This window comes from Sorangium sp. So ce176 (assembly GCF_051519835.1).
GTDB classification, from domain to species: domain Bacteria; phylum Myxococcota_A; class Polyangia; order Polyangiales; family Polyangiaceae; genus Sorangium; species Sorangium cellulosum_G.
The window spans coordinates 5,978,153-6,439,525 of the sequence record NZ_CP150371.1; the positions used below are offsets into that span (position 1 = coordinate 5,978,153).

Here is a 461,373-nt window from a genome sequence, read left to right on the forward strand (position 1 = left end):
GCAGCGGTCGCTGCGGAGCGCGGCCGACAAGGCGAAGCGCAGCGCCCCGGCGAGCCGCGCGAAGGACGTGGCGGTCGACTTCGAGAGCCAGCTCGCCGCGCTGGAGCGGGCCAACACGGATTTCTCCGCGCCGCCGGCGTTCGCCACGCCGCCGCCGGTCGCCGCCGGCCCCGCGAAGGCCGGCGGCTTCGCGGCGGCCCCGGCGGCCCCCGCGCCCGCGCCCGCGGCGACGCAGTCCCGCGAGGGCAAGGCCGCGGTCAAGCGCAACGAGGTGGACGCCGCCCAGCTGGCGCGCTGACCGGCGGCGCGGGGCGTTGACACGGGTCCGGCTTTCGGGTTTTGACTCCCGGCGGTGGGTGTTCGTTCGAGGGCGAGCCGGCCGGGAAACCGCCGGACGGGTGGCGACGGCGCGCAGGGGTCGCCGCCGCGCGAGCCCCCGTCGTCGACCCGGAAGACCACCCCCGCGCGGCGCGCGCGTGGCGCGGGGCAGCGCACGCCGGCGTCGCGGCGCCCGACCCAGGCTCGCGCGCGGCGCGTGCGGGCGCTCCTCCTCGGGCTCGCGGGCGCGATCGCGCTGACGGGCGCGGCGCTCCTCGCGCTGGTGCTCGGCTTCGGGCGCACGAGGGTCCCGGATCGGGGGCGCGTCGTGGAGATCAACTGGCCGGACGGGCTCGACGCGGGCGAGGCGGCGGCGCTCCTCGCGGCCGAGGGGCTCGTGGAGAGCGAGCGCGCGATGGCGCTCTACCTGCGCGCGACGGGCGGCACCGAGGGGTTCGTGCCGGGCCCGCACCTGCTCTTCGAGGGCGCGACGCCGCGGGAGCTCCGGCAGATGCTCACGCGCGCGGAGGGGCGGCCGACGGCGAAGGTCACGATCCCCGAGGGATGGAACCGCTTCGACGTCGCGGCCCGGCTGGAGAAGCTGCGCGTCGCCGGCAAGAAGACGTTCCTCGCCGCGACCGCCGACGGCGCGTTCCTCGACGCGCTCGGCATCGAGCGCGGCGGCGCCGTGGGGGCGGAGAGCGCGGAGGGGTACCTGTTCCCCGCGACGTACGAGTTCGCGCTGGACTCCGACGCGCGCGACGTCGCGCGGCGCCTTGTCGCCGAGTCCGACCGGCGCTGGGGCGTCCTCGCGGCGCAGAGCAAGGACGGGCTCGCCGCGCTGCAGGCGACGCTCGGGTGGGGGCGCCGCGAGGTGCTCACGCTCGCCTCCATCGTCGAGAAGGAGGCGGTCGTCGAGGAGGAGCGGCCGCTCATCGCGAGCGTCTTCCTGAACCGGCTGCTCGATCCGACCTTCCGATCGCGGCGGCTGCAGTCCGACGCGACGGCGCTCTACGGCTGCGTCGCCTGGCCCGAGGACGCGCCGTCGTGCGCCGAGTCGGGCGGCAAGCCGACGCCCGCCGTGGTGCGGGATCCGAGGAACCGCTACAGCACCTACGCGCACCCGGGGCTGCCGCCCGGTCCGATCGCGAACCCGGGGGCGCCGTCGATCGCGGCCGTGCTGGCGCCCGCGGCGACGAGATACCTCTATTTCGTGGCGGCAGGCGGGGGCCGCCACCGGTTCAGCGAGAGCCTCGACGAGCACAACGACGCCGTCCGGAAGCGCCGGGGCGCGACAGCGCCGTAGACGGAGCGCGAGGCGACCGGCGCGGGGCTCGCGCGCCGGGCGCGCCGGGGACATCGTGCGGGGCAACGCCGTCCACGCTTCCTGGAGCGGCGCGAGGCGCAGTAGATTCGCGCGCCAATCATGCGCCGTCCCGCCCCGTTCCTCGTCGCGCTCTCCGCTCCCCTCACCTTCGCCCTCGCGGCAGCAGGCTGCTCATCCCGCGCCACGCCCCCGACCGAGGGCAGCGCCGCGCCGCAGGCGGAGGCGGCTCCGGCCGCGCCAGCGAGCGCCGCGCCATCGCCGCCCGCTGCGCCGGCGGCCGCCGCCTCCGCGAGCGCCGCCAGCTCCGCCGCCGCGCCCGCCGCGAGCGCCGCGGCCGATCCGGCGGCGCCCGCCGCGAGCGCCGCGGCCGATCCGGCGGCGCCCGCCGCAGCCCCCGCCGACGCCGGGCCGCTCCCGAAGGTGAAGGTCGCGAACATCGGGATGCACATCGGCGGCGGGCCGCACGACGACTACACGAAGGAGCCGATCAAGCGCTCGATCGCGCCGCACTTCGACGAGTTCCGCCGCTGCTTCGCGCTCGCGGAGGACCCGACGAAGGGCGGAGACTTCGGGATCGACCTGCGCATCGAGAAGGACGGCGGCAAGGCCGAGGTGCGCAAGCCCCGGACCGCGCTCAAGGGCGAGGCGTTCACGCGCTGCGTGGTCGGCGTCTTCGAGCGGATCGACTTCCAGAAGCCGCGGCGAGGCCCCACCGTGGTGAGCTACTCGCTGCGGTTCACGCCGTGATCAGGCCGCGGCTCACCCGCGGTGCCCGATGTTCGGCAGCGAGCCGCGCGAGGCCTCGACCGCCGTCTCGCCGGTGCGGTCGAGCGCGTACTTGAAGAGGATCGGGCCGAACACCTCGTTCAGCGCGACGCAACCGATGACGAGCGCGCCGAAGCCGGCGCCGATCGACGGGAACGCGCGCTCGATCGTCATGCTGATGCCGAGCGTGAGGCCGGCCTGCGAGATGAGGCCGCACCAGGCGTACTTGCGCAGCACCGGCGGGTCGTCCGCGAGGCGGCTGCCGATGCGGCTCGCGACGAAGGTCACGACGGCGCGCGACGCGCCGAAGAGCAGCGCGACCGGCCACATCGTCTTGAGCAACGGCAGGTCGAGGTGCGCGCCGGCGGTCGCGAAGAAGAGGACGAACACGACGCTCGCGGCGTCCTCGACGGCGTGCACCAGCTTCTCGCCCTGCTGCGACAGGTTCGCGACGACGAAGCCGGCGACAACGAAGACGAGCAGCGCGTCGAAGCGGAGGTAGCGGAGCACCTCGGTGGCGCCGAAGCCGAGCGCCACGAACACGAGGATGAGCTGCCGGCCGATGAGCCGCATGTAGGCCGCGAGCGCGAGGCCGAGCGTCGTGCCGATCGAGATGCTCCCGAGGATCTCGCGGCCGAGGAGCTCGATCTCGTGCATGGACATCGTCGTGCCCGGCTCGATGAGCGGCCGCACCGTGGAGAGCGCGATCGCCGTCACGACGATGACGATGATGTCCGACGTCATGACGAACGCGAGCGTGTTCATCGCGACGGGCCCTGTCGCGCGCGTCTGGGAGAGGATGCCCAGCACGGCCGAAGGGCTGCGGGTGACCGCGATGACGCCCCAGAGGACGGCCACGCCGAACGCCGCGGTGCTCGAGAGCTCGGCCGCGAACGGGACGAGCGAGCGCGCCGCGTAGAAGACGCCCGTCAGCGCCACGAAGACGAGCACCGTCTGGACGACGTTGTGCAAGAGGAGGCTCTTCAGGCTCTTCTTGACCATCTCGAGCCGGAGCTCGGCGCCGCCCGCGAGCGCGATGAGCGCCAGCGCCAGCGCGTTGACCCGCGAGATCTCCTCGACGGCATGGTGATCGACGAGCTTGAGGACGTGCGGCCCGGCGATGATGCCCGCGAGGATGTATCCCGAGAGGTGCGGCAGGCGGAGCGGCTCGACGAGCTCGCTCGCGAGCGTGCCCGCGAGCAGGAGGAACCCGATCGAGGCGATTGCCCCCGCGGGGCCTTGCTCGTGGGGGACCGCGCGCGTGGTCGCGTAGAGCACCCCGAACAGGATCACCAGCGCGACAGCGTGCGTGAGGTGGTTCAGCGGCCCCTTGGGGGCAGACCCGTGGTGGCGGCCGGCGGGCGGCGCGGCGGGCTCGACGGGCGCGACAGACGCGGGCGGCCCGGCGTCAGGGAGTGCTGCGGCGCTCACGGTGACGCTTCCTTCGTCGGTCGCACGCGCGTCTTGTAACCCTGTTGCGCGCGCCCGGACATCCCGAAGACCGCCCTCGCGGGCGCGTGGCGCGCGTCGCGCCCGTCGACCGAGGCGCGCCTCCCGCGCCTGCCGTCAGCGGGGCGACGCGCCGCCCCGCTGCATGCCGGCCCGCTCACCCGTCCACCTTCCCCGCCGGGGATGGGCGATCGCTCGGCCTCGGCGTCGCCGTCGGCGTCGACGCGGCCTGGACATGGGCCAGCGCGCGGCCGAAGAAGAGCGACTCGCGCTCGGGCGCGGCGAGCTCGCCGGCCTTGCGGAGTGCGGCGCGCAGCGCCTGCGGCCCGACGAACTCGCCGAAGACGGCCGCCGCCGCCGCGGCGAAGAGGACTGTGTGACCGACCGGGCCCGGGAAGCGCAGCGCGAAGGCGAGGCCGACGCTCATCGCCACCGCGCCGGACGAGAGCAGCCCGAGGCCGAGCCACGGCGACGCCTCGCGCGCGTCGGGCGACGCGGCGCGGAAGACGAGGCCGGTCGCGACCTTGCCCAGGGCCCGCACCACGAGCGCGATCGCCACGATCCAGGGCAGGAACGGCGCCGCCTTCGGGTTCACGTGCGCGCCCGCGAGCAGCAGCGCCGGCAGGATGACCGGCCGCTCGGTCGGCGCGACCATGGCGACGATCTCCTCGCGATGCCGGGAGACCGCGGCGATGGTCACGCCCATCGCGAACGTCGCGAGGAGCGGCGACAGGCCGACCCGGGCGCTCGTGCCGATCGTCAACAGCGAGGAGCCGAGCAGCACGCCCCAGCTCTGGATCAGGCGGAAATCGGTGCCGAGCAGCACGACCGCGATGAGGCCGAGCACCACGCCGATGAGCGCCGTCACGATCGTCCACCCCCAGAACGGGAGCGGCCAGTGCGCCGTCGCCTGCGGGACGAGGGCGAAGGCGCCGCCCATCATGAGCAGCGGCCCGAGGTCGTCGCAGTCGGCGATGTCGGCGATGAGATCCGAGAGCTTGCCGCTCGCGCCGTAGCGCTGCGTCACCCAGAGCACGGCGTGCCGCGTCGTCTCGGCGGAGACGGCGCCCACGCCCGCGGCGAGCAGCACCCGCTCGCCGCTCTCCAGCGACGGCGCGCCGCGCGCCGCCGCGAACCAGACCGCCGCCGCCACAGCGCAGCCGGTCGCGATGCTCATCAGCACGCCGAGCGCCATGCGGGAGGGGCGGACGCGGCGGTTGCCGACGAAGCCGAAATCGAGGCCGACGACCAGCGCGAGCCAGCCGAGCGCGACGCCCGCCACCGGCTCGAACGCGGCGAGCGACGAGGGCTCGAGCAGCCCGAGCGCCGAGGGACCCACGACGAAGCCGAGCACCACGTACTCGGCGCCGGAAGGGAGGCCGATGCCCCGGAGCACGCGACCGCCGACGAGCGAGCTGCCGAGGTACGACAGCACGAGCAGCCCCATCAGGAGCCAGATGGCGTTCACGAGGCGGCGCCCCGATCGACAGGCGCGCTGCGCCGCGCGCCGCCGGAAGACGCCGGCGCCCGCCCGAGCGGGATGCCCGCGGCGGCGAGGGCCTGCGCCACGGCGGTGAGCCAGCGGCCGCGCACGTCGTCGCCGTCGCAGGCCATCGTGGCCCGGAAGTGCGCGCCCCCCTCGTCGATCGCGACGAGCGCGGCGCGCGCGCGGCTGCCGAGGCCTGAGGCCGTCCTGAGCAGGAGCTCCCGCACGCGCTCGAGATCGGTCGAGGGGTCGACGCTGATCTCGACGGTCACGAGCGGCGGCCGGCCGCGGATGCGCGTCGGGTGGAACAGGCTGAGCAGGTGGGGCACGCGCACGACGCAGCCGTCCTCGTCCTCGAGGCGCGCCTCGATCAGCGTCAGCTCACGGACCCGCCCGGACCGGCCCCCCACGTCGGCGATGTCGCCGATGCGCAGGCGCCGCCCGTAGATCACCGAGAGGCCGACGGCCGCCGAGGCGATGAGCGGCGTGCTGGCGAGCGCCGCCGACGCGAGCACGACGAAGCCGACGCGCGTGAGCGCCCCCTCGTCGGTGCCGGTGATGAGCGGCGCCGCGAGGAGCAGCGCGGCCACGAGGATGCCGAAGCGGACGAGGACGCCGGTGGCGATCGCCAGATCGGAGGGGAGCCACCCGAGCGACGTCTCGCCCCGGCTGACGCTCCCGAAGAACAGCCCCACGAACCGGGTGAGGACGAGGAGCGCGAGCGTCGCGACGATCGCGAGCAGGAGCACCGGGACGCTCCGCGCGATGCGCCCCATGAGCTCCGACATCGGCGCGAGCACGAAGCCGGTGAGCTTCTCGCTGTAGTCGCGCGTGGACGCGAACAGCGAGAGCGCGAACAGGATCCAGATGTAGGCGATGCCCACCCGGACGAGGGCGCCCGCGACGCCGAGCGCGACCGAGAGCGCGCCCTGGGACGCGGCGGGCCGGAGCATCTCGATGCCGCGGACGCGCAGCGCCGGGAGCCGCTCCGGGTGCTCGGCGACCCAGGCGCGCGCCCGCGCGACGAGCTCGCCTACCTTGCGGAGCAGGAGCAGCGCGATGAGCCCCGAGAAGACGAGCAGCGAGAACGAGAAGACGCTCGTCGCGATGCGGCTCCTGCTGTGCTCCTTGGCGAGGACGTCGCGCACCGTGGCGGCGATCGAGGCGGCGTGGACGGTGACCGTCGCGGCGCCCGCGGCGGCGGCGTCCTCGGGCCCGAGGTGGATGAGCGGGCTCTCGCCGACGTAGACGACCGCCACGCCCGCCTGCTCGGCGATGCGGACGTCGGGGACCTTCTTCTCCTGGGCGGCGCGCTCCAGCACCTTCGCGGCCTCGCGGGCCCGCTCCGGGGGAGAGAGGTTGCCCCGGTGCACGCGGACGGCGAAGACCGTCCGGCCGAGCAGCTCGACGCGCGCCTCGGGCTGCTCGGCCAGCGGCGGCGGCGGCGGCTCGGCAGCGCGCGGCTCGCCCTGGTCATCGGCCGAGGCTGGCGGCGCGGGCGCCAGCACGACCTGCGCGCGCGGCGGCGCTGGCGTCGCGGGCGGCGGCGGGACCTGCACGAGCGGCGGCTGCACCGGCGGACGCGGCGCGTGCACCTCGGGCGGCTCGGGCGGCGGCTCGGCTCGCTCGGGGACAGGCGCGACATGCGACGACGCCGGATCGGCCTGCTCGGTGGCAGGCGCGGGCGCGACCTGCGACGACGGCAGCGCGGGCGACGGCGCGGGCACGGGCTGCGCGGACGGCAGCGGCGCATGCGACGACGACGGCGCGGGCGCGGGCTGCGCGGACGGCAGCGGCGCATGCGACGACGACGGCGCGGCCGCCTGCGCCGGCGGCGCGAGCTGCGCGCCGCGCGGAGCGACAGGCGCGGTGGGCTGCGCCGGTGCGGGCGCGCGCGCCGGCGCAGACGCGCCCTGCGCCGGCTGGGCGAGCGGGGCGCCGGCCGGCACGGCGAAGCCGGCGAGCGCGACCAGAAGCGCGGTGAATGGCCGCTGCACGCCGGCACTTTCGACCGGACGCAGGGCGCCGGTCAAGCGATGCCGGAGGCAGGGCCGCGGCGGGAGATCGCTGGCGAGGCCCGCTGGAGAGCGCCCTCCGCACGATCGCGCGCGGCCAGCGGGCTCCTCGGGACAATTACTTCCGCCGCGCCCGCCCGATGACGGATCGCCTTGCGGCCGAGGCGACTCGCTGGCAGGGCGGCCGCGTGGCAAGGACCAAGAGATCCGCGGCGCCGTCGCTGCTCGTCGGCGACATCGGTGGCACGAACACCCGGCTCGCCCTCTACGACGCGTCCGGCGACCGGCCGCTCTCCGAGGCCGTCTTCCGCAGCCGCGAGCACGCGAGCTTCGAGGAGATCGCCCTCCCCTTCCTCGTGCGCAGCGACGCCCCCCACCCCGCCGTGGCCGTGCTCGGCGTCGCCGGCCCCATCAAGGACCACGTCGCCGCCGTCACGAACCTGCCGTGGCGCCTCGCCGAGCGCGATCTGTCGCGCCGGCTCAAGATCGGGCGCATCCTGCTCGCGAACGACCTCGTCGTCGGCGCGCGGGGCTGCCTGCACATCCCCCGAGGCTCCATCACGCCGCTCACCGAGCGCCGGCCCCGGGCGAAGGGCAACAACCTCGCCGTCATCGCCGCCGGCACCGGGCTCGGCGAGGCACGGCTCATCTGGGACGGCGCCCGCCACCTCACGCTCCCGACCGAGGGCGGGCACGCCGACTTCGCCGCGCGCTCCGCGGTCGAGGCCGAGCTGTGGCAGTTCCTCGCCGAGCGCCACCCGGATCACGTGAGCTACGAGCGCGTCCTCTCGGGCGACGGGCTCGGCGCCCTCTTCGACTTCTTCGCCTCGCGCGCCGCCCGCGTGCCGCGCGCGATCGAGCGCCGCCTCGCCGAGGGCGACCGCAACGCGGCGATCTCCGAGATCGGCCTCGCCCGCGCGTTCCGGCCCGCCGCCCGCGCGGTCGACCTGTTCGTCGAGATCTACGGCGCCGAGGCCGGCAACCTCGCCCTGCGCGAGCTCGCGCTCGGCGGGGTCTTCGTCCTCGGCAACATCGCGCGGCACCTCGTCACCGCGCGGCGCGAGCTGTTCATGAAGTCCTTCCTGAAGAAGGGCCGCCTCGCGCCGCTCCTCGAGGGCGTGCCCGTCGCGGTGGTCACCGATCCCCTCGTCGGCGTGCGGGGCGCGCTCGCCATCGCGCGGGAGCTCGCCGCCGCGGAGACCCCCCCGGCCCGCCGGGCGCCCCGCAAGCCCTGAGCGCGGACCGCGCGCGCCCCGACGGCGGCGCGAGGCGCCGGCTCAACGCGCGCCCGTGCCCGCGGCCGCATCCGCGCTCCCGTCCGCGTCCCCGGGCGATGGGAGCTCGAAGACGAACCGCGCTCCGCCGCGCGCGCCGGCCTCGACCCAGATCGACCCGCCGTGCAGCGCCACGATCCGCTGCGCGATGTGCAGCCCGAGGCCGGCGCGGCCCGCGCGCCCGCCCTGACGCCGGAAGCGCTCGAACACCGCCGCGCGCTCCTCGGGCGCGACGCCGGGACCCGCGTCCTCCACGGCGCAGCGCACGCAGCCGTCGCCCGCGGCGAGCTCGATCTCGATGAGGACGTCGGTCCCCGGCGGCGTGTGCCGGATCGCGTTCTCGACGAGGTTCACGAGGACCTGGTAGACCCGCCGCCCGTCGCCGCGCACGAGCGCGGCGCCCGCGGCCGCGCTGCGGATCTGCACGCCCGCCTCGGCGGCGATCGGGGCGATCGTGTCGACCACCTCGGCGACAACATCCTCCATGGACAGGCGCCGCGCCGCGATCCGCAGCTCCCCCGCGTCGGCGAGCGCCGCGTCGAGGATGTCCGAGATGAGCGCCGTCATCCTGTCGACGTTGCGGAGGAGCCGCCCCGCGATCGTCGCGCGCTGCGCCGGCGTCGGATCGCTCTGCGCCTGCTGGAGGAGCGCCGCCTGGAGCCGGATGGCGTTCAGCGACGACTTGAGATCGTGCGACACGATCGACATGAAATCCTCGCGCTGCCGCCCGAGCTCCTCGAGCCCGGCGCGCGCCGCCTCGAGCTCGGCGCCCTTCGTCGCGAGCTCGCGGGTGAGGTTCGCGAGCTCGCTCGTCAGCGCGATCGCGGTCGCCTCCCTCCGGCGCGCCTCGTCCCACAGGAAGGCCCGCCCGAGGAGGACGCGCGACCCGTCCGCCGCGGGGACCACGAGGAACGTCACCGCCTCCTGGCCCCCGTGCTCGCGGCACACCTGGAGCTCCCAGGTGGCGGGCGCCTCGTGGGCCAGGGCAGCCGCGAGCTTCTCCCGGCTGCTCTCGTGGAACAGCGACGCGGCGTCCCCGCCCGGCGCCGCGGCGCCGCCGAGCAGCCGGCCCGCCGCCGCGCTGGCGTGGGTGATCTCGCCGCGCTGCACCACGAGCAGCAGATCGTCCTGGCTCGCGAGGAGGGCGCCGAGCAGCGCCGCCGCGTCGGGCTGCGTCACCGCCATGCCCGCGCGACCTTCACGGCCAGCGAGGCCGACGTCGCGACCGCGTCGGCCCCGAGCAGCTCCGCGGCGTCGGGCTGCGCCGCGACGGCGCGGCCACCGACGAGGATCTTCGCGCCGGGCGCGTCCTCGCGCACGCGCTGGATCAGCGCGCGCGCCTCGGGCACGTGCCTCCCGAGGGTGATCGACACGGCGACGAGCTTCACCGCGCCCCGACCGGCGTCCTCCAGCCCGCGCGCGAGCGAGATCCCCCCGCTCGTGAACGTCGTCTGCCAGCCGTCGAGGGCGAGGAGATCGGCGACCATGCGCGCGCCGAACGTGTGGAGCTCGAGCTCGGCGCAGCCGACCACCGCCCGCGGGCCTCCCGCCGGCCACGGGATCAGCGGGTACAGGGACGCGACGGCGGCCTGCGCGACGGCCGTGGCGAGGTGCTCGTCCGCCACCGTGATCCGGTTCTGGTACCAGCGGCGGCCGACCTCATCCAGCGCGGGCGCGACGATGCGCTCGTAGATGTGATCGAGCCCCGTCCCGAGCGCGGCGTGGAGCGCGCGCCGCGCGGCGACGTGGTTGCCCGTCAGGATCGCGGCCGTGAACAGGCGCGCCTCGGCGCCGTCACCGTCGACCACCTCCGGGAGCGTCTCGTCGGATCTCACCCGCCCTACCTGCGCAGAACGTACAGCAGAATACGGCTTGTAGAGGTGTTCAGCTTTGACCTCGCCCGCGGCCATCAGCGCCCGCGCTTTCTCAGGCAACGGACGACGACGTCAAGCGTCCCGCCGCGTGAATCCGCCGCGCCGGCTGGCCAGCCCACAGGGCTCGATCGATGGGCGCAGCGCGCGACGCGCAGCGCGGGCGCGCCCGGCGAGATCCCGGGCGCGCTCCCCCGGAGCGGCCGCGCGGCCTTACCCGGCCTGCGCCGCCGCCGCGTCGAGCAGCCAGACGAGCTGCCCGGCGCCGCCGCGCACGACGCGCGCCGGCACCTCGTCGGCCGGACCCGGCCGCCTCGCCTGCTCCAGGACCCCGCGCTTCCCCGCCCCGCAGGCGAGGAGCAGCTTGGTGCGCGCCTCCCGGATCACCGGGGCCGTCAGCGTGAGCCGCGCCTCCAGCCCCTTGTCCGGCTGCGGCGGGATCGCGGCGACCAGGCGGTCCTCGATGCCCACCGACCCCGTCCCCGGGAAGAGCGACGCCGTGTGCGCGTCGTCGCCGATGCCCAGCGTCATGACGTCGAACGCCACCGCCGACGCGACGCCGAAGCGGGCGCGCAGGAGCTGCTCGTAGCGCCCCGCGGCCTCGGCGAGATCGGGCGACTCCCCCCCCATGCGGAAGAACCGGTCCTCCGGGATGCGGGCCGCCGCGAGATCTCGGCGCGCGGCGCCGTAGTTCGACCGGGGGTGGTCGGGCGCGACCGCGCGCTCGTCCACCCAGAACCACTCGGTCCGCTCCCACGGCAGCGAGAGCGCCGCGAGCCGCTGGTACGACCCCGACGGCGTGCTCCCGCCCGAGAGCGCGATCCGCGCGACGCCGCGCGCCTCGATCGCCGCCGCGATCGCGCGCGCCATGAGCTCCGCCCCGAGGCGCGCGAGCTCCGCCGTGTCCCGCGCGACGCACGTCTCCTCTGCACCGTTCATCTCGATCCTCCTCTCGATTCTCCTCAGAGGGCGCTCCAGTCCGCGGCGGCGAGCACCGCGTCGCGCAGCAGCCGGTCGCCCTCCAGCGAGTCGATCGTCTTGGTCAGCACCCACGTCTCGTCGCGGTAGCCGAGCGGGTGGATGTGCTCGGCGGACCGCGCTCCCTCCATCGTCCACCGCACCGTGGCGGGCGCCTTGTCGAGCCGCACGCACCCGAGCGAGAGCGGCTCGCCGCGCAGCGACGTCGCGATGCGCACGCCGTCGAGCCGCCGCCACGAGAGCTCCTCGGCCGGCGGCCCGTCGACCAGCGCGATCTCGATCGGCGCGCCGTCCGCGCCCCGCGCGCGGCCGGCCACGCCGGCGCCGCCCTGCGCCGGCCCCCGCGACTCGAACTTCCAGCCGAGCCGCGAGCCCATCCAGCCGAGGAACAGCGCCGCCGGGTCCGGCTTCTGCCCCGCGCTGCGCGTGATCTCGACCCGCCGGATCGCGCGGCACGCCTCCGGCATGTCGTCGAAGAACCGGGCCACGAGCTCGCGGAACGAGAACGTCCGCACGAAGGCGCGGTCCGCGAGCGGCGCCCTCGTCCCGCGCGCGACCTCCGCGATGCGCTCTAGGCACGTCTCGGCCGAGTCGAACACCAGCCGATCGCAGATCGGCGCGAGCGCGTCGCCGAGCACGTTCGGCGCCCCCGGCGCGAGCTCGACGATCACGGCCACGTCGGAGATCGTCAGCGCGCTGACGACCGAGGCGACGCGCTCGGCGGCGGCCACGCCGAAGGTGAGCTCCACGCGATCGTAGCAGATCGGCACCTCGCCGGCGCGGCGGCACGTGGCCGACCAGTCGGCCTGGACGCTCGACGGGTCGAGCCGGTCGTCGAGCGTGATGAGCAGCGTGCGGCCCGCGTGCGTCTCGGCGAGCTCCTCGGCCTGCTCGCGCAGGCGCTCGACCTCGGCGCGGCTGCCCACCGCGACGAAGTTCATCGTCGACGCGCGCGTCTTCGGGGCCGGCTCCGCCCGCGACTCGTCGGGCGCCGACCAGAACTCGGCGAGCTCCGACTCGACGCGCTTGATCACCTCGGCGATGCGCCCCGCGCTCATGGCCGCCTCCAGGCGCGCTCCGAGGCCTTGCGCTCGCCGCACGCGCCGGTCGGCGGCTCGACGAGCGCGTCCGCCTCCGCGGGGCCCCAGGTGCCCGCGGCGTAGCGCGCGATCGGCGCGCGCTGCGTCCCCCACCCCTCGAAGATCGGGTCAACGAAGCCCCACTGCGCCTCGACCTCGTCGGCGCGCGTGAACAGCGTCGCGTCGCCGCGCAGCGCGTCGAGCAGGAGCCGCTCGTACGCCTCGGGCGTGCTGGAGCCAAACGCAGCGCCGTACCGGAAGTCCATCGTCACGCCGCGGATGGCGATGCCGCTGCCCGGGATCTTCGCCGCGAACCGGAGCGAGATGCCCTCGTCGGGCTGGAGGCGCATCACGAGCGCGTTCGGCTCGTCGGTCGCGCCGGGGGCGCCCTTGAACAGGCCGTGCGGCAGCGGCTTGAAGTGCAGCACCACCTCGGCCACCCGCTTCGCCAGCCGCTTGCCGGCGCGCAGGTAGAACGGCACGCCGCCCCAGCGCCAGCTGTCCAGGTGGAGCTTCATCGCGACGTACGTCTCCGTCGACGAGTCCTTCGCGACGTCGGGCTCCTCGGTGTAGCCGGGCACCTTCTCGCCGCGCACGATGCCGGACGCGTACTGCCCGCGCACCGTCGACGAGAGCACGTCCCGGCCCACGATCGGCCGGAGCGTCCGGAGCACCTTCACCTTCTCGTCGCGCACCGCGTCCGCGTCCCACGAGGACGGCGGCTCCATCGCGACCAGCGTGAGGAGCTGGAGCGCGTGGTTCTGCACGATGTCGCGGGTGATGCCGACCTTCTCGTAGAACTTGCCGCGGCCCTCGACGCCGATGTCCTCGGCCACGGTGATCTGCACGTGGTCGACGTGCTGGCGGGACCAGAGCGGCTCGAAGATCGTGTTGCCGAAGCGGAGGACGAGGAGGTTCTGGACCGTCTCCTTCCCGAGGTAGTGATCGATCCGGTAGATCTGCGACTCGGCGAGGTGGGCGAGCAGGTCGCGGTTGAGGGCGCGGGCGCTCGCGAGGTCCTCGCCGAACGGCTTCTCGACGACCACGTGCTGGAACGGCGCGCCCTTCTCGTGGGACGGCGGCGCGACGAGGTTCGCCGCGCGCAGGCCGCGCACGATGGGCGCGAACTGGTCGGGCCCGACGGCCAGGTAGAAGACCCGGTTCTTGCGGGTGCCGCGCTCGGCGTCGAGCCGCTCGAGCTCCGCGGCGAGGCGCGTGTACGTCTCGGCCTCGTCGAACGACCCCTGCACGTAGCTGATGCCCTTCTCGAGCTCGCTCCAGGAGGCCTCCTCGAGCGGGCGCCGCGAGTGCTTCGCGACGGCCTCGCGCATCTCCTCGGCGAAATCCGGCTTCGGACGCCGCGCGACGCCGACAACGGCGAAGCCGCCGGTCAGCAGCCGGCTGAGCGCGAGGTTGTAGACCGCGGGCAGCAGCTTGCGCCGGGTCAGGTCGCCCGAGGCGCCAAAGATCACGAGCGCTGCAGGCGAGGCGGTGCGCTCCTCGGGCATTCCTTCGCGAAGCGGGTTTTTCTCGGCTTGGGTCATTGGATGGGCTCCGGTCGGTGACGACGTCAGGCGTGATGCTCGCGCGCCTCCGCGGCGTAGGGTAGCCCGGATCGCGCGGGCGGCAGGCGGCGCGACGGGCGGTCCCACGGCGGGGCGCGGGCGTGCGGCCCGAGCGCGCGACGAGCGTGCCCGGCGCCTCGCGGCGCCCTTCCATCCGATCGCGACCGGTACTAGGGTCCCCGCGCGATGGCCGCGCCGGTGCTCCCGCGAATCCGCGTACCCCACCCTCACGTGCGGTGCGACAGCCAGGTGCTCGCCGGCAGCCCGCACGTGCTCGGCTCACGCGTCCCGGTGCGCCGGCTCTGGGCGTGGCACCGCGGCGGCGCGTCGGTCGAGACGCTGCTCAAGCGCTATCCGAACCTCGGACCGGCGCGCGTGCTGGACGCGCTCGCGTTCGCCTACGACAACCAGGACCTCATCGAGGCCGACATCGCGCGCGAGCAGGCGCTCTTCGAGAAGCAGGGCGGGCCCTCGGTCGGCGCGCGGCCGCTCGCGCAGCTCAACCTCCCCTTCGACGAAGACGACGAGTGAGCGACGGGTGAGCGGGTGTGAGGGCGCGTCCCCGCACGCCGTCCAGCCCTCGTCAAGCTCAGCTTGTTTCTTTACAGCGATCGTGACTTGGGGCATTAGGGCGCTCCATCGCTGGGGCCCGGAGTGCGGGGCTGCTTGGCAGTGGGAGCGACCGCCGCGCGGGATCGCGGCGGTCCCAGCTTTCAAGGTCGCGGTCACCGGTGTAGGGTCCGCGCCCCATGGGGTACCCATCGAGGTGCCGGAGGGTTTCTGAGATGAGCGTCAATCGATGGAAGTTGTTCGCGATGCCCGTAGCCCTGGTCGGGCTGGCTTCGCCTCTCCTCATGAACTGCGGCGGCAAGGGGATCCCGGGCGCGGACAGCCTCCCGGGGCCGGCCGGTGACCTGGCGTCCGCCGCGGGCGGCTGCGAGGAGCTGAAGAACGGCGGCATTGCCAACCTCAAGTTCGACGGCGGCGCCGATGTCGACGCCAAGCTCAAGGGCTTCCTCGAGGCCGCGGCCTCGCTCGACAAGCTCACGGCGGACATGGAGGCGGATCTCATCGCCTCGTGCGGCAAGCTCGGCAAGGACCTCGGCATGAGCGACGCCGACCTCAAGGCCGACGCGGGCGGCGGCAAGGGCGCCGAGAAGGTCTGCAACGCGGTCTCCGCCAAGGTGAGCGCCGCCGTCAAGGCGAACGCCGACGCGAAGATCACGGTCCAGATCGAGCCCCCCAAGTGCTACGCCGACATCAACGCGATGCAGGCGTGCCTCGGCGACTGCGGCTCGCCGGTGCAGCCCGGCAAGCTCGAGGCGTCCTGTGAGGGCGGCGAGATCAGCGGCAAGTGCGACGCCGAGTGCAAGGGCAAGTGCACTGTCGACGCGGGCGCGGCGTGCTCCGGCACCTGCAACGCGAGCTGCTCGGGCAAGTGCGACGTCGGCTTCAAGGGCACCTGCGGCGGCAAGTGCGACGGCAAGTGCGACGGCAAGGACTCGAAGGGCGCGGCGTGCGCGGGCACCTGCGAGGGCAAGTGCGACGCGAAGGCCGAGGGGTCGTGCTCGGGCACCTGTGAAGGCTCCTGCTCCGGCTCCTGCGAGATCAAGGCGGCGGCGAAGTGCTCGGGCTCCTGCTCGGGCGGCTGCAGCGCCGAGATCAAGGAGCCGAAGTGCTCGGGCGAGTTCAAGCCCCCGAGCGTCGACCCGAGCTGCCAGATGAGCTGCACGGCGAAGACCGCCGGCTCGGCGAAGTGCGACCCGCCGAACGTCCGCATCGTGGCGAACGGCAAGGTGAACGCCGACGCGCAGAAGCTCGTCGCGGCGCTCCGCACGTCGCTCCCGGCGATCGCGAAGGTGCAGCTCGGCACCGGCAAGAAGCTCGCGGCGGCCGTGTCCGGCGTGGGCAAGGCCGGCGCCGACCTCAAGGACGCGGCGCTCCAGGCCGGCGGCAAGGCGGTCGCCTGCGTCGCGGCCGCGGTGGACGCGTCGGCGAGCGCGACCGCCTCGATCGACGTGAACATCAAGGCGAGCGCGAGCGTCAGCGGCTCCGCGAGCGGCTCGGCCAGCGGCGGGACCTGATCCCCGGACCGGCCTGAGACCGGACGCGGCGGCGGTCCCCTCCCGGAGGGGGCTGCCGCCGTTGTCTTTTGGGGCGTTCATCTCCCGGAAACGGCTATCGCCGCCAGCTCCCGGAGCGGCCACGCCGGGCAAAACGCCGTTCTGGATGCGAGCTCACCTTTTATCCACGACATGGACGTACGGACGTCCGGACAAGCACCGGGCCCGCCAGCGCCTGTGTAACAACCATGTTTCCTGTCCAGCGAAGCGAGTCGCGGCGAGGTTCGTTGATGCGCGCTACGCCTCCCGGAGGTCGGCGTCGATGACGCGCGTCGGGAGGGGCCATTGCGCCCGGCACGGCGCCGCGTCCGGAGTATCATGATGCCTCTGCAGGCGATGACGGAGACCTCGGAAGGGCAGGAGCGATGGTCGGCGGTCCATTGATCGAGCGCGGCGCCAGGATCGGCGAGTACACGATCGACGAGCCGCTCGGCGAGGGCGGCTTCGGCGCCGTGTTCCGCGGCCACGACGAGGCCGGAAGCGACGCCGCCATCAAGATCTTCAAGGACGTGAGCGCCCAGAACGTCGGGCAGCTCTTCGCCCAGCAGAACGAGATCGAGGCGCTGCTCCGGCTGCGCCACCCGTCGCTCGTCAAGCTCAGCTCGTACGGCGTCCTCGACGGCGTCGGCCTCTACCTCGCGATGGAGCTCGTCCAGGGCGAGACGCTCGACCGGTACCTCGCGCGGATGGGCTCGCTCGATACGATCGAGGCCCTGCGCATCGCGCGCCGCGTCGCCGAGGCGCTCGCCCATTGCCACGCGCTCAACGTCCTGCACCTCGACCTCAAGCCGAGCAACATCGTCCTCACCGATCCGTACGAGCCCCGGCTCAAGATCCTCGATTTCGGCCTGGCCACGCTCACGGTGAGCTTCCAGCCCGAGCACACGCGCGTCAACGCGGGGACCATCGCCTACCTGGCGCCCGAGTGCCTGAAGCGGGGCGCGCTCGGCCGCCCGAGCCCCCGGATGGACCTCTATGCGGTCGGCGTCATGCTCTACGAGCTGCTCGCCGGCCGGCTCCCGTTCTCGGGCGGCACGGTCAACGCCATCATCAACCAGAAGATCTACGGCGCGCTCGTGCCGCTCTCCCAGGTGGCGCCGGAGACGCCGGCGCCGGTCGTCGCGCTCGTGGAAGAGCTCATGGAGCGCGACCCCGCGCGGCGCTTCTCGAGCGCGGCCCGGCTCTGCGCGCGGCTCAAGGAGCTCTATTACGTCACGCTCCACGGCGCCTCGCCCGCGCAGCCGGCCCAGCCGTCCGACGACGGCCCGCTCGAGCGCGAGGCGTCCTCGCCCGAGGCGCTCGACGACGCGCCGTTCATCGGCCGCGAGCAGGAGCTCGGGCGGCTCGTGGAGCTCCTCCAGTGCGTGGTGCGCGGCGAGCCGCGGCCGGCCGTGGTGGTCGGCGACGCGGGCGTCGGCAAGAGCCGCCTCGTCGCCGAGCTGCTGCGGAGCGCGGAGCAGGCGGGCGCGGCGATCGTCGCTTACGGCCGGTGCCGGGAGCTCTCCGGGCTCGTCCCCTACTCCGCGCTCCGCGAGGCGCTGACGCAGATCGCGCTCTGGCTGGAGCGGCACAGCGACACCCGCGCGGCGCGCATCCGCCGGCTTGTCAGCCTCGTTGTCGCCGAGGACGCGGCCCTGCTCCAGGGGCTCGTCCCGGAGCTCATCCGCGCGGTCGGGCTCGCCGACCAGGGCGGCGCCATCGGCCCGGGCGGCACGCGCTGGATCGCCGATCTGATCCTGCGGCTGCTCGGCGCGATCTCCGAGGAGATCCCCGTCATCTTCGCGATCGAGGACGTGCACTGGGCCGACGAGGCGACGCAGGATGTGCTCCTGCGGCTGTCGGATCAGCTCGGCGAGATGCCGGTCCTGCTGCTCGCGACCGCCCGGCCGCCGTTCCTCGGAGGGCGCAGCTCGCTGCCGCCGCCGGGCTCGTCCGCGCCGCGCGGCGCGTCGGCATCGCAAGGTCCGCCCGGCTCGTCCGGGCAGCGCGTCGCGTCGGCGTCGCCAGGGCCGCCCGGCTCGTCGCCGATGACGCCGCGAGCGGCGGGGTGGCTCGCGTGGAGGGGCGTCGAGCGGCTCGACCTCGGCCCGCTCCCGCCCGAGGCGAACCGGGCGCTGCTCTCGGCGCTGGGCCGCGGCGCGGGGGACGAGCTCGTGCAGGAGCTCGTGCGCCGCGTCCCGCTGCTCGCGGCCGGCAACCCGCTCTTCAACATCCAGGTCGTCCGCAACATGGAGACCGAGGGCTTCCTGCAGCGCGGCCGGAGCGGCGCGCTCGAGCTCTCCCGGGCCGACGCGCACTACCGCGCGCCCGCGTCGGTGTCGGACGTGCTCGCGCGCAGCATCGAGGCGCTCGATCCCACGACGGTCCGGGTCCTCGGCGTCGCCGCGATGATCGGCCGGCAGTTCCAGCGCGACGACCTTGTCGAGCTCGGCCTGTTCGACGCGGCGGAGGTCGACGGCGCCCTGCGCGACGCCGCCGCGCACCACGTCTGCCTGAGCGAGGACGGGCGCCTCACGTCGTTCTCCCACGACGCGGCGCGCGAGCAGCTCGCCGCCCGGATGCCGCCCGAGGATCGCGGCGAGGTCCACCGGCGCATCGCGCGGCGCATCGAGCTGCGCGGCGGCGATCCGGGGACGCTCGCGCACCACATCGAGCGCGCCGGTGATCTGGATCGCGCCGCGTCGACGTACCTGCTCGCGGCGAGCGAGGCCGACCGCCTCCAGGACCCGCACGGCGCGAGCCGGCGGCTCAAGCAGGCGCTCGCGCTGCTCGAGCGGCTGCCGCTCGATCCGGCGCGCGTCGAGCTCAGGGCCCGGTGCGCGCACGAGCTCGCGCGCGTGGCGTGCCTGCTCGGCAGCACGGCGGAGCCGCTCGATCTGCTGCGCCGCACGCAGGGCGCGCTGCCCGAGACGCCGCTCGTCACGGCGGCGCTCTCCAGCGCGCTGTCGCGCGTGCACTACGTGCGGGGCGAGTTCGCGGACGCGGTGGCGCACAGCCGCAAGGCGCTCCAGGCGATCGGCGCGAGCCCCGAGCTGCGCCCGTACCAGTGCCTGCCCGCGAACATCCTCGGGCGCGCGCTGTGCGCGGCCGGCAAGGTCGGCCCGGCGACCGAGCCGCTCCGCCGCGGCTGCGAGCTCGCCGAGGCGGCGGGCGAGTACGTCGAGCTCTGCCACTCGCGCGGCATCCTCTGCGTGGCGCTGAGCCAGTCGGGCCACTACGCCGAGGCCGAGCAGAGCGCCGCGGACGCCGCGCGCCTGGCCGAGCGCCTGCGCGACCCGGTGCGGCTGCTCGGCACGTGGTTCTACTACGCGGTGCTCGCCGAGGGCCGGTTCGACTGGGATCTCGGCGTCCGGTCGACCGCGCAGCTCCTCTCGTACGCCGAGGAGCACGGCCTGAGCGGGCTTTACCTGTACGTCGGCACGATGTACGCGGGCCGGCACCAGTTCCACGTGGGCCACCTCGCGCGGGCGCGGGTGCTGATCGCGAACGCGTGCAACCTCAGCGGCGTGCTGGGCATCGGCATGGGGCGCGGCTGGGCCGAGGGGTACCTGGGCGACGTGCTCTTCGTGCAGGGCCACCTCCCCGAGGCGCTCGCCGCTTACGAGCGGGCGCTCGAGATCGGGTCGGCCGGGACGGGCGACGCGTACGCGGTGAGCCTCGGCCGGGTCGGCCGGATGCACGTGCTGGCGCTCCAGGGCCACGACGCCGGCGAGCTCAGGGCGTACAGCCTGGAGACGCTCGAGTTCATCCGCGCCTCGGGCAACCGGACGCAGCTCGTCATGGCGCTCGAGCGCTGCGCCGAGGCGCTCGACCTGCTCGGCGACGAGGAGGGGGCGCGCGACGTCCGGTCCGAGCGCGCGGTGCTCGTCGAGGAGCTCGGCCTGCGGGACCCGACGTTCTGGCCGCGGCCCCCGGTCGAGGCGGCGTTCGCCGGCTCGCCGCGGGAGTACTGGACGGGGCTGCCCCGCGAGCTCCGATCGGCGGCGCCGAGCAGCCTGGGCACGACGCAGATCGTCGCCGCGACCATGGCGGGGCTCGCGGAGGCGGCGACGCTCGCGATCCCGGAGGAGGAGATCGGCGCGCCGACGATCGTGGCGATCCCGCGCTTGCGCCACGTGACGCTGCTGGAGACGCTCGCCTCCGTCGAGGGCTTCGTCCCGCGCTTCGACGGGCCGGAGGCGCCGCCGGTCGCGAAGTGACGGCGGCGGGAGGCGCGGCGCGGCCGGCGCTCAGCCGTCGCCGGTGGGGCGCACCTTGCGCCGGTCGGTTGCCCTGGGGCGGGCGAGCGCCTCGCGCACGCGGGCGTGGTCGAGCGGGTCGCGCCCGTCGAGGGCGAGCTCGATGTGGTCCATGCGGTCGCTCCCCCAGAAGAGCTCGTCGTCCACGAAGGTCGTCGGCACCCCGAACACGCCCCGACCGACGGCGCGCTCGGTGCCCTGCCGGAGCGCCTCCTTGGCGGCCGGCGCCGACGCGCGCTCAATGAGCGCGACGCTGTCGAGCCCCTCGCGATCGAGCGCGTCCGCGAGCTCGTCGGGCGAGCCGAGGTCGATGCCCTTGCCCCAGCCGGCCCGGAAGATGGCCTCGACGACCCTGCGCTGCTCGGCGCCGGCGACCTCGCGCAGCGACAGCCGCAGGGCGAGCAGCGGGTTGAAGGGGTGGTATTTCGGACAGGAGAGCTCGATGCCGTGGAGCCGGGCGTGGCGGAAGGCGTCCTTGTAGGCCCACTCGCGCTTCGGCGGGATCTCGGCGGGCCCGAGCTGGCCCCAGTGCTCGAGCAGGCCGGCGAAGAGCACCGGGTGGATGTCGAGCGCGACGCCGCGGCGATCGCAGATCTCCTGGATACGCAGCCAGGCGAAGTAGGCGTAGCCCGAGATGTAATCGAAGTAGAAGTCGACGCGGCCGGCCATCCCGGGCCTCCGAGGGTGCTCGTGGACTGCGCGCTGCGCCGGAGGCCCCGGAGGAGCTCTGGCGCGGCGCCCGGGATCGTACCATGGTGATCGGTGCGACCCCTCGTCCAGCGCGGCGCGCGCGATGCACGTGACGCGTGCGGCGCGAGCGCTGCCGCGACGCCGGCTGGCCCTGTCGAGGTCGTGCGCACGGCGCTCGCCCATGTCTGGGCGATGCTGTTCCTGGTCGTGCTGCTCCCGATCGGGCTGCTCTGCTTCCCCTTCGATCCCCGGCAGCGGATGCACGATCGGCTCTCGGTGGTGTGGGCGCGCGGGGCGCTCTGGCTGGTCGGCGTGCGGGTCGTGGCCGAGGGCGTGCTGCACGTGCGGCCGGGCGAGCGCTACGTGATCGCGGCGAACCACCAGAGCACCCTCGACATCCTCGCGCTCCTGGTGGTGCTTCAGGGGCGCACGCCGATGCGTTTCCTGGCGAAGCGCGCGCTGTTCCGCGTGCCGGTGCTCGGCTGGGGCATGCGCCTGTACGGCCACACGCCGGTCGACCGGCGGCGCGCCCGCGGCGCGCTCACGGATCTCGGCGAGGCGCGGCGCAACGTGATGCAGCGGTGGTCGACGGTGTTCTTCCCCGAGGGCACACGGAGCGCGACGGGCCGGCTGCTGCCGTTCCGGCTGGGCGCCTTCCGCACCGCCTCGGCCGCAGGCGCGCGCGTCCTGCCGGTGACCCTCGACGGCGCCGGCGCGCTCCAGCCGAAGGGTCGGTATGCCGCCGCGCCCGGGGTGATCCGGGTCGTGGTGCACCCACCCATCGATCCGCCGGGTGGATCGCCGGAGGAGCTCCGCGCCTCGATGGAGGCGTGCAGGGCCGCCGTGGCGTCAGCGCTGCCCCAACCCGACCCAGGTTGAGGTGTGCCCCACAGGAACCAACCCGACCCAGGTTGCCCAGCCCAGCCTGACCCAGGTTGCCCCCCACCCAATCCGACCCAGGTTGAGCTGTGCCCAGGTTGCCCCCTCAACCCGACCTAGGTTGAGCTGTGCCCAACCCGACCCAGGTTGAGGAGCCGAGCCAGGTGCGGCCAGCAGAACAGCGGCCTGCCCCAGTGACCCGATTCACGTCTGGCCAACAACAGCAGCCCAGACCGGCGGACACCTGGCGGGATCGAGGAACCCCCTGGCGGCCGCCACCCCCGGAGCGCTCCAAATCCTCGGAATGATTCACCACAACTCCCGGCACGCCTCTTGTTGATGTGCAGCGGCCATGAGCCAGCCCCGCGATATCGCTCCCGGCGCGACCTACCTGATCACGCGTCGCGCCCTCCGCAGGCACCTTCTCTTCCGCCCCGACGCCGCCATCACCCAGCTCATTGTCTACGCGCTCGCGGTCTCGGCTCGCCGGTACAACATCGAGGTCCATGCGCTCTGCGCGATGTCATCGCATCTGCACCTCGTCGTGACCGATCCGAACGGTGTCCTGCCGCGCTTCCTGCAATTTTTCCACCGCATCGTCGCGCTCGGCACGAAGGTGCTCCGCACGTGGGAAGGGCCGGTATGGGACCACGATGCCACGAGCGTGGTGCGGCTGCTGACGCACGCGGCGGTGGTCGAGAAGATCGCCTACGTCCTCGCAAATCCTGTGGCCGCTGGCCTGGTCCGGCATGCGCATGAGTGGCCGGGCGCCAAGGTAGATGTGGGCGAGATCGGCCGCGGCGAGCTGCGCGCGACCCGTCCCTCGGCGTATTTCGACCCGGAAAACCCACGGTGGCCGGAACAAGCAACGCTCCCGCTCGCGCTGCCACCCGCCATCGAGCAGGACAGCGCGGACGGCTTTCGCGGTGCAGTCGCCGCCGAGCTCGCGCGACACGAAGCGCAGGCACATGCCGAGGTAGCTCGGCAAGGGTTGCGCTTTCTGGGCACCGAAGAAGCCAGCAAGGTGTCCCCTTACGAGCGGGCCACGAGCTTCGAGGCGCTGCGCGACCGCAATCCGACGTTCGCGGTCGGTCGTGGGCAGGGCGGCGCATGGCGAATCGCAGCTACCGCTGTGCGGACGTTTCGCGCCTCGTATCGGGCCGCGCTCGAACGATGGCGTGCAGGTGTACGCAGCGCCGTATTCCCGGCAGGGACATGGTGGATGCGCATATTTCACGGCGCGAGCGTAACCGACGCTGTGCTCACAACGATGTAATCACTGCGTGGGTTCGTTACAGCGAGTCGTGACAATAACTCAACCCGGGCCAAGTTGACAACAGCGGGTGTATTGAACGGGCTCGTTCATACCGGCAGACGAACCCGGTTCATGGGTGCAACCCGTATTAGGTAGACCATTGGATCTCATCGCGGGTCGGGTCGAACCCGCGCACGCGCAACAGGCTCAACCCGGGTCGGGTCACGCGCGGCTCACGGCAGCTCGGCGCCGCAACCTGGGTCGGCTCGCGCCGCAACCTGGGTCGGCTCGCGGCTCGCGCCGCAACCTGGGTCGGCTCGCGCCGCAACCTGGGTCGGCTCGCGCCGCAACCTGGGTCGGCTCGCGCCGCAACCTGGGTCGGCTCGCGCCGCAACCTGGGTCGGCTCGCCCCGGGTCGGCTCGCCGCCCGCATCGGGCCAAACCCCAATCTGGGCAGGGTCGCGCATACCCCAGCATCGCTCCCCTCCGGCATGTATCATGAATACGGCACGAGACATTTCATGATCGAACCCCGTCCCAAACCTCAGCTCGTCGTGGTTGGTTGCTCGGCAGGCGGCATCGAGGCCCTCTGCACGCTGGTCGCGACCCTGCGCGCCCCCTTCCCGGCGCCCCTCGTGATCGCCCAGCACCTCGACCCGAGGCGACCGAGTCACCTCGGCGAGGTCTTGGGCCGCCGAAGCGAGCTGCCTGTCCGCACCGTCACCGCGGTCGCCCCCCTCGAGGACGGTGTCGTCTATGTCGTTCCCGCGGGCCGCGACGTGGAGATCACCGACCATGAGCTCCGGCTCCTTCCGGAGAACAGCGCGCGGCCCAAGCCGTCCGTCGACACGCTCTTCCGCACCGCGGCGGAGGTCTTCGGTGAGAACCTCATCGCCGTCGTCCTGACCGGCAACGGCTCCGACGGCACCGCCGGCGCCCGCCACGTCAAGAAGTGCGGCGGTACGGTCATCATCGAGAACCCCGACACCGCGAAATTCCGAGGCATGCCCGAGTCGCTGGCCCCAACCACGGTCGACATCGTGGCCGATCTCGCCCGCATCGGGAGCATCCTTAACGACCTCCTGTCAGGCTCGTACGTCGAGCCCGCCCCGGACGACAACCGCCTCCAGCCGCTCCTCGATCTCGTGCGCGAGCGGAGCGGGATCGACTTCAAGAAATACAAGCAGGCCACCATCCTGCGCAGGCTCCGGCGCAGGATGGCGGCCACGAACGTCGAGACCATCGACCAGTACGTGCGCTACCTCGCCGATCGCCCCGAAGAGCACCAGCGGCTGGTCAACAGCTTCCTCATCAAGGTCACCGAGTTCATGCGCGACCCGGAGCTCTTCACGCACCTCCGGGAAGTGATCCTCCCCTCCCTCATCGAGCACGCCCGCGCCGACAACAAATCGCTGCGGATCTGGTCGGCCGGGTGTGCCACCGGGGAAGAGGCATACTCCCTCGCCATCCTGATCAGCGAGCTGCTCGGCGACGAGCTCGACAGCTTCCACGTCCGCATCTTCTCGACCGATCTCGATCCCGAGGCGGTCGCCTTCGCCCGCCGCGGGATCTACGGGGCGGCCACCGTCGAGGGCCTGCCGCCCGAGCTCATCGAGCACAACTTCGTCGCTCTCGACGGCCAGTACCAGGTGAAGAAGCGCATCCGCAACCTCACCGTCTTCGGCGAGCACGACCTCGGCCAGCGCGCCCCGTTCCCGCACCTCGATCTCGTGCTGTGCCGCAACGTGCTCATCTACTTCACGAGCGAGCTCCAGCGCCGCACCCTCCACCTCTTCGCCTTCTCGCTGCGGGAAGGCGGCTACCTCGTGCTCGGCAAGGCCGAGACAACGAGCCCGCTCAGCGAGTACTTCGTCCCGCACGACATCCACTGCAAGACCTACGTGCGCCACGGGGAGCGCATCCTCGTGCCCCCCGCGGCCGTCGCCGCCCCGGCGCCGCCCCGGCGCGCGCCCCGCGGCAAGCTCCCCCCCATCATGTCGTCCCTGCGCGGCGCAAAGGAGCTCCCGCGCGCCCGCATGTCCGTCGATGTGCTGCTCTCGAGCTTCCGCGTGGGGATCGTGCTCGTCGACAACCGCTACGACATCCTGGAGATCAACGTCGCGGCGCGGCGCCTGCTCGGCATCCACGGCACGGCGCTCGGCCAGGATCTCGTGCACCTCGCGCAGTCGGTCCCCAACCGCAAGCTGCTCGACGCGATCGACGCCGCCTTCCGGGGCGAACCGCCGGAGCCGCTCGACGTCACCGTCGAGTCGACGGCCGTGGGCGAGCCGTCGTACCTCCAGATCACCTGCCACGGCCCTCGTGCCGAGGTCGAGCCGGACAAGGCCGAGGCCGTGCTTGTCGTGGTCGAGGACATCACCGAGACCGTGCAGCGCCGGAAGGCGAGCCAGGAAGGCGTCGGCCGGGAGGCGCACCTCCGCGCCGAGCTCGCCGAGGCCAAGGCCGCGCGCGAGCGCGCCGAGGAGCGCTTCGCCGCCGAGCGCGAGCAGCTACGCCGCGAGAGCGAGACCCTGACCACGGCCATCTCTCGTCTGGAGGCCGCCCGCGACAAGGAGCACGCGACGATCCAGCAGATGGCCGAGCACAACCGGCGGCTGCTCCGGGCCAACGAGGAGCTCACGACGGCGCACGAGCAGCTCCGCGGCGTGAACGAGGAGCTGATGGTCTCCACCGAGGAGGCGCAGGCCGCCATGGAGGAGGTCGAGACGCTGAACGAGGAGTTCCAGGCGACCAACGAGGAGCTCGAGACAGTCAACGAGGAGCTCCAGGCGACGATCGAGGAGCTCAACACGACGAACGCCGACCTGGAGGCGCGGAGCCGCGAGATCCAGGAGCTCGCCGCGCCGATCGAGGCGGACCGGGCGCGGCTCGTCGCGATCCTGCGCAGCATGGCCGACGCGCTCCTCGTGGTCGACGGCGCGGGGCGGCCGCTGCTCACGAACGACGCGTACCAGGCGATGTTCGGCGCAGGCGGGCTGACGGTGAACGATGAGAAGGGCCGGCCGGTGCTCCACCAGGACACGCCGGAGCAGCGGGCCGCCCGCGGCGAGAGCTTCCAGATGGAGTTCACCGCCCCCGGCCCCGGCGTCACGATCCGGCACTTCGAGGCTACCGGCCAGCCCATCGGCGTGAGCGGCGCGCCCGCCACGGACGCCGTGGCGAGGGGCGTCATCGTCATCCGCGACATCACGGAGCGAAGCATCCGCAAGCTGCAGGACCGCTTCATGGCCATGGCGAGCCACGAGCTCCGTACGCCGCTCGTGCCGCTGCGCGGCTACCTCGACATGCTGAGCAGCCTCCTCCCCGCGGACGCCGATCCGCGCCTGCGCCGCTTCGCGTCGCTCGCCCGCACCCAGAGCGAGCGGCTCGATCGGCTGGTCGACGACCTCGTGAGCGCGACCCGCATCCAGACGGGGAAGTTCGAGCTCAAGCTCTCGGAGGTGGCGCTCGTCCCGCTGGTCACGCACGTCGCGGAGAGCGCCCAGACGCTCGCGCAGACCCCGAAGATCCACCTCGACCTGCCCTCCGACGCGGCGGAGCCGATGGTGATGAACGGCGACCCCGCGCGCCTCGAGCAGGTCCTCATGAACCTGCTCGGCAACGCCTTCCGGCACGCGAACGGCTCCACCAGGATCGATTTGCGCCTGCGACGGACCGACGGCAGCGCCGAGCTCGACGTGGTGGACTACGGCCCGGGGATCCCCGCGGCCGACCTGCCGAACGTGTTCTCTAGCTTCTACCAGGTGGAGCGTCCCAAAGGGGCGTCGTCCGGCGGCATGGGCCTCGGGCTCTTCATCTGCAGAGAGATCGTCAAAGCGCATGGAGGACAGATTTCCGTGCTCAGCACGGAGGGTAAGGGCGCCACGTTCACCCTCAGGCTCCCCCTGAGGGCGAATGGCGGCGCGCAGGATTGATTCGCCGGGACGAAGCTGCTCTCGTGCGAGCAGCACCGGAGAAGACACCATGTCAGACAGAACGAAGATCCTCGTGATCGAGGATGATCGTGATTCCAGCGATATGCTGCTGGAGATGCTCGGGATGGCCGACTACGAGGTGGAGCTCGCCCACACGGCGGACCAGGCGATCGCGGCGCTCACGGAGCGACGTTACGGGGCGGCCCTGCTCGATCTGAACGTGACGGGGGCGACGACGTCGGAGCTGATCGAGCGGCTCCGCGGGGTGCCGCAGAGGCCGCCCCTCGTGATCTTCTCGGCGCGCGTGCCGGACGACCTCCGGAGGGCGGCGGCGGAGCTCTCGGCGGCGGCTGTCATCCAGAAGCCGGCCAGCATGGACACGCTGCTGAACACGATGGAGCGCGTCGTTCGCCCTGCTGCGTGAGCGCCGCTGCGACGGGGCGCGACCTTGCTCTCCCACTCCCATCCCCCGACGAGGCGTACTGTGCCAGGACACGACATCATCACGATCGGGGCATCGGCGGGCGGCGTGGAGGCGCTGATCGCGCTCGTCGGGGGCCTGCCTTCGGGTCTACCAGCGTCGCTGTTCGTGGTCCTGCACTTGCCGCCGACGGCCCGGAGCGTGCTCCCGCAGATCCTGGAGCGGACGACCCCGATGCCCGTGGGGACCGCGGTCGACGGCGAGCCGATCGAGCGCGGGCGCATCTACATCGCGCCGGCGGACAACCACCTGATGCTCGACGAGGGCGTCGTGCGCGTGACGCGCACCGCGAAGGAGAACGGCCACAGGCCGGCGGTCGATCCGCTGTTCCGGAGCGCGGCCGAGGCGTACGGCGCGCGGGTGATCGGCGTGGTGCTCTCCGGCATGCGCGACTGCGGCACCGCCGGCCTGGTGGAGATCAAGCGCCGCGGCGGCATCGCCGTGGTCCAGGATCCGAGGGACGCCCTGTTTCCGGAGATGCCGCAGAGCGCGCTCGACAACGTGCCCGTGGATCACTGCGTCCCCCTGGCGCGCCTCCCGTCGCTGCTCGTCGATCTGGTGCATCAGAGGGCAGGAGAGGCGCCCGCGAAGGCGGAGTCGCCCCATGGACTGGTGGGGGAAAGGGTGGAGGCACCCGAGATTGAATTCACGTGTCCGGACTGCGGAGGCAACCTGACCCGCAACGGCGACGGCGCGATCCTCAGCTTCCGGTGCAAGGTCGGCCATCGGTACACCCCAGAGGGGCTGGAGAACGAGCAGGCGGAGGCGCTCGAGGCGGCGCTCTGGATCGCGCTCCGCACGATCGAGGACACAGCGGCGCTGGCGCAGCGGATGGCTTCGCGCGCGGAGGAGCGGAATCAGCTCAACGTGATGGCCCACTTCGAGGAGAAGGTCCGGGCGGCCGAGGAGCGGGGCGCCCTGGTGCGCCGCGCGCTGCTCGGCGCGGGCAGCGGGGATGGGATCACGGTGGGCCAGCCCTCGAGGCGCTCGTCGCCGCGGCTGAAGGGGTGAGCGCCGGCCGGTACGGGGGCGGCCCGGATCGGCGTGGCCAGCGCGACGCGCGCTGTGAGGAGCGCCGCGAAAAAATCTCGGGCGAGCGCGTAATGGCCAAGATGCTTAGTACTACAGCCGCGGTTAGGGAGCCGGGGCGCGTGCGAGCCGCCGGTTGCAGCGGCGCCGGTAGCAACAGGCGCGAGCCTGGGCGCGCTTTCGGCGTCGCCACCTCGACCATGCCCAGCGGAACTCGGGCGAATGGGCGGGCAGCGGAAGCACCAGCTCCATCAGGCGACGGACCTCGGGAACGCTCCAGGGCGCCAGCGTCGGCGGACCGTCGCTTTCTTCAGGCGCGGCGGGCTTTTTTTCCCCGGCGTGTCACGCGCCGTCTTCTGCATGGGCTCGGCGTTCTTCCCCGGCCCCGGGCGCGCCGCTTTGGGCACGAGCTCGGGGTTCATCGCCGGGGCGTACGGGAAGGTGCCCTCCGCGGGAAGCTTCGCGCGCACGGAAGCCAACCACGCCAGGGCCATCATCCCGAGCGTGATGTACCGATGCCAGCTCGGCCACGTGCGGACCTCGTAGTGGTCGAGGCCGACGTCGTCCTTGGCCTCCTCGAAGCACTGCTCGATCGTGTAGCGCGTGGAGGCAACGTGCGCGAGCGTTGTCAGCGGCGTGTCGGCTCCAGCGTTGGACAGGTAGTAGGCCACTTCCGACGGCTTCGAGACAGAGCGGCGGGCCAGTAGCCAGACCTCGTCGGTCGGCAAGCGCCGACGACTGTCGACGACGCGTGCGCGGGCCCAGTCGTACTCGATGGTTCCCTTCTCGCCTTGATGGACGGCAAGGCGACGCCATTGCTTCGGCGACCACTGCGCCACCACCTTCGCCACGGTGGAGGCGTGCGGTGAGCCCGGTGCAAGACGAGTGCGCGTGCGGAGCGGACCACGAGGGTGTTCGCGTTCGGTAGGGGGCTCCGCGACCGCAGGGCGCTGAGGCCACACCGGCGTGCTCGAGATGACCGCGAGAACATACCGATGGCCCTGTGCGGCGATGCCGTCGCGAAGCACGGGGTCGTCCCCGTAGACTTCGTCGCCGGTGACCCACGCCATCGGTACACCACGCTGCCAGGCCCCATGCAGCATCTGCATCGCCAGCTGCGGCTTGGTCTGGAACGCTACATCCTTCGGAACGTGAGCGTCCTGCCTCCGCTCCGGATCGCTGCACCACGATTCTGGCAAGTAAAGACGACGATCAAGGATCACGTGTCCACGTGGGCCGTTGTAGCTGAGGAACACACCGATCTGGCAGTTCTCGATCTTGCCTGCCGTCCCGCTGTATTGCCGCGCCACGCCGACGGACTTGGTCCCCTTCTTGAGGAAGCCCGTTTCGTCCAGTACGCCGATGCCCTGCGGATCGCCGAACTGCTCGATCGTGAAGTCCATCAACAGATCGCGTGCCGCATCCGCGCTCCAATCCGCGCTGTACATCAGCCGCTGCACGCGATCGGGCGTCGGGTCCCCGATGGCCTCGGCCAACTGCCAACCGTTCCGCCGCGCCGCCGGCCCCATCAACGAGCGCACGTACTTGATCGCCTGCTCGCGCGGCTCGCTGCGTGCGAACAGCGCCGCGAATCGCGCGTGAAATGCCTCGAAATCTGCCGCCAGCGTGTCCCGCGCGGCCGCTGCTGGCAGCTCGCTTGCCCCCGGATCCATGGGTGGATCCTGGGTCCAACCTGATCGATGTCGAGGTGCGGCTGTAGTATTAGCTAGGGGCCATGGATTTCACCGAGGTGATGAGCGAGCTCGAGCGGCTCGGCACCGAGCAGAACCGGAAGGTGTACCGGCGCCACGGGGCGACCGACCCGCTCTTCGGCGTGAGCTTCGCCCACATGAACGCGCTCACGAAGCGGATCAAGCGCGACCACGAGCTCGCCGAGGCGCTCTGGGCGACGGGCAACTCCGACGCGAGGTCGCTGGCGGCGGCGATCGCCGATCCGGGGCGCTTCACCCGGGAGCGGCTCGAGGCGTGGCTCGACGGCCTGCGCTCCCCGCTCCTCATCGACCTCTTCGTGAAGCACATCGCCCTGAAGACCCCGTTCGCCCGCGACGCGATGGAGCGCTGGACCGCCTCGGACGACGAGTGGATCGGCCGGGCGGGCTGGACCCTCGCCGGCGCGCTCGCGGCCGAGGACCCGTCGTTGCCCGACAGCGTGTTCGAGGAGCGGCTCTCGGCGATCGAGGCGTCGATCCACAGGGCGAAGAACCGCGCCCGCGAGGCGATGAACAGCGCGCTCATCTGCATCGGCGCGCGGAGCGAGCCGCTGCGCGGCAAGGCGCTCACGGCCGCGCGGCGCGTCGGCAGGGTCGAGGTCGACCATGGCGAGACGGCCTGCAAGACGCCCGACGCGATCGCGCAGATCCAGAAGCTGTGGGCCGCCCGGAAGCCGGCCGTCGCGCTCGCGGCGAAGCCGGCCAGGTCGGCCGCCGCGAGCCCCGGCAAGGCGCCCGCCGCCAAGCCCGGCAAGACCGCCGCGAGCCCCGGCAAGGCGCCCGCCGCCAAGCCCGGCAAGGCCGCGCGCCGGGGCTGATCCGGACGCGCGCGGCGCCCGCCGGCGGCGGCTCACGTCGGGTTCGCCGCCGCGATGGCCTCGGCGGGCGACCCGAGCAGCTCCGTGCGCGTGAGCCGCTCGACGACCTGGCGCGTCAGGAGCAGGTGGTCCTCCTCCTCGTGCAAGCGCTTCCTGAACGACGCCCTCGCCTCGTCGTCGTCCGCCTCGTCGGCGAGCTCGAGCAGGAGCTGCCAGCCGGAGTTGTCGACGAGCTCCGCGGTCAGCAGCGCGTGGAAGAGGTGGGCCGGGTTCTGGTCGCCGTCGAGCATCACCTGCTGGATGCCCTGCGACTCGATCGTGATCAGCCGCGACATCTCGGTCTCCCCGTGCGCGTCCCCGCCGAGCTCACGGATCCGCGCCTCGAGCCACTCCTCGTGCTCCTTCTCCTGGTCCCGGTACTCCCGGAGCTGGCCGAGCAGGCCCATCAGGCCCGGATCGGCCGAGCGGCCGATCTTCTCCACCATCGAGTCGTAGAGCCTGACGCTCGCCCGCTCGTACGTCAGCCGCTCGTTGAGCAGGTCGATGGCCTTCTCCTTGTTGCCCTGTGCAAGCTTCTGCATGGATGCCTCCGACCGGGGCAGATGCGATTCGCAGGCCGTCGCGCGGCGGAGATCGCAGGTCGGCGGGCGCGGCGGTCAGAGGTGCTCGGCCAGGTACTCCACGACGGCGCGGCTCGCGAACCGGCTCGCCACCGGCGACCGGTAGCCGTGCCGCTCGCCCGGGAACACGACCATGTCGAACCGCCTGTCGGCGGCCATGAGCGCCTCGATCATCCTGGCCGTGTGCGCGATGTGCACGTTCTCATCCATGAGCCCGTGCAGGAGGAGCAGCTTGCCGCGCAGGTTGGCCGCGTGCTTCGTGAGATCGGCCGCCTCGTACAGCGCGGCCGCCCTGTCCAGCAGCCCCATGTACCGCTCCGTGTAGCCCGTGTCGTAGAGCCGGAAGTCGCTCCCCGGCGACCCCGCCACGCCCACGTGGAACCGGTCCGGCGCCCTGAGCAGCGCGTGCAGGACCATCGTGCCGCCGTAGCTGTGGCCGTGGATGCCGACGCGGCCCGCGTCGACGTAGGGCAGCCTCTTCAGGAACTCGAGGCCCGCGATCTGGTCCACGAGCTCGACCTCGCCGAGCCGCCCGTGGATGGGCGCCTCGAACGCGCGCCCGCGGTTGGCCGAGCCGCGGTTGTCGAGCTGGAAGACGACCACCCCGCGGTCCGCGAGGTGGTTCCAGAGGAGGCGCGGCGACCACGAGTTGAAGACCGTCTGCACGCCGGGCCCGCCGTACACCATCACCACGACCGGGTAGCGGCGGCCGGGCTCGATCGTCCGCGGCGCGAGCAGCGCGCCGTACAGCGTGTCGCCGCTCTCGGCGCGCACCTCCACGATCTCGGGGGCGCGCAAGCCGAGCTCGGCGAGCTCCGGATCCACGGGCGCGGGCAGCTCGCCCAGCGCGGCGTTGCCGGCCCCCCGCACCGCGCCCTTCCACGGGCGACCCAGGGCCGAGTGGACGTCCACGTACCCCGGCCCCCTCGGCTCCACCGCGACGAAGTGCACCCCCGCCTCCGACGTGATCCGCTTCACCTCGCCGCCCTCGAGGGGCACGGTGTAGAGGTGCCGCTCGGTGGGGCCGTCCCTGGTGGCCACGAAGCGCGCCTCGCCGCGCTCCTCGTCCGGCGGCTCGAGCGAGGTGACGTCCCAGTCGCCCGCGGTGAGCTTCGCGAGCTCCGCGCCCGAGCCCGCGTCGCGCACGGTGATGTGCGTATGGCCGCTCGCGGCGGTCGCCCAGAGGAACCGCGGCGCGCGCTCGAGCAGGCGCATGTGCCCGAAGTCCACCCAGGTCGGCGAGGTCTCGGCGACGATCTCGACGGCCTGGCCCGAGCGCGCGTCCGCGCGCAGGAGCGCGAGGCGCTGCTGGTCGCGCGTCAGCGTCTGGAACCAGAGCGCCTTGCCGTCGGGCGCCCACGCGAACCGGCCGAGGTAGCGCTCCTGCTCGCCGCCTCTCCACTGGAGCCACGCCGTCCGCTTCGTCGCGAGGTCGAGGATCCCCGCCTTGACGCGGGGGTTCTTGCCGCCCACGCGCGGGTAGCGCTGCATCATGAGATCTTCCTGGCCGTCGCGGACCCCGAAGATCGGGACCTTCCCGACCTCCCGCTCGTCGACCTCGAGGTAAGCCACCCTGTCGCAGCCGGGGGAGATCCAGAATCCGCTCGGCTCCTCGAACTCCTCCTGTCCGTTGAAGTCGCTCTGCCCGCGCGACACCCCTTCTGGCGCCCCCCGGGTCAGCGCTGTCTCGCGGCGCGAAGCGACGTCGATCATGAAGAGCTCTCGCCCGCGGACGAACACGACGCGCTCGCCGCCGTCGCACACCTTCGGGTCGATCTCCGGCTCGGCCGTGTCGGTGAGCCGCACGACGGCGCCCGCCTTGTCGCGCAGGAAGAGGTCACCGCCGAAGGGGATGAGCATCACCGGCGCCCGCCTGGCCCAGGCATAGGCCGTGATCCCCCTCGAGAACATGCGCTGTCGCTCGCGCCGCAGCTCCTCCTCGCGCGAGAGCGGCCTCGTCTCCTTCAGCAGATCGCCCGAGGCGACGAGCTGCCGCGCCGCGCGCGACGCGGTGTCGAAGGCGAAGAGCGCCAGCTCCTGGCTCTCCGGCTGGCGCTGGAGGTAGGTGACCAGCTTGCCGTCGGGCGCGTGCTGGATCGCCCTCGGCAGCCTCGCGCCGAGCGGCGGTTGCCGGCCGAGGTGCGCGTACGTGACCCGGCTCGCCTCCGGGCCGGCGATGGCCGTCTTGCCCGCGGCGCCGCCCGCCGCCGGCGCCGCGCCACCCCCGCCCGGCTGGTCGCCTGTGCGCGCGGCCGGCGCGCCCGCCCTCACCGGCGGCGAGCCGCCCGGCGGGGCGCACCCGGCGGCCGAGGCGAGGACCAGCGACGCGAGCGACAACCACGTTGCGGCGAGCGGACTTCGCATGTCCGCGATCTCGCCCGTCGCCGCGGGGATGTCAAACAGCGATCTGCCTGCTGCGCGAGCGCGGCGATCAGCTCGCGATCCGCCGGAGCACGATGACCGGCCGGCCCGCGCCGCGGGAGCGCTCGATGTCCACCTTGCAGTCGAGCATCCAGTCGTTGTCCTCCTCGGGATCGGCGATGATCTGCTGCACCACCCACGATCCGCCGTCCTCGGCGGGGTGGATGATCGTGTTGCTCGGGCTCCGGGCCGCCGGGTCGGTGCGGATCGCGCTGTGCTCCGCGTGGAAGCCGCGGAGCGCCTCGTCCAGCTTCTCCGCCGTCCAGGGGGCCTCCTCGCCCTCCACCATCTCGGCGGCCACCTCGTAGTCGCGGCGGGACAGCGCGCGCAGGAAGAAGAACAGCTCGTTGCGGACGAGCACCGTGAAGTCCTTCGCGTTGCGCGTGATGTCGAACGCGCCCGGCTCCACGGCGGCGCCCGGGGCCCCGGCGCGCGGCTGGTACGACGGGTCGCGCAGCTTCTCCCACTCGTCGAGGAGGCTCGAGTCCACGCCGCGGATGAGCGCCCGGAAATACGCGATCATGTCGCCCGTGTCGGCGTCCTTCGCGTAGTCGGGGACGGTCTGGACCAGCGCCTTGTACACCTCGGAGACGTACCTGAGCAGGAGCCCCTCCGCCCGCTCCAGGTTGTACTCCCGGATGTACTCGCCGAACGACAGGTACTGCTCGTACATCTCGCGCGCCACGCCCTTCGGCCGGATGTTCTCCTGCCCGACCCAGGGGTGCCGGCGCGCGTAGTCGTTGAACGTGCCGTAGATGAACTCCGCGTTCGGCTTCGGATAGTCGAGCTTGTCGAGCTCCTCCATCCGCTGCTCGTACTCGACGCCTGCCGCCTTGAGCTCCGCGAGCTTCTCTGTCTTCAGGCGATCAAGCTGCTTTTGCAGGATGAGATCGGGGTTCTCGAGGATCGACTCGACCAGCGTCAGCAGATCGAGCGGATACGTGCCGCTCTCCGGATCCAGCTTGCCCACCGTCTCGAGCACGTAGAGCGAGAGCGCGTGGTTCAGGGAGAAATCCTCCTGGAGATCCGCGTTGATGCGGATGCGCTTGCCCGGGCCGTCTTCCTTCGGGACGAACTCGATGATGCGCGCCTCCACGAGGGAGCGGAACAGGAGCATCGCTGTCCTGCCGTGCTGGCGCCGGACCGCGGGCCGGTCGTGGGTGCTGCGGATGAGCCGCTTCAGCGCCTGACACCCGCCCTCCTCGCGCCCGAGCACGTTGACCAGCATGCCGTGCGTGACCTGGAACCGCGACACGAGCGGCTCGGGCGGCGACTGGATCAGCCGCTCGAACGTCTGCCGGTCCCAGGGCACATACCCCTTCTCCGGCGGCTTCTTCTTGACGATCTTCCGCCGCTTCGCCGGGTCGTTCCCCGCCTTCGCATCGAGCCGCATGTTCTCGATGACGTGCTCCGGCGCCTGCGCCACCACGCTCCCCTGCGTGTCGAAGCCCTTCCTGCCCGCGCGGCCGCTGATCTGCTGGAAGTCGCGCACGCTCAGGATCGCCGTCTTCTCGCCGTCGAACTTGCAGAGCTTCGTGAACAGCACCGTGCGGATCGGGATGTTGACCCCGACGCCCAGCGTGTCCGTGCCGCAGATGATCTTGAGGTGCCCCTGCTGCGCCAGCTTCTCGACCAGCAGCCGGTACTTCGGCAAGAGCCCCGCGTGGTGGAGCCCGATGCCGTGCTTGACGAACCGCTGCACCTCCCGGCCGTAGGGGCTGGAAAATTTCACCCCCGCGAGGGCGGCCGTGATCGCGCGCTTCTCCTCCTTGGTGCAGTAGTCCTGGCTCATCAGGTTCTGCGCCTCCTCGGCGCAGGCCCGCTGGGTGAAGCTCACGATGTAGATCGGCGCCTTGCCCGTCTTCACGAGGGTGGCGACGGTCTCGTGGAGCGGCGTCTCGCGGTACTCGAAGTCGAGCGGCACCGGGCGCACGGTCGACTTGATCACGGCGGTCTGCTCGCCCGTGAGCTTCGTGATCTCCTCCTGGAAGAACTCGGTGCCTCCGAGCGTGGCGCTCATGAGCAGGAACCTCGCCTGGGGCAGCGCGAGCAGCGGGATCTGCCACGCCGCGCCGCGATCGCGGTCCGAGTAGTAGTGGAACTCGTCCATGATCACGTAGTCGCAGAGCGCCTTCTCGCCCTCGCGGAGCGCGATGTTCGCGAGGATCTCCGCGGTGCAGCAGATGATCGGCGCGTCGCGGTTCACCGACGCGTCGCCGGTCAACATGCCCACGTTCTCGGGCCCGAAGTCGTTGCACAGCGAGAAGAACTTCTCGCTGACGAGCGCCTTGATCGGGCACGTGTAGTAGGACTTCATCCCCTCGGCCATCGCCTTGAAGTGCATGGCCGCCGCGACGAGCGACTTGCCCGAGCCGGTCGGGGTGTTGAGGATCACGTTCTTGCCGCCGAAGATCTCGAGGATCGCCTCCTCCTGCGCCGGGTAGAGCTCGAGTCCCCGCTCGGCCACGTAGTCGAGGAAGCCGCTCAGGAGATCGTCGGCGGTGAAGTCGTGGGGCGACGGCGGAAGGCGAGCGAAGAGCGGAGCGGCGGCTAGGTCCATGGCGGCTTCAGGGCGCCCTCCTGGGGCGCCCCCCTGCACAAGCCTGGTTCCGGGGGAAAATGCAAGCAAACTCCGCGATGTCCCGGTCGGAGGGCAGGGCCTCTCGCGGCCCCGGACGGAACGGATTTCAGGGCGAACCGGAGTCGCTGAACGGGGAAACCGAACGGGCCGCCATGCAGCCCGCACCGTCGGGCGATCGTGATAGCGTGGCCGGACGAAAGAGGGGGGACGCCGCGCCGCACGTCCGGGGGGAGGCACGTGAGCGCGCTGGCGGCCGGAATACCGGGACGGACAAGGAATGGGGGAGACCGCTGGAGAGCCGGGCTGGACGACGCGAGCGCCAGGCAGGGGGAGCGCGCAGATCGACCCGGCGACCGGGCGGTTCGTGCGCGTCAGCGGCGCGCTCTGCCGGCTGCTGGGCTACTCCGAGTGCGAGCTGCTGCAGAGGAGGCTGCCGGACCTGGCGCTGCCGGAGGACCGGACAGGCGCGACGGCCGCGTGGCGCTCGCTGATCGAAGCGGGCGCGGACGAGCTCACCTTCGAGATGCGCTGTCGCTGCAAGGACGGCAGCGCCCGCCGGCTCCAGGTGACGGGCGTCGTCCGTGACACCCGGGAGCAGCCTTGTCGCGCGGTGGTGTTCGTCGAGGACGTCACCGACCGCGGGCGCGCGGAGGAGCGGGCGCTCGCGGCGGAGCGGGCGCTCGGAGAGAGCGAGGCCACGCTGCGGAACCTCTTTTACAGCAACATGGCTCCGATGGGGTTCTGGATGCCCGACGGGCGGATCGTCGAGGCGAACGACGCGTATCTGCGGCTCGTGGGCCGCAGCCGGGAGGATCTCGCGGCCGGCCGGGTCCGCTGGGACGCCGACGTGCAGCCGGAGGAGCGCCCCGGCGACGGCCACGCCCTCGCGGAGCTGCTGTCGAGCCGGTGGACGTTCACGCCGTTCGAGAGGACGTATGCGCTGCCCGACGGCACGCGGATCGAGATGCTGGTGAGCGGCTGTCTGCTGCCCGGGGGGCGCTTCGAGGACGGCGGCTTCGTGTTCGCGCGCGACGTGACGGCGCTCCGGCAAACCGAGGAGGCTTTCCGGGAAGGCGAGCAGGTCTTCCGCGCCATCGGGGAATCCATCGATCATGGCATCTGGATCAGCGACCGCGAGGGCCGGAACGTCTATGCCAGCGAGGCGTACCTCCGGATGACGGGCCTGACCCAGGAGCAATGCGCAGGGTACGGGTGGATCGCCGCGGTCCACCCCGACGACCGGTACAAGCTGACGCTGTTCGACAAGTCCGCGCAGACGGGTGAGCCGATCGAGATCGAGGTCCGGTATATCGGCGCCGACGGCGCCGTCCACGCCACCCTCAACCGGGCCACGCCGGTCCGCGACAAGCAGGGCGAGTTCACCCGCTGGGTCGGCCTCTGCCTGGACATCAGCCGGCTCAAGCGCACGGAAGAAGCGCTGCGCGAGAGCGAGCGGCGGCTCCGCGCCGCGCTCGACGAGGCGCGGCGGGTCATCGCCGAGCGCGAACGCCTGGAGGCCGTGCTCCGCCGGAGCGAGCGGCAGCTCGAGCTGCTGATGGCGAACTCGCCCGACGTGATCTTCCGGCTCGACCTGGAGATGCGCTGCCTGTTCGCCACGTCGTCCATCGAGGCGATCACGGGGAAGCCGTCCGAGCAGTACATCGGCAGGACGGGCGCCGAGACCGGGCTCCCGGAGGCGATCTGCGAGGCCAGCGACGTCGCGTGCCGCGAGGCGATGGCGACGGGCAAGCAGCAGCGGATCGAGTTCGCCCTCGGCGAGCGGCGGTACCGGACGCGCTACATCCCCGAGCTCGGGCCCGACGGCGCGGTGGAGTCGTTCCTGGGGATATGCGAGGACGTCACCTCGGAGCGGCTGGCCGAGGAGGAGCGGCAGAAGCTGCTCGAGAGCGAGCGGGCCGCGCGCGACGAGGCGGAGCGCGTGAGCCGGGTCAAGGACGACTTCGTCGCGACGCTCTCGCACGAGCTGCGGTCGCCCATCAACGCCATCCTCGGCTGGGCGCGCATCCTGCGGAGCCGGGCGCAGGAGCCGCCGACGCTCGCGCGGGGGCTCGAGGTCATCGAGCGCAACGCGCGGCTCCAGTCCGACATGGTGTCGGAGCTGCTCGACATGAGCCGGATCGTCTCTGGCAAGCTGCGGCTCGACGTCATGTCGGTCGACCTGCCGGCGGTCATCCAGGGCGCGATCGAGTCGATCAAGCTCGCGGCCGAGTCCAAGGCGATCACGGTCGCCTCGAGCGTCGACCCGGAGGCGGCCGCGCTGCGGGGCGACCCGGCGCGCATCCAGCAGGTCGTCTGGAACCTCCTGTCGAACGCCGTGAAGTTCACGCCGACGGGCGGGCGGGTCGACATCGCGCTGCGGCGCGAGGGCGCGTTCGCCGAGGTGTCGGTGACCGACACGGGCGCGGGCATCGCCCCGCAGTTCCTCCCCCACCTGTTCGAGCGCTTCCGGCAGGCGGACGCGTCGTCGACGCGGCAGTATGGCGGGCTCGGCATCGGGCTCTCGATCGTGAAGCACCTGGTCGAGCTGCACGGCGGCACGGTGCAGGCCGGGAGCCGGGGCGTGGGCCAGGGCGCGACGTTCACGGTGCGGCTGCCGCTCGCCGGCGTCTCGCCGGAGGCGTCGGGCGAGGCGCAGCGGCCCGGCGAGCTGCGGGCCGAGGCGCTGGCCGACCCCCTGGGCGCGGAGCTCACCGGCGTGCGGGTGCTGGTTGTCGACGACCAGGCCGACGCGCGCGAGGTGGCGCAGCGCGTGCTGGAGGAGTGCGCGGCGCGCGTCACGACGGCGGGGTCGGCGGCCGAGGCGCTGGACGCGCTGGAGCGGGAGCGGCCCGACGTCCTCGTGAGCGACCTCGGGATGCCGGTCGAGGACGGCTTCCAGCTCATCCGGCGGGTGCGGGGCCTCGGCGCGGCGCGCGGCGGGTCGACGCCGGCCGTCGCGCTGAGCGCGCTAGCGCGGGCCGAGGACAGGGCGCGCGCGCTCGGCGCGGGGTACCAGGCGCACGTGGCCAAGCCGCTGGATCCCGCGGAGCTCGTGGGGGTGGTCGCGGCGCTCGTCCGGGGGCGGACGGGGGCGTGAGGTGGGTTGTTCCGGGGGACGGGGGATGAGGGCGGTTGTTCCGGCGGGGATCTTTGGATAGGGAGACGTCTTGACCGCGTCGTCGCGGGTGAGGTCGCGAGCAGGCCATGGTCCAGCAGATTTCCGTGAAAGAGCTCTTTCTGAAGCTGAAGGCGAGAGAGCCCGTGGTCCTCCTCGACGTGCGCACGCCCGGCGAGCACGAGATCGCCGCGCTGCCGGGCAGCACGCTGATCCCGCTGGACGAGCTCACCGAGCGCGCGGACGAGGTCGCGCCCGGCGAGGGCGCGCTGATCGTCGCGTACTGCCATCACGGCGTCCGGAGCCTCTCGGCCGCCGCGATCCTCGAGAAGCTCGGCCACGAGCGCGTCGCGTCGCTCCAGGGCGGCATCGACGCGTGGTCGATCCACATCGACGAGAGCGTCCCGCGGTACTGACGGGCGCCGGGGGGCGCGCGGACGGGCGCGGCCTTCCGCGCGGGGCGCCTCGCGCGCGGCTCAGTTGAGCGCGGGGCCGCCGAGCCGGAAGTAGAGCCGCCGGCCTGCGCCGCACGCGCTGCAGACGACCTTCGCGACGCGCAGCCGGGCGCCCTCGAGCGTCTCGGCCGTGTGGTCCTCGACGCGCAGGGCGCCGCGGCAGCGCGGGCACGGGATCGACCGCGCCGCCACCTCGACCTGCGAGGCCGCGTCGAGCGCGATCGCTCGCCCCGGGGTGTGCCCCGGCTCGAGCAGCGTGAGGCGCTCGAGGTCCCGGGTGAGCTTCTCCGCGTCGCGGTCTCCCGCGCGCCGGGCGGCGCGCGCCGAGAGCTTCTTCTTCGCCATGCGCAGGTCTACCTGTCGTCGAGGATCGGTGGCGTGATGTCAGGGGGCGCCGGCGCCCTGGGCGGGCGCGCGCCGCTGCCGGACGGCGCGGGCGTCGGGTGCGCCGAGGGGAACGGCCTGGGCCGCACCACCCTTGGCCGGTGCTCCGGGGCCGCCACAGCGCCGTGAGGCAGCGCCGACGCCGTCGGGACGGCGGCGCGCCCGGGATCCGCGGGGGCGGGCGCCGGGGTGCCCGGCGCGGGATCGGCCGTGCCGAGGGGGGCGAGCGACGAGGCCTGGGCGGGCGCCTGCGAGGCCGTGCCGGGCTGCAAGACGACGGCGGGCGGCTTCGCTGCGGTGCGCGACCAGAGCGTCGCCCCGACCGCGACAACGGCGGTCAGGAGGGCGCCCGCGGCGATCCGCGCGACCGCCCGGCGGCGCTTGCGCAGCATGATCGAGCTCTGCTGCCCGGGGCGGCGCTCGGTGACGACGGGCACGCTCCCGCCTGTCTCATCGTCCTCGGATGCCTGCCACGACCCGAGCAGCCTGTACATCAGCGGCAGCGTGGGACCGTCGTCGCGCGCCATCGTCAGCGTGGGGCCGTCCTCGCGCTCCATCGTCAGCGTGGGCCCGTCCTCGCGCTCCATCGTCAGCGTGGGCCCGTCCTCGCGCTCCATCGTCAGCGTGGGGCCCTCGTCGCTGGAGACGGGGACGGAGCTGCGCTCGACCAGCGCGGCGTCGCGGCCGTGGAGGTGCTCGACCACCGTGCCCGGGCTGGGCATGGTGATCACGTGATCGCCGCCGGGCGGGGCGACCGTCGTGGCGCGGCGGCTCGCCCTCCCGCCGGGCTCCTCGTCGGCGCCGGGGTGCGGCCATGTCGACGAGGCGCCCTTCAGGGCCACCACGTCGGCGGCCGCGGTGACGGCGGCGGCGTCGTACCGTGGCGTCGGGGGCGGCAGCGACGGGAAGGCCTTGCCCGCGGCGATCGCCTCGATCTGGTCGAGCGCGCGCGCGGAGTGCTCCGTGCCGTAGGGGGCGAGCGCGCGCGACAGCTCGACGACGCTCTGGATACGCCGCTGCACGTCCTTCTCGAGGCAGCCCAGGATGACGTCCTCGAGGTGGGCGGGCAGCTCCCACCGGTGCACGCGCGGCGGCGTTGCCGGCTCGGTGACGATGGCCACGAAGAGCGCCGAGATGGAGGGCGCCTCGAACGGGAAGCGCGCCGTGAGGAGCTGGTAGAGGATGATCCCGAGCGACCAGACGTCGCTGCGGGCGTCGACGTCCTTGGTGCTGCGGACCTGCTCGGGCGACATGTAGCAGGGGGAGCCGAGCATCATCTCGGACGCGGTGAGCTTGCCGTCCTGCTCGGCGGCGTCGTCGGCCGACTTGGAGAGGCCGAAGTCGAGCACCTTGACGAGGGGGACGCCGCTCGCGCCCGACGTGAGGAACAGGTTTCCCGGCTTCAGGTCGCGGTGGACGATGCCGCGCGCGTGCGCCTCGGCGACGGCCTCGCAGCTCTGGAGCACGTAGTCGACCGCCTCGGAGACGGCCAGCGGGCCGCGCGCGTCGAGCACCTGCTGGAGGTCGCGGCCGCGCAGGTACTCCATGACCAGGTACGGGAGGCCGGCCTCGGCTGTGCCCACGTCGATGACGCGCGCGACGTGCTCGCTCCGGATCGCCGCGGCGGCGCGCGCCTCGCGCAGGAAGCGGGCGCTCGCGCCCGGGAAGTCCTTGGCCCGCGGGAGGAGGAACTTGACCGCGACGCGCTGGCGCAGCGACACGTGCTCCGCGGCGAAGACGGCGCCCATGGAGCCTCGACCCAGGCTGCGCTCGAGGCGGTATCTCTGCGCGAAGACCTCACCTATCTGTGGGATGCCTGCGGCCGATGCGAGCGCATCCGGCTTCATGGCCCGACCTCCATCCAGCGCACTATAGCCGCAACGGCATCAAGGTTGATGCCAAGATGCGAGCGCCGGGGCCCGGGGGTGGAGCCAGCGAAAATGCGGGGGCAGCGGAATGCGCTCGCCGCTGTCGTGTCCGTCGCGTGCGTGAACGCGTGCGCGCGTGGCGCATCTTCTGCACCGCAGCCCTGAGCTTGCTCGCGGAGGGCGTGCAGGAGGGGAATCGATCGAGCGCGTCGAGGGGTGGACGATCTCGGAGGGTCGCTGACAGGCGGGCGCCTCGCCGACAGGCATCCTGGCGCCGCGACACAACGCCTCCCGCGCGCGGCAGGCCCCGCGTGACGCCGCGACACGCATCCCGCGGGGCCTTCCGGCGGCCGCGCCGCGACGACAGCGCGACAGCGCGACCGCCTGACGCGCCCCGCGCACCGCCAGGCCAGCTCGCTGCAGCGCGGGCGCAGCCCGCTGCAAAGCGCCCCCACGCGGCCGGCGCCTGTGCTCTGATCCAGCAGAGCGCCTGCGGCCCGCCTCCTGCTGGCCGCCGCGCCGGCGCGGCGGCACGAGACCGCGCGCACGAGCCGAGCCCATGCAGACCTTGCGGCAGCTCAACCCCCCGGGTGCACCGTGAACGGAAGCGCCGGCGCGACCCGCGTCGCGCTCCCGCCCCCCGCCACAGCGACGAACGCCCCGGCGGCGGCGCGCGGGCTCGCCGTCCCGAGGTGGGCGGGCGTCTGGCCCGTGGCCGCGCTCTGGATGATCCCGGTGCTCGTCACGAGCACGCAGACCTACCTCCTCCTCCAGCACAAGCAGGAGCGTCACCTCTCGTTCCTCGCCGCGCTCGTGTGGCAAGGGCTGCCCTGGCTCTTCTGGGCGCTGATGACGCCCGCGATCGCCTGGCTCGGCCGCAGGTACCCGCTGGAGCGCAGGGCCTTCCCGAAGAACGTCGCTGTGCACCTGATCGCGAGCCTGGCCATGGCCCCGGGCCACGTCGCGATCAGCACGCTCACGGGGCGGCTCATCGGCCAGGAGTCCTACGTGAAGGCGCCGTTCCTCGAGGTCTTCAGCAAGATCATCAGCGTCTACCTCGACGTCGAGCTGGTCATCTACTGGGGGATCCTCGCGATCGTCCACGCCGCCGATTACCACCGCAAGTACCGGGAGCGCGCGCTCGCGGCCGCGCAGCTCGAGACGAAGCTCGTCCAGGCGGAGCTCCAGGCGCTCAAGATGCAGCTCCACCCGCACTTCCTGTTCAACACGCTCCACGCGATCGCCGTCCTCGTGCGAAAGCAGGAGACGCAGGCCTCGGTCCGGATGATCACCGGCCTGAGCGAGCTGCTCCGGATGGCGCTCGAGAGCGCGGGCAAGCAGATCGTGCCGCTCAAGCAGGAGCTCGATTTCCTCGACCGCTACCTCGAGATCGAGAAGACCCGCTTCCAGGACCGCCTGACCGTGCGCACGGACGTCGCCTCCGAGGCGCTCGACGCCGAGATACCGAACCTCATCCTGCAGCCGATCGTCGAGAACGCGATCCGCCACGGCATCGCCCCGCGCGCCTCGTCGGGGAGCGTGACGATCGCGGCCCGGCGCGAGGATGACTGGCTCGTCGTGGAGGTGACCGACGACGGCAAGGGGCTCTCGGAGAGCTGGGCCGGCGAGGCCAGCGAGGGGACGGGGCTCGGCAACATGCGCGCGCGGCTCCGGCAGCTCTACCCGGGCGACCACCGGCTCACGATCGCGCGGCGCCCGGAGGGGGGCGTCCTCGTGACGGTGGCGGTCCCGTTCCGGCCGGCGCACGCGCACGCGAGCCCGCAGGAGGAGCGGCGCGCGCATGGATAGCCCCGGGGCGATCCGCGCCGTCATCGTGGACGACGAGCCGCTCGCGCGGGAGGGGATCCGCATGCTGCTCGCGGGCGATCCGGAGGTCGCGATCGCCGCCGAGTCCGGCGACGGGCCGGGCGCGCTCGAGCTCATCCGGCGGCTGCGGCCCGACCTCGTGTTCCTGGACGTGCAGATGCCCGAGATGAACGGCTTCGAGGTGATGGCGTCGCTGCCGCCCGGCGAGCTCCCCGCCGTGATCTTCGTGACCGCGTTCGACCGCTACGCGCTGCGCGCCTTCGAGGTCCACGCCCTCGACTACCTCCTGAAGCCGTTCGACGACGACCGCTTCTACGACGCCCTCCGCCGCGCGAAGGCCCACCTCCGGCTCTCGCGGATGAGCGATCTGAGCCAGCGCCTCCTCTCGCTCCTGCAGAGCTACGGCGACCCCGCGGCGGCGGCGGCCGCGGCCCGCGCGCGGGAGGGCGCCGCCGCCGGCTCGGAGCCGCCCGCCGCCGGGCCCCCGCGGCGGCTCGCGATCAAGGACGGGTGCCGCGTGGTCTTCCTCAGCGTCGACGAGATCGACTGGATCGAGGCGGCGGACTACTACGTCCAGATCCACGCCGGCGGGAAGAGCTACCTCCACCGCGAGACGATGAACAGCGTCGAGGGCAAGCTGGATCCGGCGCGCTTCGTGCGGATCCACCGCTCGGCGATCGTGAACCGCGACAGGATCAAGGAGCTCCGCACGCAGGGGCGCCGGGAGACGGTCGTCGTCCTGGCCGGGGGCGCGGAGCTCAAGGTGGCGCGGAGCCACCGGGAGAAGCTGTCGGCGCTGCGGTGAGGCGGCACCGCCGGGTGCCTCGCTCCCCCGCCGAGGCGCTAAGCTCTCCCCATGCACCCGATCCCCTCCCCGGCGCGCGCCCGTCGCGCAGCGCAGCCCCTCGCAGCGGAGCCCGCGCGGCTCCGCGCGCGGTGACGCCATGCCCTCCACCCGCTTTCGCGCCGGCCTCGGCCGGCCCGGCGCGCCGCCCGGCGAGATCGCCTGGTTCGCGTTCCGCGGCGACGAGCTCCTCGTCCGCGCGCCGATCGACGGCGGCGGCGATCTCTTCGACGTCCCTGTCGCCGCCGACCTCGCCGACCTCGGCGTCCCCGTCGTGCGCGCGCAGCCGCTCGGGGAGCTCGACGGGCGCCCCTGCCGCTCCGCCGAGCTCGCGCCGGGCGCTCCGGCGCCCGAGGGGCACGCGTACGTCTCGCTGCGGCGCCTTCACGGGCGCATCGATCCGGAGCTGTTCGACGTCGCGGGCACGGCGTACCAGGTGCAGCACTGGGACCGGGCCCACCAGTACTGCGCGGCGTGCGGCGCCGAGCTCGAGAGCGGGCAGGACGAGCGGGTCAAGCGCTGCGCCCGCTGCGCCAGCAGCTACTTCCCGCGGATCACGCCCGCGACCATCGTGCTGGTCGAGGACGGCCCGCGCATCCTGATGACGCGGCAGGCGCGGTTCCCCGCGGGCATGTACGGCCTCGTCGCCGGCTTCGTCGAGCCGGGCGAGACGCTGGAGGCGTGCGTCGCGCGCGAGGTCCACGAGGAGACCGGCGTCGACGTCGCCGACATCGCCTATTTCGGCAGCCAGCCCTGGCCCTTCCCTCACCAGATGATGGTCGGCTTCACGGCGCGCTACGCGGGCGGCGAGCTCCGCGTCGACACGCGCGAGCTGGAGGACGCGCGCTGGTTCCACCGCGACGCGCTGCCGCTGCTGCCGCCGCCGCTCAGCATCGCCCGGAAGCTCATCGAGGCCTGGCTCGCGCGGCCCGCGGGGCGGTGATCCCGGCGCGGCGCCGCGTACCGGCCCTCCCGCGACAGCGCCGGGGCGGCGCCCCTCAGACGCGGCGCAGCTTCCAGGCGCCGCGGCGGAACATGATCCCGCCCGCGATCGCGATCGTCGAGAACGCCACCGCGATCGCGATGAAAACGCCCAGCGGCCCGAGCCCCGCGGCGTGCGCCAGGCCCCACCCGAGCGGGATCTCCCACAGCCAGAAGCAGACGAGGTGCAGCATCGTGGGCGTCCAGGTGTCGCCGGCGCCGTTGAACGCCTGCGCGAACACGATGCCGAAGCCGTAGAAAAGGAACCCGCTCGCCACGACCCGCAGCGCCTGCGTCCCGTACCGGAGCACCTCCGCGTCGTCCGTGAACGCGCCGATGATGGCGCCGGCGCCCACAGCGAAGACAAGGCCGATCGCGCCGAGCATGATCGTTGTCCAGAGGCCCGCGCGGTAGACAGCGGCCTCTGCCCGGTCGGGGCGGCCCGCGCCGAGGTTCTGCCCCACCATCGTCGCGCCGGCGTTCGCGAGCCCGAACGCCGGCAGGATCGCGAACACGATGAGCCGCATCCCGATCGTGTAGCCGGCGAGCGCCGCGCTCCCGAACGGGGCCAGGATGCGCACCATGCCGATCCAGCTCGCGGTGCTGATGACCGCCTGGAAGGCGCCGTTCGCGAAGAGGCGGACCAGGGCCGCGAGCGCCTTCGGGTCGGGGACGAGGTGCCGCGCCTGCAGCTTCACCCGGCCGCCGCCGCGCGCGAGCAGGAACACCTGCAGCGCCACGCCGCTCCCGCGGCCGAGCGTCGTCCCCACGGCCGCGCCGGCCACGCCGAGCTCCGGGAACGGGCCGAGGCCGAAGATGAAGCACGGGCCGAGCGCCATGTTGAGCGCGTTCGAGAGCCAGAGCACCCGCATCGACAGCGCCGCGTCGCCGGCCCCCCGGAAGACCGCGTTGATGACGAACAGCATCATGATCGTCGCGTTGCCGAGCAGCATGATCGTGGCGAACGGCGCGCCGACCGCGATCACCCCGGCGGACGCCCCCAGCGCCGCGAGCAGCCGCGGCGCGAGCAGGGCGCCGACCCCCGCGATGGGCAGCGAGATGAGCAGGCCGAGCACGATCGCCTGCCCCGCCATGGCGGCCGCCTCTTCGGGGCGCCCCTCGCCGATCCGCCGCGCGACGGTCGCGGACGCGGCCACCGCGAGGCCCATCCCCAGGGCGTATACAACCGAGAGGAGCGACTCCGTGAGGCCCACGGCGGCGACCGCATCGGCGCCGAGGCGCGACACCCAGAAGACGTCGACGACGACGAAGAGCGACTCCATGAGCATTTCCATGACCATCGGGATCGCGAGCAGGGCGATCGCCCTGTCGATGGATCCCGTGGTGAAGTCGTGCTCACCGCCGCGGACCGCGTCGCGGAGCGTCGACAAGACGCCGGCGCCGCGGCGGGAGCCGGGCGCGGGCGGCGAGGGCGCAGCGGCGTCGGCGCGCAGGTCGCGGGCAGGTGGCGTGGCGTGGTCGCGCATGAAGGCCAGCAAGCTGATCGCCGGCGGCCGCCTCGTCCAGCGGCTTTGCGCACCTCCCGACCGCGGCGTCGAGGTCGATGAGCGCCGCGGATGCAACCGGGTCGGGCCGACAGGATCAGCGTTCGCCCCGAGGCGCCGAGCGCCGCGCCGTCACCGGATCGAGAACGGATCCCGGTCGCGCGCGCTGATGTCGACGCGGAGCGACGGCAGCCCGGCGCGGAGGCGGTCGGCGAGGCGCCTCAGCGCGGCGCGCTCGCTGTTCGAGTGCAGCGCGCACACAACGGTGACGCCCGCGCTCGCGGCGCGCAGGGCGTCGTGGTGGCGCAGCTCGCCGGTCAGGTAGAGGTCGGCGCCCTGCGCGATCGCCTCGCCGAGGAGCGCGCCGCCCGCGCCGGCGCACGTGGCCGCGCGGGAGACGACGCGCTGCTCGGGGCCGGCCACGAGCAGCGCGTCGACCCCGAGGCGCTCCTTGATCCGGCCGAGCAGCTCGCCCACCGGCGTCGCGCTGGCGAGCGCCCCGATCCGGCCGATGCCAGCCCGCAGCGGCTCGACGGCGAGCTCGACGAGATCGAACGCCACCTCCTCGTACGGGTGCGCGGCGCGCATGGCCTGCAGCACCGCCTCGGTCCTGTCGCGGGGAAAGACCATCTCCAGCCGCACCTCGGTGACGCGCTCGAGCCGGCCCTTCTCGCCGACGGTGGGGTTCGTCCCTTCCTCGCCGAGGAACGTGCCCGTCCCGATCGTCCGGAAGCTGCAGCGGGAGTACCGGCCGATCCGACCCGCGCCCGCCTCGGCCAGGGCGTCGGCGACGGCGTCGACGTGATCCTCCGGGACGAAGACGACGAGCTTGTGCTGCCATGCCGTCGACGTCGCCCGCCGGAGCGGCGCGCGGTCCTCGGAGATCCCGAGCGCGTCGGCGAGGACGTCGTTGGTGCCGCCCTCGGCGACGTCGAGCGCTGTGTGGGGCGAGTACAGCGCGATGCCGTCGCGGATCGCCGCGAAGAGGGGGCTCGGCGCGACGACGCGCTTCACGGCCTCGAACAGCGGCGGATGGTAGGCGACGACGAGATCGCAGCCGAGATCGCGCGCTTCCCGGGCGACCTCGGGGGTGTAATCGATGGTGAGGAGCGCCGACGACGAGGGCCGCCCCGGGTCGCCCGCGAGCAGGCCGACGTTGTCCCAGGGCTCGGCGAACCGGAGCGGGGCGATCGACTCGAGCGCGGCGAGGACGTCTCTCAGGAGGGTCATGAGCGCCTCTATACCAGCGGCGACGGCGGAGCGGAGCGCGACAGGAGACGCCCTCTGCCGGCGACGTCGGGCGGTTCCCGGTGGAGATCGGTTGGAGCAGACGCCGTGCACCCGAATGACCAGCCCGCCGGAACGGCCGTGTCGCTGAGGCCCCCTCCTCGGCGCCGCGAGCTCCGCGCGCCGCCGGTCGGCCGAGGCCCCGCCGCCGGTCGGCCGAGGCCCCCTCGAGGCCCGGAGAAGCGATGGGCGACAGGCCGCATGACAGGCGCCGACGGCCCCACACGGCACCAGAAGACCTACACAGTCCCCGCAGCCCACGTGGCGCCATAAGCGCACACACCGCCAGCGCACCTACACGGCACCAGAAGCCCACACGCCGCCAGCGACCCCGGCACGGGCCGGCAGACGCGCACGATCGCCAGCGTCCTCGCGCGAGGACTACCATCGTCCCCCTCGACCACCGCTCGCCACCATCGTGGCCAGATCGCGCACACACGATATCCTCCAACACCGCTCGAGCGACCGAGCACAAGGGCTCATGCACCCAGCGTTGTTGACGCAGGGGTGGTGGTTTGATGTCCATTCAGGATCTCTCGCGATCCACGCCAATCGCGCAAACATGAGGCCTGATTGGACTCCCCGGCCGCTCTCGGATGATTCTTCCACCGGGACAGGCGAGATCGCCGCAACAAGCCAGTGGTCGAGATCTTGCTCTGAAGCCCAAGGCTCGCTCGCGAGCGTGCTTGAACGGCAACCGCAGCGTGACGGTCGCGAGCGACGGTCACGCGGTCGACGATCGACTCAGCCGTCAAGTTGCATCAGCAGCGGAGAGGCTGGCCGCGCCTGCGGCCTCTCCTTGGCAGCGCCCCGTCGCGCCGCGCTCACGCCCTGAGGGGGGATGAGCGGCGCCCTCCGACATGAGGAGGACGGGCGCATCGACCGAGCTTGGAAAGGAAGACACCATGCAGCGCTTCAAGTCCTACGTGTCCGCGGTTGCCCTCACAGCGTTCGCGCTCGCGTCCGGCTGCCTGCGCATCGGCCCTGGTGACGACGGCGCCGGGCCGACCCCCACCGCCTCGGGAACGCTGACCGTCGCCGTCGCCAACGGCGAGGCCCGGTACATGCTTGAGCTGGAGGACGGGACGTACGTGCGCCTGAACCTGGACTCCATCACGGAGGCGCCAGGGGCCGACCCGACCGACTGGCGCACGGCCAGCGGCTCGCCTGTCGACGTGTTCGGCGTCGAGGACGGCGACGGCAGCATCGACGTCGACATGATGCGGGCGGCCGAGGGCATCGGCACGCTGACGAGCGCTGTCGTCACGACCGGGACCAAGCGCGTCCTGGCGCTGCGCGTGCAGTTCGACGGCGGCCAGACGCTCGGCACCGAGCAGGAGATCCGGAACTCCCTCGACGGCGCCGCGACCCACCTGGCGGGCTCTTCCTTTGGAAAGATGAAGCTCGAGTACGACGTCGCCGGCCCGTTCAACATCAGCTTCGGCAAGTGCGACGACTACAACCGGTGGCAGAACGAGGCGCAAGCCGCGGCGCGGAACGCCGGCTTCGACCTCACCAAGTACCAGCACTTCATGATCTTCGGCAAGATGGACTGCGGGTATGCCGGCATGGGCGCGCAGCCCGGCAAGACCACCTGGCTCGCCGGCCTCTGGCCCGAGGTCGTCGTGCACGAGCTCGGCCACAACTTCGGCCTGTGGCACGCCTCCTCGCGGACGTGCCGCAGCGGCGGGGCGACGGTGACCATGAGCAACGACTGTACCTTCGACGAGTACGGCGACCCGTTCGACCCGATGGGCAACGGCGGGAAACAGCACTACAACGCCAACTACAAGGCGAACCTGGGGTGGCTCCCGTCGACGCAGATCGTGACGGTCAGCGCGGATGGGACGTACACGCTCGCCCCGATCACCGAGCCGAGCGCCGGGACGCAGCTCCTCCGCATCAAGGGGCCGAACGACGTCATGTACCAGATCGAGTTCCGCCAGGCGTCGCCAACGAACGTCGTCGACTCGCGCAATCTCTCCACGAAGGGCGTCCTCGTCCACGCGTTCTTCACCCAGTCGAGGGAGAGCGGCCGGGCGCACCTCCTCGACATGATCCCGGGCGGCAACTTCAGGGACGCGCCGCTCGCCGTCGGCGCTTCCCACCAGCTCTTCGGGACGAACGCGACGCTGAAGGTCGTCTCGGTGTCGGCCACAGGCGCGCAGGTCCAGGTCACGGGCCTGGGCGGCAGCGGCGGCGACACCGGCGGCGACACCGGCGGTGATACCGGGGGAGACACCGGCGGTGACACAGGCGGCACCGGCCAGAGCCTGACGGCCCTCCATTCGGGGAAGTGCATGAGCGTCGACGCGGCGAGCCTGAACAACGGCGCCATCCTCACCCAGCGGCCGTGCACCGGGGCGGGCGACCAGCAGTGGCAGGTCGAGACCATCAGCGGCACCACGGCGATCGTGAAGAACGTGAACAGCGGAAAGTGCCTCGACGTGCAGGGGTCCAGCCGGAACAACTCGGCGAACATCACGCAGTGGGACTGCGACGCCAGCAAGAACAGCCAGAAGTGGGAGCTCGTCGATCGCGGCAACGGCGCCATCTCGCTGCGCTCGGTCAACAGCGGAAAGTGCGTGGACGTCAACGGGGCCAGCACCGCCGACGGCAGCAGGTTCATCCAGTACACGTGCCACACCGGGACGAACCAGCAGTTCCGGCGGCAGTAGTCGCCGTCGTCCGACGAACGTCGCGCTCGGCCCGAGCCAGGGGCTCTCCCTGGCTCGACGGCGCCGAGCTCCGCCGGCCTCCCGTCGAGGCGTTGCGCGGCGCAGGGGGATCGATGAACCTCCGTCCGATGAACCGCCTCGCTCCGGGGCTCGGGGCCGCCGCGGCGTTCGTCGCGCTCTCCGCCTCGACCCCCGCGCTCGCCAACGGCCGTTATCCCGCCGCCGGGCAGATCCTCGTCGACCCCTCCGATCCCGATCACATCGTCGTGCGCGCGACGTACGGCGTGCTCACCACGCGCGACGGCGGCGCGCGCTGGTCGTGGATCTGCGAGGCGGCCATCGGCTACAGCGGCTTCGAGGATCCCATGATGGTCGTCACCGGCGACGGATCCATCCTCGCCGGGCTCTTCGACGGGCTCAGCGCGACGCACGACGACGGCTGCCAGTGGGCGCTCGCGGAGGGTGGGCTCGCGCAGCGCTACGTCGTCGACCTGTCGATCGACCGCGCGGCCCCCGCGGGCGCCCTCCTGCTCGTCTCGAGCGTCATGGGAGACGACGCGATATTGAGTCAGGTCTGGGAGTCGAAGGACGACGGAAGGACCTGGACCCAGGCCGGCGCCGACCTCCCGAGCACGTTCCTCGGCGTGACCCTGGACAGCGCGCCGAGCGATCCGCGGCGCATCTACGTGAGCGGGCGCTGGAACGGCCCCACGTTCCAGGGGATCGTCAGGCGCTCGGACGATCGCGGCGCGACCTGGGAGGACTTCGACGTGCCGGGCAGCGACGATCGCAACCTGCCGTACCTCGGCGCCGTGGATCCTGTCGATCCCGACATCGTGTATGTGCGCCGCGACGGTGACGGCGCGGACGCCCTCCTGGTCTCGAACGACGGGGGCGCCACCTGGCGAGAGGTGTTCCAGGCGACGAGCCTCCTCGGACTGGCCCTCTCGCCCGACGGGACGAAGATCGCCGCGGGCAGCGACATGGACGGCCTGTGGATCGCCCCGACGGCGACCCTCGAGTTCACCCGGATAGGGGATCTCGGCGTCCGCTGCCTGACGTGGACCGCACAGGGCCTCTTCGCCTGCGCCGACGAGGCCCTGGACGGCTTCACCGCGGGGGTCTCCACGGATGAAGGCAAGACGTTCTCGCCGCTGATGACGCTCGATCGGCTCTGCGGCCCGCCGCCGGCCTGCGGGGGCGAGAGCTCGACAGGCGAGACCTGCCCGGCGCTGTGGCCGGCCACGGCGCGCTTCGTCGGCGCGGCGGGCCGCTGCGGTGCAGGCGTGCCGAGCGGGGCCGCGGCCGGGAGCGGGACGAGCGCCGGCGGCGGCGAGGCGGGCGGCGCCGCGGCGGGCGGAGCCGAGCCGAGCGCAGGCGGCGGCTGCTCCTGCGAGGCCGCGGGCGGAGGGCGCGCCGGCGCGTTCCTGAGCTGCATGCTCGCGGCCGGCGGCGCGCTCCTGCGCGCGCGTCGGCGCGGGCGGAGCCGCCGGTGAGCCGCGGCGTCGGCGCGACGGCCCCGGGCGGGCGCGTGTCCCTCTGCCTGCGGTGCCAGCGCGCGGTCAGCGCCTCAGGAACGCGAGCGCGTCCCGGATCCCCGCGCCGGGCACCCGCACGCGCACGTCGACGCGCGCCGCGCCGGATCCGAGCACCTCGGAGGTGATCGCGAGCAGCATCGCTGTCTCGCCGCGCGCGGGCAGCGCCCTGAGCCCGCCGAGCGCCTCAGCGGCTTCGTCCAGCGCCTCGGGCGAGTCTCCGCCCGCCGCGAGCATCGTCCAGCCCGCCAGCGAGAAGAGCCCGCCGGCGAGCGTCCCGCGCTGCCGCAGCGCCTCCAGGCCGGGCGCCGCCCCGAGCGTGCGCTCGTCGAGCCCTGGATCCACCGCGATGCGCAGCCGGTCCACCACGGCGGCGCCGTCCTCGCCGACCCCGATCCACGTCCGCTGGCCGGCGGGCACCACGTAGAGGTGGCTCGTGTGCGCGGGCGGCGCGTCCTTCGTGAGCGGCCTGGAGCGCAGCTCGACGTGCAGCGTCCCCGCGGGCAGCGCGGCGGGCGCGCGGACGACAACGAGATCGGTGGTCTGCTTGTCGTCGTCGTCCTTGCTCGCGTCGCCCTTCCGCGGGCCGCCGGGCGCCCCCGCGCCCTGGGCGCCGTTGCCCGCGGCCGTCGCGCTCGCCTTCTTCCTGTCCAGCTCCTCGCCGATCTGGATGAGCTCCTTCACGCCGGCGATCCACGGCTGCGCCGGCTCCTCGACCGCGACGAGGAACCAGCTCTGCAGCGCGCGGCGCGCCGCCTTTTGCGAGCGCGCCGCGCGCTTGCCGCCCTTGTAGTCCGCGAGCGCCTTCTCCGCCGCGGCGCGATCGCCGCCCGAGCCGATCACCAGGGGGCCTCCCGTGAAGGTCAGCGCGCCGAGGCGCTCGATGAACCGAGCGAGCCCCGACGCGTCGTAGCCCTCGCCGGCCATGTCGTCGCGCAGGTCCTGGAAGAACGCCTCGCGCAGCGGCGTGAGCTCCTCGCGCGACGCGCCCTGGGTGTAGAAGGCGAGCGCCGTGTCGCGCGGGAGCCGGAAGAAGGCCGGCGGGGTGGCGGCGTCCTGCGCCGCGACAGGCGCCGCGGCCAGCGCGAGGGGCGAGCGCCGGCTCGTGAGGCGGATGCCGAGGCCGACATCGATGTCCGGGGGGGCCCACGTGAGGTCGACGCTGACGCTCTCGAGATCTCGGAACAACGCCTCGTCGAAGCCCTGGCCCAGCTTCCCGGAGGGGCTGTCGGCGTCCTCCCCGGGCATGTCCTCCATGGCCTCGACGACGGCTCGCCCCGGGATCTCGATCCGCGCGTCCACCTCGAGCGGCTCCCGGCCAACGACCTGAACGAGGTACGGCGCGGCGGCCTCGAGATCCCCGGCGTCGTCGGCGCAGATCAGGCGCGCGCTGCCGCGTCGATCGCCGGGCTCGAAGGCGCAGACCCGGGGCAGCGCCCGGTCGTCGGGATCCTCTGCGCGCACGCCCTTCACGCGCAGCATGCCCCGGTGCTCCTCGAGCACGAAGCGGTCCTGCAGGCGCGACATCTCCCGCTCCGGGACCGACAGAGAGGCCACGATGCGCGCGCCCGTGGCCCTGCCGAACACGGCGAGATCGAGCGGCTTGCCCAGGTCGACCACATCGGCGAGCGCCGGGCCCAGCGCGTTCTCGAGCAGCGCCTCGGGCCCCGCGCCGAGCAGGAACAGGCCGAACGGCGTGCCCACCAGGTGCTGCGTGACGTCGCCCCAGGTCCGCTGCGCGTCGGCGATCCGCACCACCGAGGAGAGCCCTGCCGGCGCGGGCGCGGGCCGCGCGTCCGCGGGCGGCGCCGCCGCGCGGGCGGGCTCGGCGCCCGCCGATCGCGCCGCCGGAGGCAGCGGCGCGGCGGGGTCGCGCCGGGGGGATGGCGCGCCAGCGCACGCGGCGGAGAGGACGATCGGGAGGAGGAGGACGCGCTTCATGGAGCGCCGATCGTCGCGCCCGGACGGCGCCGCTGGCAAGCGGCCCGCAGGATCGGCCCCCCGGGTTGTCGCCAGCCTCGGTTTGTTGGCCGCTCCGGCCGCCTCGACGGACACTGGCGAGACGGTCGCCATGAAGAAGTGGAGCTTTCTATCCCTGGGCCGCAGCTACGAGATCACGGATTATGGCCCAAGGGTCGGGATCGAGGTCACACGGAACGGCTACACGGTGTGGACCGGCTACCGTGACGGAGCGCGGCTCGTGACGGACACGAGCACCCTGCCCGCGCGCGAGCTCCTGGCGCTCCGCGAGGAGATCCTCCAGCGAGCGATGTCCCGGAGCGCCCCCTCGCAGGCCGAGGCCGGCCCGCGCCCGCGCCGGCCGCAGCGCGCGGTCGAGCAGCTCGACCTGCTCGGGGCGCCCCTCCTCGGCGGCTGCCACCGCTGAGCCGAGCGGCACGACGTGCGCCGGTGAGCGCGCTGCCGAGGGAGAGCTGAGCGGCGCTCGACAGGCAGCGTCCGGCGTTGCCGGTTGGCGACCACGCGGTAGCGCCCACCCCAACGCCACGCGCCGACAGCGCCCCGGCGGCCCCTTTCCCGCGCTCCAGCTCGAAATCCTTGACATCCGGGGCCAGATGCGGCAGCGCCACGCCGCCGCATCCACCCCACCCCGGAGCGCCTCGCCGCGCCACCTCGCCGCCGCGCCGCCGGCGCCTCCACGCCGCCCCGTCGCGCCGCGCCCCGGCCGTCCTCCGTCCTCCGTTCGCCGCCGACATCGGCGGAGTACCGCGACCCCGCGGAAACCTCTCCGACACGTCGCGCAGCCCACCAGCGGCGGCAAGATCCGACTAGAGTGCGCCGCCATGGCCAACCCGATCGACGTCGATCCTACCCGTCAGCGAGAAACCCCCGCCCAGCGAGACACGTCCGCCCAGCGCGAAGCCCCCGCCGCCTTCTTCCGCGGCAACCCGGCGCCCGACGCCCGCACCGGCATGCACCCGGTCGCGCTCCGGCGCGCCTTCGCGGACCACCTCCACTACTCGCGCGCCCGGGAATCGCTGAGCGCCACGCCGTTCGACAGGTACGTCGCCCTCGCCCTCTCGGTGCGCGACCGCCTCGTCGACCGGTGGACCAAGACCCAGCACACCTACTACGAAAAAGACGTCAAGCGCGGCTACTACCTCTCGGCGGAGTTCCTCCTCGGCCGAGCGCTCGTCGCCAACCTGCAGGCGCTCGACATCTACGACAGCTACAAGACCGTGCTCGCCGAGCTCGGCCTCAACCTCGACGACCTCGTCGAGCAGGAGCCCGACGCCGGGCTCGGCAACGGAGGCCTCGGGCGGCTCGCCGCCTGCTTCCTCGACTCGATGGCCACCATCGGGCTGCCCACCTACGGCTACGGCATCCGGTACGAGTTCGGCATCTTCGAGCAGGTCATCCGCGACGGCTACCAGGTCGAGCGCGCCGACGAGTGGCTCCGCTTCGGCAACCCGTGGGAGGTCGAGCGCCCCGAGCACGCCGTCCCGGTCTCGTTCGGCGGCTACACCGAGCGCGTCCCCGACAAGCGCGGCGGCTTCCGCGTCATCTGGCGCCCCTCCGAGCAGGTCGTCGGCGTCCCGTTCGACACGCCGATCGCGGGCTACCAGTCGAACACCGTGAACACGCTCCGCCTCTGGTCCGCCCGCGCGGGCGAGGAGTTCGACTTCGAGCTCTTCAACGCCGGCGACTACGTGCACGCCGTCCACGAGAAGAACCAGTCGGAGGTCATCTCGAAGGTCCTCTACCCGAACGACAACTTCGACAAGGGCAAGGAGCTGCGCCTCCGGCAGGAGTACTTCTTCGTCGCCTGCTCCATCGCCGACATCGTGAACCGCTACAACCGCGTCCACCCGGACTTCTCGCGCTTCGCCGAGAAGAACGCGATCCAGCTCAACGACACGCACCCCGCCATCGCCATCGCCGAGCTGATGCGCGTCCTCATCGACGACCACCTCGTGACCTGGGAGGACGCGTGGAAGCAGACGGTCGCGGCCTTCGGGTACACGAACCACACGCTGCTGCCCGAGGCGCTCGAGCGCTGGCCCGTCGCGCTCTTCGAGCGCCTCCTGCCGCGGCACCTCGAGATCATCTACGAGATCAACCGGCGCTTCCTGCGCGAGGTCATGGACGCCCACCCGCAAGACCACGAGCGCGTGGCGAGGATGTCGCTCATCGAGGAGGGGCACGAGCGCCACGTGCGCATGGCCCACCTCGCGGTCGTCGGCTCGCACTCGGTGAACGGCGTGGCCAAGCTCCACTCCGAGCTCGTCAAGCGCGACCTGCTCCGCGACTTCTACGACCTCTGGCCCGAGCGGTTCAACAACAAGACCAACGGCGTGACGTTCCGTCGCTGGCTGCTCGGCTGCAACCCCGCGCTCGCCGCGCTCGTCACCGAGAAGGTCGGCCCGCGCTGGGTGACGGAGTTCGAGCGCCTGCGCGAGCTCGAGCGCCACGTCGACGACCCGGAGTTCATCGAGCGGGTCGCCCGCGTGAAGCGCGAGAACAAGACGGCGCTCGCGAAGATCATCGCGCACGAGCTCGACATCCAGGTCGACCCCTCCTCGATCTTCGACGTCCAGATCAAGCGCCTCCACGAGTACAAGCGCCAGCTCCTCAACGCGCTCCACATCGTCGCGCTCTACCTGCGCCAGAAGCGCGGCGAGCAGGTCACGCCGCGGACCTTCATCTTCGGCGCCAAGGCGGCCCCCGGCTACCGGCAGGCGAAGCTCATCATCAAGTTCATCCACGCCGTCGCCTACGTCGTGAACGGCGACCGGCGCCACACCGGGCTGCGCGTCGTGTTCATGCCGAACTACCGCGTCTCGCTGGCCGAGCGCATCATCCCGGCCGCCGACGTCTCCGAGCAGATCTCGACCGCGGGCATGGAGGCGTCCGGCACCGGCAACATGAAGCTCGCGCTGAACGGCGCGCTCACCGTCGGCACGCTCGACGGCGCCAACATCGAGATCCGCGACGCGGTGGGCCCGGAGAACTTCTTCCTGTTCGGCCTGACCGCCGACGAGGTGATCGCGCGCCGCCACCAGCACTTCGAGGGGCGCGACGCCGTCGCGGCCGATCCGGAGCTCCGCGAGGTGATCGAGCTCATCTCGTCGGGCTTCTTCTCCCCGGAGTACCGCGAGCTCTTCCAGCCCCTGCTCGACCGGCTGCTCGGCCGGGACGAGTACATGATGCTCGCGGACTTCAAGGCCTACGCGGCCTGCCAGCGCGAGGTCGACGCGGCCTACGTCGACCGGAAGAGCTGGCTGCGCAAGTCGACGCTCAACATCGCCCGCGTGGGCGAGTTCTCCTCCGACCGCACGGTGCGCGAGTACGCGCGCGACATCTGGGGCCTCACGCCCGTCGATATCGACGTCGGCGCGGCCGTGTCGCTCGTGTGATCGCGCGGCCACGCGACCGCGTGGCCGCGCAACCAGGCCGTCCCCCGGCGCTCTGCCCGCCGGGGGGCGGCGCGCCTCGGCTGGCGGGCTCGGCCGCGTTTCCTGATGGACGCGGCCGGTCGCCAGCCGTCTCCCCTTCCCTGACCGTCGAAAACGGACGGAAAATCCCGCTCCGCGCGCGTGCAGAACACGCCCCGGCGGAGCATGCTTCCGGGGTGGGAGCCACCTTCGTCGGCCGCTCGCCAGGGCGGGGCTCTTGCTATCCTTCCCGACGGATTTATGCCGAACGATCCTGAGGAAAGAGAAGACAGGCAGGGCGACCTCGCGACGGAGCGGGAACGGAAGGTCGAGAAGGCCCGCCGTTACAAGGTCGTGTTCCACAACGACGACTACACGACGATGGAGTTCGTCGTGCTCGTCCTCATGAAGTTCTTCCACCGCACCGAGACGGAGGCCACGCACATCATGCTGAGCGTGCACCACCGCGGCCACGGGGTCGCGGGCGTGTACACCAAGGATGTCGCGGAGACCAAGGTCGCCCAAGTCCAGGACTTCGCCAAGGAGCACGGGATGCCCCTTCGGTTGACCGCCGAGCCGGAATGACCATGCGCATCAGCCCCGAAGTTGAGATCGCCTTTTCGCTCGCCACCCGGGAGGCCTCGCGCCGCCGGCACGAGTTCGTGACCATCGAGCACCTGCTCTATGCGCTGCTCTTCGACGAGGAGACGGCCGAGGTCCTCCGGCACGCGGGGGGCGACACCCCGCTGCTCAAGAAGAAGCTCGAGCGCTTCCTCGACGAGGAGATCGAGGCGCTGCCCGAGGACTCGGACACGAGCCCGACGCTCTCGCTCGGGTTCCAGCGCGTGGTCGGCCGCGCCGCGATGCACGTGCAGTCGTCGGGCAAGAAGGAGCTCAAGGGGGCGAACGTGCTCATCGCGATGTTCGCCGAGCGCGACTGCCCCGCCGTGACGATCCTCGGCGAGCAGGGCGTCAGCCGCTTCGACGTCGTGAACTACATCTCGCACGGCATCTCGAAGACGGGCCAGGACGACAGCCTCCGCGAGGAGTCGTCGCCGGACGAGGGCGGCGAGCCCGGCGGCTCGCAGCCGATCAAGGATCCGCTCGCCGCGTTCACGATGAACCTCAACAAGGAGGCCGCCGAGGGCCGCATCGATCCGCTGGTCGGCCGCGAGAACGAGGTCGCCCGCACGATCCAGGTGCTCGCCCGGCGGCGCAAGAACAACCCGCTGCTCATCGGCGACGCCGGCGTGGGCAAGACGGCGATCGTCGAGGGGCTCGCGCAGCAGATCGAGAAGAAGGACGTGCCCGCGCCGCTCAAGGACGCGACCGTCTACGCGCTCGACATGGGCGCGCTCCTCGCCGGCACGAAGTACCGCGGCGATTTCGAGAACCGGCTCAAGGCCGTGCTGCGCGCGCTCGAGAAGCAGCCGGGCTCGGTGCTCTTCATCGACGAGATCCACACGATCATCGGCGCCGGCGCCGCGAGCGGCGGGACGATGGACGCCTCGAACCTGCTCAAGCCCGCGCTCGCCTCAGGCCGCCTGCGCTGCATCGGCGCGACGACGTTCCAGGAGTACCGCGGGCACCTCGAGCGCGACAGCGCGCTCGCGCGGCGCTTCCAGCGCATCGAGGTGACGGAGCCCTCGGTCGACGAGACGACGCAGATCCTGAAGGGGCTGCAGAAGCGCTACGAGGAGTTCCACAAGATCACCTACACGGCCGAGGCGCTCGAGGCAGCGGCCAAGCTGTCCGCGCGCTACCTCCAGGATCGCCGGCTGCCCGACAAGGCGATCGACCTGCTCGACGAGGCCGGCGCGGCGGCGCGCCTCCGCCACGGGGACGGGTACAAGGTCGACACCGCGGACATCGAGCTCGTCATCGCCAAGATGGCGCAGATCCCGCCGCGCCAGGTGTCGACCTCGGACAAGACGCAGCTCAAGGATCTGGAGCAGTCGCTGCGCTCGGTGATCTTCGGCCAGGACGAGGCGGTGAAGCAGCTCGCGTCCGCGATCAAGCTGTCGCGCGCCGGGCTGCGCGCGGCGGAGAAGCCGATCGGCTCGTTCCTGTTCTCGGGGCCGACCGGCGTCGGCAAGACCGAGCTCGCCAAGCAGCTCGCGAGGGCGCTCGGCATCGGCTTCCTGCGGTTCGACATGAGCGAGTACCAGGAGCGGCACACCGTCTCCCGGCTCATCGGCGCGCCGCCCGGCTACGTCGGCTTCGATCGCGGCGGCCTGCTCACGGAGGCGGCGGCGAAGACGCCGCACGCGGTGCTCCTGCTCGACGAGATCGAGAAGGCGCACCCGGACGTGTTCCAGGTGCTGCTCCAGGTGATGGACCACGGCACGCTGACCGACAACAACGGCAAGAAGAGCGACTTCCGCCACATGGTGCTGATCATGACGAGCAACGTGGGCGCGCGGGAGCTCGCGCAGGCGCGGGTCGGCTTCGGCGAGCGGGGCACGGCGGGCGACGACGACAGGGCCTACAAGAACACGTTCAGCCCGGAGTTCAGGAACCGGCTGGACGCGCGCATCATGTTCCGGCCGCTCGATCCCTCGGTGATGGGGAGCATCGTCGACAAGTTCATCGGCGAGCTCGCGGCGATGCTCGCGGACCGATCGGTGACCGTCGACGTGACCGACAGGGCGCGGGCGGAGCTCGCGACGCGCGGGTACGATCCGGCGAACGGGGCGCGGCCGCTGGGGCGCGTCATCGAGAACGACATCAAGCGGCGGCTCGGGGATGAGCTGCTGTTCGGGGCCCTCGAGAACGGGGGCAACGTCACCATCGACTTCGAAGGGGACGACTTCACCTTCAAGTTCTCGTCCTCGGGCTCGGCGGCGAGCGGGGGAGACGCGGGGACGCAGAAGGCGAACGGGGCTGCGGTGGAGCCGGCGGCCGCTGGCTGATCCGGGGGCTGCGGAGCCAGCGGGGAGGGGGTGCCCGTGCGCGCGGGCGGCGGGGGCCCCTCCCACGAACTCGCGCCTTGTAGAGGGCTATTGCCGTACGTGCGGGGGAGTCGGTCCGGGAGGACGACGCTGCGATGCGGGCCGGCGCTCGGGTTCGTGGGGCCCTACCCCGCCGCCCGCGCGCACGGGCACCCCCTCCCCGCCGGCTCTCTCCAGGAGGAAGGGGCGGTTGCGCTGGGCGGTTCGGAGGCCGTCAGTTCAGCGAGTGCGGCATCGCCAGGGTGAAGGGGGCGATCTCGGCGTCGAAGGAGCGGCCGTCGGGGCGGTGCATCTGGTAGGTGCCGCGCATCGTGCCGCGCGGGGTCTCGAGCACACAGCCGCTCGTGTACTCGAAGTGCTCACCAGGCTTCAGCGAGGGCTGCTGGCCGACAACGCCGGGGCCGCGGACCTCCTCCACCTTCCCGGTGCCGTGCGTGATGATCCAGTGGCGCGTCCTGAGCTGCGCGGGCTCGGCGCCCTCGTTCGCGATACGCACGGTGTAGGCGAAGACGTAGCGATGCTCCGTCGGGGAGGACTGCGTGGGGACGTACACCGTCGAGACGGTGACCCGGATGCCCTGCGTGATGGCCGTCGACACAGCCACGCACTGCCACCGCTGCGCCGCGCGCACAAGGGCCCGGCCGCGACGGGTATGCCGGGAAGAGACGGCCGGGACCCCGGAGAGGCGGCGTTGACAGCCTCCGGGCTCATCCGCAGGTTTCGCCAACCTGGGGTCAACGAGCCGTGGAGGGAGCCGCCGTGGGCGAACAAGATTGTATCGGTGCTCGATGTGCTGAAGGCGAGCGGTTCGTCCCGATCGCGATCCTGCCGCCGGCGCGCGGCGAGAGGGCGGCGATGGTCCAGAACAGCGATGCCCCTGGCGGAGAGGGAGAAGGTCACGAGCCCGGGATCACGGCCATCGGGCCCGTGATGCCGGAGCGCAAGGTCCGCGAATGGGCCCTCGTGCTCCAGTCGAGCGAGCTCTGGCACGCCGTGAGGTACACCCCGGCAGGCTGGGTGCTCCTCGTGCGCGACCAGGACTACGACTTCGCCGCGACCTCGATCGATCGGTACGAGGCGGAGAACCGCGACTGGCCCCCGCGCCGGCCGCGCGAGCGCCCCCGCCACCCGCCGTCCATCGTCGCGGGGGTCGCGTTCGCCGCGCTCGCCCTCTTCTTCTTCCTCGTCACCGGCCCCGCGAGCGGCGGCGGGCGGCTGTTCCAGCGCGGCGCCTCGGTCGCCGATCTCGTCGTGGGTCCCGAGCCGTGGCGCGCCATCACCGCCCTCACGCTGCACGCCGACTCGGCCCACGTGATCGGCAACGTGATCTCCGGGACCGTGTTCGCGTCCGCCGTGCAGCGCCGCCTCGGGCCGGGCGGCACGGCGCTCGCCGTGGTCGCCTCGGGCGCGATCGGCAACTTCGCGAACGCGCTCTGGCACCAGAGCCTGGGCCACCACCACGCCTCGATCGGCGCCTCCACCGCGGTGTTCGGCGCCATCGGCCTGCTCGCCGCCACGCAGCTCATGCTCGACCGCGCGCACGACAGGGACAGCGGCGAGAAGCGCCACCTCATCCAGCTCGTCGCGCCGCTCGTCGGCGGCCTCGCCCTCCTCGGCGCCCTCGGCGCGAGCCCGCGCGCCGACCTCGGCGCGCACGCCTTCGGCCTGCTCAGCGGCGCCGCGATCGGCCTCGTCGCCGGCCTGTCGCTGCGCAAGCACCCCGCGCGGAGCCGCCCGCTCGTCCAGGTCGCGATGGGCGCTGTCGCGACGGGGATCGTCCTCGGCGCGTGGCAGCTCGCGCTCCGCGCCTGACCGCTCGCCCCCCGATCAACCGGCCGGCCAGATCCCCACCGTGCCGCCCACCCACGTCAGATCCCGGTTCTGATCGACCCCGAGCATCCTCCCGCGCGACAGCCGGGCGAGGTTGAGCACGAGCGAGAGCTCGGGCTCGTCCGGGGCGCGCAGGAACATCATCCGGACCTCGGCCTTCACCCCCTTTCCGTCGGGCATCACGAGCGCGGGCTCGTACGCGATCTTCTCCTGGAGCAGCCACCGCGATCGCTCGCCCTCCGGGATCGCGGCGATGTGCTCGGGGGTGACGTCGACCTTCACCCCGGAGCCCGCGAAGGAGAACAGCGGCTTGAGCACGTAGCGCTCGAGATCCGCGGGCACGCGCTCGATCGCGTCCAGCGTCCGCGCCCGCGGGACCGCGGGGTGATCGATGTGCGGCAGCGTGTACTTCGACCACGTCCAGTACCAGTTCGGGTGCGAGCACCACGTGACGTCGAGCGGCTCGTCGTACCGGAACGGGAGCTCGACCCGCTTCGCCTCGAGCTCGTCGAACACGACCCGGTTGTACAGGCGGCGGACCTGGACGAGCCGCCCGTCCACGCGGCGGAACAGCCGGTCCTTCTCCCGCACGAGCGACGTCGGGCAGACAGCGTCGACGCCGACGAGGAGCTTGTTCGCCACGAAGTCCGGGTACGTCTTCTGCTGCTCCGGATGCAGGTCGAGCAGCACCACCGACTCCTCCGGCTCGCCCGCGAGGATGGCGCGGCGCAGGTGCGCGACGACGTCGTCGCGGCTCCGCCCGCCGAAGCAGCACGACCAGGGCCGGTCGAGCCCCGGCATGCCGGCCAGCACCTCGGCCACGACCTCGGTCTGCACCAGCATGAGCGCGTAGAGCGACGGGAACGCCTGCAGCTCGACCACCTTGCCCTGGAGCCCGCCGTCCGGGCCGCGCACGATCGCGAAGTCCACCTGCGCGCAGTTGGGGAGCGCGTCCATCCCGGGGACGTCGAGGTGCGCGGGGATCGCGCGCTTCATCTGCGCGATGAGCGCGGGGCTCGAGATCTGCCGCACGATCTCGGTCGCGGAGCGCTCGAGGTCGTCGCGCAGCGCGGCCGGCAGGAACAGCGGCGTCTCCGCGACGCGGAACGGGATCGAGCACCCGAGCCGCCGCTCGAGGCGGCCCAGGTACTCCGCGTACGTCGACGGCCCGAAGGCGGCGTTGAACGCGCGCCGGAAGGTGGGTTCCATGAATTTTGGTGGTATCACGGCGGCGCGCGCGGCTGCACGACCACCGCGCCTCCGTCCGGAGCGCGGTAAGCGCCCCCGCAGGTCCGATCCGGCTTGAGGCTCCGGGCGTGGGGACTACAGTCGCCGCGAACCCTCGCCGAGGCCTGTCACGATGATGATCAAGCTCCGTTCCGCCATGGCACTGCCGCTCGTCGCCGCGCTCGCCGCGGCGTGCTCGAAGACCCCCGAGCCGACGGCCACGACAGCGCCCGAGCCGCCGTCGACCAGCAAGCCCGCCGCGCCCGCCCAGCCGGCGCCTACCCCGGCGGCGCCGGCCGCCGGCGCCGGCCAGCAAGCGGCCGGCGCAGAGCTCGCCTGGGACGCGCCCGCGAGCTTCGAGACCGCGCCGAACCCCAATGCGATGCGCAAGGCCACGTACAAGATCAAGCGCGCCGCGGGCGACACCGAGGACGCCGAGCTCAGCGTGAGCCAGGCGGGCGGCAGCGTGGACGCGAACATCACGCGCTGGATCGGCCAGTTCTCCGAGAAGAGCGGCGACACCCCCAAGCGCGAGCTCAAGGTCAACGACATCAAGGTCACTGTCGTCGAGGTGAAGGGGACGTTCGCCTCCGGGATGCCGGGCATGGGCACAGCGACCCCGAAGCCGAACTACGCGATGCTCGGCGCGATCGCCGAGACGCCCTCCGGCGAGCTCTGGTTCTTCAAGATGACCGGCCCCGAGAAGACGGTGACCGGGGCGCGCGCCGACTTCGACAAGCTCGTGAACAGCCTGCGCGTGAAGTGATCCGGCGCTGGGTCGCTCGCCGCGGGGCTGGGCGGCGCGCCGCTCAGAACGCCACGTCCTCCTCGAAGAACCGCGCGAACGCGGGTGGGAGCGCCGCGGCGCCCGGGGCGAGCGGCGGGCGCGCGCTCGAGAGCGTCTGCCAGAGGAGGATCGTCTCCCCCGGGTGCTCCCGGCCGATCTCGCGCAGCGCCGCGAGCGCCTTGCCGCTGTACGTGACCTCCCCCGGCACGCCGATCAGCCGCTCCACCTCGGGGATCGCGGCGATCGACGCGGGGGTCGGGGCGCCGTAGCCGGGGCCGATCGCGCGGTGCTCGATCGCGAAGCGGGCGGCCGGGAGCCGCCGCCGGGTGAAGCGCGGCGCGCGCCGGGCGAGCAGGCGCTTCATGCTCCCGATCTCGTACCGGACGACGGCGCGGTTCGACGCGATGCGCTCGGTGATGCGCACGCCGACGACAGTGGTCGGCCAGCCGAGCATCGCCGCGCCGAGCGCGAGCCCCGCCAGCGTCCCGCCCGTCCCCGAGGGGACGACGATGCGATCGGGCCGCGGCGCCTCGCCCCGCCGGACCTGCTCGGCGAGCTCGAGCATCGCGTCGACGTAGCCGAGGCACGGGAGCGCCGCCGACGCGCCGGGCAGGATGACATAGGGCCGCTCGGCGCGGCGCAGCGCCCGGAACGCCCGGAACGCGGTGGTCGCGTACCCGCCGCCGTGGATGAGCTCCGCGCCGCTCGCCGCGCTCGTGAGGAGCGCCCGCTGGCCGAAGCGGGTGATCGGCTGATCGAACAGGACCGCCGTGACGCCGAACCCGAGCGCCCGGCCGAAGAGCGCCGTGGCGGTGACCTGCGTCGACGCGAGGCCGCCCACCGTGACGAGCGTCCGCGCCCCGCGCCGCTCCGCGTCCGCGAGAAGGAACTCGAAGCGCCGCACCTTGTTGCCGCCGTAGAGCGGCGAGATCATGTCGTCGCGCTTGACCCAGACGCCGCCGCGGCCGAGGTAGCCCTCGATCGCCGAGCACGGCACGACCGGCGTCGGCGCGTGCGCGAGCGGGCGCCACGGGACCTGCCCAGCGAGCTCGGGCAGCTCCGCGAAGAGCGGCAGCTCCCTCGACGCGGGAAGGAAGCCCGGCGCTGCGCCGGAGGAGCCCGCCGCGCCGGGCGCGCCGGCGCCGGCCGCGCGCCCCCCCTCGCCTTCAGGCACGCGCCGCCGCCCCGTGCCCTGCCTGCGTGCCGCCGGGCCCCGCCTGCTCGCCGGCGTCGCCCGGGTCGTCCTCCGCGCCGGGGCCGAGCCGGCCGCCGCGCACGATCAGCGGATCGCTCAGGTACGTGTCCGTGAGCCGCTTCGGCCCGGCGAGCCCGACAAGCCGGAGCGGCAAGAGCAGCACCGCGAGCACCCACGACAGGAGGCCGAGCGCGAGCTTGCCCGCGTACGCCTCCGCGATGAGCGCGAGCTTGCGGCCCGCGGAAAGCGACGAGATCGGCACCTCGGTCAGGCCGATCCGCATGAGACGGAGCTCCGCGATCCGCACCGCGTGGCGGACCAGATCGGGCAGGCGCTTCAGCGCCGGGTGGTCCATGGGCAGGCGCTTCTTCATGAACGCCTCGAGCCGCGACACGCCCCAGAGCGACACAAGCGCGAGCCCGAGCAGCCGCCGCCGGAGCGCGGGCCTGCCCGCGATCGCCTTCCGCGTCTGCTGCTCGCCGAAGTCGACGTGGCGCTCCTCCTGCCGCACCCCGCGCTTCAGGATCGCGACGATCTCCGGCTCATCCACGGTGTCGATCATCGCGTAGAACGCCTGGAGCACGAGCCCCTCGCCGAGGGCCATCTCGAGCGCGACGTGCTCGGACCAGTCCCCGCCCATCAGCCCGGTCGCGAGGAAGCGCACGCTCCACGTCGCCTTGTCCGGCGGCGCGCCCAGGATCTCGAGGATGCGGAGGAAGTTGCCGACGTGCTGGAACTCCTCCACCGCCTGGCGCGCGAGGAAGCGCGCGGACTCCAGATCGGGCGCGTTGTAGAGCCAGTGGCCGATCTGGACGCCGGTGATCTCTCCGTAGAGGAACTGCTGGACGGCCCAGACGATGACGTCCTTGTCCTTGACGGGATCGAGCCTGGCGCCCTGGAAATCGAACGCCATCTCTTCGCGGGTCACCAGCATCGCTCGCCCTCCGGAGCGATGAATCTAGCCCAGGTCGCAGCCCCCCGCAGGCTCGAGGTGATGAGGCCGGCCCGGCGGCGCGGCCCCTGCTCGGCTCGCCCGGGCGGAGCCGGCGCCCCTCGTGGTATACGGCCGCGGCGGCTCATCATCGTGTCCGCCGACTTGAACATCAGGAGAAGCACCATGGCGCGCGTCCACAACTTCAACGCCGGCCCTGCCGGGCTCCCCCTTCCCGCCCTCGAGCGCGCGCAGCGCGAGCTCCTCGAATTCGAGGGGACGGGCATGTCCATCATGGAGCACAGCCACCGCGGCAAGGCGTTCCAGGCGGTGCACAACGAGGCGATCTCGCTGCTCCGCCAGCTCCTCGGCGTGCCGGACGACTACCACGTGCTGTTCATGCAGGGCGGCGCGGCCATGCAGTTCGCGCTCGTGCCGATGAACCTCCTGCCGCCCGGCAGGAGCGCCGATTACATCCTGACCGGCGGCTGGTCCGAGAAGGCGCTGGAGGAGGCGAAGCGCGTCGGGACCGCCCGCGTCGCCGGGAGCACCGCGGTCGACAAGCGCTACACCCGCATCCCGCACCAGGGCGAGCTCTCGCTCGACCCGGGCGCCGCCTACGTCCACATGACGACGAACAACACCCTGTTCGGGACTCAGTGGCACCGGCTCCCGGACACCGGCGACGTGCCGCTCGTCGCCGACATGTCCTCGGACATCCTGTGGCGCAAGATCGACATCTCCAGGTTTGCCCTGGTTTACGCCGGCGCCCAGAAGAACATCGGCCCGAGCGGCATCACGGTCGTGATCGCCCGCAAAGACATCGTTGACAGCGGACGAAAAGACATTCCTGTCATTTTCCGTTATGCCACTTACGCTGCCAACAACTCGCTCTACAACACACCTCCGACATTCGCAATCTACCTCATGCGCAACGTGCTCGCGTATACGCTCGAGATCGGTGGGCTCGAGGAGGTCGAACGGCGCAATCGCAAGAAGGGTGAGCTGCTGTACGAGACCCTGGACGCAAATCCGGAGGTTTTCCTGGCTCCGGTCGAGAAGGAGAGCCGCTCGTACATGAACGTGGTGTTCCGGCTTGCCAGTGAGGAGCTGGAAAAACGTTTCGTCGCGGAGGCTGCGAAGGAGGGTATGGTGGGGCTCGCCGGACACAGGTCGACCGGAGGTATCCGGGTCTCGATCTACAACGCAGTATCCGTCGAGTCGGTGGAACGCCTCACCGCGTTCATGAGGGACTTCGCCAAGAGGGCTTGACTCGCTGGGGAGCACGACATTCTCGGTATTCCAGGCTCGCCGCGGTTTCCGCCAAACCTCCTCGGCGAGCCTCCCCCTAATTCGTCGCATCCCAACCTTCAGCCCGCTTGACGTTGTTCCGCCCGGCACAACAGGCCCTCGCGGAAAGGGCCTGTCGGCCTTTCCGCAGCTTGGAAGGGGTCGGTGAACGCCGGCCCCGACCAGCGCCGGGAGGGGATGGCGAACGCTGAATCCCTGACCGATACGGTCGGGGGAGGCGTCGCCGTCCCTGACCGGCCCGGGGGGGCGGCCGTCGCCGTCTCTCCGGACTCGCAGGCCCCGGTCGGAGACCTGAATCGAGCGAGCCAACCGTAAGGAGAGGATGATGGCGAGCATGGATGATCGTGGGATGATTTCCAGGAGTGAGGAGGACCAGGAGGAGAACGGGGCCTCGCCGAGCGAGCCCCCGCCGTCGTCAGCGACGCAGAAGGCAGCCAACGAGCGGCAGCAGCGTGGGTTCGCCGCCATGGACGAGGAGCGTCAGCGCAAGATCGCCAGCAAGGGTGGGAAGGCAGCCCACGAGAAGGGCACGGCCCATGAGTTCACGCGCGATGAGGCCCGCGCCGCCGGCAAGAAGGGCGGTGAGGTCGTCAGCCAGAACCGCAAGCACATGGCCGAGATCGGCAGGCGGGGAGGCGAGCGCGTCAGCCAGGACCGGGCCCACATGGCGGAGATCGGCCGCAAGGGCGGCGAGGCCGTGAGCGGCGATCGCCAGCACATGGCGGAGATCGGCCGCCGTGGCGGCGAGTCGCGGGGGGATCAGCCGCGGGAGAACCCGTCGCGCTGACCCGGGGGGGAGGCGAGAGGCCCGGTGCCGAGGCGCCGGGCCGGCCTTCTGCATGCTTGCGGCGCCCACGACCCGGGGCTCCCGGTCGTGGCCGCAAGATGCCTTTTCCCCCAGAGCGACGCCGCTCCGCTGGAGGAGCAGCGCAGGAGATGGCGCGTCAGGCGGCGCGTCAGTTCGGCGCGATCGCGCCCAGCGAGACGTCGCTCGGCGTCTCCTTCGGACCGGGGATCCACTCCTCGTCAGGCTCCTCCCGCGGCAGGACGACCGGGGCGCCGTCGTAGCGCAGGCGCTTCCCGGGCCAGACGAAGCTGCGGAACACGTAGGCGAGGAGCGAGGGCTGGTCCAGGTTCGGGTGGATGAAGGGCGCCACGCGCCTCGCGTGCTCCGCGGGCAGGAGGCTCCAGTGCAGGCCGGGCTCCATGTGGTGGATGGAGTGGAAGCCGTTGTTGTACGTCCACCAGTTGACCAGCCGGCCGACGAAGTTGCGCGAGTGGTCGTACTCGCTGTGCTCGTCGCAGCCGTCGTGCTGGAGGTAGTTCATGGTCACGATCCCCCACGCGGCGTACTGGTGCGGGATCAGCACGTAGAGGATGAACTTCTTCCAGTCGAGCGCGAGCAGGATCCCCATCGCGCCGAGGAACACCGCCGACTCGAGGAGCATCTGCCTGAACCAGGGCGGGTTCCGCCGGTACATCGCCTTGAAGTAGCGCAGGTCGGCGGGCAGGATGTCCCGCACCACGCGGCTCATGAAGAGGAGCCCGTTCAGCAGGTTCCAGCGGTAGCGCACCTTCGTCGTCCGCATCACGTCGCGGCGCGACTGCGTGTACTTGTGGTGGCTGAGGTTATGGCCCGGCACGTAGGCGCTGACCGGATGACCATAGGTGAGCGTCAGCGCGATCTGGAAGGCGCGGTTCATCCATCGCCTCCGGAACACGGGGCAATGGACCGAGTTGTGGGTGGCGACCGCGCCGAGGAACGAGAACGCGCAGGTCATGACGAGGAGCGGAATCGCGAGCCAGAGCGCCCGCGGCGCAAAGGCCCACTGCACCGCCACGAGGGCGAAGTACGTCGCCACGAAGAGGAGCGTCTTGATATCGGCGCGGTACCGGAGCATGGCTGTTCTTCAAGGGTGAGAGGGCCTCGCGCGCCGGGCCGGCCGGCGGCGCAGGCGCGCTGGCCGATCCGGGCGGGCGCGGCGGCCCGTCATCATCTCGACGCCCTTCGTACCGCATTTCGCCACTGCGGGAAGCTCCAACTTGCATGCCGACGGGCGCTTCACGCGGCCCGTATCACGCCGGTGTTTCACGACGATGTCGCGCGCGCTCGGTGTGCGATCGCCTCTACGCACTCCCCGCCGTCGCGCCTGGCGCTGTCGCCGCGGCGCGGGTGCTCTGCGGAGTGCGGCGCGGCGGGGCGCACCGCCGCGCTCCGCCGCTCTCCGCCGCTTCTCACCGCGCTCCGCCCGCGCCTCCGGCGGGCGCGGCTCGCGCTTGACGACCTGGTCGCGAACCGCCAACGTGGCCGCGTGAGCTCATCCCCTCTCGGCTTCGATCCGAACGGTCCTGCGGCTGGCCACGGGGTTTACGGCCTGCCGCACGCCCCCGAGGACGCTCGGGTGGTCCTCATCCCGGTGCCCTGGGAGCCGACGGTGTCCTACCGGCGCGGCGCGGCCAGGGGGCCGGCGGCGATCCTGCGGGCGAGCCGCCAGGTCGACCTCTTCGACCTGCACACGGGCAGGCCGTACGAGCAGGGCATCGCGATGCTCGACGTCGACCCCGACATCGTCCGCTGGAACGCCGAGGCGTGCGCGGCGGCCGAGCCGGTGATCGCGGCGCTCGGGCAGGTCGCGGGCGATCGGGACCTCGAGGCGCGCCTCGCGGCCGTGAACGAGCTGTCGCGCCGGCTGAACGAGCGCGTGCGCGAGCTCGCCGCGGCGTGGATGGAGCGCGGCAAGCTCGTCGGGGTCGTCGGCGGCGACCACTCCGCCCCCTACGGCACGATCGCCGCGCACGCCGAGCGTTACCCCGGAATGGGCATCCTCCACGTCGACGCCCACGCCGATCTCCGCGACGCCTACGAGGGATTCACCGACTCCCACGCTTCGATCATGCACAACGTCGCTACCCGCTACCCGCAGATCCCGCGCATCGTGCAGGTCGGGCTGCGCGACATGAGCGAGGACGAGCTCAGGTTCATCCGCGCGTCGAACGGCCGCATCGTCGCCCACGTCGACGCCGCGATCGCCGATCGCCTCTTCGAGGGCGAGCCGTTCCACCTGATCGCCGACTCGATCGTCGAGGATCTCCCCGATGACGTCTACGTGACCTTCGACATCGACGGCCTCGATCCGACGCTGTGCCCGAGCACCGGGACGCCCGTGCCCGGAGGCCTCACGTTCCAGCAGGCCGTCGCGCTCATCGGCCGCATCCAGAAGAGCGGCCGCCGCATCGTGGGCTTCGATCTGAACGAGGTCGCGCCGAAAGACGACAAGGACGACTGGGACGGCAACGTCGGCGCGCGGGTGCTCTACAAGCTGATCGGCTTCGCCCTCCTCTCCCAGAATCGCTGACAGCGCGGCGGCCACCCGCTGCGGATACGGGCCCATCTCGACGTTTTCGGTGCTCGGCGTACTGGAGTACGCCTGCGCGCCGAAAACGCCGATCTGGACCCGTCTCCTGTGCGGGTGACCGCCGCGCGCAGGCGAGGGCGCAGCGGCGCGCTCAGATAAGCGCGCGGCGGTAGGTCTCGATGGAGAGGTGCACGTCGAGCGTGCCGGCCATCTCGCGGCAGGAGTGCATGCTCAGCATCGGCGCGCCGACGTCGACCGTCGCGATCCCGAGCGCCGCCGCGGTGATCGGGCCGATCGTGCTGCCGCACGGGAGATCGCTGCGCACGACGAAGCGCTGGGGGCAGAAGCCGACGTCGTTACACAGCGCCTCGAGCGCGGCCGCCGTCGCGCCGTCGGTGGCGTAGGACTGGTTCACGTTCGACTTGATCACGAGCCCGCGGTTGATCTGCGGGGCGTGGCGCGGCTCGTGCTGATCGGCGTAGTTCGGGTGCACAGCGTGGGCCATGTCCGCCGAGATGAGCAGCGAGCCCGCCATCGCCCGCGCGAACGCCTGGGGCTCGCGCGCCGGGTACGTGTCGACGATCCGCGCGAGAACGTCGCGGAGCACGCTGCCCGCCGCCCCCACGGCGCTCCGGCTGCCGCACTCCTCGTGGTCGTACAGCGCGATGACCCGCGTCGCCGCGCCAGGATCGCCCGCGCCGATCAGCGCCGCTGTCGCGGCGTGGCAGCTCGCGAGGTTGTCCAGCCGGGATGCAAAAATAAACTCGTCGGAGAGCCCGCCCAGCGACGCCTTGAGCGTGTCGTACAGGCAGAGATCGAAGCCGAGGACGGCGTCGCGCGGGGCGTCGACCACGCACGCGAGCAGCGCCTGGAGGTCCGCCTCCTTGCCGAGGCCGATCACGGGGACGAGGTGCTTCTGCGCGTTGAGCACGAGCCCCTCGGAGTTGACCCCGCGGCTCAGGTGGATGGCGAGGTTCGGCACGCGCGCGACCGGGCGGCCCAGATCGACGAGGTGGCGCTCGACCCGGCCCTCCCTGCGGATGTGGACCCGACCGGCCACGCTGAGGTCGCGATCGAGCCAGGTCGAGTACAGGACGCCGCCGTAGACCTCGACCCCGAGCTGCTGGTAGCCGCTGCGCGAGAGCTCGGCGTTCGGCTTCACCCGGAGGTTCGGCGAGTCGGTGTGGGCGCCGAGGATGCGGAAGCCGCCCCGCGCGGGGTGCTCGGCCCCGGCGACGAACGCGACGATCGTCGAGCCGCCCCGGATGACGTAGCGGCGATCGCCCGGCGCGAGCGTCCACGCGTCGCGCTCGCCGAGCTCCGAGAAGCCGGCCGCCGCGAGCCGCGAGGCGACCTCGCGGACGGCGTGGAACGGCGTCGGCGCGCGATCGATGAAGGCGCAGAGGTCGCGGGCGGCCGCGACGCCGCGCTCGCGCAGCGTCGACATCTCGTCCGCGCTCCGCGCGAAGCGCTCGCCAAGGTCGGTCGATGGCCTGGAATCGCCTGCGCGATCGGAAATCTCGGGGAACGTCATGGGGGCGCCGAGTCTAGCAGAGCGGGCGCGCGCCTCGCGGTGCGCGCGCGCCCTCGCGCCCCCTCGCTCCCCTCGCTCCTGTCGCCGAGATTCGCGACACACGCGGCCTGTGCGTCATGGTATCGCCCACCGCCGCGCCGCGCGCCGGGCCTCCTCCGGGCCGCGCGCCGCAAGGGAGACGCGCCCCGATGTACCGCCTCGTCCGACCGCTCCTCTTCGCGCTTCCACCCCGCCTGGCGCACGAGCTCGGCATGCTCGCGCTCGGCCCGATCGAGCACGCGGCGCCGCTCCGCGCCCTCGTGCGCGCCCGCCTCGCGCCCCGCGACGGGCGCATCGCGGTGCGCGCCATGGGGCTCGACTTCCCCTCCCCGCTCGGCGTGGCGGGCGGCTTCGACAAGGACGCCCGCCGCGCCCGCGCGCTCGCCGCGCTCGGCTTCGGCTTCGTCGAGCTCGGGACGGTCACCGCGCAGGCCCAGGCCGAGAACCCGCCGCCGAACCTCTTCCGGCTGCCGGCCGACCGGGCGCTGATCAACCGGCTCGGGTTCCCGAACCAGGGCGCCGCGCGCGTCACCGAGCGGCTCCAGGACCGCGGCGGCGCGGCGGCCGTCGGCGTGCCCGTGGGCATCTCGATCGGCAAGTCGCGGGTCGCGCCGCTCGATCCGATCGAGCCCGCGATCGAGGACTACCTCGCGAGCTTCCGCGAGGTGCGGCGCGCGGCCGACTTCGTCGTGATCAACGTGTCGTCCCCGAACACCAAGGACCTCCGGGCGATGCAGGGGCCGGCGATCGCGCGGGCGCTCCTCTCGGCGATCGCGCGGGAGAACCGCGCCGGCGGGAGGCCGCTGCCGCTGCTCATCAAGGTCGCCCCGGACCTCGGCGACGAGGAGCTCGAGGCGCTGCTCGCCGTCGTCGAGGAGGTCGGCCTCGCCGGCGTCATCGCGACGAACACCACGGTGCGGCGCGACGGGCTCGCGACGAGCCCGGCCGCCGTCGAGGCGATGGGCGCCGGCGGGCTCAGCGGGCCGCCCCTCCGGCAGCGCTCGCTCGCGATGGTGCGGCGCATCCGCGCGCGCCTCGGGGGCGGCGTCACGGTGATCGGCGCCGGGGGCGTCGAGTCGGCGGAGCACGCCATGGATCAGATCCAGGCGGGCGCCGACCTCGTGCAGCTCTACACGGGCTTCATCTACGGGGGGCCGCTCCTCCCCGCCTCCATCGCGCGCGGCCTGTCGGAGCTCGTGGCGCGCTCGGGCGCGCGGTCGATCCAGGAGCTCTCCGGTCGGCCGGGCGGCGCGGCGCGCGCTGCTATGATCGACCATGGAGCTTGAAGCGCAGGTCCACGGCACCATCCGCGAGATCCCGGAGGACGAGTGGAACGCGCTCGACGGCGCGAGCGAGGCGCCATTCCTCTCGTGGGCGTGGTTCGACGCGCTCGAGCGGACGGGATGCGTGGGCGAGGCGGCGGGCTGGCTGCCCCACCACATCACGTTCCGCGTCGAGGGCGTCCTGCTCGCCGCCGCGCCCGCGTACCTCAAGGACAACAGCGAGGGCGAGTTCGTCTTCGATCACGGCTGGGCGTCCGCGTCGCACCAGCTCGGCGCGCCGTACTACCCGAAGCTCGTCGTGGCGGTGCCGTTCACGCCCGCCACGACGCCGCGCCTCCTGGTGCGGCGGCCGGAGGACCGGCCGGCGCTCCTGCCGGTCCTGGCCGAGACGCTCCGCACGCTCGTCGCGCGCGGCCGCATCTCGAGCGCCCACGTCCTGTTCCCGACCGAGGAAGAGGCCGCCGCCCTCGCCGGGGCGAACATGGCGCACCGGTGCGGCATCCAGTTCCAGTTCGAGAACGAGGGGTACGGCACGTTCGACGACTTCCTCGCGCGCTTCAACGCGAAGCGGCGGCACCAGATCCGGCGCGAGATGCGCGAGGCGTCGAGGCAGGGCATCTCGATCGACACGCTCCGCGGCGCGGACATCACGCCGGAGATCGTGGACGTGATGTTCGGCTTCTACGTCTCGACGGTGGAGAAGTTCGCCTGGGGCCGGCAGTACCTGAACCGCGCCTTCTTCGAGGAGATCACGGCCCGGCTCCGCAGCGACGGGGAGCGCGCCGGGTCGCGGGGAGGCGTCGAGATCGTCCTCGCGCGGGAGGGCAAGCGGGCCATCGCGGGCGCGCTCAACCTCGCGGGGCCCGAGACGCTCTACGGCCGTTACTGGGGCGCCTCGGAGGAGCGCCCGTTCCTGCACTTCAACGTCTGCTACTACCACCCGGTCGAGGACTGCATCGCCCGCGGACTGCGCCGCTTCGAGCCGGGCGCGGGCGGGTCGCACAAGCTCGTGCGCGGCTTCGCTCCCAGCGTCACCCACAGCGCGCACCACCTCGCGCATCCGCGCCTCGACGCCGCCGTGCGCGAGTTCCTCGTGCGCGAGCGCGCCGTTGTCCGCGCGCGCACCGCGGACCGGAGCGTGGCATTCCGCTGAGCGCGCCGCGGTGACGCGCGGTGTTGACGTGACGCGCTCCGGAGAGGGATGCTTCGGGGCATGCGTGTCTTTCTTGCCCTCCTCGTCTCCTCTGTGGCTTTCGGTCTCGCCGCGACCGGCGGCTGCTCCAGCGAACCGACCCCCGACGCGACCACCACGACCACGGCGGCGACGGTCGCCGGGGCGGGCGGCGCGCTCGGATTCGGCTGCTTCGGCGGCAGCCCCGACGGTCGGTGCACGATCCTCGCGCAGGTCCCCGAGAGCTGCGGCTGCCCCGATTGCGCCGGTTCGGCGAGCTGCCTCGGCCACTGCAAGGACGACGGCGCCTGCGATCTGCGGCCCGACGCCCCCGACGGCGAGGATTGCACCTGCCAGGACTGCGCCGGCAGCGTCGCCGAGTGCAGCCCGCGGCGCGGCTGCAACGACAACATGGCGTGCGGCGTCAACGAGGATTGCACCTGCGCCGATTGCACCGACACCCCGCGGTGCACGGATCACTGCACCGACAACGGCTCGTGCGCGGAGTACTTCGAGGGCTGTTCCTGCGCCGATTGCGGCGACGTCGAGCGCTGCGGCGGCAACCCGGCCACGACCACCGCCACGACGACGAGCAGCGGCGAGGGCGGCGCCGGCGGCACCGGCGGCGACCCGGCCGGCAGCGGCGGCGCAGGCGGCGCCGGCGGCAGCGGCGCTGGCGGCAGCGGCGCTGGCGAGGGCGGAGCGGGCGGCGCCTAGAAGGTCAGTTTGCCTGTAAAATAGCAGAGAGATTGAACCACAGAGGACACAGAGGGCACAGAGGAAGAGAGAGAGAATGAAGAATTAAAATCTCTTTCTCTCCCTCTCCCCCTCTGTGCCCTCTGTGCCTCTGTGGTTCAAATTCTCTCTCTCCCTGTTTCACGAGGGAGACGCGCCAGGCGCGGTGCGCTGCCTCACTGCTTGGCGGTCAGCCCGTGCTTCCGCAGGAACATCCGCACGTGGTGGCGCTCCATGCCGGCGCGGCGCGCCATCTCGCTGATGTTGCCGCCCGTCGCGCGGATCAGCTCGCTGAAGTAACGCTGCTCGAACGCCGCGACGGCGCTCCGCTTCGCCTCGCCGAAGGCCGACGTCGGCGCGACGATGTCGCCGCCGCCCTCCAGCGGGAGGATCGCCGCGATCGCCTCGGCGCCGGGCGGCAGGCTCGTGGCCACGCTGGTGACGTTGATGAGCTCGCGGATGTTGCCCGGGAAATCGTGCTGGCCGAGCGTCGTGGTGATGAGATTGACCATCTCCACGGCGCGCTCCGGGCACCCCATGCGCTCGCACACGCTCGCGACGAGCAGCGGTATGTCCTCGCGCCGCTCGCGCAGCGGCGGCAGCTCGATGCGCATCTGGGCGATCCGGAAGAAGAGGTCGCTCCGGAAGCGGCCGGTGTTCATGCTGCGGCCGAGATCGCGGCGCGTCGCCGCGATGATCCGCACGTCGACCGGCTCGTAGATCCGCGAGCCGACCCGCTTCAGCTTGTGCTCCGAGAGCACCCTGAGCAGCTTCGGCTGGAGCTCGGGCGGCAGCTCGCCGATCTCGTCGAGGAAGACCGTCCCGCGGTTCGCCTCGTGGAAGGCGCCGTTCTTGCGATCGCTCGCCCCCGGGAACGCGCCCCGCTCGTGCCCGAACAGGAAGCTCTCGGCCAGCGCGCCGGGCAGCGACGCGCAGTCGACGACGACGAACGGCCCGCCGCGCCGGCTCGAGCCGTCGTGGATCGCCTGCGCCGTGAGCTCCTTGCCCGTGCCGGTCTCGCCCGTGATGAGCAGCGAGAGCTCCGTCGGCGCCACCTCGCGCAGCAGGCGGAAGAGGTGGCGCATCCGCGGCGAGGCGCCGATCAGCGGGCCGAAGCTCTCGTCGAAGCCGACGTCGACGCGCTCCTTCTCGAGCGGCTCGAAGCTGAGCACCGACCCGCCGACCTGGATGGCGCACGCGGCCGTCAACGTCGCCTCGCGGATGCGGACCATCGAGACGAACGTGCCATTCTTGCTGCCGAGATCGCGGACGAGCACGCCGGGCCCCTCCGCGCGCAGCTCGCAATGCGTCGAGCTGACCTCCGGATCGTCGACGACCACACCGCAGCTCGGATCACGCCCCACCACGATCGGCGCGATGCCGATCTTGACGGGATCCCGGCCCGCCGCCCGCAGCGTCCCTCCGCGAACGAACCACTGGACCGCGCGAGCGCGGGTCGCGTCCCTCGTCGAGCTCATATCCAACGGTTATTCGATTTCCCCGGCCTTGACCACATCTCCGTACGCTCCCGCCTCTCCATGTCGGAGGCGCCGCGCGCGCGCACATGGACGCACCGGGTACGTGACTTCCCGATGAGACGCGGTCCCTCGTCGAAAAACTTCAAAGCCACGAGAGATGTCGCGGAGAAATTCAGATCAATGAATGTACTGAGCGCGTAGCGGGAGAGGCCCTAGTGAGGTTAGACTACGTGGCTACGCAGAAGACGGGTCGAGCGACTGTCCCGTTCGCTCCGTCGGGCGTCGTTGAATGACAGCCCACAACGGTCTGTCGGTGTGTGTTTCGATCAACGCGGTTCGGGGCTCCGCTCTCCCGGTCCCCTCAACGCGGGGGCGCGCAGGCGCTCCCGACGAGGATGCTTATGCCGAGAACAGGATGGTTACTCCGGAAGCGCGCCGTGACGGCCCTGGGAATCCTGGGGCTCTCCGCGGGGGCGAGCGCGCTCGCCACCGTGTCCACCGGTTGCAGCAGCGAGGCCGACGGCCCGTGCATCTCCGACGAGCAGTTCTTCGCCGAGAAGGTGTGGGTCCCCATCCTCTCGGCGAAATGCATCGGCTGCCATAACCCGCAGGGGCAAGCGGCGGAGACCAAGCTGATCCTCGCCGGCAGCAGCGAAGCGGGCTTCCTCGACAAGAACCTCGCGACGTTCAAGTCGCTCGCGGGGCTCGAGCTCGGCGGCGAGTCGTACGTGCTCCTCAAGCCGACGAAGACCATCGATCACGCCGGCGGCCACGTCATCGACGTCGACGGCCCCGAGTACGAGGCGCTCCGCGAGATGGTGGACCGCACGAAGAGCCCCTCGTCCTGCGAGACGGACGTCAACGCGTCCTTCGCCGACGTGTTGATGAGCGGGTCGGCGGAGACGCTCCGCATGGCGAGCCTGGAGCTCGCCGGGCGCCTGCCCACCGAGGCCGAGGAGCAGGCCGTCGCCCAGAGCGGCATGGACGCGCTCGACCCGATCCTCGACCAGCTCCTCACGGAGGACGCGTTCTACGTGCGGCTGATGGAGATCTACAACGATCTCTTCCTCACCGATCGCTACCTGAACGGCGAGGCGGCCATCGACCTGATCAAGAGCGACGCGTACGACCCGAAGTGGTACGCGAGCCTCCCGCAGGACCCGGCGCTCGTCGAGAAATACGGCGCGCGGGACCTGGAGGACGCCATCAACAAGCTGAAGAGCTGGACGAACCGCGCCATCGGCCGGGAGCCGCTCGAGCTCATCGCGTACATCGTGCGGAACGACAGGTCCTTCAAGGAGGTCCTCACCGCCGACTACACGGTCGTGAGCCCGTTTTCGGCCAAGGCGTACGGCGTGTCGGCCGAGTTCCAGAACGACGCGGATCCGGAGGAGTTCGTCCCGGTGAAGCGCGATCCTGTCCCGCTCGCGGGCGTGCTCACCTCCCCCGTCTTCCTCTCGAGGCACCCGACCACGAGCACCAACAGGAACCGGCACCGCGCGAGGATGGTCTATCAGTACTTCCTCGGCACAGACATCCTGAAGACGGCCGAGCAGCCGCTCGATCAGACGAAGATCACCGACTTCAACCCGACGATGAACAACGCGGCGTGCACCGTCTGCCACGCCGCCCTGGACCCGCTGTCCGGCGGATTCCACAGCTTCGACTCGACGGGCCGGTACAGGGCGGACGACACCTGGTACGAGGACATGCGGCCGCCGGGCTTCGGCGCCGAGTCGGTGCCTTACAGCGAGTTCCCGAGCGCGCTCTCGTGGGTGGCCAAGCGCGTCGCCGACGACCCCCGCTTCGCGCTCTCGGCGGTCTACACGATGTACACCGGCCTCACCGGGCAAAAGCCGCTCGTCGCGCCGACGAACGACGATCCGGAGTTCAGCGCGAAGTTCCGGTCGTACCTCGCCCAGTACCACGCGTTCAACGCGATGGCGCGCGACTTCGCCGACAGCGACTACAACCTGAAGACGGTCGTCAAGGCCATCGTCAAGAGCCCCTATTTCAGGGCGCGCAACGTCGCGCAGCCGTCGTCCCGCGGCGAGGCGCTGACGCAGCTCGGCGGCACGCGGTTCCTCGGGCCCGAGCAGCTCCACCGGAAGATCTGGGCGGTGACGGGGTACCCGTGGCGCCCGAGGGCGTTCGAGGACGACGGGAACCGCTACGACTTCCTGCTCCGGCGCGACGCCTACCGCCTGCTCTACGGCGGCATCGACTCGGAGGAGGTGGTCCAGCGGATCACGGAGCCGAACGGGATCATGGCCAACGTCGCCGACCGGATGGCGAACGAGATGGCGTGCATCTCGGTGCCGCGCGATCTGTTCCTCCCGCAGGAGGAGCGGCTGCTCTTCCCCCACGTCGAGACGACGTTCGAGCCGCGGGACACGAACGACTTCGACGTGCTGCCGGCGGTCGAGGCGATCAAGAAGAACATCCAGCACCTGCACAAGCGGGTGCTTGGCGAGTCGCTCGAGCTCGGCGACCCCGAGCTCGAGCGGACGTACAAGGTCTTCCTGGAGACGTGGGAGGAGGGCAAGGCCGGCATGGCGAAGGCCGAGGGCGAGGAGGGCCGGCTCTCGAGGTCGCTGCCGGGCGCCTGCCAGGTGCACAACGACTACTGGACCCGCAAGGGGCTGCCCGAGGAGGAGAAGCTCACGCGGGACGACAACTACACGGTCCGCGCGTGGATGAGCGTCATGACCTATCTCCTGTCGGACTTCAGGTTTCTTTACCAGTAGGAGCAGCCATGGAACGTCGAGATTTCCTCAAACTGGCATCGATGGCGGGCCTCGGCGTCGTCGCAGCGGGCTCGCTGTCGAGGGACGCCGCGGCGGCTGGCCCCTACTCGGGCCCCCTCTGGATCCATATCCACGCGAGCGGCGGGTGGGACCCGACGAGCCTCTGCGATCCGAAGGGCGCGATGAGCGCCGAGGAGCAGAAGACGCGGGAGGCGATGAACCGCAGCTACCTCAATGGAGAGATCGGGACCGCCGGCAACCTCCGGTATGCGCCGGTCGGCACCAACGCCGAGTTCTTCAAGAAGCATTACAGCAAGCTGCTGATCATCAACGGCATCGACACCGAGACGAACAGCCACGACGCGGGCGTCCGCAACACGTGGTGCGGGACGCTCCGCGAGGGCAAGCCCGGCTTCGCGGCGCTCGTCACCGGCGTGCACGGCGGCGCGCTGCCCATGGGGTTCATCAGCAACGGCGGCTACGACACGACAGCGAACGTCGTGGCCGTCACGCGCGTGCCCGACACCGGCCTGCTCCAGCGGCTCGCGTACCCGAACGTGATCGATCCGTCCGCCGAGAAGCGCGAGGGCTACCACACCGACGCCACGATGACGCGCATCCTGGAGGCCCGGCAGGCGCGCCACGCGGCGCGGCTCGATCAGCAGCGGCTGCCCCACGTGAAGCAGGCGATGAGCACGCTCTTCACCTCGCGCGTCGGGCAGAACGAGCTCAAGCAGCTCATCCAGTTCCTGCCCGCGGAGTTCGAGCAGGCCTCGCTGCGGCGCCAGGCGCAGGTAGCGCTCGCTGCCTACCAGGCCGGCATCTGCGTCAGCGCGAACCTGACGGTGGGCGGGTTCGACACCCACGGCAACCACGACGACAACCACATCCCCCGGCTCGGCAACATCTGCGACGGCGTCGACTTCCTCCTGAGCGCCGCGGAGGAGCTCGGCCTCGCCGACCGGATCGTCGTCGTCGTGGGCTCGGATTTCGGCCGGACCCCGGGGTACAACGAGGGCAACGGCAAGGATCACTGGAACATCACCAGCATGATGCTGGCCGGCGCGGGCATTCAGGGGAACCGGGTGATCGGGGCGACGGACGAGCGGCACAACCCGCTCGAGGTCGATCCGGTCACGCTCCAGCCGAGCGAGGGCGGCGTCCGGATCAAGCCGGGGCACATCCACAAGGCGCTGCGCAAGCTCGCAGGGATCGCGGACGATCCGCTCGTGCAGCGGTTCCCCCTCTCCGAGAAAGAGGATCTGCCGATCTTCGGGTGACGACGGTCGCTCCCGCCGCAGCGTGACGGCGGGGACGGGGCGCTCCCCTCCCCGCCGCCGCACGAAGCCCTCCCCCGCCGCTCACTCCACCGAGAACGCGATCTCCTCGCCGGCCGAGGCGCCGTCCGCCTCGACGCGGAGGCGGTGCGCGCCGGCGACCAGCGGCCAGTCGAGCGCGAACGGCGGGCCGACCTCGATCGGGCGGCCGTCGAGCACGAAGCGCGCGCGGCGCACGCCCGCGGGGACGTCGGCGCGGAGCCGGATGGCCTGCAGCGAGTTCACCGAGGGGTCGAGGACGAACCGGGCGCCGTCGGGCGGGTACGCGACGCGGACGCGCGCGCCGACCTGCGCCTGCGCCGCGCCGTCGCGCCCGGGGAGCGCGCCGCAGAGGGGCGAGGCCTCGTCGGGGGCGATGGGCCGGCCGGCGGCGCGCGCCCACGCGGTGAGCTCGGCGTCGTGGCGCTCGAAGACGCGCTCCTCGACCGCCGCGTCGGGGCAGGCCCCGGCGCGCAGGCCGTTGCGGCGATCGACGCGCACGATCTCGTGCATGTCGCACGGCGAGAGCGCCGCGGCGTCGCCGCGCGGGAGGAGCTCCCGGCGGCTGTGCGGGCACGCGGCGGTCGGCGTCATGCCGGACAGGCTGCAGACCTCGACCTCGGCGAGCAGGTCGGGATCGGGCGCGTCGAAGGGGCGCGGCGGCCGGACGCGCGCGGCGGCGAGCATGGCGTCGCGGAACAGCGGGCCCGCGCCGGTGATGCCGCTGACGCCGCCCATGGGCGAGCCGTCGAAGTTGCCGACCCAGACGGCGACCGTGACGTCGGGCGTGAAGCCGACAGCGAGGTTGTCGCGGAACCCCTTGGACGTGCCCGTCTTCGCGGCCACGGGGAACGGCAGGTCGAGCGCGCTGCCCTCGCCGAACGACGCGAGCCGCGCCTTGTCGTCGGCGAGGATGTCGGTGATCACCCGGGCGCGCGCGGCGTCGAGGACGCGCGCGCCGCGCTCGGGAGGCGCGCTCGACGGCGGCGCTGGCGCGGGCGGCTCGTCGGAGACCGCGCGCGGCGCGTTCGTTACCGCGCGCACCGCGCGCACCGGCATGTAGATCCCGCCGCGCGCGAGGGTGGCGTAGGCGTTCGCGAGATCGAGGAGGCGGACCTCGCCGTCGCCGAGCGCGATCGCGACGCCGTAGCGCGACGGCTCGCCGTCGAGCGAGCCCAGGCCGAGCTCCCGGAGCCGCGCGAGCACGCGATCGGGGCCGAGCGCGGCCGCCGTCCAGACCGCCGGGACGTTGTACGAGCTGGCGAGCGCGTCCCGGAGGCGGACAGGGCCGTGGAAGCGCCCGTCGTAGTTCCGCGGGACGTAGCTGCCGTCCGCGGTCGGGAACGAGAGCTCGACGTCGGGCAGGACGGTCGCGGCGGTGAAGCCGAGCTGCTCCATGGCGAGCTCGTAGACGAACGGCTTCAGGGCCGAGCCGGGCTGGCGCAGCGCGAGGACGCCGTCGTTGTGGCCGAGCCCGGCGACGTCGTCGATGTCGTGCGAGCCGACGTACGCGAGGATCTCGCCTGTCGCGTTCTCGAGCACCACCACCGCCGCGGCGCCGACGTCGCGGTCCGAGAGGCCGCGGACTGTCTGCTGCGCGAGCACCTCGATCTCCCGCTGGAGGCCGCGGTCGATCGTCAGGGTGATCTCGCTCGCCCGGCCGCGCAGCGGCGCCGCGACGGCGCCGTCGCCGAGCGCGCCGCCGAGCACCGCGCGCACGAGGTGCGGCGCGCCGAGGCCGCTTCCCTTCGGGGCGAGCGCGATGGGCTCGGCGCGGGCGCGGGCCACCTCGGCCTCGCCGGCGAGGCCGGCCGCGAGCATGCGATCGAGGACGCGGTTCCTGCGGCGCTCGAGCGGCCCCGTGCCGCGGCGCGGGTCGTACAGCGCCGGGCCGCGCGGCATGCTGGCGAGCGCGGCGGCCTCGGCGAGCGAGAGGTCGGCGGTGGGCTTGTCGAAGTAGAAGCGGCTCGCCGCCTCGACGCCGCGCAGGCCCGGACCGAACGCGACGCGGTTCAGGTACTGCTCGAGGATCTCGCGCTTCGAGAGCGACGCCTCGATGCGCAGCGCGAGCGCCATCTCGCCGAGCTTGCCGCGCGCCGTCCGCGGGCGCGGCACGAGCGCGCGCGCGAGCTGCTGCGTGATCGTGGACGCGCCCGAGACGACGCGCCGCTCCGCCGCGAGCTGGCCGATCGCGCGCGCGATCGCGATCGGGTCGACGCCGGGGTGGCGCGCGAACCGCCGGTCCTCCGCGGCGAGCAGGGCGCGCTGGATGCGATCGCCGGCCTCGGCGAGCGGAAGCCAGCGCGCGCGCGCGCCGTCGCCGGCGCGGAGCTCGCGGAGCACGGTGCCGTGGCGATCGAGCAGCACCGTGGACACGGCGCGATCCTCGGCCGCCCGGAGCTCCGGCGGGAGCGGCGTGAGCGCCGCGACGACGCCGAGCAGGAGCCACGGCGCGATCGCGACCGCGAGCGCGATCTGCGCGGCGCGACGCAGCGGCGAGCGCGGGCGGAGGCGCGCGAGCCACCGCGCGGGCCGGCCGGTCCACGGCGGAGAGGGCGCGCCCACGGATCAGCGCGGACGCGCCGCCGCGTCCGTCCCCCGGGTCGAGACCTTGACCGAGATGGCGCCCGTCCGGCCGAAGACCTCGGGGCTGTACATCTCCTCGGCGCGCGCGGGCGGCACAACGAACGAGCCGAGCGTCGTGGCGCGCGCGAGGTACCGGTACCGGTACATCCCGGCGGCCATGTGGTCGACGAAGAACAGGACCCTGTCGTCGCGGATCTCGCGCACGAAGCGGCTCGGATCGTACATGCGGCCTGTCGCGCGCAGATCGTCCTGGTCGGCGTCGGGGTCGTACGCCGCGGCCTCCGCCGCGTCGACGTCGAGCGAGCGCGCGGACGTCGCGAGCCGCGCGTCGACCGCCTCGAGGCCGGCCGGCAGCGGGTCGTCGATCACCACGAAGTCGCGCGGCGAGGGCGTCACCACGACGATCTCGCCGAGCACGAGGTCGCCGCCCGCGAAGGCCAGCGACGAGGGCGCCGCGCCCGGCGCAGCGCCCGCGGGCGCCGCGCCGCCGACGACGGCCGCGAGGTCCTCGGGCGCGATCGCGCGGAGCGACTTCTCGATGTAGAACCCGCGGTCGAGCGGCGTCGTCGGGAGCTGCTTGCGCGCGTACCGGAGCCGCGCCTCGTAGAACAGCCGGCCGCGCCCGTCGACGGCGAACGCGAGCGGCGCGCCGGCGGCGCTCACGAGCCGCGCCGCGGGGATCGACGTCTTGACCTGCTCGGTCGTCGGGCCGTGGAACGGCGCCGAGAACAGCTCGACCTCCCCGAGGAACACCCGCGCGTCGAAATCGGGCGCCGTTTTCTCCTGTGATTTCCGGTACTTATCGAGCGCGAGAAGCGCCCACGCCGTCTCCTGCGTGCTGCGCCACGTGCCCCCGCGCCGATCCGCGAGCAGGCCCGCCGCGAGCCGCGGCGCGAGCGGGTGCGCCGGCCGGGCGGCGAGCAGCGCGCGCAGCACGAGCGCCGAGGTGCGGGCCTCGGAGTCCATGAGGACCGCGTACGCGTCGCCGTGGTTGTGGACGGCCCGCGCGATGGGCCCGTCGAGGCGCAGCGACCCCTCCATCTCGCGCACGAGCTCGTCCACGGCCGCCTTGTCGCTCTTGCCGATCACCATCGCGTGCGCGAGGAGCGCCTTCGAGAAGAGCGGCAGCTTCTCGCGCTCCTCGAAGAGCCGGCTCGCGCGCCCCGGGTCGGGCGCGCCGCTCTCCGCGAGGACGTCGAGGATGAACGGCGCCGTCGCCCGCAGCCTCGGATCGTCGCCGGCCTCGTTGAGCCCGGCGCGCACGAACGAGATCGCGCGCTCCACCGCGTCCGCCGGCACCGCGACCCCGTAACGCTTCGCCTCGGTGAGGCCCCACAGCGCGTACGTGGTGGTCCAGAGATCCGGGCGGTCCGACTCGGCGAAGAAGCCGAAGCCGCCGTCGCCGCGCTGGTGCGACAGGATCTCGCGGACCGTCTTGCCGATCACGGCCCCGAGGTTCTGCGGCAGCGCGATCCCGTAGGCCTTCGCGAGGTCGCGCAGCGACAGGAGCGGCACCATGCGGCTCGTGAGCTGCTCGGTGCACCCGTACGGGTACTCGAGGAGCTGCTCCACGCCGCCGCCGAGGCCCACGAGCGCCGTCGGCGCGAGGCTCACCGTGAGCCCGCCGGTGTCGTCGCGGATCGCGGACAGATCGCCGAGCCGCTCCGCGCTCGCGGTGGTCGTGTCGCCGTAGAGCGCGACGGCCTCGGGCGACATCGGCGTCTTGATCTCGCGGGTCACCTCGACCACGTCCTGGGCGCCGCCGCCGACCGCCCGGAAGCGCAGCGTCGCCGGGCCGGCCCGCGGGGCCGACATCGCGAAGCGGACCTCCGTCGACGCGCCCGGCGCGAGCTCGACGGCGCGCTTCGCGCTCCCCGACAGCGTGAGCCCCGAGGCCGCGACCTCGACCTCGATCGTCGACTTCGCGAGCCCCTTCGACGTCACGACAACGCCCGCGTCAATCGCGTCGCCGGCGCGCAGGAAGCGCGGCAGCGCCGGCCGCGCCATGAGCTTCTGGCTCGCTGTCACGCGCGACTCGCCGTAGCCGAACCGATCGTCCTCCGCGGCGACGACCGCCATGACCCGGTAGGTCGTGAGCGAGTCGGGCAGCTTGAAGCTCGCGTGCACCTTCCCGGAGGCGTCGGTGACAAGCGCGGGGTGGTAGTACGCGCTCTGGCGGAAGTCGCGGCGCACGCCCGTGCCGCCCGCGGCGCCGCCGCCGCCCGCGCGCCCCTTGTCGGCGCCGAGATCCGCGAACGGGTTGCGCACGCGGGCGAGCGCCTCGCGCGTCTCGATCGTCGCGACCTTCAGGCTGCGCGGCGCGCCGAACACGGGGATCGGATCCGGCGTCTCGTAGCCGGTCAGCGACAGCACGCCCTCGTCCACGGCGTAGAGCGTGACCTCGGCGCGGGCCGGCCGACCGCCGCGGTCGCGGACGTCGACGTCCACGCGGATCGGGTCGCCAGGCCGCGCGTCCGCCTTGTCCGGGCGGACGCTCACAGCGAGCCGCTGCGCCTCGGGGTTCACGCGGAGCGGCGCATACCCGAGGCGGAACGCCGGCGCGCCGACGTCGGGCCCCGCCGCCCCGCCCTTGCCCGGCGCGGGCGGCGGCCTCGTGCGGCCGCGCAGGAGCAGCACGGAGACGAACGCGTTCGGCCGGAGGTCGTCCGTGATCGGCACGTCGATCACCGGCATCGCGCCCGACAGCTTCACCCGCCGCCGCGAGGAGATCCCGGCGCGCTCGACCGTGACAAGCGCGTCGGCCGAGGCGAACGGCGACTTCACGATCACGCGCGCTGTCTGCCCCACCTCGTAGCTGTCGCGGTCGGGCACGAGCTCGACCTGGAGCTGGTCGCTGTCGCCGAAGCCGCCGCCGCCCTCGCCGAGCGCGTAGACGCCTGTCGCGGCGCCGACAGGGTTGCCCCGGCGGTCCTTGGCCGTCGCGTGCAGGAGGTAATATCCCCCGGACGGGACCGTGAGCTCGCAGCTCCGCGGCGACGTCGCCGTCGTCACGCCGCAGCGCGCGACGACCTTGTCGACCGGCGTGCTCACGCTGCGGTACGCGCTGCCGCTCTCCTCGCGCGCGAGCGTCCACGTCCGCTGGATGAGCTCCAGCCGGACGGCGACCTGCGCGACGCGCGCCCCCTTCGGATCGACAGCGAGGATCTCCGGCCGGAGCACGTCGCCCGCCTTCGCGAAGCGCTCGGGCTCCTTGAGCGCGACGTAGAACTCCGCCGGGTGCACGAGCGCCGTCGAGCTGCCCGCGATCGCCTGCCGCGAGACGTCGGTGATCTCGGCCTCGCACGTCACGAGCTCGGTCCCGCGCTGCCCGGGCATCGCGAGCGTCGCGCCGATCGACGCCTGCCCTGCCGCGTCGAGCCTGTCGCCCCCGCGCTGCACCTCGTACTCGCGCGGCGACCGGTCCCGCAGGGCGTCCGTGAGCTCGTCCTCGCGCACCGTGAAGCCCTCGATGCCCGGCGGCGAGAACGCGGCCGGGCCGCGCGTCACCGAGAGCCTGGCCTCCGCGTTCGTCATCGGCGCCCCGAACAGGTAATCGCCGCGCGCGACCCAGCGCGCCTTGTCGCCGCGCACGTAGCTCGGCCGGTCGCTCTCGACGCTCACCTTGAACTCGGCGGGCCGGTACTCGGCGACCTCGACGCTGCCCGTCACGTCCGGCCACCCCGCCTCGCCCCCCTGGACGGTGGCGGCGAGGCTGTACGTGCCGAGGCGCGCCGTCTCCGGGATCTTCACGTCGGCCGAGAACGTGCCGAACGGGCCGAGCGACGGCGTCAGCGAGACGAGCGCCTCGCCGTCGGGCCCCTCGACCTTGAACGCGACGCTCTTGCCGGCCGGCGTCCTCGTCCCGCGCGCCGCCTCCTCGCGGAAGATCCCCTTCACGCGCACCGTGTCGCCCGGCCGGTAGATGCCGCGGTCGGAGAACACCATCCCGAACGGGCGCGCCTCGCCGAAGTCCCACGGCACGCCGAAGCGCCACCCGCTCAGCGCGTCGGCCACGCGGCGGTACGTCCAGTCCTCGCCCGCGCGCGCGAAGATCACGCCGCGCTCCGGCCGGGACGCCGTCTCTGGCCGGTACACCGCCTCGGGGACGGTCGCGAACCCCTCGGCGTCGGTGATCACGGCCGCTGGCGCGGGCGCGCCCGGGGTCCGGATCCACACGCTCGCGCCCGGGACCGGCGCGCCCGTCGACAGCCGCGTCACCCACACGATCGAGCCGTGCGGCGACACCTTCGCGCTGATCCCGAGGTCGGTCACCTGCGCGATCACCGCCTGGGAGGAGGTGCGCGCGTGCCGCGTCCCGGGCCGCGCCGTGTAGCTGATCCCGATCGCCAGCGGCCCGCGCTTGCCCTCGCCGCCCAGCACCTCGGCGGCGCGCACGAGGTGCGTCGCCGGCGCGTTCGTCGCGGCGGCCGGGCGCAGGGCGGACTGCTTGCCGGAGGGCAGCGCCGCGATCTCGCTCATCTTCGGGCTCCGCCCCGGGCTGTTCGGGTCGGCCTCCAGCGCGAGCACCGCCTCCTCGGTCATCGCGCCGACAGCGAGCGAGAGCTCGCGCACGTTCACGGACACGACAGGGATCTCGCGCCGCTGCGCCGGCTCGAACACGCTCCCGGTCAGCCCGATCTGCGCCTCGGGCCAGCGGTCGCCGAACGCGATCTGCTGGGAGACGGCGCCCGCGAGCGCCTGCCCGTGCTTGTCGCGCAGCCCGGCGGCCACGCGCACCTCGTAGCTGCGCCCCGGCGCGAACGCGCCGCCGACGGGGATGTGGCTCGTGAAGTCGTCGTCCTGGAGCCACGACGGCCACCTCGGCTTCACGGCGGGCTCCACCGAGATCGCCCGCTTCGCGTCCCCGAACCGCACGGGGTTCGAGAAGAGGAGCGCGAACCCGCCTTCGGCCGCGCAGCGCCCCTGCGGCGTGTCGCGATCGCACTGCGGGCTCATGAGCCGCAGCGGCCCGTAGGTGCGGTACGAGAACCGCTGCTCCTCGCCTGCCGGCAGCGGCCCCTCGCGGCCGCGGAGGCTCGGGGCCACGACCATCTCGACCTCGCTGTCGCGCGGCAGCGGGGCGCGCGGGACGATCGCGGCGAGCATCTCGTTCTCCGGGTCGGGGCGCCGGACGTCGAACGCCACCTTGGCCGCGCGGCCGCCGGCCGTGAGCGACACGCTCCGCGCGACCTCGGCTGTGTCGACGGGCTGGTTGAACCGGAGCTCGAACCGCGCGTCCGGCGTGAGGTCGTCCTTGCCCGACCACGGCTCGACGCGCGCGACCTTCGGCAGCTCGGTGCGGAAGGTGAGCACGTACGGCTCGGCGAGCGCGCTGCCGTCGAGCGCCCTTGTGCCCGCCGGGACCTCGACGGTGAAGGCGGTGCCGCGCGGCAGGTGTCCCCGAGGGACGAACGTGAGCCCGCTCGTGCCGACCCAGCGCCACTGTCCCGGCGCGGGCGGCTTCAGGACCACGGGGGCGGCGGCCTCGCTGCCGGCGAGGTCGAGCGGCCGCATCGGCCGGTTGAACACGAGGCTGATCTCGGCGGGGCTCGTCGTCTGCCCGCGGGGCGCGCCGAACACCACCGCGAACGGCCCCTCCGCGGCCTTGCCGCCCGGGTCGAGCGCGCCCGGGGCGAGCGTGCCGCGGGGCGGGACGTTGGGCGCGCGCGCGCCCTGAACGCACGCGAGGCTGAGGGCGATGGCGGCCAGGGCGGCGGGCGCGAACCGGAGGCGCGGGGCGACGAGCATGTCGCCGCGACTCAGCAATGGGGATGCCGCGGGCGCAAGGGGCGTGTCCGTCGCGGAAAGCCGGGCGCGCGATGTGGCAGCCGGGACACACCCTGCGAGCCCCGGGACGCGCGGCGAGCGCCGCGAGGCGGACGCCCGGCCGGCGGACCTAGGGCGTGATGTCGTACGCGTGCTTCGCGGCCCAGAGCGTGGTGGCGCGCATGTAGTACTCCGCGCGGGTCCTGCCGTCGGACTCCCATGCTTCCGGCGTGCGGAACCACAGGGCGTCCGTGTTCCAGATGGTGTTGACAAGGCTCTCGCCGATCTCGCCGGCCTCGGTGGCGAGCCCCTCCTGGATCATGCCCGCCACAACGCCCCACGACGTGCCGACCCAGCACACGCGCGTCTGGTTGCTCGTCGGATCGACCGATCCGCCGGCGGTCATGACGTTGACGACGCCGCGCGTCCCGCCGTCGAACCGCTTGAAGTTGTTCTCGTAGATCGCCGTGAAGGCGGACGCGGCGCGATTGGCATCCACGATCGGCGGCAGCCCGAGGGCGCGCGCGTACCACTGGCCGGCGAGCTGGTCCGACATGATCCGGCTCGTGTTGGAGCTCCCCGTGTCGATCTTGTAGTACTCCCCCGTCCAGAGCTTCGCCTCGAAGCCGCCCTTGCCGAGGTCGAGCCAGGCCTTGTAGGTGCTCGCGAGCGCCGCGTCCCCCCTGGCGGTCGCCATCTCCTGCGCGGCCTCGCTGGCCGCGAGGAAGAGGCTCCCGCAGTAGGCGGTGTTGCCGTGCAGATCCATGTCGTCGTACGTCTGGTCGATCCCGTTGCTCTCGGGCAGCCCGTCCCCGTCGCCGTCCTGGCTCTTCACCTTCTCCATGGCCATCTTCACGGCGGGCCAGCAGTAGTCGAGGAACGCCGCGTCGGTCTTCCCGGTGAGCGCCCAGTCGCGGTAGACCATCAGGACCAGCTTGGAGTTGAGATCCTTCCAGCGGGTGGAGTCGCGGTACGTGTACGCGTTCCAGGTGCGGAACACGCTCTCTGTGTCTCCGAAGTCGTGCGCTGTCGTGCCGAGCGCGCGCGGCCTGTCGCTGCGCGTCGTCGTCACGCTGTCGCAGAACTGCCGCACCTCCTGCTTGTCGATGTCCGGCCAGAGCGAGAACAGCGCCCATGAGCCGTAGAAGCGCACATCCGACGTCCCGTAGAACGGGTAGATGTACGACTCCAGGCTCGTGAACATGTCCTCGTCCGGGTCGTCGGGCTGCCCCGACGCGGCGCCCGCCTCCCAGTACGTGCCCGCGATCGCGTAGTAGTAGAGCTCGTTGAACAGCGCGCCCTTGAGCCACTCCGGGTACCGCGCGCTCTCCAGCACGCTGGCCTGCCAGTCCTGGATCGCCCAGAGCCACGGCTCGTGATGGGCGAGCGCCTCGGCCGCGATCGCCCACGAGGCGTTCCCCGATCGCCCGAAGTGGCGCGTGTAGGCGCGGTACCACTTGTCCCTGGAGCCCGCCTGCGTGATCGGGATATCCCAGGCGAGCACGATCGGCACGATGGCGCGCCCCCCCGGCTCCACGGTGGCCTTGAACGCGATGGCCCCGAGCGCGTGCGCTCCTGTCGTGTTCGCGAGCACGCCGTCGCTGGCGAGCTCGCCTTGCAGGGCCGCCACGCTGTCGGCGGACTGGTACGAGACGACAACGCCGGGCGCGTTTCGACTGGCGAGCGTGAACTCGCCCTGGTCCTCGGAGCTCGCCTCCCCGCCGCCGCGCGCGAGGACCAGGCCGACGTCGTCGCCGGCGGTCTGGACCGTCGCGCCGCTGCCGCCGTGGTCGTTCTTCCATGTCAGCATGACGGCGACGTCGCACGGCGCTCCGGTCGGATTCGTGATCTCCCACCGGTAGACGCCGACAGGATAGCTGGTCTTCTTTGTGTCTCCCGGGATGATGGGGCTGTACTGTTCCACCTTCACCTTGCAGGGGAACGCCGCGCCATGGTAATCGACCCACGATCGCGGAAAGAGCGAGAAGTACGTCGCCTGGCCCTGGCCGATACCGCCCTTGTCGAGGCGCCTCGTGTCCGCGGCGCCGCCGCCGGCCTTTTGGTACATGAAGAAGCCTGCGTTCGCGTCGACGGTCAGGTCGCTGCTGCCGATATCGAGTCGGCCCTTGTAGAACCCGCCGTCGAACCGCCAGGTGATCGTGCCCGCCCCGAAGCCGCCGATGGGCGCACCGTCCTCGTAAACGCCCTCGGTGATACCCCTGCTCCACGCCTGTGCCGGGATGGAGATCGGCTCGCCCGGCACGTGCGCCGGCGGGCCGCCCCCCTCGTCTCCGCCTGAACCGACGGCGGCAGGAGCGCCGCCGGCGCCCGACCCGGCGCTGCCCGCAGGGCCCTGGCCTGCTCCGGCGCCGACAGGCGCCGAACCTCCGTCCGAGGAGGACGATGAAGAGGGTGCTACGGACGAAGAGGAGCCCGATCTGTCGGCGCCGTCGCACGACAGGGCTGTCGCTGCAACGAGGACGGCACCGGCTGTCGCGATGCTCAAGGCACGTTGGGGAACGAGCGACCATGTCATGAGGTGACGATAGACGCGATGCAGACCCACGTCACCGGACAATAGATGTCCACCATGTTCCATCAAGTCATGGAACTTATGTCTTCAACGTCCCTCCACATCGCATCACACACGATTTTTCGGCGTGTCGACCGTTCGGCGATCTTTCTCGCACAGGGCCAGGCGCGCTCGATCGGGCCAGGCTCAGGGCCAGGTGGCCAGCACCGCGGCGATCCACCGGTCCGCGTCGCGGACCCCGGGGTGCTGCTCGATGTGCACGAATCGCCGGGCGTGGATCGCGGCCGGGATCCCGAAGCTCCAGCTCGGCGGCGGGACGTTGAGGAGCCTCCCCTGAACGTTGGTCGTCGCGTTGAGCGCGCACCCCCGGCTGCCGGGGACGCCGATCCGCCATGTCGGCTGGTGGGCGAGCAGGTTGTTCCTTAGCTCCAGGATCTTGTCGCCCGCCGCGGGGGCGGCATCCACGCCGTGGGAGAGGTGCACATCCACGTTCTCGCACGTGTTCTCCGCCATGCCGTGCCACTGGACGGCCCACCACGGCTTCCACCCGTAAAACGACGTGAGCGCCGCGTGGGTGGTGTGAAACATCGTCGCCGCGTTGTGGGCGACGTCCGAGCTCATCGAGGCTCCGTGGAATCCGCGCTCGTCCGGGCTCGCGTCGCGGTGCGCGCCGGCCATCACGAAGGTGCGGGATCTCGTCCGCTTGAAGACGGTGACGGCCTGCATCTCCGTCCCTGCATCCGCGATCGGATGCGACACCTGATGGCTGAGCTCTCGCTCTGCGAACGGGTCCACGATGAACGCGCCGAACCCCCGATCGACGACGCCATCCCCGTTCCAGTCGGCGGTCTCCAGGAGCAGGCAGTACTGGCGGCCGTTGTCCGCGTCGCGGAACGGCCTGACCTGCGCGAACGGCCACAGGCTGGACGGGAGCACGAAGCTGCACGCGCCGTACATCATGGCGTTGACGACGCTGCGCCAGGCCTCCATCTCCATCGGGCCTGGGGCCACGAACACCCCTGAGCTCCTGCCGGGCATCTGGTCGCGGATGCACACGACGAGCGCCTCGAGGGTCGCGCTCGATGAACACGTGAGCTCGGCGGCGCCCGTCGCGCGAGGCGCTGTCAGGACGCTGGCGCCCACGAGGAGCAGGATCGATCGGCCGAACCGCATGCCAGAGACACCTCCAGGTCGGGGCTCACCGGACCGCCCCCGCAGGGTGCAAGGCCGAGACCCGATGAACGACGGCCTCTCTGTGCGGATCGTTCGCGGTCGCCGCGGCCACCACATCACAGCATCGCCGGCCTGTTCGGCGACCTGGTGCTCTCACGTCATGACGTGAGAGCGCCGCTCCGGCGGGCTGCTCCCTCACCGCGCCGTCCGGCGCCGCGCCGCGCCGCGTGCGTGACGGTCGTATTTCCGATGGCGCGCCCCCCGCCCGCGCGCAGCGGGCGGCACGCCAGCGCGCGGCGCGCCGCCCGCGCGCCCGGCGGCGGTCGTCCCGGCGTGAGGCCCTCGCCGCGCCCCGTCGTAGCAACCGGCAAGGTCCCCGAAAAAAACCGGAAATAGTGGAGGCCTTATCCTCGGTGCGGTGAAGCTCATTCCGCGCGGGCTGCTCGGGCGCGAGACAGCCGAGTCGATCGCCATCCCCGTCGGGGCCATCACGGCCTCTCTCCTCGTGTTCGGCGCCTTCGTGGCCACCCAGGGGGCGAACCCCTTCAACGTCTATTACGAGATGTACCGCGGCGCCTTCGGCACGTGGTTCTCTCTCCAGAACACCCTGCTGCGCGCCGCGCCGCTCCTGCTGACCGCGCTCTGCACGGCCCTGCCGGCGCGCCTCGGCCTGATCGTCATCGGCGGCGAGGGCGCTGTCGTCATGGGCGGGCTCGCGGCCGCGTCGGCGGCGCTCGCCGCGCAGGCGTGGCGCGCGCCGCCGCTCGCGGCGCTCGCCGCGATGCTCCTCGCGGGGCTCGCCGCGGGCGCGCTCTGGGTGGGCCTCGCCGGCGCGCTGCGCGTCTACCGCGGCGTCAGCGAGACGATCAGCAGCCTGCTCCTCAACTACGTCGGCGTCGCGATCCTGAACCACCTCGTCGAGGGCGCGCTGCGCGACCCCGCGAGCCTGAACAAGCCGTCGACCGCCCCGATCGCGGCCGAGAACGCGCTCGGGAGCCTGCCCGGCGTCGAGGTCCACTGGGGCCTCGCCTACGGCGTGCTCGCCTGCGCCCTCTGCTACGTGCTCATGCACCGCACGACCTTCGGCTTCGCCGCGGCGATGAGCGGCGGCAACGTCCGCGCCGCGCTCCTCGCCGGCCTGCCGGTCAGGCGCCTCGTCGTGCTCACCTGCATGCTCGGCGGAGCGTGCGCTGGGCTCGCCGGGATGGTCGAGGTCGCGGCCGTCCACGGCCGGGCCAACGCGTCGCTGGTCAGCGGCTACGGCTACACAGGCGTCCTCGTCGCGTTCATCGCGCGCCACCACCCGCTCGCGATCATGCCTGTCGCGCTCCTGCTCGGGGGCATCGGCGCGAGCGGCGGCCTGGTGCAGCGCGCCGCGCAGCTCCCCGACGCCACGGTCAGCGTGCTCCAGGGCATCCTGTTCCTCGCGATCCTCGCGAGCGAGGCGCTCCGCGGCCGCCTCCGCCTTGCCCGCGCGCCCGGGGCCCCGCAAGCGGCGCCCGCCTCGGCGGTGGCGTGATGGGCGACGCCGGGGCGCTGGGGCTCTGGGGCATTCCCCTCGCGGTCGCCGCCGGGGCCGTCCGCATCAGCACGCCGTTCCTGTTCGTGAGCCTCGGCGAGTGCCTCACGGAGAAGAGCGGCCGCGTGAACCTCGGCCTCGAGGGCACGCTCGTCATGGGCGCGATGGGCGGCTACGGCGCCTCGTACCTCACCGGATCTGCCTGGCTCGGCGTCCTCGCCGCCGGCGCCGTCGGCGCGGCGCTCGGCGCGCTGCACGCGTGGCTCTGCTCGAAGCCGCGCGTCAACGACATCGCCGTCGGCATCGCGCTCATGCTCTTCGGCGTCGGCCTCGCCTTCTTCCTCGGCAAGCCGCTCATCAAGCTGACGGCCCCCCGCCTGCCCGCCATCTCGCTCGGCCCCTTCAGCGATCTCCCGCAGGTCCGCGCCGCGCTCCAGGTGAACGCGCTCTTCCTCATCGGGGCCGCGCTCGCCCCGCTCCTGCTCTGGATGCTGCGCCGCACGCGGCTCGGGCTCGTGCTGCGCACGGTCGGCGAGAGCGCCGACAGCGCCCGCGCGATGGGGGTCGACGTGAACCTGGTCCGGCTGCGCGCGACGATGGCCGGCGGCTTCCTCGCCGGCGTCGGCGGCTCGTTCCTCTCGCTCTTCTACCCCGGGAGCTGGAACGAGGGCCTGTCGAGCGGACAGGGCCTCATGGCGGTCGCCCTTGTCATCTTCGCGCGCTGGAACCCGGTGCGCTGCCTGTGGGCGTCGCTCCTCTTCGGCGGCGCGAGCGCGCTCGGCCCGGCGCTCCAGTCCGTGGGCGTCACCTGGGGATACCACCTCTTCAACGCCGCGCCGTACCTCGTCACGCTGGCGCTCATGGTCGCCACGAGCTCCGCGACAAGGACCCTGCCTGACCAGCCCGCCGAGCTAACGCTCGCGCGGTGAGCGCGCAACGACCCGCGAAGGACGCAATCCGACGCAAACGACGCAAACGACGCAAACGACGCAAACGACGCAAACGACGCAAACGATGCAAACGACGTAAACGACGCAACGAGACGCAAGAAACGCCGGACGCTGGACCCCAGGAGGACTCGACGCATGACCCACGTGGCCGCTGACCCCTACGCCTGGCCGTACAACGGCGATCTCCGCCCCGAGAACACGGCCCTGATCGTCATCGACATGCAGACCGACTTCTGCGGCAAGGGCGGGTACATCGATCTGCTCGGATACGACATCTCGCTGACGCGGGCCTGCGTCGCGCCGATCCAGCGCGCGCTCGCGGAGGCGCGCCGCCGCGGCCTCCACGTCCTGCACACCCGCGAGGGGCACCGGCCGGACCTCTCGGATCTCCCGGCGAACAAGCGCTGGCGCTCGCGCCGGACCGCCGGCGGGCGCGGCACGGGCGTCGGCATCGGCGATCCGGGGCCGTGCGGGCGGGTGCTCGTCCGCGGGGAGCCGGGCTGGGAGATCATCCCCGAGCTCGCGCCGCTGCCCGGCGAGCCGGTGATCGACAAGCCCGGCAAGGGCTCCTTCTGCGCGACCGACCTCGACCTCATCCTGCGCCAGCGCCGCGTCGAGAACCTCGTCCTCACCGGGATCACGACCGACGTCTGCGTGCACACGACGATGCGCGAGGCGAACGACCGCGGCTACGAGTGCCTCCTGCTCGCCGACTGCTGCGCGGCCACGGATCCCGGCAACCACGCCGCCGCGCTGAAGATGATCACGATGCAGAACGGCGTCTTCGGGGCGGTCTCGACCTCCGCCGCGCTCCTGGAGGCGCTCGCGTCGTGATGGCCCCGCGCGTCCTCTCGAGCCCGGCGGCGAGGCCCGCCCGCGCCGCCGCGGGCGATCCCGGCCCGCCCGCGCCGCCGCCCGCGCTCTCCGCCGCCGGGATCACGAAGCGGTTCGGCCCGCTGCTCGCGCTCGACGACGTCTCGCTGCGCGTCGCGCCCGGGAGCTTCCACGCGCTCCTCGGCGAGAACGGCGCCGGCAAGAGCACGCTGGTCAAGTGCATCATGGGCTATCACCCCGCCGACGCGGGCGAGGTGCGGGTCGGCGACGCCGCCCTGGCCATCAGGAGCCCGCGCGAGGCGCTGTCGCTGGGGATCGGCATGGTCTACCAGCACTTCACCCTGGTCATGAACATGACGGTCGCCGAGAACCTCGTCCTCGCGCGCCCGTCGCTCCCGCTCGTGATCGACTGGCGCGCGGAGCGCGAGGCCATCCGCGCGTTCATGGCGCGCATGCCGTTCCAGATCGATCCGGATCGGCCCGCGCGCTCGCTGGCCGCCGGCGAGAAGCAGAAGCTCGAGATCCTGAAGCAGCTCTACCTCGGGAGCAGGATCATCCTCCTCGACGAGCCGACCTCGGTCCTCACGCCCGCGGAGGCCGACGAGGCGCTCGGGATGCTCCGTCGCATGGCCGACGAGCGCCGGATCAGCGTGCTCATGATCTCGCACAAGCTCCGCGAGGTGATGGCCTTCGCCGACGAGGTCACGGTGCTGCGGCGCGGCCGGATCGCGGGCCGCGGCAGGCCCCGCGACCTCACGCCGGCGGCCATGGCCGAGATGATGGTCGGCGCCCAGCCGGCGCGCGCCTCGGCGGCGCGCGGCGACGCGCCCGCCGGGGCGCCGGTCCTGCGCGTCGAGGCGCTCGCCGCGCGCGACGATCGCGGCCGGCCGGCGCTCGACGGCGTGACGCTCACCGTCCATCGCGGCGAGATCGTCGGGATCGCCGGCGTCTCGGGCAACGGGCAGGAGGAGCTCGTCGAGGTCCTGGCGGGCCAGCGCCCCGCGCGGTCCGGCAGGGTGCTCGTCCACGACGCGCCGTACGCCGCCGGCCGCGAGCAGGCCCGCGAGCACCGCGTGCGGTGCCTGCCCGAAGAGCCGCTGCGCAACGCGTGCGTGCCGGCGATGACCGTCGCGGAGAACATCGGCTTCCGGGTCTTCGACGCGCCGCCGTTCACCCGGCTCCGCTGGGGCGTGAGCCGCGCTGCGCTGCGGCGATCGGCCGAGCGCCTCGTCTCCGAGTACGCCGTCAAGACGCCCTCGGTCGACGCGCCGATCGGCGAACTCTCCGGCGGGAACGTGCAGCGCGCGGTCCTCGCGCGCGAGCTCGGGCTCGGCGTCGACGAGCGCATCGAGCTCCTCATCGCCGCGAACCCGTGCTTCGGGCTCGATTTCGCGGCCGTGGCCGAGATCCGCGCCCGCATCCTGGAGGCGCGCAACCGCGGGACGGCCGTCCTCCTCGTGAGCGCGGATCTCGACGAGATCTTCGCCATGGCCGACCGCGTCCTCGTGATGAGCGAGGGCCGCGTCGTCCACGAGTCGCCGATCGCCTCGGCGGACGTCGCCGGGATCGGCCGCGCGATGGCGGGGCACGCGTGACGCCGCGGGCCCCCGAGATCGCGGCGAGGCCGTACCCGTTCCGCCTCGCCGGGCCGGAGTCGGTGGCGCTGCTCGTCATCGACATGCAGCGCGACTTCCTGGAGCCGGGCGGCTTCGGCGCGGCGCTCGGCAACGACGTCCGCCGGCTCCGGCGCATCGTGCCGACGGTCCGCCGCCTCCTCGACGCGTTCCGCGAGCGCGACCTGCCGATCCTCCACACCAAGGAGGGCCACCGGCCGGATCTCTCCGACTGCCCGCCCGCGAAGCGCTACCGGGGCGCTCCGGGCATGCGCATCGGCGACGCCGGCCCGATGGGGCGCATCCTCGTCCTGGGCGAGCCCGGCAACGACTTCGTGCCCGAGCTCGCGCCCGCGCCCGGGGAGATCGTCGTGCCGAAGCCGGGGAAGGGCGCCTTCTACAGGACGGGGCTCGACGCCAGGCTCGCGTCGCTCGGCATCTCGCAGCTCCTCCTCGCCGGCGTGACCACCGAGGTGTGCGTCCAGAGCACGATGCGCGAGGCGAACGACCGCGGTTACGAGTGTCTGCTGATCGAGGACGCCACCGAGAGCTATTTCCCGGAGTTCAAGGCGGCCACCCTCGAGATGATCCGCGCCCAGGGGGCGATCGTCGGCTGGACCGCGCCGGCCACCACCGTCCTCGCGGCGCTCTGATCGGCGGAGAGGGACAACAGAGGAAGAAAACCGCCAGGACGCCAGGTACGCCAAGGGAGGATCTCAGCGTCTCCTTGGTGTCCCTGGCTTCATGGCGGTTCGACGCTCCCTCGTCCGCGCGCTGCGCTACTTCTGAAGGGAGCCGACGACGCCGTCCACGAGGTAGTTCATGCTCTCGAGCACGATGTCGGTCTGCTGCTGCTCGACGGCCTCGGCGACGACCACCTTGCCCTCGTTGTCCTTGATTGGCCCCTTGAAGACGGTGAGCGTGCCCTCCGTGAGCCTCGCCTTCGCCTCCTCGGCCTTCTTCTTCGCCTCCTCGGAGACGGCGGGCCCGTACGGTGAGAGCTTGACGAACCCCTCCTTGAAGCCGCCGCGCAGGAGGTGCGGATACGGCTTCCCCTCGCGGATCGACGCGATGTAGTCCGTATAGACCCTGGACCAGTTCCACTCGGCCCCGGTCAGGTACCCCCTGGGCGCGAGCGTCGCCTGGTTCGTGTGGTAACCGGTGCTGAAGGCGCCGCGGCGCTCCGCGAGCTCGATGATCACCCTGGGCGAGTCGACGTGGGCTGTCAGCACGTCGACGCCCTGATCGATGAGGCTGTTCGCCGCCTCGGCCTCCTTGACGGGCATCGACCAGTCGCCGGTGAAGATCACGGCGGTCGTCGCGCCCGGGTTCACGCTCCGGACGCCCAGCGTGAACGCGTTGATGTTGCGCAGCACCTGCGGGATCGGCTTGGCCGCGATGAACCCGAGCTTGCCGCTCCTCGTCGTCATCCCGGCGACGATGCCGGACACGTACTCCGCCTCATCGATGTAGCCGAAGTAGCTCCCGACGTTGCTCGGGTGCTTCGACCCGTCGTAAAGACCGCCGCAATGCAGGAACGTCCTGTCCGGGAACTTCTCTGCCACCTTGAGGACGTGCGGATCGAAGTAACCGAAGGACGTCGGGAAGATCGCCGACGCCCCGTCGAGGTTGATCATGCTCTCGATCGTCTTCTGGACGGCGACCGTCTCGGCGACGTTCTCCTCCTCGCGGGTCTTCACGCCGGCCAGCTTGACGACAGCGGCGGCGCCCTCTGCGTGCGCCTGGTTGTAGCCGTAGTCGTCCCGCGCGCCGACGTAGATGAAACCCACCGTGAGCGGCTGTTCGCTGGACTCCTCCTTGCTGCAGGCGGCCGCTGGCAGCAGCGAGAGCGCGAGGAGCAGCGGACGGAAGAGGGCGAGCAAGCGCGCTCCGCGCGGCGCGCCGGCCCAGGGGAGCAGAGGAGTTCGCAAGGTGCTCTTCACACCCTGGATCTGTACGCGCCTCTTCATTTCTGGAACTTTTCCCGTTCGTGATTTTTTCGCGCTCCGCTTGATCGCCGTTGAGCATGCGCCGCGCGCCGTGGCATCGTTCCATCAACACCGGAGATTCGCGATGACACCCACCGATTCAGCAGCGAAGCGGGATTCGAACCCTGTGCAGTTGCCGTTCATCATTGCGAATGTGGCGGCGATGGTCGCTCATCCGGAGTCGGTCCCCTGGCGGCGCTTCCGGGAAGGTGTCGAGATCCATCGCCTTCATGGCAGCGGCGACGCCGGCACCTCGGCGGCGCTGCTGCGTTACGCGCCGGGCGCGTCCGTGCCGCAGCACGTCCATCGCGGCCACGAGCACATCTTCGTGCTCGCGGGCTCGCAGTCGGACGAGCGCGGTCACCACCGCGCCGGCACGCTCGTGGTGAACGCGCCGGGCACCCGTCATAGCGTCTCGAGCGCCGAGGGCTGCGTCGTCCTCGCGATCTGGGAGCAGCCCGTCGTCTTCATCTGATTCATCTGGACACCCGGGCCGCTCATCTGGACACCCGGGCCGCTCATCTGGACATCGCACCTCTGCGCCCTGACGCCATGCGCGGCCTCCTCGTGTCCAGACACGATTCTGACGCTCCCGGACGGGACGTTTCTCGAGTCGAACGCCCGCTGCGAGGCACCGGCCGCCCGCCTGCGCTGCCTATTTCCGGATCTGCGCGCCGTCGTTCCGGCCCGTGATGCCCTGGATCAGGCCCAGCGCCTTCTGGAGCCCCGCGAGCACCGACCGGAGCATCTCGAGCACCGGCCCGTTGGCGCCGCGCATCAGCGCCATCGTCAGCGCGTTGCCCACGGCCTGCGCCGCCTGCGCCGGCGACGGGGCCGTCGCCGCGAGCGCCTCGATCCGCTCCCGCGCCGCGCCGAGCGCGAGCTCGTGCACCGGCTGGCCGCGAGGCCCCGACACCTGCATCGCCAGCCCCAGGATCTCCTCGGTGATCTGGCGCGTCCGGCGCTGATCGGGCCGCGCAGGCCCGTCCATCGCCTCGGGCGGCGTCGGCACCAGGCGCCCGAGCTCGATCAGGCGCGCGCCGAGCTCCTCGGGCAACGCGCCGCCCCCGGTCCCCGGCGCGCCCGCGCCGCCGACCGCGCCGCCGATCGCCGCCGCCGCGCCGCCGCGCCCGCCGCGCCCGCCGCCCATGAGCTGCTGCGCGAGCCCCTCGAGCTGCTGCCACATCGGCACGAGCCGCTCGACGCCCCGGAAGAGCTGCACGACGACGGGGTTGGCCTGCTCCACGGGCACCGCGCGCACAGGCGATTGACCGACGATGCGTCCGATGGTGTTGCCGGTTGCCATGGTGTCACCTCACCGCGCCTGGCCGGCGGGGACGATCGGCTCCTCGCCGCGCTGCCGCATGCGCTCGCGCTCGACGTCGGGGGCGTCGGGCGGCCACTGCACGCCCTCCCGCACGATCCGGTCTCGGATCGCCGCCATCTTGCGGAGCGCGGGCGAGCCCGGGAGCTGCCGCGCCATGAGCTCCTCCAGCACCCGCGCGAACGACTGCCCCAGGCGGTTGACCGCGCGGGGATCGGCGCCGCGGTCGAGCAGCTCCTCCACCTGGTCGAGCTGCAGCGCGCGCAGCGCGTACGTGATCGCGGGCGTCCCGAGCGAGTCGCGGGCGTTCACGTCCGCGCCGCGGTCGAGGAGGAGCCGCATGTTCTCGACCGTGGCCTCCGCGGCCGCGTGGAAGAGCGCCGGCGTGTGGCCGCGGCCGACCCGCGCGTCCGGCGGCACGCCGCCGTCGAGCATCGCCCGCAGGAACGCCGGGCTCTTCGCGAGGATCGCCAGATCGAGGGCGCTCGAGAGGAGCGGCACGACGTGGTGCACGTCGGCGCCCGCGCGCACGAGCTCGGTCACGATCTGCAAGCGCGCGGGCTCTTGCCCCGACGCCCTGTGCATCGCGAAAACGAGCAGCGTCATGTCCTCTGCGCCGGGGGTGTTCAGGTCCGTCGCCGGCGCGAGCGCGCGGACGGCCGCGAGGTCGCCGGCCGCGATCGCCCGCGCGAGCTCGCGCTGCGGGCCGAGGAAGAAGCGTTCGGGGTCGGGCGCGCGCATGGTGGCTCCGCTCAGCATCTCTTGCCGGTCGTCTCGGCGATCTTCCGCTGATCCGCCTGCTTCTGCTTCTCGATGCCGTTGATGACGTCGGGCATGAGGTGACGGTTGTAGGGGTCGAGGCTCGACGCCGGCAGCTCGTACTTCGTGCCGACAGCGTCCGGCATGACGGCGCTCAGGGCCACCTTGCTCAGGGCGCCCCACAGGCCGCCGACGCCGAACGCGGCCAGCGTGCCCTTCCACCCCTGCTCCTGGACGCCCGTGAGCACCTCGTCCTGGACGCGGTACGCGGCGATGTCGGCCGGGCGCTCGGTGCCGCCGTAGCCCCTCACCGTGCCCGGGTTGAGGCCCGCCGCGTTGAACGTCCAGCCCCGCGAGCCGCCCGCCGTCGCCGCGGCCGACGCCAGGCCCCCGCCGAGCGAGTGGCCCGTGTAGTCCACGCTGCTCCCGAGCGTGTTCCCCACGCGCACCGCGTCGCGGTAGTACGGCGAGTCCATGTTGAGCCCCTGCGCGAGGTTGTTCTTCCAGTCCGCGCCGCCCTCCGTCCCCCGGAAGGCCACCGTCGGCCGCATGTCGCCGCCGAAGACGTCGGGGTCGGGCTCGTAGAGCCGCGTCGCGTCGGGGCGGCTGCCGTCCAGATCGCCGGGCGTCAGCCCGTAGCGCGCGAGCGCCTCGGGGTCGTCGCTGATGTCGCGCCAGCCCGTCGGCGCCGGCTTCGAGGGGTCGTACGAGTGGCCCGCGAGCGCGGCCTTCTCCGCGGCGATCGTGTTGCGCTCGAAGCGCGCGGCGGCCTCGCGCGTCGCCGGGTCGTCGCTGTTCTTGCCCGCCTCGATCTGCGCCTTGCGGCACTCGTAGCGGGCCTTCTTGTCGGCCTTGTCCTGCGCCGCCTTGTCGCCGTTCATCTGCGTGAGATCGTCGTGGCGCACGACCGGCTGCGAGTTGACGAGGACGCTCGGGCTGTGCGTCTGCGACCAGCTCTGCTGGCCCACGGTGCCGCTCACGACCCCCGTGGCGGTCCCCGGCTCGTCGCCCTCGGTCGTCGGCATGACGGTCATGGCGTGCTTCTGCACGCGGCCGTCGTTGGCGTGCACGTCCTCGCTGGCGCCGAGCGCGGGCGCCAGCCTGGAGACGACGTTGTACGGCACGGGCGGCGTGCTCGACCCCATCGGCGTCTTGCACACGTCGGGCGCGCACGACACAGCCATCCAGGGCTCCTGCCTGCGCGAGAGGACGTTCTCAGCCACGCCGGACCTCCATCTTCAACAGCGGCGCGCGCGGGTCGACCTCGAAGCGCGCCTCCATCCGCTGCACCCCGAGCGCGCGCGCCACGAGCGCCCGCCACACGCACGTCACGACCATCGACTCGGCGTCCACCGAGAGCGTGTCGAGCGCCGCGGGCACCGGCACCGGCAGCCCCGCGATCCAGGCCATCACGAACGCCCGGTGCGGCGGCAGCTCGAACGCGACGCGCCCGTCGCGGGCGACCTCGGGGCGCGCGAGGTTCCAGAGCTCGACGCGCAGGCCGAGGTCGGGGTGCGGGATCTGCTGATCGTCGGGCGCCGCGTTCCAGTACGCGAAGGAGAAGTCGTCGGGCAGGAAGGGGTGCCGGCCGGCGACCCACGCGTCGTCGTAGGTGCCCGCGCGCTGGAGCCGCGGCGTCCACGCGCGCCCCACGCACCCGAGGCCCGCGGGCGCAAACGGGTAGTCCGCCGCGATCTCCGCCATCCGCGGGGCCTCGACGGCGTGGGGCGGGTGCGACGTCACGGCGAGGTGCGTCACCCGGCTGTCGGGTCGCTCGATCTGCGGCGCCGCCACGCGGTCGGGCACCGGCGCGCCGGCGTCGCGCAGCGCGTCGAGGGTGCGCGCCTCCATCCACCCGCAGCCGACCGGGTTCGTGAAGCACACCTCGTCGAGGCGGGGCGCCCCTCCGGGCTCGGCGCTCACGAGGCTGCGTCCGCCGAAGGCGCGCTCCCAGCGCACCGGCACGCTCACCGCCGGCTCGGGCCGGGTGAGCTGCCACCCGTCCGCCGTGCGCTCGAACCACCGCGGCCCGCACACCTCCAGGGTCTTGTCGATGAGCGCGCGCCCCGGCAGGTCGGGCGCGCCGGCGCCGCCACCGGGGGGCGCGCCGCCGGGCGCCGTCACGCGCAGCCGGGCCGTCCAGCGCTCCGCGGGCTCCTCCCCGGGCGCCCACGCTGTCGCGCGCACGAGCACGTCGCAGCGCGGCTTGAACGGCGAGAGGTCGCTCTCGGCGCGGACGCTCGACGCGTTCACCTCGCCCTCGAACGCGTCGCGCAGGAGCAGCCTCCCCGCGCCGTCGTCCGGGGCGAGCTCGCAGCGGTGGGTCACCTCCCCGCCCCCTCCGGGGACGAGACGGTAAGCCGCCTTCAGCGCGACGACATGGTGCTCCTCGTCGTGCACATCGAGGGCGCTGTAGGCCAGGGCGTCGAATGGCGTGAGGTTCTGGCACTCCATCGTCGCTCCGCGACGCTATCGGAGCGCGCAACTGCCTTCAATGGCGACGCGCCTCGACGGCGCCGCGGGGCCGCGTCGCGCGATGCAGCGCGGCGGAGGGGCGCCCCGCGCGTGGCCGCGGCGTGACGGCGGAGGTTCGCCCGGACGCGGTCCCCCCGGCTCGGATATCCTGAGTCGCGTCGCTGAGATGCACGTCGACGGGGCGCACGTCTGCGCCACGTCGATCACCTCGGCCACGTCCGTCACGTCCGTCACGTCGATGCACGTCGTCTGCCAAGGCCAGATACGCGCCAGCTCGCTGGAATGGCGGCCCACGCCCGACGCGTGGGTGCTCACCATCGCGTGCCACGCGCTGTTCGAGCTCGCGCCGTTCGAGTCGCCGGTGACGAGCCTCCCCGTGGCGTTGCTGGAGGACGAGGGGGACGAGCGGCGGTTCGTCGAGCCGTGGGGCCCTGTCGCGCCGTTCAAGCGGTGGGGTGAGGTGATCGTCGTCGGCCACGCGCACGCGCCCGAGGGCATCCCTGTCCGATCGCTCGTCGCGCGGCTCGCCGTGGGCGACATCGACAAGTCGATCCTGGTCCGCGGCGACGCGTGCTTCGAGCGGGATGGATCGCTCGGCGAGCCCGCGCCCTTCGCGCGCATGCCGCTCCGCTGGGAGCGCGCCGCCGGAGGCCCCCACACGTCGAACCCGATCGGCGTGCCGACCGGCAACGGCGCGCTCCCCGATCGATGGGGGCGGGCGCGCGCGCCGAACCTCTTGCCGGTGGCCTCGTCGACAGCGATGAGGCACGGCCACCTCTGGCCTTCCGGCTTCGGCCCGCTCCGGCCGGAGTGGCCCGACCGCTCGCAGCGCCTGCGCCGGCACGCGGCGGGCTGGGATCACGCGCGCTGGACAGCGCAGCCGCTGCCCGACGGCATCGACACCGGGTACTTCAACGTCGCGCCGCTCGACCAGGTGACGAACGACCTCACGGGCACGGAGCCGCTCGTGCTCGAGCACCTGCACCCGCGCTTCCCGCGGCTCACGACGTGCCTGCGCGCGCCGGCGCCGCACGCGATCGCGATGACGAACGGCGCCGAGCAGCGCGTGCTCCTCCGGTGCGACACGCTCGTCATCGACGCCGACCACGGCGTCGCGGCGCTCGTCTGGCGCGGGCAGCTCATGCTCGATCGCCCGCCGCGCGAGGGCGTCGTGCTCGTCGCCGAGGGGGAGCTCGCGCCGAGCCTCACGGGCACGGTGATGGCCCCTCTCTCGTCGAGGCCTTCCGCGGTGCTCCCGTTCCTGCAGGCCGCCGCGCAGCTCGCCCCGGAGCCCCCCGCCGCAGCGGCGCCCGACGCTGTCGATCCGCGCCTCCCGCCGCCCCCCCCTGTCGAGGAGGACGCCTCGCAGACCCTCGTGCCCGCGGTGGTGCTGGCGAGGCCCGCGCTCCCGTTTCACGCGCTCCCGCCGGAGGACGCCCACGCTCGATCGCTCGCGCCGTACGAGCCCCCGCCGGAGGAAGAGCCGCCCACGCCGCCAGCCCTGGTAGCGCCGCCAGCGCCGCTCGCGCCGATGGGCGTCCTGGAGCTCGTCCGGCCGGCGGCGACCGCGCCCGACGCCGCCGCCCACGACCCCCATCCCGCGGCTGTCCCCGAGCGGCGTCCTGTCGAGCCGCCGTCCGAGCCGCCCCTGCCCCTCGGCGCGTATCCCCTCGAGCGCTGCGCGGCGATCGCGGCGCGGCTCGCGAAGCGCCCGGGAGCGCTGGACGACATCCTCGCGGCGGAGGCGCTCTCGCCGGAGACGTGGGAGGCGCTGCACGCGCACTGGCTCGACGCGATCCGCGCCGACGTGGGACGCGGCAAGCGGCGGCTGCTCTCGTCGTACGACGCCGCGTACATCGCGGCGCTGGAGGCCGAGCGAGGCACGATCACGGCGAGCGACTACGCGCGGCTCGTAATCGCGGCCGAGCGCGGGAGCGACGCGCAGGCGCTCGCGGAGCTCGGCCTGCCGGACGGCGCGCTGCTCCGGCTCCGGCGCGTGTGGCTGGAGAGGAGCGTGAAGGATCCCGCGGTGGCCCAGGAGGTGCGCGCGGCCATGCGCAAGGCGGCGGAGGCCTCGTGACCTCGTGAGAGGCTAGTTGAGGTCGATCGGGTCGCCGTACACCTGCGTGTGGCCGCTCGAGTGGATCGTGATGTCGGTCCCCGAGATCACGATCTTGCCCGACTTCTCGAGCACGATGCTCGACTTGCCGCAGACGATCTCGACCCTGTCGCCGACCCTTGTCGCCTGCACGCTGCCGATCTCCACCGTCTCGTTGTTGCCCACCGCGCGCGATCGGTTCATCCCGACCACCTCGCGCGCGTTGTTCATCACCTGCTTCGTGAAGTCGTTGCCGACGGTCTGATCCTCGTTGTTTCCGATCGCGCTCACGCGATCGTTACCGATGGTCACCTCCTCGTCGTGCTTGACGGTCTTGTTCAGGTCGCGCTCGGCCTGGACCCGGACGAGCTCCTTGCCCGCGGCGTCCTCGAACATGATCTCGTTGTAGCCGCCTGTCTCGGGCGACGAGCTGCTCTTCCAGCCGCTCTGCGTCTTGTTCTCGGGGAGCTTGTACGGCGTCTTCTGGAGGTTCGTGTACACCCGGCCCGTGATGATCGGGCGGTCGGGATCGGCGCCGAGGAAGTCGACGATCACCTCCTGCCCGACGCGCGGCAGGTTGGTGCCGCCGAAGCCGGCGCCGCCCCAGGGCTGGCTCACGTGGATCCAGCACGACGACCCGTCGTTCATGCGGCCCTCGCGATCCCAGTGGAACTGGACGCGCACGCGGCCGAACTCGTCGACGTGGATCTCCTGGCCGGGCGCGCCGACAACGGTGGCGCACTCGACGCCCTGGACGCGCGGCCTGGGCGTGCGGAGCGGCGGGCGGTACGGGACGTCCGTGGTCACGCCCCTGCACGCGTGCCGGAAGCCGCCCGGCACCTCGCCCGTGAGCGTCGACTCGAGGAGGAGCAGCGCCCTGTCCGGGCCGAGCTCGGCCTTCGGATGATCGAGGAACGAGAGGACGGTGCCCGGCGCGGGATCGATCGTGTTGGTCTCGAACGTGACCTCGCGGGCCGAGGCGCGCTTCGCGTCGAGCCGCCGCTGCGCGAGCGCCGCCCCCTCGGACTCGTCCGCGCGGTACTTGCCCTTGTCGTCGGCGGCCGGCGTGCTCTCGCCCCTGTCGCTCTCGTACAGGAACGCCCCGGGCACGTAGTGGAAGCGCTCGAGCCGCTCCTCGACGCCGCCCGCGCCGGCGGCGCTCGCCGCGAGCTCGTACGACGCCGGCCTCCGGGTGTCGTGGTCGCGGACCGTGTACTTCCCCGGGCGCAGCCGGCGGCCGACGCGGACCTCGGTGACGTGCTCCAGGTCGGCGTCTGTCGGGTGGTCGCGGAACGCGATCGGGCGACGACGGGGGTTGCCGTGAGGACCGTCGTCGAGGACGAGCCGGCTCTCGCCGCCGCTCTCGAAGTAGAAGCTCACCCCCGCGTCCTCGAGCATGCGGCAGAGGAACGTGTAGTCGCTCTCTCCGTACTGCACGCGGTACTTGCGCTTCCTGTAGCTCCCCGCGAGGCGCAGCGCCGGGGAGATCCCCCACTCCTCCAGGATCTTCAGCGCGATGTCGACGTCCGACATGTGCTGGAAGACGCGGTGGTTGCGCCGCTGCGTCGCGAGCCACAGCGCGGGCACGAGCGTGAGCTCGTAGGTGGAGAGGTTGCGCTCCTCGACCGCGATCTGCCGGAGCTGGCTGCAGATGCCCGACCACGCGCGGACCTGTTCCCGGTGCGCGGCGAAGCTCATCGGCCGGCCGATGACGGCCTCGAAATCGATGTCCGGGTTGTCCGAGACGGCGACGATGCGCACCTCGAAGAGCGCCGACATGCGGTCCGAGGCCGTGAACTGACGCACATCGAGCGCGTCCCCGGAGGCGACGTGCACCTCCGCGCGGGCCTCGCCGCGCGCGTTCATCGCGCCTACCGCGCCATTTCCCTTCAGCCGATGAGCCGGGTTTGCACCGTCCATACATGCTCCCATGCCCGCACCTCGCGCACGGGACGCGACGGGACCGACCGCCCGATGGTACCCGGCGAAGCGAGCGCGCCACAAGGTCAGTGCGGCGCCTCACGGCGAGTGGTGACGAGACGCGCGAGCGGCGGGGAGGACGAGGACCCGCAGCCCAGGCCGGCACCGGTCCACGGCAGCCTGGCGGCGCGCGGCGCCTGGGTACGACATCGCCGCAGGCATCTCCTCACCGGCCCCTGAAGGCGCACCACGCGCGTGCTTTCTCGGGCGCAGAGGTTCAGGTACGCCGCACTTTACCGTAGGCTCGAGATCCATGGATCCACGCGGGAAGTCGCTCCCTCCGGCGCCGCTCGTCACCGACGAGGACATCCGGGAAGAGCTCCGCCGGCTGTTCGACGCCGGCCCCGACTCGGGGCTCGTCATCCGGGTCTACGGGGAGTCGGGCGAGGGCCCGGCCGCGGCGGACGCCTTCCGCGAGATGTTCGCGTCGCTGCGGATGTACGAGGGGAAGCAGCAGGACCAGCCGCTCGAGATCCTCGTGGACGCGCCGAGCAAGGCGCACATCGCGCGCGCGCTGTCCGTGCTCGGCCACGAGCAGCATCAGAAGCGCATCCTCGATCACATCCTCACCACGTTCGGGCGCCGCCTGATCGACCCGCTCGCCGAGATCCTCGACACGACCCCGACCGGCTCGGTCACGGCGCGGCTCACGATGCTCCGGGACATCTTCCTCGCGCACATCGCCGAGCTGCGGATGACGCCGGAGTCGCAGCAGATCCTGACGAGCGACCTCCGCAGGCTCCTGAGCGACGACTACCTCGCGATGGTCGCGGAGAACGAGGAGCGGGTGCAGCGCCCGCGGGTCGCGAAGCTCGCGCAGCAGATCCTGCGGCTCGTCGGCTCGACGTTCCACCGGGCGCTCAAGCGGTGGCCCTCGCACGCCGAGCAGATCGCGTCGTCGATCGCCCGGCGGAGCCCGAAGAAGGTCCGGCTCAGCGAGGTGCCGAAGCTCATCCGCGGCCAGATCACCGACGGCATCGAGGAGTTCCTGTGGATCGAGACGAGCGCGGACATCGAGGGCGCGCTGCGCCCGATGCTCGCGGAGCACCAGGACGTCATGCCGGTGACGCAGGCGACGCTCGACCGCTCGACCTACAGGGAGTTCGCGGACGCCTGCTGGGCGATCATCGCCGAGCATTGCTGACCGCGGGCCGAGCGTCCCCCCGGATCGCCGCCCCTCCCCCGCCCGCTCACGCCCGACGCTGACATCCATCACGTCCCGGTCGCTACGCTCACCGCACGGGCCGCGTGTCCCGGTCGTCCGCGTCCGGAGGCGGTGGTTGCCGTCGGTCGGGCGGCCCTGCGCGCGCCCCGTCGGGAATGATTTCCGCCACCCGCTGTTGTAAGGGGCCGCTGGCGCCTGGACCGCCGCGCTGTGCGGCATCCGCTTCGCCGGCGCGAGACCTTCTTCCCTTCGCGGAGGGGTGCACGGCCGTGATCGAAATCAGCGACCTTTATAAATATTACGGTGACCGGAAGGCCATCGGGCCCCTGTCGTTCTCGATCGAGGCGGGGGAGATCGTCGGCCTGCTCGGCCTGAACGGCGCGGGCAAGACGACGACGCTCCGGATCCTCGCCTGCGACCTGCTCCCGTCCGCGGGGCGGGTCCTCGTGGACGGGCTGGATGTCGTCGACCACCCGCACGAGGTGCGGTCGCGCATCGGGTACCTCCCGGACAGGCCGCCGCTCTACGAGGAGATGAGCGTGCGCGCCTTCCTCCACTTCGCCGCGCGCCTGCGCGGCGTCGACGCCGGCGCCGCCGACAAGCGCGTGGCCGAGGCGCTCTCGGTGACGCAGCTCGAGGACGTCGCGTCCGACCCGATCAGCGCGCTGTCGCACGGCTACAAGCAGCGCGTCGGCATCGCCCAGGCGATCGTGCACAAGCCGCGGCTGCTCGTCCTCGACGAGCCGATCAGCGGCCTCGACCCGGTGCAGATCGTCGAGATGCGCGCGCTGCTCCGGAGCCTGCGCGGCGAGCACACCATCCTGCTCTCCAGCCACATCCTCTCCGAGATCAGCGAGACGTGCGACCGCATCCTCGTGATCCGGGACGGCGAGATCGGCGCTCAGGGCACCGAGCAGGAGCTCTCGGCGAAGCTCCTCCACGGCGTCCGGGTCGAGCTCACGGTGCGCGGCCCCGCGGCCGAGGGCGCCGGCTACCGCGTCGCGCGCGGCGAGGCGGCGCGCTCGCTCGAGATCGCGCGCGAGGTCGAGGGGGTCACGTCGGTCGAGCAGCTCGCCACGGCCGAGCCGGGGAGCGACGTCGTGAGCTTCGCTGTCGAGGCCGACCGCGACGTGCGGGCGGCGCTCTGCGCCGAGCTCGTGCAGGCGGGGATCGGCATCCTCGAGGTGAAGCGGAGCGAGCGCGAGCTCGAGTCGGTGTTCCTGCGGCTCGCCACGCGCGCGACGCCGGCGACGAAGGAGAGGGCCGCCGCGGCCGCCAGGGCGAGGGCCGGCGGCGAGGCGACGAAGACCCCTGCGGTGGAGCAGGCGGAGGAAGGCGAAGGCGAAGCATGAGAGGGACATTGCTCGTCGCGCGGCGGGAGCTGTCCGCGTACCTGAGGTCACCGCTCGGGTACGTCGTCGCCGCCGCGGCGTTGCTCATCGACGGCATCTACTTCCAGGTCGCGGCGCTCGGCTCGGGCGCGCGGCTGTCGGCGGAGGTGCTGCTCAAGTTCTTTGACGGCACGGCGTTCATCACGATGGTCGCGGCGCTCATCCTCTCGATGCGGCTCATCGCCGGCGAGCGCGAGGGCGGGACGCTCATCCTGCTCAAGACGGCGCCCGTGCGCGACGGCGAGATCATCGTCGGCAAGTTCCTCGCCGCGCTCGCGCTGGTCACCCTGATGACGGCGGTCACGATCTACATGCCGGCGCTCATCTTCGTGAACGGCAAGGTGTCCGTCGGGCACATCCTGGTCGGCTACTCCGGGGTGCTGCTGCTCGGCGCCGCGTCGCTCGCGATCGGGCTCTTCGCCTCGACGCTGGCGGCGACGCAGGTCATCGCGGTCATCCTCGGCGCGGCGATCATCGGGACGCTCGGCTTCCTGTTCCTCGTCGCCCGCGTGACGGAGCCGCCGCTCAACGACTTCGTGAGCGCGCTGAACCTCTACCCGAACAACCAGAAGCCGTTCCTGAACGGCGTGCTCCGGCTGGAGAACGTCGTGTACTACGTCGCGGTCGCGTACTTCTTCCTGCTCGCCGCGACCCACACCCTGAGGGCACGGAGGTGGCGGTGAAGGACCAGAGAGCTCAGGCCGACGAGGCCGATGTGAGCGGCAAGGAAGCGGCCGCCGCGGAGGGCGCTGCGCCGCAGGCTCCCCCGGCCGAGCGGCCGGCGCCCGCGCCGCCTGGCGGGCCCGCGATCCGCCCCGGGGCCTGGATGGTGCCGGCGTACGCGGGCGCCCTCCTCGCCATCTTCCTGGGTGAGCGCGTGGTCCCGACGATCGAGGGGCTCCGCTACGCGCTGTCGGGGCTCGGGTTCTTGACCCTGGTCCTCGTCACCGCGCTGCGCTTCGCGACCGCCGTCCGCGAGACGGGCGAGCGCCGCGCGGTCGAGCGCGCGCTCGCGATCCTGTCGGCGCTCGGCGTCGTCGCGGTGGCGGCCTACTTCACGACGACCGACGCGGGCCGGGCCCTGCTCGGCGTGTCCCGCGCCGCGCCCGAGCTGCGCGCGCGCATCGACGCGGCCACGACGGTCGGCTGGGTCGCGCTGCTCGTCATCGCGACGGTGCCGCTGTTCTTCGGCGAGGCGGCGCTCGCGCCGATGCGGCGCGCCGAGCGCATCGAGGTCCGGCGCGTCCGCGCGGCGACGCTCTCGGGCGTGACGCTCGCGTTCGCGGCGGTGTACGCCGCGCTGTTCGTGTACGCCGCCGGCCAGCTCGATCTGAAGGCGGACTTCTCGTACTACCGCACCGCCCGCCCGGGCGAGTCGACGAAGCGCGTCGCCGAGAGCCTGACCGAGCCGCTCAAGATCACGGCGTTCTTCCCGCAGCTCAACGACGTCGGCGCCGAGGTGGAGGGCTACCTGCGCGAGGTGAAGGCGGCGTCGCCGCAGATCACGGTGGAGATGCAGGACCGCCTGCTCGTCCCCGCGCTCGCCAAGGAGGCCAAGGTCACGCAGGACGGCGTCATCGTGCTCACGCGCGACACCTCGCGCGAGGTGCTCGTCGTCGGCGCCGACATGAAGACCGCGGGCGCCAAGCTGAAGAGCCTCGACGCCGACTTCCAGAAGGTGCTGCTCAAGGTCATCCGCGCGCAGCGCATCGCGTACATGACGGTGGGCCACGGCGAGCTGAACGAGACGGCCAGCTCGGCCGAGGGGCGGACGACGAAGAACCTCCGCAAGCTGCTCGAGTCCCAGAACTACGTCATCAAGGACCTCGGGCTCGCCCAGGGGCTCGGCAGCGAGATCCCGAAGGACGCGGGCGTCGTCATCGTCCTCGGCCCGCAGAAGGAGTTCCTGCCGGAGGAGGTCGCGGCGCTCCAGCGGTACGCCGACGGCGGCGGGCACCTCCTGCTCGCGCTCGATCCGGAGGCCAAGGTCGATCTGGATCCGCTCGCCCGCGTCGTGGGCCTCACCTGGAAGCCCGTGACCCTGGCGAACGATCGGGTCTACGTGCGGCGGCGCTTCAACGACTCGGACCAGGGGATGCTGGTCACGACGCGGTACTCCTCGCACGCCTCGGTCTCGACCCTGAGCCGCCACGCGCAGCAGGCGCCGACGATCTTCCCGGGCGCGTCGTCGCTCGACAAGGTCGAGGGCGTCGACGTGAAGGCCGACTTCGTCGTCCGCACGCTGGGCGAGACGTTCGCCGACACGAACGGCGACTTCAAGTTCGACCAGGGGAGCGAGCAGCGCAACGCCTACAACCTCGCCGCCGCGGTCTCCAAGGAGATCGCGCCCGGCGGCGACGGCAAGGAGAAGCAGGAGCTGCGCGCGTTCGTGCTCGCCGACGCCGACGCGCTCACCGACGCGACGTTCAGGAACGAACCCAACATCGTGCTCGCGCTCGACGCGTTCCGGTGGCTCGGCGGCGAGGAGAGCTTCGCCGGAGAGATCACGACGAACGAGGACGTCCGGATCGAGCACACAAAGCAGAAGGACCAGGTCTGGTTCTGGGCCACGATCCTCGTGGCGCCGGCCCTGGTGCTGGGTCTCGGGCTCTTCATCACGCGCCGCGGGCGGCGCGCGAGCGGGAGGCGCGCATGAGGTTGGATCGCAGCTTTTTCGTGCACCTCGGCCTCCTCGGGGTCGCGGCCGTGTTCGCCGTCCTCGTCTGGACGCGCGACAAGACGGCGGCCGCGCTCTCGACCATGGACGTGACCGTCTGGGCCGGCCGCGCCGAGGACGTCGAGCACATCGCCTTCGAGGGCAAATCGAAGAAGGTCGTCCTCGAGGCGAAGAAGGACAAGGAGGGCCGTTACTTCGTCGGCACGACGGAGCGCACGACGCCCCCGCCCGAGAAGAAGGAGAACCCCCACGATCCTCACGGCGACGACGCGCACGACGACGAGCCCGCGGACACCGAGCCGAAGGTCAAGACGACGACGTTCGTCTCGGTGGGCGCCGGCAACAAGCTCGCCGAGGTGCTGGCCCCGCTCAAGGCGCTGCGCGCGGTCGGCCGCATCGCGGACGACCGCGCCAGCGAGTTCGGGCTCGCCGAGCCGGAGGGCACGCTCACCGTCAAGCTCCGCGGCGCCGAGAAGAAGCTCGTCATCGGCGGCATGACGCCGGGCGGCGCCGACCGCTACGCGCGCGACGAGGCCACGGGCGAGGTGTACGCCATCAAGGGCGACATCTACCGCGACCTCGACACAGCCGAGTCGCGGCTCATGGAGCGGGACCTGCACGAGTGGAAGGACGTCGATCTCACCCGGGCGCGCGTCATCGCCGGGGACAAGCGCCGCGAGCTCGTGCGCAGCGGCGACGAGGGCAAGAAGATCTGGGCCGATCCGGCGAGCCCCGATCAGAAGGACGAGACCGTCGGCAACTGGATGAGCAAGCTCGACCGGCTGCGTCCCACGGAGTACGTGGCCGCGGCCCCGGAGCAGACGCAGGTCGTGGTGCGGGTCGAGTACACCGGCCCCTCGGGCGACATCGGCTTCCTCGAGCTCGTGAAGGGCCCTCCCGGGGCGAGCGGCAAGCCTGACTACTTCCTGGTCACGGAGCGCACCCGCCTCCACGGGAAGGTGCCCTCGGGCCTCGCCGAGCAGGTCGAGCAGGACGTCGGCGCCCTCGTCAAGTAGCCCCTGCACCTCGCCAGCGCGCCGGCGCCTTCCCCCCGGCGCGCTCGGCGTTCCATGCGGCGCCTGCCGCGTCCCCCGGCGTAAGCCGTCCCCCCGGATCGCTCTTTACTTGCCGTACCGGGTCCGGTCCTGCAACGCTCGGGCGCAATGTTCTTTCGACGATGGCCCACCCTGGCGCTGAGCGCTGCGGCGGCGCTCGCCGCGGCGTGCAGCTCGCCGCCTCCACCCCAACCCGTAGCGCCCGATCCCCCCGTGACCGCGGCGCCCGAACCTCCTCCCCCGCCCGCGCCGAAGCCTTGCAAGGCGCTCGACGAGGCGTGCCAGGCCGAGGAATCGACCCGGGCCAAGATCGCCCGGAGCTCCTTCGTCCTCACGCCCGTGAAGGGCTGGACCTACGCCCAGGCAGAGAGCGCGACGATCGCGCAGGCCACGGCCGAGGGGCCGGCCCTCGCGACGGCGCAGGTCGACGTGGGCGAGGGCAAGCAGGCGGCGGAGAAGCGCGACGCCGCGCTCGACGCGCTGGCGCACGAGATCGACGTGACGCTGCCCAAGAAGAAGGTGAACTGGAAGAAGCCCCTCGAGACCAAGGACATCGCCGGAAGGAAGATCGGCCTCTGGCAGAGCGAGGGCGCCGCGCGGGGGTCCAAGAAGGGCCCGCTCCTGATCTTCGCCGACACCGGCAAGGAGGGCGAGATCCTGCTCGGGCTCGGCTTCGTGCCGGACGACGACAGCTCCGGCGCCGACGCGACCATCCTGCAATCGATCGAGTCGATCTCGGTCGCGGGGGAGTGATCTCGTGACGGCACCGAACCTCGCGCCGGGCAGCGTCATCGCGGGGAGGTTCTCTGTCCGTGCGCTCCTCGGTTACGGGGGTGCGACGGCCACCTTCCGCGCGGCGACGGCGCAGGCGCGCGACGTCGCCCTCAAGCTGTACGCGCCCGCGATCGGTCAGCGCCCGGACGCGATGCAGCACCTGCAGCGGTACGTGGCCGAGACGAACAGGCTGCCGCAGGAGTTCGCCGCGCACATCCTCGAGGCTGGCTACGACCAGGCGACGGCCGCGCCCTTCACGGTGACGGACATGATCCATGTCCCGTCGCTCGCCGAGCTCGCGCGGCGCCGTCCGATGGGCTTCGAGGAGGTCGGGTCGATGCTCCGCTCGCTGGCGGCGGTGCTCGACGCGGCGCACGCGCGCGAGGTCCCGCATCACGGCCTCAAGCCGACGAACCTGTTCATCGATCCGGGCGCTCCGGGCAACGTGAAGGTCACCGATTTCGGGCCGTCGGTCGCGCGGAGCCTGCTGCCGACGCCGGACGGCTACGTCCAGTCCGCGCCGTGGCTCGCGCCCGAGCAGGTGCAGCCGGGAGTCCCTGCGGGCGCCGCGGCCGACATCTTCTCCGCGGCGCTCGTCGCCTTCTTCGCGCTCACCGGTCGCTCGTACTGGCGCTCCTGCCAGGGGCAGGTCGACGTGCCCGGCTGGCAGCGCGAGCTCATGGGGCCGCGCCTCGCCGCGTCCGCGCGCGCCGCGGAGCTCGGCGTCCCTCTGAGCCCGGCGCTCGACGCCGCCTTCGCGCGCGCGCTCGCGCACGATCCCCGCGAGCGCTTCCGCTCCGCGAGCGAGCTCGCCGCCATGCTCAGCGGCTTCTCGGCGGCCGCGATCGAGGTGGGCTCCACGCTCGCCCTGTCCCCGTCGGCGAGCGAGGCGGTCGTCCCTGCGCCGCCGCCCCACGCCGTCCCCGCGGTAGGCGCGCCCGCGCCGCTGCCGCCGGGCGACGCCACGCAGCTCGCGCCGTCGCCGTTCGCGCCGTTCTCCCCTGCGGCGCCGCCGCCGCACGCGCCGTCGCCGCCCCTCGGACCCGCGCTGCAGCCGTCCGCATCACCGCATCCGACGCTTCCCGACGTGACCATCACGGAGGCGCCGCTGCCTCCGCCCGAGAGCCCCATGGCGCCCGCTCGGGCCGCCGGCACCGCGCTGACCGCTGTCAGCCACTCGCCGCGGTCGCCCTGGGGCAAGGCGGCGTCCCTGGCGGTCGGCATCGCCGCTGTGCTGCTCGTCGGGGGCACGGCCGCCGCGTGGTACGTCCTGGACCGCAAGGACCAGGCGCAGCCGAGCCCCAGCGCCTCGACGTCGGCCTCCGTCGTGCCGCCCGTGCCGTCGGCCGTGCCCGCGCCGCCCGAGCCGGCCGCCACCGCGCCGGCGCCCGACGCCGGCGCCGCGATCGCCGAGGCCCCGATCGACGCAGGCGCCCCGATCGACGCAGGCGCCCCGACCGACGCCGGCGCCGCGGCCAGCGCGCTGGTGCCGGTCAAGGTCTCGTGCAAGCCCGTCACCTGCGAGGAGATCACGGTCGACGGCAAGGCGACGCAGGCCCCCGACGTCGAGCTGGAGCTCACGCCGGGGGTGCACCAGATCGCCGTGAAGCGCGCCGGCTATTTCCCGCGGAGCCTGAAGGTCGTCGCCAAGGCCGGCACGCCGCTCGTGCAGGAGTTCCAGCTCACCGAGATCCCCCCGGCGCCCGCCAAGCCTGCGGGGCAGGCCACGAAAAAGCCCTGCGGAAAATTCCTCAAGCGCTGCAACTAGCCGCGGGACGTACGCTCATGCGCGCGGGTGCGCTCGTCGGTATGCGGCGCGCACGTGGTCGTCCGCGAGGTGCGTGTAGATCTCGGTCGTCACGACGTTCGCGTGACCGAGGAGCGCCTGGACGCTCCGGAGATCGGCGCCCCCCTCGAGCAGGTGTGTCGCGAACGAGTGCCGGAGCTTGTGCGGCGAGCTCGGCTTGTCGATGCCGACGGCGCGGGCGTACCCCCCGAGGAGCTTCCACACCGCCTGCCGGGTGAGCGCCCCGCCGCGCGGCGAGAGGAACAGCACCTGCGTCGACGCGCTGCGCGGGTGCGAGGCGCGCGCCTCCAGGTAGGCGTCGATGGCGGCGAGCGCCGGCTCCCCGAGCGGCACGAGCCTTCGCTTCCCGCCCTTGCCGAGCGCCATCACGATCCCCTTGCGCCGCTCGATGTCCGCGAGCTTGAGGCGCACCACCTCGCTCACGCGCAGGCCGGCCGCGTACATCACGTGGAGCATCGCGCGATCGCGCAGGCCCCTGAAGGTCCCCTGCTCGGGCGCCTCGATGAGGAGCGCGATCTCGTCGAACGAGAGCACCTTGGGCAGCCGCCGCCCGACCCGGGGTCGCTCGACGAGCGCGCACGGATCCCGCTCGATCCGGCGCTCGCGCAGCAGGAAGCGGATGAACCCGCGGACCGCGGAGAGGTGGCGAGCCGCCGAGCTCGCGCTGATGCCCGCCTGGCCGAGCGCGACCAGGTAGGTGCCGATCAGCGCCTGGTCGAGGCCCTCGACTGTCGTGATCCCGGCCGCCTCCGCGTGCGCAACGAGCTTGGCGAGATCGTGGCCGTACGCCTCGAGCGTCAGGGGTGCCAGAGCCCGCTCGACGCGTAGGTGATCGAGGTACGCATCCACCCAGGTCGCGAGGTCCACGCCCAACGCTACTGCGAAAGCGGCAAAGTGCGCCAGAAAGCGGGGTGGGTGCACCCCGGACGGCCGTGTCTCTTCCTGCGTTCCTTCCTGAAGCGCGCCCGTCCCGGTTCCAGCCGGACGCGGAATGCGTCACAGTATCGCCGTGCTGTCACCCTTCGAGGTCGTCGAGCCCCGCGGAGCGGAAAGCCCGGTCCTCGTCGAAGTACCGCACGCGGGCGTCCATATGGATCCCGAGTCGCTGTCGTGGACCATCGCTCCCGCGCGCAGCATCGGGCGCGACGCCGATCTCTACGTCGACGCGCTCTTCCAGGACGCGCCGGCCGAGGGAGCGACGCTCCTGTTCTCCCGGATGAGCCGCCTGGTCGTCGATCTCAACCGGAGCGAGACCGACTGCGACGGCGACGCGGTCGAGGGGGGCGGCCGGGCGCCCTACCCGAGGGGGCTCATCTGGCGTGTGACCACGGACGGCGAGCCCATCCTCAGCTCACGCCTCCCGCGCCGCGAGCTGGAGCGCCGGCTCGACCGGTTCTATCGCCCCTACCACCGCAGCCTGAGCGCCCTCCTTGCCCGCAAGCGCGAGCGCTTCGGCTTCGCGATCCTCCTCTGCGCGCACTCGATGCCGAGCCAGAGTCGCCGCGGCCACGCGGAGGGCGCCGTCGGCCGGGCCGACATCGTCCCCGGGACGCGCGGGCGGACGAGCGCCGCCACCCCGGTGATCGACGTGGTCGACCAGCACGCGCGCGCCTGCGGCTTCTCCGTGCGCCACGACGACCCCTACAAAGGAGGTTTCAGCACAGCGCACTACGGCCAGCCGCACCGTGCCGTCCACGCCGTGCAGATCGAGATTGCACGCCGGCTGTACATGGACGAGCAATCCCTCGCGATGGATGGGCAAGGATTCACTGCCGTGCGAGACTTCGGGCGCACCCTGGTCGCGCGGCTCACCTCGGCCGAGCTGCTCGGTCAGCTTCGCCGCAACCCCCTCGACGCCCGTGAGATCTGATCCAGCCCCATCGATGGAAAAGCCTTACGGAGAGGCGAATCGCGACCGCCCCCCAGCAAGCCGTCGCGCGACCGCCGAACGGGAAAAGGCAGCGCCAGCCCCGCCGGAGGGCGCCACAGCCGGCGACGCTCCGGCCGTCGGGCTGGCGGAGGAGACGCCCGCAGCGGCGTCGAGCAGCGCGGCGCCGGCGGAGCGGCAGCTCGAAGCGAGCCCGGTCGTCACGATCGAGGAGGCGCCCCCGAGCGCGCGCGAGCGCGTCACCAAGCCGCTGCTCGCGTCCGAGGCGCTCATGGAGGACCTCGCGCCGATGCGTCCGGCGCAGGACGCGGCGCGGACCTGGTGCGCCGCCGTGGGCGTGGGGTTTCTCCTCCTCGGGGGCCTGTCGCTCGCGGGGCTCCGTCCGGAGGGCGTTGTCGCCGGGCCGCCCGCGTTCGTGCTCGGGATCGTCGCGCTGTTCACCGCGCTCACGTCGGTGAGCTACCGGCAGCGCGCCGTCGCCATGGTGGTGCTGGGGGCGATCGCGACCGTCATCGGCCTCCAGAGCTCCGGGACGGCGTTCGGCTGGGGAGCCGCTCGGGCAGGGGCGGCGATAGCGCTCCCGGCGGCGCTCGTCTTCCGTTCGCGCTACCGGGCGTACAGCGGCGCGCGCTGGCTGCTCGTGGCCGCTTTCCTCGTCGCGCTTCCGTCCTTCGGACAGGCCGTCGCGCAGCTCGCCCTGGTCGATCCGCACCTCGGCCAGCTCGGCGCCGTGATGGTGATCCTCGCGGTGCTGTCCAGCCTCACGGGCTTCATGGGGTCCGAGACGACGGGCGCCGGGACGTTCCTTGCCGTCGCGGTGGTGCTCGCCTTCACGGCGGACCTGGTCGTCGACAGGCTCGCGCAGCTCGGCGCCTTCTCCCCGGGCGAGCTCGTCGGTGTGCTCTCCGCGGGCGTAGCGTTCGCCGGCACGTCCGCCCTCACGAGCCTCGGCCTGTTCCAGATCCTGGCCTGGCGTCTGGCCGCCGACGCTCGTCGCATCGACCTGCACTCGCGCCCGAGCGACAAGGATGGGCCGGACCAACGTCCGCCCTCGGGCGGCGAGTGGCTGACCTAGGGTCCTGCGCCAGAAGCACGCCGAAAAGCCTGGACGCGCTCCGGGTGCTGCGCGGCACTGCGCAAAGAGGAAAGATGCGCGACGGGCGCCGGTGGACGCTTGACATGTCCCCCGGCTTCCTTCACTTTCCCGCGCTCCCGAGCCCCCCTGCTCCCCCGCGCAGGGCGTGTGCCTGGCCAGTTTTACAGATACAGGTCGGGGCACCGAGGGCGGTGCTCCTTCCAACCGAGGACGTCATGGCGAAGAGCGACATCACTGGGAAGCGGAAGCTGCTGGCGCAGAATGTCTCCCACTCCAACATCAAGACGAAGCGCTGGCAGCTCGTGAACATCCAGACCCGGCGCGTCTGGGTCCCCGAGCTCAACCGCTTTGTAAAGCTCAACCTCACGACGCGCGACATCCGCACGATCGACAAGATCGGCGTTGTCGCGTACGCGAAGCGCCACGGCGTCGCGCTCTAGGCACTGCGCCGGCGCGACAGGCAGCGTCTCGCAGCCGCTTCGCGGCTGCATGGGCGCAGCGCTCTCCTTCTGAGTCCTCCCGGGGCTCTGTCCCGCTCCACAACGATCCCCAGCATCGTGCGGCAGGCACGCTGCGCGGCCAGCGCGAGCCGCCAGGCGTCGGCCCATGCGTCACCGCGGATGTCAGCGGCCGCGGCGGCTCGCTGCGCGCCCCAACGTTCCCCCGGAGCCCTCGACGGCAGGGGCGTCGGCCATCCCCTGCAAGGGCGGGGCTAGCCCCCGCTCGTCCAGCCAGCGCGGCTTCGGCCTGGCCGCTCGACGGACGCGCTGACGCACACAGCGTCGGCGAGGCGCGCCGGCTTCATCTCAATCGCCTGCTGGCTGCGTCCCAGGTCCCGCCATGAAGCCGGGCGCGAGGTGGACCGCGCGCGCGTCGCGGTCGTCGCGCAGGACGGCGAGGATGCCCTCGGCGTGCAACCGCGTACGGACGTCGTGAAGGGCGGCCTCGAGCGCGGTGCCGTGAAGGAGCGCGCCGAGGGCATTCACGTCGATGCTGTGCTTGCCGGTCAGCGCGACGGCCGCCGCGAGGGTGCTGCGCTGGAGGATCGCGATCGGCGCCGCCGCTGGCAGGGGCGTGCCTGGCGCGAGGCGCGTGATGCCGCGGCGCACCGGGACGGCGTCGCGGCCGAGCGTGATCTCGAGCTCGGGCACGGCGATCCCGTCGTCGGTGCGCGCGTAGGCCAGCGCCGCGACAGTGCCCCAGCCGTCGCAGGCGACGATGGCGTCCGCGGGCCGCGCCTGCTCCGCGACTGGCCACGGCGCCTGGAGCGCCGTCGCGCCGTCCGCGATCGACGTCGACGCGGCTTCGACCTCGGCCGGGACAGCCTCGGCGATGTCCTCGGCGGTCAGCGTCCCGCCGGCGACCGGCCCGCCGACGGCGAGCAGCGCCCGCTCCACGTCGCGCGCCCGGAGCGCCACCGCGCCGAGCGAGCCGACCTCGCGGAGCAACTCCGCGCGCCCGCTCGCGCCGGCGCGCTCGGCCGCGGCCACGCCGGCGCGCACGAGCTCGCGGAGCCGAGCGCGCCCGAGGTAGCCGTGCAGCAGGACCAGCATGCCGAGCGAGCGCGGGACCGCGACGCGCGCAGCCTCCGGGACGCTCTGTCCGTCGACGAAACCGCGCGGCCGTGGCGCGCCGCGCCCGGGCTGGATCGCCCGTCCATCGAACGCCCGCGCGCCGACGCCGACGCCGGCCGCGAGCGCGACCGCGGGCGCCAGCAGCACGTCAGGCTGCGCGCCCGCGGCGGCGAAGAAGCCGGCGACGATCGCGTCGATCGCGCTGCCGGACGACTCGAGCGCGGCCCGAGCGGCCGAGGCCGCAGAGGCGTCGCTCGCCGTGGCCGCGGTGCCGCGGATCACTGCTCCTCGTCCTCGGCGACGAGGGTGTTCGGCATGGGCATGGAGGGCCTTACCACGGCCGAAGCCGTTGAGCGATCGGGCTTGCGCGCGAGCGACGCCGCGAGCTGCGACTTGATCTGGAGCGCGCGGTCCCCCTCGACGACCAGGAACACCTCGCGCCGCCCGCGCAGGCGATCGGCGACGCGCTCGAGCGCGGCCGCTCCGAGCGACGACGACTTTCCGAGCGCGCGCAGCCGTGTGTAGACGATCGGCCCGGGCGGGGGCGCGTCCCGGGCGACGTCGAGCACCGGGATGACCTTCGCGGCGCGCGCGGTCGCAACGATGTCGTCGCGCTCCCAGATCCCGGAGGGCTCCCAGCAGCGCACGACCCCTTCCGCGGGCAGGCGCTCGAACAGCGCGGCGAGCTTCTTGCGGTTGCTCGCCGTCGGTCGGAGCGACGCCGGCGTCTGGAGCACGATGCACCGCGCCTCCAGCACGTCCGCCACCTCGAGCGAGGTAGAGAGCGCCTCGTCGAGCTCGCTCCCGGACGCGAGCTCGCCGACCACGCGCGGCAGCACGACGCTGAAGACGAAGCCCGGCGGCACCGCCTTGCGCCATTTGCGCAGCGTCGTCACGCGGGGCAGCGACGAGTCGACCGGACGGAGCTCGACCAGATCGAAGCGATCTTTGTACTTCTGGATATCCCCCTTGAGCGAGGGCAGTCCGACGAGGAGGCGGGCCATCAGCGCGGACTCTTAACCCACCTTGCGCGCCGATGCAGCGCATGGCCGACCACGGCGCGATTTCTCGCGCGAGGCTCAAAATCCTTGATTATTCGAAGTGGAACCACTGCGTCGGGTTCTCCCGGAGGAACCGCTCCATCTCCGCCGTGATCTGCCGCGCCGCGACGTCGAGCTCGGACGGTCCTGGCCTGCGGGGCAGCGAGATGGGCGGCGCGATGCAGATCTCGTACTGCATGAAGCCGGTCCGGCGGGTGAACACCGGGACGATGGGCGCGCCGCTCACGGCGGCGAGCTGGAGCGGCCCCTCCGGCACGCGCCAGGGCATCCCGAAGAGCTCGACGTCGCGCCCGCGCATCCCGGACGGCAGCCGATCGATCTGGATGGCCACGACGCCCTTCCGCCGCAGGTGCGCGAGCAGCGGGAGCACCGCGAGCGGATCATCTTCCACGTGCTGCATCCGCACGCCGACCCGATCGCGCGTGCCGTCCTGGATGGCCTGCGCCCGGCTGTCGCGCTCGCGCTGCATGACGACGAGCACGTCGGCTGCGTGGACCGAGCGCAGCAGCGGCGCGGCGGCCTGCCAGCCGCCTGTGTGCGCCGTGACGACGATCACCCCGAGGCCGCGCCGGAACGCGTTCGTGAAGTGCTCGTCGTTCACGCACAGGCCGGTGAGCCGCTCGGACCGGCTGCTGCCCGCGATGAACGCGTCGGTGAGGCAGTTGGCGAAGTTGATGAACACCCGGGCGACGTCCCGGTACTCGTCGAGCGGCCCTCGCTCGCCGAGCGCCAACCGCAGGTTCCGGAGCACGGCCTTGCGCTGCTCCGGCAACACCGCGCCGAAGAAGAGCCCGAACAGCGCAGGGCTGTGGCGGACGAGGAGGTCTGGGCCGTAGGTCACCCCAGCGTCGACCGCGCGCCGCCAGAGCACGGAGTCGTGGTGGCGCAGATCGTCGAGGAGCGCTCGGAGCCTGGAAGGGAGATCCACGTTCGTGCTCGTGCGCGCGGCGTCTTGCAGGCGGACACCGTAGCGGATCGCGAGGCGTCCGCGAAGAGCGCCGGAGCACCGCCGCGCCGCGACCCGAGGGCCGTGTAGGCGCGCTGCGCGCCTCAGCCTGCGCCGGGATCCTCGGGAGGCTCGGCGGGTCCGGGCGCTGCCGGGCTCGTCGGTTCGGCGCCCCCGGCGCGGCGCACCCCCCACGCAGCGACGGCGCGCACCGAGGGATCCTCGTGGGTGAGCGCCGCGGCGAGCGCGCGCCTCGCGCTGGACGCGGCCGCGCCTTCTGCGCCGCGCGCGAGCCGATTTGCAGCGACGATGGTCGCGTTCCTGGCGAGGCCGCCGCGCCGCGCGCGCCGGAGCGGCGTCCCGACCGTCAGCGCGTCGAACTCTTGCTCGCCCAGCGACGCGAGGTCGTCGACGTCGCGCGCTTCCCATCGCGCCAGCGGATGAAACGGCGCGGTGCGCTCGAGCGGCGGCGCCGCGGTCTTGTTGAACGGGCAGACCTCCTGGCAGACATCGCAACCGAAGAGGTGCTCTCCCATGCCGGGCCGCAGCCCTTCGGCCGGCGCGCTCCGCTGCTCGATCGTCAGGTACGCGACGCAGCGCCGCGGGTCGAGCACGAAGGGCGCGTCGAACGCCTGCGTCGGGCACGCGTCGAGGCAGCGCGTGCACGATCCGCAGCGCTCCGCGATGGGAACGTCGGGGACGAGCGGCAGCGTGGTCACCACCTCGCCGAGGAGCTGATAGCTCCCCTGCCCCGGCGTGATGAGGAGCCCGTTCTTGCCGACGAAGCCGATGCCCGCGCGCGCCGCCCAGACGCGCTCCATCACCGGCTCGACGTCGCAGAGCGGCCGCGCCGCGACCGACGGCCCGAGCGACCGGATGAACGACGCGAGCCGCCGCAGCCGGCGCTTCAGGTGGTTGTGGTAGTCCTGCCCGCGCGCGTACCGCGCGACGCTCTGCGCGAGCGCGGGGTCGCGCCCCTCGCTCTCCCTGGGGCGGGCGTACCTGCGGCCGACGCAAACGACCGAGCGCGCGCCCTCGAGGATGGCGCTGGTGTCCAGCCGCCGCCGCTGCTCCGCGTACTCCGCGAGGTAGCCCATCTCCCCGTGCATGCCGCTTTCGATGAACTCGAGGTACCGGGCGTGCTCGATCCCGATCGGCTCGTCCGCGCGCGCAACCCCGACGACGTCGAACCCGAGCGCGAACGCCTGCTCACGGACGAGCCGATCGACCGTCGGTCGCTCCGTGCTCGCCTCCGCTGCGGGACGATGGGCCTCGCGCTTGTTCATGACAACGATGACAGCCGTACGGACGTGGGCGCCGGCTTCACGCGCGGCGACGGCGCGGGCTCACCCGGCGGTCTGCTCGCCGAGCAGCCGATCGAGCGTGATCGCGCACGCCGCGCGCACGCTGAGGTGATTGTAGCCGGTGTTCTCGGTCGCGCGGATGGGCTCGATCCTGACGTCGGCGTTGGCGATGAGCTCCGGCGCGAGACCCCAGCCCGTGCCGAACGTGATCAGCACCGGCCGGGTCGCCTGCGCGAGGCGAGCGCGGGTCTCCGCATAGCTCGTCACCGGGAGCCCCCGCGACGCTGCCGCGGTCGTCCAGACCTCGACGCCCTCCCGCCCCGCGCTGCTCAGCGCGCCGTACGCTTCCTCCAGGCTCGAGACGACGCTGAGCACGTCCAGCGCGACGGAGCGATCCGGGATCCGGCGTTTGCCTGATCCGACGACCCAGTGCTCCCTGATCCGCTCCGCCAGCGCGCGCTGGGCGGCGACCGGGTGCACGACGAAGAGCCGCTCGGCCCCGTACGTGCGCGCGCTTCGCGCCATGTCGTGCAGGTCGAGGTTCGTGATCGCCGTGGTCACCGTCTCGCCGGAGCGATCGAGCACCGGGTAGTGAACGAGCGCGAGCGCGAGCCTCATCGCCGCGCCCCCCCGCGCTCGTCCGGCGGAGCGTCTCCCTCGCGCGCCTTGCGCCACAGGTCGGGCCGGCGCTCGGCCGTGCGCAGCTCTGCCTGCGCCTGTCGCCACCGGGCGATCGCGGCGTGGTTCCCCTGCTGCAGCACCTCGGGCACCCTGTGCCCGCGGAACTCCACGGGGCGCGTGTACTGCGGGTACTCCAGGAGCCCGGCCAGCGCGGGGCTGTGGGACTCGTGCTCCGCCGATCCCGCGTTGCCCAGCACCCCTGGCAGCAGGCGCGCGCACGCGTCGATCACCGCCATCGCCGCCACCTCGCCGCCGGTCATCACGAAGTCGCCGAGCGAGATCTCCTCGTCGACGAAGGCGCGGACCCGCTCGTCGAACCCCTCGTATCGGCCGCACACGAGCGCGATGGAGGGGCGCGCCGCGAGCTCGATCGCCTTCTCCTGGCGGAAGGGCTGTCCCTGCGGCGTGAGCAGGATCCGATGCGCCCGCTGCGCCGGGCCGGGGGGCGCCGCCTCTTCGCGCGCGGGAGGCGCGATCGCCGGCTCGCCCTCGCCGGTCGCCTCGTCGAGCGCCTCCATGCAGCGGACGATGCAGTCGACGCGCATCACCATGCCCGAGCCGCCGCCGTAGGGCGTGTCGTCCACGCTTCGGTGCCGGCCGAGGCCGAACTCGCGCGGGCTGCGCATCTGCACGTTGACCGCGCCCGAAGCGAGCGCCCGACCGACCATGCCGATCGCCAGAAAGCCCTGGAAGAGCTCTGGGAACAGGGTGACTACAGCGATGCGCATTGAACCTGCCGCGGCGGCCTGCCTCGCGCCGAGCGGCGGATCAGACGAGGCCTTCCAGCGTGACGAGCTGGACCAGGTGCTGCTCCACGTCCACGCTGCTGACGAAGCTCTCTGTCAGCGGGATCTCGACCGAGTCCGCGCCGCCCCGCTCCACGACGAGGACGTCGCAGGTCGGGTACGACTGGAGCGACTTCACGTGCCCGAGCACCGCGCCCTCGGGCGTCATCACGCGCGCCCCCTCGATGTCGCACGCGTAGAACTCGCCCTCGGCGAGCGGCGCGAACGCGTCGCGCGGCACGCACACCTGCGCGCCGCGCAGCGCCTCGGCCGCGTCCCGGTCGTCGACGCCCGCGAGCCGTACGAGCAGCGCCTTGTCGACGGGCCTCGTCGCGACGATCTTCGCGTCCCGCTCGGCCCCGTCCGCGAGGCGAAGCTTGACAGCGAGCCGCGCGACGAGCAGGTCGGACGTCTCATTGTAGAGTCGCAGCCGCAGCTCGCCCTGCACGCCGTGCGGGCGGGCGACCTCCGCGACGGGAACGTAACGTCGCTCCACGTCGGATCCGTCTCAGTCGAGGATGTCGAGGTGCGCGCGCCGCCCCGACTTGCTCGCAGCGGCGCTCAGCAGCGTCCTGATCGACTGCGCGGTGCGCCCGTCCTTGCCGATCACCTTGCCGATGTCCTCTCGCGCGACCGTCAGCTCGATCCGCGGGAAGCGGTCGCCCGCGACCTCGCGCACCACCACTCGGTCCGGGTGATCGACGAGCGCTCGAGCGACAAGCGCGACGAGATCGACCAGCGGAGACGTCGAGGAGGCCATGCTACTTCGCGGCGTCCGCCGGAGCGGCCGCCTGGGCAAGCCCAGGATGCTTCAGAAGCAGCGCCACCGTGTGCGTCGGCTGGGCGCCGTTCGAGATCCAGTGCCTCACGCGGGGCACGTCGAGGCGGATCTCCGTCCTGCGCGGGTCGTACGTGCCCAGCCGCTCGATGAACCTGCCGCCGCGCGGGCTGCGCTGGTCGGCGACGACGATGCGGTAGAAGGGCGTCTTCTTGGTGCCCGCGCGGGCGAGGCGAATATGAACGGCCATCTGTAGAACCTCGATCGATATGGAAGAGCCCGTGCGCATGGTGTGCACGGCCTGCTCTGAAGCGCCGGAGCGTAGCTCGTTCAGTGCCCGGCGCCAGAAGTGGGGGCGCAACCTAGGCGAAGATCCCGCCGCTGGTCAACCCCACACAAGCGTGGCGAGCCCTGCGAAGGGCAACTTCTTACCCCGCCCACCGCGCATGCCGCGCTCGTGCCGGCCGTCGCCTCGTTGTGACGGGCCGTTCCGACCAGACGAGCTTCGCTGAACCTCGGTACAGGCGAGGGACCGAGCTCTGCAAGCGCAGGAGAGAAGCGCTGCGCCGAAAATTTGAGAGTTGCTGGGAAAGCGGAGAGCGTTTCGGGGGAACCGCTCGGCGGGCGTCGCCGCGGGAATAGAAAAGGGAGCGTGCGTGCTACATGTGGCGTCAGCCCAGGTCGAGAATGATGACGCCCCGGTTGGGATCGTCCTCTTCCGGGTCCGGAAGACGACGAGGTGCGGGGTAGCGTTCGATCGGCAGCTCAAGGCGCGGTCGAATTTCTTCTCTTCTGGACCGATCCTTCTCTTCTTCGCGCTGCCGTATTTGCTCGATGATGAACGGAGGAAGCATCGACTAACCCCTCCACCTCGTAGAGTGCTCGGCTGAATTGGTGGAACGAGGTCTGGGAGAAAGCACCCCGCTCTTAGAAGCGAATCTAGCAATGTGGGATGGCGGGTCAAGGTTATCGCTCGGGCCGACGGTGGTATGTTCGCGGCGCTCATGACGCGGCACGGCGCGTGGCCTGCGCACGCATCCTTCGAATTTCGCTGGGATCATCGACGTCTGCAGGTGCGCCGGCGGGCGACATGCCGCTCCCTCGTGGTCGCGCTGGCCGCGCTGATGGCGCTGCTTGCGCCCGCCCGAGCAGCGGCCGCTGCCTTCGACGTCAACGACCCGAGCTGGGAGGGTTGCTCGGAGTTTCTCGAGATCGCGCGCGCGGAGCTCGGGGTTGCCAGGGTCCACGCCGTCGCTGTGCTCGACTGGAGCCAGGTCGGCCCGGAGGACGGGATCCTCGTGCTGCACCCGCTGCAGGCGCTCGACGCTGACGACACCACCTCGTTCATGAAGGCCGGCGGGCGGCTCGCGATCGTCGACGACTTCGGCCGCGGCGACGACACGCTCCGAAGGTTCCAGATCGAGCGCGTCCCGACGCCAGCCCGGCCGGTCGCCGCGCTCCGGAACCGCCCCGCCCTCGCCATCGCGGAGCCCGTCGTCGACGTCGTCGGCGGCCACGCCATCGGCCCGCACCCCGTCGTCAGCCACCTGCAGCGTCTCGTGACGAACCACGCGACCGGCCTGAGGCACCCGAACCTCTCGCCCGTGCTGCGGATCCGCGCCGTCAGCGAGCCCGACGTGATCGTCGCCGTCGCCGGACAGGTCGGCAAGGGCCGGCTCTTCGCGATGGGCGACCCGTCCGCGCTGATGAACATGATGCTCCGGTACCCGGGCAACCGCGCGTTCGCCTCGGGCCTGACCCGCTACCTCGTCGACGAGGACGGGGCTCAGCCGCGCCGGGGTCGGCTCTACATCGTCGCGAACCGCTTCGACGAGGAGAGCTCGTTCGGCGGCGAGACGTCCCTCCGCAAGGACTTCGACGAGCAGCTCAAGGCGCTCGCGAGCGCCGTCGATGACGCCCGCCGGGACGGCCTGCCCGGCGGCGCTCTCCTCGCCCTGGCAGCGCTCGCCGGCCTCGGCCTCGCGCTCTGGACCGCGCGCGCCTCGGCGCGGCCTTACCGGAGCCCGCTCCCTCGATATGCCCGCCCAACGCCGCTCGTCTCGCAGGGCGGCGCCGCTGGGCGCTTCGCCGTGCTCGCGGCCCCGTCGTCGCCCCGCGGGCTCGCGTTCCTCGAGCTGAAGAGCGCGCTGTTCGAGGCCCTGTCCGTGCGCTTCGGCCTCGAGGCCAACCCGGCGCAGGAGGCGGTCACGCGGCTGGTGGCCCGAGAGGGATCTCTTGACGAGCGCGCCCTCTCGGCATTCAAGGAGGTCCTGGGCACCATGTACCGAGTCGAAGCGTCCGTCGTCGCCGGCAAGCCGGCGAACGTGTCCAGGCCCGCGCTCTTGCACGCCGCCGACGTCGTGCGGAAGGTCCTCACCGCCTGCGGCGCCGACGGCCGGAAGCCGCCGCGGGGGCTTCACCCCGGCGCGCCCGAAGGCCGCTCGGCGGCGCCGCCGGAGGCGCAGCCCTCGCAGGCAGACGCGAAGCTCGCACCACCCCCCTCTGACAAAGGCGCTCGATGAACCAGGTTCAAACCGTCGCCGTCGATGAAATCTCCGCTGCCAAGGAGCGGATCGAGGCGGTCCGGCGGGAGATCACGCGCGTTTACATCGGATCGTCGCGCGCGATCGATCTGATGCTCACCGCCCTGCTCGCGCAGGGGCACGTGCTGCTGGAAGGCGTCCCCGGCGTCGCGAAGACCACGCTGGTCAAGGCGTTCGCGGCCGCGCTCGGCGCGTCCGTGCGGCGGATCCAGTTCACGCCCGACCTCCTGCCCGCCGACATCACGGGGACGTACGTCCTGTCGCCCAAGGAGGGGACGTTCACGCTGCGCCCCGGTCCGATCTTCGCGAACCTCGTGCTCGCCGACGAGATCAACCGCGCCCCGGCGAAGACCCAGTCCGCCCTGCTCGAGGCCATGCAGGAGCGGCAGGTGACGATCGAGGGCGATCGCTTCGAGCTGCCGTCGCCCTTCATGGTGCTCGCGACGCAGAACCCGATCGATCTCGAGGGGACCTACCCGCTGCCGGAGGCGCAGATCGACAGGTTCCTCATCCGGGTGAGCCTAGGGTACCCGCAGCACAAGGACGAGGTGGCGATGCTCCGCGCGCACAACGTCGAGCCGCCGCGCGCGCGGGCGACGCTCGCCGTCCAGGACCTCCTCATGCTGCAGGGCGTCGCGCGGCGGATCCACGTCGAGGAGGATCTGTATGAGTACGCGGTGAACCTCACGGCGTTCACGCGCACGCATCCCCGCGTCCTGCTCGGCGCGTCCCCGCGGGCCACGCTCGCGCTCATCCAGGCGGCGAAGGCGGCGGCGGTGATCGGCGGGCGCCCGTTCGTGACGCCGGACGACGTGCGCGGCATGGCGCCCGCGACGCTCGCGCACCGCCTGGTGCTCGTGCCCGAGGCCGACGTGGACACGAAGGCGCGCGACACGATCATCGAGGAGGCGGTCCAGCGCGTGGGGTACCGACGCGCGGCGCGGCCGGCGTAGGTCGCCCATGCAGCTCTACCCCACGCGCACCGCCGCCCACCTGGCCATCGCCGGCGTCGCGGTCATGGGCGCCGGGCTCATCGCGCGGGAGCCGGCGATCGTCGGCTGGGGCGGGGCGATCCTGGTCGCGATCGCGCTCGCCCGCGGCGTGACGCTGGTGTCGGTGGCGCGCATCCGCGCGGCCGGGTTCGAGATGCTCTGGGGCGGCTCGAAGCGGGTCCTCCGGTCCGCGCGGGGAGGCACCGTGGAGATCGAGGCGGAGGTGCGGAACCGCGACACGCTCGCGGCGCGCTACGTGAAGCTGCGCGCGATCGCCTCGTCGCAGCTCGACGTGCGCATCGAGCCGAACCGCGGGGAGGTCTCCGCCTCGGGGCGGCTCAAGGTGAAGGTCGTCGTGAGGACGCCGCGCGTCGGCCAGCACGGGCTCCACGGGCTCGCGCTCGAGGTGCACGGCGCCCCGGGCCTCTTCGAGGTGCCGCTCACCTTCGCGAACCCGTACGGGATCGAGGTGCTCCCGCGGCCCTTCATGGCGTACCTGACGCAGCCGCGCGGAGGGCGGAGCCACATCCTCGCGGCCTCGGGCAGGCCCGGCCGCGTGCGCGGCGAGGGAGATGATCTGCGCGAGCTGCGAGAGCACCAGCCGGGGGATCCGTTCCGGAAGATCGCGTGGAAGGCGAGCGCGCGCCGGGGCACGCTGCTCGTGAGGGAGTTCGAGCGCGAGGAGCGCGACGTGGTCTGGATCCTGGTCGACGCGGCCGTGGACCTCTGGGCGGGCCCGCTCGGCCGCGCCCCGCTCGACCTCATGATCGACGAGGCCTCGGCCATCGCCACGAGGCACCTCGGGCGCGGCGATCGCGTCGGGCTCATCCTCCTGGCGCCTGGCCCGCGCGTGACGATCTCGCCGGACCACGGCCCTGGGCACGGCCAGAAGATCGCGCACGCGCTCATGGTCGGGTGCGGCACGTATGACGCGGATCGGAGCGAGCTCGACGAGGCGGACGTAGCGGCGCGCGTCCTCGAGCACCTCAGGCCGCTCGACGCGCGCGGCCTCGACGACCTGCGTCGCGGCGATCTCGACCGCCTGGCCGCCCGCGCCGATTCGATGCGGTCGCGCGCGCCGTTCTCGGCGCCGGCGCCGCTCGGGCGCTCGCAGCGCGAGCGCACCCTGCGCCGCTACCTCGCCAGCTATGGCATCGAATCGCCCGCGCGGTCCGAGACGGATCGGCGCGATCCGGCCGTGACGATCGCGGAGTCGCTCCTGCACGTCGCGCGCACCAAGCCGCGGGCGAGCATGGTCTACGTCCTCGCGCCGCCCCCCGCTGACGCGCAGCTCGGCCGGCTCTCGGAGGCGGTGCGGCGGCTCTCGCGGAAGGCCGTGCAGGTGATGTGGACGCTCCCCGATCTCGAGCCGGGGCTCAGCCCTCCCTGGGAGGCGCCGCGATCGCCGGAGAGCGACGGAGACGAGGAGCAGCGGGCGCTCACGCCGGCCGACAAGGCCTTCCAGGAGCTCGCGCCGATCGCGGCAGAGGCCGTGCTCATCCGCGCGCGGGTGGCACAAACCCGCCGTGAAGCTGTGCTCCGCAAGGTCGGCGTGCGCGTGGTACGGCTTCGCGCGACGACCGCCGCCGCCCCGCGCGCAACCGCGGCCGCGCCCCACGACGGGGCGCCCCCACCTCAGGCCTAGGACGAACGATGTCCATCTCCGAGCTCCTGCGCGCGCGCGGGCTCTCTCCGAAGAAAGGGTTCGGTCAGAACTTCCTCGTTGACGTCGAGGCGGCGCGCCGGATCGCCGAGGCGGCCACCACGCCCACGGGCGGCGCGGTGGTCGAGATCGGGGCGGGGCTCGGCGCGCTCACGCGGCCGCTCCTCGACCGCGCCGCGCACGTCATCGCGATCGAGCGCGACCGCGACCTCGTCCCGATCCTCCGCGAGCAGCTCGCTGGCCCGATCGAGGAAGGCCGTCTGACGCTGCTCGAGGCCGATGCCGCGCAGGTCGACTGGGTCGCAGCGCTCGCCGGGAAGCCGCCCCCGCGCGCGGTGGCCGGCAACCTCCCGTACCAGCTCACGGGCCGGCTCCTCGAGCAGGCGACCACGATCGCGCACGAGATCGATCGCGCGGTGTTCATGGTGCAGCTCGAGGTCGCCGAGCGCCTCACCGCCGCCCCCGGCAGCGGCGAGTACGGCGCGCTCTCGGTCTTCGTGCAGGCCGCGTTCGACGTGCGCCGCCTCCTGGTCGCGCGCGCGGGCGCGTTCTATCCGAGGCCCGAGGTCGACTCGGCCGTCGTCGTCCTGACGCCGTGGCGCCCGCGGCGCGCCGAGGAGACGGACGCCTTCCGCGCCGCGGTGCGCGCCGCCTTCTCGGCCCGCCGCAAGACGCTCCGCAACGCCTGGAAGAACCTCTACGGCTGGTCGCCCGAGGAGCTCGAGCGCCGCGCGAAGGACGCCGGCATCTCGCTCGACGCGCGCGGCGAGACGCTCAGCGTGGAGGCGTTCGCGCGGATCGCCGCGGCCAAGGACCGCTGACCGCGGTCCCGCGCGAGCGCCGACGCCGCCCCCCGCGCAGGCGTTCTCTTGCGGGAGCGGGCCTCGGAACCCCTAGTCGGACGCGCAGGCCCGTGCTAGTGCGCCGCCCGACTCGTCAAAGCTCGTACGAGGAGGGCTCCCGCTCCATGGTTGTTGGAAAGATCACTCAGGTCATCGGACCGGTTGTCGACGTCGATTTTCCGTCGGGCCAGCTGCCCAGGATTCTGAACGCGCTCAAGTTGAGCAACCCGAGCATCTCGGCTGAGCCTGACAACCTCGTGCTCGAGGTCGCCCAGCACCTCGGCGAGTCGACGGTGCGCACCATCGCGATGGACTCCACCGACGGCCTCGTGCGCGGCATGGAAGTCCGCGACACCGGCAAGCCCATCATGGTGCCGGTGGGCAACGAGTGCCTCGGCCGGATCCTGAACGTCGTCGGCGTGCCGATCGACGAGGCCGGCCCCGTGCACGCCAAGAAGATGGCGCCGATCCACAGGGAGCCTCCCCCGTTCATCGAGCAGTCGACCAAGGTCGAGGTCTTCGAGACGGGCATCAAGGTCATCGACCTGATCGCCCCCTACCGCAAGGGCGGCAAGATCGGCCTCTTCGGCGGCGCCGGCGTCGGCAAGACGGTGCTCATCCTGGAGCTCATCAACAACGTCGCGAAGGCGCACGGCGGCGTGTCCGTCTTCGCCGGCGTCGGTGAGCGGACGCGCGAGGGCAACGACCTCTTCCTCGAGATGAGCGAGTCGAAGCTCGCGGACGGCAGCCCCGTCATCTCCAAGGCCGCGCTGATCTACGGCCAGATGAACGAGCCCCCGGGCGCCCGCGCCCGCGTCGCGCTCTCGGCGCTTGCCGTGGCCGAGCACTTCCGCGACGAGGAGGGCCAGGACGTGCTCCTGTTCGTCGACAACATCTTCCGGTTTACCCAGGCGGGCTCCGAGGTGAGCGCGCTCCTCGGGCGTATTCCGAGCGCCGTCGGCTACCAGCCGACCCTCTCGACGGAGATGGGCGCCTTCCAGGAGCGCATCACCTCGACGACCAAGGGCTCCGTCACCAGCGTGCAGGCGATCTACGTCCCTGCCGACGACCTGACCGATCCCGCCCCGGCCACGGCGTTCGCCCACCTCGACGCCACCACCGTGCTGTCGCGCGCGATCTCGGAGCTCGGCATCTACCCGGCCGTCGATCCGCTCGACTCGAACTCGACGATGCTCGATCCCCAGATCGTCGGCGAGAAGCACTACTCCGTCGCGCGACGCGTGCAGCAGACGCTGCAGCGCTACAAGGACCTCCAGGACATCATCGCCATCCTCGGCATGGACGAGCTCAGCGAGGACGACAAGCTCGTCGTGTCGCGCGCCCGCAAGATCCAGAAGTTCCTGTCGCAGCCGTTCTTCGTCGCGGCCCAGTTCACCGGGCTCGAGGGCAAGCTCGTGGCCCTCAAGGACACGATCGCGGGCTTCGAGGAGATCCTCGACGGCAAGCTCGACCACATCGCGGAGCAGGACTTCTACATGGTGGGCGGCATCGACGAGGTGAAGGCTCGAGCTTCGCAGAAGGCGGCCTGACGCAGCCATGGCCGACACAATCCTCCTCGAGATCGTGACGCCGACCGGCGTCGCGCTGCGCGAGCAGGTCACGGACGTGACCGCGCCGAGCGTCGCCGGCGAGTTCGGCGTGCTGCCGGGGCACCTCCCCCTGCTCGCCGCCCTCCGGACCGGCCTCGTGACCTACCACCAGAACGGCCAGGAGCACCGCTTGGCCGTCCATCACGGCTTCGTCGAGGTCGCCAACGACACAGCGTTGCTGCTCACCGAGCGCTTCGCGAAGAAGGACGAGGTCGACGTCGTGAGGGTGCGCCTCCGGCTCAAGGAAGTCGACGCTGAGCTCGACCACTGGCAGGGCGACCTGACCGATCCGCGCCGCCGCGAGCTCATCGAAGAGGAGCAGTGGCTCGCCACCGAGCTCGAGCTCATCGGTGATCCGCCGCCGCCCATGGTCCGCGAGGACACGCGGTTCCTCGCCGACCACGCCGAAGCGCCCTCTGTCGAAGAGATGGTCGAGGCTTCCCACCCAGACGAGAGCCTCACAGATCACAAGAAGCCCGGGTCTCCGTTCCCCGATCCGAAGTGACATACCTGGCGGCAACCGCCTTGCGCGTGCGGCCGCCGCACAGGACACTGTTGTTCACGCTGGCCGCGGAGGCCTGGGGAATTTCCCGCTTCGCGAGCTGCCCGCACCGCCCAGGCGCTGGCGCGAACACCGCCACGCCATTCGGGTTCACCCGTGACGATCTGCGGGCCCCGCGCACACGGGGCCCTCAAGGCAGCCCATGATCTCTCCGGAGACGATCGCGCTCGTGAAAGAGCGCACGGATCTCGTAGCGCTCATCGGCGAAAGCGTACGCCTCACGCGCCGCGGGCACTCCTTCACCGGGCTCTGCCCCTTCCACAAGGAAAAGACGCCGAGCTTCCACGTGAACCCGAACCGCGGGTTCTATCACTGCTTCGGCTGCAAGGAGACCGGCAGCGCCATCGACTTCGTGATGAAGCTCGAAGGTCGGACGTTCGCTGAGGCGGTGCGCGCGCTCGCCGAGCGCGCCGGCATCGAGGTGGCGGACGCGATGACCGAGGCCGAGCGGCGCGAAGCGCACGCGGCGCGCAAGTCGAAGGACGACCTCTACGCCGTCAACCACCTCGCCGCGACGTTCTTCGAGCACAGCCTCCGCGGCGGTCCCGGCACCAGCGCGCACCCGCTCGCGCGCTACGCCCACGAGGAGCTCCAGCGTCGCGGTCTGCCCCTCCGCGACGGCGAGGGATCCGTCGACCCGATCTCCGACGCCCTCCAGGCGTTCCGGATCGGCTACGCCCCGTTCGGCTGGGACGGGCTCGCCAACTTCCTGCGACAGCAGGGCGTCTCCCCGGTCCTCGGCGAGCGCGTCGGGCTCCTTGTGCCGCGCTCGTCGGGAAGCGGCCATTACGACCGCTTCCGGCACCGGCTCATGTTCGCCGTGACGGACGTGATGGGCCGCGTGATCGCGTTCAGCGGGCGCGCGCTGCCGGACCCGAGCCCCGCGGAGCTCTCGTCGCTCGGCCTCACCGGCCCTGCGCCGCAGGCCGACGGCGCGCCGGCGAAGTACATCAACAGCCCCGAGTCGCCGATCTACACGAAGGGCGAGCACCTCTTCGGCCTGTACCAGGCGCGCCAGGCGATCCGGCAGCACGGCGAGGCGATCCTCGTGGAGGGCAACTTCGACGTCGTCGCGCTGCACGCGCGCGGCATCGGTCACGCGATCGCGCCGCTCGGCACCGCGTTCACGCCCGCACAGGCGAAGCTCATCAAGCGCTTCGCGCCTGCGGTCGTCCTGCTCTTCGACGGCGACGCGGCCGGCAAGAAGGCCACGCGCGCGGCGCGCGCCCCCTGCCGCGAGGCGGGCCTCAGCGCCCGCGTCGCCGTGCTGCCCGCCGGCATCGACCCCGACGACCTCGCGCGCAAGCACGGCCCCGATGCGGTCGCGCGCATCCTCAAGGGAGCGCGCGGCCTGCTCGAGCACCTCATCGACGAGGCGCTCGACGGCGACAGCTTCGGCGGTTCGTCGCTCCCCGAGCAGTTCGCCCGCGTGCGCGCCGTGACCGCGCTGCTCTCGGAGGAGGACGACCCCAACCTCCGGATGATGGCGAAGCTCTACGCCGACCGCGTCTCCTCGAAGCTCGTGATCGGCGGTCGCTCGCCCGACGACCTCCGGCAGCTCGAGCGCGTCGTCGAGGAGTCGCTCTCCCGACCGCGAAGCCAGCCCTCCCGCGAGGTGACCCCCTCCGGACAGTCGACCGAGACGTGGGAGAACGCCCGGTCGCGCGCGCAGATCCAGGAGATCAGCCTCGAGATCCTGGGGTCGATCCTCGATTTCCCCGAGCTCCTGGCCGACGACGAGGTGCAGGCCGCGCTGGAGTGCCTGGAAGGCGACGTCGCTCTTGCAATTGTCACAGCGCGTCAAAATTTCACATTTGAAATGGGACTTGCCGCCAGCGAATTTCTTGCGCAAGTCCCGGCTCCGATCCATTCATTCGCGGCTGGACGGCTGGTCTCGCCTGTCTTCGAAGCGGCCTCAACGGCCAAGGCGACGCTCTTGGAGAACTCAAAAAAGTTGAGCAGGCAAGCCCTGGCGCGACAGAAGGCCGCCGTGATGAGCCAGCTTCAGAAGAGCACGGTGGACGCCGATGCTGAAAACGCTTTGCTGCGTGAGCTATTCCAGCGGAGAGCGGGGGGGCTCGGTCTTCCTTGATGCGTTCCGGGTCGCCCCGGCGTGGCGCCCCGACGTGCGTGATCCCTACAGTTTGTCGGAATCATTTGGTGTCTTGTCGGTCGCGGCGAGCTGATCGCCGTAAGTGGAGCATGAGGTAATGGCGAGCAAGGCCAAGCAATCTTCCGGTCGGGCAGGCGGGGTCGCGAGAGCGGCGGGGGGCGGCGTGCTGAACGGCGCGCGGCACGCTTCGACACGCGGGCACGCTGAGGCAGGGGCACGCCCAAGCAACAAAGGAGACGCGGGCATCCGAGCCGAGCGGTCAGAGAAGGACCGGAAGACGCTGGAAAAACTCGTCGAGACCGGCAAGAGCAAAGGCTTCCTCACCTATGACGAGGTGAACGACGCGCTCCCCGCGGACGTCGCGCCCGATCAGCTCGACGACGTGGTGGGGGCCCTCGGCGACGAGGACATCGAGATCGTCGACGGCGCGACCCAGGTGAAGATCGCGCCGAAGCGCATCGCGGACGAGGAGGCGGGCGAGAAGAAGCTCGTCGTCACGCCCGACCGCGAGGAAGAGGACGTCGACTACTACTCGAAGTCGAACGATCCCGTCCGGATGTACCTCCGTAAGATGGGCAGCGTCTCGCTGCTCACCCGCGAGGGCGAGGTCGAGATCGCGAAGCGGATCGAGATCGGCGAGCAGAAGGTCAATGCTGCCATCCTCGATTCCCCGATCGCCGTCCGCGAGATCATCGATCTCGGCGAGAAGCTCCGGAAGCACAAGATCCGGGTGAAGGAGCTCATCAAGGACGCCGAGAACGACGACCAGGAGTTCGATGAGGAGGAGGCCGATCGGCGCATCATCCGCCTCATCGACAAGGTGAAGCGCGTCGACAAGAAGAAGGCGGAGCTCCTCGAGGAGCGCAAGGACGTGAAGACGGAGGTCCGCCGCAAGCAGATCGACGTCGAGGTGACGCAGGCGACGGCCGAGCTCGTGACGACGCTCGAGGAGATGCGCCTCAACAAGCGGACGATCGACAAGATCGTCCAGAAGCTGAAGAGCCTCATCTCGAAGGTCGAGAAGGCGGAGGCCGGCGCGACGGAGCTGGAGCGGCGCACGGGGCTCTCGAAGGGCGAGCTCAAGCGCGAGCTCATCAAGGTGAAGGGCAACCGCGCCCTCGAGGGGCGGCTCGCCAGGAAGCTCAACGTCAACCGCGAAGAGCTCAATGACTTCGAGTCGACCATCAAGAACGCCCAGAAGGGCCTCAAGAAGGTCGAGGAAGAGCTCAACATCGACGTCGCGGCGATCCGCGAGACCTACGAGAACATCCGCGAGGGCGAGCGGATGGCGGAGCGCGCCAAGGCGGAGCTGGTCGAGGCGAACCTCCGCCTCGTGGTCTCCATCGCGAAGAAGTACACGAACCGCGGCCTCCAGTTCCTGGACCTCATCCAGGAAGGGAACATCGGCCTCATGAAGGCCGTCGACAAGTTCGAGTACAAGCGCGGCTACAAGTTCTCGACGTACGCGACGTGGTGGATCAGGCAGGCGATCACCCGCGCGATCGCGGACCAGGCGCGGACGATCCGCATCCCGGTCCACATGATCGAGACGATCAACAAGCTGATCCGCACCTCGCGTTACCTCGTGCAGGAGTACGGCCGCGAGCCGACCCCCGAGGAGATCGCCGAGAAGATGGAGCTCCCGCTCGACAAGGTGCGGAAGGTCCTGAAGATCGCGAAGGAGCCGATCTCGCTCGAGACCCCCATCGGCGAGGAGGAGGACTCGCATCTCGGCGACTTCATCGAGGACAAGAGCGTGATCTCGCCCGCTGAGGCCGTGATCAACATGAACCTCGCCGAGCAGACCCGTAAGGTCCTGAAGACGCTGACCCCGCGCGAGGAGAAGGTGCTCCGGATGCGCTTCGGCATCGGCGAGAAGAGCGACCACACGCTCGAAGAGGTCGGCCAGGACTTCGAGGTCACCCGCGAGCGCATCCGCCAGATCGAGGCGAAGGCGCTCCGCAAGCTCCGGCACCCCAGCCGGTCGAAGCAGCTCAAGAGCTTCATCGACAGCTAGCCCGTGGGCTGTCCTGCTCGGCGACCGAAGGCAGCCCCTGCGCGCAGGCCGCGCTGCCGTCCTCTCCCCTGCGGGCCGCGCGCTCGCGCGGGGAGGGGCTCGCTCGCCGAGCAGCGCGCCGTGGTCGTGGCCCTCCTCGTTGTCGCGGGCGCGCTCCTCGGCGCCGGGTGCAAGAAGACAATGTCCGAGGACGACTGCCGCAGGGTCGGCGAGGCCATGCGCGCCGCCTGGGCCGCGGAGGCGAAGCGGGTCGGGCCCACGGGGCCGCAGGTCTCAGGGAAAGCCTCGGTGGTGCTCGCGAGCGAGGGCGAGCGGCTCTCGTCGGAATGGACGTCGGACTGCAAGCGGGAGCTCGCCGGGAGCGAGGTGGACCCGGGCGAGATCGACTGCCTCGCGCGCGCGAAGACGCTCGAGGAGCTCCGCCGGTGCAGCGCACCGTGATGAACGCCTGCGGGCGCGCCAGAGGGGCGCGCTGCTGCGACTCAGCTCAGGCTCAGTTCAGGTAGCGCTTGTCCTTCGGCGGGTCTTTCTGACCGCCGGGGATCACCCGGAGCGGAACGCCGCCGGAACGGCCGCGCGCCGCGGGGACGCGGCGGAGCGCGGCGGACTGTGCCTGGAGCTGGCGGAAGCGCATCCGGAGGTAGAAGCGGCGCAGCGGAGAGTAGTCACCGAACAGATAGCCCGCGAGCATGCCGCCGAACGGCGTGATCAAGCCCTCGGGGGGCGCGCGCATCGCGATGACGTTGAGCACCGAGATGGCGAAGATGAAGACGAGCAGCATGGTGCCCGTCACGGGGAGGACGAAGAAGAGGCGGACCGTGGCGTGGCGGTGCGCGAGCGCCCACGCGACGGCGACCGCCTCGATCATGCCGAGCCCGCCGTAAAACACGGACTGCGCCACCTTCGGGAACAGCGCGCCGATCGCCACCTGGAGCGCGAACGCGAAGGCCGCGGAGCCGAACAGGAACGCGACCATGCGGCGGGCGCCCCAGCGCTCCTCGAGCGAGGTGCCGAGGAAGTACAGGCCGAGGAGCGTCGTGGCGAAGTGCCAGGGGTCGCTCGGGCTGTGGACGAGCGGCGCCGTGAGCAGCCGCCACACCTGGCCGTGGAGCACCCGATCGCTGATGCCAACGAACGGCTGCAGGACCCCTTCCCCGGCGCCTCCCCAGTTCAGCCCCAGGGTGAACATCACCCAGATACAGCCGATCGCGATCATCATCCCCAGCAGGGCCTTGCCTGGCCTGGGGAACCCCATTGAGCCGTGCTCCGGGCGCATGCTTTCCACCTAACAGCCGCGCCCCCGCCGGGCAACCGCTGCCCCCGCACTTTGCCGCGAGCGCCCCCTGTCAGCGCCCGCGGCCCCGACCAACGCCCGCCTCACGCCAGCCAGGACGCTCCGGGGCAGGGGCCGCCCGGTAGCCCCGGCAGGTCGGGGCGGCGCGCCAGCGGCTCGTCCCCCTGGTCCCACCTCCCCGGGTTTCCTGCTGCCCCGCAGGGCGGCGGCTCAGAAGAAGTTTCCGATGTTGAACTCGAACTTGTACGTCTCTTCGTAGGACAGCCGCTTGAACGGGAAGCCCCACTCGAAGCGCAGCGGTCCGAGCGGCGAGAACCACCGGAGCCCGAACCCCCACGAAGTGCGGACGTCGAGGAGGCGCTGCAGCGAGAAGCACGGGTTCGTGACGTCGTTCGGCGAGGCAGGTGCGGCGTTGCAGTAGAGCTTCTCGAGGTTCCAGGCGTTGCCCAGGTCAGTGAAGACGACGCCCTTGATCTGCACGGCCTCGATGAGCGGGAACTCCAGCTCGAGGTTCTGGTAGTACATCAGGTTGCCGCCGATGTTCGCGCCGTTCGCGATCGGCGGAGAGTTCGGATCCAGCGAGTCGCGCAGCGGCAGACGCGGACCGATATCCCGGATCTCGAAGCCGCGCACGTCGAGGATACCGCCCAGGAAGAAGCGGGCGAAGATCGGCACGCCCTCCGGGTTGGGGCTCGTCACCATGCCGGCCTCGGTGTTCAGCTTGAGGACCAGGCTGTCCGTGATGGGGTAGTAGAACCGCCCCGTGGCGCGGTACCGCAGGAACTCGTTCTGGCTGCCGAACGCGCTGTGGGCGAGCTCCACCGAGCCCTGCAGGTAAATGCCGGACGTCGGGAAGAGCTGGTTGTTGCGCGTGTCGTAGGTGAGCGCAGGGCGGATGCTGGACGTGATCCCGTCGTTGAAGAGGTTGTAGAGCGGGAGCCGCTGGAACGTGGACCGCGCGTCCGCCGTGCCGAGGCCGGTCGTCGTGGACGACGAGATCTCGTCCTTCTCCAGCGTGTAGGTGAGCTGCGCGCGGAGCTCCGGCTCGACGAGCGGGTAGCCGAGCGTGAGCGAGCCGCCCGTGGAGGTCTGCGAGAACTCCTTGTAGGCCCGTAGCTGGTTGTAGACGCTCACCGCCGCGGAGAACGGGCTGTCGAGCAGGTACGGCTCGAAGAAGCGGAGGTCGATGAGCCGCCGCAGCCCGGAGATCTGCGCCTGCAGGGAGAGCGACTGGCCGCTTCCGAGCAGGTTCGCCTGCTGGACCTGCGCCGTCGCGATGAAGCTCTCGACGCTCGAGAAGCCGGCGCCGATCTGGAAGGTGCCCGTCGGCTTCTCGCCGATGTCGATGTTGACGTTGATGTGCTGGGCGTCCTCGCCCTGCTCGGTGGAGATGTCGACCCGCTCGAAGTAGCCGAGCGCGGTGATCCGCTGCTTCGATCGCTCCAGCTTGGTCTCGCTGAACAGCTTCCGCTCCTCCACCTCCATCTCGCGGCGGATCACCTTGTCCCGCGTCTTCGTGTTGCCGCGGATTTCGATGCGCCCGAAATAGACGAGCTGGTTTCTGCGGATGCCGACGGTGATGTCGACCTCACGACGGTCGGGGTCGAGCTGGGTGTCAGGCGACGCCTCGACGTTGGCGTAGCCGGCGTCGCGGTACAGCGTCTGGATCGCGCTGAGATCCTTGGCAAGCTCGGCGCGGTTGAACCAGTCCCCCGACTTGGCCCGCACCATCTCGCGCAGCGCCCGGCGCCCGCCGAGCGGCTCGATCTCGCGGCCGTCCGCGTCACGCTCGTACACGCGGAGCGAGCGGATGCGGAACCGCGGCCCCTCGTTGATCGTCAGCGTGACCTCGATGCCCGTGCGATCCGGCGTGAGCATCACCCTGGGCGTCGCGACCTGCACCGCCAGGAAGCCGCGATCGTAGTAGAGCGCGTTGATCACGAGCACGTCGCGCTCGAACGCGTCCTGGCGGAACGGGCCGCCCGTGCCGAAGGCGAAGAAGCCCCCCTGCCCCGTGATCATCACCTCCCGGAGCTCCTCGTCCGGGATGTTGTGGTTGCCGATGAAGGTGATGCGCCGGACGGTGACCGGCGCGTGCTCCTTGATCGTGAACTTGAGGGTGACCTGGTTCTCCCGCTCCGGCTTGACCTCGTAGCTGACCTCCGCGAGGAAGTAGCCCTCCTCGGCGTACTTGTCGCGGAGCTTCTGCACGCCGCGCCGGATCGCCGCGTAGCTCAGGATCGTGCCCGGCTTGACCTCGACCGAGAGCGCCTCGGTAAGGTCCTCGCTGCTGATCTCGTTGTTGCCGGAGAACTCGATGGCCTTGATGCTCGGCCGCTCGCGGACGAGCACGCGCAGGCTCACGCCGTCGTCGCGGCGGGTGAGGTCGACCTCGACGTCATCGAACAGGCCGGAGTCCCAGAGCTCGCGCACGTCGCGCGCCAGCCCCTCGGGGGTGAACGGCCTGCCGACCCGCGTCTGCCCCAGGTAGACGAGCACGTCCTCCGTCGAGACCCGCCGGTTGCCGGCGACGGTGACCTGGACGACCGGCTGCCCGCGGGCGAGCTCGGCCTCGGTGGGCGCCAGATCGATCGTCGGCTCGGCCGGGTCGGCGGCGCCCTGCACAGGTGTACCGGCGCCGGGCTGCCCTCCCCCGGCCGGGCTGGCCGGATCCGGCGGCGCAGCGACGCCGGACGGAACGGGAGACGGCGTGGCGCCACCCCCGGGCGGCTGGGCGCCCGGAGCACCTCCGGGCGCCTGTGCTGCCGCGAGCCGGGGCGGTAGGGCCACTGCCGCAACGAACACCAGGAAGAGGCCGAGCCAGACGAGCCGCAGCCAGCGGCTGGGGAGGCGAAGCATTGGACGGGTGCCTGTCGCGTACAAGGCGCCACCCCGTAGCCCAGTGCGCCGTGAGTCTCAAGGGCGGACGCCGAAAACAGGGCGTCGCCGACCTGTCGCGCTGCGAACCCGGCGTTCGGGTCGATCTCCGGGCCATCTGACGCTATGCCAGGGCCCGCACGAGCGCAGGCGAGCACTCGCCGCCAGAAATTCCCGCGAGGTAGCCTTGACCGAGCGCGAGGCCCTGGGTAATTGCCGAGGCTCGCCAGCGTTCACCTGAACATCGGAGCACTGCTCAACCGGTGCCCGCGAACTCCCTGGAGTAACGCGTGTCTCGAACCCCCTCCCTTCCGCCCGACGGTGAGGCGCCCCGCAGGGGCCGCCGCGGTGGCCGGCCCGGCGACGACGAGCCGCCGCCGCCTCCGGCGCCCGACACCTCGCTCGCCGACGAAGCGCAGCGCCGGTACCTGAACTATGCGCTCAGCGTCATCACGTCGCGCGCGCTCCCCGACGTGCGCGATGGGCTGAAGCCGGTGCAGCGCCGCATCCTCTACGCGATGCTGCACGACCTGCACCTCGGGCCGGACGCGAAGTTCCGGAAGAGCGCCGCGGTCGTCGGCGACGTGATGGGCAAGTACCACCCGCACGGCGACGTCGCGATCTACGACGCGATGGTCCGGCTCGCGCAGGACTTCGTGATGAGGGCGCCGCTCATCGCGGGCCACGGGAACTTCGGTTCCGTGGACGGCGATGCGCCGGCGGCCATGCGCTACACGGAGGCGAAGCTCCGCCCCCTCGCGCTGGAGCTGCTCGGCGAGCTCGGCCAGCGCACCGTGGATTTCCGGCCCAACTACGACGGGACCCGCTTCGAGCCGATCGTCCTGCCGTCGCGCTTCCCCAACCTCCTCGTGAACGGCTCGCAGGGGATCGCTGTCGGGATGGCCACGAGCATCCCGCCGCACAACCTCGGCGAGGTGATCGACGCGTGCGTCGCGCTGATCGAGAGCCGCGAGCTCACCACGCAGAAGCTGCTGTCGTACGTGAAGGGGCCCGACTTCCCGACCGGCGGCCAGCTCCACGCGACGAAGAAGGAGCTCGAGGTCGTCTACACGTCCGGCCAGGGCTCGCTGAAGCTCCGCGGCGAGTGGAAGCTGGAAGAGGGCGACGGCAAGCGCGGCGCCGCGCCGCAGATCGTGATCACCTCGATCCCGTACGGGATCGAGCGGAAGGCGATCGTCGAGAAGATCGCCGAGGTGATCATCTCGAAGAAGCTGCCGACGCTCGTGGACGTGCGCGACGAGTCCACGGCCGAGGTGCGCATCGTGATGGAGCTCAAGCGCGGCGCCGACGCGCAGCTCGTGATGGCGTACCTCTACAAACAGACGCCGCTCGCGATCAACGTGCAGGTGAACCTCACCTGCCTCGTGCCCACCGACAACGCGGAGGTCGCCGCGCCGCGGCGGCTCGGCCTGCACGAGATCCTGACGAAGTTCCTCGACTTCCGCTACGGGACCGTGACGCGGCGGCTCGAGTTCCAGCTCGGCGAGCTGCGGCGGCGGATCACGATCCTCGAGGGCTTCGAGAAGATCTTCGACGCCCTCGACGAGGTGATCCGGATCATCCGCAAGAGCGAGGGCAAGGCCGACGCGGCCGAGAAGCTGATCAAGCGCTTCGCCCTGAACGAGGAGCAGACGGACGCGATCCTCGAGCTCAAGCTCTACCGGCTGGCGCGGCTCGAGATCCTGCTCGTGCAGAAGGACCTCGCCGAGAAGCGCGCCGAGGCGAAGCGGATCGAGGGGCTGCTCAAGAGCGACGCGAAGCGCTGGGGGATCGTCCGCGACGAGCTCATCGAGATCAAGGGCTCGTACGGCGAGAAGCGCCGCACCAAGGTGGTCGGCTCGATCGACGAGCCCGAGTACCAGGCCGAGGACTTCATCGTGGCCGAGGACGCGAACGTCATCCTCTCGGCGCAGGGCTGGGTGAAGCGCGTCCGCGAGGTGAGGGATCTCTCCTCGACGCGCGTCCGCGAGGGCGACAGCGTGCTCGCGGTCGTCGCCGGCTCGACGCGATCGACGGTCGCCTTCTTCTCGAACCTCGGCGCGTGCTACGTGTGCCGCATCCACGACGTGCCGCAGTCGACCGGCTACGGCGACCCCGTGCAGAAGCTGTTCAAGCTGGCCGACGGCGAGCGGCTGATCGCGATGCTCTCCTTCGATGCGCGGGCGCTCGACGTGCCTGCGCCGACCCCGGACGCCGCCGAGCCGGAGCCGCCCTTCGCGCTCGCGATCACGCGCGGGGGCCTGGGCTTCCGGTTCTCGCTGCGCCCGCACCGCGATCCCTCGACGCGCTCCGGGCGCCGCTTCGCCAAGCTGAACGAGGGCGACGAGGTGCTCTTCGTCCACGCCGTGGACGGCGCCGACAGGGTGCTCTGCGCCTCGAGCGACGCGTGGGCGCTCAGCGTGGCCGTGGAGGAGCTCGCGCTGCTCTCCGGCCCGGGCAAGGGCGCGGTCGTGATGCGGGTCGCCGAGGGCGAGCGCCTCGTCGGCGCCGCGCTCGCCCTCGGCCCGAACGACACGATCACGGTCGAGACGGAGAAGGGCAAGGTGCTCGAGATCGCCGCGGGCAAGATCGCCGGCCCGCGCGGCACCCAGGGCGAGCCGATCGCGCGACGCGACCGCTTCGCCCGCGTGGTGCCGCCGGCCGTCGTCGTACCGACGCTGGAGGTGAGCTGACATGGCCGCCACGAATCCCCCGGTCCGCGCCGCGTCCGGCGCACGTTACACGGCAGCTGACATCGAGGTGCTCGAGGGGCTCGAGCCCGTCCGCAAGCGCCCCGCCATGTACATCGGCGGCACCGACGTCAGGGGCTACCACCACCTGCTCTGGGAGATCGTCGACAACGCCGTCGACGAGGCGATCAACGGGCACGCGAAGCGGATCGAGGTGACGCTCGACGCCGACCTGCAGGGCGTGACCGTGACCGACGATGGCCGCGGCTTCCCCGTCGACGTCCACCCCCGGTACAAGCGCCCCGCGCTCGAGCTCATCCTCTGCACGCTGCACGCGGGCGGGAAGTTCGGGAGCGACAACTACAAGGTCTCAGGCGGGCTCCACGGCGTCGGATCGAGCGTGGTCAACGCGCTCTCCGAGCTCGTCGAGGTGCGCGTTCTGCGCGACGGGTTCGAGCACCAGCAGACGTTCTCGCGCGGCGCGCCCATCAGCAAGCTCAAGAAGGGCGCGCCCACCCGCAAGCACGGCACGAGCATCCACTTCCGGCCGGATCCGGAGATCTTCGGGCAGGGCCGGAAGTTCGACCCCGAGACCATCCGCGAGCGCCTGGAGGCGAAGGCGTACCTCCACGGCGGGCTCGCGATCGCGTTCCGCGATCTCTCGTCGGGCGAGTCGATCGAGCTCCTCCACCCGAACGGCATCGCGGACTTCCTCCCCAAGCTGGTCGCCCAGCGCGGCAAGGCGGTGACGCACCCGTCGATCTTCTACGTCGCGCGCGAGGGCGAGATCCGGCTCGAGGCCGCGCTCCAGTGGACCGAGTCGACGGACGACTACGTGAAGTCGTACGTCAACGGCATCCCCACCCACGCGGGCGGCGCGCACGAATCCGGCTTCGGCGCCGCGATCGTGAAGGCGGTCCGCGCCTTCATGGACGCGAAGAAGATCCAGCCGAAGGGGGTGACGCTGACGACCGACGACATCCGCGAGGGGATCGTGGGCGTCCTGTCCATCTACATCCAGGAGCCCCAGTTCCAGGGGCAAACGAAGGATCGGCTCAACAACACGGAGGCTGGACCGGCGGTCGAGGGCATGGTCCGGCCCGCGCTCGAGCAGTGGCTGCTCCACAACGGCACGGCCGGCGAGTCGATCGTGGCCCGCGCGATCCTGGCGGCGCGCGCGAGGGAGGCGCGGCGCGAGGCGACCCAGCAGGTCCTGCGCAAGACGCCCGTGTCTCACCGGCTCAACCTGCCCGGCAAGCTCGCCGACTGCGCCTCGACCGATCCCAGCGAGAGCGAGCTCTTCATCGTCGAGGGAGACAGCGCCGGCGGCTCCGCGAAGCAGGGGCGGGATCGTCGGACCCAGGCGATCCTCCCGCTGCGCGGCAAGGTGCTCAACGCGGAGCAGGCCTCGACCTCGAAGGTGCTCGGCAACAAGGAGCTCCAGGACATCGTGAGCGCGCTGGGCTGCGGCTTCGGAAAGGACTTCGACGCCTCCAAGCTGCGCTACGGCAGGATTTTTCTGCTCATGGACGCCGACAGCGACGGCCAGCACATCGCGACGCTGCTGCTGACGTTCTTCTACCGACACCTGCCCGGCCTGCTCCGCGGCGGCCACGTGTTCCTCGCGCAGCCGCCGCTCTACCGGATCGACGTGGGCAAGGAGACGCACTGGGCGCTCGATGACGCAGAGCGCGACCGGATCCTCGCGAGGCTCCCGAAGACAGCCAAGGCGGATATTTCCAGGTTCAAAGGGCTGGGCGAGATGCCCGCGGAGGACCTCAAGGCGACGACGCTCGACATCCGCCGCCGGCGCGCGCTGCGCATCGTGATCGAGGGAGAGATCGAGACCGATCGCATCCTGAACGAGCTGATGGGCAAGGACGCTCAGGCGCGCTTCCGCTTCATCATGGAGCGCGCGCCGAACGCCGAGATCGACGTCTGATCCTCGACGCCTCGATCCCGAGATCGTTGAGACACACCGCGCGCTCGCCGCATTGGATGCCGAGCCGCCGGCGTTCATTCATCACCTGACAGCAACGACAACGCCGCGAGGAGGCCTGGTGACACGCCTTCTCGACGGCGTGCGCCGTGCGCGAGGCACGCTGTGCCAGGCACAAGTGCTCCCGGGCGTCTGTGTCGCGTGAACGGCAGGCCACACCCCCTATGACATCGCGAGCAGGTTGACGAGGAATCCCGGCGTTTCGTGCTGCGGGATGCCGGATCACGTGAGCCAGGAGCGCTGCGTCCGCTTGCGGCCTACCGGTTGCAATACGCCCCACCGGTGGCCGCGATGACCGCGGCACACCGCCCTTTCACCTGGAGAGGTACTCGTGACGACTGCGCTTCCCATCTCGACTCCGATCGCACCCTCCTCGTCCCACAACACGCCGGCCGCACGCGCCCTGTCGGTCCCGGCCGTTCCGACCGCGATCGCCGGCGGCGCGCCGGCCGTGCGGCCCACGTCGCTCGCGGCGACTCGCGCCGCAGCGCCCAGCTACGGCGTGCAGCCGCCGCGCGAGCGCGCCGCAGCGACAGCGGTCTCGCGCTCCACGCCGCCGGCGCGCCCGGCGACCCCGCTCCCGCGCAGCACCTCGGAGCGGCTCCACCTCGGCCGCGACCGCATCCGCAGCGCCGCGGAAGCGGGCCAGAGGATCCGTTCCTACGAGGTCGCACTGGATCTCGATCTGTCCGAGTTTCACTTCGCGCGGCTCTTCCGCGCCGCCTTTGGGCTATCGCCGCATGTCTATTACGACGAGGTGCGCGCGGAGCGCGCCCGTGCGCTGTTACGCGATGGGCTCGCCGAGGGGGAGGTCGCCCGTCGCATCGGCTTCCGCAGGCCCGCGGAGCTCCGGGCGCTCTTGTCCAAGCGCGGCGGCGCGCTGCCCCCGGCCGGCGAGGCGGAGGCGAGCGACGCCTCGGCCGAGTGATCCGACGGGGGCGCCGGTCGCGCGATGCGCCGGCGCCTCAACCACCCCCCCAGGATGCGAGGACAAATTCCCTGCACCCATGACATCGAGATCAGAGTCGCCTGTGCTTGAGCGAGGGTAGATTCGCCCTGACCCGATCGAGATAGGCGGGATCGAGCATCGCCATCGCGATCCCCTCCCCTTCGGAGGCCTGGGCGATCACCTCGCCCCACGGATCGATCACGCACGACTTCCCGAACGTCGCTCGCCCGCCGGGGTGCTTGCCCCACTGCGCCGCGGCCACCACGTAGGCCTGGGCCTCGATGGCCCGCGCGCGGAGCAGGACCATCCAGTGGTCCTTGCCGGTGAGCAGCGTGAACGCCGCAGGGACGACGATGACCTCTGCGCCCGCCGACGAGAGCGCGCGGTAGAGCTCCGGGAACCGGACATCGTAGCAGATCGACAGCCCGAGCTTCACGCCGTCGATCTCGGTGACGACCGGGCGCTCGCCGGCGGTCGTCGACGCGGACTCGCGGTACTTCGTCCCGTCGGCGATCTCGACGTCGAAGAGGTGGATCTTCCGGTAGCGGGCGCTGAGCCGGCCGTCAGGGGCGAATACGGCGCAGGTGTTGTACGGCCGCGCCGGGTCGTGCGCGCGCTCGGGGAAGCCGCCGGCCACGATCGTCACGCGGGCGGATCGCGCTGCGTCCGCGAGGCGCTGCGCGATCGGGCCGCCGCCGGCGTCGAGGTCCTCCGCGATGTCGCGCTTCCCCTCCTCGCTGCCCATGTACGCGAAGTTCTCGGGCAGCACGACCGCCGTCGCCCCACGGCGCGCCGCCTCGGCGATACGCGCCTCCACCCGCGCCAGGTTCTCGCTCACGTTCTCCTGGCTGGAGAGCTGGAGGGCCGCCCAGATGACCGGTTTCTGCATGCGGCAAGCCTACCGCACGAGGAACCGGAGTGGACCGCGCGCCGAGCCGCGCGCGGCGTTCACCGGACTCCGCGATCTCCGGACGCGCCCGCGGCCGCGCCCGCTGTTCCGTCTGCGCCCGCAGCCCCGCCGACGCCGGGCGCCCCGCCGGCCCCCGCGGTTCCGCCCGCGCTGGCGCCCGCGGTCCCGCTCGCGCCCGCAGCCCCGCCTGCCCCGCCTGCCCCGGCCCCACCATCGAGATCGAGGGCGGGCTCAGCGCACTCGAGCGGCGCGCTGTGGTACGCGCACCTCGCGCCACACGCGACGCACACGCACGCGAGCACCTGCTGGAACGCCCGCTGGGCGGCGCCCGCGTCCTCAGGGAACACGCACGCCGCCTGGCAAGCCTTGTCGCGACCGCATTCGTTGAGGCACAGGCTGATCTGCCGGCACCCGGGCTCCCCGTCGCACGCCGAGAGCTGCGCCTCGCAGCGCGCGCCGCGGGCGGCGTGCTCGTTGAAGCAGTCACCGCAGCGCCCGGCTTCACCGCCGTACGCCGCGACGCACTCGCAGAGGTTCGCCGGCCCAGGCCCCTCATCGATGTCCGCGTCGAGCGGCGCGCCCCCCGCCGCTCCAACGCTGGTGGACGAGCCGGCATGGGGGCGCGGGGGCGGGAGCCGATCCTCGGTACAGCTCGAGAGCGACGCGGCGGCGAGGAGCGCGCCCCACGCCGCCACGACACAGATGACAGCGCGTCCGTACCACCCGAAAGGAGCGCGCGTCGCCCCCCGCACGAAGGACATGATGAGACGAGCGTAGCCTGCCTCTCCCCCGGGGCCGAGCCCCGAGCCGCGCGGCTCCCCGCCGTTTGCACGAACGGCCAAGGTCGAGCGGAACCCTCTCCCGGCGGTCGCCGATCGCTTCTATGCTTTGCCGACAGATCACGAAAATTCTCATGGAAATCGCTCCCCTCTCGTTGCTACCGCGCTCCGTGCTTGCCCTGGCCAAGGAGGTCGCGCGCGCGCTGCTCCGGCGACCCGTCGTCGGCATCGCCGCCGCCGCGCAGACCGCAGACGGCCGGTGGCTGCTCATCCGGCGCAGCGACACCGGTACGTGGGCGCTCCCGGGAGGGACCCTGGAGTGGGGCGAGACGCTCCGCGACACCGTTGTCCGGGAGCTCGCGGAGGAGGCCGGCGTCACCGAGGTCGAGGTCGGGCGGGTCGTGGGCGTGTACTCGCGCCCCGATCGCGACATCCGGTTCCACGCCGTGACAGTCGTCGTCACGGCCCGGATCGGCGCGCCGACGCGCCCTCCCCAGAACCCGCTCGAGATCCGGGAGGTCAGGCTCTTCCGGGAGGACGAGCTCCCGGCCGAGCTCGCGATGGGCATGGGGGATTTCCTCGCCGCCGCCCGGCGCGGCGGCGACACGGAGCTCGAGTGAGCCGAGGCAAGCCATGACGCAGGCACACCATGACGAGACCGGCGCGCGCAGCGCGCTGCAGGGCGGGCTCACGACCGACCCGAAGCACAAGGCGAGGATCGACGAGCTCGCCGAGCGCATCGAGAAGTACAGGGCGAGCTACTACGCCGGGCAACCCGAGATCTCGGACGCGGCGTTCGACGCGCTCGAGGACGAGCTCCGCGCCCTCGATCCAGCGCACCCGGTGCTCGCGCGGGTCGGATCGGCCTCGCTGATCACCGAGTGGGAGAAGGCGCGGCACGAGATCCCGATGGGCTCGCTCAACAAGGTCGTCTCCGAGGACGAGCTCCGGGCCTGGGTCGCCCGCTGCGACGAGATCCTCGTGAAGGACGGGCACGGCGCGGGCGGCGAAGGCGGGCAGCCGGCGGACCCCGCCAGCGCGAGCGTCGCGAACGACCTCTTCGTGGCGGAGAAGCTCGACGGCATCTCCATCGAGGTCATCTACAAGGGCGGCAAGCTCGTCGACGCCATCACCCGCGGCGACGGCGAGTGGGGCGAGCGGATCACCGCGAACGTCGCGAGGATGAAGGGGGTCCCCTCGAGGATCCGGGAGAAGGGCCGGCTGTCCGTGCGCGGCGAGATCATCCTCCGCCTCTCGGACATGAAGCGCTATTTCCCCGGCGTCACCAGCCCGCGCAACATGGCCGCGGGCGCGGCCAAGCGGTTCGACGGCCAGGGGGCAGAGCACTGCACCGTGCTCTTCTACGATGTCGCCGAGCACCTCGAGATCGCGACGTGCCAGGCGCGCTTCTCCTGGCTGCGCGATCTCGGCTTCGCGACGCCGCACACCGCCCACGGCAGCGTCGAGGATGTCGTGAAGCTCTACCGGCGCTACGCGAGCGAGTTCCGTGCCGGCCTCGACTACGAGATCGACGGGCTCGTCGTCTACGTGAACTCGCTCCACCTCCAGGGCCTGCTCGGCGACGTCAACCGGCGGCCGCGCGGCGCGGTGGCGTTCAAGTTCGCGTCGCCCGCCAAGGTGACGACGGTCGTGGCGATCCAGTGGGACACCGGCCCGAGCGGGCGCGTCACCCCCGTGGCGATCGTCGAGCCGGTGGAGCTCGCCGGCGCCAACGTCCGGCGCGCCTCGCTGCACAACGCGGCCAACGTGCGGAGCCTCGGCATCGGCGTGGGCGACGAGGTGCTCGTCTCGCGCCGCAACGACGTGATCCCGTACGTCGAGGAGGTCGTCGAGAAGCGCGGCCCCGGCGCGGTCCCTCCGTCGACCTGCCCGGTCTGCGGCGCGCCGCTCGTCGTCGAGGGAGAGTACCTCCTCTGCCGGAACGCCGGGTGCCGCGCCCTCATCGAGGGGCGCATCCACAACTGGATCGACGCCATCGGCGCGCTCGAGTGGGGCGACAAGCTGATCGAGCAGGTGGTGGCGGCGGGCCTCGTGCGAGAGCCGCTCGACCTCTACAAGCTGACGATCAAGGATATCGCCGAGCTCGATCGCCGCGGCGAGAAGAGCGCCACGAAGTGCCTCGAGCAGCTCAGGAGCCGGCTCCCGCTCACCCTGCCGGTCTTCCTCGCGGCGCTCGGCATCGAGGGGTTCGCGATCCAGACCGCGCGGCTCCTCGTGTCGGCCGGGTACACCACGATCGAGAAGCTGCTCGCCGCCGGCGAGGACGAGCTCGCCGGCATCCCGGGGCTCGGCGCGATCAAGGCCGCGAGCATCGTCCGCGGGCTGCGCGCCCGCAGCGACGAGATCGCGCGGCTGATCGCCGGCGGCATCGTCCCGGTCGCCCCCGAGGCGGAAGGTCCGCTCGCGGGCCTCACGTTCTGCTTCACCGGCGCGGCGGCGCGCCCCCGCGGCGAGCTCACGCACCTCGTCGAGTCGAACGGCGGCCGGGTGCTGAACAGCGTCACGAAGGAGCTCAACTACCTCGTCCTCGCCGACGTGGCGTCCGCGTCGAGCAAGGCGGTGAAGGCGCGCAAGTACGGCACGAAGCTCATCACCGAGGACGACCTCGACAGGCTCGTCGCCGAGCGACGCGGCGGCTGATCGGACCGAGCCGCCGGCGTCACCAGGAGATGACCTGATCCTCGGTGACGCCGGAGACGTCCCGGAGCTCGAGGACCCTCCCGCCCGGGAGGCGAACCGTCCCCGAACAGAGGCAGATCGGCTGCAGGAACTCCGACGTGAGCCAGCCGAGGTTCGTGTGGTTCGAGTGCGCCGCGCCGGGGACGAACCGGAGATCCACGGAGTCGTCCGCGGTCCGGACGTGCCACGGATCGAGCGGCCGCGCCGGGTCGAAGGTGAACCGGCCCTCGGCGAGCGGGATGAGATCGCCCTCGACCCAGAGCGCGCACTCGGCGTCGCCGACGAACCCTTCGCCCAGGTTCAGCCCGACGCGCTCGCCGCTCTGCGCGCGCCCCATCGCGAGCGCCCAGCGCCACGTCGTGCGGCGCGGCAAGAGCCCGCTCGTGTAGTCGTAGCTGGCGAGCGCGCCGTCGAGCGAGATCCGACGGCCGAGCACCGACGCCTCGCCTTCGACGCCGAGGAGCTGCCGCTTCTCGGTCGCGATCAGCGCGCCGCCCGGCGCCTGCGCGACGACCGAGATCGCCGGCGGCGCCGCGCTGGTGTCGAGCCGCGCGCGCAGATCGACGCCACGAAACGCCGCGGTGACCGTGATCCTCGCCTCGCCGCGCGGGCGCTCGATCCGCACGCGCCCGCGCGGCATCCACGCGCGCGCGGAGCTGCCCTCGCCGCCCACGTCGCCCACGCTCGCCGCGAAGGGAGGGCCGAGCGTCGAGCGGTCCACGAGCAGCCTCCGGCCCACCTTGTCGAAGACGACGCCGAACGCGTTCGCGAGGTAGCCGAGGTGCACGACAGCGGCGGCGATGAAGACCTCGTCCGACACGATCGCCACGTAGGTCCACCGCTTGTGCTTGAGCAGCCGGTCGCGCCTCCGCGGCGCGAGCGGCGTCAGATCGACGCGAGGGAGCTCGCCCCGGTAGGAGCCGACGCGCGCTGCTCCCGTGATCGGATCGAGGATCGCATCAGGCGGCGTGCGGAGCTCGCGCATCCCGCGATCGTAGCGGCGGCGCGGACGCTGCCCAAGGCAGGCGGCTCCTGAAACATGGCATCCGTGAAATGCGGCGAGCGCTCGCCTGCACGGCCATCCGGCTCACGCCGCGACCCTCGATGACGACGCGCGGCGGCGCCGGAGCGCTGCGCGCCCGCGGGTCCCCCGCTAGACTCGCGCCATGATCGACGCCATCACCGCGCCCCCGATCCCCCAGAACGAGCCCGTCCTCGCGTACGCCCCTGGCAGCCCGGAGCGCGCGGCCCTCAAGGCCGAGCTCGATCGCAGGGCGCGGGAGACGATCGAGATCCCGATGGTCATCGGCGGCGAGGCGGTCCGGACCGGCGCGCTCGACGAAGTCCGCGCGCCGCACAGGCGCGACCTCCTGCTCGCCCGCGCCCACCAGGGCGGCGCCGAGCACGTGGCGCGCGCGATCGAGGCCGCCAGGCGCGCGCACCCCGCCTGGTCGAGGACGCCGTGGACGGCGCGCGCCGCCGTGTTCCTCAAGGCGGCCGAGCTGCTCGCGACCCGGTACCGCCCCCTGCTCAACGCGGCGACGATGCTCGGGCAGAGCAAGACGGCGTACCAGGCGGAGATCGACTCGGCATGCGAGCTCATCGATTTCTTCCGCTACAACGTCCACTTCGCCCACCGGATCGCCTCGGAGCAGCCGTCGAGCGCGCCCGGCAACTGGAACTTCGCCGAGCCTCGCCCGCTCGAGGGCTTCGTCTTCGCGGCGACGCCGTTCAACTTCACCGCCATCGCGGGCAACCTGTGCGCGGCCCCGGCGCTGATGGGCAACACCGTGGTCTGGAAGCCGTCGGCGAACGCGCTGTACTCGGCGCATTTCGTGATGGAGCTCCTGATCGAGGCGGGGCTCCCGCCCGGCGTCATCAACCTCGTCATGGGTCCGCCCGAGCTCGTCTCGAACGCCTGCCTCGATCACCCGGACTTCGCCGGCATCCACTTCACCGGATCGACCGCGGTCTTCCAGTCGATCTGGCGCCGCATCGGGGAGAACATCGGGCGGTACCGCAGCTACCCGCGCATCGTGGGCGAGACCGGCGGCAAGGACTTCGTCTTCGCGCACGCGAGCGCCGACGTCGACGCGCTCGCGGTGGCCCTCGTCCGGGGGGCCTACGAGTACCAGGGGCAGAAGTGCTCGGCCGCGTCGCGCGCGTACATCCCCCGCTCGCTCTGGCCGGCCCTCAAGGACCGGATCGTCGGCCACGTCCAGGCGATCCGCATGGGCGACATCGCCGACTTCCGCAACTTCATGGGCGCTGTGATCGACGGGCGCGCGCACGCGCGGCTCACCGAGCGGATCGCCGCGGCGAAGAGGGGCCCGGCGTGCTCGCTCGTGTGCGGCGGCGGCGCGCGCGCGCACGACGGCAGCGACGGCTGGTTCGTCGAGCCGACGCTCGTCGAGACCGCGGACCCGCGCCACGCGTTGATGACGGACGAGCTGTTCGGGCCGGTGCTCACGGCCTGGATCTACCCCGACGGCGAGGAGGCAAGCGCGCTCGCGCTCTGCGACGAGACGTCGCCGTACGGCCTCACCGGCGCGGTGTTCGCGCGGGACCGGGCGTTCATCGAGAGGGCGAGCGACGCGCTCCGCTTCGCCGCGGGCAACTTCTACATCAACGACAAGCCCACGGGCGCCGTCGTCGGGCAGCAGCCGTTCGGCGGCGCGCGCGCCTCCGGCACGAACGACAAGGCGGGCAGCCTGTTCAACCTGCTCCGTTGGGTCTCGCCGCGGGTCGTGAAGGAGACGTTCGCGCCGTCGCGCGCCGTCGCCTACCCGTTCATGGCAGCGGAGTAAGACGCGCGGCGCGCGTCAGCGGGCGGAGCGCCTCGCCGCTCAATCCTCGGGCGAGTAGTCGCAGGCGCCGCTCGCGAGCGAATCGCAGGACCAGTCGTCCTCCTCGTAGCACGCGGCCTGGTGCTCGATCGCGTCCGCATAGGACGCGCGGTCGGACAGCTCCACGCACAGGGCGGTGCATGTCTCTTTGCCGGGGCCATCGGGCTGGCACTCGGCGTTCTTGGCGCAGACGACCTCGCAGGGGTCGCTGCCCGCGCAACCCGAGGCGAAAGAGGAGAGCAGCAGGGCGAAGAAGAGCGCGGGACGATGCATGGCAGGGAGGCTCCAGCCGCCATCGGAGCACGCTGCGGAGCCGGCGGCGAGCGGCGAGCAGCAGGGCGACCGCGCGTCGGGCGGCGCGGCCGCCCACCTGGAGGGGAGCGCGCAGCGCTGGCGATGGATCGAACCCATGAACCAGCCGCAACAACCATGGTGCGCCAGCATCGGTGAGCTCGTGAGTCAAGACTGGGAATCTCCTTAGGACGTCAGGCGCAGAGCCATCATCATCTCAGGTGCTGCTCACCGGGCTCTACAGCCCACTTTCCATGGTCATCGAGATGACGTTGTAGAGCAGCATTCATCCTTTCCGATGCTCCAGAGTTCCGGCCGACGAAACCTTGCGCTTTCATGGCACGTTGGACCGACTGCGGTGTAGGTGCACTGTTCCAACAAGAATACAGCAGACACTGCTGTAGAGCAGCAGACGCTGGAGGTACCATGAGATCGATTTATGTCCTGGGTTGCTTCGTGCTCGGCACGATCGCGGCGGCCGCCGCGGGATGCGGCGGCGATGACGAAGGTGTCGGTGGCGAGAGCGGTACCGGAGGAGCGGGAGGGGCCACGAGCTCCACGACGTCGAGCTCGACGAGCAACAGCGTCACCACCACCGGTGCCGGAGGCGAGGAAGGGGATGGGAACGACAGCATCGAGACGGCCGAGTCGATCGAGATCGACGCAGACGCAGTGCAGGAGACGCTCGATCCGGTCGACGCAGACCAGGACTTCTACCGCTTCACCGGGACCAAGGGGCAGGTCCTGTACGTCCTGACCGACGCGAAGCCGGAAGCCGACGAGAACGATCCGCGGTATCCCGATCTGGTCGTCTCGCTGCTCGACGCGCAAGGCGAGCAGATCGCCCGGAACGACGATCCGCCTCAGGACGGCAACGACAGCCGGCTCATCACCGTCCTGCCCGCTGACGGCGACTACTACCTCCTCGTCGAGGAGTGCACGTCCGCGCTGGGCGCGAGCAGCTGCGCGCCCGCCGACGGGATCGAGAACTTCGATTACGCAATCGGCATCTCGTCGCTCGACGCGGCCGCCGCCGATGACGACAGCCTCATCGAGGACAGGGAGCCGAACGACGAGGAAGCGCAGGCCCTGCCGCTCCACTACGAGGCGCTGGACGACGACACGGGATACTACACGACGTTCCTGATCGGCGATTTCGAGACCGCGACGGACGTCGACGTCTACTCGTTCACGCTGCCGGAGACGCCCGCCTCCGAGCACGGGCTCAAGGCGACGTTCCTCCTCTCGGCCCCGCCCGGAGCCGACGGCAGCGGCTCGACGGTGGATGTCAGTGAGATCACCGTGTTCGACGCGGCGGATCTGACCACCCCGTACGCGAAGATCGACCCGTCGAAGGGCGGCAGCATCGAGGTTCCTGTCAAGGCCGGCGCGGAGGCCGAGTACCTGGTCTTCGTCAAGCGCCCGCAGGGAGAAGTGGGGGCGAACGACTTCTACGTTCTCCTTCACAACCGACTGGAGATCTCCGGCCGCGAGGCCGAGGACCTGACCAACAACCTCGCCACGACGCCAGAGGGCGATCTGTACTCCTTCGAAATCGGCGGGGGCGGGCTCGTCTACACCGTGGACGGCGAGCTTTCTGAGGCGGTGACCCCGGACGCCGACCATTATGCGCTGCCGGTGCCCGAGGGCGCGGACGCGACATGGAAGGTATCCGCCTTCTGCGGAGCGCAGCGCCACGGCTCCGGGCTGCGCGAGTTCACGCTCACGCTGCTGAACGGCGATGGCACCGAGATCGGCAGCGACTACACGGCCACCGAGAGCGAGACGGCGGACCTGGAGATCACGGGGGTTGATCTCCCGGCGAGCCCCGCGGAGAACCGGTTGATCGCCCTGGTGTCGGCCGGCACGCCCGCCGCCGATGTGGCGAGCCGCAGCTACGACTGCGTCTTTGGCTTCATCCCGGGCGCCGACTGAGGATCCGACGCTCGCGGCGCCGCGCCCCCTCCCGGAGCCGGCGCCGCCGGGCCCCGGCCGACACACCGCCGGCCGTCCGCTTGAGGTTGTCCCGCCGGTTCCATCGGCGGCGCGCCGAGCCCGCGGACGACCCATGATATAGGCGGACCGCCATGAAGGTCGGTCACTCGCCCGCGCCCGGCGCGCTCCTCTCGATCCTCCTGCTCGTCGCCTGCAGCGCCGGTCCACCGACCGCCGTGGTGCCCTCGCCGCCCGGGCCCGGCAGCGCGGCGCCGGGGACGGCCTCGCCCGCGGCGACGACGGCGCCGCCCGAGACGCCTGCGCGCGCCGAGTTCGACCCCGTGGCGGTGGGGATCACCGCGGGCGGGGTGAAGCAGCTCTGCGATGACCACCTGAGCGCGGCAGAGGCGCACCTCGACGCGATCAGGGCGCTCAAGGAGGCGCCGCCGGAGAAGCTCACGTACGCCGCGACGCTCGGGCGGTTCGACGGCGCGGTGCTCGAGGTGAACAGCGCGGGCGACTTCCCGTACCTGATGGGGGTCGCGCACCCGGACGCCGCCGTGCGAGAGGCCGCCAGGCTCTGCGAGCCGAAGGTGGACAGGTTCACGACCGCGATGTGGCTGGACGCCGATCTCGCCGGCGTCATCAAGGCGTACGCCGAGAAGACCGAGACGCGCGAGGCGCTCCAGGGGGAGCGGGCCCGGCTCCTCTCCGACGTGCTGCGCGACTTCCGCCGCAACGGGCTGTCGCTGCCGAATGACCGGCAGCAACGCCTCCGCGACGTGAACGAGCAGATCACCCGGATCGGGCAGGAATTCATGTCGAACCTGTCCGCGTCGCTCGGGTCGATCGAGATCGCGCCCGCCTCGCTCGAGGGCTTGCCCAAGGAGTACGTGGCGAAGCACCCGCCCAAGGCGAACGGCAAGGTCGAGATCACCACCGACTACCCCGACTTCTTCCCGTTCGTGACCTACGCGAAGGATCGCAAGGCCGCGCTCGACCTCTACGTGTTGTTCACGAACCGCGGCGGCGAGAAGAACGTGAAGCTGCTCGAGCGCCTGCTCGCGCTCCGCTCGGAGAAGGCGAAGATGCTCGGCTACAAGAGCTGGGCCGACTACGCCATCGAGCCGCGGATGGCGAAGACGAGCGGCGCCGTGCGCGGCTTCCTCGACCAGGTCCGGGCCGCGCTGAAGGAGCCCGCCAAGGCCGAGTTCGCCGAGCTCATGAAGGAGCACGCGCGGCTCGGGGGCAAGCCGCGCGACAAGCTGCCGCCCTCGGAGCGCTACTTCCTCGAAGACCGGGTCCGCGCGTCCAGGTACCAGTTCAACTCGCAGGCGCTCTCGGACTACCTCGAGATCGGCGCGGTGAAGCAGGGGCTCATGGACATCACCGCGCGGATGTACGGCCTGGAGTACAGGGAGGTGCCCGCGAAGGCCTGGCACCCCGACGTGACAGCGTACGAGGTGCGCTCCGAGGGGAAGGCGATCGGGAAATTCTACCTCGACCTCTACAGCAGGCCCGACAAGTACAAGCACGCGGCGATGTTCTCGGTGCGGACGGCGAAGCTGCTCGACGACGGGTCGTGGCAGACCCCGATCGCGGCGCTCGAGTGCAACTTCCCGAAGCCGGGGGCGCAGCCGGCGCTCATGTCCCACGAGGACGTGGTGACGTTCTTCCACGAGTTCGGGCACGTGCTGCACCACCTGCTCACGCGCTCGGAGCTCGCCTCCTACTCGGGGACGGCGACCGTGCGCGACTTCGTGGAGGCGCCGAGCCAGATGTTCGAGGAGTGGGCGTGGTCGCGCGACGTGCTCGATCTGTTCGCGAGGCACCACGCGACCGGCGAGAAGATCCCGGACGATCTCTTCCAGGCCATGACGCGCGCGCGGGGCTTCGGGCGAGCGCTCGCGACGCAGCGGCAGCTCACCCTCGCGGCGATCGATCTGGAGCTCCACGCGCGCGAGCCGGGCTTCGACACGACCGCTGTCGTGGAGCAAGCGCAGCGCGCGAACGAGTCGTTCGCCTTCGTGAAGGGGACGCACCTGCAGTCGAGCTTCGGGCACCTCATCACGTACGACGCGGGGTACTACGGCTACCAGTGGGCCCTCTCGCTCTCGCGCGACGTGCTCACCCGCTTCCAGCAGGAAGGCCTGCTGAACCCCGCGGTCGCGCGCGCCTTCCGCGACGAGGTGCTCGCCAAGGGGGGCGGCGTCGAAGCAGGAGATCTCGTCGCCCGCTTCCTCGACCGCCCGCCGAACCACGACGCGTACCTCGCCTACCTGCAGGGCAAGCGGTGAGGGCGCGCGGCGCGCCGGCGCTGAGCGCGCGGCGCGCGCCACGGCTGGCTGGCGCGGCGAGCGCTAGGGCTGGATGGCGACGCCGAGCTCCTCGCGCAGGGCGTGGTGGGCGTCCGAGACGGTGAACGAGAGCAGGTCGCCGATCTTCTCCTCCGCCGTCAGCACGCCCGGCGCGTCCGCGCGCGAGAGCGACGACGCCGCGACCGGGAGCTCGCCGGTCAAGAGGTAGCCGACACGGGCAGCGCAGCGCTCCACCGAGCCGGCCCAGTGCGCGAGATCGAGCGGCGCGCGGATCTCGTAGAGCTCGAACACCGCCGCCTCCAGCGCGTCACGCTCGATCTCCGTGAGCTCCTGGTCGAGCAAGGGCATCAACGAGAGCACCGCGGCCTCGATCTCGGCAGGGACGGGCTCCGAGGGGCGCGTCAGCTTGACGGCCGCGGCCAGGCAGACGCCGAGCTCCTCGAGCGACGGGAAATGGAGGAGCAGGCGGTGCGGGCCGACGTGGTACGCGACGTGGCTGCCCACCAGGAACGCGAGCTCGGCGGCCGTCCGCCCGCGGAGCGCCTCGCCGCCGACGAGGACGCTCGGCTCGCCCACCGGCACCGCGGCGACCCCGATCTGCGCGTCCTTGAGGAAGTAGATCGTCGGCGTGGCGATCCCGAGACACCGGCTCGCCCACGCGAACAGGCGCACCACGCCCGCCGCGCTCCGCTCCGCGTCGGCGCGCGCGGCCGGATCGAGCCGGGGGAGCTTCTTCTCCCGCGCCCGCTGCGCGAGCCGGGCGCGGATCGCCGCGTCGGCGACGGACGCGAGCACCTCCTCGAGCGCGCGATCGCGATCGGCCGCGCGCAGGAGCTCCCACGCCCCGGCGCTCAAGCCGCGTTCGGGCTGCACCAGGCCCGCCGGCCGGTGCTCCTCGAAGAGGAAGCGCTCCCGCGACTCGGCGGCGTCGAGGTACACGGCCACGCTCGCCGCGGCCCAGGCCTGATCGGTGCGCCGCAGCTTCTGGAACGTGTCGAACAGGTCGTGGAACACCTGGACGTTCCCGGGATCGAGCACCGCCGCGGCCTGGAGGTGCGCCGCCGCGCGCTCGAACCGGCCAGCGCTGCGCGCGAGCGACGCCGCGCTGACCCGCCCCGCGACGTCGTCCGGCCTCTCGGCCACCGCGCCCTCGAACGCCTCCAGCGCGGAGCCTGGATCCTCGAGGTGATCGCGGAAGAGCAGGCCGAGGCGGCGGCACAGCTCCCAGACGACGTCGCTGCGCGTGCGCGGGTCGGCGATGCGCTGCGCGCGGTCGAGCATGCGCCGGTACGCGAGCTCCAGCTCGCCCCACTCCTGCCGCGCCGAGAGGAGGATCGCGATGAGCGCGAGCGGATCGAGCAGCGTGGGATCGGCGTCCAGCGCGCGCTCCAGCAGCTCGATGCCGGCCTGCTCCCGCGTGACCTCGGTCAATGTCGCGCGGGCCTCGCCCTGGATCGCCGCGCACGCGAGCTCCAGGAGCGAGACCGCCCGCTGCCGCGGGTCCTCCACGAGCTCGATGAGGTCGCGGCGCGCGTCGAGCGACGCCTGGACGTCGCCGGCCTCCTCGTAGAGCCGGCCCAGGCTGCGCAGGACGGAGGGCTCGACGGGGCGGAGCTCCCGCGCCCGCTCCAGGAGCTCCCGCGCCCGGTCCGTGTCCCCGGCGATGATCTCCCAGCGCTCGGCGGACTGGACGAGCAGCCCGAACCGGTCGGCGTCCCCCTCGATCCGCGAGAGGAGCCGCTCCTCGGCGGTGCGCAGCCCGGCGAAGTCACGCGCGGCGAGGCGCACCTCGACCAGCGCCTCGAGGGCAGCGCGGTGCTCGGGCGCGAGCGCGAGCGCCTTCTCGAAGCCCTCGATCGCCTCAGGGTGCCGCTCCTGGCGCCACCTCACGTGCGCGATGCGCACGTACACCTCCGCGCGCGCGTCCCGCTGGGCGGTCCCCACGAGCGCGAGCGCCTTCTTGTACGCCGTGAGCGCCCCCTCGAGGTCCGACGCGGCGATGAGCGTGTCGCCGACCGCGAGGTACTGGGCGACCGGATCGTCCGGCGCCGGCGCGGGCGTGGTGGCGGCGTGCTCCCCGCCCGCGGCGTCGGGCGGAGCGGCCGCGGGGCCCTCCGCCGGGACCTCGCCCGGGACGCCGCCGCGCGGGACGAGCACGAAGAAGGAGCCCCGCCCCTGGCCGCGCGCGAAGCACGGGATGGCGCCGGCGAGCGCGGGGCTCTCCTGGACGCGGCGGGCGATCGCGCCGGCGGTGAGGCCGCGCTCCGGCTCGGCCTCGTCGAGGTGCTCGACGAAGGCGCGGGTGAGCACCGACGGCAGGTCCGCGTCGAGCGAGCCGATCGGGTGGGCCGCGGCGAGCAGCTCGATGCCCGTCTCGGCGGACGCCACCGCCCGCTCCGCCGCGGCGACGACGGCGCGAGAGGTCGCGCCAGGGGCGTGATGGCACTCGATGACGAAGAGCACCTCGCCGCGCGCGCGATCGCGGAACACCGCGGCGACGTCGCTCAGCGCGTCGCCCACGCCCGGGTTCTCGGGGTCGAGGCAGAGGAAGAGCTCCCCGTCCGGCGACAGCGCGACAGCGCTCGAGGCGTAGAAGAGGAGCAGCGTGGACGCCTCGTCGCGCGCGGCCTCGTCGGCGTCGACCAGCGTCCTCCTCGTCGCCACGAGCTCGTCGAACATCGCGTCGAGCTGCTCGGCGAGATCCCGGCCAGGATCCACGTCGATCACCCGGAAGCCCGCGTCGTCCAGCGAGAGGCGGGCCCGGATGAGATCACCGTCGAGCGAGCCTGGAGCCGGTCGTTGATCGCGGTGCAAGCTCGGCGTGGCGACGATCGCCAGGCGCATCAGCCCGCCCTCTCCTCGTTGCGTGCGCGCATGTAGGCGAGCAATCTACCCAGGGCCGCGCCCGAAGCGAAGCGAGTTGCCATCCTGCGCGCAACTCCGCCGCAGTAAGGTCCCCCGCAGAGACATCACTCCGGGAGAGAGCACCCATGAGCAGAGGCAGGGGTCGTTGGTGGACGGAAGCGCCCGGCAGCTCCGGAAGAGCGCGCGCCGCGTCGATCGCTGTCGCGGTCGCTGTCGCGTTCGCGTCGGGCTGCGGCAGCGTGTGCGATGAGGCCGCTGAACACACGGAGGAGTGCGGCTACCAGGGCGGCGGCGCCTCGAGCGAGGCGTCGTGCGAGGGCGACGTCCGGTGCGCCTCGGAGTGCGCCGCGGAGGTGCCCTGCGGCGCGTTCGACGGGACGGACGCGGCCGCTTTCGAGGAGTACATGCGCTGCCTCGATACCTGCTGAGCCGCCGCGGCGCTCAGCAGGCGGCCCGGACGAGCGCGGCGCCGTCCGCCGGCCGCTCGTCGTCGGGGCCAAGGCACCGCAGCGACAGCTCCTTCCAGGCCGCCAGCCCCTCGACCCCGAGCGCCTCGAGGCGCACGAGGACGTCCTCGAGCACGCGGCCGTAGCCGTAGACGTCGTCGCGCGGGTCGCTCGGGCGGCCGGCGAGCCGCTCCGGGGAGACGTAGCCGGGGCTGCCGCCGGCCGACGGCGCGCCGCGGGGCCTGGCCAGACCGAAGTCGCTGAGCACGGGCTCGCCGACGTTGCGCAGCAGCACGTTCGCCGGCTTGACGTCGGCGTGGACGTAGCCGCGCTCGTGGACGCGGGCGAGCGCGCGCGCGAGCGGCCGCGCCCACCGCGCGACCGGCGCGAGCGCCGCCGCGTCCCCGGCGCGGAGCGCGTCCCGGACCGAGCCGCGCGCGATCCACTCGAGCGCGATCCATCCCTCGTCGGGATCCGCGTCGAACACCCGCACGACGCCGGGGCCCGCGAGCGCCGCGGCGAGCCGCGCCTCGCGGGTGACGTGCGTCCGGTCGGCGCCGCGCCCGTGGTAGACCTTGAACCCGACGCGCCGGCCGAGCACCTCGTCCTCGGCCTCGTAGACGGCCCCGGCGCCGCCGCGCGCCACCTCGCGGAGCAGGCGGAACGGGGTCTTGGCCGCCGAGGGCGCGACGACCGTCACGTCCTCCACGCGCGCCGCCGCGGGCCGCTCCGCGCCGAGCGCCGCGCGCCAGCGCTGGTGGCGCTCGCGCGCGCCGGGCGCGCCGATCTCCCGGACGAGCACCCGCTCGATCGCGCCGACCGCGCGCGGGAGCTGCCCCAGCGAGGCGTACAGGTCGGCCGCGAGGACGAGCCCTTCGGTCGAGGACACCGGCCGCGCGCGCGACGCGCCCCCGCGCTCCCGTGACGCCGCCGCGCCCTCGAGCACGGAGAGCGCGCCCAGCTCGTCGCCCCGGGCCGCGAGGAGATCGGCGCACGCCACCCGGACCGGATCCGGCAGCACCCGCTCCTCCATCGCCGCGACGAGGTGCGCCACCGCCTCCGCTTCCCGCAGCGTGCCGCGCGCGCGCCGGAGGACCGCGATCACCTCGTCCGTCGAGGGTCCGTCCCGCGACCCGGCGCTCCGGAGGCGCGCGATGTCGTCGACGCCGTCCTTGCGCGCCGGGCGCGCCGCCGCGCGCGGCGGCGCCGACCCCCTCGTCGCGCGCGCCGGATCCGCGCGCTCGTCCGCGTCCGGCGCGTCCGGCGCAGCGCCGCCGCCGGCGTCCGCCGGCGCGCCGCCGCCGGGCGTGGCGACGCCGAGCCGCTCCTTGAGCCGCCGCCACAGGCTCACGCCGGCCCGCCCTCCGCGCCGCCGTCGCGCCGCGCCGCCGGCGCCTGGCCGCCGGCGGGGATCCGGAAGACCGGCGCCCCGCCGCGCGACGCGGCGATCGCGTCGCCGGCGCAGAGCTCGACGGACGGGGCGAGCTGGTAGTCGCCGAGGAACGGCGGCGGCGCCCCCGGCGGCGTCTTCAGCGCGACGAACGAGGAGGCGGCGGCGCGCTCGAGGCGGATCCGCCACGGCCCGACCGGCAGGTCGCCGAGCGGCACCGAGAAGCGCTCGCCCGCGAGCTCCACCACGCAGCCCTGCCCGGTCCCGGGCGCGATCGCGCACGGCACCTCCCCGCCGAGCAGGATCTGCACCCCGCGGCCCACCGGCAGCGCCCCGGTGAGCCGCGCGCCCGCGAGCGTCGTGCCGTTGCGCGTCCCGAGATCCTCGACCTCGATGCCGGACGGGCCGCGCCGGATCCGCGCGTGCGTCCTGCTGACCGCGCGGGACGCGACAACGAGGGTCGCCTCGCCGCGGCCGATCGTGACCTCGTCGCCGAGCGCGCAGCGCAGGAGGGCGCCGCCGAGCTCGATCGTGAGGAGCGGCCCGGTGAGGAGCCGCGCGCGGATCGCGCGCAGCGCGTCCGTCACCCGCTCGCCGTCGCGGCTGCCCCCGAGCCACGCCTCGGCCACCGCGATCGCCTCGCGGCGCTCCGCCACCCGGTCGAGGTCCGCGATCTTCCGCAGCGCCGCCGCGAGCTCGCGCTGGTCCCGCTCGGCCGTCATCGAGACGCGGAGACGCTCCTCGAGCCGGTCGATCGCGCCCGCGGCGGCCAGGACGCGCGTCTCCGACTCGCTGTCGCCGACCAGGGCGTACGCGTCCGCCGCGCGCTCGAGCTCGCCCGCCGCCTCGAGCTCGCGCGCGACCGCCAGCACCTCGCTCCGCATGGCGCTCGCGCCCCGGGCGCGCACCAGGTCGAACGCGAGCAGCGCCTTGCGCCCGAGCGCCGCCCGCCGGAGCTCGGGGCTCTCCGCCGTCCGGGAAGCCGTGGCGCAGAAGGCGATCCGCTTCTCGACGCTCCGCTCGGCGTCGGCGCGGAGGAGGAGGACCCGGGCGGCGTCGTCGGGCATCCCCGCCTCGACGTACAGCTCCACTGCCCCCGCGAGGTCGCCGGCGAGCTCCTTGGCCTCTGCCGCCCTGCGTCGGCTGTCCCCCCGCCTGAGCCCGAACCACTCAAAGAGACTCACGCAGCGCCATCCTCGCCATCCGACATCCTACCCTTGATGCGCGTCCGCCCCAACCGCCAGCGTTGACTCTCCTCCTCGCCGCCCGCAGGATTTGCGGCCTCGATGTCGACAACCAACCGCCTCGGCGAGCTGCTCGTCCGCGAAAAGCTCATCAGCCTCCAGCAGCTCAGGCAAGCCCAAGAAGAGCAGCGCAAGACCGGTCAGAACCTCGGCTACGCGCTCGCCAAGCTCGGGTACATCTCCGACGGGGAGATCACGAGCTTCCTCTCGACGCAGTACCGCGTCCCGGCCGTCGCCCTCGACGAGTACGAGATCGACGCGGAGGTCTCGCGCCTCGTCTCGCGCGATGTCTGCGAGAAGCACAAGATCATCCCGATCTCCCGCTCGGGGACGGCGCTCGTCGTCGCGATGGCCGATCCGACGAACCTCCACGCCATCGACGACATCAAGTTCCTCACGGGGTTCAACGTCGAGCCCGTCGTCGCGTCGGAGACGGGCATCACCGAGGCGATCGAGCGCGCCTACAACGTCGGGCCCTCGTACGACGAGGTGCTGAGCGAGTTCGGCGAGGAGGAGGTCGGCTTCCAGGTCGAGGCCGACGATCTGAACGTCCTCGAGCTGGAGAAGGCCGCCGAGGGCGCGCCCGTGGTCCGGCTCGTCAACGCGATCCTCCTGAACGCGATCAAGAAGGGCGCGAGCGACATCCACGTCGAGCCGTACGAGAAGAAGCTCCGCGTGCGCTACCGCATCGACGGCGTGCTGATGGAGGAGATGCAGCCGCCGATCAAGCTGAAGAACGCGATCGCGAGCCGCCTCAAGATCATGAGCTCGCTCGACATCGCCGAGCGGCGGCTCCCGCAGGACGGCCGCATCAAGCTGAAGATGGGCAGGGGCCGGGAGATGGACTTCCGCGTCTCCGTGCTGCCGACGATCTGGGGCGAGAAGATCGTCCTCCGCCTGCTCGACAAGTCGAACCTCCAGCTCGACATGGTGAAGCTCGGCTTCGACCCGAAGCCGCTCGCGGACTTCAAGTGGGCGATCGGCCAGCCGTGGGGCATGGTCCTCGTCACCGGCCCGACCGGATCCGGCAAGACGACGACGCTCTACTCGGCGCTCTCGGAGCTCAACCAGACCGGCTCGAACATCAGCACCGCCGAGGATCCCGTCGAGTACAACCTGCACGGCATCAACCAGGTGCAGATGCACGACGAGATCGGGCTGAACTTCGCGATGTCGCTGCGGTCCTTCCTCCGGCAGGACCCGGACATCATCATGGTCGGCGAGATCCGCGACTTCGAGACGGCCGAGATCGCCGTCAAGGCGGCGCTCACCGGTCACCTCGTGCTCTCGACGCTGCACACGAACGACGCGCCGTCGACGATCTCGCGCCTCCTCAACATGGGCGTGGAGCCGTTCCTCATCACGGCCAGCGTGAACCTCGTGCTCGCCCAGCGCCTCGCGCGCAAGATCTGCTCCGACTGCCGCGTCCCGCTGCGCGTGGACCCGAGGGTGCTCCTCGACTTCGGCTTCACCGAGCAGCAGGTGGCGCGCGCGGATCTCGTGCGCGGCGCGGGCTGCAAGACGTGCAACGGCTCGGGCTACAAGGGCCGCGTCGCGCTCTACGAGGTCATGCGCTTCACCGACGCGCTGAAGGAGATGGTCCTCCAGGGCGCGTCCACGGCCGAGCTCAAGGCCGCGGCCATCAAGGGCGGGATGCTGACCCTCCGGATGAGCGGGATCGAGAAGGTGCTCGCGGGCGTCACCACGACCGAGGAGGTCGGCCGCGTGACGATGGGGGACTGAGCGTATGACCACCGAGCTCGTCGGACAGCAGGAGGGCCTCCGGTACACGCTCCAGCAGCTCCTCCGCGCCATGGTGGAGAAGGGCGCGAGCGACATGCACATCACGAGCGGCACGCCGCCGCTCTTGCGCATCGACGGCACGGTGGTGCCGCTGAAGCTCCCGCCGCTCATGCCCGCCGACACGAGGCAGCTCTGCTACTCGGTGCTGAGCGAGGAGCAGGTCGCGCATTTCGAGCAGCGCAACGAGCTCGATCTGTCGTTCGGCATGAAGGGGCTCGCCCGCTTCCGCGCCAACATCTACATGCAGCGCGGCGCCGTGGCGGCCGCCTTCCGGCAGATCCCGTTCCGGATCATGAACTTCGACGAGCTCGGCCTGCCGCCGGTCGTGCTCGACATCACCGCCAAGCCCCGCGGCCTCGTGCTCGTCACAGGCCCGACCGGCTCGGGCAAGACGACAACGCTCGCGAGCATCATCGACAAGATCAACTCCGAGCAGCGGCTCCACATCCTCACGATCGAGGATCCGATCGAGTACCTGCACCCGCACAAGCTCTCGCTGGTGAACCAGCGCGAGATCGGCTCCGACACGGCGTCGTTCAAGGACGCCCTGCGCTACGCCCTGCGCCAGGATCCGGACGTGGTGCTCGTCGGCGAGATGCGCGACCTCGAGACCGTCGAGTCGGCGCTGACGATCGCCGAGACCGGCCACCTCGTGTTCGCCACGCTCCACACGAACTCGGCGATCTCGACGATCAACCGCATCATCGACGTCTTCCCGCCGCACCAGCAGTCGCAGGTGCGCCAGCAGCTCTCGTTCACGCTCGTCGCCGTGATGACGCAGCTCCTGCTGCCGCGCGCGAACGGCCCGGGGCGCGTCATGGCGATGGAGGTCATGATCCCGAACGCGGCGATCCGGAACCTCATCCGCGAGGACAAGCTCCACCAGATCTACTCGCAGATGCAGATGGGCCAGGCCGGCAGCGGGATGCAGACGATGGCCCAGTCGCTCGTGTCGCTCTACCAGCGCCGGATGATCACGCTGGAGGAGGCGCTCGCCGCCGCCGCGGACGGAGACGAGATCCGGGCGATGCTCGAGCCCCGCCAGGCGATGAGCTCGCGGAGCAACCTCGCGAAGCAGCCCTGATCACGGCCCCCTGCCCTTCGGTTCACCCTGCACGCTCGACCCGCCCCGCGGCTCACCGCGCGGCGCTCCCCGAGAAGGCGCGAGCGCCCGCAGAGCCCGCCCAGGTGCCCGGAAAATCCTAGCGAAATCGGGCCTGTGGAGAGGGAGCTCCACACTTTTTTGACATCTACCCAACCGTTCAGTAGGTTCCGCCCGATGCAGGGGCTCACCGAGCGACAACAGCAGGTGCTTCACTATATCCGGCAGTCGATCAACGAGCGCGGCTACCCGCCGACGCTGCGTGAGATCGGCGCGCATATGGGGATCCGTTCGACGAACGGGGTCAACGATCACCTCCGGGCGCTCGAGCGCAAGGGCTACCTCACGCGCGAGGACATGAAGTCGCGCGCCCTCCGCCCGCGCGACCTGGACGGCGGCGGCGCGAACGGCGGCGCCGAGCTCCGCGGCGCGCTCGTGGGCGGCGGCAGCGAGGCCCCTGCGAACGACCAGGAGGACGACCTCGTCGAGATCGCTGTCGTCGGCCGCATCGCCGCGGGTCTGCCGATCCTGGCCGAGGAGCACGTCCTCGATACGGTCCGGATCGAGCGGACGCTCGTGCGCGGCGGGCGCGAGGTGTTCGGCCTGCGCGTCACGGGCGACTCGATGATCGAGGCGGGCATCTTCAGCGGCGACTACATCTTCGTGCGCCGGCAGCTGACCGCGCAGCGCGGCGACATCGTGGTGGCGCTGATCGGCGACGAGGCGACCGTGAAGTATTTCTTCCCCGAGAAGGACTACGTGCGCTTCCAGCCCGCGAACGCGGCGATGGCGCCCATCCTGGTCAGGGCGAGCGACTTCAAGCCGGCGATGCTCCTCGGCGTGGTCGTCGGCGTCTACCGGAAGCTCTAACCTCCGTTTCCCTTCCCCGAGCCGGTTGACGCGCGCCGAGCGCCCTTGGTAGCGTCGCGACGACCGGGCAGACGGTCCAAGGGGCCCGCTCCAGAAAGAACTGCGATCGTGACGACGCACGGGCGGCGATTCGGGACATTGATTTCATGCGCGGGCATGGTGCTCGCGGCGGCTCTCACGAGCGGCTGCGGCGGTGCCATCTACGCGTTCACCGCGAACTCGGCCTCGAGCAAGCTCGAGACGGCGGAGGCGCTCGGCGCGGCGAAGTATGCGCCGTACGAGTACTACACCGCGCGAGAGCACCTCTGGAAGGCGCGCGAAGAGGCCGCGGCCGCCGACTACGGCGACGCGATCGACTTCGCCGACATCGCGGAGGAGCACGCGGACAAGGCGATCACCCTGTCGAAACAGGCGCACGAGGGCGCGGGTCGATGAGCATTCGAATGACGCGCCGTTCCTCGCGCCGCGCTCGTCGCGCCGGCGTCGTCGCCGTCGTGGCGTTCGCGGGGTCCGCCCTCTCGTGCGCGCAGGTGCCGGTGATGCGCGGCGACATCGAGGCGCTGAGCACCATCGCGAAGCAGGCGGAGCGCAACGGCGCGCTCCGCTGCGCGCCGCGCGAGCTGGCGATGGCGAAGTCGCACCTCTCGTTCGCCACGGTCGAGCTCGACCAGGGCTTCTTCGCCCGCGCGAAGGAGCACCTCGACATCGCGAAGGCGAACACGCACGCCGCGTACGACCTGTCGCCGCCGCAGAAGTGCGCCGAGCGCGGGTTCATCGAGGAGGCGCCGCCGCCCAAGCCCGGCGACTGCGATGGCGACGGGCTGCTCGATCCGCAGGACAAGAAGTGCCCCTGCGACGCCGAGACATGGAACGGCTTCCAGGACGACGACGGCTGCCCGGACGACCCGGACACGGACGGCGACGGCATCACCGACAGCAAGGACAGCTGCGTGCTGCTGCCGGAGGACAAGGACGGCTACCTCGACGAGGACGGCTGCCCCGAGCTCGACAACGATCTCGATACAGTCCCGGACCTGAACGACAAGGACAGCACAGGCAAGAACTGCGCGAACGACCCGGAGGATCCGGACGGCTACGAGGACGCCGACGGCTGCCCCGAGCCGGACAACGACCAGGACACGGTGGTCGATCTCGAGGACCAGTGCCCGAACGAGCCGGGCGTGGTCGGCGGAGACAAGCCGGGCTGCCCGAAGAAGCCGAGCCTTGTCATCGTCACCGAGAAGGAGATCAAGATCACCCAGCAGATCCACTTCGAGTTCGACAGGGACAAGATCCGGCCCGAGAGCTTCCCGATCCTCGACGCCGTGGTGGAGGTCCTCCAGCAGAACCCGAAGATCAAGATCGAGATCCAGGGGCACACGGACAACAAGGGCGCCGCGGCGTACAACAAGAAGCTGTCGGATCGGCGCGCTGCGTCGGTGAAGAAGTACCTGGTGGCCAAGGGGATCGAAGAGTCCCGGCTGACGTCGGTCGGGTACGGGATGGAGCGGCCGATCGTGCCGAACACGTCCGATCAGAACCGCGCCCTGAACCGGCGCGTGCAGTTCGTCCGCACGGAGGCGGCCCCGCCTCCGCCGCAGTAGTCAGGCAGCCCCGAGCACGCCGCCCGGGCGTACCTCGGTACGCCCGATCTCGACCGCGCAGTCCTGGAGCCGCCCGCGGCTCCGCTCCTGAAAGCAAGAGCTCGTCCCCAGCACTTCCTGGAGGTCTGACCCCGTGTTGTTTCGTCGTTCACGCCGCGCTCGTCTCGCCTTCGCTCTGACGTCGCTGTTCGTCCTCGGCGCGCCGGCCGCGGCCGGCGCCGCCGGTGAAAGGGACGCGGAGGCGATGAAGCTGCACAACCAGGCGATGGACGACGACTATCTCTCTGTCGAGTTCGACAAGGCGGAGAAGAAGCTCAGAGACGCCCTGAAGCGGTGCGGGAAGAACGCGTGCACGAGGCCGGTGGTCGGCAAGCTGCACATCGCGCTCGGCACGGTCTACGGCGGCGGCGACAAGCTCGATCAGGCGAGATCGGAGTTCGTGCTGGCGCTCCAGGCCGACCCGAAGGCGGCGCTCATCGACGCGCTGACGACGACCGAGCTGGCCCAGGCGTTCAAGGAGGCCCAGAAAGACGTGCAGTCCGGCGCCGGGAAGCCGGCCGCGGAGGACGCGCCGGGCGCGAGCGGCGGGAAGCCGGCCAAGCAGGCGGCGGGCGACGTCCCGCACACGCCGGTGGCCGAGCAGGCGGTCAACACGCCGGTGCCGGTCTACGTCGAGGTCCCGGAGGAGATCGACGCGGCCAAGGCAACGCTGCGGTACAGGCCGTTCGGCTCGCCGAAGTGGAAGTCGCTGGAGATGCCGCGCCTCGGGGACGGCTTCGGCGCCGAGATCCCGTGCGAGGACGTCACGACGACCGGCGACATCCGGTATTTCGTGATCCTGAGGGACGAGGCGGGCGATCCGGTGGGCACGGCCGGCTCGATGCAGGCGCCGCACCGGGTGCCGATCAAAAACGAGATCGAGACGGAGCCCTCGTTGCCCGGCCAGGAGCCGCCGCAGCGGTGCGCCGCGAAGGAGGACTGCCCGCCTGGCCTGCCGGGCTGCCCCGAGGCCGGCGGCAAGCGCGGGGACAAGGCCTGGGGCTCGACCTGCGAGGAGACGGTGGAGTGCCAGTCCGGGCTTGTCTGCCTGAACGGGACCTGCGAGCAGGGCGACGAGGGCGGCGGCGCCTCGACCGGGTCGGGCAAGGGCAATCGCAACGTGATCGGCCTCTGGGGGGGGCTCGACCTGCTCCTCGTGCGCGGCACGGATTACGTGTGCTCTGGCAGCGACGCCGCCTACGCCTGCTTCTATCCGGGCACCAACGGCAAGCAGTTCTACGGCGAGCCGGCTGATCTCCCGGGCACGAATGGGGTCAAGGGGGGTCTGAGCCCCGCGGGCGGTCGCGTGATGCTGTCGTACGATCGTCAGATCTTCGCGGATCTGCCGTTCCTCGTGGGAGCACGGCTCGGGTTCGCCTTCGGCGGCTCACCTTCGTCCACGAACGAGCCGCCGGCGTGGACGGGAGACGAGAAGCAGAACCCGCATCTCCAGGCGCTCAGCTTCCTGCCGCTCCACGGGGAGCTTCGCGCCACGTATTTCTTCCTGGGAGATCGCATTGTCGAGAAAGGCGGATTTCGTCCCTATGCCTTCCTGTCACCGATCGGCCTTGCCCAGGTGAACGCCTCGGTGCCGGTGGACGTGTGCGATCGCCGCAACGAGGATGGATCGCTGCAGAACGGCAACGGCAGCAACCGGTGCCCGACGGACACGCGTTTCGTCGAGGATCTCGACGCCTTTCAGATCACGGGTCGGAACTTCTCGGGCGTCGGCGCTGGTGTGGTCTACGGCATCACCCCGAACCTGGGTGTGTCTGCCGAGGTGAAGGTCATGCTGATGTGGCCAACCCTGGGCCTCGTCTTCGCACCGACGATCGGCCCCGTCTTCGCCCTCTAGCCCCCGCCGCCCCCCTCCCAGCACGCCCGTCTCTCTTCGACCCCGCTCCCGCGGCGGCCCGACGCGCCCCCGCGCAGGCGACGGGCCCCCTTCCGCGTTCTCGCCGCGCATCGCCGTCGAACACGCCCGTCCCCCATCTCCTCCCCGCCGCCCTCCCTCCCCCCCGCCCCACCACCGGTCGGCAGCGCGAGGCGCGCCCGCACAGGAGACGGGTCCAGATCGGCGTTTTCGGCGCGGAGGCGTACTCACGTACGCCGAGCACCGAAAACGTCGAGATGGGCCCGTCTCCGCAGCGGGCGCGCCTCGCGCTAGAGGTCGAAGCGTTCGGAGCCGAGCAACTGGTAGAGCGCGTAGAGCGCGCCGGCGTCGTGGTGCTCGAAGCGGACGCCCGCGCGCGCCGGCCGCCCCGCCGCCCCGCGGCGGATCCAGGCGATGCGGCCGCGGAGGCTCAGCGGGTCCCACAGGTTCGGCGTGGCGACCTCGAGCGTCACGGGCGCCTCGCGATCGAGGAGCTCCGACGCGAGCTGAGCCTCGGACAGCTCGATGCCGGCGCCGCCGAGACCGAGATCGCGGATGCGCACCCCGTGCTCCGCGATCGACTGTCGATCGCGCAGCGTCGCCCCAAGATCGACGCGTCGCCTCGCGTGAACGCGAAAGTGGTCCCGGACAGCCATCCCGGCGCATTCTCCAGTCGGCGCGACCATATCACGAGAGACGCGCGCGGAAGCTCGTATCACCGCGGCCTGCGATGCAGGGCGCGCGCGCATGAACAGCGTGCTCGCCCGGTGAAGCCCGCGGCTGCGTTCGGTAAAGCGACCGTCACGTGTTACCCTTTGGGCTTCGCGGCGAACCTTGGGTAACATGCGGACCACATCCGCAGGAGCGAGTCGCGAAGTAGACCGGAGTTCTACCCTGATGGCCCAGGACACACGCAAAGATCCGCGAGCGAGAGTGCTGCAGATGACCGTGCGCTACAAGAGCGCCACGGTCGACGAGTTCATCGAGCACCACTCGCATGACGTGAGCCGTGGCGGCATCTTCATCAAGACGCCGTCGCCCTTCCCCGCTGGCACGCTGCTCAAGTTCGAGATCCGGCTGCAGGACGAGCAGGCCGTCATCGCCGGCGTCGGTCGCGTCGTGTGGAAGCGCGAGCCCGCGCAGGCGAGCGACGTGCACCCGTCCGGCATGGGCGTGAAGTTCATCAAGATCGATGAGAAGTCCAAGGCCGTGATCACCCGGCTCGTCGACGCGCAGCAGGGCGCCGGGTCGGCGTTCGAGGCGGGGATCACCGACCGCACCGATCTGGGCGACGAGGCGCAGGAGCCCGCGGCGGCGCCCGCGCCCGCGCCGCAGGCGGAGCCCGCGGCCGCCAAGGCCGCGCAGGTGAAACGGGCGTCGACGATGCTCGGGCTTGGCGCGATCGGGGCGAGCCCGAAGGGCGACGCGGGCAAGGGCGAGGCGATGAAGAAGGGCGACCTCGTCGAGGCAGGAGGCAGCTTCTTCCCGCAGACGAACCCCGAGAAGGAGATGCCGCCGCCCGACGAGCGGACGATGATGAAGCAGGCGGCCGAGCTGCTGAAGCAGGCGCTCGCGGAGGCCGGCGGGTCGCTGGAAGAGATCGGCGCGTCCAAGGAGCCGCTCATCGCCACCCCGCCGAAGAAGGCCGAACCCGAGCCCGCGCCGGCGCCGAGGGAAGAGCGGGTGAAGCCGCTGGCCGAGCCGGCGGCCATGCCGGTCGCGGCGGTCGCCCAGCTCGCGAACGAGCGGGAAGCGCGCGATGACGTGCCCGCAGCCGAGGCGAGGCCGGCGAAGGTCGCGGCTGCCAAGAGGCCGGCGGAGGGGGTGCCCGTCGAGGAGCCGCCCGCCAGGCCTGCGCGCCAGGAAGCCAGGGCGGTCGAGGAGCCGGCCAAGGCGAAGCCGGCGGCGTCCGCGGCGAAGCCGAAGGAAGAGAAGGCGGTCGCCGCGAAGGCCGCGGCCACGGGCAAGGCCCCGCTCGCGCAGGAAGAGGAGAGCAGCGGCACCGGACGGCTGCTCACGATCCTGCTGGTCGCGGCGGCGCTCTGCGGTGCGCTCTGGCTCGTCTTCGGGCAGAGCGACCCCAAGCCGGCCGCGACAACGCCGGCCGCGCCGGCCACGCCGGAGCAGCCCGTGGCGGCGCCGGAGGAGAAGCCTCAGCCGACCCAGACCGCGCCCGCGGCGACGGACACGGCCCCTCCGGCCGCGACAACGACGGCCACCGCGACCGCGACCGCCACGGCGACCGCGACCGCCACGGCGACCGTCGAGGCGCCCGCGGCGACGGCGGAGCCCGCGGCGCCCACGGCGACGGCGGAGCCCGCGGCGCCCACGGCGACGGCGGAGCCCGCAGCGCCGAAGGCGACGGCCGAGCCGGCAGCGCCGAAGGCGACGGCCGAGCCGGCGGCGCCCAAGCCGGCGACGCCGAGGCCGAGGCCCGCGGCCCCCAGGCCGCCGAAGAACGACGATCCCTACGGTTGATGGCCAGGGCACGCGTTCCCCGCGGGAGAGGTCGCTGCGATGAGCGGCTCGGGAAGTCACGCTGGTGAGTCAGGGTTGAACCGCCCCAAGACGGCTGCCTCGCTGGCCGCGCTCGGCCTTCTGGCCGCGACGGCCCTCGTCTGCGGCGCCGTCGCGCTGCGGAACCCCGCGGACGTGGCGACGCTCGAGCAGGGCGCCGTCGTGACGCGGAGGCCCGCTGCGCCCGCGGCGCCCGCCGCGCCGAGCAGCGGCGAGAGCGTCAAGCCGCCGTCGCCCGAGCCGACGACGACAGCGTCCGCGGAGCCCGAGGTCCCCGCCAAGGCGGAGCCCGCCCGCGCGCAGCCCGAAGAGCTCGAGAGCGCCAAGGCCGCGGGCAGCGCCGCGCTCGGCGCGCTCGCGCAGCGGTATCCGGAGGACCCTGCTGTCCTCCGGGCGCTCGCGCTCACGCAGGGGCGCGAGAAGGCGACGGCTGCCGCGCTGCTCACGGCGAAGCGGCTGTTCGAGATCGCTCCCGAGGAGACCGGGAATGACGAGCTCAAGCAGCTCCTCCTGAGGGTCGCCAACGGCCCCCCGGACGTCGCCCTCACGGCGCTCGACCTGATGGCCAAGCACATGGGGAGCCGCGGTCCCGACCTGCTCTACGAGGTGATGACCGCGCCGAAGTTCGGCGACTGGATCAGGGACAACGCGAGCAGGCTGATGCTCGACAGCAGCGTGCGGCAGCTCGCGACGCCCGCGCTGCTCGTCGCCGACGACCTGCGTCGGCTCACGGAGTGCCCCACGAGGGCGCTGATCGCCAGGGCGCGCGAGGAGGGCGATGTCCGCGCGCTGCACTACATCAAGCACCATCTCACCCCGCAGCGCTGCGGGTCCCGGCGTCGCTGCATCAAGTGCGGCTCCGTCGCCAAGGATCTGCGCGCGGCGGCCAGCGTCATCGAGAAGCGCAAGAACGAGAAGCCGGCAGCAGCCCCGCCTGCGGCGAGCGCTGCGCCCTGACGTTCGCCTCGGCCGGAAGCCCGCTTCGCCGCTGCGCGCTCCGGGTCCGGCGCGGGCTCCGCGTCGTCGCTGCGCGCGGGTCGCCCGGCGCTGGCCGAGCCTCCGCGCTCACCGCCCCGGAACACGACGCCAGGCGTCGACTCAGCTACGCAACGCCTGACGGCACCGGCACAGCCACTCGGGTGGCACGAGGCAACGGTTCAGCTCGCCAGGAACGGGAATCGGGGTGGGCGCAGCAGGACTTGAACCTGCGACTTCGTCCGTGTGAAGGACGCACTCTACCGCTGAGTTATGCGCCCGATTCCAGCCGGTTGTCACCCGGCCGTTTCGGAAAGACGTGGCGCTTTTAACCCAGACATCGGCGTTCGACAAGAACAAGTCGCTGCCAATGTCGAATTCTTCGAGAGACCCCAGAAAACGGCCCGTCGTGAGCCCTGCAGGCCGGTCTGACCTCCCCCGCTGAGGCTCGATCGCCCGGGCCGCCTCGCGCCCCAGCCCCTGGAACGGTTGGATCAGGCAGGCGATCACGTCCGCGCCCCCCGGGTCGCGCCGTCGAGCGGGCAGGCCGGCGACGCAGCCCGTCAATCCAGCGTCGCGACGGCCCGCCGGATCGCGGCGAGGCCCGCGTCGATGTGGTCCTCGTCGCACGCATAGGAAAACCGGAGGTAGCCGGGCGCCCCGAACGGGGTGCCAGCGACCGATGCCACGTGCGCCTGCTCCAGCATCCAGGTCGCCACGTCCTCGTCGCCCGCGAGCGCCTTCCCCTGGAACGAGCGGCCGCAGAGGCCGCGCACATCCGCGAACGCGTAGAAGGCGCCCTCCGGCATCCGGCAACGTATCCCCGGGATCGCGTTGAGCCCCTCGACCATCAGCGAGCGCCGCCGGGCAAAGGCCGCGCGCATCGCGAACACCGCGTCGCGAGGTCCGTTCAGCGCCGCGACGGCGGCGGCCTGCGAGACGGCCGCCGCGTTCGTGGTGCTCTGCCCCTGGACCACGTCGAGCGCCCGCGCGACCTCGGTCGGCGCGATGCTCCAGCCGATGCGCCAGCCCGTCATCGCGAACGTCTTGCTGACGCCGTCGACGACGATCACGCGCGGCGCGAGGTCCTCGGCGAGGGCCGGGAGCGACGCGTGCCGGAACCCGTCGTAGGTGAGGTCGGCATAGATCTCGTCCACGATGATCCAGCAGTCATGGCGCCGCAGCACGCCGATGAGCGGGCGCAGGTGCTCCTCCGCGTACGCCGAGCCGGTCGGGTTCGACGGCGTGCACAGGACGATCGCCTTCACCCGCGGAGACAGCGCGGCCTGCAGCGCCTCCGCCGTGAGCCGGAAGCCCGCCTCCTCGGTGGTCTCGACGATGACCGGCGTGGCGCCGACCAGGCGCACCTGCTCGGGGTAGCTGACCCAGTACGGCGCCGGAATGACGACCTCGTCGCCCGGCTCGAACAGCGCGGCGGCGAGGTTGAACAGCGCGTGCTTCGCGCCGCAGCTCACGGTGATCTGGCTCGGCAGCGGGCGCCAGCCGCGGTGCTGCTCTGTCGACGCGCAGATCGCCGACTTCAGCTCGGGCGTGCCGGACACGGCCGTGTAATGGGTGGCGCCCGCGTCCAGCGCCGCCTTCGCCGCGCTGCGGATATGCTCGGGCGTGTCGAAGTCCGGCTCGCCCACGCTGAAGGAGTAGACCCTGTGCCCCTCGGCGCGCAGGCGCGCAGCCCTCGCCGCCATGGCGAGCGTTGCGCTCGGCGCGACGGCCGAGAGACGATCAGCGAGCTTCCTGGGCATCGAGACAATGAGGAATAAAGGGGGGCCCGGAACGACGCAAGGCACTAGCGCACCGCGGTTGCGCAAGCGGCTCGGATGTGCCTTGCGCCGCGCGGCCGCCCTGCGGCTCGCTCGTCGGAGAGCCCCGGGACGGGCGCGGCGCCCGCGGCCGGCCAAGCCGGCGCTCCGGGGCCGGCCGCGCTCTAGGGTGAAGGCGACGGCGTGGCGCCGCCGACCTGGACCGCGGGCTTCTGCTCGTCCTGCTTGATCGAGTAGCGCACCAGCGCGCGGAGCACGTCGTTGCGCTGGACGTTCCCGAGCAGGCTCTTCATGTCCTCGTAGATCGACGGATCGACAAGGAGCGCGCCGAGCGTCCCCTTGCCCGCCCTCATGTCGTGCACGATCGCCCGCAGATCGCCCGTCATCGCCGTCACGTTGGCGAGCGCCTCGGCGCCGTCGCCCTTGCCCCCGTAGAGGGCGTCGTGCGCGAGGCTGTCGCTCTCGCGGATGCCCCGCAGCGTCATGGCGACCTCATCCGCGGCGCTCCCGAACTGCTGGATCTGCTTCTGCGGGCCGTCGCCATAGATGACGTCGTGCGCGAACCCGGGCCCCTCCTTGACGCGGGAGACGACCCCACGCACCTCGCGCAGCGTGCCCGCGAGCTCCGTGCTCACGCGGTCGAGGCTCGCCAGGGTGCGCGAGATGCGCTCGGCCTCCTCGGGGTCGGTCAGGAAGCGGTGCGGGTAGCCCTCGCCCTCGGTCACCTGCTTCATCAGCGTGTTCGCCGAGGCGACCGTCTCGCGGAGATCCTTGTGCAGCTTCTCGTCGGCGATGTTCTCGGAGACCTTCTGGATGTTGTCGAGCGTCGCCTCGGCCTTCTCGGCCATGCCGGTCACCTTGCCCATCACGTCGGTCGGCACCTCGCCCGGGATCTGGCCGCCAGGGGGGACCGAAGCCTGGCTCTCGCCCTTCGTGATCTCGAGCATCTTGTCGCCGAGCAGGCCCTTGTTCGCGATCTGGGCCTTGCTGTCGGTCCGGATCCGGCTCGCCTCGCTCTCGACGACCTCGAGCTTCACATAGATCTTCGTGTCCTTCGGGTCGGGGCCGTAGCCGACCTCGGCGACATGGCCGATGTCGATGCCCCCCATGCGGATGGGCGCGCCCGGCTTCAGCCCCTGCACGTCGGCGAAGCTCGTCCCGAACTCGACCGAGGAGTCGAAGAGCCGTCGCTCATCGCCTATCAGGAAAATGACTACGGCGGAAAGCACAAGCCCCGCCAGCACAAAGAGTCCGACCTTCAGATCGCGCGCTCTGCCCATGCGGAAGGGCATCTTGCGCTATCTCGGAGGGATCGTCACGCGCCGAGAAGCGTCTGGACGTCTTCGTTCACCGGGGCGGTCCCGGTAATGAAATCGGCGACACGAGGATCTGTGGACGCGCGGAAGTCCTCCGGCGTGCCCGTCGCGATGACCTCGCCGCGGTAGATCATCGCCATTCGATCCGAGATCGAGAACGCGCTCTTCATGTCGTGCGTCACCACGATGCTGGTGACGTTGAGCGCCCCCTTGAGCCCCTTGATGAGGTGGTTGATGCGCTCGGTGTTGATCGGATCGAGGCCGGTCGTCGGCTCGTCGTAGAGGATCACCTCGGGCTGCACAGCGATGGCGCGGGCGAGGCCGACGCGCTTCTTCATGCCGCCGGAGAGGTCTCCCGGGCGCATCTGCTCGATGCCGGGCAGGCCGACGAGCGACAGCGCCCAGTGCACCCGCTCGGCGATCTGCGCCTCGGTCATCTCCTTGCGGAAGTGCTCGTGCAGGCCGTAGGCGACGTTCTCACCGACCGAGGTCGAGTCGAACAAGGCGCCACCCTGGAAGAGCATCGCGATGCGTTGACGCACCCCGGCGATGCGCGCCTCGCTCACGGTCGTGATTTCCTCACCGTGGAACTGGATACTTCCAGCGTCAGCGTCGAGCAGGCGGATGAGCAGCTTGAGCATGACGCTCTTGCCGACGCCCGATCCCCCCATGACGGTGATCGTCTCGCCCGGATACACCTCGAGGTTCAGGTCGCGGTAGATGACCTTCGGCCCGAAGGCCTTGCGCACATGCGAGAACCGGATCAGCGGCTCAGCCACGCGCGAACGCTAGCACGCCGCCAGGGCCCGCCGCGAACGCTCAGTCGACCGCCGCGATGTGCTCGATCCTGATCTCGACGGCGTCCCCGCCGCGCCACGCGTCGCGCCGGAGGCGGCCCACCACGTCGACGCGCCCGCCGGCGAGCCGGGACGCGAGCTCGCCCAGCTCGAAGCCGAAGCACGCGATCTCGCGGCGGGCGACGGTGAGCTCCAGCTTGAGGTGGCCCTTCAGGTTCCTCGCCGAGCGCACGGCCGCGCCCGCCACGAGGACGTGGGCGGCGCGGTTCCCCTCGCCGCACGGCTCGAGCCGCTCCAGGTCGCGCGCCACGGCCGCCGGGTCGTCGCGGTCGTCGAGCCGGGCGTGGGCGGTCGCGAGCCCCGCGCCGGCCGGGAGGTCCAGCGCGCGGAAGGCGTCGCACCACGCGGCCCGGAGCGCCTCGACGCGATCGGCGCGCACCTCGACGCCGGCCGCCGCCTGGTGGCCGCCGAAGCCGACGAGCTCGGCGCTGCAGCGGACGAGCGCGTCGTGGAGCCGCGCGCCGGACGGTCCGCGCACGGAGCCGCGCCCCTTCGCGCCCTCGAGGGCGATGACGATCGTCGGCTTGCCGAAGCGCGCCGTGAGCCTGCCCGCGACGATGCCGACCACGCCGGGGTGAAAGCCCTGCCGCGCAACGACGATCGCCGGGTCGCGCTCGAAGCCGGCGCGCTCGATCTCGGCGAGCGCTGCCGCGAGCATCTCGTCCTGGATGGCCCGCCGCTTCATCTGCGCCTGCTCGACCGTCGCGGCGAGCGCCGAGGCGGTCACGCTGTCCTGCGTGAGCAGGAGCTCCAGCGAGATGTCGGGGTCGCCGAGCCGGCCCGGCGCGTTGAGGCGCGGCGCGATGCGGAAGGCGACGTCCTCGGCGGAGGCGCCGCGCCCGAGGTCGAGGTTGGCGAGCGCCGCGAGCGCGCGGAGCCCGGGACGGGGCCCGGTCTGGAGCACGCCGAGGCCGGCGCGCACGAGCGCGCGGTTGTCGCCGGTCAACGGCGCGACATCGGCGACGGTGCCGATGGCCACGAGGTCGAGGTACGGGCGGAGATCGAGCGACGAACCGAGCTTCTTGCGCACGGCGGCGAGCAACGAGAGCGCGAGCCCGCACGACGCGAGCCCCTTGTAGGGGAAGCCGCAGTCGGCGCGGTGCGGGTTCAGGAACGCGATCGCGGGGAGCGGATCGGCCGGCACGAGGTGGTGGTCGATGACGACGCAGTCGATGCCGGCGGCGCGCGCGGCGGCGAGCCGCTCGTGGTCGCTGGAGCCGCAGTCGCACGTGATGAGCAGCGTGGGGCAGGCCCGCAACACGCGCTCCAGCGCGGGCGCCGAGAGGCCGTAGCTGCCCTCGGCGCGCGTCGCGAGGAGCGGCACCACCTGGCCGGACATGGCGCGCAGCGCGCCGGTCATGATCGCCGTCGCGGTGATCCCGTCGCAGTCGTAGTCGCCGAAGACAGCGATCCGCTCGCCGGCGCGCACGGCGCGCGCGATCCGCTCGGCGCTCGCCTCGCGGTCGGCCATCGCGTCGGGAGAGGTGAGGTGCGAGAGCCGAGGGTCGAGGAAGCGCCGGGTCGCGTCGTCCGGAGCGCGGCCGGCCCGGTGCAGGATGTCCGCCACCGTGATCGAGAGGCCGAGCTCGCGGGCCATCGCGAGCGCCTCGGCCGACGCCTCGCCCGGATCGGCGATGCGCTCGGCGCAGGGCGCGCCCGCGCCGCCTCGCGCGGCGGGCGTCGGCGCCTCGCGCTCGGCGAGCTCTTTCCAGGCCTCGGTGGCCGTGCTCGTCATCGCAGGAACGGGTACACCGACGCCACGGAGGCGTCTACGGCCTGGGGTCGGGCATCGCGAGCGAGCGCGGCCACGACGCCAGGCGAGGCGCTCAGACGACCGCGTCGGCGCGCTTCTGCGCGCGCACGCGGCTCACCTTCTTGCGCTTGGCGCCGTTCGAGCCGAAGAACCGGCGATCGATCCACTCGGTGAGCGGCGCGGCGACGTAGATGGAGGAGTACGTGCCGACGACGATGCCGACCACGAGCGTGAAGGCGAAGTCCCGGATCACGCCCGTCCCGTAGAAGAGAAACATGACGAGCGACAGAAACGTCGTCAACGACACGAGGATCGTGCGGCCGAGCATCTCGGAGAGCGAGAAGTTGATGACGGCCGCGAAGCTCATGTCGCGGTGCTTCGCCAGGTTCTCGCGGATACGGTCGTAGACGACGACCGTGTCCGTGATCGAGTAGCCGACGATCGTGAGCAGCGCGGCGACGGTGGAGAGCGTGATCTCGCGCTGCGTGATCACCATGGCGCCGAGCGCGATGCCCACGTCGTGGACCAGCGCGAGGATGCCGCCCGGCGCGAACCGGACGTCGAACCGGAACGCGATGTACACCATGATGAAGAAGATCGTGATGAGGACGCTCTTGATGGCCGCGTCGCGGAGCTGCGCGCCGGCCTTCGGCCCGATCCACTCGACCCGGAGCGCCTGGTCCGGCACCTTGTCCGCGCCGAGGTGCTGCCGGAGGCCGTCCATGAGCTGGTCACCCTTGGACTTCAGGTGGATCTCGACCTTGTGGTCGCGCTCGCTGACGATCAGCGGGTTGTTCGCGCCGGGCCTGATGTCGACCCCCTCGATGCCCTCGATCTGCTTCTTGATCCCCTCCAGGTCGGGCGCGACGTCATAGCGGGCGGAGATCTTGTCGCCGCCGGGGCTGAACTTGACCTCGGTCGCGCGCACCGCCGGCGGGCAGCGATCCTCGGGGACGGGGACGTTCTCGGGCGGCAGGCACATCCGATCGCGCAGCGTGGCCTTCTGCTGCTCCGACAGGGCGGAGACCTCGTGCACCCGGATGAGGTAGCGGTTCGGGTTGGTCTGATCCGCGACGGACACGACGTCAGGCGAGTCGAAGCCCGACTTGGTGACGGCCTCGCGGACCTCGGCGCTCGAGACAGCGCTGTTGAAGGCCACCTCGACCTCGGTGCCCCCCTTGAAATCGGTCCCGAGCTTCGGCCCCGGCACGATGAACGAGATGATCGACAGGAGGAGCAGCACGCCGCTGAGCCCGATGAAGAGCCAGCGCTTGCTCATGAAGTCGAACTGACGGCCAGGTTTGATGAGTTCCATCGTCGTGTCCCAGTCTCGGAGCGCCGCGCCCGCGGTCTCCCTCAGAAAGCCGGAGATCCGCGCTCGCGGCCTCCCTCAGGACGCGGAGCCCCGCGCCCGCGTCTACCTCAGCCGAGCGAGAGTGTCTTGATCTTCCGGCCGCGGACCGCCCAGTCGAACATCAGGCGGGTGCACACGACCCCCGTGAACAGGCTGATCGCGATCCCGACGATCAGCGTGATCGCGAAGCCCTTGATGGGGCCCGTGCCGTACTGCGCGAGGATGAGCCCCGAGATCAGCGTCGTCACGTGGCCGTCGAGGATGGCGCTGAACGCCTTGTCGTAGCCGACGTCGACCGCCGCCCGCGGGCTCTTGCCGGCCCGGAGCTCCTCCCGGATGCGCTCGTTGATCAGCACGTTGGCGTCGACCGCGATGCCCATGGTGAGCACCAGACCGGCGATGCCCGGCAGCGTCATCGACGCGCCGAACATCGCGAGCACGGCGATCTGCAGGATGAGGTTGAAGATGACGGCGACGTCCGCGATGAGCCCGGCGCGGCTGTAGATCACCACCATGAACACGACCACGAGCAGCCCGCTCGCGATCGCGCCCTTCATGCTCTGCTGGATGGCGTCCTTGCCTAGCGACGGGCCGATGCGCTGCTCGTTCGACGGGGAGATCGGGGCCGGCAGCGCGCCCGACCGGAGCACCAGCTCGAGCTTGCGCGCGTCCTGGAGCTGCTGATCCGGGTTCTGCGAGCCCATCGTGATCTGCGCGCGGCCGCCGCCGATCTTCGTCTGGATGACCGGCGCGCTCTCGACCTTCTCGTCGAGGATGATCGCGAACCGCCGCTTGATGTTCCTGCCGGTGATGTCCTCGAACCGGTCCGCGCCGAGCGGCGTGAACTCCATCGACACGTACCAGCCCCCGAGGCCGCCCTCGCTCTGGTCGGGCAGCGCCTGGGCGTCGCGCACCATGTCGCCCGTGATCTCGGCCTTGCTGAAGAGGAAGTACGTCCGCCAGCCGATCTCCTCGATGGCGTCCTTCTCCTCGTTGTACTCGTACAGCTTGCCGTAGCCGACCTCGTTGTCCGGCGGGACCTGGAGCGTCCCGACCCACTCGCGCAGTCGCTTCAGGGTGTCGCGCATCTCCTCGTGCTCTGCGCGCACCATGCGGGCGAAGTGGACCGGCTTGGTCTTCCCGGGGCCGACAGGAGCGTTCTCGATCGAGAACGTCAGCCCCTTCGGGAGGTCCTCCTCCTTGGCGCTCCTGGCGATCGGCTCGAAGAAGTCCTGGTCGTCGTCGACCATCTTGAACTCGAGCCGCGCCGTCTGGCTGATGATCTCGCGGATCGTGTTGAAGGCGTTCTCGTCGTCGCCGGGGACCTCGATGATGACGTCCTCGTCGCGCGTCGAGACACTCGCCTCCTTGAGGCCGAGGCCGTCGACGCGGCGGAGCACCGTCTCCTTGGCCTGCGTCACCGCCCGCTCGCGGATGCCGCTCGACACCTCGTCGCGGATCCGGAACCGCGCGACGTTGCGGTCCACCGAGCGCTGGAGCTGCAGCTCGCCCAGGAACTTCGAGAGGAACTCGTCGTTGATCTTCTCGGAGTCCGCCGGGTCGTTGAAGGTGATGACGATCGTGTCGGCCTGCTCGCGCGACTTCTCGATGCGGAGCTTCGTCTGGAGCTTCTGCATCTCCTCGATCGTCGGCGGCTTGTCGCCCTGGGTGAACCCGAACGACCTCGAGAGCGCCCCGCGCAGGTCGTCGTAGTACCGGTCGCGCTTGTCGCTGATCGCCTCGTCGACGTCGACCGTGTAGACGAGCCGGAGGCCGCCCTTCAGGTCGAGCCCGCGCACCAGGCGGAACGGGATGTTCGAGGTGAGGAAGCGGCTGAAGCCGAGCTCCCCGCGCTGCGCCCTGGTCTCCTGCTCCGACAGCTCCTCGGACGACAGGCCCGACTGGTCGGGGCGGCCGTGCCGCTCGTCGTGGTAGGTCGGGTAGATGCAGAGCGCCGAGCCGAGCGCGAGGAACAGCACGAAGCCCGTCTTGGCCCGCCACGCGAAGTCGATCCACGGGCCGGCGCAGAGCAGCGCCCACGGCACCATCAGCCCGAACGTCGCGAGGGCCCAGAACACGTGGTAGTGGGCCGCGATCGCGGCGGCGCCCGCGGCGAGCGCCGCCCAGGCGAAGACGCCGCGCCGCGGACGGCTGAGCCACGCGCCGAGGAGGCACAGACCGGCGACGCCGGCGAACCCGAACTGAAAGATGTTTAGGAGCATGGAATGTGGCGCCGCGGGGGGCGGTAAAAAGCTTCCTGGTGGGCCTAGCGCCGGCCTACGACTTCTTGTCCTTCGCCGGTTCCTTCGCCTTGTCGGCGACCTTGGCGTCTGCCGCCGCGACCTCGCCCGGGTCCGGGCCCTGGATCGCGCTCTTCAGGATCTGCACGTTCACGCCGGGGGCGATCTCCAGCTTGACCCTCGGTGAGTTCGGGCTGAGGTCGGTGATCCTGCCGAGGATCCCGGACTGGGTATAGACCCGGTCGCCCACCTTGAGGTTCGATTCGAGCTGCTTCTGCTTCTTGTTCTGGCTCCTCGTCATCACGAAGATGAGCAGCAGCGGCAGCGCCAGGATGAGGAACGAGAAGGCCCCCCCGCCGAACGGCCCGGGCGGCGCCTCCCCTCCGGACGGCGGCGGCGACGGTTGACCTTCGACCGGCGCTGCGGGCGCGTTGCCCGCGCGCCCGGGGGCGGCGTTCGGCTGGAACCAGTTTGAGCTTGCCAAGGTGACGCGTCTCTCCGGGACCCGACGGGGCTCGCCCGCAAATTGCGGGCCTCTCCCAACCCCCCGGGGCCCGCCTCCATACCCAGGATCCAAGGGTCGCGCAAGGAGCTAGGCGGGCAGCCTCACCCGGACACTCGAGGAATCCAGCGTTGCGGGCTTTTCCGCTCCTGAGCTGTCGCGCCCCGCACCGCGGGCTCACCGAGGGAGCGCCGCGGCGCGGCGTCAGCCGTCGCTGCCGAACACGATGTGCCGGCGGGCCCGCTCGCCGCTCGCGATCTCCGCGAGCGACAGGCGCACGTCGCGCTCGGTGATCGTGCCGTCGATCGTCGCGAACGTCGCGGAGAGGATCGGCGGGATGCGCCCGACGCCGGGTAACCCCGGGGCCCACGTGAGCGCGTCCGCGAACGCGGCCTTCACCCCGGCAGCGACGGGCCCGTAGGGGGCGAGCGGCACGTCGAGCGGCTCGAGCACCACGATGGCCCTGGCCCGTCCGAGGGTCTTCACCACCTCCGCGCCGAAGAACGGGCGGAGCGCGCGCACGCCCACGAGGCCGACGCGCCGGCCCTGCGCGCGCAGGCTGCGCACGACCTCGCGGGCCGCCGGGAAGGCGCAGCCGACGGCGACAAGGATCTCCTCCGCGTCGGCGGTGTCGACGCGCTCGATGACGCCGAGCGACCTGCCGGTCAGCTCGCAGAGCTCCCGCATGGCGCTGGTGAGCGCGAACGGCACGCGCGCGCAGAAGCTCCGCTCGGCCCGCTTGCGCACGACGCCGCGACCCTGCGGGCGAGGGCCCCCGTCGCCGTCGCTCTCGCCGGGCGCCGCGTCGATGAAGGTCGGCGGGGTCCGCTCTGCGCCCAGGAACCGGGCGGCGAGCTCCCGCGCGCCGCCGAGGCCGGACACGTCCGACGGCAGCGCGTCGACCAGGTGCAGGAAAGGCGTCTCGCTGTCCTCGGCGGCGCGCCGCGCCACGAGCGCCATGTCGGCGGCCTCCTGGCTGCTCCACGTGACCAGCACCCCCGCGCCGACGTCGAGCGCCGGCGCGAGCTCGTGGCGCCCCACGGCCGGCCCGCCGCGCCGCTCGATGACGTGCACGGTGAGCGGCGTCCGCACCGCCGCCGCCTCGCCGAGCGCGGCGAGGGCCCCGACGAGCTCGTGGGCGCCCAGCACGACGCTCGCCCGCTGCCCGGCGCGCGTGCGCGCCACGGCGCCGCGGATCGCCTCGGTGGCGCTCGCGGCGCGCTCGATCGGCAGATCGCCGGGCACCGCCGCGTGGGCGGCGAAGAGCGCGACCCCCGCGGCCACCTCGACCACCGCGATCACCGCCGCCGGATCCGGCGGCGAGCCCAGACCGTCAGGTCCTGCCATCCAGCCGTTCGTCACCCGAGCCGCACCCGAGGTCAAGCGCGACAGCGCTCGGAATCGCGCGCGACGACCAGCCTGAAGTGGCGCGGCGATCACGATGCCCGTCTCTGGACGTAAGCGTTGATCGGCGCGACTCGGTGGTTCGCCGTGGCTCAGCAAACCCGAGAGGCGAGCTTTCACGCCCCTGTGCCGCGCGCGGCACAGGGCGGCCGGCTGGCATCTCGCGCAGCACACCCCCACGGCACAGGGCGATCGCCCGCTCGAGCTCCGGCGCCGAAGGCGAGGAACGTCAGCCAGCACCGGCGAGGGCGCGGTGCCGGCCGCGCCGGCGGGGTGCCGCCGCGCGAGCCTGCTCGCCCAAAAAGCGGTCGCGAGAAATTGATCGCTTGACGGAGCCGTACGCCCTTGATAGGAGGCGCTCTCCGTTTCGTCGGCCTCACGCCGAGCGGGCGGGACATAGGCGCGTAGCTCAGTGGTAGAGCACTACCTTGACACGGTAGGGGTCGCCGGTTCGAAACCGGCCGCGCCTACAAATCTGCAGGAGACTTAGCCTGCGAGGTTTCATGGCCCTCGATCAGACAGCCCAGGCCGCCTCGGCGGCCCGCACCACGGTGCGCGAGGCTCTCGCCGACGACATCGCCAAGGACCGCACTGTCATCGGCGCCCGCGTCAACGGGCGCCTCCTCGATCTCCACACTCCCATCCTCCGCGACGAGGCGACCCGGATCGAGCCGGTCCGGACGACCGATCCGGACGGCCTTCGCATCATCCGGCACTCGACGGCGCACATCATGGCCGACGCCGTGCAGCGCCTGTTTCCGGGCACGAAGGTCACGATCGGGCCGGCCATCGAGGCGGGCTTCTATTACGACTTCGACAAGCCGAGCGGCCCCTTCACGGACGAGGATCTCGCCAAGATCGAGGCGAAGATGCGCGAGATCATCGCCGCGGGCCGCCCCTTCCGGCGCGACGTGGTGAACCGCGAGGCGGCGCACGAGCTCTTCGCGCAGATGGGCGAGACGTACAAGCGCGAGCTCATCGACGCGATCCCGCCTGGCGAGGACGTCTCGCTCTACCGGCACAGCGACGGCGAGCGCGAGTGGGTCGACCTCTGCGAGGGGCCGCACGTGCCGGACGCCTCGGTGCTCCAGGCCATCAAGCTGGTCAGCGTGGCGGGCGCGTACTGGCGCGGCGACGAGCGCAACCCGATGCTCCAGCGCATCTACGGCACGGCGTTCCCCAGCCAGGCGGCGCTCGACGAGCACCTCAAGCTCCTCGCGGAGGCGAAGGAGCGCGACCACAGGAAGCTCGGCAAAGAGCTCGAGCTCTTCATGTTCCACGAGTACGCGCCGGCGATGCCGTTCCTCCTGCCGCGCGGCGCGCACGTCTACAACGCGCTCGTCCAGTACATGCGCGACCTCTACGTCGACTACGGCTACGAGGAGGTCATCACCCCGCAGATCTTCGACAAGCGGCTGTTCGAGACGAGCGGCCACCTGCCGAACTACCGCGAGAACATGTACCTGCCGGTCACGGCGGAGCACCTGGACGCGGCGCGGCTCTCGCTCCGGCTCGGCGTCTCCCCGGGGGAGGCAGACGCGGCGAGCTACAAGGAGGCCGACACGAAGCGCGACGCGGCCGTCCTGGAGCAGCTCGCCGAGCTCGAGCGGCTCGCGCAGAAGCCGATGAACTGCCCGAGCCACTGCCTCATCTTCGGGCAGCGTCGGCGCAGCTACCGCGAGCTGCCGTGGCGGCTCGCCGATTTCGGGCGGCTCCACCGGTACGAGCGCGGCGGCGTCGTCCACGGGCTCGCCCGGGTGCGGAGCTTCTGCCAGGACGACGCCCACATCTTCTGCGCTCCGGAGCAGATGCAGGGCGAGATCCAGGGGTTCCTGCGGCTCCTGCTCGAGGTGTACGCGGCGTTCCGGTTCGCCAGGATCGACATCAAGCTCGCGACCCGGCCCAAGAAGCGCATCGGCACCGACGCGCAGTGGGACGCCGCCGAGGGGGCGCTCGCAGACGCGCTGAAGCAGGCCAGCCTCCCCTTCGAGATCGCGCCCGAGGAGGGCGCGTTCTACGGCCCGAAGCTCGAGTTCCACGTCGAGGACGCGCTGCGCCGGAGCTGGCAGCTCGGCACCATCCAGGTGGACTACGCGCTGCCCGACCGGTTCGAGCTCGAGTACACAGGCGCCGACGGGGCCGCCCACCGCCCCGTGATGCTCCACCGGGCGATCCTCGGCTCGCTCGAGCGGTTCTTCTCGGTGTACCTCGAGCACATCGGGGGCGCCTTCCCGGCCTGGCTCGCCCCGGAGCAGGCGATCATCGTGACGGTCAGCGAGAAGCAGGCCGCCTACGCCGAGGAGGTGGTCGCCCATCTCCGGAGCCGCGGGCTCCGCGCGAGGGCCGACCTCAGCTCCGACAAGCTCGGCGCCAAGATCCGGGCGGCACGGCTGACGCGTGTCCCGTACGTTGTCGTGGTCGGCGACAAGGAGGCCGAGGGCCGCAAGGTCGCCCCCCGGTCGCGCGACCTGAACAAGGACCTCGGGGCGATGCCTCTCGAGGAGTTCGCTGACCGGCTTGCCGCGGAGTCGAGGCCCCCTCGCCTCGCCGTGAGCTCATCGAGTTCGTGACCTGCCGTTCCGTCCGGATCCTCCCGCCGGCAGGCCCCTCCCCCACTCCCGTCGAGCCTGGTTGCCCCGGGCTCCGGAACGCCCGAACGCTGCGGCGGCTGTCGTGCTTGCCGCCGTTGCCTGCGGCGCTGAGTCAGGCGACATTGGCATGGTGATGGCCGCCGCGACCGGTATCGGTCGCGCAGCGGCGGTCCGTCGCTTTCAGATCACAGAACACAAGGAGGCAGGGAAATATCACATGGCGATGAGACGCTTCGACCCCCGGCAGGCCCAGAGGGGGCCGCAGATCCGCATCAACCAGCGCATCCGCGTCCCGGAGATCCGCGTCATCGGCGATGACGGCGAGATGCTCGGCATCATGCAGACCCACGAGGCGCTGCGCCGGGCACAGGAGAAGGGGCTGGATCTCGTCGAGGTCAACCCGAAGGCGGATCCTCCGGTCTGCAAGATCCTCGACTTCGGCAAGTACAAGTACGACGAGAAGAAGAAGGCCCGCGAGGCGAAGCGCAAGCAGAGTGTGGTGGAGATCAAGGAGATCAAGCTCCGTCCCAAGACGGACGATCACGATCTCGAGTTCAAGACCAGGGCTGCGCACCGGTTCCTCGGCGCCGGTCACAAGGTGAAGTTCACCGTGCGCTTCCGCGGCCGCGAGATCACGCACCCGGAGAAGGCGCAGGAGCAGCTCGACTGGATCGTCCAGCACTGCGAGGAGATCGCGAACGTCGAGGTGCGCCCGATGATGGAGCAGCGCACGATGACGCTGATGATGGCGCCCAAGCCCGCCATCCTGCAGAAGGTCGCGCAGGCCCGCGCCGCCGCCGAGAAGGCCCGCCAGAAGGCGCTCCAGGAAGGACGCGCCGCTCCGACGACGGACGACGCGGAGGACGAGGAGATCGAGAAGCTCGAGAGGCAGCTCGAAGAGCAGGACGACGACGACGACGACGACGAGGCCGAGGGGAACGCGTAAAGCGCCCGACGAGAGCGCGCCACGACGCTTGCGGCGCCAGCAGCGCGGCGCCTGCGGCGGTGCGCGCTCGTCACGGCGTCAGTGCGCGCCCGCCGCGGCGTCAGTGCGGGATCAGGCCGCCGAACCACGCGCCCGCGGCGAGGACCGCCAGCGCAGCGACGATCAGCACAGCCGTCACGGCGCCGCCCCCTGCCCGGGCCGGAGGGAGCGGCCCCGGATCCAGGTCGCGCGGGGGCGCCACGGCGAGCGGCGCCAGCGCGGGCGAGGGCGGCGCAGCGCGCTGCAGCCCGGGTGCGTGCTGCGGGGAGGCCAGGGTCGTCTCGGGCCTCCTCTCGAAGGGCTGCTCGGCGAGCGGCGGCGGCATCCGCGGCGCGAGCGGCGGCGGCGCGAGCGGCGGCGGCGCGAGCGGCGGCGGCGCGAGCGGCGGCGGCGCGAGCGGCGCGAACGGCGGCGGCTCCGCGGGCCGGGGCGGAGGAGCTGCCGGCAGCGTCGGGGGCGGGGCGAGCAGCTCGGGCTCCTCGAGCGCGGCCAGGTTGCCCGCCTCGACCGACACTGCGGCCAGGGACCGCCGCATGAGGTCCTCTCCGGGCGCCGATACCTTGATCTCGTCGGCCCACTTCCCGATGTCCTCGAAGGCCGAGATCTTGAGCGGCTCGTTCAGCCGCGCGGTGCTCGGCGCCACCTTGTCGTCCGGGATCGACGTGAACTCGAGCAGGGTCTCCTCGATGAGCCTGTCGATGAACGACGCCTTCTCCGACGCGGGGGCGCGCCTCCGTAGCGCCATGGCGCTGCGGACGTGCTCGGCGATGTCGTAGGCGCTGACCGCCCGGCCGAATCTGTAGAGGAAGTTCGTGAGATCGCGGCCGAACTCGCGCGCGGAGCCGTAGCGATCGCCGGGCTCGCGGGCGAGCGAGCGGGCGATGATGCGGTCGAGCTCGGGGGGAACGGCCTTGTTGATCTCGGAGAGCGGCGGGATCTGCGCCTGCTGCACGAGCTTGACGGTCTGGTAGTCGGTGTCGCCGAGGAAGAGCCGCTTCCCGGCGAGCATCTCCCAGAGGATGGCGCCCACCGCGAAGATGTCGGTGCGGTGATCGACCTCCAGGCCCTGCGCGGCCTCGGGCGAGAGGTAGCTGAACTTGCCCTTGATGATCCCCGCCTCGCTCTTCTCGAGCTGGCTCGTGGCCTTGGCGAGGCCGAAGTCGACGATCTTCACCTCGCCGTACTTCGTGATGAGCACGTTCGGGGGCGACATGTCCCTGTGCACGATCTGGAGCGGGTGCCCGTCGGCCGCCTTGAGCTCGTGGGCGTAGGTGAGCCCCTCGCAGAGCTTCGCGGTGATGAACACCGCGGACTCGACCGGGAGCGTGCGGCCCGCCTTGCGCATCGACTCGAGGACGGCCTTCAGGTCGGCGCCGTCCACGTACTCCATCACGATGAAGTACGCGTTGTCGCCGACGCCGATGTCGAACACCTGCGCGACGTTGGAGTGCGAGAGGTGCGCGGACAGCCGCGCCTCGTCGAGGAACATCGCGATGAAGCGCTTCTTCTCGCTGAGGTGCGGGAGCACGCGCTTGATCGCGACCTGCTTCTTGAACCCCTCGATCCCCGCGCTCTCCGCGAGGAACACCTCGGCCATGCCGCCCGAAGCGAGCCGCTCGACGACCCGATAGCGCTGCTGCTGGTGGGCTTCCGTCATGCTCCGCCTAGTACATCACGTCCCACGCTGTGCGCGGAAACAACCGGCTCTTCCCCCCGGCGCCCTGCGCGCGACGCGCGCAGGCGTGTGCCTTGTTACGAGCGCGTTCGAGGTCCAGAGGACGCGCTCCCGACGCGGGCAGCGACGAGGACGGGCTTCCTGACGCGGCGCGGGCTCAGCCCGTGATCGCGCTCCTCGCGAACGAGCGAGGCGCTGGCGTGAGCGGCACCGCCACGGCGCGCGGGCGGCTCCTCGGCGCGAGCAAGGCGCGCTGGCGCGGCGTCAGCTCGAGCTGCGCGGCGGCGCGCTGGCGGCGATCGTCGAGCTCCGCGGCGAGCATGTCCTTCACCATGTCGAGCAGCTCCGGGAGGCCCGAGAGGCGCAGCCCGATGTCGTTCGTCCAGAGGATCACCTCGAGCTCGCCGTCAGGCGCCCTCGCCTCCGGATCCCAGGCGAACACGGTCTCGGCCGCCGCGTCGATCCCGAACGGGACGAGCGCGCTCCGCGCGCCGTAGCGGCCCCGCACCATCGCCGGCGCGGCGTCGCGATCGCCCGCGCCGCGCGCCTGCTCGCTCTCGCAGTGCTCGAGCACCATCCGCCCGACATCCACGTACGAGCCGCGCGCGAGCGCGCGCACCCCGAGCAGGCTGGCGCCCTCGAAGAGCTGCGGCCAGCCGTCGTGCCGCGCGAGCAGCTCCCGGTAGCTCGGCGGCAGCGACATCCCGAGGCGACGCTCGACGCCGGCGATCGCCGCCTCGGACGCTCCCGCCGGCGGCGCGATCGGCATCCCCCGCCGCGGATCCATCCGCGCGAGCTCCAGCTTGAGCGCGCGGATGCGGTGCATCGACTCGAGCCACTTCATGCGCGCGACCCTACGCGCCCGTCGGTTGAAGGAGCAAAAAACGCGCGACGCCCGGCGCCGCGACGCGTCCGCGGCCCGCGGAGCGCCGGCGCTTGACAGTCATTTGCGCTGGCGGCACGGTGCTTGCGTGGCCGGCTCGGGGTCCTGGACATCGCTTCGCACAGCGCGCACCGCCTTCGTGGTGGCGGGCGTCACGTTCGTGTTCGTGTCGCTCGCGACCGCGTGCCTCGACTACGCGGGCGAGGAGCTGTTCGATCGGTGCGACACGCCCGCGGCGCCGCTGCCCGGCTCGGGCTCCGGCTCGGGCGCGATCGTCGACGCAGGCGCGCCGGGCGCGGATCAACCGGACTGCGGCGCGCCGACGCACGCGCCCGGATCGGGCTCCGGCTCGGGCTCGTGAGGGAGGAGCGGCGCGACGCGCTCGCCCTCGCCGCGCTCACCGCCGCCGCGCTCGCCTCCCGCCTGCTGTTCCGCATCGACCACGACGAGGACATCGACGCGCTCCGGTTCGCGCTCGGCGTGGAGCGCTTCGACGTGGCCGAGCTCCGCCCGCACGCGCCGTACTACCCCGTGTTCATCGCGGCGGCGAAGGGGGCCGCGCTGCTCGGCGCGACGCCGCGCGCCGCGCTGGGCCTCGTCAGCGCCGCGTCGGGCGCGGCCACCGTCGCCTTCACCGCGCTGCTCGCGCGCGCCGTCGCCGGGCGGCGCGCCGCGGTGCTCGCCGGCGTGCTCGCGCTCGCCTCGCCGTTCCTGTGGCTCTCTTCCGAGAAGCTCCTCAGCGACATGACCGGCGCCGCTGTGACGACCGCGGCGCTCTGGCTCTGCGCGCGCGCCCGGCGCCTCGGCAGCGCAGCGGGCGCCACGTCCGCCGCGCGGCCCGAGGCCGGTCCGCTCGACGCGCAGCCCGAGGACGGCCCTCTCGACGCGCGCGCGGCGCGTCTGCGCACGGGCGCGCTCGTGCTGCTCGGCGTGGGGCTCGGCGTGCGGCTCTCGTACTTCCCGTTCGCGCTCGCCTGCCTCGCCGCCATCGCCCGCGCCGAGGGCGGCCGCGCCGCGTGGCTCGCGCGCGGCCGCGACCTCGCGACCGGCGTGCTCCTGTGGCTCGTGCCGCTCGTGCTGATCGCGACGCCGCGCGACCTCGTCGCCGCGACGTGGGTCCAGGGGATCGGGCACTTCACCCGCTGGGGAGGCACGGCGATCACCGTCTCGTCGCCGCTCGATCGCCTCCACGGCGTTGTCTGGGGCCTCTGGGCCAACGGCCTCGGCGGAGCGTGGCCGGACGCCCCGGCGGCGCGGTGGCTCGGCGCGCCGCTCCTGATCGCGCTCCTCGTCGCCGCGGCGCGCCGCGCCGCGCCCCTCCGACGCGCGGCGCGCGCGGCGCGCGATCAGCCGGAGCTCTGGGCCTCCGCGCTCGCCTATTTCGTGTGGGCGCTCCTCGGGCAGAACATCGCCTACAAGCCGCGGCACTGGCTGCCGCTCGTCCCGCTCCTCCTCGTCGCCCTCGCCGCCGGCGCGGCGTCGCTCGTGCCTGCCGCCGCGGCGCGCGCGCCGCGCCTGCTCGCGATCCGCGCCGCTGCGCCCGCCGTGCTCGCCGCGGCGCTCGCGGCGCAGTGGTTCGCGGACGGGATCTCCCTCGCGCGCCAGCACCGGGATCCCTCGCCGGCGGCCGCGATCGTGGGCTTCCTGCGCGACGCCGACGCCGAGCAGCGGCCCGTGATCACGCGCGACCTCGACCGGATGATCCTGGAGGGCGCGCCGGGCCGGCGGCCGGTGCGCGTCCGCAGCGACGCCGCGCTTGTGCGCGCCCTCGAGCAGGCCGGCCCCGGCGGCGCGCTCATCACCAGCGAGGCGCTCTCTCGGGAGGCGCGCGACGCGCTCGCCGGCCGCGGCTACGCGATCTCGACCCGCTTCGCGCGCCCGCGCTCGCGCTACGTCGACGCGCTCTGGAGCGATCTCTCCCTGATCGAGGCGGTGCCCTCGGCGCCTCCGGCCGCTCCGGCGCTGCCGCGCCCGCCGCGCGACGCGACAGCGCGCTGAGAACGAGGTTGACCTCCGTTTTCAGGGGCGCGAAGACTCGCGCCCTGCCGAGCGCCTCGCCGGGCGACCGGCCCTCGTCCATGAAAGCGACCTCGTCCTTGCGGCCTCGCCCTGCGGGTGTCGCCCTCAGCGCGCTGCTGCTGTCCCTTGCCGCCGCCACGCCGGCCGCCGCGCAGCCCGCGGCGGCACCTCAGCCTGCGGCACCGCCGCCCGCGGCGGCACCTCAGCCCGCTGCCCCTCAGCCCGCTGCGACCCCGGAACCCGCTGCGACCCCGGAACCCGCAGCGGCCCCGGAACCCGCGGCGGCACCTCAGCCCGCTGCCCCTCAGCCCGCCGAGGATGGCCCGGTCCTCGATCTCCCCCCCGAGCACGCCGCGCCGCCGCCCGAGGCGCCGAAGCCCGCCGTCGGCCTGGGCGCTGGAAAGGCGCCGGACCACGAGCTCGCGCGCGGCCTGACCGAGCAGCGGTTCCGGAGCGCCGCGGCGAGCACCAGCAGCACATCCATCGGCGGCTACGGCGAGGTGCAGGTCCGCGGCACCACGACGGGCCGCGAGGGCGAGCGCGCGTGGGTCGCCGACATCCCGCGGCTCGTGCTCTTCGTGGCGCACGAGTTCACGAGCGACATCCGGTCCTACGTCGAGATCGAGGTGGAGCACTCGCTGTCCTGCGCGGGCTGCCCCGGCGCCGCGGAGCTCGAGCAGGCGTACCTCGAATGGAACGTCGCCGGCCGCGCGCTCGGGCTGCGCGCCGGCCTCGTGCTCGTCCCGATGGGGATCATCAACCAGTGGCACGAGCCGCCCGTGTTCCACGGCGTGGTCCGGCCCAAGGTGGAGACCGTCGTCATCCCCTCGACGTGGCGCGAGATCGCGATCGGCGCCTTCGGCCAGCCGCTCGACTGGCTGCGCTTCGAGGCCTACGCGATGACCGGCCTCGATCCGCTCGGCTTCCGCGCCGGCGGCCTCGCCGGCGGGCGGCAGAGCGGCGCGCTCGCCCGCGCCAACGCGTGGGCAGGCGTCGCCCGCGTCGAGGCCGAGCCGCTGCTCGGCGTGATCGCCGGCGCCTCCGTGTACGCGAGCGACGCAGGCCCGAACGGCGACGGAAAATTCTTCCTTCGTGACGGCACACAGGTCGACCTCACGATCCCGGTCATCGGCTGGTCGCTCGACGCGCGCTGGCGCAGGAGCGGCATCGAGGCGCGGGCCCTGTTCGCCCAGTGGCACCTCCCCGAGGCGCGCGCGCTCATGGTCTCGTTCAACGCGAGCGGCGCGCCCAATTTCATCGACCCCACGAGCCCCACCGGCAGCCGGATCCGCGGCGGCTACGTCGAGGCCGCCTACGACGTGCTCCGCCCGCTCGACCTCGGCCACGAGCTGCTGCCGTTCGCGCGCCTCGAGGCGTACGACACGCAGTCCGCGGTGCCCGAGGGCTTCGCGGCGAACGCGTCGTACGGCGTCCGCGAGCTCACGCTCGGCGCCTCGTACAGGCCGACCCAGGGCGTCGTGCTCAAGGCCGACTACCAGCTACGCGACCGCACGCTGGGGTTCGACCAGACGCAGCTCAACGTCGGGCTCGGGTTCATGTACTGAGCGCACGGGCCGAGGGCACGCCATGTCACTCCGCCCAGACGACGCGGGGCCCGAGCGCCTCGTCGTCGGCGCCGGCATCTCCGGCCTGTACGCCGCGCTGCTGCTCGCGCGCGCCGGCCGGCGCGTGCGCCTCCTGGAGCGCGCGGCGCGCCCCGGCGGGCTCGCGGGCGCCGAGGTGTTCCGCGGCCTGCCGTGCGATCTCGGCTCGCACCGGCTCCACCCGGCCGCGCTCGATCAGCCGCTCTTCCGCGAGGTGCACGCGCGCGCGCCGTTCCTCACGCGCCCGCGGCGCGGGGTGCTCGTGCTCGGCGAGCGCCATGTCCCCTACCCTCCGAGCGCCCCCTCGATGCTCCGCGCGCTCGGCCTCCGCGCCGGCGCCGCGATGGGCCTCGGCTTCGTGGCGCAGCGCAGCCGCCGCGCGGCGTTCGCGCGCTGGGAGCGCGACCGCGCGATCGCGGGCGAGGACGTCGGCTTCGAGCGGTTCGTGCGCGATCGCGTCGGGGCGGCCGCGTACGCCTCGTTTTACAGGCCCTACGCCGAGAAGGTCTGGGGCATCCCGCCGGCCGAGCTCTCCCAGACGGTCGCGAAGAAGCGGATCAGCACGACAAGCCCGCTCGCGCTCTTCAAGGAGCTCGCCCGCGCGCGCGGCGGCGCCGCGGCGGACCTCGCGCGGTTCGTCTACCCGCCGGGCGGCATCTCGTCGATCATCGCGTACCTCGAGGCGCGGCTCGCCGAGGCCGGCGTCCGGGCCGAGTGCGGCGCCGCCTTCGACCTCGCCGCGCTGGGCGCGCGCGCCGGCGCGGCGCCGGTCCTTTTCGCGGGCGACCTCGCGGACCTCGTGCCCGACGCGCGCCTCGAGCACCGCGGGCTCTACCTCGTCTACCTCGCCTACCCGCGCGCGCGGGTAGGCACGCCGGAGACGTACTACTGCCCCGACCCGCGCTTCTGGTTCGGCCGCGTCTCCGAGCTGCAGAATTACGCGCCCGATCTGCGCCGCCCCGGCGAGACGGTGCTGTGCGTGGAGATCCCCGAGGGGGCCTGGGGCCGCGGGCGCGACTTCGCCGCGGGCCGGCCGCTGGAGGCGCTGCTCGACCAGCTCGTGCGCGCGGGCATCGCCCCGCGCGGGGTCGCGCCGGTCGAGGCCCGGCAGCGCTTCGTGCCGAACGTGTACCCGCTCTACCGCCGCGGCTGGCTCCAGGACTGGCGCGCGGCGATGCGCCGCGCCGCCGCGCTCGGCGCGCTCCCGTTCGGGCGGCAGGCGCTGTTCCTGCACTGCAACCTGGACCACTGCGCCGCCATCGCGGCCGACGCGGTGGCGCACGTCGAGGCCGGCCAGAGCCCGGAAGCGTGGGTGTTGAACGCGGAGCGTTACCTCGACGTGCAGGTGCGCGACTGAGGCCCCAGGCCGCTGAAACGACGGGATTCACCGCCCGAACGCTGTTGACTCTGACTTTCATGAGTGACAGGTTCGTCTGAGCTTTGATGCGTGCTTCCCGTACTGGCCACTTCGCCGCCGCCGCCGCGTTCGCGCTCCTGCTCGCGGCGCTCCCTGCCCACGGCGCGACGTACTGGACGGTCCCGGCCGTCCTGAAGAGCTTCTTCGCGAGCTCGAAGAAGGTCGGGTACCGCAAGGTCGTCCTGAGCGACGCGGAGGCGCAGGAGCTCGGCAAGAAGCTCGGGGCGCCGGTCAAGCACGCGTGGGTGGTGTACGTCGCGGAGTCGGACGGCAAGACCGACGGCTACGCCATCAAGGACGAAGAGAAGGGGATGCACGAGCCGATCGACTTCGCCGTGAAGTTCTCGACGGCCGGCGCGGTGGAGCGGATCGAGATCCTGGAGTACCGCGAGGCGTACGGCGACGAGGTCCGCGGCGATCGCTTCCGCGCCCAGTTCCACGGCAAGACAGCGAACGACCCGATCACCGCGGGCAAGGACATCGACATCGTGTCGGGCGCGTCCATCTCGTCCCGCTCCGTGGCGCTCGGCGTCAAGCGCGACACGCTCGTCCTCCAGCTCGCGCTGAAGCGCGGCGGGCTGTGAGAGACTTCACCGCGGCAGCGGGGCGGCTCAGGTCGCTCTCGCTGGGCGCCAAGCTCCTGTACACGGCGTTCACCGTCGCGTCCGTGATCGGCCTGCTCGTGTCGTGGCGCCTCTACGGGGCGATGGTGCACGACGCAGGGTCCGCCGGGTACTATGCGGGCGCGGCGGTGGTCGCGCCCGCCCCGACGCAGACGGCCGCCCCGGCCGAGGGGCCGGCGCTCGACCTCGGCCCGGAGCTCGATCTCCCCGCGACGCCGGAGACGCCGCGGGTCCTGGTGGAGCAGATCTCCGAGCGGAAGCTGCTCGAGGTGACCCACTTCCACCTCTTCTCCGTGCCCGTCTACGTGCTGATCCTCGCGCACCTCTGGCTGCTCGCGAGGCTGCCGTCGTGGCTGCACACCGCCGGCGTCGTGGCCGCGGTCTTCACGAGCGGGCTGCACATGGCGGCGCCGTGGCTCATCCGGGGCGCGCCCGGCGCGGCGGCGCTGATGCCTGTCTCCGGCGTGGCGATGCTCGTGTCGCTCGGCGCCATGGCGGTCGTCTCGACAGTGGACATGTGGTCGCCGAGGCGGTCGCGGCGGGGCGAGGCGCCGCCGCCCTCGGAGGCAGAATAGGGCGCGCCCGCGCCCACGACGCCGGGGACTCGGCCGAGCGGCGGGGAGACCAGCTCCAGCCGGGCGTCAGCAGGGTGGGTTTCCCGACCCGCTCGAAGCAGCAGCCACAGCCCCTCGCGCGTCAACGCCCGCCCGACGCGGGCTCCTCACCGCCGCGCGCCCCGCTTGAGCCAGCGGGACGTGAGCGACCAGGCGAGCTCCAGCGCGTCCTTGCTCTCGAACGGCTTGCGCAGGAGCCGCAGCTCGGGCCGCTTGAGGCGCCGGATCACGTCGTGCCATGAATAATCCGAGTAAGCGCTGCAGATCACGGCCTCGATGTCCGGGCACTCGCACCAGATCCGCTCGATCGTCTCGATGCCGTCCCAGCCCGGCGGCATCCGCATGTCCACGAACATCAGCGCATAGGGGCGGCCGGTCCGCTGCATCCGCCTGGCCTTCTCGAAGCCCTCCTGACCCTGGCACACGCCGTCCACCTGGAACGTTGTCCTCGCGACGGGCGCGGGCGCCCCGAAGATCGCCGCGTCGAGCGCGTCGAGGTCCGACGCCGCCCCGGAGTCCGGGCAGAGGAGCTTCTGGAAGTCACGGTGAATGGCCGGGTTGTCGTCGATGACAAGGACCCTGCGGACATCGCTCCCTTGCGTGGAGTCAGGTCCCGTCCAGGAGGGCGCGGGGGGCGGCGACAGGAAGCGCGACGGCCCCCCCTGGGTGACCGTCGCCGTCATCTGACCGAGGAGCCTGTCGCTGCTGCTCATCAGGAGGTCTTGGCCCCGGACACGACAGCGGGCGCCGGATCGCTCGCGTCCCGCTCGCAGACAGTGAACCGGCGCCGCCTGGACAAGTCCCACCCCCACTGAACGCAGCCCCTCCGACGAGCGACAGCGCCAAAGCCATTGTGCTGAATGCTCTTTAGTAAAGAACTTTTTATTTCGAAGCAAGCGTGTTTCGAACATCCCAGTCGGCGAGACGCATGAAGCCCAATGCGCGCGTGGTGCCGTGTTGAACAATTGAACAAGGAGGGGAAGCGCGCTGTATCAGCAGGCGCGATTCTCCGATGTGAACGGAAACACGGCACGCCGATCCTGCACCGGGAGAGGGGTACTCCGACCCCAACGGATCAAGGCACACTTCATCGCCGCAGCGGCGGGCAGGTCCGAGGAGGTGGGATGAGCCGGGCGCCCGGCAGGGCGCTGGCCGAGGGCGCGGCCGGCGCCCGCCGCGCCGCGCTGCTCAGCGCGCTGGACCGAGCCTCAGGGCTACGCGTCGTGCTCGGGGACGAGCCAGAGCACCGCGAGGGGCGGGAGCGTCAGGACGATGGACTGCGGGAACCCGTGACAGGGGACGTCCTCGACCTCGACACGGCCCATGTTGCCCACGCCGCTGCCGCCGTACTCGGTCGCGTCGGTGTTGAGCACCTCGAGGTAGGCGCCGCGGCGCGGGACGCCGATGCGGTAGTGGTGGCGCGGGACCGGCGTGAAGTTGCCGATGAACACCACGTGCACGCCCGAGGGCGACATCTGATCTCCCGCGCCGTCCCCGTAGCGGATGAACGAGATCACGGTCTGCATGGTGTCGGTGCAGTCGATCCACCGGAAGCCGTGGTGCTCGTCGTCGAGCTCGTACATCGCCGGGTACTTCTTGTAGAGCGCGTTGATGTCCGTGAGCAGCTTCTTCAGCCCGGCGTGCTGCGGGACGTTGAGCAGGCCCCAGTCGAGCTCCGTCTTCTCGCTCCACTCGGCGAACTGGCCGAGCTCGCCGCCCATGAAGAGCAGCTTCTTGCCCGGGTGCGCCCACATGTAGCCGTAGAGCACGCGCAGGTTCGCGAGCATCTGCCAGTAATCCCCCGGCATCTTCGAGAGCAGCGCCTTCTTGAGGTGGACGACCTCGTCGTGGCTCAGCGGCAGGAGGAACTTCTCGGAGAAGGCGTAGATGAGCCCGAACGTGAGCTGGTGATAGTGGAACGCGCGGTGGATGGGCTCGTGCTTGAAGAAGTCGAGCGTGTCGTGCATCCACCCCATGTTCCACTTGAAGTCGAACCCGAGCCCGCCGACGTACGTCGCGTGCGTCACCGACGGCCAGGCGGTGGACTCCTCGGCGCACAGGATCGCGCCCGGGCAGCGCTCGTGCACCCGGTTCGACAGCTCGCGGATGAATTCGATGGCCTCGATGTTCTCGCGGCCGCCGTACCGGTTCGGCACCCAGTCCCCGCCCTGCGCGGCGTAGTCGAGGTAGAGCATCGAGGCGACAGCGTCGACGCGCAGGCCGTCGATGTGGAACTCGTCGAGCCAGTAGAGGGCGTTGGCGACAAGGAAGTTCCGCACCTCGTGCCGGCCGTAGTTGAAGATGTAGGTGTTCCACTCGCGGTGCTCGCCGAGCCGCGGGTCGAGGTGCTCGTAGAGCGCCGTGCCGTCGAACCGGCCGAGCGCCCACGCGTCCTTCGGGAAGTGCGCCGGGGTCCAGTCGAGGATCACGCCGATGCCCTTCTGGTGACACCGGTCGACGAAGTAGCGGAAGTCGTCGGGGTCGCCGTAGCGGCTGGTCGGGGCGTAGTAGCCCGCCACCTGGTAGCCCCACGAGCCGTCGAAGGGGTGCTCCATGACCGGCATCAGCTCGATGTGCGTGAAGCCGAGCTCGGCCACGTACTCGACGAGGTGGTCGGCGAGCTCGCGGTAGGTCATCCAGCGCATCCCGTGCTCGTACGGGGGGCCGTCGCCCGGCACGCGCCGCCAGGAGCCGGGGTGGACCTCGTAGATCGTGATAGGCTTCTTGCGCGAGTCGAGCTGGCCGCGCTCCCGCATCCACGCGCCGTCCTGGAACGTGTAGCGGCTCGTCGTGACCCGCGAGGCGGTGGCCGGCCTGAGCTCCATGGCCTGCCCGAGCGGGTCGCTCTTCACCGTGACGTGCCCCGCCGGGGTCTTGATCTCGTACTTGTAGAGCGCGCCGTCGCCGAGGCCGGGGACGAAGATCTCCCAGAAGCCCTCGCCCATCCGGCGCATGGCGTGGCGCCGGCCGTCCCAGCAGTTGAAGTCGCCGATGACGCTGACGCGCCGCGCGTTCGGGGCCCAGACAGCGAACGCCGTCCCGGCGACGCCGTCGACCTCGCGCACGTGCGCGCCGAGGACGCGGTAGAGCTCCCAGTGCCTCCCCTCCGCGAGGAGGTGAAGATCGATGTCGCCGAGCGTGGGCCGCATGGCGTACGGGTCGAGCTCCACCGAGGCGTTCCCGTCGGGATAGCGCAGGTCGAGCTGGTACAGGAAGCGGCCCTCCTTCGGGTAGGACACGCCGGGAAAGCGCGCCTCGAACAGGCCCGCGGGGTGCACGCGCTTCATCGGCCGCTTCGGCAGCGACGGATCGGCCGGGAGCACCGTGATCTCGGTGGCGTCCGGACGAAAGACGCGGACCACCAGGTCGTCTTCCTCTTCGTGCGGGCCGAGCACGTGGTGGGGATCCGGGTGCTCTACGGCCGCGATGAGATCGACTTCTCGTTGTTCCAACATGTCGGGGTCTGCCTATACCGGCTCCTCTCGCCGACGTCATGTCGAGAGTCCGCCCGAGACGCCGACCAGGCTCGCCCCGACGCACCGGGATCGCCCCGGCCCGCGGCTTCCCCCTGGCGCGGCCGCCCTGTGCTCACCATTTGTCCGCAGTGCAACATCGGACGTCGGGGGCCGATCGCGCGCGAAGCGGCCGAGAAACGGGGCGAATGCTCATTTGCTGTACCTTCGCAAGAGGGGTAGGGTCCCGGCGCCGAGCAGCGAGCCGCGGGGGCCGTCCGGCAAGTACGCGGGGCTCGAAAGGCGGAGGGATCGAACATGGGTCAGGTGGTGAGCGAACGCGCGATCGGGGGCAACGGCAGCGGTCCGGGGGCGAACGGCCACGGGGGCGAGACGATCCGCAGCTACGCGCCGGCGACCGGGGAGCTCCTCGGCGAGGTCCCGAACACGACCGCCGAGGACGTGCGGGCCGCGGTCGCCCGGGCGCGGCGCGCGCAGGAGGCCTGGGGCGCGCTGCCCGTCGAGGAGCGCTGCCAGCGCGTCCTCCGCTTCCGCGACGCCATCGTCGATCGCGCCGACGAGATCGTCGACCTGCTCTCGCGCGAGTGCGGCAAGCCGCGCCACGAGGCGCTGATCCACGAGGTGCTGGTCGCGGCGGACGCGGCGACGTACTTCGCGGACATCGCGCCGAAGGCGCTCGAGCCGCGCGAGATCAAGCTCCACCTCTTCAAGCACCGGCGCAGCTGGGTCCACTACGCCCCGCGCGGCGTTGTCGGCGTGATCTCGCCGTGGAACTTCCCGTTCCAGCTCGCGCTGCGCGACGTGATCGCGGCGATCGTGGCCGGCAACGCCGCCGTGCTCAAGCCGAGCGAGGTGACGCCGCTCATCGCCCTCAAGCAGAAGGAGATCTGGGACGGCGCGGGCATGCCGGAGGATCTCTTCCAGGTCGTCACCGGCTACGGGCCGACCGGCGCGGCGCTGATCGACAGCGGGATCCAGATGCTCGTGTTCACGGGCAGCGTCAGCACGGGCAAGCGGGTCGCCGCGGCCTGCGGGGAGCGCCTCATCCCGTGCGTGATGGAGCTCGGCGGCAAGGCGCCGCTCATCGCCTGCGCGGACGCCGACGTCGAGCGCACGGCGCAGGCGATCGTGTTCGGCGGGTTCGCGAACGCGGGGCAGGTCTGCCTCTCGGTGGAGCGGGTCTACGCGCACCGCGAGATCCACGACAAGCTGCTCGAGCGCACGGTCGAGATCACGCGCGGGCTGAACCAGGGCGACCCGGGCAAGGAGTTCGTCGACGTGGGGGCGATCATCTTCGCGCCGCAGATCGAGGTGGCCGAGCGGCACATCAAGGACGCTGTCGAGAAGGGCGCCAGCGTGAAGGTGGGCGGCAAGCGCGCGCAGGGGCAGGGCCAGTTCTTCGAGCCGACGATCCTCGCGGGCTGCGACCACGCGATGACGGTGATGAAGGAGGAGATCTTCGGGCCGGTCGTGCCGTTCATGCAGGTCGCCACCGAGGAGGAGGCGATCCGCCTGGCGAACGAGTCGCACCTCGGCCTCAACGCGTACGTCTTCTCGCAGGACACCGACCACGCGCGCCGGCTCGCCGAGCGCCTGCAGGTGGGCAGCGTGCTGGTGAACGACGTGCTCATGAACGGCGCCCTCCCCGACGCGCCGTTCGGCGGCGTGAAGCAGAGCGGCTTCGGCCGGGTGATGGGCGAGGACGGCCTCCGGCAGATGTGCGACGTCAAGCACATCAACGCGGACCGCGTCGCGCTGGGGTCGAAGGATCCGACCTGGTTCCCGTACACCGAGGCGTCGTACGGCTGGTTCAAGCGGGGCCTGCGCGCGCTCTACTCGAGCGGGAGCTGGCTGCGGCGCATCGGCGAGCTGTTCTAGGGCGGGAACGCGGGCCGGCCGGGTGCCAGGGACGGCCGCCGGGTGGGGGACGGCGGCCCTGGCCTTCCGTGCCGGACGCGGCCCCCCTTGCCCCCTTCCGATCCACGCTGCACCTATGCGACCCCACCCTGACGGCTCGCCGAGCGACCCCATCCTTGCGGCCATCGACCGCGCGCCGCGTGTGCAGAGGCTCGCGCCGGAGCAGCGCGCCGAGCTCGAGCAAGACCTCGCCGACATCGCGGCGGGCCGAGCGCGCCTCGTCGCCCACGAGGATCTGCCGCTGGTCCTGGAGGAGCTGGCCCGCGAGCAGGACGGGCAAGCGAGCCGCGAGGCGCCGGGATCCAGCGCCCCGCGTGCGTGAAGACGAGTCGGTTCAGACCGGCGCAGGCTCGACCGGCGCGGGCTCGGCCGGCGCGGGCTCGGCCGGCGCGGGCTCGGTCGGCGCGGGCTCGGTCTCGGCGGCGGCGCGGCCCCGGCGCTTCGGGCGGAGCCTCCGCAGGGCGTTGCGGAACGAGGCGGCGCTGAAGCGGCGCTTCGCCTCGGGCATGTCCCAGCAGGCGTTGACGCCGGCGGCGCGCGCCTCGTACCCGAGCAGCGTGGCGTAGGTCACGATGGAGTTGCGGAGCGCCATCGCCTCCTCGCGGTTGCGCAGGCCGAGGATGCCGAGCAGGTCGCGGCCGCTCACCTCGTCGAGCAGGACGCTGCCTTCGCGCAGGAAGTCCTCGGTGAGGCCGACCGGCGTCAAGCGCGCCTGGTGCTGCCGGGCGAGGCGGAGGAGCATGCCGAGATCGCTGACCTCCTCGTCGAGGGTGCCGCTCGTGTTCACGTCGGCGAGCTGCTCCGCGACGTCCGGCTCGAAGACGAACGCCTGGTCGGCGAACGCCTTGAGCCGCGCGCGCCACGGTCGGCTCGCCTTGAGCACCTGCTCGATCGATCGCACCTGGTAGGCGCCGGTGCGCTTGCCCTCGCCGAACCAGAGGTTCGCCGTGTCGAGGAGCTGGATGGCGCCGCGGAGCAGCGCGCGGCGCTCGGGGCCGTACGCTTTGCTCGCGAGCGGCGCCTCGTACTGGACGACCGACAGGTAGAGGTCCCGGAGCTCCGTGAGGGTGGTCGAGATGGGCTGGCTCGGCTCCATGACCTCGCGGACGATGCGGTCCATCTCGGGGCGCGCCTGCTCAAGGAGGGCCTGAAACTCCGAGGGGGTCCCGACCGCGCGGGTCTCCTTGAGGACGGCGTGCTGCTCTTGTGAGAGTTCGATTCCCATAACCTACCTCCTGGTGGGGTGGTGGCCAGTGTGGACGTCGTGGCCAGCAGGCGGTCGTAGCACGACAGCAGAGCTCGGCCCGGCCGCAGCAGGCCCTGGACCTCTGAGAGCATGGTTGCGTCACCGGGGAGCTGCACCAGCGCTTCCAGGGACGCGACCCGGCGGAGCTGGGGAGCCGGATCAGCGGGTCGGGGAGCGCGGCCAGCGCGGCGGGGTAGCTGCACCAGCAGCGCGAAGGAGCCATGCCAGCACGGCGGGGCAGCTGCACCAGCAGCGCGAAGGAGCGGTACCAGCAGCGCGGGAAGCGCCGCCAGCAGCTCGGGGGAGCTGCACCAGCGGGTGCTGACAACGGCTCCGGACGTGCTGGCGAGCGTCCACGACCTGCCGGCGAGGGGCGGGTGCGCCGGCCGGAGGTCCGGTCCGGAGCCGGAGGAGGTGCGAAGGCGGCGCCATCACGGCCTCAGCGGCCTGAGCTGGCCCTGGTCGACGCGCTCCGGCGGTGAGCGATGGTCGGGGCATCGAGGCTCCGCGCGCTCCTCGAAACCAGGCGTCGCGCGCTCGACACACAACGCGGAGGTCCTGTAGCCTCTTCCGTACGAAAGGGGCAGTCCATGAGGGAGGCGCTCGCATTACATGTCAATCGCGTCCGTGAGTTGGCAGAACACGTCAAGGGCAACGAACAGGCCACGAAGCAAAGCTTGATCGGGCCGTTATTCACTCTGCTTGGTTACGATCTGACCGACCCTCGCCAGTGCCTTCCCGAGTATCGGGTCGACTTCGGTAAGGACCGCTCAGTCAAGCCGATTGACTGGGCATTCCTGCAGAACGGACGCCCCATCTTCTTCGTGGAAGCCAAAGAAGCGGGAAGGAAGCTCGCCGGCTTCGACGAGCAGCTGGCGGATTATTTCGCGAAGGCCCCTGAGGCGAAGCTCGGAATCCTGACGAACGGCATCCAGTGGCGCTTCTTCACCGACATTGTGAACGAAAATGTGATGGACAGGGAGCCGTTCGTGCAGTGGGACGTTCTGGCCGACGACCAGCCGCCGATCGACTTCCTCACAGTGCTCCAGAAATCCGAGTACAACGCTGGCCTCCTCCGGGCGTTCGCCCAGCGGACCCGCCAGCAGAACCTTCTTGTTCAAGAGCTGGCCAGGCTCCTCGAGCCGGCGCCGGAGTTCACGAAGCTCGCCATCGCAAGGATCGAGACGAGGAACCTGACCGCTGCGGTGGTCGAGAGCTGGAAGCCGATCGTGGCCAATGCCATCAGTGAATGGGCCAAGCAGCGCGCGCTGGCATCGGTTCTGGAGGCCCAGGCTCGCATCAGCGCTCCTCCCGAGGAGCCGCAGGCCCCCAAGGTGGAAACGACGCAGGAAGAGCTCAATGCCTTCGCAAAGGCTCAGCGCCTGCTTGGGCCCGAACGGCCGATCGCGTACGAAGATACCGTATCCTATCTGAAGATACATCTTCAGGAGAGGCGGACGGCGGTGTTCTGCAGGCTGCTGGCCGGCCGCAAGAAGCCGTGCATCTGGGTACCTCTGCCGAACGAAAGGGTGGTCCCCCTTGCGGCGTCACTTCCGGTCACCATCCCCCAGCTCGGCTGGTCGTGCGTGACGATGGAGTCGATCGATGACCTCGACAAGCTGGGCGAGTTGCTGCGCACCTCTCACGAGCACGTGAGATCGGCGCTGAGAGGCAAAGCTGCCGAGCCCAGCGACGGCGGCGGGACAGCCGTCTAGGCCCGCACCCGCGCGCCTTCGGCGTCGGCCCCCGGCGGCTTCAGGCCGCGCCCTCCTGGCCGATCGCCGCTGCAAGGCGCGAGCGCTGCGCCCGGCCGTGCTGCTACAGTCGCGGCGTGGCACGCTGGCTCAACGCGCTGCTCGCGCTGGCGGAAGAGCTGCTTCGCGAGGGCCGCCACGTGGCGGTGGTAGTTTCGTCAGAGATCGGCGCCCCGCTCTCCCGGGATCTCGAGGCCGCCGATCCAGCCATCCTGAACGCGTGGCGGGGCGCGGCGGAGCGGCGGCTACCGCGGGATCTGTGGCCGCCCCCTTGGCGCACCGGACCGAGCCAGTACGACCGACGCCGTTGTCAGCACCCGCTGGTGCAGTTGCCCGAAGCTGCCGGCCCGCTCGCCACGTTGCTGGTGTCATTCGGTCGACCTGCTGGTGCACCTACCCCGCCACGTTTCCTGTGATGAGTGCGGCGATCTTCTCCCCGGTGGTGCTGTGTTCGAGCATCGTCTTGAGGAGCTCTTCGAAGGAGGCGCGATCGTTGGCCGAGTCGAAGCGATTCTCCCAGCGGAGCCTCACGGGGTATCCGAGCTCCCCGAAGGTGACCTCGGCCAGGGAGGCGAAAGGGCCCGTGTCGAGCCGCGCCGTCAGCGCGGTGATCTCTTCGTGCGGCACGGATATTCCCACGAGGCGCTCGTGGATAGACGACCCCCGCACCGGACGGTGGACGGTCTGAAATTGAAGCGAGATGGACGCCCCCGTGATCGTCGCCACCTCCGCCGACGCGGCAGCGAGCACTTCTTCCATCTCCGCTCGTGCCGCCGCCGCACGCTTGTGAGCGTCGAGCCCCTTCTTCAGTGCTTCTCCAAAGCTGGCCATGGGTCCCTCTCTCAATCGGTTGTCGGTGGCGCGAGCCATCGAAGGTGGCCCACGATCGGTAGGTGGTCGAACGGATCGCGGGGACGCGCCCCGGCCCGGTCGAATACGGCGCTGTCGTCATGAATTCCGAGAGCCGCCTCGTCGAGCGACCACCCGTGGCCTCGAAGTAGCGACGGCGAGACGAGCACCTGATCGAACGTCCGCCAGGATGTCTGTCCGACAGTGCCTGTCGAGTAGAACGAGCCGGCGAGCGTCGGTGGCTGCAGCTCACCATCCCAGGCATGGCGTTCGCCGAGCCAGCGCCACGCAGCATTGTAAAAGAGAAGATCCGATGGCGAGCGGGGCCGGTGCCGCTGGACTGCGGCCCGCGATCGCGCCGTAGGAAGGCTCGCGTCGAATTGCTTCTCGAACGGCTCGGCGTTGAAGTCGCCCAGGATGAGGACGGGGACGTCCTCACCGACGGCTTTCGTGCTGGCGATGATCGCATCGCGCAGTGCCTCGGCGGAGCGCGATCTCCTCGCGTCCCCGTCCGCGGCGTCTCCCATGTTCGACCGCCAATGCGCCGCCGCGACGACAAGCCATCCGCCGCTGTCATGCATACCGAACGTCGCGACGAGCCCCGCTCGAACCGCACGGCCGGCGTGGTACGTCCGCACCCAGACATGGTCCATGAGCGTCAGCGCCCTTCGGTCGTAGGCGAGCGCGATGTCGAAATCGTGGCGTTCGCCGGACGTGTCCTCCACGGCGTTCCAACTCGTACGGAGGCCATCAGGGAGCCATCCGAGGACGTCTTCACGTCGGACCTCAGTCAAGGCGACCAAGAGGCAGCCGTGCTGTTCGACCAGCGTGCGCAAGACGTCGACGACGGCCGTCCGGTGCTCCTCTGTCGCGCGCGATAGGATGCTCGGGGGCGAAACTTTCGTGTTCCACCACGCGAATGGGATCCGCTCCAGGGCGACGGACATGCGCGATGGATACCGAGGGCGTTCCCCGAGTCAAGCGCCCTGGCGCCGCGACGACGAGAACGGACAGGCGCGGCTCGCAGGGACCGACCCGGGGAGCTGCCGCGTCTCCGTGCCGCCCCTTCGGGCGAGCGCGTGGAGCAGGATGACACGATCGGGCGGGTTTCCGCTGCGTCACTTGCCAGGAGGGAGCCGGATCAGCGCAGCCTCGACGACCCCGCACTCGCGGCGGCGGCCCGGTGAGTCTGGGCTGCGGTGATGCACCGGCCGCCCGCTCGCCAGGGCCCGCTGCGAACGGGTGGGGTCATCACCCGGGCGGGGGGTGACCGCCTGATCAGGCGCGCCCGCGGACCCGGTCCCAGAGCACCTTGGCGCCGCCCGCGGCAGCCATCAGGCCGACGACGACGAGCTTCTTGCTGGCGAGCAGCAGGGCGAGCAGCCCCTTGAACAGCCCCGCCTTGGCCGCCACCTTGCCCGCGACCAGGGCGCCGATGCCGTACGCGGCCACCTGGTCGATGTTCTCGTCGAAGTCCTCGTAACGGTTGCCGGGCTTGAACTCGACGAACTTCAGCACGCTCTGCATCTCGCTCCGCACGGTCGCGAGCTGGTTCATGCCCGAGACGGCGTTCAGCTCGAGCACGCCTTTGCGCCCGAGCACGCGGATCGAGTAGTTGAGCGTGCGGTCCTTGTTGCCGTCGAACTCGAGCGTCTTCGCCCAGTAGAGCTTCTTCGACGCGGGATCGTAGTGCGGCGGCTCGGCCCAGCCGATCAGGCGCACGGCGGGGAAGCCCGCCTTCTGGCGCTCCTGGTTGTTCTCGCTGGTATCCTTCTGCATTTCGGCCAGGAGCTCGCCGAAATCGATGTCCTTCGCGTCGTCGTCGTCGACGTGGCCCTCCTCCACGTAGCTGATCACGACACCCCACGAGTCGTCCGCGATCGGGCTCACGCCGGCCGGGAACAGCATGCCGAGCGCCTCGGACCCCGGGGGATTGCCCCAGGCCTGGAGCACCTTCATGGCGCCTTCCGGGCCCGTGAAGCGGAACGCCTCCGGGACGTCGAGCTCGGCAAGGTTGTCACCGACCGTGACCTTCCCGCTCCGGAGGTTCAGCTCGGCATCGAACTTCTGCATCGCCGCGGCGATCTCCTCCGCCGTCGGCTCCCTCTCTGCGTCGCCGGACGGCTCCGCCGCAGCCGGCTGCGCGGCCCCCGCGGGCGCGGCGCCAGCCGCTCGGGCTGCGGGCGCCGCGGACGCGGCCGGGCTCGGGTCCCCGGCCGCGGCGAGCGCGCTGGCGCCGAGCACCAGGGCCACCGAAGCGATCGATGCGAGTCGACGATGTGACATAGTCCCCTCCTGGCGGAACACCCTGCCGCCTTAAAAAATCCGGAGCATTGGAACAGACTGTCACTCGGCAAACAAGCGCAGCGCAGGGTTCCCGCAGGCTGTGGAGATGGCCGGCCGCGGATCTCCGCGCGACCGCCTGGACCGCTCCCAAAGACGACGTGAGCGCCGGCGGGGGGCTGTGCGCGGCGGCGCGCGGGCGGGCGCGGCGAGCACCGACCGAGGTGCCATGATGTCTCAGGGGGCTTCACGTCTCAGGCGCGCCTTGTGTGGCGCGCGACGAGACGTCTCAGGTGGCATGGCCCGAAGGGAGACATGCCGGGTGGTGTTGCATGCGCAAGCTCCCCGGCCCCCGTCTTGGCGGATGGCCGAGCGCCCGCCCGCGCACCGCCGCGCACAGCCCCCCGCCGACGCGGGCGGCCCGGCACAGCCGCCCTCGCCGGCGCAGGCAGCCCGGCGTCGCGCCCCTACGCCGCGGCCGCCGGCTCGGCCGCGGGCACGCCCGCGCCGCTCGCGCCCGCCGCCTCGAGGGGCGCGTCCTCCAGCGCGGCCGCGATGACCTGGCTCATGTCCTCGACGAAGATGAGCTCCAGCTCCGCCCGCACCTCCTTCGGGATCTCCTCGGCGTCGCGCGCGTTCTTCTGCGGCAGGACGATCCGCGTGATGCCGGCGCGGTGCGCCGCGAGCACCTTGGACTTGATGCCGCCCACCGGGAGCACCCGGCCGCGCAGCGTGCACTCGCCCGTCATCGCCGTGTCGGAGCGCACCCGCCGTCCGGAGAGGAGCGACGTGAGCGCCGTGAACATCGTCACGCCCGCGGAAGGGCCGTCCTTGGGCACGCCGCCCGCGGGGACGTGGATGTGCAGGTCCTCGGTCTCGAGCTTCGCCGTGTCGACGCCGAGCTCACCGGCGTGGCTGCGCACGTAGGAGAGCGCCGCCCTCGCCGACTCCTTCATCACGTCGCCGAGCTGACCCGTGATCTCGACCCTCCCCTTCCCCGGCATCCGCGAGGTCTCGATGAACAGGATGTCCCCGCCCACCGGCGTCCAGGCCAGCCCCGTCGCGACGCCAGGCACGCTCGTGCGCTCGGCGACGTCGCTGAAGAACCGGACCTTGCCGAGGTACTTGCCGAGATCGTGCGCCTCGACGACCAGGCGCGGGGCCTTGCCGTCCGCGGCGCGCGCGACCTCGAGCGCGACCGCCCGGCACAGCTTCTTGATCTCGCGGCCGAGCTGCCTCACCCCGGCCTCGCGCGTGTAGTCGCGCACGATCGCGGCGAGCGCGTCGTCCGTGATCGTGAGCAGCGCCGGATCGATCGCGTGCTCCTCGATCTGCTTCGGGACGAGGTGCGACCGCGCGATCGCGATCTTCTCGTCCGGCGTGTAGCCGGACAGCTCGATGACCTCGAGCCGGTCCCGGAGCGGCGCGGAGAGCGCGCCGAGATCGTTCACCGTGCAGAGGAAGACGACCTCGGACAGATCGAACGGGAGCTCCATGTAGTGGTCGACGAACGTCCGGTTCTGCTCGGGATCGAGCACCTCCAGGAGCGCCGCCTCGGGCGAGCCGCGCCACCCGGCGCCGAGCTTGTCGACCTCGTCGAGGAGCACGACCGGGTTCTTCACCTTCGCCTTCTTCAGCGCGTGCACGATGCGCCCGGGCAGCGCGCCGACGTACGTCCTCCGGTGGCCGCGCAGCTCCGCCTCGTCGTGCACGCCGCCGAGCGAGATGCGCACGAACGGGCGGCCGGTGGCGTCGGCGATCGACTGGCCGAGCGACGTCTTGCCCACGCCGGGCGGGCCCGCGAAGCAGAGGATCGTCGCGCGGGGCTGGCCTGTCAGCTTGAGCACCGCCATGTGCTCCAGGATGCGGCGCTTCACGTCGTCGAGGCCGCGGTGGTCCTCGTCGAGCTTCGCCTGGACGGCGTCGAGGTCGTCCTTCACCGCCGCCCGCGCGCTCCACGGGAGATCGGCGATCCACTCGAGGTAGGTGCGGATCACGTTGTGCTCCGCGCTCTGCGGGCCGACCGCTTCGAGCCGGCGGAGCTCCCGATCGGCGACCGCGCGCGCCTCCTCGGGGAGGCCGGCCTCGTCGAGGCGCCGGCGGAGGATCGACAGCTCGTCCTCGCCCTGCTCGCCGCCCGCGAGCTCCTTCTGGATGGCGCGGAGCTGCTCGCGGAGGATCGCCTCGCGCTGCCCCTTGCCGAGCTCGCGCCGCACGTCGCCGTCGATCTTCTTCTTCAGGTCGGCGAGGGCGGCCGCCTCGGAGAGCAGGGCGGCGACCTTCTGGAGCCGCTGGGCGACGCGGAGCTCGGCGAGCACCTCCATCTCCTTGTCGGTCGGGAGGCCGAGCGCGCCGGCGATCTGATCGGCGAGCAGGCCCGGCTCGGCGCGGCTCGTGGCGGCGATCTCGGCGAGGTTCGTCGCGAGCCTCGGGCCGATCTCGCGGGCGCGCTCGCGCACCGACGCGGCGAGCAGGCGCGCCTCCTCGGCGTCGCCGAGGAACTCGGGCGCGACGGCGCCCTCGGCCCGCCAGTACGGCTCGGTGTCGGTGTCGACGAGCGCGGTGAGCGCGAAGCGATCGAGCCCCTCGATCACCAGGCGGAAGCCGTTCGAGACGCGCGTGACGTCGACGACGCGGGCGAACGTGCCGATGTCGTGGAGGTCCTCGCGCCGGGGATCCTCGCGCTTCGGATCGCGCTGCGCGATGACGCCGATCACGTCGCCGGCGTGCACGCCGTTGAGCAGCGCCACCGAGCGGGCGCGGCCCACAGGGAGCGTGAGCACGGTGCCGGGGAAGAGCACGCCCGTGCGGAGCGGGAGCAGGGGAAATGGAGAGCGAGGCGCGCTGGCGCCGCTGCGAAGCTGGCTCATGCGGACTCCTGGGGCAGAGGTCGGCTCGCGCCATCCCTGCCGGAATCGATGGACGGTTTGGTGGATGAGGTGCGCCGCGCCTCCGCCGGTCAGGGCGGCGCGCGGCGCGCGGATGGGAGGCTCACGTAGACCGCCGCGAGCGACCGCTCGGGCGAGCTCCATGAATCGATGAACGAAAAGTAAATTCGTTCACGCGCCCGTCAACCCGCCACCGACGAGCACGGTGCCCGGGACCAGCGAGACGGCGCGCCGGGCGAGGCGCCCGGGTCAGAGCGCCTGCACGCCGAGCACCACGCCGGGCCAGGCGCGCTGGCTGAAGGAGTCGTCGATGTGGAGCGGGATGCTGCCGTAGGGGCTCAGGCCGGCGTCCTCGGGGGTCTTGCCGAACGCGACGTTGTAGCTGGGGCCGCCGAAGATCGCGAACCTGGGGAGGAGACGGAGGCCGAGGAGCGCGCGCGCCTGCGTCAGCACGGCCGTGGGCTTGAGCGCCGAGGGCTCGTGGAGCGAGTACCCGAGCACGTCCAGGTCGGCATACACGCGCTCGCCGAGGGAGATGCGGCCGCCGAGGCCGAGCGCATACGCGAGGAGCGGGCGATCGCCGAAGAGGCGCACGCCGATACCGTAGACGTTGTGGAAGTGATCGCTGCCGTGCTTGATGCCGGCCATGGCGAGGCCGGACTCGGTGCCCCAGGCGTCGATGTGGAGGCGGCCGTCGCGGATGATGTTGAAGAGCCCGAGCGAGAACGGCGACTCGTCGGCGTAGTTGACGAGGCCGATCTGCGCGCCGCGCACCTTGCCTGTGGACACGTTGAGGATCCCGATCTGGGCGCCCGTCGACTCGCCGGCGGCGACGTTGGCGAGGCTGATCTGGAGGTCGCTCGTCTTGCCCGCGGCGACGTTGGCGAGGCCGATCTGGAGGTCGGTCGACTCGCCCACGGCGACGTTGGCCAGGCCGACCTGCACGTCGGTCGACGGGCTCACGGCGAGGTTGGCGACGCCGACCTGCACGTCGGTCGACTCGCCAACGGCGGCGTTGGCCACGCCGAGCTGCGCGCCGTCCACGGCGCCGAGGGCGACGCTCAGCACGCCGCCCTGCACGCCCGTGACCGGACCGGTGGCGAGGTTGAACGGGCCGATCTGCGCGCCGCGCAGCGACGTGGCGAGGTTGAGCCCGGCGGTGATCTGCGCGCCGCGCGCGGGGCCGAGCACGATGTTGGCGGCGGAGGAGAGCTGCACGCCGCACAGGAAGGACGAGAGGATGTTGACGCCCGCGCCGAGCTCGACGCCCGTGACCCCCGCCGTGTAGCTGCCCACGAGGTTCAGCGAGTAGCGGCGGACGACGTGGGTGCCGGTGACCGTGGAGGAGCCGACCAGGGGGACGACGTCGCCGCCGAGGAGGACTGTCTCCGCGCCGGGGAGGGCGCAGGGAGGAGGCGCCGGCGCGGGGCGCGCCGGCCGAGACGGCGGCCTCGCGTTGCCCGCGGCAGGCGCTGCGGGGGGCGCCGGCGGCGCCGCGGCCGGCTCGTCGGACGGGCGCTTGCCCAGCGCGGCGGCGAGCTCGGCGGCCTCGTCGCGGACGAGGTTGCCCGCGAGCAGCGCGATCGCCTCGGCGGCGCGATCGGGATCCTCGGGGACGTCGATCGTGCGCCCGATGTGGCGGCCGTCGCCGGCGCTGTACGTCAGCGTGACGCGGCCGTCGGCCTCGCCGCGGAGGACCAGCGTGGGGCGCTCGGAGCTCGCCGCGTCGACCACCGTGACGGGGCCGCCGAGCTCGCGCCCGAGCGCCGCGCGCACCGCCTCGGGATCGAGCGTCCACCCGGCGCCGTCGACGACGAGATCGACGCCGGCGGCGCTCGGCGCGGCGGCGAGGGCGCCCGCGGGGAGCGCGGAGGTCGCGGCGAACACGCCCGCGGCCGCGAGCGCGCGCAGCAGGAGGACGCCCGCGCCGAGGACGGCGCCGCGCGTGGAGGCCTTCCGAAGGGCGCGCGGGAGGCCGCCCCGAGGTGCGAGGTGAGGAGCGGTGTCGGGTGTGTTCATCGACCGTGCAGTGCCCGCTCGAGGCGCGTTCGTTCACGCGCGCCGGGCGAGACGATCACTCGCTCGCGCTGCTCATCGCATCGAGCAAGGAGCGCGACTCGGTCTGACGGTAGCCGCCGAAGGCGCCCTGCGCGAACGGCTCGAGCGCGCGCCGCGCCTCGTCGGCGCGGCCGAGGCGCACCAGGCAGAGGGCGCGGTTGTACTGCGCCTCGACAGCGAAGCGGCCGCGCGGCGCGGCGGCGAGGTAGTCGTTCCAGGCGGCGAGCGCCGCGGCGGGGTTGCGATCGACGAAGTGCGCGCGGTGCGCGGCCTGGTAGAGCGCGTCGGCGTCGGGCCCGGCGGGCGGACGCTGGACGGCCTGCGGATCGCCCGCCGGCGGCCGCGAGGCCTTCGTGGAGCTCGCGGCGCTCGGCGCGATCGACGACGATCGCGCGGGCGGCGCGACAGCCACGACAGGCGCGCGCCGCGGCGCCGGCGCGACCTCGGGCGGCGCGGTGGGGGCCAGCGGGGGCGCGGGCAGCGGCGCGGGCGGGGCGAGCTCCGCGACGCTGGGCTCGGGCTCGGGCGGCGCGGCCGGGTCGAGCTCGGGCGGCGCGGGCGCGTCGGCGTCCGACGCGCGGCGCGGCGCGCGGAGCGCGCGCGACGTGGGCGGCGCGGGCGGCGTGTCGGGCGGATCGGCCACGCTCAGGCCGAGCTGGGAGGCGATGTCGTTCCACGCGTCCGGGAACCAGCGCGCGGCCGAGGCCCAGGCGGCCGAGCCGACGAGCACGGCGGCGAGCGGGACCGCGAGGCGGACCGTGGTGAGCCGGCGGGCGCGCTGCGCCTTCAGGCTCCGCATCACGCGGGCGCGCGTCTCGTCGCGACGGGCGCGCGACGCGTCTGCCTCCTCGCGCAGCGCGCGCGCGGCCTCGCGGAGCACGTCGTCCTTCATGGGGTCCTCCCTTCCAGCAGCGTGCGGAGCTTCTGTTTGGCGTGGAACAGCCGCGTGCGCACCGTCGCCTCGGGCACGCCGAGGATCTCGGACACCTCGCGCGCGCTCCGGTCCTCGACCTCGCAGAGAACGAACGTCGCGCGCTGCGCGTCCGGGAGCGCGTCGAGGGCGCGGTTCAGGGCCTGGGCGAGGTCGGCGCGGCCGGCCGCCCGCTCGGGGTTGTCCGGCTTGTCGTCGTCCGGCTCGAGGGCGAGGCGCTCCATGGCCGCGCGGCGGCGCGCGGCGGCGCGGAGGTGGTGGCGGGCGTGGTTGACAGCGATCGCGATGAGGAAGGTCTTCAGCGACGAGCCGCCGCGGAACCGCTGCGCGGCCTGCGGCAGGCTGACGAAGACGTCGTGCGCCAGGTCCTCGGCGGCTGCGTCGTCGCCGGTGAGGCGCCGGGCGAACCCGCGCACCGCCTCGTAGTGCCTGTCGTACGCCTCGCCGATCGCCGCGGCCTCCCCGCGCCGGAGCCGCTCGACGAGGGCCTCCTCCGGGTCCTGCGCGCGCTCGGCGCCGCGGGAGAAGAGGAACGGCACGATGAGCGCGATGGTCCTCATCGGCCCCCTCCGCGCCTCGACGTGCGGCGCGCGCGGCGGGTCGACGGCGCCCTCCGGCTCGCCCCGCGGGAAGCCCGCGGCCTGCTCAGTCCCGTCTCGGTCCATTCCTGCGTCACCATGGTTACATCCGAACGCGCCCCGCGGCGCGGCCCGTTTGCGATGAACGAGCGCCGGAGGGCCCAGGGCGACGGGAGGCACGACGCTTCGTGCCCGGCATGGAGAGGGTAGTTCATGGCTGCGCGTCCGATTCGTGCCCGGGCGGGTCGGGAACGTTCAACGACGGGGGGCGAAATCGGACGAGACCGACAGGCGGGGGTCGACCCCGCCCCGGCCCGGGGGGGGGGAGGGCCCGGGGGGCGGGGTGGGTGGCCGTCAGAATCGTGCGGAGGCGCGCGGGCGATTGAACGGACGGCCGGGCGCCGGGCACGCAGCGTCGGGTGGGCAGAGGGCGCCGCGGTGACGGTCGGCGCCTCTGTCATGAGTCCATCTCCCGGATCAGGAGCGATGAACATGAATATGCGCACGGCCTTCGAGTGGGGCCTCGGCCTCTCTTTGTCCTTCTTCTCGACGACGATGCTCGGTTGCTACATCGAGACCGACCGAGACTGCGACTGGGACGACGACGAGGAGTGTTTCTGGGGCGACGCGCCCGATGCGCCTGATGCGCCCGACGCGCCTGACGCGCCCGACGCGCCCGACGCGCCCGACGCGCCCGACGCGCCCGACGCGCCCGGCATCGGGCGCCCGGACCGGGGCGATGAAGGCGACGGCGGCAACAGCAGCGCCGGCGCGGGGGGGGAGACGGCCGCGTGCGAGGCGGACTGCGACTGCCCGAGCGGCAGCGAGTGCGTCGCGGGGGCCTGCAAGGCGCCCTGCGCGGCCTCGTGCGACTGCGCAGAGGGCGAGTCGTGCGAGGGCGGGTATTGCGAGCCGCCGCCCGAGCCGGCCATCTCCTGCGAGGTGGACTGCGACTGCCCGAGCGGCAGCGCGTGCGTGGAAGGCGCCTGCACCTGAGCTGCCTGCCTGGTTCATGAGATAACGAACCACAGAGATAAAAAACCACAGAGGCACAGAGGGCACAGAGGGAGAGAAGAGAGATAAAATTTCTCTCCTCTGTGCCCTCTGTGCCCTCCGTGGTTCCAATTCTTCTCCATCACGGAGCCGGAACCTCCGGGATGCAGGGCTACCTGCAGCGCGATCTACCGCTCCCGCAGCAGGTCCTCCTCCTCCTGACGCTGCCGGAGCTCCGTGATGTCCGTCAGCGAGACGATCGCCTCGAGACGCTCGCCGCCCAGCGCCGTGATGCGCACGTCGACGTGCCGGCGCCCCTCGGCGCCGTCCACGGAGAACTCCATCCGCTGCGACGCCCCCTGGTCGAGCGAGCGCCGCACCAGATCGAGCGCCCGCGCCACCTCGCCCGGCGGCACGATCTCCTCGAGCGACGACGGGAACGCGCCGGCGGCGGTGCCCTGCGGGGGCCGGACCGGGTGGCACCGCCCGTGCCGATCGACCCGCACGAGCTCCTGCGGCAAGGCGTCGAGGAGCGCCCGGAGGTGCGCCTCGCGCTCGAGCAGCGCGGCGTGCGCCCTCGCGCGCTCCCGCTCGTGCCGCCACTTCGCGCTCAGCGCCGCCGCCATCTGACGCACCTCCATCGGCTCGAACGGCTTCTTGAGGATCAGGTACCGGTCCACGTGCGAGAGCCGGTTCGCGATCTCCTTCCACGACATGTCGGTGTACGCGGTGCAGAACACGGCCTGAACGTCGGGATCCTCGGCGAAGATCCGGTGGATCGTCTCCACCCCGTCGATCCCGGGAGGCATCCGGAAGTCGACGAACGCCACGGCGTACGGCTCCCCGCGCGCCCGCGCCTGCCGCACGAGCTCGATCCCCTCCTCGCCCTGGTGCGCCAGCGTGAGCTCCACGTCGAGCTCCACCGCCGGGGCGGTCGTCGGCGCGTCGATGTCGCCGAAGAGCTCGGCCTCGTGCTCATCGAGCGAGGACCTGGCGGGAGCCGCCCTCAGGATCCTCCGGAAATCACCGTGGATCGAGGCGTTGTCGTCGACGACCAGGATCCTCGCCTTGTGGAGCGCGCTCGCTTTGCTCATCTCACCCTCGGCCAGCGCCGGTCCCACCCTCCGAGCGGGCCAGGCCTGCCACGCACGGCAGAGCACGGCGCCGCCGCGGCCGGAATGCCCTCAGTCGACCGCCTCGCGGCGGATCCTCCCGCTGCGGGGCGCCGCGGCCGGGAGCTCGAGCGTGAACTTCGCGCCCTGGCCCGGGCCCTTGCTCTCCGCCCGGAGCGCCGCGCCGAGGACGCGGGCCTCCAGCACGCTCGAGTGAAGCCCGAGCCCCGTGCCCTCGGGCCACGTCGTGAACCCCTGCTGGAACAGCCGCGCCAGGTGCTCCGAGGCGATGCCCACGCCGGTGTCCTCGATCTCCACGGAGCAGCCGCCGGCCTCGAGCGGCGCGCACCGGACGACGACGCGGCGTTCCGGGCCCACAGCGTGGCACACAGCGCGCCGCGCGTTGGTGATGAGGTTGGTGACGATCTGGAGCAGCCGGTGCCTGTCCGTCTCGACCCGCGCCTCGTCCGAGAGCTCGCAGACCACCTCGATGCCGTGGTGCGCGCGCTCGGCGCGGTTCAGCCCGACACGCAGGGCGTCCTCGATCACGGAGGAGACCGAGACCGGCTCGACGATGACCCTCATCCCGGCGTTCCGGAGCTGATCGGAGACGATGTCGCGGATGCGGCTCACGCACTCGCCGAGCTCCAGGAGCTCGGAGGCCGCTGTCTCCTGCTCGGCGGCGAGGTGCCGCGCGAGCTCGTCGATGTACTCGATCAGCCGCTGGCCCCGCGGGTCGCTCGTAAGGAACGCCCCGAGATCGCCCCGGTGCGCCTCGAGGAGCTGCGCGACCTGGGCGAGCCGCGAGACGCGCGAGCCCGCGACCCGCTCCGAGAGCTGCATCCGCAGCACCATGACGCTGTTCAGCGCGTTGCCCACGTTGTGCATCGCGCTGTCCGCGACCTCGGCCATCCCCGCCCTGCGCGCGGCGTCGACGAGCTTCTGCTGCGTGCTCCTGAGCTCGTGCGTGCGCTCCTCCACCATGCGCTCGAGGTCCTCGTAGACGAGCGCGTTGTTGAACGAGACCGCCGCCTGCGCGGCGAGCAGGCGCAGGATCTCGAGGCGCTCGGGCCCGAAGAGCCCCTCGAACAGGTTGTTCTCGAGGTAGATGGCGCCGAGCACCTGCCCCTGGAGCATGAGCGGCGCGCAGAGCATCGACCGGACCTTGCGGGAGCTCACGTAGGGGTCGTCCCGCAGGGCAGGATCGCGGGAGGCGTCCGCGTAGATCACGCTCTGGCACGTGCGCACGGCGAGCCGCACCACGGAGGCGCAGACCTCGTCGCTCTCGTCCCCGAGCGGGATCGAGGGCAGCGCGCGCGGCTCGGGCGGGTGCGCCGCGCCCTGCGCGACGAGCACGAGGCCGTCGCCGCGGACGAGGAGCAGCGTCCCGCGCTCGGCGCCGGCGTTCTCGACGAGCACCTGCACCATGCTGCCGAGCAGCCGCTCGACGACGAGCTCCTGGGAGAGGACGCGCGCCGCCTTGAGCAGCGTCTCCACGTCGAAGGCGTCCGCCCGCACGACCCCGGGCGCGGGCCGGTCGCGCCCCGGCCTGATGAGCGGGAACTCCTCGGTGAGGCGCGCGATCTTGCGATCCACGCCCCAGCGGCTGTAGGCCTGGACAGCGTCCGTGAGGAAATCGAGCGCGACCCGCGTCCTGCCGCGCGACATCCAGAAGCGGCCGGCGAGCTCGCACGCGATGGCCTCGATGTTGGGGAAGGCGTGCTGGCGCGCGAGCGCGATCGCCTCCTCGTAGGCCCTGGCCGCGTCGTCGAGCCGCCCGTCGAGGCGCGCCGCCTCGGCCTCGACGAGCTGGTGCTTGTGCGAGAAGTTCTCCGGGCAGCCCTCGGTCCAGCCGCGCAGCCGCTCGCGGCACGCGTCGAGATCGGCCCGCAGCCGCGCCCGCTCGCCCTCGTCCGCGCCGGGCAGGAGCGCGGCGATCGCGAGCGCGCGGTAGAACCGGAGCGCGGCGGTCTGGAACTTCCCGGCGAGGAAGCCGAGGTTCTCCTCCGCCTCGTCGGCGACCCGCAGCGCGTCCGCGGGGAGGCCGTGGAGGGTGAGGCACATCGCCTTGAGGATCTGGTAGTGGCAGAGCGCGTAGCGCGTCTGGTGCGCCTCGCAGTCCTTCAGGAACTGCTCCTCCGTCAGCGCCGCCTCGGGCACCGCCGCGCCGTCGCCGGTGAGGTCCCGCAGCGCGAGCAGGAGGCCGAGGAGGCTGTGCGTGGCGACTGTGTGCCGGGTCCGCCTGGCGAAGCGGAGCGAGCCGGGCAGCTCGTCGAGCAGCCCGCGCGCGCTCTCGCCGCGGAAGAGCGGGTTGAGGAGCAGGTAGATGAGGAAGTAGCCCGCGAACTGGAGGTCGCCCGCGTCGAGGCCGGCGCGGTAGCCGTCCCGGAACAGCGCGTCCGTCTCGGAGAGCGGCCGCACCCACGACTGGATGTTGTTGCCGAGGATGTAACAGGCGCGGCAGAAATCGCCCTGCATGCGGAACCGGAGGCCGATGTCGGCGGCCAGCCGCCCGAAGGCGTAGCCCTGGCGGTAGTCGCCGTGGAAGTGGCCGATCAGGCCGCCGTACATCGCGAAGCCGTACGACGCCTCGGGGGTGAGGCCGTGCTCGAGCGAGATCCGCACGATGCTGCAGCACGCGAAGAAGTTCAGCGCCTCGAGCTTGAGCATGTAGAGCGGCGCCATCAGCTCGTTGAGCACGCCGACGGCGAGCCGCTGGCCCTCGTCGGCGATCTCCGGCGCGTCGATCAGCGAGGCGGGCGCCCGCCCCGCGAGGAGCTGCTGCACGCGCGCGGCCTCGGCCTCGACGAGCGCCGCGAGCTCCGCCTCGCCCGCGCGGGAAGGCAGCGCGACGCCGATCAGCGCGAGCGCCTCGCGCCCGGCCTCCACCGTGTCGGTGAAGCGCCCGCGCATCGTGTACTGCACCATCCGGAGCTTCAGGAGGTCGGCCTTCTCGACAGGCGTGCTCGCGTGGCCGAGCGCCTCGGTGACGAGCGCCTCGGCGGCGTCCATCGCGCCGAGCAGGTACTCCACCTCGGCGAGCTGCCGGAGCAGGGCGAACGCGAGCGCGTAGCGCGACGCGAACGCGCCGGCCGGGAGCAGGCGGCGGCCCGCCTCGAGGTAGCGCCGGGCCGCGGCGTAGGCGGTGGCGTGCTTCGCCCGGACGGCCGCCTCCAGGTTGAGCTCGGCGATCGCGAGCCGCTCGTCGCCGTCGCGCACGAGACCGAGCCCCTGATCGAGCTGCTCGACGATCTCGAAGACGCGCTCGGCGCGCTCCTCCGGCGTCGCGCCCGCGAGGAGCCGGCGGCCGATGCGGAGGTGGACCGCCTCGCGCTCGGGCCCGTCGATGAGGCCGTAGACCGCCTGCTGCACGCGGTCGTGGAGGAAGCGGAAGCGGGTCGCCGCGGCCGCCTCGCCGGGCGCGCCCGCGAGCTCGCCCGCGCTCGCGAGGACGTACTCGTTGCGGATGGCCGGCTCGAGGCGGCGCGCGGCCTCGAGCCTGTCGAGGCCGGCGATGACCGCGAGCGTCTCCAGATCGAAGGTGTTCCCGATGCACGCGGCCAGCGTCAGGAGCTCGACAGTCGGGGCGTCGAGGCCGCGCACGCGGCCGCTCATCAGCTCGACGACGTTCTCGGTGAACCCGCGCGCCTCGATCCGGTCGAGGTCCCAGCGGAAGCGGCGCTCCTCCGGGGAGAAGTAGACGAGCCCGTCGGCGTCGAGCGCCTGGAGGAACTGCCGCGCGAAGAACGGGTTCCCCTCGGTCTTGTGCATGACGAGCCGCGCGAGCGGCTCCACCGCGTACGGGTCCTGCCGCAGGGTGTCGGCCACCAGCCGGATCAGCGACGCGAACGCGAGCGGGAAGAGCTGGATCGTGTTCACCTTCACGGCGCTCGCCTGCGCCGACCGCAGCGTCACGCGCAGGGGGTGGCTCTCGTCCACCTCGTTGTCGCGGTAGGCGCCGACGAGGAGGAAGGGCCCGAGATCGTCGCCCGCGAGGAGCCCTTCGATGAGCCAGAGCGTGCCCGCGTCGGCCCACTGCAGGTCGTCGAGGAAGAGGACGAGCGGCCGCTCGCGGCCGCAGAACGCCCGGAGGACGCCGCGGAAGGCGAGCAGGAGGCGGTGCTGCGCCTCGGCCGGGCCGAGCTCGGGCGGCGCGGGCGGGAGGTTGCCCGCGCCGAGCACGATCACGATCTCGGGCAGCACGTCGACGAGGAGCGAGGCGTTGCTGCCGAGCTGCTTCTGCAGCGAGCGCCGCGCCTCCTCGACGCGCTCCGCGCTCTCCGCCAGCACGCGCTGGAGCAGGCCGCGGAGCGCCTGGATCACGGCGGAGTACGGGATCCCGCGGTGGAGCCGGTCGAACTTGCCCGAGGTGAAGTGGCCGTGCTCCCGGGTGAGCGGCTTGTAGATCTCGTGCACGAGCGAGGTCTTGCCGATCCCGGAATACCCCGTGATCATGATCGTCTCGCGGCTGCCGGCGAGCACGCGCTCGAAGATCGACAGGTACTGATGCGCCTCCCCTTCGCGCCCGTAGAGGCGGTGCGGGATGCGGAACTGCCCGGAGACGTCGTGCTCGCCGAGCGGAAACGGGTCGATTCGCCCTGTCTCGAGGAGGGCTCGTCGACACACGAGGAGGTCTTTCGACAGACCTTCTGCGCTCTGGTAGCGCTCCTCCGCGTCCTTCGCGAGGAGCTTCATGACGATGGCGGACAGGGCGGGAGGCACGGAGTCCTCCGGCAGGGGCGCCGGGGGTCGGGCGAGGTGGGAGTGCATCCACTCGAGCGGCCCCGAGGCGTCGAACGGCGGTCGCCCCGCGAGCATCACGTAGAGCACGACCCCGAGCGAGTAGAGGTCTGTGCGCCAGTCGAGGGCGCGGTTCATCCGGCCTGTCTGCTCCGGAGACATGTAGGGCAATCTGCCCTCCTCGACCGTGCTCTGCGCCTGCGGGTGCTCCTGCCGGAGCCGCGTCGAGAACATGAAATGGGTCAGCCGGACGGCGCCGGACGGCGGGTCGACGAAGAAGCTCTGCGGCTGGATGTGCTTGTGAATGACGCCGCGGCGGTGCACCTCGGCGAGCGCGTCGGCCATGCCCGCGGCCCACGCGAGGCGCTGGTCGATCGGGAGCGGCGAGCGCGCGAGGAGCCCGTCGAGGGGCACGAGGCCCTCGTCCTCGAAGACGAGGACCGGCGCCTCGCCACAGCGCTCCATCAGCGTGGGGCTCAGCACCCGCGCTGTGTCGAGAGAGCGGGTGATCTCGAGCTCGTTGAGCAGCGCGCCCGCGGCCGGAGCCGTCGCGTGACGAGGTGAGTCGAGGTGAGCCTTGAGCAGCACGCGCCGCGCGTCGCTCTCGCGCACGGCGCGCACGATGCGCCAGCGATCATTCGTCGTTTGCAGCACCTCTTCGCTGCGATAGCCCACCGCTGGTTGCAAGGCTCTGCTCCGTTCTGGCCAGGCGCGGAGTGGCCCCCGGCAAGGCGACGCATCGTAGGCGAGCGATCCGTCCGTGTCACAGAATTTGTCCGGAGTCCGGGCAGCTCTGCGCCTGTGAGCGCGAGATCGTCCAACGAGAGGATCGCGCGCGACACGCCTCTCCGCGCGCGGGCCATGCGCGGTTGATGGCCAGGACAGGAGGCGAGATCGGGGCGTGTCGGCGCTCAACGCAGCTCGTCAGAGCGCCCCGCCGGCGCGGTCGGCCGCTGGCGGCGAGAGGGGGTGTCGGACGCAGCGCGCGGGGCGCCGCGACAGGCGGGCCGGCCGCGCAGGCGGGGTCGCGCCGGTGGAGGGGGTCAGCGCGCCGGCTTGCGCGCTGGATCGCGGCCGGCGAGGCCATAGAGGACGATCCGGTGGACCGCGGACAGCGCCGCCTCGACCTCCTCGCGGGAGCTCTGGAACAGCCAGGGAGGAGAGAAGCTCGCGTAGGCCGTGAGGAGCGCGCGCGCGGCGAGCTCGGGGTCGGCGGCGTCGAGCTCGCCCGCGCGGGCGCCGCGCTCGATGAGATCGCGCAGGAGCGCGCGCTCCTCGTCGAGGAAGCGGGCGTGGGCCGCCTTCACGGCGCGGCTCTGGCAGTGCACGAGATCGCACGCGTGCGCGCCGGAGCCGGCGAGCTCCAGGAAGGCGCGCGCGCGGGCGTCGAACACCGCGCGCAGCCGGTCGCAGAAGGGCAGGTCCTCGGCGGCCGCGGCGCGCATGGCGGCCATGACGGCGCGGTGCTGCCCCTGGGAGAGCTCCTCGACGATGGCGTCCTTCGAGGCGAACTCCAGGTAGACGGCGCCGACCGCGATCTCGGCCTCGCGCGCGATGTCGGCGACGGTCGTCTTGGCCGGCCCGTACCGGCGCAGGAGCCGCTCCGTCGCCTCGAGGATCCGCTCGCGCCGCTCGCTGGCGCTGCCGGGGGGGCCGTGCTCCATGACGCGCGCGATGATCTCCCGGATTCACGCGCGGGGGAAGCGCCCCGGGGCGGCCGGGAGGCCCGGGGGCCGGGCGCGCGGCGGGGCGGGGCGCGCGCGGCGCGACGGAGCGCAGCCGCGCGATTGATTGCCGTCCGTCCGGCGGCTATCGTGGGCTGGCTTTGCGCCGGGTTTTCCATGAAGATCGCGCGTCCACGCGCGCCTCGATCCGGCGCCCCGAAGGGACCGTTCGATGACGAGCACCGAGCCGACACACGACGAAGCCGACGGGCTGGTTCGAGAGGGGCAGGTGATCGCGGGGAAATACCGCGTCGAGCGGGTGATCGGCGCCGGCGGGATGGGCGTCGTCGTCGCGGCGACCCACCTCCAGCTCGAGGAGCGGGTCGCGATCAAGATGCTGCTGCCGGCGGCGGCGCGCTCGCGCACGCTGGCCGAGCGCTTCGTGCGCGAGGCGCGCGCCGCGGTGAAGGTCAAGAGCGAGCACGTGGCGCGCGTGACCGACGTCGGGACGCTCGAGTCGGGAACGCCGTACATGGTGATGGAGTACCTGTCGGGCAGCGACCTCGCCGACGCGCTGCGCGCCGGCGGGCGGATGCCCCCGCAGGCCGCGGTGGAGTACGTGCTCCAGGCCTGCGAGGCGCTCGCCGAGGCGCACGCCGCGGGCATCGTCCACCGCGACCTCAAGCCGGCGAACCTGTTCCTCACGCGGCGCGCGGACGGCTCGCCGTGCGTAAAGGTGCTCGACTTCGGGATCTCGAAGGTGGCGCCGAGCGGCTCCGACCCGCGGATCACCGACACGACGGCGGTGATGGGCTCGCCGCTCTACATGTCGCCGGAGCAGCTCAAGTCGTCCCGCGACGTCGACGCGCGCACCGACATCTGGTCGCTCGGGGTCATCCTGTTCGAGCTGCTCGCCGGCGAGCCGCCGTTCGACGGCGCGACCATGCCGCAGCTCTGCGTGGCGATCATGCAGGGCGTCCCCCGCCCGCTCGCGGCGCTCCGCGCCGACGTGCCCCCGGGGCTCGAGGCCGTGATCCTGCGGTGCCTGGAGAAGACGCCGGAGCGGCGCTTCCGCGACGTCGGGGAGCTGGCCGCGGCGCTCGCGCCGTTCGCGAGCGGGCGGGCGCAGGTCTCGGTCGAGCGGATCAGCGGGATCGCGCGGAGCTCGGGGCCCCCGCGGCCGGCGCCAGCGGCGGGCGGCGTGGCGACCTCCCCGACCCTGGCGAGCACCTCGCCGACGTGGAGCGGGACGGTGGCGACGCGCAAGCGGCACGTCGGGCTCGCCGTCGCGCTGGGCGCCGGCGTGTCGCTGGTCGCCGCGGTCGGCGCCTTCGCCTTCCTCACCGGCCGCGCGCGGCCCGGCGACGCGCCGGCCGAGCCGTCCGCGAGCGCCTCGGCGGCGCCGCCGCTGTCCGGCGCCGCGGCGCTGCCGGCGATGTCGGCGGCGTCCGCGGTGCTGCCGGCGGCGTCCGCGGTGCTGCCGGCGGCTTCCGCGGCGCTCGCGCCGACCGTCACGCCCGGCGCCGCGGAGGCGCCCGCGCCGGTGGACAGCCCCGCGGCGGCGCAGGGCCCGGCCGGGGCCACCTCCGCGGCGCCCGCCAGCGCCAAGGCGGCGCCGCGCCCGGCGAGCGCCGCGCCGCGCCCCGCCGGCGCCACCATCTCCCCGCAGCCCCGGCCCGCCCGCCCGCCCGTGGCCCCGGCCCCGCCGGCCGCGGCGCCGGCCAGCGGCAACCTGTTCGACGATCGCAAGTGAGGACTCCACACATGACGAGCCTGCCCATGCAGCACCTCGGGCGCCTGCTGGCGCTCGCGATGTTCCTCGTCGCCCTCGTGGGCGGCGGCCGCGACGCCAGGGCCGATACGGCGGCAGCACAGGCGCTGTTCGACGCGGCCAGGCAGCTCATGGCCCAGGGCAAGCACGCCGACGCGTGCCCCAAGCTCGAGGAGAGCCAGCGGCTCGACCCGGGGATCGGGACGCAGTTCAACCTCGCTACCTGCTACGAGCAGCTCGGCCGGACGGCGAGCGCCTGGTCGACGTTCCTCGAGGTGGCCGGCGCGGCGAGGGCCGCGGGCCAGGTCGAGCGCGAGAAGGTCGCGCGGCAGCGCGCGACGGCGCTGGAGCCGCGGCTCGTCCGGCTGACGGTCACGGCCCCCGCGGACGCCCCGGCCGACCTCCAGGTGAAGCGCGACGGCGCCCTCGTGGGGCGCGCGCAGTGGGGCATCCCGGTGCCCGTGGATCCGGGGAAGCACACGATCGAGGCCTCCGCGGCCGGCAGAGCGCCGTTCGCGAAGACCGTCGAGGTCACCAGGGCGGGCGCCTCGGAGACGGTGGCCATCCCGCCGCTGCCCGCGGGCGCGCCGGCGCGCGCCGCTGCGCAGCCGACGACAGGCGCGACAGGCGCGACAGGCGCCGCGCAACCGACCAGCGGCGCGGCCCCGCCGGCGAGCGGCGCCGCGCGGGCGACGACCGGCGGCGCGATCGCGCCGGTCGCCGGAGGCGCCCCGACGCCGCCGGCCCGGCCGCTGATGCGGCGCCGAAGCAAGGGGATGATGGTCACGGGCATCGTCCTGACGAGCCTCGGCACCATCGCCCTCCTCGGCGGGGGCCTGGCGCTCGCCTCGACGTGCTCCGACCCGGAGTGCGCGTCGTACGACGAGGAGGATGGAGGCGCCGGGGCCGCGCTCGTCGTCGGCGGGCTCATCTTCGCCGGCGTCGGCATCCCGCTCGCGATCGTCGGCGGCCGCCTGGTGCCCGTGGAGCCCGAGAAGAAGGCCGCCTCCGCGCCGGCGCCCTCGACCGAGCTCGTCCTCGGGCCGCGCTACGCCGGGCTTCGCTGGTCGATGTGAGCGCCGGCGCGGCGGGCCGCGCCGCGCGCTGTGAGATCGCCGCCGCTCCCGCCGGATCGACGCGGTAGACGAGGCCTGTGAACAGCGCGCGCCCTCCATGAGGCGCCAGCCGTCGTTCTTCGGGCCCGGGCCCTCCGGCTCGATGTCGATCTCCTCCCGGAGCGCCTGTCCGACGGCGGCGATGTAGAGATCGCCCGCGCGCAGGGCGCACGCCTTCGCGCGCCGTGACGCACGCCGGACGGCGCTCTTGCGGGATCACCCGAGCGCGCCGGCCCCGGCGCGCGAGAGGCGACGAGTCCGCGAAACGGCCCCGGCGATCCTCGCATCGATGGAGACGGCCGCGTTGACGCAGGGTGAGCGCGGCGGTCCACGCGAGATCATGGCATCCGTATTTCCACGCTGGAGCAACACCGCTCTCCGGATCGCGATCGCCGCCGTGTTCCTCGGCGGCGCGGCGGCCGTGGCAGCGCCGATGATCTACGTGCGCAGCGACTGGAACACCGGGCAGAACGTGCCCGTGCAGCAGCCGGTGCAGTTCGACCACAGGCATCATGTGCAGGACGACGCGATCGACTGCCGGTTCTGCCATTACACGGTCGAACGGGCAGGCACGGCGGGGATGCCGTCGACGGCGCTCTGCATGGGGTGCCACAGCCAGATCTGGAATCAGAGTCCGAAGCTCCAGCTCGTCCGCAGCAGCTATTTCTCGGACACGCCGATCCCCTGGAACCGCGTCAACGACATCCCCGACTTCGTCTATTTCAACCACGCGATCCACGTGAACAAGGGGGTCGGCTGCGTGACGTGCCACGGCCGCGTGGACCAGATGCCCGAAGTCCGCAAGGTGTCTCCGATGTCGATGGGCTGGTGCCTCGACTGCCACAGGGCGCCGGAGCGGCACCTCCGCCCGCCCTCCGCCGTCGCGGACATGGACTGGGACGCAGGCCCCGACGCGGCGCGGATCGGCCGGCAGATCGCGCAGGAGCTCGGCGTGCGGCGGCTCATACACTGCTCGACCTGCCACCGGTGAGCGCGCGGGCGCGGGGAGGACGATCGCTCGGCGAACAGGGGACCTTGGCAACGGCGGAGGCGCCGATCCACCGATGACCTGAAGAGGGACGATGGCTGATCGAAGACAGATCCCGTGGAGCTCCGCGCTCGACGGCAAGACGGGCAAAGCGTACTGGCGCAGCCTGGCGGAGCTCCTCGAGACACCGGAGCTCCGCGAGGCCGCCGCGCAGGCGCTCCCCGGCGGCGAGGGCGACGCCGGCGCGGTGAGCCGGCGGACGTGGCTCAAGCTGCTCGGCGCGAGCATGGCGCTCGCCGGCGTGTCCGGGTGCAACGCGAAGCCCGCGGACAAGATCGTCCCTTATGTGACGACGCCGCCGGAGGTGACCCCGGGGATCCTCCGGTATTACGCGACCAGCCTGGAGCTCGACGGGTTCGCCACGGGCATCCTCGTCGAGAACCACGAGGGGCGGCCGACGAAGGTCGAGGGCAACCCGGAGCACCCGGCGAGCCTCGGCTCGACAGGCGTGTACGAGCAGGCGTCGGTGCTCGGCCTCTACGACCAGCACCGGGCGCGCGCGGCGCGGCGCGGCGCGGCGCCGGCCGCGTGGGAGGCGTTCGTCGAGCAGTTCGGCGGCGCGCGGGACGACCGCGGCGCCGGGCTCCGCTTCGTCCTGAGGCCCACCGGCTCGCCGCTCACGCTCGACCTCATCGGTCGCGTCCTGGAGCGCCACCCGGCGGCCCGGTTCACGTTCCACGCGCCCGCCCGGTCGCGCGACGCGGCGCGCGGGGCCGAGCTCGCGTTCGGCGCGCCGCTCCAGGCGCAGTACGACTTCCGGACGGCGGACGTCATCCTCGCGCTCGACGCGGATTTCCTCGCGTCGATGCCGTTCAGCGTGCGGTACGCGCGCCAGTTCGCGGAGCGCAGGCGCGTCGGCTCGCCGACGGGCACCATGAGCCGGCTCTACGTCGTCGAGACCGGGCTGAGCCCGACCGGGAGCCTCGCCGATCACCGGCTGCGCCGGAAGCCGAGCGAGGTGCCGGCGTTCGCCGCGGCGATCGCGGCGGAGCTGCTCCTCGCGGGGGGCGCGCGCCCCGGATCCATCCCCGCGGACGCGCTCGGCGCGCTCGAGCCGGCCCGGGCGCGGGTGCGCGCGGAGGACAGGCCGTTCGTCCAGGCGCTCGCGCGCGACCTCGCGCGCGGCGGGGCGGCGAGCGTCGTCGTCGTCGGGGAGCGGCAGCCGCCGCCGGTCCACGCGATCGCGCACCTCATGAACGCGGCGCTCCGCAACGACCGCGCGGCGTGGGCCACCGCGGGGACGCTGATCACGGCCGGCGGCGCGGAGCAGGAGCTCGCCGCGCTCGCCGACGAGATCCGGCGCGGCGCCGTCGACACGCTCGTGATCCTCGAGAACAACGTGGCCTACACGGCGCCGGCAGACATCGAGCTCGCCACGCTGCTCCGCGCCGTCCGGAGCCGGGTCTACCTCGGGCTCTACGAGGACGAGACGGCGGCCGGCTGCGACTGGTTCGTGCCGGCCGCGCACGACCTGGAGGCCTGGGGCGACGCGCGCGCCTACGACGGCACGATCTCGCTGATCCAGCCGCTCATCGAGCCGCTCTTCCTCGGCAGGACGGCCTCCGAGGTGCTCACTGTGTTCGCGGGCGAGCCGCGCCGGAGCGCGCGCGAGCTGCTCCGCGAGGCGTGGAGGGCACGCCGGGGCGGCGCCGATTTCGACGCGTTCTGGGAGGAGGCGCTCCGGCGCGGGCTCGTCGAGGGCACCGCGGCGCCGCGCGAGAACGCCGCGCTCCGGCCCGACGGGGTCGCCGCGGCGGCCGCGGCGCTCGGGCAGCTCGCCGCGGCGGCGCCGGCGCCCGCAGACACCCTCGAGATCGCCTTCTCGGTCGACGCCAACGTGTATGACGGCCGGTTCGCCAACAACCCGTGGCTGCTCGAGCTGCCGGACCCGATCACCAAGCTCACGTGGGACAACGCCGCGCTGCTCAGCCCGGAGACCGCCAGGGCGCTCGGGGTCGAGGGCGAGGACATGGTCGATGTCGAGCTCGGGGGGCGAACGATCTCGATACCGGTGCTCGTCGCCCCGGGGCACGCCGACGGGACCGTGTCGCTCCAGCTCGGCTATGGCCGGAGCGGCGCCGAGTCGATCGCCAGCGGCGTGGGGGTCGACGCGTACCGGCTCCGCACCACGGACGCGCCGTTCTTCGCGGCGGGCGCCTCGGTGCGGAAGCGGCCGGGCGAGAAGCACCCGCTCGCGCTCACGCAGATGCACTGGAGCCTCCACGGGCGCCCCGTCGCGCTCTCGGTCCCCCTCGCCGTCTACCGCGAGCACCCCGATTTCACGGAGGCGCTCAAGGGGCCGCTGCCGTCGCTCCTGCCCGCGGTGACGCCCCCCGGGGTGCCGCTCGGGCAATGGGCCATGACGATCGATCTCACGATCTGCACCGGGTGCAGCGCGTGCGTCGTGGCGTGTCAGGCCGAGAACAACGTCCTCGTGGTGGGCAAGGACGCGGTCCTGAACAGCCGCGAGATGCACTGGCTCCGGATCGACACGTATTACTCCGGCGACCCGCGCGACCCAGGCGTCGTCCACCAGCCGATGATGTGCCAGCACTGCGAGAAGGCGCCGTGTGAATACGTGTGCCCGGTGAACGCGACAACGCACAGCCCCGACGGGCTCAACGAGATGACCTACAACCGCTGCGTGGGGACGCGGTTCTGCTCGAACAACTGCCCCTACAAGGTCCGCCGGTTCAACTGGTTCGATTATACCGAGCTCCACGCCTACAACGACGGGCTCGCGCGGCTCCAGCGCAACCCCGACGTGACAGTGCGGGAGCGCGGCGTGATGGAGAAGTGCACGTACTGCGTCCAGCGGATCCGCCGCGCGGAGATCGCGGCGCGCATCGAGCAGCGCGAGATCCGCCCGGGGGAGGTCGTCACCGCCTGCCAGCAGGCCTGTCCGACGCGGGCGATCCAGTTCGGCTCGCTCTCGCACCAGGAGACGGAGATGGTCGCGTGGCGCGGCGAGCCGCGGAGCTACGTGGTGCTCCACGACCAGGGCACCCGGCCGAGGACCATGTACCTCGCGCGCATCAACAACGAGAACCCGGAGCTCGTCAAGCCGTGACCCAGCCCCTCCTGCTCGGGCGGCCCACCGACGAGGCGCTCTCGGAAGATCTCCTGTCGGTCGTGTGGAAGCCGCGATCCAGGCTGTGGTGGGCGGCGTTCGCCCTCACCGGGGCCGGGACGGCCCTGCTCGGCATCACCGTCACTTACACCGTCGTCACCGGGATCGGGGTCTGGGGCAACAACATCCCGGTCGGCTGGGCGTTCGGGATCATCAACTTCGTGTTCTGGATCGGCATCGGCCACGCGGGGACGTTCATCTCCGCCATCCTGCTCCTGCTCGAGCAGCGCTGGCGCACGAGCATCAACCGGTTCGCCGAGGCGATGACGATCTTCGCCGTCATCCAGGCGGGCCTCTATCCGCTCCTGCACCTCGGCCGGCCGTGGTTCGCCTACTGGCTCGTCCCCTACCCCTCGACGCTCGCGGTCTGGCCCCAGTTCAAGAGCGCGCTACCGTGGGATGCCGCGGCCGTCTTCACGTACTTCACTGTCTCGCTCGTCTTCTGGTACCTCGGGCTCATCCCCGACTTCGCGTCCCTGCGCGACAGGGCCCCGGACCGCGGACGGCGGATCGTCTACGGCGTCCTGTCGCTCGGCTGGCGCGGATCCGCGCGCGACTTCCGCCATTATCGGCTCCTCTACGGGCTGCTCGCGGGGCTCGCGACGCCGCTCGTGCTCTCGGTCCACTCGATCGTGAGCAGCGACTTCGCGATCGCGCTCGTGCCGGGGTGGCACTCGACCATCTTCCCCCCGTTCTTCGTCGCCGGGGCCATCTTCTCCGGCTTCGCGATGGTGCTGACGCTGCTCATCCCCGCGCGCCGCGTCTTCCACCTCGGGAACGTCATCACCCAGCGGCACATCGACAACCTGAGCAAGCTCGCGCTCGTCACCGCCTGGATCGTCATCTACTCGTACATCATCGAGTTCTTCGCCGCCTGGTACAGCGCGTCGGAGTACGAGATCTACCAGTTCTTCGTCGCGCGCCCCACCGGCCCGAACGCCGCCGTGTTCTGGGCGCAGATGTTCTGCAACGTGCTCGTCCCGCAGCTCCTCTGGTCCTCGCGGGTCCGGAGGAACATGGTCCTGCTCTGGATCATCTCGATCCTCGTGAACGTCGGGATGTGGTCCGAGCGGTTCGTGATCATCGTCATGTCGCTGCAGCGCGAGTTCCTCCCGTCGGGGTGGCACGCCTACCGGCCGACGTGGGTCGATCTCTCGATGTTCGCCGGGACGATCAGCTTCTTCCTGCTGCTCTTCCTGATCTTCCTGCGCCTCTTCCCGTTCATCCCCGTGGCCGAGGTCAAGGAGCTGAACCACGAGCTCAGCAAGGAGGAGCACTGAGATGAAGAGAGGACTGCTCGCCGAGTTCGAGACGCCCGAGGCGATGCTCCGCGCGATCGCGGAGCTCCGGAGCCGCGGATACCGGCGGCTCGACGCGTTCACGCCGTACCCGGTCCACGGCGCCGAGGCGGCGCTCGGACTCGAGCGATCGCCGCTCAATTGGATCGTCCTCCCCTTCGCGATCGCGGGCGCCGCGGGGGGCTACCTCGTCCAGTGGTACAACAACGCCTACGACTACCCGCTCAACGTCGGCGCGCGGCCGCAGCACGCGGCCCCGGCGTTCGTGCCGATCACCTTCGAGATGATGGTGCTCACGGCCTCCCTCGTCGGGTTCGTGGTGCTGCTCGCCCTCACGAGGCTGCCCGAGCTCTGGAATCCGGTGTTCGACGTCCCGGGGTTCGAGCGCGCCACCATCGACCGGTTCTGGATCGGCATCGACGCCCGCGACCCGGCGCTCATCCGGCCCATCGCCGAGCGCGATCTCACCGATCTCGGCGCGCTCACCGTCGCCTGGGCCGGAAAGGAGCGGTCGTGAGGCGCGGGCGCTCCGCGGCGCTCGCCGGCCTCGCCGCGGCGCTCTGCGTCGCGTGCACCCCGGCGAGCCCGACCCAGGGCGAGCCAGGCGAGGCCGACGAGCTGGATCTCGAGCGCATGATCCGCCAGAAGCGCTATGCGCCGTACGAGCCGGCGGAGATGTTCCACGACGGCGCCGTCATGCGCCGCCCGCCCGAGGGCACCGTGCCGAACGACAGGGTGACCGGCGATCCCGGGCTCACCCGGGGCGTCGCGGGCGGCGCGTACGTCGACCGCATCCCGATCCCGGTCACGCTGGAGCTGATCCGGTACGGCCAGGCCCGTTACGAGATCTTCTGCGGCGCCTGCCACGGGATCGCCGGAGACGGCGAGTCGGAGGTCGCGCGGAACATGACGCAGCGGCGCCCGCCGTCGCTCGTCGACGCGCGCGTGCAGGCGTTCCCGCCCGGCCGCATCTACCAGGTCATCGTCGAGGGTTACGGCCTCATGCGCTCGTACGAGCCGCAGATCCCGCTCCGGGAGCGCTGGGCGATCGTGACCTATGTGAAGGCGCTCGGGCGGAGCCGCGCCGCCGCGCTCGACGCGCTCCCCCCGCCCCTGCGCGAGCGCGCCCTGAAGGAGCTGCCGTGAACGGACGAGTCCCTCGCATCCCCATCTTCCGGGGCGGCCGCGCGCTCGTCGCGCGGTCGCTCGGCCTCGCGCTCCTCGGCGCCGTCCTGCTCGTCGCCGGCGCGTTCGTGGACCGCGAGCGCGTCTTCTACGCGTACCTCGCGGCCTACGCCTACGCCGTGACCACCGCGGTCGGCGCGCTCATCTTTCTCATGATCTGCCACGCGATGAGCGCGACATGGCCCGTGGCCGTCCGCCGCCTCGCGGAGGCGATCCTCTCGGCGCTGCCGCTCCTCGCCGTGCTGTTCCTCCCGCTCCTGCTCGGGATGGACGCGCTCTACGGGGACTGGCTCCATCCCGAGTCGATCCACGACGAGCACGTCCGGGCGATCGTGCTCCACAAGACGCCCTACCTGAACCTCCCCTTCTTCCTCGTGAGGACGGGGATCTACTTCGCCATCTGGCTCGCCCTGAGCGCCCTCCTGCGCCGCGGCTCGCTCCGGGGCGACGCGAGCCCGGCGCTCGCGGGCGGCGGGCGGCTCCGCGCGCTCAGCGTCGGCGGCTTGCCGCTCGTCGCGCTGGCGCTCTCCTTTGCCTCGTTCGACTGGCTCATGTCGCTCGCGCCGACGTGGGTGTCGACGATGTTCCCCGTCTACGTCTTCGCCGGCGGCTTCGTCGCGGCGATAGCGCTGCTCACGGCGCTGACGTTCACCTCGGAGCGCGCCGGCCTCCTGCCCGGGCTGAGCAGCTCGCACTACTACGCGCTGGGCCGCCTGCTCCTCGCGTTCACCATCTTCTGGGCCTACGCCGCCTTCTTCCAGTTCATGCTGATCTGGATCGCGAACAAGCCTGAAGAGGCGGAGTTCTACCTGCGCCGCTACCACGGCCCGTGGGAGACAGCGACCCTCGTCCTCGTGCTCGCGCGCTTCGTGATCCCCTTCCTGATCCTGCTCAATTACGGGATCAAGCGGCGGCCGGCCTGGCTGTCGGCGGTCGCCGCCTGGGTCCTCGTCGCGCACTACCTCGACATGCACTGGCTCGTCGTGCCCGAGGCCTCCGGCGCTCGCGCGCCGTACCACTGGCTCGATCTCGCGGCGCTCCTCGCCGTGGTCGGCCCGTGCGTCGCGTTCGCCGCGCTCCGGCAGCGCGGCAACCCGCTCGTCCCCATCAACGATCCGGCGCTGCCGGCCGCACTCCGTTACGAGAGCGTATGACCTCCCAGTACCGCCGTCCCGACGTGCGCCAGGAAGAGGATCACCTCCCCTGGCGGAGGATCCTCGCCATCGCGTTCGCGGTCATCATCATCTTCTTCATCCTGGCCATCTGGTCCTGGATGATCCTGCGCGGCCGCGAGGCGGCGCTCCGCCCCGCCGGCAGGTCCATGGATCAGGCGCGCGAGGGCTTCCAGCCGCGCGGCGTGGTGGCCGGGGTCGATCAGCGCATCTTCCAGCGCGGGGCCACCGGCGAAGAGGGCCTCGGCAAGCTGCTCAACCGCAGGAAGCACGAGGAGCTCGGCCGCTTCGGCTGGGCCGACCGGGAGCGCGGGATCGTGCAGATACCGATCGAGGACGCGATGGGCCTCGTCGCCGAGGAGAGCCGATGAGGACGACGCACCTGCCCGCCGCGGCGCTCCTCGCGCTCTCGCTCTCGAGGCCGCCGCTCGCGGCCGCCGCCGACCCACCGGCGCTCCCGCCGGCCGCGCGCGAGGCCGACATCGAGGAGCGCCTCGGGAGCGCCGTCAATACGACGCTGTCGTTCACCGACATGGAGGGGCGCGCCGCGCCGCTCGCCGCGCACCTCGACGGACAGCGCCCGGTCCTCCTCGTCCTCTCCTATTACCGCTGCCCGACGCTCTGCGGCCTCGTGCTGCGCGGCCTGGTCTCCGGCCTGGGGAAGCTCGACTACCGGCTCGGCGAGCACTACCGCGCGCTCACGGTGAGCTTCGACCCCCGGGACACACCGGAGTCCGCGGCGCGGAAGCGGACAGCCACCCTCGCGGCCCTGGGCATGGCGGCCGCGCCGGCGCGGGAGCTCTGGCCGTTCCTGACCGGCGCGCAGCCCGAGATCCGCGCGCTCGCGGGCGATCTCGGGTTCCGGTTCGCGTACGACGCGCAGACGGACCAGTACGCGCACCCTGCGGCGGTCTTCGTGCTCACGCCGGAGGGCCGCATCTCTCGCTATCTCTATGGCATCGAGTTCCCCGCCCTCGACCTCCGGCTCGCGCTCCTCGAGGCGAGCCGCGGGCAGGTCGGCACCACGCTCGATCGGGCCCTCATGACGTGTTATCGCTACGACCCGGCGAGCCGCCGCTACGGCCCCTACGTGGCCGGCTTCCTGCGGCTCGGCGCGGCCGGCATCCTGGCCTGGGTCCTCACGCTGCTCGCCTTCTTCGGCTGGCGAGGGTGGCAGCGCCGGCGGCGGGAGGGCGCGCGATGAACGAGCTGTTGCGCCAGATCCTCTTCTTGCCCGAGCAGCGCTCCTCGCTGGCCCGCGAGATCGACGGGCTGCACTACCTCGTCGTCTCCGTGACGATGGGCGGCGCCGTCCTGATCACGCTGATCGGCGGCTATTTCCTGCTCCGCTATCGGCGGCAGATCCGGGACACCGGGCGGCCGCACGCCGGGACGCTCGCGAAGCCGGCGCTCGCCCTGGAGACGGCGGCGCTCTTCGGCCTCGGCGCCCTGTTCCTCGCGTTCTGGAACGTCGGCACGCGCCAGTTCATCGACCTGCGCACGCCGCCCGCGGACACGCTCGACGTCTATGTCACGGGCAAGCAGTGGATGTGGAAGTTCGCCTATCCCGAGGGAGAGAGCATGATCTCGGTGCTCTACGTCCCCGCGCGCAGGCCGATCAAGCTCATCATGACGTCGCGCGACGTCATCCACAGCTTCTTCGTCCCCGCGTTCCGCATCAAGCAGGACGTCGTCCCGGGCCGCTACACGACGGCCTGGTTCGAGGCCAGCGAGCCCGGCGCGTATCCCATCCTCTGCACGGAGTACTGCGGCACGAGCCACTCGGAGATGCGCGGCCAGGTGATCGCGCTCGAGCCCGCCGATTACGAGCGCTGGCTCGCCGGCGGCGCGGCGAGCACGCCGGCGTTCGCGCAGGAGGCCGCCGCGCAGGCGGAGCAGGAGCGCGCGGAGGCCGAGCCGACGATGCCGAGCCGCGGCGAGCGCGCCGCCGCCCGGCACAACTGCCTGCGCTGCCACACCCTCGACGGCACGCCGCACATCGGCCCCACCTGGGCAGGCCTGTACCGCGCCGTCGTGCCGCTCGAGGGCGGCGGCGAGCGCATCGCCGACGAGGCGTACATCACCGAGTCGATCATGGACCCGCTCGCCGCGATGCACCGCGGGTTCCAGCCGGTCATGCCGTCGTATCTGGGGCAGGTCACGCCGCCGGACATCGCCGCGATAATCGAGCTCATCAAATCGATCCGCGACGTGCCCCGCGGCCCCGTCGTGCCGTGGGACGGCGGCGTCGGCGGGAGCGGCGCCGCCGTGCCGGGAGGGACGACGCCATGATTGCACACGAGATCGAGGGGGTAGCGCCGGAGCACGGCGCGCATGAGGCCGATTATCTCCGGGCCGACGCGGGCGTGCGCTCGTGGCTGCTCACGACCGATCACAAGCGCATCGGGATCATGTTCTACGCGCTCATCATACCGATGCTCCTGCTCGGCGGCGTCTTCGCGCTCGTCCTCCGGACGGAGCTCCTGACGCCGGGGCCCACCGTGATCAGCGCGTCGACCTACAACCGCATGTTCACGCTCCACGGCGTGGTCATGGTGTGGCTCTTCATGATCCCGTCGATCCCGAACATCTTCGGGAACTTCGCCCTCCCGCTCATGATCGGGGCCAAGGACCTCGCGTTCCCGCGCCTCAACCTGGCGAGCCTCTACATCTATGCGATCGGCGCCGTGATCACGCTGGGGGCCGCCGTGGGCGGGGGCGCCGACACCGGGTGGACGTTCTACCCGCCCTACAGCACGACCACGCCCACGGCGGTCATCCCCGTCGTGATCGGCATCTTCATCCTCGGCGTCTCGTCGATCATGACCGCGGTGAACTTCATCGCGACCACGCACACGATGCGCGCCCGCGGGATCGGCTGGGGGCGACTGCCGCTCTTCGTGTGGGCCATCTACAGCACGAGCATCATCATCCTGCTCGCGACCCCCGTCCTGGGCCTCACGATCCTGCTCGTCGGGGCGGATCACGTCTACCATTTCGGCCTCTTCGACCCGGCGCTGGGCGGCGATCCCGTGCTGTTCCAGCACCTGTTCTGGTTCTACTCCCACCCCGCCGTCTACATCATGGTGCTCCCGGCGCTCGGGGTCATCAGCGAGGTGGTCTGCACCTTCTCGCAGCGGCAGCCGGCGTCCTACTGGGCGATCGCCATCTCGTCGCTCGGCATCGCGCTCATCGGGTTCGCCGGGTGGGGGCATCACATGTTCGTGGCCGGGATGAGCGAGGTCAACGCCGGCATCTTCGGCGCGTTCTCGATGTTCATCGGGATCTTCTCCGCCATCAAGGTCTTCACCTGGGTGGCGACCCTGCAGAAGGGGTCGATCCACCTCAACACCCCGATGCTCTACTTCCTCTGGTTCCTGTTCCTCTTCGTCTTCGGGGGCATGACGGGCATCGCCGTCGCGACGCAGTCGCTCGACGTGCACTGGCACGACACGTACTTCGTCGTCGCCCACTTCCATTTCATCATGGTCGGCGGCACGCTCACCGCGTTCCTCGCGGCCGCGCACTACTGGTTCCCGAAGATGTTCGGCCGCATGTACTCCGAGCCGATGGGGCTGCTCACGTCCTTCGGGGCGTTCCTCGGGTTCATCCTCACGTTCCTCCCCCAGTTCCTCCTGGGCAACGCCGGGATGCCCCGCCGCTACTACAGCTACCCGGAGCAGTACCAGTGGCTCAACGTGCTCTCGACCGGGGGCGCCTACCTGCTCGGGGCCGCGCTCGTGCTCTCGCTGGCCAACCTCCTCATCGCGCTGCGCTGGGGGGCGCGCGCCCCCGCCAACCCGTGGAAGTCGCGCAGCTACGAGTGGCTCACGCCGCCCATCCCGTCGAAGCACAACTTCCCGGTGACCCCGGTCGTCGAGCGCGGCCCGTACGATTACCACCTGACCGAAGAGGAGGCCCATGCTCGAATCTCAACCACCGCCCGTTGAGCCGCAGCCGCTCGCCCCGGCGCGGCTCGTCATGCAGTTCGAGGATCTCGAGAAGCAGACCCACGCCGCGCGCTTCGGCATGTGGATCTTCCTCGCCAGCGAGCTCCTCCTCTTCGGCGGCCTCTTCGGCCTGTACGCCGGCTACCGCGCCATGTACGGCGCCGAGTTCGCCGCCGGCATCGCGCACAACAGCGCCCCGATCGGCACGACGAACACGGCGATCCTCCTGACGAGCAGCCTGCTCGTCGCGCTGAGCGTCTACGCCGTGCGCCTGGATCGGCCGGTGCGCGCCGGCCGCCTCCTGCTCGGCGCCATCGCGCTCGGGGCCGCCTTCCTCACGCTGAAGGGCATCGAGTACGCGGCGCACTTCCACGAGGGGATCTTCCCCGGCGCCGCCTACCGCTTCGAGGAGCTCCCGCAGGCCGGCGCTCGGCTGTTCTTCACGCTGTACTACATCTCGACCGGCCTCCACGCCGTCCATGTCACGGCGGGGCTCGTGGTCCTCGGCTGGCTCGCGTGGGGGTGCTTCCGGCGCCGGTACGGCGCGGGCAACGAGACGCACATCGAGCTCGGCGGGCTCTACTGGCACCTCGTCGACGTGATCTGGATATTCCTCTGGCCGATGCTCTACCTGATGCACCGCTAACGGCACGTTGCACCCATGACCGTCAAGCACCTCTCCTCGCGGACCTACGTGATCGTCTGGCTCGTCCTGATGGCGCTCACGCTGGCCTCGTACCTCCTCTCGCTCGCCCACCTCGGCCGGGCCGACATCGTCGCGGCGCTGCTCATCGCCACGGTGAAGACGGTGCTCGTGCTGCTCTTCTTCATGCACCTCATCGAGCAGCGCTTCGCGAACGCGCTCCCCATGATCGTGGCGGCGCTCCTCCTCGGCCTCTTGCTCACGCTGGTGATCACCGACGTGACCGAGCGCGAGACGATCTCGCGCACGCCGATCCCGCCGGCCCCGCCGCCCGAGGCCGCGGCCGCGCCCCGCTGATCCGCCCACCGCGTGATCGCCCGCCCGGCGCGGGCGTGGGTAAGGCTCAGGCCGCCCGAGGGCGACGGCACAATCACCGTGTCAGAGGGCGCATGACGCCGATCTCACCGCATCGGGCGCCGCTCACCTGGGCTGTCCACCGCCCCGGTTCGGTCCTACAAACACGTGCTCTCGGCGCTGCGCGGCGGCCATGCGGAATGGTGCCCGCGCCGGGGGCATTGCACGTTCGCAGGAGCGACCATGAAGACATGGATTGGACGGGCCGCGGTCTCGTGCGGTCTCGCCGCGGCGGGGTGCACCGGCGGCCCGGCGGGCGAGCCGTGGATCGCGGAGGGAGACGGCCCTCTGGCGCTGGACTGGGCGGCGTCCGCGCCGGCGGCGCTCCGCGGCGCCCCCGGGAGCGACGGCCCGGGCGCGCCGTGCTCGGCAGAGGTCCTCTTCGCTGACGATTTCTCGGACAACGCGGCCCGCTGGAGCCTCGCGCCCGGCTGGGAGATCGGCCCGGCGAGGGCGTCCCGCGGCCAGCGCGCGGGGTTCCCGGATCCGGCGGGCGATCACACGGAGGCCGGCGACAACGGCATCGCGGGCGTGCTCCTCGGCGGCGGCCCGAGCATCACCGCGCCGCACCCGCAGCGTTACCTGACGAGCCCCGCTGTCGACGCGGCTGTGCGCGGGCGGGTCACGCTGTCGTTCTGGCGCTGGCTGAACACGAGCTACCGCAACAAGGCCCGGGTCGAGGTCTTCGACGGATCGCGCTGGAGGATCGTCTACGAGTCTCCGCTCGACGATGTCGCCGAGTCCGCGTGGAGGAACGTCACGTACGACCTCACGCCGTACAGGAGCCCGGAGCTGCGGGTGCGGTTCGGCTACAGCGCCGTCATCGCCTTCGGCGGCGCGCCCATGTCGGGCTGGAACATCGACGACGTGCGGATCAGCGCGTGCCGGTAGCGGCGTCCGCTGCCGTCGACCGTCGTGGCACCTCGCTTGCTCAACGTGGACCTTGAAGGGTGCAAGCGCGAGCCTTGCGCCATGTTGTGCCAGAGAAAGGTGTAGCAGGTCATGACGATGCAGAAGAAGCGCAAGGTGCTCCGGGCCCCCTTCCTCGTGACGGTCGCCGCGGCGGCCTCGTTCGCGGGCGCCGTGGCCTTGCCGGGGTGCGACCCCACCGTGGACGACGGAAGCTGTCCCGAGGGGATGGCCTGTAACCCGCCGCCGACGGCGTGCCCCGAGGAGATGCCGGTACCCGGATCGCGCTGCGACACGGACGAGCCTTCCTGCAGCTACATCGACGGTTGCGATAACCCCATCGACTACGCGTGTGTGGACGGGGCGTGGCGCGTGGAGCACGAGCTGTCCTGCAACCCGCCGCCCCCGCCGCCGGCGTGCCCCGAGGCGATGCCGAAGCGCGGGTCGAGCTGCGATGCGGACGACGGGTCCTGCAGCTACATCGATGGTTGCGACAACCCCATCAGCTACAGGTGCGCGGAGGGGGCGTGGCGGGTGGAGAGCGAGATCTCCTGTAACCCGCCGCCGCCGGCGTGCCCCGAGTCGTTGCCGACGGCGGGCAGCGCATGCGAGCTTCCCGGGGAGAGCTGCTCCTATGACGGCCCCCCCGATTGCCCCCAGCCGACAACGGTGACCTGCGGCGCCGACGGCACCTGGTCCGTGACGATCGCGGTCTCCTGCAACCCGCCGCCCCCGCCGCCCCCGCCGCCCCCGGGGGACTGTCTCACGGCCGCCACCGGGGAGGCGTGCGCGGGCCTGGGACCGGCATGTCAGTGGCTTGTGCCAGGCTGCGCCGAGGGCACGGGGATCCCGGCGCTCGCCGCCGTGGGCTGCTTCCCGAGCCTGCCGTGCGGCGAGGTCGACGCGGCGTGTCCGGCCGGTACGCGCTGTCAGGAGGTCGTCGTCAATCCCTGCGTCGCCTCGTCTCCCGACGGCGCGACCTGCGCCGCGTGCGGGTCGACCATGCACGCCTGCGTGCCGCCCTCCGCGGTGATCACCACGGAGTGACCGCGGCCGGCGCGCCCCCGCCGCCCGTCTTGCCGCCCAGGGACCCAGCGCATAGCGTGACCCCATGACGGACGCCCCCGACGCAGAGCAGGACGCCGACGCGGCGCAGGACGGCGCCGCGGGCGCCGACCAGGCGCCGCGGGCCCCGCTCCCTCCCGCCAGCGACGCGGTGCGCGGCGAGTGGGGGCGGCGCATCGAGGCCGAGTACCGCTCGGCGGCGATCACGCAGCACCTCACGCTCTGGCTCATCCAGATGGGCGCGTCGCCGGATCTCATCGACGACGGCCTGCGCATCGTCAAGGACGAGCTCGCGCACGCGCGCCTCAGCCATCGCGTCCACGTCCTCGCGGGCGGCGGACCCCTGGCGCCGCTCCGCCGCGAGACGCTGGGGCTCAAGAGCCGCGGCGACGAGCCGCTCGAGCTGGCCGTCGCGCGGGCGGGCGTCGAGGTCTTCTGCCTCGGAGAGACTGTCGCTGTCCCGCTCTTCAAGGTGCTCCGCGAGGGGTGCATCGTCCCTGCCGCGCGCCGGGCGCTCGACCGCATCCTGCGCGACGAGGTGCGGCACCGCGACTTCGGCTGGACGCTGCTCCGCTACCTGCTCGATCTGCCGTGCGCGCCGGCCGTGCGCCTGCTGGTCGAGCGCGAGCTCCCCTCCATGTTCGCCCGGATGCGCAAGAGCTACATGCCCGCCGGCGGCGCGCGCCGCGCGGCGATCTCCGACGACGACCGCGCCTGGGGCCTCATGCCGGTCGCCCGTTATGGCGAGATCCTCGAGCGCGCCGTGGAGCGGGACTACGTGCCCCGCTTCGCCGAGCACGGCATCGACGCGCGCGCCGCGTGGCGCCGCTCGGCGGCCTGATCCGGCAGCGCGCCCGCGCCGGCCTGGGGCGGACCGCCGAGCCAGCCCCACACACCTCCGTCCTGCTCCACGCAGGGGAACGCCGGGACACCGCACCTCTCCGGGATGCGCCTGCCCGGGGCGAGCGACTGGCGGGCCGTGGGCAGATCAGGCAGCGAAGACGCCAAACTCGGGGCTGTAGGTCACGACGCCTCGGGCGCCCTCCAGCGCGCCCTGCGCGAGCTCCATCGCCATGAACTCCTCGTCCGCCGCGTACTCGTTGCCCAGGCCGAACAGACTGGCCTTCTCGAACCCGAAGCGGGCGTAGTACTCCGGTGCTCCGAGGACGACGGCGAAGGCGCAGCCAGCGCCCCTGCACGCCTCGATGCCCTCTCGCGCCAGCGCGGCGCCGACGCCGCGGCCCTGGAAAGCAGGCAAGACAGCGAGCGGCGCGAGGCCGAGCCCTCCGCCTGTCGGGCCGGGGCCGGCGATCGCCACCGGGCTGAACACGACATGTCCGACGATGACGCCGTCGATCTCCGCGACAAGCGAGACCACCGCGCGCCCCGCGGCCCGCAGCCTGTCGACCAGCTCGGCCTCCATCGCCGAGGGGAACGCCGCGAGGTGGACACCGCGGATCCCTGCCTCGTCGCCCGCGCGCTCAGACCTGATGTTCATCACCCACGCTCCTCTCGTCTGCCGCGCCGCCGCCACGTCGCTCTGCCGTCGCCGGGCGCGGCGTCCGACGCCGTCCCTCGCGCGCTGTCGGCGTCAAGCGCCGTCGAGCACCGGACTGTGACAGACAACGTCCGACCACGTCGACGCATCGAGTCGCCCTGCCAATTCCTGTTATCCACAGGATACCCCCGGACAACAGTCGGTATCTGTCGATCCTCATCGCGGCGCGCCTCCTCTCTTCATGGTCCTGCAGAGCCTACAGGAACCCGGCGCGGGCCGGTGCGAAGGGTTCTTCCGACCTGTGTAAGCATCTGAAACTACACGACTTTTCACGCGCAATATCACCGCCGTCCGCCCCTGACAGGTTGGGACAATGTCCGTCCGATCGATCCCTTTCCGGACGGGTCCAAGATGGCTATCCATGGTAGACATCAAGGACGCGGCGCGACGGCGTGTCTCTCGCACGACGCTTGTAAATGGCGCGCCTGAAACGCTTCGTTTGGAGGAGACTTCTTCATGGAAAAGATCTCGCTCACGTACTTTGTCGACTTCGTTCTCAAGGCCGGGACGCCCAAGCTGACCGGCGTCAGGGAGTTCAAGGAGCGGAAGGACGAGCTCCACACGGACTTTTACAGGCAGGTGCGCGAGGCGATCGTCGACATGCACAGGAGCGGAAAGCCGATCAGCGTGCTCGACGGCTTCCTCGCCGCCCAGCACGACGAGCGGCGCCGGCGGATTTACCCGTCGGTGGTGAACGGATACCGCAAGTTCCTCGCGTCGGCGAAGATGACGTGGTTCGAGCCGCCGACGTCGACGTACCGCCTCGGAGATCTCGAGATCAACGTCAACCCGGAGCTCGGGCTCGTCATCGACGGGACGCCCCACGTGATCAAGATGTATTTCCGCGGGGAGCCCCTCTCGTCGAAGCGCGTCTCGGTCGTGCTGAACCTGCTGATGAACGGCCTCGCCGAGAGCACGCCGGGCGGCGCCTTCGCGGTGCTCGACGTGCGGAACGCCAAGATTCACACCTTCAAGGTCCCGAACCCGCGGCTCAACCTGCTGCTCCGCGGCGAGGCGGCCTCGTTCGCCACCATCTACACGGGGCTGTGATCCTCGGCCGCCGGGCGAGGCGACGGCGCGGCGCGCATCGCACCACGTCATCGCCCGGCGTCCACCGGAGACACGGCGCCCACCGCGACACCGGCGTTTCCGCGACGCGCGCCCCCCGCCGCTCATCCCGGCGGAGGGCGCGCATCGCCCCGCGCTCGCCGAGCCCAGCGAGCGCGCCGCGCACCGGTCGGACGCGAGAGGAGAGAGGGCGGCGCGTCGCGCGGGTTTGGGACGCGCGGCGATGACCACGCGGTGACGACAGCGGCGGCAGGCGCGCGGCGACGGCGCGCGATTCGCGCCGCGCGGCACACAGACAATCAAGCTGTAGGAGATCTGCGCTGCTGGCCACATTGCAGCACGCGCAAGCAGAGCGAAAATGACCGAGCTAGAGAAAGAGAACTACGATCAACCGGTTCGTTTCAGTTATCCTCGATCTGCCATGGACCGTCGCGCGCAGATCACCGCAACCCCGCTTCATGTACCCAGCATTCTTGTGGTCCTTGATCCGGCGTGGCCGGCGCTCTTCAGCCTGTGCCTCACGGTGGCGCCGGGCTGCGGGGTGCTCCTGCACCGCTGCGACGCGGCGACCGCCGCGACGATCGCCGCCGAGCGGCGGCCGCTCGCGATCATCCTCTCCAACGGCGTCTACGCGACGGATCCGGCCGAGTTCGAGGCGCTCGCCCGGGACGTCCGCTCGACGCTGGTGCGGCTCGACGAGGAGGTCTGCGAGCGCGAGCTCGAGGCGATGCTGAATGGCGCGCTGCGCGACACGCGCGAGATGAGCGCGCAGCGCGACCGCGACCGCGACCGCGAGCGCGAGCGCGAGCGCGATGCGGGGCGGCGCGACGAGGGCAGCGGGCGTTACACGCTGATCGGCGCGCAGCGCAGCGAGACCGTCGGCGCCAAGGGGGCCGCGGGCGTGGATCCGCGCGCGGCGCAGCGGCAGGGCCCGGGCGCCGATCCGCGGCTCGCGCACAGGCGCGGCGACACGGCGGCGAGCCAGAGCACCATGCCGCCGCCCTCGTCGCGCGCCGGCTCCCCGCCCTCGGCCCGGACGCCCCTGACGAGCCACACGCTCACCCCCGTGCCTCCGTCCGGCGGGCCGCCGTCGTTCCGCGCCCCGCCGTCGGTGCGCACCGCGCAGCCGAGCCCGTACGCCGCGCCGGGCGTCCCCCGCTCGGTACCGCCGCCCTCCACGCGCGCGCTCCCGGGCTTCCCATCGGTGCAGCCGACCGCGAGCGCCCCGCTGTCGACCCCGCCCCCGTCGGTGCGCGGCGCGCCGGCGCGCGGGATCCTGTCGACCCCGCCCCCTTCGATGCGCGCGCACCCGAGCGCGCCGCCGCCGCCGCCGTCGTCGCGCTTGCCGGGCGGCGTGCCGGCGTCGTCGCGCGCGCTCCCGGCGACGGCGGCCTCGTCGCACCGGCCCACGCCGATGCCGCCGCCGAGCTCGCAGGCCGGGCCGCCTTCCTCCACGCGCCTGCCGAGCCCGCCGTCCCTGCGCTCGATGGCGAATGCTCCCCCCTCGATGCGCTCCGTCCCGCCCGGCGCGCCCTCGGGCATCGAGGGGCCGCCCTCGATCAGGACCATGGCGCCGCTGTCGGCGCGCCTGGCCCCGCCCTCGTCGGTGCGCCCCGAGCTGTCCCCGCGCTCGGGCGTGCGGGAGCGGGGCAGCGAGGAGCTCGACGCCGTGTTCGAGGATCAGAACCTCCCGTTCGACGCGCTCGCGCGCGCCAGCCGCGGCTCCTCGACCCCGCGCTGAGCGCCCTGGAGAGGGCCTAGCCGCGGGGTCGCGTGACCCAGGACACGGTGGAAGCGGCGGCTCGCCCGAGCAGCGCGCCGGCGATGTCGCGCAGCGCGGGAGGCGCGGGCGCGCCGAGATCGCGGCCCAGATCGACGAGGATGCGATCGACGCACTCGATCGCGCTCGCGGCCGCGAGCTCCATCCCCGCGCCGCGGCCGCCCGCGGCGCGCCCCGCGAGGTAGAGCCCCTGGACGGGCGTGTACACAGCAGGGCGCGCGCGGCCGACCTGGCCGGGCGTCTGCGCGGCCCCCGCCGCGAGCGCGCCCCCCGCAGCGCCGGCGTCGCCGCGCCTGTCGTCGGGCGATCCGTCGACGAAGATCGCGCCGGAGAGCAAACCGGGCGCCGCGGCGTCGAGCGCGCGCAGGAGCCCGTCGACCGACGCGGCGGGGGCGCCGCCGCGCGCGCCGGACACGGCGACCGCGCAGAGCAGCTCGTGCCCGGGCGGCGCGAGCGACGGGTCGAAGCGCGTCGGCACGAGGCAGTAGAACGGCAACGACGGCGCGCCGCCGCCGCCCGCGAGGCCGGCGAGCGCGCCCGCCGCGACGCGCCGCCTGCGCAGCGCGATCTTCACCTGGATCTGCCGCGGCTGCGGCGTGAGCGCGCGGGCGCGCGCCGCGTACGCCTCCGGGAAGTGCGCCTCGCCCACGAGGCCAGAGACGGTGGACAGCAGGCCGGCGGTGCTCACCACGATGCGCGCGGGCAGCGCGGTCCCGTCCTCGAGCTCCACGCCGCGCACGCGCCGATCGCGCACAACCACGCGGCGCACGGCCGCGCCCGTCCACACGGCGGCGCCGAGCTCTCGGGCCAGGCGGCAGAAGACGTCGGGCACCCGCGCCGCGCCGCCCTCGGGGTAGCGCTGCTGGCCGGCGCGGGCGAGCCGGCGCCAGGCGAGGAGCGCCTCGCCCGCCGAGGCCTCGGCGCCGGGCAGCAGCAGCGGCAACGCCAGCAGCCCGCCGAGCCGGGCGGCGGCCGCGGGGCGCGGGAGGAAGCGGGCCGCGTACGCCTCGGCCGTGAGCTCGTCGTACGCGGCCAGGTCCACGTCGCGCATCGCCGTCGCGTGCGCGAGAAGGCGCGCGGCGCGCGCGGCCTCCAGGGCCGTGAGCTCGAGGCCCCGCGCGAGCTCCCGCGCGGCCCCGGCGAGCCCCCGGAGCTCGGCCTGGACGACGACGCGGCCCGCGCCGGCCAGGCAGAGCGCGGCGGGCTCGCTGCTCTGCCGGAAGGTGATCGCGTCGCCCTGGCCGACGCGGCGGAGCACGTCGCCGAGCGGGCCGTCCTCGCCGCGGCAGAGCATGTGCGTGCCTGTATCGACACGGAAGCCGTCCCGCTCGTACGCCGCAGCGGAGCCGCCCAGCCGGCGCTCCTTCTCCACGAGGACGGTCGGGATGCCGGCGCGCGCAAGGAGCAGCGCCGCGGCGGCGCCGCCGACGCCCGAGCCGATCACCACAGCGCGCAAGGGGACCTCGTCCATGACGTCCCCACAACATAACGCGGCGAGCTCCGCAGTCGTCGCGCGACGTCGTCTATCGTGTGCGCAACGTTGCGCAAGCCGTGTCGACGATCGCGAGGCCACGCGCCGCGCGCGTCGCGCCGCGCAGACCACCGCCGCTCGAACAAAGCGCCGCGGCGCGCGCCGAGCGTTGACCCTCGAGAGCGGCCCCTCGTAGAGTGTAACCTTGCAGCCGACGTGCCCGCCATGAAGACCTGCCCGCAGTGCCACCAGCGTTATCCGGCCGACAGCGCCTTCTGCTTCATCGACGGCTCGTCGCTCGTCTCCGAGAAGGACCCCCGCATCGGGATGTCGATCGCGGGCCGCTACGTCATCGAGCAGGGGCTCGGGATCGGCGGGATGGCCACGGTCTACCGGGCGTACAACAAGCTGATCGGCACGCCGTGCGCCATCAAGATCCTGAACCGGGAGTTCGCGCAGGACACGACGACGCGCGAGCGCTTCCGGCGCGAGGCGCGGCACGCGCAGCGGCTCGCGCACCCGAACATCATCGAGATCTTCGATCAGGGCGACACCGACGACGGGCTGCCCTTCCTCGTGATGGAGCTGCTCCAGGGGACGAGCCTCGCCGACGTCGTGGACCGCAGCCGGGTGCCGCTCGCGCGGGCGCTGCCCATCTGGGTGCAGATGGCGCGCGCCCTCGGTCGCGCGCACGACTTCGACGTCGTGCACCGCGATCTCAAGCCCGAGAACGTGTTCCTGCTGAAGGGCGACTGGGTGAAGCTCCTCGACTTCGGCATCGCCCGGTGCGCGCAGGACGCGCGGCTCACGAACCTCGGCGAGATCTTCGGCACGCCGCAGTACATGGCGCCCGAGCGCAGCACGACCATCGACGCGGGCCCCCCGGCCGACCTCTACTCGCTCGGGGTCATCATGTTCGAGATGGTCACGCAGCGGCTGCCGTTCGACGCGCCCGATCCGGCGAGCTGGATCCTGAAGCACATGAACGAGCAGCCCCCGCGCCTCCGGGAGCTCGCCCCGGAGATGCCTGAGGCGCTCGACCGGCTGGTCAGCGCCCTCATGGCGAAGGAGCCCTCGGACCGCCCCGTCGACGCGTACCGCGTGCTCGCGGAGCTCGAGGAGATCGCGGCCGCGAGCCGGATCGCGCTCCCGCCGCCGCCGGAGACGATGCCGCGCGACTCGGCGGTGCGGTCGAGGGGCGCCGGGCGCGACCCCTGGGTCAGCCGGCTCGATCTGTTCGAGCGCATGACGGCCCGCGCGTTCGGCCCGGCGGCGCCGGCGGACGTCCATCGGCAGCTCGAGGGGCTGCGCGGCCTCGTGCGCGAGCACGCCGAGCTCCGATCCAGGGCGCTCGACGAGCAGCGGCGCCTGGAGGGCGTCGCCGAGGAGTGGCGCGACGGCCGCCTGCAGATCGGGCGGGCGATGGATGCGCTCACGGTCGACGCCTCGCTCACGCGCGAGGAGGCCCGCTCCTTCCGGGCCCGGGTGGCGCCGCTCACCGCGGCGACGCAGGCGTTCATCCCCGCGGTGCTGAGCGCGCACAAGGAGGCGGTGCGCTGGGAGGGCCGGAGCGGGTTCGCCGAGCCCTACCTCGAGCTCGCCGGCAGCTACCGGAAGCTCGCCGAGCTGGTCGAGGGCTGGTACGCGTCGCGCAAGGCGGATTATGAGGCGGAGAGCGAGGCGATCGCCCGCGAGCACGAGGTGGCCGAGGTGGACGCGCAGATCAAGAAGCTGCGCGAGCGGCTCGAGGAGCTCGACCGTCAGCTCGAGACGCGGCGGCGGGAGTCCCAGGAGCGCATCGCCGAGATGGGGCGCAGGGCCGACCAGCTCGACGCGGAGCTGCTCCACCTGGCCAGCCGCTTCTGCGCGCCGCTCCGGTCGAAGCCGGAGCTCGGCACGCTGTTCGTGGAGCTGGAGCGGCTCGCCGGCTGAGCGGGCGGCGCCGGCGCGGCGCGTGCGTCCCGGCGCGCACGCCGCCGGGCGCGACGCGTGCGTCCCGGCGGGCACGCCGCCCGGGCCCGGGCGCACCTCGCCTTCCTGCGTGGCGCGGCAGCAAGGTCGCCGCGGCCCGTGCGTACTAAGCTAGCTGCCGTGACGCCCGCCCCCGCACCAGAGCCGCGGCCCGCACCGGCGCCGCGCGCGCCGGGACGCATGCGCCGCGCCGCGTCGGCCGCGGCGGCGGCGATCGGGCTCACGCTGACGTTCGCCGGCGCCACGGCCGTGGGTGTCGCGCTCCACCTCGACATGCCGGCCGCGCGCCGGGTCGCCCGCGACGCCACGAACCGGCTGCTCGGCTCCCTCTTCGAGGGGAAGATCGTCGCCGACGAGATCGACGCGCTCGGCCTCGACGGCGTGCGGATCCGCGCCGCGGTCGCGCTCGATCCGCAGGGAAACAAGGTGATCTACGCGCGCGGCATCGAGGCGCGGGCGGACGTGCTCTCGATGCTCCGGAGCGCGCTCTTCGGGACGGGCGCGCTGCGCATCGAGGTCCCGTACATCCGGGTCGAGCAGGCCGACGTGCTGGTGCAGAGCAACGGCGCGGGGGGCGTCACCGTCGGCGACACGTTCGCGCCGCTGCCGCCGACCCGCCCGCCCTCGGCCGCGCCCGAGGGGCCGCCGCGCGACATCGTCATCGCCCTGTCGCGCGTCGAGATCGGCCGCGGCTGGGTCCACGGGCAGCTCGCGCCGCCGCGCGCGCTGGACGCCGACGTCAGCCGGCTCGTCGGGTCGGTGCACGTCGGCCCGGAGGGCGTCGCTGTCGACGTCGACCAGACGGGCCTCGTCGATCGCGCGTTCCTGCCCGCCACGATGGCGGGCACCGCGAACTACCACCTCCGCGCGGGCGACGAGGTCCGGATGTGGAGCAGCTTCGCCGGCCGGCTCGCCGACGTCGAGGTCACCGCGCGGGCGGTGCTCGACGAGGAGCACCTCGAGGCGCACGCGAGCGTCCCGCGCGCCACGCCGGAGCAGCTCCGGAGCCTGCTCCCGGATCACCCCCTCACCGAGCCGGTCTCCGCGCGCGTGGCCGTGAACGGATATCTCCCGCAGCTCGACGTCGTGGCCTCGGTCTCGGCGGACCCTGCCGACCCGGCGGGGGGCAACGTCGCGGTCGCGGGGCGGCTCGACGTGACGGGCCCCGTCCGGCTCGACGCCCACGCGCGGGCGCGCGACGTCGATCTGCGGCTCTTCATCGTGCAGCTCTCCGCGTCGGGCGTCGCGCCGGCGCAGACGGGCACGGCGCCGGCGCCGACCGGCGCTGCCCCGGCTCGAACCGGGGCCTCCCCGACGCGGGCCGGCGTCGTGCCGGCGCGAAGGGGCGCCCCACCTGCCCGGAGCGGCGCCGCGCCGGCGCGAACGGGCGCGGCCGGCGCGAGCGCCGCGCCGGCGAGCGACGGCGACCCGGCGCCGTTGCTCACCGCCGAGGGTCGGGTGCGCGTCGAGCTCGGCGACGAGCTCCGGCTCGCCGTCGAGGCGCGGACCGAGCCCATCGCGCTGCTCGGCGAGCGCGTGCCGGCGGCGGACGTCCACCTCGTCCTCGATCGCGGCGAGCTCCACGCGCGCGCGCACCTCCACGAGCCGGGCGCGCCGATCGACGCCGAGATCTCGCTCTTGCCGGGCGGCCAGGGCGTCCGCTTCGCGGCGACGGCCGACGTCCCGGCGATCGCCGCCGCGCCGCGCCTCGCCGGGGCCATCGACGGCGGGGGCCGCGTGAGCGTCGAGGGGACCCTGCGCGACGGCGCGCTCGACGTGCGGTTCGAGGGCGCGCTCGCCGGGGTCCGCGTCGGCCCTGACGTCGGCCTCGCCCGCGCGCGCGTCGCCGGGCGGATCTCCGGGCCGCTCGACGCGCTCGCGCTCGACGCCTCGCTCTCCGGCCAGGAGGCGCTCGCCGGCGGCCACACGTACGACGAGGTCACCGCGCGGATCTCCGGCCCGCTCGCCTCGCCGCGGCTCAGCGCGACGATCACCGACGGCGACGACGCCCTGAGCGCCTCGGCCCGGCTGAGCTCCGCCACCGGCGCGCTCCGCGACGTCGACCTCCAGCTCCGGCGCGAGGGCGCCGAGGTCGCGGGGAAGATCACGGCGATCACCCCCTCGGCCGGCGGGGTCTCCGTCGAGGGGCTTGAGCTCACCTCCGCGCAGCTCGGTTCGATGAGGGGGCGGCTCGCGGTGCGGGGCGACGACGTCACCGGGAGCCTCAAGGGCGAGGGCATCGACCTCGGCCGCATCGCGCGCCTGCTCGGGATCCCGCTCCGCGTGCGCGGCCGCGCCGAGGTCGACGTCGCGCTCGAGCACGACCGGAGGGAGGGCCGCTCGGGCCACGTGCGGCTCGAGCTCGCGGGGGGCGAGATCGCGTTCCTGTCCGGCGTCTCGGCGCAGCTCGCGGCGACCTTCGAGCGCGACCAGGTCAAGGCCGAGGCGCTCGTGCGCATCGACGGCAAGGCGCCGCCGGCGGCCGCAGGACAGCCGTGGGAGGGCGCCGCGCCGCGGTGCGCCGGCCAGCTCGCGAGCGTGCGCGTGTCCGGCGCCGAGGGCGCGCTGAAGGGGCCGCTCCTGCGCGCCGAGACGTGGGCCGCCCTCGTCGGCGAGGCCGAGGTCGCGGCCGACGACTGGGACCTCGGGTGCCTCGCGCAGCTCATGCCGATCGGGCACATCGTGAGCGAGGTACGCGGCAAGCTCACGACGCGCTTCCGGGTGGCGCGCGCCGCCGGCGAGCCGTTCCCGTCGCTCCACGACGTGCTCGTGCGGACGCAGGGCCTCGCGCTCGCCGGGCCGCACCGCCTGGGCGCCGAGCGCCCGGCCTGGGAGTCGCGCTTCATCGACGGCCACCTCAAGGGCGCGCTGAACGGCGCGACCGGCAAGGCGGAGGCCGCGCTGACCCTGTACGACGGCGGCATCCTCGCCGACGCGTCCGGCGCGATCGACCTCGACCTCGCCGCGCTCACCGGGCCGCCCGCGGGCCGGTGGGCGTCGCTCCTGCGCGCGCCCATCACCGCGAACGTCTCCCTCCCGCGGCGCTCCCTGGACGAGCTCACCACCCTGCCCTCGTTCGTGCGCGAGGCGCTCCCGCCGCTCGGCGGCGAGCTGCGGATCGACGCCTACGCGAGCGGCACCGTCGCGCGCCCGGTCGTGACGGCGCGCACGCTCGTCTGGGGCTTCATGGTCGCGCCGAAGGGCGCCCCGGGGGTGACGGATCTGCTGTTCCCCACCGACCTCGACGCGTGGGTCACGTACGACAGCGAGCAGGCCACGATCGACGCGCACGTCACGCGCGGCGCGCGCGAGATCGTGGCCGTGCGCGGCCAGCTGATCGCGCCCCTCGACCGCCTGCTCGCGACCCCCTCCGCGCGCGCGCTGAGGGGCGCGCGCCCGCCCCCGGCGTGGACCGGCGCCGTCCGCGCGACCTTGCGCGACGTGCCGCTCGGCGAGATCCCGCTGCTCGGCGACAGCGGCATCGACGGGCACGTCAGCGGCGAGATCGAGATGCGCGGCCTCAACATCGCGCCGAAGCTCACGGCGCACCTCACGCTGCCGGACCTCTCGCTCGGGGGCGACGTCAGCTTCAAGCGCGGCGTGCTCTCGATGCGGATCGATCCAAGGCCCGGCGGCGAGCGCGGGGACCTCCGCGTCACCGAGCTCGCGCTCGAGGGCCCGAGCGGCGGCAAGCTCCAGGCGAACGCTTACGCCAGCGTGCGCTTCCGCGACGGGTTCATCCCGGTCCCCGACGGCGAGCGCACGGATCTCGCCCTCTCCGCCGCGCGCTTCCGGCTCGCGGCGCTGCAGCCCCTGGTGGGCCAGCTCGTGAGCAAGATCGACGGCATCCTGGACGGCGACCTCCGCGTCGAGCTCGGCGGCGCGTCCGGCGCCGAGGGGGGCAGCCTGCGCGCCCAGCTCGAGATCAGCGAGGGCGTCGTGCACATCCCGGAGTTCGGCCAGGACCTGCGCGACGTCGCCGCCCGCATCACGGCCGACGACGGCGTGGTCCGGATCGAGGGCTTCCGCGCGGCGGGCATGACCGGGCTGGCGCAGGGCTGGGCGCTGCTCCGGCTCGACGGGCTCGAGCTGCGCGACGGCGCTGGGGCGCTGACCATCGCCGAGGGCCAGGCGCTGCCGCTCACGCTCGAGGGGGTGCCGCTCGGCACGGCCTCGGGGGCGCTGTCGTTCATCGCGGAGAAGAAGCCCGGCGAGCTCGCGCTGTACGCCACGATCCCGACGCTCCGCCTGTCGCTGCCGGCGACGAGCGGCCGGAACGTGCAGCCGCTCGACGACAACCCCGACATCTCCGTCCGCCAGCCGCTCGGGCCGGAGAAGCAGAGGCGCGCGACGGACGCGCTCCGCTACACGATGACGTTCTACGTGGACGACGCGCAGGTCACCGGCGCGGGGCTACGGCTCCACGTGACGAGCGACAACGACTCGCCGCCCCGGGTGGTGCTGGCCGAGGACGCGCAGGTGTCGGGGAACGTCGTGCTCCAGCGCGGCGAGCTCGAGATCTACGGCAAGGTGTTCGAGATCGTGCGCGGGCACGTGCGCCTGCGCGAGGAGGAGCCGTCGAACCCGCACCTCAACGTCATGGCGCACTGGGACGCCCCCGACGGCACGCGCATCTACGCCACGTACAACGGGACGCTCCGGCCCATCACCAACGAGAAGCTCCGCTTCACCTCGAGCCCGCCGAGCTCGCAGCAGGACATCCTCGCGCGGCTCCTGTTCGGCGCCGACTTCTCCGAGGGGGCACAGGCGGCGGGCGCCGAGACGCCCGGCTGGCAGGCCGCGGGCAGCGTCGCCGCGTCGGTGGGTGGCGAGCTCGCGGCGGCGCAGTTCAACGCGCTGCTGAGCGGCATCGCGCCGCTGCGCGGGCTGTCGACGCGGTTCGGGACGACCTCGGAGGGCTCGCTGCGGACGAGCCTCGTCTACCGGCTGAACGACGAGATCACGGCGCTGGCCACCTTCCAGGAGGGCGCGGTGCAGGGCAGCACCACGCAGAGCGCCGGCGGGCCGTCCCCCGGCGGCACGGCGAGCGAGCGCGGCACGCGGACCGAGGTCACCGTCGACTGGCGCATCGACAAGCACTGGACGCTCCGCGGCACCGTGGGCGTCGACGAGCGCCAGGAGACCTCGGGCGTGCTCGATCTGCTCTGGCAGTACCGCTACTGAGCGGCGGCGGCCCGCGGCGGCAGCCGGACCTCGCGCCCGCCGACGCGGAGGGTGGGCGGCTCGGCCTCGACGAGCAGCGGGGCGAGCTGCGACTGCGCGTGGCGCGTGAAGCGCGCCTCCAGGGCGCCGCCCCGGGCCCGGGCGTACACGACGCCGTCGTCGCCGACGGAGAGCGTCGCCGGATCGAGCGGCTCCTCGGCGCCGTCGAACAGGACCAGCGTGACGCCGCCGCCGTCGTCGATCCGGAGCGCGTCGACGAAGAGCGGGGCGGCCTCGACCTGGAAGTAGCACCAGTCGTAGCCGTTCGTGAGGATCGGACGGCCGTCGTCGGGGTGCCGCGCGATCCACGACCGGAGCCCGCGCTCGAGCGCCGGATGGTCGACGCGGGCGCCGTCGTGCCAGAAGCGGCCCTCGCGATCGAGCCGGATCGAGCTCTCGCGCGAGGCCCCGGGGGGCGGCGCGAACCGGAAGAAATCAGGATGGTCGCCGGGCTTCATCAGGTCACCTCGCAGGAGAGATGGGCCCCTCTGCGGCCCGGCGCAAGCCGCGCGCGCCGGGGAGTACTATAGCGAGCCCATGCGATCCCAGACGGAAGAGGCCAGCCCGGACGAGCACCTGCGCGCCACGCGGGCGTACTACGACGAGTTCTCGGCGCGCTACGAGGCCCGGCGCGGGGGCCGGGATCGGGGGGGCTACCACGACCTCGTCGACGCGCTCGAGGTCGACTTCGTGCGGCGCTTCGGCGAGGGCGGCGACGTGCTCGAGGTGGGGTGCGGGACCGGGCTCCTGCTCGCGCAGATCCGCGAGTTCGCGCGCGCCGCGCGCGGGGTCGACCTCTCGCCCGGCATGCTCGATCGCGCCCGCGAGCGCGGCCTCGACGTCGTGGAGGGCAGCGCCACCGCGCTGCCGTTCGCCGACGGGAGCTTCGACGTCGCCTGCTCGTTCAAGGTGCTCGCCCACGTCGAGGACGTGCGCCGCGCGCTGTCGGAGATGGCGCGCGTGGTGCGGCCCGGCGGGCACGTGATCGCCGAGTTCTACAACCCCTACAGCCTGCGCGGGCTCGTGAAGAAGCTCGGCCCGGCGGGCGCCATCAGCGACAGGACCCGGGAGAGCGCCGTCTACACGCGCTTCGACGCGCCGCGCGCCGCCGCCGCCCTGATGCCGGCCGGCGTGCGCGTCGTCGCGTCGCGGGGCGTGCGCATCGTGACCCCGTTCGCGGCCGCGATGCGCGTGCCTGGCCTCGGCTGGCTGCTGCACCGGGCGGAGTGGGCGCTGTGCGACTCGCCGCTCGCGCAGCTCGGCGGCTTCTGGATCGCCGCCGCGCAGAAGGCGTGAGCCGCGGCGGCCCCGGTCAGAACCGGCCGGCGACCCCCGCGTAGAGGCCCCCGGGGAGCACGGAGATCGTCGGCGCGGCGGTGAAGCTCGGGGGCGGCGGCGGCACGGGGCGCGCGCGGAAGGCGACCGTCTGCGGGACGAACGTGATCTGCGCGTGGGCGATCCCGGCCGCGACGAGCGTCGCGAACGCCCCGAAGGCGACGCGGTTGACCGCGGCCGCGGTGCCGATCCGGCGGTTCAGCGCGTCGATGTCGACGCTCTGCACGGGGCCGCCGCCCTGCGGCGGGGGCGTCGCCGTGACGTCGACGTTCTGGTAGCTCGCGAGCGCCAGCGCCGAGACGATCGAGGTCCCGCCGGCGACGGCCTGGCTGACAAGGAAGAACCAGCCGAACCCCTCGTCGCCGTTCTGGAACTGCCCCACCCCGAACGGCAGCATCGCGATCCAGCGGGAGTTCTGATCCACGACCCGCTCGCGCCCGGCCAGGCGCTGGAGCTCGGCGATCCACCGGCGCTCGTCCTGGCGGCGCTGCTCGATCCGCAGCCGCGCCGCGCGCTGCGCCTCGGCCCGCTGCTGCGTCACCTCCTCGATCCGCGCCCGGATCCGCGCCCGGACCGCGGAGAACCGATCGATGACCTCGGGCTGGAACAGCGCCGGGTTCGGCGCGTACCCCGGATTGGCGAGGAGGATCTGCTCGATGTACGCGTCCGCCTCGCCCGTGCGCCGCAGCGCCACGAGCGCCGCGGCGGCGAGGCCGCGCGCCCGCTCGATCAGATCGGGCTCGGAGATCCTGCACGGCGTCCTCGCGGCGTCGGTCGGGCCGCGCTCGCAGGGGGGGTTCGCGGGGTCGAGCATCGCCGCGAAGCGGCTCACCGCCTCCTCGTAGCTCCCGGCGTCGAAGCGCGTCTTCGCCACCTCGAGCTGCTGCATGTCGTCGGCCCGCGCGAGCGCCGCGGAGCACAGCACGAGGGCGCCCGCCGCTGCCGCCGCGAGGCGCCGCGACGCGGGCAGGGCGCGGCGGCTCCCGACCGATGGGAAGCGAGCGCCGGGAGATTTCCCGCCTGGAGTTCGCGCAGCCATGCGGAGGAGCTCGCCGTGATGTAGCGGAGTTTCGCCGGAGATGCTGAGATTTCAGGTGCCGAGGCGGGAATGACGGAGAACGACAGCGATCCCTTCAACCGGACGGCCAGAAAACGGTGTTCGACTCGCCGGCCACGAGCGTCACGTTGCCGACGAGCGGCGTGGCGTCCGACGCCGCAGGCGTGAACCGACAGCGCCCGCTCCAGAACACGTCGCTCAGGGTCACTGTCTGCGGGCTGCCCGCGTAGCCGATGAGGCCGATCTGCGGGCACGCGTACTGCGCGTTGGGCGGCGCGCCGCTCAAGACGACAGTGCTCGGCAGGATCTCCAGCTTGTGGATGATCCGCTGCGGCGCGGTGACGCCCGGCTTGGGCGCGACGACCGAGATGACGCCCGAGTACGGCTTGCAGCACCGCGAGTTCGGCACGCTGACGTGGACGCTGTGGGCGCCGATCTTGAGCGGCGTGATCTTGTTCGCGCCGAACCAGTTGATCTCGACGCCATCGATCACGAGCTTCGCGCCGCTCGGGACGATCTGGAAGACCACATCGCGGACGGACGGTACCTCCGCCTGCGACGCTGTCGGCGTGGGCTGCGGCCGCGCGCGGGGGCGCGGCGCGACAGCCACGTCCGCCACGTCCATCGCGCTGGGCACCTCGGCGGCGCGGGGCGCGACAGCGCGCAGGTTCGGCCGAGGAACCAGGGCGTCCATGGGCGCCGACGGCTGCGGCTCGGGCGGCGGGAGCGCGCCCACGTCCGGCGGCGGGGGCTCGTGGAAGGCGCGGGTGATCGCGAACGCGCCGACGCCGAGCGCCGCCGACCCGAGCGTCACGGCGAGCGCGCGCTGCGCGAGCTTCCGCCGGCTGCGGCTCGCGTTGAGCCGCGCGAGCCGCTTGAGGATGGAGAGGTCGTTCGGCGCGAGGGCGAGCGCCCGGTTGTAGTCGGCGGCCGCACCCGGCACGTCGCCGCGCTTGCGGGCGGCCTCCGCGCGCGCCACGAGCCGCGGGACGAGCCGCGCCACGTGCCGCTCGGCGTAGCCCGCCGGGTTCGCGAAGTAGGCGGCGAGCTCGACGCGCGGCTCCACCACGCCGAGCTCCGTGAGCTCGGCCCGGATCCGATCGGCGAGCGCACGGGGGCTCGCCGTGCGGGCCGCGATGTCGTGCGCGAGGGCCGCCGCCACGATCCGGCTCCACCGCGCGCCCACGGCGGGCCGCTCGCGCTCCGCCTCCGGGTAGGCCCCCTCGAGTACCCTGCGGAGCACCTGCGCCGGGTTCTTGCCCTCGAACGGCAGGTGCCCGACGAGGCACTCGTAGAAGAGCACCCCGAGCGCGAACACGTCGGTGCGCGCGTCGACCTCGCCCCCCTCGATCTGCTCCGGCGCCATGTGCGCCGGCGAGCCCAGCACCTGCCCGGTCGAGGTGACGCCCTGGGCGTCGAGGACCTTGGCGATGCCGAAGTCGGTCAGCTTGATGACCACGCCCGCGCCGTCCCAGCTCGCGCCCTCTCGGTCCGACGGCAGCTCGACCAGCACGTTCTCCGGCTTCACGTCGCGGTGGATGATCCCGGCCGCGTGCGCGTGCTCCAGCGCGTCGCAGAGCTCGAGCACCACGGCGGCGCCGACCTCGGCCGGCATGTCGCGGTGGGCGCCCAGGATCTTGCGAAGCGTGGAGCCGCGGAGCAGCTCGACCACGAGGTAGCGCTCGCGGTCGTGCTCGCTGGAGACGTCGAACACCTCGACGATGCCGGGGTGGCGCAGCTTCGCCGCCGCGCGCGCCTCGGCGACGAAGCGGGTGCCGACCTCGGCGTTCTCCCGGAGGTGTCTGTGGATGATCTTGACCGCGACGTCGCGGCGGAGGCGCGGATCGCGGGCGCGGTAGACCGTGGCCATCCCGCCGTGGCCGATCTCCTCGATCAGCTCGTACTTGTCGAGCTTCGGGAGGCCTTCCGCGCCCGCGTGTCTGGAGAGGGAGTCCTGCTCGCCCGTCGAACCCCTATCGGGGGCGGCGGGCAAGCTCATTCAACAACCTTCACCCGAATCGTGTTGGTTGACCCCGAGACGCCGACGGGGGCTCCGAAGATGGTGACGAGCTTGTCGCCGGGCGAGACCAGGCCGCTCGCGAGGAGCTGCCCTGTCGCGCGCTCGACCATCTCGTCCGAGTTCCGGAGCGCGTCGACGGGGAACGGCACCACGCCCCAGAGCAGCGCGAGCCGCCGGCGCGTCGTGTCGTTCGGCGAGAAGGCGACGATCGGCACCACGGGGCGCGCCTTCGACGCGTACCGCGCGGTGAGGCCGCTCTCGGTGAACGCGATGATGAGCTTCGCGCCGATGTCCTTCGCGATGTCGCACGCGGCGCGCGCGGTCGCCTCCGGGACGTTGGCGCGCTGGCCGGGCTGCTCGCTCGAGAGATAGCGGTAGAACGAGCTCTGCTCGGCCTCGGTGACGATGCGGGCCATCATCCGCACGACGAGCGGCGGGTGCGCGCCCGTCGCGGTCTCCTGCGAGAGCATGACCGCGTCGGTGCCGTCGAAGACGGCCGTCGCCACGTCGCTCGCCTCGGCGCGCGTCGGGCGCGTCGCGGTCACCATCGACTGGAGCATCTCGGTCGCGACGATGACCGGCTTCTGGTGGATGCGCGCGAGGCCGAGGATCTCGCGCTGGATGATCGGCACCCGCTCCGGGTTGAACTCCACGCCGAGGTCGCCGCGCGCCACCATGACCCCGTCCGAGGCGAGGATGATCGCCTCGAGGTTGTCGATGGCGCCGGGCGTCTCGATCTTCGAGACGATCGGCGTCGGGCGACCCCAGGCCTCGCAGATGTCGCGCACGTGCCGGACCTCGTCCGCGTTGCGCACAAACGAGAGGGCGACGTAATCGACCCCCTGCGCGAGGCCGAAGCTCAGGTCGGCCTTGTCCTTCTCGGTGAGGGCCGAGATGCGCACGCGCCTCGCGGGCAGGTGCACGCCGACGCGATCGCGCAGGCGTCCGCCCTGCGTCACGCCGGCGTGGACGCGCTCCCCGTCGACCTTCGTGACGGTGACCACGACGCGGCCGTCGTCGATGAGGACGACGTCGCCCGGCTGCAGGTCGGACGCGAGCCCCTCGTAGAGGATCGGGATCTCGCCGGGCGTGGCAACAGGGCTGTCCCTGTCCGCCTCGACCAGGGTGACAGAAGCCCCGTCAGCGACCTCGAAGGTGTTGCCGGGGAAGCGACCGGCTCGGATCTTCGGGCCGCAGAGGTCTTGCAGGATCGCCACAGGCTTCCCGCAGGCCTCCGCAGCCGCACGGACCGTGGCAATAGCTTTGCCATGATCCTCGTGCGAGCCGTGAGAGAAGTTGAGTCGAGCGACATCCATACCGGCGCGGATAAGCTGCTCCAGCGTCGTTTGAGAGTCACACGAAGGGCCAATGGTACAGACGATTTTCGCTCTGCGTACGAGCACGGGCGGAGCATGCCACGAGCAGGGGTCTCGACACTACCCTGATTGTGAAGGGGCCATGCGGAGTTCATCAGATTCCAACAAAGCAGCGCGATGCCTGATCCAGGCGCGGCGCGCGCCTCGGCCGCGCGCGTCAACGCAGCAGCCGGGCGCGCCGGTCCGCTGGCAGGCAGCGATCGCCGCGCAGGGCCGCGGATCGCCGCAAATCAGACGTTCTTCGTGAGGGGGAGTGAGCGACGGGGAGGCCCAGCGGCGCGCCGCAGCGCGGCATGGCGTCCCCGGTTCTCGGGGCGATCGACTAGGAGCGGCGCTCGCGGCGCTCGCGCGGCGGCCCGCCGCGATCGCGGTCCATGCCGGGACGCGGTCCGCGATCGCGATCGCCGCCGCGGCCACCGCCGGGGCCGTCGCGCCGCGGCGGCGGGCCGGCGTCGCGCGCCTGCGCCATGCGCTCGCGCGCCCGATCGCCCTCCTCGCCCTCCGGGAGCGGGAGCAGCTCGCGCCGGCTCAGCCGGATCTTCCCGTCGCGATCGACGCTCAGCACCTTCACGTCGAGCGCGTCTCCCTCCTTGAGGACGTCCTCGACGCGCTCGACGCGCGTGTGCGCCATCTCGGAGATGTGCAGCAGGCCGTCGGTGTTCGGCAGGATCTCGACGAACGCGCCGAAGTCGGTGATGCGCTTGACCGTGCCCTTGTACGTCGCCCCGACCTCGGGCTCGGCGGTCAGGCCCTTGATGATGTCGAGCGCCCTCCGCACCGCGTCCGAGTCCGCCGACGCGACGTTCACGGTGCCGTCGTCCTCGACGTCGATCGCGACGCCGGTCTGGTCGACGATGCCCTTGATGGTCTTGCCGCCGGGGCCGATGATGAGCCGGATCTGGTCGGGCTTCACGCGCACCGTGGTGATCCGCGGCGCGTACTGGCTGAGCTCGGGCCGCGTGGTCGGCAGCGTCTCCAGCATCTTGTTCAGGATGTGGAGCCGCCCCTCGCGCGCCTGATCCAGCGCCTGCATCAGGATGACCCGGCTCAGGCCGGCGATCTTGATGTCCATCTGGATCGCGGTCACGCCGCGCGCCGTGCCGCAGACCTTGAAGTCCATGTCGCCGAGGTGATCCTCGTCGCCGAGGATGTCCGAGAGCACCGCGTAGCGCTGGCCTTCCATGATGAGCCCCATCGCGATGCCGGCGACGGGCGACTTGATCGGCACGCCCGCGTCCATGAGCGACAGGCACCCGCCGCAGACCGCCGCCATCGACGACGATCCGTTCGACTCCAGCGTCTCCGACACGATGCGGATCGTGTAGGGGAACTGATCCGGCGGCGGGATCATCCGGGAGAGCGCGCGCTCGGCGAGCGCGCCGTGGCCGATCTCGCGGCGGCCGGGGCCCCGCATCGGCTTCGTCTCGCCTGTCGAGAAGGGGGGGAAGTTGTAGTGGAGATAGAAGCGCTTCCACGTCTCCCCCATCAGGCCGTCGATCTTCTGCTCGTCGGTCGAGGTGCCGAGCGTCGTCGTGACGATCGCCTGCGTCTCGCCGCGCTGGAACAGCGCGCTTCCGTGGACGCGCGGGAGCAGGCCCACCTCGCACATGATCGGCCGGATGCTCTTGCCGTCGCGGCCGTCGATGCGCCGGCCCTCGTCGATCACGTAGGTCCGGACGACGTGCGCCTTGCGCTCCTCGAACTCGGCCTTCACGAGCCCCTGGAGCGGCAGGAACCTCTCGGCGCCGAGCTCGGCGCTCAGGGTCTCGGTCAGCTTCTTCTTGAGCGTGCTGTAGCCGTCGTAGCGCGCCTTCTTGTCGGTCACCCGCGTCGCGGCCTTGAGGTCCTCGTCGACGATCTGGGCGACGCGCTGCTTCACGTCGTCCGGCAGCGCCGGGGCGACGAACTCGCGCTTCTGCTTGCCCACCGCGGCGCGCATCTTCTCGATGAGGTCGATGACCGGCTGCGCCGTCTCGTGCGCGAACATCAGCGCGTCGATGATCTCCGCCTCGGTCGCCTCGGCGGCGCCGCCCTCGACCATCACGATCGCGTCGCGCGAGCAGGCGACGACGAGATCGATGTCGCAGCGCTCGATATCGGCGACCGTCGGGTACGCGACGAACTCGCCGTCGAGCCGGCCGACGCGCACGCCCACGACCGGGCCGTGCCAGGGGATCTCCGAGATGTGCAGCGCGGCGCTCGCGCCCGTCAGCGCGAGGACGTCGGCCTTGTTCTGCTTGTCGCTGGAGAGGACGGTCGCGATGATCTGCGTGTCGCGCTTGAAGCCCTCGGGGAAGAGCGGGCGGAGCGGGCGGTCCATGAGGCGGCAGGTGAGGATCTCCTCCTCGCGCTGGCGCGCCTCGCGCTTGAAGAAGCCGCCGGGGATCTTGCCGGCGGCGTACGTCTTCTCGACGAACTCGCAGGTGAGCGGGAAGAAGTCGAGGCCCGGCCGCTCGTCCTGCGAGACGACGGTGACGAGCACCATGGTGTCGCCGTAGGTGACGAGCACGGCGCCGTGCGCCTGCTTGGCCAGGCGGCCGGTCTCGAGGGTGAGGGCACGGCCGCCCACCATGACGGATTCACGAACGAACATTGGATTTTCAGCTCTCTCTCGCGATCGCGAGGGCCGCTGCGTGCGGCGCTACGCCGAGCGCGAGGGGCTGCTCTTCTTCCTCGGTCCCTGCGCAGGAGCCGCGCTGCTGCGCACGAAGCGAAGACGAAGACGCGCGGAGCCCGCGCTCGGGAACGGCGAAGCCGGTCGCCCCGCTGTTCCATGGTCAGTGAATGACCTCCTTAAAGCGTCCGCTCCGCCCTCGCCAGCGCAAAAAGCAGACGTTCAGGGGTGCGCGCCGCGAACCTCCCGAACGGAAGGAACGCGAAGGCCAGCGAAACGCCGGCGCTGGAGAGATCCTGGAACGGAACGGGCGGCGCAGCCCTCCGCCGCGCGGGGCCGCAGGACGGACGGGCGAGCCCGGGCGGGCTCACCGCGAGGCGCGCCGCCTGCCGCGCGCCGGGGGAAGGCGTCGCGCCGGCGAGACCGGCGCGACGTGCCTGACCGCTACTTGCGGAGGTTGAGGCGGCCGATGAGGTTGCGGTAGCGCTCGATATCGACGCGCTTCAGGTAGTCGAGCTGGCGGCGGCGCTGGCTGACCAGCTTCAGCAGGCCCCGGCGGGAGTGGTGGTCCTTCTGGTGCGTGCGGAAGTGCTCCTGGAGCTGGTTGATCCGCTCGCTGAGGAGCGCGATCTGGACCTCGGGCGACCCGGTGTCCCCCTCGTGGATCGCGTACTTCTGGATGATGTCCGTCTTCTGAACAGAATGCAGCATGGCTGGCTCTCCATGGCCTTGTCCGGTGCGCTGCCGAGCGTCCGGGCCGGTGCGTTGGTAACGCCGGCGACTGGCCAAGCGACGCCTGAAGGCGAGCCCCCCGCCCGGAGCGGCGGGAGCCCACGAGGTTCAGGCCAGTGAGCAGAGGAGCGCGCGAGTATACGCAGGTGCCTCGGTCCGTCAACGCGGTCGATGTGACCGCGCGATTTGTCACCCCCAGAAACGCCGATTGGCTACCCTCGGTCGGCGATGCCCGGCACCATCCGGCCCCCTGACGAAGCATCCCGACCGCAGTCCCGGCCGCAGTCGGACGCACGCGGCTCGCAGTCGGACGTGCATATCGCGAACGCGATGACGAGCCTCTCCACCTCGGCCACCTCGCTCCCGACCTCGGGAAGCGACAACGCGACGCCCAAGGTTTGCCCCACCTGCAGGGTCCGGTACCCGGCCGAGTTCAGGGTGTGCCCCCGCGACGCCGCGACGCTCGACGACTCGGTCGACGACTCGCTGCGCGACGATCTCGTCGGCAAGACGCTCAACGAGACCTACACGGTCGTGCGCGTCGTCGGCGAGGGCGGCATGGGCCGCGTGTACGAGGCGCGCCACACGCGGATCGCGAGCAAGCGGTTCGCCATCAAGATGCTCCACCCGGAGTTCGCGCGGCAGCCGCAGGTGATCTCGCGCTTCCAGCGCGAGGCGGAGGCGGCGGCCGCGGTGCAGAGCCCGTACGTCGTCACCGTCTTCGACGTCCACCGCACCGCGGAGGGGCGGCCGTTCCTCGTCAACGAGTTCCTCGAAGGCAAGGAGCTCGCCGACTACCTCAACGAGGTCGGCAAGATGAAGATCGGGCCCGCCGTGCGCATCGTGCGGCAGATCTGCAAGGCGCTCGCCGCGGCGCACGCGAAGGGCGTCGTGCACCGCGACATGAAGCCGGAGAACGTCTTCCTCACCGGCGACCTCACGATGCCCACGGCCAAGGTGATCGACTTCGGCATCTCGAAGGTCGACGACGCGCCGGGCGCCGCGCTCACGCAGACCGGCATGATCATGGGCACGCCGTCGTACATGGCGCCGGAGCAGGCCCGCGGCGAGCGCGTCGATCACCGGGCGGACATCTACGCCGTCGGCGCGATCCTCTACTGCGCGCTCACCGGCAGCCGCCCGTTCGATCGCAACGACCCGACCGCGACGCTCACCGCGGTGCTCACCGAGGACCCGCCGCGCCCGCGCTCGCTCGAGCCGAGCATCCCCGAGACGCTGGAGATGATCATCCAGCGGGCCATGGCGAAGGAGCCTCACCACCGTTACCAGACGATGGAGGAGCTCGACGCGGAGCTCGCGCTCTACGACTCGGGCGAGCCCGAGCCGAGGGAGCCGACCTCTTCCGCCCTGCCCGGACCGCGCAAGTCGCTGCCGTCGGCGCCGCGCGCCGCGCCGACGATGCAGCTCCGCCAGGCGCAGCAGGTGAGCATGGCGAGGCCGCTCATCCTGCTGCTCTCGACGCTCGGCGTGTTCTGGGTCGCCGGCAGCCTGATCACGCTGGTGACCGCGATCATCCGCCTCTCGCGCGGCGGCGGGGTGACCGACAACCTGACGGGCCTCGAGGCGGTCCTGCTCGCGTCCGGGATCGGCTTCGCGCTGATCACCCCCGCGCTGATCGGCGCGCGCCACGTGCGCCGGAACGTGTGGAACAACAGCATGAAGGCCGTCGATCTGTCCGACAACCTGCGGCGGCCGATCGTCGTCGGGCTGTGCGCCTACGGCTTCGCGTCGCTGCTCGTGCGGGTCATCGAGGCCGTCGTCCTCCGGCGCGCGGCCGGCGTCGCGTGGCCCATGTGGGACGTGGTGCTGTTCGGGATCGGCGCTGTCGGCGCCGCCGGCGCGTACCTGCTGCTCCGCAGCGAGAGCCGCTAGGGCCGCGCCCGGCTAGCCGCGCCGCCCGCTAGCCGCGCCGCCCGTCCAGCCACGCCTGGAGCAAGAGCGCCGCCGCCGCCCCGTCGACGCGCTCCTTGCTCTTGCGCGCCGAGATGCCCCCGTCGCGCAGCCGCCGTGCCGCCTCGACCGTGGTCAGCCGCTCGTCGATGAGCTCCACCTCCACGCCGCTCGCGTCGGCCAGCGCCTGGGCGAAGGCGACCGCCCGCCGCGCGGCCGGCCCCTCGTCCCCGTTCATCTCGAGCGGCAGCCCGACAAGGAACCGCGTGAGGCCTTCGTCCCGGGCGAGCGCCGAAAGGGCCTCCAGCAGCGCCTTCCGGTTGCGCCCGTCGAGGTGCGGCCGCGGGTGAGCGTAGAGCCCGAGCTCGTCGGTCACGGCCACGCCGACGCGGGCCTTCCCAAGATCGATCGCCGCAGCGCGCGTCTTCGCCTTCGCCATACCTCTTGGGGAGAGCACATAGCCCTCGGACGGTGAGCCGGCGAGACCCAACGTACGAGGAAGCATCCGACCGGCTTGACCCGCTCGCCAGCACCGACCATAAGCGCCGCGCGATGGAACTGCGCGCGGTCCGGGGGATGAACGACATCCTCCCCGAAGAGGTGGAGCGCTGGCACAAGCTCGAGGGGGCCTTCCGCCTCCACGCGGAGCTCCACGGCTATGCCGAGGTGCGCACGCCGCTGCTCGAGCCGACGGAGCTCTTCCGCCACCAGATGGGGGAGACGACGGACGTGGTCGAGAAGGAGATGTACTCCTTCGAGCGCCACGGCGATCAGCTCACGGTGAGGCCCGAGGGCACCGCGGGCGCCGCGCGCGCGTACGTCGAGCACGCGGTCCACGCCAAGGAGCCGATCACCCGCTGGTACTACCTCGGGGCGATGTTCCGCGGCGAGCGGCCGGCGAAGGGGCGCTACCGCCAGTTCTACCAGGCCGGCTGCGAGCTCTTCGGCGATCCGGGGCCGCTCTGCGACGCCGAGACGATCGATCTCATCGCGGGCTTCCTGGAGCGCATCGGCGTCGGCGACTTCGTCGTCCACGTGAACTCGCTCGGCAGCGCCGGCACGCGCGAGCGCTACCGCGAGGCGCTGCTCGCCCACTACACGCCGCGCAAGGACAGGCTCAGCGAGGACTCGCAGCGCCGCCTCGAGAAGAACCCGCTGCGCATCCTGGACTCGAAGGATCCGCGCGACCACGAGGTGTCGCGCGACGCGCCGTCGATCCTCGATCTGCTCGACGACGCGGACCGGGCGCACTGGGACGGCGTGCTCCGCTGCCTCGACGTGCTCGGCGTGAACTACGTCGTCGACCCGTCGCTCGTGCGCGGGCTCGACTACTACACGCGCACGCTCTTCGAGGTGAAGGCGACCTCGGGCGATCTCGGGTCGCAGAGCACGCTCGGGGGCGGCGGCCGCTACGACAACATGATCGCGGGGCTCGGCGGGCCGAGCGTGCCGGCGATCGGCTTCGCGATGGGGATGGAGCGGCTGCTCACGCTGATGCCGGGCGACACGTCGCGCCGGAGGCCCGGCTGCTTCCTCGCCCCGCTCGGCCAGGTGGGCGCGGATCGGGCGCTCTTGCTCGCGAAGCAGCTCCGCGCGCTCGGCGTCTCGGTCGAGCTGGACGGGCGCGGCGGACGGCTCAAGTCGATGCTCCGGCGCGCGGACGCCCTCGGCGCGCGGCTCTGCGTGATCCTGGGCGACGCGGAGATGGAGCGCGGCGTCCTCCAGATCAAGGACCTCGCGGCGCACGTGCAGGAGGAGATCCCGCTCGACGGCGCGGCGCGCGTGCTCGCGGATCGGGCCCTCGAATCTTCACCGGGCGGCGGCCAGCGGGGAGCGCGTTGACGTACGAGGCGATGGGAGAGCAGGGCTGCTCGCGGGGGGCGCGCGGCGCTCCGGTGAGCGAACCAGCGAGCGGCGCGCGGCCACGCGAGGCGAGGGGCCTCGCGCGGCGGCGGGGCTGGGGGTCGGCGCTCTCGCTCGCGGCCGCGCTGGCGGCGCTCGCCGCGCCGTCGGTCGCGGCGGCGCAGGTCGGCTTCGGCCAGCCCGGCATGGGGCCGCCCCCGACGAGCGCGCCGCAGCAGCCGCCGCCCGGGACGCCGGAGACGCACGCGGCGCCGACCTCCGAGGAGAGCCCGATCCAGACGCAGGAGCCGACGCTGCCGGAGGATCCGCTCGCGGTGCCGCCGTCGGTCAAGAAGCAGATCGGCACGAACGACACCGGCGAGTGGGAGCGCGGGCGCGCCGAGGAGATCCAGCGCGACTGGTACGGGCTCTATTACGGCGAGCGGAGCGGCGACTACCAGTTCCGGACGGTCGTGCCCTTCTGGGCCGAGCGCAAGATGCCCGGCGATCGCGCCACGATGGTGACGCCGTTCTACTACAACCGGCGGAGCAAGGACGTCGACGCCGACGTGCTCTTCCCGTTCTTCTGGAAGCTGCGGGACCAGGACACCCACACGACGATCGTCGGCCCGTTCATGCACCGCGAGTCCGAGGGTCGCCCGGCGAGCCCCGGGCGCAAGGCGGAGCCGGGCCGTCACGACAACTGGCTCGCGCCGCTCTTCTTCGAGGGCAAGAGCGACGACGGGAGCGGCTACCTCCACATCCCTCCCCTGCTCACGTTCACGCACCACACAGCGCGGGGCGGCTTCAACATGGTCGGCCCCCTCTTCTGCAGCTGGAGAGGCGGCCCTGCGTGCGACGCGCGCTCCGCCGACAAGATCGATCTCGGCCTGGCGCCGCTCTACTTCTACGGCCGCGACGAGAGCAGCGAGTACGAGGTGATCCCGCCGCTGCTGCACTACTACAGTTACAGCGACGTCGGAGACCGCTCGACGAACCTGTGGGGGCCGCTGCTCTGGCAGCACTCGCGCAAGGGCGACGTGTTCAACGTCATGCCGTTCTACTGGCATAGCTGGGGCAAGAACCACGATCGCACGACGCTGTTTCCGTTCTTCCACTACGGGGTCGAGGGCAACTCGAACCTGCTCGTCACGCCGCTCTTCGTGAAGGCGCGCGGCGAGGAGGGGGAGAGCACCTTCGCGACCTGGGGCTACGCTCGCTATCGAGGGCGGACGGAGCTCGACATGATCACGCCGCTCTTCTGGCAGTACCGCGATCCGGACATCGATCTCGAGCGGACGATGCTGCTGCCGTTCTATTACCGGAACACCTCGCCGCGCAGCGACGATCTCGCCCTGTTCCCGCTCTACGGCCGCTTCAAGCGCCACGGGCTGAGCGACACGACGTGGCTCACGCCGTTCATCCGGCACACGAGGGATCTCACCGGCTGGGAGACGAACATCTATCCGTTCTTCTACTCGGGGCGCGATCGCAACTCGACGCACCTCGTCGTCGCGCCGTTCCTCTGGGACTTCGCGTCGCCGAGCTCGCGCACCACGGTGGTCCTGCCGCTCTTCTTCCGGTTCGCGGACCAGAACTCGGTGACGCAGCTCGCGCTCAACACGTTCTACAAGGAGCAGCGGGTGCGGAGAGGCAAGGAGTGGGAGTTCCACTTCTTCCCCGTGTTCTCGTACGGCGAGACGCCGGAAGGGCACTGGTGGAACCTCCTCTACGGGCTCGCCGGGTACACGCGCCAGGGCACGATGTCGAAGATGCGCGCGCTCTACGTCCCCATCCAGCTCAGCGACTGAGCCGCGCGTGCTGACGAGGTCGCGATGAGCACGCCGGCGCACGAGGCGCCTCCCCCCCGCGCCGGGCTCCGCAGCCTGGGCGGGCAGCCGCCGCCCCCGGAGCTCGCCGCCGACCTGCGGCGGCTCCTGGAGCTGCCCGAGGGCGCGCGCCGGCGCCTCTGGGAGGCGCTCGGGCCGAGCCTCGGCGAGCCGGTGCCCGCGGCCGTGGAGCGGCACCTCGACGAGTTCTGCCGCCGGCACGAGGTCGGGTCCGAGGCGCTCGCGCGGGTGCTCAAGGCCTGCCGCTTCCTGGTCCGCGAGGCGAGCAAGCTCGATCTCGACCGCGCCGCGCTCTCGACCGATCTCGCGGTGCTCGTCCCCGTCGAGGAGGCCGAGGAGATCCAGGCGATCCTGCTCGCCGGCTACGACCAGGCCAGGGCGGTCGTGCGGCGGGAGATCGTGCGCGGCGCGCTGCTCGACCACGGCAAGCTGCTCACCGGGGTCGACTGGCGCATCGACACGATCGCGGCCGCGAGCCGCGGGGCGAAGATCGCGGCGCCCGTCGTCGTGCTCACGCTGAGCTACCAGGAGGGCGAGGCGCGCTCGCGCATCACGCTCCAGGCCACCCCCGACCTGCTGCGGGAGCTCCAGCGCGCCTGCGCGCAGATCCTGGGCTGAGCGCGCCCCCCCGCGCTACGCGCCGCTGCCCCCGCGCGCTACGCGCCGCTGCCCCGCGCGCTCGCGCTGTTCGCAGAGACGACCTCGGCGATCGCGGACAGCGCGTCCTCGGCGGAGAACGGCTTCTCCAGGAGCGGGCGGCCCGACGAGGCGAGGAACCGCTCGACGTCCGCGCCGAAGCCCACGCCGGTCATGAAGATGAACCCCTGCGCCAGCGCCGGGTCGCTCTCGCGGATGCGCGTGTAGAAGACGTCGCCCGACATGCCGGGCATCCGCAGGTCGCAGAGCACCACGTCGAAGCGCTGGCCGCCCGCGAGCATCCCCATCGCGGCGTCGGCGCTCGGCGCGAGCGACACCTGGTGCACGCGGCCGAGCTGCTCGGACAGCGCGCGCGCGAGCGACGCCTCGTCCTCGACCACGAGCACCCGCGCCCGCTTCGAGACGAGCCGCGGCACCGGCGACACGCTCGGCGTCGCCTCCTCCGTGCGCCCCGCCGCGGGCAGCGAGATGATGAAGCGCGCGCCGCCCGGCGGATCGGCCCCGGGGACCGGGCTCTCGGCCGTGATCTGGCCGCCCGCGCGCTCGATGATCTCCCGGCTGATCGACAGGCCGAGCCCGGTGCCGACCTCCGGCCCCTTCGTCGTGAAGAACGGCGCCCAGATCCGCGGCAGGTTCTCCTCCGCGATGCCGGCGCCGGTGTCGGTCACCACGATCTCGACCGTCTGCCCGTCGCTCCGCGTCTCGACCGTCACCGTCTGCTCGCGGGCCTCGGTCTTCGAGCTCGGCTTCGGGATCGCCTGCGCCGCGTTGACGAGGAGGTTCACGATGACCTGCCCGAGCCGGCCGTCCTCCATGAGGACCGGCGGCACCTCCGACAGGTTCTTCACGACCTGCGCCCGCTCGATGATCTGGCCGCGCGTGAGGCTCAGCGCGGACTCGACGGTGCGGTTCGCGTCCGTCAGCGTGCGCCGCGAGCCCTCGGGCTGCGGCGGGCTCGCGAACAGCTTGAGATCGCGGACGATGTCGACGATGCGCTTGATGGAGTCGCGCAGCTCCTGGAGCAGCTCCGACGCGCTCGAGGCGGCGGCGCCCTCCATGCGCACGTTCGGGCCGCGCAGGAGCCGGTCGAGCATGTCGAGCCCGAGCAGGATGAACGCCGCGGGGTTGTTGATCTCGTGGGCCACGCCGGCCGCCAGCGTGCCGAGCGTCGACAGCCGATCGACCTGGATGAGCCGCGTGCGCGCCGCGTGCTCGGTGCTCACGTCCGCGAGGACGCCCTCGATCGCCACCACGCGGCCGCGATCGGACACGAGCGGGTACACCGTGCCGCGCGCCGTGATCGCGTCGCCGCCCCGCCGGCGCAGGCGCGCCTCGTAGGAGGCCGACGGCGCGCCGAGCTTGGCCCGCGCGACAGCGTCCTCGAAGCACATCACGCCCTCCGGGTCGGCGTGCGCCTCCGCGAGGAAGCCCGGTGTCCTGAGCGCCTCGGCCACCGGCACGCCGAGGAGCCGCTCGGCGTGGCGGTTCAGGAACGAGAGCTCGCCGCTCTCGGGATCGAGGCGGAAGATGATGAGCGGCGCGTTGTCGAGCAGGTTCCGGTGCTGCTCCTCGAGCTCGCGGATGCGCAGCAGCCGCTCGGCGGCCTCGCGCTCGCCGGCGACGACGCGCAGCGAGCGATCGAGGCCGGCGCCGAGCGCCTCGGCGAGCTCTTCCAGGAGGGCGATCGGCGCGGCCGCCGCGGCGGCGGCCTCCGCGTGGCCGAGCACGAGCGCCGCGATGACGGGGCCGCCGCCCGCGCTCGCGGGCGCCGCGGACCGGGCCGCGGGCTGGCCGGGCCCGGCGCCGGGCGGCGCGCTGCGCACCGGGAGCGCGACGTACGAGAGGCACCCCTCGGCGGCCCCCATCTTGTCGAGCGCGTCGCCCGCGCGGGTGCTCTCGCAGGAGAACGTCTTTCCCTCGCCGAAGACCCGCCGGAAGAGCGCCGCGGGCGCCGGGAGCCGCGCGGCGAACGGCGCGGCGGAGAGCGTATCGCCGCGGAAGGTCGCGTACGCGAGCAGCTCCCCCTCGGGCTCGGGGAACACCACCGCGAGCAGGTGGAACGGGGCGAACCGGCAGACGGCGCCGGCGAGCTCGTCGAACGGCCTCGGCAGCAGCAGGTTCGAGTGGCGAGCGACGACGGTGAGGACAGCGTTCAGCGCGACGAGGCGGCGGGACCTCTCGCTCGCGGGCGCATCGAGCATTTCCACGACATCTCACCACGGCGGCGCGCAGGAACGAGAGGCATTCTTCACTTTTGTCCCGCCGGCGGCCCGGAAGAGGCTGCCGGGGACGTAGGCCGGGCGCACCGCTCGAGAAGGCGGAGGGCGGCGTCCCGGCGCTCCTCGCTCACGGCGGGCCCGGCGCCGGACGCGCCGTCGTGGGCGGCGTACTGGGCGAACATGCGGCGGGCGGTCTCGGCGTCGTCGAGGCCGCACGCCACGACGAGCCGCAGCCGCTCGGCCTCGATCCAGACGCGCTGGATGGGCAGGTGGGCCGCGAGCGCGCGCTCCAGGCGATCGGCGGCCTCGTCGAAGCGGCCGTCGTTCAGGTACTGGCGGCCGAGCAGGTAGCTCGGTAGGCCGTCGCCGGGCGCCTGCGCGGCCCAGGCGCCGAGCAGCTCCGCCGCCCGGAGCCTGTCCGGCGCGCCGCCGCGGGTGCCGATCAGCAGCTCGACGATGGCCGCGCGCGCGCGGTCGTCGTTCGCCGCCGCGATCTTGACGTCCAGCGTCCGGAGCCGGTCCTCGTCGACGAGCCGGCCGGCGACCTCGCGGTACCAGGTCACGGCGCGCTCCCTGTCGCCCGCCGCGAGCGCGACGTCGCCGAGCCGCTCCGCGGCGCGGTCGCGCAGGTGGCGCGGGATCGACCCGTCGCCGGCGATGCCCTCGAGCTCGCGGACGCCCTCGCTCCTGCTGCTGGGCGCGTCGCCGGCGAGCCGCGTCTCGGCGATCGCGACGCGGGTCGCGGGGCTCTGGTCGAGCGAGAGGACGCGCCGGTACTCGGCGATCGCGCCCTCGTGATCGCCGCGCGCGCGGAGCTGCTCGGCCTTCTGCGTGCACGCGTCGACCACGTGCGGGCAGCGCCGCTCGAAGACGGCGGGCCTGTCGAAGCGGGCCTTCGCCTGCGCCCTGGCGGCGTCGGGGAGCGAGAGCGCGTCGAGGTCGGCGTGCCAGGCGCGCTCCATCGCCGCCCACGGCGCCCCGGTGATCTCCGGCAGCGGCTGCCCGCCGTACCAGGCGCGCACCGCGGCGGCGCCGTACGTCGCGCGCACGTGGCCGACGAAGGCGCCGCTCACGGTGTAGGCCGTCGACGAGTTCTCGGCGAGGAAGCCGAGCGCGAAAAGGCGCGATAGCGGCGGCAAGATCCCGAGATCTTTCATGGCCTTGGCCCACCCGCGCGGGCTCAGGTCCTCGCCCTCCTTGGGCGAGCCCGCGACGGCGATCCCCTCGATGAGGCCCGGGTCGGGGAGCCACCCGCCGAGCCGCCCGGCGACCTTGAACGGGCCGCGGGCGAAGGCGCCGGCGAGCACGTGCATGATCTCGTGCCCGAGGATCGGGTGCGGGTAGCCGGCGGCCTGCAGGTACACCTCGCGGCGCCACGGCTTCGCGACGTACGTGCGCGAGGCGCCCATGAGCGCGCCCTTCTGCGCGGCGCTCTCGAACAGGTAGGCGCGGACGCGGAGCGGCTCGCCGTCGACCTCGGCGGGCGCGCCGAGCCAGCGCTCGCCGGTCTCGATGTGCGCGTCGCACTCGCGCACGAAGCGCTGGACGTCGGCCTCGCGCATGCCGCGCGGATAGACGACCTCGCAGCGCTGGCCCTGCGAGAGCGCGCCGAGCTCGGCCGCGATGCTCTCGGAGGTCTGGAAGTGGCCGAGGCGCGCGCCCTCCAGGAGCGTCCCGGCGCTGACCGCGGCGCTCGCCGCGCCGAACAGGAGAAGGCCGGGGCGGCCCTGCGGCTGGAACGTCACGCGGCCGCTCGCGTCGTGGACGAGGTGCTGCGCGAGCGCGGACGCGGCGAACAGGGTGGCGAGGGTGCCGGCGCGGTAGGTGAGCAGCCCCGAGGCGTCGACGACCGTGTCGTAGAGGGTGCCGCTGAAGAAGCCGGCGAAGGGGTCGTAGGCGAAGACGATCGGGCTCGTGTAGAAGCGGACGACGCTCACGCCGGCGGAGCCGAGCGGGGCGGCGAGCGCGGCGACGACGGCGGCGAGGCGGCGGCGCCACGCCGGGGGCGGGGGCGCGGCGTCGTCGCGCCGGCTGCCCGCGGCGAGCTCGCCCGCGACGGCGCCCCACGCGCCGCCGAGCGCGGCGCCGAGCCCGGGCCCCAGGGCGAAGTGCGCGGAGCCGCCGAGCACGTCGCAGAAGCCGGCGCGGAGGCCGTGCGCGAGCGTGGTGGCGTACGCGACGAGGGCGAAGAGGGCGCCGTTCGCGACGCCGCGCCGGAACGCCTCGATCGGCAGGGGCCGGTGGGCGGCGACGTCGATCGCTGTCGCGATCGCGGCGGCGCCCGGCACGAGGAGGCCCGCGGCGAGCGCGCTCTCGTAGCCGGGGCCATCGAAGAGGGGCAGGAAGCCGACGAGCGCCATCGCGATCGCGACGAGCGCTGCGCCGATCCTGGTGGCCGGTGAACGCAGGAGCGTGGGCATGGGCGCGTTTGGCTCTGGGGAAGCCTTAGTAACCGCGCCGGCTCGCCGAGGCGAGCGAGATGCGGGCGCCGTGCCTCCGATGCGGGACGCGAGCAGCGCGCATCTGTCCGGAGCACCTCTGGCTTGCCACGCATGCGCGCGGCCACCGCGATCCCGTCGATCGCAGCGCGCGGCCAGGGCGGTAGACGCCGCTCCCCTCCTTCCCGCTTTCCTGCTCTGCTCGCGCTCTCCATGCCCTCCCCTCCCCGCGACGGCCTCTCTCGCAACCCCGATTTCCTGCGCCTCTGGGCGGCGCAGGCGGTGAGCGCGCTGGGCGGGCGCGTCAGCCGGACGGCGCTGCCCGTGATCGCGATCGTGAGCCTCGGGGCCGACGCGGCGGGCGTGGCGGTGCTCTCGGCGCTGGCCACCGCGCCGGGCGCCCTGGTGGGGCTCTTCGCGGGCGGGCTCGTGGATCGCTCGCGCAAGCGGCCGCTGCTCATCGGCGCGGATCTCGCGCGCGCAGCGCTGATCCTCTCGGTCCCGATCGCGGCCTGGGCCGGCGCGCTCACCCTCGTCCACCTCTCCGCGGTGGCCGCGCTGGTCGGCATGGCCACCTCCCTGTTCCAGATCGCCGACAACGCGTACCTGCCGGCGCTCGTCGGGCAGGACCGCCTCGTCGAGGCGAACGCACGGCTGGAGGGGACCGAGGCCGCCGCGGAGATCGCCGGCCCCGGCGCGGCGGGCCTCCTGATCCAGGCGCTCACCGCGCCGGTGACGATGGTGGTGGACGCGCTGTCCTACCTCGGATCGGCGGCGCTGCTCGGGCGCATCCGGGCGGCGGAGGCGCCGGTCGCCCCTGAAGGCGACGCGGCCGGGAGCGGCGCCTCGCTCCGCGAAGATCTCCGGATGGGGCTGCGCCACGGCCTCGGCCACCCCGTGGTCGGGGCGACGTTCATGGCCCTGGGCGCGCAGGCGCTCCTCAGCGGCGGGGCCTTCTCCGCGCTGTACATGCTCTACCTCCTGGAGCACCTGCGGCTGGACCCCGCGGCTGTCGGCCTGATCATCAGCGTGGGCGGGATCGGCGCGCTCGGCGGCAGCGTCATCGCGGGCTGGCTGGGCCGCCGTCTCGGCGCCGGGCCGGCGATGATCCTCAGCCTCACCGTGAGCCAGGCGGGCGCCTTGCTCATCCCGCTCGCCGCGCAGCTCGGCGACCTCGCCGTCCCCGCGCTGGTGCTGCACCAGCTCGTCGGGGACGCGTTCCTCGTCGCGTTCATGATCCACGCGGTGAGCGCCCGGCAGTCGATGCTGCCCCTGACGGTGCTCGGCCGCGTCAACGCCACGCTCCACGTGATCACGGGCGCGCTGCTGCCCGCGGGCACCCTGGCGGCCGGCTGGCTCGCGGGCCGCATCGGCGTGGAAGCGACTGTGTGGGCCGGCGTGCTCGCAGGCCTCGCCGCGCCGCTCCTGCTGCTGCGACCCGCTGTGTGGAGGCTGCGCGCGGGCTGAACGCAGGGCGCGGCCGCGCGGCGAGGCAGCGCTGTCCGAGGTAGGTCTGGAGGTAGCCCGGAGAGCGCTCAGGCGCGGTGCCGTGGGGACGTGACGTCCCGGGCCGTGGCTGCGCAACCCGTTGCGGAAGGAAGCAACCCGTTGCGGAAGGAAGCAACCCGTTGCGGAACCCCCCGCTGACGCCGTCGCCGCGAGGCAGCGCGTCGCCCACCAACCGTCGGTGCGCCTGCACACGGGACCTGATGGTCCGAGGACGCCCGGACGAGCTCCCGGCCGCGTCAGCCGAGCAACGGATCCGCGCCGGCGAGCTCGACGTCGTCCTCGTCGAGCAGCGCGTCCTCCTCGACCACCTCTCCCGGGGCGGCCGCCGCGCGCCTCACGGCGGTGAGGCCGAGCTGGATCTGCGCCTTGAGCGGGAAGACCTGCCGGAGCGTCGTCGCCCAGTCGTTGAACCACCCGCGCAGGCCATCGAGCGCCTCCCGCTGCTCCTTCCACGCCCTCTCCAGCTCGGCCGCCGGGATCCGGGACGGCTGCGCGTGCGCGCCGGCCTCGAGCTTGCCGAGCAGCTCGCGCGCCTGCTGCATCCTGGCCTCGGTCAGCCCGCGCGCCGCGAGCGTCGTCTGGACCTTCCTCGCGTGCTCGTCGCTGTTCCTGGCGAGCCCCTCGACGCGGCGAAGGAACGTCGCGACCGCCATGATCGCCGCCGGCCCCAGCGGCTGCTGCTCGAGGTTCTTGAAGAACGCCGCCTCGAAGCCGTCGCGGCGCTCGCGCGGCACGACGCGGCGGATGATCGCGCGGGTGCGCGGGAACCACGTGCTCTCGAGCGCGTCGACCTCCTGGAGGAGCCGCAACCGCTCGGCGCCCTCGACGGCGCCGCCGACCGACGCCTCGACGAACAGGTGCTCGAGCGGGCGCTGCTCGCCCGAGGCGAGCTTGAGCAGCCGCCACCCCTCGCGGTGCTCGGCGGGCGTGTAGCCCTCGCGGCGGGCGCGCGCGATGAACGGCGCGGCCTGGACGTTGACCAGGAGCTTGAGGGCGCGACCCAGGAGATGTTGCTCGGCCGCGGTGAGCACGAGCGGCAAGGACGCCTCGGACAGCCCGGCGCTCGCTGCCTGCGCTCCCGGATGCTTCGAGGCGCTCGCAGACTTTGCTTTCGCCATGTCGTTCTCCTCGCTGGCGCGTGATGTCAGAAGCGCGCTCAGCCGCGGCCGCCGACTGCAAGGTGCACGCCAGGGGAAGTGGAATCTCGCCACGCGTTCGCTACGTTACGCGCGCGTGACCAGCCCCAACGTTCCGCCCGCTCTCGGGCGAGGAGCCCGATGAAACCCAGGTTCGGAACCGATCTGACGACCGGCAGCATCCCCAGGCACATCGTGACGTTCTCGCTCCCGATGCTCCTCGGGGGCTTCCTTCAGACGACCTACAGCTTCATCAACGCCATCTGGGTCGGTCAGTTCCTGGGCACCGGGGCGCTGGCGGCCGTCACGGTGAGCTTCCCTGTCATCTTCACGATCTTCGGCGTCGGGATGGGCATGACCCTGGCGACGAACATCCTCGTCTCGCAGAGCTTCGGCGCCAGGCGCTTCGACGAGCTGCGGCGCGTTGTCGACGGCTCCACGGCGCTCATCTACGGCCTCGGCGTCCTGTTGACCCTCGTCGGGGAGATCTTCACGCCCGAGATCCTCCGGGCGATGGACACGCCGGCCGACGTCTTCGCGCCGTCGGTGAGCTACCTCCGCATCGTCCTGCTCTCGCTGCCCTTCAGCTTCGGCATGTTCGCGCTCCGGAGCATGCTCCAGGGGACCGGAGACTCGAAGACACCCCTCTATTTTCAGCTCGGCTCCGTCCTGCTCACGACGGTGCTCGACCCGCTCCTCATCTTCGGGCGGCTGGGCCTGCCGGAGCTCGGCCTGAACGGGACGGCGTGGGCCACGATCGTCTCCCAGGTCATCTCGCTCGTCGCGCTCCACGTGTACCTCCACGTCAAGAAATCGCCGATCGCGCCGAGGTGGCCCCGCTTCGGCCAGCTCGGCCCGACGATCCGGAAGACGTGCAGGATCGGCGTGCCGGCGTCGATCCAGCAGTCGGTTGTCTCGCTCGGGATGGTGGTGGTCACGGGGATCGTGAACGGGTTCGGGGAGGTCGCGACCGCGGCGTTCGGCGCGGCCTCGCGCATCGACCAGATCGCGTTCCTGCCCGCGATCAACATGGGGATGGCGATCTCGACGCTCGCCGGGCAGAACCTGGGCGCGGGGCACCACGGCCGCGTGCGCGAGGTGTTCACGTGGGGCTGCGTGTTCAGCGGCGGGATCACGCTCGTGATCTCGGCGGCGGCCCTCATCTTCCCCGAGGCGCTCCTCCGGGTGTTCATCGCCGATCCGGTCGTCGTCGATCTCGGCGTCTCGTACCTGCACATCGTCGGCGCTTGCTACGTCCTCTTCGGCCTGTCGTTCGTGAGCAACGGCATCATCAACGGCGCCGGAGCGACGGTGGTCACGACGGTGATCTCCCTGCTCAGCCTCTGGGTGATCCGCGCCCCGCTCGCCTACTGGCTCTCTCGCGAGATGCGCAGCGTGGAGGGCGTCTGGTACGCCATCGCGGTGAGCTTCGTCGTGTCGCTGATCGCCAGCCTGTCGTACTACGCCTCGGGGCGCTGGAAGCGCGCCCTCGTCCAGAAGGCCCCTGCGGCCGACCCGACGAGAGAGGCCGACCCCGCCAGGGCCTTCGCGAACGAGGTCGGCGAGGCGTGAGGAGGGTGAAGGGCTCAACCGGGTTGGGCGCTCCCCTCGGCTTGCCGCGCCGCGCCCGCGAAGGCAGGCTGGGCTCATGGGCCAGCTCGCCGAGAAGCCCCGCCGCGCCACGTACGCCGACCTCGAGGCCGTGCCGCCGAACAAGGTGGCGGAGCTCATCCGCGGCGTGCTGCACGTCTTCCCCCGGCCGGCGCCGCGGCACGCGCGCGCCGCATCGAGCCTTGGCATCGAGCTCGGCGGTCCCTTCGATCACGGCAAGGACGGCCCGGGCGGCTGGTGGATCCTCGACGAACCCGAGATCCACTTTCCTGATCCGACCTCGCCGCGCGACGTGGAGGTCCTCGTGCCGGACATCGCCGGCTGGCGCCGCGAGCGCATGCCCGAGCTCCCCGAGACGGCCTACTTCCCGCTCGCTCCGGACTGGATCTGCGAGGTCCTGAGCCCGTCGACCGAGCAGGTCGACCGCAAGGAGAAGATGCCGATCTACGCGCGCGAGGGCGTGCAGCACGCCTGGCTGCTCGACCCGATCCAGCGCACCCAGGAGGTCTTCTCGCTCGCCCCGGGGCGCGGCTGGACCCCGATCGCCACCCACCGCGACGCCGCGCGCGTCCGCGCTGCGCCCTTCGAGGCCATCGAGATCGAGCTCCGCGTGCTCTGGGCGACGTAGCCGCCCCCCGGACATATGGGCGCGATCGGCAGGCGCCGGCACGTCGACGCCGCAGCCGCCATCGAGCACCAGCGCCCTCAGTCGGGCGCCTCCACCGCGACGCCGTCGCCGCCGTCGGGCGCCAGCGCCCTCTCCCCCTCCGCGCCATCCGCGCCGGCCGGCCCGCGGGGCCGCCCTGAGAGCAAGCCCAGGAGCTCCTGCATCGTGAGCTTGCCCGCCTCGTCCTTGCCGCCGAGCACCTGGGCGACGAGCGAGCGCTTCTGCTCGTGCAGCGACAGCATCTGCTCCTCGATCGTCCCCAGCGCCACCAGGCGGTAGATGGTGACCGGCCGCCGCTGGCCCAGGCGGTGCGCGCGGTCCGAGGCCTGATCCTCGACCGCCGGGTTCCACCAGGGGTCGAGGTGAATCACGTTGGTGGCCGCCGTGAGGTTCAGGCCGAAGCCGCCCGCCTTGAGCGAGATGAGGAACAGCGGCGCCGTGCCCTCCTGGAACTCGCTCACCCGGTCGCCGCGCGCCTTCCGGGGGGTCTCGCCGTCGAGGTAGACGAACGCGATCCCGCGCTCCGCGAGCGCCTCGCGCACAAGCGCGAGGTGCGACGTGAACTGGCTGAAGACCAGCGCGCGCTGGCCCTCGGCGCGCAGCTCGTCGATGAGCTCCAGGAAGCGCTCGAGCTTGGACGAGACGAGCTCGGAGCGCGCGTCGTACAGGCGCGGGTGCGAGGCGAGCAGCCGCAGCCGCGTGAGCGCCGCGAGCACCTCGACGCGGCGCTCCTGCTCCCGCAGGACCGACCGCCGCGTCTCGAGCTCGGACAGCGCCGCGAGGCGCGCGTCCTCGTAGAGCTGCCACTCGGCGCCCGAGAGCACGACCGGCACGCGCACCTCGGTGCGCGCCGGCAGCTCGGCCTCGACCTGCGCCTTCGTCCGCCGGAGCAGGAAGGGGGCGAGCACGCGCGCCAGCGCGGGGGCCGCGGCGGGGTCGCTCTGCCGCTCGATCGGCGCGGCGTAACGGCCCCGGAACGACTCCCAGCCGCCGAGGAGGCCGGGGAACACGACGGCGAAGAGGCTCCAGAGCTCGCCGAGGTGGTTCTCGATCGGCGTGCCCGAGAGCGCGAACCTGAAGTCGGCCTGCAGCGCCCTCGCGGCGCGCGCGCGCTGCGTGGCCGCGTTCTTCAGGCTCTGGGCCTCGTCGAAGACGACCGTGGCGAAGCGCCGGGCAGCAAGGCGCGCGGCGTCGCGCGCGAGCAGGCCGTAGCTGACCACCAGCACGTCGCCCGGGCCGAGCCACGCGAGCGCGTCGTCGCGGTCGGCCGCGTCCGCGTACTCCGTGAGCCGCAGCGAGGGCGCGAAGCGCTCCGCCTCGTCCTTCCAGTTGAACGCCACCGACGTCGGGGCGACGACGAGCGCGGGCCCGAGCGCGGCGCGATCGAGCAGCACGGCCAGCGCCTGCACCGTCTTGCCGAGGCCCATGTCGTCGGCGAGGACGCCGCCCGCGCCCCAGGCCGCGAGGCGCGAGAGCCAGCGGAAGCCGTCGAGCTGGTACGGGCGGAGCTCGGCGCGGAGCGTCGCCGGGACGGCGGGGCAGAGCTCGCCGGCCGCGGCGACGCGGTCGACGAGCTGCCGGAAGGCGCCGTCCGCCTCGAGCGCGGCGCCGGCCGCCTCGAGCTCACGCAGCACCCCTGCGGCCGACGGGCCCACCGTGAGGCCGTGGCCGGACGCGTGCACGTGATCCGACAGGCGCTCGAGGTGGGCGCGCAGCGCCTCGCTCAGCTCCACGTAGGTGCGGGCCTCGACCTGCACGTAGCGGTCCTTGCGGCGCGCGGCGTCGAGCAGCCGGGCCAGCTCCACCCGCTCGCCCTCGACGCTCAGGCCGCCGAGGAGGCCGAACCACGCGCGCCGCTTCTCGAGGACGACCTTGAGCGCCTGGGGACCGCCGCCGCTCAGCGCGCGCAGGGGCGCGCCCACCCACTCGAGCTCCGGGGGCGGCTCGCGCCGCGCGCACGCCGCGAGCAGGTCGAGCGCCCCCTGCGCGCTGGCGAAGCGGTAGTGAAACGGGCGCCCCTCCTCCAGCAGCTCGGCGCCGGAGAGCGGCAGCTCGGCGCAGAGGGCGCGGGCGAAGTCCTCTTCCCGGCGCAGATCGCGCACGGCGTGCAGCGCCCTGTCGCCGCGCCGCACGTGCACGTCGCGCGCGCCCGCGCCCGGGGCGAGGGCGGGGCTGTCGACGAGCGGCCGCACGCGCAGCTCGACCTCGACCGCGCCGTTCGGCTGGGGCGAGAGCCGCAGCACGGGGTGCAGCAGCGCGGGGACCGACTCGCCCATCACGCTGCGCGGCATGGCCACGGGCACGCGCAGCGCCCACCGCGCGAGCGCGGCGAGCAGGGCGCCGTGGCTCTCGGGCGGGAAGAGGTTGCCCTCGCGCAGGAGCACGTCGAGCAACGTCCGGAGCTCGGTCTTGACGTCGAGCAGCGTGAGCCGCCGCGCGCCCTGGTCCCAGTCCCACAGGAACAGCACGTCCTCGGGCCGGGCCCGGCGCACGCGCTCGAGCAGCGCGGGGGGCAGCGCCGTGCCGTCGACGCCGGCGCTCACGCGCACGACGCCCTGGCGCTCCTCCGCCACGAGCCCCACCGGCGCGCGCTCGACGCGCACCGCGACGTGGGGCGCCTCGTCGAGGAAGACGCGCGGGTGGCCGATGAGCGCCTCGATCAGCGCCCGCGGCGCGAACCCGTCGCCCTCGGGCAGGAGCGCCGCGACGCGGGCGTCCTCCGAGGAGAGCCGCGCGCCGTGCTCCTGGAGGAGGCGCTTGCGGCCGGCGCGCGCGCCGGCGCTGCGCTGGCCCTTCTTGCCGAGCCGGTGGACCCAGGCCGCGACCGTGGCGCCGACGTCCTCGACGACCTGCAGGCGGTAGGTGATCTCGACGCCGGCGCGCCCGCCGGGGCCCTCGTCGAGGGCGCGATCGAGCGCCAGCAAGGTGCGCTCCCAGGCGGGGCGCCCGAGCTCGTCGAGCGCCCGGAGGAAGGCGTCGCCCGGGGGCTGGCGGAGCCAGAGCAGCGCCGCGTCGATCGCCGCGAGCACGTGGACGCAGTCGCCCGCGCCGCAGGTGCACTCGGCGCGGAGCGCCCCGGGCGCGAGGGTGATCCGCGCCTCGGGCCGGACGAAGCCGGCGCCCACGCGCTGCGACTCGAACGGCAGCGGGTCCTCGAAGCGGAAGCCGGGCAGCGCCGCGTCGAAGCGCAGGGGGCCGGGCTGGACACCGGGCCAGAGGGCGCGCTCGAGGCGCGGGGCGACCGCGTCCGGCACGCGGGCGCGCAGGGCGCACAGCCGCTCGTGCGCCGGCAGGGCCCGCGGCTCGTCGGGCGGCCGCAGCAGCGACGGCGCCGCGGCGCGCGCCCGCGCCGCGTCCGCGCGCTCGTCCTCGAGGAAGCGCCAGACCGCGGGCGGCAGCGCGTCGCGCAGGCGCGGGGACGGCAGCCACTCGGACGCGCGCGAGAGCTCGTCCGCGCTCGCGAGGTCGATGAGGCGCCGGCGCGCGCCGAGGGCCCGCAGCTCGGGCCAGAGGGCGGGATCGACGCGCGAGGCCACCGCCTCGAGGTTCAGCCGCGCGAGGTGCGCGACGCCGTGGCGCGCCAGCCAGGCGACGAGGGCCTCGCGGGTCTCGAACGGCGCGGCGGGGGTGACGGCGTGGACGTCGTCTGCCATGTCGGGCCGCGTACCCTTGTGGGTGCGCGGGGCCGGTTCAAGGGCATTCGGCCCGGGCGTCGACGCGACGACGACCTCGCCGCGCTGCGCGCCGGATCCCCGGGAGGCGAACGCTCGGCGCCGGCCCGGCCCGGGCCGCTCAGACGCGGATCACCACTTTCCCGAAGTGCGCCCCCGACTCCAGGTATTTCATCGCCTGCCGCGCCTCGTCGAACCCGAACACCCGATCGATCACCGGCTTGATCCGGTGCGCCACGAGCACCCGGTTCATCTCCTCGAACATCACCCGGCTGCCGACGAACACAGGCAACACATGGAGTCTCTTCTGCTCGATCGCCTTCGGCTCCGGCGCCCCCCACGCCCCGCTCAGGAGCCCGATCAGCGCGATGTGCCCCCCTTCTCGCGTCGCCCGGATCGACCTCGGCAGCGTCTCCTCCCCGCCCACCTCCATCACGTGGTCCGCTCCCTGCCCTCCGGTCACCTCCAGCACCTTCTCCTCCCAGTCAGGGTGCTTGCGGTAATTGATCCCTTCGTCCGCGCCGAGCTCGCGCGCCCGCGCCAGCTTCTCGTCCTTGCTCGACGTGACGATCACCCGCGCTCTCAGCGCGTGCGCGAGCTGCAGCGCGAAGATGGACACCCCGCCCGTGCCCTGCACCAGCACCGATTGCCCCGCCTGCAGCCTCCCTTGCGGCACCAGCGCGTTCCAGGCCGTCACCGCCGCGCACGGCAGCGTCGCCCCCTCCTCGAAGCTCATGTGCTCCGGCAGCGGCACGAGCCCCTCGGCGTCGAGCGCCACGAGCTCCGCCAGCACCCCATCTGTGCTCCCGGCCCCCAGCGCCCTGTCCCCGAGCTGAGCCCGCGTCGCCTCGCCGTCGGTCCACGTCTGGAAGAACGTCGGCGTCACCCGGTCCCCCACCTTGACCCGCGTGACCCCCTCCCCGACCGCCACGACCTCGCCAGCCCCATCCGAGACCGGGATCACCGGCCGCGTCACCGGCTGCAGGTAGCCGCCCTTCGCGATCAGCAGATCACGGTAGTTCAACGACACGGCCCGCATCCGCACGAGCGCCTGCCCGGGTCCCGCCTCCGGCGCGTCCCTCTCCACCTGCACCCACGCGTCCGCTCCCCCGGTTCTCTGCAGCTCGTATGCCTTCATGTGCTCCTCCTCTCCTGGCCGTCGAATGCCGCCCAAGGGTGCGATCCGGCGCCGCGGAACGCGAGGTCGGGCGCGGCGACGTCACGAGTATAGGGCGCGCGCGAGAGGACCGGCATGGGGCGGCCGTCGTTCCGCGTCACAGCGCCGGTCATGAGCTCGCTGGATCCTGCCGAGCACGGGCGAGCCCGTCGCCAAGCGGAGCGCGCGTGGCACGAACAGCGACGATCGGCGCTGTCATGCGACCTTGTGAGCGCGAGTCCGCGAGGAGCTCTCCGAAGAAGACGCGCTGTCGTGGATTCCCCGGATCCCGCGTTCGCGATACGCTCAAGACATGCCCCGGTCCCTGGTCCCAGCGCGCCGTGCGAGAGGTACGTCGACACGTCGGGAACACAGAGGCGGCACGGAGGTGTTCGATCGTGTTCCAACCAGCCTCGTTCGATCCACAGCCCGAATCCCAGAGAAAAGACAGCGTCCGCGCCGCGGTGCTCGCCGCGGCCGCGCTCGCTGAGCGACAGGCAGACTCCCGCCCTGCGTCCTCGCGCCGCGCCGGGCGGAACGATTCCCGCGCGAGGCCGCAGCGAGGCCGCGTCGTGCACGGCCGTTATCAGCTCGAGCAGCCGCTCGGGCGCGGCGCGATGGGCGAGGTCTGGCGCGCGCGCGATACGGTCCGGCATGTCGACGTCGCGCTCAAGTTCCTCGTGGTGGCGCGCAACGGCCGGCACACCGAGGCGATCGAGCGGTTCCGCCTCGAGGCCCGGGTCGCGGCGCAGCTCGGGCAGAAGACCGCCGGCGTCGTCGCCGTGTACGACGCCGGCGAGGATCCGGCGGCGGGCCCGTACCTCGTCATGGAGTACGTGCGCGGCCGGTCGCTGCGGCAATGGCTGCAGGAGCGAGGCCCGGTGCCGGCGGCCGAGCTCGCGCCGCTCCTCCGCCAGCTGGGAGACGCGCTCTCCGTGGCGCACGGGCTCGGCGTCGTGCACCGCGACATCAAGCCGTCGAACATCCTGCTCGTCGAGGGGAGCGACGGGCACCTGCGCGCCAAGATCACCGACTTCGGGATCGCGAAGTGGGTCGGTGAGGATCGGCCGGCCGACTTCCGCCGCCGGACCGCGGACGGCGTGGTGCTGGGCACGCCGGCCTACCTGAGCCCGGAGCACACGTGCGAGGGGCAGGCGGGCCCGCAGCTCGACATGTGGTCGCTCGCGGTCGTCGCGCACGAGGCGCTCACCGGTCAGCAGCCGTTCCCGGGCCGCAACCTGGCCGTGGTGCTCGCCTCCATCCTCGTCGGCGCGCGACCGCCGCTGACCACTGTGTGCCCGGGGGCGCCGCCCGCGCTGGAGGCGTGGTTCGCGCGCGCCTTCGCGATCAGCCCGCCGGAGCGGTTCCCGAGCGTCGGCGCGATGGTGGCGGCCTTCGCGGCCGCGGCGGGCGCGCCGGCCGCGGCGCCATCCGGCGCGCGGGCGCGGCGCGGACCGCGGCGCCTGCGCCGCGCGGCGGCGGGCATCGCCGTGGCGCTCGGGGTGGCGCTCGCCGCCTACCTGCTCTGGAGGCCGTCCGGGAGCGCCGGCGCGCGCGGCGCGGACGAGGCGCTCCGGGAGGCGACGCGCGCGGCCGGCCGCGCTGTCCACGCCGCGCAGGGCGTGACGGCGCGGCTCCTGGGACGGCAGGGCGCCGATCCCTGACGGCGCCCGCCGTCGCTCGATCCACGTTCGCGATCGCGCCGGCTTCCGCCGGCGTCCGCTCATGCGCCGAGGAGCGGCCGGAACGCGTCGGGCAGGGCGCCTTCGTCGGCGGCGCGCCGGAGGTTGTCCCGGCAAACAGCGCACGTCGGGGCGTGCTCGCGGAAGCTGTCCGTGAGGCCGTCCAGGCGGAAGATGCCGGCGGCCGCGGCCTCCGTGTCCGGATGCACGTGGAACTGGACCGGCAGGCCCAGCGCATAGAGCGGCTCGCCGTCGCGCCGTAGCGCATAGATCGAGAAGGACGCGTCGTCGCGCGGGCGCCACCCGTCGATCGAAAAGAGACAGGGCGCCTCCCCCGCGGCGTCCGCGTGCCGGCGAAGAAAGCACATGTCGCCCGCGTACGAGACGAGCTCGTCGAGGTCGGTCGCCACGGCGACAGGGATGGGATGTTCGAGCCACCGCTCGAACGCGAGCCACACCGCCGCGAGGACCTTCGGGTCGGGGGCGGCGTGCTCGTCCACCGCGAACGCGCCGTCGGCGTCGCTCACCTCGGAGGGGCCGCGCGCGCCGTAGATCGACGCCAGGGCCGAGAGCGCGACCTCGGCGTCGAGCGGCGCGCCGTCGCGCTCCGCGTCGCAGGCGGCCGCGAAGGCCGCGGCGTCGACCCGGGTCGCGAGCCCGGCGCGACGCAGGTTCGCGAGCGCATCCTCGGGGCGCAGGGGGGTCGTCATGTGCTCATGTCATCAGCCACGTCATCTGCCCGATGCCGCCGCGGGATCTCGGCTGCTCCCCCGTGCACCCTCGAGGCAGGGTGCACGACGCCGACGAGGAAAGTAGGTCAGCGGCACGAGCGGAGCAGCGGCGCGGTACCGGCCACGAAACAGGCGACGAGGAGACCTGGGCCCGGGACCCTCTACGCGGCCGCGCTCCCGCGGCGGGCTGCGCCGTTTCCCCCTTCGGTGAGCTTCGATTCATGCTTTGCGATCCACTTGCGGATCCGTCGCGACAGAGGTGACCGTCCGTTTTCGTAGTTGGCGACCGAGCTGCGCGCGAGGCCGAGCTTTCCGCCGAGCTCGGCCTGCGAGAGTCCGAGCTTTTCGCGAAGCACCTTCAGCGACGTCGAGCCCGTCGTCGCTTGCTCGCGCACCGGTGCGCTCGGAGCTTGCTCGCGCGCCGGTGCGCTCGGAGGGCGAGGCGGCACGGCCTCGATCGCACGCACGCCCTTCTGTGCGCGCTCGACCTCCCTCGGCGGCAGCTCGGCGCGGGCGCCTTCTGGTGCGGTGCGTCGCGCCACTGTCGCTCGGACGGTCGTCGCGCTCCGCACGAGCTCCTCGCCGCAGAACGGACAATGGTCGAACGAGAGGACCTTGCCCGAGTCAGTGCGGAATTCGACGCCCTGGATCGAGGCCGGGAGCCCTTGCGCGCGGCGCTCCTCGCTCGACCACCCGTAAACGAGCGTGAGCCCGGGGCCCTCGGAATTTACCGGCAGACCGGCCTGACTCATCCGAAGGCAGAGCGTCCTGCCATCGCGTGTGCACTGTCGTCCGATAATGGGCATTGTCATCTCCTCTTTTCGAAGGGGGTGCGAGCGCAGGTCTACCCGGTCGAACTTTTGCGCAGTACTGCTCACGTGTCAAGGTAGAGATGGACCGAGTGCGTCAGGTGAAGCCTGGGCGAGGGGTCACGGGCCGCCGCGAGGGTGACGAGGTAGCCGCAGCGGCGTGATGTGCACTGACGCTCCCCTTCGCAGCTGCCTGGCGGCACCTCTCTTTCCGCGATGAACCTCCCGCAGCCGTGCCGGCCAATCTGCGCGCCACCGGTGCCGCGTTCGATGTTGGGCGTCAAGGCTGTTGCCGCGCGAGCGGGTGGACTCGGAGGGCCGGTTCACGCGCTCAGGAGTGGCCGCGCGAGCAGGAGCCGGGAAGGCGAGCGTCTACCGCCGCTGGACCTCCGAGGCGGAGCTGGTCGTCGGCGCCGTCGCACACATGAAGCGCACTCAGGTGGATCTCGAGCCTCTGCCCGACACGGGCACGCTCCGCGGAGACCTCCTCGGCTCGTTCAAGCCGCGGTCGATCGAGGAAGGCGAGCGCAAGCTCAAGATCATGACCGGGCTCGCCTCGCGGCTCTCGCAAGAGCAGGCGCTCGCCGAGGCGGCAAGCAGCGCGGTGGTCCAGCCGCGGGCCGAAGCGCATCTCGCGCTGATGCAGCGAGCCGCCGCGCGCGGCGAGATCTCGGCGTCCGCCGACATCCGCACGCTGTCTCAGGTCATCCCGTCGATGGCCGCCTACCGCACCTTGGTCCAGCGCAAGCCCATCGGCCTGGCCTTCCTCGTGTCGATGGTCGACGGAGTCGTCGTACAGGCCCTCCGGAATCAGCCCTCCGACGTGCCACCAGACTCGACAGGTCACCTCCCCGATCACACGGCCTCACCGGCCGGCCAATCCCCGTCGCGCCGACGCGCCGTGAGCGCGCGGACACGCTCGAAGCCTTGAGCCTGCGCAGGAGAAGATCATGACCGTAAGCGTCACCAACTACCTCGATTTCCGCGGCGATGCGCCGAGCGGCGCTCGATTTCTACCAGACCGTTTTCGGCGGTGACATCACCGTCGTGACCTACAAGGACGCACAGGACATCCAGGCTCCGTCGGAGGCCAATCAGGTGATGTGGAGCCAGGTCGCTGCCAGGAACGGCTTCCGAGTGATGGCGTACGACGTGCCTTCCCGCATGCCATGGGAGCAAGGCAAGAACGCGTTCCTTGTCTCGGTCCGCGGCGACTCGGCCAAGGAAATCATCGAGCTCTGGGAGAAGCTCCCCCCTGTCACATCGCCGCTGTCACATCGTCCCCTGTCACACCGCCTGTGACAGGGGCGGTGGCAGCGCGCGCTTCTACAAGGGCCACACCGCTCAGGGCGATACCCGGCGCAGCGCGCCGCCCGCGGCCGGGTGCGGCGCGCGCTCGAGCTCCGCGGTGAACGCGCCGGTCACGAACACCCCCGCCTCGGTCGGATCGGGCGCCCAGCGGCGCAGCGCCTCGGGCACGGCCGCGTGCAGCGCCAGGCGCGGGAGGACCTCGGGGCTCGCGCCGGCCCGCGCGCCGAGCTCCGCCCAGAGATCGAGGACCCACCCGAGCGCCCGCTCCGGCGCGCGCTCGTACGGCGCGGGCAGCGTCGCCAGCAGCGCGTCGGCGCTCTCGACAACGAGCGTCGCGCCGATCCGGAAGAGCGCCGACCGCGCCGCCTGGAGCAGGCGCTCCACGTCGGCGAGCGCCTCGTCGCCGGCGTCGTCGGGCGACGCCAGCCGGGCCTCGACGAGCAGCGCGGTGCTCGGCCCGAGCGGCTCGTCCGCGCCGCCGGGCGACGGCGCGGCGCCCGCGGCGCCCGCGGCGCCCGGCGCGGCGACGGCCCGGCGCAGGGCCGCGAGCAGCTCGGGGACGCTCGCGTACCGGTCGGCCGGGTCCTTGGCGAGGCAGCGGCGCACAACGGCGTCGAACGCGGCCGACACCGGCGCGCGCTCGCTCGGGCTGGGCGGCGGCGCGCGCAGGTGCATCTCCTCGGTCTCGACCGCGTTCGCGCCCTGGAACGGCAGCACGGCCGTCACGAGCTGGTAGGCGAGCAGGCCGACAGCATAGATGTCCGTGCGCGCGTCCACCGCGCCGCCGAGGATCTGCTCCGGCGCCATCGTCAGCGGCGTGCCGACGATCAGGCCGCTGCTCTTTTCCACGCGCCCGCCGCCGCGCCCGCCGCCGCGCGCGCCGTACGCCGGCGCGTGGAGGAGCTTGGCGATGCCGAAATCGACGAGCGTGACGCGCCGCCCCCCGCCCCCGCCGTCGGCGGGGCGGATCATGACGTTCTGGGCCTTCACGTCGCGGTGCACGACGCCGATCGCGTGCGCGGCAGCGAGCGCGCCGCCGACCTCCTCGAGCAGCGCGGCCGCCTCGGCGGGCGAGAGGGCGCCCCGCGCGCGCAGCTCGGCCGCGAGGGTCCGGCCCTCGACCCACTCCATCGCGATGTAGGGCCGGCCGTCGTCGAGCGCGCCGACGCCGCGGACCTCGACGATCGCCGGGTGCCTGAGCCGCGCGAGCACCTCCGCCTCCTGGTGGAAGCGCCGGAGCATCGCCGGCAGGAGCGACAGCTCGCGGCGGAGCACCTTCAGCGCGACCGCCGCGCCGCCCCCGATCGGCCAGGCGCGGTGCACGACGCCGAAGCCCCCCCCGAGGCGCACCTCGTCGAGCCGGTACCCGCCGACCACCGCGCCGGCGGGGAGCGCGTCGGCGGCTGTCGTCTGCAGCTCCTGCGCGCGACCCGAGATGACGGCGGTCGCTTCGGGGTCAGGGGCGATCTCGGCAGGCGGCAGCATGGCGACCTACCCGAGTATACTCGCGCCCCATGCGGTGCTCCGAGTGCCATCGCCGCCTCCCCGAGCGGCCCGGCGCCGCGTGCCCGGAACACCCGCGCGCGGCGCCGCCGGCGCGCGGGGCCGCGGAGATGGTCGATCCTGAGCCGGCCCCGCACATCCTCGGATTCCGCGTCGAACAGATGCTCGGCCAGGGCGGGTTCGCGCGCGTCTACGCGGCGACGCGCGAGGGCGACGGCCGCGCCGTGGCGCTCAAGGTGGCGCGGCGGCAGGACGACGGCCGGATCGCGCGCGAGGCCGCGGCGCTCGCCCGCCTCGCGCCCCCGCGGGTGCCCGCGCTGCTCGGCAGCGGCCGGGCCGCCGATCTGCGCCCGTTCCTCGCGCTGGAGCGGCTCACGGGCAGCTCGCTCGCGGCGCGCCTCGCGGGCCTGCCGGGCGCGGGCGCGGCGCCGCTCGACGAGGCGGCGGCGCTCGCGCGCGGGATCGCGGCGGCGCTCGACGCGGTGCACGACGCGGGCCTCGTGCACCGCGATCTCAAGCCCGAGAACGTGTGGCTGCGGTCCGAGGGAGGGGTCGCGCTGATCGACTTCGGCCTCGCGGCCCTGGCGCGGGGTGCGCGCGACGCGGACGACGCGCAGGGCGCGCTCGGCGCCGAGCTGACGCGCACCGGCGCCGTCCTCGGGACGGCGGCGTACATGGCGCCGGAGCAGTGCCTGGGCGCGCGCGGCGTGGACCCGCGGGCGGACGTCTACGCGCTCGGCGCGGTGATCTTCGAGCTGCTCACCGGCCGGCCGCCGTTCGTTGGCGAGGCGGCGGAGGTGCGGCAGGCGCACGTGGCGCGCCGCCCCGCCCCGCCGTCGTCGTTCGCGCGGCTCCCGGCGGCCGTCGACGAGGCCGTCCTGCGCTGCCTGGCGAAGGACCCCGGGGCCCGCCCGGCCCGCGCCGGCGACGTGGCGCGCGCGCTCACGGCGGCGCTGGAGGCGCGCGCTGGCTCGTCCGGCGGGCGCGCTGTCCTGTCGGACGCGCGCACTGCCGGTCCCGACGCGCGCACTGGCTCCGGCGCACGCGCCCCCTCCCCCGTCCAGCGCCGCCCCGTGGCGCTGCTGGCCCTGCGCACGCGCGAGCGCGCCGGGGCGCTGGTCGTCGAGGTCGCGCGCGCGGAAGGCGGCCTCCTGGCGCGCTTTCGCGGGGAGCACACGGTGCTCGCCTTCCCCGCCGGCGCGGCGTCGGGCGACGGGGTGCGCGCGGCGGTGCGGTCGGCCCGGCGCCTCGTCGCCGCCGGCCTGGCGGCGCCGCCCCTCGTTGTCCACCTGGCGCCCCTCCGGGTGCGCGAGGGCGCGCACGGCGTCACGCTCGCGGGCACCGCGCTGGAGACCGCGGAGGCGTGGGGCGCCGGCCCGGAACGCGCCGGCGACGAGCACGCCGGCGTGCCGCCGCCGGCGATCCTCACGGCCGAAGCGCAGCGCGCGCTCGCCGGAGATCCGCACGACGCCCCCCTGGATCTCCACGACACGCCCCCCGCCCCGCGGGAAGCGCCCCCCGGCGCGCCCGGCGAGGCCGCCCTCCGCGGCCGCGACGCCGCGCTCGCCGAGGCCCTCGCCGCCGTGAAGGGGGCGCTCGCCGGCGGCGGTCCGGCGCTCGTCACCGTCACCGGCGCCGAGGGGCACGGCAAGACCCGCTTCCTCGGCGCCCTCGCGGCGGCGCTCCGCGCGGGCGGCGCCGCCGTGCACGCCGCGGCCGCGCCCGGGCCGGAGGCCGCCGAGCGCGGCGCGACCCTCGTCGCCCTCCTGCGGGCGGCCCTGGACCTGCCGGCCAGCGGCGCGCTCGACGCGACCGCCGACACGGCGCTCGCGCGCCGCCTCGGTCGGCCGGAGGCCGGCCGCGCGTGGCCGGCCGTGGGGCTCGCCCTCGGCCGGCTCGCCGGCCAGGACCCCGCGGCCGCGACCCTGCTCGAGGCAGCGGGCGCGCGCCGCCTCGCCGAGGCCCGGGCGCTCGCGGCCGCCCTCGCCGCCGCCGCGCCGCTCGCGCTGCTGCTCGACGACGCCGACCGCGCGGACGCGGCCGCGCTCGACGCGCTCGAGCTGGCCACCGCCGAGGGCAGCCCGGCGCGCCTCGCGATCGTGCTCGCGGCCCGGCCGTCCATCGCGTCGCTCCGCCCGCGCCTCGGCGAGCGCGCCGCCCGCTGCCTCGCGCTCGACCTCGGCCCGCTCGACGCCGGGGCCGCGAGCGCGCTGCTCCAGGACCACCTGCGCCCGGTGGAGTTCATCCCCCGCCCCGTGCTCGATCACCTGCGCGCGCTCGGGCGCGGCGTCCCGCGCGATCTCGTGGAGATCGCCTGCGCCCTGCGCGTCGGCGGCGCGATCCGGCGCGCCCCCGGCGGCGAGGGCTGGGCCCTCGCGCCGGACGAGCTGCTCTCCCTCTCCGCCGCGCCGCTCGGCGAGCGCCTCGCTGCCCGCGCGGTCGCGGCCCTGCCGCCGCCGCTCGTCGACCTGCTCGAGCGCGCGGCGATCGTCGGCGACGACCTCTCCCCGGCCGAGCTCGAGGCCGCCCTCGACGCCCCGGGCGCGCCGCCTCCCGCGGGCGCGCTCGACCCCAGCGTCGGCCTCGCGCGCCTCGCCCGGGCCGGCGTGCTCGTCGCGCTGGCCACCGCGCCCGAGCGCTACGCCTTCCGCCACCCGCTCCTGCGCGACGCGGTGGAGGCGCGCATCCCGCCCGCCCGCCGACGCGCGCTGCACGCCGCCGTCCTCGGGCGCCTCCTCGCCTCCCCGCCCGCCGCGGGGTCGCGCGCCCGGATCGCCCGCCACGCCGCCGCCGCGGGCGACGCGCCCGCCGCGGCGCGAGCGCACGCCGCGCTCGCCGAGGAGGCGCTCGCCCGGCACGACGTCGTCGAGGCCGAGCAGCGCTTCACCGCGGCCCTGCGCCTCCTCGACGGCGGCGACGCCGCGGCCCGCGGCCGCGCGCTCGCGGGCCGCGGCAGGGCGCGCTACCGCCTGCAGCGGCTCGACGAGTCGCTCGTCGACCTGCGCGCCGCCCGGGCGCTCGCCGAGGCCGCCGGCGACAGGGGCCGCGCGGCCGAGCTCCTGCTCGAGGAGGCGACAGCGCTCGACTGGCTCGAGGACTTCCCCGCCTCCGCCGCGGCCTCCGCGCGCGCGGCGGAGCTCTGCGCTGGCCTCGGCGACGCGCGCCTCGACGCGCGCTGCCTGCTGGCGAGCGGCCGCTCGGACTGCCGCAGCCAGCGCGTCGACGAGGGCATCCCCAAGGTGGAGCAGGCCGCCCGGGACGCGCTCGCCCTCGGCGACCACGAGGCGCACGTCATCGCCCGGAGCTTCCTCGTCGGCTCGCTCTCGGTGGCCGGCCGCCTCGACGAGGCCGGGCGCCACGGCGACGCCGTCGTCGACGCCTGCCTGCGCGCCGGCGACGCCTTCCACCTGTGCGGCGTCTACATCAACCGGGTGTTCATGTGGATGAAGCGCCACGAGGAGGACCGAGCGCTCGTGGAGCAGCGGGAGGCCGTCCGCCTCGCCCGCGAGCTCGGGCACGCCCAGCTCGAGCGCATGGCGACGCTGAACCTCGCCGAGATGCGCTACTGGATGGGCGCCCCGGACGAGGCCCTGCCGCTCGCGCGCCGCAGCCTCGACCTCCAGCGGCGCTTCTTCAACCAGCGCCCGTCGCCGGACGACGCCCTGCTCCTCGCCCGCATCCACCTCGCCCGCGGCGAGGACGACGAGGCGGCCCGCCACCTCGCCGAGGCGCGCGCGAGCGTGCCCGAGCCCGACCTCACCCCCTGCGCCCGCACGCTGGCACGCCTGGTGCAGTTAGCGCTGGACGACCGGGCAGCCGGTCGGTTCGACGCCGCGGCGTGGCGCGCCCTCGTGGACGAGGCGCGGCGCACCGAGGTGATGCACGAGCGCGCCGAGGCCCTGCACAGCGCGGTCGTCTCGGCGCTCCGCGCGGGCGCCGGCGACGAAGCGCGCCTGTTCCTGGCGGAGGCGAGGGCGGTCTCCGCGGGCTTCTGGCAGCAGCGGCTCGACGAGATCGAGCGCGCGCTCCCCGCGCCGGGGGCGACCGGCGCCGCGTGAACCGGCCATCCGGCTTGCCGGCCCAAAGAAAGGACCTGAGCGCGTGATGACCTACCGGATCCCTGGGTTGCTTGTGTTCTGTCTCGGGCTCTCGAGCGCCGGCGCGGGCTGCACTGTCGCCGACGACGGCGGAGCCTCGCTCGGCGGGCCGCCGCGCTCCACGCTGGGGGCCGGGACCGGGACGGCCACCAGCGTGATGGACGACATGGATCTGACCGGCGGCTCGCTGGTGCCGTACATGGACGCGGTGCAGGCCGTGTACACCAACGGCCTCTCCGCCGAGGCGCTCACCCGCAACGCGCTGATCACGAACCTGCGCGCCAACCGCGCCATGGTGATGCTACCGCTCGCGACCGAGACCTACGCCGACGACAGCGAGCACGAGGAGCTCCTCGAGCACGCGTGGCGCCTCGACCCCGAGTTGCTCCGCTACAGGCTCCGCCACAAGGAGACGCGCGAGGTGATGGGCTATCTCGTGTCCTGCGCCCTCGAGCAGGGCCAGAGCGTCTCGTACACCGACACCCGGACGGGCAAGACCTACGAGTTTCCCGGCGAGATCGGGATCTGCCCCCACTGGAACGAGCAGGGGGTGCATGAGGGCCCCGCGGGCGCGAAGTGCCGGCAGCTCATCACGGCGTGCCTGCTCGCGCTCGTGAACCCCACCGGCCGCCGCATCACCGTCTCGCTGCGCGGGCAGGCGTTCCCGAACCATCGGCCGGGGCTCCTCTCGCCTGGGCCCTCCGTGCGCGTGGGGACGGCCACCGAGGACGATGCCGCCATCCCGAGCTTCGGGCCCTGCAAGAGCGATACGCGAGGGCTGTCGCGCAACTGTGGCTGGACGGCCGAGCACGTCGGCACGTGCAGCCCGGGCTCGACAGTGACCCTCGGCGCCGGCAGCAAGCCCGTCAACGAATGTGACCACCGCCTCCCGGTCGACCCCGGGCGGTCCGACGACGACACGATCCTCCGCGTCTGCGACGGCATCCACGGCTGCAACGCCGGCTCGCCCGCTCACGTCGCCCAGACCGAGGTGCGCTGCAGCGACCGCAGCGAGCCCGCGCTTCGCTTCGAGTGCCCGAGCAGCGGTTACTTCAGCGTCATGAGCGGCCCGCTGATGTCCCGCCGCGCCAGCGGCGCGCCCGGGAAAGACGGAGCCCCGGCGCCCCGGAAGCTCGCCGGCTTCAGCGTCGCGAGCCGTCCGCCGACCGCCGGCCCGATGCCGATCGGCGCCGGCATCGTCGTCGAGCCGGCGCCGTTTCAACCCGCTGTGTATCCGGCGCAGGAGGCGGACGTCTTTGGCTGGCGCGAGGGCGCGTTCTACGGGAACTTCTGGACCGAGACGAACCCGCTTCACGAGAAGCTCACGCCGGAGATGAACGAGGTGGACGAGGAAGGAAACCTCTATCCCGCTCCGCGCTCCGGGGCGGTCGTGTTTCGACACGCGTTCGCCTGCACGGGCGAGCACTGGGACGACGAGATCGCCTATCAGAAAGACCGCCTCTGCGCCGGCGGCGACGAAGACGAAGACTGCGTCGCGCACTCGGTGGGCGCCTGCGGCGATTCGTACAACATCACGAATTGCCCGCCGCTTCATCAATGCGACCTCGAGGACGGCGGGCTCGTGGAGGGTGACGGGGATTTCCAGGAGTGTGCGGGCGATGGGGGCACATGGCTCCACCCGATCACGTCCTTTCTCAACGATCCGGTGGACGTCGTCCGGCGGCCCTGGCTCCCCGTTCCGGGGATGCCCACCCCCGGAGGATCCGGTACGTCGCCCCTGCTACCGCTCTGCCCTTGATCGGCGTCGACCCCGCCGCGGGGGCGCTCAGCCTTCGCCCCCGCGCTCTCCGCCTTCCCCGCCTTCCCGGTAGTCGGCCGGCTCGATCCGATAACGCGCGATCCATCGGTGGATCTGCGTTCGCCCCTTGCCCATCGCCCGCGCGACCGCGCTGATGTTCCCCCGGTGCTCGCGGAAGAGGCGGATCAGCGCCTCGCGCCGCGCCTGGTCCTCCGCCGCCGGCCGCTGCGGCTCGCCGGGCTGGGCGTCGAGCCGCGGGAGCTCGGTCGGGGTGCGCGTCATCCCGGCGGGCGGCGGCAGGTGCTCGAGCTCCACCCTGCCGCTCCCCGCCAGCGCGATCGCTGTCGCCAGGCACTTCTCCAGCTCGCGGACGTTGAGCCGCCACTCGCGCAGGAGGAGCGCGCGCGCCGCCTCGCAGCTCAGGGCGATCTCCGCCGCCCGGTCCGGGGCGGCGCGGCGGAGCAGCGCCGCGATGAGCAGGCCGAGGTCCTCCCGGCGCTTGCGCAGCGGCGGCAGCTCGAGCACGAAGCCCGACAGGCGCGCGAAGAGATCGCCCCGGAAATCGCCGCGCTCCACCATCGCCGGCAGGTCGCGGTGCGTGGCCACCACGACGCGGAGGTCGACCTTCACCGGCCGCGTCGCGCCCACCGCGACGACCTCCGACTCCTGCAGCACGCGCAGGAACGCTGTCTGCGACATCGCGGGCAGGTCGCCGATCTCGTCGAGGAAGAGCGTGCCCCTGTCCGCGGCGCGGATGAGGCCGGGCCGGTCCTCGGCCGCGCCGGAGAAGGCGCCCTTCCGGTGGCCGAACAGCTCGGACTCGATGAGGCTGTCGGGCAGCGCGCCGCAGTTGATCGCGACGAACGGCCCGGGCCGCCCCGAGAGCGCGTGGAGGGCGCGCGCGATGACCTCCTTGCCGGTGCCGCTCTCGCCCTGGAGGACGACGGGGATGCTCGCGGGCGCGATCGCGCGCAGCGCCGCGAAGCGATCGGCCAGCGCGGGCGCGAAGGTGGCGAGGCCGAGCGGCTGACCCGGCGCCGCGTCGCCCGCGTCCTCGTCCGGCGCGGCGACATCACGGAACAGGAAGAACGTGTGTCCGAGCTCGATCAGGTCCCCCTCGGTGAGCTGCGCGCTCTGCCGCGGCACGCCGTTCACGAAGGTGCCGTTCCTCGATCCGAGGTCCTCCAGGCGGAGCCGGCCGCCGTCGCGCGTGATGCGCGCATGCCGGGACGACACCCAGCCGTCCTCGAGGCGCACGTCGAGGAGCGCCCGGCCTCCCTCGGTCCGCCGCTCGATCGAGCGCACAGTGCCCCGCCCGAAGCGCACCTCGTCCGCCCCGTCGAGCGATAGCCGCGCGGGCGGATCCAGCGGCCGCTGGCATTGCAAGATGAGGAACAGGAACGGCCGCGGCTCGGCGCACGAGCCGGCGCGTCGCTGGGTGCGGACCAGCGTCGTCGGCTCGTCGCGCGCCTCGCTCATCCTGCCCCTCTCCGTCCCCGGGAGAACGCGCGCGGAGGAGCCGTGGGTTCGACGTGGGCCTGCATGCAGCGGGCGTACGATCTACCACGCCTGGCCGGCCGCGGCGCCTCACGCGGCGCGCCCGGGAGGCTTCGGCGTCGCCTGATGGCGATCGAGCAGCGACGTCGCCGTGATCCCGAGCGCCTGCGGGCGCGGCGCGCGGTCAGCGATAGGGCCCGCGCGGCTCGGGGGCCGCGAGCGCGGAGACGATCGCGATCGCGCGCTCGATGCCCTCGCGCCCCGTCTCGAGGTGGCCGAACGCGAGCGTGACAGCGGCCTCGTCGCCCACGATCGCCGCCGGGCGGAGCGCGGCGATCTCGCGCCGCAGCTCGTCGCCCAGGCGCTGCGCCACCCGGTCCGGCGCCTCCGCGCGCAGCTCGTAGGCCCGGGCCAGCGCGTCGTCGCCGGCCCGGGCTGCCGCCGCCCGGGCCGGGCCGCGCCTCGGCCGCCGCCGCAGGGCGAACCGCTCCGAGGGGGACGCGGCGCGGGCCACGCGCACCTGGGTGCCGAACGGGCCCTTCCTCGCCTCCCGGCCGAACGCCACGGTGACGAGCCTGCCGCGGTGCTCCAGCTCGATGATCGCCTCGCCCTCGGCCGAGGAGGCGCCCGCGCCGGAGACGACGCGCCCGCCGAGCTCCTGCGAGAGCGCCCGCAGCTCCTTCGCGAGCGCGCGGCCGCGGCCCGCGACAAGCGCGGCGGCGCGGATGGCGCTCGCGAGCTTGTCGGCGTCGTCCTCCAGCCCGGCGCGGACGGCGGTCAGCCGGTGCGACTCGAGCGTGAGCTGGTACTCGGCGGCCGCGCGGAGCGCCTCGCGCAGCGGCGGCGTGAGCCACCAGCGCGCGAGGGTCGGGCTGCTCGCCTTGACGACGAAGGCGCCGTCGAGCGCCGGGTCGCCGACGTCGACCTGCCGCGCCCGGAAGGCCCCGCCGCTCGCGTCGCGGAGCCGCTGCTCGTGGACGCGGAGCCGGAGGCCCGACGGGTTCCGCGCGGTGCCGGTGATGCGGGTGCTGTACCGCACGACGGGCGCGTCGCCGTGGTCGATGTCGTGGTCGACGATCAACGCGACGTTCTCGCACACGACCGAGATCTGCATGCGGGGGTCTCCCCACTGGCCCGGCCCTGACTTGAACTCGCCGCCGACGAGGGCCGCGGCGCGCTGCCAGACGGGCCGGGCGATCCGCCAGCGGGCCTGGGCGGCCCGCCTCGCGTCCTGGCGCGCCTGCGCGAAGCACCGCGCGAGGCCCGCGATGCCCGAGACGATCATCAGGACGAAGAGGGGCTCCATCCTCGGCACATCCTAGCCTCCCCGCCAGGGGCGCGGCCAGGCAGGAGGCGCCCGATCACCGGCGCGCCGGGCGCGATCGCGCGCCCGACGCCCCCGCGCCCCGGTGAGCGGCCCAGGCTCGACCGGCCGCGGCCTACAGGTCGCCGTGGACCGCGAGGTGGTAGACGTCGGAGGCGGACACGCTGGAGATGACCACCTCGTATTTGCCGTTGTCGGTGTCGGTGTACCCGGTCACGTCCAGGGCTCCGACCGTGGAGACGGTCTGATTGAACAGCGTCTTCCAGCTGCCCAGCCCCTTCTTGCGGGACACCACCATCTGGATCGAGCCCACGGTGGCGTCCGCGTGGGCGTGGAATGTCGCGACGCTGTTGATCGTCACGGTGCGGCCGACGGAGCTGTCGGTCCAGCAGTAGTTGAAGTCGTAGCTGCTGCTGTTGCAGTAAGACGTCTGGAAACCGGCTGCGTCGAGGGCCTGCGCGGCGGTCCCGAGCCCCTCGGCGGCGCGCGCCTGCGGCGCCGGAGGTGCCTCCTCGATCTCCACCTCGGGCTGCGCCGGGGCGCGGCGCGGGCCGGCGGCGAGCCGGGCCTCGTCCACGCGCGCCTGCGCCGCGATCAGCGCCGGCGGGGCGGCCTGCCCCGAGAGCGCCTCGTAGAGCGCGACGGGGGGTTGCCCCTTCAAGGCCTCGAGGACCTCGCCGGTGCTCACGATGATCACGCTCCCCTCCTCCGGCTCGAAGAAGCGGATCTCGGCGCCGTCCTCCAGGCGGAGGCTCGTGATCGGGGCGAGCCCCTCCTCCACGGCCTCGTCCCCCGGCGCCTGCTCCACGGCGCAGCCGCCGAGCGCAGAGAGCCCCAGGACGAGGGCCGCAGCGCGGCGGGTGGAGCGAGCCATCGAGAGGTCGCGAAGCATCGAATCGATGATCATTGTCATTCTCCTCTGTCGTTCATGGGTCATGTGCGGACGACCGCCCGCGTGTCCGGCCAGCGCGCGGCACGACCCCGCTGTGCGACGCTCGCGGCGTATCCGCGGGCCTATCCGCGAGACCGTGGGCTCGACAGCGCGTCGTGCGAGGCGTTCGCCTTCGCCTCGAGCGCATGAGCAAGGTCGAGGCCAGAGGCGATGTCGGCCGGCGCGCTGTCGCCGGCTTCACCCGGGATTCACGGAGGGCGCTCTTTCTCCCGTCCCTCGCTCCGGAGGGTGCTTCCCACGGAACGCGCGCGCCTGTCACGCGACGCCTGGCTCCCTGCCACACCGACCGGGTGTGACAGGTGTCAGGTGTGGCGAGGGGTGACACCTCGCGGCCGGTGGGCGCGCGCTCGAGGGAGAGCCTCGATGTGGGAAAAGGAAGCTCGATGTGGAGAGAGAGGTTCAAACGCTCCCGAGGCGTCGAGTCCCAGCTGCAGAGCCCGCCCTGGATTGACAGCACACCTCTCCATGCGATCCGGCCTCCCTGGAAAAGAGACACCGTATCGACAACTCATGCATGCATCGGTGGGTTCGCCTTCACTCGACAGCCATCAGGAGTTGACATCGGCAATGTGAGCGTTCACATTGCGTTGGTATCCTTTTGCTTCGCATCGGAAGCGCGGTCATGCGCACCGAGACCTTCGTCAACCGATCGAGCTCGTCACCGGTCACGCTCGCTCGGTCGTCACGGACGCGCGTAGCGGTGAGCCTCCTGGCGGGAAAGTTGAACAGGGAGGCGGGGAGACAGGGAGCATTTCGAAGCTTTCCCTCCCCGTTTCCCCGCCCCCCGGTTCAACTTTCCGAAGAGCCCGAGGGATGCCTCAGGGTCCAAGCGCTTCGAAGACGTCAAGCCCCAAGTGCGGGAGCTGCCCTGGGTTGACAGAACATCGCTCCATGTGATCCGGCCTCATGGCAAAGCGACGCTGTATCAACAATCAACGTCGATCCATGCGTCGAAGCGGCCGCTTTCACGCCACAGCCTACGACACGCCCGCCTGGGTACAGGAGAACCTCATGAGACTGCGATTCGAACGATGGCCCCTGCTGACGATGCTCGCGCTCAGCGCGTGCGTCGCCGCCGAGCAGGTCGACGAAGACGGCTACGAGTTCGACGAATCATCGGAGAGCGTCACCATCGACACAGCGGCGACCTACACGATCGTCGGCGTCCAGAGTGGGAAATGCGTCGAGGTGGCTGGTGGCAGCACCGCTGACGCAGCAGCCTTGCAGATCGCGAGCTGCAACGGCTCGACGCGGCAACAGTTCCGCATGGAATCGGCGGGCGGCGGCTACTATCGCATCCGCAACGTCAACAGCAACCGTTGCATGGACGTCGCGGACGCCTCCACCAGCGACGGCGCCCGCATCCAGCAATACTCCTGCTGGAGCGGGGAGAACCAGCAGTGGTCGTTCGCGGACGTCGCCGGCGGCGGCGTGCGCCTCACCGCACGCAACAGCGGCAAGTCCCTGGACGTCTACGGCCGCGGCACCGCGGACGGCACCGCCATGATCCAGTGGACGTGGAACAGCGGAACGAACCAGCAATTCCGGCTCACGCCCGCCAGCTCGGGCGGGAGCACCGGGAGCGGCGGCGGCGGCGGCACCGGCGGCGGCGGCACCGGCGGCGGCGGCACCGGCGGCGGCAAGTTCGTCGGCAACATCACCACCGGCGGGCAGGTGCGCGCGGATCTGTCCCGATACTGGAACCAGATCACCCCGGAGAACGAGGGCAAGTGGGGCTCCGTCGAATCCACGCGGGATGTCATGAACTGGGCCGGCATGGACCGAATCCGGAACTACGCGCGTGAGAAGGGCATTCCTTACAAGGGCCACACCCTGGTCTGGGGCGCCCAGCAGCCGGGCTGGCTCAACGGTCTGTCGCAGAGCGAGCAACGCGCAGAGGTGGAAGAGTGGATCCAGGCGTTCTGCCAGCGCTACCCGGACGTCGCCATCATCGACGTCGTGAACGAGCCGCCCCCGCACACCACCCCGGTGTACATGAACGCCCTCGGCGGCGCGGGCTCGAGCGGCTACGACTGGATCGTGCAGGCGTTCAAATGGGCGAGGCAGTACTGCCCGAACGCCAAGCTGCTGCTCAACGACTACAACAACATCGAGTACAGCAATGACAATCAGAACACGATCAACATCGTGAATCGGATCCGGGCGGCAGGCGCTCCCATCGATGGCATCGGGGCTCAGGCCCACGCCGCGTTCTCGATGTCGACGAGCACCGTGAAGGGCTTCCTCGACCGGCTCGCCGGCACCGGTCTACCGGTCTATATCACAGAGTACGATATCAACCTGGCGAACGACACACAGCAGCTCAACGTGATGCAGAGCCAGTTCCCCATGTTCTACGAACATCCGAGCGTGAAAGGCATCACGCTGTGGGGGTACGTCAGCGGCCAGACGTGGGTCGCGAACTCAGGGCTCATGAGCAGCAGCGGCCAGATGCGGCCGGCCATGTCCTGGCTGATGAACTACCTGGGGCGCTGACGCCGGGCGCGCTGGCGCGCGTTTCACCGACATCGGCGCGCCCGGGATCGCTGCGCGCGCTCGCCCGCCTGGTCGCGGGTGGACAGGGTCCACCCGTGAGGTCAGAGCTCGCGCAGCCGATCCCGGGCGCCGCCGGATGTGCCTTGCTTCCCGCTTCGTATGCCTTTGAACAGAGGGGATCATGATGAGAATTCGATTTGGACTATGGGCCCTGGTCACGACGCTCGCCGCCACGGCTGCGTGCGTCGCCGCCGAGCAGCTCGATGAAGACGGCTACGAGTTCGACGAATCATCGGAGAGCGTCACCATCGACACAGCGGCGACCTATACGATCGTCGGCGTCCAGAGTGGGAAATGCGTCGAGGTGGCTGGTGGCAGCACCGCTGACGCTGCGGCCATGCAGATCGCGAGCTGCAACGGCTCGACGCGGCAACAGTTCCGCATGGAATCGGCGGGCGGCGGCTACTATCGCATCCGCAACGTCAACAGCAACCGTTGCATGGACGTCTCGGGCGCCTCCACCAGCGACGGCGCCCGCATCCAGCAATACTCCTGCTGGAGCGGGGAGAACCAGCAGTGGTCGTTCGCAGACGTCTCCGGCGGCGGCGTGCGCCTCACCGCGCGCAACAGCGGCAAGTCCCTGGACGTCTACGGCCGCGGCACCGCGGACGGCACCGCCGTGATCCAGTGGACGTGGAGCGGCGGGACCAACCAGCAATTCCGGCTCACGCCCGTCGGCTCGGGCACGGGCGGCGCGGGCGGCGGCGGGACCGGCGGCAGCGGCGGGGCCGGCGGCAGCGGCGGGGCCGGCGGCAGCGGCGGCAGCGGCGGGGGCGGCGAGAGTTGCGGCCTGCCCACCAGCTTCCGCTGGCAGTCGAGCGGCATGCTGGTGAGCCCGAAGTCCGACGCGACGCACAACATCGTGTCCATCAAGGATCCGACGGTCTCGTTCTTCAACGACCGATGGCACATCTACGCCACCACCGCGAACACCGCCGGGAACTGGCAGATGACGTACCTGAACTTCACCGACTGGTCCCAGGCCGCGTCCGCGCCGCAGTACTACATGGATCGTACGCCCGGCTTCAGCGGCTATCGGTGCGCGCCGCAGATGTTCTTCTTCAGGCCTCAGAACAAGTGGTACCTCATCTATCAAGCGCAGCCGCCGCAGTTCTCCACGACCACCGACCCGAGCCGCCCGGAGACCTGGACCAGGCCGCAGAACTTCTTCGCGTCCACGCCCGCTGGCATGCCCAGCCTGCCCATCGATTACTGGGTGATCTGCGACAGCGCCAACTGCTACCTCTTCTTCACGGGCGACGACGGCAAGATGTACCGCAGCCAGACCACCGTGCAGAACTTCCCGAACGGGTTTGGCCCGATCTCGATCGCCCTTCAGGACTCGAACCGCAACAATCTGTTCGAGGGGAGCTCCACGTACAAGATCAAGGGCATGAACAAGTACTTGACCCTGATCGAGGCCATCGGCCCGACGGGCGCCAGGTTCTATCGCTCCTTCACCGCCGATCGCCTCGACGGCACCTGGACCCCGCTCGCGCATACGTGGAACGCGCCGTTCGCAGGTCAGAACAACGTCACCTACGCGCCGGGCGTGGCTGACTGGAGCGACGACGTCAGCCATGGAGAGCTGGTGCGCGACGGCAACGACGAGACAGCGACGATCGACACCTGCAATCTGCAGTTCCTGTACCAGGGACGCAATCCGAGCTCGGGCGGCGAGTACTCGCAGCTCCCGTATCGCCTCGGCTTGTTGCAGGCGGTTCGTTAGAGGGCCGAACCTGTTGGAGTTCATCGAGCTCCAACAGGTTGCCCCGCCTCCTCGATCAGCTTGCTCGCCCGTGCCAAGCTCCTGGCTCGCTGCTGCGCGCCGGAGGTCGAGCGGGTCTCTGCTGACGCCCACATCGCAGCGCGGTCCCTTTCCGTGCCGCGATGTGGGCGAGCGCGTGCTCGACAGCTGTCCGCTGCCGGGCACGGGGGCGATCTGAGTCAAGGCGAGCGACGATTCGGGTCGCGCGGCAGGCTTGCCGACACGCCCTACTTGCTCACCGACAGCACGTCGAGGTGCAGCATCTGGCCGGTGGTCGGCGCCGTGTCGTACGGCGGCAGCCCCTCGAAGTAGTCCTTGGTCCAGTTGGCGATCTGGCGTTCGTTGCCGTCGTTCATCACCACCTTGACCGTGGCGCCGCCGTTGACCCGGATCGTCGCCTCGTAGTCCGCCTTGTGAATGTCGTGAGCGCGGTACTGGTAGTTGTTCAGCCAGTACGTCTGGCGCGGCTCGCTCACCTCGATCGAATATTGCTGGTAATTGATGGCGTCGCCCGGGCCAATTCTGCCGCCGATCATGAACGGCTTCATGGGCATCTCGCCCCCCACGATGTCCGTCGGCTCCCAGACCCCGCGCACCCGCAGCGTGACCGAGTACGTCGTGTCCGGATCGCCGCCGAAGGTCACCTGCTTCTCGATGCGCTGGGTGTTGGGCGGATGATTGCACGTCGCCATGGGGGCCAGCGGCAAGGGCGTCGACGGGTCGCAGGGGGCATCGACAAACAGCTTGTCCAACCCGCTCGCATAGCTTGCCAGATCTGGAGCGGCGCCGCCGCTGCCTGCATCGACGGCACCGCCGCCGCCGCCCGAGCCGCCGCCGCCGCCCGAGCCGCCGCCGCCACCCGAGCCGCCGCCGCCACCCGAGCCACCGCCGCCACCCGAGCCCGACGCGGCGTCCTGCGTGCTTGCATCGCCCGGCGCTACTCCCGCGGTTCCCCCGGTTCCCCCCGTGCCGCCCGTCTCGGTGCTGCTGCATCCGGCGACCGTGAGCAGCAGCGCAAGCAGAGCCATCGCCGGCATTGCGGAGCTGCTCCGCATACCTGCGGCATCGGGACTCGGGCCGGGGTCATCGATTGCGGTGCGGTTCGCGCAGACGAGCCGCGGTGTAACAGATGAAGAGATACAGTTCATAGAGCCAGTATCCTGCGTTTGTGAAGCGCCCGCAAGAGAGGGCAGAACATGATTCAATCGATGGCGCAACGACGTGCGAATCAGTCGGAGAGCGCCCAGCCGTCCAGCCCCGCCAGAGCACCGGTCGCGGTGCTCAAGCGAGAAATGAACCGCCAGGACGCCAAGAACGCCAAGAACGCCAAGAACGCCAAGATAGGATTCTCTTCTTGGCGTCCTTGGCGTCCTGGCGGCTCGAATTTCTGCGCTTTTCAGGCAGCTTCAATCGGTTTGTCGCTCCAGGCGGCTGGGCGCAGCGTCGAGCGCAGCCGCTGGTTGGGCCGTCTACTCCAGCACCCTGGTCGCCGAAACCGTAGCGAAGCATGTCAATTCACGTCTTCGAGCATAGGTGGACGGTGGCCGCCGCCGGATCGCGGCGCTGTCGGCGTGGGTCGCGGCAGCGGGCCGCTCGATCGCGAGGTGGGTTGTCCCCGATCCGGGGACGATGGGACGGCGCCGGCAGGTGGGCCGGCGCCTGCGGAGGGCCTCTTCCAGAGGCCCTCGCGACGCCGCGCTCAGACCTGGATGCCCGCGAGCGGTGACGTGACCCGCCCCGCGTCGATGCCGAGCTCCGTCGCCTTCGAGCCCATGATCTGAGCGACCGTCAGGAGCGCCTTGCTCAGGTTGTCGCCGGGGAAGTTGTGGTGCTCGTCGCCGCGCAGCCGCCCGCCGGCCTTCCCCGCGAGGAGCACCGGCCATTCCGCCTTCGTGTGCACCTTGCCCCAGGCGGTGTCGGACGTGACGAACACGAGCGTGTTGTCGAGCAGGTTCGAGCTGCCGTGCGGCGTGCTCTTGAGCTTCGTCAAGAACTCGTTCAGGCAACGCATCGTGTAGATCACGCCCTTGTCGACGCGAGGCTGACTCGATTGATCTCCGGCGTCCCCGTGGCAGATGGTGTCGTGGAAGTCGTCGTTCATGTCCTGCGCGAGGTGCCGGTAGTAGACGTGCGCGGCGGGCAGCGAGAACATGAACGAGAGCACGCGGGTCCTCTCGCAGGCGAGCGCGAGCGCCGAGAGCTCGACCATGGCGGAGTTCACCTGCGGGGGCGCTTCGCTCTGCGAGTCCTTGCCGGCGGTGGGGGCCGTCGGGTTGCTGCATGCGGCCGGGGAGCCGCCGCCGGGGGCCGTCGCCTCGAGCCGCCGCTCGATGGCGCGGATCGACTCGAGGTGCTGCTCCACGCGCTGCCTGTCGGCCGCCCCGAGCCGCTGCTGCAGGCTCGCGCCGTCTTGCAGCACCGAGTCGAGCACGCTCTTCCTGACGTTCGCGAGCTTCGCGGCCTGCTCCGCTCCGTCGTCGCTCGGCGCGGGCGCGCCGCCCGTGAACAGCCGATTGAACACGGCCCTCGGATCGAACTCCGGGTTGTTGCGCGAGTTCGGCCCCTTGTGCGAGACCGTATGCAGCGAGTCCTGAGGGCCGCCCGGCGTCGCCGGCGTCAACCCCACCTCGAGAGACCGGTACGCCGTCCCCTCGGAGGTGAGGCTCGCGACGACCTGGTCGATGGATGGGGCCCGCACGGCGTTCCCGTTGAGCGGCGCGCCTGTCGTTGCCCCCGCCGACCCCGTGGGGTGCTCGAAGCCGGAGACGACGAGCTTGTTCTCGAGGCCGCTGATCACCGTGAGATGAGACTTGTGCTCCGCGAGCGGCTGGAGCTGGGGGCTGAGCTCCCAGGCCGAGCCGGAGCCCGTGCGCGCCGGCTTCCAGCGGCCGGGCAGCGTGCCATTGCCGAAGAACCACGTGACGTAGAGCGGCGAGACAGGCGTGTTCGATTGCGCGAACGCCGTGCCGCTCTCGTTCAGCATGATCTCCAGCAGTGGGAGCGGGATGGTGACGGCGGCGCCCGTCGCCAGCAGACCCCGGAGAACGGTTCGTCGGTTCAATGCTTTGATGGTCATCGGGGGCACCGTGCGTTCAGGGTTGGGGGCCGACGGAGGAAAAGGCTTCGCTCGTCACGACGTCGAGGACGAGCTCGCGCAGCTTGAACCCCGACGCCTCGAACGACGCGGCCAGCGTGTTCAGCACGCTGCCGTCCACCTTTCGCTCCTCGTGGCCTGCTGCATACGCGTAGTACTTGCGGACGAGGCACCGGGCGACCTCGTCGCTCGCGCTCACGGTCATGCCGAGCTCACGCGCGTCGGCGACCGGCTCCCCGTTGAAGTCGCCGCTGGAGTCGATCGGCAGGCCGTGATCGGTCGTGCGGTAGCGGCCGATCGCGTCGAACGTCTCGAGCGGCAGGCCGAGCGGGTCCATGAACCCGTGGCAGCCGGCGCAGGCAGGAGCGGTCCGATGGGCCTCGAGCCGCTGACGCTTGGTGAGGGGCCTGTCCGCGGGCGGCTCCGGGAGCTCGAGGGCGATGTCGCCGGGGGGCGGCGGGACGGGCGTGCACATGAGGGCGTCCCGCATGAACTTGCCGCGCAGCGTGGGCGAGCCCTCTTTCTGGTTGGCGAACTGCGAGAGGAAGCCGGCCTTGCCGAGGATCCCGACGCGCGGGCCGTCCGCAGGCAACGAGCGAACCTCGAAGGTGCTCGAGCTCAGGCCTGTCGTGTCGAGGCCGTAGAGCTGGGCGAGCTCGGTGTTGACGACGACCTTCGTTGTCGAGAACAGCTCGAGCGCGCTCGCCTGCTCATCGAAGGCGAGGACCTGCCATGTGTCTCGCATGTCGCGAACCATCGCCGCGCGCAGGGCGGCGTCGTACTCCGGAAACAGCTCCACGTCCTTCGCCTGCGTGCCGATCCGATCGAGCCGCATGTACTCCTCGGCGAAGGCGCCAACGGCCTCGCGTCCAGCGGGCGCGTCGAGCATCCGCGTCGCCGCGGCGCGGACGCCCTCCGTCGTGTCGAGCGTCCCGCTCGCTGCCTCGTCGAGCAGCGTCCTGTCCGGCAGGCTGTTCCACAGGAGGAACGCGAGCCGGGACGCCATCTCGTAGCCCGTCAAGCGGAGCGACCCGTCGGCGCTCGGAGCTCCGAGCTCCGGGCGATACAGGAAGTTCGGCGACGAGAAGAGGGCCACCGTCGCCCAGCGGACGCCCTCGACGGCGCTGCCGAGCTCCGCCGCGGCCTCGCTGGCGACAGCCGCGAGCCTGTCGACCTCCGCCGTCTCGAGCGGGCGGCGCCACGCTCGAAGCCCCTGCGCCTGGAGGAAACCGCGAACGCAAGCGTCGTCCTGCGCGCCGCTCGGCGTGCAACCGATGAACTGGTCCCGCTTCGCGGAATCCGCAAACACAGCGTCCACGGCGCTCTCGATGGCCGTGTGGTACTGCTCGACGCCTCGTTCCGAGGTAACGACTGTCGCGGCGCCGATGACAGCGAAGTTTCCGTTCCAGCTATCGGCGTCGAGCGCATCGGTGTTGACCTCGACGCCGAACACGTCGCGCACGGCATTGCGGAATTGCGTTCTCGTCAAACGACGCAGCATCCCGGCCGCGGGCTGGAACGGCGGAGGGTCCGAGCCCATCGCCGAGCCCGTCGACGGCCCATCGCCTCCGGCGGTGGATCCCCCGGCGTCATCCACCGGATCACCCAGCGCGCCCGTGCACGCGGCTGCGAACGCGAGCGCACAGACGGCGGCGGCTTCTCTTGAGGAACGGAGCTCGTGCCAGGACGGCTTCTTCATCTTGCTCTCCGAGATTGCGAGGGGTGACGACGCACGGGTACCCACATCTGGCGACCATGCCTGAGAGCAACTGCTCGTGCTGCGAAACCCATCTCGCCCGGCGTGACGGAACGTGGAGCACCTGACCGTGGCCCCGGTGGATCACCGCTGGCAGAACGCCAAGCACCCTCCTCGGCAACCGCTCTCGCGACGGCCGAACGGAACCCGTGCCGAAACCCGTCAGACGACGAAGGTCTCGGCACGCAGAACGGACCCACCCAGGTCGAAGCCGAAGGATACCCCTCGCTACATGTGAACGATCACATTTCTGATGTCAAACCCAATCAACCGGCCCGACAGGGATCCTCGAGCGCGGTGAGGAGGATAACGCTGGCGCGCCTGCGGAGCGCCGCGTCACGGGGGGCGGGCCCCGCAGCTGTCGATTTTGGATTGACGTACCAAATGTGAGCGCTCACATTTGCAGGGCTGCGATGGAGTGGCCGAGCTTGCCCTTCACCTGAGCAGGAGGCGGCGGATGTCGATGCGCATGAAGCTGATGGGTGCCGTGACGATGAGCCTCGGCCTTGGCTTTGCCGTCGGCTTTGCGGGCGGCTTTGCTGGGGCAGCGTGGGCCGCCGGCGGGACGGCGGGCGTCCCCGCATCGGTCGCCGAGGCGAAGGATTTCGGCTGCGGCGCAAAAGGACAGAAAGCCTGTCCGTCGATTCACGTCGAGCGGTGACAGACGCGCCGTCGACCCCCGGGGTCGCGCGCTGGGAGGTGCCCATGTCCACATCTGCCGAAGGTCCGAAGTCGAGCGAGCACCTCACCCCCGTGCGCTGGGGCGTCCTCGGGGTGAGCAACTTCGCGCTGAAGGTCAGCCTGCCCAGCATGGGGCGGGGGCCCCTGACCCAGCTCGCCGCGCTGGCGTCGCGCGACCTCGACAAGGCGCGCGACGCCGCGCAGTCGCTCGGGATCCCGAAGGCGTACGGCAGCTACGATGAGCTGCTCGACGATCCGGAGATCGACGCCGTCTACATCCCGCTGCCCAACCACCTCCACGTGAAGTGGACGGCGCGCGCGGCCCGCGCCGGCAAGCACGTCCTGTGCGAGAAGCCGATCGCGCTCAGCGCCAAGGACGCCGCGGCGCTCGTCGACGTCCAGCACGAGACGGGCAAGCGGATCGCCGAGGCGTTCATGATCCGCCACCACCCGCAGTGGCAGCAGGCCAGGGACTGGGTGCAGAGCGGCCGGATCGGCGAGCTTGTCAGCGTCCAGACGGCGTTCTCGTACTTCAACCGCGACGCCACCAACATCCGCAACAGGATGGAAGTCGGGGGCGGCGCGCTCTACGACATCGGCTGCTACGCGGTGAACACGTCGCGCTTCCTGTTCGGACGCGAGCCCGTGCGGGCGATGGCGCTCGTCGAGCGCGATCGCGAGTTCGGCACCGATCGCTTGACCTCGGGCATGCTCGACTTCCGCGGCGCGCACCTGACGTTCACGTGCAGCACGCAGGCCGTGGCCTACCAGCGCGTGAACGCGCTCGGCACCAGGGGCCGCATCGAGATCGAGATCCCGTTCAACGCCCCCGGCGATCAGCCGTGCAAGCTCTTCCTCGATGACGGCTCGACGCTGAACTGCAGCTCGGCCAAGGCGACAACACTTGCTGTCGTCGACCAGTACCACCTCCAGAGCGAGGCGTTCTCGCGCGCCATCCGCACGGGGGGCCCCGTCGAGAACCCGATCGATGTCGCGGTCGGCAACATGCGCGTCATCGACGCGCTCTTCCGCTCCGCCGAGAGCGGGCGCTGGGAGAGGATCTAGCGGCGCCCGGCGTCGTCACGACCGCGACGGCGAGGATGCCTGCCGCCCCGCGGCGCCTCCGAGCAGCCTGCGCGGTCAGCCACGGGTCCGGCGCCGTCGCAACGTCAGGGCGGAGAGCCCCACGGCGAGCGCCGCGGCCCACGAGTTCGTCGTGCCGCTGGCTCCGGCGGCGACGCACCCGCAACCTCCGTCGAGGCCCCCCTCGTCCGGAATGATCCCGTCGCTCCCACCTCCCTCGCCCGGTGCGTCGCCGCCCCCGGAGGAGGAGGTCACCGTCCCCGCCCCGCCCGCGCCGCCGCCGGACGAGGTGGTGGTCGCCGCCCCCGCCCCGCCCGCGCCGCCGCCGGACGAGGTGGTGGTCGCCGCCTCCGCCCCGCCCGCGCCGCTCCCGGACGAGGTGGTGGTCGCCGCCCCCGCCCCGCCCGCACCCGCGCCGGGCCCTGTGTCTTCATCGCGGGGCACGGCTCCGTTGAAGCCGACCTGCCCCTCCCGCGTCAGCGACAGCACCAGCGTGCCATCTTTCACCGTCACGTTCTGCGGGTCGAAGTCCACGCGGTTCCCGTCGAACGTCCAGTCCGCCTTGCTCCATCGCGCGCCGTCCAGGGAGTCGAAATCGTCCTGCCACGCGAGCTCGAAAGCGCCGTTGTTGTAGCGATAGTACTTGATCCAGTTGACGAACTGGTGCTGCGGGAGGACGGAATCGTCGAACGCTCCTACCCACTCGACGACATCGGAGGACCACAGGTTCATGCGCAGGCCCTGGGGATTCGTCAGGGTGGCGACCTGCGCGCCCGTCGTCCGCCTGACCTCCCTCCCGTCGAAGCTCCAGGCGACGTACTCCGGCGTCCACTCCAGCGTGTAGGTGTGGTAGCCGTCCGCGAGGGAGGCGTCCGCCGTGTGCACCTGCTCCGACGTCACCCGCGTGCCCATGCCGGTGATGATGTTGGACTGCCAGCTCCGGGCGTTGTCCTTCCCGAAGACCTCGATATCGATCTCCTCCCAGAATGCACCGGACAGCTCGGAGCCGTCCTTGTAGGTGAAGAAGGTCGACAGGATGCCGCCCCCGCGCGCCATGCGCATGCGCACCTCGATGCGACCATGAAGATAGCCCTGGGGCGTGTAGAGCTCTCCTCCCTTGTAAGGCTTCGCGACGGCGGTCGAGCTCACCGCGAGCGTCAGCGAGGCAGCGGCGAGCATCAGACCTGCGCGATAATTCGTGAACATGATGGAACCTCCAGTGAGAACGTGAATACAGGCAGTGTCCGTGAGATAGTTCATCGTGTCGAGCCGCCTGCGCCAGCGGCGGCTGAGGGGAGCTGAGCCGGGCGACGCCGGCTCAGCTCCCCTCGCCGCCGCCGGCGCAGGCCCAGATTTCCGCGGGTGCCGCGGCCATCGCACCCGATCGTCAGCTCGCGGCGGCCCCGCCCCGCCCAGCGTCTCGGGCACGGCGCCGCCGCGCGGCGACCGCGCCCAGCGCGATCAACGCGGCGAGCGCGCCCGCGGAGGAGCTGGACCCCGAGCTGGCCCGGTAGGCGCACCCGCCCTCGTCGCCGCCGGCGTCGTCACCGGAGGCGGCGCCAGCGCCGCCCGTGCCGCTGCCCACCGTTGCTCCGCTGCCGGTCGTCGCGGCGCTGCTGACGCTCCCACCCCCGCCGGAGCCGCCGCTTCCCGTCGCTCCCCCTGCACCCACGCCCGGAGCGCCCCCGCCGCCGGTCGGATCCGGATCCGGGTCCGGATCCGGATCCGGGGCGTCGAGCGGAGTGAACCTCCACCAGTTGACATTGAACAGATAACCGCTTCCACCGGTGAACTTGAGGTATAGATCGTGTATCCCTGTCGCACCGTCGACCGCGCAGGACGTGGTGACCCAGGTCTGGAAGCCGCCGGTCCCCTGGACCATGCAGGTTCCCACCAGCGTGCCTGTCGCGCTGTCGAGGCGCAGCTCGATGTTCCCGCCGCTTGTAGCCGAGGCCACCCTTGCGTCGAAGGACACCGCGCCGGTGCCGAAATCCACGCCCTTCACCTTGATGTAGTCGCCGTTCTCGATCGACCCGACGTCCATTCCTCCCTCGCTGCATGCCTCGGTCTCGACGCCGGATCCCCAGGCCATGGTCTCCGCCTCCGTCATGACATACGGATTCAGGGTACCGACGCCGGGCGCGCCCGCCTGGGTCATCTTGATCGTCGGGAATGTACCATCGGCGTTGAACGTGAACTGCTCGACGGCCGTGGACCGGTGAAAGCCTCCGCCGCCCGGCAACGCGCCGTTGTGATAGAAGAAGTAGGAGTTCCCCTTGAAGTCGATGACGCCCGCGTGGTTGGTGAAGCTGCTGCCCTCCGTGGGCATGATGACCCCCCGGTAAGTCCACGGGCCGGTGGGGCTGCTGCTCGTGGAGTACGCGATGTACTCGGAGATAGGGCCAGCCGCATACACCAGGTAGTACAGGCCATCGCGCTTGTAGAGCCACGGACCTTCTTCGTACTTCGTCGTGTGGCGACCATCATCATTCCCGGTGCGCTGCCCGAAGCTCGCCGCCGTCATGGGCACGCGTACCACGTCTCCCTTGTAGGAGACCATATCTTCGTTCAGCTTCACGTAGCACACGCTGGGGTTTCCCCAGTAGAGATAGGCCTGGCCGTCGTCGTCGATGAACACCGTCGGATCGATGTCGCCGCAGTTGGCGGTGATCAACGGCTTCCCCAGGGCGTCCTTGAACGGGCCGGTGGGGCTGTCCGACACGGCCACGCCGATGGTCATCCTGTTGAGCGAGGTGCTCGTCACAGGGACGTAGTAGTAGAACTTTCCGTTCCTGTGGATCGCCTGGCCTGCCCACGCGTCTCCCTTGGCCCAGCTGAAGTCGCGATAGCTCAGCGGTGAACCGTGATCTGTCCAGTTCACCATGTCCTTGGAGGAATACACTCTCCACTCATTCATCCCGAACCAGTCCGTCGCGCTGTCTTCGTCGTGCCCGGTGTAGAGATATACCGTGTCGTCGTAGACCATGGGCGCAGGATCGGGGGTATAGACGGTCTGCACGATGGGATTGTCTGCCAGGGCGGCGGACGGGAGCGCTGTCACGCCACAGATCGACAATGCCGTCGTGAGGACCTTACGCTGGAGGGAGGTCGTTGCCATTCCTGGATCCTTGCTGCTCTCCTGAGACTTCGTCAGGTGTTGCCGGATGTCGTGGATCGCCCGGGTCATGATGCTCGGCGCTTCTCGTCGGGTGATTCGCCGCCAAGGCAGCCCGCTGGGCGGGCTGGCACGGATCGTCTTTCACGGCAGAAGAAAGGATCGGCGGTAGACGGCATTCGAACTCTCAAACCCGGCGACTCTCCGGCGGGGCGCACAGCGCGGCGTGGTGCTCGACCGCGCGTGAGCGGCCCCCTCACGACCATGAGGGTCGCGGATGTTCCGAGACGACCGGGCGAAGAACGTGAGCGTTGCCTGGTGCCGGGACCGATCGGGGTGACGAAGGTCTCGGCGCGCACGACGAATCATCCAGGGCGAAGAAAGAGAATACGTTTAGGGGACAATGTGAACGATCACATGATCGGCGTCAACCCTGATCGACACCCCCGGGGCGTCTCCAGTGTCGCCCCCGGAGTCCCCTCGCGACGCCGCGCTCCGGAGGAGCCCCGCCGCGTCCTCCCTGCGAGCTCGAGGAGACCGCGGGCCGGTCGATCGGCATTGACACAGAAAATGTGATCGTTCACATTCGCGCTCGCGGGCATCCTTGCGCTGCGCTCCGGGAGGCTTGCGAGCATCCGCTCGACTCCCCTGCCCCCGCCGAGCTGACCCGCGCCGACAGCTTCACGCCGATCGTGACGCGAGAGACGCGTGGGAGCGGTCGTGAGGCAGCCCGAGCTGCTGCACAGGGCCGCTCACGGATCTGACATGGCCATTCGAACGAGACGCGATGTCAACGAGACGAAGCTCGGCTTTCCCAGCTTCTATACCGGCGCCCTCGCCGGACGGGTGTAAAATGAGAATCTCTCTGCTCGTGGTCCCTTCAATCATGGTCCTTCTTGCCTGCGGCTCCGATGCCGACCCGCCTCCGGACAACCAGGCGGCGTCCAGCTCCACCAGCGCCTCGGGCTCTGGCGGAGGAGCGACGACGGGCGCCAGCACGAGCGCCTCCAGCAGCGCGGGCTCCGGCGGGGCCGGCGGCAGCGGCGAGGCCGGCGGCAGCGGCGAGGCCGGCGGCAGCGGCGGGGCCGGCGGCAGCGGCGGCGAAGACCTGCTCGCGGCGGCCGCCAGCATCGACGGCTTCCGCTGGGAGATTCCGTGCGACGAGGACCCAGGCAACCGCGACGAGTGTTCGACGTCCAAGCGGGTCGACGAGACGAGGACGTTCGGCGGCTCGCCCGACACGATCTATCAGGTGACCGTCCGACTCCGCGGCGTCGTCGAGCCGGAGACGTACCGGGGCGGCACGCCCGACGGCATGCACTTTCGCGTGGGCGGCACGCCCGACAACGCGACGTACAACGTCTACAGCTTCTCTGTCTCCGACCCGCCCGAGGTCTACTACCTCAACGATAGCCCCACCGTCGGTCACGACGTGTTCATCATCGACCATACGAAGACCATCCCGGTCCGGGGCGGAGCCACCGTGTCCTTCAAGGGCGACGATCCCAATCGTGTCATGATCGCCAACTTCAAGCACTTGGTCGTGGACGGCGTCCCCCCGGCGCCCGCGCCTTTCGTCGGTCAGTTCATCCAGCTCGACGTGCAATCCGTCGAGTAGACGCAGCCCTGACCGCGCGCCGCGGCGCTCGCGCTCGTGCGCGCCGCGGCGATCCTTGTCGGCGTCGCCCCCCCGGCGGGAGCGCTCCCGCCCCCGCCCGTTCGATCTCTCGACCCCCCGCTTCCGCTGCTCGTCGCCTCGCCGCTCGTCGCGCCGCCGGCCAAAGCGCTCCATATGTGAACGTTCACATGTCAGGCGTCATACCCATTCGACCCGGACATTCGAGCCGCCGCGGGCGAGGGCGCCGATGCGCGAGAGCGCGACGCACGACGCGATGAGCCCGGGAGAACGTCGCCCCGGTCCACCGCGGGCGGGGGCAGGCGCGCGCTGTGGGTGGGCCGGGTCGGATTTCTGGCGAGACCTCGACTTGCAAAACCGTTAGACTGCGGGGGACGCGCTCTCGGATCAGCGCGCGGAGGAGCGAGCATGAGCCGCGACAGGGGCGAGCGGACACCCGGATTGAGCGGACGCGCGGACGCGGAAGGCGCATCTGGAGACGACCACGACTTGGTAGCAGGGAACACAAAGAGCGGGAATCGGCAGCTCGACGGGCTCCCCGCGCCGGGCGGAATGTCCGCGCACATCGAGGATCACACGGACTACAAGGCAGAGTGCCGGGCGCTGCGCGCGCGCGTGGAGGAGCTTGAGCATGAGCTCGCCAGTCGGCGCGGCGAGATCGAGAGAGAGAGAGGGCTGGTCAGCGCGGCGGCGGCGTACATGGATCCTCCGTTCGTGGGGGGCGCCATGCAGGTGCCGGCGCTGATCCACTGGCGCCTGGATGGCACCGTGACGCGCTGGAACGACGCCGCCGGACGCCTCTTCGGCTGGAGCGAGGGCGAGGCCGTGGGCCGCCGGCTCTCCGACCTCGTGGCCGCGGATCCGGTGTCGCCCGAAGAGGTGCAGGCGTTCGATCACGACCCCGCCGAGAGCTTCTTCGCGACGACAACGAGCGCCGGCACGACGAGAGAGGGAAACGCGATCACCTGCCGGTGGACGTACGCCGTGCTGCGCGACGAGCGAGGCGACGTCCGAGAGATCGCTGCCATCGTGGATGAAGGCGACGATCCGCGGCGGAGGGTGCGCCTGCTGCTCGAGCGCAATCAGATGCTCCTGCAGCTCGTGGACAACTCGCCGAACGTCATGTTCATCAAGGACGCGGAGGGGCGCTACGTGTTCCTCAACCGCCACTACGCGCGCGCCCTCGGGCGGCATGTCATCGAGTTCCTCGGCAAGGACGAGCATGAGTTCGGCGCCACGCCGCCCGGCGTCGCCGACGCGATCGTGGCGAAGGAACGGGAGGTGCTCGCGAGCGGCCGGGAGATGCGGTACCAGGAGGTCCTGGACTACGGCAGTCAGGATTACTACTTCTTCACTGTCAAGTTCCCCGTTCGCAACGAGCGCGGCGAGCTGACCGGCGTCGGCGGCGTCGTGAGAGAGGACACCGACCTGAGGCGCGCGGAGGCGGAGCGGGCCGCGCTGCAGGAGCAGATCATCGCCGCGCAGCAGGAGGCGCTCCGGGAGCTGTCGACGCCGCTCATCCCGCTCGCCGACGGCGTCCTGGCCATGCCGATCGTCGGGACGATGGACGGCGCGCGCGCGGGGCAGATCATGGAGACGCTGCTCACCGGGATCAGCAGCCAGCGCGCCCACACCGCGATCCTGGACGTCACCGGCGTGCGCGCCGTCGACGCGCTCGTCGCCCATGCGCTGACGCGGACGGCGCGCGCCGCCCAGATGCTCGGCGCGCGCGTGGTGCTCACGGGCATCCGCCCGGAGGTGGCGAGGGCCCTGCTCGAGCTCGGCGCGGACCTCTCCGGCATCATCACGCTGGGCACCTTGCAGAGCGGCATCGCCCACGCGCTCCGGCCCACGGAGCGCCGGCGCGTCGCCCAGTGACGCGCGCCCTGGCTGTGCGTCGCCTGCGCAGCCGCGGATGACGCCGAGCTCCTGCCCGCGCGTGTTGGTCGAGGTGGCCCCGCGCAAGGGCACCGCCGCGTTCTCCCGGAGCCGATGAGCTCGTAAGCGCCTGCGGCGTGGCCCGCGAGCCTGGTCATCCGTCGAGATCGAGGACGGCCGCGCCCCCGTCCATTTTGATTGACACCCACAATGTGAGCGCTCACATTCCGCTTCGGGTACCTTCCGCTGTGCACGCCGAGACCGTCGTGCGTCCCCGGGTCGCCGGGACCGGGATCGATCTGCGCGCCGACAACGGTGTTCCTCCCTTGAGCTCGCGAATCTTCCAGCCGGCCAATCGAGATTGCTCAGTGTGGATGTGATCTTTCACCCTCGCCGAGCTCCGCGGATGTCCGCGTCGGCGTACGTGATAAGGAGGAATGCGATGAGCCTGGTTCGAACGAATGCTTGGCAGTGTGGGTCGGGCGAGCGGAGCGATGTGGAGCTCCGGAGGCCGCGCCGCTCGACGTGGGTCGCGCTGGCGGGGGCTGCCGCGCTGGTGGCGATGCTCAGCGGGTGTTCCGATGAGCCGGGAGAGGCGCTGTCGACCAGCTCCGGGACCGGCGGGGGCGCCGCGTCGGGCGTGACCAGCGGCGGAATGACGAGCGGCGGGGTGACCAGCGGGAGCAGCGGCGGCGGAGCCACCGCGGGCAGCACGACAGCCTCGGGCGGCGACGGCGGCGGCACCACCAGCACCGGTGACCAGGGCGGCGGCGGCGCAGGTGGCCAGGGCGGCGACGGCGCGGGCGGCCAGGGCGGCGGTGACACGGCTGGCACGGGGGGCGCGGGCGGGTTCAGGCCGTGCCCGACGAGCGGGGAGCCCTGCAAGATCCTGCCGCTCGGCGACTCCATCACGGACGGGGTCGGGGTGCAGGGCGGCGGCGGTTACCGGATCGAGCTGTTCAAGAAGGCGCGGGCCGCGGGCAAGAACATCACGTTCGTCGGGTCTCTGGTGAACGGGCCGTCGATGGTCGACGGTGCTGCGTTCCCGCGGAATCATGAAGGGCACAGCGGCTGGAGGATCAATCAGATCGCCGGGCTGGTGCCGACACCAGCGCTCGCGGATCACCCGCACATCGTGCTGCTCCATGCGGGGACCAACGATCTGACCCAGAACGATAACATCCCCATGGCGCCGCAGCGCGTGGGCGCAGTCCTGGACAAGATCTTCGCCTCGTCCCCGGAGACGCTCGTGGTCGTGGCGCAGATCATCCCGATCACCTTCGCCGATCCCACGGTGGTCACCTACAACAACGCGCTGGTGGACATCGTGGAGACGCGGGCAGCCGCCGGGCAGCACGTGATGCTGGTGGACATGCACACCGGGTTTCCGGCAGCGGAGCTCCCGGACAGGATCCACCCGAACGAGCCCGGCTACGCGCGCATGGCGAACGTCTGGTACGCGGCGATCAGCGACCTGCTGCCGTGAGGCGACGTCGCGCTCGCGGCTTCCCGTTGCGACGATCACGCGCGCGCCGCGTCGCGTGATCGTCGCAAGCCTGCGCTCCGCGCGCAGGATGTCTACGTCAGGTTCGTGAGCGGCCCGGTGCAGTAGCGCGGGTCGCCGAACGTGTCCCGGGTGTCGCCGAACAGGTTCAGAATCGAGACGAGCAGGTTGTTGTGGGGGAGGTTCGGGTACCGGACCCAGCGTCCGGTGCGCAGGCCGCCGCCGCCGCCGGCCAGCAGGAACGGCATGTTCGTCTTGTTGTGGCTCGGCGGGTCCGAGAGCTCGGACCCGAAGAAGACGACGCTCTCGTCGAGCAGCGAGTGCCCGCCCATGTCGACCTTCTCCATCTCCTGCAGGAGATAGAGGTGCTGCTTCGAGTACCAGTTGCAGATGCGCTCGCACTCGGCCGGCTTGAAGCCGCCGTCGTGCTGGTAGTAATGGTGGTGCTCGGTCAGGTTGAGCCAGGGGAAGGTGTGCTTCGCCTCGGTGTCGCTCCACTGAAGCGTGCCGACAGCGGTGATGTCGCAGGCGAGCGACATCACCAGCATGTCCATCATGAGCTTGCCCACCTTGGGGATCGCCGCGTCGGTCGAGGTGTCCTTGATCGAGCCGTTGTCCGAGGAGTTGAGCCCCGTGCGCGGGTTGTAGTCGGACGTGTCGACCCGCTCCGGCGCCTTGCACGCGCTCGTCTCGACCGGCACGTTGCTGATGCTCATCTCGATCTCGCGGATCTTCGTCAGGTGCTGGTCGATCTTCTGCCTGTCGGCGGTGCCGAGCCGCGAGGACAGGGCGGAGTAGCGCCCGTCGAGGAAGTCGAGGATCGATTTCTTTCGCGCGAGGCGACGGGCGGCATCGTTGCCGGCGGTGGGATCCAGCGAGCCAAAGAGATCGGTGAAGATCTCCATGGGATCGAGGCGCGGCGGGATCGGCTTGAACGGCGCGTTGGTCTCGAAGTTCGCGGCGTTCATCGGCGACACGAGGCCGTGGGACTTGCCCGTCGCCCAGCGCACCGCGATCTCGATGCTCGCCTTCGCCTTCTGACCGGCGGAGATCCGGGAGGCGATCACCTGATCGATGGAGGGCCCGTTGCCGTAGCCGCCGTTCGGGGAGCCCTCCTGGGCCGTGCCCGTGAGCCAGGCGATGATCCCGGCCTGGTGCTGCTCACCGCGCGCGCTCTTCAGGTCGAGGCCGTCGACGACGAGCAGCCGGTCCTGCACCGGCGCGAGCGGCGACAGGATGGGGCTCAGGGTGAAGTTCGTCTCGGTGCCGGTCGGCCGCCAGCGGTCCATCACGGTCCCGCCCGGCGTGTAGACGGAGAGGAAGCGCTTGGCGGGAGCGGGGGCGGCGCGCGCGGTACGCTCGGGGCCCATGATCTCCAGCCAGGGGAGCGCGATGGCGATGGCGCCAGCACCGCGCAGCACGGCACGTCGGCTCAAGCGAAAGTTCGACATAACCATCACTCCTCTTGGGCAGCCATGTAGTGGAAAGCGTCCGTCTGCGTGAGCTCGACCAGGAGCTGCTTGACGTTGTATCCGGACGCCTTGAAGGCGGCCTTGACGTCCGTCTTGGTGCAAGCGTCCTCGGAGCGCAGCGTGAGACCATAGCCGTACTCGGCCCAGCGCGTCGCGAAGCAGCCCAGCACGTCCTCGTTCTGGGCGAGCTCACGCACCAGCTCGATCGGCCCGCTCACCGTGACGTCCGTGCCCGGGACCCCGCCGCTGGCGTCGATCTGCACGTCGTTCTCGGTCGTGCGGAACTGGCCGACAGCGTCGTAGTTCTCGAACGGAAACCCGGCCGGATCCAGGAACTGGTGGCACCCCGCGCAGACAGGATCCTTGCTGTGCTGGCTGAAGCGCTCCCGCGCCGTCGCGCCGGTGTACGGATCCGGCGGCTTCACCCGCTCCAGGATGTCGCCGGTGGGGAGCGGGATCTTCTGGCACATCAGCTTCTGGATCACGAACGAGCCGCGGATCACGGGGTTGGTGTTGTTCGAGTGCGTCGTCCCGGCCATCACGCCCGCCTGGGTGAGGAGCCCGAGGCGCTGGGTGGTGTCGAGCTGCACCTGCTGGAACTCGTCGCCCGTCACGCCCTCGACGCCGTAGAACGCCGCGAGAGGACCATTCATGAACGAGTACGGGGCCGTCAAGATGGACGGCCAGGTGCCCGTCCCCTCGAAGATCTCGTGCTCGAGGAACCGCTGCGTCTCTTCGCGCATGAACGAGCCGAGCGTCCGCGAGAAGGTCGGGAACGCCTCCGCGTTTCGCTCGAGGTCCGCGAGGTTGCTGATGGGGAGCAGGTTGTCGAAGAAGAACCGGACGGTGGTCCGGAACCGAGGGTCCACGATCATGCGCTCGGCGTGCGCCCGCACGCCCTCCTTCGTGGAGAGCTCACCCGCCTGCGCCGCCCTGCGCAGCTCGTCGTCGGGCATCGTGCCCCAGAGCAGGTACGAGAGCCGCGTCGCCATCTCGTCGCCCGTGGGCCGGCGGAGCGCGGGGCGCTCCGGGTCGGGCGTGCCCCACTCGATGCGGTAGAGGAAATCGGGCGATTGAAGCAGCGCCTCGATCACCGTGGCGATGCCGACGTCGAACGTCGCGTCCGTGCGCCCGACCGTGTAGAGCGCGAGGAGCTCGTCCGCCTCGCCGGCGGCGAGCGGCCTCCTGTAGGCGAGCGGCGCGATCCGCTCGACGATGGTGCGCGCGCACGCTTGCTCGCTGTCCGCGCGCACGTCGCTCGCGCAAGGGGCGAGCTTCGCGAGCGCCTCCTTCGTGGCGGTCGCGCGCCGGGCGACGCCCTCCGCGACGGTGCTGAGCTGCTCGGCCAGCAGGCTCGAGACAGACAGGGCGTCGGCGTCGTTGCCAAAGCCGTTTCCGACATCCTCGCTCGGCAGCGAGAAGGCTGGCTCGGTCGTGTCGCCGAAGAGGTCGCGAACGGTCTTGTTGTACTCGAACCGTGTCAGCCGCCGCAGCGGCGCCCGGCCGGGGTGAATCCCGCCATCCTCGCAGACGCGCGGGTCGACCGTGGTGGGGTTCCCGCCGGTGGGCGAGGTGGGATCGTCCGTGGAATCGTTGGAGCGCGTGTCGCCGCCCAGGCTCCCGGTGCAGCCGCTGGCCAGGATCAACGCCATCGCGACAGCCGACCGACAGCCCCTGAGAGGACGCGCCCGCTCATGTTCTGAGGACCTGGACATGGTTCTCTCTCTTCGCCCGCTGTGGGCACGCTAAGTGGAGTGTGGGCGGGACATGGTGTTCCCCCTCGCCCGTGTCGCGATCGATCGTTGCCACCTCGGCCTGAAGCACCCTCGACGACGCACCGAGGGGACCCCATCAGCCACCGCATTGCTGGACGCTGCGCTTCCGTGACGGCCGATCGAACGGAATCGGTGCCACGATCGACCCGATGACGAAGGTCGCAGCGCGCGTGACGCCCCGCTCGAAGAGCGAAGCGAAAGGATACCCCTGACCGCAATGTGAACGATCACATTTTCGGTGTCAACTTGAAATCGGCCGGCTTCCGCGCGCGCTCGAGCCCGGGAGAGGAGACGCCGTTCGAGCGGCTCCGGAGCGCCGCGTCAGGAGGGGCGACCGGCGTGTCGAGAGCTGTCGCCTGCTGTGTGCGGCGCCCGGAGCGTACTCCGGCGGCGCGCGGGCAGAGCCGGGATCGAGGGCGGCCGCGGTCGGTCAGCTCATTTGAGCTCGAACATGTGAACGATCACATTTTTCTCACCGGACGGTGGCCGCTCGTGGGCCGCCGCGGCGCCAGCATCCCGCTGGAGTCCCCCTCGCCCACCACCCCCGCCGCGTGCATCGACCGCAGGGCGGCGACGATCTCCGGCGTGACGAGCGGCCCGCCGGGGGCATACGACGACGCCAGCGGCTTCAGCGGCTCCGGGAGGGTCGCGTCGACGCGCGCGCCGACGCGCCCGCGCGACGGCGCGTGCCCCTCGCGCTCGGCCGCGGCGCGGAGCTCCTGCGCGAAATCGGCGGCGGTCGGCCAGCGCGCGTCGCGATCGCGCTCGAGCGCCCGCGCGACGGCGGCCGTGACCGCCTCCCCCACGCCCTCGCGCTCGCGCGAGAGCGGCGGCACCTCCCGCTCGAGCACGGCGTGGAGGATCGACAGCATGCTGCTGCCGATGAACAGGCGCCTGCCGGCCACCGCCTCCCACGCGACGACGCCGAGGGAGAACACGTCCGAGCGCCGATCCAGCGGCCGCCCGTGCGCCTGCTCCGGGGAGAGATAGCTCAGCTTCCCCTTCACCGTCCCCGTCTTCGTGCGCGTCGTGCGGCGCAGGGCGTACGCGAGCCCGAGATCGCAGATGCTCGCCCGGCCGTCGACGCCGACGAGGATGTTCGACGGCGAGATGTCCCGGTGGATCACCTGGAGCAGCTCCCCCGAGCTGTCGCGCGCCTCGTGCGCCGCGTGCAGCCCGTCGGCCGATTGCGCGATGAGATCGAGCGCGTCGCCGACGTCGAGCACCTCCGGAGGCCGCGTGAGGTGCTTGAGCGTCACGCCGACGACGAGCTCCATCACGATGTACGGCGCGCCCGCGTCGTCGAGGCCGTAATCGAGGATCGGCACGAAGCTCGGGCTCACGACGCGCGACGCGATGCCCGCCTCGTCGAAGAGCATCGCCGCATAGCCGGATTCGTACCGCAGGTCGGCGCGGATCCGCTTCAGCGCGACGAGCGGCTCGCGCCCGGGATCCGCGCCGGCCGCGCCCGCCGCCTCGGCCGCCACCGTCCCCGCTCCCGCCGTGCCGGCCGCCTCGGCCGCGGCGCCCGTAGCCCCCGCGCCGGACGGCCGGGCGCGCCGGGCGATGAAGACCTCGGCCATGCCGCCCGTGGCGAGCTGCAACAGCAACTCGTAGGGACCGACAGCGCCCAGCCCAGACGAATCCATGCTCGATACTCTGGGCGGCGAGTTATCACGTCAATGGAAATCCATCAAGCTCGCCCCATTTCCGTGTTGTCGTAATCGCGCGCCGCCTACGCAGAACCGCGCGCCGCGAGCGACCCGGCGCCGCCCGCGCTGTCGGCCTCGATGCCCCGCTCGGCGTGCTCGGCCAGCACGCGCTCGTCGCGCTCGCCCACCGAGCGCAGCCAGCGCGCAGCGGCCTGGTGGCCGGCCCGGCGATCGCCGTCCGTCAGCATCCCGTAGGCGGCGTCGCGCACAAGCGCGTGGCGGAACGTGAGCTCGTCGTGGCCCGGGTAGCGCGAGCCGCTGCGCCGGGCGATGAGCTCCTCCTCGATCAGGCCCTTCAGCCAGCGGTCGACCGACTCGATCGGCGTGCCGGCGCCGAGGAGCTGCCGCACCCCCTCGGGCCAGAAGCTGCCGCCGAACAGGCTCGCCGCCCGCAGCGTGCGGCGCGCCTCGGCCGGCAGCGCCTCGATGCGCGTGTGCATCAGCGCCACGACCGTGGGCGGCAGGTCGCTGCGGCCCTCGGCGCGCGCGCGCATGAGCTCCTCCAGGAAGAACGGGTGGCCGTCCGCGTGCTCGACGAGCCGCGCCACCTCGGACCGCGCGAGCTCGTCGCCGAACACGCTGCGGACGAGCCGCTCGGACGCCCGCGGGCTGAGCGGGCCGAGCTTGATGTGCTGCACCCCGCGCTGCCCCCACAGCCCGGGGAACGTCTCGGTCACGCTGTGGCGCGCGAAGCCGAGCACGAGCAAGGGGCGATCCGAGAGCGCCTGGAGCGCCTCGTCCAGCACAGCGACCGAGGCGTGATCGCCCCAGTGCATGTCGTCGAGCGCCACCACGACCGGCCCCGCCTCGCACCGCGCGGCGAGCCAGTCGAGCACGGCCCGGCGGGCCTGCTCGCCGAGGAGGACGGCGTCCGCCCGGGCGGCGTCGAGCTCCGGATCCGGGTCGTCGAACGGCGTGCCCGCGATCTCGCCGAGGAACCACGCGACGCGCCGCGCGTCGTCGGCGGACGCGGGGAGGACGCGCGCCAGGTGGTCGCGGATCTTGCCGCGCCGCGCCTCGATCGGCTCGCCGGGCAGGCAGCCGGCGGCCGCGAGGACGATCTCGCCGAGCATGCCGAACGGCGCCCCCGCGGCGATCGGCTCGCCGCGCGCGACGTAGACCGCCGCGCGCGCGTCGCCGTCGCGCACGGCGCGGACGAGCTCGCAGCGCAGGCGCGTCTTGCCGATGCCGGCCTCGCCGAGCACCAGCGCGGCGCGCGCCACGGGCTCGTCGGCGCTCTGATCGAAGAGGCCGCGGAGCATCGCGAGCTCGCGGTCGCGCCCGACGAACGCGGTGACGCGCCCGAGCAGCGTGCCCTCGGGCTCGGAGCCGTCGCGCTCGCCCTTCAGCAGGAACGAGGGGCCGTCGCCGGTCACCTCGAAGCGCGGGGCCGCGAGCCCCGCCGTGACCTCGTCGATGCGCACGTCGCCCTCGACCTCGCGCAGCCGCGCGACAGCGCGATCGATGACGTCGCCCGAGGGCAGGCGCTCGCCCACCTGCGCCCGCCCCGTGGCGAGCGCGACAGGGCGCCCGGGCAGGCGCGCCTTCATCGCGAGCGCGCACTGCGCGGCGCGCGCGGCGAGGTCGAACGCGACCATGGTGCCGGTGCCGCCGCGGCCGGTGAGCACCTCGTCGCCCTGCGAGGTCAGGAGCACCATGCGCGTGCCGCCCGCGAGCCGCACGCGCTCGCCGCCGAACGCCTCCGCGACCTCGGCGACGACGCGCTCGACGCCGCGATCGCTCGCCGGCTCGGGATCCGCGGCGCCGAGGTCGACGAGGACGACGCTGATGAGCCGCCGCTCGTCGCCCGTCACCGAGGCGGGCGCGCCGCCCGCGCCCTCGCCGGGGGAGCGCGCGAGCAGGGCGCGCGTCTCCGCGAGCGCCGCGGCCGCGGCGCGCCCGTCGGCGGGGCGCGCGGCCGGGTCCTTCGCGAGCAGGCGCGCGACGAGGTCGTCGATGGGGGGCGGCACGTCCGGGCGGCGATCCGCGAGGCGCGGCGCTTCCTCGAGGAGGATGCGGCACATCTCGGCGAGCGGGTCGTCGGCGGCGAACGGGCGCTGCCCCGCGACGCTCTCGAAGAGCAGCACGCCGAGCGCGAAGACGTCCGCGCGCGCGTCCACGTCGGCGTCGCCGCGCGCCTGCTCCGGCGCGACGTAGCCGAGCGAACCGACGAGCGAGCTCGCCTCGGTGACGAGCGTGGTCGACGCCGCCGCGCGCGCGACGCCGAAGTCGAGCAGCACAACGCCGTCGACGCGGCCGTCGCGGAGCAGCACGTTGCTCGGCTTGAGGTCGCGGTGCGTGATCCCGAGCGCGTGCACGGCGGCGAGCGCCTCGGCGATCTGGTGCGCGACGAGCAGCGCGTCGGCCACGGGGAGCGCGCCCTGCTCGAGGCGCTCGCCGAGCGTGCCCCCGTCGAGCCACTCCATCGCGAGCCACAGGGCGCCGTCGTCGCTCGTGCCGTGCGCGATGTGGTGGACGATGAGCGGGTGCTGCACGGCCTCGAGCAGGCGCGCCTCGCGGCGGAAGCGGGGCGCGAGCTCCGGGGGTGCGACCTTGAGCGCCACGGGGCGGCCGGTGAGCTGATCGGTCGCCCGGTACACCGTGCCCATCCCGCCGGCGCCGGCAAGGCGGTGCACCTCGAACCGGCCTGCGACCAGCGTGCCCTCGCGCATGGCGCAAGCTTATCCGAGAGCCCCTGCGACGTGCGCGGTCCGCGCGCTCGCTGGTGACGGTCCGGGGTGATTGTTGTACGCTGTGCGCGCAGACGCCCGGAGGACCACGTTGCGCGCGCAGGACGCCTTCTCGGGTCGGCGGCTCGGCTGATGAAGCGCGGCTGATGGAGAACGACCCGCGATGAACCCCGGACAGCACGTGACGAGCACGCTCCGGCTGGCGCGCCAGCTCGGGAAGGGGGCGATGGGGAGCGTGTGGGTGGCCGATCACCTCTCGCTCGGCACGCAGGTGGCGGTGAAGTTCATGTCGCCGGTCTACGCGGAGCAGAGCGGCTTCGTGGAGCGCTTCCGGCGCGAGGCGATGGCGGCCGCGCAGATCAAGAGCCCGCACGTCGCGCAGGTCTTCGATCACGGCGTGACGCACGACGGCGCGCCGTACATCGTGATGGAGCTGCTCGAGGGCGAGGACCTGAAGAGCCGCATCCAGCGGCTCGGCGCGCTCCCGCCCGTCGAGGTGACGACGATCGTGTCGCAGACGGCGAAGGCGCTCGGGCGGGCGCACCAGCTCGGAATCGTCCACCGCGACGTCAAGCCGGACAACATCTTCCTGCTCGACGTCGAGGGCGAGCTGTTCGTGAAGGTTGTCGACTTCGGGGTGGCCAAGCGGGTCCAGGGCGCGCCGCAGGGCGAGCTCGGCGTGACGTCGACAGGGCACGTGCTGGGCACGCCGCTCTACATGAGCCCCGAGCAGCTCCTCAGCGCGAAGCACGTCGATTTCCGCGCGGATCTCTGGGGGCTCGCGGTCGTCGTCTACCACGCGCTCACCGGGCAGGTGCCGTTCACGGGCGAGACGCTGGGCGCGCTGTCGGTGGTGCTCCACACCGGGATCTTCACGCCGCCGAGCGCGCTGCGGCCGGAGCTCTCGCCGGCGATCGACGCCTGGATGAAGAGGGCGCTCGCGCTCGATCCCGCGGCGCGGTTCGGGTCGGCGCGGCAGATGGCCGAGGCGCTGGAGCACGCGGTGCTCGGGATCGCGCGCGCGGCGTTCACGAACGACCCCTCGTCCGCGGGCGACCGGCTGAGCCACGCGGGCGCGGCCCGGGTCGCGTCGCAGCCGGTGCTGTTCGGGCCGCCGACGCCGGTGCCGGCGGCGCAGGGCGCGCGGCTCTCGACGACCGGCCCGCCGGAGTCCGGGCCGGGGAGCGGCGCGCCGGCGCCGGCGGCGCAGGGCGCGCGGCTCTCGATGACCGGCACGCCGGGGCGGACGCTCGCCGGCATGGCGACGTCGGGGTCGGAGGGGTCCCGCCGGTGGGCGCCGGCGATCCTGGCGGCGGCGCTCGCCCTCGGGGCGCTCGTGGCGGTGGTGGTGTTCCTGGCGGGGAGAGGGTCGCACACTGTCGACGTGACGCCTTCCTCGGACGGCCAGGCCGCACGGACAGGCGCCCAGGGCGCCGCGGCGGCGCCGGCCAGCGTCGCGCCAGCGCCTGTCGAGCCGGCGCGGACGGCCGTCGCTGTAGAGCCCGCGCCGGCGGCGGCCTCGGCAGAGCCCGCGGGGACGGTCACGGCAGAGACCGCGAAGACGGCGCCGACGGCGGCTCAGGCAGGCCGGCAGGCGGCCACGGCGGGCGCGCAGCCGGGGAAGCCGGGCGCGACGGCGGGCAAGCCGGGCGCGACGGCGCCGCCGCGCGGCGTAGCGCCGAAGGACGCGGCGACGGGCCGCGCGGCGGCGATCCCGAAGCGTCCGCCGCCGGTCGAGGACACGATCGGCTTCTGAGGCGACAGCGCCCGCCGGATCCTGCCGTCTTCAGGCATCCGGGCGCACCGTGGTTGCGGGTCGACGCCCGAAACAGCCGGCCAGAGCCGCATCCCTGGAAAGCGGGATCAGCCGGGGCAGGCCTGCAAAACCTGGAACAAATCGGGTATGGCGGGCGAAAGTCAGGATCAGAAAAGCGAGGCGCGCCGGGCGCAGTGCGACATACCGCCTCGCCACCGCCCGGGCGCCGAGACCATCGAAATCGACGAGATCACATGGCTTCGTGGCAATTTCAGCTTGGCACAGGACGTGCGGTATCGGTCGCGGGGGCCCGGAGCGAGGACGCGCTCAACGCGAAGGAGGTCTCTTCATGTCGAAGCTCGTAATTGGCCTGGTTCAGACGCGCGATGAGGCGGAAGCTGCGGCGGAACGCGTCATCGACTGCGGCTACACGCGACAGGATATCAGCCTCCTGATGACCGACGCGACGCGCCACAGGCACTTCAGGATCCCGGACGGATCGCCGCCGGCGCACACGTTCGGCGCGGCCATCGCGATGAGCGTCGTCGTCCCCGACCTAGGGTTCGTCGTGGCCGGGCCGCTGGCGGCCGTCGTGGCCAGCGCGGTCGGCGCCGGGATCACGGGCGGGCTGCGCGAGATCCTCCTCACCGCGGGCGTCCCGAAGCACTGGGCGGAGCACTACGAGACGGGCGTCCGGCAGGGCGGGATCCTGGTGAGCGTCTTCGCCCACAGCGAACGAGACGTCGGCCTGCTCCACCTCGTCCTCGACGATCCCAGCAGGTTCGCGCTCCGCCCCGCCACCACCGGGCCCCAGGCCTACGACACGTTCCTTTGAACGGACATCGCGCCGCAAAGCGCCCCACGTCGCGGGCGCGCCGGGCGCAAAGCGCACCAGGGAACCACGCGATCGAAACCTGCGTAGCAAAGCGCCCCACTCCCCGAGCGACGGGCGCGGCGCCACGACGGATCCATTGAATGGAACAACGGATCTCCGTGGCCCTGCTCGGCTGTTCGTTGCTGCACGTCGATGCTGCCGTGTCGCGGCTCAGCCACCGAGAGATCTGAGCCGCGCGCGCAGCATCAGCGCGCCGATGAGATCTTCCTCGGCGTCGCTGCGGCGCGACCAGCCCAGCGACAGGTAGCGCAGGAGCTCGCCGAACGTGGGTCCGGCGGGCGCCGCGCTCGTGCCGCCGCGCACGATCCAGAGCTGTTCGCCGTCGGGCGCGAGCGCGACGACGGCCCGCTGCGCCACGCCGCCGCCGCCGAGCGCCGAGCCCGAGAGCCGGGCGATCGGGTAGAGCCGCCGCGCCGCCGCCGCCTCCCAGCCGGGCTCGCGCTCGTGGCCGCGGAGCTCGTCCTCGCGCAGGAAACGGAGCGTGCCCTCGACGGCGCCGATCGCGAGCTCGCGGTAGAGGTCCTGCGGATCCGCCGGGTCGGCCCAGTCGTAGGCGCGCGCGAACGCCTCGTACGTGGCCGGCGAGGCGACGCCGCGCACCGGCGGCAGGGACGCGGGCGCGCCGCGGCCGTCCTCGCGCCGGAGCACCCGGTTCAGGCGGCTCACCTCGCCCGCGATCGACGCCGGCCCCGGCTCGACGAGGTGCACGTCGACGCGGCGCTCGGGCGCGAAGAGGCCGCCCATGAGCGCGCCAAGCACCGGGGCGCCCAGCTCGGCCGAGAGGTACGTCGAGCCGCGGTGCGGCCGGATCGCCCTGTCCATCGCCTCGCGCTCCTGCTGCTCGGTCGCGTCGTCCGGGAGGTCGATCTCGACGGCGACGAGGTCGCTCCGGTCGGGCGCCTCCACGCCGGCCTCGATGCCGTCCTCCCCTTCCCTCACGAAATGGCGGACGAAGCCGCTCGCCTCGAACCGCCAGCCGTCGTCGTGGACGATCTCCTCCGAGAACACGAGCGCGAAGATCGTCGCGCCCGGGTGGCCCAGCTCGGCGGCGGCATCGAGCACGGCGACGGGCGGCGAGAGCTCGTCGTCGAAGAGCTCGGAGAGGTGGTCGAGCTCGTCGCCGCCGGCGACGGCCGGGTCGCCGCTGGCGTAGTACGCGGCGCAGAAGCCGGGCACGCCCGGGAGCGGCGCGACGAACAGGCGCGGCGAGGCGACATCCCAGCCGCCGAGCGCCACGGCAAAGCCCTGGGACAGCGCGCGGTCCGGGATCTCGGCAGGTCGAAAGATGAGCGCAGCGAACGTGGTGGCCATGGGGCGCCCAGGGTAGCTTGATCGCCGGCCCGCGGCGCGCGTCCGACGCGCTCCGCGCACCTTCATCGCCGCTCGCTCACGCTACTCCCGGATCCGGGGGGCAGGCGACGCGGGCAACGGGAAGGCAGGCGCGGCCACGCCGCCCGCGCCGGCGCGCGACGCCGCGCGGGCTTGGACGCGCCGCGGCGCATCGGGTAGAGACGACGGCATGTTCGGCCAATCCACCCTGTCCGTCGGTGAGACCGCCCCCGAGTTCACCTTGCAGTCGCAGAAGCGGGAGGCGGTGAAGCTCTCCGACTTTCGCGGCAAGAAGACGGTCGTCCTCTTTTTCTATCCCAAGGACGACACCCCGGGATGCACCGCGGAGTCGTGCGCGTTCCGCGACCAGCACGACGTGTTCGCGGAGGCCGGCGCCGAGGTGATCGGCGTGAGCGCGGACTCCGAGGGCTCTCACGAGCAGTTCGCGCAGAAGCACCGGCTGCCCATGACGCTGCTCAGCGACCCCGGCGGGCACACCGCCGCGCGCTACGGCGTCAAGTCGTTCCTCGGGCTCCTCCCGGGCCGCGTGACGTTCGTCATCGATCGAGACGGCGTGATTCGACATGTCTTTTCCTCCCAGATCCGCGCGACCCGGCACGTCGACGAGGCGCTCGCCGTGGTGAAGCAGCTCGAGGCCTCCCGCCGCGGTTGACGCGCGCCGGAGCGGCGCGCGATCTCCCGCCGTGCCCCGCGTCGTTGACGCCCTCCGGAGGGGCGTTATGAACCGACGAGGCGAGGCCGTCGCACGCCTCCGCCGGGGGGAGGCAACGAGATGAATCACGAGGTGTGGACGACAGCGACGCTGGCGGCCGACACGACGGATCTTGCCCGGCCGGAGGCCGCGGCGGAAGCGCTCCCGCTCCGCCGCGTGGTGCTCTCCACGGGCGGCGTCGGGTATTTCGAGCACGAGGCGCGCGTGCGCGGCGACGCCGAGCTCGCGCTCGAGGTGCGGCTCGATCAGGTCGACGACGTGCTGAAGAGCATCGTCGTCTACGACAATCGCGGCGCGGCCGGGAAGATCACGCTTCCCGGGAAGGAGCCGCTGCGCGACCTGTTCCGCGAGCTCCCGTTCGACGAGGGCGCGCTCGAGTCGGAGGCCGCCCTGCTGAACGCGCTGCGCGGCGCCGAGGTGCGGACTCGAGGGGCGCAGGGCGCGCTCGTCGGGCGGATCGTCGCGGTGACGGCGGTGCAGGTCGGCGTGCCGGGCGGCGGCACCGAGGGGCGGCACCGGCTCGCGCTGATGTCGGACGGCGCGCTGAAGCAGGTCGTCCTGGAGGAGCTCGCGGGCGTGGAGCTCGTCGAGGAGCGGCTCAGGCAGCAGGTAGGCGCGGCGCTCGTCGGGCTCGCGAGCCAGCGCGCGCGGAACCGCCGCGCGCTCGTCGTGCGCGCGGCCGGCGAGGGCGAGCGGATCGTGCGGGTGGCGTACGTCGTCGAGGTGCCGCTCTGGAAGACGTCGTATCGGCTCACCGTCCCGGCGGATGGGCGCGCGAAGACCGCCGCGCTGTCGGGGTGGGCCGTCGTCGAGAACCAGAGCGGCGGAGACTGGAAGGACATCGACTTCACCCTGGTGTCGGGCGACCCGGTGACGTTCCGTCAGGCGCTCTACGAGATCTATTATGTGGACCGTCCGGAGGTGCCCGTCGACGTGGCCGAGCGGGTGCTGCCGCGGCTCGACGAGGGGGCCTCGGGGCTCGCGGTCAGGGCGAAGAGGCTCGCGCGCTACCGCGCGGGCGCGGACCGCGAGGAGGCCACGGCGCCCGCCGGGCCCGCCCCGACGCCGGTGCCGGAGCGCGAGGAGGCGGCGACGCAGGTCGTGTTCCATTTCCCGGCGCCGCTCACGCTCGCGAGCGGGCAAACGGCGCTCCTGCCGATCGTCGAGCGGCAGATCCCGGCGGAGCGGCTCTGGCTGTACCAGCCGGAGGCGAGCGCGCGCAGCCCGCTCGCGAGCGTGCGGCTGCGCAACGACGGCGACGCGAGCTTGCCGCCAGGGGCGATGACGGTCTACGAGCGCTCCGACCAGGGGGTCGTCACCTATCTCGGCGACGCGCGCCTGGCGCCGCTGCCGCCGGGGGAATCGCGGCTCGTGAGCTTCGCCGTGGACCGGAAGGTGCGTATCGACCGCGAGGAGCGGACCGAGGAGGTGCTGTCGCGCGCCCGGATCCAGGGCGGCATGCTGGAGATCGTCAGGACGGCGCGCAGGGTGACGGAGTACACGATCGTGGGCGCCGCGCGCGAGCCGCGCGTCGTGGTCATCGAGCACCCGCGCCTCGCCGGATGGGAGCTGGCCGCGCCCGGGGAGGGCGTGGAGACGAGCGGCGATCGCTACCGGATCCGGCGGGAGGTCGCGGCCGGGGAGACGGCGCGGCTCACGGTGGCGCTGGAGCAGCCCATCTCGCACACGGTCGCGCTCACGAGCCTGTCGAGCGAGCAGATCCAGGTGTACCTGTCCTCGCGCGAGATCCCCGAGGCGGTGCGCGCGGTGTTCGCGCGGCTCGCGGAGCTCAGGGCCGCGATCGCCGACAGGCAGCGCGCGCTCTCGGCGCTGGAGTCCGAGATCGCGACGCTGCGCGACGAGCAGGAGCGCGTGCGCCAGAACCTCAAGGTCGTGCCCGGGGGGAGCGCGCTCCAGGAGCGTTATCTGCGGACGCTGAGCGAGCAGGAGGACCGGATCGCGGCGGTGTCAGGGAAGCTCTCGGGGGCGCGGGAGGCGGTGGCGAGGGCGGAGCGGGCGCTCGAGGATTACGTGCGCGGGCTGTCGCTCACGCCGTGATTGCGCGGTCGCCGGGGGCGGGAGGTCTTGCCGAGCTGCCCGTGGTCAGCTGATGTGTCCAGGCCTCAGGGCTGATGCCTGAAGATCTCCGTTGCCCCCTCGCGGGGCGACCTTGCGGTGTGACAGAGCTCTCGGCCCGGGACTATCTCGCGATGCGAGGCGCGCACGCGCCTTGCACTGGGCCCCCGCGAGCGGCTCAGACGCCGCCAGGAGGATCGAGATGGACGAGAGGGTGCAGCGGTACGTTGATATGGTGGTGGCGCTCGGGATCAACGTCGGCGGGAAGATCGTGGGCGCGCTCCTGGTCTGGGTCATCGGCCGCGTGATCATCCGGGCGGTCCTGTCGCTGATGCAGCGGAGCGCGCCGCTGAAGAAGCTCGACGTGACGCTGGCTCACTACCTGGAGTCGGCGGCGTCCGTGCTGCTGAACATCCTCCTCGTCATCGCGGTGCTCAGCGTTTTCGGCGTGGAGACGACCACGTTCGCGAGCCTCCTCGCCGCGGTCGGCATCGCCATCGGCATGGCGTGGTCGGGCCTCCTGTCGAACCTCGCGGCCGGTATCTTCATGATCCTCCTGCGACCCTTCAAGGTGGGAGATCTGGTGACGGCCGGGGGCGTCACGGGCGCGGTCCACTCGATCGGCCTCTTCGCGACAGCGCTCAACACGCCCGACAACGTCCGCACCATCGTGGGCAACAGCAAGATCTTCAGCGATACAATCCAGAACTACAGCACGAACCCGTTCCGCCGCGTCGATTGCACCGCGCAGCTCGCGCACGGCGCGGATCACGAGGCGGCGATCACGCGGCTGAGGGCGCGCCTCGCGCTCATCGACGATGTGGTGAAGGAGCCGGCGCCCATGGTCGAGATCCTGGAGTTCAATCTCGCCGGGCCCGTGCTGGCCGTCCGGCCGTTCTGCCATGGCGATCACTACGGGGGTGTCTTCTTCGCCACCACACGGGTCATCCGCGAGGAGCTCGGCAAGCTGGGGTTGCCTGTCCCGGGCCAGCACGTGCACATCCAGCAGCTCGCGGCGACGCCTCCCCTGCGCAATGGGAACGGCGAGGCGCACCCGACGGCCTAGCTCGCTACCGCCTCGGTGACCAGCGGCCCGATCGTGAACTGCTCGGATCGAGGGCTGTTGCGCGGCGCCGTGACGGTCACCGCGGAGGGCCGGCTGCGCGAGCTCGAGCCGGCGATCGAGGCCCTGGTGCGCGCGGGCAGGCGTCCTGATACGGCGTCTTGCGCGCGCGATCGACGCTGAGGAAAACAACGTGGTCTGTCCAGGCCTCGGCGAGATGACGGTCGAGCCAGCAGAGAGGTAGCGCGTCTATCCAGGCGGACGGCGGCGCGCCCTCGTGCTTGGGCCACTTCGTGCCGGCTCCGATGCTCTTCGTTCAAGCGGTGGCTTCGGCGAGATCGCGCTCGAGCGCCGGGCCAGCTTCGGCCTTCGCCTGCGCATCGATCCAGGCGGCTTCGTCGAAGGTCTTGTTCGCCATCGCACGCTCGATGGCCTGCGTCTCTCGGAACTCCCGCGCATCGGCTGCCAGCGTCCACGTCACCTCCAGCGACATCCGCTCGATCTCCTTGCGGATGTCTTGGAGCGGCACACGGAAGAACTCCTTGCGGGGGTTCACCTTGTTCACCTGGCTCCGGACGAACCGCTGGTGCAGCGCACGCTCGAGGCACGGCGCATCCTGGCTCGAGATCATCGCGTGCACGTCGAACTCGAACGGCACGCTCGCGTCGCCCAGCTCCCGCACCCGATCCAGGGGCTCGAGCCGCCGCGTCATTCCGATCTTGTAGACGTGCTCTCCGAACGAACCGACGTTCGGTCGGCGCCAGCCTGGAGCCGTCGCGATCGTTCGGTTGCGAGCGCTGGCGGCATGAACGGCAGCATCGTTGCACTTGCTCGTTTCCACGGATAAGAGGCGGGGGATGAAGCACTGGGAGCCGCTCTTCGTGACGAAGCTCGAGGCGACCGACCTCGGCGACGACCCCGCCCACGATCTGGCGCACTTCACGCGGGTCGTCGCCACGGCCAAGGCCCTCGCGGCGGACGAGGGGGCCAGGATCGAGGTCGTCGCCCCCGCGGCGTGGTTGCACGACCTCGTGAACGTCCCCAAGAACGACCCCAGGCGCTCCCAGGCCTCGCGGCTCTCCGCGGAGGAGGCGCTGGTCTTCCTCCGGAGCATCGATTACCCCGAGGGCCTTCTCCCGGACATCGCCCACGCCATCGAGGCCCATAGCTACAGCGCCGGGATCGAGCCAAGGACGCTCGAGGCCCGGGTGGTTCAGGACGCTGACCGCCTCGATGGACTGGGGGCGATCGGGATCGCCCGCTGCTTCGCCGTGGGCGGCCTGATGGGGGTGCGGTTCTACGATCCGCAGGACCCGTTCGCCGAGCGAAGGCCGTGGAACGATCGCGAGAACGCGATCGATCACTTCCATGTGAAGCTGTTCAAGACCGCCGAGAGCCTCAAGACGGCCGCCGGACGCCGCGAGGGCGCGCGACGTGCGGAGTTCATGAGACAGTATCTCGATCGCCTCGCGATCGAGATCGGCGGCGAGATCCCCTGAGGGTCAGCCCGCGCCGGCGACGGTCACCGCGGCCGCCACGGCGACCGGGATGGTGAAGCTGTCGTCCATCCGCGACGAGAGCCGCTCGGTGGCGGCCCCGACCAGGCCGGCGACCGCCAGCATGAGCCGCGTGGCGAGTACCACCGAGCTGAGCGCTGGCAGATCCGAAGGCCCCAGCGCTCCGGCTGCGGACAGGCGAGAGGCCGGGCGGCACCTCACGACGTGGACGGTCCTCGCATCCGCATGCCGGTGCGCACGTCCCGTGCTACATCTGTCTTCTCCTGTAGAGTACGCCCACATGGCCGCCATCACCCTCGACCTTCCAGACGAGCTCGCGGACCGGCTGCGGTCGCTCTCCGACCGTCTGCCCAACATCCTGGAGCTGGGACTCCGCGAGCTGGATGCCTCGTCCGTAACCTCGTTCTCGGGCGCTTCGGACATCCTGGAGTTCCTCGCCGGCCTGCCCACCCCGGAGGAGGTCCTGGCGCTCCGCCCCACGCCTCAACTTCAGGCACGGACGAGCGAGCTGCTCGAAAAGAACCGGGCCGTGGGACTCTCGTCCGTGGAAGAGGAGGAGTGGCAGCGCTATCAGGCCGTCGAGCACCTGGTACGGCTCGCGAAAGCCAAAGCGGCACTGAAGCTACAGCAGCGATGAGGCATATCCCGACGGCGCTGCGACGGCTCGTTCATGAGCGAGCCGGAGGCGCGTGCGAGTACTGCCTGTACCCCGAATCGATGGCGTTCACGGCGCACGAGATCGATCACATCGTGGCGCAGAAGCACGGGGGCGAGACGACAGAGGATAACCTGGCGCTGTCGTGTGTGCTCTACAACAAGTACAAGGGGAGCGATGTCGCCTCGTTCGATCCGGAGACGCGGGAGCTCGTTGCCATATTTCATCCGCGCCGCCAGCGCTGGCGCGATCACTTCCAGATTGCCGGGAGCTCCGTCGCTGGTCTGACGCCTGGCGCTCGGGCGACAGTGCGTCTGTTGCAGCTAAACCATCCGAGCCGCCTCGCCGAGCGTGCGATCCTGATCGCGGCCGGACTCATCTCGGTACCGGCTAGTTAGCTCGGCGCGGCGCGAGAGCCCCCGGCAGCACACCACAGCATGCTGCGGCTCATGATCAAGCCGAGCTCGCTTGCGGGCCCGGCGACTCGAGCTCAGCCCGCGCCGGCGACGGTCACCGCGGCCGCCACGGCGACCGGGATGGTGAAGTTGTCGTCCATCCGCGACGAGAGCAGCTCGGTAGCCGCCCCGGCAAGGCCGGCGACGGCGGCCAGGAGGAGGCGCGACGAGAGCGACGCCGGGCCGAGCGCCCACATCACGAGCAGGGAGCTCACCACGCCCGCGGCGAAGAACGCGAGCGTCCCCTCGAGCGAGCGATTGTCGAGCAGCCGCGTCCGGCCAAAGCGACGGCCGATGAGGGCCGCCGCCGGGTCGGCCACCGCGAGCACCACCACCGCGAGCGACTGGCTCAGCCGCGTGCCGAACAGCGCCAGAAGCAGGAGCGCAGTCACGTACCACGTCGACGAGTTCACCCGGTAACGCTCGTGCGGGTGAGCCACGAGCCGGAAGACCCCCATCAACCGATCGTTCACCCGCTCGCTCACCCGACGGCCGATCTCCATCGACCACGCCGCCGCCGCGAACGCGCCGCTCACCGCGACCAGCCAGCCACGCTCGGGCAAGAGCTGGATCAGCCCGAGCACCGAGAGCCCCGAGGCAACATGCCACAGGCTGCGCGCATGGTTCGTCGGCCTGACGCTCGGCGGCGCGACGACGACGCCGCGCAGCGTCAGCAGCAGCGACTCGTAGGCGGGCTGCACCTCGCGCTGAAACGCGATCCACGCCGCCTTGGGCGAGGGCGTCCTGGTCGGGGTCGCTCGCTCCACCGCGGCGAGCAGCGCGCGAAGGCGCTCGCGGAGCCGCTCGAGCGCGCCGCCCGCGTCATCGCGCTCGGCCGCCACGACGAGCTCCCGGAGCCGCGACGCCACCCGATCGACCCGGGCACGGACCTCGGGCTCGTCGCGGAAGGCGAAGACCGCGGGATCAACTTGACGCAAAAGAGCGCAGAGCTCTTCGGAGACGAGCTTGGTCTCGAGGTGCAAGGTGTGGATCACGTTCGCTTTTGTGAGGATAGTTCCCGGAACTCGTTCCGCGTGTCAGCGCTTCGTCATACCCGCCGCCCAGCCGGTGAGCTGCCTCGCGCCCCCACAAGGCGCGCCGCGACGCACCGCATGAGGCCAGACCGACCCCCAGACGAGCCCGCGCGCGACAGCCGCCCCCGCCACCAACCCAGCGACCCGACCGCCGTCGCGCGCCGGGCCGGTCCGCCCCACGCGATCCCGTGAAGGCGACGGGCTCAACATGACATTCATGGATTCATGGAGCGCACGAGGAGGTCTCCTTGCGATTTCCATCTTGAGCTCGCTTCCGCCCGATTTACATCGCGGCGCGCCCCCGACGAGACCGCATGAGAGGCGCCTTACGGGGCATGTCAGAGCGCGAGACGCCGAGCTTCCCTTGCACGCACGCTGTGGCTAGGGTGCCTGGCGTCGCGGATTCGACGGGTGGGCGCGAGGCGCCCCGGGGACGCTGCGCGCGGCCATCTCTCTCGCGCGCGTCCGGTCAGGCGTCGTTCCCTCGGAGTCGGAGAATCGAGGAACATGAAGGTTTCAGTTCGGTACACCGCGCTTTCGTTCGCGCTGCTCGCCGGCCCCATCGCCCACGCGCGAGAGCGCCCGAACCACGACGCCTATTACAGGGAACCGGCGGCGCCGCCCGCCGGCGTGGCCCGCGTCGCGCAAGACGATGTGCCGGGCGCCGTCGTCGCGTCGACCGATCCGCAGCGCGGCGTGCCCACCTTCGTGTGGGCGACCTCGCCGGAGCACCGCCCGCCCGCCGCGACGCACAGCTCGGCAGAGGCCGCCGCCCGCTGGTACGTGCAGCGGTACGCGCACCTCTACAACCTGCCGCAGGCCGCGCTCGACACCGCCGTGGTGCGGCACGTGCACGACACCGGGCACGGCGGCATCGTCGTGACGCTCGGCCAGGACGTCGACGGGGTCCCCGTCTTCCGCAGCGAGCTCAAGGTGCTCATGAAGCGCGACCTCGCGCTGGTCGCCCTCGCGGGCAACCTGCACGCGTCCGCCGTCGCGCTGCCGCCCGGCGCCGGCTCGCTGCGGGCCGGCTCGAAGCGCAGCCGCGCGTTCTCCCGCGCGCCGGCCCAGGCGGTCGTCCGCGCGGTGCGCGACGCGCACGGCGTCGACATCAAGACGGTCGATCTCCGCGAGCTGCCCGGGGCGAAGGGCGGGTATCGGACCTTCGATATCGCGGAGACCGGGCACGCGCGCTCGCGCGTCGGGAGCCTGCGCTTCACCCAGCCGGCGCGCGTCAAGAAGGTCCTCTTTCCGCTGCCCGATCGGCTCGTGCCCGGCCACTTCGTCGAGCTCATCTCGGGCGACGCCACGAGCACGAGCTCCGTGGCGTATGCGTGGGTGTTCGGGGCCGACGACGGGCGGTATCTCTACCGGGAGAACCTCTCCCACGCCGCCGCGTTCGATTACCGCGTCTGGGCCGAGGAGGGGGGCAAGCACGTCCCGCTCGACGGGCCCCTCGCGGACTCCTCGCCGCACCCGACCGGGCAGCCGAACGGCTACACCGCGCGGTTCATCGCGCCGAGCCTCATCTCGATCGACGGCTTCAACACGAGCCCGGACGGCGGCGCCGACCCGTGGCTGCCGGACGACGCGACATCGACCCTCGGCAACAACGTCGACGCCTACGCGGACCACAGCGCGCCCGACGGGTTCTCCAGCGGCGACACGCGCGCGACGCTCACGGGGCCGCGCGCGTTCGACCACGTCTACGACCCGTCGGCCGATCCGCTCGCCGGTCCCGAGCAGATCATGGCGGCGGTCACCCAGGTCTTCTACGTCACGAACTGGCTCCACGACTGGTACTATGACTCCGGCTTCAACGAGGCCGCCGGCAACGCGCAGCGCGACAACCTCGGCCGGGGCGGCCTCGACGGCGACCCGCTCCTCGCGGAGGCGCAGGACGACGCGCCCGGCGGCAGCCGCGACAACGCGAACATGGACGCGACGTACGACGGCGCGCCGCCGCGGATGCAGATGTACCTGTGGTCCGGGCCGGACCAGCGGTCGCTGAGCGTCACGCCGCAGAACGCCAGCTACGCCTCGAACACGGCCGTGTTCGGGCCCCAGCAGTACGAGGTGAGCGGCGAGCTCGCCGTCGGCGAGGACGACACCGCGCCGCGGGGCGACGCGTGCGGGCCGCTCACGAGCGACGTGGCCGGCAAGATCGCCCTGGTCGACCGGGGCGGGTGCGCCTTCGCCGTGAAGGCGCAGAACGCGCAGGCGGCGGGCGCCGTCGGCGTGCTCATCGCCAACAACCGCGAGAGCGACGGGGCCCCGCGGCTGGCCGGCGAGGCGCCCGACGTGACGACGCCGGTCCAGAGCATCTCGCTGGAGGACGGGCGCTCGCTCAGGGCGGCGCTCGCCGGCGGGGGCGAGCCGCTCACGGTCACGATGACCCGCGAGGCCAGCGTGGAGCGCGACGGCACGATCGACAACACCATCGTGGCGCACGAGTGGGGTCATTACATCCACCTCCGCCTGGTCCCGTGCGCCACGCAGATGTGCGGCGCCCAGAGCGAGGGCTGGGGCGACTTCATCGCGCTGCACATGATGCTCCGAGACGGCGACGACCTCGACGGCGTCTACCCGATCTCGGGCTACGGGAGCGCGGCGATGGGCGACAGCTACTTCGGCATCCGCCGCGCGCCCTACTCGCTCGACTTCTCGAAGAACGGGCTGACGTTCAGGCACATCGCCGATGATGCGCGCCTCCCCGACCACCCGCTCAGCGTCACGGCGCCCGAGAACTCCGAGGTGCACAACGCCGGCGAGGTCTGGGCGAGCATGCTGTTCGAGGCGTACGTCGCGCTGATCCGGCGCGGCGGCGAGCTGACCCCGCCGCGCGCGTTCGAGCAGACCCGGCGGCGGATGAGCGATTACGTCGTGGCGGGCATGAAGCTCGCCCCGGCGAACCCGACGTTCACGGAGCAGCGCGACGCGATCCTGGCCGCGGCGCTCGCCAGCGATCAGGGCGACTTCCTCGCGCTGGCCGAGGCGTTCGCGCGGCGGGGCGCCGGCACGTGCGCCGCGTCGCCGCGCGCCGACGCGTACGACCTCTCCGGCGTGGTCGAGAGCTTCAAGGTGCAGCCGGAGATCTCGCTGGTCCGCGCGGAGCTCGACGACAGCGCCGGCTCCTGCGACCGCGACGGGCTGCTCGACGCGGAGGAGTCCGGCACCGTCACGATCGAGATCGTCAACCGCGGCACCGCGCCGCTGACAGGGGCGGTGGCCACGGTCGAGGGGCCGGGCGGCGGGGTGACGTTCCCGGACGGAGGGCGCGTGTCGTTCGGCGACGTCCCGCCGTTCGCGACCGGGACGGCGAAGGTGGCGGTGAAGCTCGACCGCTCCGTCGCGCCGTCCGAGGATCTGAAGCTCAACCTGACGCTGAAGAGCGCCGAGGCGTGCACGCCGACGCGGGTGGAGGCGCTGGTGCGGCGCGTGAACTACGACGAGGTCCCGGCGTCGTCGGCGGTCGACGGCGTGGAGACGCAGAGCACGGCGTGGACCGTCGAGGGGCCGTCCAGCGAGCTCGTCTGGTCGCGCGCCGAGGGCGCCCCGCCGAACCGCGTGTGGCGCGGGGTCGACCTCGCGAGCCTGTCCGACGCGGCGCTCGTGTCGCCGGCGCTGGAGGTGAGCGCGACCGAGCGCTTCGTGCTGACCTTCGCGCACCGCCACCAGTTCGAGGCGAGCGACGGGCTGTTCTGGGACGGCGCGGTTGTCGAGATCAGCGCCGACGGCGGCGAGACGTGGGAGGACCTCGGGAGGTACGCGGACCCGGGCTACAGCGGGAGGATCACCCACGAAGCGGGCAACCCGCTGGCCCGGCGGAGGGCCTATGTCGGCGAGAGCCCCTCGTGGCCCGACGTCGACCGGGTGGCGGTCGACCTGGGGACCGCGTTCGCCGGCAAGACGGTGCGGGTGCGGTTCCGGGTGGGCACGGACGAGGCAGCGGGCGACACAGGCTGGGAGCTCGACGACATCGGGTTCGCGGGCGTGACCAACAAGCCGTTCGCGACGATCGTCCCGGACTCGGCGTCGTGCCAGGGAGGGCCGGTGGCGGACGCCGGCGCGGACCAGGCGGTCGCGGTCGGAGAGCTGGTGACGCTCGACGCGTCGGGGAGCTCGGATCCCGAGGAGGACGCGCTGACGTTCTCCTGGACGCAGACGGCGGGGCCGGCGGTCGAGCTGACAGGCGAGGGCGCGCGGGCGACCTTCGTGGCGCCCGAGGTGGCCGCGGCGACGACCTTCGACTTCGAGGTGAAGGTCAGCGACGGGGTGCTGGAGGCGACCGACCAGGTGAGCGTGGTGGTCGATCCGACGAAGGAGCTGTCGGCCGATCCGGCCGACGACGCGTGCGGGTGCGCGGTCCCCGGCGGCGGCCCGCCGCGCGGGGCGCTCGCGGCGCTCGGCGCGGTGGCGGCCGTCGCGACGCTCGCGAGGCGGCGGCGGCGGGGCGCGTGAGGCGCAGGTAGCGCGAGGGCGGGGCGGCCGCGGCCCTCAACCGGCGGTCGCCCCGCTTTTCGCGGTGGCCCCGCCTTTCGCCGACGTTCGAGGTCATCCCGCCCGGGTCCCGGGCCAGCGGCACGCGGAAAGTCCGGGCGGTGGGCCGGAAAACGGAGGGCCCGGACGACAGCCGTCCACGACAGACATTCAGCCCCGTTGACGCGCGCTGTGGGCTCTATCACGGTGGCCGCGAGCCATGGGAACCAGTAACAACCCGCCCTCCGTGCCCGTCATGTCCGCCGAACAGGCGCTGCAGCGGCTGATCGAGGGCAACCGGCGCTTCGTCGACAACATCCGCAGCGAGGATGTCGTGCTGGGAAAGCGGGCGCGGGCCGCGCTCGTGGACGGGCAGCGGCCGTTCGCCATCATCCTGTGCTGCTCGGACTCCCGGGCGCCGGCGGAGCTCATCTTCGATCAGGGGCTCGGCGAGCTGTTCGTCATCCGGGTGGCGGGCAACGTGGTGGCGCCCTCGCTTGTCGGCAGCGTGGAGTTCGCCGCCGCCGCCTTCGGGACGCGCCTCGCGGTGGTGATGGGCCACTCGCGCTGCGGCGCCATCGAGGCCACGGTGGGCGAGCTGCTCCAGGAGGAGCACGGCGGCCTGCTCACCGACAACATCCGCGATATCGTCGAGCGCTGCCGATCCCCCGTGGAGACGGTGCTGAGCGTCGCCGGCCGCGACGCGCCGAGGGACTTCCTGCTGCGCGAGGCGATGCGCGCCAACGTGCGCAACTCGTGCGCTCACCTCCGGCACGGCAGCCGCCTGCTGGAGCGGCTCTGCGCCGAGGAGAGCATGGCGATCGTCGGCGCCGAGTACGCGCTGGAGACCGGCCAGGTGACGTTCTTCGAGCGCGCGTGAGGCCCGCTCGCGGCGCCCCGGCGGGACGCCGGCGCTCACCGCGCCGCGCCGCTCGTCACGATCGCGCGCGACGCCTCGTCGAGCTCGACGTCGGCGCGGGGGATCTCGCCGGTCAGGCTGCCGAGCCAGCGGGCGATCAGGCGCACGTCCTCGCCGCGTAGCTCCTTCCCGAGCTGGTGTCTCGCCATCATCCTCACGGCCTCCTCCAGCGAGGAGACCGAGCCGTCATGGAAGTAGGGCCCTGTCCGGGCGACGTTGCGCAAGCTGGACACCCGGAAGACCATCCAGTCGACGCCCCGCCGCGTGATCTCGTAGCGCCCCCTGTCCTTCGTGTCGGGCCACGGCTTCACGAGCCCGGCCTTCTGGTACATCGTCGCGCCGATGTCGGGCCCGAAGTGGCAGGAGACGCAGCCGGTGTCGACGAACGCGTTGAAGCCCGCCTTCTCCTCGTCGCTCAGCGCGCTCTTCTCCCCCTCGAGGAACCTGTCCCAGCGGCTCCTCGTGAACAGCGTGGCCTCGAACGCCGCGAGCGCCCGCGCGACGTTGTGGAACGTCACGGGCGCGGGCTCCTCCGGGAACGCCTGCGCGAACGCCCGCGCGTATCCCTCGGACGGGCGCAGCGCCGCCTCGATGCCCTCGGGCGTCGCCTCCATCGCGTTCCGGGACAGCAGCACCTCCTTGGCCTGATCCACGAGGTCGGTCTGCCGGCCGTCCCAGAGCAGCGCGAAGAAGCCGGCGATGTTGTAGATGCTCAGCGTGTTCCGCGGGGGCTCGCGGCCCTCGCTCCCCCGCGACAGCTCCCGGCCGTCCACGCCCAAGGTGTCGAGCGGGTGGCACGAGGTGCAAGCGATGTCGTGGTGCCTGGACAGGCGCGGGTCCTGGAAGAGCATGCGGCCCAGCGCGATCTGCGCGGCGGTGGCCGGGTCCAGCGGCCTGGTCGGTCCGGTGGGCAGCGGCGCGAAGCTCGCGAGCCGCTCCGGGGCGATGGTCGCGGGCGCCGTGTCGAGCCACGGCGCCACGGGCGAGAGCGCCCAGGCGACCAGGGCGGCGGCCGCGACGGCGCCGCCGAGCAGCAAGGACAGCCTCCACCGAGGCCGCGCCGGCGCCGTCGCGCTGGCGCCCGAGGTGTGCCGGGGGTCCGGCGCTCTCGCGCCGGCGGGCGAGAGCTTCTCGGTGGGCTCGAACGCCGGGTCGCCGTGGCCGGGCGGCGCGCGGGGGTCGCTCGGCGCCGGTTAGCGGCAGATGCGCTCGACGGAGGCGCTGGCCGCCGGCGCCCCGAACGGCGCGATCGCCCGGGCCAGCTCGGCGATCGCCTGCGGTCGCAGGCGTCGATCCTTCTCAAGGCAGCGCAGGATCGCCCGCTCGATCCCCGCCGGCACGTCGATGCCCCACGCGCTCATGGCCGGCGGCGGGGCCTCGAGGGCCGCGCGCAGGCTCTCCGGCGTCCCCCCGACCTCGAAGGGGCGATGCCCGGTGATGAGCTCGTAGAGGATCACGCCGAGCGCCCAGATGTCGGCGCGCGCGTCTGCCCATTTCAGGCTGAGCGCCTGCTCGGGCGCCATGTACGGTATCGAATGGATGCGTCCATGTTCTCTCGACGAGGCGGCGACGCGGAGAGACAGGCACGGCCTCCCGGGCTCGGCAGCGCGACGCGGGCCTGCGCGGCGGAACATGGGCGAGGCGAACCGCACCGGCAAGGGTCCGCAGCGGGCGAGCAGCGCTGTCCGGCAGAGCCGGCCTCGCCGCCCGATCTGCCGCTCGCGTCAGGCTCTTCTTGCCGCCTTCGTTCCGGAGGACAGCGCCCCTCTTCGCAGCAGCCGCGGAGTTCGATGCTCGCCTGCGGCGAGCGCGAGCGTCGTCGCCGTGGCAAGTTCGAGTGTGGGTGTCGTCGCCGCGGCGTTCTCGAGCTCAGTTGTCGTCGTCGCGGCAAGTTCGAGTGTGGGTATCGTCGCCGCGCGCCGGTTCGGGCTTGGCGGCGGGCAGGCGGTGGTGGAGAGTAGGCGCCGCGCCGTCCTGGGACACGAACCAGCGAGTCCACACGGGCGCGGACCCGAGACCACCTCCTGAGATAGAAAAATACGATGCGAACATCACGAGCGAGAATCAAGGCGTTGTGGCGCGCGCCCGCGGCGGCGCTGGCCGCGGTGGCCGTCTCTGCGATCGCCCCGGCCGCGGCGCATGCCCACTTTTCCCTGCTCGAGCCGGCTTGCGCCACGGAGCAGGACCGTCTCGGCAACCCGCAGAAGAGCGCGCCCTGCGGCCAGGCGGATCCCGGGATGCCGGCGGAGCCGACGGGCGCCGTGACCACCTATGTCCAGGGTCAGACGATCACCCTGAGGATCACGGAGCCCATATTTCACCCGGGCCACTACCGCGTCTCGATCGCGCCCGATCCCGAGTCCCTCCCCCCGGATCCGGAGGTGACCCCGGGATCCACGCCGTGCGGCTCCACCGTGATCGAGACCGCCCCGAAGCTCCCCCTCGTGGCGGACGGCCTGCTGGTCCACACGGCGGCGTTCACGGGCGAGCAATCCGTCGAGATCAAGCTCCCCGACGATCTGACCTGCGATAACTGCACGCTGCAGGTCAGTGAGTTCATGTCAAACCACGCGCTCAACGACCCAGGCGGCTGCTTCTATCACCACTGCGCGACCGTCACGATCGTCCCGCGTGAGGGCGGAGGCGCGGGGTCGGGCGGCGCAGGCGGCGGCTCCGGTGACGGCGGCGCCGCATCGAGCAGCGTGAGCAGCAGCAGCAGCGGCTCCGGCGAGGGCAGCACCGCGTCCGCCGGCGGCAGCGCCGGCGACGGCGGCGCCGCGTCCACAGGCGATGGCGGGAGCGCCGGGACGGACGCGTCGGATCCCTCCGATTCGTCCGGTTGCGGATGCCGTGTCGGCGCCGCCGAGAGCCCCACCATGGCCGGCATCGCGGGCCTGCTTGCGCTCGGGCTCCTTCGCTGGCGACGCCGCCGCTGAGCCTGGTGAGACGCCGGCGACGCCGCCGCTGAGCCTGCGTGGCCGCGCGAGGCGACGCCGCCGCTGAGCCTGCGTGGCCGCGCGAGGCGACGGCGCCGCGCGCCCCCCCGGCGGATGGAGCTCCGGGCAGAGGTCGAGTCCCGGATGGGCCCGCGCTTCGACGCGCGGCACGCCGCGATCCAGCGCGGGATCCACTTGCGACTCCCCTCGCCGGCTCCAGTTGCCGTGGAGGGCGCGAAGGCGCCGGAGGAGAACGCATGGAAACGAGCGACAGGGCGGCGGTGACGCGGCAGCCGGGGGCGCCTGACAGGGCGGCGGCCTGGCCCGAGGACGCGGCGAGCGAGGCGCGCGCGCAGCGGGTGCCGGAGACACCGGTCGACCGCGGCGGCGCGCTGTGGCCCCGCGAGACGTCGGATGCGCCGCAAGAGCCGGTCGACGAGGCGTCGGAGCTGTCGTTCCCGGCGAGCGACCCACCGTTCTGGGCGCCGAGCTGGCCGTGCTGAGCAGCGGGGCCAGCGGCATTCACCGCGCGTGAGTCGCGGCGTCGTCGAGGGGCACAGCCCGCGCTCCGCCTGACAAATCGCTACACCGCCGAGCGCGCCCGCCGGCAGCGCGCCGCTCACCGCTCGGCAGCGTTCTCCTGGACCCACCTGCGCGCGCTCTCGGTGGTGAGCTTGAAGTCCGCGGGCACCCTCGAGCGCGCCACGACCTCCCCCGCCGCGTCGTGCACGGTGAGGATGGCGTGGGGATCGTCCTCGTCGGGCACCACGTCGAGGTCCACCCGCACCCGCGCGCCGCCCTCGACCGCCGTTGTCACGCTCCGGTGGAGCAGCGCCCGGCGCTGCTGGACGTGCCGCGCCAGCACCTCGTTCGCCGTCTTCACGAGGGTGGCGAAGGCGCTCGCGTCGAGGGGCTTCGGGTTCTTCTTGTCGCGCCCCATCGTCCACGGCCCCACGAGCGACGGTTCGCTCTGGCCGTCGCACGTCATCTCGACGGCCCACCCGTCATCGTCCTCGTTCTTGATGACCCGCGCCGTCCACCCGCTGCCCCTCCACAGCTTCGGATCCTGGTCCTCGGGACGGATCGACCGCGCCTCCCCCGCCTCGTCCTGCGTCTCGTCCGTCGCGTCGTTCGTCGTGTCCATGGGCGCCCCGGTGTACCCGCTGGGCGCGCGCCGCGTCCACCCCGTCCAGCGCGCCTCGGTCGTTTCCTGTCAGCCCCGGCGGCTCCGGGCGTCCGGGCAGGGCCGCCGGGCGCGCAGGCCCCCGCGCCGCCGCGCGGGTGCCCGCGCCCCGCGAGGCGTCCACGGCGCGCTCGTCACAGCGTCTTCAGGTACTCGATGAGCTCCCACCGCTCCTCGTCCGTCAGCGCCGGCCCGATCACGCCTTTTCCGCGCGGCCCGTCGCGGTACTCATGCCCGGCGTTCGAGTTGCCGGGCCTGTCCGTCACGAGCTCGAACCCGCCCTTGATCGGCTCCCCCCGCAGGCCGACGCGCTCCGGGTCGAACTCCGTGCTCCCGAGATAGAACCGCTTCGAGCGCCGCTCCGCCGGGAGGAGGAGCTCGTAGAGGCTCGGGACAGAGCCGTTGTGGAGGTACGGCGCCGTCGCCCAGATCCCGTTCAGCTCGCGCGCCCTGTAAGCAAGCGGCGCGCGCCACCGGTTCGGGCGGTATCCGTCCCACGCGCGCCGCTGCTCCGGGGACAGGCCGTACGCCTCGTACTTCGTCTCGCGGATCGCCCACGTGCCGATCTCCAGCGCCTGCGCCATCCCCAGCGTGCCGAGCCCGAGCGCCCCCAGATCCGCCGTGCGCTCGTTGAAGCTGACGGCGTGCGCCGGATCGGTGCCGATCAGGTCGAGCGGGGACATCGTCGCTTTCCGGAAGCGCTTTCCGTGCTCGTTCGGGCGCGTCAGCCCGGGATCATGGCAGCTCGCGCAGTGCCTCCGGAAGAGGCGCCTGCCGCGGTCCGCCTGCTCCTGGTCGATGCGGCCGAACAGGTGCTCCGGCCAGCGCGGGGCGCGGAGCTTCTCGACCTGCTGCTCGATGAGGTGCAGGTTGTCCACACGGATGCTCGACCGGACGTCCATCCTCGTCCCCTGCGCGCCCGGAACGAGCTGCGTGTGCGTGCCGACGCCCAGCGCCTCCGCGATGTTGCGCGCCATGGGCTGCATGATCGATCCGTTCCATTGCACCCAGTCGTACGTCGTCGCGTCCCAGAGGTGCGGATAGTCGGCCGGCGCGTTCGTCGCGCGGAGGTTCCTGGGGTCGAGCTGCCCGAACAGCAGGTTGCCGGCGCGCCCGAGCGCGTCCAGCCGGCCGAAGCCCGCGACCGTGGCGTGGGGCCCGCCCGCGCCCCCGCTGACCGATTGCAGCCGGACCACCTCCAGCGCCTTCTCCATCTGCCCTCGCAGGGCGCGCACGGAGGCCTCGTCCACCTGTTCCTTGAGGACCGCCCTGGCGAAGCGATCCATCTTGTCGGGCGTCTTCAGGGTGCGGTCGAGCGCGTTGAAGACGGCGCCCGTGAAGGCGACGACATCGATCGTCGCCGGCCCGCCGTCGATCCGGATCTTCTTTCCACGGTAGGAGATCTGGCGGGTGTGGCACGTCCCGCACGTGAACCCGACGTACTCCTCGCCGGTCGCAGCGTCGACGTCCCTTGCGAAGCCCACGGGGAGGCGCTCCGGGTCGTCCTTCAAGCCCGGATCCTCGATGAACCGATAGCGCGCCCAAGAATCGCTCGCGGCGAACCGCTCCGCGCTGTCCTCCCGCTCCAGGGCGAGGAACCACGGGAGCGGTAACAGCCTGGTCCCCTGGGAGACGCGGTAGAAGATCCGGCGCTCCGCCTCGCCCCACCCCTGGTCGAGGTAAACGACGTCGCCCCCGCGCCCGCCGCCCTTCGAGTGCGCGCAGGCAGACGCCGCGACAACCGCGAGCGCGATGGCGCCTATCTGGATTCTCCACATGACCGCCCCCTGAATTGCCAGGCTCACCCGGAACGGCGTGAGCTCCGCCGAATGCGCGCGCCGGTCGCCGACACCGCATGTCGGGATCCCGCGAACGGCGCTTTTTCCCGATCGGCTCTCTCGAGCGCGACAAGGCTTCATCGGCGCGCCGCCGCGGTGCACCCCGAACAGAGCGCAGCGGCGCGACACCTACCAGGGAGCGTACGACCCTACAAAGCCGAGTCAAGCGCGCGGCGGGCGCAGGGCTCGACTCCGGTGCTCCGATGTTGGGGACGTGCGTTGCGCGATCCGCCTCTCGGGATCTCGGTCCTCGGTGAAGAGCCGGAGATCGCGACAGCGCGCCGCGGCCACGGGAGCCGCCGGCGCCGCCGCGCCCCGCGGCTGGACCGCGATCGCTGGCCGGGCGCCGCGGAGCTTGCGACACTCCGCGCATGCTCCTCCCCCGGCGCCCCTTCCTCGCCCTCTGCGCCGCCGCCCTGGCCCCGCGCGCCGCCCTCGCCGACCCCGCCGCGCCGCCGCCGCCGGCCCCCGCCCCTGCCCCGCCCCCCGCCCCGCCCTCCTTCGAGGTTCGCGACCTCCAGGTCGACGGCGACCGCGCCCTCGGCCGGCGGTTCACGCTGCTCGTCCCGAAGCACCTCGCCCCGGGCGAGCGCGTGCCGCTGCTCGTGCTCCTCCACGGCCTCGGCGAAACAGGCGACGAGCGCCTCGGCGCCTTCGCGTGGCTCGAGCGCTACGGCCTCGGGTCCGCCTACGAGCGGCTCCGCCGCCCGCCGCTCGGCCGCACCGCGCGCCGGAAGGACTGGACCGACGCGCGGCTCGCCGAGGTGAACGCCGCGCTGGCCGCGCAGCCGTTCCGCGGCCTCGCGGTCGCGTGCCCGTTCACGCCGAACGTCCACAAGGCGCCGAACCCCGCCGCGGCGCTCGACGGCTACGCGCGCTGGCTCGCGGAGGTGGTGCTGCCGCGCGCCCGCGCCGAGGCGCCCGTGTTCCAGGACGCGGCCCGCACCTCGCTCGACGGCTGCTCGCTCGGCGGCTTCGTCGGGATCGAGGTGTTCCTCCGCCGGCCCGAGCTCTTCGGCGCCTGGGGCGGCGTGCAGTCCGCCATCAGCGCCCACCGCGCCCCCACCTACGCCGACCGGCTCGCCAGGGCCGTCGCCGCGGCCGGCCCGCGCGAGCTCCACCTGCTCACCAGCAAGGGCGACCCGTTCCACGACGCGAACGCCGCCCTCGCCGCGCAGCTCGCCAAGCGCTCCATCCCGCACACCCTCCGCGTCCTGCCGGGCCCGCACGACCAGCCCTGGCTCCGCGAGGCCGGCACGATCGAGATGCTCCTCTTCCACGACCGCCGCCCGCGCTGACGCGCCCTCCCCGCGCCGGCCCGTCCCCGTGCCCCATGGGACACGCACCTCGACGGAACCACCGGTCCTGCCCGAGCGCCTACCCGAGCAGCCCGGCCTCCCGCAGGAACGCGCCCTCGACCGCCGCGTAGTCGGCCTCCACGTCGAGCCGCGCGAGGACCGAGTAGAACCCGAACTGGAGCCGGTTGAGGAACACCATGCCCGGCGGGAGCTGCACGAACCCGCTGTCCTTCACCAGGATCTGCTCCTTGATCGCCATCACGCCCTCCACGAGCCCCCTCACGTAGGCGCGCGTGACGTGGAACGGCGCGCTGAACAGCGGCTCGAAGCACCGGCGCGTGTACGCCAGCGAGAGCTCCTCGAACCGCCCGCCGCGCGTGCCGAGGATGCGCGCCGCGTGCCGCGCGAACGCCGCCTCGTCCTTGCGGAGCGCGGCGAGGTGCATCCCGCGCCCGTGCTCGAGCCGCGCGCCGTCGAGCGGCTCCACGCAGCCGAAATCGAGGAAGGTGACCCGGCCGTCCGGGTGAAAGAGGTAGTTGCCCGGGTGCGGATCCGCGTTGAACATCCCGCCCACGAGGTTGCCCTTGAACACGAACCGCCAGAGCGCCTCGGCGTACGCGCGCCGGGTGCGCTCGTCGCGCGTCGCGGCCTCCTCCAGGGTCGCGCCGCGCGCGAGCTCGGTGGTGAGCACCCGGCGCGCCGAGCGGGACGCGATGACCTCGGGGATGTGGATCGCCGGATCGCCCCGGTGCACGCCCGCGAAATAGCGCTGCCGCTCCGCCTCGAGCGCGTAGTCGAGCTCCTCGAGGAAGCGCGCCCTCACCTCCTCGAGCACGCGCTTCGAGTCGAGCTCCCTGGGCGCCACGGCGCCGACAACCGCCTGGATCACGCCGGCGTTCTCGAGGTCGCTCGCGAGCGCCCGGTCGATGCCCGGGTGCTGGACCTTCACGGCGACCTCGCGCCCGTCCGCGAGCGCCGCGCGGTGCACCTGGCCGATGGAGGCGCTCGCGAACGGCGCGTCGTCCCAGGCCGCGAACAGCGCGCCCAGCGGCGCCCCGAGGTCCTCCTCGACGATCGCGCGGACGGCCGCGGGCGACGACGCGGGCGCGGCGGCCCGGAGCGAGCGCAGGGCGGACTCGTAGGCCTCGCGCTGGGGCTCGGGGACGAAGCCGTCGACGTAGCTCGCCATCTGGCCGACCTTGGCGGCGAGCCCGCGCATCGTGCCGAGCACCTCGGCGACCTGCGCCGCTGTTGTCGCGGCGGCGTCGGCGGCCTCGACGCGCCTCGAGAGCAGGTGCGCCGCCCCCGCGCGGGCGCCGAGGCCCGCGAGGCGGACGAGGCGGTTCAGCCGGCCCTCGGGCACCTTCTTCTCTGTCGTCATCGGCGCAGCCGGGTCGTATAGCATGGCCCGGCTCATGAAGACGAACGCGGCGCGCATCCTCGACAGCCTCGGTATCCAGTACGAGCTGCGCACCTACGAGGTCGATCCGAGCGATCTCACCGCGGGCACGGTGGCCAGGAAGATCGGCCTGCCGCCGGAGCAGGTGTGGAAGACGCTCGTGGCGCGCGGCGATCGCCACGGCGTCTGCTTCGCTGTGGTGCCGGGCAACGCCCAGCTCGACCTCAAGGCGATGGCGCGGGTCACGGGCGACCGGAAGGTCGACACCGTGCCTTTGAAGGAGGTCCAGCCGCTCACGGGGTACGTGCGCGGCGGGGTCACGGCGCTCGGCGCGAAGAAGGCCTATCCCGTCTACGCGGACGAGACGATCGAGCTCTTCGATGTCGTCTCCGTCTCGGCCGGCGTGCGCGGCACGCAGATCCTCGTGTCCCCGGGCGACTACCTGCGCGCGACAAGGGCCCAGGTAGGCGCCATCGCCGTGCCCGGCGGCGAGCCGGATTGAGGGCGCCCGCCGCCGGATCGCGGTATGCTGGCGAGGCTCGGCCGCGGCCCGAGCGCGGCGGCGGCGACCAAGGATATGACCAGAGCGGCCTGCGACGTGCGCGATCCCATCGAGCTGAGCACCGCCGAGCTGCGGCAGCAGTGCCGGAGCAGCCACCCGTGGGAGCTCGGGCTCGGCGCGGTCCAGCTCGTCGCGTCGACCGCCGCGGGGGGCGCCGTGCTCGCGGCGGCCGCGGCGTGCATTCCGGGGCTGGTCCAGTGCATCAGCGTGGGCCCGGCGTTCGCGGCGGGGCTCGTGGTCTGGGAGTCGGTCGCGGCGGCCAGGGCGTGGCTGCCGGGCGCCGCGTTCCGGGAGGAGCTCGCGTTCCGCGACTGGCACGCGGGCGTCTCGCCCTGGGTGGGGCCCCGGGCGCTGCGGCGGTGGGCAGCGCGCGCGATGGCGCGGCCCCCGGCGCCGGACTGGCTGCTCGTGCTCGAGGGCATCGCGCCGGCCGGCGGGGGGCGCCGCTGGGTCAAGGTCGAGCTCTCGCTGCCGCCGTCCTCGGCGGCTCCGTTCCGCGCGCAGGCAGCGGGCCACGCGCTCGTCCGCTCCGGCGGGAGCAGCGCCGGAGACCCCCGCGCGCGGCGCCTCGCGCCCGAGGAGCTCGACGACCTGCAGCGGGCGCTCGCGGAGCTGCCGGAGGGGCTCTCGCTGGACACCCACACGACGCCGCGGAACCCGGCGGTGTTCGGCGGCCACTGCGAGCTGCTCGTCGCCAGGAGGGCGCCGTTCGCCGCGGTCCAGCTCACCTGCGCCTTCCCGTCGCTGGAGACGGCCCCGCGGGCGCCCTCGCTGGCGCTGCTGCGACGCCTTGCCCAGCTGGCCTGGGTCGAGGGCGAGGGACGCCCTTCCGACGGATGATCGGCCCGACGCCGGGCCGATCATCGCGCTGACGGCCGCCCCGGCGCGCCGGGGGTCGTCTCGCGCATCAGGCGCAGGCCGCCGAGCACGAGCAGGGCGCCGAACGCGAGGAACGCCAGGTCCCAGGCCAGCTCACCCGGCCCTGGACGGACGTGGTGAATCGCGAGGAGGTGATGGTCGATCACCCCCTCGACAACGTTGAACACCCCCCAGCCCACGGCGGCGGCGCCCCAGAACACCCGTCCGGGCAAGAGCTCCCCGCCGGTGCGCAGCGCGCTCCAGAGCTTGCTGACTCCTGCCACGGTGAGACCGAATGCGACGGCGCTAAACAGCCCGTCTGCGAAGATGTTCTTCCTCACGTCCTCGATGGTCGCCCCCGGGTGGCAGCTGAAGCAGATCAGGTGGTGCCACTGGAGGAGCTGATGAAACAGGATGCCATCGATGAGGCCGCCCGCGCCCATGCCGAAGAGCACCCCCGCCCTCTTCACGGCGCGCGATGTTTTCGTGGTGGCCTCGGTCGCGAACGGGCGGGCTGTGCTCATCGGCTCCTCCGCGGCGCCGTCATGCGAGCGCCAAACCACGGCATGTGGCCGGCGCGGACGGACAACCGGCCGACCGAGCACCTGCCTTCCAGCTTCAAGGCGCTGGCCTTTCGGTGGTGCTGCCGACGGTTGTTTATCGCGGTCCAGCCCCTCTCGACTGGCCAGATCGGGACTGGCACGGCGCTGGCACATGCCCTGGCTCAACCGTTTCGAAGAAACTGCTGAAAGGTGCCAGATGGATAATCGAATGAACCCGGAACACGCTGCAGGCACGTCGGAGCCGGAGCACCAGGGTCCCAGGCCGGTCCCCTACACGTACCACGATGGCCGCGAGGACTACCTTCATGTCGGCCGCCAGGGCGGCACGGGAACGGACCAGTCGGAGGCGCTGATCCCTCCCTCCCAGGGGACGTCTTCCCGCGTCGAGGCGACGGCCGTGCCGCCGGAAGCGGCCGCCCTGCCGCCCGAGGCGACGGCGCTGCCGCCGGAAGCGACCGCCCTGCCGCCCGAGGCGATGCCCCAGGCCCCGCGAGCGGCGCCTCCCGCAGCGGAGCAGCGCCCTCGGCAGGCGACCTCGGCGCGCGAGATCGTCACGCGCGGGCTGCGGACCGGCGCCGTGATGACGGCGGCGACGATGTGCACGATGATGGCAGCGTCGACCCTCAAGCGCGGGTCGCCGTGGGCGTCCATGAACGCGATGGCGACGGCGGTAGGGGTCGGGGGGCGGCGGGTGAGCGACCGGTTCGATCCGGTCGTCACGCCTGTCGGCATCGCGGCGCTCGCCGGGGGTCTGCTCGTGTGGGGTATCGGCTACGAGAAGGCGCTCGACGCGGCGGGGCGGCGCAGCGACGCGCTCACGGGCGCGCTGTCCGCTTTCAGCGGCTTCCTGCTCGACGAGCTGGTCTTGCCCGACCGGCTCATGACGAATTTCCGCGGCAAGATGGGCGTGCTCGGCACCTTCAGCAAGTACGTCGCCCTCGGCGTCGCGAGCGCCACGGCCGCGCGGCGGTGAGCGCGCGAGGCGCCGGCGCGATCGCGCTCGACCTGGCCTTCAGCAGGGCGATGCGATCGGCCTCGTCCAGCAGCGCGTCGACCGCCTGCCGCTGGCCCTCGTCGAGCTCCACGCCCCCGGCCCAGGCGACCCCCCGGGGCGCAGCTCCGCGCCCCCTCCTACCCCTGCCCCGCGGGCCTGCGCTCCTCCGGGCTCTGCTCCACGTGCTGCGGCAGCGCCCCCACCGGCTGCGCCTCCTCCGCTTCAGCCGCGCCGCCCTCCGCCTCCGGCGGCTCCTCCTGCGGGGCCGCGCCTGCGGCCGTGACGCTGGGATCCCGCCGCTCGAGCGAGCCGGCAGGGCCTCCGCGCCCCGACTCCTCGTAGGGACCGCCGCCGAGCGTGCCCGGCGCGCGCAGCTCGGCGTCCTTCGGATGCGGCCCGTCGAGCCGGAAGATCCCCTTCGACTGATCGACCTCGTCGACTCGCCCCTTGCCCTGCGCCTGCGGTTCAGACCGCGGCTTGTCATCGCGCCCCATGGTTCCCCTCCCTCGGCCGACGCGCGCCGTGCATCTCCCGCACACGGCGCGCCGCGCTTCGCTGCGTGCACGCCAGGTGCCGGCGCGCGCCGGCCCCGCCCGCTGCCCGCGCTCACGCCGGCCGCGCCGCGTCCTGCTCGCCCGTCGAGGCCCGCACCGCGACCGCCTGCGTGAGCTGCTCCGACGGCGTCCCGGCGGCCATCTGCTGCGCGATGATGAGCTCCCGCGCCTCCTGCCGCAGCCCGGGGAGCCTCGTCGCGAACACCGCCGCCGCGACAACGCAGCAGGCGCCGCCGGAGGCGACCGTCGCGGGCGCGCCGATCCGGTCCGCGAGCCAGCCCGCGAGCAGCGCGCCGAGCGGGGCCATCCCCATGAACATCATCGCGTAGACCGCCATGACGCGGCCGCGCAGCGCGTCCGGCACCATCGCCTGCACGAGCGTGTTCGACCCCGCCATCTGCACCATCATCGAGAAGCCCACGGGCACGAGCAGCGCCGCCGAGAGCCAGAACGAGCGCGACAGCGCGAACAGCCCGAGCGCCACCCCGAACCCCGCGCACGCCCCGGCGACCCAGTGGCCCAGGCCCCTCAGCCGCCTGCGGCTCGCGAGGGCCAGCGCGCCGAGCAGCGCGCCAACGCCCGACGCGCCCATCAGGATGCCGAGCCCCTGCGCCCCGCCGCGGAGGATCCGGTCGGCGAAGATCGGCATCAGCACCGCGTACGGCATCGCGGTGACGCTCACGACGCCGAGCAGCAGCAGGAGCGCGCGGACCGCCCGCGTGCGCGCCACGAACCGGAAGCCCGCCGCCGTCTCCGCGAGCGCCGAGGCGCGCGCCGCGGCGGGCGGCCGGGGCGGGACGCGCATCGCCAGCAGGCTCCCGATGACAGCGAGGAAGCTCAGCCCGTTCGCGAGGAAGCACCACGCCTCGCCGATCGCGCCGACCAGGATGCCCGCCACCGCCGGCCCGACGATGCGCGCGCCGTTGAACATCGACGAGTTCAGCGCGATCGCGTTCGCGAGGTCCTCCCGGCCCACCATCTCGACGACGAACGCCTGCCGCGTCGGGATGTCGAAGGCGTTCACCACGCCGAGGAGCACGCTGAACCCGAGGATGTGCGCGACCTCGACGCGCCCGCTCATCGTGAGCGCGGCGAGCCCGAGCGCGAGCACCATCGCGGCCGACTGCGTGGCGACGAGGATGCGGTGGCGGCTCAGCCGGTCGGCCACCGCGCCCCCGATCGGGGCGAGCACGAACACCGGGATCTGCGTCGCGAACCCGACCGTGCCGAGCAGCAGCGACGAGCCCGTCAGGCGGTAGACGAGCCACGACTGCGCGACCGACTGCATCCAGGTGCCGACCAGCGAGACGAGCTGCCCGGAGAAGAAGAGCTGGTAGTTCCGGTGGCGGAGCGCGCGCAGCAGCGCCGGGCGGGAGGCCGCCGGCCGCCCGCGATCCGCGGCCGCGGGGAGCGGCGCCGCTTCAGGTTCAGGCTGACGCATGGCCGCAGTATGGTGCGCCCGGCACACGTCGCTATGCCCCGGGCCGCGGCGGGGCCGGGCTCTGCGGCCGAGCGCGGCTCAGCCGGCGCCCGCGTAGTTCACGGGCCACGCCGCCGAGAGGCTGCCGCCGTCGATGGCGAGGTCCTGGCCGGTGATGAACGACGCCTTGTCGCTGAGGAGGAACGCGACGGTCGCGGCCACCTCCTCGACCTTGCCGACGCGGTTCATCGCGTGGAGCGACGAGGCGAAGGCGCGGCCCGCGGGCTGGTCGAGGTGGAAGCCCTCCCTGGACATGTCCGACTCGATGATGCCTGGGCTCACCACGTTCACGCGGATGCCCTTCTGCGCGTACTCGACAGCGGCGGTGCGCGTCATCGCGACGACACCCGCCTTGGCGGCGCTGTAGGCGGAGAGCCCGGGGTAGAAGCGCGACACGGCCACCGAGGCGCAGTTGACGATGGAGCCCCCGCCCCCCGCGAGCATCGCCTTGATCTGGTGCTTCATGCACCAGAACGTGCCGCGAAGGTTGGTGTCCATCACGAGGTCGTAGTCGTCGTTGGTCGTCTCGGCGAGCGGCGCAAAATTGCCGCAGCCCGCGTTGTTGAAGCTCCCGTCGAGGCGGCCATACGTGGAGAGCGCGGCGTCCACGAGCGCCTTGATGTCGCGCTCGACCCGCATGTCGGCGGTGACCCAGGTGATCTCTCCGCCGCGGTCCGTGACCTCGTCGACGAGCGCGCGTCCCCGCGTCTCGCGCCGCGCGGTCGCGACGACCCTGGCGCCCTCGGCGGCGAGCGCGACGGCCGTCTCCCTGCCGATGCCCGAGCTCGCGCCGGTGACGATGACGACCTTGTCTTTCAAAGCTCCCATGCCGCACATCCTCTCGCGAAGGGATTCAACGCCGCCATGACCGGCTCCGGCGCCCGAGGTGCCGAGATCGAACAGCCGTCTTCCGGCGTCTCGAGCACCGACCGGCCGTGCCGGACAGAACCGCGACGATGCCAAGGGTGTGACGAAAAGGGAAGCGATTCCGGTACCCTGGCGAGCTGCTTCGCGCGCTGCGCGCCGCGGGGTTCGCGGCGCGAGCTCTCCGTCACGGCGCATCGCCCCGCGCCTTCCGCAGGCAGGGTGGATATTTTCAACCTGACGATAGACGGCCTGGAACGGAACGATCTCGCCGAAGGCCTGCTGGTCCACGACCGATCCGAGGCGTGATCGCCGTGTTTCGCGGCGCGCGCCCCACGTGCGCTGTCTGCCGCTCCCGGCGCGCGCGATCTCCCGATCGGCCCTTCCGGATATCAGGTCTCCTCGATGGCGCCCGGAGGGCGCGCGAGGTGGACCGGCCGGGGTGGAGTTGGAGTATAGGCGTGCGCTTATGAACCGACCCCGCCTCGTCGCCGGTGCGCTCTTCCTGGCCGGCCACCTCTTTGCGCTTGGTTGTAGCGCCCCCAAGCCGGAGCCCGAGATCGCCTCCTCGGCGTCGCAGAGCGGCTACGCGGAGCGTTATCCGGCCGAGCTGCAGGCCACGGCCACGTCGCTCAGCGATCGCGAGGACATCGCGAAGCGCACCGCCGACCAGTTCCAGGGTTACCCGGACCAGCTCAAGGAGCCGGACTGGAAGGTGGTGGTCGACGTCATCGAGCAGGCGGACGCCGCCGGCCGGAGCTACGACTACGTGGAGCGCGTGCGCGCCGTGGACGGCGCCGTGGCGTTCTTCAACGACAACAAGGAGGACCTCACCCGCAAGGTGAGCGGCGCCGCGCAGTACGTCGTCAAGCAGAAGGGCTGCGACGTCGACGTCACCGGCGCCACGTCCCACGCGCTCGCGGAGGGCGTCGAGCGCCAGCTAGAGAAGTACGTCCGCGACCGCAACGAGGCGCACCGCCGCATCGATCGCCACCGCGCCTCGCTCGGCAAGGAGAACGCCGCGGCGCTCGAGAAGCAGGCCGACGCCGTGAGCTTCACGAGCTACCTCGTGCACATCGACATGGTCGAGCACAAGCTGCGGCTGCGCCGGATGCTCGAGGAGATCGAGGCGATCAAGGTGTCCATCGACGAGGCCATCGCGGCGGAGCGCGCGTTCCAGTCGTCCGGCAAGCGCACCGACGAGGAGCGGAAGGCCTCGGACGCGCGCATCGAGGAGCTCGGCCGCAGCAAGGCGATGCTCGACTCCTCCGCGACCCAGGCGAAGCAGATCGACGAGGCCATGGACGAGCGCATCGCCGCCGCCCAGAAGACCTACAGCGAGGCGTTCGACGCCCTCCGCGCCACCCTCCGCAAGAACGCCGGCCTCCCCGTGGAGCCCCGCGACGACTGAGCGCCCGCAGGCTGGTCCGAGAGCGGATCAGAGAGAGACGAACCACAGAGGCACAGAGGGGAGAGGAGAGAAGAGCTTAAAAGCTTCTTCTCTCTCCTCTGTGCCCTCTGTGCCTCTGTGGTTCAAATCTCTCTCTCTCCTTCGCGCCCCCTCACGCCGTCCGGTGCTCCAGCCACCTCTCCGCCATCGCGAGCGTCTTCCGGTTATCCGGCAGCGTCAGAAACCGCTCCCTCCACACCGGATCACTGATCTTCCCCGCCCTCTCCAGCAGCCGCTCCCGCGCCGCCGCGATCGCCGCCGCGCAGTCCGCCTCCATCCCGTTCGCCGCCAGCGCCTCCGCGTACACGAGCCGCACCGACGACTCCCCCTCCTCGATCGCCCCGATCGCCCTCAGCATCGAGAACGCCTCCCCCGCCGCCGACAGCCCCTCGTCGAACCGCCCCATCTCGAGCAGCGCCCGCGCGCGCTCCGCCACCGCCGCCGCGCGCAGCGGCGGCGCGCTCTGCAGCACCTCCGCCGCCGTCCGGGCCTCCCGCTCCGCCCCCTCGTAATCCCGCGCGATCAGCGCGATCCGCGCGAGGTACGTCCGCGCGCTCCCCTCCTGGCGCGGATCCCCGAGCCGCTGCGACAGCGCGATCGCCTCCCGCTCGGTCCGCTGCGCCTCGTCGATCCGCCCCTGGTAGCCGAGGACGTGCCCCAGGTTGCTCAGCGTCGCCGCCACCAGCTCGTGCAGCCCCATCCCCTCGGCGCCCGCCAGCGCGCTGCGCAGCACCTCCTCCGCGCCCGCGAAATCGCCGAGCTCCGCGTGCATGTAGCCCACGTTCATCCGGACCGCGCAGGCGTTGCCGCGGTCGCCCGCGCGCTCGAACGCCGCGAGCGCCGCCCGGAGCCCCGCCAGGCACGCGCCCGGATCGCCGTTCACGAGCGCCCGCACCGACCGCACCTCGTGCAGCCGCGCCGCCACCTCGACCTCCCGCTCCGCGAGGTCGGTCCCGTCGCCCTCGACCGCCTCGATCAGCGCGTCCGCGAACGCGTAGCGCCCGCCGAACACGAGCAGCAGCGCGCCCTCGCCGAGGCACATGTGCTTCGCCACGAGCGCGCCCTCCGCCGCCGCCTCGGCGGCCTGCGCCACGCTCATCCAGCGCTCCACCCGCTCGAAGCCGCCCAGCTTGCCCGCGGCGACAGCCACCTGCTTGAGCGCCGAGAACCACGCCGCCGACCCGGCCTGGAGCCGGTCCACCGCCTCGATCCCGCGCTGCTCCGCGAGCGCGAGCTCCCCGCGCCACACGTGCGCCTCGGCCTCGACGAGGCGCAGCGCGCCCAGCGTGTGCGGCGTGGGGCCGCACGCGATCCCGCGCTCGGCCCGCTCGATCGCCGCCGCGAGGTCCTGCGCGCGGAGCGCCTGCTCGGCCGCGCGGCAGTACGCGGACGCCGCCCGCGACAGCTCGCCGCCGCGCTCGAAGTGCTCCGCCAGCGCCATCGCGTCCGCCGCCCCCGCCCGCGAGAGCCAGTTGCCCGCGAGCCGGTGCCCGAGCCGCCGGTCGCCCTCGGTCAGCATCCCGTACGCCGCCTCCCGGACGATCGCGTGCTGGAAGCTGTACTCGACCTCGCCTGGCAGGCTCCCCTCGCCGCGCCGCGCGATCACCTCGCGCTGCTCCAGCTCGACGAGCTTCGACGCCACCTGCCCCCCGCCCACGAGCGCCGAGACGCCGCCCTGCCAGAACGTCTGGCCGAAGACGCTCGCCGCGCGCAGCACGCGCCGCGCCTCGACGTCGAGCGCCTCGATGCGCGCCTGCACCATCGCCAGCACCGTCTCGGGCAGGTCGGCGCCCTTGCCGTCTGCGACGGCGCGGAGCTGCTCTTCGAGGTAGAACGCGTTGCCGTCCGCGCGGTCGACGATCATCGCGAGCAGCTCCGGCGCCACGTCCTCGCCGAGCACCTGCCGCACGAGCCGCTCGCTCGCTCGGCGCGGCAGCCCCGAGAGCTGCACCTCGTGCACCCCGCGCCCCGCCCAGAGCTTCGGGAAGAGCTCGTGCACCTCGGGCCGGCCGAGCGCGAGCACCATGAGCCGCTGGTCGCCGAGGTTGCGCAGCGCCGAGTCGACGAGCATCACGCTCGGCAGATCGCCCCAGTGCAGGTCCTCCAGCACGAGCAGCACCGGCCTCGCCGAGCACTCGGCCCGGACCAGCTCCTCCCAGGCGAGGCGGATCTGGTCGCTCATCAGCACCGGGCTGCGCCGCGCCGCCATGAGCTGCACGCTGTCGCCGTCGGGGAACGGCACCCCGAGGAGCTCGCCGAGGAACGCCGCCGTGCGCGCCGAGTCGCCTTGGCCGTACCGCTCCACGCGCGCGCGGATCTTGCGCTGCCGCGCCTCGATCGGCTCGCCGTCGAACAGGCCGATCGCGCGCCGGAGCGCCGGGGCGAGCAGCGCGAACGCCGAGCCGGCGCTGATCGGATCGCCGCGCCCAAACCACACCTCGATCTCCTCGCCGCGGTCGCGCAGCCGGCGCAGGAGCTCGGTGCGCAGGCGCGACTTGCCGGCGCCCGCGGGCGCGGTGACGAGCACGGCGCTCGGCGTCGACTCCTCGACGCAGTGCGAGAACGCTGCCTCGAGGAGCGCGAGCTCGCGGTCGCGCCCGACGCACGGCGTCGGCCTGCCGAGCAGGGGCGGCGTCGTCGCGAGCGCCTCGCGCTCGCCGTGGAGGCGGAGGCCGCCCTTGTCGCGCGTGACGTCGAACCGCGAGCCGAGCAGCCCCGCTGTCACCTCGTCCATGCGCACCGCGTCCGCGCCGGCGGGCGCGCGCGCGGGCGGCAGCAGGTGGACCGCGCGGTCGATGAGCTCGCCGACAGGCAGCCGCGCGGAGATCTCCGCGCGGCCGGTGACGAGCGCGACAGGCACGCAGCCGAGCAGCGCGTTCAGCGCGAGGGCGCAGCGCGCGGCCTGCGCCGCGAGGTCGGTCGGCGCGCCTCCCCCGGTGAGCACGATGAGCGGCGAGCGGGACTCGAGGATCTCGAGCTCGCCCTGGTACCGCTCGGCGACGGCGATGAGCGCCTTGCTGCGCTCGAGGTCCTCCTCCTGGGAGCGCGTCGCCTCGGCGTCGCCGGTCACGTCGCGCGCGAGCACGATGCACATCATCTTGCGCTCGTTCGTCGTGATCTCGCTGCCGCGCACCGTGTTCATGGGGCGGCTGCTCACCGCGCCCGCGCCGAGCTCGTCGAGCGCGAGGAGCTCGGCCGCCACCGCGTCGCCGTCGCGGGGCCGCGCCTGGGGCGCCTTCGCGAGCATGCGCGCGACGAGGTCGTCGAGCGCCTCGGGGATGTCCCCGCGCAGCTCCCGCAGGCGCGGCGGATCCTCGAGGATGACCTTGATCAGCACCGAGAGCCCGTCGGCGCCCTGGAACGCCGAGCGCCCGGTGAGGCACTTGAAGAGCACGCAGCCGAGCGAGAAGACGTCGGCGCGCGCGTCGATGACCGGCTCGCTGCGGGCCTGCTCCGGCGCCATGTAGCCCGGGGTGCCGAGCATCGTGCCGGGCATGGTGAGGTGCCGGTCGATGGTGCCGAGGCGCACCACGCCGAAGTCGATGAGGGTGACCCCCTCGACCGCGCCGCCGGGGAGCAGCAGGTTGCTCGGCTTGAGGTCGCGGTGGACGAGGCCCGCGCGGTGGATGACGCCGAGCGTCGAGGCGAGCGTCGAGGCGAGCGCGAGGCTCTCGCTCATCGTGAGCGGCTTGCGCGCGAGGCGCTCGGTCAGCGTCTCGCCGGCGAGCCACTGCATCGCGAGGAACGGCTGCCCCGCTTCGGTCGCGCCGTGCGCGATGTAGCGCACGATGCCCGGGTGCCGCAGCGCGGTGAGCGCCTCGAGCGCCTCGGCCTCGCGCGCGAACCGGACCGCCTCCTGGAGCCCCCGGCGCTGCAGGACCTTGAGCGCCACCGTCTCGTTCGTTGTCAGATCGACGGCGCGGTAGACGTCGCCCATCCCCCCCGAGCTGGCGAGGCGCTCGATCTGGAAGCGACGGTCGATGACATCTCCCACGCGCATCTCGGCGCCCCGTCTTACCTGAGACCTCGCATGAGCCTGCTTACAACGGTGAGTAAACGAACTCGCCGCCGATCGCCAGCGGCTCCGCCCGGAGCGGCCGCGCGCGAGCGGCGCGGCGGGGACCGGAGCTCGGCCAGCTCATGTGAGCTGAACAACATCACGCCGCGCGCGCGTGGTTGACGCGCGCGCAGGCTCGCCCGGCCGCCGTGGGGTGGGCGCAGGTGGCAGGCGTCACGCATCCCGGCGGGCAGCCTCGGCCTCGATGCGGGTGCGATCCGGAGGCAGCGCATTTTCACCACAGTGAGGCATAATGCCCTGGTCACGGGCGCGCGTCACGATAGCTCGTCACCGCTGTCACAGCATTTCAAATTCCAATGCATGGCATGCAGCGTGCTGGCCTCATCGGCATGAAGACGAAGCTGTCCAAGAAGCAAAAGAAGAAGCTCGGCAAGCTCGGTCGGAAGGTCCTCAAGCCCGTGGTCGCCGTGACGAGCCTCGCTGCTGTGTTCACGGCCGGATTGTGCAGCGGCAAGGCGAGAGGCTATCTGTCCAGCGCTTGCACGACCGTGGCCGGCAAGGTGAAGGCCTGGGCGAGCTCGCTGGGCGTGTCGAAGCTGGCCAATGGCGTCTCGGGGAGAGCTCACCCGGAGGTCGAGCTCGTTCAGCCGTCATGAAGAAGACCCGTCGTGCGCTTCGAGGGGCCGTCGAGGCGGCGTCGACGGCGGCCGCGAGGATCGGGGTCGAGACGATCGGCGCCGCCGCCGGCAGCCTGCTGAAGGACGCGCTGAAGGAGCGGCGGCGCGGGCGCTGAGCTGCCGGGCGCGCTGACGTGCTTCCGCGCGCCGCGCGATCGCCTCGCGTCGGGCGCTGTCCTGGAGTAGGTTCCGCCCCTGCATGGACACCCGAACTTACTTCCAGGGCAAGAGCGTCGTCGTCACCGGCGGTTCGAGCGGCATCGGCCTCTCGTTCGCGCGGCTCGTCGCGGGCTACGGCGCCGCGGTGACGCTTGTCGCGCGCCGCCGCGCCCTCCTCGACGAGGCGGCTGTGGGCATCCGGCGCGAGCACCCGTCGGCGCGGGTCGACGTCCTCGAGCTCGACATCAGCCGGGCGGAGGACGTCGCGCGGGCGATGGAGTCGAGGCTCGCCGAGCGGCCGATCGATCACCTCGTGAACAACGCGGGGGCCGTGATGCCGGGGCGCTTCCTCGATCTGCCGATCGAGGAGTTCCGGAGCATGATGGACGTGAATTTCTTCGGCGCCGTCCACCTCTGCAAGGCGGTGTTGCCGGCGATGGTGGCGCGCGGCAGCGGCCATGTGCTCAACGTCTCGTCGCTGGCGGGGGTGATCGGCATCTACGGCTACACGCCCTACGCGGCGAGCAAGTTCGCCCTGATCGGCCTCTCGCAGGCGCTGCGCGCGGAGATGTGGCCGCACGGCGTCCGGGTGAGCGTGTGCATGCCGCCCGACACCGACACGCCGCAGCTCGCGTTCGAGAACCAGCACAAGCCCGCGGAGACGAAGGCCATCGCGGGCAACGTGAAGACGCTGGAGCCGGACGCGGTGGCGCGCAGCATGGCCGACGGCATGGCCCGCGGTCGGTTCGAGATCTACCCCGACGTCGGCTCGCGCGTGAGCGCGATCGCGCAGGGCGTGCTCCCGGGCGTGGTCCGCTGGGTCTGCGACAGCGCGCAGCGGAAGGCCGGCCCGGCGGCGAGCTGAGCGCGGGGACGGCCGCGCGGGGCACGGACGTTGCGTGGTCGCGGTTCGTCCACGAGGACATTCCAAGGGAGGAACCGATGGAGTCGAGACCTTCGAGCGAAGCGCGACCGTTCAACGTCCTGGCGGCGATCGATCTCTCGCCGGCGAGCCGCGGCGTGCTCCTCCGCGCGCTGTGGCTGGCGAACGCGGAGGAGACGGGCGGCGAGGTTCATGTGGTGACGGTGGCGGACAGGGACGCCGCGACGCGGCTCCAGGAGCTCGCGACCAGCGCCGTCAACGAGTTCGCCGTGCCGTCGCGGCCCGCGCACGTCCAGCGCGTGGTCACGCACCTGCTCACGGGCGAACCGGCGCGTGAGATCGTCTGGCTCGCGGCGCACATCGACGCGGATCTGATCGTGATGGGCACGCACGGGCGCACGGGCGTACAGCGCCTCGTGCTCGGCTCGGTCGCCGAGCGCGTCGTGCGTACCGCGGGGTGCCCCGTCTGCGTCGTCCGGAACAAGCACCACGACGATTCCTGGCGCGTCCCCGAGATCGAGCCGCCCTGCCCGGATTGCCTCGCTGCGCGCAACCAGAGCGGCGGGGCGACGCTCTGGTGCGAGCGGCACCAGGGCCATCTCCACACGCATGTTTATTCCGGCGCCGAGACAACGAGGACGGTGCGCCGGGCGGTGGTCCCCTGGGGTTTCTCGCCCTGAGCTCGTGCGCCGCGCAGGCGCGACGACGGTAGAGACGTCAGCAAGGGGTGCACCCTGGGATTCCAGGGTGCGACGTGCACGGTCGTTGTGCACGCAAGAGCTGCTTTCCTGTCTGCCCCTCTGACACGCCACATCCTCTCCGACACGCCACATCGACCCGCGTGTCCGACACGCCACATCGCCCGCGTGCCATCACAGGACGGGCTCTCGCGCGCGCTCGCCGCCGCCGCTCACGCCGCGGCGAGCATCCGTTCCCCGTCGCGCCGCGCCGCCGCCCACGTCTCGTCCCAGGCGGCGTCGGCCTGCGCGCGCCGGAGTTGCCCGAAGGCCTGCGTCTCCTCCCGCTCGCCCTCGACCTCCACGTGGTCCCCGGGCGGCGCGGGCGCGGGCCCGGCGATCGCGTCGCCGATCGCCTCGCGCGCCTCGCGGCCGCCCTCGGCGAGGCAGAAGGCGAGAACGCGCCACCCGAGCTCGGCGTGCTGCGCCTCGTCGTGCGCGATCTCGCCGAGCGCGGCGCGCACGGCCCCGTCGGACGCCCCCGCGAGCGACAGCCGCGCCCGGGCCGCCGCCGCGCCCTCGCCGAGACAGCCGTCGTGCCACGCCTCGAGCGCCATCCGCACGAGCGCCGCGCGCCGGTCCGCGTCGCGCGCCGGCGGGGGCGGGAGCAGCGCCGGCCTGAGGCGCCACCCCGCGAGCGCGCTCGCGATCTCGCTGCACCGCGCCGCGTGGCGGACCTCATCGCCGAGCGCGGCGAGCGCCCGCGCCACGAGCGACGCGGGCGCGCCGACGGCCGCGAGATCCCGCGCCAGCGCGAGGAACGCCGGGATCGAGCCGCACTCGGCCCGCGCGCTGTCCAGCCACGCGCCCGCGAGCGCGGCCCGGGTCGCGCGATCGAGCCGCGCCGGACGCACGGCCGCAGGACCCAGCGCGAGCGCCGGCGGGAGCACGACCCCCTCCGCGGTGCGCAGCGGCCGGCCGTCGATCATCTCGGACCGCACCCCGAACGGCGGAGTGACGCGGAGGCCCAGGCCGAACGTCCCCTCGGGGACGAACGGCTCGCCCGACAGCGGGATGGCAGCGCGCGCCGAGACATCGAGGGCCACCGGGCTGAACACGGCGCTCATCACACCGACGTGAAAGCCGTGCTGCCCCGGGAGCGCGTCGTCATAGCGGGTGCGGTACGTCCATCCGAGCTCGCCGTCGATGCTGTAGGGGGTATCGCTGAAGTCGTCGGAGAGATCGCTGCCGCCGTGGATGCCGGCCGCGAAGCGGCCGGCAGAGAAGTTGAGCCATGTCGCCTGCGCGAACGGACCGAGTCCCATCTCCCCCGCGCGGGACGGCCTGCCGGTGTTCAGGAGGGCCGTCGCGCGGAGATCCGCGCCCAGGCCGAAGGCGAGCTGCTGGCCGAACGAGAGCGACATGAAGAGCCCGCCGGAGATCGCGTAGGGACTGTCGGCGCGCGCCTGCCCGGGGAGCGAGACGAGGGCGGCGACGCCGAGGGCAGCGAGCGCGGGCGGGAGCGCGCGAGAACGAGAGGACATGGAACCTCCGAAGCCAAGGAGATGGGCAAACGATCGATCTCGGCTCCAGTCTACCAGGGGGCACGATCCGGGACGACGACGGTGGATGACGGAAAGCGGCTCTGGAACGCCGGAGCGCGCGCCCCCCGGAGCGGCCTGCGCGCCGCCGCAAGCGCCTGGCGCCCGCGCTATCTCGAGAGCACCTCGAGGCGCGGCGGCTGCGCGTTTTGCTGATCGAGGTTGTAACGGTCGGCTGTCGCCGTCGAGAGACGGACGCCGAGGGACGAGAACCCCATGCGCAGGGTCGCCACCAGGGAGCTCACGTCCACGGAGACCGTCTGGAAAGACGCGCTGGCCGGCAGCCTGCTGTAGTGCTCGCCCGCATTGAAGTCGTCCGGGTTGACGACGCCGTCTGCGGAGTACCAGTAGACGTCGATCGACCCCTCGGTCCCCCCTTCGTCGATGTTCTGCAGATCGATCGAGAGCTGCACGGAGGTGCTCGTCGGCGGGAGCTCGCCAAGGCTGAACTCCGCGACGGTGCGGTCTTCCGTGCCCGACTTGATCGCTAAAAAGCCGAGGAGGAACGGCTCGCCGCCGGCGAACTTGCGAATGCCGCGGACGTCGGTCGGGAGGTAGACGAGCGCCTTGCAGTCCTCGCGGCAGCGCTCCTCACCGTCGCACAGCTCGCCGGTCGTGACGATGCCGTTGCCGCACGCGGTGGGCGTGCAGTTGCTGTCGCAGCCGTCGCCGTCCTCGCGGTTGTCGTCGTCGCACGCCTCGGCCTTGGTGGTGACGCCGTTGCCGCAGCCCGTCGGCGTGCAGTTGCTGTCGCAGCCGTCGCCGTCTCTTGTGTTGCCGTCGTCGCAGGTCTCACCGCGCGTGACGACGCCGTTGCCGCACCCGGTGAGCGTGCAGTTGCTGTCGCAGCCGTCGCCGTCTCTTGTGTTGCCGTCGTCGCACCCCTCGGCCTCGCTGACGACGCCGTTGCCGCACCCGGTGGGCGTGCAGTTGCTGTCGCAGCCGTCGCCGTCTGTGGTGTTGCCGTCCTCGCAGACCTCGCCCGGATCGACCCGGCCGTCACCGCACTCGCCTTCGGGCTCGGCAGGGCCGCCCGTGGAGGCGGCCTCGCCGTCGAACGACCTGACCACGGGATCGCAAGCGGCGCTCGCGACCGCGATGCAGATCAGCTTCCACGCCGCGCCCAAGATCGCACCGTGTCGCACCTGGTTCTCCTTGATGTAGGCTCCGTCGCGCGCGCCACCTCGCGGCGGTGTGCGAGGCGAGGCGTGGGGGCTGCTCACCGGGGGAGCGATGCTAACGCAGGGCGCCGCCGATGTCACCCGCGGCCGCGACGCAGGAGAGCACGTCGGGATGCGCGCCTGCCCCTCCATGGTGCCGTCGAACAGGTGGATCGCCGCGGCGGTGATCGCGGCATCGAGCGCTGCTGGCGATCAAGAATCCGAGATGCGCGATCACCGCACCTCCGCGGGTCGGGTCACGGCGTGCAGTGAGCGACCGTGCGCCCGCCCTGCTCGGCCGCGGCGCAGCCGGTGTAGCCAGCGGCCCGGCAGTCGATCGCCGCCGGCGTCCCCCCGTCGCAGAACCGGAGGAGCGCGCCGTCGCACGCCTCGTCGCTGCCGAGATCGCATGTGCCGCCGGACAGTGGACCCGGGTCAGGAAGCCGGCCGCGCTGCACTCGATGAGCACGTCCTTGTCCTCGGGATCGCACGCCGGCGGCGTGGTGGCGTAGTCGCACGGCTCGGCCCCGCATCCGGCGAAGAGCTCGGACGTGCAGGAGAGCCCGGCCGCCGCGCAGTCCATCGCGGCGATCGGCGCGCCCATGTCGTCGCAGAACACCCACGTATCGCCCTCGCACAGATCGGAGCCGGCCCTCTCGCTGCATGCCGCGGCGAAGTCCCCGGCCGCCGGCGTACACGCGCGGACGCCGGCGCAGTCGGTCGCCGCGAGCTTGCATTGCATGGCCGCGAGGCCGAGCCGCCCCGGACCGACGGTCGCCCACGCCCACCGCTCGTCGAGCGCGTGGCCCAGGCAAGCATGGAGTCCCACCGGCGTCCCGCCGTCCGCGTCACATGCGTTGATCCGCAAACAGGCCTCGACGCGCGGGTCGAGCGCGGCTGGACCGCCGCCGCTCCCGCCATCACCCCCGCTCCCCCCTGCCCCGCCGGCGCCGCGGCTCGTGGCCCCGGGGTCTCCGCTGCCCTTGCCGTCGTCCTCGCTATCGCCGCAGCCAAGGAGCGCCAGGCTCAGCAAGACCATGCGCGCGCGGCGTGAGGCGTGAATTTCAGTCATGGCAAATAATAACATGGACACTGGACTCTTACCATCCACACCGGCGACGGCGCGGGCGGCGTGTATCCCTGTGCCCGACGTCAGCGGCCTCGGGCTCAACGAAGGACTCTAGCCCAACGAGGTGAGCGAGGACCTCGCCGGAGGGACCGAGTCGGCCGGCGGCGCTCAGGGCGCTTCGCAGGAGACGCGGTGGATCGGCGCCTCGCTCCCCTCGCCGATCGTCACGTAGTCCCACCCGCCGGGCAGCCATGCGATCGCTTCGCCCTGCTCCTCATCGGCCACCGGCATGTCGCACGGCATCCCGGCCAGCGCCTGGGCCACGGTCTGGTCCGGCGTCATCGGATAGAAGAATACGTGGGTAGAGGTGCGGAGCAGCACGCCGGTGCCGTCCGGGTGCACGTCGCCCCCCGTGAAGCGCGCGTTCCCCGTCGGCGCCTCGACCGAGCCCGCCCGGACGAGCGTCGCTGTGGCGCCGGCGGCGGGCCTCGCCGGCAGCTCGTAGACGCCCGACGTACCCTTCTTCTTGACCTTGGTCACCACGGTGATCGCCCCGGTGATCGGGTGGACGAGCAGCGTCTCCGAGTTGTCGCTCCCGTCGGGGTACGCGAACGGGATCACCTCCGCGGTCAGCGAGCGCGGCGCTCCATCGAGCGCGTCGGGCTCCTTCACCTCGTAGAACGCATAGCGATCGCGCTCGCGGTCGTTGTCCCCGATATCTCCGAAGAACAGACAGCTCCCCCCGCCGGCGCTGCACGGGCCCCGCGCAACGTCCTCCCAGTCGACCGCCGCCGCGCCGGCCACCTCGATCTCTGCCCGCAGCGCGCCGTCGAGCCCGATCGCGAAGAAGCGTGGGCCGTCGCCGGAGTCGTTGTGGAGGTAGAGGGCGTCCGGGTGCGCCCCGCCCGCGACCAGGCCCGAGCACTCGTCGAGGTCGCCCTTCGGCAGGTCGCCGACCCGCGCGACAGCGCCGCAACGAGGGCAGCCGGAGCTCCGCAGGGGCGCCGGCGGACCCGAGCCCTGGCAGCCCGAGACGAGCAGCGCCAGCGCCAGCCCGAGCCCCGCCGAGCGCCGCGCCAGCGCTGGCGCTGTAACTGTGCGCGTCGAATGAAATCCACCGGGAAAGCGCGGGGATCTCGGGGTCTTGCGATGGATTCCGCTTGCAGCGCTCGGCGTTCTTTGTGTCATTATCACCGTTGTACAGTAACAATTTTGTGACGCTCGCGGTGGTGCCGCGGGCCTTGCCTTGACCCTCGAGGTCCGCGCCGCCGCGGGCCTCGCCTTCACGCTCGAGGAGGGCGGCGTTCTTGGACCTCATCGAACGATACGAGTTCAAGTACCTGGTGCCCGAACGGCTCATCCCGGAGATCCGCGCGACGGCCTGCGCGGTAGGCCGGCGGGACCGGTACGCGGACGAGCGCGGCGTGTACCGCATCCGGTCGCTCTACCTCGACACGACCGGGTTCGATCTCTACTGGGCCAACGACCGCGAGCAGCGGGATCGCTTCAAGGTGCGGGTGCGCACCTACCCCGGGAAGAACAGCCCGGTCTTCCTCGAGGTGAAGCGGCGCGTGCAGGATGTGATCATCAAGTCGCGCGCGTCGGTGTCGGCGGACGGCTGGCAAGAGCTGCTCACGAGCAGCAGCCCCGCCGTGCTCGACAAGCTCCCGCCCCACGTGCGGAAGGGCACGGAGAAGTTCATCACCGCGGTCCACCGCCACGACCTGAAGCCCAGGATGCTCGTCGACTACGAGCGCGAGGCCTACGAGAGCACGATCGACCGCTACGCGCGCCTGACGTTCGACCGGAAGATCGTGTGCCAGCGCAGGGAGAAGCTGGATCTCGAGGCGCCCCTCCGCGGGGGGTGGCGCCCCGTCGACCACCCCGTGCAGACGTCGACGTACGAGCCGGTCTGCGTCCTCGAGCTCAAGTTCGAGCGCATGCCGCCCGCGTGGATGGTGGCGCTCGTGCGGCGCCTCGAGCTCGTCCGGCGCTCGTTCTCCAAGTACTGCTACAGCGTGACCGCGCAGCTCACGCTCCCGGAGGTGCGCGGGGCCCGGGCCGAGGGAGGGCTGCAGCTGTGATGGACGTACTGGCGACGCTCTCGCACGGCGGGGCCGTCGAGTGGCGCAAGGCGCTCATCGCCCTATTGGTCGCGTTCGGGCTCACGCAGGGCATCGCCGGCGTCTACATGCTCACGTTCCGCGGCCTCTCGTACTCGCGGACCATCGTCCAGAGCATGGCGATGGGCAGCATCATCACGTGCACGCTGATGCTCGCCGTCGGCAACAACATCGCGGCGGGCATCGGGATCGCGGGGGGCGTCTCGGCGATCCGGTTCCGCACGACGATGCGCGATCCGCGCGACGTCGTGTTCGTCTTCGCGTCGCTCGCGATCGGCATGGCGAGCGGCGCGCAGGCCTACGGCGCGGCGATCGCGGGGGCGGGGATGTTCGCCGGCGCGTCGCTGCTGCTCCACGTGACCGGCTACGGATCGCGCAAGCAGCCGGATGGGCTGCTCCGGTTCGTCGCGCCGGCCGGGCAGGCGGGCGCGGACATCTCCGGCGCGATCACGACCATCCTCCGCGATCACTGCCGCAGCTTCTCCCTCGTGACCCTGCGCGAGGCCGCGCAGGGCACCGTCATGGAGCACGCCTACCAGATCAGCGTGCACCACCCCGACATGCGCGTCCCCCTCGTGACCAGCCTGCAGGGCCTGCCCGGGGTGGAGGACGTGAGCTTGATGCTCCAGGAACCGACGCTGGACCTCTGATGAACATCTCCGGGCGAACTCGATCCGCGATCTCCTCCGCCGTCCCCGCGCTGACGATGGCGGGCACCCTCGGCCTCGCGGCCTGGCTCTACTTCTCCACCGGGCCGAGCGGCGGCATCGTCGCCTTCGCGCAGTCCGACATCGAGGCGATCGCCGCGGTCGAGGCCGGGCGCGTGAGGTCGATCGACGTCGAGGTCGGGGCCGAGGTGGCGCCGGGTCAGGTGATCGTCACGCTCGACAGCGGCTCGGTCGACGCGGAGCTCGCGCTGGCGCGCGCCGAGGAGGCGCGCCTCCAGGCGATGATCCCCGCGGAGCTCGCGCGGCTCGAGGAGGAGATCGCGACGAACGTCGAGGGGCTGCAGCGCGATCTCGCGCGGGAGGTCGAAGAGCAGCGCCGCGCGAGCGCCGAGGGCGAGGTGCTGGCCGGCGAGATCTCCCGGGTGAAGCGGCTGGTCGAGGACCGGCAGGCGAGCATCGACGATCTGGGCTCGCTCGACGTGCAGCGCGCCGGCGTCGCGGCGATCGCGCGCGAGAAGCCCCACACCATCCAGCTCCTGCGCGCGCAGATCGCGGCGGCCGAGGAGCGCCGGAAGAAGCTCCGCGAGCAGGCGGGCCCGCAGACGGCGAAGATCGAGGCGGATCTCGCGGTGGCGAGGCGGGAGGTCGAGCAGCTCGAGATGCTGCGTTCGCAGACCGTGCTGCGCGCGGCGCACGCCGGGCGCGTCGCCGCGATCCGCAAGCGGCCGGGCGACGTGGCCGTGCCGGGCGATCCGATCGTCGAGCTCGTCAGCTCGAGGGGCCGGATCGTCGCCTGCGTCCCGGAGCGCGCGGCGCTCGACGTCCAGGCGGGCGACGTCGCGAAGGCCTGGGTGCGCGGCCGGAGCGGGGCGCCGCTCATCGGCAGGGCCATCACGGTCGGTCCGGTGGTGCTCGAGCTGCCGACGCGCTGCTGGGCCTCGCTGAACCTCCCGGCGTGGGGCCGCGACGTCCAGATCGCGCTCGATCACCCGGTCGATCTGCTCGCCGGCCAGGCGTTCGAGGTCACCTTCGAGCGCCCGTCGGGGGCCGACGAGCCGGTCTTGCCCGCCGCGCCGGGCTTGCCCGCCGTTCCCGTCGCGCAGGCCGCGCCTGGCGATCCCGCGGCGTCGGCGTCGCCGGTCGTGCCCGCGGCGGCGCAGCGCGCCGGCTCCGAGGCGCGCCGCATGACGATCCCGGCCGCGCTGCGGCAGCGGTCGCGCTTCGAGCCGTCCGGCGTCCTGCCCCGCCCCGCGGAGGGGCGGTACCTGCTCGTCAGCGACGACACGGGTCACAAGGACGAGGCCGACGAGGGCGCGCCCTGGCTGTTCGCGATGTCCGCCGCCGGCGCCGTCGCCCTGGAGCCGGTGCCGGTGACAGGCGTGAAGCAGCTCGTCGACATCGAGTCGATCACGGCGGGCGACGGCGGCGACGTGTACCTGCTCTCGTCGCAGGGCTACAGCGCGAAGGGCAAGCGCAAGACGGCGCGCACCGCGCTGCTCCGGCTGAAGCCGGACGGCCGGGGCTTCCGCGTCGACGGCCAGGTGCACCTCGCGGAGCTGCTCGACGCGGCGGACCCCGCGGTCCTCGCGGGGCTCGGGCTGCCGGGCGGCACGCGCCCGCTCGAGATCGAGGGCATGGTCTACCGGGACGGCGCGCTCTACTTCGGGCTCAAGTCGCCGCTCGACGCGCAGGGCAACGCGCTCCTCTGGAAGCTCGACGCGCCGGGCGCGCTCTTCGACACGAAGCGGCTCGAAGGCGCCGGGCTCTCGCTGTGGGCGCGCGCGCGCGTCGACGTCGAGCTCGGCGGCACGCCCACCCCGGGCGGGATCTCCGATCTGTGCTTCCTCCCGGACGGCTCGCTCGCGATCACGTCGACGCCGTCCACCGCCGACGGCGACGCGGGGGCGCTCTTCCGCGTCCCGCGCCCCCAGGCCGGCGTCCTCTCGCCCCTGCTCGTGCGGCGCTTTCCGGGCCTGAAGCCCGAGGGGATCTCGCTCTCGCTGTCGCCCGGCAACCTGCTCATCGTGTTCGACGCGGGCGCCGACGTGCCCTCGTTCCTGGAGCTGCCGTGGCAGGGCTGAGCGGCGCGCGGACGCTGTCGGCGCTGTCGACCATCGCGTGCCTCTCGCTCGCCGCGTGCGCTGCGCCGGCGCGCCTCGAGGCGGGTGACCGGGCGGTCGCGCTGTACCGCGAGGCGCAGGCGCAAGCGAAGGCGAAGTCGAGCGCGCACGGGCGCGCGGGGCGCGGGGCCGCGCCGCGCGAGCTCACCGTGGACGACGCGGTGGCGATGGCGAAGCAGCGGAGCGGGACGCTCGCGGCGATGGGCGCGCGCGAGGTCGCGGCCCGGGCGCGCGTCGCCGCCGAGTCGGCGGGCACCTACAGGAACCCGGAGATCCGCGTCTCGCAGATCCGCCTCGACCAGTATCTCGACCAGGAGCCGCGCATCAGCGCGGGCGTCCGCGTGCGCCCGCCCAGGCCCGGCGAGGCCAGCGCGACAGCGGACGCCGCGCGCGCGGACGTGGCCGCCGCGCGCGCGGAGACGCGGACCGCGGAGCTCGAGCTCGAGGCCGAGGTCCGCTGGCTGTTCGACGACGTGATGCTGATCGACGCCGAGATCGAGGCGCTCGACGCGGTCACCGCGACGCGCCGGAAGCTCGCGGACGAGCAGCGGGCGCTCGTCGGCGTCGCGCACGGGACGGCCGTCGACGAGGCGATGGCGGCGCTGGCGGCCGCGGTGGCCACGGAGGAGAGCGCCGAGCCGCGCGCGCGCCGCCGGGCCGCGCTCGGGGCGCTGCTCGAGCGGGTCGGGCTCGACCCCGACGCGCCGGTGCGCCTCGTGGGCGAGCCGCTCGGGTCGGCGCCGCTCGTCGCGCTCCTGCCCGAGGAGGCGCTGGTCGAGGCGGCGCTGCGGAGCCGCCCGGAGATCGCGCTCGCGGCCGCCGAGGTCGACGCCGCGGACGCGGAGGGCTCGCTCGCGCGCGCGCTGCGCTGGCCGTGGCTCTCGTTCATCGAGGTCGGCTACGAGTTCACGCCCTCCACGCGCGACCCGCACGGCTGGACGTTCGAGGCGGGGATCGAGCTGCCGCTCTTCGACACGCACTCGAGCGCGATCGAGGCCGCGGACGCGGACGCTGTCGCGGCCGAGCGGATGCTCGCCGCGGAGGTCCAGCGGGTGGCGCGGGAGGTGCGCGACAGGCTCCGGGAGGCGCGCGCGGCGGGGGTGCTTGTCGAGGAGTTCAGGGCCCGCGCGCTCCCGGCCGCCGAGCGCGCCGGGGTCGAGGTCGCGCGCGCGCTCGACAGCCGGAGGATCGACGCGCTGGAGGCGCTGAAGCTCGAAGAGCGTCGTGACGCCGCGCGCGTCAAGTTCCTTCGCCTCGTGCGCGACTACCGGACGGCGCTGGCCGAGCTCCGCACCGCGGTGGGCGGGCCCATTTCCGCGGCCGAGCCGGCTGCCCGGCGCTGAGCTGACGAGGGGCCCAGGTGAGGCCTTCCTGAGCTGACGAGCTACCTGGGCCGCGCGCGCAGGGCATCTCCCCCGGGCAGGGCGCCGGTCCAGCGGAGGTCCGCCAGGATGGGGAGGTGATCCGAGCCGAGATCGGGGCCGATCCAGGCGCGCTCGGTCGTCCAGCCCGGCGCGGCGAGCACGTGATCGATGCGAATGCCGAACCAGCGCGTCCGCTTCGTCGCGCCGAAGCCGAGCCCGGCGCGAGAAAACGCGTTCTCGAATCCCGCCCAGAAGCGGCGGTAGATGGCGCTGTCGACAGGCATGTTGAGATCGCCGACGACGATCGCCGGATAAGGCGCCTCGTCCACCCACCGCCTGGCAAGCTCGGACTCCCACACGCGCAGCGCGATCACCCGGTCGTGCTCCGCTGCCTGCTTCCACAGGCCGTGCATCAGCGCCTCGATCGCCTCGCGGGGCGTCTCCAGGTGGAGGTTGACGAGGCTGAAGGCGCGCGTCCCGGGGGGAACCTGCGCCTCCGGCTGCGGCGCCTCCGGCGCGCCCGGGCCGGGCGAGCCGGACGGCGCGGCGACTGTCGCGCGGTCCGGCAGCGCGATCGCATAGCGGAGGATGGCGCCGTGGCCTCCCGCGTCCCAGACATCGCGGCGATCCCTGGACTCGGCCTCGAGGATACGGTGCCGGCTCACCAGGCACATCCCGCGGTCGACGTGGACGAACCACCCCGGAAAGGCCGCTGTCAGCTCCGGCTCGGGCACGCCGCACTCTTGCAGCGCGAGCACGTCGGGCCGGGCCTCGGCCACGAAGCCCTTGATTCGATCCATGCTCATGGGGCGGCTCCCCGTGTTGAAGGAGGCGACGCGCAGGTCGCCGCGCCCCGCCCCGCCGACGAGGCCCGGGACCGAGACAGTGAACCCCAGGATGGGCCCGACCACGATCAGCGACGCGAGGGCCGCCGGGATGAGGGCGCGGCGACGCACGAGCAGCGCGGCGGGCACGATCGCGAGGAGCGGGAGCGCGATGACCTGGCGCGGACCGAAGAGGAAGAGCGTCGCCGGCCACCACCGGTCACCGAAGAGGGGCAAGGCGAGCCAGACCGCGACGACCCCGAGGAGGTAGAGCACGGCGCTCGCGAGCACGACCGCCCGGAGCCGGCGCCAGCGCGGCGCAGGCCCCCGGGCAGCAGGCCGCCGCGCGTCGGAGGACACTTCCATGGATGACTCGTCCTGGCGCATCGATGTGCTCCCGCGGAGTGTAGTTGCCGCCGTCAACGAGCGGGAGCGTCGAGGAGCGCACGCCAGAAGGCCGCAGTCGTCGCGGTCACATGCCCACGCCCGCGTCGCTACGCGCCGAGCTCTTCGGCGAAGAGCGCGAGGATCGCCTTCCAGTGGCGCTCCGCTTCCGCCGCGTCGTACACCGGCGTGTCGATCACGGCCCATCCGTGGCGCGCCTCGTAGTGCTCGATCTGGTAGCGCTTGCCCAGCGCGGCGAGCGTCTGCTCCAGCGTCTCTGCCTGCTCCTTCGTGAAGAAGACGTCGTCCTTCGCGATGCCGAAGTACATGCGCGCCTGCGCCGGGCCCGCGAAGAGGTGCGGGCTCGCCGGGTCGGCCGTGACGATGCCGCCCGGGTGGATCGACGCCGTCGCACGCAGTCGATCGGGAAAGCGCGTCGCCGCGATGAACGCGTTGCGACCACCCATGCAGTAGCCGACAGCGCCGACGCGCGTCGCGTCGACGTTCGCGCGCGAGGCGAGCACGTCCAGGCACGCGGCCACGTCGCTCATGAGCATGTCCGGCGTGAGGTTGCCGATGAGCTTGCGCATCTCGCCCATCTTTTCGGGCTGCGTCATCACGGCGGGCTCGAAGTGGACGTGCTTGCCCACGCGGTGATAGAGGTCGGGCAGGAGCACGTGGTAGCCGTGGCTCGCGAGCCGCTCCGCCATCGTCTTCAGCCCGGCGCGGTAGCCCAGGCCGTCCATCAGGAAGACGATCGCGGGGCGCTGGCCCTCGCCATCGGGGATGATCTCATATGCGCTCATGGCGCCGTCGGGCGTGGCGACATCGATCTCTCGGGTCTGCATGCGCGCGAGATCCTACACTCGCCGCACGCGCGCGGACAACGCGCTCAGGCGGAAGCCGTGGAGGAACGCTCCGAAGGGCTCCGGGGCGTTTGGTGCTCTTATCGTCCGCGAGGGTCGCCGCGTCCACGTGGAACGGAGTCCCCGCGGCAGCTCGACCGCGAGCGCAGCGCGCGAGGGCACCACCGGCGGCGCCGGGCTCGCGCTCTTCCGGACGGACGAGGCGCGGGTGCCAGAAGGGGGCAGCGGGCCGCCCGCGGCGATAGACCCGGGCGCCCACGAGAGAATCCTGGGTCCTCAGGGCTACTGGAACACGATAGGTATCCCCACAAGCAACATCGGCACAGCATGGAGCAGCGGCATTCATCTGCCATTGCGCATGGATGGGCTGGCAGGGGGTTCCAGCGCACCCCCGGATCATGCCGCTGGGAAGGCGATGATTCGGCGCTCACATCGGCCACGCAAAAGCGGCCTTCGGCGCGCGCCAGAACACCAAGGCCGAACACCAGGCGGTCTTCACCGTATCGAGCCTGTACCCGGTCCAGCAGGAGCCGACCACTGTCGACGCTGGCCATTCTCGGAGCATACGACGTTTCTCAGGCCATGCGGCACTGCGACAGCGAGCTCGCCGGGCTCGTGCTGTACGTGGGGCGTCAATAGACTCCTCACCCCCGATGAGCTCTCGGCGGAGTGAAGCCCTCGGACCTCTCCGCGGCTCTGGCGCGCCTCGGGCCGAAGCTGGGCGCGTTCCGGTTCGCTGTGCGCTGGCGCCACATCGGACGCCAGGTGGAGCGTGAGCGGGTATCCCGCGCGCTACTTCCGGGTGGGCTTCGCTCTCTGCGCCGGCGCCGCTTTCTTCCCTGGCGCTGCGGGCCTTACCGCCGTCCCCTTCTTCCCAGCCGTCCCTTTCTGCGCCGGCGCCGCTTTCTTGCCTGGCGCTGCCTTTTCCGGCGCTGCCTTCCCTGGCTCTGCAGGCTTCACCAGAGCCGCCCCCTTCTTCCCGGCCGCCGCCTTCGCCCCCTTGCTCGCCACAGCGCGCCCCCCGGCTCCCGCCTTCCCGGCCGCCGCCTTGGCCTCCTTCTTCCCGGCCGCCTTGGCCTCCTTCTTCCCGGCCGCCGCCTTCGCCTCCTTCTTCCCCGCCGCAGCGGCCTTCTCCTTCGCTCCTCTCTTGCCCGCCGCGCCCTCCCGCGCCCCCTTCTTCCCCGCCACCGCAGCCGCGCCGTCCAGCGACTGCAGCGCTCGCTTCGGCGCCACCGCGCGGTAGCTCTCCTCGATCCACTCGAGCAGCATTGCCTCGGGCACCTTGTCCTTCGGACCGAAGCGCGCTGTCACCCACCCGCTCTTGCCGAGGTTGTACCCGGTCGGCGCCGCGAACGGCAGCATGAGCGCGGCATCGCCCGACTCGGGGAGCTTGGCGGTCACCGTGAGCTTCCCCTCGTGGGTGTTGAGGAAGACGAAGATCTTCCCGCGCACCTTGGCGACGCGGTCGCCCCAGGGAAACTCCTCCACCGCCTCGGGGTAGGCCAGCACGGCGTCGCGCAGCCTCGCAAGGATGGGCGTGAACCTCGCGTCGTCCTTCGTCGTCATCATGCGGCGAGCCTAGAGCGCTCGCCGGATCGCGTAAAGCCAGAGCCGCGCGCCGCCTCGGGCGCCGAGCGGCTCGATCCCGAACGTCTCCTTCTCGTCCGCCGAGCCCCTCGGCTTCCCCCCACCAGGACGTTCTCACCGATCATCCCCATCCTGCCGCCGCCCCTGAGGGCCGCGCGAAGAGGCCGCACCTCGTCACTCCTGGATCTGGAACGGTCCCACGATCCCGAGGCCCGCCACCTCGGCGCGTGCTGTGCTTCCTGGGATACTCACCCAGCGTGAGGCGGGAAGAACGCATGAAGCGGCCAGCGGAGCATACGATGCGAGACAAGCTGAGCATACGATGCGAGGCGCGCTGAGCGCGGCTGAGGACGATACACCCCGGGACGTTCTGCAGCGCGACGACGAGACCCAGAGAGCGCGGAGCGAGCAGCTCCGCAGCGAGCTCGCCGAGCTGCGGCAGGCTCCGAAGATCGCACAGACGCTGGTCGAGCTCGGCGCCGATCTCTCCAGCATCGTCGCGCTGGTGACGCTGGAGGGCGGCATCGCCCACGTGCTCGATCGCTGACTTTCCCGGAGCCATCCTGTAGGGTGGGCCTCACAGGAGCCGCCCATGTTTTCGCTCGAGAACCGTGTTCAGGAGTACGCCTGGGGCTCGCGGGAGGCCATCGCGACGCTGCTCGGACAGGGCCCCTCCGACAGGCCGCAAGCGGAGCTCTGGATGGGAGCCCACCCGGCGGCCTCGTCGAGCATCGAGCTCGACGGAAGCCGCGAGCGCCTCATCGACGCCATCGCCGGCCGCGCGGACGCCTTCCTCGGCGGCCCGACCGTCGATCGCTTCGGCGCGCGGCTCCCCTTCCTGCTCAAGGTGCTCGCGGCCGACCAGCCCCTGTCGCTGCAGGCGCACCCGGACGAGGCGCAGGCGCGGCGCGGGTTCGACGCGGAGAACGCGGCCGGCATTCCCATCGACGCCCCCGAGCGCACCTACCGCGACCCGCACCACAAGCCCGAGCTCCTCTGCGCGCTCACCCCGTTCGACGCGCTCTGCGGCTTCCGTCCGGCCGCCGCCCTGCCAGAGGTCTTCGCGCTCCTCACCGGAGGTCCGGCCGACGCGCTCGTCCCGCGCGGCGCCGCGCCTGTCGACGCGGCCGCCGTCGCGCGGCTCTTCCAGGGCCTCCTCGCCCTCGACCCGGCGGCGCGGCGGGAGGTCGTCTCCTCGGTCGTCGAGGCGTGCCGGGCGCGCGCGCAGGCGGGCGGCTGGCTCGCGCGGGCCTCGGGCTGGGCGCTCCGCCTGCACGAGCTCTACCCGGGCGACATCGGCGTCGTGATCGCGCTCCTGCTCAACGACGTTCACCTCGAGCCGGGCGAGGCGCTGTACCTGCCGCCGCGCCGGATGCACGCCTATGTGCACGGGGTCGGAATCGAGATCATGGCGAGCTCCGACAACGTGCTTCGCGGCGGGCTCACGCCGAAGCACGTCAACGTCGACGAGCTCGTGCGCGTCCTCGACTTCTCCCCGTGGCGCGTCGAGCCCGTCGCGCCGCGCCAGGCCGGCGCAGAGTCGTTCTACGACACCCCCGCGCCGGAGTTCCGGCTCTCCCGCATCGAGCTCGACGCCGCGTCCACCTGGAGGACGGCCGACCGGCGCGGCCCGGAGATCGTGCTGTGCACCCGCGGCCAGGCGTCGCTGACCGACGCGCGCGGCGTCACCCGCGCTCTCCGCCAGGGCGGATCCATCTTCGTCCCGTTCGATTCGCGGGGCTACGCCATCGAGGGAGAGGGCCAGTTCTTCCGCGCCACCGTCGGCCTCTGAGGAGCGCCGAGACGCCGAGCGCCGGCTCATGACGAAGTGGGTCGCGCCGGGGCCCGGCAAGGAAGACCCGTAACGCACGCTCCCTGCGCGTGAGCGCCCTCCGATGACGAGCCGCCGGTGGCGATCCCCCTCAGCGGCGGCGCGGCGGCGCCTCGGAGAGGTACTCGAGCAGCCGCGCCTCGTCGCTGCCGATCATCCGATCGACCCCGTCCTCCCGGAAATGGCGGTGGATCTGCAATGCCCCCGCGGGCGTCCGCACGAGGATGGCGACGCGCCGGAACCCCCTCATCACGATGGGCCGGAACCGCTGCATCGCCGCCTCGAACGCTGGATCGTTCCTCCCCACCACCGAGCGCAGGTCCACGAGCAGGGACAGGCCGTCGCGGCCGACCCGGTCGAGCGCCCGGCTCACCTCCATCCACCCCTCCTCGAACTGCGCAACAGACTCGGACGGCTCCGCGCTGCGCGTGATCCTCGCGAGCTTCATCGCCGGGTTGACGACGACGACGTAATGAGCATTGCGCAGGATCTCCAGCATGGCGTCCCACGTAGTCTATCCGCAGCAGCCCGTCGCGTGGAGCAGCCGCGCTCCCCCTCTCTCTCGAACTGTCGAGTCCGCTTCCTTCTGCCGCCGGCGTCACGCGCGCCGCGAGATGCGACACCCGCTCGAGTCGAGCGCGCGAGCACGCGCAAGAAGGAAAAGAACACCGGCTGGACAGCCGAGCCGCGCGGCGCAAAGAGCCTCCCGGACGACACAGCCCATCACCCGGGCGCGCCCCACACTTGCCCACACAGATTCCGGCCGCGCTTTGCGTCGGGCCAACGGGTCCAGTACCCTGGGCCCCCTTCGAATCCGCAAGGTTCCGACGAGGTATGCACGCGCAGCCACCCCCCTTCGACCTCCGGGATCGAGCACCGGCCGGGGAGGCGGCCGAGCCGGAAGCGGTCGGGCTCGAGGGTGTACTGAGGACCGAGGAGCTGGCGCACCGCCCGGCCCGGCTGCCCGACCACGCGGCCGAGAACCGGGCCCTGCTCGCCCTCGCCACGGCGATGGCCGGGCACCTCGAGGACGTCCTCCCGAGGCTGGCGTCGCTGCTCCTCGAGCTCTGCCGGGCCGACTCGGCGGGCATCAGCGTGCTCGAGGACGACGGGGAGGGCGGACAGGTGTTCCGGTGGCGCGGCATCGCCGGGGCGTTCGCGCACAACCTCGGCGGCGCGATGCCCCGGAGACCGAGCCTCTGCGGCACCGTCCTCGATCGCAACACGACGCTCCTCTTCCTTCACCCCGCCCGCCACTTCACGGCGGACGCCTCCATCCAGCCGGCGGTCGTCGAGGCGCTGACCGTACCTTTCCACGACAACGACACGCCGATCGGCACGGTCTGGGTCATCGCCCACACCGAGGAGCGGAAGTTCGACGCGGAGGACGCCCGGCTCGTCTCCAGCCTGTCGCGGTTCGCCGCCAGCGCCGTCCGCGCCCTCGGCCAGGCACGGGACGCGTGGCGGGCGGCCGAGGCGCTGCGCGAGAGCGAGGGCCGGCACCGGTTCCTGGCCAACCTCGCCGCCGCCACCCAGCCGCTCTCCGACCCCGACGAGGTCATGGCCGTCACGGCGCGCATGCTCGCCGAGCACCTCGGGGCGGACCGGTGCGCCTACGCCGAGGTCGAGGACGAGCGCGTCTACGTCATCACGGGCGACTACACGCGGGGCGTCCCGAGCATCGTCGGCCGGTGGCCGGTCGCCGATTTCGGGCCCGAGCTGGTGCGGTGCATGTTCGCGAACGCGCCGTACGTGATGGACGACGTCGACGCCGACCCGCGCGCCGGACAGGACCTCACGGCCTACAGGGCGACGAAGATCCAGGCGGTCATCTGCGTCCCGCTGCACAAGGCCGGCAAGTTCACCGCCGCGATGGCCGTCCACCAGAAGACGCCGCGGCGCTGGACGCCCGACGAGGTGGGGCTCGTCGGGCTCATCGTGGGCCGCTGCTGGGAGGCCATCGAGCGGGCCCGCGCGGCCCGCGGGGTGCGGGAGCGCGACGAGCGGCTCGACTACGCGGTCCGGCTGTCCGGGGTCGGCTTCTGGTACTGCGACCTGCCGTTCGACAAGCTGATCTGGGACGACCGGGTGAAGGACCACTTCTGGTTCCCCAGCAACACCGAGATCAGCATCCATACATTCTACGACCGCCTGCACCCGGACGACCGGGAGCCGACGCGGCGTGCCATGGCGGCGTCGATCCGCGAGCGGAGCCCGTACAACGTGGACTACCGGACGGTCGATCCGGCCACCGGGGCGCTCAAGTGGATCCGGGCCCTGGGCGGGACGGCTTACGCGCCGGACGGCACCCCCCGGCGGTTCGACGGGGTGACGATCGACATCACCGACCGCAAGCGCGACGAAGAGCAGCTCGCGAAGCTGCTCGATCGGGAGCGGGAGCAGGGTCGGCTCCTCCGCCAGGTGGCCGACGCCGCGCTCACCATCCACGCGTCCGGCTCGCTGGACAGCGTGCTCCAGGGGATCACCGAGCAGGCCCGGCGCCTCATCGGGGCGCACCAGGCGGTCGCCAGCCTGGCCGGCGACGACGGGTCGCAGGCGGGCACCACCGTGTCGATGTCGGACAAATACGAGCGCTGGCGCGATCACCAGGTCCCGTCCAGCGGCGCGGGGACGAACGCGGCGGTCTGCGAGACGAACGGCCCGATGCGGCTCACCCAGGCAGCGCTCGAGGCGCACCCGGCGTGGCGGGGCTTCGGCGGCGAGGTGGAGGACCGGCACCCGCCGATGCGGGGCTGGCTTGCCGCGCCGTTCACCGGCCGGAGCGGGGAGAACCTCGGCCTCATCCAGCTCACCGACAAGCACGACGGGGAGTTCACCGAGAGCGACGAGGCCATCCTCGTCCAGCTCGCCCACATCGCGTCCGTCGCGATCGAGAACGCCCGGCTGTACGACCAGCTCCGCGACCAGGACCGGCGGAAGGACGAGTTCCTCGCCACCCTCGCCCACGAGCTGCGCAATCCGCTCGCCCCGATCCGGACGGGCCTCGAGATCCTCCAGGTCGCCGGGAGCGCGGAGCAGGCCCGGAAGATCCTCGACATGATGGAGCGGCAGGTCGGGCACATGGTCCGGATGGTCGACGACCTGCTCGACGTGTCCCGGATCACCAGCGGCAAGGTCGAGCTGCGGCGGGAGCGGGTCGATCTCCGGTCGGTCCTGAACGGCGCCCTGGAGACGAGCCGGCCCCTGATCGAGGCCGCCGCGCACGAGCTCGCGGTCCGGCTCCCGGCGGAGCCGCTGCTGCTGGACGCGGACCCGACCCGGCTGGCCCAGGTGTTCGCGAACCTGCTCAACAACGCGGCCAAGTACACGCCCGGGGGCGGCGTCATCCGGCTCGCCGCCCAGCGCGAGGGCGCCGGCGTGGCCGTCCGGGTGGTGGACAACGGGGTCGGCATCTCCGCCGACATGCTGCCGAAGGTGTTCGACATGTTCACCCAGGTGGTCCGGTCGATCGACAGGGCGCAGGGCGGGCTCGGGATCGGGTTGACGCTCGTCCGGCGGCTGGTCGAGCTGCACGGCGGGACGGTCCACGCCGAGAGCGAGGGTCCTGGCCGCGGGTCGACGTTCACCGTCCGGCTCCCGCTCGCCGCGGCCGAGGAGCCCGCGCCGAGGCGCTCGTCGCCGGGTCCGGCGGGGCGCGACGCCGCGGCCGCGCTCCGGATCCTCGTCGTGGACGACAACGTCGACGGGGCGGAGAGCCTGGCCTTGCTCCTCCGGATGGCCGGGCATCGCACCCAGGAGGTCCACACAGGCCCCGAGGCGCTGACGGCGGCGCGGGAGCTCGGCGCGGACGTCGTGTTCCTGGACATCGGCCTGCCGGGCATGAGCGGGTACGAGGTGGCCCGGCGGCTGCGGGCAGAGCCGGGCTTCGCCGGGCTCGTCCTCGTGGCGCTCACCGGCTGGGGGGCCGAGGACGACAGGCGGCAGGCCCGGGAGGCGGGGTTCGACCACCACCTGACAAAGCCCGTAAACGCGGCCGAGGTGCGGCGCCTCGTCGCCAGCGTCGCGCAGGCCGCCGCGGCCCGCCGGCAAGGCGGCTGACGCCGGCGCGCGCCGCGCGAGCGCGCCGGGCCCCTCAGCGGACGCGCTCCGTGGTTCAATCGGCGGCCCCTCGACTTGAATCTCACGGAGACGATCATGCCTATTCGATTCTCGCTGTCGTGTACCCTTCTTCTTGGCCTGCTCGCCGCGGCCTGCGGCTCGGGCGAGTCCGACCCTGCGGGCAGCGGCGGCGCCGGCGGCAGCGGCGGCGCCGTCGGTAGCGGCGGTGACGGCGGTGACGGCGGTGACGGCGGTAGCGGCGGCGCCGGCGGCAGCGACGAGCCTGCTTCCCCGCTCGTCCAGACCGACAAGGGTCCTGTGGAGGGCGCGCTCGTCGGCTCGACGCGCACCTTCCTCGGCATCCCGTTCGCCGCGCCGCCCCTCGGGGAGCTGCGCTGGAAGCCGCCCGCGCCCCACGAGGGGTGGACCGAGGCGCTGAAGGCGACCGAGCTGGGCCCCGCCTGCGCGCAGTCGATGATGCTCACGCCGGGCTTCGACCCGAGCTCGAGCGAGGATTGCCTCACAGTGAACGTCTGGACCCCCGAGCGCCCGGCGTCCTCGTCCCTGCCCGTCCTCGTGTGGATCTACGGCGGCGCCTTCGAGGTCGGGAGCGGCGGCCTGCCCGAGTACGACGGCCAGCGCCTGTCCGAGACGACAGGCTCGGTGGTCGTCACCTTCAATTACCGCCTCGGCCCGCTCGGGTTCCTCGCCCTCCCGGAGCTCAAAGAGGAGGATCCCGATCACCCCGCGACGGGCAACTACGGCCTCGAGGACCAGCGCGCCGCGTTCGCGTGGGTCAAGGCCAACATCGGCGCGTTCGGCGGCGATCCGGGCAAGGTCACCGTCTTCGGCGAGTCCGCCGGCGGCATCAGCATCTGCGCGCACCTGGTGTCGCCGGAGAGCCAGGGCCTGTTCCAGCGCGCGATCATCGAGAGCGGGCCGTGCGATGTCGTCGTCCCCGAGGAGACGGCCGTCGCGCAGGGGGAGACGCTCGTCGAGGCGCTCGGCTGCAGCGACGCGCCCGCCGTGCTCGACTGCCTGCGCGAGAAGTCGGCCGAGGAGGTCACGACCGCGCTCCCGCCGGCCGCCGACATCCTCATCGGCGACGGCCCGCGCTGGTTCCCTGTCATCGACGGCTGGAACCTCCCCGACGTGCCGGGCAAGCTCCTCGAGGCCGGGACCTTCGAGAAGGTGCCGACGATCCTCGGCAGCAACGCCGACGAGGGCACGGTGTTCGTCGCGGCGGGCGGCACGACGATAGCCGACGACGCCGCCTTCCTGGCCTTCGCCGAGCGCCTCGCCCCCGGCCGCGGCGAGGAGGTGGCGGCCGGCTACCCGAGCGACACGTACGGCTCGGCGCAGGAGGCGGCGACCGCGGCGCTGGGCGACTATTTCTTCGTGTGCCCGACGCGGCGGGCCGCGCGCGCGATCGCGGAGGCCGGCGTGGACACGTACCTTTATCACTTCACCCACGCGCCCGAGGACTCGCTGTTCGGCGATCTCGGGGCCTTCCATTCGGCCGAGATCCGGTATGTGTTCGGCACCCCGGGGACGCTCCTGCCCGCCCCGCTGACCGAGGAAGAGCTCGATCTGTCGCGCGCGATCGGGGGGTACTGGTCGCGCCACGCGGAGAGCGGCGACCCGAACGGCGGCGACGCCGTGGCGTGGCCGAAGTACGACGCGGAGACGGACGAGCACCTCGTCCTCGATATGACCATCTCCGCGCAATCCGGGCTGAGGACGGACCTCTGCGACCTGTGGGACAGCGTTGGCGCGGAGCAGCGCCGGCGGTAGCGCCTCGCCGGCCGGTCGCCCATCATCTCCGGGTCGCCCGCCGTCGGTCGCCGGGACCTTCTTGCCCGTCACCCGGCGCGCCTCCCGCAGCCCGTCGCCGGAGGCCACCCCCGCCCGCAGAGCTCGGCACGTAAGTGCCTGTAGCTCCTATGCTATCCTCTACGCCGTGCTCCGCTCCTACGACCTCGCCGCGATCATGGCCCGCCTCGCCGGGCGCGAGGCAGCGCTCGACGCGCTCACGCAGGAGCGCCAGGCCGCCGTCGCCGCGATCCTGAGGGCGCCGGCGGGGGCGCCGGGGACGGCGCGGGAGCCCATGGGCGACGGGGATCCCGGCGAGGCCGAGCTCCTCCTGATCCGCCGGGCCGAGCACCCGCGCGACCCGTGGTCCGGGCACATGGCGCTCCCGGGCGGGCGGCGCGACGCGACGGACGCGAGCCTGCTCGACACAGCGATCCGCGAGACGCGCGAGGAGGTCGGGATCGACCTCGAGGCGCGCGGCACCCTGCTCGCCCGCCTGCCGGATCTCCCCGCTGTCGCGCGCGGGCGGCGCGTCGGGCTGATCATCTCCCCGTTCGTCTTCGCGCTGCGCTCCACGCCGGAGCTCACCCTGAGCAACGAGGTCGCCGAGGCGCTCTGGACGCCGCTCGGGCCGCTGGCGCGCGGCGAGCGCGCGTCGACCTACGCGTACACGCACGAGGGGAACGTCGTCCAGCTGCCCTGCCTGCTCGTGGACGAGCGGGTCGTCTGGGGGCTGACCTACCGCATGCTGGAGCAGCTCTTCGAGGTGCTCCACAGGTGAGCCGCCGGCCCGGGCGCCCGGCCCCGCCTGGTCACCGCCGAGCGCCGGAGGGGACGCGCGCCGCCTCGAGCACCGCGCCGCAGATCGGGAGCTCCCTCAGAACCCGCCCTCGATCGCGAGCCCCGGCATCGTGATCGGCCCGATCGTCTGCGGCGTGCACCCGCTGTCGTCGCAGCTCACGTCGAACACCTCCTTCGTGAGCGTCGCGTTCTGCAGGTCGAACACGAGGCCGAGGTAGCTGCGCTCGCTCAGGGCCCAGCGCTTCGACACGCGCACGTCGAGCCTGTAGAACGGCTGGATGCGGTCCGGGTCCTCGCGCGCGGGGCGGCCCGGGGTGATCTCGTCGGCCGGAAAGCCGGTGTAGAAGACGTGGCGGATGCCGCCGCGCCAGCCCTTGCCGAGGTCGTAGAGCAGCGCGACGTGCGCGACGTGCGTCCTGTCGTAGGCGGAGGGGATCGTCCGCTGCTCCCGCGTGCGCGTGGAGCGCGACAGCGTGTACGACGCGAGGAAGAACATGTCGCGGCGGAGCGCGCCGCGCGCGCCGAGCTCCAGGCCGTAGGTGTCGCCGACGCTGCGCGCGAGGAAGCGCTCCGTGCTGAGGTTCGTGCCGCGGCCGGTGCCGATCGGGTCGCTCAGGCCGAGGGTCACCTGCCGGAACACCGTGGCGCTGAAATTGACGGGGCCGGCGTTCGCCTCGACGCCGAAGCTCGACTGCAGGCTGCGCTGGAGGCCGCCCGGGATGCCGCCGATCTGGAGCGCCGGCAGCGGGGCGAGGCCGGGGAGCTGCGAGGCGAGCCCGAACGCCGGGATGAGCCGCACGTGCTCGCCGATCCCGAAGCGGCCCACGATCCTCGGGTCCACGGCGACCGCTGTCGCGCCGAGGGAGGTGTAGTGGTCCACGCGCACGCCGGGGGTGATGGTCGACCGCTCGTCGAGCACGAGGAGCGCGTCGGCCCACGCGCCGAGCGCGAGGTCGAGCCGGCTGCGGAAGAGCTCGGGGAAGCTCTCGTCGAGCTGCGCCGTCCCCTCGGCGGGAACGTCGTCGGGCTCGCCGTCCGCCCCGGCGGGGCGCGGCGTGATGTCGTAGCTGTCGACGGCGGCGTCGACGCCGGCGCGCAGGAGCGCGCGCCCGCCGAGGAGGGGCCGGGCCAGGCTCAGCCGCGCGTTGACCTTCCAGGCCCGCGCGCTCTCCACGCCGACCCCGCGCGACTGGTCGAGCCCGAAGGTGAGCGCGGCGCGCACGCGCGCGCCGGAGGCGGCCTCGTCGCGGTCGTAGCGCAGGTCGAGGCGGTGGAAGTCGCTGTCGAGGAGGACGTTCCGCCCCCCGGCGCCGGCGTCCTCGTCGATGCTGGCGAGGTAGTCGTACGCGCCGAACGCGAGGACGGTGAAGCGCTCCTCGGGCCCGAGCCGGTTGACGATGCGGGCCTGGTAGTCGGCGTAGCCCACGTCGACGCTCGGCACGAGCGCGGAGGCGAGCGCGGCGCCGGCGGCGTAGTGGCCGCCGACGAGGACGTGGGTGTCCCTGTCCATGGGGCCCTCGACGACGCCGCCGAGGTCGACGAACCGGAGGCTCCCCTCCCCGCGCCAGACGTCGGACGGCGGCGCGCTCTCGGCCTCGATCGCCGCGCCCGCGAGCCGCCCGATGTCCGCGGGATACGGGCCGAGGTGCATCTCGACGCGCTGGACCATGGAGGCCGGGATGACGCTCGGGCCGGCGCCCACGTGGAACAGGAGCGGGACCTGGATGCCGTTGAAGAAGTAGCCGATGTTCCCCGGGGGCGCGCCGCGGATGTAGTAGTACGGCATGCCGCTCGCGATGGTCGTCACGCCGGGCTGCACCTCGATGGCGCGGTAGGGGTCGCCGAGCGCGCCGGGCAGCTCGCGGATGTCGCGCCTCGAGAGCGAGACGGAGCCCGCCGGGGCCCGGTTGCCCTCGACGGTCACCTCGATCCCGGCCGGCGCCGCGGGCGCCTCGGCGGGGACAGCGGGCGCCGGTGGCTCGGCCGGGGGCGGGTCGCCGGGGTGCGCGGCGGGCGACGCCTGGGCGGCATCCGGCGGCGACGGCGCCGCGTCGGTCGGGCGGGGCTCAGGCTGGGAGCGCGCCTCGCCCGCGCGAAGGCAGGCGGCGACGGCGAGCGCGAGGGCGAGGAGTGCGCTGGGGGATCTCACGCGGATGTCGCTGATGCGCCGCCGGGGACGAGGAACAGACGCACGGGCGCCCCCGGAGTTAGCAAATCCGACCGCCCGGCGAAAGCCAGGGCGGCGCGGCGCGCCCGTGCCGCCGACGACATCCGCGTGGCCGCTCCGAGGCCCTCCGCGCGCGGCGCGAGACACGCGCTCACGGCGCGCCCGCGCCGGAGCGCCTCCGCGCGGTGCGCCGGCGCCCGAAGGGCACAAAAACAGAGCGCCCGTTCGACGGCGGGGGGGGAAGCCGTCACAGGCGCTCTGTCCACCCTGATTAGCAGGAGACGGGCCAAGGTCCAGCCCGGCTCACTTCATGGGGTTAGCCCTAAGGTTGCCCCTGACGCCTTTCAATCCTGAGATTTCTGGTTGCACGCATGACAGGCAACAGCGCGCCGGAGCGGCGACGCGATCGCCCTCCGGGGCGACCGGTCCGTCGTGGCTCACGGCGGCGCCCTGCCGCGCGCGGGTCGCGCTCCCGCTGCGCTCTCCGCCATGACCTCCTCGCGTCACCCGCCCCCCGGTTGACAGACCGTACATCGTACGTTACGTGGTACGGATGAACTTGCCCGTCCCCCTCGACAGCGACATCCGGCCGTTCCGCATCGACACGCCGCAGGCCGCGCTCGACGACCTGCGCGACCGCCTCGCCCGCGCGCGCTGGCCCGACGCGCTGCCCTCGCTGCCGTCGACGGACTGGTCGTACGGTGTCCCGCTCGCGTACCTGAAGGACCTCGCCGACCACTGGCGCACCGCCTACGACTGGCGCCGGCATGAGGCGCGGCTGAACGAGCACCCGCAGTTCACGACGACGATCGACGGCCAGAACATCCATTTCCTCCACGTGCGCTCGCGCGAGCCCGGCGCGCTGCCGCTGATCGTGACGCACGGATGGCCGAGCTCCGTCGTGGAGTACCTCGACGTCATCGGCCCGCTCACCGACCCTCGCGCCCACGGCGGCGATCCGGCGGACGCGTTCCACCTGGTCATCCCCTCGCTCCCCGGATACGGCCTCTCCGGGCCGACCCGCGAGGCCGGGTGGGGCGCCCGCCGGATCGCCGGCGCCTGGGTCGAGCTCATGCGCCGGCTCGACTACCCACGTTACGGCGCCCAGGGCGGCGACTGGGGCACGTGGATCTCGCGCGAGGTCGGGATCGTCGCCCCCGACAGCGTGATCGGCGTTCACACGAACGGGCTCGTCTCGTGGCCGTCCGGAGACCCCGGAGAGCTCATCGGATTGACGGACGTCGAGCAGGCCCGGCTCGGGGCGGCCGACCACTACATGCGGGAGCTGTACGGCTACAAGAAGATCCAGTCGACCCGGCCCCAGACGCTGGCTTACGGCCTCTCGGATTCGCCTGTCGGCCAGCTCGCCTGGATCGTCGGGGTGCTCAAGGAGTGGACCGACTGCAAGGACACCCCCGAGGACGCCATCGATCGCGATCGCATCCTCACCAACGTGATGCTGTACTGGCTCACCAACACCGCCGGCTCGTCGGCCCGCTCGTTCGTGGAGACGCCGGACACGCCGGACGAGGCCGATCTCGCCGTCGACGTGAGGCCCGCGACCGTGCCGACCGGCGTCGCTGTGTTCCCGCGGGACATCATCGCGCCCATTCGCAGGTTCGCCGCCCGCGACAACAACATCGTGCACTGGTCGGAGTTCGAGCGCGGCGGCACCTTCGCGGCCATGGAGGAGCCCGACCTGTTCATCGGCGACGTGCGCGCGTTCTTCCGCCGCTTCCGCGGCCAGGCGCGCCCGGATTGACGAGAGACCCGCCAGCCCGACCGAAAGGGGTGTTGTTCGCATGAGCGACGTGATGATGATTCCCGTGCTTCCCTGCGTGTCGCTGCCCGAGACGCTGGCCTTCTACGGCGCCCTCGGGTTCGAGGTCACCCACCGGCAGACGACGCCGAACGTCTACGCGGCCACGCGCCGCGGCGACATCCACCTGCACTTCATGGGGATGAAGAAGCTGGACCCGAGGCAGGCGTACACGACGTGCCTGGTGCTCGTCCCCGAGGTCGAGCCCCTCCACGAGACCTTCGCGGAGGGGCTGCGGAAGGCGTACGGCAAGCTGCCTGTCGCCGGGCTGCCCCGGATCTCGCGCATGAGGAAGGGGCAGAGTCGGTTCACGGTTGTCGACGTGGCCGGCAACTCGGTCGTCTTCATCCAGCAGGGCGCGCCGGACGACGACGAGGAGGAGGGCGCGGCAGGGTCGCGGCCCGACGCCCCGTCAAATTCCCACATGGGCAAGGCGCTGCGCGCGGCGGCGCGGCTGCGCGACTTCAAGAACGACGACGCCGCGGCCGCCAGGGTGCTCGACGTGGCGCTCGCCAGGGAAGCGCCGGCCGCCCCGCTGGAGCGCGCGCGCGCCCTCGCGGCCCGGCTCGAGCTCGCCGTCGTCCTGGGCGAAGCGGAGCGCGCCCGCGCCCTGCGCGCCGCGATCGGCGAGGCGCCGCTCTCCGACGAGGATCGCGCGCAGATCCAGCCGGCGCTGGACGCCGTGGACGCGCTCGAGCGATCGCAGGCGTCCCAGGCGTAGCCGCCTCCCGGCCGCGCGGGATGGATCTCCGCCGCGGACGCACAGGCGCTGCGCGGAGGCCTCTGGCCCGTCAACGGATCCTTCCGTCGACAAGCGCGAGAATCTCGCCCACTGCGCATCACGCACGAAGATTGATAATCCTGCCGACGTGATCGGAATGCGCAGAGACGCATCGAGTCTGCGCGCGAGATCGGGCTTTCCTGCGTTCGCTGGTCCAAGTATGGGAGTCCTGTGTGCGGGCTCTCCCTGGCTCCGGATCGACGCCGGCGTCGCGCGCGCTCGTCGGGTCGCCGCGTCGGCGCGACGGAGCGCGAGGAGAGGTCCGGGAGGCGGCGCCGGGAGATCAGGGCGGCGCGGCGGCCCCCTGTCGGAGAGCCGGACCGAGACAACGCCAGAGAAGGGTCATGACCATGAAGAGGTATCCGATCGTGATCGCGCTCGCCGTCGCAGGGAGCTTCGCGGGCTGCTGGAGCAACGGCGCCGTCCAGCTCTATTCGTGCGACGACCCGTGCTACGGGCTGGAGCTCTACGAGTGCGACGACCCGTGCGTTGTGTGCGAGGGCGGGTGCCTGCCCCCGCCGCCCCTCGGGTTCGACGATCCCATCGTGCTCTGGATGAGCGACGTGTCCGGGGAGGCGCCTGTGCCGGAGTGCCCGGCGGAGGCGCCGTTGCTCGTGTTCGACGGGTACGGCGGCTTCGACGCCGAGCACGCCTGCCCGACGTGCCTGTGCACCGAGCCCTCGTGCGAGCTGCCGCGAGGGCTGACCGGGAGCGCCTCGGCGACGTGCGGCGGGGCGGCGCCCACGTCGTTCGACGCGCCCGAGGGGTGGAGCGGCGCGTGCGCGGCGCCGGCGGCGGTGAGCTCGGGCGAGCTCGGCTCGCTGCGCATCGAGGCGCCGACGGTGAGCGGCTGCGCGCCGGCGATCGATCCAGCAGGCGCGCCGCCCGAGCTGCCCGCGCCGTGGAGCGCCCGGGCGCGCGGCTGCGCGGGCTCCGCGGCCAAGCACACGTGCAGAGAGCCCGGCAAGATGTGCGTGGCGGCGCCCATGCCGCTGCCGACGGGCTCCGCGATGTGCATTCGCTACCTCCGCTCCGGCGCGCCGAAGTGCCCGGAGGAGTACCCCGAGCTGCGCGAGCTCTACCAGGGCTTCGACGACACGCGGAGCTGCACGCCGTGCGGGTGCGGACCGCTCGAAGACAGCGCGTGCGCCGCGCTCGTGTCGGCCTACGAGGACGCGTCTTGCGGGCAGCTCCTCGGCGCAGAGACGGTGACGCTGGCGGGGCCGAAGTGCGTCGCGGGGCCGGACCTGCGGTTCGAGAGCATGGATGCCCGGTGGATCAAGAACGAGCCGGGCTCATGCGCTGCGACGGGCGGAGTCGCCACCGGGGAGGTGACGCCGGAGGGAGCGTCGTTCTTCTGCTGCCAGTCGGACGAGGTCATCGCTGTTCCCTGATGACTCCGCCCGCCGCGGAGGCTCATCACGTGACACGGGCGTGCGCCTGCGTCCCCCGCAGAGCGCGCGCGGCGACCGTCCGAAGAAAGGCGTGACTTCGGGTACCCGGGCGCGCGCTCCGCGCGCTATAAGACCGAATCACGCGAAAGGGAGAGCGGATATGCGAATCGCACGATGGTGCTTCTGGATGGCGCTCGCGGCGAGCGGCTGCGGCGCGTCCGGTGATGGCTCGTCCGCCACGGACAACCGCCCGCGCCCGGGGAGCAGCGGCGACACGGGGAGCGCGGGCGACACGGGGGCCGGCGCGAGCGGCGAGACCGGAGGCGGCGCAGGCGGCCAGGACGACGTGTTCGGCAGCGGCGCCGGGATCGGCGGGGGCGGCACGGGCAGCGGGAGCGGGGAGAGCGGGGAAGGCGAGAGCGGGTGCATCGAGCGGGCGGAGCTCGTGTATGTGCTCTCACAGGACAACGAGCTCTACAGCTTCAGGCCCGATCGCAAGGAGTTCACGAGAATCGGTGTCCTGGGTTGTCAGACCAACATGGATCCGAACTCGATGGCGGTGGACCGCAATGCGGTGGCGTGGGTCAACTACGTGCGGCCCGACGACAGCGCGGGGACGCTGTTCAAGGTCAGCACCGAGGACGCGAGCTGCGAATCCACGTCCGTCGAGCTCTCGCGCGGGTGGTCCCGGCTCGGCATGGGCTTCTCGAGCGACCTCTCGCGCCCGGCGGCGGAGCAGCTCTTCGTGGCCGGCACCACGAGCACGCCGGGCATCGGGCTCGGGAGGATCGACGGCTCGTCGCTGACGCCTGTCGGCGAGTTCAGCGGCTCGCTGCGGGGCAAGTCGGCGGAGCTCACCGGGACCGGCGACGGGCGCCTCTTCGGCTTCTTCACCACCTCGCCGGTCCAGCTCGCCGAGATCGACAAGGAGACCGGCGACATCATCGAGGCGACGCCCCTGCGAGGTATCGAGACCCCGAGCGCGTGGGCGTTCTCGTTCTGGGGCGGCGATTTCTACTTCTACACAGCCCCGCAGTCCGCGTCGCGGACGACGAACGTGAGCCGCTATCGCCCCTCCGACGGATCGATCGACACGGCCTACATGACCAACATCGGCTTCCGCATCGTCGGAGCCGGCGTGTCGACCTGCGCCCCTGTCGAGCAGCCGCGCTGAGCGCCGGCCGCGCGGCTCCGGCCGTGCGCGCCGGCGCGCCGCGCCTGTCGGCCTGCCAGGGACGAGCGCGTCAGTCCTCGGCGTCGTCGCCGAAGAGCACGCCCACCGAGAGCTCGAGGGCGTCGAACGGCTCCGCCCGGACGCGCTCCCCGCGCTCCGCGAGCAGCGCGGTCAAGTAGCCGTCGCGGGTCCACCGCCCCCCGGCTCATCTTCCTGATTCCCGGTTCATCATTTCTCATCGTTTCCCGGTGAGACCAGGAACGGATCGAGCGAATGCGGTCCGGGCGCGACAGGCGTCTACCGCGCTCGCGCCGCAGGTGCCATGTTGGAAGCACCGGCGCGGCGCGGAGGTGTTGCGATGCGGATGAGGCTGTTCCCTGTGCTCTGTCTCCTCTCGCTCGGCGCCGCGTGCGGGCCGGCGCCGGCCGCCGACTCCCCTGCTCGCGAGGACATCTTCGGGGCGGCGGGGCCGGGCGAGTTCATCCTGCTCACCGCCACGGGCGAGCTCGTCAGCGCGGATGTCGAGCCGGGGCGCGTCCTCGGGCCGGACGTCACCCTGGGCGTGTACCCTTCGGACAGCGGGCGCGGCGGGCAGGCAGTGCGGGGCGTCGCGTTCAACCAGGCGGTGAGCGTCACCGCGACAGGCCAGGGCGCTACCGGCATCGTGGGCGGCATGCCGCTGGAGCTCTCGGTGACCCGGGCAGAGACAGGGCTCCACGCGCGCGGCGTCGTGGCCGGCGCCCTCTCCGACTACCGGCTGGACGACCGACAGCTCACCGGCGTGATCGGGCGCTGCAGCTACGATCTCACCCGATCGGGACGGTACTACGAGGGAGCGCGGAGCTGCGGAGGCCAGCCTCACCAGGTGACCGTCCTGCTGCCCCGCGGGCTGTCGTCGTGGAGCGACGCCGCGCTCGCGACCACCCTGGGGCTGCTCCTCGGCGCCTGAGCGCGTCCCCGGCGCTCGAGCCGCGTCCCCGGCGCCTGAGCGCGTCCCCGGCGCTCGAGCCGCGTCCCCGGCGCTCGAGCCGCGTCGTCGACGCCCGAGCGCGCAGCCGCCTATCTCGCCGCCGGCGAATGACAGGCCGCGCAGCGGCTGCTAGAGCTCGGGTCAACCCGGCAGCAAGAGCGCCGAAGGCCCGCCGGGCATGGAACGCCGAGCACCGCTCGGCCCCGCGCCGCGGCGTTTTTTCTTCGCGCCCCCCGCGCCGCACCTCCTCTACCGACGTCACGTGACGAAGCCCAGAACCGATGGCAACGCGCCGGGCAGGCCGGCCGCGACGACCTCACCCAGCCTCCTCGAAGGGCGATCCGCGCCCATCCCTGTCGGACCGCGGCTCGAGGCCGTGCTCGAGCTCGCCTACCGCGCCCGGCGCGCGGTGCTGCTCGAGGGGCCCACGGGGATCGGTAAGAGCGAGCTCGTCCGGCAGCTCGCCGAGCGGCTCGGCATCGCCACCGTCGTGCTCGACCTCAGCCTCCTTGAGCCGCCCGACCTCGTGGGCCTGCCCGTCATCCGGGACAACCGGACCGGCTACGCGGCGCCGTCGGTGCTGCCCCAGGACGGCGCGGGCATCCTGATGCTCGAGGAGCTCAACCGCGCGGAGCGGTACATCCAGCAGCCGGCGCTGCAGCTCCTCAGCGCCCGGCGGCTGCACGAGTACGAGCTGCCCGCGGGCTGGGTGTGCTTCGCCGCCGTGAACCCCGAGTCCGCCGATTACCAGGTGACGCCGCTCGATCGCGCGCTCCGGGCGAGGTTCCTCAACCTGAGCGTGCGCGCGGACCGGGCGTCGTGGCTCGCCTGGGCGCAGGAGAGCGGGATCCACCCGGGCGTGATCGCGCTGGCGCAGGCGCATGAGCGCATCCTGGAGGACGTGCCGCCGCGCACGTGGACGTACGCGTCGCACGTGCTCGGCGCGCTCCGCCCCGAGGAGCTCGGGGACGGCGTGCTGCTGCGCGACGCGCTCGGCGGCTACCTGCCCCCGAGCTGGGTCGAGCTCCTGCTCGCGTCGAAGGAGTCCTGGTCGACGAAGCTGCCGTTCGACCTGCGCGCGCTGCTCGCCGACTACGGCCCGACCTCGCCCGCGGGGAAGACGCTGCGCGCGGCGCGCGAGCGCGGGGAGACCGACCGCTTCGACGAGGTGACAACGCGGCTCGCGCCGCTGCTCGAGGGGCCCGAGGTCGGCGTGCTGGCGGCGCAGCGGAAGCTGTCGCTGGCCGCCTTCGAGGCGCTGCTCGGGGATCTGCCGGGCGACCACCGCGAGCGCCTGCAGGAGGCGCTCGGCGGCAACGCGACGGCGACGCAGCTCGTGGACGTCCGGCCCGAGGAGCTGCTCCAGAACTACGCGGGCAGCGCCGCCGAGCAGAAGGTGCTCGCGTGGCGCGCCGACCCGCTGCGGCAGCACCGGATCGGCCTCGTCGTGACGGCGCTGTCGGCGCACCTCGCGCAGCAGGCGAAGCTCGTGGAGGTGCGGCGGAGCAACGTGGCGCGGGTGTGCCTCGGGCAGCTCCTTGCGCAGCTCCCCGAGCGCTGGGCGCTGCGGCTTGCGGGGGCGCTGAAGAAGCACGGCGTCACGCCGGTCCGGCCGCAATGAGGGGCAGCGGCAGGGACGCCGCGAAGCCGGCGGGGGACGATGCAGCACCGGCGCGGGGAACGGCGAAACCGGCGCAGGGGGGCGGCGGGCCCGGCCCGGAAACGGCGAAACCGGCGCCTGAGACCGCGGGGCGCGGCGCGGTGCCCGAGGACGCGCTCGCGGCGTGGCTCGACGCCTTCGTGCGCGATCCGGGGTTCCTGGAGCGGTACCCCTGCTACGCGGCGATCCTCGCGCGGCTCGCGCCGGTCGCGGACCCGTCGGTGAAGCGCATGGCTGTCTCGATGTTCGAGGGCCGCTTCTTCCTCCACGTCAACGTGGAGTCGTTCATGAACGAGCCCGTGTTCCTGCGGGGCGTGCTCCTGCACGAGGTGCACCACGTGGCGCTCGGGCACCTCTGCCACCCCAAGTTCGCGGGCGCGGACGAGCCCGAGCTGATGGACCTCGCCCTCGAGATGTCGGCCAACGAGTACATCGAGGAGCCGCTGCCCGACCCGATCCGCTGGCAGCCGTACGCCGCGATCGGCCTGCGCGGCGGCCAGAGCACGCTCGAGCGCTACGACCTGCTCGTGGACGCCGCGCGGGAAGGCAAGCTCCCGCAGCGGGGCGGCGAGGCGGTCGACGACCACCGCGTGCTCCGCCGCCCGTCGCGGGAGCCGGGGGCGGTGGAGCAGACGCGGCAGCTCCTGCTGCGCGCCGCCGAGGAGGCGAGCGCGCTCGCGGGCGACGGCGACCCCGTCGACGTGCCGGGCCTGCTGCTCGCGGGCAAGACGCCCGGCCGGCTCATCGAGGAGCTCACCGACGTGCTCGGCCCGCGCGCGCACCCCCTCGACTGGAAGACGGCGCTGCGGATGTTCGTGGCGAGGGAGCGCGCGCCGGTGCACACGTACGCGCGGCCCAACCGGCGCTTCCCGGGCCGCATCGGCGAGGTGCCCGGCAGGACGTACGCGCCCCGGGCGATCGCGAGGCCGTCGGTGCTCGTGGCGATCGACACGTCGATGAGCATGCGCCGCGAGGAGCTGGAGGAGATCGCCCGGCAGCTCCAGGCGATGAGCGAGGTCGCGCGCATCACCGTGGCCGAGTGCGACACGGAGGTGACGCGCGTGTACGCCTTCGAGGGGCGGCTCGGCGACGTGGCCGGCCGCGGCGGGACCGACCTGCGGCCTGTGTTCGCGCCGGAGTTCCTGGCGGCGCGCAGGGTCTCCGGCGTTATCTATTTCACGGACGGCGCGGGGCCCACGCCGCCGGCGCCGCCGCCGCTGCCGGTGCTCTGGATCCTGACGAAGCCGCTCGAGTTCGCGTGCCCGTGGGGCGAGCGGGCGTGGCTGGAGAGGAAGCCGCGGCGGGGGTGAAGGCCGCGCGCAAGAAGGGCGCGGCCGGGTCGAGGAAGGGCGTCTGACCGAGGCGCGTGCCGGTCGGGCGGCTGGTGATGACAGGGCGCGCATCAGCGGCAGGGAGCGTCGTGGCACGTACGAGCAGGAAGAGGGCCGTGCAACCTGGGACAGCCGCAGCCAGGCGCGGCCGAGGCGCGCCTGTCGGCGGCGACGACGATCCGCCGCACACAGAGTTCTATGGCGGCTGGGTCGAGGAGAGCGCCGAGCACCTGGACGCCGAGCTCCGGAAGCTCCGCCGCCTCGAGATCCTGGAGCTCGGAAACGAGCTGGAGAGCACGCTCCGGGACACCCTCAAGGATTTCCTCCCGCAGCGCGTGGGCATGTGTCGCGGTTGGGTGGTGGACAGCACCGGGCGGAAGCAGGGCGATGACATCATCATCTACGACGCCGCGCGCTTCCGCGCGCTGCGCCGGCTTCGAGAAGACCGCGGCATGGACAGGAAGGGACGCGTGCCGGCCGAGGCGGTGCTCGCGTACATCGAGGTCAAGCACACGCTCTACGTCCAGGAGACGGTGCCCGTGAAGCACCGGGGTCAATCCCTCGAGAAGGCGTGCAGCCAGGTGGCGGCCCTGAAGAGCTTGCGGCGCGACGCCGTGCCGCTGGACATGATCGCTCCGAGGCTCGTGTTGCCCCCGGGGACCATCCAGCGTCGCCCGGGCTTCCCCGCGATCCGCAACCCCTGGTACGCGGCCGTCTGGGCCTTGAATCTCCGGGTCGACAGGCACCTCGAGCACGACCCGGCCGAGGCCGTGAGGCGGCGCATCGCTGCCATCCAGCAGGCCGGCACCCGCGCCGAACACCTCCCCGACGTGATCGCCGCGGACACCGTCCTGATGACGCCCGCGATCTCCACCGCGGGGGCCCTTGAATCACGGCCCTTCATCACGCCCGACACGGAGCTCGTGTTCACGAACGGCATCGAGGCGCTGGGGGCCGCCATGAAGCACCTCGCGTGGGCGATCGATGACATCCTGCTCGGCGAGATCCCGTGGAGACGCATGCTCCACGAGCAGCTCCGGAGGGCGGAAGACGAGCACGGCAACGTCCGGCTCGAGCTCATCGACCCCGCCGGCGACCCGCGCATGTCGCCTCGTCCCAGGGACTGAACGGAGACGGCGCGCCTGCGGCAGGGCGTCCCACGCCGCCACGACGCTTACATTTGGCTATCTTCACGCACCTGAAACCCCATAACTTGCCGGCAAGTGGCAATTACTTAGGAAGATCTACAAAGGCGATATAGATCACTTATCTGTGTCGGGACGTGCCGCGCGGGCGAAGAGCAGTAGCGGGAACCTGTCGGAGCCGAGCTCGAGGGGCAGCGGCGTGGTGCTCGATTCGCTGGAGGCCGTGATCCATGCCAGCGCCTCCCGGAGGGAGTGGCGTCGGCTCGCCGAGGTCACGGGCATGTCGGCGATGCCCGGCGCGGGCACGAGCGCGAGGAATGTCGACTACGCGTCGTACTTCTATGCGCTCCCGACCGGCGGGATCGGGCCGCTGTACCTGGTCGGCGATCTACGCCCCTCGCCCGGCGCCGAGGCGAACGCGCGCCTCAAGCTGCGCTGGGAGCTGTTGCCCGAGGGGCCGACGCCGCAGCGGATCAAGAGCTCCAGCCGCGCTGTCGGCGGGTGGCCCGAGGTGCTGCGACGCCTCTCGGCGGACTGGCCAGGGACGCCGGGGAAGGAGGCCGTGAGCGTCGAGGTGACGGCGACCTTCGTTGTCGACGAGGCGGCTCACGTGCCGGTTCCGGCGCTCAGGCTCAAGCCGAAGCCGGTGCGCCAGGGCGGACACCAGCTGGCCCAGACAGCTGTCGCGTGGTCGATCCACCCGCCGAGCGGCCCGGTGCACCGGCTCTCTGTCGCGCGGCTCCGCGAGGGGGAGCTCGTGGTCGCGGCCTCGGGGCGCCATACGCTGCCGCTCGGCCCGGACATGGCAGCAGCGCTGGAAGGTGCGGTATGGCGAGGCGTCGACACGTTCCTCAGGGCGCCGTGACCCGGACGAACCGCCGCGCGCCACGCCAGCCGTCCAGGAACTGGACCGAGATCGATCCCAAGCCGCCGTCCTCCAGCGCCGGCGAGCCGGAGTTCATGATGCTGACGCTCGACGCCGTCGACAGGCACGCAGACCCGGCGGACACGAGGACGCCCGCGGACAACGAGCGACGCCTCCTCGATCTGGAGCAACGATTCGAGAGCTTCCGACGGCGGATCGAGCGACGCGTCGGCACGCTTGCGCAGCAGGTCAGGAGCCTTCGGCGCGACGTGGACCGCCGCGGCGGCGAGACGGCGTAGGACGCTCGGCGGACTGGCCGAGGGGCGCCGGCGACGGCGCGACGAGCGGCTCGACAAGGTAGGGCTCGCCGAGCCACGGACGTCCCGCCCGCCGGCCCCTCCAGGGGGGCTGGGGCGCCAGCAGGTCGGCTCCCCCTGCACGCGGGCGACCCGCTTCGTGAGGTACGCGCGGCGCTCCATCCGCCAGCGCACGTTCGCCGGGCGGACGTCGAGCCGCCCGAGCCTCGTCCGCAGCGCGCCGTGCGAGCTTCTCGCCCGACGCCCTTTCGTGGCGTTGCGACACGAGGTCCCCAGTCGAATCGACTCCCCTGCAATGAGCCGATCGTGAGCCCACGCCCCTAGTCCCGCAGGGCAGAGATCCTGCCAGGGATCTGCCTCGAGAGAGGAGAGAGAGCTCGACGCGAAGCCGCCGAGAGCCCAAGGACGCAAGAATGCATGGATATCGTTCTTTCTTGCACCCTGGCGTCTTTGCGCCTTGGCGCTGAAATCTCTCTCCGGATCGCTGGCCGGACGCCTGGCGGACGGAACTAGGGCCGCGCGCGCCGTGGCGCAAGCTCAATAGCGCTGAACCAGGACGCGCGACGCACGCGACCGACTCATTACGATCACGAATCGAATTTTGTCACGCAACATGCACATTCAGCCCGTTGCATGATCGGGAGCAAATTTCTCCGTGCGACTCACCCGCGCTTGCGGGCGGTGAACTGGCGCAGGCCGATGGAGCACCCGACCGTGCCCTCGGCGTCCCGGAGCGCCTCGACGGCGTCCAGGAAATCACGACGCACGCGCTCGACCTCTCCGGGGGAGAGATAGTCCATGTCGTAGGTCAGGAGCATCAGCTCCCAGAGCCGCGCTGGAGCCTCCCGCCGGGAGACGACCAGCTCCTCCACGCGCGCGTCCGAGAACCCCGCGGCCTCATCGAGATGGGCCAGCAATGCCTGCGACGACGCGAAGGTGGGATGGACGAGCTGGAGCGGCGGTCGACCCGCCGCGCGCAGGGTCCGGCGCAAGGACCCGACGAAGCACGCGAAGCCATCGCTCGGCGCGGGTCCTCCATCCACGATCGCCGAGAACACGCCCCCCGGCCGCAGCACGCGGTGGATCTCGGCGATCACGCTCGCTGGATCGCCCATGAGCATCAGCGCCATGTGGCTGAGCGCCACGTCGACGGACGCAGGCGGAAGCGAGATCGCCTGGGCGCGCTCGTTGAGCAGCAGGACATCCGGCCCGAGCCGTCGCGCAGCGACGGCCAGCTCGTCTGCGGACATGTCGAGCCCGATCCGCGTCGCGCACGATCCGCGGCGCAGGCGGATCCGCTCGAGCAGCAGGCCATCGCCGCACCCCACGTCCAGCACGACGGCCTCGTCCCCCTCGGGGACGAGGGCGGCGAGCCGGTCGTAGGAGTCGCCGCCTTCAGGCGTCCGAGCGGGGCCGAAGAACTCGGAGGTCGCCCCGGCATGGGACCGGTGAAAATCGAGAAGGAAGCGCTCGTTCGGCGAGAGGGCGGCGGCATCCATGGCGCGAACGTATCACCGTCGCGCGCGGAGGAAGGGCGAGGAGCGGACACGCGAACGCGCGTCGAACGCGGCATGGTTGCCTCGCGCTGTGCCGCCGCGGTCGATGCAGCGCCCCTCGGAAGGGTGGCGGCCTGGCCCTCACTTCACCTGGAAGTGCAGCGCCCGCGCCTCGACCGACATGCCGCGCGGATCGACCGGCACATAGAAGTACACCTCCTGCTCGGATCGCTTGCCGAGGTAGTCGATCGTCGCCTCGACGCGCTCCGGCTGCGGGGCCCCCGGCGGCGTGTACAGGAGCTCCACGCCGAGGTCGCTCAGCATCTGCCTGCCCTGGTTCTTCACCCGGACCGGCAAGACCCACACGTCGCCGTGCTGCTCGGCCCGATCGGGCAGCGCCCGAGCCTCGGGCACCACCGAGCCCTCGGAGCCCGTCAGCCCCTCGTGCACAAGGAACACGACGAGGGCGAGGATCAACGCCGCGCTGACCGCGACGGAGACCCACTCGGCCAGGCGCCTTCCGACCCGCCGGCCCTCGCCGGCGCCGCCGGAGCCCTTCCCCTGCCCTCGCGCCTCGCTCATACGACCAGCCTCCCCGCCGCGCCGCCGACGATCGCCGGCAGGCCGAGGGTGACCACGCAGGCCACCAGCGTGGGCAGATCGCTCGTCGCCTCGCGCTCCCCGACCAGGCCGAGCAGCGCCAGCGCGACAAGCAGCGACACGGCGCACGTCATCAGCGTCTCGAACCCCCGGCTCTGGAACAGGCTCTTCACGTACACCTCGTGCCGCTCGAACCCCGAGGCGAACAGGATGACGTAGCACAGCGCCACGCTCGCCCCGAGGATCGCGAGCTGCCGCCAGGGCGAGAGCCGCGACGCGATCAGCACGACCTCCTCCGTCGAGGCGATGTTCAGCGTGAACAGCAGCGAGCCCGCGGCCGCGGCCGAGAAGTCCCGTAGATCCGCCCTGAGCTGCAGCGCCTCCGGATCGCCCTCCGGGGGCTTCTCCGCTTCCTCATCATCCCCTGTGCGCGATTTTTCCCGGACCTGCGCGTTCGCGAACGCCACCCCGAGGCTCACGGCGGCCGCCTGCAGGATGATCTTGCCGACGACCTCGCGGGGCGCGCGGTCGAGGGTGATCTCGCCGATCAACGCCAGGACCGCGGCCGAGACGGCGATCCCGATCCCGACCGACGTCACCGCTTCCAGGGCGACGCCGAAGAGCGTGTCCTCGTGCCGGAAGCCGGACTCCAGCGAGCACAGGAAGGTCACGACGAGCGTCAACGCGAGGATCCCCACGAGGTGCCACGCCGGGAGCATCATCCCGTGGAACCACATCTCCATCGTGTAGAGCAGCGGCATCCCCACGATCGCCCCGCCGGCGATCGCCCCGGTGAGGTCCTTCGCCTCCCGGCGCCACCCGTGCGGATCGCTCTTCTGCTGCGCTCTCGGTTCGGCCACGTCGCGCCGCACGTTGTACACCATCTCCGGCCGGCCGTGCGACGCGGGCGACGTGGGCCGGAGGGCGCGGCGGGTCGTCCGCTGCTGCGCGCGCGCCGCTACTGCGCCCGTCGAAGCGTGGCCACGCCCTTCCAGGGCGGCGTCTGCGCGTAGACGATGAGCTCCTTCTCGCCGGAGAACTCGCACACAGCCTCGTAAGCGACCCCCGCCTCGTCGTAGGAGATCAGCTTGAACCGGTTCCACGCGGGCTCGCGGATCTCGTAGGCGCGGTCGACGTGGAGGCCGGGCGAGTCGGCGAGGATGCGCTGGCCGTCGAAGCGGATGACCAGGTGCGCGTACTGGAACTCGAGCATCGACGCGAGCATCGGCTCGAGGGGCATCTCGGGATCGAAGCGGACGAGCCGGAACGTGCCGCGCAGGCGCGCGTCGATCGAGGCGATCTCGGCGGCGGCCCCGCCGGAGCCCTGCGCGCCGCCGGAGCCGCAGCCGGCGGCCGGCGCGCCCAGGGCGGCGCAGGCGACCAGGACGAGGCGGAGAGCGCGGAGCGGCCTGGGGTGACGCGACGAGGACCGGCTCTCCAGGGGCGACATGGGCGGAGCTTAGGGCTGGCGGGCGAGCTGCGCAAAGCGGAGCCGAGGTGCGGCCGAGGGCGACGGCCGCGCGGGGCGAGCGACGTCACCGCGCCCGCGACAAGCCCTGCCGGGCGGCTTGCGGCGATCCAGCGCCCTCCCCACAATGAACGGGCGAGCCGATCAGCTCACGACGCCCGTGGGACGGCGCCGCGCCGCCGCGGCCTGCCTGAGCAGCTCGCCGGGGGGGCACCATGGCAGAGGTCGTACGAGGCACGGACTGGGTCGCACGCCTGCCCGAGCGCGCCTGCGCGGCGCGCGAAGACGCGGTCCTCGAGGCGGTGCAGGGCGGCCTGCTGGCGCCCATCTGCTGGGCGCCGGTGCACAGCGAGCACGGCGAGCACCGCGCGACCTTCCTCGTCAACGCGGACGCGCTCCGCATCGGCGACGCGGAGGACTCGGTCCGGATCAACGCCTCCGCGCGGACGACGCAGCGCCTCGCGGATCGGCTCGAGTGCGCGATGCTGACGACGCGCCTCTGCGACCTCGTCTGGGAGCAGGCCAGCGTGCGGATCCCGCCGTGCATCGGCGCCCCGGACCCGACGATGGCGAACACATCGCGCATGCTGGAGCACCACCGCCGCGTCGAGGAGCGGGTCGCCGGGCGCGCCGGGCTCATCGAGAACGTCGGCAAGCACTGGGTGCTCACGAACCGCCTCGCCGGGAGCCGCGACAGGGCCGCGAACTACGGCTGGTACGATCCGAAGGCCGCCCACCGGCACGGCCAGCACGCGCTGTGGCAGCCGCCCGGGCTCGCGCACGACCTGGATCACGTGGACTACTCGCAGGTCGTCCGGCTCGTGCGCCGGCTGTGCACGGTGGACGGCGCCGAGCGCGACATCCTGGAGGTCATGACCGACCCGGCGCTCGCGGGCCTCGTCTCGTCCGAGGGCCCCCTGCGCGTCCTGCGGCAGCCGGGGGTGCCGGAAGCGGCGGTGGCATGAGCGCCGCCCCCCGGGGCCCGGGGGGCGCGGCGCTCAGCGGTTCACGAGCGTCATGCCGGGCTCCGGGTACCGGAGGCCGGCGGCCGCGCCCTTCGGCATCACCTCGTCGAGGCGCCGCAGGTCGCCCTCGGTGAGCGCGATCGACGCCGCGGCGGCGTTCTCCTCGAGGTAGCTGCGGCGCTTCGTGCCGGGGATGGGGACGATGAAGTCCCCCTGCGCGAGCACCCACGCGAGCGCGAGCTGCGACGCCTTCACGCCCTTCTCCCGGGCGATGTCCTCCACCTTCGCGACGAGATCGAGGTTCCGCTGGAAGTTCTCGCCCTGGAAGCGCGGCGAGGCGCGGCGGTAGTCGTCCGGCGCGAGGTCCTCGAACCGCTTGATCTGCCCCGTGAGGAAGCCGCGGCCGAGGGGGCTGTAGGCGAGGAAGCCGATGCCGAGCTCGCGGCACGTGGCGAGCACGTCGTCCTCGGGGTCGCGCGTCCAGAGCGAGTACTCGGTCTGCACCGACGCGAGCGGGTGCGCCGCGTGGGCGCGCCGGAGCGTCGCCGAGCCCGCCTCCGAGAGGCCGATCGCACGCACCTTGCCGGCCTTCACGAGGTCCGCCATCGCGCCGACGCTGTCCTCGATCGGCGTCTTCGCGTCGACGCGGTGGAGCTGGTACAGGTCGATCACGTCGACGCGGAGGCGCCGCAGGCTCGCGTCGCACGCCTTGCGGATGTACTCCGGCGAGCCGTCGATGCCGCGGACGTTGGGGTCGCTGGGATCGCGGACGACGCCGCACTTGGTCGCGAGGACGACGCGATCGCGCCGGCCCTCGATGGCGCGGCCGACGAGCTCCTCGTTCGTGAAGGGACCGTACATGTCCGCTGTGTCCAGCAGCGTGACGCCGAGCTCGATCGCGCGATGGATCGTGGCGATCGACTCGGCCTCGTCGCGGTCGCCGTAGAAATCGCTCATGCCCATGCAGCCGAGGCCGAGGGCGGAGACCTGGAGAGGACCAAGCTTGCGCGTGTGCATCGTGTGCCTCCTTGGCGCCGCGGCGAGGGGCCGCGGCGCTTCGACGCGGGCCACCGTAAGAGTCAGGGCGCGCTCGAAGCAAGAGAGCGGGCAGAGCCGCTGGGTGCCCGCTTCGGGAAAAAAATTCGAGAGGCGCGTAGGGAGGGGCAGCCGGGGCGCGTCTCACCCCCAGAAGCCGGCAAGAACAGGCTGGCCCTTGCACCAAGGAGCACGACCAAGATGAACCGCCCCCTCTTCTCGAACACCGCCCGCAGCACGATCCGTCGCCTCGTCCTCGGCACCTTCCTCTCGGCGGCCGTGCTCGCCGGCGGCGGAGCGGCCTACGCCGCGGACGGCGCGCAGGGCACGGCCGCGCCGCGCCACGACAAGGACGCGCGCCGCGAGCACCGCCCCAGGGATCCGGCCCGCATGATCAAGCGCTTCGACAAGAACGGGGACGGCAAGCTGGCCGTCTCGGAGCTGCCGGAGAAGGCACAGAAGCGGCTGGCCACGGCGGACACGAACAAGGACGGCGCCCTGTCGGCCGAGGAGCTCAAGGCGCACGCCGAGCAGCACAAGAAGTCGCGCGAGGGGAAGCAGAAGGAGCGCTTCGCCCAGAAGGACAAGAACCGCGACGGCTTCCTCACGAAGGACGAGGTGGGCGAGGAGCGGTGGGAGCGGCTCAAGGCGGCGGACGCGAACCGCGACAACAGGCTGACCGCGGACGAGCTGCGCGCGGCGCGCCGCGCCCACAAGCAGCCGCGCAAGCAGCCGGCAGCGCGGTAGCACGGCGGTGAGAGCGCGGCGCGGGCCGGCGAGATCAGCCGCCCGCGCCTCGCTTCCGCGGGCGCCTGGGAAAGAGGGGCAGTTGCTGCTCCAGCACCTGCTTCCGCCAGGCGAGCAGCGTCTGCGCGCGCCGGCGCGCCGTCTCCTTGCCGATGCCCGCGGTGAAGCGGAAGATGCGCCGCGCGAGCGCCGACAGGGTGGGCGCCGCCGGATCGAAGAGATCGGGCGCGACCTCCTTCACGACGTCGCACGCGAAGATCGCGCGCCGCAGGTGCGCCCGCTCGTCGGGGGTGCCGGCCGGGGCGGCGAGCAGCGCGCGCCCGGCGGGCGTTATCGAGGCGTCGTCGTCGCCGAGCCATCCGAGCACGCGCGCGGCCGCGAGCGCATAGCCGACGTGGCGCAGGGAGATGCCCGTCTGCTCCACGATCTGCTCCCTCGCGGCCGCGCCTGCCGCGAGCGCGTCGAGCACGCGCCGCACGTTCGTGAGGTTGTCGGCCTGGGGGATCTCGGCGCTGCGCAGCAGGCGGGTCGGCGGCATGGGCAACAGGGGACCCCCGGCCCCGGCCGGGAGTCGACACCATAGCGCGCACGGGAGCAGCGCGGACGACGAACGCGCCGGCCTGGGTCCGGGCGAAGGACCCCGCCGCCGGGGGAGGCCCCGGCGGCGAGGCGGGGCGGGGTCTTACCGGCCGCGGCAGCCGTTGTCGTGGTGGCCGTGGTGACCGCCGTGGTCGCCGCCGCCACAATCGACGTCATCGCGGTGGGGAGCGCAGAGGCGACCGTTGTTGTACGCGTCGAGCTTCTCGGCGAGCGGCTCGCCGGTCGTCCACGGCGAGTTGCAGCGGCTGTCCTTGACGTTGCTGCCAAGGCGGTTGCGCCGGAGCCACTCATCCGCCGCGGCGATTGTGCGCTCGATGCAGCTCGACTGGTTGCCGATACCGACGTTGAGCTTGGCCACGATGAGGTGCTTCGCGAGGATGTACGTGACGTCGCCCCGGGTCGGGCGGCCGATGATGTCGAGGAGCTGAGCCTTCGTGTACGTCTTGCCGCCGATGGTCAGCTTCGAGACCTTCCACGCGTTCGGGTGGTTCTTCCAGTAGCCGGGGGTGCCTGTGCCGGGGGACGCGCACTGGCAGGCGCCGCAGTCGGCCGCGCAGCTCGAGCAGTCCTCGACGCCCGCCTTGCAGACCCCATCGCCGCAGACAGGCGGACAAGCGCCGCAGTCGGCCGCGCAGCTCCCGCAGGTCTCGCCGACCTCGCAGACGCCGCTGCCGCAGACAGGCGGGCAGATGCCGCAGTCGCTCGGGCACTCGAGGCAATCCTCGCCGCCCTCGCAGACGTCGTTGCCGCAGACAGCGGGGCAAGCGCCGCAATCGCCGGCGCAGTTCGCGCAGTCCTCGCCTGTCTCGCAGGCGTCGTTGCCGCAGACGGCGGGGCAGGCGCCGCAGTCGTCCGAGCAGGTGCCGCAGTCCTCCCCGGCCTCGCAGGCGCCGTCGCCGCAAACGGGCGGGCAGGCGCCGCAGTCGGCGCTGCAGCTCCCGCAGGTCTCGCTCGGGTCGCAGGTGCCGTCGCCGCACACGGGCGCGCAGACGTCGCAATCGGCGCTGCAGCTCCCGCAGTCCTCGCCGATCTCGCAGGCGCCGTTGCCGCAGAGCGGCGGGCAGACGCCGCAGTCGACGGCGCAGGTCGAGCAGCTCTCGTCGCCGCCGCAGACGCCGTTGCCGCAGGAGAGCTGGTAACCGAAGTCGGCGTCGAGCAGGTCCTGCGTCCAGCCCAGAGACACCGTGCCCACATTGTCGAGCCCGCCGTCGGGATCGGCCGACGGCTCCTGTCCGGCGAGCGGGCCGCTCTCCATGAAGTTGTCGGCGGTGATCACCACCGAGTAGGTGCCCGCCGGGAGCGAGTCGAAGAGGTAGAAGCCGGGCTGGCCGCTGTAGGGGCTGTCGCCGGTGACGGTGGCGTCGAGGAGGACGCCGTCGTGGTACAGCTCGACGAGGACGCCGTTGACGCCGAGCTCGCCGACATCCGGCTCGTAGAGCCCGTCGGCGTCGCTGTCGAGCCAGACCGTGTCGCCGATCGACGAGTACGTCACGTAGCCGAAGTCGGCGTCGGTCACGTTCTCCCCCGCGCCGAGGGACACGGCGAGCGGCTCATGGTCGGTGGTAAGGAGGTGCCCGAGCGGGAGCGTCGCGTCGTCGACGCTGACGACGTAACAGCCCGCCTCGAGCTCGCCGAAACGGTAGAACCCGTTCGCGTCGGTCGCGGTCGTCCCGAGCGGGGATCCATCGGCGGATCCGTCGCAGTTCCCGTCGCCGAAGAGGTCGACGACGACGCCGGAGATGCCGAGCTCGGAGCCGTCCTCGATGCCGTCGGCGTTCGCGTCGAACCACACCTTGTCGCCGATCGAGCCCTTCGGCGTCGTGTAGCAGACCTCGAGGAAAGGGCGCTGGGACATGTCCGTGTGCGCGCTGCCCCTGTACGAGGTCCTGCCGTTCTCGTCCTCCTCGAGGAGGATCCCGTGAGCGGGCGAGACGCCGCCCACCCACTCCTGGACCAGCTCGGTGAGATCGAGCTCGCGCCAGGCCGAGCCGCCGGACTGGAACGACGTGAAGGACGTCGGATCGATGCCGCCGAGGTTGTTCCAGGTGACGTCGTTCTCGGTCCAGGGGGCGAGCACCCGGTGGGCGCGGACGATCTGGGCCGTGCTGCTGTAGGTGAGGACATAGAATCTGGCCGAGGTGATGAGCGAGCTCGCGGGGATGGCGCCGAGCTCGAAGCCGAACAGGGCTCGTTTCTCGCCGACCGTGCTGGAGTACCCCGTGTTCACCTCGAAGGGGGTCGGGACGTGATAGGTCGGGGCGAGGCTCCAGATCTCGGCGTTGTAGATGTCGCCCAGGACGCCCCGCTGGATCACGGTGCACGTGGGCGTCGGCGCGGCGGTGCTGGCGAGGGAAGAGGCGGTGATGAGCAGCGTGGCGAGGGCGGCGGAGGAGGCGACTGTTGTCTGTTTCATGGAAGGCTCCTTGGAGGTCCTTGCTGGGATCGAACCACGATGGAGCGTCATCCGAGCCGAATGCGCCATGACACGCGGGTCAGGCGAAGGTCGGTTTCATGGGCTCCGGTCGGACCGCGCCCCGCGGACTGATCACGATCCAATCAGGTGCGCGGGGCGTCGGCTCAAATCGGAGAGCGGATGCGCACAGGTCCAGTATCCAATTAACAACGCGACTACCGAACTGTCCAGACATTTGCGAGGGACACCCCCAGAAACACACATCGCGCCACGGACGATTCGCGGCCACGCGGTGACGTTTCTGGGCACCTCGCCTCGGGCCTTCACGCTCCATGGAAAGGAGCGCTGTGGCCGAGGGGGATCACGGCGCACTCGGCACCGACCGCTGGCCGCTGCGCACGGCAGCGGTCAGCGTCGCTCGGAGCTCAACAGAACAAGATCAAGTACGATGACGTTGGCCCCGATTTGGTGCTGAGTGCGCACAGGACCATTTTTCAAGATAATGAATCATCACTTCGATTGTCTAGATCTATTTCTCGCGAGCGGGTGTTTTTGCTCTGTCTCGCTTTGCTCTGTCTGTCTGTCTTCGTTCTTCGTTCTTCGTTTCGCGCGGCGGCCACGTGGACACGCGCTGGTCCAGGACGCGTGCATTGCTGCCGGGCGTCCGTCGCACCATCACGCGGACGACCGAGACGCTTCATTGTTCTATCCGTCTTGGAATCATCGACGGAATGTCACGTCAGGGACGGATACAGGGGCTCGCGCGGGCCTCGCTCCTGCCCGTGGCGCTCGCGTCGAACCCGGCGCTGCGCGCGGAACTTGGCCCGCGCGCGCCCGCCCTGGCATCAGCCCAGGGTGCGTTCGCGTCTCCACCTCGCGCTCGCCGCCGCGGCCGCCGTGTGGCTCGCCCCGGCGGCGGCATCTCCGGCCCCGCCGGGCGTCCGAAAGCTCCACGTCGAGGGCGGCGCCGTCCACGCCACCGTCGGCGCGGCGGGCAAGCAGGTGCGCCTCACGCTCGACCCCGAGCTCCAGCGCGCCGCCGAGCGCCTGCTCGCCCGCTCCGGCGCGCCCGAGGGCGCCATCGTGGCCTCCGACGTCCGCACCGGCCGCATCCTCGTCTGGGCGAGCCGCGGCGACCGCGACTACGTCGCGACGCCGCTCGCCCCGAGCGCGAGCCTCTTCAAGATCGTCACAGCGGCGGCGCTCCTCGAGGGCCGCAAGGTCAACGTCGCGACGCCCGTCTGCTACACGGGCGGCATGAGCGCGATCCGCGCGCGGGATCTCCAGGGGCGCGGCGACACATGCACCGTGTTCGGCGAGGCGCTCGGCCGCAGCATCAACGGCGTGTTCGCCCGCCTCGCCGGCCAGCTCACGCCCGCCGACCTGCGCCGCACGGCCCACGACCTCGGGTTCGACGGCGAGGTCCCCATCGACATCCCCGTCGCGCCGAGCGCCGCCGAGATCCCGGCCGACTCGCTCGGCCTCGCCCGCGCCGCCGCGGGCTTCTGGAGCGGCAAGCTCAGCCCGCTCGGCGCCCTGTTCGCGATGCAGACAATCGCCAACGACGGCGAGCGCGTCCGCTTCTCGCTGCTCGCGCCGCCGGGCGCGCAGGCCCGCGGGGACGCGGCCGCGCCCTCGACGCGCAGCACCGACGGCCGCGGCCTGCGGGCCGACGTCGCGCGCACCCTCCGGTCGATGCTCGAGGTCACGACGCGCCGGGGCACGTGCGCCAAGGCGTTCCGCAAGCCGGACGGCACCCGCGCCCTCGGCTCCATGCCCGTCGCCGCCAAGACCGGCACGCTTGTCGGCGGGAGGCCGTCGCGCATGTTCTCCTGGTTCGCGTCGTTCGCGCCGTCCGATCGCCCCGAGATCGCCGTCTCCGTGATGCTGGCCAACGACATCACCTGGCGCACCAAGGCGAACCTCGTCGGCCGCGAGCTCCTCGAGACCTACTTCGGCCGCAAGCGCCCGGGGCCCGTCGCCCGGCGGCGGTGACGGGCGGCGCCGGACTGGGCTACCCTGCGGCCAGCCGCATGAACGCCCGAGATCGAATCCCCCTCGTCCTCCAGCACCTGCGCGAGGCCTACCCCGACGCCCGCTACGAGCTCGACTGGGAGACGCCGCTCGACCTGCTCGTCGCGACAATCCTGGCCGCGCAGTGCACGGACGAGCGCGTCAACCGGGTGACCGCCACGCTCTTCAAGAAGTACCCGTCGGCCCAGGCGTACGCCGACGCCCCGACCGAGGTGCTCGAGGAGGAGCTCAAGCCCACCGGCTTCTACCGCCAGAAGACGAAGACCGTGAAGGCCGCCTGCCAGGCGCTCGTCGCGCGCTTCGGCGGCGAGGTGCCCCGGACCATGGCCGAGCTCACGTCGCTGCCGGGCGTGGCCAGAAAGACGGCGAACGTCGTGCTCAACACGGCGTTCGACCTCCCCTCGGGGATCATCGTCGACACCCATGTCGCGCGCCTCAGCGGGCGCATGGGCCTCTCGAAGCGCGAGAAGCCCGAGCAGATCGAGGAGGACCTGATGCGGATCGTGCCCAGGGAGCAATGGACCTTCTTCGGCCCGGCCATGGTCCTGCACGGCCGCTACACATGCGTCGCCCGGAAGCCGAAATGCGCGGAGTGCCGCATGAGCGCGCTCTGCCCGAAAGAAGGAGTGTGAGCGCGTGAAGACGATCGATCTGCCCGCCTCGTGGAAGGCCGAGCTCGCCGGAGAGCTCGAACAGCCCTACTTCCAGCGGCTCGCGCGCTTCCTCGAGGAAGAGCGCAAGGCGCACCGGGTCTTCCCGGCCGAGGAGGACGTCTTCGCCGCGTTCCGGCTCACGCCGTACGAGCGCGTCCGCGTGCTGCTGCTCGGCCAGGACCCGTACCACGACGAGGGGCAGGCCCACGGGCTGTGCTTCTCGGTGCGCCCGGGCGTCCCGCCGCCGCCGTCGCTGGCCAACATGTACAAGGAGGCGCTCGTCGACGTCCCGGGCTTCACGATCCCGGGCCACGGCTGCCTCACCGCGTGGGCCAGCCAGGGCGTGCTGCTGCTGAACACCGTGCTCACCGTCCGCGCGCACACGCCGAACTCGCACAAGAACCAGGGCTGGGAGACGTTCACCGACGCCGTGATCAGGAAGGTCAACGACAGGCCCGACGGGGTGGTGTTCGTGCTCTGGGGCGGGCACGCGCAGAAGAAGGCGAAGCTCATCGACGCGCGCCGCCACACGATCATCAAGTCGGCGCACCCCTCGCCGCTGTCGGCGAGGAGCGGCTTCTTCGGCAGCAAGCCGTACTCGTCCATCAACGCCGCGCTCCGCGCCCGCGGCGCCGAGGAGATCGACTGGCGGCTCCCGGAGGTCGGGTAGCGCGCGATGCGCCGGCAGAAGCGCGCCCTGCCGCTCGCCCCGCCGACGCGGTACACCCCGGCCGTCCTCGAGGGCATCGCCGACGGCGAGCGCGCCGCGCTCGGGCCCTCGCTCGCCCGGCGCGCGATCGACGGCGCGGGCGCCGTAGCGGCCGCGGGCGCGGCGCTCGCGCGCGCCGAGGCGCTCGGGGAGGCCGCGGCGGCCGCCGAGCCGCCCGGGCGGCCGATCGCGTGCCGGGCCGGGTGCGCGACCTGCTGCGTGAGCAAGGTGCTCGTGCTGGCGCCGGAGGTGCTCCGCATCGCCGCGCACCTGCGCGCGACGCGGTCCGCAACGGAGCTCGCCGCGCTGGAGGAGCGCGTCCGCGCCGCCGACGCCGCGACGCGCGGCCTCACCCGCCTCGAGCGCGCCGAGGCCCGGGTCCCCTGCCCGCTCCTCGACGAGCGCGGCGCCTGCTCGATCCACGCCGTCCGCCCGATCGTGTGCGCGGCGTGGAACTCCCTGGACGCCGCCGCGTGCGAGCGCCACTTCGCCGCGCCCGCGGCCGTCCCGACGGCGCCCATGCACCGCCCGAGCTACGAGGTAGCGAACGCCGTCCTCGCCGGCCTGGGCTGGGCCGCGAAGGAGCAGGGCCTCGACGCCGCCCCGCTCGAGCTCATCGCCGCGCTGCGCACCGCGCTCGAGCGCCCGAACGCCGGCGAGCGGTGGCTCGCTCGCCTCCCTGTCTTCGCCGCGGCCCGCGACGCCGAGTGGCAGGAGGACCGGCGGCGCGAGGCGTGATCGCGCCGCGGTCCGGCGGGCGCGATCTGGCGTTGGCAGGGCGGCAAATCCGTTTACTCTGGCGCGCCGCAGAGGTCGTCGCCGGTCGGCGTCTCACGCGGCGCCGCTCGACAACGACCCACGAAAGGAGTCTCCCATGAAGCTCTACGGACATCCCATGAGCACGTGTACGCGCAAGGTGATGACGGTGTTCGCCGAGAAGGGCCATGAGGCGCAGTTCGTGCTCGTCGATCTGATGAAGGGCGAGCAGAAGACGCCCGAGCACCTCGCGCGCAACCCCTTCGGCGTGATCCCGGCGCTCGAGGACGAGGACCTCACCCTGTACGAGTCGCGGGCGATCATACGCTACCTGGACCACAAGCTCCCGGGCGCGTCGCTGACGCCGACCGAGCTCAGGGCCAGGGCGCTCATGGATCAGTGGATCAGCGTGGAGCAGTCGTATCTCTCCACGCCTGCGGTCAAGATCCTCTTCCAGCGCGTCATCCACCCGATGCGCGGCCAGCAGAGCGACGAGTCGGTCGTCCAGGCGTCGAGCGGCGAGGTCGCGCGGGTGCTCGACGTGGCCGACAGGGCGCTCGCCGGCCAGGAGTACCTCGCCGGCTCGACCTTCTCGCTGGCCGACATCACGTGGATGCCGTACCTCGAGTGCCTCGTGGTCTCGAAGGCCGGTGATCTCATCACCGATCGGCCGAACGTCGCGGCCTGGTGGAAGCGCGTCAGCGCGCGGCCGTCGTGGCAGAAGGCCTCGTCCTGATCGCCGTCGCCCTGCCTCGTTCGGGCCGCCTCGCGCGCCGGCGAGCCAGGTAGCCCGCGGCGCCGGGGACGCATGCGCGTCTCCGGCGCCGGGAGCGGCCTCGAAGGCCAGCCGGGAGCCACCCCGTCACCGGCGAGCACGGCGGCTGGCCGCCCCTGCCGGACGACTTACAGGCTGCCGTCGATCGTCACGATGGAGCCGTCGGGCCGGTAGCTGAGCTCCGTCACCTTGACGTTGCGCAGGTGGGTCTTGCCGCCGGAGAGCTCGCAGTCGTGATAGAAGAGCCACCACTTGCCCTGGAACTCGACGATGGAGTGGTGCGTCGTCCAGCCCAGCACGGGGGTGAGCACGACGCCCTGGTACGTGAAGGGGCCGTACGGGGTGTCGCCCGTGGCGTAGACCAGCAGGTGGGTGTCGCCGGTGGAGTACGACAGGTAGTATTTGCCGTTGTACTTGTGCATCCACGCCGCCTCGAAGAAGCGGCGCTCGTGGTCCGTCTGCAGGACGGGCTCGCCGTTCTCGTCGAGGATGCGGATCTCGCGCGGCGTCTCGCCGTACTGCAGCATGTCGTCGCTCAGGCGCGCGACGCGCGGGCCGATGGCGGGCTTCGGCTCGGTGGGCTCGGGCGGCACGGTGGGGTCGTACTCCCCGCGCCGCCAGCGTTGGAGCTGCCCGCCCCAGATGCCGCCGAAGTACATGTAGTGCGTGCCGTCGTCGTCCTGGAACGTGGAGCAGTCGATGCTGTAGCTGCCCCTCATGGGCTCGGGCTGCGCCTTGAAGGGCCCCTCTGGCCGCTTGCTGGTGGCCACCCCGGTGCGGAAGACGCCGTTCTGGTCCTTGAGCGGGAAATACAGGTAGTAGGTGCCGTTTTTGTAAGCCGCATCACCGGACCATAGCTGCCGCCCCGCCCAGGGGACGTCCTTGACGTCGAGCGCCACCCCGTGGTCCGTCACCTCGCCGGGGATGCTCCCCATGGAGAGGACGTGGTAGTCCCGCATGTCGAAGTGGTCCCCGTTGTCGTTCTCGGGGATGCCGGACTCGACGTCGTGCGACGGGTAGATGTACACGCGGCCCTCGAAGACGTGGGCGCGCGGGTCCGCGGTGAAGAGATGGGAGACCAGGGGCTTCGGTCGCAACATGGTGTTCCGTGGGGTGGTACGTTGATCAGATCAGAGGCGCCGGTCGCGTGCCGGCGGCGAGGAGCCAGCGCCCTGCGCGGCCGCCGCGCCGGCGTCGCGGGTGCCGCGGCGGCACGGGGGCGGCTCGGGGGTGCATCGGGTCGCGACTCTAATCCAACCTGGTAGCAGGGGCCACCGCCGTTCGAGGGGTGCGCCGGCGAGGTGCGCGGGCGAGCTCCACGTCGTTCGTCAGGAGCACGTCTGCGCCGGTGAGCCCGGGATCGCCGCGTGGAGGGTTGTGGCAGAGCGCGACCAGGTGGCGGCCGTCTCGAGCGAGCGCGGAGCAAGTCGGCCGGCTGGACCACCGTCCTGGTGCGCCGCCGAGGAGAGGCCGAGAGCTGCGCTTGCGAGGACGTAGGCGCTGACGACGGCGACGAGGCCGCACGCCGTCACGGCGCCCGCGAAGAACGGGGATCGTCGCGCGCCGGCCCAGAGCGCGCGCATCGCCCTCCACCATGCCCCGAAGAGCGCGCAAGCCGCGAGGATCAGCAGCAGCGCTGCTCCCCCGATGACGCCTGCGCCGCGGATCGAGCTCGGCGCCGTGATGACGCCCGCGTAGGCGAGCGGCAAGAGGACGAGATCGACGATCAGCAGCGCGCCCCCTAGACCCACGAAGGGATGCCGGAACAGCCACGGAGCACACGGCGCCGATGTCCTCGCGACAGCGCTCGATCGGCGTTGCCCGATCTCGACGAGCTTGCCTGCAAAGGCCATCCCGGACGCGAAGGCGATCACCACGCCCGAGAGATCGAGGACGGCGTCGAAGGCGCGCGGATCCATGCCCCCCGTGGCACCGAGGAGACCTGCGGTGGCGACGAGCAGGACAGCAGCCCAGGCGACCAGGAGGAGGAGCGCGAGGGGCGCCGCGATCAGGAGCGACAGGACAGCGAGGGCGATCGCCGCGAGCACAGCTTGCCAGCTGCTCGATACGACAGAGGACGACGCGGAAGCACGCGAGGTGGGCGTTATCATGTGCTTCCAGCCGACAATGCAAGTCGCCGGCCACTGCCTCACGGGAGACATCGGCATGCAGATGTCCGATCGGCGCGCGTGGCCGCGCGACTCGGGCAGGCTGCCCGAGGCAGGCTCCTGCGCCTCGATGTGATCGCGATCAGGGCGTGCGATCGCCCGGGTGTTCGCGATCAGCCGCGAGGCAGCTCGAGGCACAGTGCGCCGGCTTCGCGGGCGCGGGCTTCGAACCGGAACGCACAGCCCGCCGTCGGCATGCCGGGTGCCCCGGAGCGGGACGACAGGAGGTCATGCGCATGAGCGTCGCCCAGCGCGTTCAGCGCAAGGATGTACGGATACAAGCGCGCCGCTCACCGCTTCCGCGATGGCCGCTCGCCGGCCTCGTCTCGTAAGGCCCTGAGCCGCCGCACGAGCTGAGCCCGGGAGAGCCCGAGTCGCTTCGCCGCCTGGACCTGGTTGTTGCCGCAGGCCTCGAGCGCCTCCAGGATCGCCTCCCGCGTCGGCGGCGGCGCTGCGGCGGCCGCCGCGCGCACGCCGAGCACCTGCTCCACGATCGAGAGCTTGAGCCCCGTCGCGGGATTTGCCGCCGCGACAAGCCGATCCACGCCCCGCGCGTTCGCGGGCCAGTCGTGCAGCATCATGAGCTCCACCGCCTCGACGTCCACGCGCACCCGCGCCAGATCCAGCGGCCCGTACGAGCGCTCCCAGAGCGCCCGCAGGATCGCGAACACATCCTCCGGTCGCTCCCGCAGCGGCGGCAGCGCGATGCGCACCGGAAACCGCGCCAGCAGGTCGAGGCGGAACCTGCCCTGCTGGACCGCCTCCTCCAGCGGGCGGTTGGTCGCCGCGACGATGGTGATATCCACGCGCGCCGGCTGCGTCGCGCCCACAGCGAGCACCTCCTGGTTCTCGAGGACCCGCAGCAGCTTGGGTTGCAGCTCGACAGGCAGCTCCCCGATCTCGTCGAGGAACACCGCGCCGCCGGCGCTCGCTCGCAGCAGCCCGGGGTTGCTCGCGGCGCTCCCCGAGAACGCGCCGCGCTCCCAGCCGAAGAGCTGCCCCTCGAACACGCTCGCGACGATGCCTGCCACGTTCACGCGCGTGAAAGGCCCCCTCGAGCGCCCGAGCGCCTGCACGACCGCCTCGGCGAGCATCTCTTTGCCGGTCCCGCTCTCCCCCGTGATGAGCACGTTGCGCACGGGCCGTGTGGCAAGCCGGTCGAGCTGCTCGCGCGCCGCGCGCAGCCCCCACGGCCCCGCGAGCCCGCCGATCGCCGGCTCCGGCACGGCTCGCCCCGCGTAGGTCTCGCGATAGACGAGCAGGGTCTCGCCGACGCGCAGGACGGACCCATCCTCGAGCGGCACCGGCTCGCGCGCCGGGAGGCGGTGTCCGTCGAGCCATGTCCCGTTGCGCGAGCCCACGTCTTCCACCTGGAGCCGCCCTCCCGCCCGCATGAGGCGAAGGTGGTTGGACGAGACCTTCGTGTCGTTGAGGCCCGCCGCCGCGAGCCACGCCCGCCCGACGGCGACCCCGGCAGGCGGCAGAGCCACGACGACGTTGGCGGGGAACGCGGCGAGCAGCGCTGGAGCTCCCCTGTCCCCGAGCGTGCCGGTCGGGGGCCGGTGCTCGTCCGTGGGCGCGTCGCGCGGCGGGCGGGTGGTCATCGCGCCGTCCTCGGCAACACCGGCGGGGTGGCTCCCTTGCGGTCCGGCCGCGCGTCCCTCATTCCGTGTCCAGCGCGACGGCGACCCGGACCGACGCGCTGGCCTTCTCTCCCACGTAGAGCAGCAGGCCCTGGCACAGCACGCCGCTCCTCAGCCAGTCGTGATTGGCCGCGACAGCCCCCTGCGAGAGCAGCACGCCTGCCTCCGTCACCCGGACGACGACCTCGCCGCGCACCAGCTCGGCCGTCGTGATCGACAGTCGCTGGGGCTCGCCGGGTGCTCCCGGTTCCCGCGTGAACGGGACACAGATCTCCTGGCCCGTCGACCTTCGGAACACGCAAGCTTCAGCGGCCGGGTGGGTCCTGGACATGTCCTCGCTGAACCCGCTTTCGACGTCCGGCCGGCGGGCTACCCCGATGAGCCGCAACAGCCAGGAACGATCCGGCAAGGGGGCGTCCTCGCACGGCGCGGACTGGCAAGCCATCCCCCTGGAGAGGCAGTCTCCGCCCTTTCTGCAGCAGGGCGTGACCTCTGACGTCTCCGGCGGCGCGACATGGATCGGCTCCGGCCGCACCGACACGACGCCCGGCGCGACGGGCGGTTTCATGACCACCGGCTCCTCGGCCTCCGGCTCCGCGCGACCGGCGAGCATGGCTGCGCCCGTGGAGACAGCGACCCCGAGCGCCAACCCCGCTGCCAGGAGGAGCGCCGACTGCCCCGCCTTGCCTGGCGTGACGGGCGCCTCCACGCGCACGCTCGGCGCGGGGAGGGGGGTCGCCGCAGACCGCCGCAGCCCGGTTGTGGGAGGCGCCGGCGAGAGCGTCGGGGCGGAGGGTCGCAGCGCCGCGGAGGGCGGCGCCGGCATCGGCGTGGTGCGCGGCGCATCGCTCGATCGCGGTCCGGACCAGGAGGCTCGTCCAGGATGCATCTGGAGCTCGGTCGGGCCGAGGTGAGGATCCGTCGCGCTCGCGCGCAGCGCGGCGAGGCGCGGATACCCGGGGTTCGCCGCCGCTGCTGCGTCGAGCCTCTCCAGGAGCGCGGCGCCGTGCGCTGGTCGCCGCCGCGGCTGGATCTCGAGGCACGCGCGGATCACCTCGGCCCAGAGGGCGTCGGGCACCCGGGGAGGCCAGGGGCGATGTCCTTGCTCCGCCGCGACATAGGCGTCGACGAACGCCTCCACCGGCGCGTCCGGGGAGAGCCCGGTCGGATGGGCTCCGCAGAGCAGCTCGACCGCGAGCACGCCGAACGCGAACACGTCGCGGGTGAACCCTTCGCGCAGGGGGAGCCAGCGCCCGGGCGCGAGCAGCTCGGGCGGCAGGTACGCCACGGTGCCGATGACCGCGCCTGTGGCCGTCAGCGGCCTCGGGTTTCCGGCGGGCGCGGCGATCCCGAAGTCGATGAGCCGCACGCTGCCGGGCGCATCCGCTGCGCCCCAGAACGCGTCCGTGACGAGCACGTTGGCCGGCTTCAGATCGCGATGCAAGAGGCCCAGACCGTGTACATGGGCCAGCGCGGCCGCGAGCTGGGCCAGCACGGCGCCGCGCTGGGCGAGCGACATCCGCGTCGCCGCGTCCGTGAGCGACTGGCCTCGCACGAAATCGAAGACCAGCCCCACGACGCCGTCCGCGGGCGATTCGAAGAGGGCGCGGCAGGGGATCAGGGCCGGATGTACGGCGCCGGCGACCGCTCTTGCCTCGCGCCGGGCGCGCTCCGCGGCGCCCGTCTCCAGGCCGCCGAGGAAGAACAGCTTGAGGGCCCGCAGGCTCCCGTCGAGCGGGTCGTGGACCTTCCAGACCACCCCCTGCCCTCCCCGGCCAAGCGGCTCGATCAGGGTGTAGCGGTCGACGCGCACGCCGGGGTGGAGCTGCACGGAGTCCATAGTTACCGCAGCGGCCTGGCCAACAGAAGGGGTGATCCAGTGGCAGCAGCGGCGACCCCTGCAGACGTGCGCTTCCGAAGCGTTCCTCGTGGAATCCACCCAGCGCACATCACGCGAGACGTCGCCCCCCCTGCGCGCGCTCGCTCGCGAGCCCGCTATCTACGAGGAGGAGAGACCGCCGGGGACAATGCGCTTCGACTCCGTTGCATCCGTTGCGTCCGTCGCGGTCACAAACGGGTCGTCTTCAATGGTCGCGAGGATCCGCCCGAGCACATCGCTCGCGCGCCGCGAGCCCGGCTCCGCGCCCTCGAGCAGCCCCACCAGGTTGAACAGGTCGAACGCCGCGGCCCAGCGCTCGAATCCATCGGGGAGCGGCGCGCTCGCGCGGTAGGCGTCCACGAACGCCGCGACGAACTCGGGCCCAGGGCTCCAGCGCAGGAGCTGGCCGACGTCCATCAGGCTCGGCCCTGCATACGCGAACTCCCAGTCGAGCACGAGCAGCTCGCCCGACGCCAGCCAGTGCAGGTTCGACGCCTTGAAGTCGCCGTGGAGCAGCACCGGAACCGACGCCAGCGCGCGGAGCGCCCCCGCGTTCGCGTCGAGGAAGGCGCCCACGCGCTCGCCCAGCGCGCCGCGCACGGCAGGAGCCAGCCTGTCGAGGACCGCGTCGACGTGGGGCCGGAACGCGCCGATGCAGTCGTCGAAAGGCCAGGTGACGGCGAGCTCCGGCCCCACGAAGCCCGCGCTGTCGAAGCCGACGGCGTGGATCTCCGCGAGCGCGCGCCCGGCCGCGGCGCCGCACGCCGCCGTGTCCTGGAGCGGGCCGTGGGGGACGTACTCGAGGACGAGGAAGTCCTCCCCCGCCGACAGGACAGCGGGGACGCGGAACGATCGCCAGCCGCGCGCGAGCAGGCGGGCCTCCTTCGGCGCCGCGCCCGGATCGCGCCTGTACACCCGCAGCACGCGCTCGGCGCCGAGGCGTACGTTCACGTTGGCGCGACCGCCGGAGAGCACCTCCGCCTCGCCGGGGAACGGCCCGACGCGCCGCTCGATCCCGGCGCGATCCAGCGGCTCGACGTGCGCGGCGCGCTCCCACGCGCGCTCGGGGTTGGGAAGCAGCCTCATGCGCCACATCCTGCACGAGGCGCGGCGCCGGGCGCGACCCCGGAGTACGATGGGCGCATGCCCGTGTACCGCTCGTCCGCCGCCGAGCACGCCGCGTCGTTCATCGTGGCTGCCTTGACCGACGTGGGGCTCAGCCGCGAGCACAACGAGGACGCCTTCCTGATCAGCGACCTCGCGCGCGGGCTCACCCACGGGGCGCCGGCCGCCCAGCTGTCGGTGGAGCCGCCCCTCACCCTGTCGCTCGGCGTGTACGACGGCTCCGGCGGCGCGTCGTCTCCGGACGCGGCGAGCCGGCTCGCGGCGCGCACGGTCCACGCCGTCCTCGCCCGCGCCGCGGCGCGGTCGAGCGACGCGCTCGAGCGGGCGCTGCTCGAGGCGATCGCCGTGGCCGGGCGCGCCGTCCGCGACAACGCCCGCCGGAGCCCGCAGCACAGGAACAGCGGCGCCACGGCCACCGTGGCCGCGCTCTGCGACGAGCGCCTGCTGCTCGCGCAGGTCGGCGACAGCCGCGCGTATCTCCTGCGCGGCGGGGCCCTCGCGCAGATCACGCGCGACCAGACCCTCGTCCAGTCGCTGCTCGAGACAGGCAAGCTGAGGCCCGAGGAGGCAGCCACGTTCGAGCACCGGGGCGTGATGCTCCAGGCGCTCGGGCTCCGGGAGCACCTCCAGATCGCGCTCTCCGCCGTGGAGCTCCGCCGCGAGGACACGCTGCTGCTCTGCACGGACGGGCTGAGCGACCTCATCGACGACCGGCACATCGCCGCGACGCTCGACGCCCACCCCGACCCGGCGGCGGCCTGCGGCGCGCTCATCGACGCCGCGCTCGCGGCCGGCGGCCGCGACAACGTGACCGTGCTGATCGCGCGGTTCGACGGCCCGTGGCTCGCCCCGCCGGACCGCGACAACGCGCCGGAAGTCGTCGAGATCGCTCGCTATTCCGAGGGGCCGCCCCGCCGCCCCTGAGCGCGCGACACAGCGGCTCGCGGCGCCGGGATCCTCGGAGGACCGGAGCACCAGATCCACACAGCGGTAGTACAGGATCGCGATCGACACGGCCGCTCGTGGCCTGTCTGCGACGTCATCGAGCGAGGAATTTTCCACGACAGGGCGCCAGTGGCAGGCGTCGCCGACAGCCGGCCTCGGCCCCACGATGCAGCGCCCGGGCTTGCTTTTCGCGACGATCTCGGCGATTCCACCCGGGGTGGAGGCTCGCCCCGGACGAGGGAGGGAGCCGCATGCTGTCCTTTCGGGACGGAGGGGAGGTCATCGTTCCATGGAGCATCGCGCATTCGGGTTCACGGGGGTCGAGATCCCGGTCGTCGGACAGGGCACCTGGCAGATGGAGACCGACGATGAGGCGGCCTGCGTCGACGCACTCCAGCGGGGGATCGACGCGGGCATGACGCACATCGACACGGCGGAGATGTACGGCTCCGGCGCGGTCGAGTCGCTCGTCGGCAAGGCGATCGCGCAGCGCCGCGACCAGGTGTTCCTCGCCTCCAAGGTGCTGCCCGGCAACGCGAGCTACGCCGGCACGATCGAGGCCTGCGAGCGCAGCCTGAGGCGGCTCCGCACCGACAGGCTCGACCTCTATCTCCTCCACTGGCCCGGATCGCACCCGCTCGAGGAGACCCTCCGCGCCTTCAAGGACCTGAGGGCCCAGGGCAAGATCCGCCATTTCGGCGTCAGCAACTTCGATCAGGCCGAGCTCTCGAAGGCGATCGCGATCGCCGGGCCGAACGAGATCGCCTGCAACCAGGTGCTCTATCACCTGCTCGAGCGCGCGATCGAGCGCCGGGTGCTTCCGCTCTGCGAGCGGCACGGCATCGCTGTCGTCGCCTACAGCCCGTTCGGCTCGGGCCGGTTCCCGGACCCGAGCAGCACGGCGGGCAAGGTGCTCGCGTCGATCGCCGCCGCCCGCGGCGTCACGCCGCGGCAGGTCGCGCTGCGCTACCTGCTCCGCCGCCAGCCGGTCTTCGTGATCCCCAAGGCCGCGAGCGCCGCCCACGCGCTCGACAACGCGGCCGCGGGCGACCTGCGCCTCACCGGCGAGGACCTCGCGCGCCTCGACACGGCCTTCCCGCTCGGCCGCGACCGCGGCGTGCTGCCGACGCTGTAGGCGGCGCGCGGCCGAGCCGCGGCGCTCGGTCGTGGCATATACTTCACGCATGAACCCTGCATTCCTTGGCTCCGTTCTCTTCGGGCTTCTCCTTACCGCCTGCGGCGGCTCCGTCGACACCCCGCCTGGCAGCGGCGGCGCAGGCGGCGCAGGCGGCACAGGCGGCGCGGGCGGCGCCACGAGCTCGACCTCGGGCGGCGGCGGCGGGACGCCGGTCGCCTGCGGGGCGCGCAGCGGCGGGAGCTGCGGCGCGGAGGAGTACTGCGACTTCCCGGACGACTCTTGCGCAACCTTCGACACCGTGGGCCAGTGCGCCGACCGGCCCGAGGTTTGCCCCGCGGACTGCCCGGGCGTCTGCGGGTGCGACGGCCAGTTCTATTGCAATGCGTGCACGGCGCAGATGGCCGGGGTGGATGTCTCGGAGAGCACCTCGTGCCTCAAGGCCGAGGGCGCCGACTACGCTGCATCCTACTGGCCCGGCGGGCTCGATCACGTCATCGTCTACAAGGCCGACAAGGCGGCGGACCGGTGCGTGATGCTGTACGCCGACGCGACGCACGACGACGCGCCGGAGGGCTTCGACGTCGAGCTCCCGGACACCTGGGTCGTGTCGCGCGTCGCGCTGGCCAAGGGGGCGGCCGACTGCGCGCCGGGGACCATGAGCCCCGCCGGAGAGGCCGTGAACGCCACGGGCGCCACCGGGACGCTGTCGTGGGATATCGAGGCGGGCTCGGTCGCCCCGTGCGCCCTCGACATCGACGTCACGGTCACGTTTCCGGGCGAGCCCGCGCCCGAGGTCCTGCGCGCCGCCGGGCTGGACGTGGCGGGCGGCTGCCTGTAGCGGCGGGCCCGCCGCCCCCCTCAGCGCTTCTTCGCGCCGCGCTGCGCCCTCTCGGCCTCGGCGAGCCGCCGGCGCGCGTCGTCGAGCGCCGACGGGCTGGCGTGGCCTTTCGGGAGCGCCTCGTAGCCGGCCACCTCCTCGCGCAGCGTCGCGACCTGCTCCGCGCGCCGGCCGAGCTTCTCCTGGATCTCGGCCCGGAGCTTCAGGAAACGCAGGCGGCGCGGGCCGTACGCGCGGCCGATCGCGCGCTCCACCGCGGCGAGCGCCTCGTCCTCACGGCCCATCGCGTGGAGCACCTGCGCGAGCCGCGCGGGCGGCTCGTACGAAGCGGGCATCTGCGCCTCGCGCTCCTTCAGCATCGCGACCGCCTCCTCGCCGCGGCCGAGCGCGAGGTACGCCATGGCGCGCCCGTAATCGTGCGCGGCGGCCCCCTCGGGCGCCCTCGCCTCCCGCGCCGCCCGCTCCAGCACGGCGAGCTTCGACTCGTTCGCCGCGCGCGCCCCGTCGGCGTCGCCGAGCGCCTGGAGGCCCTCCGCCAGAAGGCCCCAGGCGTCGGCCCGGTCGTCCGCGCTCGAGTCCGCGGGCGGGCTCGCGACGATGGCCCGCAGCCGGGCGACCGCCGCCTCGCGCGCGGCCCGCTGGGCGTTGCGGTCGGGGAGCGCGGCCGCGCAGGAGAGCAGCACGCTCGCGAAATCGGCCGGCAGCGCCGCGCCCTTCACCTCGGCGACGTGCGCCCTGCCGACCTCCGCGCACGCCGCGGCGTCCTTCTTGCGGAGCGCCGCCACGAGGCCGAGCAGCGCCTCGCTGCGCCGCGGCCAGTCGTTGCCGGCCCTCGCCAGGGCGCGCTCGTAGGCGGCGGCCGCCGCCGCGTGATCGCCGGCGCTGTGCGCCCGCTTCGCCTCGACCAGCAAGCGACCGGGATCGTCCGCCGGCAGCGCCGCGGCCGCCTGCGCGTCCATGGCGGCCAGCGCCTCGCGGAGCAGCTCGCGCAGCTCCTGCACCGAGGCCGCGCCCCGCCAGAGCCCGACCACCTCGCCGCGCGCCGGCTCGAGCACGAAGAAGGTCGGCCACACAGTCACCTCGTGTCGCTCGAGGAAGGGCGCGTTCTCCGGTCGATCCGTGTCGATGTCGGCGAACACCACCCGATCGGCGAACGGGCGGAGCGACGGATCGGTCAGCACGACGTCCTTCATGCTCAGGCAGGTGTGGCACCACGGCGCCCACGCATCGACGAACAGCGCCTTGCCCTCGGCCCGGGCCTTCTCGAGCGCCCGCGGCACGTCGTCGCGGACGAACTCGAGCGGCCGCCGCGCCGCGGTCGGCTCCGGCCTGACGGCGGGCGGCGGCGCCGCGGTGGCTGTCGAGGACGCCCCGGCGGCCGGGGTCGTCGCGGGCGAGCGCGGCGGCGGCTCGGCCGCGCAGGCGGCGAGGGCGAGCGCGGCGGCGAGGGCGGGGAGCGAGGGAGAGGCCGGGGGACGCACGCCGCCATGGTAGCGCAGTCGCGGCGGCGTCGCCCCTTCTGCGACACCGGCGCTCGTCGCGCGACGAGGCGCCATCGTCGACTCCGCAGCTCGAGCGACAGTCGCGAGCGGGAGGCGAGCGGGCGGCGAGCGGGAGGCGAGCGAGAGACAGATGTCATGTTGACGTGCCGCCGGCGCTCCGCGAAGATGGTCACTCTGGCCAGGCGCCGTCCTCGCCCGCGGCGGCGCGGGACACCGTGTACGCCAGGACAACACATCAGGGTCGAACTCCGCATGATCGAGCACGCGCAAAGGATAGGAAGGCACACGGCCCGCGTCGGTGAACATGACGACACCCTGGAGCTGACGCTGCGGGGCGACGTCGCGCCGGACGAGGCGAAGCAGGTCTTCGACTTCATGGCCTCGCGGTTCGCGGGGCGGAGCTACGTGCTGGTCACCGGCGACATGTCCGAGCTCGGCCACATCCTCGCGGAGTCCCGGCGCGTTGTCATGAGGGAAGCGCGCAGGGTGCCGCAGATCCGCGGGCTCGTGTATTACCGCGCGTCCTTCGGGGCGAGGGTCATCAGCGATCTCGTGGTCCGTGCCTATGCGTTCGCCACCGGGGCCGACCTCGTCATCCATTTCGCCGAGGATGAGGCCGAGGCGCGCGCGTGGCTGGCCATGCGGCGGGAGCAGCTCGCGGCAGGGGAGCATGCCGCGGTGAGCCCTTGAGCTGCCGCGCGCCCCCTGGAGGCCCCCGCCCGACGCCGCTCGGCGGGCACCGGCGCGACCGGGATCGTCCAGGATGAGGCCGCCTCTCAGGCTCCGCCCCACGGTGGGGCTCGACCGCGCGTGGAACGCGCCCCCCGCCGCCCGCAAAGCTGGTAGAGTGGCGCCCCGGTGAACGACTACGCGGGTCGGTGCGGAAGCTGCGCAGCATACACCCGGGTGCACGAGGATCCTGCGCGCGGCCGCGTCGGTGAGTGCGCCCTCGAGGTGTACCCGCCGCCGGTCAAGGCGACCGCGACGTGCGCCCGCTACCGCGCCAAGGGCGCGCCGCCGCCGCCGCCGCCCCCCCGGGCCGCAGGCCAGCCGCGCGGCTCGGGCGCCAGGCCGCGGGCGCCCGAGCGGGCGCCGTCGCCGGAGCGCCGGCCCGGCGCGGCGCTGCAGCCCTTCCGTTCGACGCTGCCAAGGGAGATCGACATCGACATGGATATCGACGAGTTCCGTCGTGTGCTGCGCGAGGTGCTGTCCGAGGAGCTCGGCGTCGGCCGCGCGGAGATGGGCGGCCGCTGGGAAGGCGGGGAGATCGTCCTCCGCCCGGGAAAGGAGGGCACGGCCGAGAAGCGCATCCCGCTCGACGCGTTCTTCCACAAGATCGTCATGCTCCGCGACAAGCTCCGTGTGCTCGAGCAGAAGATCAACGCGCACGAGGGGCTGAGCGACGCAGAGAAGGTCCAGCTCCAGGCGTACATCACCGGTTGTTACGGCACACTCACCACGTTCAATGTCCTCTTCGCCCGCCGGGAAGACGGCTTTGCCGGCAGCAGCCGAGACAGCGACTGATCGCGCCGCGCGCGACGGATCGCGCCGCGCGCGAGCCCCGCGACACGAGCCCAGCAATTCCGTCGTCACCGCGGATTCCGCGCGCGCAGCGCCGCTCACGCGCCGGCGCCGCCGCGTGAGCGGCGCTGCGCGGTCGACGCCGGCTCCGGGGCGCTCCGAAGGGCTGCACGGGGCGTCGCCCACCATGGTACAAGGTGCGCGGAGGTCGCCGAGCAATGGCCATCAAGCAGCTCACGCCAGAGCAGGTCCACGCCATGTCCCTCGAAGAGAAGGACACGTGGTGGCTGAAGAACATCTACCGCGGCGACATGCCCCAGCTCACGTTGCGCTCGGGCATCACGGGCATGCTCCTCGGCGCCTTCCTGTCGCTCACCAACGTGTACATCGGGGCGCGCACCGGCTGGTCTCTCGGGGTCGGGATCACGAGCGTGATCCTGGCATTCGGCCTGTTCAAGGTCCTCTCCAGGATGGGCCTCGGCAGGGACATGACCGTCCTCGAGAACAACGCGATGCAGTCCATCGCGACGTCGGCCGGGTACATCAACGCGCCGCTCTTCACGAGCCTCGCGGCGTATTCGATGGTCACGACAACGATCATCCCCATGGGACGGGCGATGATCTGGATGTTCGTCCTCGCCATCCTCGGCGTCCTCTTCGCCTTCCCGATGAAGAAGCGCTTCATCAACGACGAGCAGCTCCCCTTCCCCGAGGGCATGGCCGCCGGCGTCGTCATGGACGCGCTGCACGAGAGCGACGAGAAGGAGGGCCTCTTCAAGGCGAAGCTCCTCATCGGCGGCGGCCTCGTGAGCGCCGCCCTCGAGCTCCTGCGCGACGACAAGGTGATGCGCGCGCTCTTCGCGCTGAAGAGCATCCCCCACTACTACGACGAGATCTTCTATCACGGTCGCCTCGCGGACCTGCTCAAGCGGTGGGGCGTCTCCCCGGGCCTCCGGGGGATCCCCTTCAACGAGCTCACGATCCGCTTCGACACGAGCCTCATCTTCGTCGCCACGGGCGGCCTGATGGGCATCCGGACCGGCGTGTCGCTCCTGCTCGGCGGGGTGCTCAACTACTGGATCCTGGCCCCCCTCCTGATCCAGCACGGGATCATCCTGCCGAGGAACGGGCACTACGGGTTCGGGCAGATCACGATCTGGGCGCTGTGGGGCGGCGTCGCGTGCATGACGACCTCCTCGCTCTACGCCTTCTTCTCCAAGCCCAAGGTGATCCTCGACGCGTTCAAGGGCCTCTCCAGGAAGGGCGGGGCGAGGGACGTTCTCGCGGACATCGAGCTCCCGGTGAAGCTGTCGATCATCGGCGTGCCCCTCGTCGGCGCGGTCGTCGTCGTGCTCGGGAAGGTCTGGTTCGGCATCGAATGGTGGCTCGGGATCCTCGCGATCCCGCTCGTCTTCGTCTTCTCGCTCATCGCCGTCAACTCGACGGCCATCACCGCGATCACCCCGACCGGGGCGCTCGGCAAGCTGACGCAGCTCACCTACGGCGTCCTCGCGCCGAAGAACATCACGACGAACCTGATGACCGCCGGGATCACGGCGGAGGTCGCGAGCAACACAGCGAACCTGCTCATGGATATCAAGCCGGGCTACATGCTCGGCGGCAAGCCGCGCCACCAGGCCGTGGGGCACGTGCTCGGCGCGATCGCGGGGCTCGTGCTCTCGGTGCCCGTCTGGTACCTCGTGCTCATCCAGGGAGACATCGGCCGTTACGGGACCGAGCAGCTCCCCGTCCCGAGCGCGCTCACGTGGAAGGCGGTCGCCGAGGTGCTGATGAAGGGGCTCGACTTCCTCCACCCGACGGCCAAGACCGCGGTGCTTGTCGGGGCGATCATCGGGATCGTCGTCGAGGTCACGAAGCAGCTCACGAGGAACCGATTCCCCCTCTCCGCTGTCGCCCTCGGGCTCGCGTTCATCCTGAACTTCACCGACATCTGGTCGATGTTCCTCGGTTCGTTCCTCTTCTGGCTGCTCGAGCGGCGCTCCGCCGCGTGGCACCGCAAGCGCGAGCAGGCGTCGCGGCTGAGCACGACAGGGCCCGGCGGGGCCCCGGAGCCGCCGCCCGCGCCTGTCGAGCGGCCCTGGTACGCCCTCGCCTCGGAGAACACAGAGGCCATCTGCGCCGGCGTGATCGCCGGAGGCTCGCTGATGGGCATCGGCCTGAGCGTGCTCGGCGTGCTCGTGCTGCCCGACGTCCTGGAGGCCGAGAGCCTCACCAGGGCGCTCGGGGAGGTCCTTAGCTTCCTGCCGAAGTGAAGCGACGCCGGCCGGGCGGGCCCCTCCGGCCCGCTCGAGGCCTTACTGCCCCAGTGTGACAGGAATGCGCGCCGTGGGAGGGCCGCGGCGCGCCGCGTGCGCGCAGCGCGTCGCGCGGCCGAGCCGCCTTGCTCGCGGACGCCGTGGCGCGCTTCGTGCAGCCCTGTCTGCGCCGCGTCGACACGATCGAAGGAGAGGACGCGCGAGGAGAGGAACATCGATGTCAGTGAACGCGCCCCCGTCCCGAGGAACGCCCAGCCCCGCGCCGGTCGGCGATCCCGAGCAGGATCCGCCGATGCGGGATCCGAAGCCGAGCGAGCCCCCGCGGGGCGATCCGGAGCCGGACGAGCCGGCGCGTCGGGATCCCCCGCCCCCTCCTCCCGAGCCCGGAGAGCCCTCTCCGGAGATCAAGGACCCTCCGGCGCCGGGGCAGCCGCCGAAGGACCCCGGCGTGATCGCGAGCGCCGGCCGTGTCGGCCTTGCTGTGTGACGACTCCCCTAACCGTCGAGAGGTCTCCATGAACACGTGTGATTGCTGCGGCAACAGCTACGACAAGGCCTTCCAGATCATGGTTGGCGGCACGACCTACACCTTCGACTGCTTCGAGTGCGCGATTCACAAGCTCGCGCCCGTGTGCGCCCACTGCGCCTGCCGGATCGTCGGTCACGGCATCGAGGCCGGCGGCGCGTTCTACTGCTGTGCTCACTGCTCCAAGCAGAAGGGCGTTCAGGGCGTGATCGATCGCGTGGCGTGAGCGCCGCGCGCGCCCGGCGGGGGCCGGTCCGCCTGCGCGACGCCGGGCGGCTCGCGCAGCGCCGCCCCCCCGCCGCGCGCCGGGGGGAGCGCCGCGAGGTGATCTGCGGCCAGCGCCCCCACAAGGATGAAGAGCAGCAGCGCGACGCCCGTTCGGCCGCGAGCCTGCGTGAGCATGGAACCCTCCTTCACGGCGGGGCAGCGTTCGCCTCGCCCTCCAGGAACGTAGCTCTGGAGCCTGCGCGTGATAATCCTGGTCCAGCGACGAGGATTGCGTCGCGGAGGGAAAGAATGCGATGGATCCGGCGAGCGGTCACCTGGGCGAGATGAGGGCGTTCCTCGAGGTAGCGCGGCAGCAGAGCTTCTCGGCGGCGGCGAAGGCGCTCGGCCTCACGTCGTCGTCGGTCAGCAAGCAGGTCGCGCGGCTCGAGGAGCGCCTGCGCGTGAAGCTCCTCCAGCGCACCACGCGCCGCGTGAGCCTCACCGAGGCGGGGAACCTCTACGCCGAGCGCGCCGGCCGGATCCTCTCGGACATCGAGGAGGCGCAGCGCGCTGTCGCGGATCTCGACAGGACGCCGCGCGGGACGCTGCGCGTCTCGGCGCCCACGGTCCTCGGCACGATCCGCGTCGCGCCCGCCGCGCTGGCCTGCCGCGCGAGGTACCCGGAGCTCCGCATCGATCTCGATCTCACCGACCGCCTCGTCGATCTGGTGGCCGAGCGCGTCGACGTGGCGGTGCGCCTGGCCGCCGAGATCGCCCCGGCTTCGCTTGTCGCGCGGCGGCTCGCCGGCGATCTGCGCGTGCTCTGCGCGAGCCCGCGGTACCTGCGCCGCCACGGCGCGCCGCGGCGCCTCGAGGACCTGGCCGATCACGACTGCCTGACGCTCAACATGGATCCCGTGGCCCGGTGGACGCTCGTGGGCCCCGAGGGGGAGCGCGTCATCCCCGTGAGCGGCTCCTTCCGCTCCAGCGACACGATGACGCTGCGCGACGCCGCCGTCGCCGGCCTCGGCCTGGCCAACCTCCCCGACTACGTGGTTCAGGAGCAGCTCGCGAGCGGCGCGCTGCGGCGCGTGCTGCCGGAGTACGGCGCGTCGAGGCGCGCGAGCTTCGCTGTCTACGCCGCGCCCGCGCGCGCCGCGGTCCGCGTGTTCGTCGAGGCGCTCGCCAGGGCGATGCGGACCCCGGGGGCGGCGGCGCCGTGAACAGAAGGCGAGGGATGAACCGCCAGGTCCCGAGGAGCGGTGTCCGACGGAGGAGCGGAGACCGCCGTCACCGCGGCGCGGGCGCGGCCTGCTGCGCGCCGGCCGCCGCGCGCTCCTTGGCCATCTGGCGGATGCAGTGCTGGAGCGCCGCGCGGAGGTTCCCGAGCGTCGTGATGCTGGACAGGTCGAGCCCCAGGCTGACGATCGTCTGCGCGACGTTCGACCGGATGCCCGTGACGATGCCCTCGGCGCCGAGGAGCCGGATGGCGCGGACGAGATCGAGGAGGTAGCTCGCCGTCTTCGTGTCCACCATCTCGACGCCGGTGAGGTCGAGGATCGCGTAGCGCGCGCCCATGCGGACGATCGCGTCGAGCAGCGTGTCCATGATCTCCGCGGTCCGCTGGCTGTCGACAACGCCGATCATCGGCAGCGTCAGCACGCCCTCCCAGACCTGGATGATGGGCGTCGACAGGTCGCGGATGACCTGCTGTTGCCGCTCGATCAGCTCCAGCTTGCTCCGGAGCTCCTGCTCGGTGTTCTTCGCCTGGCTGATGTCGAGGGTGAAGCCGACGACAGCGTCCACCTCGCCCCGCTCGTCGCAGATCGGGATCTCCCAGTTCTCCCAGGACACCCCGTGCGTCGTGTTCACCGAATGGGTCTCCTCGCCCGCGAGCGCCCGCTCCAGGTCGGCTCTCCCGTCGCTGTCCGCGTAGTACGCGAACACGTTCTTTCCGATGAGCTCCCCCTGCCGGAGCCCCGCGCCCTCGACCCCCTTGCCCTCGTGGAACGTGAAGATCCCCTCGCGATCGATCGCCCAGACGACGATCGGCAGCGTCTGCGTGACCGTCCGCAGGATCAGCTCCTTCTGCTGGTAGCGGCGGACCTGCTCGGTGCGCTCCGTGACGTCCTGCCCGAACACCCCGACGCCGCTCACGTTCCCGCGCTCGTCGACGAGGCGCTCGTGGAGCCACTCGAAGCTCACCTCGGCGCCGTCCTTCGTGACGTGGCGCCACACGCGAGGCGCCGGGCCGTCCTCTTCAAGGAGCCGCCGCCACGCGCCGGGGTCGCCGGACACCGGCAGCAGCTCGTCCACGCGGCGGCCGAGCGCCTCGCGCCGCGCACGGCCGAACAGGCGCTCGGCCGCGCCGTTCCAGTCCTGGACGGTGAGATCGCTGCCGAACTCGAGGATCGCGAGCGGCGCCCGCTGGAGGAGGAGCGCGCGCTTGCCCGCATCGGCCTCGACTCCCTCCGGTGACGCAGTGGAGACGGTCATGATGACAACTCTTACCCCGAGCGTTTGCCAGCCGTCGAGGGGGCTCGCTGCCACGGGTTGTCATCGCGCTCGCGCCCCGGGCGCGCCGATCACCTGCTGCCACAGCAGCACCCCTCGCGCAGCGGCTGCTGCGCCAGCAGCAGGCCACCGTCTGCTATAGCGGATTTGCGTCCTGTGAGGCGGCGCGCCGTTGGTACGCTGCGTGCTCAACGCCCCCGGCGTGCTCGACAAGGATCCCCCGCAGGCCCGCTCGGATGGAGCGGGCCGGGCCCTCGTCGAGGATGGGCAGCAGGAGGAGCGATGAGCAACAAGATCCAGTTCCAGAACGTGAGCAAGACGTTCGCCATCAAGGGGCCGGCGGGGGCGAGGGAGGGCGCGCGGTTCACGGCCATCGAGAACCTCTGCCTCGACGTGCGGGCCGGCGAGCTGATGGTCCTCGTCGGGCCGAGCGGTTGCGGCAAGTCGACGCTCATCGATCTGCTCGGCGGGCTGTCGATGCCGTCGACCGGGCGGCTCTTGCTGGACGGCAAGCCGATCACGGGCCCGGCCCTCGACCGGGGCATCGTGTTCCAGCAGTACGCGCTCTTCCCCTGGCGCACGGCGCGCGAGAACGTCGAGTTCGGCCTCGAGGCCAAGGGCATCCCGGAGGGCCAGCGCCGGGAGATCGCGCAGAGCTACCTCGAGCTGGTCAGCCTCTCCGGCTTCGAGGATCGGTATCCGCACGAGCTGTCGGGCGGCATGAAGCAGCGCGTGGCCATCGCCCGGAGCCTGGCCTACAGCCCGGAGGTGTTGATGATGGACGAGCCGTTCGCGGCGCTCGACGCGCAGACGCGCGAGTCGTTGCAAGCCGAGCTGCTCCGGATCTGGGAGAAGTCGCGCACGACGATCCTCTTCATCACGCACAGCATCGACGAGGCGGTGTTCCTCGGGCAGCGGGTCGCGATCATGACGTCCCGGCCCGGCCGCGTGAAGCACGTCATCGAGATCCCGCCGGAGATCCGGGGCTACGAGGACGCGCGGTCGACGCCGGAGTTCGGCCGGCTGCGGCACGAGATCTGGGCGCTCCTGCGCGAGGAGGTGCTCAAGGCAGAGGAGCAGGAGCGGATCAAGAAGCAGAAGCGCGCGGCGGAGAGCCGCCCTGTGGCGGGCGTGGTGGCGGTCAATGGCTAGCCTGGAGCAGTCGATCGAGCTGCACGAGGAGCCGCAGCAGCCGCAGCTCGTCGCCGAGGTGGGGAGGTGGATCGGCCGCGCCGCGGCGCGCTCCGGGATCTTGCTGCTCGTGGCCGCGATCTGGGAGACCGCGCCGCGGGTCGGGCTCGTGGAGGCTGCGTTCCTGCCGCCGCTCTCCGAGGTGCTGGCGACGGGGTGGCAGCTCCTCCAGAACGGGCAGCTCCTGAGCCACATCAAGGCGAGCCTGTCCCGCTCCCTGCTCGGCTTCTCGCTGGCGATCCTGATGGGCGTGCCGCTCGGGCTCACGATCGGGTGGTACAAGGGCGCGGCGGACGCGATCAACCCGCTGCTCGAGGTGCTCCGCAATACAGCGGCGCTCGCGCTCCTGCCGGTGTTCCTGCTGCTGCTCGGGATCGGGGAGGCCTCGAAGGTGGCGCTCGTGATCTACTCGTGCACCTGGCCGATCCTGCTCAACACGATCAGCGGGGTGCGCGGGGTCGATCCGCTGCTCATCAAGTCGGCGCGGACGATGGGCCTGTCGCCCCTCCAGCTCTTCCGCAAGGTGATCCTGCCGGCGGCGATCCCGACGATCTTCGTGGGCATCCGCCTGGCGGGGGCTTACTCGCTGCTCGTCCTCGTGGCGGCGGAGATGATCGGGGCCAAGGCGGGGCTCGGATACCTCATCATCTACGCGCAATACAACTTCCAGATCCCGAGCATGTATGTCGGCATCCTGACGATCACGACGCTGGGGCTGACGTTCAATACCCTGCTCATGCGCGTCGAGCGTCGCTTCACCGCGTGGAAGGTCGCTCCGAAGGAGTGAGCCCGCGCGCCGTCGACACGTGCGCGCGGGCGCGCCGCGCGGCGTCCACTGCCTCGTCCAGAGAGAGAGAGAGAGAGGATCACGTGAATCGCATCATCCTGGGCCGCACCGGCCTGGAGGTCAGCGTGCTCGGCCTGGGCGCGGGCGGCGACAGCCGGCTCGGCGCCGGGCGCATCGACGAGGCCGACTCGCTCCGGCTGGTCCGCGCGGCCATCGAGCGCGGGGTGAACTTCGTCGACACGGCGGAGGCGTACGGGACCGAGGCGCTCATCGGCAAGGCGCTCCGCGAGGTGCCGCGCGACCGGGTGGTGATCTCGACGAAGAAGACGACGCGCCTCGAGGCGCCCGTGCGGCCGGAGGACGTCGTGTCGTCGCTGCACGCGAGCCTCGAGCGGCTCGGCACGGACCACGTCGACGTCTATCACCTGCACGGCGTGCTCCCGCGGCACTACGCCGACCTGCGCGAGCGGATCGTCCCCGTGCTCCTGCGGCTGCGCGAGCAGGGCAAGATCCGCTTCCTCGGCATCACGGAGGCGTTCGCCGCCGATCCGTCGCACGCGACGCTGGAGCAGGCGCTGCGCGACGACCTCTGGGACGTGGTGATGGTCGGGTTCAACCTGCTGAACCAGTCGGCGCGGGCGAGGGTGTTCCCGCTGACGCGGGCGAGGAACGTCGGCACGCTGATCATGTTCGCTGTCCGGCGCGCGCTGAGCCGGCCCGAGCGGCTGAAGGAGCTGCTCGCCGACCTGGCGGCGCGGGGCAAGGTGCCGCGCCGGCTCGCGGAGGAAGGGCTGGACGGCCTGCTGGAGGGGGAGGACGCCGCGTCGATCCCGGACGTGGCGTACCGCTTCTGCCGGGACGAGCCGGGCGCGCACGTGATCCTGTCGGGGACGAGCAGCGTGGAGCACCTGCTCGAGAACGTGCGCTCGATCGAGGGCCCGCCGCTATCGGAGCGGGCCCGGGCGCGCCTCGTCGAGGCGTTCGCCGGGGTCGACGACGTGTCGGGTCACTGAGGGCGCTCGCCGGCGCTCGCCGACAGAGACGCGGCGGAGGGTCACGCGACCGGCGCGGCGAGCCCGGGTGACGCGGGGGGCGACGCGACGTGGGCGACGTCGTCGGCGTTGCTCCCGAGGAAGCGCGCGATCCGCTCGCAGAGCCGCGCGCGGAAGGCGTCGTCGGTGGGGGGCGAGTGGCGGCAGCCCTCGAGCAGCTCGGTCTCGGCGCGCGGCAGGAGCTCCTTCGCGCGGGCGAGCAGCCTGGCGCCGGGGAAGCTCACGTCGTCGTCGGCGCCGAACACGAGCGCGGGCCGCGTGAACCCGGCGAGGGACGCGGGCGTGGCGAGCGGCGGCGGCCGGAAATCGAGCCGGTAGCTGCGCACGGCGTCGCCGAAGTAGGAGCACCACAGGTCGTCCTGCGTGCTGAACAGCCCGGAAACGAGGCGCGCGAGGCGCTCCTCCGAGGGGAAGGCGCGGTAGAGGGCCATCGGGATGGCGATGCGCGTGAGGCCCTGCCACGGCGAGCCCGACACAAGGGCCGCCGGCACGATCAGGACGAGCCTGTCGATCCGGCCAGGGGCGACCTGGGCCATGCGCAGGGCCGCGAAGCCGCCCCAGCTCACGCCGAGGAGGTGGGCGCGCGCGAGGCCGAGCGCGTCGAGGACGTCGGTGAGCCACTCGGCGTAGGCGGGCCCGTCGATCGGCAGGCGGACGTCGGCGCTCTTGACCGACTGGCCGATGACGTCGATCGCGTGGACGCGGTGGCGCGCGAGGAGCGGGCCGAGCTCGCCGAGGAGGTGCGCGGAGCTCGCGAGCGCGCCGTGCAGGCAGACGAGCGGCGGGGCGTCCTCGGGGCCGGCGACGAGGACGTGCGTGGCGCCGAAGCGGGTCGAGAGCTCGCGCGATCGGGCCGGGGCCGGGAGCCTCTCGTGGAACCTGTCGAACCACGCTGCGATGCGCGCGCGCGCCTCGGGACTGCGGAACATGATGGATGACGTCATCGAGCCCTCCTGACGTTGGCTGCGGGGCGGAGGCCGCAGAGGTGCTGAGCGACGAGCCGATCGACGAGGGCGACGGGCGACGGGTGCGCGCCCTGGACCCATGCGATCAGCGCGAAGTAGTAGAAGGAGAAGAAGGCGACGCCGAAGAGCGCGGCGTCGGCGTCGTCGGCGACCTCCCCCGCCGCGCGCGCGTCGTCGAACAGCTCGACGACGCGGCGGTGCGCGGCGCCGACCTGCTCGGCGAAGCGCGCCTGCCACGGCGGGTCGGCGAACAGCGACTCGCGGAGCAGCGTCTTCGAGAGGGTTGGCCTGCGGGCGTAGTGCGCGAAGAACGCGGCGGCGAGCCGGTGGAGGCGCTGCTCGAGGGGGCCGGGCTCCTCGTCGCGGACGGCCTCGGCGGCGGTGGCGGCGAGGTCGTCGAACAGCGCGGCGTGGAGCAGGTCGCGCTTGTCGGCGAAGTGGAGGAGGACGGTGCCCGCGGCGACGCCGGCGTCCGCCGCGATGGCGCGGACGTTCGCTGCCTCGAAGCCGTGGCGCTCGAAGTGGTCGCGCGCGACCTCGAGGATCCGGGCGCGCGTCGCGTCCTTCTGGGCGTCGCGGCGGCCGGGCTTCTGGGTGAACGCGTTCACTGAACGCGTTCATTGCACGGGCGAGGACGGAGCGCAAGGCGCAACGGGGTTGAGGCGCCCGCAACGGGGCAACGGGGTTGAGGCGCCCCCAACGGGGTTGAGGCGCCCCCAACGGGGTTGAGGCGCCCGGCGGAGGCGCCCGGCGCCCGCCAGTCCGTGCAGCGCTACGACGTCGGAACGACAGGAAGTCGTCGGCGCGCGTTCCTCGGCACCACCGGCTCGGGCGGCGGCGGGGCCGGCGCGTCCCAGGGCTCCTCCACGAGCTCGAAGAGGCCGTGGTCGTACGGCACGCGCGGCGCGTGCTGGTTCATGACGAGCCGCTCGCGGATGCCCCGCCGCTTGAGCTGCGTCACGCGGTGGTAGCAGAAGGGGTTGTTGCCGCGCTTGCCGAGCGTGCAGTGCGCGGTCCACGAGCACCCCGCGCGGCAGGCGTCCGCGTAGTAGCACGTGGCGCAGTGACCCCAGAGCTCGCTCGCGTCGCGATCGCGCGCGAAGCGGACCGCCTCCGAGCGCTCCCAGATGTGCTCGAGGCCGAGCTCGCGCACGTTGCCGCCGGCATAGGGCGCGGTCGGGAGCGAGGGGCACGCCTTCACTGTGCCGTCGGACTCGATGCCGATCGCGTTGATGCCGCCGCGACAGCCGCGCCAGTGGGCGTCCCCGCCGCCAGGCCTCGAGCGCAGGAGCTGCTCGTGCGGGCCGAAGTAGCCGATGTTGTTGTTCGCGAACACGTTGAACGGGACGCCCGACACGTGCGTCTCGAGCGCCTCCCGCTGGATGGCGGCGAGGGTGTCGATGACCTCGACGACGCGCCATGGCTCGAGGATCCACTCGGGATGATCGGCCGCGCGCCCCATCGGCACGGTGAGCTGCACCTGCCATGTCTGGATGCCGTGCGCGCGCAGCTCGGCGCACGTCTCGCGCAAGAGGTGGGCGTTGAGGCGGTTGATCTGGGTGTTGGCTGTCGTGATCAGCCCGGCGGCGCGGCCGTTGTCGAGCGCTCGGATCGCGGCCGCGTGGCTGCCGACGTTGCCGCGCAGCTCGTCGTGGACGTGCGCCGGCCCGTCGATCGAGACCCCGAGCCCGGTGAGCCCCGCGGCGCGGAGCGCCCTCGCCCGCTCGATCGTGAAGGCTCGCCCGCCCGTCTGCATGATGACGCGGATGCCGCTGCGCGCGAAGCACGCGATGATCTCGGCGAGATCGTCGCGCAGGTACGCCTCGCCGCCGATGAGCGCGATCTCGCGGCAGCCCAGCCGCACGAGGCTCGCGGCGACCTCGAGCACCTCCTCGGTCGAGAGCTCCGCGTCGCGCGCGGCGCCGGCGCGCGACCCGCAGTGCTGGCACGGCTGGTCGCACTTCATCGTGAGCTCCCAGACCGCGTAGATCGGCTTCGCCTCCAGGAGGTCCGCGGGCATGAGCGCGCGGACGGGGATCTCGGTCGGCGCGATCATCGGCTCACTCCCCCGCGCTCCCCCCGCCGACAGCGGGGCCGCCGCCAGCCCCGCCAGCGCCGCCGGAGCCGCCGACCGACGGATCCTCGCCGCCAGCGCCGCCGGCGTTGTCGTCGCCGCCGGCGCCCCCTGTCCCGGTCGTGCTGACCGAGGGGCCGCCTCCGTACGCCGCACCCACGTTGATGTCGCCGCCCCAGCCCCCTGTCACTGTCGCGGTGGTCGAGGGGCCGCCTCCGTACGCCGCACCCACGTTGATGTCGCCGCCCCAGCCCCCTGTCCCGCTCGTGCTGGAGGGGCCGCCCCCGTACGCCGCACCGACGTTGATGTCGCCGCCCCAGCCCGAGCTGCTGGAGCTGGCCTGGTCTCGCTGGTCGGTGACCTCGGCGGCGCAGGCGAGCGGCTGGAGCAAGGCGGCCGTCAGCCCCATGAGCACGGCGACCTTCGTGCGCGGGACAGCGCCGTCCGCCGCGCGCATGGTCGCGCCGCAGTGCGGGCACTCGGTCTCGCCGGGGCGCGCGTGGCAACCGCAGGAGCTACAAGGGACGAGCGTGGGAAAGGGGACAGGCACGGGGAAGTCCTTTCGCGTCGAGGCTGGCGCCTCGCTCCCGCGCCAAGCAACTCGTGCGCCCGCCCCGTCACGACGCGGAGCCACGCGAGATCATGACGAAAAATGGCCCGGGCAGCGCTCCCCCCGAGGGAGCCGCATGGCACAACCCGGCATGCGATCGGCGCAGGTCGGCATACCCGCGGTCCGGTGCCCGGGGACGCCTCGCTGGATCCATGCGTCAGGGAGCCCCGGCGCCGCACGCCTCCAGGCGCTGCTCGAAGAAGCGTCGTTCCATCGCGTTGCGGGCGAGCGAGAGCGCTGACCGGAAGTGCTGGGCCGCGACCTCGCGCTCGCCGCGGCGGAGCTCGAGCTCACCGAGCGCGGCGAAATAGAAGGGATACGCGGAGAGCCGGGCCCTGCCCTCGATCGCGCCGATCTCCTGGAGACCGCGCTCCGGGCCCTCGTGCTGCGCGACGGCGATGGCGCGGTTGAGGGCGACGACAGGGGAAGGACGGATCGCCATCAGCGTGTCGTAGAGCGTGACGATGGTCTCCCAGCTCGTGTCCTCCGCGCGCTCCGCGCTCGCGTGGACCGACGCGATGGCGGCCTCGACGTGGTACTCCGTCAGCTCGGGGCCCGTGGCCGAGAGGTCGAGGAGCCGCCGGCCCTCGGCCACGAGCGCGCGGTCCCAGCGCGAGCGGTCCTGGTGGAGCAGCGAGCTCAGGTGGCCGGAGGCGTCGACGCGCGCCGGGAGGCGCGCCGCGTGCAGGCACATCAGCGCGGCGAGGGCGTGCGTGGCGGGCGTCGACGAGAGGGGGTGATGGACGAGGAGCGCCGCGAGGTGCATCGCCTCCCGGCAGAGCTCCACCCGCACCGCCTCCCGGGCGCACGCGCCGTGGTAGCCCTCGTTGAAGAGCAGGTAGAGCGCGCGCTGGACGGCCGAGAGGCGGGCGGAGAACTCGTCGTCGGTGAGCTCGAACAGCCGCGCCGAGCCGGCGAGCACCTTCTTCGCCCGCGAGATGCGCTTCTCGATCGCCGCCTCGGTGCAGAGGAACGCGGCCGCTACCTCGCTCGCGGTGAAGCCGCAGAGGACGTGGAGCACGAGCGCTACCTGCGCCTCCTCGGGCAGCCGGGGGTGGCAGCACGAGAACATCATCCGGAGCTGATCGTCGCGGATCGCGGCCGCGCCGAAGAGCTCGTCGACCGCGGGGGCGAGCGGGCGCTCGTCCTCGAGGAGCCGCGTGAGCTCGGGCGCGAAGGTGCGCGCGGTCCGCTCGCGCCGCAGGGCGTCGAGCGCGCGGTGCTTCGCCGTGGCCATGAGCCACGCGGCGGGGTTCTCCGGCGCGCCCTGGAACTTCCACACCTCGAGCGCGCGGCAGAGGGCGTCCTGCACGACGTCCTCTGCCAGCGCGAGGTTGTGGACCCCGAAGACGCGCGTCAGCGTGGCCAGCATGCGGCCCGCCTCGCGCCGGAAGATCGGCTCGACCGGCTCCACTACAGGGTGAGCTTCATGATCGGGCGCACCTCGACGGCGCCTCCGGCGTCGAGGATGGGGCAGCCCTTCGAGAGCTCGACCGCGTGCGCGACGTCCTCGGCCTCGATGATCGTGTAGCCGCCGATCACGTCCTTGGCCTCGGCGAACGGCCCGTCCACGACCGCCCGCTGCTTGCCCTCCACGAACTTGCCGGTGCGCTCGAGGGGGTGGCCGGGGTCCTTGAGGTGCCCCTTCTCGCCGAGCTCCTTCATCCACGCGGACCATTTCTGCATGCGCTGCTGCATCTCCGCCGGGGAGGTCGTCCAGTCTTTGCCGCGGTACAGGAAAACGAATTCGCTCATCGGTCTGTCTCCTTGCGAGGTGCTTCGCCCCTCCGACGTTCGAGGGACGCCGCGCCGGACACTTTTTTTCTGCCCGCGAGCCGCTCGGCAGACGCCGGCGAGGGAGGCCGGGCGCCGGGGCACGACACGGGGAGAGGCGGCAACAGACGAGAGCCGACGGAAAGGCGACGCGCCGAAGCGCGGGATGGGGCGCATCCTACCGATTCACGATGGAGGTGAATTCTTCCATCCACAGCGCTCCATCCACGCGGCCACACGGCCGCTCCAGGGCGCGATCCGACGCCGGAAGCGCCGGTCAGCCCGCCGTGGCGGCCTGCTGCGACTGGGTGCGCGCGCGGAGGCGCTGCTTGGCGGAGGGGCCGCCGGGGTGGCGGACGGACGCGACGGCGCGGTCCATCGCGTCGCGCCAGTAGCGGGCGACGTCCTCGCTGTCGGTCAGGAGGGCGTCGATGGGGCCGTGGTCGGTGTCGATCTCGACGGCGAAGCGGTCGCCGCGGGGCTGCACCTGGACGGCGTGGACCTCGCCCGCGGAGATGGCGGCCCCGAGCCGGCCCTCGGGGCGCATGTCGATCGCGCCGGTGCGGCTCACCCAGGGCGCGACGACGAAGCGGCCCGCGCCGAACGACGCGACCGGGGCGGAGCGCGCCGCGTACCGGGACGAGAACCGGGCGACGCCGAGGAACGCGTAGCCCGCGAGCGAGAGCAGCGCGGCGGCGCTGCCGGCGCCGATCGCGATGGCGCTGTCGCCCGCGGAGACGCTCCGCATGACCTGGATCCACAGCGCGAGCGCGAGGAGCAGCAGCGCGCCGCCGAGGAGGGCGTTGCGGGTCGCGGAGCCGCGCGGGCCCTGGCTCGCGTGGTCGCGCAGGACGAAGAGCTCGCCCTCGCTCCGGATCGCGAACCGCGCCAGCGCGGCGGCGGAGAGGGCGGGCGCGGGCGCGGGCTCCGGGAGGGGGCGCGGCGCGACGGCGTCCGGCGGCTCGGTGCCCCGCGCCGTCTGGAGCGGCACGCGCAGCGCGGCCGCGAGCGGCGCCGCCACCGCCTCGACGAGCGCCTCGGCCCGCGCGGCCTCGAGGTCCTGCGCCTCGGCGACGAGCAGGCGCTGCGCCGCGGCGGCGCGGCCCGCTCCACCGGGCGCGAGCGCGAGCCAGGCGGCGACGCGGGTCCGCTCGCGCGCGCACGTGGGGGCGCCGCAGCACGGGCGCTGCTCCGCGGTCACCTCGACGCGCACGGCGTCGCGCGGCTCGGCCGCCGCCTCCCCTGCCCCGCCCGCGCCGCCCGCATCGGACCGCGGCGGGCCGGCGTCCGCGAGCCGCAGGGGCGCCACCCGGAGGACGCTGGCGCCGTGCTCGAACAGCAGCCAGACGGGGTCGCGCGGGGGCGGCCCGAAGGCCGCCTCCTTGTCGCGCTGCGACGCGCCGAGCTCGGGGGCCACGCGGAGGAGCAGCGGAGCGCCGCCCTCTGCCGAGAGGGCGCGCGCCGCGCCGGCCGGATCGCCGAGCGGATCGAGTGCCGGAACGGAGCTGTCGGCCCCAAGGGAGCGGAGGGCGCGCGCGACCTCCGCGTCGAACGCTGCGGTGCTCGGCGCGGGCATGGCGGCACGTTTGCCCCGGCTGCGCTGGGTTGTAAAGCGGCCCCCGCGCTACGAGCGCTCGCGCGGCGCGTGGGCGGCCCCACGGCGCCGGAGCCGGCGCGACAGCAGCGCGCCGAGCGCGGCGAGCGGCAGCGCCCCCCGGCTGCCCGGCGACCCGCCGCCGCCCGAGCAGGAGCAGCCGGCGTCGCTGGGGGCGTCCTCCAGGCCGCCGGCGCCGCTCTGCGGCCCGCCCTCGCTCCCCGGCGCGGCGCCGCCCGCGCCGCCCGCGCCGGCGCCCGAGCTCGCGACGGCCGTCCCGCCGATCGGGTACAGCGCGCAGACGCCCTCGATGTCGTCGTCCTCGAGCGTGCGCGCCGACGTGCCGCCCGGGTAGAACCCCAGCATCGTCGCGCCGCGCACGTTCGTGTGGCCGAGGCCGAGGAAGTGCCCCTCTTCGTGGGTGGCGATCGACCGCACGTCGATGCAGCCGCCCTCGCCCGTGTCGTTCCAGCAGAAACCCACGTTGTTGAACACCATGTCGGCGTCGTCGATGACGCCGTCGGCATCCCAGACCGGCATCGTGATCGCGACGATCGAGTCGGCGGCCCCGAGCTCGTCCGGCCAGACGTCGCTGATCCAGAGGAACACGTTCTTGCCGTCGTCGAAGGCGCGGCCGTCGTCCGTGTCGCCGAGGAGCTCAGTCTGCCACGCCGTGCACGCGGGGCTCGACCACGCCGCGAACCCGGCCTCGATGCCGGCCGCCGCGAAGCCGGACAGCGGCCCCGGGATCGATCTCTTGTGGATGTGATAGCGGACCGGCAGCTCGCCCCATCGCGGGACGGCCTCGAGGTCGAGCGGCGTCCACGCGGCGGCCTCGCGGGCCCCGGCGAGCAGCGCCAGCACGGCGAGCGCCGCGACGCGGGCGATCGCGGCCCTGGTGCGTCGCTTCATCCCCTCATCATCGGCTCATCGGCCCTGCGGCACCACCTCGAGCTCCTCGGGGGCCGCGCCCCCCTCGAGCGGCACGCTCACCTCCACCCCCTCGTGGACCGGCAGGGACGCGGGGATCGGCCAGGCGCGCGGCGTCCGGCCCTCGCCGGCGGCGGCCTCGCGCAGCGTGACGCCGCGCACCGGGGTGACGCCGCCGTTGAAGAGGCACGCGCGCAGCCGCCCCTCCTCCGCCGTCACCGAGCACGGGATGACGTCGGCCGTCGCGCGCCGGATCCGCTCGAGCTTCGTCTGCTCCAGGGGCGGGGCGGGCAGGAGCGACACGAGCGCGTCGCGGGCGCGCGGGTCGCGCAGCCAGGCGAGCATCATCGCGGCGTGGATGCGCACGACGCGGTAGCGCGCGCGCGTGAGCTGGAAGAAGGCGTCGGGCGAGGCCACCCCGGTCTCGCCGTCGAGCATGCCCGTCACGCCGGGCTCGATCTTCACCTCGGTGCCGGGCGCCTCGACGTGCCACTTCACCGCGCGCCCCGGCAGGAGCGCGCCCTCCCAGAACAGCCCGCGCTCGGTGATCCCGGCGCGCTCGCCGCGGTGATTGCGCCGCGCGAACGTGAGCAGCACGCGGAAGTCGCTGACGGACGCGCCGCTGTTGTTGACGACCGCGAGCTCGAAATCGTAGCGACCGCGCGCCGGCCGCGGCCTGGGCACGCCGGCGTCGGCCGGCGCCGCGCCGGCGTCGGCGGGCCCCTCGCCGGCGTCGCCCCGCTCGACGTCGTCCGCGTCGGCGGCGCGCCGCCGCGCGCGCCGCCGCGCGCGGGGCTCGTCGTCCTCGTCGCCCTCGCGGCGCTGCACGAGGATCGGCGCGATCACCTCCGCGCCGTCGTCCGGGCCGGTCGACCCGAGCACGCTGAGGATCGGCACCCCGTCCCGCCAGAGCGGCGAGTCGGCGCGGTCGCACAGGCAGTGCGGGAACGCCGGCTCGGCGCGCTCGCGGGCCTCGCTCGCGAGCACCGCGGCGGTGGCCCCGCGGGCCGCCTGCCCGACGCCGCGCGCCGCCTGCCGCTCCGCCGGGGGGAGGTCCCGGGGCGCCGCGAACCGCTGCACGAACGCCATCGTCGCCACGATGCCGACCACCGCGAGCGCCGCGGGCACGAGCACGCGGGCCCGGAGCGGGAGCGCGTCGAGGCCCTCCTCGGCGCCGCGCGGCGGCGGCGCGCCGAGCGGCGTCGGCCGGGGCGCGAACACGGCCGCGGCCGGCGAGCCGGGGTCCGAGGCGGCGAGCCGGTCGGACGCGAAGCCCATGCGCCGCGACAGCTCCGCGACGAGCGCGTCGCGCAGGCGGTCCGAGGGCGGCCCCCCCCAGGTCGCGAGCCGCGCGGCGAAGCGCAGCGCGAGCCAGGTCGCGAGCGCGACGAGCAGCGCGAGCGACGCGGTGCCGAGCGGGCCGCTCGCGAGGTAGTCGGGCGACAGGGCCGCCGCGAGGACGCCGAGCGGCGCCGGCGCGATCCAGCTCGCCAGGCGGGCGCGGAGGCGCGCGCGGTAGGCGCTCTCCATCGCCTCCATCGCCGCCGGCGAGAAGACGCCGGGCACGCCGGGGAGATCGCCCTCGAAGCGCGCCAGGACGAAGCAGTTGTGCGGCGAGCACGCGGACGGATCGAGGGCGACGCAGAGGGCCTTGCCGCGCCGGAAGAGGCCGCGGACCGCTGTGTACGGCACCCCGAAGCGGACCGGCGCGGCCACGGCGCCCAGGGCGAACCCCTCGGCGTAGCCGGCGACGCGCACCAGCTCCACCTCGAGCTCGGTCTCGGCGCAGGTGAAGCGCACCGCACCGACGGCATTGGCGCCGCCCTCGGCGATCGCCAGGGCGGCGACGGAGAACGCGCGAGCCAAGGTGGCCGCACCCTAACCGCGCGGGCCGGAGCGCTGCAACGGAAACCCGGCCCCGCCGGAGGAGCCGGACGCGGCGGGTGACCGTTGATCGCCCCGCGCGGGGTGCGTAAGACGTGGCGCCATGAAGCCTCTTCGAAACGCCCTCCTCGCCCTCTCCTGCGCTGTCGTCCTCGGCCCGGTCGCTGGCTGCGAGGACAAGGTCCCCGAGCCGGACCTGCCGCCGGGCAGCGCCATCCCGGCGGTGAAGCCCGCCGAGCCGGAGCCGGCCGACATGATCAAGGAAGACATCGTCGTGGGCACCGGCCCGGAGGCGAAGGACGGCGACAGGGTCCGCGTCCACTACACGGGGCGCCTCCTGAAGAACAACGCCGAGTTCGACTCGTCCGTCGGCCGGGAGCCGTTCGAGTTCAGGCTCGGCAACACGGAGGTCATCAAGGGCTGGGACGAGGGCGTCGTCGGGATGAAGGTGGGCGGCAAGCGCAAGCTGACGATCCCGTCGCGCCTCGCCTACGGCGAGTCGGGCAGCCCGCCGAAGATCCCCGGCAAGGCGACGCTCGTCTTCGACATCGAGCTGCTCGGCGTCGGCGACGCTCCGGCCGACGCGGCCGCCGCGGCCGACAAGGCCGGCAAGGCCGGCAAGGCGACCGACAAGGCGGCCAAGCCCGCGGCCGACAAGGCGGCCAAGCCGGCCGCCGCGCCGGCCGAGAAGAAGGAGGCGCCGAACGAGGCGAAGTGAGCCGACGCGGCGCCGGTCCAGCCGGACGGCGCCGCGCCCGACGGGGTCGCGCTGGAGGGCGACGCGCGCGAGCGCCTCGAGGAAGATCTCGTGCGCGAGACGACGCGCGGCGTGACGGAGGCGACCGTGGCGCGAGGTGAGCCCGGAACGCGCGCGCGGCGCAGCGCGGATCGCGCTACGCCCAGCGGAGCTGCCGCAGGTCTTCCCAGACGTCGCGCGCGCAGTAATAGCGGTAGGCGTCGCGGCGGCGCAGCAGCTTGGCGATCACCTGGCTGAGCGGCGTGCCGAGCGCCTCGGCCTTCTGCCGCGGCGTGCCCTCGGCGATCTGGCGCGTGATCTCCTCGTACGAGGCGTTGACGTCGATGGCCGGCTGGCCGGTGTGCATCTGGTACATGAGCAGCCCGAGCTGGTAGAGGTCGCTCTGCGTCGTCGTGTAGCCCGCCGTCACGAGCTCGGGCACGAGGATCTTCGGGTTCGCGACCTGCGGGCGGAACCAGCGGGTCACGCCGTCGAGCTGGTGGGCGACGCCGAAGTCGGTGAGCTTGACGATCGGCTTGTGGTCGAGCTGGGAGATGAGGACGTTGCCCGCGTGCAGGTCGGCGTGCACGACGCCGTTGTCGTGCAGGTACTGCAGCGTCATCAGGAGCTGGCGCGCGAGCTCGAGGAGCAGCGGCGGCTGGAACGGGGTGCCGAGCAGCGCCCGGAGGCTCGTGTCGCACCGCTCGAGCGCCAGGTAGAAGAGGTAGTTCACCTCGAAGGCGTCGTGGATGTAGACGATGTTCGGGTGGCGGAAGCTCTCCAGGCGGAGCATCTCGCGCGACCACTCCTCCTTGACGACCTGGTAGGGCTTGTTGGCCGGCCGCAGCATCTTCAGGGCGTACACCTGATCGAACGGCCCGCTGCACTCGTAGACCGAGCCGTACTGGCCGTCGCCGATGAGCGCCCCGATGACGTACGTCCCCCGGGTGGAGGTCAGCGCCGAGCCCGGTATCGGAAACGGGATCAGGAAGCTGCCAGTGGAGGACCAGGTCACGGCAGGGCCATCGTAACCGAAAACGTCCGCGGCCGTTCACCCCGCGGCGCGCGGGCCGGGACGCGGGGCGCGGCCAGAGCCGCCCGCGCGAGGCGCGCTGTCCCCCCGGGCCGAGTCCCACGAGCGCCCCGGGCGCGACGCGCCGGGGGCGGCCGGACGCTCATGAAGCGGCGAGCCTCCGCACGACCTCCGCGGCCTCGGTCTGGTCGAGCTCGAGCGCGGCGGCGACGTCGAGCAGGAGCTCGCGCTCGCTGGTCCTGACGATCCCGTCGGCGACGACGACCTGGGCGGCCAGGGAGAAGGCGACCTTCCGGGCCTGCGGGCTGGGGAGCCGCTCCTTGAGCGACGCGAGCCGGGCGGCGCGGCCCTCCTTCTGGAGCTGCGCCACGACCGTCTTGATGAGCTCGTCCATCGTGCTCTGGGGGATCCGGCGGTCCGTGAGCGACTCCACGCTCCGGAAGAAATGCAGCTTCTCCTCCTGGCTGAACTCGCCGTCGGCGAAGGCCGCGAGGAACATCAGCTCGATCAGCGCCTCGAGGTTGGGCTCGTCGAGCGTCTTGAGCGGAGGAGGGCTCATCAGGGGCATCGGATCCGTTTACACCGGGGCCCGACGCGGGACCAGCCCCGGAGCGAGCTCGGGCGCCGCGGGCGGACGCGTCCCGGGGCGGGTATTGGGAGAGGGCGGCCGGTGTGTCATGAGTTCGAACATGCACGTGCGCGAACTCGCCCAGGCGCTCCTCGTCGCGCTCTTCCTCGGCGGCTGCGGCAGCGCGGCCGCGCCCGCGCCGCGCCACGCCGCCGGGCCCGCAGGACCTGCCCCCGCGGCGGCGCTGCGCGCGGCGCCGCCGGCCGAACCAGCCCCGCCGCCGCTGCGGCTGCCGTGCGAGGGGGACGATCTCGTCGGCTGCACGAACGGCTGCGCCGATCACCAGATCGAGGACTGCGTGACGCTGGGCTCGATGTACCTGGGCGGCGCGATCGTCTCGATGGACGTGGAGCGCGCGGTGGGGCTGTTCAAGGAGGCGTGCGTCGAGGGGAGCGCGCGCGGGTGCCTGCGGCTCGGCGACGCGTACCACGATCGGCTCGCGCGCGCGGACGCCGCGGGCGCCGCGGGCGGGGCGGAGGGCGCGGGCGGGGCGGACGAGGCGGCGCTCTACTGGCACGTGCGCGCGTGCCACGCGGGCGCGAACCTCGGCTGCCTCGCGGCCGGCAGGGCCTACCTCCAAGGCCAGGGCGCCGGCGCCGACCCGGGGCGCGCGGCGGCGCTGTTCCGGCGCGTCTGCGAGCGCGGCAACGCACCGGCCTGCGTCGAGCTCGGGCACCTCCACGCCAAGGGCGAGGGCGTGGAGCGCGACGGCTCGAAGGCGATCGAGCTGTTCACGAAGGCGTGCAAGCTCGGCCTGGACGAGGGATGCCTGCTGGCGAGCCGGTCCGGCGACGTCCTGCCGCCGCGCGACTGACGCGGCCGTCAGTCGGTCCGGCGGCGCTGCGCGATGTCCAGCGCCGCCGTGATCATCGCGGTGAGCTGCGTGTCCGAAACGCTCTCGCTCGGGAGCACCACGAGCTCGGCGCCGATGCGCCGCGACAGCTCCATGAACCCCTCGGGATCGAACGCCCGGACGTCCTGGGTCAGCACGATGGCGAGCGGGTTGAGCCAGGCGGCGCTCCCGCGCAGCGACACGAGGTCGCAGGCGAGCAGGTCGGCGCCCTCGACGAAGACCAGCCGGCGGCAACGCTCGGCGAGCTGCTCGCTCGCGCTCACGATCAGCACGACCGAGGCCGATGCCGTCCGCTTGCCCCGCCCCGCAGGGCGCGTCGGGAGTTCTCGCGAGCTCATCGCAGCACCGATCAGCGAGCGATGAGCGGGCGCCCGTACGGGACGGGCGCGGAGCGCGGCGCCTGGGCCCGCGCGCGCGCCTCCTCGTCGAGGGCGAGGTCCATGAGGAAGGAGCCGAGCGGCAGCCGGAAATCCCTGTCGTTCGGCTTGGTCGCGTAGAACGCGAGCAGCGAGAGCACGCTCCCGATCTGCGCCGCGTCCGGATCGTCGGACGCGGCGAAGCGATCGGCGAGCGTGCAGAGCTGCCGGAAGAGCGGGCCGCCCGGGAGCGGGCCGGGGCTGCACATGGCGAAGGTGCCGCTGCCTCGATATCCGAGCTTACGGCGCTTCCTGGCGGGGGTACGGGAGGGGGGTACCATCGTCATGATTGCTGCTCAAGTCGCCTGCAAGAGTGGAGTTGCTCCTCGCGGGGGCTGGCCTGCCGCGGGACGCTCTTCGATTACTAAAGAGCAGCCAGAAGAGAGTCAATCGGAGAGGACGGGGCGGGCCGGGAGAGCGAGAATTTCTGCGGAATCGTCCCCCGTCCGAGCAGCGCGTGGGTATACGTCACCGCATGAAGGCAGTCGTGCTCGCCGGCGGCAAAGGCTCCCGGCTCCGCCCCTACACCGCCCTTATCCCGAAGCCGCTGATGCCGATCGGCGATCACACGATCGTCGAGATCCTCCTCCGGCAACTCGCGCGCGCCGGGGTCACCGACGTGGTGATGTGCGTCGGCCACCAGGCCGCCCTCATCGAGGCCGTCGTCGGCGAGGGGAGCCGGTACGGGCTGCGCATCTCGTACCAGCGCGAGGAGACGCCGCTCGGGACCGTGGGCCCGCTCCGGATCATCGAGCGCGACCTGCCGGAGCGCTTCCTCGTGATGAACGGCGACATCCTGAGCGACGTCGACTTCGCGGCGCTGCACCGCACGGGCGAGGCGGCCGGCGCGCCGCTCACCGTCGCCGTGTGCGAGCGCGCGTCGAAGATCGACCTCGGCGTGCTCGACCTCGGCCCCGAGGGGCGCGTCGTCGGCTTCCGCGAGAAGCCCACGTACACGTTCTGGGTCAGCATGGGCATCTACGCGATGAGCCGCAGCGTGCTGCGCTTCATCCCGGAGGGCCGGCCGTTCGGGTTCGACAACCTCATGCACGCGCTGCTCGACGCCGGCGAGCAGGTGGCCACCTTCCCCTTCCGGGGCCACTGGCTCGACATCGGCAGGAGCGACGACTTCGCCGAGGCGCAGGACGAGTTCGAGAAGAACCGGCAGCGCTACCTACCGGATTGACGCGGCGAGCGCCTCGCACACGGCGTCGACGTCGGCGTCCTGCATGCGCGGGTGCAGCGGGAGCGTGAGCTCGCGGCCCGCGATCGCGTCCGTGCGCGCGAGCCCCTCCTTGCGCACCCGGTCCGAGGCGCCGTGGTGCGAGAAGCGGTGGATCGGCGTGTAGTGCACGCTCGTCTGGACGCCGCGCGCCTTCATCGCCTCCATCACAGCCTCGCGCGAGGCGCCCTCGGGCAGGAGCACCGCCATGAGGTGGTGCGCGCTCTCCCCCACACCGCGCGCGTAGAAATCGCGGTACGGGAGCCCGACGCCGCGCACCCCGGCGAGGCGCTCGTGGTAGCGCGCCGCGAGCGCCCGCCGCCGCGCGTTGCCCGCCGCGAGCCGGCCGAGCTGCACGAGGCCGATGGCGCTGCGGATCTCGTCGATGCGGTAGTTCATGCCCGCGTCCACGACGTCGTACGTGAACGCGTGCCCCTTGTGCCGGTCGAGGGTCAGCGTCGTCATCCCATGCGCGCGGAGGAGCCGCATGCGCGCGTGGAGCGCGTCGTCCCGCGCGATCACGGCGCCCCCCTCGCCGACAGCGAGGTTCTTGTTCGAGAAGAAGCTCAGGCACCCGACGTCCCCGATCGTCCCGAGCGCCCTGCCCCGGAAGGTCGCGAGCGGCGCGTGCGCCGCGTCCTCGACCACCGCGATCCCGCGCTCGGCCGCGATCGCGCAGATCGCGTCCATGTCGCACGGGTAGCCGGCGTAGTGGACGACAGCGATGGCCTTCGTCCTCGGCGTGATCTTGCGGGCGACGTCGGCGGGGTCGATGCCGAGGTCGCCCTCGCCCACGATGTCGGCGAGCACGACGCTGGCGCCGCAGAGGAGCGCGGCGTTGGCGGTCGCCACGAACGTGAGGCTCGGGCAGATCACCTCGTCGCCGGGGCCCACGGAGAGCGCCGTGTACGCGAGGTGCAGCGCGGCGGTGCAGTTCGTCACCGCGAGCACCCGCGGGGCGCCGAGCGCCTCGCCGAGCTTCTGCTCGAACTGCGCCGTGCGCTCCCCCATGGTCAGCCAGCCCGACGCGACGACCTGCCGCGCGGCCTCCGCTTCCTCAGGCCCGAACGAGAGATCGCTGAGAGGTATCTTCCACATGGCGTTCATCCATCCAGCCGGCGCCGCGCGCGGCAGCGGTCGGCGCGGCGCGCGTGGCGTCGACGTCGTCAACGTCAGATTGCGTACTCGCGGGGACGGTAGTCGGCGAGGTGGCGCTCGACATAGGCGTACGTGCGCGCGAGCCCCTCCTCGAGCGACACGCGGGGCGCGTAGCCGACGAGCTCCGCGGCGCGGCGGAAGTCGGCGAGCAGCACCATCACCTCGCTCGCGTCGGGGCGCACCCGGGCCTCGTCCGTCACGAGCTCCGCGCGCTTGCCGGTCACCTCGAAGATGAGCCGGACGAGATCGCCGATGGAGATGGCGCGCCCGCTCCCGACGTTGAGCGTCTGCCCCACGGCCCGCGCGCTCGATCCGACGAGCAGGAAGCCCGCGACGGTGTCGGCCACGAAGTTGAGGTCCCGCACCGGCGCGGTGCTCCCGATGCGGAGCGCGGCGCTGCCGGCGGCGAGCTGCTGCATCACGCTCGGGATGATCGCGCGCGACGACTGCCGCGGGCCGTAGGTGTTGAACGGCCTGATCGTCGCGACCTCGAGCCCAAAAGACAGGTTGTAGCTCTCGGCGAGCTTGTCGGCGCCGATCTTGGTGGCCGAGTACGGGGACTGCCCGGTCAGCGGGTGGGCCTCGTCGATCGGCGTGTAGCGCGCGGTGCCGTAGGTCTCGCTGGTCGAGGTGTGGACCACGCGCGCGCCGTGCTCGCGCGCCGCCTCGAGGACGTTCAGCGTGCCCTGCACGTTGGTCGCGACGTACTGCTGCGGGGCGACGTACGAGTACGGGATCCCGATCAGGGCCGCGAGGTGGAACACGACGTCGGCGCCGCGCACGAGCGACCGGACCGCGCCCGCGTCCTCCACGTTGCCGGGGACGACCTCCACGCCCTCGAGGACGTCATCGGGCAGCCGGTCGAGGTGCCCGCGCCGCGAGCCCGAGGTGTACCGGACGAGCGCCCGCACGCGCGCGCCTTCCCGGACCAGCGCCTCGACGAGGTGGCTGCCGATGAACCCGCCGGCGCCGGTCACCACGACGCGCTTTCCGCGATAAAAGCCTTCGCTCACGGCCGCGTGCGTGGCCCCTGCCAGTTCGCGCGTCAAGCGCGTACCGACGCGGCGCCCAGGTTTGCGCTCGGCGGCGCCGGCCGACGCGCGGCGCCGCCCGGACCGGGCCGCGGCGCAGCCGGGCGGCGCCGCGCGCGGCCGGGCGGCGTGGCCGCGATCACTGGATCTGGATCTGGTCGCTGGGCGTGTTCCCCGCCCCCTCGGGCACGCCGAGCTCGCGGTGCACGCAGAGCCCCTGCTTGCAGTACGCCTGCGGCGGGCTCTTGCAGTCGACCTTGGGCTCCTCGCACTTGCCCGTCTTGTAGCTCTCCGCGACGGGCTTGATCTTGTCGAAGGTCGCGTTGCTGATGGGCTTCGCGCAGCCCGGCCACTCGCTCTGGCGGCAGTCGGCGTCGGTGTTGCAGTGCTGCGCCTTGTTCACCATCTCGAAGGCGTCGCCGCGGAGCTTGTCGCACTCCTTGGGCTCCATCTTGCTGTCACAGCCGGCGAGCAGCGCGAGCAGGACGAGGCCTCCGGCGAGGCGGAACGGGGTTCGAGATCGGGAGGAGGCCGTTCCAGGCCGCCCCCGTCGAGGAGCACACGCGATCATTCAGGGTTCTCCCGGTCAAGATCGCCCTTCCGCGCCGGAAGGGCAGCGGCTTGCGCCGGGCCCTTCGTATCACGGCTGGATTCGGACGCGCATCTGGCGTAGCCCGTCGGCATGGAAGGTCCGCGAGAAGGCTCCGGGGCCGGCGGC

At 72.5% G+C, this 461,373-nt stretch carries 355 protein-coding genes, 2 tRNA genes and 2 pseudogenes (2 of these 359 only partly in view); 196 read left to right on the forward strand and 163 right to left on the reverse strand.

Features of this window, described 5'->3' with window-relative positions:
* The 3 genes from WMF42_RS22320 to WMF42_RS22330 all read left to right on the forward strand — a co-directional run.
* Positions 1 to 298 carry the 3' end of a vWA domain-containing protein gene (locus tag WMF42_RS22320; protein WP_437694148.1) on the forward strand. Its footprint begins 1,277 nt before the window's first position, so 298 of the gene's 1,575 nt are visible here — the last part of the coding sequence; the start codon falls outside the window, past its left edge; it ends in the stop codon at positions 296 to 298.
* Positions 299 to 535: 237 nt separating this feature from the next.
* A complete protein-coding gene (mltG, locus tag WMF42_RS22325; RefSeq protein ID WP_063815646.1) occupies positions 536 to 1,624 on the forward strand; it encodes an endolytic transglycosylase MltG in 1,089 nt (362 codons plus the stop codon).
* 120 nt (positions 1,625 to 1,744) lie between these two features.
* Positions 1,745 to 2,392 (forward strand): hypothetical protein, encoded by a 648-nt coding sequence (locus WMF42_RS22330; RefSeq protein WP_437694150.1) that lies wholly within the window; start codon positions 1,745 to 1,747, stop codon positions 2,390 to 2,392.
* 12 nt (positions 2,393 to 2,404) lie between these two features.
* Here the strand turns inward: WMF42_RS22330 and WMF42_RS22335 are convergent, their stop codons facing one another.
* The 3 genes from WMF42_RS22335 to WMF42_RS22345 form a co-directional block, all read right to left on the reverse strand.
* Entirely contained in the window at positions 2,405 to 3,841 is a 1,437-nt protein-coding gene (locus WMF42_RS22335) for a cation:proton antiporter (protein ID WP_437694153.1), read from the reverse strand.
* 175 nt (positions 3,842 to 4,016) lie between these two features.
* On the reverse strand, positions 4,017 to 5,327 hold the full coding sequence (locus WMF42_RS22340) for a cation:proton antiporter (RefSeq protein WP_434048733.1): 1,311 nt from the start codon (positions 5,325 to 5,327) through the stop codon (positions 4,017 to 4,019).
* A complete protein-coding gene (locus WMF42_RS22345; RefSeq protein WP_437694155.1) occupies positions 5,324 to 7,342 on the reverse strand; it encodes a mechanosensitive ion channel domain-containing protein in 2,019 nt (672 codons plus the stop codon). Before WMF42_RS22345 ends, WMF42_RS22340 begins: the two co-directional genes overlap by 4 nt.
* Before the next feature lie 206 nt (positions 7,343 to 7,548).
* On the opposite strand from WMF42_RS22345, the gene WMF42_RS22350 reads away from it, so the two are divergent.
* Positions 7,549 to 8,595, forward strand: a complete 1,047-nt coding sequence (locus WMF42_RS22350) for a glucokinase (protein ID WP_061608229.1) — start codon at positions 7,549 to 7,551, stop codon at positions 8,593 to 8,595.
* Between the two features lie 42 nt (positions 8,596 to 8,637).
* Here the strand turns inward: WMF42_RS22350 and WMF42_RS22355 are convergent, their stop codons facing one another.
* The 5 genes from WMF42_RS22355 to zwf form a co-directional block, all read right to left on the reverse strand.
* Positions 8,638 to 9,819, reverse strand: coding sequence for a sensor histidine kinase (locus tag WMF42_RS22355; RefSeq protein ID WP_437694158.1), 1,182 nt, complete (start codon positions 9,817 to 9,819; stop codon positions 8,638 to 8,640).
* Positions 9,810 to 10,469 (reverse strand): cobalamin B12-binding domain-containing protein, encoded by a 660-nt coding sequence (locus tag WMF42_RS22360; protein ID WP_061608216.1) that lies wholly within the window; start codon positions 10,467 to 10,469, stop codon positions 9,810 to 9,812. Before WMF42_RS22360 ends, WMF42_RS22355 begins: the two co-directional genes overlap by 10 nt.
* A 249-nt stretch (positions 10,470 to 10,718) precedes the next feature.
* A complete protein-coding gene (pgl, locus tag WMF42_RS22365; RefSeq protein WP_437694160.1) occupies positions 10,719 to 11,444 on the reverse strand; it encodes a 6-phosphogluconolactonase in 726 nt (241 codons plus the stop codon).
* Between the two features lie 23 nt (positions 11,445 to 11,467).
* Complete coding sequence (locus tag WMF42_RS22370; protein ID WP_233561469.1) at positions 11,468 to 12,541, reverse strand: glucose-6-phosphate dehydrogenase assembly protein OpcA; 1,074 nt, start codon at positions 12,539 to 12,541, stop codon at positions 11,468 to 11,470.
* Positions 12,538 to 14,106 (reverse strand): glucose-6-phosphate dehydrogenase, encoded by a 1,569-nt coding sequence (gene zwf, locus WMF42_RS22375; protein WP_061608219.1) that lies wholly within the window; start codon positions 14,104 to 14,106, stop codon positions 12,538 to 12,540. Before zwf ends, WMF42_RS22370 begins: the two co-directional genes overlap by 4 nt.
* A 207-nt stretch (positions 14,107 to 14,313) precedes the next feature.
* Here zwf and WMF42_RS22380 point away from each other — a divergent pair, with 207 nt between their 5' ends.
* The 3 genes from WMF42_RS22380 to WMF42_RS22390 all read left to right on the forward strand — a co-directional run bounded on the left by WMF42_RS22380 (position 14,314) and on the right by WMF42_RS22390 (position 20,449).
* Entirely contained in the window at positions 14,314 to 14,658 is a 345-nt protein-coding gene (locus WMF42_RS22380) for a DUF433 domain-containing protein (RefSeq protein ID WP_061608220.1), read from the forward strand.
* Between the two features lie 254 nt (positions 14,659 to 14,912).
* Positions 14,913 to 16,211 carry a hypothetical protein gene (locus WMF42_RS22385; protein ID WP_434048738.1) on the forward strand — a complete coding sequence of 433 codons (1,299 nt, stop codon included), beginning with the start codon at positions 14,913 to 14,915 and terminating at the stop codon, positions 16,209 to 16,211.
* Between the two features lie 404 nt (positions 16,212 to 16,615).
* A complete protein-coding gene (locus WMF42_RS22390) occupies positions 16,616 to 20,449 on the forward strand; it encodes a protein kinase domain-containing protein (protein WP_437694163.1) in 3,834 nt (1,277 codons plus the stop codon).
* A 30-nt stretch (positions 20,450 to 20,479) separates the two neighbouring features.
* Here WMF42_RS22390 and WMF42_RS22395 read toward each other — a convergent pair whose 3' ends face one another.
* Positions 20,480 to 21,157, reverse strand: a complete 678-nt coding sequence (locus tag WMF42_RS22395) for a 2-hydroxychromene-2-carboxylate isomerase (RefSeq protein WP_437694165.1) — start codon at positions 21,155 to 21,157, stop codon at positions 20,480 to 20,482.
* A 93-nt stretch (positions 21,158 to 21,250) separates the two neighbouring features.
* Here WMF42_RS22395 and WMF42_RS22400 point away from each other — a divergent pair, with 93 nt between their 5' ends.
* The 5 genes from WMF42_RS22400 to WMF42_RS22420 all read left to right on the forward strand — a co-directional run bounded on the left by WMF42_RS22400 (position 21,251) and on the right by WMF42_RS22420 (position 28,739).
* Positions 21,251 to 22,057 carry a lysophospholipid acyltransferase family protein gene (locus WMF42_RS22400; RefSeq protein WP_437694167.1) on the forward strand — a complete coding sequence of 269 codons (807 nt, stop codon included), beginning with the start codon at positions 21,251 to 21,253 and terminating at the stop codon, positions 22,055 to 22,057.
* Between the two features lie 352 nt (positions 22,058 to 22,409).
* Positions 22,410 to 23,333 (forward strand): transposase, encoded by a 924-nt coding sequence (locus tag WMF42_RS22405; protein WP_437694169.1) that lies wholly within the window; start codon positions 22,410 to 22,412, stop codon positions 23,331 to 23,333.
* Positions 23,334 to 23,833: 500 nt separating this feature from the next.
* Positions 23,834 to 27,247, forward strand: a complete 3,414-nt coding sequence (locus WMF42_RS22410; RefSeq protein WP_437694171.1) for a CheR family methyltransferase — start codon at positions 23,834 to 23,836, stop codon at positions 27,245 to 27,247.
* A gap of 49 nt (positions 27,248 to 27,296) precedes the next feature.
* Positions 27,297 to 27,671 (forward strand): response regulator, encoded by a 375-nt coding sequence (locus tag WMF42_RS22415; protein ID WP_437694172.1) that lies wholly within the window; start codon positions 27,297 to 27,299, stop codon positions 27,669 to 27,671.
* A gap of 60 nt (positions 27,672 to 27,731) precedes the next feature.
* A complete protein-coding gene (locus WMF42_RS22420; RefSeq protein ID WP_437694174.1) occupies positions 27,732 to 28,739 on the forward strand; it encodes a chemotaxis protein CheB in 1,008 nt (335 codons plus the stop codon).
* 269 nt (positions 28,740 to 29,008) lie between these two features.
* Here WMF42_RS22420 and WMF42_RS22425 read toward each other — a convergent pair whose 3' ends face one another.
* Positions 29,009 to 30,430 (reverse strand): IS701 family transposase, encoded by a 1,422-nt coding sequence (locus WMF42_RS22425; RefSeq protein WP_437685721.1) that lies wholly within the window; start codon positions 30,428 to 30,430, stop codon positions 29,009 to 29,011.
* Between the two features lie 62 nt (positions 30,431 to 30,492).
* Between WMF42_RS22425 and WMF42_RS22430 the strand changes: the two are divergent.
* Positions 30,493 to 31,143: pseudogene (locus tag WMF42_RS22430) on the forward strand (DNA alkylation repair protein); the annotation flags it as partial.
* Between the two features lie 194 nt (positions 31,144 to 31,337).
* On the opposite strand, the gene WMF42_RS22435 reads toward WMF42_RS22430, so the two are convergent.
* From WMF42_RS22435 to WMF42_RS22445, 3 genes are all read right to left on the reverse strand, one after another.
* Positions 31,338 to 31,886: a ferritin-like domain-containing protein gene (locus tag WMF42_RS22435; RefSeq protein ID WP_437694176.1), complete on the reverse strand. Its 549-nt coding sequence runs from the start codon at positions 31,884 to 31,886 to the stop codon at positions 31,338 to 31,340.
* Between the two features lie 75 nt (positions 31,887 to 31,961).
* Positions 31,962 to 34,289 carry an alpha/beta fold hydrolase gene (locus WMF42_RS22440; RefSeq protein ID WP_437694178.1) on the reverse strand — a complete coding sequence of 776 codons (2,328 nt, stop codon included), beginning with the start codon at positions 34,287 to 34,289 and terminating at the stop codon, positions 31,962 to 31,964.
* A gap of 67 nt (positions 34,290 to 34,356) precedes the next feature.
* Positions 34,357 to 36,906, reverse strand: coding sequence for a DEAD/DEAH box helicase (locus WMF42_RS22445; protein WP_434048746.1), 2,550 nt, complete (start codon positions 36,904 to 36,906; stop codon positions 34,357 to 34,359).
* A gap of 298 nt (positions 36,907 to 37,204) precedes the next feature.
* Between WMF42_RS22445 and WMF42_RS22450 the strand changes: the two genes are divergently transcribed.
* The gene (locus WMF42_RS22450; protein WP_437694180.1) at positions 37,205 to 40,024 is read left to right on the forward strand and encodes a hybrid sensor histidine kinase/response regulator; all 2,820 of its coding nucleotides are present in this window, start codon (positions 37,205 to 37,207) and stop codon (positions 40,022 to 40,024) included.
* A 107-nt stretch (positions 40,025 to 40,131) separates the two neighbouring features.
* On the forward strand, positions 40,132 to 40,458 hold the full coding sequence (locus WMF42_RS22455) for a rhodanese-like domain-containing protein (protein WP_437694182.1): 327 nt from the start codon (positions 40,132 to 40,134) through the stop codon (positions 40,456 to 40,458).
* Positions 40,459 to 40,518: 60 nt separating this feature from the next.
* On the opposite strand, the gene WMF42_RS22460 is transcribed toward WMF42_RS22455, so the two are convergent.
* A complete protein-coding gene (locus WMF42_RS22460) occupies positions 40,519 to 40,842 on the reverse strand; it encodes a hypothetical protein (RefSeq protein ID WP_437694184.1) in 324 nt (107 codons plus the stop codon).
* Positions 40,843 to 40,850: 8 nt separating this feature from the next.
* Positions 40,851 to 42,728 carry a serine/threonine-protein kinase gene (locus tag WMF42_RS22465; protein ID WP_437694186.1) on the reverse strand — a complete coding sequence of 626 codons (1,878 nt, stop codon included), beginning with the start codon at positions 42,726 to 42,728 and terminating at the stop codon, positions 40,851 to 40,853.
* Between the two features lie 618 nt (positions 42,729 to 43,346).
* Here WMF42_RS22465 and WMF42_RS22470 point away from each other — a divergent pair.
* From WMF42_RS22470 to nudC, 3 genes are all read left to right on the forward strand, one after another.
* Positions 43,347 to 44,558 carry a sensor histidine kinase gene (locus tag WMF42_RS22470; RefSeq protein ID WP_061607134.1) on the forward strand — a complete coding sequence of 404 codons (1,212 nt, stop codon included), beginning with the start codon at positions 43,347 to 43,349 and terminating at the stop codon, positions 44,556 to 44,558.
* Positions 44,551 to 45,381 carry a LytR/AlgR family response regulator transcription factor gene (locus WMF42_RS22475; protein WP_434048753.1) on the forward strand — a complete coding sequence of 277 codons (831 nt, stop codon included), beginning with the start codon at positions 44,551 to 44,553 and terminating at the stop codon, positions 45,379 to 45,381. Before WMF42_RS22470 ends, WMF42_RS22475 begins: the two co-directional genes overlap by 8 nt.
* Before the next feature lie 139 nt (positions 45,382 to 45,520).
* Positions 45,521 to 46,363 carry an NAD(+) diphosphatase gene (gene nudC / locus WMF42_RS22480; protein ID WP_437694189.1) on the forward strand — a complete coding sequence of 281 codons (843 nt, stop codon included), beginning with the start codon at positions 45,521 to 45,523 and terminating at the stop codon, positions 46,361 to 46,363.
* A gap of 55 nt (positions 46,364 to 46,418) precedes the next feature.
* Here the strand turns inward: nudC and WMF42_RS22485 are convergent, their stop codons facing one another.
* Together WMF42_RS22485 and WMF42_RS22490 are read right to left on the reverse strand one after the other, a co-directional pair.
* The gene (locus WMF42_RS22485; protein ID WP_437694191.1) at positions 46,419 to 47,888 is read right to left on the reverse strand and encodes an MATE family efflux transporter; all 1,470 of its coding nucleotides are present in this window, start codon (positions 47,886 to 47,888) and stop codon (positions 46,419 to 46,421) included.
* 150 nt (positions 47,889 to 48,038) lie between these two features.
* Positions 48,039 to 49,136, reverse strand: coding sequence for a Nif3-like dinuclear metal center hexameric protein (locus WMF42_RS22490; protein ID WP_437694193.1), 1,098 nt, complete (start codon positions 49,134 to 49,136; stop codon positions 48,039 to 48,041).
* A gap of 962 nt (positions 49,137 to 50,098) precedes the next feature.
* On the opposite strand from WMF42_RS22490, the gene WMF42_RS22495 reads away from it, so the two are divergent.
* Together WMF42_RS22495 and WMF42_RS22500 are read left to right on the forward strand one after the other, a co-directional pair.
* Positions 50,099 to 51,871 (forward strand): RICIN domain-containing protein, encoded by a 1,773-nt coding sequence (locus WMF42_RS22495; protein ID WP_199694535.1) that lies wholly within the window; start codon positions 50,099 to 50,101, stop codon positions 51,869 to 51,871.
* A 128-nt stretch (positions 51,872 to 51,999) separates the two neighbouring features.
* Positions 52,000 to 53,367, forward strand: coding sequence for a WD40/YVTN/BNR-like repeat-containing protein (locus WMF42_RS22500; RefSeq protein WP_437694195.1), 1,368 nt, complete (start codon positions 52,000 to 52,002; stop codon positions 53,365 to 53,367).
* Between the two features lie 66 nt (positions 53,368 to 53,433).
* Here WMF42_RS22500 and WMF42_RS22505 read toward each other — a convergent pair whose 3' ends face one another.
* Entirely contained in the window at positions 53,434 to 55,347 is a 1,914-nt protein-coding gene (locus WMF42_RS22505) for a hypothetical protein (protein WP_437684612.1), read from the reverse strand.
* A gap of 130 nt (positions 55,348 to 55,477) precedes the next feature.
* Between WMF42_RS22505 and WMF42_RS22510 the strand changes: the two genes are divergently transcribed.
* The 4 genes from WMF42_RS22510 to clpA all read left to right on the forward strand — a co-directional run bounded on the left by WMF42_RS22510 (position 55,478) and on the right by clpA (position 61,711).
* Positions 55,478 to 55,792, forward strand: coding sequence for a hypothetical protein (locus WMF42_RS22510; protein WP_061611424.1), 315 nt, complete (start codon positions 55,478 to 55,480; stop codon positions 55,790 to 55,792).
* Between the two features lie 415 nt (positions 55,793 to 56,207).
* Complete coding sequence (locus tag WMF42_RS22515; protein WP_437684613.1) at positions 56,208 to 58,781, forward strand: glycogen/starch/alpha-glucan phosphorylase; 2,574 nt, start codon at positions 56,208 to 56,210, stop codon at positions 58,779 to 58,781.
* Between the two features lie 279 nt (positions 58,782 to 59,060).
* On the forward strand, positions 59,061 to 59,384 hold the full coding sequence (clpS, locus tag WMF42_RS22520; RefSeq protein WP_020737250.1) for an ATP-dependent Clp protease adapter ClpS: 324 nt from the start codon (positions 59,061 to 59,063) through the stop codon (positions 59,382 to 59,384).
* Positions 59,381 to 61,711 (forward strand): ATP-dependent Clp protease ATP-binding subunit ClpA, encoded by a 2,331-nt coding sequence (gene clpA, locus WMF42_RS22525; RefSeq protein ID WP_437684615.1) that lies wholly within the window; start codon positions 59,381 to 59,383, stop codon positions 61,709 to 61,711. Before clpS ends, clpA begins: the two co-directional genes overlap by 4 nt.
* 253 nt (positions 61,712 to 61,964) lie before the next feature.
* Here the strand turns inward: clpA and apaG are convergent, their stop codons facing one another.
* Positions 61,965 to 62,348, reverse strand: a complete 384-nt coding sequence (apaG, locus tag WMF42_RS22530) for a Co2+/Mg2+ efflux protein ApaG (protein ID WP_061611423.1) — start codon at positions 62,346 to 62,348, stop codon at positions 61,965 to 61,967.
* A gap of 161 nt (positions 62,349 to 62,509) precedes the next feature.
* On the opposite strand from apaG, the gene WMF42_RS22535 reads away from it, so the two are divergent.
* The gene (locus tag WMF42_RS22535; protein WP_233562331.1) at positions 62,510 to 63,562 is read left to right on the forward strand and encodes a rhomboid family intramembrane serine protease; all 1,053 of its coding nucleotides are present in this window, start codon (positions 62,510 to 62,512) and stop codon (positions 63,560 to 63,562) included.
* A gap of 15 nt (positions 63,563 to 63,577) precedes the next feature.
* Here the strand turns inward: WMF42_RS22535 and WMF42_RS22540 are convergent, their stop codons facing one another.
* Positions 63,578 to 64,789, reverse strand: coding sequence for a hypothetical protein (locus tag WMF42_RS22540; protein WP_061611414.1), 1,212 nt, complete (start codon positions 64,787 to 64,789; stop codon positions 63,578 to 63,580).
* Between the two features lie 175 nt (positions 64,790 to 64,964).
* Here WMF42_RS22540 and WMF42_RS22545 point away from each other — a divergent pair, with 175 nt between their 5' ends.
* The gene (locus tag WMF42_RS22545) at positions 64,965 to 65,573 is read left to right on the forward strand and encodes a hypothetical protein (RefSeq protein ID WP_437684618.1); all 609 of its coding nucleotides are present in this window, start codon (positions 64,965 to 64,967) and stop codon (positions 65,571 to 65,573) included.
* A 43-nt stretch (positions 65,574 to 65,616) separates the two neighbouring features.
* Here the strand turns inward: WMF42_RS22545 and WMF42_RS22550 are convergent, their stop codons facing one another.
* Together WMF42_RS22550 and WMF42_RS22555 are read right to left on the reverse strand one after the other, a co-directional pair.
* On the reverse strand, positions 65,617 to 66,768 hold the full coding sequence (locus WMF42_RS22550; protein WP_437684619.1) for a 1-aminocyclopropane-1-carboxylate deaminase/D-cysteine desulfhydrase: 1,152 nt from the start codon (positions 66,766 to 66,768) through the stop codon (positions 65,617 to 65,619).
* Positions 66,761 to 67,723, reverse strand: coding sequence for a ferritin-like domain-containing protein (locus tag WMF42_RS22555; RefSeq protein WP_437684621.1), 963 nt, complete (start codon positions 67,721 to 67,723; stop codon positions 66,761 to 66,763). Before WMF42_RS22555 ends, WMF42_RS22550 begins: the two co-directional genes overlap by 8 nt.
* 183 nt (positions 67,724 to 67,906) lie before the next feature.
* On the opposite strand from WMF42_RS22555, the gene serC reads away from it, so the two are divergent.
* Both serC and WMF42_RS22565 read left to right on the forward strand, forming a co-directional pair.
* A complete protein-coding gene (gene serC / locus WMF42_RS22560; RefSeq protein WP_061611411.1) occupies positions 67,907 to 68,992 on the forward strand; it encodes a 3-phosphoserine/phosphohydroxythreonine transaminase in 1,086 nt (361 codons plus the stop codon).
* A gap of 505 nt (positions 68,993 to 69,497) precedes the next feature.
* A complete protein-coding gene (locus tag WMF42_RS22565) occupies positions 69,498 to 69,818 on the forward strand; it encodes a KGG domain-containing protein (RefSeq protein WP_061611421.1) in 321 nt (106 codons plus the stop codon).
* Between the two features lie 169 nt (positions 69,819 to 69,987).
* On the opposite strand, the gene WMF42_RS22570 is transcribed toward WMF42_RS22565, so the two are convergent.
* Positions 69,988 to 70,932 carry a fatty acid desaturase family protein gene (locus tag WMF42_RS22570; protein WP_437684622.1) on the reverse strand — a complete coding sequence of 315 codons (945 nt, stop codon included), beginning with the start codon at positions 70,930 to 70,932 and terminating at the stop codon, positions 69,988 to 69,990.
* Positions 70,933 to 71,343: 411 nt separating this feature from the next.
* Here WMF42_RS22570 and WMF42_RS22575 point away from each other — a divergent pair, with 411 nt between their 5' ends.
* Positions 71,344 to 72,387, forward strand: coding sequence for an agmatinase family protein (locus WMF42_RS22575; protein WP_061611420.1), 1,044 nt, complete (start codon positions 71,344 to 71,346; stop codon positions 72,385 to 72,387).
* A 151-nt stretch (positions 72,388 to 72,538) separates the two neighbouring features.
* Here WMF42_RS22575 and WMF42_RS22580 read toward each other — a convergent pair whose 3' ends face one another.
* Positions 72,539 to 73,834: a M18 family aminopeptidase gene (locus WMF42_RS22580; protein ID WP_437694326.1), complete on the reverse strand. Its 1,296-nt coding sequence runs from the start codon at positions 73,832 to 73,834 to the stop codon at positions 72,539 to 72,541.
* Positions 73,835 to 74,109: 275 nt separating this feature from the next.
* On the opposite strand from WMF42_RS22580, the gene WMF42_RS22585 reads away from it, so the two are divergent.
* From WMF42_RS22585 to WMF42_RS22595, 3 genes are read left to right on the forward strand one after another with little or no spacing between them, the layout of a single operon-like run.
* Positions 74,110 to 75,246: a quinone-dependent dihydroorotate dehydrogenase gene (locus tag WMF42_RS22585; RefSeq protein ID WP_061611409.1), complete on the forward strand. Its 1,137-nt coding sequence runs from the start codon at positions 74,110 to 74,112 to the stop codon at positions 75,244 to 75,246.
* On the forward strand, positions 75,236 to 76,396 hold the full coding sequence (locus WMF42_RS22590) for a GNAT family N-acetyltransferase (RefSeq protein ID WP_061611408.1): 1,161 nt from the start codon (positions 75,236 to 75,238) through the stop codon (positions 76,394 to 76,396). Before WMF42_RS22585 ends, WMF42_RS22590 begins: the two co-directional genes overlap by 11 nt.
* Before the next feature lie 60 nt (positions 76,397 to 76,456).
* The gene (locus WMF42_RS22595; protein ID WP_437684625.1) at positions 76,457 to 77,131 is read left to right on the forward strand and encodes a hypothetical protein; all 675 of its coding nucleotides are present in this window, start codon (positions 76,457 to 76,459) and stop codon (positions 77,129 to 77,131) included.
* A 194-nt stretch (positions 77,132 to 77,325) separates the two neighbouring features.
* On the opposite strand, the gene WMF42_RS22600 is transcribed toward WMF42_RS22595, so the two are convergent.
* Positions 77,326 to 78,627 (reverse strand): sigma 54-interacting transcriptional regulator, encoded by a 1,302-nt coding sequence (locus WMF42_RS22600; protein ID WP_061610932.1) that lies wholly within the window; start codon positions 78,625 to 78,627, stop codon positions 77,326 to 77,328.
* A gap of 437 nt (positions 78,628 to 79,064) precedes the next feature.
* On the opposite strand from WMF42_RS22600, the gene WMF42_RS22605 reads away from it, so the two are divergent.
* Positions 79,065 to 81,374, forward strand: coding sequence for a DUF1588 domain-containing protein (locus WMF42_RS22605; protein WP_061610924.1), 2,310 nt, complete (start codon positions 79,065 to 79,067; stop codon positions 81,372 to 81,374).
* Between the two features lie 8 nt (positions 81,375 to 81,382).
* Positions 81,383 to 82,654 (forward strand): DUF1501 domain-containing protein, encoded by a 1,272-nt coding sequence (locus WMF42_RS22610; RefSeq protein ID WP_061610925.1) that lies wholly within the window; start codon positions 81,383 to 81,385, stop codon positions 82,652 to 82,654.
* Between the two features lie 81 nt (positions 82,655 to 82,735).
* Here the strand turns inward: WMF42_RS22610 and pbpC are convergent, their stop codons facing one another.
* The 4 genes from pbpC to WMF42_RS22630 all read right to left on the reverse strand — a co-directional run bounded on the left by pbpC (position 82,736) and on the right by WMF42_RS22630 (position 94,748).
* The gene (gene pbpC / locus WMF42_RS22615; protein WP_437684627.1) at positions 82,736 to 85,255 is read right to left on the reverse strand and encodes a penicillin-binding protein 1C; all 2,520 of its coding nucleotides are present in this window, start codon (positions 85,253 to 85,255) and stop codon (positions 82,736 to 82,738) included.
* Positions 85,256 to 85,258: 3 nt separating this feature from the next.
* Positions 85,259 to 91,024 (reverse strand): MG2 domain-containing protein, encoded by a 5,766-nt coding sequence (locus WMF42_RS22620; protein WP_437684629.1) that lies wholly within the window; start codon positions 91,022 to 91,024, stop codon positions 85,259 to 85,261.
* Positions 91,025 to 91,172: 148 nt separating this feature from the next.
* Entirely contained in the window at positions 91,173 to 93,305 is a 2,133-nt protein-coding gene (locus WMF42_RS22625; RefSeq protein ID WP_437684631.1) for a GH116 family glycosyl hydrolase, read from the reverse strand.
* 456 nt (positions 93,306 to 93,761) lie between these two features.
* On the reverse strand, positions 93,762 to 94,748 hold the full coding sequence (locus WMF42_RS22630; RefSeq protein WP_061610928.1) for a hypothetical protein: 987 nt from the start codon (positions 94,746 to 94,748) through the stop codon (positions 93,762 to 93,764).
* Between the two features lie 418 nt (positions 94,749 to 95,166).
* Here WMF42_RS22630 and WMF42_RS22635 point away from each other — a divergent pair, with 418 nt between their 5' ends.
* From WMF42_RS22635 to WMF42_RS22655, 5 genes are all read left to right on the forward strand, one after another.
* Positions 95,167 to 96,267: an ABC transporter permease gene (locus tag WMF42_RS22635; protein ID WP_081426824.1), complete on the forward strand. Its 1,101-nt coding sequence runs from the start codon at positions 95,167 to 95,169 to the stop codon at positions 96,265 to 96,267.
* Positions 96,267 to 97,196, forward strand: coding sequence for an ABC transporter permease (locus WMF42_RS22640; RefSeq protein ID WP_061610930.1), 930 nt, complete (start codon positions 96,267 to 96,269; stop codon positions 97,194 to 97,196). The genes WMF42_RS22635 and WMF42_RS22640 overlap by 1 nt, the downstream gene beginning before the upstream one ends.
* A 156-nt stretch (positions 97,197 to 97,352) precedes the next feature.
* Complete coding sequence (biuH, locus tag WMF42_RS22645; protein WP_061610931.1) at positions 97,353 to 98,051, forward strand: biuret amidohydrolase; 699 nt, start codon at positions 97,353 to 97,355, stop codon at positions 98,049 to 98,051.
* On the forward strand, positions 98,051 to 99,646 hold the full coding sequence (locus WMF42_RS22650; protein ID WP_437684635.1) for an ABC transporter ATP-binding protein: 1,596 nt from the start codon (positions 98,051 to 98,053) through the stop codon (positions 99,644 to 99,646). The genes biuH and WMF42_RS22650 overlap by 1 nt, the downstream gene beginning before the upstream one ends.
* Entirely contained in the window at positions 99,643 to 100,317 is a 675-nt protein-coding gene (locus WMF42_RS22655) for a cysteine hydrolase family protein (protein ID WP_061612643.1), read from the forward strand. The genes WMF42_RS22650 and WMF42_RS22655 overlap by 4 nt, the downstream gene beginning before the upstream one ends.
* 126 nt (positions 100,318 to 100,443) lie before the next feature.
* Here WMF42_RS22655 and WMF42_RS22660 read toward each other — a convergent pair whose 3' ends face one another.
* A complete protein-coding gene (locus WMF42_RS22660) occupies positions 100,444 to 101,607 on the reverse strand; it encodes a BMP family ABC transporter substrate-binding protein (RefSeq protein WP_437694328.1) in 1,164 nt (387 codons plus the stop codon).
* On the opposite strand from WMF42_RS22660, the gene WMF42_RS22665 reads away from it, so the two are divergent.
* Positions 101,597 to 102,127: a cupin domain-containing protein gene (locus WMF42_RS22665; protein WP_233562576.1), complete on the forward strand. Its 531-nt coding sequence runs from the start codon at positions 101,597 to 101,599 to the stop codon at positions 102,125 to 102,127. The two genes, WMF42_RS22660 and WMF42_RS22665, sit on opposite strands and share 11 nt — an antisense overlap.
* Positions 102,128 to 102,307: 180 nt before the next feature.
* Here the strand turns inward: WMF42_RS22665 and WMF42_RS22670 are convergent, their stop codons facing one another.
* From WMF42_RS22670 to WMF42_RS22685, 4 genes are read right to left on the reverse strand one after another with little or no spacing between them, the layout of a single operon-like run.
* Positions 102,308 to 102,958: a hypothetical protein gene (locus WMF42_RS22670; protein ID WP_437684637.1), complete on the reverse strand. Its 651-nt coding sequence runs from the start codon at positions 102,956 to 102,958 to the stop codon at positions 102,308 to 102,310.
* Positions 102,959 to 102,967: 9 nt separating this feature from the next.
* On the reverse strand, positions 102,968 to 103,717 hold the full coding sequence (locus tag WMF42_RS22675) for an ankyrin repeat domain-containing protein (protein ID WP_437684639.1): 750 nt from the start codon (positions 103,715 to 103,717) through the stop codon (positions 102,968 to 102,970).
* 11 nt (positions 103,718 to 103,728) lie between these two features.
* Positions 103,729 to 104,958, reverse strand: coding sequence for a DUF4150 domain-containing protein (locus WMF42_RS22680; RefSeq protein ID WP_061610747.1), 1,230 nt, complete (start codon positions 104,956 to 104,958; stop codon positions 103,729 to 103,731).
* On the reverse strand, positions 104,951 to 106,189 hold the full coding sequence (locus WMF42_RS22685) for a DUF2169 family type VI secretion system accessory protein (protein ID WP_437684641.1): 1,239 nt from the start codon (positions 106,187 to 106,189) through the stop codon (positions 104,951 to 104,953). The genes WMF42_RS22680 and WMF42_RS22685 overlap by 8 nt, the downstream gene beginning before the upstream one ends.
* 187 nt (positions 106,190 to 106,376) lie before the next feature.
* Here WMF42_RS22685 and WMF42_RS22690 point away from each other — a divergent pair, with 187 nt between their 5' ends.
* On the forward strand, positions 106,377 to 108,290 hold the full coding sequence (locus WMF42_RS22690; protein WP_437684643.1) for a DUF2169 family type VI secretion system accessory protein: 1,914 nt from the start codon (positions 106,377 to 106,379) through the stop codon (positions 108,288 to 108,290).
* 12 nt (positions 108,291 to 108,302) lie between these two features.
* Here the strand turns inward: WMF42_RS22690 and WMF42_RS22695 are convergent, their stop codons facing one another.
* A complete protein-coding gene (locus WMF42_RS22695) occupies positions 108,303 to 110,174 on the reverse strand; it encodes a type VI secretion system Vgr family protein (RefSeq protein WP_233562085.1) in 1,872 nt (623 codons plus the stop codon).
* A gap of 367 nt (positions 110,175 to 110,541) precedes the next feature.
* Here WMF42_RS22695 and WMF42_RS22700 point away from each other — a divergent pair, with 367 nt between their 5' ends.
* The 7 genes from WMF42_RS22700 to WMF42_RS22730 all read left to right on the forward strand — a co-directional run bounded on the left by WMF42_RS22700 (position 110,542) and on the right by WMF42_RS22730 (position 119,118).
* Positions 110,542 to 111,432 carry a hypothetical protein gene (locus tag WMF42_RS22700; RefSeq protein WP_061610751.1) on the forward strand — a complete coding sequence of 297 codons (891 nt, stop codon included), beginning with the start codon at positions 110,542 to 110,544 and terminating at the stop codon, positions 111,430 to 111,432.
* A gap of 290 nt (positions 111,433 to 111,722) precedes the next feature.
* Positions 111,723 to 112,805: an ABC transporter ATP-binding protein gene (locus WMF42_RS22705; RefSeq protein ID WP_061610752.1), complete on the forward strand. Its 1,083-nt coding sequence runs from the start codon at positions 111,723 to 111,725 to the stop codon at positions 112,803 to 112,805.
* Positions 112,802 to 113,527: an ABC transporter permease gene (locus WMF42_RS22710; protein ID WP_061610753.1), complete on the forward strand. Its 726-nt coding sequence runs from the start codon at positions 112,802 to 112,804 to the stop codon at positions 113,525 to 113,527. The genes WMF42_RS22705 and WMF42_RS22710 overlap by 4 nt, the downstream gene beginning before the upstream one ends.
* Positions 113,524 to 115,500, forward strand: a complete 1,977-nt coding sequence (locus WMF42_RS22715) for a Gldg family protein (RefSeq protein WP_437684647.1) — start codon at positions 113,524 to 113,526, stop codon at positions 115,498 to 115,500. Before WMF42_RS22710 ends, WMF42_RS22715 begins: the two co-directional genes overlap by 4 nt.
* Positions 115,497 to 116,537: a DUF4340 domain-containing protein gene (locus tag WMF42_RS22720; RefSeq protein WP_434048797.1), complete on the forward strand. Its 1,041-nt coding sequence runs from the start codon at positions 115,497 to 115,499 to the stop codon at positions 116,535 to 116,537. The genes WMF42_RS22715 and WMF42_RS22720 overlap by 4 nt, the downstream gene beginning before the upstream one ends.
* 147 nt (positions 116,538 to 116,684) lie before the next feature.
* Positions 116,685 to 117,329 carry a hypothetical protein gene (locus WMF42_RS22725; protein WP_155798759.1) on the forward strand — a complete coding sequence of 215 codons (645 nt, stop codon included), beginning with the start codon at positions 116,685 to 116,687 and terminating at the stop codon, positions 117,327 to 117,329.
* A gap of 4 nt (positions 117,330 to 117,333) precedes the next feature.
* Positions 117,334 to 119,118: a serine/threonine protein kinase gene (locus WMF42_RS22730; protein WP_437684650.1), complete on the forward strand. Its 1,785-nt coding sequence runs from the start codon at positions 117,334 to 117,336 to the stop codon at positions 119,116 to 119,118.
* Between the two features lie 15 nt (positions 119,119 to 119,133).
* On the opposite strand, the gene xerD is transcribed toward WMF42_RS22730, so the two are convergent.
* Positions 119,134 to 120,024, reverse strand: a complete 891-nt coding sequence (gene xerD, locus WMF42_RS22735) for a site-specific tyrosine recombinase XerD (protein ID WP_063815805.1) — start codon at positions 120,022 to 120,024, stop codon at positions 119,134 to 119,136.
* Positions 120,025 to 120,148: 124 nt separating this feature from the next.
* Between xerD and WMF42_RS22740 the strand changes: the two genes are divergently transcribed.
* From WMF42_RS22740 to rpmB, 3 genes are all read left to right on the forward strand, one after another.
* Complete coding sequence (locus tag WMF42_RS22740; protein WP_081426520.1) at positions 120,149 to 121,027, forward strand: N-formylglutamate amidohydrolase; 879 nt, start codon at positions 120,149 to 120,151, stop codon at positions 121,025 to 121,027.
* 13 nt (positions 121,028 to 121,040) lie between these two features.
* Positions 121,041 to 122,120 carry a hypothetical protein gene (locus tag WMF42_RS22745; RefSeq protein WP_437684653.1) on the forward strand — a complete coding sequence of 360 codons (1,080 nt, stop codon included), beginning with the start codon at positions 121,041 to 121,043 and terminating at the stop codon, positions 122,118 to 122,120.
* A gap of 236 nt (positions 122,121 to 122,356) precedes the next feature.
* Complete coding sequence (gene rpmB, locus WMF42_RS22750) at positions 122,357 to 122,581, forward strand: 50S ribosomal protein L28 (protein ID WP_061608570.1); 225 nt, start codon at positions 122,357 to 122,359, stop codon at positions 122,579 to 122,581.
* Between the two features lie 366 nt (positions 122,582 to 122,947).
* On the opposite strand, the gene WMF42_RS22755 is transcribed toward rpmB, so the two are convergent.
* The 10 genes from WMF42_RS22755 to WMF42_RS22800 all read right to left on the reverse strand — a co-directional run bounded on the left by WMF42_RS22755 (position 122,948) and on the right by WMF42_RS22800 (position 130,124).
* Positions 122,948 to 123,997 (reverse strand): hypothetical protein, encoded by a 1,050-nt coding sequence (locus WMF42_RS22755; protein ID WP_061608569.1) that lies wholly within the window; start codon positions 123,995 to 123,997, stop codon positions 122,948 to 122,950.
* The gene (locus tag WMF42_RS22760; protein ID WP_061608568.1) at positions 123,994 to 124,719 is read right to left on the reverse strand and encodes a DUF72 domain-containing protein; all 726 of its coding nucleotides are present in this window, start codon (positions 124,717 to 124,719) and stop codon (positions 123,994 to 123,996) included. Before WMF42_RS22760 ends, WMF42_RS22755 begins: the two co-directional genes overlap by 4 nt.
* An 88-nt stretch (positions 124,720 to 124,807) precedes the next feature.
* Positions 124,808 to 125,704, reverse strand: coding sequence for a lysophospholipid acyltransferase family protein (locus WMF42_RS22765; protein ID WP_061608567.1), 897 nt, complete (start codon positions 125,702 to 125,704; stop codon positions 124,808 to 124,810).
* A 122-nt stretch (positions 125,705 to 125,826) separates the two neighbouring features.
* On the reverse strand, positions 125,827 to 127,008 hold the full coding sequence (gene queG / locus WMF42_RS22770) for a tRNA epoxyqueuosine(34) reductase QueG (RefSeq protein ID WP_061608566.1): 1,182 nt from the start codon (positions 127,006 to 127,008) through the stop codon (positions 125,827 to 125,829).
* Positions 127,009 to 127,068: 60 nt separating this feature from the next.
* A complete protein-coding gene (locus WMF42_RS22775) occupies positions 127,069 to 127,644 on the reverse strand; it encodes an RNA methyltransferase (RefSeq protein WP_437684656.1) in 576 nt (191 codons plus the stop codon).
* Positions 127,641 to 128,435 carry a tRNA (guanosine(37)-N1)-methyltransferase TrmD gene (trmD, locus tag WMF42_RS22780; protein ID WP_437684658.1) on the reverse strand — a complete coding sequence of 265 codons (795 nt, stop codon included), beginning with the start codon at positions 128,433 to 128,435 and terminating at the stop codon, positions 127,641 to 127,643. The genes WMF42_RS22775 and trmD overlap by 4 nt, the downstream gene beginning before the upstream one ends.
* A 40-nt stretch (positions 128,436 to 128,475) precedes the next feature.
* Positions 128,476 to 128,988, reverse strand: coding sequence for a ribosome maturation factor RimM (gene rimM / locus WMF42_RS22785; RefSeq protein WP_061608563.1), 513 nt, complete (start codon positions 128,986 to 128,988; stop codon positions 128,476 to 128,478).
* A gap of 12 nt (positions 128,989 to 129,000) precedes the next feature.
* Positions 129,001 to 129,252, reverse strand: coding sequence for a KH domain-containing protein (locus WMF42_RS22790; RefSeq protein WP_061608562.1), 252 nt, complete (start codon positions 129,250 to 129,252; stop codon positions 129,001 to 129,003).
* Position 129,253: 1 nt separating this feature from the next.
* Positions 129,254 to 129,520 carry a 30S ribosomal protein S16 gene (gene rpsP, locus WMF42_RS22795; protein WP_012237071.1) on the reverse strand — a complete coding sequence of 89 codons (267 nt, stop codon included), beginning with the start codon at positions 129,518 to 129,520 and terminating at the stop codon, positions 129,254 to 129,256.
* A gap of 421 nt (positions 129,521 to 129,941) precedes the next feature.
* A complete protein-coding gene (locus WMF42_RS22800) occupies positions 129,942 to 130,124 on the reverse strand; it encodes a hypothetical protein (RefSeq protein ID WP_155798428.1) in 183 nt (60 codons plus the stop codon).
* Positions 130,125 to 130,373: 249 nt separating this feature from the next.
* Here WMF42_RS22800 and WMF42_RS22805 point away from each other — a divergent pair, with 249 nt between their 5' ends.
* From WMF42_RS22805 to WMF42_RS22845, 9 genes are all read left to right on the forward strand, one after another.
* Positions 130,374 to 131,792 (forward strand): DUF4350 domain-containing protein, encoded by a 1,419-nt coding sequence (locus WMF42_RS22805; protein ID WP_437684661.1) that lies wholly within the window; start codon positions 130,374 to 130,376, stop codon positions 131,790 to 131,792.
* Complete coding sequence (locus WMF42_RS22810; protein ID WP_437684663.1) at positions 131,789 to 132,766, forward strand: AAA family ATPase; 978 nt, start codon at positions 131,789 to 131,791, stop codon at positions 132,764 to 132,766. Before WMF42_RS22805 ends, WMF42_RS22810 begins: the two co-directional genes overlap by 4 nt.
* A 7-nt stretch (positions 132,767 to 132,773) precedes the next feature.
* Positions 132,774 to 134,450 carry a DUF58 domain-containing protein gene (locus WMF42_RS22815; protein ID WP_437684664.1) on the forward strand — a complete coding sequence of 559 codons (1,677 nt, stop codon included), beginning with the start codon at positions 132,774 to 132,776 and terminating at the stop codon, positions 134,448 to 134,450.
* Positions 134,451 to 134,458: 8 nt separating this feature from the next.
* Positions 134,459 to 135,289 carry a 16S rRNA (adenine(1518)-N(6)/adenine(1519)-N(6))-dimethyltransferase RsmA gene (rsmA, locus tag WMF42_RS22820; protein ID WP_061608558.1) on the forward strand — a complete coding sequence of 277 codons (831 nt, stop codon included), beginning with the start codon at positions 134,459 to 134,461 and terminating at the stop codon, positions 135,287 to 135,289.
* Positions 135,290 to 135,435: 146 nt separating this feature from the next.
* Positions 135,436 to 136,860: a F0F1 ATP synthase subunit beta gene (gene atpD / locus WMF42_RS22825; RefSeq protein WP_061608557.1), complete on the forward strand. Its 1,425-nt coding sequence runs from the start codon at positions 135,436 to 135,438 to the stop codon at positions 136,858 to 136,860.
* A gap of 7 nt (positions 136,861 to 136,867) precedes the next feature.
* A complete protein-coding gene (atpC, locus tag WMF42_RS22830; protein WP_061608556.1) occupies positions 136,868 to 137,425 on the forward strand; it encodes an ATP synthase F1 subunit epsilon in 558 nt (185 codons plus the stop codon).
* 199 nt (positions 137,426 to 137,624) lie between these two features.
* Positions 137,625 to 139,574, forward strand: coding sequence for a DNA primase (gene dnaG, locus WMF42_RS22835; protein WP_061608555.1), 1,950 nt, complete (start codon positions 137,625 to 137,627; stop codon positions 139,572 to 139,574).
* 118 nt (positions 139,575 to 139,692) lie between these two features.
* Positions 139,693 to 141,612 carry an RNA polymerase sigma factor RpoD gene (rpoD, locus tag WMF42_RS22840; RefSeq protein ID WP_061608554.1) on the forward strand — a complete coding sequence of 640 codons (1,920 nt, stop codon included), beginning with the start codon at positions 139,693 to 139,695 and terminating at the stop codon, positions 141,610 to 141,612.
* A 120-nt stretch (positions 141,613 to 141,732) separates the two neighbouring features.
* The gene (locus tag WMF42_RS22845; protein WP_061608553.1) at positions 141,733 to 142,053 is read left to right on the forward strand and encodes a hypothetical protein; all 321 of its coding nucleotides are present in this window, start codon (positions 141,733 to 141,735) and stop codon (positions 142,051 to 142,053) included.
* A 52-nt stretch (positions 142,054 to 142,105) separates the two neighbouring features.
* Here the strand turns inward: WMF42_RS22845 and WMF42_RS22850 are convergent, their stop codons facing one another.
* Positions 142,106 to 142,888, reverse strand: a complete 783-nt coding sequence (locus tag WMF42_RS22850; protein WP_437684668.1) for a rhomboid family intramembrane serine protease — start codon at positions 142,886 to 142,888, stop codon at positions 142,106 to 142,108.
* 228 nt (positions 142,889 to 143,116) lie between these two features.
* A complete protein-coding gene (bamA, locus tag WMF42_RS22855; protein WP_233561525.1) occupies positions 143,117 to 145,765 on the reverse strand; it encodes an outer membrane protein assembly factor BamA in 2,649 nt (882 codons plus the stop codon).
* 308 nt (positions 145,766 to 146,073) lie between these two features.
* Here bamA and WMF42_RS22860 point away from each other — a divergent pair, with 308 nt between their 5' ends.
* The 3 genes from WMF42_RS22860 to WMF42_RS22870 all read left to right on the forward strand — a co-directional run bounded on the left by WMF42_RS22860 (position 146,074) and on the right by WMF42_RS22870 (position 151,400).
* Positions 146,074 to 148,476, forward strand: a complete 2,403-nt coding sequence (locus WMF42_RS22860; protein WP_437684670.1) for a DNA gyrase/topoisomerase IV subunit A — start codon at positions 146,074 to 146,076, stop codon at positions 148,474 to 148,476.
* A 1-nt stretch (position 148,477) separates the two neighbouring features.
* Positions 148,478 to 150,415 (forward strand): DNA gyrase/topoisomerase IV subunit B, encoded by a 1,938-nt coding sequence (locus tag WMF42_RS22865; protein WP_061608550.1) that lies wholly within the window; start codon positions 148,478 to 148,480, stop codon positions 150,413 to 150,415.
* A 388-nt stretch (positions 150,416 to 150,803) separates the two neighbouring features.
* Positions 150,804 to 151,400, forward strand: a complete 597-nt coding sequence (locus WMF42_RS22870; RefSeq protein WP_061608549.1) for a helix-turn-helix domain-containing protein — start codon at positions 150,804 to 150,806, stop codon at positions 151,398 to 151,400.
* Positions 151,401 to 151,491: 91 nt separating this feature from the next.
* Here the strand turns inward: WMF42_RS22870 and WMF42_RS22875 are convergent, their stop codons facing one another.
* The gene (locus WMF42_RS22875; RefSeq protein WP_061608548.1) at positions 151,492 to 152,310 is read right to left on the reverse strand and encodes a carbon-nitrogen hydrolase family protein; all 819 of its coding nucleotides are present in this window, start codon (positions 152,308 to 152,310) and stop codon (positions 151,492 to 151,494) included.
* Between the two features lie 59 nt (positions 152,311 to 152,369).
* Positions 152,370 to 153,092 (reverse strand): hypothetical protein, encoded by a 723-nt coding sequence (locus WMF42_RS22880; RefSeq protein WP_437684673.1) that lies wholly within the window; start codon positions 153,090 to 153,092, stop codon positions 152,370 to 152,372.
* Positions 153,093 to 153,244: 152 nt separating this feature from the next.
* On the opposite strand from WMF42_RS22880, the gene WMF42_RS22885 reads away from it, so the two are divergent.
* Both WMF42_RS22885 and ligA read left to right on the forward strand, forming a co-directional pair.
* Positions 153,245 to 153,730 (forward strand): NUDIX hydrolase, encoded by a 486-nt coding sequence (locus WMF42_RS22885; protein WP_233561524.1) that lies wholly within the window; start codon positions 153,245 to 153,247, stop codon positions 153,728 to 153,730.
* 13 nt (positions 153,731 to 153,743) lie between these two features.
* Positions 153,744 to 155,771, forward strand: a complete 2,028-nt coding sequence (gene ligA, locus WMF42_RS22890) for an NAD-dependent DNA ligase LigA (RefSeq protein WP_437684675.1) — start codon at positions 153,744 to 153,746, stop codon at positions 155,769 to 155,771.
* Between the two features lie 19 nt (positions 155,772 to 155,790).
* Here the strand turns inward: ligA and WMF42_RS22895 are convergent, their stop codons facing one another.
* Positions 155,791 to 156,795 carry a DUF2804 domain-containing protein gene (locus tag WMF42_RS22895; protein WP_437684677.1) on the reverse strand — a complete coding sequence of 335 codons (1,005 nt, stop codon included), beginning with the start codon at positions 156,793 to 156,795 and terminating at the stop codon, positions 155,791 to 155,793.
* Positions 156,796 to 156,976: 181 nt separating this feature from the next.
* On the opposite strand from WMF42_RS22895, the gene pruA reads away from it, so the two are divergent.
* Positions 156,977 to 158,617 carry an L-glutamate gamma-semialdehyde dehydrogenase gene (gene pruA / locus WMF42_RS22900; protein WP_437684679.1) on the forward strand — a complete coding sequence of 547 codons (1,641 nt, stop codon included), beginning with the start codon at positions 156,977 to 156,979 and terminating at the stop codon, positions 158,615 to 158,617.
* A 39-nt stretch (positions 158,618 to 158,656) separates the two neighbouring features.
* Here pruA and WMF42_RS22905 read toward each other — a convergent pair whose 3' ends face one another.
* Positions 158,657 to 158,929, reverse strand: coding sequence for a hypothetical protein (locus WMF42_RS22905; protein ID WP_155798427.1), 273 nt, complete (start codon positions 158,927 to 158,929; stop codon positions 158,657 to 158,659).
* A 444-nt stretch (positions 158,930 to 159,373) separates the two neighbouring features.
* Between WMF42_RS22905 and WMF42_RS22910 the strand changes: the two genes are divergently transcribed.
* Positions 159,374 to 160,882 carry a pre-peptidase C-terminal domain-containing protein gene (locus WMF42_RS22910; protein ID WP_437684681.1) on the forward strand — a complete coding sequence of 503 codons (1,509 nt, stop codon included), beginning with the start codon at positions 159,374 to 159,376 and terminating at the stop codon, positions 160,880 to 160,882.
* 152 nt (positions 160,883 to 161,034) lie between these two features.
* Positions 161,035 to 163,179 carry a M3 family metallopeptidase gene (locus WMF42_RS22915; protein WP_437684684.1) on the forward strand — a complete coding sequence of 715 codons (2,145 nt, stop codon included), beginning with the start codon at positions 161,035 to 161,037 and terminating at the stop codon, positions 163,177 to 163,179.
* A gap of 63 nt (positions 163,180 to 163,242) precedes the next feature.
* Here WMF42_RS22915 and WMF42_RS22920 read toward each other — a convergent pair whose 3' ends face one another.
* Positions 163,243 to 166,044 (reverse strand): tetratricopeptide repeat protein, encoded by a 2,802-nt coding sequence (locus tag WMF42_RS22920; RefSeq protein WP_437684686.1) that lies wholly within the window; start codon positions 166,042 to 166,044, stop codon positions 163,243 to 163,245.
* Positions 166,045 to 166,190: 146 nt separating this feature from the next.
* Between WMF42_RS22920 and WMF42_RS22925 the strand changes: the two genes are divergently transcribed.
* Complete coding sequence (locus WMF42_RS22925; RefSeq protein WP_061608541.1) at positions 166,191 to 166,493, forward strand: hypothetical protein; 303 nt, start codon at positions 166,191 to 166,193, stop codon at positions 166,491 to 166,493.
* Positions 166,494 to 166,506: 13 nt separating this feature from the next.
* On the opposite strand, the gene WMF42_RS22930 is transcribed toward WMF42_RS22925, so the two are convergent.
* Positions 166,507 to 167,862 (reverse strand): serine/threonine-protein kinase, encoded by a 1,356-nt coding sequence (locus WMF42_RS22930; RefSeq protein ID WP_437684688.1) that lies wholly within the window; start codon positions 167,860 to 167,862, stop codon positions 166,507 to 166,509.
* On the reverse strand, positions 167,859 to 169,085 hold the full coding sequence (locus tag WMF42_RS22935; protein ID WP_437684690.1) for an FHA domain-containing protein: 1,227 nt from the start codon (positions 169,083 to 169,085) through the stop codon (positions 167,859 to 167,861). Before WMF42_RS22935 ends, WMF42_RS22930 begins: the two co-directional genes overlap by 4 nt.
* Positions 169,086 to 169,187: 102 nt before the next feature.
* On the opposite strand from WMF42_RS22935, the gene pilB reads away from it, so the two are divergent.
* The 6 genes from pilB (at position 169,188) to WMF42_RS22965 (ending at position 176,418) form a co-directional block, all read left to right on the forward strand.
* Positions 169,188 to 170,888: a type IV-A pilus assembly ATPase PilB gene (gene pilB / locus WMF42_RS22940; protein WP_061611008.1), complete on the forward strand. Its 1,701-nt coding sequence runs from the start codon at positions 169,188 to 169,190 to the stop codon at positions 170,886 to 170,888.
* A gap of 4 nt (positions 170,889 to 170,892) precedes the next feature.
* Entirely contained in the window at positions 170,893 to 172,032 is a 1,140-nt protein-coding gene (locus WMF42_RS22945) for a type IV pilus twitching motility protein PilT (protein ID WP_061611007.1), read from the forward strand.
* Positions 172,033 to 172,227: 195 nt separating this feature from the next.
* On the forward strand, positions 172,228 to 172,920 hold the full coding sequence (gene lexA, locus WMF42_RS22950) for a transcriptional repressor LexA (RefSeq protein ID WP_061611006.1): 693 nt from the start codon (positions 172,228 to 172,230) through the stop codon (positions 172,918 to 172,920).
* Between the two features lie 108 nt (positions 172,921 to 173,028).
* A complete protein-coding gene (locus WMF42_RS22955) occupies positions 173,029 to 173,355 on the forward strand; it encodes a DUF4398 domain-containing protein (RefSeq protein ID WP_233562174.1) in 327 nt (108 codons plus the stop codon).
* Positions 173,356 to 173,363: 8 nt separating this feature from the next.
* Entirely contained in the window at positions 173,364 to 174,524 is a 1,161-nt protein-coding gene (locus WMF42_RS22960; protein ID WP_233562172.1) for an OmpA family protein, read from the forward strand.
* 133 nt (positions 174,525 to 174,657) lie between these two features.
* Positions 174,658 to 176,418 (forward strand): hypothetical protein, encoded by a 1,761-nt coding sequence (locus tag WMF42_RS22965; RefSeq protein ID WP_437684693.1) that lies wholly within the window; start codon positions 174,658 to 174,660, stop codon positions 176,416 to 176,418.
* A 308-nt stretch (positions 176,419 to 176,726) separates the two neighbouring features.
* Here the strand turns inward: WMF42_RS22965 and WMF42_RS22970 are convergent, their stop codons facing one another.
* Positions 176,727 to 177,092, reverse strand: a complete 366-nt coding sequence (locus tag WMF42_RS22970) for a PilZ domain-containing protein (RefSeq protein WP_061610621.1) — start codon at positions 177,090 to 177,092, stop codon at positions 176,727 to 176,729.
* Positions 177,093 to 177,333: 241 nt separating this feature from the next.
* Here WMF42_RS22970 and WMF42_RS22975 point away from each other — a divergent pair, with 241 nt between their 5' ends.
* On the forward strand, positions 177,334 to 178,914 hold the full coding sequence (locus WMF42_RS22975; RefSeq protein ID WP_437684695.1) for a TIGR02266 family protein: 1,581 nt from the start codon (positions 177,334 to 177,336) through the stop codon (positions 178,912 to 178,914).
* A gap of 75 nt (positions 178,915 to 178,989) precedes the next feature.
* Positions 178,990 to 179,910, forward strand: coding sequence for a hypothetical protein (locus WMF42_RS22980; RefSeq protein ID WP_437684697.1), 921 nt, complete (start codon positions 178,990 to 178,992; stop codon positions 179,908 to 179,910).
* A 227-nt stretch (positions 179,911 to 180,137) separates the two neighbouring features.
* Here the strand turns inward: WMF42_RS22980 and WMF42_RS22985 are convergent.
* The 9 genes from WMF42_RS22985 to WMF42_RS23025 all read right to left on the reverse strand — a co-directional run bounded on the left by WMF42_RS22985 (position 180,138) and on the right by WMF42_RS23025 (position 191,078).
* A tRNA-Val gene (locus WMF42_RS22985) sits at positions 180,138 to 180,209 on the reverse strand.
* Positions 180,210 to 180,491: 282 nt separating this feature from the next.
* The gene (locus WMF42_RS22990; RefSeq protein ID WP_437684698.1) at positions 180,492 to 181,634 is read right to left on the reverse strand and encodes a pyridoxal phosphate-dependent aminotransferase; all 1,143 of its coding nucleotides are present in this window, start codon (positions 181,632 to 181,634) and stop codon (positions 180,492 to 180,494) included.
* Between the two features lie 239 nt (positions 181,635 to 181,873).
* Complete coding sequence (locus tag WMF42_RS22995; RefSeq protein WP_233562060.1) at positions 181,874 to 182,989, reverse strand: MlaD family protein; 1,116 nt, start codon at positions 182,987 to 182,989, stop codon at positions 181,874 to 181,876.
* A 35-nt stretch (positions 182,990 to 183,024) separates the two neighbouring features.
* Positions 183,025 to 183,804 carry an ABC transporter ATP-binding protein gene (locus WMF42_RS23000; RefSeq protein WP_437684700.1) on the reverse strand — a complete coding sequence of 260 codons (780 nt, stop codon included), beginning with the start codon at positions 183,802 to 183,804 and terminating at the stop codon, positions 183,025 to 183,027.
* 40 nt (positions 183,805 to 183,844) lie between these two features.
* Entirely contained in the window at positions 183,845 to 185,617 is a 1,773-nt protein-coding gene (recJ, locus tag WMF42_RS23005) for a single-stranded-DNA-specific exonuclease RecJ (protein ID WP_437684702.1), read from the reverse strand.
* Between the two features lie 91 nt (positions 185,618 to 185,708).
* Positions 185,709 to 186,950 carry a protein translocase subunit SecF gene (gene secF / locus WMF42_RS23010; RefSeq protein ID WP_437684704.1) on the reverse strand — a complete coding sequence of 414 codons (1,242 nt, stop codon included), beginning with the start codon at positions 186,948 to 186,950 and terminating at the stop codon, positions 185,709 to 185,711.
* Positions 186,951 to 187,057: 107 nt separating this feature from the next.
* Positions 187,058 to 189,211, reverse strand: coding sequence for a protein translocase subunit SecD (gene secD, locus WMF42_RS23015; protein WP_061610629.1), 2,154 nt, complete (start codon positions 189,209 to 189,211; stop codon positions 187,058 to 187,060).
* Positions 189,212 to 189,266: 55 nt separating this feature from the next.
* Positions 189,267 to 189,713, reverse strand: coding sequence for a preprotein translocase subunit YajC (gene yajC / locus WMF42_RS23020; protein WP_061610630.1), 447 nt, complete (start codon positions 189,711 to 189,713; stop codon positions 189,267 to 189,269).
* 222 nt (positions 189,714 to 189,935) lie between these two features.
* Positions 189,936 to 191,078, reverse strand: coding sequence for a transketolase (locus tag WMF42_RS23025; protein WP_437684706.1), 1,143 nt, complete (start codon positions 191,076 to 191,078; stop codon positions 189,936 to 189,938).
* 455 nt (positions 191,079 to 191,533) lie between these two features.
* On the opposite strand from WMF42_RS23025, the gene WMF42_RS23030 reads away from it, so the two are divergent.
* The 3 genes from WMF42_RS23030 to infC all read left to right on the forward strand — a co-directional run bounded on the left by WMF42_RS23030 (position 191,534) and on the right by infC (position 194,672).
* Positions 191,534 to 191,605, forward strand: a tRNA-Val gene (locus tag WMF42_RS23030).
* 33 nt (positions 191,606 to 191,638) lie between these two features.
* Entirely contained in the window at positions 191,639 to 193,705 is a 2,067-nt protein-coding gene (gene thrS / locus WMF42_RS23035) for a threonine--tRNA ligase (RefSeq protein WP_061610631.1), read from the forward strand.
* Between the two features lie 238 nt (positions 193,706 to 193,943).
* Positions 193,944 to 194,672: a translation initiation factor IF-3 gene (infC, locus tag WMF42_RS23040; RefSeq protein ID WP_061610632.1), complete on the forward strand. Its 729-nt coding sequence runs from the start codon at positions 193,944 to 193,946 to the stop codon at positions 194,670 to 194,672.
* Positions 194,673 to 194,772: 100 nt separating this feature from the next.
* Here infC and WMF42_RS23045 read toward each other — a convergent pair whose 3' ends face one another.
* Together WMF42_RS23045 and WMF42_RS23050 are read right to left on the reverse strand one after the other, a co-directional pair.
* The gene (locus tag WMF42_RS23045; protein WP_437684709.1) at positions 194,773 to 196,368 is read right to left on the reverse strand and encodes a serine/threonine protein kinase; all 1,596 of its coding nucleotides are present in this window, start codon (positions 196,366 to 196,368) and stop codon (positions 194,773 to 194,775) included.
* A 175-nt stretch (positions 196,369 to 196,543) separates the two neighbouring features.
* A complete protein-coding gene (locus WMF42_RS23050) occupies positions 196,544 to 197,230 on the reverse strand; it encodes an SMI1/KNR4 family protein (RefSeq protein WP_061609166.1) in 687 nt (228 codons plus the stop codon).
* Positions 197,231 to 197,357: 127 nt separating this feature from the next.
* Here WMF42_RS23050 and WMF42_RS23055 point away from each other — a divergent pair, with 127 nt between their 5' ends.
* The 6 genes from WMF42_RS23055 to WMF42_RS23080 all read left to right on the forward strand — a co-directional run bounded on the left by WMF42_RS23055 (position 197,358) and on the right by WMF42_RS23080 (position 203,507).
* Positions 197,358 to 197,630 carry a hypothetical protein gene (locus WMF42_RS23055; protein ID WP_437684711.1) on the forward strand — a complete coding sequence of 91 codons (273 nt, stop codon included), beginning with the start codon at positions 197,358 to 197,360 and terminating at the stop codon, positions 197,628 to 197,630.
* On the forward strand, positions 197,627 to 199,267 hold the full coding sequence (locus tag WMF42_RS23060; protein ID WP_437684713.1) for a hypothetical protein: 1,641 nt from the start codon (positions 197,627 to 197,629) through the stop codon (positions 199,265 to 199,267). The genes WMF42_RS23055 and WMF42_RS23060 overlap by 4 nt, the downstream gene beginning before the upstream one ends.
* Before the next feature lie 98 nt (positions 199,268 to 199,365).
* Positions 199,366 to 200,853 (forward strand): hypothetical protein, encoded by a 1,488-nt coding sequence (locus tag WMF42_RS23065; protein ID WP_437684715.1) that lies wholly within the window; start codon positions 199,366 to 199,368, stop codon positions 200,851 to 200,853.
* Between the two features lie 22 nt (positions 200,854 to 200,875).
* The gene (locus WMF42_RS23070; protein ID WP_437684717.1) at positions 200,876 to 202,249 is read left to right on the forward strand and encodes a protoporphyrinogen/coproporphyrinogen oxidase; all 1,374 of its coding nucleotides are present in this window, start codon (positions 200,876 to 200,878) and stop codon (positions 202,247 to 202,249) included.
* Positions 202,250 to 202,335: 86 nt separating this feature from the next.
* Positions 202,336 to 202,893 carry an FMN-binding protein gene (locus tag WMF42_RS23075; protein WP_437684719.1) on the forward strand — a complete coding sequence of 186 codons (558 nt, stop codon included), beginning with the start codon at positions 202,336 to 202,338 and terminating at the stop codon, positions 202,891 to 202,893.
* On the forward strand, positions 202,890 to 203,507 hold the full coding sequence (locus WMF42_RS23080) for a hypothetical protein (protein WP_437684721.1): 618 nt from the start codon (positions 202,890 to 202,892) through the stop codon (positions 203,505 to 203,507). The genes WMF42_RS23075 and WMF42_RS23080 overlap by 4 nt, the downstream gene beginning before the upstream one ends.
* 146 nt (positions 203,508 to 203,653) lie before the next feature.
* Here WMF42_RS23080 and WMF42_RS23085 read toward each other — a convergent pair whose 3' ends face one another.
* Complete coding sequence (locus tag WMF42_RS23085) at positions 203,654 to 204,259, reverse strand: response regulator (RefSeq protein ID WP_061609173.1); 606 nt, start codon at positions 204,257 to 204,259, stop codon at positions 203,654 to 203,656.
* A 501-nt stretch (positions 204,260 to 204,760) separates the two neighbouring features.
* Positions 204,761 to 207,001, reverse strand: coding sequence for a 1,4-alpha-glucan branching protein GlgB (glgB, locus tag WMF42_RS23090; RefSeq protein WP_437684723.1), 2,241 nt, complete (start codon positions 206,999 to 207,001; stop codon positions 204,761 to 204,763).
* A 315-nt stretch (positions 207,002 to 207,316) separates the two neighbouring features.
* Here glgB and WMF42_RS23095 point away from each other — a divergent pair, with 315 nt between their 5' ends.
* Both WMF42_RS23095 and WMF42_RS23100 read left to right on the forward strand, forming a co-directional pair.
* Complete coding sequence (locus WMF42_RS23095) at positions 207,317 to 208,897, forward strand: aldehyde dehydrogenase family protein (protein ID WP_061609175.1); 1,581 nt, start codon at positions 207,317 to 207,319, stop codon at positions 208,895 to 208,897.
* A 115-nt stretch (positions 208,898 to 209,012) separates the two neighbouring features.
* Positions 209,013 to 209,258: a hypothetical protein gene (locus WMF42_RS23100; protein ID WP_437684726.1), complete on the forward strand. Its 246-nt coding sequence runs from the start codon at positions 209,013 to 209,015 to the stop codon at positions 209,256 to 209,258.
* Between the two features lie 12 nt (positions 209,259 to 209,270).
* On the opposite strand, the gene WMF42_RS23105 is transcribed toward WMF42_RS23100, so the two are convergent.
* Positions 209,271 to 210,161 (reverse strand): hypothetical protein, encoded by an 891-nt coding sequence (locus WMF42_RS23105; protein ID WP_437684728.1) that lies wholly within the window; start codon positions 210,159 to 210,161, stop codon positions 209,271 to 209,273.
* A gap of 611 nt (positions 210,162 to 210,772) precedes the next feature.
* Between WMF42_RS23105 and WMF42_RS23110 the strand changes: the two genes are divergently transcribed.
* Both WMF42_RS23110 and WMF42_RS23115 read left to right on the forward strand, forming a co-directional pair.
* Positions 210,773 to 211,897 carry a type I restriction endonuclease gene (locus WMF42_RS23110; protein WP_437684730.1) on the forward strand — a complete coding sequence of 375 codons (1,125 nt, stop codon included), beginning with the start codon at positions 210,773 to 210,775 and terminating at the stop codon, positions 211,895 to 211,897.
* Positions 211,898 to 212,013: 116 nt separating this feature from the next.
* Entirely contained in the window at positions 212,014 to 212,352 is a 339-nt protein-coding gene (locus WMF42_RS23115; RefSeq protein ID WP_437684731.1) for a hypothetical protein, read from the forward strand.
* Here the strand turns inward: WMF42_RS23115 and WMF42_RS23120 are convergent.
* The 7 genes from WMF42_RS23120 to WMF42_RS23150 form a co-directional block, all read right to left on the reverse strand.
* Positions 212,330 to 212,767 (reverse strand): hypothetical protein, encoded by a 438-nt coding sequence (locus tag WMF42_RS23120; protein WP_437684733.1) that lies wholly within the window; start codon positions 212,765 to 212,767, stop codon positions 212,330 to 212,332. The two genes, WMF42_RS23115 and WMF42_RS23120, sit on opposite strands and share 23 nt — an antisense overlap.
* 11 nt (positions 212,768 to 212,778) lie before the next feature.
* Entirely contained in the window at positions 212,779 to 213,732 is a 954-nt protein-coding gene (locus WMF42_RS23125) for an endonuclease/exonuclease/phosphatase family protein (protein ID WP_437684735.1), read from the reverse strand.
* Between the two features lie 331 nt (positions 213,733 to 214,063).
* Positions 214,064 to 215,071, reverse strand: a complete 1,008-nt coding sequence (locus WMF42_RS23130) for a DUF2167 domain-containing protein (protein WP_437684737.1) — start codon at positions 215,069 to 215,071, stop codon at positions 214,064 to 214,066.
* A gap of 464 nt (positions 215,072 to 215,535) precedes the next feature.
* Complete coding sequence (gene lon / locus WMF42_RS23135) at positions 215,536 to 217,938, reverse strand: endopeptidase La (RefSeq protein WP_437684739.1); 2,403 nt, start codon at positions 217,936 to 217,938, stop codon at positions 215,536 to 215,538.
* 267 nt (positions 217,939 to 218,205) lie between these two features.
* Positions 218,206 to 219,975 (reverse strand): LA_2272 family surface repeat-containing protein, encoded by a 1,770-nt coding sequence (locus WMF42_RS23140; RefSeq protein ID WP_437684741.1) that lies wholly within the window; start codon positions 219,973 to 219,975, stop codon positions 218,206 to 218,208.
* 55 nt (positions 219,976 to 220,030) lie between these two features.
* Positions 220,031 to 220,906: a tetratricopeptide repeat protein gene (locus WMF42_RS23145; protein WP_437684742.1), complete on the reverse strand. Its 876-nt coding sequence runs from the start codon at positions 220,904 to 220,906 to the stop codon at positions 220,031 to 220,033.
* A complete protein-coding gene (locus WMF42_RS23150; protein ID WP_434040739.1) occupies positions 220,903 to 221,610 on the reverse strand; it encodes an RNA polymerase sigma factor in 708 nt (235 codons plus the stop codon). Before WMF42_RS23150 ends, WMF42_RS23145 begins: the two co-directional genes overlap by 4 nt.
* A 405-nt stretch (positions 221,611 to 222,015) precedes the next feature.
* On the opposite strand from WMF42_RS23150, the gene WMF42_RS23155 reads away from it, so the two are divergent.
* Positions 222,016 to 222,519 (forward strand): hypothetical protein, encoded by a 504-nt coding sequence (locus WMF42_RS23155; protein ID WP_437684744.1) that lies wholly within the window; start codon positions 222,016 to 222,018, stop codon positions 222,517 to 222,519.
* Between the two features lie 185 nt (positions 222,520 to 222,704).
* Here WMF42_RS23155 and WMF42_RS23160 read toward each other — a convergent pair whose 3' ends face one another.
* The 3 genes from WMF42_RS23160 to WMF42_RS23170 all read right to left on the reverse strand — a co-directional run bounded on the left by WMF42_RS23160 (position 222,705) and on the right by WMF42_RS23170 (position 230,032).
* Entirely contained in the window at positions 222,705 to 223,610 is a 906-nt protein-coding gene (locus WMF42_RS23160) for a response regulator (RefSeq protein WP_437684746.1), read from the reverse strand.
* Positions 223,611 to 223,700: 90 nt separating this feature from the next.
* A complete protein-coding gene (locus WMF42_RS23165; RefSeq protein WP_437684748.1) occupies positions 223,701 to 229,055 on the reverse strand; it encodes an AAA family ATPase in 5,355 nt (1,784 codons plus the stop codon).
* 356 nt (positions 229,056 to 229,411) lie between these two features.
* Positions 229,412 to 230,032, reverse strand: a complete 621-nt coding sequence (locus WMF42_RS23170) for a TetR/AcrR family transcriptional regulator (RefSeq protein WP_061605679.1) — start codon at positions 230,030 to 230,032, stop codon at positions 229,412 to 229,414.
* Positions 230,033 to 230,264: 232 nt separating this feature from the next.
* Here WMF42_RS23170 and WMF42_RS23175 point away from each other — a divergent pair, with 232 nt between their 5' ends.
* The 17 genes from WMF42_RS23175 to WMF42_RS23255 all read left to right on the forward strand — a co-directional run bounded on the left by WMF42_RS23175 (position 230,265) and on the right by WMF42_RS23255 (position 248,573).
* Positions 230,265 to 231,785 (forward strand): serine/threonine-protein kinase, encoded by a 1,521-nt coding sequence (locus WMF42_RS23175; RefSeq protein WP_437684750.1) that lies wholly within the window; start codon positions 230,265 to 230,267, stop codon positions 231,783 to 231,785.
* Positions 231,786 to 231,796: 11 nt separating this feature from the next.
* Positions 231,797 to 232,879 (forward strand): hypothetical protein, encoded by a 1,083-nt coding sequence (locus WMF42_RS23180; RefSeq protein WP_437684752.1) that lies wholly within the window; start codon positions 231,797 to 231,799, stop codon positions 232,877 to 232,879.
* A 379-nt stretch (positions 232,880 to 233,258) separates the two neighbouring features.
* On the forward strand, positions 233,259 to 233,909 hold the full coding sequence (locus WMF42_RS23185) for a cytochrome c3 family protein (protein WP_061605958.1): 651 nt from the start codon (positions 233,259 to 233,261) through the stop codon (positions 233,907 to 233,909).
* A gap of 91 nt (positions 233,910 to 234,000) precedes the next feature.
* Complete coding sequence (locus WMF42_RS23190; protein ID WP_437684754.1) at positions 234,001 to 237,036, forward strand: TAT-variant-translocated molybdopterin oxidoreductase; 3,036 nt, start codon at positions 234,001 to 234,003, stop codon at positions 237,034 to 237,036.
* A complete protein-coding gene (gene nrfD / locus WMF42_RS23195; protein WP_061605948.1) occupies positions 237,033 to 238,376 on the forward strand; it encodes an NrfD/PsrC family molybdoenzyme membrane anchor subunit in 1,344 nt (447 codons plus the stop codon). Before WMF42_RS23190 ends, nrfD begins: the two co-directional genes overlap by 4 nt.
* A gap of 1 nt (position 238,377) precedes the next feature.
* Positions 238,378 to 238,911, forward strand: coding sequence for a DUF3341 domain-containing protein (locus WMF42_RS23200; protein ID WP_061605949.1), 534 nt, complete (start codon positions 238,378 to 238,380; stop codon positions 238,909 to 238,911).
* Positions 238,908 to 239,540 carry a c-type cytochrome gene (locus tag WMF42_RS23205; protein WP_437684757.1) on the forward strand — a complete coding sequence of 211 codons (633 nt, stop codon included), beginning with the start codon at positions 238,908 to 238,910 and terminating at the stop codon, positions 239,538 to 239,540. Before WMF42_RS23200 ends, WMF42_RS23205 begins: the two co-directional genes overlap by 4 nt.
* Complete coding sequence (locus tag WMF42_RS23210) at positions 239,537 to 240,733, forward strand: hypothetical protein (RefSeq protein WP_061605951.1); 1,197 nt, start codon at positions 239,537 to 239,539, stop codon at positions 240,731 to 240,733. The genes WMF42_RS23205 and WMF42_RS23210 overlap by 4 nt, the downstream gene beginning before the upstream one ends.
* Positions 240,730 to 241,122, forward strand: coding sequence for a hypothetical protein (locus WMF42_RS23215; RefSeq protein ID WP_061605952.1), 393 nt, complete (start codon positions 240,730 to 240,732; stop codon positions 241,120 to 241,122). Before WMF42_RS23210 ends, WMF42_RS23215 begins: the two co-directional genes overlap by 4 nt.
* Positions 241,119 to 241,955 (forward strand): SCO family protein, encoded by an 837-nt coding sequence (locus tag WMF42_RS23220; protein WP_061605953.1) that lies wholly within the window; start codon positions 241,119 to 241,121, stop codon positions 241,953 to 241,955. The genes WMF42_RS23215 and WMF42_RS23220 overlap by 4 nt, the downstream gene beginning before the upstream one ends.
* Positions 241,952 to 243,043 carry a cytochrome c oxidase subunit II gene (gene coxB / locus WMF42_RS23225; RefSeq protein ID WP_061605960.1) on the forward strand — a complete coding sequence of 364 codons (1,092 nt, stop codon included), beginning with the start codon at positions 241,952 to 241,954 and terminating at the stop codon, positions 243,041 to 243,043. Before WMF42_RS23220 ends, coxB begins: the two co-directional genes overlap by 4 nt.
* Entirely contained in the window at positions 243,040 to 244,701 is a 1,662-nt protein-coding gene (locus WMF42_RS23230) for a cytochrome c oxidase subunit I (protein ID WP_061605959.1), read from the forward strand. Before coxB ends, WMF42_RS23230 begins: the two co-directional genes overlap by 4 nt.
* Entirely contained in the window at positions 244,673 to 245,347 is a 675-nt protein-coding gene (locus tag WMF42_RS23235) for a cytochrome c oxidase subunit 3 (RefSeq protein WP_061605954.1), read from the forward strand. Before WMF42_RS23230 ends, WMF42_RS23235 begins: the two co-directional genes overlap by 29 nt.
* A 15-nt stretch (positions 245,348 to 245,362) precedes the next feature.
* Positions 245,363 to 245,701 carry a cytochrome C oxidase subunit IV family protein gene (locus WMF42_RS23240; RefSeq protein ID WP_061605955.1) on the forward strand — a complete coding sequence of 113 codons (339 nt, stop codon included), beginning with the start codon at positions 245,363 to 245,365 and terminating at the stop codon, positions 245,699 to 245,701.
* Between the two features lie 240 nt (positions 245,702 to 245,941).
* Positions 245,942 to 246,649, forward strand: coding sequence for a hypothetical protein (locus WMF42_RS23245; protein WP_061605956.1), 708 nt, complete (start codon positions 245,942 to 245,944; stop codon positions 246,647 to 246,649).
* Positions 246,650 to 246,766: 117 nt separating this feature from the next.
* The gene (locus WMF42_RS23250; protein WP_437684761.1) at positions 246,767 to 247,714 is read left to right on the forward strand and encodes a hypothetical protein; all 948 of its coding nucleotides are present in this window, start codon (positions 246,767 to 246,769) and stop codon (positions 247,712 to 247,714) included.
* 64 nt (positions 247,715 to 247,778) lie between these two features.
* On the forward strand, positions 247,779 to 248,573 hold the full coding sequence (locus WMF42_RS23255) for a ferritin-like domain-containing protein (protein WP_061605368.1): 795 nt from the start codon (positions 247,779 to 247,781) through the stop codon (positions 248,571 to 248,573).
* Positions 248,574 to 248,720: 147 nt separating this feature from the next.
* On the opposite strand, the gene WMF42_RS23260 is transcribed toward WMF42_RS23255, so the two are convergent.
* Positions 248,721 to 249,230: a GNAT family N-acetyltransferase gene (locus WMF42_RS23260; protein ID WP_061605369.1), complete on the reverse strand. Its 510-nt coding sequence runs from the start codon at positions 249,228 to 249,230 to the stop codon at positions 248,721 to 248,723.
* Positions 249,231 to 249,746: 516 nt separating this feature from the next.
* Here WMF42_RS23260 and WMF42_RS23265 point away from each other — a divergent pair.
* Both WMF42_RS23265 and WMF42_RS23270 read left to right on the forward strand, forming a co-directional pair.
* A complete protein-coding gene (locus tag WMF42_RS23265; protein ID WP_434040750.1) occupies positions 249,747 to 250,340 on the forward strand; it encodes a hypothetical protein in 594 nt (197 codons plus the stop codon).
* Positions 250,341 to 250,833: 493 nt separating this feature from the next.
* The gene (locus tag WMF42_RS23270; RefSeq protein ID WP_437684764.1) at positions 250,834 to 252,099 is read left to right on the forward strand and encodes a hypothetical protein; all 1,266 of its coding nucleotides are present in this window, start codon (positions 250,834 to 250,836) and stop codon (positions 252,097 to 252,099) included.
* 16 nt (positions 252,100 to 252,115) lie between these two features.
* Here the strand turns inward: WMF42_RS23270 and WMF42_RS23275 are convergent, their stop codons facing one another.
* Complete coding sequence (locus WMF42_RS23275) at positions 252,116 to 253,609, reverse strand: FAD-dependent oxidoreductase (protein ID WP_061605759.1); 1,494 nt, start codon at positions 253,607 to 253,609, stop codon at positions 252,116 to 252,118.
* A gap of 225 nt (positions 253,610 to 253,834) precedes the next feature.
* On the opposite strand from WMF42_RS23275, the gene WMF42_RS23280 reads away from it, so the two are divergent.
* Entirely contained in the window at positions 253,835 to 255,541 is a 1,707-nt protein-coding gene (locus tag WMF42_RS23280; protein ID WP_437684766.1) for a protein kinase domain-containing protein, read from the forward strand.
* Positions 255,542 to 255,700: 159 nt separating this feature from the next.
* A complete protein-coding gene (locus tag WMF42_RS23285) occupies positions 255,701 to 260,764 on the forward strand; it encodes a translocation/assembly module TamB domain-containing protein (protein WP_437684768.1) in 5,064 nt (1,687 codons plus the stop codon).
* Here the strand turns inward: WMF42_RS23285 and WMF42_RS23290 are convergent.
* Complete coding sequence (locus WMF42_RS23290; RefSeq protein ID WP_061608881.1) at positions 260,758 to 261,261, reverse strand: hypothetical protein; 504 nt, start codon at positions 261,259 to 261,261, stop codon at positions 260,758 to 260,760. The two genes, WMF42_RS23285 and WMF42_RS23290, sit on opposite strands and share 7 nt — an antisense overlap.
* Positions 261,262 to 261,340: 79 nt before the next feature.
* On the opposite strand from WMF42_RS23290, the gene WMF42_RS23295 reads away from it, so the two are divergent.
* Entirely contained in the window at positions 261,341 to 262,099 is a 759-nt protein-coding gene (locus tag WMF42_RS23295) for a class I SAM-dependent methyltransferase (RefSeq protein ID WP_061608882.1), read from the forward strand.
* A 16-nt stretch (positions 262,100 to 262,115) separates the two neighbouring features.
* On the opposite strand, the gene WMF42_RS23300 is transcribed toward WMF42_RS23295, so the two are convergent.
* From WMF42_RS23300 to rpsO, 5 genes are all read right to left on the reverse strand, one after another.
* Entirely contained in the window at positions 262,116 to 263,177 is a 1,062-nt protein-coding gene (locus tag WMF42_RS23300) for a hypothetical protein (RefSeq protein WP_061608883.1), read from the reverse strand.
* 94 nt (positions 263,178 to 263,271) lie between these two features.
* The gene (locus tag WMF42_RS23305) at positions 263,272 to 265,194 is read right to left on the reverse strand and encodes a serine/threonine-protein kinase (protein WP_081426556.1); all 1,923 of its coding nucleotides are present in this window, start codon (positions 265,192 to 265,194) and stop codon (positions 263,272 to 263,274) included.
* Positions 265,191 to 266,618, reverse strand: a complete 1,428-nt coding sequence (pyk, locus tag WMF42_RS23310) for a pyruvate kinase (protein WP_061608885.1) — start codon at positions 266,616 to 266,618, stop codon at positions 265,191 to 265,193. The genes WMF42_RS23305 and pyk overlap by 4 nt, the downstream gene beginning before the upstream one ends.
* A gap of 295 nt (positions 266,619 to 266,913) precedes the next feature.
* A complete protein-coding gene (pnp, locus tag WMF42_RS23315) occupies positions 266,914 to 269,184 on the reverse strand; it encodes a polyribonucleotide nucleotidyltransferase (RefSeq protein ID WP_437684772.1) in 2,271 nt (756 codons plus the stop codon).
* Between the two features lie 465 nt (positions 269,185 to 269,649).
* Positions 269,650 to 269,916, reverse strand: a complete 267-nt coding sequence (gene rpsO, locus WMF42_RS23320) for a 30S ribosomal protein S15 (protein ID WP_061610805.1) — start codon at positions 269,914 to 269,916, stop codon at positions 269,650 to 269,652.
* A gap of 351 nt (positions 269,917 to 270,267) precedes the next feature.
* On the opposite strand from rpsO, the gene WMF42_RS23325 reads away from it, so the two are divergent.
* Complete coding sequence (locus WMF42_RS23325; protein WP_199693965.1) at positions 270,268 to 271,830, forward strand: serine/threonine-protein kinase; 1,563 nt, start codon at positions 270,268 to 270,270, stop codon at positions 271,828 to 271,830.
* A 28-nt stretch (positions 271,831 to 271,858) separates the two neighbouring features.
* Here WMF42_RS23325 and ruvX read toward each other — a convergent pair whose 3' ends face one another.
* Entirely contained in the window at positions 271,859 to 272,287 is a 429-nt protein-coding gene (gene ruvX, locus WMF42_RS23330) for a Holliday junction resolvase RuvX (protein ID WP_061610807.1), read from the reverse strand.
* 113 nt (positions 272,288 to 272,400) lie between these two features.
* Between ruvX and hisS the strand changes: the two genes are divergently transcribed.
* The 3 genes from hisS to WMF42_RS23345 are packed head-to-tail and all read left to right on the forward strand — an operon-like array spanning position 272,401 to position 276,158.
* Positions 272,401 to 273,690, forward strand: coding sequence for a histidine--tRNA ligase (gene hisS / locus WMF42_RS23335; RefSeq protein WP_061610808.1), 1,290 nt, complete (start codon positions 272,401 to 272,403; stop codon positions 273,688 to 273,690).
* Positions 273,691 to 273,743: 53 nt separating this feature from the next.
* On the forward strand, positions 273,744 to 275,501 hold the full coding sequence (locus tag WMF42_RS23340) for a hypothetical protein (protein WP_437684775.1): 1,758 nt from the start codon (positions 273,744 to 273,746) through the stop codon (positions 275,499 to 275,501).
* 24 nt (positions 275,502 to 275,525) lie between these two features.
* The gene (locus WMF42_RS23345) at positions 275,526 to 276,158 is read left to right on the forward strand and encodes a COMM domain-containing protein (RefSeq protein ID WP_434040762.1); all 633 of its coding nucleotides are present in this window, start codon (positions 275,526 to 275,528) and stop codon (positions 276,156 to 276,158) included.
* Between the two features lie 38 nt (positions 276,159 to 276,196).
* On the opposite strand, the gene WMF42_RS23350 is transcribed toward WMF42_RS23345, so the two are convergent.
* Together WMF42_RS23350 and WMF42_RS23355 are read right to left on the reverse strand one after the other, a co-directional pair.
* Positions 276,197 to 278,398 (reverse strand): hybrid sensor histidine kinase/response regulator, encoded by a 2,202-nt coding sequence (locus WMF42_RS23350; RefSeq protein ID WP_437694330.1) that lies wholly within the window; start codon positions 278,396 to 278,398, stop codon positions 276,197 to 276,199.
* 47 nt (positions 278,399 to 278,445) lie between these two features.
* The gene (locus WMF42_RS23355; protein WP_437684777.1) at positions 278,446 to 280,836 is read right to left on the reverse strand and encodes a hypothetical protein; all 2,391 of its coding nucleotides are present in this window, start codon (positions 280,834 to 280,836) and stop codon (positions 278,446 to 278,448) included.
* A 231-nt stretch (positions 280,837 to 281,067) separates the two neighbouring features.
* Here WMF42_RS23355 and WMF42_RS23360 point away from each other — a divergent pair, with 231 nt between their 5' ends.
* On the forward strand, positions 281,068 to 282,321 hold the full coding sequence (locus WMF42_RS23360; protein WP_437684779.1) for an MFS transporter: 1,254 nt from the start codon (positions 281,068 to 281,070) through the stop codon (positions 282,319 to 282,321).
* A 278-nt stretch (positions 282,322 to 282,599) separates the two neighbouring features.
* On the opposite strand, the gene WMF42_RS23365 is transcribed toward WMF42_RS23360, so the two are convergent.
* Positions 282,600 to 283,481, reverse strand: a complete 882-nt coding sequence (locus WMF42_RS23365) for a hypothetical protein (protein ID WP_437684781.1) — start codon at positions 283,479 to 283,481, stop codon at positions 282,600 to 282,602.
* A 159-nt stretch (positions 283,482 to 283,640) separates the two neighbouring features.
* Here WMF42_RS23365 and WMF42_RS23370 point away from each other — a divergent pair, with 159 nt between their 5' ends.
* Positions 283,641 to 285,071, forward strand: a complete 1,431-nt coding sequence (locus WMF42_RS23370) for an MATE family efflux transporter (protein ID WP_437684783.1) — start codon at positions 283,641 to 283,643, stop codon at positions 285,069 to 285,071.
* Positions 285,072 to 285,147: 76 nt separating this feature from the next.
* Positions 285,148 to 285,738, forward strand: a complete 591-nt coding sequence (locus WMF42_RS23375) for a Uma2 family endonuclease (RefSeq protein ID WP_437684785.1) — start codon at positions 285,148 to 285,150, stop codon at positions 285,736 to 285,738.
* 77 nt (positions 285,739 to 285,815) lie between these two features.
* Here WMF42_RS23375 and WMF42_RS23380 read toward each other — a convergent pair whose 3' ends face one another.
* Together WMF42_RS23380 and WMF42_RS23385 are read right to left on the reverse strand one after the other, a co-directional pair.
* Positions 285,816 to 289,430, reverse strand: coding sequence for an SNF2-related protein (locus WMF42_RS23380; protein ID WP_437684787.1), 3,615 nt, complete (start codon positions 289,428 to 289,430; stop codon positions 285,816 to 285,818).
* Between the two features lie 139 nt (positions 289,431 to 289,569).
* Positions 289,570 to 290,586 carry a zinc-dependent alcohol dehydrogenase family protein gene (locus tag WMF42_RS23385; RefSeq protein ID WP_437684789.1) on the reverse strand — a complete coding sequence of 339 codons (1,017 nt, stop codon included), beginning with the start codon at positions 290,584 to 290,586 and terminating at the stop codon, positions 289,570 to 289,572.
* 590 nt (positions 290,587 to 291,176) lie between these two features.
* Here WMF42_RS23385 and WMF42_RS23390 point away from each other — a divergent pair.
* Entirely contained in the window at positions 291,177 to 292,268 is a 1,092-nt protein-coding gene (locus WMF42_RS23390; RefSeq protein WP_437684791.1) for a serine/threonine-protein kinase, read from the forward strand.
* 59 nt (positions 292,269 to 292,327) lie between these two features.
* Here the strand turns inward: WMF42_RS23390 and WMF42_RS23395 are convergent, their stop codons facing one another.
* Together WMF42_RS23395 and WMF42_RS23400 are read right to left on the reverse strand one after the other, a co-directional pair.
* Positions 292,328 to 292,996, reverse strand: coding sequence for a hypothetical protein (locus tag WMF42_RS23395; RefSeq protein WP_437684793.1), 669 nt, complete (start codon positions 292,994 to 292,996; stop codon positions 292,328 to 292,330).
* A 182-nt stretch (positions 292,997 to 293,178) separates the two neighbouring features.
* Positions 293,179 to 293,823: a helix-turn-helix domain-containing protein gene (locus WMF42_RS23400; RefSeq protein ID WP_437684794.1), complete on the reverse strand. Its 645-nt coding sequence runs from the start codon at positions 293,821 to 293,823 to the stop codon at positions 293,179 to 293,181.
* A 292-nt stretch (positions 293,824 to 294,115) separates the two neighbouring features.
* On the opposite strand from WMF42_RS23400, the gene WMF42_RS23405 reads away from it, so the two are divergent.
* Together WMF42_RS23405 and WMF42_RS23410 are read left to right on the forward strand one after the other, a co-directional pair.
* Positions 294,116 to 294,757 (forward strand): TetR-like C-terminal domain-containing protein, encoded by a 642-nt coding sequence (locus tag WMF42_RS23405; RefSeq protein ID WP_437684796.1) that lies wholly within the window; start codon positions 294,116 to 294,118, stop codon positions 294,755 to 294,757.
* A 19-nt stretch (positions 294,758 to 294,776) separates the two neighbouring features.
* Positions 294,777 to 295,077 (forward strand): annotated as a pseudogene (locus WMF42_RS23410) (VOC family protein); the annotation flags it as partial.
* A gap of 93 nt (positions 295,078 to 295,170) precedes the next feature.
* Here WMF42_RS23410 and WMF42_RS23415 read toward each other — a convergent pair.
* A complete protein-coding gene (locus WMF42_RS23415; protein WP_437684798.1) occupies positions 295,171 to 296,622 on the reverse strand; it encodes a serine/threonine-protein kinase in 1,452 nt (483 codons plus the stop codon).
* A gap of 29 nt (positions 296,623 to 296,651) precedes the next feature.
* On the opposite strand from WMF42_RS23415, the gene WMF42_RS23420 reads away from it, so the two are divergent.
* Together WMF42_RS23420 and WMF42_RS23425 are read left to right on the forward strand one after the other, a co-directional pair.
* Positions 296,652 to 300,698 (forward strand): protein kinase domain-containing protein, encoded by a 4,047-nt coding sequence (locus WMF42_RS23420; RefSeq protein WP_437684800.1) that lies wholly within the window; start codon positions 296,652 to 296,654, stop codon positions 300,696 to 300,698.
* A 46-nt stretch (positions 300,699 to 300,744) separates the two neighbouring features.
* Positions 300,745 to 302,496: a hypothetical protein gene (locus WMF42_RS23425; RefSeq protein WP_437684802.1), complete on the forward strand. Its 1,752-nt coding sequence runs from the start codon at positions 300,745 to 300,747 to the stop codon at positions 302,494 to 302,496.
* A gap of 27 nt (positions 302,497 to 302,523) precedes the next feature.
* Here WMF42_RS23425 and WMF42_RS23430 read toward each other — a convergent pair whose 3' ends face one another.
* The 3 genes from WMF42_RS23430 to WMF42_RS23440 form a co-directional block, all read right to left on the reverse strand.
* Positions 302,524 to 303,975, reverse strand: a complete 1,452-nt coding sequence (locus tag WMF42_RS23430; RefSeq protein ID WP_437684804.1) for a sigma 54-interacting transcriptional regulator — start codon at positions 303,973 to 303,975, stop codon at positions 302,524 to 302,526.
* 202 nt (positions 303,976 to 304,177) lie between these two features.
* Positions 304,178 to 305,299 (reverse strand): hypothetical protein, encoded by a 1,122-nt coding sequence (locus tag WMF42_RS23435; RefSeq protein WP_437684806.1) that lies wholly within the window; start codon positions 305,297 to 305,299, stop codon positions 304,178 to 304,180.
* Positions 305,300 to 305,432: 133 nt separating this feature from the next.
* On the reverse strand, positions 305,433 to 306,224 hold the full coding sequence (locus WMF42_RS23440; RefSeq protein ID WP_437684807.1) for a hypothetical protein: 792 nt from the start codon (positions 306,222 to 306,224) through the stop codon (positions 305,433 to 305,435).
* 1,056 nt (positions 306,225 to 307,280) lie between these two features.
* Between WMF42_RS23440 and WMF42_RS23445 the strand changes: the two genes are divergently transcribed.
* Positions 307,281 to 308,765 carry an endo-1,4-beta-xylanase gene (locus tag WMF42_RS23445; protein ID WP_437684809.1) on the forward strand — a complete coding sequence of 495 codons (1,485 nt, stop codon included), beginning with the start codon at positions 307,281 to 307,283 and terminating at the stop codon, positions 308,763 to 308,765.
* Between the two features lie 181 nt (positions 308,766 to 308,946).
* Positions 308,947 to 310,554, forward strand: coding sequence for a non-reducing end alpha-L-arabinofuranosidase family hydrolase (locus tag WMF42_RS23450; protein WP_437684811.1), 1,608 nt, complete (start codon positions 308,947 to 308,949; stop codon positions 310,552 to 310,554).
* Between the two features lie 266 nt (positions 310,555 to 310,820).
* Here the strand turns inward: WMF42_RS23450 and WMF42_RS23455 are convergent, their stop codons facing one another.
* The 3 genes from WMF42_RS23455 to WMF42_RS23465 all read right to left on the reverse strand — a co-directional run bounded on the left by WMF42_RS23455 (position 310,821) and on the right by WMF42_RS23465 (position 315,176).
* A complete protein-coding gene (locus tag WMF42_RS23455; RefSeq protein WP_437684812.1) occupies positions 310,821 to 311,630 on the reverse strand; it encodes a hypothetical protein in 810 nt (269 codons plus the stop codon).
* Between the two features lie 662 nt (positions 311,631 to 312,292).
* Positions 312,293 to 313,576 carry a DUF1552 domain-containing protein gene (locus WMF42_RS23460; RefSeq protein ID WP_437684814.1) on the reverse strand — a complete coding sequence of 428 codons (1,284 nt, stop codon included), beginning with the start codon at positions 313,574 to 313,576 and terminating at the stop codon, positions 312,293 to 312,295.
* 109 nt (positions 313,577 to 313,685) lie between these two features.
* The gene (locus tag WMF42_RS23465) at positions 313,686 to 315,176 is read right to left on the reverse strand and encodes a DUF1592 domain-containing protein (protein ID WP_437684816.1); all 1,491 of its coding nucleotides are present in this window, start codon (positions 315,174 to 315,176) and stop codon (positions 313,686 to 313,688) included.
* A gap of 724 nt (positions 315,177 to 315,900) precedes the next feature.
* Here WMF42_RS23465 and WMF42_RS23470 point away from each other — a divergent pair.
* Together WMF42_RS23470 and WMF42_RS23475 are read left to right on the forward strand one after the other, a co-directional pair.
* Positions 315,901 to 316,104, forward strand: a complete 204-nt coding sequence (locus WMF42_RS23470; RefSeq protein WP_434040786.1) for a hypothetical protein — start codon at positions 315,901 to 315,903, stop codon at positions 316,102 to 316,104.
* 44 nt (positions 316,105 to 316,148) lie between these two features.
* Positions 316,149 to 317,189, forward strand: coding sequence for a Gfo/Idh/MocA family protein (locus tag WMF42_RS23475; RefSeq protein WP_061605355.1), 1,041 nt, complete (start codon positions 316,149 to 316,151; stop codon positions 317,187 to 317,189).
* Between the two features lie 75 nt (positions 317,190 to 317,264).
* On the opposite strand, the gene WMF42_RS23480 is transcribed toward WMF42_RS23475, so the two are convergent.
* Entirely contained in the window at positions 317,265 to 318,413 is a 1,149-nt protein-coding gene (locus WMF42_RS23480) for a family 16 glycosylhydrolase (RefSeq protein ID WP_437684819.1), read from the reverse strand.
* Positions 318,414 to 318,594: 181 nt separating this feature from the next.
* Positions 318,595 to 320,325 (reverse strand): glycoside hydrolase family 43 protein, encoded by a 1,731-nt coding sequence (locus tag WMF42_RS23485; protein ID WP_437684821.1) that lies wholly within the window; start codon positions 320,323 to 320,325, stop codon positions 318,595 to 318,597.
* An 850-nt stretch (positions 320,326 to 321,175) separates the two neighbouring features.
* On the opposite strand from WMF42_RS23485, the gene WMF42_RS23490 reads away from it, so the two are divergent.
* From WMF42_RS23490 to WMF42_RS23500, 3 genes are all read left to right on the forward strand, one after another.
* The gene (locus WMF42_RS23490; protein ID WP_437684823.1) at positions 321,176 to 321,940 is read left to right on the forward strand and encodes a hypothetical protein; all 765 of its coding nucleotides are present in this window, start codon (positions 321,176 to 321,178) and stop codon (positions 321,938 to 321,940) included.
* Between the two features lie 507 nt (positions 321,941 to 322,447).
* Positions 322,448 to 323,836, forward strand: coding sequence for a PAS domain-containing protein (locus WMF42_RS23495; RefSeq protein ID WP_437684825.1), 1,389 nt, complete (start codon positions 322,448 to 322,450; stop codon positions 323,834 to 323,836).
* A 442-nt stretch (positions 323,837 to 324,278) separates the two neighbouring features.
* Positions 324,279 to 325,322, forward strand: coding sequence for an SGNH/GDSL hydrolase family protein (locus tag WMF42_RS23500; protein ID WP_434040792.1), 1,044 nt, complete (start codon positions 324,279 to 324,281; stop codon positions 325,320 to 325,322).
* A gap of 92 nt (positions 325,323 to 325,414) precedes the next feature.
* Here the strand turns inward: WMF42_RS23500 and WMF42_RS23505 are convergent, their stop codons facing one another.
* The 4 genes from WMF42_RS23505 to WMF42_RS23520 all read right to left on the reverse strand — a co-directional run bounded on the left by WMF42_RS23505 (position 325,415) and on the right by WMF42_RS23520 (position 332,971).
* Positions 325,415 to 326,761: a DUF1552 domain-containing protein gene (locus WMF42_RS23505; RefSeq protein ID WP_061606279.1), complete on the reverse strand. Its 1,347-nt coding sequence runs from the start codon at positions 326,759 to 326,761 to the stop codon at positions 325,415 to 325,417.
* A gap of 35 nt (positions 326,762 to 326,796) precedes the next feature.
* Positions 326,797 to 328,464, reverse strand: a complete 1,668-nt coding sequence (locus WMF42_RS23510) for a DUF1592 domain-containing protein (protein ID WP_437684827.1) — start codon at positions 328,462 to 328,464, stop codon at positions 326,797 to 326,799.
* 584 nt (positions 328,465 to 329,048) lie between these two features.
* The gene (locus WMF42_RS23515) at positions 329,049 to 330,236 is read right to left on the reverse strand and encodes a serine/threonine-protein kinase (protein WP_437684829.1); all 1,188 of its coding nucleotides are present in this window, start codon (positions 330,234 to 330,236) and stop codon (positions 329,049 to 329,051) included.
* 86 nt (positions 330,237 to 330,322) lie between these two features.
* On the reverse strand, positions 330,323 to 332,971 hold the full coding sequence (locus WMF42_RS23520) for a protein kinase domain-containing protein (protein WP_437684831.1): 2,649 nt from the start codon (positions 332,969 to 332,971) through the stop codon (positions 330,323 to 330,325).
* A gap of 181 nt (positions 332,972 to 333,152) precedes the next feature.
* Here WMF42_RS23520 and WMF42_RS23525 point away from each other — a divergent pair, with 181 nt between their 5' ends.
* Both WMF42_RS23525 and WMF42_RS23530 read left to right on the forward strand, forming a co-directional pair.
* Positions 333,153 to 334,745 (forward strand): protein kinase domain-containing protein, encoded by a 1,593-nt coding sequence (locus tag WMF42_RS23525; RefSeq protein WP_437684833.1) that lies wholly within the window; start codon positions 333,153 to 333,155, stop codon positions 334,743 to 334,745.
* 349 nt (positions 334,746 to 335,094) lie between these two features.
* Positions 335,095 to 335,580 carry a hypothetical protein gene (locus WMF42_RS23530; protein WP_061612928.1) on the forward strand — a complete coding sequence of 162 codons (486 nt, stop codon included), beginning with the start codon at positions 335,095 to 335,097 and terminating at the stop codon, positions 335,578 to 335,580.
* A 210-nt stretch (positions 335,581 to 335,790) separates the two neighbouring features.
* Here WMF42_RS23530 and WMF42_RS23535 read toward each other — a convergent pair whose 3' ends face one another.
* On the reverse strand, positions 335,791 to 336,951 hold the full coding sequence (locus WMF42_RS23535) for a hypothetical protein (RefSeq protein ID WP_061612927.1): 1,161 nt from the start codon (positions 336,949 to 336,951) through the stop codon (positions 335,791 to 335,793).
* 208 nt (positions 336,952 to 337,159) lie between these two features.
* On the opposite strand from WMF42_RS23535, the gene WMF42_RS23540 reads away from it, so the two are divergent.
* The 3 genes from WMF42_RS23540 to WMF42_RS23550 all read left to right on the forward strand — a co-directional run bounded on the left by WMF42_RS23540 (position 337,160) and on the right by WMF42_RS23550 (position 340,844).
* Positions 337,160 to 337,642, forward strand: coding sequence for a peroxiredoxin (locus WMF42_RS23540; protein ID WP_061612926.1), 483 nt, complete (start codon positions 337,160 to 337,162; stop codon positions 337,640 to 337,642).
* A gap of 120 nt (positions 337,643 to 337,762) precedes the next feature.
* Positions 337,763 to 339,760, forward strand: coding sequence for a DUF4139 domain-containing protein (locus WMF42_RS23545; protein WP_437684836.1), 1,998 nt, complete (start codon positions 337,763 to 337,765; stop codon positions 339,758 to 339,760).
* A gap of 220 nt (positions 339,761 to 339,980) precedes the next feature.
* Positions 339,981 to 340,844 (forward strand): mechanosensitive ion channel family protein, encoded by an 864-nt coding sequence (locus WMF42_RS23550; protein WP_061612923.1) that lies wholly within the window; start codon positions 339,981 to 339,983, stop codon positions 340,842 to 340,844.
* A 313-nt stretch (positions 340,845 to 341,157) separates the two neighbouring features.
* Here the strand turns inward: WMF42_RS23550 and WMF42_RS23555 are convergent, their stop codons facing one another.
* Positions 341,158 to 341,682, reverse strand: a complete 525-nt coding sequence (locus tag WMF42_RS23555; RefSeq protein WP_233562637.1) for a GIY-YIG nuclease family protein — start codon at positions 341,680 to 341,682, stop codon at positions 341,158 to 341,160.
* A 16-nt stretch (positions 341,683 to 341,698) separates the two neighbouring features.
* Between WMF42_RS23555 and WMF42_RS23560 the strand changes: the two genes are divergently transcribed.
* Positions 341,699 to 342,340 (forward strand): HD domain-containing protein, encoded by a 642-nt coding sequence (locus WMF42_RS23560; protein ID WP_437684839.1) that lies wholly within the window; start codon positions 341,699 to 341,701, stop codon positions 342,338 to 342,340.
* A 3-nt stretch (positions 342,341 to 342,343) separates the two neighbouring features.
* On the opposite strand, the gene WMF42_RS23565 is transcribed toward WMF42_RS23560, so the two are convergent.
* A complete protein-coding gene (locus tag WMF42_RS23565) occupies positions 342,344 to 342,484 on the reverse strand; it encodes a hypothetical protein (protein ID WP_437684840.1) in 141 nt (46 codons plus the stop codon).
* Between the two features lie 154 nt (positions 342,485 to 342,638).
* Between WMF42_RS23565 and WMF42_RS23570 the strand changes: the two genes are divergently transcribed.
* Both WMF42_RS23570 and WMF42_RS23575 read left to right on the forward strand, forming a co-directional pair.
* The gene (locus WMF42_RS23570; protein ID WP_061605311.1) at positions 342,639 to 342,995 is read left to right on the forward strand and encodes a hypothetical protein; all 357 of its coding nucleotides are present in this window, start codon (positions 342,639 to 342,641) and stop codon (positions 342,993 to 342,995) included.
* Positions 342,992 to 343,411, forward strand: coding sequence for an HNH endonuclease (locus tag WMF42_RS23575; protein WP_437684842.1), 420 nt, complete (start codon positions 342,992 to 342,994; stop codon positions 343,409 to 343,411). The genes WMF42_RS23570 and WMF42_RS23575 overlap by 4 nt, the downstream gene beginning before the upstream one ends.
* 92 nt (positions 343,412 to 343,503) lie before the next feature.
* Here the strand turns inward: WMF42_RS23575 and WMF42_RS23580 are convergent, their stop codons facing one another.
* Positions 343,504 to 344,463, reverse strand: a complete 960-nt coding sequence (locus tag WMF42_RS23580) for a diacylglycerol/polyprenol kinase family protein (protein ID WP_437684844.1) — start codon at positions 344,461 to 344,463, stop codon at positions 343,504 to 343,506.
* A 546-nt stretch (positions 344,464 to 345,009) separates the two neighbouring features.
* On the opposite strand from WMF42_RS23580, the gene WMF42_RS23585 reads away from it, so the two are divergent.
* Positions 345,010 to 348,963, forward strand: coding sequence for a M36 family metallopeptidase (locus WMF42_RS23585; protein ID WP_437684846.1), 3,954 nt, complete (start codon positions 345,010 to 345,012; stop codon positions 348,961 to 348,963).
* A gap of 274 nt (positions 348,964 to 349,237) precedes the next feature.
* Positions 349,238 to 349,861, forward strand: coding sequence for a carbonic anhydrase (locus WMF42_RS23590; RefSeq protein ID WP_233562347.1), 624 nt, complete (start codon positions 349,238 to 349,240; stop codon positions 349,859 to 349,861).
* A gap of 35 nt (positions 349,862 to 349,896) precedes the next feature.
* On the opposite strand, the gene WMF42_RS23595 is transcribed toward WMF42_RS23590, so the two are convergent.
* On the reverse strand, positions 349,897 to 350,937 hold the full coding sequence (locus tag WMF42_RS23595) for a cytochrome-c peroxidase (protein ID WP_437684848.1): 1,041 nt from the start codon (positions 350,935 to 350,937) through the stop codon (positions 349,897 to 349,899).
* 156 nt (positions 350,938 to 351,093) lie between these two features.
* Positions 351,094 to 351,534 carry a protein kinase domain-containing protein gene (locus WMF42_RS23600; protein WP_437684850.1) on the reverse strand — a complete coding sequence of 147 codons (441 nt, stop codon included), beginning with the start codon at positions 351,532 to 351,534 and terminating at the stop codon, positions 351,094 to 351,096.
* Positions 351,535 to 351,942: 408 nt separating this feature from the next.
* On the opposite strand from WMF42_RS23600, the gene WMF42_RS23605 reads away from it, so the two are divergent.
* Both WMF42_RS23605 and WMF42_RS23610 read left to right on the forward strand, forming a co-directional pair.
* Positions 351,943 to 352,836, forward strand: coding sequence for an SCE4755 family polysaccharide monooxygenase-like protein (locus WMF42_RS23605; RefSeq protein ID WP_437684852.1), 894 nt, complete (start codon positions 351,943 to 351,945; stop codon positions 352,834 to 352,836).
* A 257-nt stretch (positions 352,837 to 353,093) separates the two neighbouring features.
* The gene (locus tag WMF42_RS23610; protein ID WP_061611481.1) at positions 353,094 to 353,339 is read left to right on the forward strand and encodes a hypothetical protein; all 246 of its coding nucleotides are present in this window, start codon (positions 353,094 to 353,096) and stop codon (positions 353,337 to 353,339) included.
* Between the two features lie 116 nt (positions 353,340 to 353,455).
* On the opposite strand, the gene WMF42_RS23615 is transcribed toward WMF42_RS23610, so the two are convergent.
* Together WMF42_RS23615 and WMF42_RS23620 are read right to left on the reverse strand one after the other, a co-directional pair.
* Positions 353,456 to 353,980, reverse strand: a complete 525-nt coding sequence (locus WMF42_RS23615; protein ID WP_199694091.1) for a hypothetical protein — start codon at positions 353,978 to 353,980, stop codon at positions 353,456 to 353,458.
* A 173-nt stretch (positions 353,981 to 354,153) separates the two neighbouring features.
* A complete protein-coding gene (locus WMF42_RS23620; protein ID WP_061611482.1) occupies positions 354,154 to 355,797 on the reverse strand; it encodes a di-heme-cytochrome C peroxidase in 1,644 nt (547 codons plus the stop codon).
* Positions 355,798 to 356,228: 431 nt separating this feature from the next.
* Between WMF42_RS23620 and WMF42_RS23625 the strand changes: the two genes are divergently transcribed.
* Complete coding sequence (locus WMF42_RS23625; RefSeq protein ID WP_437684854.1) at positions 356,229 to 357,155, forward strand: hypothetical protein; 927 nt, start codon at positions 356,229 to 356,231, stop codon at positions 357,153 to 357,155.
* 79 nt (positions 357,156 to 357,234) lie between these two features.
* On the opposite strand, the gene WMF42_RS23630 is transcribed toward WMF42_RS23625, so the two are convergent.
* Positions 357,235 to 358,536, reverse strand: a complete 1,302-nt coding sequence (locus WMF42_RS23630; RefSeq protein ID WP_437684856.1) for an ABC1 kinase family protein — start codon at positions 358,534 to 358,536, stop codon at positions 357,235 to 357,237.
* A 34-nt stretch (positions 358,537 to 358,570) separates the two neighbouring features.
* Between WMF42_RS23630 and ybaK the strand changes: the two genes are divergently transcribed.
* Positions 358,571 to 359,056 (forward strand): Cys-tRNA(Pro) deacylase, encoded by a 486-nt coding sequence (gene ybaK / locus WMF42_RS23635; RefSeq protein WP_061608651.1) that lies wholly within the window; start codon positions 358,571 to 358,573, stop codon positions 359,054 to 359,056.
* 24 nt (positions 359,057 to 359,080) lie between these two features.
* Positions 359,081 to 359,956 (forward strand): hypothetical protein, encoded by an 876-nt coding sequence (locus tag WMF42_RS23640; RefSeq protein WP_233561543.1) that lies wholly within the window; start codon positions 359,081 to 359,083, stop codon positions 359,954 to 359,956.
* 20 nt (positions 359,957 to 359,976) lie between these two features.
* Here WMF42_RS23640 and WMF42_RS23645 read toward each other — a convergent pair whose 3' ends face one another.
* On the reverse strand, positions 359,977 to 360,498 hold the full coding sequence (locus WMF42_RS23645) for a DUF2243 domain-containing protein (RefSeq protein ID WP_061608650.1): 522 nt from the start codon (positions 360,496 to 360,498) through the stop codon (positions 359,977 to 359,979).
* A gap of 247 nt (positions 360,499 to 360,745) precedes the next feature.
* Between WMF42_RS23645 and WMF42_RS23650 the strand changes: the two genes are divergently transcribed.
* Positions 360,746 to 361,510: a hypothetical protein gene (locus WMF42_RS23650; protein WP_061608649.1), complete on the forward strand. Its 765-nt coding sequence runs from the start codon at positions 360,746 to 360,748 to the stop codon at positions 361,508 to 361,510.
* A 158-nt stretch (positions 361,511 to 361,668) separates the two neighbouring features.
* Here the strand turns inward: WMF42_RS23650 and WMF42_RS23655 are convergent, their stop codons facing one another.
* The 3 genes from WMF42_RS23655 to WMF42_RS23665 form a co-directional block, all read right to left on the reverse strand.
* The gene (locus WMF42_RS23655; RefSeq protein ID WP_434040822.1) at positions 361,669 to 362,025 is read right to left on the reverse strand and encodes a hypothetical protein; all 357 of its coding nucleotides are present in this window, start codon (positions 362,023 to 362,025) and stop codon (positions 361,669 to 361,671) included.
* Positions 362,026 to 362,137: 112 nt separating this feature from the next.
* Positions 362,138 to 363,526: an MFS transporter gene (locus WMF42_RS23660; protein ID WP_061608647.1), complete on the reverse strand. Its 1,389-nt coding sequence runs from the start codon at positions 363,524 to 363,526 to the stop codon at positions 362,138 to 362,140.
* 78 nt (positions 363,527 to 363,604) lie between these two features.
* The gene (locus tag WMF42_RS23665) at positions 363,605 to 364,393 is read right to left on the reverse strand and encodes an SDR family NAD(P)-dependent oxidoreductase (protein ID WP_437684860.1); all 789 of its coding nucleotides are present in this window, start codon (positions 364,391 to 364,393) and stop codon (positions 363,605 to 363,607) included.
* Positions 364,394 to 364,429: 36 nt separating this feature from the next.
* Between WMF42_RS23665 and WMF42_RS23670 the strand changes: the two genes are divergently transcribed.
* Together WMF42_RS23670 and WMF42_RS23675 are read left to right on the forward strand one after the other, a co-directional pair.
* A complete protein-coding gene (locus WMF42_RS23670) occupies positions 364,430 to 364,738 on the forward strand; it encodes a hypothetical protein (RefSeq protein ID WP_437684862.1) in 309 nt (102 codons plus the stop codon).
* A 160-nt stretch (positions 364,739 to 364,898) separates the two neighbouring features.
* A complete protein-coding gene (locus WMF42_RS23675) occupies positions 364,899 to 365,840 on the forward strand; it encodes a hypothetical protein (protein WP_061608645.1) in 942 nt (313 codons plus the stop codon).
* Positions 365,841 to 365,991: 151 nt separating this feature from the next.
* Here WMF42_RS23675 and WMF42_RS23680 read toward each other — a convergent pair whose 3' ends face one another.
* Positions 365,992 to 369,879 carry a serine/threonine-protein kinase gene (locus WMF42_RS23680; RefSeq protein ID WP_437684864.1) on the reverse strand — a complete coding sequence of 1,296 codons (3,888 nt, stop codon included), beginning with the start codon at positions 369,877 to 369,879 and terminating at the stop codon, positions 365,992 to 365,994.
* Between the two features lie 407 nt (positions 369,880 to 370,286).
* Between WMF42_RS23680 and WMF42_RS23685 the strand changes: the two genes are divergently transcribed.
* The 4 genes from WMF42_RS23685 (at position 370,287) to WMF42_RS23700 (ending at position 372,296) form a co-directional block, all read left to right on the forward strand.
* Complete coding sequence (locus tag WMF42_RS23685; RefSeq protein ID WP_437684866.1) at positions 370,287 to 370,553, forward strand: hypothetical protein; 267 nt, start codon at positions 370,287 to 370,289, stop codon at positions 370,551 to 370,553.
* On the forward strand, positions 370,550 to 370,690 hold the full coding sequence (locus tag WMF42_RS23690) for a hypothetical protein (RefSeq protein ID WP_437684868.1): 141 nt from the start codon (positions 370,550 to 370,552) through the stop codon (positions 370,688 to 370,690). The genes WMF42_RS23685 and WMF42_RS23690 overlap by 4 nt, the downstream gene beginning before the upstream one ends.
* A gap of 83 nt (positions 370,691 to 370,773) precedes the next feature.
* Positions 370,774 to 371,598 (forward strand): SDR family oxidoreductase, encoded by an 825-nt coding sequence (locus tag WMF42_RS23695; RefSeq protein WP_437684870.1) that lies wholly within the window; start codon positions 370,774 to 370,776, stop codon positions 371,596 to 371,598.
* Positions 371,599 to 371,675: 77 nt separating this feature from the next.
* Positions 371,676 to 372,296 (forward strand): universal stress protein, encoded by a 621-nt coding sequence (locus WMF42_RS23700; protein WP_061608641.1) that lies wholly within the window; start codon positions 371,676 to 371,678, stop codon positions 372,294 to 372,296.
* A gap of 230 nt (positions 372,297 to 372,526) precedes the next feature.
* On the opposite strand, the gene WMF42_RS23705 is transcribed toward WMF42_RS23700, so the two are convergent.
* From WMF42_RS23705 to WMF42_RS23720, 4 genes are all read right to left on the reverse strand, one after another.
* Positions 372,527 to 373,837 (reverse strand): hypothetical protein, encoded by a 1,311-nt coding sequence (locus tag WMF42_RS23705; protein WP_437684872.1) that lies wholly within the window; start codon positions 373,835 to 373,837, stop codon positions 372,527 to 372,529.
* Positions 373,838 to 374,004: 167 nt separating this feature from the next.
* Positions 374,005 to 375,117, reverse strand: a complete 1,113-nt coding sequence (locus WMF42_RS23710; RefSeq protein ID WP_437684874.1) for a hypothetical protein — start codon at positions 375,115 to 375,117, stop codon at positions 374,005 to 374,007.
* A gap of 13 nt (positions 375,118 to 375,130) precedes the next feature.
* Positions 375,131 to 376,126 (reverse strand): hypothetical protein, encoded by a 996-nt coding sequence (locus WMF42_RS23715; protein WP_437684876.1) that lies wholly within the window; start codon positions 376,124 to 376,126, stop codon positions 375,131 to 375,133.
* A 165-nt stretch (positions 376,127 to 376,291) separates the two neighbouring features.
* Positions 376,292 to 377,311, reverse strand: coding sequence for a hypothetical protein (locus tag WMF42_RS23720; RefSeq protein ID WP_437684878.1), 1,020 nt, complete (start codon positions 377,309 to 377,311; stop codon positions 376,292 to 376,294).
* A gap of 119 nt (positions 377,312 to 377,430) precedes the next feature.
* Between WMF42_RS23720 and WMF42_RS23725 the strand changes: the two genes are divergently transcribed.
* Genes WMF42_RS23725 through WMF42_RS23740 form a run of 4 tightly spaced genes read left to right on the forward strand, consistent with a single transcriptional unit; the run spans position 377,431 to position 382,377 of the window.
* Positions 377,431 to 378,207, forward strand: a complete 777-nt coding sequence (locus tag WMF42_RS23725) for a polyphosphate polymerase domain-containing protein (protein WP_233561108.1) — start codon at positions 377,431 to 377,433, stop codon at positions 378,205 to 378,207.
* The gene (locus WMF42_RS23730; RefSeq protein WP_437694332.1) at positions 378,207 to 378,896 is read left to right on the forward strand and encodes a DUF4956 domain-containing protein; all 690 of its coding nucleotides are present in this window, start codon (positions 378,207 to 378,209) and stop codon (positions 378,894 to 378,896) included. Before WMF42_RS23725 ends, WMF42_RS23730 begins: the two co-directional genes overlap by 1 nt.
* Entirely contained in the window at positions 378,896 to 380,995 is a 2,100-nt protein-coding gene (locus tag WMF42_RS23735) for an HlyD family secretion protein (protein WP_437684880.1), read from the forward strand. Before WMF42_RS23730 ends, WMF42_RS23735 begins: the two co-directional genes overlap by 1 nt.
* Positions 380,983 to 382,377: a TolC family protein gene (locus tag WMF42_RS23740; RefSeq protein WP_437684882.1), complete on the forward strand. Its 1,395-nt coding sequence runs from the start codon at positions 380,983 to 380,985 to the stop codon at positions 382,375 to 382,377. Before WMF42_RS23735 ends, WMF42_RS23740 begins: the two co-directional genes overlap by 13 nt.
* Before the next feature lie 41 nt (positions 382,378 to 382,418).
* On the opposite strand, the gene WMF42_RS23745 is transcribed toward WMF42_RS23740, so the two are convergent.
* The 3 genes from WMF42_RS23745 to WMF42_RS23755 all read right to left on the reverse strand — a co-directional run bounded on the left by WMF42_RS23745 (position 382,419) and on the right by WMF42_RS23755 (position 386,041).
* The gene (locus tag WMF42_RS23745; RefSeq protein WP_233561107.1) at positions 382,419 to 383,588 is read right to left on the reverse strand and encodes an endonuclease/exonuclease/phosphatase family protein; all 1,170 of its coding nucleotides are present in this window, start codon (positions 383,586 to 383,588) and stop codon (positions 382,419 to 382,421) included.
* A gap of 128 nt (positions 383,589 to 383,716) precedes the next feature.
* Positions 383,717 to 384,454: a dienelactone hydrolase family protein gene (locus WMF42_RS23750; RefSeq protein WP_061606207.1), complete on the reverse strand. Its 738-nt coding sequence runs from the start codon at positions 384,452 to 384,454 to the stop codon at positions 383,717 to 383,719.
* A gap of 810 nt (positions 384,455 to 385,264) precedes the next feature.
* Positions 385,265 to 386,041, reverse strand: coding sequence for an MmcQ/YjbR family DNA-binding protein (locus WMF42_RS23755; RefSeq protein ID WP_437684885.1), 777 nt, complete (start codon positions 386,039 to 386,041; stop codon positions 385,265 to 385,267).
* A gap of 340 nt (positions 386,042 to 386,381) precedes the next feature.
* Here WMF42_RS23755 and WMF42_RS23760 point away from each other — a divergent pair, with 340 nt between their 5' ends.
* Both WMF42_RS23760 and manA read left to right on the forward strand, forming a co-directional pair.
* A complete protein-coding gene (locus WMF42_RS23760) occupies positions 386,382 to 386,606 on the forward strand; it encodes a hypothetical protein (protein ID WP_437684887.1) in 225 nt (74 codons plus the stop codon).
* 45 nt (positions 386,607 to 386,651) lie between these two features.
* Positions 386,652 to 387,851, forward strand: a complete 1,200-nt coding sequence (gene manA / locus WMF42_RS23765; protein WP_061606204.1) for a mannose-6-phosphate isomerase, class I — start codon at positions 386,652 to 386,654, stop codon at positions 387,849 to 387,851.
* Positions 387,852 to 387,981: 130 nt separating this feature from the next.
* On the opposite strand, the gene WMF42_RS23770 is transcribed toward manA, so the two are convergent.
* A complete protein-coding gene (locus tag WMF42_RS23770) occupies positions 387,982 to 388,389 on the reverse strand; it encodes a hypothetical protein (RefSeq protein ID WP_434040852.1) in 408 nt (135 codons plus the stop codon).
* 335 nt (positions 388,390 to 388,724) lie between these two features.
* On the opposite strand from WMF42_RS23770, the gene WMF42_RS23775 reads away from it, so the two are divergent.
* From WMF42_RS23775 to WMF42_RS23785, 3 genes are all read left to right on the forward strand, one after another.
* Positions 388,725 to 391,949, forward strand: a complete 3,225-nt coding sequence (locus WMF42_RS23775) for a GAF domain-containing protein (protein ID WP_437684890.1) — start codon at positions 388,725 to 388,727, stop codon at positions 391,947 to 391,949.
* 96 nt (positions 391,950 to 392,045) lie between these two features.
* Positions 392,046 to 393,743, forward strand: a complete 1,698-nt coding sequence (locus tag WMF42_RS23780; protein WP_437684892.1) for a carboxylesterase/lipase family protein — start codon at positions 392,046 to 392,048, stop codon at positions 393,741 to 393,743.
* A gap of 166 nt (positions 393,744 to 393,909) precedes the next feature.
* Complete coding sequence (locus WMF42_RS23785; protein ID WP_061606201.1) at positions 393,910 to 394,542, forward strand: NUDIX hydrolase; 633 nt, start codon at positions 393,910 to 393,912, stop codon at positions 394,540 to 394,542.
* A gap of 96 nt (positions 394,543 to 394,638) precedes the next feature.
* Here the strand turns inward: WMF42_RS23785 and WMF42_RS23790 are convergent, their stop codons facing one another.
* Positions 394,639 to 396,711 (reverse strand): TonB-dependent receptor plug domain-containing protein, encoded by a 2,073-nt coding sequence (locus WMF42_RS23790; RefSeq protein ID WP_437684894.1) that lies wholly within the window; start codon positions 396,709 to 396,711, stop codon positions 394,639 to 394,641.
* A 571-nt stretch (positions 396,712 to 397,282) separates the two neighbouring features.
* On the opposite strand from WMF42_RS23790, the gene WMF42_RS23795 reads away from it, so the two are divergent.
* The 10 genes from WMF42_RS23795 to WMF42_RS23840 all read left to right on the forward strand — a co-directional run bounded on the left by WMF42_RS23795 (position 397,283) and on the right by WMF42_RS23840 (position 408,167).
* Entirely contained in the window at positions 397,283 to 398,491 is a 1,209-nt protein-coding gene (locus tag WMF42_RS23795; RefSeq protein ID WP_061607792.1) for an epoxide hydrolase family protein, read from the forward strand.
* Positions 398,492 to 398,531: 40 nt separating this feature from the next.
* Positions 398,532 to 399,269, forward strand: a complete 738-nt coding sequence (locus WMF42_RS23800) for a hypothetical protein (RefSeq protein WP_437684896.1) — start codon at positions 398,532 to 398,534, stop codon at positions 399,267 to 399,269.
* 410 nt (positions 399,270 to 399,679) lie between these two features.
* Entirely contained in the window at positions 399,680 to 400,723 is a 1,044-nt protein-coding gene (locus WMF42_RS23805; RefSeq protein WP_437684898.1) for a hypothetical protein, read from the forward strand.
* Between the two features lie 160 nt (positions 400,724 to 400,883).
* Positions 400,884 to 401,897: a hypothetical protein gene (locus WMF42_RS23810; RefSeq protein ID WP_437684900.1), complete on the forward strand. Its 1,014-nt coding sequence runs from the start codon at positions 400,884 to 400,886 to the stop codon at positions 401,895 to 401,897.
* 364 nt (positions 401,898 to 402,261) lie between these two features.
* Complete coding sequence (locus tag WMF42_RS23815; RefSeq protein ID WP_437684901.1) at positions 402,262 to 402,846, forward strand: hypothetical protein; 585 nt, start codon at positions 402,262 to 402,264, stop codon at positions 402,844 to 402,846.
* A 283-nt stretch (positions 402,847 to 403,129) separates the two neighbouring features.
* The gene (locus WMF42_RS23820; protein WP_437684903.1) at positions 403,130 to 404,488 is read left to right on the forward strand and encodes an AAA family ATPase; all 1,359 of its coding nucleotides are present in this window, start codon (positions 403,130 to 403,132) and stop codon (positions 404,486 to 404,488) included.
* A gap of 140 nt (positions 404,489 to 404,628) precedes the next feature.
* Positions 404,629 to 405,837 (forward strand): vWA domain-containing protein, encoded by a 1,209-nt coding sequence (locus WMF42_RS23825; RefSeq protein WP_437684905.1) that lies wholly within the window; start codon positions 404,629 to 404,631, stop codon positions 405,835 to 405,837.
* Positions 405,838 to 405,974: 137 nt separating this feature from the next.
* Complete coding sequence (locus WMF42_RS23830) at positions 405,975 to 406,985, forward strand: DUF6602 domain-containing protein (protein WP_437684907.1); 1,011 nt, start codon at positions 405,975 to 405,977, stop codon at positions 406,983 to 406,985.
* A 217-nt stretch (positions 406,986 to 407,202) separates the two neighbouring features.
* On the forward strand, positions 407,203 to 407,868 hold the full coding sequence (locus tag WMF42_RS23835; RefSeq protein ID WP_061607799.1) for a hypothetical protein: 666 nt from the start codon (positions 407,203 to 407,205) through the stop codon (positions 407,866 to 407,868).
* Complete coding sequence (locus WMF42_RS23840) at positions 407,865 to 408,167, forward strand: hypothetical protein (RefSeq protein WP_437684909.1); 303 nt, start codon at positions 407,865 to 407,867, stop codon at positions 408,165 to 408,167. Before WMF42_RS23835 ends, WMF42_RS23840 begins: the two co-directional genes overlap by 4 nt.
* A 680-nt stretch (positions 408,168 to 408,847) precedes the next feature.
* Here the strand turns inward: WMF42_RS23840 and WMF42_RS23845 are convergent.
* From WMF42_RS23845 to WMF42_RS23860, 4 genes are all read right to left on the reverse strand, one after another.
* Complete coding sequence (locus WMF42_RS23845) at positions 408,848 to 409,684, reverse strand: class I SAM-dependent methyltransferase (protein ID WP_061607801.1); 837 nt, start codon at positions 409,682 to 409,684, stop codon at positions 408,848 to 408,850.
* 138 nt (positions 409,685 to 409,822) lie between these two features.
* Positions 409,823 to 410,263 (reverse strand): hypothetical protein, encoded by a 441-nt coding sequence (locus tag WMF42_RS23850; RefSeq protein WP_437684911.1) that lies wholly within the window; start codon positions 410,261 to 410,263, stop codon positions 409,823 to 409,825.
* Entirely contained in the window at positions 410,260 to 411,141 is an 882-nt protein-coding gene (locus WMF42_RS23855; protein WP_437684913.1) for a TIGR02587 family membrane protein, read from the reverse strand. The genes WMF42_RS23850 and WMF42_RS23855 overlap by 4 nt, the downstream gene beginning before the upstream one ends.
* Positions 411,142 to 411,239: 98 nt before the next feature.
* The gene (locus tag WMF42_RS23860; RefSeq protein WP_061607804.1) at positions 411,240 to 411,731 is read right to left on the reverse strand and encodes a hypothetical protein; all 492 of its coding nucleotides are present in this window, start codon (positions 411,729 to 411,731) and stop codon (positions 411,240 to 411,242) included.
* A gap of 233 nt (positions 411,732 to 411,964) precedes the next feature.
* Between WMF42_RS23860 and WMF42_RS23865 the strand changes: the two genes are divergently transcribed.
* Positions 411,965 to 412,714 (forward strand): hypothetical protein, encoded by a 750-nt coding sequence (locus tag WMF42_RS23865; protein WP_437684915.1) that lies wholly within the window; start codon positions 411,965 to 411,967, stop codon positions 412,712 to 412,714.
* 33 nt (positions 412,715 to 412,747) lie between these two features.
* Here WMF42_RS23865 and WMF42_RS23870 read toward each other — a convergent pair whose 3' ends face one another.
* A complete protein-coding gene (locus WMF42_RS23870) occupies positions 412,748 to 413,731 on the reverse strand; it encodes an aldo/keto reductase (protein WP_061607806.1) in 984 nt (327 codons plus the stop codon).
* A 219-nt stretch (positions 413,732 to 413,950) separates the two neighbouring features.
* Between WMF42_RS23870 and WMF42_RS23875 the strand changes: the two genes are divergently transcribed.
* Complete coding sequence (locus WMF42_RS23875) at positions 413,951 to 414,496, forward strand: EF-hand domain-containing protein (protein ID WP_061607807.1); 546 nt, start codon at positions 413,951 to 413,953, stop codon at positions 414,494 to 414,496.
* A 34-nt stretch (positions 414,497 to 414,530) separates the two neighbouring features.
* Here the strand turns inward: WMF42_RS23875 and WMF42_RS23880 are convergent, their stop codons facing one another.
* Both WMF42_RS23880 and WMF42_RS23885 read right to left on the reverse strand, forming a co-directional pair.
* Positions 414,531 to 415,034 carry a hypothetical protein gene (locus tag WMF42_RS23880; protein WP_437684917.1) on the reverse strand — a complete coding sequence of 168 codons (504 nt, stop codon included), beginning with the start codon at positions 415,032 to 415,034 and terminating at the stop codon, positions 414,531 to 414,533.
* 144 nt (positions 415,035 to 415,178) lie between these two features.
* The gene (locus tag WMF42_RS23885; RefSeq protein ID WP_437684918.1) at positions 415,179 to 417,509 is read right to left on the reverse strand and encodes an SdrD B-like domain-containing protein; all 2,331 of its coding nucleotides are present in this window, start codon (positions 417,507 to 417,509) and stop codon (positions 415,179 to 415,181) included.
* 855 nt (positions 417,510 to 418,364) lie between these two features.
* Here WMF42_RS23885 and WMF42_RS23890 point away from each other — a divergent pair.
* The 5 genes from WMF42_RS23890 (at position 418,365) to WMF42_RS23910 (ending at position 422,397) form a co-directional block, all read left to right on the forward strand.
* Entirely contained in the window at positions 418,365 to 419,504 is a 1,140-nt protein-coding gene (locus WMF42_RS23890) for a penicillin-binding transpeptidase domain-containing protein (protein ID WP_061606160.1), read from the forward strand.
* Between the two features lie 38 nt (positions 419,505 to 419,542).
* Positions 419,543 to 420,175 carry an endonuclease III gene (gene nth / locus WMF42_RS23895; protein WP_061606159.1) on the forward strand — a complete coding sequence of 211 codons (633 nt, stop codon included), beginning with the start codon at positions 419,543 to 419,545 and terminating at the stop codon, positions 420,173 to 420,175.
* Positions 420,176 to 420,179: 4 nt separating this feature from the next.
* Positions 420,180 to 420,866: a uracil-DNA glycosylase gene (gene ung, locus WMF42_RS23900; protein WP_437684921.1), complete on the forward strand. Its 687-nt coding sequence runs from the start codon at positions 420,180 to 420,182 to the stop codon at positions 420,864 to 420,866.
* Positions 420,867 to 420,872: 6 nt separating this feature from the next.
* Entirely contained in the window at positions 420,873 to 421,643 is a 771-nt protein-coding gene (locus WMF42_RS23905) for a YkgJ family cysteine cluster protein (RefSeq protein ID WP_437684923.1), read from the forward strand.
* Positions 421,644 to 421,779: 136 nt separating this feature from the next.
* The gene (locus WMF42_RS23910; protein WP_437684924.1) at positions 421,780 to 422,397 is read left to right on the forward strand and encodes a glutathione S-transferase family protein; all 618 of its coding nucleotides are present in this window, start codon (positions 421,780 to 421,782) and stop codon (positions 422,395 to 422,397) included.
* Positions 422,398 to 422,564: 167 nt separating this feature from the next.
* Here the strand turns inward: WMF42_RS23910 and WMF42_RS23915 are convergent, their stop codons facing one another.
* The 5 genes from WMF42_RS23915 to WMF42_RS23935 all read right to left on the reverse strand — a co-directional run bounded on the left by WMF42_RS23915 (position 422,565) and on the right by WMF42_RS23935 (position 429,212).
* Positions 422,565 to 423,536 carry a glycoside hydrolase family 43 protein gene (locus WMF42_RS23915; RefSeq protein ID WP_437684926.1) on the reverse strand — a complete coding sequence of 324 codons (972 nt, stop codon included), beginning with the start codon at positions 423,534 to 423,536 and terminating at the stop codon, positions 422,565 to 422,567.
* Between the two features lie 228 nt (positions 423,537 to 423,764).
* Entirely contained in the window at positions 423,765 to 424,484 is a 720-nt protein-coding gene (locus WMF42_RS23920) for a hypothetical protein (protein WP_437684928.1), read from the reverse strand.
* A 410-nt stretch (positions 424,485 to 424,894) separates the two neighbouring features.
* Complete coding sequence (locus tag WMF42_RS23925; protein WP_437684930.1) at positions 424,895 to 426,208, reverse strand: sigma 54-interacting transcriptional regulator; 1,314 nt, start codon at positions 426,206 to 426,208, stop codon at positions 424,895 to 424,897.
* 58 nt (positions 426,209 to 426,266) lie between these two features.
* Entirely contained in the window at positions 426,267 to 428,087 is a 1,821-nt protein-coding gene (locus WMF42_RS23930; protein WP_437684932.1) for a protein kinase domain-containing protein, read from the reverse strand.
* 159 nt (positions 428,088 to 428,246) lie between these two features.
* Positions 428,247 to 429,212: a phosphotransferase family protein gene (locus tag WMF42_RS23935; protein ID WP_437684934.1), complete on the reverse strand. Its 966-nt coding sequence runs from the start codon at positions 429,210 to 429,212 to the stop codon at positions 428,247 to 428,249.
* 57 nt (positions 429,213 to 429,269) lie between these two features.
* Here WMF42_RS23935 and WMF42_RS23940 point away from each other — a divergent pair, with 57 nt between their 5' ends.
* From WMF42_RS23940 to WMF42_RS23950, 3 genes are all read left to right on the forward strand, one after another.
* A complete protein-coding gene (locus WMF42_RS23940; protein WP_437684936.1) occupies positions 429,270 to 430,175 on the forward strand; it encodes a PP2C family protein-serine/threonine phosphatase in 906 nt (301 codons plus the stop codon).
* Between the two features lie 310 nt (positions 430,176 to 430,485).
* Positions 430,486 to 431,331, forward strand: coding sequence for an aldo/keto reductase (locus tag WMF42_RS23945; RefSeq protein WP_437684938.1), 846 nt, complete (start codon positions 430,486 to 430,488; stop codon positions 431,329 to 431,331).
* A gap of 49 nt (positions 431,332 to 431,380) precedes the next feature.
* Positions 431,381 to 432,172, forward strand: a complete 792-nt coding sequence (locus WMF42_RS23950; RefSeq protein WP_061609529.1) for a hypothetical protein — start codon at positions 431,381 to 431,383, stop codon at positions 432,170 to 432,172.
* Positions 432,173 to 432,192: 20 nt separating this feature from the next.
* On the opposite strand, the gene WMF42_RS23955 is transcribed toward WMF42_RS23950, so the two are convergent.
* Positions 432,193 to 433,653, reverse strand: coding sequence for a thioredoxin family protein (locus tag WMF42_RS23955; protein WP_437684940.1), 1,461 nt, complete (start codon positions 433,651 to 433,653; stop codon positions 432,193 to 432,195).
* A gap of 273 nt (positions 433,654 to 433,926) precedes the next feature.
* Here WMF42_RS23955 and WMF42_RS23960 point away from each other — a divergent pair, with 273 nt between their 5' ends.
* The 5 genes from WMF42_RS23960 (at position 433,927) to WMF42_RS23980 (ending at position 438,223) form a co-directional block, all read left to right on the forward strand.
* Complete coding sequence (locus WMF42_RS23960; protein ID WP_437684942.1) at positions 433,927 to 434,364, forward strand: hypothetical protein; 438 nt, start codon at positions 433,927 to 433,929, stop codon at positions 434,362 to 434,364.
* A 168-nt stretch (positions 434,365 to 434,532) separates the two neighbouring features.
* Positions 434,533 to 435,198 (forward strand): hypothetical protein, encoded by a 666-nt coding sequence (locus WMF42_RS23965; protein WP_437684944.1) that lies wholly within the window; start codon positions 434,533 to 434,535, stop codon positions 435,196 to 435,198.
* Between the two features lie 215 nt (positions 435,199 to 435,413).
* Complete coding sequence (locus WMF42_RS23970; RefSeq protein ID WP_437684946.1) at positions 435,414 to 437,468, forward strand: OPT family oligopeptide transporter; 2,055 nt, start codon at positions 435,414 to 435,416, stop codon at positions 437,466 to 437,468.
* Positions 437,469 to 437,688: 220 nt separating this feature from the next.
* Positions 437,689 to 437,958, forward strand: coding sequence for a hypothetical protein (locus WMF42_RS23975; protein WP_155798462.1), 270 nt, complete (start codon positions 437,689 to 437,691; stop codon positions 437,956 to 437,958).
* A gap of 28 nt (positions 437,959 to 437,986) precedes the next feature.
* Entirely contained in the window at positions 437,987 to 438,223 is a 237-nt protein-coding gene (locus tag WMF42_RS23980; protein ID WP_061608866.1) for a hypothetical protein, read from the forward strand.
* Here the strand turns inward: WMF42_RS23980 and WMF42_RS23985 are convergent.
* Positions 438,196 to 438,399 carry a hypothetical protein gene (locus WMF42_RS23985; RefSeq protein WP_061608865.1) on the reverse strand — a complete coding sequence of 68 codons (204 nt, stop codon included), beginning with the start codon at positions 438,397 to 438,399 and terminating at the stop codon, positions 438,196 to 438,198. The genes WMF42_RS23980 and WMF42_RS23985 overlap by 28 nt on opposite strands.
* Before the next feature lie 119 nt (positions 438,400 to 438,518).
* Between WMF42_RS23985 and WMF42_RS23990 the strand changes: the two genes are divergently transcribed.
* On the forward strand, positions 438,519 to 439,427 hold the full coding sequence (locus WMF42_RS23990; protein WP_061608864.1) for a LysR family transcriptional regulator: 909 nt from the start codon (positions 438,519 to 438,521) through the stop codon (positions 439,425 to 439,427).
* A 67-nt stretch (positions 439,428 to 439,494) separates the two neighbouring features.
* Here the strand turns inward: WMF42_RS23990 and WMF42_RS23995 are convergent, their stop codons facing one another.
* Positions 439,495 to 440,700: a PAS domain S-box protein gene (locus tag WMF42_RS23995; RefSeq protein ID WP_061608863.1), complete on the reverse strand. Its 1,206-nt coding sequence runs from the start codon at positions 440,698 to 440,700 to the stop codon at positions 439,495 to 439,497.
* Positions 440,701 to 441,000: 300 nt separating this feature from the next.
* On the opposite strand from WMF42_RS23995, the gene WMF42_RS24000 reads away from it, so the two are divergent.
* From WMF42_RS24000 to WMF42_RS24010, 3 genes are all read left to right on the forward strand, one after another.
* Positions 441,001 to 441,870: an ABC transporter ATP-binding protein gene (locus WMF42_RS24000; RefSeq protein WP_434040898.1), complete on the forward strand. Its 870-nt coding sequence runs from the start codon at positions 441,001 to 441,003 to the stop codon at positions 441,868 to 441,870.
* Positions 441,863 to 442,696, forward strand: coding sequence for an ABC transporter permease (locus WMF42_RS24005; RefSeq protein ID WP_061608861.1), 834 nt, complete (start codon positions 441,863 to 441,865; stop codon positions 442,694 to 442,696). Before WMF42_RS24000 ends, WMF42_RS24005 begins: the two co-directional genes overlap by 8 nt.
* Positions 442,697 to 442,779: 83 nt before the next feature.
* Positions 442,780 to 443,709 carry an aldo/keto reductase gene (locus WMF42_RS24010; RefSeq protein WP_437684950.1) on the forward strand — a complete coding sequence of 310 codons (930 nt, stop codon included), beginning with the start codon at positions 442,780 to 442,782 and terminating at the stop codon, positions 443,707 to 443,709.
* A 41-nt stretch (positions 443,710 to 443,750) separates the two neighbouring features.
* On the opposite strand, the gene WMF42_RS24015 is transcribed toward WMF42_RS24010, so the two are convergent.
* From WMF42_RS24015 to WMF42_RS24055, 9 genes are all read right to left on the reverse strand, one after another.
* Positions 443,751 to 444,692: an alpha/beta fold hydrolase gene (locus WMF42_RS24015; RefSeq protein ID WP_437684952.1), complete on the reverse strand. Its 942-nt coding sequence runs from the start codon at positions 444,690 to 444,692 to the stop codon at positions 443,751 to 443,753.
* Positions 444,689 to 445,321 carry a TetR/AcrR family transcriptional regulator gene (locus WMF42_RS24020; protein WP_437684954.1) on the reverse strand — a complete coding sequence of 211 codons (633 nt, stop codon included), beginning with the start codon at positions 445,319 to 445,321 and terminating at the stop codon, positions 444,689 to 444,691. Before WMF42_RS24020 ends, WMF42_RS24015 begins: the two co-directional genes overlap by 4 nt.
* A gap of 164 nt (positions 445,322 to 445,485) precedes the next feature.
* A complete protein-coding gene (locus WMF42_RS24025; RefSeq protein WP_437684956.1) occupies positions 445,486 to 446,769 on the reverse strand; it encodes a radical SAM protein in 1,284 nt (427 codons plus the stop codon).
* A gap of 4 nt (positions 446,770 to 446,773) precedes the next feature.
* On the reverse strand, positions 446,774 to 447,244 hold the full coding sequence (locus WMF42_RS24030; protein WP_061608857.1) for a hypothetical protein: 471 nt from the start codon (positions 447,242 to 447,244) through the stop codon (positions 446,774 to 446,776).
* 310 nt (positions 447,245 to 447,554) lie between these two features.
* Complete coding sequence (locus tag WMF42_RS24035; protein WP_437684958.1) at positions 447,555 to 448,811, reverse strand: RNA polymerase sigma factor; 1,257 nt, start codon at positions 448,809 to 448,811, stop codon at positions 447,555 to 447,557.
* On the reverse strand, positions 448,811 to 449,152 hold the full coding sequence (locus WMF42_RS24040) for a YciI family protein (protein ID WP_437684960.1): 342 nt from the start codon (positions 449,150 to 449,152) through the stop codon (positions 448,811 to 448,813). Before WMF42_RS24040 ends, WMF42_RS24035 begins: the two co-directional genes overlap by 1 nt.
* Positions 449,153 to 449,447: 295 nt before the next feature.
* Positions 449,448 to 450,746 carry a hypothetical protein gene (locus WMF42_RS24045; protein WP_437684962.1) on the reverse strand — a complete coding sequence of 433 codons (1,299 nt, stop codon included), beginning with the start codon at positions 450,744 to 450,746 and terminating at the stop codon, positions 449,448 to 449,450.
* A 48-nt stretch (positions 450,747 to 450,794) separates the two neighbouring features.
* Positions 450,795 to 451,676 (reverse strand): matrixin family metalloprotease, encoded by an 882-nt coding sequence (locus WMF42_RS24050; RefSeq protein WP_437684964.1) that lies wholly within the window; start codon positions 451,674 to 451,676, stop codon positions 450,795 to 450,797.
* 15 nt (positions 451,677 to 451,691) lie between these two features.
* Complete coding sequence (locus WMF42_RS24055; protein WP_437684966.1) at positions 451,692 to 453,560, reverse strand: hypothetical protein; 1,869 nt, start codon at positions 453,558 to 453,560, stop codon at positions 451,692 to 451,694.
* Positions 453,561 to 453,681: 121 nt separating this feature from the next.
* On the opposite strand from WMF42_RS24055, the gene WMF42_RS24060 reads away from it, so the two are divergent.
* A complete protein-coding gene (locus tag WMF42_RS24060) occupies positions 453,682 to 454,296 on the forward strand; it encodes an FKBP-type peptidyl-prolyl cis-trans isomerase (RefSeq protein ID WP_437684968.1) in 615 nt (204 codons plus the stop codon).
* A gap of 175 nt (positions 454,297 to 454,471) precedes the next feature.
* Here the strand turns inward: WMF42_RS24060 and WMF42_RS24065 are convergent, their stop codons facing one another.
* Together WMF42_RS24065 and WMF42_RS24070 are read right to left on the reverse strand one after the other, a co-directional pair.
* Positions 454,472 to 455,329, reverse strand: coding sequence for a serine/threonine protein kinase (locus WMF42_RS24065; protein ID WP_434040909.1), 858 nt, complete (start codon positions 455,327 to 455,329; stop codon positions 454,472 to 454,474).
* Positions 455,330 to 455,489: 160 nt separating this feature from the next.
* A complete protein-coding gene (locus WMF42_RS24070; RefSeq protein WP_061613416.1) occupies positions 455,490 to 455,915 on the reverse strand; it encodes a tellurite resistance TerB family protein in 426 nt (141 codons plus the stop codon).
* 121 nt (positions 455,916 to 456,036) lie between these two features.
* Here WMF42_RS24070 and WMF42_RS24075 point away from each other — a divergent pair, with 121 nt between their 5' ends.
* Complete coding sequence (locus WMF42_RS24075) at positions 456,037 to 456,789, forward strand: tetratricopeptide repeat protein (protein WP_437684970.1); 753 nt, start codon at positions 456,037 to 456,039, stop codon at positions 456,787 to 456,789.
* Positions 456,790 to 456,797: 8 nt separating this feature from the next.
* Here WMF42_RS24075 and WMF42_RS24080 read toward each other — a convergent pair whose 3' ends face one another.
* Both WMF42_RS24080 and WMF42_RS24085 read right to left on the reverse strand, forming a co-directional pair.
* Positions 456,798 to 457,166, reverse strand: a complete 369-nt coding sequence (locus tag WMF42_RS24080; protein ID WP_061613414.1) for a hypothetical protein — start codon at positions 457,164 to 457,166, stop codon at positions 456,798 to 456,800.
* 11 nt (positions 457,167 to 457,177) lie between these two features.
* Complete coding sequence (locus WMF42_RS24085; RefSeq protein WP_434040913.1) at positions 457,178 to 457,531, reverse strand: hypothetical protein; 354 nt, start codon at positions 457,529 to 457,531, stop codon at positions 457,178 to 457,180.
* A gap of 188 nt (positions 457,532 to 457,719) precedes the next feature.
* Here WMF42_RS24085 and WMF42_RS24090 point away from each other — a divergent pair, with 188 nt between their 5' ends.
* Positions 457,720 to 458,430 carry a nucleotidyltransferase family protein gene (locus WMF42_RS24090; protein WP_061613412.1) on the forward strand — a complete coding sequence of 237 codons (711 nt, stop codon included), beginning with the start codon at positions 457,720 to 457,722 and terminating at the stop codon, positions 458,428 to 458,430.
* Here the strand turns inward: WMF42_RS24090 and WMF42_RS24095 are convergent.
* The 3 genes from WMF42_RS24095 to WMF42_RS24105 all read right to left on the reverse strand — a co-directional run bounded on the left by WMF42_RS24095 (position 458,419) and on the right by WMF42_RS24105 (position 461,106).
* The gene (locus tag WMF42_RS24095; RefSeq protein WP_437684973.1) at positions 458,419 to 459,564 is read right to left on the reverse strand and encodes a DegT/DnrJ/EryC1/StrS family aminotransferase; all 1,146 of its coding nucleotides are present in this window, start codon (positions 459,562 to 459,564) and stop codon (positions 458,419 to 458,421) included. The genes WMF42_RS24090 and WMF42_RS24095 overlap by 12 nt on opposite strands.
* 74 nt (positions 459,565 to 459,638) lie before the next feature.
* A complete protein-coding gene (locus WMF42_RS24100) occupies positions 459,639 to 460,637 on the reverse strand; it encodes an SDR family NAD(P)-dependent oxidoreductase (RefSeq protein WP_061613411.1) in 999 nt (332 codons plus the stop codon).
* 157 nt (positions 460,638 to 460,794) lie between these two features.
* Positions 460,795 to 461,106: a hypothetical protein gene (locus tag WMF42_RS24105; protein WP_061607281.1), complete on the reverse strand. Its 312-nt coding sequence runs from the start codon at positions 461,104 to 461,106 to the stop codon at positions 460,795 to 460,797.
* A gap of 231 nt (positions 461,107 to 461,337) precedes the next feature.
* Between WMF42_RS24105 and WMF42_RS24110 the strand changes: the two genes are divergently transcribed.
* Positions 461,338 to 461,373, forward strand: the start of a protein-coding gene (locus WMF42_RS24110) for an endonuclease/exonuclease/phosphatase family protein (RefSeq protein WP_233561308.1). The gene runs 825 nt beyond the window's last position; only the first 36 of its 861 coding nucleotides appear in the window; the start codon lies at positions 461,338 to 461,340; its stop codon lies beyond the right edge, outside the window.

Bases quoted from the DNA above. Each gene is read 5' to 3' on its own strand.
- WMF42_RS22330 (WP_437694150.1), top strand. From the start codon at position 1,745: ATGCGCCGTCCCGCCCCGTTCCTCGTCGCGCTCTCCGCTCCCCTCACC.
- WMF42_RS22355 (WP_437694158.1), bottom strand. From the start codon at position 9,819: ATGGCGGTGACGCAGCCCGACGCGGCGGCGCTGCTCGGCGCCCTCCTC.
- pgl (WP_437694160.1), bottom strand. From the start codon at position 11,444: ATGAACGGTGCAGAGGAGACGTGCGTCGCGCGGGACACGGCGGAGCTC.
- WMF42_RS22370 (WP_233561469.1), bottom strand. From the start codon at position 12,541: ATGAGCGCGGGGCGCATCGCCGAGGTGATCAAGCGCGTCGAGTCGGAG.
- zwf (WP_061608219.1), bottom strand. From the start codon at position 14,106: ATGACCCAAGCCGAGAAAAACCCGCTTCGCGAAGGAATGCCCGAGGAG.
- WMF42_RS22380 (WP_061608220.1), top strand. From the start codon at position 14,314: ATGGCCGCGCCGGTGCTCCCGCGAATCCGCGTACCCCACCCTCACGTG.
- WMF42_RS22385 (WP_434048738.1), top strand. From the start codon at position 14,913: ATGAGCGTCAATCGATGGAAGTTGTTCGCGATGCCCGTAGCCCTGGTC.
- WMF42_RS22390 (WP_437694163.1), top strand. From the start codon at position 16,616: ATGGTCGGCGGTCCATTGATCGAGCGCGGCGCCAGGATCGGCGAGTAC.
- WMF42_RS22395 (WP_437694165.1), bottom strand. From the start codon at position 21,157: ATGGCCGGCCGCGTCGACTTCTACTTCGATTACATCTCGGGCTACGCC.
- WMF42_RS22405 (WP_437694169.1), top strand. From the start codon at position 22,410: ATGAGCCAGCCCCGCGATATCGCTCCCGGCGCGACCTACCTGATCACG.
- WMF42_RS22410 (WP_437694171.1), top strand. From the start codon at position 23,834: ATGATCGAACCCCGTCCCAAACCTCAGCTCGTCGTGGTTGGTTGCTCG.
- WMF42_RS22415 (WP_437694172.1), top strand. From the start codon at position 27,297: ATGTCAGACAGAACGAAGATCCTCGTGATCGAGGATGATCGTGATTCC.
- WMF42_RS22425 (WP_437685721.1), bottom strand. From the start codon at position 30,430: ATGGATCCGGGGGCAAGCGAGCTGCCAGCAGCGGCCGCGCGGGACACG.
- WMF42_RS22435 (WP_437694176.1), bottom strand. From the start codon at position 31,886: ATGCAGAAGCTTGCACAGGGCAACAAGGAGAAGGCCATCGACCTGCTC.
- WMF42_RS22440 (WP_437694178.1), bottom strand. From the start codon at position 34,289: ATGCGAAGTCCGCTCGCCGCAACGTGGTTGTCGCTCGCGTCGCTGGTC.
- WMF42_RS22445 (WP_434048746.1), bottom strand. From the start codon at position 36,906: ATGGACCTAGCCGCCGCTCCGCTCTTCGCTCGCCTTCCGCCGTCGCCC.
- WMF42_RS22450 (WP_437694180.1), top strand. From the start codon at position 37,205: ATGGGGGAGACCGCTGGAGAGCCGGGCTGGACGACGCGAGCGCCAGGC.
- WMF42_RS22455 (WP_437694182.1), top strand. From the start codon at position 40,132: ATGGTCCAGCAGATTTCCGTGAAAGAGCTCTTTCTGAAGCTGAAGGCG.
- WMF42_RS22460 (WP_437694184.1), bottom strand. From the start codon at position 40,842: ATGGCGAAGAAGAAGCTCTCGGCGCGCGCCGCCCGGCGCGCGGGAGAC.
- WMF42_RS22465 (WP_437694186.1), bottom strand. From the start codon at position 42,728: ATGAAGCCGGATGCGCTCGCATCGGCCGCAGGCATCCCACAGATAGGT.
- WMF42_RS22475 (WP_434048753.1), top strand. From the start codon at position 44,551: ATGGATAGCCCCGGGGCGATCCGCGCCGTCATCGTGGACGACGAGCCG.
- nudC (WP_437694189.1), top strand. From the start codon at position 45,521: ATGCCCTCCACCCGCTTTCGCGCCGGCCTCGGCCGGCCCGGCGCGCCG.
- WMF42_RS22485 (WP_437694191.1), bottom strand. From the start codon at position 47,888: ATGCGCGACCACGCCACGCCACCTGCCCGCGACCTGCGCGCCGACGCC.
- WMF42_RS22490 (WP_437694193.1), bottom strand. From the start codon at position 49,136: ATGACCCTCCTGAGAGACGTCCTCGCCGCGCTCGAGTCGATCGCCCCG.
- WMF42_RS22495 (WP_199694535.1), top strand. From the start codon at position 50,099: ATGCAGCGCTTCAAGTCCTACGTGTCCGCGGTTGCCCTCACAGCGTTC.
- WMF42_RS22500 (WP_437694195.1), top strand. From the start codon at position 52,000: ATGAACCGCCTCGCTCCGGGGCTCGGGGCCGCCGCGGCGTTCGTCGCG.
- WMF42_RS22505 (WP_437684612.1), bottom strand. From the start codon at position 55,347: ATGAAGCGCGTCCTCCTCCTCCCGATCGTCCTCTCCGCCGCGTGCGCT.
- WMF42_RS22510 (WP_061611424.1), top strand. From the start codon at position 55,478: ATGAAGAAGTGGAGCTTTCTATCCCTGGGCCGCAGCTACGAGATCACG.
- WMF42_RS22515 (WP_437684613.1), top strand. From the start codon at position 56,208: ATGGCCAACCCGATCGACGTCGATCCTACCCGTCAGCGAGAAACCCCC.
- clpS (WP_020737250.1), top strand. From the start codon at position 59,061: ATGCCGAACGATCCTGAGGAAAGAGAAGACAGGCAGGGCGACCTCGCG.
- clpA (WP_437684615.1), top strand. From the start codon at position 59,381: ATGACCATGCGCATCAGCCCCGAAGTTGAGATCGCCTTTTCGCTCGCC.
- WMF42_RS22540 (WP_061611414.1), bottom strand. From the start codon at position 64,789: ATGGAACCCACCTTCCGGCGCGCGTTCAACGCCGCCTTCGGGCCGTCG.
- WMF42_RS22545 (WP_437684618.1), top strand. From the start codon at position 64,965: ATGGCACTGCCGCTCGTCGCCGCGCTCGCCGCGGCGTGCTCGAAGACC.
- WMF42_RS22555 (WP_437684621.1), bottom strand. From the start codon at position 67,723: ATGCTGGTGACCCGCGAAGAGATGGCGTTCGATTTCCAGGGCGCCAGG.
- serC (WP_061611411.1), top strand. From the start codon at position 67,907: ATGGCGCGCGTCCACAACTTCAACGCCGGCCCTGCCGGGCTCCCCCTT.
- WMF42_RS22565 (WP_061611421.1), top strand. From the start codon at position 69,498: ATGGACGAGGAGCGTCAGCGCAAGATCGCCAGCAAGGGTGGGAAGGCA.
- WMF42_RS22570 (WP_437684622.1), bottom strand. From the start codon at position 70,932: ATGCTCCGGTACCGCGCCGATATCAAGACGCTCCTCTTCGTGGCGACG.
- WMF42_RS22580 (WP_437694326.1), bottom strand. From the start codon at position 73,834: ATGTCGACGCTGCGCGAGCGCGGCGTCGCGGCCGCCCGCGACCTCTGC.
- WMF42_RS22585 (WP_061611409.1), top strand. From the start codon at position 74,110: ATGTACCGCCTCGTCCGACCGCTCCTCTTCGCGCTTCCACCCCGCCTG.
- WMF42_RS22590 (WP_061611408.1), top strand. From the start codon at position 75,236: ATGGAGCTTGAAGCGCAGGTCCACGGCACCATCCGCGAGATCCCGGAG.
- WMF42_RS22595 (WP_437684625.1), top strand. From the start codon at position 76,457: ATGCGTGTCTTTCTTGCCCTCCTCGTCTCCTCTGTGGCTTTCGGTCTC.
- WMF42_RS22600 (WP_061610932.1), bottom strand. From the start codon at position 78,627: ATGAGCTCGACGAGGGACGCGACCCGCGCTCGCGCGGTCCAGTGGTTC.
- WMF42_RS22610 (WP_061610925.1), top strand. From the start codon at position 81,383: ATGGAACGTCGAGATTTCCTCAAACTGGCATCGATGGCGGGCCTCGGC.
- WMF42_RS22620 (WP_437684629.1), bottom strand. From the start codon at position 91,024: ATGCTCGTCGCCCCGCGCCTCCGGTTCGCGCCCGCCGCCCTGGCCGCC.
- WMF42_RS22630 (WP_061610928.1), bottom strand. From the start codon at position 94,748: ATGCGGTTCGGCCGATCGATCCTGCTCCTCGTGGGCGCCAGCGTCCTG.
- WMF42_RS22640 (WP_061610930.1), top strand. From the start codon at position 96,267: ATGGGCGACGCCGGGGCGCTGGGGCTCTGGGGCATTCCCCTCGCGGTC.
- biuH (WP_061610931.1), top strand. From the start codon at position 97,353: ATGACCCACGTGGCCGCTGACCCCTACGCCTGGCCGTACAACGGCGAT.
- WMF42_RS22650 (WP_437684635.1), top strand. From the start codon at position 98,051: ATGGCCCCGCGCGTCCTCTCGAGCCCGGCGGCGAGGCCCGCCCGCGCC.
- WMF42_RS22670 (WP_437684637.1), bottom strand. From the start codon at position 102,958: ATGGCAACCGGCAACACCATCGGACGCATCGTCGGTCAATCGCCTGTG.
- WMF42_RS22675 (WP_437684639.1), bottom strand. From the start codon at position 103,717: ATGCGCGCGCCCGACCCCGAACGCTTCTTCCTCGGCCCGCAGCGCGAG.
- WMF42_RS22685 (WP_437684641.1), bottom strand. From the start codon at position 106,189: ATGGAGTGCCAGAACCTCACGCCATTCGACGCCCTGGCCTACAGCGCC.
- WMF42_RS22690 (WP_437684643.1), top strand. From the start codon at position 106,377: ATGCACGTCGACGGGGCGCACGTCTGCGCCACGTCGATCACCTCGGCC.
- WMF42_RS22695 (WP_233562085.1), bottom strand. From the start codon at position 110,174: ATGAACGCGCGCGGCGAGGCCCGCGCGGAGGTGCACGTCGCCTCCGGG.
- WMF42_RS22700 (WP_061610751.1), top strand. From the start codon at position 110,542: ATGGATCCACGCGGGAAGTCGCTCCCTCCGGCGCCGCTCGTCACCGAC.
- WMF42_RS22710 (WP_061610753.1), top strand. From the start codon at position 112,802: ATGAGAGGGACATTGCTCGTCGCGCGGCGGGAGCTGTCCGCGTACCTG.
- WMF42_RS22720 (WP_434048797.1), top strand. From the start codon at position 115,497: ATGAGGTTGGATCGCAGCTTTTTCGTGCACCTCGGCCTCCTCGGGGTC.
- WMF42_RS22725 (WP_155798759.1), top strand. From the start codon at position 116,685: ATGTTCTTTCGACGATGGCCCACCCTGGCGCTGAGCGCTGCGGCGGCG.
- WMF42_RS22740 (WP_081426520.1), top strand. From the start codon at position 120,149: ATGCGTCACAGTATCGCCGTGCTGTCACCCTTCGAGGTCGTCGAGCCC.
- WMF42_RS22745 (WP_437684653.1), top strand. From the start codon at position 121,041: ATGGAAAAGCCTTACGGAGAGGCGAATCGCGACCGCCCCCCAGCAAGC.
- rpmB (WP_061608570.1), top strand. From the start codon at position 122,357: ATGGCGAAGAGCGACATCACTGGGAAGCGGAAGCTGCTGGCGCAGAAT.
- WMF42_RS22760 (WP_061608568.1), bottom strand. From the start codon at position 124,719: ATGGCCCGCCTCCTCGTCGGACTGCCCTCGCTCAAGGGGGATATCCAG.
- queG (WP_061608566.1), bottom strand. From the start codon at position 127,008: ATGAACAAGCGCGAGGCCCATCGTCCCGCAGCGGAGGCGAGCACGGAG.
- WMF42_RS22775 (WP_437684656.1), bottom strand. From the start codon at position 127,644: ATGAGGCTCGCGCTCGCGCTCGTTCACTACCCGGTGCTCGATCGCTCC.
- trmD (WP_437684658.1), bottom strand. From the start codon at position 128,435: ATGCGCATCGCTGTAGTCACCCTGTTCCCAGAGCTCTTCCAGGGCTTT.
- WMF42_RS22790 (WP_061608562.1), bottom strand. From the start codon at position 129,252: ATGGCCTCCTCGACGTCTCCGCTGGTCGATCTCGTCGCGCTTGTCGCT.
- rpsP (WP_012237071.1), bottom strand. From the start codon at position 129,520: ATGGCCGTTCATATTCGCCTCGCCCGCGCGGGCACCAAGAAGACGCCC.
- WMF42_RS22800 (WP_155798428.1), bottom strand. From the start codon at position 130,124: ATGCTTCCTCCGTTCATCATCGAGCAAATACGGCAGCGCGAAGAAGAG.
- WMF42_RS22810 (WP_437684663.1), top strand. From the start codon at position 131,789: ATGAACCAGGTTCAAACCGTCGCCGTCGATGAAATCTCCGCTGCCAAG.
- WMF42_RS22815 (WP_437684664.1), top strand. From the start codon at position 132,774: ATGCAGCTCTACCCCACGCGCACCGCCGCCCACCTGGCCATCGCCGGC.
- rsmA (WP_061608558.1), top strand. From the start codon at position 134,459: ATGTCCATCTCCGAGCTCCTGCGCGCGCGCGGGCTCTCTCCGAAGAAA.
- atpD (WP_061608557.1), top strand. From the start codon at position 135,436: ATGGTTGTTGGAAAGATCACTCAGGTCATCGGACCGGTTGTCGACGTC.
- atpC (WP_061608556.1), top strand. From the start codon at position 136,868: ATGGCCGACACAATCCTCCTCGAGATCGTGACGCCGACCGGCGTCGCG.
- dnaG (WP_061608555.1), top strand. From the start codon at position 137,625: ATGATCTCTCCGGAGACGATCGCGCTCGTGAAAGAGCGCACGGATCTC.
- rpoD (WP_061608554.1), top strand. From the start codon at position 139,693: ATGGCGAGCAAGGCCAAGCAATCTTCCGGTCGGGCAGGCGGGGTCGCG.
- WMF42_RS22850 (WP_437684668.1), bottom strand. From the start codon at position 142,888: ATGCGCCCGGAGCACGGCTCAATGGGGTTCCCCAGGCCAGGCAAGGCC.
- bamA (WP_233561525.1), bottom strand. From the start codon at position 145,765: ATGCTTCGCCTCCCCAGCCGCTGGCTGCGGCTCGTCTGGCTCGGCCTC.
- WMF42_RS22865 (WP_061608550.1), top strand. From the start codon at position 148,478: ATGGCCGCCACGAATCCCCCGGTCCGCGCCGCGTCCGGCGCACGTTAC.
- WMF42_RS22875 (WP_061608548.1), bottom strand. From the start codon at position 152,310: ATGCAGAAACCGGTCATCTGGGCGGCCCTCCAGCTCTCCAGCCAGGAG.
- WMF42_RS22880 (WP_437684673.1), bottom strand. From the start codon at position 153,092: ATGTCCTTCGTGCGGGGGGCGACGCGCGCTCCTTTCGGGTGGTACGGA.
- WMF42_RS22885 (WP_233561524.1), top strand. From the start codon at position 153,245: ATGGAAATCGCTCCCCTCTCGTTGCTACCGCGCTCCGTGCTTGCCCTG.
- ligA (WP_437684675.1), top strand. From the start codon at position 153,744: ATGACGCAGGCACACCATGACGAGACCGGCGCGCGCAGCGCGCTGCAG.
- WMF42_RS22895 (WP_437684677.1), bottom strand. From the start codon at position 156,795: ATGCGCGAGCTCCGCACGCCGCCTGATGCGATCCTCGATCCGATCACG.
- pruA (WP_437684679.1), top strand. From the start codon at position 156,977: ATGATCGACGCCATCACCGCGCCCCCGATCCCCCAGAACGAGCCCGTC.
- WMF42_RS22905 (WP_155798427.1), bottom strand. From the start codon at position 158,929: ATGCATCGTCCCGCGCTCTTCTTCGCCCTGCTGCTCTCCTCTTTCGCC.
- WMF42_RS22910 (WP_437684681.1), top strand. From the start codon at position 159,374: ATGAGATCGATTTATGTCCTGGGTTGCTTCGTGCTCGGCACGATCGCG.
- WMF42_RS22915 (WP_437684684.1), top strand. From the start codon at position 161,035: ATGAAGGTCGGTCACTCGCCCGCGCCCGGCGCGCTCCTCTCGATCCTC.
- WMF42_RS22920 (WP_437684686.1), bottom strand. From the start codon at position 166,044: ATGCGCCTGGCGATCGTCGCCACGCCGAGCTTGCACCGCGATCAACGA.
- WMF42_RS22925 (WP_061608541.1), top strand. From the start codon at position 166,191: ATGAGCAGAGGCAGGGGTCGTTGGTGGACGGAAGCGCCCGGCAGCTCC.
- pilB (WP_061611008.1), top strand. From the start codon at position 169,188: ATGTCGACAACCAACCGCCTCGGCGAGCTGCTCGTCCGCGAAAAGCTC.
- WMF42_RS22945 (WP_061611007.1), top strand. From the start codon at position 170,893: ATGACCACCGAGCTCGTCGGACAGCAGGAGGGCCTCCGGTACACGCTC.
- lexA (WP_061611006.1), top strand. From the start codon at position 172,228: ATGCAGGGGCTCACCGAGCGACAACAGCAGGTGCTTCACTATATCCGG.
- WMF42_RS22960 (WP_233562172.1), top strand. From the start codon at position 173,364: ATGACGCGCCGTTCCTCGCGCCGCGCTCGTCGCGCCGGCGTCGTCGCC.
- WMF42_RS22970 (WP_061610621.1), bottom strand. From the start codon at position 177,092: ATGGCTGTCCGGGACCACTTTCGCGTTCACGCGAGGCGACGCGTCGAT.
- WMF42_RS22975 (WP_437684695.1), top strand. From the start codon at position 177,334: ATGGCCCAGGACACACGCAAAGATCCGCGAGCGAGAGTGCTGCAGATG.
- WMF42_RS22990 (WP_437684698.1), bottom strand. From the start codon at position 181,634: ATGGCGGCGAGGGCTGCGCGCCTGCGCGCCGAGGGGCACAGGGTCTAC.
- WMF42_RS22995 (WP_233562060.1), bottom strand. From the start codon at position 182,989: ATGGGCAGAGCGCGCGATCTGAAGGTCGGACTCTTTGTGCTGGCGGGG.
- recJ (WP_437684702.1), bottom strand. From the start codon at position 185,617: ATGACGAGCACGGCCACCGAGGCCTGGAAAGAGCTCGCCGAGCGCGAG.
- secF (WP_437684704.1), bottom strand. From the start codon at position 186,950: ATGGAACTCATCAAACCTGGCCGTCAGTTCGACTTCATGAGCAAGCGC.
- secD (WP_061610629.1), bottom strand. From the start codon at position 189,211: ATGCTCCTAAACATCTTTCAGTTCGGGTTCGCCGGCGTCGCCGGTCTG.
- WMF42_RS23025 (WP_437684706.1), bottom strand. From the start codon at position 191,078: ATGGCAGGACCTGACGGTCTGGGCTCGCCGCCGGATCCGGCGGCGGTG.
- thrS (WP_061610631.1), top strand. From the start codon at position 191,639: ATGGCCCTCGATCAGACAGCCCAGGCCGCCTCGGCGGCCCGCACCACG.
- infC (WP_061610632.1), top strand. From the start codon at position 193,944: ATGGCGATGAGACGCTTCGACCCCCGGCAGGCCCAGAGGGGGCCGCAG.
- WMF42_RS23045 (WP_437684709.1), bottom strand. From the start codon at position 196,368: ATGACGGAAGCCCACCAGCAGCAGCGCTATCGGGTCGTCGAGCGGCTC.
- WMF42_RS23050 (WP_061609166.1), bottom strand. From the start codon at position 197,230: ATGAAGTGGCTCGAGTCGATGCACCGCATCCGCGCGCTCAAGCTGGAG.
- WMF42_RS23070 (WP_437684717.1), top strand. From the start codon at position 200,876: ATGTCACTCCGCCCAGACGACGCGGGGCCCGAGCGCCTCGTCGTCGGC.
- WMF42_RS23075 (WP_437684719.1), top strand. From the start codon at position 202,336: ATGCGTGCTTCCCGTACTGGCCACTTCGCCGCCGCCGCCGCGTTCGCG.
- WMF42_RS23085 (WP_061609173.1), bottom strand. From the start codon at position 204,259: ATGAGCAGCAGCGACAGGCTCCTCGGTCAGATGACGGCGACGGTCACC.
- glgB (WP_437684723.1), bottom strand. From the start codon at position 207,001: ATGTTGGAACAACGAGAAGTCGATCTCATCGCGGCCGTAGAGCACCCG.
- WMF42_RS23095 (WP_061609175.1), top strand. From the start codon at position 207,317: ATGGGTCAGGTGGTGAGCGAACGCGCGATCGGGGGCAACGGCAGCGGT.
- WMF42_RS23100 (WP_437684726.1), top strand. From the start codon at position 209,013: ATGCGACCCCACCCTGACGGCTCGCCGAGCGACCCCATCCTTGCGGCC.
- WMF42_RS23105 (WP_437684728.1), bottom strand. From the start codon at position 210,161: ATGGGAATCGAACTCTCACAAGAGCAGCACGCCGTCCTCAAGGAGACC.
- WMF42_RS23110 (WP_437684730.1), top strand. From the start codon at position 210,773: ATGAGGGAGGCGCTCGCATTACATGTCAATCGCGTCCGTGAGTTGGCA.
- WMF42_RS23120 (WP_437684733.1), bottom strand. From the start codon at position 212,767: ATGGCCAGCTTTGGAGAAGCACTGAAGAAGGGGCTCGACGCTCACAAG.
- WMF42_RS23125 (WP_437684735.1), bottom strand. From the start codon at position 213,732: ATGTCCGTCGCCCTGGAGCGGATCCCATTCGCGTGGTGGAACACGAAA.
- WMF42_RS23130 (WP_437684737.1), bottom strand. From the start codon at position 215,071: ATGTCACATCGTCGACTCGCATCGATCGCTTCGGTGGCCCTGGTGCTC.
- lon (WP_437684739.1), bottom strand. From the start codon at position 217,938: ATGAGCCAGCTTCGCAGCGGCGCCAGCGCGCCTCGCTCTCCATTTCCC.
- WMF42_RS23140 (WP_437684741.1), bottom strand. From the start codon at position 219,975: ATGAACACACCCGACACCGCTCCTCACCTCGCACCTCGGGGCGGCCTC.
- WMF42_RS23145 (WP_437684742.1), bottom strand. From the start codon at position 220,906: ATGAAGGACGACGTGCTCCGCGAGGCCGCGCGCGCGCTGCGCGAGGAG.
- WMF42_RS23150 (WP_434040739.1), bottom strand. From the start codon at position 221,610: ATGGACCGAGACGGGACTGAGCAGGCCGCGGGCTTCCCGCGGGGCGAG.
- WMF42_RS23155 (WP_437684744.1), top strand. From the start codon at position 222,016: ATGAATATGCGCACGGCCTTCGAGTGGGGCCTCGGCCTCTCTTTGTCC.
- WMF42_RS23160 (WP_437684746.1), bottom strand. From the start codon at position 223,610: ATGAGCAAAGCGAGCGCGCTCCACAAGGCGAGGATCCTGGTCGTCGAC.
- WMF42_RS23170 (WP_061605679.1), bottom strand. From the start codon at position 230,032: ATGGAGCACGGCCCCCCCGGCAGCGCCAGCGAGCGGCGCGAGCGGATC.
- WMF42_RS23175 (WP_437684750.1), top strand. From the start codon at position 230,265: ATGACGAGCACCGAGCCGACACACGACGAAGCCGACGGGCTGGTTCGA.
- WMF42_RS23180 (WP_437684752.1), top strand. From the start codon at position 231,797: ATGACGAGCCTGCCCATGCAGCACCTCGGGCGCCTGCTGGCGCTCGCG.
- WMF42_RS23185 (WP_061605958.1), top strand. From the start codon at position 233,259: ATGGCATCCGTATTTCCACGCTGGAGCAACACCGCTCTCCGGATCGCG.
- WMF42_RS23190 (WP_437684754.1), top strand. From the start codon at position 234,001: ATGGCTGATCGAAGACAGATCCCGTGGAGCTCCGCGCTCGACGGCAAG.
- WMF42_RS23200 (WP_061605949.1), top strand. From the start codon at position 238,378: ATGAAGAGAGGACTGCTCGCCGAGTTCGAGACGCCCGAGGCGATGCTC.
- WMF42_RS23215 (WP_061605952.1), top strand. From the start codon at position 240,730: ATGACCTCCCAGTACCGCCGTCCCGACGTGCGCCAGGAAGAGGATCAC.
- WMF42_RS23220 (WP_061605953.1), top strand. From the start codon at position 241,119: ATGAGGACGACGCACCTGCCCGCCGCGGCGCTCCTCGCGCTCTCGCTC.
- coxB (WP_061605960.1), top strand. From the start codon at position 241,952: ATGAACGAGCTGTTGCGCCAGATCCTCTTCTTGCCCGAGCAGCGCTCC.
- WMF42_RS23230 (WP_061605959.1), top strand. From the start codon at position 243,040: ATGATTGCACACGAGATCGAGGGGGTAGCGCCGGAGCACGGCGCGCAT.
- WMF42_RS23235 (WP_061605954.1), top strand. From the start codon at position 244,673: ATGCTCGAATCTCAACCACCGCCCGTTGAGCCGCAGCCGCTCGCCCCG.
- WMF42_RS23240 (WP_061605955.1), top strand. From the start codon at position 245,363: ATGACCGTCAAGCACCTCTCCTCGCGGACCTACGTGATCGTCTGGCTC.
- WMF42_RS23245 (WP_061605956.1), top strand. From the start codon at position 245,942: ATGAAGACATGGATTGGACGGGCCGCGGTCTCGTGCGGTCTCGCCGCG.
- WMF42_RS23250 (WP_437684761.1), top strand. From the start codon at position 246,767: ATGCAGAAGAAGCGCAAGGTGCTCCGGGCCCCCTTCCTCGTGACGGTC.
- WMF42_RS23255 (WP_061605368.1), top strand. From the start codon at position 247,779: ATGACGGACGCCCCCGACGCAGAGCAGGACGCCGACGCGGCGCAGGAC.
- WMF42_RS23260 (WP_061605369.1), bottom strand. From the start codon at position 249,230: ATGAACATCAGGTCTGAGCGCGCGGGCGACGAGGCAGGGATCCGCGGT.
- WMF42_RS23265 (WP_434040750.1), top strand. From the start codon at position 249,747: ATGGAAAAGATCTCGCTCACGTACTTTGTCGACTTCGTTCTCAAGGCC.
- WMF42_RS23275 (WP_061605759.1), bottom strand. From the start codon at position 253,609: ATGGACGAGGTCCCCTTGCGCGCTGTGGTGATCGGCTCGGGCGTCGGC.
- WMF42_RS23280 (WP_437684766.1), top strand. From the start codon at position 253,835: ATGAAGACCTGCCCGCAGTGCCACCAGCGTTATCCGGCCGACAGCGCC.
- WMF42_RS23290 (WP_061608881.1), bottom strand. From the start codon at position 261,261: ATGAAGCCCGGCGACCATCCTGATTTCTTCCGGTTCGCGCCGCCCCCC.
- WMF42_RS23295 (WP_061608882.1), top strand. From the start codon at position 261,341: ATGCGATCCCAGACGGAAGAGGCCAGCCCGGACGAGCACCTGCGCGCC.
- WMF42_RS23300 (WP_061608883.1), bottom strand. From the start codon at position 263,177: ATGGCTGCGCGAACTCCAGGCGGGAAATCTCCCGGCGCTCGCTTCCCA.
- WMF42_RS23305 (WP_081426556.1), bottom strand. From the start codon at position 265,194: ATGAGCTTGCCCGCCGCCCCCGATAGGGGTTCGACGGGCGAGCAGGAC.
- pnp (WP_437684772.1), bottom strand. From the start codon at position 269,184: ATGTTCGTTCGTGAATCCGTCATGGTGGGCGGCCGTGCCCTCACCCTC.
- rpsO (WP_061610805.1), bottom strand. From the start codon at position 269,916: ATGCTGCATTCTGTTCAGAAGACGGACATCATCCAGAAGTACGCGATC.
- WMF42_RS23325 (WP_199693965.1), top strand. From the start codon at position 270,268: ATGACGAGCCTCTCCACCTCGGCCACCTCGCTCCCGACCTCGGGAAGC.
- ruvX (WP_061610807.1), bottom strand. From the start codon at position 272,287: ATGGCGAAGGCGAAGACGCGCGCTGCGGCGATCGATCTTGGGAAGGCC.
- hisS (WP_061610808.1), top strand. From the start codon at position 272,401: ATGGAACTGCGCGCGGTCCGGGGGATGAACGACATCCTCCCCGAAGAG.
- WMF42_RS23345 (WP_434040762.1), top strand. From the start codon at position 275,526: ATGAGCACGCCGGCGCACGAGGCGCCTCCCCCCCGCGCCGGGCTCCGC.
- WMF42_RS23350 (WP_437694330.1), bottom strand. From the start codon at position 278,398: ATGCTCGATGCGCCCGCGAGCGAGAGGTCCCGCCGCCTCGTCGCGCTG.
- WMF42_RS23355 (WP_437684777.1), bottom strand. From the start codon at position 280,836: ATGCCCACGCTCCTGCGTTCACCGGCCACCAGGATCGGCGCAGCGCTC.
- WMF42_RS23360 (WP_437684779.1), top strand. From the start codon at position 281,068: ATGCCCTCCCCTCCCCGCGACGGCCTCTCTCGCAACCCCGATTTCCTG.
- WMF42_RS23365 (WP_437684781.1), bottom strand. From the start codon at position 283,481: ATGGCGAAAGCAAAGTCTGCGAGCGCCTCGAAGCATCCGGGAGCGCAG.
- WMF42_RS23370 (WP_437684783.1), top strand. From the start codon at position 283,641: ATGAAACCCAGGTTCGGAACCGATCTGACGACCGGCAGCATCCCCAGG.
- WMF42_RS23375 (WP_437684785.1), top strand. From the start codon at position 285,148: ATGGGCCAGCTCGCCGAGAAGCCCCGCCGCGCCACGTACGCCGACCTC.
- WMF42_RS23380 (WP_437684787.1), bottom strand. From the start codon at position 289,430: ATGGCAGACGACGTCCACGCCGTCACCCCCGCCGCGCCGTTCGAGACC.
- WMF42_RS23385 (WP_437684789.1), bottom strand. From the start codon at position 290,586: ATGAAGGCATACGAGCTGCAGAGAACCGGGGGAGCGGACGCGTGGGTG.
- WMF42_RS23395 (WP_437684793.1), bottom strand. From the start codon at position 292,996: ATGACGACCCCCCTGCGCCCCGAGGATGCGCTCGCGAACCTGCGTCGC.
- WMF42_RS23400 (WP_437684794.1), bottom strand. From the start codon at position 293,823: ATGCCCATTATCGGACGACAGTGCACACGCGATGGCAGGACGCTCTGC.
- WMF42_RS23415 (WP_437684798.1), bottom strand. From the start codon at position 296,622: ATGCTGCCGCCTGCCGAGATCGCCCCTGACCCCGAAGCGACCGCCGTC.
- WMF42_RS23420 (WP_437684800.1), top strand. From the start codon at position 296,652: ATGCGGTGCTCCGAGTGCCATCGCCGCCTCCCCGAGCGGCCCGGCGCC.
- WMF42_RS23425 (WP_437684802.1), top strand. From the start codon at position 300,745: ATGACCTACCGGATCCCTGGGTTGCTTGTGTTCTGTCTCGGGCTCTCG.
- WMF42_RS23430 (WP_437684804.1), bottom strand. From the start codon at position 303,975: ATGAGCGAGGCGCGCGACGAGCCGACGACGCTGGTCCGCACCCAGCGA.
- WMF42_RS23435 (WP_437684806.1), bottom strand. From the start codon at position 305,299: ATGGAGCCCCTCTTCGTCCTGATGATCGTCTCGGGCATCGCGGGCCTC.
- WMF42_RS23440 (WP_437684807.1), bottom strand. From the start codon at position 306,224: ATGATCATCGATTCGATGCTTCGCGACCTCTCGATGGCTCGCTCCACC.
- WMF42_RS23445 (WP_437684809.1), top strand. From the start codon at position 307,281: ATGAGACTGCGATTCGAACGATGGCCCCTGCTGACGATGCTCGCGCTC.
- WMF42_RS23450 (WP_437684811.1), top strand. From the start codon at position 308,947: ATGATGAGAATTCGATTTGGACTATGGGCCCTGGTCACGACGCTCGCC.
- WMF42_RS23455 (WP_437684812.1), bottom strand. From the start codon at position 311,630: ATGCCGGCGATGGCTCTGCTTGCGCTGCTGCTCACGGTCGCCGGATGC.
- WMF42_RS23460 (WP_437684814.1), bottom strand. From the start codon at position 313,576: ATGCTGAACGAGAGCGGCACGGCGTTCGCGCAATCGAACACGCCTGTC.
- WMF42_RS23470 (WP_434040786.1), top strand. From the start codon at position 315,901: ATGTCGATGCGCATGAAGCTGATGGGTGCCGTGACGATGAGCCTCGGC.
- WMF42_RS23475 (WP_061605355.1), top strand. From the start codon at position 316,149: ATGTCCACATCTGCCGAAGGTCCGAAGTCGAGCGAGCACCTCACCCCC.
- WMF42_RS23480 (WP_437684819.1), bottom strand. From the start codon at position 318,413: ATGTTCACGAATTATCGCGCAGGTCTGATGCTCGCCGCTGCCTCGCTG.
- WMF42_RS23485 (WP_437684821.1), bottom strand. From the start codon at position 320,325: ATGGCAACGACCTCCCTCCAGCGTAAGGTCCTCACGACGGCATTGTCG.
- WMF42_RS23490 (WP_437684823.1), top strand. From the start codon at position 321,176: ATGAGAATCTCTCTGCTCGTGGTCCCTTCAATCATGGTCCTTCTTGCC.
- WMF42_RS23500 (WP_434040792.1), top strand. From the start codon at position 324,279: ATGAGCCTGGTTCGAACGAATGCTTGGCAGTGTGGGTCGGGCGAGCGG.
- WMF42_RS23510 (WP_437684827.1), bottom strand. From the start codon at position 328,464: ATGGCGTTGATCCTGGCCAGCGGCTGCACCGGGAGCCTGGGCGGCGAC.
- WMF42_RS23515 (WP_437684829.1), bottom strand. From the start codon at position 330,236: ATGGATTCGTCTGGGCTGGGCGCTGTCGGTCCCTACGAGTTGCTGTTG.
- WMF42_RS23520 (WP_437684831.1), bottom strand. From the start codon at position 332,971: ATGCGCGAGGGCACGCTGGTCGCAGGCCGGTTCGAGGTGCACCGCCTT.
- WMF42_RS23525 (WP_437684833.1), top strand. From the start codon at position 333,153: ATGAACCCCGGACAGCACGTGACGAGCACGCTCCGGCTGGCGCGCCAG.
- WMF42_RS23530 (WP_061612928.1), top strand. From the start codon at position 335,095: ATGTCGAAGCTCGTAATTGGCCTGGTTCAGACGCGCGATGAGGCGGAA.
- WMF42_RS23535 (WP_061612927.1), bottom strand. From the start codon at position 336,951: ATGGCCACCACGTTCGCTGCGCTCATCTTTCGACCTGCCGAGATCCCG.
- WMF42_RS23540 (WP_061612926.1), top strand. From the start codon at position 337,160: ATGTTCGGCCAATCCACCCTGTCCGTCGGTGAGACCGCCCCCGAGTTC.
- WMF42_RS23545 (WP_437684836.1), top strand. From the start codon at position 337,763: ATGAATCACGAGGTGTGGACGACAGCGACGCTGGCGGCCGACACGACG.
- WMF42_RS23550 (WP_061612923.1), top strand. From the start codon at position 339,981: ATGGACGAGAGGGTGCAGCGGTACGTTGATATGGTGGTGGCGCTCGGG.
- WMF42_RS23560 (WP_437684839.1), top strand. From the start codon at position 341,699: ATGAAGCACTGGGAGCCGCTCTTCGTGACGAAGCTCGAGGCGACCGAC.
- WMF42_RS23570 (WP_061605311.1), top strand. From the start codon at position 342,639: ATGGCCGCCATCACCCTCGACCTTCCAGACGAGCTCGCGGACCGGCTG.
- WMF42_RS23575 (WP_437684842.1), top strand. From the start codon at position 342,992: ATGAGGCATATCCCGACGGCGCTGCGACGGCTCGTTCATGAGCGAGCC.
- WMF42_RS23585 (WP_437684846.1), top strand. From the start codon at position 345,010: ATGAAGGTTTCAGTTCGGTACACCGCGCTTTCGTTCGCGCTGCTCGCC.
- WMF42_RS23590 (WP_233562347.1), top strand. From the start codon at position 349,238: ATGTCCGCCGAACAGGCGCTGCAGCGGCTGATCGAGGGCAACCGGCGC.
- WMF42_RS23600 (WP_437684850.1), bottom strand. From the start codon at position 351,534: ATGTTCCGCCGCGCAGGCCCGCGTCGCGCTGCCGAGCCCGGGAGGCCG.
- WMF42_RS23605 (WP_437684852.1), top strand. From the start codon at position 351,943: ATGCGAACATCACGAGCGAGAATCAAGGCGTTGTGGCGCGCGCCCGCG.
- WMF42_RS23610 (WP_061611481.1), top strand. From the start codon at position 353,094: ATGGAAACGAGCGACAGGGCGGCGGTGACGCGGCAGCCGGGGGCGCCT.
- WMF42_RS23615 (WP_199694091.1), bottom strand. From the start codon at position 353,980: ATGGACACGACGAACGACGCGACGGACGAGACGCAGGACGAGGCGGGG.
- WMF42_RS23620 (WP_061611482.1), bottom strand. From the start codon at position 355,797: ATGTGGAGAATCCAGATAGGCGCCATCGCGCTCGCGGTTGTCGCGGCG.
- WMF42_RS23625 (WP_437684854.1), top strand. From the start codon at position 356,229: ATGCTCCTCCCCCGGCGCCCCTTCCTCGCCCTCTGCGCCGCCGCCCTG.
- WMF42_RS23630 (WP_437684856.1), bottom strand. From the start codon at position 358,536: ATGACGACAGAGAAGAAGGTGCCCGAGGGCCGGCTGAACCGCCTCGTC.
- ybaK (WP_061608651.1), top strand. From the start codon at position 358,571: ATGAAGACGAACGCGGCGCGCATCCTCGACAGCCTCGGTATCCAGTAC.
- WMF42_RS23640 (WP_233561543.1), top strand. From the start codon at position 359,081: ATGCTGGCGAGGCTCGGCCGCGGCCCGAGCGCGGCGGCGGCGACCAAG.
- WMF42_RS23645 (WP_061608650.1), bottom strand. From the start codon at position 360,498: ATGAGCACAGCCCGCCCGTTCGCGACCGAGGCCACCACGAAAACATCG.
- WMF42_RS23650 (WP_061608649.1), top strand. From the start codon at position 360,746: ATGAACCCGGAACACGCTGCAGGCACGTCGGAGCCGGAGCACCAGGGT.
- WMF42_RS23655 (WP_434040822.1), bottom strand. From the start codon at position 362,025: ATGGGGCGCGATGACAAGCCGCGGTCTGAACCGCAGGCGCAGGGCAAG.
- WMF42_RS23660 (WP_061608647.1), bottom strand. From the start codon at position 363,526: ATGCGTCAGCCTGAACCTGAAGCGGCGCCGCTCCCCGCGGCCGCGGAT.
- WMF42_RS23665 (WP_437684860.1), bottom strand. From the start codon at position 364,393: ATGGGAGCTTTGAAAGACAAGGTCGTCATCGTCACCGGCGCGAGCTCG.
- WMF42_RS23670 (WP_437684862.1), top strand. From the start codon at position 364,430: ATGACCGGCTCCGGCGCCCGAGGTGCCGAGATCGAACAGCCGTCTTCC.
- WMF42_RS23675 (WP_061608645.1), top strand. From the start codon at position 364,899: ATGAACCGACCCCGCCTCGTCGCCGGTGCGCTCTTCCTGGCCGGCCAC.
- WMF42_RS23680 (WP_437684864.1), bottom strand. From the start codon at position 369,879: ATGCGCGTGGGAGATGTCATCGACCGTCGCTTCCAGATCGAGCGCCTC.
- WMF42_RS23685 (WP_437684866.1), top strand. From the start codon at position 370,287: ATGAAGACGAAGCTGTCCAAGAAGCAAAAGAAGAAGCTCGGCAAGCTC.
- WMF42_RS23690 (WP_437684868.1), top strand. From the start codon at position 370,550: ATGAAGAAGACCCGTCGTGCGCTTCGAGGGGCCGTCGAGGCGGCGTCG.
- WMF42_RS23695 (WP_437684870.1), top strand. From the start codon at position 370,774: ATGGACACCCGAACTTACTTCCAGGGCAAGAGCGTCGTCGTCACCGGC.
- WMF42_RS23700 (WP_061608641.1), top strand. From the start codon at position 371,676: ATGGAGTCGAGACCTTCGAGCGAAGCGCGACCGTTCAACGTCCTGGCG.
- WMF42_RS23705 (WP_437684872.1), bottom strand. From the start codon at position 373,837: ATGTCCTCTCGTTCTCGCGCGCTCCCGCCCGCGCTCGCTGCCCTCGGC.
- WMF42_RS23715 (WP_437684876.1), bottom strand. From the start codon at position 376,126: ATGACTGAAATTCACGCCTCACGCCGCGCGCGCATGGTCTTGCTGAGC.
- WMF42_RS23720 (WP_437684878.1), bottom strand. From the start codon at position 377,311: ATGACACAAAGAACGCCGAGCGCTGCAAGCGGAATCCATCGCAAGACC.
- WMF42_RS23730 (WP_437694332.1), top strand. From the start codon at position 378,207: ATGGACGTACTGGCGACGCTCTCGCACGGCGGGGCCGTCGAGTGGCGC.
- WMF42_RS23735 (WP_437684880.1), top strand. From the start codon at position 378,896: ATGAACATCTCCGGGCGAACTCGATCCGCGATCTCCTCCGCCGTCCCC.
- WMF42_RS23745 (WP_233561107.1), bottom strand. From the start codon at position 383,588: ATGGAAGTGTCCTCCGACGCGCGGCGGCCTGCTGCCCGGGGGCCTGCG.
- WMF42_RS23750 (WP_061606207.1), bottom strand. From the start codon at position 384,454: ATGCAGACCCGAGAGATCGATGTCGCCACGCCCGACGGCGCCATGAGC.
- WMF42_RS23755 (WP_437684885.1), bottom strand. From the start codon at position 386,041: ATGATGACGACGAAGGACGACGCGAGGTTCACGCCCATCCTTGCGAGG.
- WMF42_RS23760 (WP_437684887.1), top strand. From the start codon at position 386,382: ATGCGAGGCGCGCTGAGCGCGGCTGAGGACGATACACCCCGGGACGTT.
- manA (WP_061606204.1), top strand. From the start codon at position 386,652: ATGTTTTCGCTCGAGAACCGTGTTCAGGAGTACGCCTGGGGCTCGCGG.
- WMF42_RS23770 (WP_434040852.1), bottom strand. From the start codon at position 388,389: ATGCTGGAGATCCTGCGCAATGCTCATTACGTCGTCGTCGTCAACCCG.
- WMF42_RS23775 (WP_437684890.1), top strand. From the start codon at position 388,725: ATGCACGCGCAGCCACCCCCCTTCGACCTCCGGGATCGAGCACCGGCC.
- WMF42_RS23780 (WP_437684892.1), top strand. From the start codon at position 392,046: ATGCCTATTCGATTCTCGCTGTCGTGTACCCTTCTTCTTGGCCTGCTC.
- WMF42_RS23795 (WP_061607792.1), top strand. From the start codon at position 397,283: ATGAACTTGCCCGTCCCCCTCGACAGCGACATCCGGCCGTTCCGCATC.
- WMF42_RS23800 (WP_437684896.1), top strand. From the start codon at position 398,532: ATGAGCGACGTGATGATGATTCCCGTGCTTCCCTGCGTGTCGCTGCCC.
- WMF42_RS23805 (WP_437684898.1), top strand. From the start codon at position 399,680: ATGAAGAGGTATCCGATCGTGATCGCGCTCGCCGTCGCAGGGAGCTTC.
- WMF42_RS23810 (WP_437684900.1), top strand. From the start codon at position 400,884: ATGCGAATCGCACGATGGTGCTTCTGGATGGCGCTCGCGGCGAGCGGC.
- WMF42_RS23815 (WP_437684901.1), top strand. From the start codon at position 402,262: ATGAGGCTGTTCCCTGTGCTCTGTCTCCTCTCGCTCGGCGCCGCGTGC.
- WMF42_RS23845 (WP_061607801.1), bottom strand. From the start codon at position 409,684: ATGGATGCCGCCGCCCTCTCGCCGAACGAGCGCTTCCTTCTCGATTTT.
- WMF42_RS23850 (WP_437684911.1), bottom strand. From the start codon at position 410,263: ATGAGCGAGGCGCGAGGGCAGGGGAAGGGCTCCGGCGGCGCCGGCGAG.
- WMF42_RS23860 (WP_061607804.1), bottom strand. From the start codon at position 411,731: ATGTCGCCCCTGGAGAGCCGGTCCTCGTCGCGTCACCCCAGGCCGCTC.
- WMF42_RS23865 (WP_437684915.1), top strand. From the start codon at position 411,965: ATGGCAGAGGTCGTACGAGGCACGGACTGGGTCGCACGCCTGCCCGAG.
- WMF42_RS23870 (WP_061607806.1), bottom strand. From the start codon at position 413,731: ATGCACACGCGCAAGCTTGGTCCTCTCCAGGTCTCCGCCCTCGGCCTC.
- WMF42_RS23875 (WP_061607807.1), top strand. From the start codon at position 413,951: ATGAACCGCCCCCTCTTCTCGAACACCGCCCGCAGCACGATCCGTCGC.
- WMF42_RS23880 (WP_437684917.1), bottom strand. From the start codon at position 415,034: ATGCCGCCGACCCGCCTGCTGCGCAGCGCCGAGATCCCCCAGGCCGAC.
- WMF42_RS23885 (WP_437684918.1), bottom strand. From the start codon at position 417,509: ATGAAACAGACAACAGTCGCCTCCTCCGCCGCCCTCGCCACGCTGCTC.
- nth (WP_061606159.1), top strand. From the start codon at position 419,543: ATGAACGCCCGAGATCGAATCCCCCTCGTCCTCCAGCACCTGCGCGAG.
- WMF42_RS23905 (WP_437684923.1), top strand. From the start codon at position 420,873: ATGCGCCGGCAGAAGCGCGCCCTGCCGCTCGCCCCGCCGACGCGGTAC.
- WMF42_RS23910 (WP_437684924.1), top strand. From the start codon at position 421,780: ATGAAGCTCTACGGACATCCCATGAGCACGTGTACGCGCAAGGTGATG.
- WMF42_RS23915 (WP_437684926.1), bottom strand. From the start codon at position 423,536: ATGTTGCGACCGAAGCCCCTGGTCTCCCATCTCTTCACCGCGGACCCG.
- WMF42_RS23925 (WP_437684930.1), bottom strand. From the start codon at position 426,208: ATGACCACCCGCCCGCCGCGCGACGCGCCCACGGACGAGCACCGGCCC.
- WMF42_RS23930 (WP_437684932.1), bottom strand. From the start codon at position 428,087: ATGGACTCCGTGCAGCTCCACCCCGGCGTGCGCGTCGACCGCTACACC.
- WMF42_RS23935 (WP_437684934.1), bottom strand. From the start codon at position 429,212: ATGAGGCTGCTTCCCAACCCCGAGCGCGCGTGGGAGCGCGCCGCGCAC.
- WMF42_RS23940 (WP_437684936.1), top strand. From the start codon at position 429,270: ATGCCCGTGTACCGCTCGTCCGCCGCCGAGCACGCCGCGTCGTTCATC.
- WMF42_RS23945 (WP_437684938.1), top strand. From the start codon at position 430,486: ATGGAGCATCGCGCATTCGGGTTCACGGGGGTCGAGATCCCGGTCGTC.
- WMF42_RS23950 (WP_061609529.1), top strand. From the start codon at position 431,381: ATGAACCCTGCATTCCTTGGCTCCGTTCTCTTCGGGCTTCTCCTTACC.
- WMF42_RS23960 (WP_437684942.1), top strand. From the start codon at position 433,927: ATGATCGAGCACGCGCAAAGGATAGGAAGGCACACGGCCCGCGTCGGT.
- WMF42_RS23970 (WP_437684946.1), top strand. From the start codon at position 435,414: ATGGCCATCAAGCAGCTCACGCCAGAGCAGGTCCACGCCATGTCCCTC.
- WMF42_RS23975 (WP_155798462.1), top strand. From the start codon at position 437,689: ATGTCAGTGAACGCGCCCCCGTCCCGAGGAACGCCCAGCCCCGCGCCG.
- WMF42_RS23980 (WP_061608866.1), top strand. From the start codon at position 437,987: ATGAACACGTGTGATTGCTGCGGCAACAGCTACGACAAGGCCTTCCAG.
- WMF42_RS23985 (WP_061608865.1), bottom strand. From the start codon at position 438,399: ATGCTCACGCAGGCTCGCGGCCGAACGGGCGTCGCGCTGCTGCTCTTC.
- WMF42_RS23990 (WP_061608864.1), top strand. From the start codon at position 438,519: ATGGATCCGGCGAGCGGTCACCTGGGCGAGATGAGGGCGTTCCTCGAG.
- WMF42_RS23995 (WP_061608863.1), bottom strand. From the start codon at position 440,700: ATGACCGTCTCCACTGCGTCACCGGAGGGAGTCGAGGCCGATGCGGGC.
- WMF42_RS24000 (WP_434040898.1), top strand. From the start codon at position 441,001: ATGAGCAACAAGATCCAGTTCCAGAACGTGAGCAAGACGTTCGCCATC.
- WMF42_RS24005 (WP_061608861.1), top strand. From the start codon at position 441,863: ATGGCTAGCCTGGAGCAGTCGATCGAGCTGCACGAGGAGCCGCAGCAG.
- WMF42_RS24015 (WP_437684952.1), bottom strand. From the start codon at position 444,692: ATGACGTCATCCATCATGTTCCGCAGTCCCGAGGCGCGCGCGCGCATC.
- WMF42_RS24025 (WP_437684956.1), bottom strand. From the start codon at position 446,769: ATGATCGCGCCGACCGAGATCCCCGTCCGCGCGCTCATGCCCGCGGAC.
- WMF42_RS24030 (WP_061608857.1), bottom strand. From the start codon at position 447,244: ATGCGCGCGGCGGACGGCGCTGTCCCGCGCACGAAGGTCGCCGTGCTC.
- WMF42_RS24040 (WP_437684960.1), bottom strand. From the start codon at position 449,152: ATGAGCGAATTCGTTTTCCTGTACCGCGGCAAAGACTGGACGACCTCC.
- WMF42_RS24045 (WP_437684962.1), bottom strand. From the start codon at position 450,746: ATGCCCGCGCCGAGCACCGCAGCGTTCGACGCGGAGGTCGCGCGCGCC.
- WMF42_RS24050 (WP_437684964.1), bottom strand. From the start codon at position 451,676: ATGAAGCGACGCACCAGGGCCGCGATCGCCCGCGTCGCGGCGCTCGCC.
- WMF42_RS24060 (WP_437684968.1), top strand. From the start codon at position 453,682: ATGAAGCCTCTTCGAAACGCCCTCCTCGCCCTCTCCTGCGCTGTCGTC.
- WMF42_RS24070 (WP_061613416.1), bottom strand. From the start codon at position 455,915: ATGCCCCTGATGAGCCCTCCTCCGCTCAAGACGCTCGACGAGCCCAAC.
- WMF42_RS24075 (WP_437684970.1), top strand. From the start codon at position 456,037: ATGCACGTGCGCGAACTCGCCCAGGCGCTCCTCGTCGCGCTCTTCCTC.
- WMF42_RS24080 (WP_061613414.1), bottom strand. From the start codon at position 457,166: ATGAGCTCGCGAGAACTCCCGACGCGCCCTGCGGGGCGGGGCAAGCGG.
- WMF42_RS24085 (WP_434040913.1), bottom strand. From the start codon at position 457,531: ATGACGATGGTACCCCCCTCCCGTACCCCCGCCAGGAAGCGCCGTAAG.
- WMF42_RS24090 (WP_061613412.1), top strand. From the start codon at position 457,720: ATGAAGGCAGTCGTGCTCGCCGGCGGCAAAGGCTCCCGGCTCCGCCCC.
- WMF42_RS24095 (WP_437684973.1), bottom strand. From the start codon at position 459,564: ATGTGGAAGATACCTCTCAGCGATCTCTCGTTCGGGCCTGAGGAAGCG.
- WMF42_RS24105 (WP_061607281.1), bottom strand. From the start codon at position 461,106: ATGGAGCCCAAGGAGTGCGACAAGCTCCGCGGCGACGCCTTCGAGATG.